General features: G+C 44.0%; 353 protein-coding genes, 6 tRNA genes, 1 rRNA gene, 5 pseudogenes and 3 riboswitches (1 of these 368 cut by a window edge). Of the genes and pseudogenes, 252 read left to right on the top strand and 113 right to left on the bottom strand.

Annotation, left to right across the window (positions count from 1 at the left end; all coding sequences use genetic code 11):
* Positions 1–20: 20 nt before the first annotated feature.
* The 8 genes from ASD24_RS20765 to ASD24_RS20730 all read right to left on the bottom strand — a co-directional run bounded on the left by ASD24_RS20765 (position 21) and on the right by ASD24_RS20730 (position 12,841).
* A 16S ribosomal RNA gene (locus tag ASD24_RS20765) occupies positions 21–1,573 on the bottom strand.
* Positions 1,574–2,390: 817 nt separating this feature from the next.
* A complete protein-coding gene (locus ASD24_RS20760; RefSeq protein WP_056699874.1) occupies positions 2,391–3,767 on the bottom strand; it encodes an NCS2 family permease in 1,377 nt (458 codons plus the stop codon).
* 179 nt (positions 3,768–3,946) lie between these two features.
* Positions 3,947–4,046, bottom strand: a riboswitch (purine riboswitch).
* A 415-nt stretch (positions 4,047–4,461) separates the two neighbouring features.
* Complete coding sequence (locus ASD24_RS20755; RefSeq protein ID WP_056699871.1) at positions 4,462–4,713, bottom strand: hypothetical protein; 252 nt, start codon at positions 4,711–4,713, stop codon at positions 4,462–4,464.
* A gap of 290 nt (positions 4,714–5,003) precedes the next feature.
* The gene (guaA, locus tag ASD24_RS20750; protein WP_056699868.1) at positions 5,004–6,542 is read right to left on the bottom strand and encodes a glutamine-hydrolyzing GMP synthase; all 1,539 of its coding nucleotides are present in this window, start codon (positions 6,540–6,542) and stop codon (positions 5,004–5,006) included.
* Between the two features lie 327 nt (positions 6,543–6,869).
* Positions 6,870–9,182: a DUF4129 domain-containing transglutaminase family protein gene (locus tag ASD24_RS20745; protein ID WP_056699864.1), complete on the bottom strand. Its 2,313-nt coding sequence runs from the start codon at positions 9,180–9,182 to the stop codon at positions 6,870–6,872.
* Positions 9,169–10,455 (bottom strand): DUF58 domain-containing protein, encoded by a 1,287-nt coding sequence (locus tag ASD24_RS20740; RefSeq protein ID WP_056699861.1) that lies wholly within the window; start codon positions 10,453–10,455, stop codon positions 9,169–9,171. Before ASD24_RS20740 ends, ASD24_RS20745 begins: the two co-directional genes overlap by 14 nt.
* Entirely contained in the window at positions 10,452–11,444 is a 993-nt protein-coding gene (locus tag ASD24_RS20735) for an AAA family ATPase (RefSeq protein ID WP_056699857.1), read from the bottom strand. Before ASD24_RS20735 ends, ASD24_RS20740 begins: the two co-directional genes overlap by 4 nt.
* Positions 11,445–11,524: 80 nt before the next feature.
* The gene (locus ASD24_RS20730; protein ID WP_056699854.1) at positions 11,525–12,841 is read right to left on the bottom strand and encodes a polysaccharide deacetylase; all 1,317 of its coding nucleotides are present in this window, start codon (positions 12,839–12,841) and stop codon (positions 11,525–11,527) included.
* A 239-nt stretch (positions 12,842–13,080) separates the two neighbouring features.
* Between ASD24_RS20730 and ASD24_RS20725 the strand changes: the two genes are divergently transcribed.
* Positions 13,081–13,737, top strand: a complete 657-nt coding sequence (locus ASD24_RS20725) for a DedA family protein (RefSeq protein WP_056699851.1) — start codon at positions 13,081–13,083, stop codon at positions 13,735–13,737.
* Positions 13,738–13,866: 129 nt separating this feature from the next.
* Here ASD24_RS20725 and ASD24_RS20720 read toward each other — a convergent pair whose 3' ends face one another.
* The 9 genes from ASD24_RS20720 to ASD24_RS20680 form a co-directional block, all read right to left on the bottom strand.
* Positions 13,867–14,598, bottom strand: coding sequence for a sensor histidine kinase (locus ASD24_RS20720; RefSeq protein ID WP_235540712.1), 732 nt, complete (start codon positions 14,596–14,598; stop codon positions 13,867–13,869).
* 215 nt (positions 14,599–14,813) lie between these two features.
* Positions 14,814–15,503, bottom strand: coding sequence for a response regulator transcription factor (locus ASD24_RS20715; protein WP_082560485.1), 690 nt, complete (start codon positions 15,501–15,503; stop codon positions 14,814–14,816).
* 30 nt (positions 15,504–15,533) lie between these two features.
* Positions 15,534–17,678 carry a peptidase domain-containing ABC transporter gene (locus tag ASD24_RS20710; protein ID WP_056699845.1) on the bottom strand — a complete coding sequence of 715 codons (2,145 nt, stop codon included), beginning with the start codon at positions 17,676–17,678 and terminating at the stop codon, positions 15,534–15,536.
* Between the two features lie 94 nt (positions 17,679–17,772).
* Complete coding sequence (locus ASD24_RS20705) at positions 17,773–20,940, bottom strand: type 2 lanthipeptide synthetase LanM family protein (RefSeq protein ID WP_056699843.1); 3,168 nt, start codon at positions 20,938–20,940, stop codon at positions 17,773–17,775.
* Between the two features lie 145 nt (positions 20,941–21,085).
* Entirely contained in the window at positions 21,086–21,304 is a 219-nt protein-coding gene (locus ASD24_RS31530; RefSeq protein WP_056699840.1) for a plantaricin C family lantibiotic, read from the bottom strand.
* Between the two features lie 159 nt (positions 21,305–21,463).
* Positions 21,464–22,207, bottom strand: a complete 744-nt coding sequence (locus ASD24_RS20695; RefSeq protein ID WP_268795347.1) for a LytR/AlgR family response regulator transcription factor — start codon at positions 22,205–22,207, stop codon at positions 21,464–21,466.
* Complete coding sequence (locus ASD24_RS20690; protein ID WP_056699835.1) at positions 22,200–22,925, bottom strand: ABC transporter permease; 726 nt, start codon at positions 22,923–22,925, stop codon at positions 22,200–22,202. The genes ASD24_RS20695 and ASD24_RS20690 overlap by 8 nt, the downstream gene beginning before the upstream one ends.
* Positions 22,926–22,931: 6 nt before the next feature.
* Positions 22,932–23,675, bottom strand: a complete 744-nt coding sequence (locus tag ASD24_RS20685) for an ABC transporter permease (protein WP_056699832.1) — start codon at positions 23,673–23,675, stop codon at positions 22,932–22,934.
* Positions 23,668–24,600 (bottom strand): ABC transporter ATP-binding protein, encoded by a 933-nt coding sequence (locus ASD24_RS20680; RefSeq protein ID WP_056699829.1) that lies wholly within the window; start codon positions 24,598–24,600, stop codon positions 23,668–23,670. The genes ASD24_RS20685 and ASD24_RS20680 overlap by 8 nt, the downstream gene beginning before the upstream one ends.
* Before the next feature lie 212 nt (positions 24,601–24,812).
* Here ASD24_RS20680 and ASD24_RS20675 point away from each other — a divergent pair, with 212 nt between their 5' ends.
* From ASD24_RS20675 to ASD24_RS20655, 5 genes are read left to right on the top strand one after another with little or no spacing between them, the layout of a single operon-like run.
* A complete protein-coding gene (locus ASD24_RS20675) occupies positions 24,813–26,336 on the top strand; it encodes a spore germination protein (RefSeq protein WP_442952599.1) in 1,524 nt (507 codons plus the stop codon).
* Positions 26,337–26,354: 18 nt separating this feature from the next.
* Positions 26,355–27,560, top strand: coding sequence for a Ger(x)C family spore germination protein (locus ASD24_RS20670; RefSeq protein ID WP_056699822.1), 1,206 nt, complete (start codon positions 26,355–26,357; stop codon positions 27,558–27,560).
* Between the two features lie 9 nt (positions 27,561–27,569).
* Entirely contained in the window at positions 27,570–27,806 is a 237-nt protein-coding gene (locus tag ASD24_RS20665; RefSeq protein WP_056699819.1) for a hypothetical protein, read from the top strand.
* Between the two features lie 18 nt (positions 27,807–27,824).
* Positions 27,825–28,928 (top strand): GerAB/ArcD/ProY family transporter, encoded by a 1,104-nt coding sequence (locus tag ASD24_RS20660; protein WP_056699816.1) that lies wholly within the window; start codon positions 27,825–27,827, stop codon positions 28,926–28,928.
* Positions 28,929–28,970: 42 nt separating this feature from the next.
* The gene (locus ASD24_RS20655) at positions 28,971–30,068 is read left to right on the top strand and encodes a GerAB/ArcD/ProY family transporter (RefSeq protein ID WP_056699813.1); all 1,098 of its coding nucleotides are present in this window, start codon (positions 28,971–28,973) and stop codon (positions 30,066–30,068) included.
* Positions 30,069–30,248: 180 nt separating this feature from the next.
* On the opposite strand, the gene bcp is transcribed toward ASD24_RS20655, so the two are convergent.
* The 4 genes from bcp to ASD24_RS20635 are packed head-to-tail and all read right to left on the bottom strand — an operon-like array spanning position 30,249 to position 33,384.
* Positions 30,249–30,719: a thioredoxin-dependent thiol peroxidase gene (gene bcp / locus ASD24_RS20650; protein ID WP_056699810.1), complete on the bottom strand. Its 471-nt coding sequence runs from the start codon at positions 30,717–30,719 to the stop codon at positions 30,249–30,251.
* Positions 30,720–30,752: 33 nt separating this feature from the next.
* Complete coding sequence (locus tag ASD24_RS20645) at positions 30,753–31,538, bottom strand: ABC transporter permease (RefSeq protein ID WP_056699807.1); 786 nt, start codon at positions 31,536–31,538, stop codon at positions 30,753–30,755.
* A gap of 4 nt (positions 31,539–31,542) precedes the next feature.
* Positions 31,543–32,337 (bottom strand): ABC transporter permease, encoded by a 795-nt coding sequence (locus tag ASD24_RS20640; protein ID WP_056699805.1) that lies wholly within the window; start codon positions 32,335–32,337, stop codon positions 31,543–31,545.
* Entirely contained in the window at positions 32,338–33,384 is a 1,047-nt protein-coding gene (locus ASD24_RS20635) for an ABC transporter ATP-binding protein (protein WP_056699803.1), read from the bottom strand.
* A gap of 205 nt (positions 33,385–33,589) precedes the next feature.
* Here ASD24_RS20635 and ASD24_RS20630 point away from each other — a divergent pair, with 205 nt between their 5' ends.
* Positions 33,590–34,636: an LCP family protein gene (locus tag ASD24_RS20630; protein WP_056699801.1), complete on the top strand. Its 1,047-nt coding sequence runs from the start codon at positions 33,590–33,592 to the stop codon at positions 34,634–34,636.
* Positions 34,637–34,741: 105 nt separating this feature from the next.
* Positions 34,742–36,067, top strand: coding sequence for a glutamate-1-semialdehyde 2,1-aminomutase (locus ASD24_RS20625; protein ID WP_056699799.1), 1,326 nt, complete (start codon positions 34,742–34,744; stop codon positions 36,065–36,067).
* A 138-nt stretch (positions 36,068–36,205) separates the two neighbouring features.
* Here ASD24_RS20625 and ASD24_RS20620 read toward each other — a convergent pair whose 3' ends face one another.
* Positions 36,206–37,585 carry an aminotransferase-like domain-containing protein gene (locus tag ASD24_RS20620; protein ID WP_056699798.1) on the bottom strand — a complete coding sequence of 460 codons (1,380 nt, stop codon included), beginning with the start codon at positions 37,583–37,585 and terminating at the stop codon, positions 36,206–36,208.
* Between the two features lie 123 nt (positions 37,586–37,708).
* On the opposite strand from ASD24_RS20620, the gene ASD24_RS20615 reads away from it, so the two are divergent.
* From ASD24_RS20615 to ASD24_RS20600, 4 genes are all read left to right on the top strand, one after another.
* Positions 37,709–38,650 (top strand): DMT family transporter, encoded by a 942-nt coding sequence (locus ASD24_RS20615; protein ID WP_056699795.1) that lies wholly within the window; start codon positions 37,709–37,711, stop codon positions 38,648–38,650.
* 201 nt (positions 38,651–38,851) lie between these two features.
* Complete coding sequence (locus tag ASD24_RS20610) at positions 38,852–39,958, top strand: GerAB/ArcD/ProY family transporter (RefSeq protein ID WP_056699792.1); 1,107 nt, start codon at positions 38,852–38,854, stop codon at positions 39,956–39,958.
* Complete coding sequence (locus ASD24_RS20605) at positions 39,939–41,408, top strand: spore germination protein (RefSeq protein ID WP_056699788.1); 1,470 nt, start codon at positions 39,939–39,941, stop codon at positions 41,406–41,408. Before ASD24_RS20610 ends, ASD24_RS20605 begins: the two co-directional genes overlap by 20 nt.
* Positions 41,405–42,598 carry a Ger(x)C family spore germination protein gene (locus tag ASD24_RS20600; RefSeq protein ID WP_056699781.1) on the top strand — a complete coding sequence of 398 codons (1,194 nt, stop codon included), beginning with the start codon at positions 41,405–41,407 and terminating at the stop codon, positions 42,596–42,598. The genes ASD24_RS20605 and ASD24_RS20600 overlap by 4 nt, the downstream gene beginning before the upstream one ends.
* A gap of 114 nt (positions 42,599–42,712) precedes the next feature.
* Here the strand turns inward: ASD24_RS20600 and ASD24_RS20595 are convergent, their stop codons facing one another.
* The 14 genes from ASD24_RS20595 to ASD24_RS20530 form a co-directional block, all read right to left on the bottom strand.
* Positions 42,713–43,135 (bottom strand): sensory rhodopsin transducer, encoded by a 423-nt coding sequence (locus ASD24_RS20595; RefSeq protein WP_397339626.1) that lies wholly within the window; start codon positions 43,133–43,135, stop codon positions 42,713–42,715.
* Positions 43,136–43,211: 76 nt separating this feature from the next.
* Positions 43,212–44,441: a rhamnogalacturonan acetylesterase gene (locus tag ASD24_RS20590; protein WP_082560482.1), complete on the bottom strand. Its 1,230-nt coding sequence runs from the start codon at positions 44,439–44,441 to the stop codon at positions 43,212–43,214.
* A gap of 44 nt (positions 44,442–44,485) precedes the next feature.
* On the bottom strand, positions 44,486–45,325 hold the full coding sequence (locus ASD24_RS20585; RefSeq protein ID WP_056699773.1) for a carbohydrate ABC transporter permease: 840 nt from the start codon (positions 45,323–45,325) through the stop codon (positions 44,486–44,488).
* Positions 45,326–45,327: 2 nt separating this feature from the next.
* A complete protein-coding gene (locus tag ASD24_RS20580; protein WP_056699769.1) occupies positions 45,328–46,230 on the bottom strand; it encodes a carbohydrate ABC transporter permease in 903 nt (300 codons plus the stop codon).
* Positions 46,231–46,395: 165 nt separating this feature from the next.
* On the bottom strand, positions 46,396–47,679 hold the full coding sequence (locus ASD24_RS20575; protein ID WP_056699767.1) for an ABC transporter substrate-binding protein: 1,284 nt from the start codon (positions 47,677–47,679) through the stop codon (positions 46,396–46,398).
* Between the two features lie 221 nt (positions 47,680–47,900).
* Positions 47,901–49,454 (bottom strand): response regulator transcription factor, encoded by a 1,554-nt coding sequence (locus tag ASD24_RS20570; RefSeq protein WP_056699763.1) that lies wholly within the window; start codon positions 49,452–49,454, stop codon positions 47,901–47,903.
* Positions 49,429–51,216, bottom strand: coding sequence for a sensor histidine kinase (locus ASD24_RS20565; protein ID WP_056699760.1), 1,788 nt, complete (start codon positions 51,214–51,216; stop codon positions 49,429–49,431). Before ASD24_RS20565 ends, ASD24_RS20570 begins: the two co-directional genes overlap by 26 nt.
* A 231-nt stretch (positions 51,217–51,447) precedes the next feature.
* The gene (locus ASD24_RS20560; RefSeq protein WP_056699757.1) at positions 51,448–52,776 is read right to left on the bottom strand and encodes a stalk domain-containing protein; all 1,329 of its coding nucleotides are present in this window, start codon (positions 52,774–52,776) and stop codon (positions 51,448–51,450) included.
* A 230-nt stretch (positions 52,777–53,006) separates the two neighbouring features.
* Entirely contained in the window at positions 53,007–53,300 is a 294-nt protein-coding gene (locus ASD24_RS20555; RefSeq protein ID WP_056699752.1) for a hypothetical protein, read from the bottom strand.
* Between the two features lie 70 nt (positions 53,301–53,370).
* Positions 53,371–54,234 carry an inositol monophosphatase family protein gene (locus ASD24_RS20550; protein WP_397339630.1) on the bottom strand — a complete coding sequence of 288 codons (864 nt, stop codon included), beginning with the start codon at positions 54,232–54,234 and terminating at the stop codon, positions 53,371–53,373.
* A gap of 108 nt (positions 54,235–54,342) precedes the next feature.
* The gene (uvsE, locus tag ASD24_RS20545; RefSeq protein WP_056699747.1) at positions 54,343–55,344 is read right to left on the bottom strand and encodes a UV DNA damage repair endonuclease UvsE; all 1,002 of its coding nucleotides are present in this window, start codon (positions 55,342–55,344) and stop codon (positions 54,343–54,345) included.
* A 133-nt stretch (positions 55,345–55,477) separates the two neighbouring features.
* Positions 55,478–55,795 (bottom strand): hypothetical protein, encoded by a 318-nt coding sequence (locus ASD24_RS20540; RefSeq protein WP_056699742.1) that lies wholly within the window; start codon positions 55,793–55,795, stop codon positions 55,478–55,480.
* Positions 55,796–55,852: 57 nt separating this feature from the next.
* Positions 55,853–56,953 (bottom strand): D-alanine--D-alanine ligase, encoded by a 1,101-nt coding sequence (locus ASD24_RS20535; protein ID WP_056699740.1) that lies wholly within the window; start codon positions 56,951–56,953, stop codon positions 55,853–55,855.
* Positions 56,954–57,098: 145 nt separating this feature from the next.
* Positions 57,099–58,118: an amidase domain-containing protein gene (locus tag ASD24_RS20530; RefSeq protein WP_056699737.1), complete on the bottom strand. Its 1,020-nt coding sequence runs from the start codon at positions 58,116–58,118 to the stop codon at positions 57,099–57,101.
* A gap of 343 nt (positions 58,119–58,461) precedes the next feature.
* On the opposite strand from ASD24_RS20530, the gene acnA reads away from it, so the two are divergent.
* The gene (acnA, locus tag ASD24_RS20525; RefSeq protein WP_056699734.1) at positions 58,462–61,176 is read left to right on the top strand and encodes an aconitate hydratase AcnA; all 2,715 of its coding nucleotides are present in this window, start codon (positions 58,462–58,464) and stop codon (positions 61,174–61,176) included.
* 171 nt (positions 61,177–61,347) lie between these two features.
* Here the strand turns inward: acnA and ASD24_RS31105 are convergent, their stop codons facing one another.
* On the bottom strand, positions 61,348–61,518 hold the full coding sequence (locus ASD24_RS31105; RefSeq protein WP_156395506.1) for a hypothetical protein: 171 nt from the start codon (positions 61,516–61,518) through the stop codon (positions 61,348–61,350).
* Positions 61,519–62,016: 498 nt separating this feature from the next.
* On the opposite strand from ASD24_RS31105, the gene ASD24_RS30400 reads away from it, so the two are divergent.
* The 11 genes from ASD24_RS30400 (at position 62,017) to ASD24_RS20470 (ending at position 73,357) form a co-directional block, all read left to right on the top strand.
* Positions 62,017–62,241 carry a hypothetical protein gene (locus ASD24_RS30400; RefSeq protein ID WP_156395505.1) on the top strand — a complete coding sequence of 75 codons (225 nt, stop codon included), beginning with the start codon at positions 62,017–62,019 and terminating at the stop codon, positions 62,239–62,241.
* A complete protein-coding gene (locus ASD24_RS20515; RefSeq protein ID WP_156395504.1) occupies positions 62,238–62,864 on the top strand; it encodes an IS3 family transposase in 627 nt (208 codons plus the stop codon). The genes ASD24_RS30400 and ASD24_RS20515 overlap by 4 nt, the downstream gene beginning before the upstream one ends.
* 280 nt (positions 62,865–63,144) lie before the next feature.
* Positions 63,145–63,432, top strand: coding sequence for a hypothetical protein (locus ASD24_RS20510; RefSeq protein WP_056699729.1), 288 nt, complete (start codon positions 63,145–63,147; stop codon positions 63,430–63,432).
* Positions 63,433–63,613: 181 nt separating this feature from the next.
* A complete protein-coding gene (locus ASD24_RS20505) occupies positions 63,614–64,306 on the top strand; it encodes a hypothetical protein (RefSeq protein WP_056699726.1) in 693 nt (230 codons plus the stop codon).
* Positions 64,307–64,398: 92 nt separating this feature from the next.
* A complete protein-coding gene (locus tag ASD24_RS20500; RefSeq protein WP_235540710.1) occupies positions 64,399–64,947 on the top strand; it encodes a GNAT family N-acetyltransferase in 549 nt (182 codons plus the stop codon).
* A 398-nt stretch (positions 64,948–65,345) separates the two neighbouring features.
* Positions 65,346–66,200 carry a rhamnulose-1-phosphate aldolase gene (rhaD, locus tag ASD24_RS20495; protein ID WP_056699723.1) on the top strand — a complete coding sequence of 285 codons (855 nt, stop codon included), beginning with the start codon at positions 65,346–65,348 and terminating at the stop codon, positions 66,198–66,200.
* 280 nt (positions 66,201–66,480) lie between these two features.
* On the top strand, positions 66,481–68,298 hold the full coding sequence (locus ASD24_RS20490; RefSeq protein ID WP_056699720.1) for an APC family permease: 1,818 nt from the start codon (positions 66,481–66,483) through the stop codon (positions 68,296–68,298).
* A 364-nt stretch (positions 68,299–68,662) separates the two neighbouring features.
* On the top strand, positions 68,663–69,625 hold the full coding sequence (locus ASD24_RS20485) for a carbohydrate ABC transporter permease (protein ID WP_056699717.1): 963 nt from the start codon (positions 68,663–68,665) through the stop codon (positions 69,623–69,625).
* Complete coding sequence (locus ASD24_RS20480) at positions 69,622–70,443, top strand: carbohydrate ABC transporter permease (RefSeq protein WP_056699714.1); 822 nt, start codon at positions 69,622–69,624, stop codon at positions 70,441–70,443. Before ASD24_RS20485 ends, ASD24_RS20480 begins: the two co-directional genes overlap by 4 nt.
* Before the next feature lie 296 nt (positions 70,444–70,739).
* On the top strand, positions 70,740–72,125 hold the full coding sequence (locus ASD24_RS20475) for an ABC transporter substrate-binding protein (protein ID WP_056699711.1): 1,386 nt from the start codon (positions 70,740–70,742) through the stop codon (positions 72,123–72,125).
* A 257-nt stretch (positions 72,126–72,382) separates the two neighbouring features.
* Positions 72,383–73,357: an ABC transporter substrate-binding protein gene (locus tag ASD24_RS20470; protein WP_056699708.1), complete on the top strand. Its 975-nt coding sequence runs from the start codon at positions 72,383–72,385 to the stop codon at positions 73,355–73,357.
* Positions 73,358–73,558: 201 nt separating this feature from the next.
* Here ASD24_RS20470 and ASD24_RS20465 read toward each other — a convergent pair whose 3' ends face one another.
* Together ASD24_RS20465 and ASD24_RS20460 are read right to left on the bottom strand one after the other, a co-directional pair.
* On the bottom strand, positions 73,559–76,150 hold the full coding sequence (locus tag ASD24_RS20465; RefSeq protein ID WP_056699705.1) for a glycine betaine ABC transporter substrate-binding protein: 2,592 nt from the start codon (positions 76,148–76,150) through the stop codon (positions 73,559–73,561).
* Positions 76,116–77,345, bottom strand: a complete 1,230-nt coding sequence (locus tag ASD24_RS20460) for a quaternary amine ABC transporter ATP-binding protein (protein ID WP_056699700.1) — start codon at positions 77,343–77,345, stop codon at positions 76,116–76,118. Before ASD24_RS20460 ends, ASD24_RS20465 begins: the two co-directional genes overlap by 35 nt.
* 497 nt (positions 77,346–77,842) lie before the next feature.
* On the opposite strand from ASD24_RS20460, the gene ASD24_RS20455 reads away from it, so the two are divergent.
* Positions 77,843–78,418 (top strand): GbsR/MarR family transcriptional regulator, encoded by a 576-nt coding sequence (locus tag ASD24_RS20455; protein ID WP_056699698.1) that lies wholly within the window; start codon positions 77,843–77,845, stop codon positions 78,416–78,418.
* A 93-nt stretch (positions 78,419–78,511) separates the two neighbouring features.
* Here the strand turns inward: ASD24_RS20455 and ASD24_RS20450 are convergent, their stop codons facing one another.
* Positions 78,512–80,134, bottom strand: a complete 1,623-nt coding sequence (locus ASD24_RS20450) for an AraC family transcriptional regulator (RefSeq protein ID WP_056699694.1) — start codon at positions 80,132–80,134, stop codon at positions 78,512–78,514.
* 147 nt (positions 80,135–80,281) lie between these two features.
* Positions 80,282–81,568 carry a hypothetical protein gene (locus ASD24_RS20445; RefSeq protein WP_056699690.1) on the bottom strand — a complete coding sequence of 429 codons (1,287 nt, stop codon included), beginning with the start codon at positions 81,566–81,568 and terminating at the stop codon, positions 80,282–80,284.
* A 242-nt stretch (positions 81,569–81,810) separates the two neighbouring features.
* On the opposite strand from ASD24_RS20445, the gene ASD24_RS20440 reads away from it, so the two are divergent.
* Complete coding sequence (locus ASD24_RS20440) at positions 81,811–82,821, top strand: Gfo/Idh/MocA family oxidoreductase (protein ID WP_056699687.1); 1,011 nt, start codon at positions 81,811–81,813, stop codon at positions 82,819–82,821.
* 25 nt (positions 82,822–82,846) lie between these two features.
* Here ASD24_RS20440 and ASD24_RS20435 read toward each other — a convergent pair whose 3' ends face one another.
* From ASD24_RS20435 to ASD24_RS20425, 3 genes are all read right to left on the bottom strand, one after another.
* Positions 82,847–83,641, bottom strand: a complete 795-nt coding sequence (locus ASD24_RS20435) for a MurR/RpiR family transcriptional regulator (RefSeq protein ID WP_235540708.1) — start codon at positions 83,639–83,641, stop codon at positions 82,847–82,849.
* Between the two features lie 111 nt (positions 83,642–83,752).
* Entirely contained in the window at positions 83,753–84,586 is an 834-nt protein-coding gene (locus ASD24_RS20430; RefSeq protein WP_056699683.1) for an ABC transporter permease, read from the bottom strand.
* Positions 84,579–85,484 carry an ABC transporter ATP-binding protein gene (locus ASD24_RS20425; protein ID WP_056699681.1) on the bottom strand — a complete coding sequence of 302 codons (906 nt, stop codon included), beginning with the start codon at positions 85,482–85,484 and terminating at the stop codon, positions 84,579–84,581. Before ASD24_RS20425 ends, ASD24_RS20430 begins: the two co-directional genes overlap by 8 nt.
* Positions 85,485–86,043: 559 nt before the next feature.
* Between ASD24_RS20425 and ASD24_RS20420 the strand changes: the two genes are divergently transcribed.
* Both ASD24_RS20420 and ASD24_RS20415 read left to right on the top strand, forming a co-directional pair.
* Positions 86,044–87,882 (top strand): HSP90 family protein, encoded by a 1,839-nt coding sequence (locus tag ASD24_RS20420; protein WP_056699679.1) that lies wholly within the window; start codon positions 86,044–86,046, stop codon positions 87,880–87,882.
* Positions 87,879–88,934: a hypothetical protein gene (locus ASD24_RS20415; RefSeq protein ID WP_056699674.1), complete on the top strand. Its 1,056-nt coding sequence runs from the start codon at positions 87,879–87,881 to the stop codon at positions 88,932–88,934. The genes ASD24_RS20420 and ASD24_RS20415 overlap by 4 nt, the downstream gene beginning before the upstream one ends.
* A gap of 285 nt (positions 88,935–89,219) precedes the next feature.
* Here the strand turns inward: ASD24_RS20415 and ASD24_RS20410 are convergent, their stop codons facing one another.
* The 3 genes from ASD24_RS20410 to ASD24_RS20400 form a co-directional block, all read right to left on the bottom strand.
* Complete coding sequence (locus ASD24_RS20410) at positions 89,220–89,996, bottom strand: DUF3169 family protein (protein ID WP_056699671.1); 777 nt, start codon at positions 89,994–89,996, stop codon at positions 89,220–89,222.
* A complete protein-coding gene (locus ASD24_RS20405; RefSeq protein ID WP_056699668.1) occupies positions 89,989–90,207 on the bottom strand; it encodes a helix-turn-helix transcriptional regulator in 219 nt (72 codons plus the stop codon). Before ASD24_RS20405 ends, ASD24_RS20410 begins: the two co-directional genes overlap by 8 nt.
* A gap of 204 nt (positions 90,208–90,411) precedes the next feature.
* Positions 90,412–91,683: an MDR family MFS transporter gene (locus ASD24_RS20400; RefSeq protein WP_056699666.1), complete on the bottom strand. Its 1,272-nt coding sequence runs from the start codon at positions 91,681–91,683 to the stop codon at positions 90,412–90,414.
* 138 nt (positions 91,684–91,821) lie between these two features.
* On the opposite strand from ASD24_RS20400, the gene ASD24_RS20395 reads away from it, so the two are divergent.
* Positions 91,822–93,738: an ABC transporter substrate-binding protein gene (locus ASD24_RS20395; RefSeq protein ID WP_162248960.1), complete on the top strand. Its 1,917-nt coding sequence runs from the start codon at positions 91,822–91,824 to the stop codon at positions 93,736–93,738.
* A gap of 100 nt (positions 93,739–93,838) precedes the next feature.
* Here the strand turns inward: ASD24_RS20395 and ASD24_RS20390 are convergent, their stop codons facing one another.
* Complete coding sequence (locus ASD24_RS20390) at positions 93,839–95,374, bottom strand: serine hydrolase (RefSeq protein WP_056699659.1); 1,536 nt, start codon at positions 95,372–95,374, stop codon at positions 93,839–93,841.
* A 280-nt stretch (positions 95,375–95,654) separates the two neighbouring features.
* Between ASD24_RS20390 and ASD24_RS20385 the strand changes: the two genes are divergently transcribed.
* The 6 genes from ASD24_RS20385 to ASD24_RS20360 all read left to right on the top strand — a co-directional run bounded on the left by ASD24_RS20385 (position 95,655) and on the right by ASD24_RS20360 (position 104,655).
* The gene (locus ASD24_RS20385) at positions 95,655–96,842 is read left to right on the top strand and encodes a hypothetical protein (RefSeq protein ID WP_056699656.1); all 1,188 of its coding nucleotides are present in this window, start codon (positions 95,655–95,657) and stop codon (positions 96,840–96,842) included.
* A gap of 468 nt (positions 96,843–97,310) precedes the next feature.
* Positions 97,311–98,498, top strand: a complete 1,188-nt coding sequence (gene alr / locus ASD24_RS20380; protein ID WP_056699653.1) for an alanine racemase — start codon at positions 97,311–97,313, stop codon at positions 98,496–98,498.
* Positions 98,499–98,759: 261 nt separating this feature from the next.
* Complete coding sequence (locus tag ASD24_RS20375) at positions 98,760–99,041, top strand: CopG family ribbon-helix-helix protein (protein WP_056699650.1); 282 nt, start codon at positions 98,760–98,762, stop codon at positions 99,039–99,041.
* A 3-nt stretch (positions 99,042–99,044) separates the two neighbouring features.
* Positions 99,045–99,395: a type II toxin-antitoxin system PemK/MazF family toxin gene (locus tag ASD24_RS20370; protein WP_024630714.1), complete on the top strand. Its 351-nt coding sequence runs from the start codon at positions 99,045–99,047 to the stop codon at positions 99,393–99,395.
* A 318-nt stretch (positions 99,396–99,713) separates the two neighbouring features.
* Positions 99,714–101,903 (top strand): alpha-galactosidase, encoded by a 2,190-nt coding sequence (locus ASD24_RS20365; RefSeq protein WP_056699647.1) that lies wholly within the window; start codon positions 99,714–99,716, stop codon positions 101,901–101,903.
* A gap of 538 nt (positions 101,904–102,441) precedes the next feature.
* The gene (locus ASD24_RS20360) at positions 102,442–104,655 is read left to right on the top strand and encodes a Tex family protein (protein WP_056699644.1); all 2,214 of its coding nucleotides are present in this window, start codon (positions 102,442–102,444) and stop codon (positions 104,653–104,655) included.
* A gap of 233 nt (positions 104,656–104,888) precedes the next feature.
* Here the strand turns inward: ASD24_RS20360 and cmpA are convergent, their stop codons facing one another.
* Complete coding sequence (gene cmpA, locus ASD24_RS30395) at positions 104,889–105,032, bottom strand: cortex morphogenetic protein CmpA (protein WP_128100760.1); 144 nt, start codon at positions 105,030–105,032, stop codon at positions 104,889–104,891.
* A 221-nt stretch (positions 105,033–105,253) separates the two neighbouring features.
* Positions 105,254–105,610 carry a hypothetical protein gene (locus tag ASD24_RS20355; protein ID WP_056699640.1) on the bottom strand — a complete coding sequence of 119 codons (357 nt, stop codon included), beginning with the start codon at positions 105,608–105,610 and terminating at the stop codon, positions 105,254–105,256.
* A 301-nt stretch (positions 105,611–105,911) separates the two neighbouring features.
* On the opposite strand from ASD24_RS20355, the gene ASD24_RS20350 reads away from it, so the two are divergent.
* The 3 genes from ASD24_RS20350 to ASD24_RS20340 all read left to right on the top strand — a co-directional run bounded on the left by ASD24_RS20350 (position 105,912) and on the right by ASD24_RS20340 (position 106,718).
* Complete coding sequence (locus ASD24_RS20350) at positions 105,912–106,373, top strand: SprT family protein (protein WP_056699637.1); 462 nt, start codon at positions 105,912–105,914, stop codon at positions 106,371–106,373.
* Positions 106,374–106,548: 175 nt separating this feature from the next.
* A tRNA-Asn gene (locus tag ASD24_RS20345) sits at positions 106,549–106,624 on the top strand.
* A gap of 5 nt (positions 106,625–106,629) precedes the next feature.
* Positions 106,630–106,718 (top strand) — tRNA-Ser (locus ASD24_RS20340).
* A 235-nt stretch (positions 106,719–106,953) separates the two neighbouring features.
* On the opposite strand, the gene ASD24_RS20335 is transcribed toward ASD24_RS20340, so the two are convergent.
* Positions 106,954–107,652: an ArsR/SmtB family transcription factor gene (locus tag ASD24_RS20335; protein WP_056699634.1), complete on the bottom strand. Its 699-nt coding sequence runs from the start codon at positions 107,650–107,652 to the stop codon at positions 106,954–106,956.
* Positions 107,653–107,762: 110 nt separating this feature from the next.
* On the opposite strand from ASD24_RS20335, the gene ASD24_RS20330 reads away from it, so the two are divergent.
* A complete protein-coding gene (locus ASD24_RS20330) occupies positions 107,763–108,506 on the top strand; it encodes a flavin reductase family protein (RefSeq protein ID WP_082560480.1) in 744 nt (247 codons plus the stop codon).
* 113 nt (positions 108,507–108,619) lie between these two features.
* On the opposite strand, the gene ASD24_RS20325 is transcribed toward ASD24_RS20330, so the two are convergent.
* Positions 108,620–109,516 carry a Cof-type HAD-IIB family hydrolase gene (locus ASD24_RS20325; protein ID WP_056699632.1) on the bottom strand — a complete coding sequence of 299 codons (897 nt, stop codon included), beginning with the start codon at positions 109,514–109,516 and terminating at the stop codon, positions 108,620–108,622.
* Between the two features lie 4 nt (positions 109,517–109,520).
* Entirely contained in the window at positions 109,521–110,297 is a 777-nt protein-coding gene (locus ASD24_RS20320) for a DeoR/GlpR family DNA-binding transcription regulator (protein ID WP_056699630.1), read from the bottom strand.
* Positions 110,298–110,575: 278 nt separating this feature from the next.
* Between ASD24_RS20320 and ASD24_RS20315 the strand changes: the two genes are divergently transcribed.
* The 4 genes from ASD24_RS20315 (at position 110,576) to ASD24_RS20300 (ending at position 111,519) form a co-directional block, all read left to right on the top strand.
* Positions 110,576–110,647: transfer RNA gene (locus ASD24_RS20315), tRNA-Glu, on the top strand.
* 92 nt (positions 110,648–110,739) lie between these two features.
* Positions 110,740–110,815: transfer RNA gene (locus ASD24_RS20310), tRNA-Lys, on the top strand.
* 17 nt (positions 110,816–110,832) lie between these two features.
* Positions 110,833–110,915 (top strand) — tRNA-Leu (locus tag ASD24_RS20305).
* 187 nt (positions 110,916–111,102) lie between these two features.
* On the top strand, positions 111,103–111,519 hold the full coding sequence (locus ASD24_RS20300; protein ID WP_056699627.1) for a helix-turn-helix domain-containing protein: 417 nt from the start codon (positions 111,103–111,105) through the stop codon (positions 111,517–111,519).
* Positions 111,520–111,753: 234 nt separating this feature from the next.
* Here the strand turns inward: ASD24_RS20300 and ASD24_RS20295 are convergent, their stop codons facing one another.
* From ASD24_RS20295 to ASD24_RS20255, 9 genes are all read right to left on the bottom strand, one after another.
* On the bottom strand, positions 111,754–112,659 hold the full coding sequence (locus ASD24_RS20295) for an urease accessory protein UreD (protein ID WP_235540706.1): 906 nt from the start codon (positions 112,657–112,659) through the stop codon (positions 111,754–111,756).
* A complete protein-coding gene (ureG, locus tag ASD24_RS20290; RefSeq protein ID WP_056699622.1) occupies positions 112,631–113,344 on the bottom strand; it encodes an urease accessory protein UreG in 714 nt (237 codons plus the stop codon). Before ureG ends, ASD24_RS20295 begins: the two co-directional genes overlap by 29 nt.
* Positions 113,345–113,400: 56 nt before the next feature.
* Positions 113,401–114,198: an urease accessory protein UreF gene (locus ASD24_RS20285; RefSeq protein WP_082560478.1), complete on the bottom strand. Its 798-nt coding sequence runs from the start codon at positions 114,196–114,198 to the stop codon at positions 113,401–113,403.
* Positions 114,116–115,834, bottom strand: a complete 1,719-nt coding sequence (ureC, locus tag ASD24_RS20280) for an urease subunit alpha (protein WP_056699616.1) — start codon at positions 115,832–115,834, stop codon at positions 114,116–114,118. The genes ASD24_RS20285 and ureC overlap by 83 nt, the downstream gene beginning before the upstream one ends.
* Complete coding sequence (locus ASD24_RS20275; RefSeq protein ID WP_056699614.1) at positions 115,831–116,217, bottom strand: urease subunit beta; 387 nt, start codon at positions 116,215–116,217, stop codon at positions 115,831–115,833. Before ASD24_RS20275 ends, ureC begins: the two co-directional genes overlap by 4 nt.
* Before the next feature lie 18 nt (positions 116,218–116,235).
* Positions 116,236–116,538: an urease subunit gamma gene (locus ASD24_RS20270; protein ID WP_056699610.1), complete on the bottom strand. Its 303-nt coding sequence runs from the start codon at positions 116,536–116,538 to the stop codon at positions 116,236–116,238.
* Between the two features lie 399 nt (positions 116,539–116,937).
* A complete protein-coding gene (locus ASD24_RS20265; protein ID WP_056699607.1) occupies positions 116,938–117,582 on the bottom strand; it encodes a hypothetical protein in 645 nt (214 codons plus the stop codon).
* Between the two features lie 50 nt (positions 117,583–117,632).
* A complete protein-coding gene (locus ASD24_RS31100) occupies positions 117,633–117,836 on the bottom strand; it encodes a hypothetical protein (RefSeq protein WP_056699605.1) in 204 nt (67 codons plus the stop codon).
* Between the two features lie 273 nt (positions 117,837–118,109).
* Entirely contained in the window at positions 118,110–118,811 is a 702-nt protein-coding gene (locus tag ASD24_RS20255; protein ID WP_056699602.1) for an urease accessory protein UreF, read from the bottom strand.
* Between the two features lie 463 nt (positions 118,812–119,274).
* On the opposite strand from ASD24_RS20255, the gene ASD24_RS20250 reads away from it, so the two are divergent.
* Positions 119,275–119,357, top strand: a tRNA-Leu gene (locus ASD24_RS20250).
* An 80-nt stretch (positions 119,358–119,437) separates the two neighbouring features.
* Here the strand turns inward: ASD24_RS20250 and ASD24_RS20245 are convergent.
* Together ASD24_RS20245 and ASD24_RS20240 are read right to left on the bottom strand one after the other, a co-directional pair.
* Positions 119,438–119,896, bottom strand: a complete 459-nt coding sequence (locus tag ASD24_RS20245; protein WP_156395502.1) for a GNAT family N-acetyltransferase — start codon at positions 119,894–119,896, stop codon at positions 119,438–119,440.
* 247 nt (positions 119,897–120,143) lie between these two features.
* Positions 120,144–120,620: a glutathione peroxidase gene (locus ASD24_RS20240; RefSeq protein ID WP_056699599.1), complete on the bottom strand. Its 477-nt coding sequence runs from the start codon at positions 120,618–120,620 to the stop codon at positions 120,144–120,146.
* A 390-nt stretch (positions 120,621–121,010) separates the two neighbouring features.
* Positions 121,011–121,187, top strand: a riboswitch (cyclic di-AMP (ydaO/yuaA leader).
* A 115-nt stretch (positions 121,188–121,302) separates the two neighbouring features.
* Here ASD24_RS20240 and ASD24_RS20235 point away from each other — a divergent pair.
* Together ASD24_RS20235 and ASD24_RS20230 are read left to right on the top strand one after the other, a co-directional pair.
* Positions 121,303–121,701, top strand: coding sequence for a hypothetical protein (locus ASD24_RS20235; protein WP_235540704.1), 399 nt, complete (start codon positions 121,303–121,305; stop codon positions 121,699–121,701).
* A gap of 166 nt (positions 121,702–121,867) precedes the next feature.
* Positions 121,868–122,551 (top strand): HAD family hydrolase, encoded by a 684-nt coding sequence (locus ASD24_RS20230; protein WP_056699594.1) that lies wholly within the window; start codon positions 121,868–121,870, stop codon positions 122,549–122,551.
* 132 nt (positions 122,552–122,683) lie between these two features.
* On the opposite strand, the gene ASD24_RS20225 is transcribed toward ASD24_RS20230, so the two are convergent.
* The gene (locus ASD24_RS20225) at positions 122,684–123,979 is read right to left on the bottom strand and encodes an Nramp family divalent metal transporter (RefSeq protein ID WP_056700009.1); all 1,296 of its coding nucleotides are present in this window, start codon (positions 123,977–123,979) and stop codon (positions 122,684–122,686) included.
* Between the two features lie 383 nt (positions 123,980–124,362).
* Between ASD24_RS20225 and ASD24_RS20220 the strand changes: the two genes are divergently transcribed.
* The 16 genes from ASD24_RS20220 (at position 124,363) to ASD24_RS20145 (ending at position 139,272) form a co-directional block, all read left to right on the top strand.
* A complete protein-coding gene (locus ASD24_RS20220; protein ID WP_056699592.1) occupies positions 124,363–124,782 on the top strand; it encodes an organic hydroperoxide resistance protein in 420 nt (139 codons plus the stop codon).
* A gap of 236 nt (positions 124,783–125,018) precedes the next feature.
* Positions 125,019–125,264, top strand: coding sequence for a zinc ribbon domain-containing protein (locus ASD24_RS20215; RefSeq protein WP_056699587.1), 246 nt, complete (start codon positions 125,019–125,021; stop codon positions 125,262–125,264).
* 152 nt (positions 125,265–125,416) lie between these two features.
* Positions 125,417–125,707: a hypothetical protein gene (locus ASD24_RS20210; RefSeq protein ID WP_056699577.1), complete on the top strand. Its 291-nt coding sequence runs from the start codon at positions 125,417–125,419 to the stop codon at positions 125,705–125,707.
* Between the two features lie 370 nt (positions 125,708–126,077).
* Positions 126,078–126,506: a thiol-disulfide oxidoreductase DCC family protein gene (locus ASD24_RS20205; RefSeq protein ID WP_056699568.1), complete on the top strand. Its 429-nt coding sequence runs from the start codon at positions 126,078–126,080 to the stop codon at positions 126,504–126,506.
* A gap of 146 nt (positions 126,507–126,652) precedes the next feature.
* Positions 126,653–127,531, top strand: coding sequence for a DUF6612 family protein (locus ASD24_RS20200; RefSeq protein ID WP_056699566.1), 879 nt, complete (start codon positions 126,653–126,655; stop codon positions 127,529–127,531).
* A gap of 236 nt (positions 127,532–127,767) precedes the next feature.
* Complete coding sequence (locus ASD24_RS20195; RefSeq protein ID WP_056699563.1) at positions 127,768–128,151, top strand: VOC family protein; 384 nt, start codon at positions 127,768–127,770, stop codon at positions 128,149–128,151.
* 215 nt (positions 128,152–128,366) lie between these two features.
* The gene (locus tag ASD24_RS20190) at positions 128,367–129,587 is read left to right on the top strand and encodes a hypothetical protein (RefSeq protein WP_056699562.1); all 1,221 of its coding nucleotides are present in this window, start codon (positions 128,367–128,369) and stop codon (positions 129,585–129,587) included.
* Positions 129,587–130,903, top strand: a complete 1,317-nt coding sequence (locus ASD24_RS20185) for a CpaF family protein (protein WP_056699559.1) — start codon at positions 129,587–129,589, stop codon at positions 130,901–130,903. The genes ASD24_RS20190 and ASD24_RS20185 overlap by 1 nt, the downstream gene beginning before the upstream one ends.
* Before the next feature lie 31 nt (positions 130,904–130,934).
* Positions 130,935–131,696, top strand: coding sequence for a type II secretion system F family protein (locus ASD24_RS20180; RefSeq protein ID WP_056699548.1), 762 nt, complete (start codon positions 130,935–130,937; stop codon positions 131,694–131,696).
* Between the two features lie 62 nt (positions 131,697–131,758).
* Positions 131,759–132,628: a type II secretion system F family protein gene (locus ASD24_RS20175; RefSeq protein ID WP_056699547.1), complete on the top strand. Its 870-nt coding sequence runs from the start codon at positions 131,759–131,761 to the stop codon at positions 132,626–132,628.
* Between the two features lie 11 nt (positions 132,629–132,639).
* Positions 132,640–132,834 carry a Flp1 family type IVb pilin gene (locus ASD24_RS20170; protein ID WP_056699544.1) on the top strand — a complete coding sequence of 65 codons (195 nt, stop codon included), beginning with the start codon at positions 132,640–132,642 and terminating at the stop codon, positions 132,832–132,834.
* The gene (locus tag ASD24_RS20165) at positions 132,812–133,489 is read left to right on the top strand and encodes a TadE family protein (RefSeq protein WP_056699536.1); all 678 of its coding nucleotides are present in this window, start codon (positions 132,812–132,814) and stop codon (positions 133,487–133,489) included. The genes ASD24_RS20170 and ASD24_RS20165 overlap by 23 nt, the downstream gene beginning before the upstream one ends.
* 84 nt (positions 133,490–133,573) lie before the next feature.
* Complete coding sequence (locus ASD24_RS20160; protein WP_235540703.1) at positions 133,574–135,697, top strand: hypothetical protein; 2,124 nt, start codon at positions 133,574–133,576, stop codon at positions 135,695–135,697.
* A 29-nt stretch (positions 135,698–135,726) separates the two neighbouring features.
* On the top strand, positions 135,727–136,794 hold the full coding sequence (locus tag ASD24_RS20155; protein ID WP_156395500.1) for a TadE/TadG family type IV pilus assembly protein: 1,068 nt from the start codon (positions 135,727–135,729) through the stop codon (positions 136,792–136,794).
* A 65-nt stretch (positions 136,795–136,859) separates the two neighbouring features.
* On the top strand, positions 136,860–137,369 hold the full coding sequence (locus ASD24_RS20150; RefSeq protein WP_056699528.1) for an A24 family peptidase: 510 nt from the start codon (positions 136,860–136,862) through the stop codon (positions 137,367–137,369).
* Between the two features lie 37 nt (positions 137,370–137,406).
* Entirely contained in the window at positions 137,407–139,272 is a 1,866-nt protein-coding gene (locus tag ASD24_RS20145; RefSeq protein ID WP_082560475.1) for a DUF6382 domain-containing protein, read from the top strand.
* Here ASD24_RS20145 and ASD24_RS20140 read toward each other — a convergent pair.
* The gene (locus ASD24_RS20140; RefSeq protein WP_056699522.1) at positions 139,261–140,172 is read right to left on the bottom strand and encodes a TIGR01777 family oxidoreductase; all 912 of its coding nucleotides are present in this window, start codon (positions 140,170–140,172) and stop codon (positions 139,261–139,263) included. The genes ASD24_RS20145 and ASD24_RS20140 overlap by 12 nt on opposite strands.
* A gap of 225 nt (positions 140,173–140,397) precedes the next feature.
* Positions 140,398–140,868: a DUF2621 family protein gene (locus tag ASD24_RS20135; RefSeq protein ID WP_056699519.1), complete on the bottom strand. Its 471-nt coding sequence runs from the start codon at positions 140,866–140,868 to the stop codon at positions 140,398–140,400.
* A 170-nt stretch (positions 140,869–141,038) separates the two neighbouring features.
* Between ASD24_RS20135 and ASD24_RS20130 the strand changes: the two genes are divergently transcribed.
* Both ASD24_RS20130 and purU read left to right on the top strand, forming a co-directional pair.
* Entirely contained in the window at positions 141,039–142,166 is a 1,128-nt protein-coding gene (locus tag ASD24_RS20130; RefSeq protein WP_056699517.1) for a deoxyribonuclease IV, read from the top strand.
* A 23-nt stretch (positions 142,167–142,189) separates the two neighbouring features.
* Positions 142,190–143,083 (top strand): formyltetrahydrofolate deformylase, encoded by an 894-nt coding sequence (gene purU / locus ASD24_RS20125; RefSeq protein ID WP_056699513.1) that lies wholly within the window; start codon positions 142,190–142,192, stop codon positions 143,081–143,083.
* 80 nt (positions 143,084–143,163) lie between these two features.
* On the opposite strand, the gene ASD24_RS20120 is transcribed toward purU, so the two are convergent.
* Positions 143,164–143,646: a hypothetical protein gene (locus tag ASD24_RS20120; RefSeq protein WP_056700003.1), complete on the bottom strand. Its 483-nt coding sequence runs from the start codon at positions 143,644–143,646 to the stop codon at positions 143,164–143,166.
* Between the two features lie 449 nt (positions 143,647–144,095).
* On the opposite strand from ASD24_RS20120, the gene tkt reads away from it, so the two are divergent.
* From tkt to ASD24_RS20095, 5 genes are all read left to right on the top strand, one after another.
* On the top strand, positions 144,096–146,138 hold the full coding sequence (gene tkt / locus ASD24_RS20115) for a transketolase (RefSeq protein WP_056699510.1): 2,043 nt from the start codon (positions 144,096–144,098) through the stop codon (positions 146,136–146,138).
* Positions 146,139–146,250: 112 nt separating this feature from the next.
* Complete coding sequence (ppnP, locus tag ASD24_RS20110; protein WP_056699507.1) at positions 146,251–146,568, top strand: pyrimidine/purine nucleoside phosphorylase; 318 nt, start codon at positions 146,251–146,253, stop codon at positions 146,566–146,568.
* A 182-nt stretch (positions 146,569–146,750) separates the two neighbouring features.
* Positions 146,751–148,106, top strand: a complete 1,356-nt coding sequence (locus ASD24_RS20105; protein WP_056699504.1) for a glucose-6-phosphate isomerase — start codon at positions 146,751–146,753, stop codon at positions 148,104–148,106.
* Positions 148,107–148,285: 179 nt separating this feature from the next.
* Entirely contained in the window at positions 148,286–148,918 is a 633-nt protein-coding gene (locus ASD24_RS20100; RefSeq protein WP_056699502.1) for a YigZ family protein, read from the top strand.
* A gap of 5 nt (positions 148,919–148,923) precedes the next feature.
* On the top strand, positions 148,924–149,526 hold the full coding sequence (locus ASD24_RS20095; protein ID WP_056699499.1) for a TetR/AcrR family transcriptional regulator: 603 nt from the start codon (positions 148,924–148,926) through the stop codon (positions 149,524–149,526).
* 186 nt (positions 149,527–149,712) lie between these two features.
* Here the strand turns inward: ASD24_RS20095 and ASD24_RS20090 are convergent, their stop codons facing one another.
* On the bottom strand, positions 149,713–150,114 hold the full coding sequence (locus ASD24_RS20090; RefSeq protein ID WP_056700000.1) for a secondary thiamine-phosphate synthase enzyme YjbQ: 402 nt from the start codon (positions 150,112–150,114) through the stop codon (positions 149,713–149,715).
* Positions 150,115–150,439: 325 nt separating this feature from the next.
* Here ASD24_RS20090 and cysT point away from each other — a divergent pair, with 325 nt between their 5' ends.
* From cysT to ASD24_RS20070, 4 genes are read left to right on the top strand one after another with little or no spacing between them, the layout of a single operon-like run.
* Positions 150,440–151,255, top strand: coding sequence for a sulfate ABC transporter permease subunit CysT (gene cysT / locus ASD24_RS20085; protein WP_056699496.1), 816 nt, complete (start codon positions 150,440–150,442; stop codon positions 151,253–151,255).
* Positions 151,252–152,049, top strand: coding sequence for a sulfate ABC transporter permease subunit (locus ASD24_RS20080; RefSeq protein WP_056699493.1), 798 nt, complete (start codon positions 151,252–151,254; stop codon positions 152,047–152,049). The genes cysT and ASD24_RS20080 overlap by 4 nt, the downstream gene beginning before the upstream one ends.
* A 1-nt stretch (position 152,050) precedes the next feature.
* Positions 152,051–153,115, top strand: a complete 1,065-nt coding sequence (locus tag ASD24_RS20075; protein ID WP_056699490.1) for a sulfate/molybdate ABC transporter ATP-binding protein — start codon at positions 152,051–152,053, stop codon at positions 153,113–153,115.
* 55 nt (positions 153,116–153,170) lie between these two features.
* Complete coding sequence (locus tag ASD24_RS20070) at positions 153,171–154,232, top strand: sulfate ABC transporter substrate-binding protein (protein WP_056699487.1); 1,062 nt, start codon at positions 153,171–153,173, stop codon at positions 154,230–154,232.
* Positions 154,233–154,351: 119 nt separating this feature from the next.
* Here the strand turns inward: ASD24_RS20070 and ASD24_RS20065 are convergent, their stop codons facing one another.
* Positions 154,352–155,614, bottom strand: a complete 1,263-nt coding sequence (locus ASD24_RS20065; protein ID WP_056699484.1) for a hypothetical protein — start codon at positions 155,612–155,614, stop codon at positions 154,352–154,354.
* Between the two features lie 76 nt (positions 155,615–155,690).
* Positions 155,691–155,951 (bottom strand): hypothetical protein, encoded by a 261-nt coding sequence (locus ASD24_RS20060; RefSeq protein ID WP_056699479.1) that lies wholly within the window; start codon positions 155,949–155,951, stop codon positions 155,691–155,693.
* A gap of 505 nt (positions 155,952–156,456) precedes the next feature.
* Between ASD24_RS20060 and ASD24_RS20055 the strand changes: the two genes are divergently transcribed.
* From ASD24_RS20055 to ASD24_RS20025, 7 genes are all read left to right on the top strand, one after another.
* Entirely contained in the window at positions 156,457–156,903 is a 447-nt protein-coding gene (locus ASD24_RS20055; protein WP_056699475.1) for a hypothetical protein, read from the top strand.
* Positions 156,904–157,049: 146 nt separating this feature from the next.
* Positions 157,050–157,829, top strand: a complete 780-nt coding sequence (locus ASD24_RS20050; RefSeq protein ID WP_056699472.1) for an MBL fold metallo-hydrolase — start codon at positions 157,050–157,052, stop codon at positions 157,827–157,829.
* Between the two features lie 128 nt (positions 157,830–157,957).
* Positions 157,958–158,821: an RNA polymerase sigma factor gene (locus tag ASD24_RS20045; protein WP_056699468.1), complete on the top strand. Its 864-nt coding sequence runs from the start codon at positions 157,958–157,960 to the stop codon at positions 158,819–158,821.
* Between the two features lie 17 nt (positions 158,822–158,838).
* On the top strand, positions 158,839–159,420 hold the full coding sequence (gene clpP / locus ASD24_RS20040) for an ATP-dependent Clp endopeptidase proteolytic subunit ClpP (RefSeq protein WP_056699465.1): 582 nt from the start codon (positions 158,839–158,841) through the stop codon (positions 159,418–159,420).
* A 468-nt stretch (positions 159,421–159,888) separates the two neighbouring features.
* Positions 159,889–160,272 (top strand): GntR family transcriptional regulator, encoded by a 384-nt coding sequence (locus tag ASD24_RS20035; protein WP_056699462.1) that lies wholly within the window; start codon positions 159,889–159,891, stop codon positions 160,270–160,272.
* The gene (locus ASD24_RS20030; RefSeq protein WP_056699459.1) at positions 160,269–161,135 is read left to right on the top strand and encodes an ABC transporter ATP-binding protein; all 867 of its coding nucleotides are present in this window, start codon (positions 160,269–160,271) and stop codon (positions 161,133–161,135) included. The genes ASD24_RS20035 and ASD24_RS20030 overlap by 4 nt, the downstream gene beginning before the upstream one ends.
* Positions 161,128–161,754 carry an ABC-2 transporter permease gene (locus ASD24_RS20025; protein WP_056699456.1) on the top strand — a complete coding sequence of 209 codons (627 nt, stop codon included), beginning with the start codon at positions 161,128–161,130 and terminating at the stop codon, positions 161,752–161,754. Before ASD24_RS20030 ends, ASD24_RS20025 begins: the two co-directional genes overlap by 8 nt.
* A gap of 233 nt (positions 161,755–161,987) precedes the next feature.
* Here ASD24_RS20025 and ASD24_RS20020 read toward each other — a convergent pair whose 3' ends face one another.
* Positions 161,988–163,412: an aminotransferase-like domain-containing protein gene (locus tag ASD24_RS20020; protein ID WP_235540701.1), complete on the bottom strand. Its 1,425-nt coding sequence runs from the start codon at positions 163,410–163,412 to the stop codon at positions 161,988–161,990.
* A gap of 119 nt (positions 163,413–163,531) precedes the next feature.
* Between ASD24_RS20020 and ASD24_RS20015 the strand changes: the two genes are divergently transcribed.
* The 3 genes from ASD24_RS20015 (at position 163,532) to ASD24_RS20005 (ending at position 165,977) form a co-directional block, all read left to right on the top strand.
* A complete protein-coding gene (locus ASD24_RS20015; protein ID WP_056699455.1) occupies positions 163,532–164,455 on the top strand; it encodes a DMT family transporter in 924 nt (307 codons plus the stop codon).
* Between the two features lie 50 nt (positions 164,456–164,505).
* Positions 164,506–164,811 (top strand): hypothetical protein, encoded by a 306-nt coding sequence (locus tag ASD24_RS20010; protein WP_056699452.1) that lies wholly within the window; start codon positions 164,506–164,508, stop codon positions 164,809–164,811.
* Between the two features lie 314 nt (positions 164,812–165,125).
* The gene (locus tag ASD24_RS20005; RefSeq protein WP_056699993.1) at positions 165,126–165,977 is read left to right on the top strand and encodes a carbon-nitrogen hydrolase family protein; all 852 of its coding nucleotides are present in this window, start codon (positions 165,126–165,128) and stop codon (positions 165,975–165,977) included.
* Here the strand turns inward: ASD24_RS20005 and ASD24_RS20000 are convergent.
* The 3 genes from ASD24_RS20000 to ASD24_RS19990 form a co-directional block, all read right to left on the bottom strand.
* A complete protein-coding gene (locus ASD24_RS20000) occupies positions 165,967–166,302 on the bottom strand; it encodes a DUF3139 domain-containing protein (protein WP_056699449.1) in 336 nt (111 codons plus the stop codon). The two genes, ASD24_RS20005 and ASD24_RS20000, sit on opposite strands and share 11 nt — an antisense overlap.
* A gap of 165 nt (positions 166,303–166,467) precedes the next feature.
* Positions 166,468–167,271 (bottom strand): Cof-type HAD-IIB family hydrolase, encoded by an 804-nt coding sequence (locus ASD24_RS19995; RefSeq protein ID WP_056699446.1) that lies wholly within the window; start codon positions 167,269–167,271, stop codon positions 166,468–166,470.
* A gap of 279 nt (positions 167,272–167,550) precedes the next feature.
* Entirely contained in the window at positions 167,551–168,552 is a 1,002-nt protein-coding gene (locus tag ASD24_RS19990) for a lipoate--protein ligase (protein WP_056699443.1), read from the bottom strand.
* 258 nt (positions 168,553–168,810) lie between these two features.
* On the opposite strand from ASD24_RS19990, the gene cobD reads away from it, so the two are divergent.
* The 12 genes from cobD to ASD24_RS19930 all read left to right on the top strand — a co-directional run bounded on the left by cobD (position 168,811) and on the right by ASD24_RS19930 (position 180,161).
* The gene (gene cobD, locus ASD24_RS19985) at positions 168,811–169,995 is read left to right on the top strand and encodes a threonine-phosphate decarboxylase CobD (protein ID WP_082560496.1); all 1,185 of its coding nucleotides are present in this window, start codon (positions 168,811–168,813) and stop codon (positions 169,993–169,995) included.
* Positions 169,976–170,185, top strand: coding sequence for a hypothetical protein (locus tag ASD24_RS31095; RefSeq protein WP_056699439.1), 210 nt, complete (start codon positions 169,976–169,978; stop codon positions 170,183–170,185). Before cobD ends, ASD24_RS31095 begins: the two co-directional genes overlap by 20 nt.
* The gene (locus ASD24_RS19975) at positions 170,149–170,775 is read left to right on the top strand and encodes an adenosylcobinamide amidohydrolase (RefSeq protein WP_056699436.1); all 627 of its coding nucleotides are present in this window, start codon (positions 170,149–170,151) and stop codon (positions 170,773–170,775) included. The genes ASD24_RS31095 and ASD24_RS19975 overlap by 37 nt, the downstream gene beginning before the upstream one ends.
* A gap of 47 nt (positions 170,776–170,822) precedes the next feature.
* Entirely contained in the window at positions 170,823–171,800 is a 978-nt protein-coding gene (cbiB, locus tag ASD24_RS19970; protein WP_056699990.1) for an adenosylcobinamide-phosphate synthase CbiB, read from the top strand.
* Complete coding sequence (locus ASD24_RS19965) at positions 171,800–172,438, top strand: histidine phosphatase family protein (protein ID WP_235540724.1); 639 nt, start codon at positions 171,800–171,802, stop codon at positions 172,436–172,438. Before cbiB ends, ASD24_RS19965 begins: the two co-directional genes overlap by 1 nt.
* Positions 172,439–172,597: 159 nt before the next feature.
* Positions 172,598–172,747: riboswitch (cobalamin riboswitch) on the top strand.
* A 275-nt stretch (positions 172,748–173,022) separates the two neighbouring features.
* The gene (locus ASD24_RS19960) at positions 173,023–174,021 is read left to right on the top strand and encodes an ABC transporter substrate-binding protein (RefSeq protein ID WP_056699431.1); all 999 of its coding nucleotides are present in this window, start codon (positions 173,023–173,025) and stop codon (positions 174,019–174,021) included.
* Complete coding sequence (locus tag ASD24_RS19955; RefSeq protein WP_056699428.1) at positions 174,018–175,064, top strand: FecCD family ABC transporter permease; 1,047 nt, start codon at positions 174,018–174,020, stop codon at positions 175,062–175,064. Before ASD24_RS19960 ends, ASD24_RS19955 begins: the two co-directional genes overlap by 4 nt.
* Positions 175,061–175,960, top strand: a complete 900-nt coding sequence (locus ASD24_RS19950) for an ABC transporter ATP-binding protein (RefSeq protein ID WP_235540699.1) — start codon at positions 175,061–175,063, stop codon at positions 175,958–175,960. Before ASD24_RS19955 ends, ASD24_RS19950 begins: the two co-directional genes overlap by 4 nt.
* 43 nt (positions 175,961–176,003) lie before the next feature.
* A complete protein-coding gene (gene cobT, locus ASD24_RS19945; protein WP_056699425.1) occupies positions 176,004–177,086 on the top strand; it encodes a nicotinate-nucleotide--dimethylbenzimidazole phosphoribosyltransferase in 1,083 nt (360 codons plus the stop codon).
* The gene (gene cobU, locus ASD24_RS19940) at positions 177,083–177,643 is read left to right on the top strand and encodes a bifunctional adenosylcobinamide kinase/adenosylcobinamide-phosphate guanylyltransferase (RefSeq protein WP_056699422.1); all 561 of its coding nucleotides are present in this window, start codon (positions 177,083–177,085) and stop codon (positions 177,641–177,643) included. Before cobT ends, cobU begins: the two co-directional genes overlap by 4 nt.
* Positions 177,640–178,533, top strand: a complete 894-nt coding sequence (cobS, locus tag ASD24_RS19935) for an adenosylcobinamide-GDP ribazoletransferase (RefSeq protein WP_056699419.1) — start codon at positions 177,640–177,642, stop codon at positions 178,531–178,533. Before cobU ends, cobS begins: the two co-directional genes overlap by 4 nt.
* A 65-nt stretch (positions 178,534–178,598) precedes the next feature.
* Positions 178,599–180,161 carry a cobyric acid synthase gene (locus ASD24_RS19930; RefSeq protein WP_056699984.1) on the top strand — a complete coding sequence of 521 codons (1,563 nt, stop codon included), beginning with the start codon at positions 178,599–178,601 and terminating at the stop codon, positions 180,159–180,161.
* Between the two features lie 211 nt (positions 180,162–180,372).
* Here ASD24_RS19930 and ASD24_RS19925 read toward each other — a convergent pair whose 3' ends face one another.
* Positions 180,373–182,073 (bottom strand): methyl-accepting chemotaxis protein, encoded by a 1,701-nt coding sequence (locus ASD24_RS19925; protein ID WP_056699418.1) that lies wholly within the window; start codon positions 182,071–182,073, stop codon positions 180,373–180,375.
* A 335-nt stretch (positions 182,074–182,408) separates the two neighbouring features.
* Here ASD24_RS19925 and ASD24_RS19920 point away from each other — a divergent pair, with 335 nt between their 5' ends.
* Entirely contained in the window at positions 182,409–183,806 is a 1,398-nt protein-coding gene (locus tag ASD24_RS19920; protein ID WP_056699415.1) for an L-cystine transporter, read from the top strand.
* A gap of 297 nt (positions 183,807–184,103) precedes the next feature.
* Positions 184,104–184,787 (top strand): queuosine precursor transporter, encoded by a 684-nt coding sequence (locus ASD24_RS19915; protein ID WP_056699413.1) that lies wholly within the window; start codon positions 184,104–184,106, stop codon positions 184,785–184,787.
* Between the two features lie 178 nt (positions 184,788–184,965).
* Here the strand turns inward: ASD24_RS19915 and ASD24_RS19910 are convergent, their stop codons facing one another.
* On the bottom strand, positions 184,966–186,060 hold the full coding sequence (locus tag ASD24_RS19910; RefSeq protein ID WP_056699411.1) for a M24 family metallopeptidase: 1,095 nt from the start codon (positions 186,058–186,060) through the stop codon (positions 184,966–184,968).
* A 307-nt stretch (positions 186,061–186,367) separates the two neighbouring features.
* On the opposite strand from ASD24_RS19910, the gene ASD24_RS19905 reads away from it, so the two are divergent.
* Positions 186,368–187,585 (top strand): PQQ-dependent sugar dehydrogenase, encoded by a 1,218-nt coding sequence (locus tag ASD24_RS19905; protein WP_056699408.1) that lies wholly within the window; start codon positions 186,368–186,370, stop codon positions 187,583–187,585.
* A 225-nt stretch (positions 187,586–187,810) separates the two neighbouring features.
* Here the strand turns inward: ASD24_RS19905 and ASD24_RS30015 are convergent.
* From ASD24_RS30015 to ASD24_RS19885, 3 genes are all read right to left on the bottom strand, one after another.
* A protein-coding gene (locus tag ASD24_RS30015; protein WP_156395499.1) for an IS3 family transposase occupies positions 187,811–189,372 on the bottom strand; the annotation gives its coding sequence in 2 pieces (ribosomal slippage) (positions 187,811–188,736 and positions 188,736–189,372; 1,563 coding nt in all).
* Positions 189,373–189,542: 170 nt separating this feature from the next.
* On the bottom strand, positions 189,543–190,274 hold the full coding sequence (locus ASD24_RS19890; RefSeq protein WP_056699402.1) for an MBL fold metallo-hydrolase: 732 nt from the start codon (positions 190,272–190,274) through the stop codon (positions 189,543–189,545).
* A 101-nt stretch (positions 190,275–190,375) separates the two neighbouring features.
* Positions 190,376–190,939, bottom strand: coding sequence for a hypothetical protein (locus ASD24_RS19885; RefSeq protein ID WP_056699399.1), 564 nt, complete (start codon positions 190,937–190,939; stop codon positions 190,376–190,378).
* 197 nt (positions 190,940–191,136) lie between these two features.
* Between ASD24_RS19885 and ASD24_RS19880 the strand changes: the two genes are divergently transcribed.
* Complete coding sequence (locus ASD24_RS19880; RefSeq protein WP_056699978.1) at positions 191,137–192,024, top strand: SDR family oxidoreductase; 888 nt, start codon at positions 191,137–191,139, stop codon at positions 192,022–192,024.
* Between the two features lie 44 nt (positions 192,025–192,068).
* Here the strand turns inward: ASD24_RS19880 and thrS are convergent, their stop codons facing one another.
* The 4 genes from thrS to ASD24_RS19865 form a co-directional block, all read right to left on the bottom strand.
* Entirely contained in the window at positions 192,069–194,048 is a 1,980-nt protein-coding gene (thrS, locus tag ASD24_RS19875; RefSeq protein WP_082560473.1) for a threonine--tRNA ligase, read from the bottom strand.
* Positions 194,049–194,298: 250 nt separating this feature from the next.
* Positions 194,299–194,457 (bottom strand): hypothetical protein, encoded by a 159-nt coding sequence (locus tag ASD24_RS31090; protein ID WP_235540697.1) that lies wholly within the window; start codon positions 194,455–194,457, stop codon positions 194,299–194,301.
* Positions 194,458–194,514: 57 nt separating this feature from the next.
* Positions 194,515–196,293 carry a sensor histidine kinase gene (locus ASD24_RS19870; RefSeq protein WP_056699396.1) on the bottom strand — a complete coding sequence of 593 codons (1,779 nt, stop codon included), beginning with the start codon at positions 196,291–196,293 and terminating at the stop codon, positions 194,515–194,517.
* Entirely contained in the window at positions 196,290–197,057 is a 768-nt protein-coding gene (locus ASD24_RS19865; RefSeq protein WP_056699394.1) for a response regulator transcription factor, read from the bottom strand. Before ASD24_RS19865 ends, ASD24_RS19870 begins: the two co-directional genes overlap by 4 nt.
* A 217-nt stretch (positions 197,058–197,274) precedes the next feature.
* Here ASD24_RS19865 and ASD24_RS19860 point away from each other — a divergent pair, with 217 nt between their 5' ends.
* The 12 genes from ASD24_RS19860 to ASD24_RS19805 all read left to right on the top strand — a co-directional run bounded on the left by ASD24_RS19860 (position 197,275) and on the right by ASD24_RS19805 (position 209,968).
* Positions 197,275–198,423: a M23 family metallopeptidase gene (locus ASD24_RS19860; protein ID WP_056699391.1), complete on the top strand. Its 1,149-nt coding sequence runs from the start codon at positions 197,275–197,277 to the stop codon at positions 198,421–198,423.
* 187 nt (positions 198,424–198,610) lie between these two features.
* Positions 198,611–199,114, top strand: a complete 504-nt coding sequence (locus ASD24_RS19855; RefSeq protein ID WP_056699388.1) for a GNAT family N-acetyltransferase — start codon at positions 198,611–198,613, stop codon at positions 199,112–199,114.
* A 98-nt stretch (positions 199,115–199,212) separates the two neighbouring features.
* On the top strand, positions 199,213–199,692 hold the full coding sequence (locus ASD24_RS19850; protein WP_056699385.1) for a GyrI-like domain-containing protein: 480 nt from the start codon (positions 199,213–199,215) through the stop codon (positions 199,690–199,692).
* 530 nt (positions 199,693–200,222) lie between these two features.
* Positions 200,223–200,642, top strand: a complete 420-nt coding sequence (locus ASD24_RS19845; RefSeq protein WP_056699382.1) for a hypothetical protein — start codon at positions 200,223–200,225, stop codon at positions 200,640–200,642.
* Positions 200,639–201,919 carry an ammonium transporter gene (locus ASD24_RS19840; protein ID WP_056699378.1) on the top strand — a complete coding sequence of 427 codons (1,281 nt, stop codon included), beginning with the start codon at positions 200,639–200,641 and terminating at the stop codon, positions 201,917–201,919. The genes ASD24_RS19845 and ASD24_RS19840 overlap by 4 nt, the downstream gene beginning before the upstream one ends.
* Positions 201,920–202,077: 158 nt before the next feature.
* Entirely contained in the window at positions 202,078–203,022 is a 945-nt protein-coding gene (locus ASD24_RS19835) for a YwqG family protein (protein WP_056699373.1), read from the top strand.
* 304 nt (positions 203,023–203,326) lie between these two features.
* Complete coding sequence (locus ASD24_RS19830) at positions 203,327–203,785, top strand: DinB family protein (RefSeq protein ID WP_056699369.1); 459 nt, start codon at positions 203,327–203,329, stop codon at positions 203,783–203,785.
* 159 nt (positions 203,786–203,944) lie between these two features.
* Positions 203,945–204,913, top strand: coding sequence for a phosphotransferase family protein (locus ASD24_RS19825; RefSeq protein WP_235540695.1), 969 nt, complete (start codon positions 203,945–203,947; stop codon positions 204,911–204,913).
* 11 nt (positions 204,914–204,924) lie between these two features.
* A complete protein-coding gene (locus ASD24_RS19820; RefSeq protein ID WP_200956171.1) occupies positions 204,925–205,644 on the top strand; it encodes a response regulator transcription factor in 720 nt (239 codons plus the stop codon).
* Positions 205,645–205,701: 57 nt separating this feature from the next.
* Entirely contained in the window at positions 205,702–206,853 is a 1,152-nt protein-coding gene (locus tag ASD24_RS19815) for a sensor histidine kinase (RefSeq protein ID WP_056699362.1), read from the top strand.
* 416 nt (positions 206,854–207,269) lie between these two features.
* Positions 207,270–207,953 carry a HAMP domain-containing protein gene (locus ASD24_RS19810; RefSeq protein ID WP_056699360.1) on the top strand — a complete coding sequence of 228 codons (684 nt, stop codon included), beginning with the start codon at positions 207,270–207,272 and terminating at the stop codon, positions 207,951–207,953.
* Between the two features lie 2 nt (positions 207,954–207,955).
* Positions 207,956–209,968, top strand: a complete 2,013-nt coding sequence (locus tag ASD24_RS19805) for a transglycosylase domain-containing protein (RefSeq protein ID WP_235540693.1) — start codon at positions 207,956–207,958, stop codon at positions 209,966–209,968.
* Between the two features lie 311 nt (positions 209,969–210,279).
* Here the strand turns inward: ASD24_RS19805 and ASD24_RS19800 are convergent, their stop codons facing one another.
* The 11 genes and pseudogenes from ASD24_RS19800 to speD form a co-directional block, all read right to left on the bottom strand.
* On the bottom strand, positions 210,280–210,729 hold the full coding sequence (locus ASD24_RS19800; RefSeq protein WP_056699357.1) for a threonine/serine exporter family protein: 450 nt from the start codon (positions 210,727–210,729) through the stop codon (positions 210,280–210,282).
* An 18-nt stretch (positions 210,730–210,747) separates the two neighbouring features.
* On the bottom strand, positions 210,748–211,515 hold the full coding sequence (locus tag ASD24_RS19795) for a threonine/serine exporter family protein (RefSeq protein ID WP_056699968.1): 768 nt from the start codon (positions 211,513–211,515) through the stop codon (positions 210,748–210,750).
* 258 nt (positions 211,516–211,773) lie between these two features.
* Positions 211,774–212,079, bottom strand: a complete 306-nt coding sequence (locus ASD24_RS19790) for a hypothetical protein (protein ID WP_056699353.1) — start codon at positions 212,077–212,079, stop codon at positions 211,774–211,776.
* Between the two features lie 174 nt (positions 212,080–212,253).
* Positions 212,254–213,573: a DUF4179 domain-containing protein gene (locus ASD24_RS19785; protein WP_056699351.1), complete on the bottom strand. Its 1,320-nt coding sequence runs from the start codon at positions 213,571–213,573 to the stop codon at positions 212,254–212,256.
* A gap of 1 nt (position 213,574) precedes the next feature.
* A complete protein-coding gene (locus ASD24_RS19780; RefSeq protein ID WP_056699348.1) occupies positions 213,575–214,084 on the bottom strand; it encodes an RNA polymerase sigma factor in 510 nt (169 codons plus the stop codon).
* A gap of 176 nt (positions 214,085–214,260) precedes the next feature.
* Entirely contained in the window at positions 214,261–214,785 is a 525-nt protein-coding gene (locus ASD24_RS19775) for an ankyrin repeat domain-containing protein (protein WP_082560472.1), read from the bottom strand.
* A gap of 123 nt (positions 214,786–214,908) precedes the next feature.
* Positions 214,909–215,763, bottom strand: a complete 855-nt coding sequence (locus ASD24_RS19770) for a helix-turn-helix transcriptional regulator (protein WP_056699343.1) — start codon at positions 215,761–215,763, stop codon at positions 214,909–214,911.
* Positions 215,760–216,200, bottom strand: a complete 441-nt coding sequence (locus tag ASD24_RS19765) for an NUDIX domain-containing protein (RefSeq protein WP_056699964.1) — start codon at positions 216,198–216,200, stop codon at positions 215,760–215,762. Before ASD24_RS19765 ends, ASD24_RS19770 begins: the two co-directional genes overlap by 4 nt.
* Before the next feature lie 177 nt (positions 216,201–216,377).
* Positions 216,378–216,797, bottom strand: a pseudogene (locus tag ASD24_RS30780) (GNAT family N-acetyltransferase); the annotation flags it as partial.
* Positions 216,798–217,069: 272 nt separating this feature from the next.
* Positions 217,070–217,477 (bottom strand): flagellar basal body rod protein FlgB, encoded by a 408-nt coding sequence (gene flgB / locus ASD24_RS19755; RefSeq protein WP_056699340.1) that lies wholly within the window; start codon positions 217,475–217,477, stop codon positions 217,070–217,072.
* Positions 217,478–217,768: 291 nt separating this feature from the next.
* Complete coding sequence (speD, locus tag ASD24_RS19750) at positions 217,769–218,587, bottom strand: adenosylmethionine decarboxylase (protein WP_056699337.1); 819 nt, start codon at positions 218,585–218,587, stop codon at positions 217,769–217,771.
* Between the two features lie 205 nt (positions 218,588–218,792).
* Between speD and ASD24_RS19745 the strand changes: the two genes are divergently transcribed.
* Entirely contained in the window at positions 218,793–219,128 is a 336-nt protein-coding gene (locus ASD24_RS19745) for a hypothetical protein (RefSeq protein WP_056699334.1), read from the top strand.
* 34 nt (positions 219,129–219,162) lie between these two features.
* Positions 219,163–219,480 carry a hypothetical protein gene (locus tag ASD24_RS19740; protein ID WP_056699332.1) on the top strand — a complete coding sequence of 106 codons (318 nt, stop codon included), beginning with the start codon at positions 219,163–219,165 and terminating at the stop codon, positions 219,478–219,480.
* Between the two features lie 77 nt (positions 219,481–219,557).
* On the opposite strand, the gene ASD24_RS19735 is transcribed toward ASD24_RS19740, so the two are convergent.
* Both ASD24_RS19735 and ASD24_RS19730 read right to left on the bottom strand, forming a co-directional pair.
* Entirely contained in the window at positions 219,558–220,139 is a 582-nt protein-coding gene (locus tag ASD24_RS19735; RefSeq protein WP_082560471.1) for a DUF1273 domain-containing protein, read from the bottom strand.
* A gap of 42 nt (positions 220,140–220,181) precedes the next feature.
* Positions 220,182–221,330, bottom strand: a complete 1,149-nt coding sequence (locus ASD24_RS19730; RefSeq protein ID WP_056699329.1) for an RluA family pseudouridine synthase — start codon at positions 221,328–221,330, stop codon at positions 220,182–220,184.
* Between the two features lie 219 nt (positions 221,331–221,549).
* On the opposite strand from ASD24_RS19730, the gene ASD24_RS19725 reads away from it, so the two are divergent.
* Complete coding sequence (locus ASD24_RS19725) at positions 221,550–221,927, top strand: hypothetical protein (RefSeq protein ID WP_313960644.1); 378 nt, start codon at positions 221,550–221,552, stop codon at positions 221,925–221,927.
* 416 nt (positions 221,928–222,343) lie between these two features.
* On the opposite strand, the gene ASD24_RS19720 is transcribed toward ASD24_RS19725, so the two are convergent.
* Positions 222,344–223,054, bottom strand: coding sequence for a GT-D fold domain-containing glycosyltransferase (locus ASD24_RS19720; protein WP_056699324.1), 711 nt, complete (start codon positions 223,052–223,054; stop codon positions 222,344–222,346).
* A gap of 407 nt (positions 223,055–223,461) precedes the next feature.
* On the opposite strand from ASD24_RS19720, the gene ASD24_RS19715 reads away from it, so the two are divergent.
* The 5 genes from ASD24_RS19715 (at position 223,462) to ASD24_RS19695 (ending at position 228,690) form a co-directional block, all read left to right on the top strand.
* Positions 223,462–224,151, top strand: a complete 690-nt coding sequence (locus ASD24_RS19715) for a glycosyltransferase (protein WP_056699321.1) — start codon at positions 223,462–223,464, stop codon at positions 224,149–224,151.
* A 26-nt stretch (positions 224,152–224,177) separates the two neighbouring features.
* Positions 224,178–225,167, top strand: coding sequence for a polysaccharide biosynthesis protein (locus ASD24_RS19710; protein ID WP_056699318.1), 990 nt, complete (start codon positions 224,178–224,180; stop codon positions 225,165–225,167).
* 25 nt (positions 225,168–225,192) lie between these two features.
* Positions 225,193–226,587 (top strand): nucleotide sugar dehydrogenase, encoded by a 1,395-nt coding sequence (locus tag ASD24_RS19705; protein ID WP_056699957.1) that lies wholly within the window; start codon positions 225,193–225,195, stop codon positions 226,585–226,587.
* Entirely contained in the window at positions 226,574–227,320 is a 747-nt protein-coding gene (locus ASD24_RS19700) for a class I SAM-dependent methyltransferase (protein WP_056699317.1), read from the top strand. Before ASD24_RS19705 ends, ASD24_RS19700 begins: the two co-directional genes overlap by 14 nt.
* Before the next feature lie 260 nt (positions 227,321–227,580).
* Entirely contained in the window at positions 227,581–228,690 is a 1,110-nt protein-coding gene (locus tag ASD24_RS19695) for a glycosyltransferase family 2 protein (RefSeq protein ID WP_235540691.1), read from the top strand.
* Positions 228,691–228,880: 190 nt separating this feature from the next.
* On the opposite strand, the gene ASD24_RS19690 is transcribed toward ASD24_RS19695, so the two are convergent.
* Positions 228,881–229,426, bottom strand: a complete 546-nt coding sequence (locus ASD24_RS19690) for a DUF5412 family protein (protein WP_056699312.1) — start codon at positions 229,424–229,426, stop codon at positions 228,881–228,883.
* A gap of 15 nt (positions 229,427–229,441) precedes the next feature.
* The gene (locus ASD24_RS19685; protein ID WP_056699309.1) at positions 229,442–230,335 is read right to left on the bottom strand and encodes a helix-turn-helix domain-containing protein; all 894 of its coding nucleotides are present in this window, start codon (positions 230,333–230,335) and stop codon (positions 229,442–229,444) included.
* Positions 230,336–230,449: 114 nt separating this feature from the next.
* Between ASD24_RS19685 and ASD24_RS19680 the strand changes: the two genes are divergently transcribed.
* The 15 genes from ASD24_RS19680 to ASD24_RS19610 all read left to right on the top strand — a co-directional run bounded on the left by ASD24_RS19680 (position 230,450) and on the right by ASD24_RS19610 (position 248,081).
* Positions 230,450–232,249 carry an ABC transporter ATP-binding protein gene (locus ASD24_RS19680; protein ID WP_056699306.1) on the top strand — a complete coding sequence of 600 codons (1,800 nt, stop codon included), beginning with the start codon at positions 230,450–230,452 and terminating at the stop codon, positions 232,247–232,249.
* Positions 232,250–232,287: 38 nt separating this feature from the next.
* On the top strand, positions 232,288–234,498 hold the full coding sequence (locus ASD24_RS19675) for an ABC transporter ATP-binding protein (RefSeq protein WP_056699303.1): 2,211 nt from the start codon (positions 232,288–232,290) through the stop codon (positions 234,496–234,498).
* Between the two features lie 405 nt (positions 234,499–234,903).
* A complete protein-coding gene (gene recQ / locus ASD24_RS19670) occupies positions 234,904–236,784 on the top strand; it encodes a DNA helicase RecQ (protein ID WP_056699299.1) in 1,881 nt (626 codons plus the stop codon).
* A 628-nt stretch (positions 236,785–237,412) separates the two neighbouring features.
* Positions 237,413–239,455: a B12-binding domain-containing radical SAM protein gene (locus ASD24_RS19665; protein ID WP_056699295.1), complete on the top strand. Its 2,043-nt coding sequence runs from the start codon at positions 237,413–237,415 to the stop codon at positions 239,453–239,455.
* Between the two features lie 259 nt (positions 239,456–239,714).
* Complete coding sequence (locus ASD24_RS19660) at positions 239,715–240,830, top strand: tyrosine-type recombinase/integrase (protein WP_327205252.1); 1,116 nt, start codon at positions 239,715–239,717, stop codon at positions 240,828–240,830.
* 196 nt (positions 240,831–241,026) lie between these two features.
* Complete coding sequence (locus tag ASD24_RS19655; protein ID WP_056699293.1) at positions 241,027–241,347, top strand: hypothetical protein; 321 nt, start codon at positions 241,027–241,029, stop codon at positions 241,345–241,347.
* Positions 241,348–241,563: 216 nt separating this feature from the next.
* Entirely contained in the window at positions 241,564–241,845 is a 282-nt protein-coding gene (locus tag ASD24_RS19650; RefSeq protein ID WP_082560470.1) for a hypothetical protein, read from the top strand.
* 645 nt (positions 241,846–242,490) lie between these two features.
* A complete protein-coding gene (locus ASD24_RS19645) occupies positions 242,491–243,288 on the top strand; it encodes a TIGR02391 family protein (RefSeq protein WP_056699288.1) in 798 nt (265 codons plus the stop codon).
* 144 nt (positions 243,289–243,432) lie between these two features.
* Complete coding sequence (locus ASD24_RS19640; protein ID WP_056699286.1) at positions 243,433–243,816, top strand: hypothetical protein; 384 nt, start codon at positions 243,433–243,435, stop codon at positions 243,814–243,816.
* Positions 243,817–243,990: 174 nt separating this feature from the next.
* On the top strand, positions 243,991–244,452 hold the full coding sequence (locus ASD24_RS19635) for a GNAT family N-acetyltransferase (protein WP_056699281.1): 462 nt from the start codon (positions 243,991–243,993) through the stop codon (positions 244,450–244,452).
* A 230-nt stretch (positions 244,453–244,682) separates the two neighbouring features.
* On the top strand, positions 244,683–245,063 hold the full coding sequence (locus ASD24_RS19630) for a hypothetical protein (RefSeq protein ID WP_056699279.1): 381 nt from the start codon (positions 244,683–244,685) through the stop codon (positions 245,061–245,063).
* Positions 245,064–245,272: 209 nt separating this feature from the next.
* On the top strand, positions 245,273–245,602 hold the full coding sequence (locus tag ASD24_RS31085; RefSeq protein ID WP_235540689.1) for a DUF3024 domain-containing protein: 330 nt from the start codon (positions 245,273–245,275) through the stop codon (positions 245,600–245,602).
* Between the two features lie 176 nt (positions 245,603–245,778).
* Positions 245,779–246,651: a hypothetical protein gene (locus ASD24_RS19620; protein WP_056699272.1), complete on the top strand. Its 873-nt coding sequence runs from the start codon at positions 245,779–245,781 to the stop codon at positions 246,649–246,651.
* A gap of 173 nt (positions 246,652–246,824) precedes the next feature.
* Positions 246,825–247,421 carry a hypothetical protein gene (locus tag ASD24_RS19615; RefSeq protein ID WP_056699268.1) on the top strand — a complete coding sequence of 199 codons (597 nt, stop codon included), beginning with the start codon at positions 246,825–246,827 and terminating at the stop codon, positions 247,419–247,421.
* Between the two features lie 138 nt (positions 247,422–247,559).
* A complete protein-coding gene (locus tag ASD24_RS19610) occupies positions 247,560–248,081 on the top strand; it encodes a hypothetical protein (protein WP_056699265.1) in 522 nt (173 codons plus the stop codon).
* A gap of 171 nt (positions 248,082–248,252) precedes the next feature.
* On the opposite strand, the gene ASD24_RS19605 is transcribed toward ASD24_RS19610, so the two are convergent.
* Positions 248,253–248,540, bottom strand: coding sequence for a DUF6809 family protein (locus ASD24_RS19605; protein WP_056699262.1), 288 nt, complete (start codon positions 248,538–248,540; stop codon positions 248,253–248,255).
* 153 nt (positions 248,541–248,693) lie between these two features.
* On the opposite strand from ASD24_RS19605, the gene ASD24_RS19600 reads away from it, so the two are divergent.
* From ASD24_RS19600 to ASD24_RS19405, 41 genes and pseudogenes are all read left to right on the top strand, one after another.
* The gene (locus ASD24_RS19600; RefSeq protein ID WP_056699258.1) at positions 248,694–248,918 is read left to right on the top strand and encodes a helix-turn-helix domain-containing protein; all 225 of its coding nucleotides are present in this window, start codon (positions 248,694–248,696) and stop codon (positions 248,916–248,918) included.
* Between the two features lie 167 nt (positions 248,919–249,085).
* On the top strand, positions 249,086–249,667 hold the full coding sequence (locus tag ASD24_RS30775) for a hypothetical protein (protein WP_200956170.1): 582 nt from the start codon (positions 249,086–249,088) through the stop codon (positions 249,665–249,667).
* Between the two features lie 179 nt (positions 249,668–249,846).
* A complete protein-coding gene (locus ASD24_RS19590) occupies positions 249,847–250,611 on the top strand; it encodes a hypothetical protein (RefSeq protein WP_056699255.1) in 765 nt (254 codons plus the stop codon).
* Between the two features lie 344 nt (positions 250,612–250,955).
* The gene (locus ASD24_RS19585) at positions 250,956–251,270 is read left to right on the top strand and encodes a hypothetical protein (RefSeq protein WP_056699252.1); all 315 of its coding nucleotides are present in this window, start codon (positions 250,956–250,958) and stop codon (positions 251,268–251,270) included.
* Between the two features lie 146 nt (positions 251,271–251,416).
* Positions 251,417–251,902, top strand: coding sequence for a hypothetical protein (locus ASD24_RS19580; protein ID WP_056699249.1), 486 nt, complete (start codon positions 251,417–251,419; stop codon positions 251,900–251,902).
* Between the two features lie 188 nt (positions 251,903–252,090).
* A complete protein-coding gene (locus ASD24_RS19575; protein ID WP_056699247.1) occupies positions 252,091–253,434 on the top strand; it encodes a GTP pyrophosphokinase in 1,344 nt (447 codons plus the stop codon).
* Positions 253,435–253,643: 209 nt separating this feature from the next.
* The gene (locus ASD24_RS19570) at positions 253,644–254,516 is read left to right on the top strand and encodes a phosphotransferase family protein (protein WP_056699245.1); all 873 of its coding nucleotides are present in this window, start codon (positions 253,644–253,646) and stop codon (positions 254,514–254,516) included.
* Between the two features lie 253 nt (positions 254,517–254,769).
* A complete protein-coding gene (locus tag ASD24_RS19565; protein ID WP_056699242.1) occupies positions 254,770–255,348 on the top strand; it encodes a hypothetical protein in 579 nt (192 codons plus the stop codon).
* A 305-nt stretch (positions 255,349–255,653) separates the two neighbouring features.
* Entirely contained in the window at positions 255,654–256,148 is a 495-nt protein-coding gene (locus tag ASD24_RS19560) for a hypothetical protein (protein WP_056699240.1), read from the top strand.
* Between the two features lie 218 nt (positions 256,149–256,366).
* Positions 256,367–257,440 (top strand): hypothetical protein, encoded by a 1,074-nt coding sequence (locus ASD24_RS19555; protein ID WP_056699237.1) that lies wholly within the window; start codon positions 256,367–256,369, stop codon positions 257,438–257,440.
* Positions 257,433–258,599 carry a hypothetical protein gene (locus tag ASD24_RS19550; RefSeq protein WP_056699233.1) on the top strand — a complete coding sequence of 389 codons (1,167 nt, stop codon included), beginning with the start codon at positions 257,433–257,435 and terminating at the stop codon, positions 258,597–258,599. Before ASD24_RS19555 ends, ASD24_RS19550 begins: the two co-directional genes overlap by 8 nt.
* Positions 258,600–258,864: 265 nt before the next feature.
* Positions 258,865–259,212, top strand: a complete 348-nt coding sequence (locus ASD24_RS31525) for a DUF6979 family protein (protein WP_442952601.1) — start codon at positions 258,865–258,867, stop codon at positions 259,210–259,212.
* Positions 259,213–259,702: 490 nt separating this feature from the next.
* Entirely contained in the window at positions 259,703–259,951 is a 249-nt protein-coding gene (locus ASD24_RS19545; RefSeq protein ID WP_056699230.1) for a hypothetical protein, read from the top strand.
* Positions 259,952–260,218: 267 nt separating this feature from the next.
* The gene (locus ASD24_RS19540) at positions 260,219–260,836 is read left to right on the top strand and encodes a Type 1 glutamine amidotransferase-like domain-containing protein (protein WP_056699228.1); all 618 of its coding nucleotides are present in this window, start codon (positions 260,219–260,221) and stop codon (positions 260,834–260,836) included.
* 20 nt (positions 260,837–260,856) lie between these two features.
* Positions 260,857–261,621, top strand: a complete 765-nt coding sequence (locus tag ASD24_RS19535) for a nucleotidyltransferase domain-containing protein (protein ID WP_056699225.1) — start codon at positions 260,857–260,859, stop codon at positions 261,619–261,621.
* A gap of 224 nt (positions 261,622–261,845) precedes the next feature.
* The gene (locus ASD24_RS19530) at positions 261,846–262,250 is read left to right on the top strand and encodes a DUF4259 domain-containing protein (protein ID WP_056699222.1); all 405 of its coding nucleotides are present in this window, start codon (positions 261,846–261,848) and stop codon (positions 262,248–262,250) included.
* Positions 262,251–262,394: 144 nt separating this feature from the next.
* On the top strand, positions 262,395–263,141 hold the full coding sequence (locus ASD24_RS19525; RefSeq protein WP_056699219.1) for a metallophosphoesterase family protein: 747 nt from the start codon (positions 262,395–262,397) through the stop codon (positions 263,139–263,141).
* A 308-nt stretch (positions 263,142–263,449) separates the two neighbouring features.
* Entirely contained in the window at positions 263,450–263,716 is a 267-nt protein-coding gene (locus ASD24_RS19520) for a CD3324 family protein (protein WP_056699215.1), read from the top strand.
* 182 nt (positions 263,717–263,898) lie between these two features.
* Positions 263,899–264,708 carry an aminoglycoside adenylyltransferase domain-containing protein gene (locus tag ASD24_RS19515; protein ID WP_156395494.1) on the top strand — a complete coding sequence of 270 codons (810 nt, stop codon included), beginning with the start codon at positions 263,899–263,901 and terminating at the stop codon, positions 264,706–264,708.
* A 145-nt stretch (positions 264,709–264,853) separates the two neighbouring features.
* Positions 264,854–265,849, top strand: a complete 996-nt coding sequence (locus ASD24_RS19510) for a phosphotransferase enzyme family protein (protein WP_056699209.1) — start codon at positions 264,854–264,856, stop codon at positions 265,847–265,849.
* Positions 265,850–266,088: 239 nt separating this feature from the next.
* A complete protein-coding gene (locus ASD24_RS19505) occupies positions 266,089–266,412 on the top strand; it encodes a DUF2834 domain-containing protein (RefSeq protein WP_056699207.1) in 324 nt (107 codons plus the stop codon).
* A 68-nt stretch (positions 266,413–266,480) separates the two neighbouring features.
* Positions 266,481–266,969, top strand: coding sequence for an AAA family ATPase (locus ASD24_RS19500; RefSeq protein ID WP_056699204.1), 489 nt, complete (start codon positions 266,481–266,483; stop codon positions 266,967–266,969).
* 81 nt (positions 266,970–267,050) lie between these two features.
* On the top strand, positions 267,051–267,680 hold the full coding sequence (locus tag ASD24_RS19495) for a DUF3885 domain-containing protein (RefSeq protein WP_056699200.1): 630 nt from the start codon (positions 267,051–267,053) through the stop codon (positions 267,678–267,680).
* A gap of 60 nt (positions 267,681–267,740) precedes the next feature.
* Positions 267,741–268,211, top strand: a complete 471-nt coding sequence (locus tag ASD24_RS19490) for a hypothetical protein (protein WP_056699197.1) — start codon at positions 267,741–267,743, stop codon at positions 268,209–268,211.
* A gap of 198 nt (positions 268,212–268,409) precedes the next feature.
* Positions 268,410–269,294 (top strand): Cof-type HAD-IIB family hydrolase, encoded by an 885-nt coding sequence (locus ASD24_RS19485; protein ID WP_082560468.1) that lies wholly within the window; start codon positions 268,410–268,412, stop codon positions 269,292–269,294.
* Positions 269,295–269,332: 38 nt separating this feature from the next.
* Positions 269,333–269,857, top strand: coding sequence for a GrpB family protein (locus ASD24_RS19480; protein WP_056699189.1), 525 nt, complete (start codon positions 269,333–269,335; stop codon positions 269,855–269,857).
* A 49-nt stretch (positions 269,858–269,906) separates the two neighbouring features.
* Positions 269,907–270,169, top strand: a pseudogene (locus ASD24_RS19475) (histidine phosphatase family protein); the annotation flags it as partial.
* 30 nt (positions 270,170–270,199) lie between these two features.
* Positions 270,200–270,675, top strand: a pseudogene (locus tag ASD24_RS19470) (NUDIX hydrolase).
* Positions 270,676–270,721: 46 nt separating this feature from the next.
* Positions 270,722–271,087, top strand: coding sequence for a hypothetical protein (locus tag ASD24_RS19465; protein WP_056699186.1), 366 nt, complete (start codon positions 270,722–270,724; stop codon positions 271,085–271,087).
* Between the two features lie 26 nt (positions 271,088–271,113).
* On the top strand, positions 271,114–271,596 hold the full coding sequence (locus ASD24_RS19460; RefSeq protein ID WP_056699184.1) for a DinB family protein: 483 nt from the start codon (positions 271,114–271,116) through the stop codon (positions 271,594–271,596).
* 41 nt (positions 271,597–271,637) lie between these two features.
* Entirely contained in the window at positions 271,638–272,225 is a 588-nt protein-coding gene (locus ASD24_RS19455) for a hypothetical protein (RefSeq protein WP_056699181.1), read from the top strand.
* Positions 272,226–272,294: 69 nt separating this feature from the next.
* Positions 272,295–272,735 (top strand): hypothetical protein, encoded by a 441-nt coding sequence (locus ASD24_RS19450; protein WP_056699178.1) that lies wholly within the window; start codon positions 272,295–272,297, stop codon positions 272,733–272,735.
* Positions 272,736–273,083: 348 nt separating this feature from the next.
* Positions 273,084–273,665 carry a chloramphenicol phosphotransferase CPT family protein gene (locus ASD24_RS19445; protein ID WP_056699176.1) on the top strand — a complete coding sequence of 194 codons (582 nt, stop codon included), beginning with the start codon at positions 273,084–273,086 and terminating at the stop codon, positions 273,663–273,665.
* Positions 273,666–273,807: 142 nt separating this feature from the next.
* Positions 273,808–274,101, top strand: coding sequence for a hypothetical protein (locus tag ASD24_RS19440; RefSeq protein ID WP_056699173.1), 294 nt, complete (start codon positions 273,808–273,810; stop codon positions 274,099–274,101).
* Between the two features lie 92 nt (positions 274,102–274,193).
* Positions 274,194–274,673: an NUDIX hydrolase gene (locus ASD24_RS19435; protein ID WP_056699171.1), complete on the top strand. Its 480-nt coding sequence runs from the start codon at positions 274,194–274,196 to the stop codon at positions 274,671–274,673.
* Between the two features lie 21 nt (positions 274,674–274,694).
* The gene (locus ASD24_RS19430) at positions 274,695–275,423 is read left to right on the top strand and encodes a Type 1 glutamine amidotransferase-like domain-containing protein (protein ID WP_056699167.1); all 729 of its coding nucleotides are present in this window, start codon (positions 274,695–274,697) and stop codon (positions 275,421–275,423) included.
* 180 nt (positions 275,424–275,603) lie between these two features.
* Positions 275,604–276,029, top strand: a complete 426-nt coding sequence (locus tag ASD24_RS19425; protein WP_056699163.1) for a hypothetical protein — start codon at positions 275,604–275,606, stop codon at positions 276,027–276,029.
* 27 nt (positions 276,030–276,056) lie between these two features.
* Positions 276,057–276,590 (top strand): GNAT family N-acetyltransferase, encoded by a 534-nt coding sequence (locus tag ASD24_RS19420; protein WP_056699162.1) that lies wholly within the window; start codon positions 276,057–276,059, stop codon positions 276,588–276,590.
* A gap of 9 nt (positions 276,591–276,599) precedes the next feature.
* A complete protein-coding gene (locus tag ASD24_RS19415) occupies positions 276,600–276,956 on the top strand; it encodes a hypothetical protein (RefSeq protein WP_327205251.1) in 357 nt (118 codons plus the stop codon).
* Between the two features lie 127 nt (positions 276,957–277,083).
* On the top strand, positions 277,084–277,479 hold the full coding sequence (locus ASD24_RS19410; RefSeq protein ID WP_235540687.1) for a hypothetical protein: 396 nt from the start codon (positions 277,084–277,086) through the stop codon (positions 277,477–277,479).
* A gap of 96 nt (positions 277,480–277,575) precedes the next feature.
* A complete protein-coding gene (locus ASD24_RS19405) occupies positions 277,576–277,806 on the top strand; it encodes a hypothetical protein (RefSeq protein WP_056699154.1) in 231 nt (76 codons plus the stop codon).
* Between the two features lie 130 nt (positions 277,807–277,936).
* Here ASD24_RS19405 and ASD24_RS19400 read toward each other — a convergent pair whose 3' ends face one another.
* Positions 277,937–278,635, bottom strand: coding sequence for an NAD(P)-dependent oxidoreductase (locus ASD24_RS19400; RefSeq protein ID WP_056699152.1), 699 nt, complete (start codon positions 278,633–278,635; stop codon positions 277,937–277,939).
* Between the two features lie 226 nt (positions 278,636–278,861).
* On the opposite strand from ASD24_RS19400, the gene ASD24_RS19395 reads away from it, so the two are divergent.
* From ASD24_RS19395 to ASD24_RS19270, 26 genes are all read left to right on the top strand, one after another.
* Positions 278,862–279,374: a TetR/AcrR family transcriptional regulator gene (locus ASD24_RS19395; RefSeq protein WP_327205250.1), complete on the top strand. Its 513-nt coding sequence runs from the start codon at positions 278,862–278,864 to the stop codon at positions 279,372–279,374.
* A gap of 65 nt (positions 279,375–279,439) precedes the next feature.
* The gene (locus ASD24_RS19390) at positions 279,440–280,159 is read left to right on the top strand and encodes a class I SAM-dependent methyltransferase (RefSeq protein ID WP_056699144.1); all 720 of its coding nucleotides are present in this window, start codon (positions 279,440–279,442) and stop codon (positions 280,157–280,159) included.
* 61 nt (positions 280,160–280,220) lie between these two features.
* On the top strand, positions 280,221–280,961 hold the full coding sequence (locus ASD24_RS19385; protein ID WP_056699142.1) for a HEAT repeat domain-containing protein: 741 nt from the start codon (positions 280,221–280,223) through the stop codon (positions 280,959–280,961).
* Between the two features lie 378 nt (positions 280,962–281,339).
* Positions 281,340–281,834, top strand: coding sequence for a DUF6756 family protein (locus ASD24_RS19375; RefSeq protein WP_056699136.1), 495 nt, complete (start codon positions 281,340–281,342; stop codon positions 281,832–281,834).
* An 85-nt stretch (positions 281,835–281,919) separates the two neighbouring features.
* Positions 281,920–282,468 carry an SMI1/KNR4 family protein gene (locus tag ASD24_RS19370; RefSeq protein WP_056699135.1) on the top strand — a complete coding sequence of 183 codons (549 nt, stop codon included), beginning with the start codon at positions 281,920–281,922 and terminating at the stop codon, positions 282,466–282,468.
* Between the two features lie 41 nt (positions 282,469–282,509).
* The gene (locus tag ASD24_RS19365) at positions 282,510–282,932 is read left to right on the top strand and encodes a hypothetical protein (protein WP_056699132.1); all 423 of its coding nucleotides are present in this window, start codon (positions 282,510–282,512) and stop codon (positions 282,930–282,932) included.
* Between the two features lie 453 nt (positions 282,933–283,385).
* The gene (locus tag ASD24_RS30375) at positions 283,386–283,547 is read left to right on the top strand and encodes a hypothetical protein (protein WP_156395493.1); all 162 of its coding nucleotides are present in this window, start codon (positions 283,386–283,388) and stop codon (positions 283,545–283,547) included.
* A 188-nt stretch (positions 283,548–283,735) separates the two neighbouring features.
* Positions 283,736–285,136, top strand: a complete 1,401-nt coding sequence (locus tag ASD24_RS19360; RefSeq protein WP_235540722.1) for an ABC transporter substrate-binding protein — start codon at positions 283,736–283,738, stop codon at positions 285,134–285,136.
* A gap of 150 nt (positions 285,137–285,286) precedes the next feature.
* Positions 285,287–288,160 (top strand): extracellular solute-binding protein, encoded by a 2,874-nt coding sequence (locus ASD24_RS19355; protein WP_056699944.1) that lies wholly within the window; start codon positions 285,287–285,289, stop codon positions 288,158–288,160.
* 12 nt (positions 288,161–288,172) lie between these two features.
* Positions 288,173–289,138: a carbohydrate ABC transporter permease gene (locus ASD24_RS19350; RefSeq protein WP_235540683.1), complete on the top strand. Its 966-nt coding sequence runs from the start codon at positions 288,173–288,175 to the stop codon at positions 289,136–289,138.
* A gap of 9 nt (positions 289,139–289,147) precedes the next feature.
* Positions 289,148–290,005, top strand: a complete 858-nt coding sequence (locus tag ASD24_RS19345) for a carbohydrate ABC transporter permease (RefSeq protein WP_442952600.1) — start codon at positions 289,148–289,150, stop codon at positions 290,003–290,005.
* Between the two features lie 17 nt (positions 290,006–290,022).
* Positions 290,023–291,462 (top strand): SMP-30/gluconolactonase/LRE family protein, encoded by a 1,440-nt coding sequence (locus tag ASD24_RS19340; RefSeq protein WP_056699124.1) that lies wholly within the window; start codon positions 290,023–290,025, stop codon positions 291,460–291,462.
* The gene (locus ASD24_RS19335; RefSeq protein WP_056699121.1) at positions 291,449–292,072 is read left to right on the top strand and encodes a Yip1 family protein; all 624 of its coding nucleotides are present in this window, start codon (positions 291,449–291,451) and stop codon (positions 292,070–292,072) included. The genes ASD24_RS19340 and ASD24_RS19335 overlap by 14 nt, the downstream gene beginning before the upstream one ends.
* A 22-nt stretch (positions 292,073–292,094) precedes the next feature.
* Positions 292,095–294,737, top strand: coding sequence for a DUF5696 domain-containing protein (locus tag ASD24_RS19330; RefSeq protein ID WP_056699118.1), 2,643 nt, complete (start codon positions 292,095–292,097; stop codon positions 294,735–294,737).
* Entirely contained in the window at positions 294,734–295,633 is a 900-nt protein-coding gene (locus tag ASD24_RS19325; RefSeq protein ID WP_056699114.1) for a carbohydrate ABC transporter permease, read from the top strand. Before ASD24_RS19330 ends, ASD24_RS19325 begins: the two co-directional genes overlap by 4 nt.
* A gap of 21 nt (positions 295,634–295,654) precedes the next feature.
* Complete coding sequence (locus tag ASD24_RS19320) at positions 295,655–296,668, top strand: carbohydrate ABC transporter permease (RefSeq protein WP_082560467.1); 1,014 nt, start codon at positions 295,655–295,657, stop codon at positions 296,666–296,668.
* 144 nt (positions 296,669–296,812) lie between these two features.
* Complete coding sequence (locus ASD24_RS19315; protein WP_082560466.1) at positions 296,813–298,366, top strand: glycoside hydrolase; 1,554 nt, start codon at positions 296,813–296,815, stop codon at positions 298,364–298,366.
* Positions 298,367–298,740: 374 nt separating this feature from the next.
* Positions 298,741–299,568 carry a transporter substrate-binding domain-containing protein gene (locus tag ASD24_RS19310; RefSeq protein WP_056699112.1) on the top strand — a complete coding sequence of 276 codons (828 nt, stop codon included), beginning with the start codon at positions 298,741–298,743 and terminating at the stop codon, positions 299,566–299,568.
* Positions 299,569–299,809: 241 nt separating this feature from the next.
* Positions 299,810–300,505 carry an amino acid ABC transporter permease gene (locus tag ASD24_RS19305; RefSeq protein WP_056699109.1) on the top strand — a complete coding sequence of 232 codons (696 nt, stop codon included), beginning with the start codon at positions 299,810–299,812 and terminating at the stop codon, positions 300,503–300,505.
* A complete protein-coding gene (locus ASD24_RS19300; RefSeq protein ID WP_056699106.1) occupies positions 300,502–301,212 on the top strand; it encodes an amino acid ABC transporter permease in 711 nt (236 codons plus the stop codon). Before ASD24_RS19305 ends, ASD24_RS19300 begins: the two co-directional genes overlap by 4 nt.
* Positions 301,209–301,961 (top strand): amino acid ABC transporter ATP-binding protein, encoded by a 753-nt coding sequence (locus ASD24_RS19295; RefSeq protein ID WP_056699103.1) that lies wholly within the window; start codon positions 301,209–301,211, stop codon positions 301,959–301,961. Before ASD24_RS19300 ends, ASD24_RS19295 begins: the two co-directional genes overlap by 4 nt.
* A gap of 23 nt (positions 301,962–301,984) precedes the next feature.
* Positions 301,985–302,995 carry an LLM class flavin-dependent oxidoreductase gene (locus tag ASD24_RS19290; protein WP_056699099.1) on the top strand — a complete coding sequence of 337 codons (1,011 nt, stop codon included), beginning with the start codon at positions 301,985–301,987 and terminating at the stop codon, positions 302,993–302,995.
* Positions 302,996–303,040: 45 nt separating this feature from the next.
* Positions 303,041–303,535 (top strand): DinB family protein, encoded by a 495-nt coding sequence (locus ASD24_RS19285; protein ID WP_056699096.1) that lies wholly within the window; start codon positions 303,041–303,043, stop codon positions 303,533–303,535.
* A complete protein-coding gene (locus ASD24_RS19280) occupies positions 303,535–304,116 on the top strand; it encodes a GNAT family N-acetyltransferase (protein ID WP_056699093.1) in 582 nt (193 codons plus the stop codon). Before ASD24_RS19285 ends, ASD24_RS19280 begins: the two co-directional genes overlap by 1 nt.
* Before the next feature lie 26 nt (positions 304,117–304,142).
* A complete protein-coding gene (locus ASD24_RS19275) occupies positions 304,143–305,480 on the top strand; it encodes an LLM class flavin-dependent oxidoreductase (RefSeq protein WP_056699090.1) in 1,338 nt (445 codons plus the stop codon).
* A 36-nt stretch (positions 305,481–305,516) separates the two neighbouring features.
* Entirely contained in the window at positions 305,517–306,839 is a 1,323-nt protein-coding gene (locus ASD24_RS19270) for an LLM class flavin-dependent oxidoreductase (RefSeq protein ID WP_056699087.1), read from the top strand.
* Between the two features lie 81 nt (positions 306,840–306,920).
* Here the strand turns inward: ASD24_RS19270 and ASD24_RS19265 are convergent, their stop codons facing one another.
* On the bottom strand, positions 306,921–307,220 hold the full coding sequence (locus tag ASD24_RS19265) for a hypothetical protein (protein ID WP_056699083.1): 300 nt from the start codon (positions 307,218–307,220) through the stop codon (positions 306,921–306,923).
* Between the two features lie 475 nt (positions 307,221–307,695).
* Here ASD24_RS19265 and ASD24_RS19260 point away from each other — a divergent pair, with 475 nt between their 5' ends.
* From ASD24_RS19260 to ASD24_RS19250, 3 genes are all read left to right on the top strand, one after another.
* A complete protein-coding gene (locus tag ASD24_RS19260) occupies positions 307,696–308,736 on the top strand; it encodes an ABC transporter substrate-binding protein (RefSeq protein WP_056699081.1) in 1,041 nt (346 codons plus the stop codon).
* Position 308,737: 1 nt separating this feature from the next.
* Positions 308,738–309,514, top strand: a complete 777-nt coding sequence (locus tag ASD24_RS19255) for a (2Fe-2S)-binding protein (RefSeq protein WP_056699079.1) — start codon at positions 308,738–308,740, stop codon at positions 309,512–309,514.
* Between the two features lie 109 nt (positions 309,515–309,623).
* On the top strand, positions 309,624–311,345 hold the full coding sequence (locus ASD24_RS19250; protein WP_056699077.1) for a helix-turn-helix domain-containing protein: 1,722 nt from the start codon (positions 309,624–309,626) through the stop codon (positions 311,343–311,345).
* A 530-nt stretch (positions 311,346–311,875) separates the two neighbouring features.
* Here the strand turns inward: ASD24_RS19250 and ASD24_RS19245 are convergent.
* A complete protein-coding gene (locus ASD24_RS19245) occupies positions 311,876–312,199 on the bottom strand; it encodes a hypothetical protein (protein WP_056699074.1) in 324 nt (107 codons plus the stop codon).
* A 109-nt stretch (positions 312,200–312,308) separates the two neighbouring features.
* Between ASD24_RS19245 and ASD24_RS19240 the strand changes: the two genes are divergently transcribed.
* The 4 genes and pseudogenes from ASD24_RS19240 (at position 312,309) to ASD24_RS19230 (ending at position 315,442) form a co-directional block, all read left to right on the top strand.
* Entirely contained in the window at positions 312,309–313,658 is a 1,350-nt protein-coding gene (locus ASD24_RS19240) for a lipase family protein (protein ID WP_056699070.1), read from the top strand.
* Between the two features lie 80 nt (positions 313,659–313,738).
* Positions 313,739–313,960: a hypothetical protein gene (locus ASD24_RS19235; protein ID WP_235540681.1), complete on the top strand. Its 222-nt coding sequence runs from the start codon at positions 313,739–313,741 to the stop codon at positions 313,958–313,960.
* A gap of 578 nt (positions 313,961–314,538) precedes the next feature.
* Positions 314,539–314,784: pseudogene (locus ASD24_RS31080) on the top strand (hypothetical protein).
* Between the two features lie 178 nt (positions 314,785–314,962).
* Positions 314,963–315,442 carry an SRPBCC family protein gene (locus tag ASD24_RS19230; protein ID WP_056699068.1) on the top strand — a complete coding sequence of 160 codons (480 nt, stop codon included), beginning with the start codon at positions 314,963–314,965 and terminating at the stop codon, positions 315,440–315,442.
* A 225-nt stretch (positions 315,443–315,667) separates the two neighbouring features.
* On the opposite strand, the gene ASD24_RS19225 is transcribed toward ASD24_RS19230, so the two are convergent.
* The 3 genes from ASD24_RS19225 to ASD24_RS19215 form a co-directional block, all read right to left on the bottom strand.
* Positions 315,668–317,350 carry a hypothetical protein gene (locus ASD24_RS19225; RefSeq protein ID WP_056699066.1) on the bottom strand — a complete coding sequence of 561 codons (1,683 nt, stop codon included), beginning with the start codon at positions 317,348–317,350 and terminating at the stop codon, positions 315,668–315,670.
* A gap of 107 nt (positions 317,351–317,457) precedes the next feature.
* Positions 317,458–319,065, bottom strand: coding sequence for a response regulator transcription factor (locus tag ASD24_RS19220; RefSeq protein WP_056699064.1), 1,608 nt, complete (start codon positions 319,063–319,065; stop codon positions 317,458–317,460).
* Between the two features lie 485 nt (positions 319,066–319,550).
* Complete coding sequence (locus tag ASD24_RS19215; protein WP_056699062.1) at positions 319,551–321,356, bottom strand: cache domain-containing sensor histidine kinase; 1,806 nt, start codon at positions 321,354–321,356, stop codon at positions 319,551–319,553.
* 490 nt (positions 321,357–321,846) lie between these two features.
* On the opposite strand from ASD24_RS19215, the gene ASD24_RS19210 reads away from it, so the two are divergent.
* The 4 genes from ASD24_RS19210 to ASD24_RS19195 all read left to right on the top strand — a co-directional run bounded on the left by ASD24_RS19210 (position 321,847) and on the right by ASD24_RS19195 (position 325,176).
* Positions 321,847–322,704: an ABC transporter permease gene (locus tag ASD24_RS19210; protein WP_200956174.1), complete on the top strand. Its 858-nt coding sequence runs from the start codon at positions 321,847–321,849 to the stop codon at positions 322,702–322,704.
* Positions 322,705–322,719: 15 nt separating this feature from the next.
* Positions 322,720–323,592 carry a carbohydrate ABC transporter permease gene (locus tag ASD24_RS19205; protein WP_056699059.1) on the top strand — a complete coding sequence of 291 codons (873 nt, stop codon included), beginning with the start codon at positions 322,720–322,722 and terminating at the stop codon, positions 323,590–323,592.
* 185 nt (positions 323,593–323,777) lie between these two features.
* Positions 323,778–324,227, top strand: a complete 450-nt coding sequence (locus ASD24_RS19200; RefSeq protein WP_056699056.1) for a GNAT family N-acetyltransferase — start codon at positions 323,778–323,780, stop codon at positions 324,225–324,227.
* A 295-nt stretch (positions 324,228–324,522) separates the two neighbouring features.
* Entirely contained in the window at positions 324,523–325,176 is a 654-nt protein-coding gene (locus tag ASD24_RS19195; RefSeq protein WP_056699054.1) for a FusB/FusC family EF-G-binding protein, read from the top strand.
* Positions 325,177–325,250: 74 nt separating this feature from the next.
* On the opposite strand, the gene ASD24_RS19190 is transcribed toward ASD24_RS19195, so the two are convergent.
* Complete coding sequence (locus ASD24_RS19190) at positions 325,251–325,838, bottom strand: NAD(P)H oxidoreductase (protein WP_056699051.1); 588 nt, start codon at positions 325,836–325,838, stop codon at positions 325,251–325,253.
* Positions 325,839–326,153: 315 nt separating this feature from the next.
* On the opposite strand from ASD24_RS19190, the gene ASD24_RS19185 reads away from it, so the two are divergent.
* From ASD24_RS19185 to ASD24_RS19170, 4 genes are all read left to right on the top strand, one after another.
* Positions 326,154–326,474, top strand: a complete 321-nt coding sequence (locus ASD24_RS19185; protein WP_235540720.1) for a winged helix-turn-helix transcriptional regulator — start codon at positions 326,154–326,156, stop codon at positions 326,472–326,474.
* 309 nt (positions 326,475–326,783) lie between these two features.
* A complete protein-coding gene (locus ASD24_RS19180; protein WP_056699045.1) occupies positions 326,784–327,638 on the top strand; it encodes a PRD domain-containing protein in 855 nt (284 codons plus the stop codon).
* Between the two features lie 116 nt (positions 327,639–327,754).
* Positions 327,755–329,671 carry a beta-glucoside-specific PTS transporter subunit IIABC gene (locus ASD24_RS19175; protein ID WP_056699043.1) on the top strand — a complete coding sequence of 639 codons (1,917 nt, stop codon included), beginning with the start codon at positions 327,755–327,757 and terminating at the stop codon, positions 329,669–329,671.
* 25 nt (positions 329,672–329,696) lie between these two features.
* Positions 329,697–331,166, top strand: coding sequence for a glycoside hydrolase family 1 protein (locus ASD24_RS19170; protein WP_056699041.1), 1,470 nt, complete (start codon positions 329,697–329,699; stop codon positions 331,164–331,166).
* Between the two features lie 208 nt (positions 331,167–331,374).
* On the opposite strand, the gene ASD24_RS19165 is transcribed toward ASD24_RS19170, so the two are convergent.
* Both ASD24_RS19165 and ASD24_RS19160 read right to left on the bottom strand, forming a co-directional pair.
* Positions 331,375–332,019: a LysE family translocator gene (locus tag ASD24_RS19165; RefSeq protein WP_056699039.1), complete on the bottom strand. Its 645-nt coding sequence runs from the start codon at positions 332,017–332,019 to the stop codon at positions 331,375–331,377.
* A gap of 148 nt (positions 332,020–332,167) precedes the next feature.
* Complete coding sequence (locus tag ASD24_RS19160) at positions 332,168–332,914, bottom strand: YqcI/YcgG family protein (protein WP_056699037.1); 747 nt, start codon at positions 332,912–332,914, stop codon at positions 332,168–332,170.
* A gap of 189 nt (positions 332,915–333,103) precedes the next feature.
* On the opposite strand from ASD24_RS19160, the gene ASD24_RS19155 reads away from it, so the two are divergent.
* Positions 333,104–334,546: an amino acid permease gene (locus tag ASD24_RS19155; protein ID WP_056699930.1), complete on the top strand. Its 1,443-nt coding sequence runs from the start codon at positions 333,104–333,106 to the stop codon at positions 334,544–334,546.
* 12 nt (positions 334,547–334,558) lie between these two features.
* Here the strand turns inward: ASD24_RS19155 and ASD24_RS19150 are convergent, their stop codons facing one another.
* Entirely contained in the window at positions 334,559–335,191 is a 633-nt protein-coding gene (locus ASD24_RS19150; protein WP_056699033.1) for a LysE family translocator, read from the bottom strand.
* Positions 335,192–335,441: 250 nt separating this feature from the next.
* Between ASD24_RS19150 and ASD24_RS19145 the strand changes: the two genes are divergently transcribed.
* The 14 genes from ASD24_RS19145 to ASD24_RS19070 all read left to right on the top strand — a co-directional run bounded on the left by ASD24_RS19145 (position 335,442) and on the right by ASD24_RS19070 (position 344,801).
* The gene (locus ASD24_RS19145) at positions 335,442–335,879 is read left to right on the top strand and encodes a hypothetical protein (protein WP_056699031.1); all 438 of its coding nucleotides are present in this window, start codon (positions 335,442–335,444) and stop codon (positions 335,877–335,879) included.
* A 33-nt stretch (positions 335,880–335,912) separates the two neighbouring features.
* A complete protein-coding gene (locus tag ASD24_RS19140) occupies positions 335,913–336,428 on the top strand; it encodes a hypothetical protein (RefSeq protein ID WP_056699028.1) in 516 nt (171 codons plus the stop codon).
* 83 nt (positions 336,429–336,511) lie between these two features.
* Positions 336,512–337,375: a DUF4085 family protein gene (locus tag ASD24_RS19135; RefSeq protein ID WP_056699024.1), complete on the top strand. Its 864-nt coding sequence runs from the start codon at positions 336,512–336,514 to the stop codon at positions 337,373–337,375.
* Between the two features lie 600 nt (positions 337,376–337,975).
* Positions 337,976–338,449 (top strand): NUDIX domain-containing protein, encoded by a 474-nt coding sequence (locus tag ASD24_RS19125; protein ID WP_056699019.1) that lies wholly within the window; start codon positions 337,976–337,978, stop codon positions 338,447–338,449.
* 499 nt (positions 338,450–338,948) lie between these two features.
* Positions 338,949–339,179 carry a hypothetical protein gene (locus tag ASD24_RS19115; protein WP_235540677.1) on the top strand — a complete coding sequence of 77 codons (231 nt, stop codon included), beginning with the start codon at positions 338,949–338,951 and terminating at the stop codon, positions 339,177–339,179.
* An 81-nt stretch (positions 339,180–339,260) separates the two neighbouring features.
* A complete protein-coding gene (locus ASD24_RS19110; RefSeq protein ID WP_056699010.1) occupies positions 339,261–339,989 on the top strand; it encodes a DUF7683 domain-containing protein in 729 nt (242 codons plus the stop codon).
* A 216-nt stretch (positions 339,990–340,205) separates the two neighbouring features.
* Positions 340,206–340,604 carry a hypothetical protein gene (locus ASD24_RS19105; RefSeq protein ID WP_156395491.1) on the top strand — a complete coding sequence of 133 codons (399 nt, stop codon included), beginning with the start codon at positions 340,206–340,208 and terminating at the stop codon, positions 340,602–340,604.
* Between the two features lie 105 nt (positions 340,605–340,709).
* Positions 340,710–341,201 carry a hypothetical protein gene (locus ASD24_RS19100; RefSeq protein WP_056699003.1) on the top strand — a complete coding sequence of 164 codons (492 nt, stop codon included), beginning with the start codon at positions 340,710–340,712 and terminating at the stop codon, positions 341,199–341,201.
* Between the two features lie 117 nt (positions 341,202–341,318).
* A complete protein-coding gene (locus tag ASD24_RS19095; RefSeq protein ID WP_056699000.1) occupies positions 341,319–341,558 on the top strand; it encodes a hypothetical protein in 240 nt (79 codons plus the stop codon).
* Between the two features lie 42 nt (positions 341,559–341,600).
* Positions 341,601–342,170: a GNAT family N-acetyltransferase gene (locus ASD24_RS19090; protein ID WP_056698997.1), complete on the top strand. Its 570-nt coding sequence runs from the start codon at positions 341,601–341,603 to the stop codon at positions 342,168–342,170.
* 88 nt (positions 342,171–342,258) lie between these two features.
* On the top strand, positions 342,259–342,624 hold the full coding sequence (locus tag ASD24_RS19085; protein ID WP_056698995.1) for a hypothetical protein: 366 nt from the start codon (positions 342,259–342,261) through the stop codon (positions 342,622–342,624).
* Between the two features lie 22 nt (positions 342,625–342,646).
* The gene (locus ASD24_RS19080; RefSeq protein ID WP_056698992.1) at positions 342,647–343,165 is read left to right on the top strand and encodes a GNAT family N-acetyltransferase; all 519 of its coding nucleotides are present in this window, start codon (positions 342,647–342,649) and stop codon (positions 343,163–343,165) included.
* A gap of 70 nt (positions 343,166–343,235) precedes the next feature.
* Positions 343,236–343,607 (top strand): hypothetical protein, encoded by a 372-nt coding sequence (locus ASD24_RS19075; protein WP_056699927.1) that lies wholly within the window; start codon positions 343,236–343,238, stop codon positions 343,605–343,607.
* 411 nt (positions 343,608–344,018) lie between these two features.
* Complete coding sequence (locus tag ASD24_RS19070; protein WP_162248959.1) at positions 344,019–344,801, top strand: hypothetical protein; 783 nt, start codon at positions 344,019–344,021, stop codon at positions 344,799–344,801.
* A gap of 121 nt (positions 344,802–344,922) precedes the next feature.
* Here ASD24_RS19070 and ASD24_RS19065 read toward each other — a convergent pair whose 3' ends face one another.
* Entirely contained in the window at positions 344,923–345,885 is a 963-nt protein-coding gene (locus ASD24_RS19065; protein ID WP_056698988.1) for a cation diffusion facilitator family transporter, read from the bottom strand.
* A 325-nt stretch (positions 345,886–346,210) separates the two neighbouring features.
* Between ASD24_RS19065 and ASD24_RS19060 the strand changes: the two genes are divergently transcribed.
* The 3 genes from ASD24_RS19060 to ASD24_RS19050 all read left to right on the top strand — a co-directional run bounded on the left by ASD24_RS19060 (position 346,211) and on the right by ASD24_RS19050 (position 348,239).
* Positions 346,211–346,744, top strand: a complete 534-nt coding sequence (locus tag ASD24_RS19060; protein WP_056698986.1) for a hypothetical protein — start codon at positions 346,211–346,213, stop codon at positions 346,742–346,744.
* A gap of 79 nt (positions 346,745–346,823) precedes the next feature.
* The gene (locus ASD24_RS19055; protein WP_056698983.1) at positions 346,824–347,831 is read left to right on the top strand and encodes a phosphotransferase family protein; all 1,008 of its coding nucleotides are present in this window, start codon (positions 346,824–346,826) and stop codon (positions 347,829–347,831) included.
* 30 nt (positions 347,832–347,861) lie between these two features.
* Entirely contained in the window at positions 347,862–348,239 is a 378-nt protein-coding gene (locus ASD24_RS19050) for a VOC family protein (protein ID WP_200956173.1), read from the top strand.
* Positions 348,240–348,361: 122 nt separating this feature from the next.
* Here ASD24_RS19050 and ASD24_RS19045 read toward each other — a convergent pair.
* Positions 348,362–348,765, bottom strand: a pseudogene (locus ASD24_RS19045) (STAS/SEC14 domain-containing protein).
* Between the two features lie 86 nt (positions 348,766–348,851).
* Between ASD24_RS19045 and ASD24_RS19040 the strand changes: the two are divergent.
* The 18 genes from ASD24_RS19040 to ASD24_RS18955 form a co-directional block, all read left to right on the top strand.
* Complete coding sequence (locus ASD24_RS19040) at positions 348,852–349,571, top strand: isoprenyl transferase (RefSeq protein ID WP_056698976.1); 720 nt, start codon at positions 348,852–348,854, stop codon at positions 349,569–349,571.
* 77 nt (positions 349,572–349,648) lie between these two features.
* Positions 349,649–349,942, top strand: coding sequence for an RNA polymerase alpha subunit C-terminal domain-containing protein (locus ASD24_RS19035; RefSeq protein ID WP_442952597.1), 294 nt, complete (start codon positions 349,649–349,651; stop codon positions 349,940–349,942).
* A 36-nt stretch (positions 349,943–349,978) separates the two neighbouring features.
* Positions 349,979–350,557, top strand: a complete 579-nt coding sequence (locus ASD24_RS19030) for a GNAT family N-acetyltransferase (RefSeq protein WP_056698970.1) — start codon at positions 349,979–349,981, stop codon at positions 350,555–350,557.
* Position 350,558: 1 nt separating this feature from the next.
* On the top strand, positions 350,559–350,840 hold the full coding sequence (locus ASD24_RS19025) for a hypothetical protein (protein ID WP_186323496.1): 282 nt from the start codon (positions 350,559–350,561) through the stop codon (positions 350,838–350,840).
* A gap of 122 nt (positions 350,841–350,962) precedes the next feature.
* Positions 350,963–351,469 carry a DUF2569 domain-containing protein gene (locus tag ASD24_RS19020; RefSeq protein WP_056698967.1) on the top strand — a complete coding sequence of 169 codons (507 nt, stop codon included), beginning with the start codon at positions 350,963–350,965 and terminating at the stop codon, positions 351,467–351,469.
* A gap of 481 nt (positions 351,470–351,950) precedes the next feature.
* Positions 351,951–352,916, top strand: a complete 966-nt coding sequence (locus ASD24_RS19015; protein ID WP_056698965.1) for a radical SAM protein — start codon at positions 351,951–351,953, stop codon at positions 352,914–352,916.
* Positions 352,917–353,148: 232 nt separating this feature from the next.
* A complete protein-coding gene (locus tag ASD24_RS19010; RefSeq protein ID WP_082560463.1) occupies positions 353,149–354,189 on the top strand; it encodes a phosphodiester glycosidase family protein in 1,041 nt (346 codons plus the stop codon).
* Complete coding sequence (locus ASD24_RS19005; RefSeq protein WP_056698964.1) at positions 354,186–355,202, top strand: bifunctional glycosyltransferase family 2/GtrA family protein; 1,017 nt, start codon at positions 354,186–354,188, stop codon at positions 355,200–355,202. The genes ASD24_RS19010 and ASD24_RS19005 overlap by 4 nt, the downstream gene beginning before the upstream one ends.
* 144 nt (positions 355,203–355,346) lie before the next feature.
* Positions 355,347–356,054 (top strand): AAA family ATPase, encoded by a 708-nt coding sequence (locus ASD24_RS19000; RefSeq protein WP_056698961.1) that lies wholly within the window; start codon positions 355,347–355,349, stop codon positions 356,052–356,054.
* A 36-nt stretch (positions 356,055–356,090) separates the two neighbouring features.
* On the top strand, positions 356,091–356,579 hold the full coding sequence (locus ASD24_RS18995; RefSeq protein WP_056698958.1) for a cysteine hydrolase family protein: 489 nt from the start codon (positions 356,091–356,093) through the stop codon (positions 356,577–356,579).
* Positions 356,580–356,693: 114 nt separating this feature from the next.
* The gene (locus ASD24_RS18990) at positions 356,694–357,107 is read left to right on the top strand and encodes a hypothetical protein (protein ID WP_056698956.1); all 414 of its coding nucleotides are present in this window, start codon (positions 356,694–356,696) and stop codon (positions 357,105–357,107) included.
* A 45-nt stretch (positions 357,108–357,152) separates the two neighbouring features.
* Entirely contained in the window at positions 357,153–357,830 is a 678-nt protein-coding gene (locus ASD24_RS18985; protein ID WP_056698954.1) for a response regulator transcription factor, read from the top strand.
* A 20-nt stretch (positions 357,831–357,850) separates the two neighbouring features.
* Positions 357,851–359,206 carry a sensor histidine kinase gene (locus ASD24_RS18980; RefSeq protein ID WP_235540675.1) on the top strand — a complete coding sequence of 452 codons (1,356 nt, stop codon included), beginning with the start codon at positions 357,851–357,853 and terminating at the stop codon, positions 359,204–359,206.
* Positions 359,207–359,272: 66 nt separating this feature from the next.
* Complete coding sequence (locus tag ASD24_RS18975; protein ID WP_056698951.1) at positions 359,273–360,400, top strand: ABC transporter permease; 1,128 nt, start codon at positions 359,273–359,275, stop codon at positions 360,398–360,400.
* Positions 360,397–361,074, top strand: a complete 678-nt coding sequence (locus ASD24_RS18970) for an ABC transporter ATP-binding protein (RefSeq protein ID WP_056698947.1) — start codon at positions 360,397–360,399, stop codon at positions 361,072–361,074. The genes ASD24_RS18975 and ASD24_RS18970 overlap by 4 nt, the downstream gene beginning before the upstream one ends.
* Positions 361,075–361,251: 177 nt before the next feature.
* A complete protein-coding gene (locus ASD24_RS31075; protein WP_156395489.1) occupies positions 361,252–361,455 on the top strand; it encodes a hypothetical protein in 204 nt (67 codons plus the stop codon).
* A 41-nt stretch (positions 361,456–361,496) separates the two neighbouring features.
* Positions 361,497–362,039 carry a hypothetical protein gene (locus ASD24_RS18960; RefSeq protein WP_056698941.1) on the top strand — a complete coding sequence of 181 codons (543 nt, stop codon included), beginning with the start codon at positions 361,497–361,499 and terminating at the stop codon, positions 362,037–362,039.
* Positions 362,039–362,487 carry the 5' portion of a class I SAM-dependent methyltransferase gene (locus ASD24_RS18955; RefSeq protein ID WP_235540673.1) on the top strand. It continues 181 nt past the right edge of the window, so the window shows 449 of its 630 coding nt (coding positions 1–449); it begins with the start codon at positions 362,039–362,041; its stop codon lies beyond the right edge, outside the window. The genes ASD24_RS18960 and ASD24_RS18955 overlap by 1 nt, the downstream gene beginning before the upstream one ends.

Here is a 362,487-nt window from a genome sequence, read left to right as displayed (position 1 = left end):
CGGGAAACGATTCTCCATAGAAAGGAGGTGATCCAGCCGCACCTTCCGATACGGCTACCTTGTTACGACTTCACCCCAATCATCTATCCCACCTTCGGCGGCTGGCTCCTTGCGGTTACCCCACCGACTTCGGGTGTTATAAACTCTCGTGGTGTGACGGGCGGTGTGTACAAGACCCGGGAACGTATTCACCGCGGCATGCTGATCCGCGATTACTAGCAATTCCGACTTCATGCAGGCGAGTTGCAGCCTGCAATCCGAACTGAGACCGGCTTTGTTGGGATTGGCTCCACCTCGCGRTTTCGCAGCCCGTTGTACCGGCCATTGTAGTACGTGTGTAGCCCAGGTCATAAGGGGCATGATGATTTGACGTCATCCCCACCTTCCTCCGGTTTGTCACCGGCAGTCTATCTAGAGTGCCCACCCRAAGTGCTGGCAACTAAATATAAGGGTTGCGCTCGTTGCGGGACTTAACCCAACATCTCACGACACGAGCTGACGACAACCATGCACCACCTGTCTYSWMTGTYCCGAAGRAAAGGTACATCTCTGYACCGGTCAKWSRGATGTCAAGACCTGGTAAGGTTCTTCGCGTTGCTTCGAATTAAACCACATACTCCACTGCTTGTGCGGGTCCCCGTCAATTCCTTTGAGTTTCAGTCTTGCGACCGTACTCCCCAGGCGGAGTGCTTAATGTGTTAACTTCGGCACCAAGGGTATCGAAACCCCTAACACCTAGCACTCATCGTTTACGGCGTGGACTACCAGGGTATCTAATCCTGTTTGCTCCCCACGCTTTCGCGCCTCAGCGTCAGTTACAGCCCAGAGAGTCGCCTTCGCCACTGGTGTTCCTCCACATATCTACGCATTTCACCGCTACACGTGGAATTCCACTCTCCTCTTCTGCACTCAAGTCACCCAGTTTCCAGTGCGATCCGGGGTTGAGCCCCGGGATTAAACACCAGACTTAAATGACCGCCTGCGCGCGCTTTACGCCCAATAATTCCGGACAACGCTTGCCCCCTACGTATTACCGCGGCTGCTGGCACGTAGTTAGCCGGGGCTTTCTTCTCAGGTACCGTCACCTCAGGAGCAGTTACTCTCCTAAGCGTTCTTCCCTGGCAACAGAGCTTTACGATCCGAAAACCTTCATCACTCACGCGGCATTGCTCCGTCAGGCTTTCGCCYATTGCGGAAGATTCCCTACTGCTGCCTCCCGTAGGAGTCTGRGCCGTGTCTCAGTCCCAGTGTGGCCGATCACCCTCTCAGGTCGGCTACGCATCGTCGCCTTGGTGAGCCGTTACCTCACCAACTAGCTAATGCGCCGCAGGCCCATCCTCAAGTGAYAGATTGCTCCRTCTTTCCAGTTTCCTTCAGGCGAAGAAAACAAGTATTCGGTATTAGCTACCGTTTCCGGTAGTTGTCCCAAGCTTGAGGGCAGGTTGCCTACGTGTTACTCACCCGTCCGCCGCTAACCATCAGAGAAGCAAGCTTCTCWTCAAGTCCGCTCGACTTGCATGTATTAGGCATGCCGCCAGCGTTCGTCCTGAGCCAGGATCAAACTCTCCAATAAAGTATTGAAAAGAGCGATTAGCTCATTTTGAATCCGTCCTGAGCCAGGATCAAACTCTCCAATAAAGTATTGAAAAGAGCGATTAGCTCATTTTGAAWCTGACGAGATTAAAAATCTCATTTGTGCTTCGAAATCATCCAGTCCGAAGACATGTACGATTTCTCAGCGTCGATCTTGCAAGCAAGATCGTTACTCACTCGTTGTTCAGTTTTCAAAGATCAAACTTATTTCAGCGCCGACATTCGTTCTCGTCAGCAACTTTTATATCTTATCACATCCGAACCAACTTTGCAAGCTCTTTTTTTRAGTTTCTTTCGAAGCTTATTTTGTTTGCTTGCCGCACCGTGTTTCTCGTRTTTTCTTGGCCGGAATTAGAATATACCATGTACAGATTTAGAACGCAAGCTTTTTTTCGAAATAAAATCAATTTCCTTAATCGATTCCTCTCAGAAGATAAGCTTCTTCTATAATATATAGTTTCTCTAAGTTAGATTGTTCCTATATTATACGTTCCCAGAGTTCGATCTAATCATTCAGGAGCTAATTCCTTCTCTTTACTCTCGTCGCAAGTTCATATCTCCATCGTTTCATAGTCCACCTTTTCCCGGCCACTACACTACAACTATCTCTGCATGTATATTTCACTTCTTTAATTGCCAGCATTGAAGTGAAAGCATAAGCTACATGCCATATCAACGATGTTTAATCTCTTCTTGTTTATATATAGAAGGAAACAAAAAAAGCTAACACTCTGGCAAGATACCATCGCATTAGCTTCTTCTTCAATTTTGGTACGTATTCATTGCTAATCGCCCGACTATTCGCCACCCATAAATACATACCGGCATATTACGATAATCGCTAAGATCCACATCAACCAGTGAATCTTCACTTTGCGTTCTGTTACCAAGTTGCTGAATACCGCCAAGATTACATAAGATACGATACCCGCAGAGATCCCGTTCGCAATTCCACCTGTGAAAGGCATCAGCACAATGGTAAGGAATGCAGGGAAGGCTTGTAGGAAGTCATCCCATTCAATACTGCGAACCTGACTCATCATCAACACACCTACAATGATCAGCGCTGGAGCAGTTGCAGCAGAAGGAACAACTAGTGCCAGTGGAGCGATGAACAAAGCGAGGATAAACAATAGACCCGTAGTTACAGAAGTCAGTCCTGTACGTCCACCTGCTTCAACACCAGAAGCACTCTCAACATATGCAGTAATTGTACTTGTACCCAGTGCAGCACCTGCGCTGACACCAACTGCATCGACGAGCATCGCTTTACCGATCGTTTTCTCGCCTTTTTTCTTATCTTTCATAATGCCCATACGTGTCGCCGTCCCTACCATGGTGCCGAACGTGTCGAACAATTCAACAAAGGTAAAGATAAAGATGATTTCAAACAGACCTAAGCTAATTGCGCCTTTAAGATCCAATTGTCCTACTGCCAGGTCACTGAAGTTAGGCAACCAGCTCGCACCAGTCAACCCACTCAGATTAGTAACTCCCATCGGAATCCCGATCAGCGTTGTTGCCACGATTCCAATCAAGAGAGCTCCTTTGATCCGCATAACCATCAGAATTGCAATAAGCAACAAACCAATAAGAGCAAGCAGTGCATCGTGATGTGTTACGAAGTTACCGAGTGAAAGGTTAAAGCTACTACCCGGAATCGGCTGACTCAGATCTGCATCTGGCGCTACGTTCACGGTTACTGCTACCAAGTTAGCCAATTTGAAACCAATAATCGTAATAAACAAACCAATACCGACTGTGATAGCCATTTTAATCGATTGCGGAACTGCAACGAGCAACATTTGCCGTACTCTTGTCACGGTCAAAATGATGAACACGATACCTGAAAGGAACACAGCTCCAAGAGCTGCCTGCCAAGTAATTGCACCATTCGAGCTAAGAACCACTGTCATGAAGTACGCGTTCAATCCCATGCCCGGTGCGAGCGCAATCGGAATATTTACGAACAATCCCATAATAATCGTCATTAATCCAGCGCCGACGGCCGTTGCAAAAAATACTGCATTATCGGACATTCCCGCCCCACTAGAACCTAGAAACAACGTGTTTACAAAAAGAATGTAAGCCATTGTCATAAAGGTGGTCAGACCCGCAACAATCTCCGTTCTAACATTTGTTCCGTTTTCTTTGAGTTTAAAGAAACGATCCATAATTCACTTACTCCCCCTTAGAGATGTTGAAGCCATATTGAAAAACGACAAATGACCCTGAAGATGTTATATCCCCAGAGCTCAGCTTGACTAGGAGCGGCACTAAAGCCTTTTGACCAAGAACAAAAAAATTCTAATGTGCGTGCGTGATGTAAGACGCAACCATGTAGAATTTATGTGCTTAGCCTGCTCCTCTTCGTAGCCAGATCATTAGGGTGATCTCGTAGAGACTCCCGGGCCAATCCCCAGGATTATACGAATTAGTATGCGCTATTTGTTTGTTTCCCATCACTATTTTAGGAGGGCGGGTTCTATTTTGTCAATGATAAAAACGAATGTTATTTCTAAACTACCTCCATATCGTTCGTATTATTTAACAGAAAGAACCAAGTTAGCGGTTTACAAACCATTTACCTTCGAGTTTCTCAGCTGTTTTTCTAGTAGAATATGTCCATTTGGTCAGACTTCATATCGTTTCGGATAGTTAAATGCACATTAAAAAAGCTACCCTTTTCAAAGCACAATCAATGCTTCGATAAAGGTAGCTTGTGTTCATAGGAGCATGAGCAGAAGATGAACAATACAATTATTCTTTTATAAACGATAGGCCTGTCTTTTATTAGAGCAAAATTTAATATTAAGCACATGATTAACTTGTAACATAGTCAGCTATTTTCCTTAAACAGTCCTAAGGTTATATTTCTGTCTGCGAAGCATCGAGTAGCTTGTTTTGATCCTGATCTGTGTTCGCTGTAACTTCAGAGGGTACTTCCTGGTTTCTGGTCTGATCGGAAGATGCATCCGCTGCCTCTAAGTTCACAAATGAAAAATCACCGGAACCGGAAGCCAGATCCTGCACACCCGAACCGCATCCTGCCAGCATCACCATCAGAAATGCACTTCCAATGCCCATCTTCCATTTGCTCATATTGTCGGTTTTACGCATACACTCAATCTCCTTTCAGTAGCCAATTGCCTTAGTATGTACTCAGTATAGAACTCAAACCTGAAAAGAATCTGAAGTAAGCCTAAAAAGGAGATGAAGAACAGAGATATATGTAAGCTCAGATGTACTATCCTATACTCCCACACTTCCACTGCAACGGAATTATTCCGAACCGCCAAATCTCGAGTCGTATTGAATCCTTAAAGTTAATGCCATAAAACAAAAAAAGCTTGGCAGAAACCTTATTAAAATAAGGCTCCCCAAGCTTCTCTAGTGTTTAGTTTATTTAACTATTCCCACTCAATTGTTGCAGGTGGTTTGGAAGTTACGTCATAGACGATACGGTTTACGTTATCCACTTCGTTAACGATCCGCACGGAGATTTTCTCCAATACGTCCCAAGGGATACGTGCCCAGTCTGCTGTCATACCATCGATGGATGTTACAGCACGGATACCTACAGTGTAAGAATACGTACGTGCATCACCCATAACGCCAACACTCTTCATGTTCGGTAGTGCTGTGAAGTATTGCCAGATTTCGCGGTCAAGACCAGCCTTGGCGATCTCTTCACGCAAGATGTAGTCGGAATCACGAACAATCGTAAGTTTCTCTTCCGTCACTTCACCAAGAACACGGATCGCAAGACCTGGTCCTGGGAAAGGTTGACGGTGTACAATTTCGTCCGGCAGGCCGCACTCTGTACCTACTTTACGCACTTCATCCTTGAACAGCGTGTTCAAAGGTTCGATGAGTTTGAAGTTCATGTCTTCTGGCAGACCGCCCACGTTGTGGTGAGACTTGATGGTCTGCGCTGTTGCTGTACCACTTTCTACGATGTCCGTGTAGAGTGTACCTTGTGCTAGGAATGTGAAATCGTCAAACTGCTTGGACTCTTCGTCAAATACGTAAATAAACTCGTTACCGATAATTTTACGTTTTTGTTCGGGATCATCCACACCAGCCAGCTTGGACATGAAACGCTCTTGTGCATCAATTTTGACAACTTTCATGTCGAATTTGCCAACAAACGTCTCCATTACGCTTTCCGCTTCGCCTTTGCGCAACAGACCGTGGTCGATAAACATACATGTCAGTTGATCACCGATCGCTTTGTGCAACAAAGCAGCTACAACGGAAGAATCTACACCACCGCTGAGTGCGCACAGCACTTTACCGTCGCCTACTTTTTCGCGGATGTCTCTGATCGTGTCATCGATGAAAGTCTCCATGGTCCAGTTGCCTTCGCAACCACAGATATTAAACAAGAAGTTGCTAATCATGTCGTTACCACGAATAGAGTGACGTACTTCTGGGTGGAACTGAACAGCATACAATTTGCGCTCATCGTTACTCATTGCAGCGATTGGCGCACTTTCCGTGCCTGCATCCAGTTTGAATCCCGGAGGAAGCGTAACAACATGGTCACCATGACTCATCCATACAGTATGTTCGCCTTCAATACCTTGTGCCAATGCTGCACCTGCAGCAAACTCAAGATCTGCTTTACCGTACTCACGCTTCTCGGAACGTTCTACTTTACCTTCAAGCTGTTGTGCCATAAGCTGCATACCATAACAGATTCCGAATATTGGAAGTCCAAGATCATATACACCTGGATCTACGTGAGGTGCATTCTCAGCGTACACACTGGATGGACCTCCCGAGAATACGATCCCTTTTGGTGACATTTCTGCGATCTTCTCAGCCGGTGTATTATACGGCAAAAGCTCGCTGTATACGCCAAGATCCCGGATTCTTCTGGCGATTAACTGGTTGTATTGGCCCCCAAAGTCAAGGACAACCACAATTTCATTCTGCTTATTCATTACCGTGCCTCCCTCAATTAATGAAACTAATTATACGCAACGACAAAACATACCGTCAAGGAAAGGCTAAACTCCTTTATTCGACAATTTATGAGCAACACAAATGTAGAACAAAAGAATGCTTCTTTTTATGGTATAACTGCACTTTTGTTCAAGCCAGTCCCACAATTTTTCCACTTCTTCTGCTCCTTCCACTCCTACTTGTTGAATAAAAGCACCTCTAACTAATGCTAACCATCGCAACAAGGTTAGCGCGGAAAGACGCCTCGTTCGCCGCTAGGCAAGAGAGGCGTCCGTGAACAGGCGGCTAAACGTACACCTTGGCGTTTAGCGCCTCGGCAACCGCCGGGCTAGCCGAAGTGCCCGGCGCAGGAAGTCCAGACTGTCCGCGCGCAGCGGACGCTCTGGACCGTACAGCAGCCGTTCCCAGTCGGCTGCAAACCGCGCGATGTCCGCGCTGTCCGTGCCTGCGGCCACGGCGGGTGACGCTGCGTATTCCCGCAGCGTCATGCCCGGCGGCCGCGGGCCGTACTGCCGCGCAAGCGCGGGCCAGACCGGAGCGGCGGCGCGTAGCAGCCGCTCTCGGTCCGGAAAGCTGCTGCGCGGCCAAGCCAGCAGCAGCCTCAGCGGCAGCGCGGGGCGTAGCCGCCGCACGCCGAAGGCTACAGCGGCGCACAATGCCGCCGCTGCCGCAAGTGCCGTCGCGGTGAGCCAAGGCGCCGCGACAAATGCCTGGGCGCGAGCCAGCAGCCAAGCGCTCGCACCAGACCACGGATCCAGTTGCGGCTGCGCCCCTGCATCCTGGAGCAGCGTAGCTTCGGCATCAGTTCCCGCCGTCGCTTGTGGTATAACAAAGCCGGGCGTTGCCTCAAACGGCATCCAGCCTGCGCCCGGGAAATACACTTCCACCCAAGAGTGAGCATCACCTTGGGTAATGCTGTACTGCCCCGGAACCTTAGGGTCAAGCTGCCCTGTGCCAAATCCTTTGACCCATCGTGCTGGAATGCCTTCTGCACGCAGAAGGATAACCATCGCTGTTGAGAAATGATTGCAGTACCCTTGCCTAGTAACAAACAGAAAATCATCCACAAAATCCGTTCCACGCGGAGGCATACGTGTATCCAGTGTATACTCAGCATGATTAGCCAGATACGTCTGGACTGCATGTACTGCATCGTATCGTGTCTCGCTCCCTTTCACAATCTCATCTGCCAAGGAGCGCACACGTCCGGGCAGTGTGTCCGGAAGCTGTAGGTAAGTTCTACGAATTTCGGCAGGATCTTTACTCCGTTGCTTCGCTTCCAAAAGACGTAAATGCTCTGGCTCGGCTGTAGGAATCATAACATCTGCTGCATAGCGTTTAACGGATACACGGCGGCCTGAACCAGACAGCCACAGCGTCGCTGAATCCCTGTTCGACAGAAGCGAGAGCATGGTTTTCTCATTAACGCTCTCACTATCCTGAAATGATACATTGAGCGGCATTCCTCCCGTAAAGAGCGGATTCGGCCCCTTCCACTCCCGCTGCATCGTAACGGTTTGCTGTATACGAGTCCAATAGTTCTGATTCTCCCAGCCATCTGTACGTAGTAATCCGGATGGACTAGCCGTTTCGAAACTTTGCGCAGGATCACTCCATGTACTGCCGTTATAATATGAGCGAGTCTCCCCGCGCCAATACGTCGGTTCTGGACTTTTCGCTACGAAAAAGACCGTATCCCCCTGGGTCAGAGGTGCACCCATAGGAGCATCGGCAGTGCTATATCCTGTAACAGATGCTGTGGCAGGAATGCTATCTCCTGAGTTATAGCCTGCCCAGTGTGCCAGACGTTCACCAATCTCATCTAGAGATATCCGCTCTGGCTGCGAGATTGAACTAAAGTGACCTGGCAATCCAGAAAAAGAAATCATCGCCATGGCGGCAAGCACAGTCGCTATACTCCAGCGTCCATAAGGATTCAGCGCATAACGTGGTGTCGTAACCCCACCGGATAAACGTAAAAGTTGCAGCAGCGCCTGGATCAGCATGATCCAGAGTACTGAACGTACGATGGATGTGTAGACATCCAGCCCAGCCAGAGATTCCAGCAGCATCAAATAAACCAGTGTAGCTCCACCAAATAACATGACACTTAGACGCAGCAAAACGAGAGACTGCACCGAGGTAATCAGCATGCTCCAGCCTAACATCATGCAGAATCCTCTTGTTTCTGTACTTATACTATAGAAATGCCCACTCTGCATGAAGGTATCCAAGTCGGACATTAGCATCTCAGGATACGTGATCCCCCATCCAAGCGGATCTTGTCCGCCGTACATCAGACATAGTGCAACAAAAGCAATACATAACCGAATCAGTGTGCCTGCAATCCAACCGGTACGAAATAATCCGACCACAAGCAGTGCTCCGGTTAATCCAGCCATGACCAATAAAAAACGTTCACTTCCCTGCTGACCCGAAGAGGTCACCGGATAGATCCATTCCAGAGACAATAGCAGCAGCAGTGTGCAAATGAACAACCTATACCTAACAGGCTCTGCCTCTGCCTCTTTGGTTCTGTTGTCCAGATTGATATATGACAAGCCTTCTCCAATAGATTCACTGGATCGTGAGTGGCGGTTCGGACTATGCTCCCACATCCGTAACCACCACCTTTCCTACAGGAGGTATTGGGTGATCTGCCACGTTGCAGATTTTCACTCCACAGTGCTGAAGCTGCTCTAGCCACGCTGCGGACTGGGATTGAGGTACAGGTAGCTTTGAATCCGCTGCACTTTTATCTGTTGGGCTTGTCCTCGCTGTCTCTGTTAATTGCACCTCTACTTGTATGCCTAGACTTACAGCATCCAGCACCCATTGATGAAGATCCGCATCCATCCGTCCACTGAGTACAATAACCCGCGATCCAGTCGACATATGCTCCAGCATCGTCCGCTTCATCATGCTGGATCCACCCTGTGAAGCCCAGGAAATCCCTGCTAACGCTAACCGATCTAGAGATCGCTCCAAGTCACTAGAAGAGTGCATTTCACCAAATTTATACGTCTGTTGATAAGCTAGACCTTCTCTGTCGCTTGACCACAGTTGATACGGAATGCTATCCATATCCGCTTGATGAATCCACCTTGCTGCCATACTGACGGCTCGTTCAAAAGCAGGATGTTCGCTTGAATTATCCCAAGATTGTGCATAACCCGCCTGACCTTCATACACCAAAATATGAAGCGATGGTGATTCCATCGTTTCAGGGACAAACGTCTGAAGTCTCCCGGTTTTGGCTGTACTTTTCCAGTGGATTCGTTTCATTGGATCACCGTGCTGATAATCGCGGAACTCATGCCCCCGGCTACCCTGTAGACTTCTCTGCTCGGACAGCTGTCCCTCTCCCGCAACTGTAGATGTGTTGACGAGGCTCTCTCCATATTCGGTGACCGTGACAGAAGGTACAACGCTCAGTGAGGTTCCGCCGCTCGTCTCCGCAGATATCGTATTCCAGCCGAAAATATCACCCCAGTACAATCGGCCGTTATCCCATTCGTAGATGCCCCTTCTCAAACCAGACAACTGATATTGATAGGTGAACTGCCTCTTCATTCCTGGAAAAAAACACTTTCGATGCACACCCGCAGGTGTATTCTCACACAGCACAATCCATAACAGCGGAATACGACTCTCGAATTCCAGCTCGACTCGCACATGAATGGTTTCACCAGATAACATGCGGTTGGACTGCATAGATCTGCGAATATTAATGTAGCGTGGACCACAGGCATGGATAAGCACTCCACTAACTCCAATCAGAAGTGTAATGACGAAGAGAAACAGTGCCGATTTGCCTCCATACCACACGAAGAGGGAGCCAAAAGCCAGGATGAGGGCTGTATTGATTAGACGGCCGGCAAATGTGCTCATTGCCTCCGTCCCCTTCCTTGTGCCGACAACTGAACAGGGATCGGAACGGAAGACAAAGCCTCATGAATCACCTGCTCTTGTGACCATGAACCCTCTGTTCTATTCTGGGACTTAAGCTGAATGCGATGAGAAAGTACAGGAATCGCCATCTCTTTGACATCATCCGGGATCACATAACTGCGTCCTCGAAGGTAGGCAAAGGCCTGTGTGGCAACCATCCAAGCAAGCGTGCCCCGAGGGCTAACCCCAAGTCTCACGGATGAGTGGCTGCGTGTCGCTACAGCGACGGAGACCAGGTATTGCTTAATGACCGCATCAACATGTACCTGTCTAACCTCCCGCTGCATGGCTACCACTTCTTCCGCAAGCATGACCGGTGGACTTGCCAAACTAGATTCTCTATTTTGCATACGCGTTAACAGCTCTACTTCTTGTTCAGGCTCAGGATATCCGAGTCCAATCTTAATCATGAAGCGGTCTAGCTGTGCTTCGGGTAAACGGTAGGTGCCCTCAAACTGCAACGGGTTCTGCGTCGCCAGTAAAAAGAAAGGACGCGGTAACGCATACGTTGTGCCATCAACCGTCACTCGGCGCTCCTCCATCGCTTCTAAGAGAGCAGATTGGGTTCGGGGCGAAGCGCGATTAATCTCATCGGCCAATACGAAATTAGACATCACCGGACCTGGACGAAATGTAAATTCCCCTGTAGGTGGATGATATATCGAGGTACCCATTACGTCTGCTGGCATGACATCCGAAGTAAATTGAATGCGTCCCATGGAACAGTCCAGCGCAGAAGCCATAGCACGAACTAACATCGTTTTACCTGTGCCCGGTACATCCTCCAGAAGTGTATGTCCACCACCGAGCATTGCCGTAAGCACATACTGAATCTCTCGCTTCTTACCGATAATAGCAGTCTCGACTCGTTTAATTACTCTATTTAATAACTCCACCGCATGCTCATGTTCTATCCGGATATACGTCATATCACTCGGTCTCCTTCCATTCATCGGCATTTCTTAGTCATAGTAATCTATGATTTCAGTGTTGCCCGGAAGTAGAGAGATTAGACGTAGATTGTAAGATTTCCCCTGCTTATAGCAGCTACAGGAATGTTCGCCTTCACTGTCCATTCCAATTTATTAGATTTCATGGATTGGATGCTCAGCCCCATCTGCTCTAACAGATCTCGAAGCGGAACCCAAGTTGTACCGCCCTGACTTCGAACCTTCCCCTTCACGGTTTCGCCCGCTTGACCTAATCGTCCTGAAGTTAATTCTCCACTAATACTGCTTGCGTAGATTGTTCGGTCTTTCCAGACTACCGTAGCCGTTCTTGTTTCTGCATCCCAACGTGCATTACTGCCGAACTTCTTCATGAAGCTTCGTAAAGGCACCATGATCTGCTGCTCCTCTATTCGAAATTCTCCTGAGTGCAAGGTCGCTGCCGCCATCCCTATTTCAACCTTTAGTTCCTTACCTGCGAGCCACAAGGCAGAATTGGGTTCCACATGCTCAGCGATCCAAGCTTTGCCGGGCGCCTTACGAGAAGCATATGCCCCATCGGACTTTACACGGAATTGGACAGGCTGATCAGAAGCCTTAATCGTATCGAATTGATAGTTTTGATCCTGATAATACCGGATAATTTCCGGTAGTGCTTTTACCGTTTCGGCGTGCGCTCCCCCATCATGCATTAATACAATAACTGAGCTGGTTCCAGCAGGCACCTTGGTAGCATTACGTAGGATTTCGCTCACAGGCACACCTTTACGCCTCGAATCTCCGCTGTCCACATTCCAATCCATCACAGTGTATCCACCTTGCTTCAACAGGTCAAAATAGCTTTGATCAAAGTGGCCATAGCTTCCACCTGGTGCTCTCACCAGATTAGGGCGGAGCCCGGTGATTCCATGAATCACTTCTTCTGTCTGTTTAATCTGTTTCCAGAATTCTTTAAAATCACTATATAATTGCTTGTAATTATGATTGAATGTATGATTCCCCAGAGCATGTCCATCTTCTACAATTGCTCGAATAAGTTCAGGATTCCGCTGTGCCTGCTCACCAAGTACGAAGAACGTGGCTGGCACCTCTTCTTTCCGCAAAATATCCAATACTTCCTGAGTGTGCAATCCAGGACCATCATCGAAACTTAGATAGACCGTCTTCTTCTGATTATTTTTCTCGCTGGGAGTGGGTACATTAGAACCTGAAGCATAAGAAATGTCAGTTATCCCCGCGCACGTTGTAAATAAACTTATCGTTAGTACCATCCTTACTAGGAACGTCATCCATTGGGGGAACCTACATGTATGTTTTTGAGCACCATTCACGGACATATCCACTTCTACACTGATCTTTGATTCCATGTTCTGCGTCATTTATGAATCAACCTCCAACGTTTCTAGTAAATTTGCTGATAGACTTCAGCGGATTTGTTAGAATTATATGGAGGGCATCTGAAAAAAAGACGTCATTCTTCACTATAATTTTTCGGATCGTATCGTATGGATTACGATTGATTCTTTGCCATGAATTAGGTAGCATATCCTAAGCAAGACAGTCCGGGAGTTATGGTACGTTCGTAACTCACACCTTAACCTCAGGAGAGTGAAAAGTATTGGAATTGCTCGAGAAGATCCAACATCTATTTGGATCCTATGGATATAGTGTATTATTTTTTGGATTGTTACTTGAGTTCATTGCCCTCCCCTTCCCGGGTGAAACAACGATGGCGTACGCAGGGTATTTATCATACAAAGGACAGCTTGACTTCGGAATCCTTCTTATCCTTGCGTTTCTAGGAACGACAATTGGCATGACCATCACGTATTTTATTGGAGCTAAGGCAGGACTGCCGTTTATAACCCGCTATGGAAAATGGTTTTTATTGAAGCAGGACAAGCTGGATAAAACGCAAAAATGGTTTGGTAAATATGGTAACGGTCTGATCTTCATTGGCTATTTCATTCCAGGTGTGCGGCACTTTACAGGTTATTTTGCAGGCATCGCTGCGATCCCTTTTCGCAAATTCGCTCTCTACGCTTACTCGGGTGCATTATTCTGGGTTGTCCTATTTCTAGGCATCGGCAAATTATTCGGCCCTCAGTGGAACGTCGTATTTCAGCTCGCGCATCAGTACTCTGCGTACCTCCTAGCAGGTGTTGGACTTTTACTGTTAATTGCAGTGATTTACCGTTACCGCACTGTCTGGAGTCAACGTAATGTGAAGAAAAAGACCCCTGTTCCCCAAAGACAAAAACAAAATGCAGACTAAAGTCGTCTGCATTTTGTTTTTTTATGACAAATATCAGTTCAACGTCACAGCTTATAGATAAAAAACTTAGTTGAAACATGACTCTAACAAAACAATTCAGGCGAGACCTATACGTATCGTCAAATACTGCTACCTTGCATTCGTCTCCATGTCTGTCCTCACAGGCATCATAACTATAAATTGTGTGGATTGAGCGGATTGACTCTCAACATAAATTTTCCCATTGTGCGCTTTCACCAATTCTCTAACAATGGACAAACCAAGTCCACTGCTCTTGGATTTTCTCGACGGATCACAGACATATAACCTATCGAATACATAAGGTAGATCCTTATCCGCAATCCCTCTCCCATTGTCTCTAATTTTGATTTTTACTTGGTCGTTCCTATAATCCATAATTAACTCGATCAAGCTCCCACCACTATGTGTTATCGCATTCTGAAGTAAGTTGTTAATGATACGTTTGTATGCATTTTTATCCAGAAACAAATATAATTCATTACTTGGAATGCTAATGCTGTATTGAAATTGATGTTTATCAAAAATTGCAATCCATCCTGCCACGATATCACGTGTCACCTCATAAATGTCTAAATACTCAAAATGAAAAGTTTGTTCCTTAGCATCTAACTTAAACCATTCGAATAAAATATCTATGTACTCCTTTAGATCCTGTGCCTTAGCTCTTGCAGTCTGAATATATTGATCTTTTTCTTCTCCTGCAACGATACCTTTGTCTATAGCCTCCAAATACCCAAGTAGTGAGGTCAGTGGTGTCCTTACATCATGGGAGAGACTTGTCATTAAGAGCTTATTTGATTGCTCTGCCTTCTTAAAGCCCGCTAGCTTTTCATTATTCATCTTTACAATTTCATTGATTTTATAACATACCTGTGTTGATATATCATGATGAGATAGAATAATTCTACGATTGGTATTTCCTCGAATAATATCTTCAAGTACTAACATGATTTCAGATAAATTACTTCGTAGTCGATAGATATATCGAAACTGGTAGAGAACGATTAGGGCTAAAACAACGATAATAACATTTGTTAGTGACATGAATTCCATCATCATACCTCCGGATTAAACCTATAGCCTACTCCCCAAATGGTTTCAATATAATTAATCTCATTATTCGCAGCTTCTAGCTTTTTTCTGATTTTACTTGTATAGGCCATAATATTGCCATCATCAAATGCAAATTGATCATGCCAAACTTGAATATACAGTTGCTTTTTAGTAAATACCTTGCCTTTGTTAGCCGCAAGATAATATAACAAATCAAACTCTTTAGGTGTTAAGGTTATCGCTTTCTCATGAACGGTGACCGTCCTCGACAGCATATCAATGATCAGTCCACCTTTATAGGTTAGCTGTAAGCTTTCTGGTTTAATTGCATAATTTAGTGCAGTATATCGGCGTACAAGAGCATCAACTCTAGCTAAAAATTCATTAATACTAAAGGGTTTAGACAAATAATCATCTGCCCCTAGTCGAAGGCCGTACACCTTGCTTCCTTCCTCCACTTTAGCTGTGAGCATTAATACGGGAACAGTATTTACTCTTCTTATTGCTGTAAGAATCTCAAAGCCATCCATTTCTGGTAGCATGACATCAAGTACAACGAGTTGGTAGTCCTGCTCAGCCAGTAAACTTAATCCTTCTGATCCATTATGGCAGTAATCCACTTGCATACGATTGTCACTATCCATACAGCGTTTAAGGAGCTTACAGAGCTCCACGTCATCGTCTATAATCAATGCCCGATTTGGTGTAATGGAAATCCCCTCCTACCTCATAAGCACACCTTCATTCACTTCGTCATTAATAACTCCATTGAAGCTTTTATAATAGAACGACTTTCTCTTCATTAATTCATCATGAGTTCCATGCTCCGCAACTTCTCCACGATCTAGAACGTAAATATGATCCACCTTTTGAAGAACATTTAGTCGATGTGTAATCATTATCAAAGTAACAGATTCATCATTTAAATTAGCAAATATTTTCCTTTCAGTAATAGGGTCTAAATTACTTGTTGCCTCATCAAAAATAATCACCGAAGGTTTTGAAGCAAGTGCTCTTGCAATTGCAACTCTTTGTTTTTGTCCGCCAGAGAGATTCTGCCCATTTTCACCCATGATTGTCTCTAGCTGTAGAGGAAAGCCTTTTACATCGTCTTCCATCTCTGCCTTCTTCAAAGCATCATATATCTGCTCATTGGTCAAATTCCCAGCAAAATCTATATTACTTCTAATTGTACCATTAATTACTAAGGGGGTCTGTGTCACTACGGCAACTTTTTGATAGAAATGCTCTTTGTCAATTTCCAAAATATTATGCTTATTAATTGATATAATTCCTTCATATTTGTGTAGAACATTCATGATCAGCTTCGTAATTGTTGTTTTTCCACTGCCTGAACTACCAACAATTGCAACCTTTTGTCCTGATACTACTTTTAGATTGATATTTTTCAAATTATATAAATCTCTAGGAGAATAACTAAAACTTACATCCGCGAACTCCATCACTTCAAAGTCATTCACTTTAACCGTGCCAGAAGGTGTAATATCACTGTAATTAAGCAATTCTTTGACACGTATGAATACCTCTTTAAGTGTACTAAGCTGTGGTAGCATCGTTGACAATGCACGAATCGGATTAATGAAAAAAGCAGACAATGCAATGAATCCTACTAATTGTCCAAGAGATAAGTCGCCAGAAGCAACCAAGCCTCCTCCAACAGCATACAACAACAGCGAAGTTACTATATTTATAGAGCTGATTGCTGACTCCATAAGATCACTTGTTTGTGTCCTTTTTTTATGGAGCAATACTGTTTCAGAATAACCCTGATCGAGGTTATCAAACATAATCTTTTCAATTCCCATGTTTCGTATTTGGATTATATTGTTCACCATGTTAAATAATTCACCTTGTAAAAGACCCTGTTTAGCCATGTATGCACTTGTTTTCTTTTGTACTCTTCCATTGAGCAGCATAATAATCAACAGTTGAGCTACTGTTACAATGCATACAACAAGTGATAACGATATTGAATATTTAAACATAGCAATTCCACATACAATTGCAGTTATAACATCAATACTAACGGTAACCATCACACTAGACAAAAACTCATTAATCATACTGACATTATTGAATCTATTAACAATGTCTCCAGATGTATGACCTTCAAAAAAACGAGTATCAATTTTAAATACCTTCTTCAACATTTGGAGAATAACATCCTTGTACAGTACGTTTTGAATCAGAAGTATTAAACGCTTTCGTAACCAAGTAACACCAAAATAGGCCACAGCAATCAATAGAACCGCACCTAAGACGCTGTAAACGTTAAGCTCTGTGCTGTCCTTACTTAAGACGTCTATTATTTTCTGTATAATACCTGGAATAATTAAGACGATTAACTGTGCAGCAACGGTTAGCAAGATACTAACAACCATCTTAAACCAATCTATTTTAAATCTCATTTCGGTTGATTTCGGTAAGGGCTGTTGTTTCCTATCTTCACTTGGTCGTATTACTACAATAATATTTAAAAAATGATTAACGATTTCTGAAAATGACCGTATTTTTTTTCCCTTTGCAGGATCTAACACATGAAAACCGTGTTTTGTTCTCTTCTCTATAACGACATAATGGTTCTCTTTGGAACACATAATAACCGGCAAATGTTGAATTAAATTTTGCTCATTATTAGCATAATTATAAGCTTTGAACTTGAAGAAATGTTGTTCACAAATGAGTTTCATATCCTCCAAGGAAACCCCATCTCTACCAACATTAGCGCCTAAGGATATTTTTGTTATATCTGAACGATAGTGATAGTAATTAAACAACATCGTTAAGCATGCAGTACCACAATCAGTCATACCTAATTGTCGAATCAGTCTCATTTTTTTCATCATTAAGGTCACACGCCTCTAATTTAGTATAGATAAAAGGCGACCTACTCAAGAAATCCAAATTCATGAGGCGGTCGCCATATAACCATATTTAGTCTTAAATTCTGACTCCAATTACAGAGGGTAACGATGGCTTATACATTTTCAACAACGAATAACCTATTCCAGAAGTGCCCACCATAAAACTGGCATTCTCATGAGAGTCAGGCAAGCCGCATCTCCACTGTCCTTGTTTAATCACGCTTGCAATCTCTCCACTCACACTTCCACATAACTCTAATAAATCAGACTTATTATAATAACTTGCATACTGAAGTAAAATCTCCAAGTTCCCTAAATCTCCATGACACAAAGAATGATCGCCACAAAATCCTTTTGATATTGTTGTGTTAGCCGCAATCAAGATATCCTTTTCGATCCTTGCTTTCATATGAGAAGGAACACACTCTAACATTTGCATTCTCCCTAATAAAATCCCACTTGCACCATGACACCAAGCAACAGGATATATACCCAGCTCATCATTAGGTTGACCATCAAATACTCGTTTATCTCCCCAATTTTGTTCTGTTGGATTAAATAAAACATCTTCATAATCCAATGTATGTACCGCCGCTTGAAGAAACTCTTCGTTATTTGTGAATTTCCATAGTCTTAGTAGGGACATTGCAATTCCAGTAGAACCATGTGAAAATCCTGCTAAAGGATTGCTGGCTTCTGATGGGAGCCAACCTATTCCTTCAGGAAGTTGGATTTTATGTTTCAGTAGCTTCATCCCAGCTCGGATTGAGGACTCAAGGTATTTTTTTTCTTTTGTTATTTCATAAAGATTTAAGATCACCTGAATTGTTCCTGCGCTACCCATCATTAAGTCATAACTCTCGTCAAATTCAATCAAATAGTCCACAATTTTAAAATGTTGTTTGGCATAATTTAAATAAATCTCATTACCAGTTATAGAAAACAACAATTCAAAAGTGTACATCAACGAAGCTTCACCAGAAAATGCACCATTACTTTGGCTAGGTAACATAACTAGATTTTCTTTTACAGTATTAGAATATTTAAATAAAGTTTGGTCGAGCGCTTCGCATATTAAATCATACTCACCATCGTGAGTCATCATTTTTAATGCATTCATAAACACTGCAATACCAGCAATTCCTTCATAAAGATAAAAAGTCATCGGAGCTATATTCCACATCGTGTTAGATGTGCCCATCAGTGAAATATTAATCCAGCTAACATCATTCATATCCCTGTTGTAAATCGCCTTCTTCATAATATCTCTTGCAATCGTTTTTGCGGCTTCCATGTAGACTGAATGATCAAGAACCATGTCTGGCTCTTGGACAGAGCTTGATAAACTGTAGTGATGGTTCTCCGTTAAAGCTTGTGTTTTATCTTGAGTGTATAAAGAAAGTACAATATATAAAGTTTGTTGCTTCAGGTCGTCTTCGCTTAAATTCTGAATTTTATAACGTAGCTTGTCCATACTACTAAATTCAAAATAATCTAAAATTTCATCATGGGTAGAACTGTAAAGTGTTCTTTGAGAAGAATTATAATAAAAATAAGGAATATCATTTTTAAGAAGATCTTGTAACTCATATTTTGTAACTTTAATCATTCTTTGGTCAGTGATATCAATGTACTTGTACAAACATTTTAAGAAGAGCTCTCTCGCATGACCATTCTGCAAAAAGTCAGGATGATAGGAAGCATGAAGCATCATTGCATAGTGTTGAGTCTCCCTAACAATGTGTCGCAGCTCTAATTCTTCAAATAAAGCTGATTTTTCTAGAATCTTACCTTTGTTCTCCATCGCATATGTGTACGCTACTTTGAATCCTTCAATAATCTCAGCAATAAACTTAGAAGGTGAAATGAATTCATCTTCAAGCGTAGCTAAATTTTTATTAGTTGATGTTGTAGGATTAACATACTCATAGTGCATGGCTGAAGTTTGCAAATCTACCAGTCGTGGAACCTTAATAGGCAGCTCTTGATTCTCCACTCCATTGATTGCACTTAAATCAATGCCATCCTCTCCATTTTTCCCCCAACTATGATGTGGGAGCATGCCCGAATGGAGTACCGAATCAGAAAGTTGAGAGTACACAGCATCTAATGCCGTTTCATCTAGTGTTTCTGGTCGATTATCCATAATGGTTTCCAAGTCAACAAGAACAGGGAATTCACCAGAGGCTATGATATTTTCTAAATGGATATCGCTTGTATGCAAAATATAATTTGCAAAAATTGAGATCCCAAACCGATAGTAGTAACGCTTTAGAGCTTCTAAAGAGGAACATGAGCTATATTCCACTTGCTCTACCCAGCCATATTGCTCTTTATTAATTATCTTATAATTGAGCATTGTCGTATTACAGTTCTTAGCTATATCATGAACAAAAATTTGATATGCTTCTTCTGCTTGCAGAGAACGTGGCTTATAAATTAACTTGATGTTGTTATCTAATTCAATTTTGTATACCGCACTACCACCTTTGTGTGAATCAGACAAACTAGAGCTCATTTTATCAATTCCACTAAAGCTTTTACCCTCACACATTTCATTAATAATAAGATCTGTATCTTGATCTAAACGTTCTAGGATCGTTACATAATTAAAAATAACAATGTTAATACTCTCAAGTGCCAACCTGCACAAACAAGGATAGATGGATAATAATTGAGCCACGTAATCCTTATCGTTTAGGTATGTTTCTAAGTAATACTCATACTCCTCACCAGAGCTCTCTCCCTGAAGTGTCCCCTCTTCTTTACTAATATACATCTCGAAAATAAGTGATCTTGTACATATATTAGATAGCTTGGCAAAGAGAGTACCTAGAAAACTTTCTTTCACAACATGGTTTGAAAATTTTGTACTTCCGCACAAGTGAAGTTTCTTATCAAACCAATACAACCCTAACTTTAGTAAATCGCCAAACAAAGGCTTAAATACGATATCTTCACTTTCTAAAAACGAAGATGGAAGCTGCACTACATGATGCTCTCCCATCAAATAAGCATTGTGAATCTCGTTTAATTCTTCGAAATAATTTGGCAATTCTGTAGTAAAATCCTCCGAGCTATACAACAGATCTATATTTAATTTTTCGTTATCTTTTAAGTAATCGATGATTTCTATTCCTAATATATTCTTCCAATAATCGTAAACTTGCTGGTCTGGTTTGAAAGAAACTTTATTGTATTTTCTTTCTCTAATATAGCTTGAATTCTCAAAAATGGTATTCATGTCTGACCTCCTTCAAGGTTCTATAAAAATGATCTCCAATGCAAGATTAAAAATAAATTAATATTTAACTAATGGTTTACAACTTGTAGCCACCCTAACTAGTATTCGTACATCAATGTTTAAGATTGATTAAATCCCCTTGTTACTAGCAGCAGAAGCTTAAGAAAGGACACTCTGTCGTAAAGGTACAGAAATTACCACATGATTTTTGTTTAGAATAACAGCTGTTGTATGTGTTTGGGCTGTTTGCTGCACCATGTACTTTATTTAATTCCGCTTCACTTAGTTCGATCATGATATTACCTGCTGGATTCTCGAATTCTGCATTTCTTTTCAATGGATTTCTAAGAATATTTTTGTGCATATTCAACATCTCCTCTTAAATAGAAATTAATTAGTTAGGGTGGTTACAAATCGTAAACCGGTTGATATTCACATTGTACAACCGAAATGTATCAAACACCCTAATTTGGAAAATTAAGCACTTTTTTAGGAATAATAGGTCACTTTATTTAAATTTTAATCATTTCGAATTCTGTTTATGTAACTCGTAGCTCGTTTTAAACAGTATTTCACGAGTTGTTTTTCTGTTTTTTCTACTGACTGGCAAGACGACTTCATTTTCCATCATTAAATAATCGTAATGGGTCTCCACAATATACTTAAGGTTGACCAAGTATGACTTGTGAATGGAAATAAATTGCCGATTATTTAATTGTTCTTCAACTATCGACAACTTCCCATAAAAACTGCGAACACCATCAACTAGGACAATGTTGATTTTCTTTCCTTTGCTTTCAAAATACATAATTTGCTCAGAGCAAACTTTATACTTATGACTTGCTATTTTATATTCAAAATACTCCTCACCTAAGCTCAACAGAGAAATAGATGTTCTGAGTACACTTAAAATACTTCTATATTGGAGTGGTTTAATTAAAAAGTTTAACGGTCTGGTAGCAAATAACTGCATAGCGTAGCTTTCTTTTTCAGACATATAAACGATATGAGCAGTATTATTATTCATTTGCTCACGGATTCTTTTTCCCGCCTCTATTCCATTCATTGATTCCATCTCGATATCTAAGAAAATTAAATCTATTTCTTCTCCACTACTTAAATACTTGCAAAGATCCATCCCTGAGAGGAATACTTCTACTTTGATATCTATAAGTAAATCGTAACTAGCTTGGTTAAAAATACGTTCTAAACGTGCTCCCATTAACCGGTCATCGTCACAAACTGCTATGGATAACAATTCATTCACCCTCTTTTTTTAATGGCAACCACACAAAGAGCAAGCTAAGTAACAATACGCAAACCAGACTACTTAATGCCGTAAAATACTCACTAGGTGTAACAGAACGAGCCCCTGATATCTCAAAAATAGCAGATATGGGATACATACTGTGAATAGATGAATTTGTAGTAAATACACCAATGAATGAATATACCATTGCAATAGCTGCTGATATCCAGTATCCCCTGCTTAACACTGTTACAATGGTTATAATCGGGGTAACAGCCACAAAACAGCCAATTCCTTGCAGTATATATTGCTTTAAATTAGTAATGACAAATGGAATGGTCATCAATTCACGGTTAAATATAAACTCCGCACAGATCACAAACAGGAATAGCACACTTGTCATCAATAGACTAATACAAAACGCAACCAATATTTTTACCAGCATAAGCCTTGTATTTGATAATGGAATCATCTGAAGATTTTTTAATGTATCATGCTGAAGCTCTCTATAAATGATAAAGCTACCCATTAACGAGAATAGCGGTGGGAAAATGTAATAAGTAAATAAGGATAATGTGCCTTCGGAAAGCCATCCCAACGTATTAATGTATCTCTCGCCTTGAAAGTATCTTAGTCCTTGAAGAACAATAATTGATGCTACTAATACGATGGTAATGACTGATATCATAAGCAATCGGGTTCTTTTTAACTTATTAAATTCAACACTAAAGAGCATACATATCTATCCTTCCTGCTTATTTAATACCATCAATGAACCCACCAGGCATAGCAAGGATACTACGAGAATATTGAGAAAAGACCCTATGATGCTCCCCTCGATGGTAATCCCTTCGAAGTTGTTATACCAAATTACATTCATAGCGCTAGACACGGGATGAATACCGACTAATGATGAGGCCGCAATGTATCCAAAAAATACATAAGCAACACTAATAGAAATAGGAAGTACGAACCCTTTTTTAGAAATTGTAATTATAAGAACAATGGGTAGCATCGCAAGTGGTGTGAGCAATCCACTATATAGACACAATGCAAACAATCTGACTATAAGTGTAAAGTTGACATCTGGGAAGCCTCCAGCAACGAGAGCACCTATAGTGATTAATACGCCTGTCAGCATCATGATGCTAAGCGAAATACCAAATAAAGTAATTATCTTCGAGATTAAAATTTCATATTTACTAACTGGAACACTGGATAGTTCCTTCATCGTGTTATATTTATATTCATCTGAGAAAATCATTGTGGCTAAAATGCCTAGCATGATTGGCAAAATTAATAAACTCATATACCCTAGACTTAATTTATAAAAATCAGTAAAGCTGTTCATAAATGAGGCATTTCTAGAAATATTAGCAGCATAATAAGTCACAATGGCAGGCATTACACAAGCAATCAAAATTTCCGCCAACAGCAGCTTTTTACGCCGCAACTTCATGAATTCAGCTTGAACAATGTTATGCAATCCCCTCACCTCCAGTGATTTTTCTGAAGTAATCCTCCAGCGTATCATTACACAGCTGGGAGGCACTCACATCTATATCACTGAGCATCAAAGCTTTATTCACTTGAGCAATATCGGTCTGTGTGTCGAATAATCGAATTGTATGATCATCATCCACACTATAATGAAGTTGACCTAGTTTTTGCTCTAATACTCTAGCTGCTTGAGCAGAAGAGGATACCTTGAGCAAGAAATATTTAGTATTGTTCTTCTCCAGTTCTGCATAGCTACTTTCGGTTAAAAGAATGCCGTTATGGATAATCCCGATATCATCTGCTAATAACGAAATTTCGGATAAAATATGACTTGATATAAATATCGTTTTTCCTGTTATACTACTCATCTCTTTTATTAGATCCCTCATTTCGGCAATACCGATCGGATCAAGACCATTCGTAGGCTCATCCAATATCAGTAATTCAGGATCGTGCATTATCGCATTAGCTATTCCTAATCTCTGCTTCATCCCTAATGAATAATTCGCAAATAATTTTTTGTCCTTATAAGGAAGTCCCACAATATCAAGTGCTTCTTTGACAGCATTTCTACTCACAGTGCCACGTAACTTGGCGAAAATCTCCATATTCTCTGTTCCTGTTAAGTTCGGATAGAAACCTGGCGTTTCAATAATCGCTCCAATTCGTGAATATAGCCGCTTACGCTCTTTAGAAGATCCTCCTATCCTTTCTCCTAAAATTTCGATATCTCCTGAATCGGGCTTAACAAGTCCCATCATCATTTTCATAATCGTCGTCTTACCAGCGCCATTTCTGCCAAGTAAACCATATATACGCCCTTGTTTCACTTCAATTTTCACCTGATTTACTGCGGTCTGTTCATTGTATTTCTTCGTTAAATTTGTAATTCGAATTGCTGTATGATCCATTAAAAAATTCAGCTCCCTTCATGCCACTTGGTAATTTATAGAATATCACCTCATTTGAGCTATAAGCTTGCATTTTTCTAGTGATTCTTTATCTTTACATGTCCATTACAGAACCAGCGTAAGAACGCAGGCTAATTTCCCTCACTTTGTTGTCATAATCTGTATTCATCCAGGTCATACTACTTTGAAAATAAAGGTTGTACTGGGGGGATATGAATATGAGCATCGATGCGCAGAGTCATGATACAACGCAGCATATCAATCCGAATCTGAGTCAAAACATAGAGTACTGCAAAGAGATGATGGGAAACAGCAATGACCTGATGATCCGACCTTTCCAATGCTTGCACAAATGGCCTGCCGTTCTGCTATATATCGATGGGCTCGTTGACGTACAAATTTTAAATCAGGCTATTCTTGAATCCTTGCTGCAGCGCCGGGAACTCCCTGATTTTTCAGCAGATGATGAACATCTCATTTACCTGCAAAATGATGTTCTTGCCGCTAGTGAAGTATTACTTATTGAGGACATGGATGATGTATTAAATGCGATGATTGCAGGTTTCGCCATCCTGTTGATTGAGGGCTCCGTGCGTGGTCTCAAGATTGGTGCTGCCGGGTGGGAAGATCGCTCTGTTGGCGAGCCGATATCACAGACTGTTGTCCGTGGCCCAATGGAAGGTTTTAATGAAAATTTACGTACCAATACAGCGATGATTCGTAGAAGAATACGGGATTCACGCCTCTGGATTGAAGAAAGAGAAATTGGACAGATCACCAAAACAAGAATCGCTGTGCTCTATATCAAGGATACGGTTAACAATGATGTCGTCGAGGAACTTAGAAAACGACTGGATGAGATCGATATTGATGGCATTCTGGAAGGCGGATATATCGAGGAATTTGTTCAGGATGAGACACGCACCATTTTCCCGACGGTCTATAACAGTGAACGACCCGATTCTGTAGCTGCCGCACTGCTTGAAGGTCGAGTAGCCATTATTGTGGATGGTACACCTTTTGTACTGCTTGTTCCGGCCTTGTTCGTACATTTCTTTCAATCTCCCGAGGATTATTATCAGCGGGCAGATATTAGCACATTGATCCGTATGATTCGGTACTTGGCTTTTTTTATCGCTTTGTTGGCTCCATCCTTCTACATTGCCATCTCGACCTTTCATCAAGAGATGTTACCGACCAATCTACTGATCAGCCTAGCCGCACAGCGAGAAGGTGTCCCCTTCCCAGCGTTCATTGAGGCATTGCTTATGGAATTAACCTACGAGATCTTGCGAGAAGCCGGTATCCGAATTCCCAAAACGGTCGGTCAGGCCGTCTCCATTGTAGGTACACTGGTTATCGGTCAGGCTGCGGTTGATGCTGGGGTCGTCTCAGCAGCCATGGTCATTATCGTTTCCATTACCGCAATCTCAAGTTACGTCATCCCAGAGAACGGTCTATCTATTTCTGTCCGAATTTTACGCTTCGTTCTGATGATTTTGTCGGCTGCCTTTGGTTTCTACGGCATCTTAATTGTGCTGTTAATTACCGTGACTCACCTGTGCACACTACGTTCATTCGGCGTACCGTACATGTCACCTTTTGCCCCTTTCATTCAGAGTGACTTAAAAGATACGTTGTTCCGGGTACCTTGGCCTAATATGAGGACTCGCCCACAATCTACAAAATCACCGAACATCAATAGACAGCCTCCCAAAAAAAAGAAAAGACAGTGATAGTCAGGAGAACATGACATGAAGACTTCCTTACGCCTTATATCCTGCATCCTTGTAATATTCCCTCTTCTAACTGGATGTTGGGATCGTCAGGAGCTTAACGAGCTTGGCATTATGCTTGGTCTTGGTATAGACAAGGATGGCGACAAAGTAAAGGTTAGTGCCCAAGTTGTTGTACCTAGCGAGATCTCCTCCAAATCCGGTGGCGGAAGAGGAACACCGGTCACTCAGTACCAGGCTACAGCAGCCTCCATATTAGAAGCCATTCAGAAGTTGACCGAAACAAGTCCACGTCGGATCTTCATGTCACATGTCCGCATACTTGTATTTGGAGAAGAATATGCGCGTGAAGAAGGAATATATGATGTTATGGAAGCACTCATGCGTGAGCCTACCGTTCGTCCTGATTATTACGTTATGGTGGCAAGGAAGACCCAAGCTTCCAACGTTCTCGATCTGCTTACACCCCTTGAGAACATTCCTGCCGAAAAGTTATTCAATTCGCTAGATGTCTCTTCCAAGATCTGGTCGCCTACAACTACAGTAACGGGAGACGAGCTAATGGATACGATGTTATCCCCAGGTATACAGCCAGTGATTACTGGAGTGCAGGTTATAGGAGATCATAGTAAAAGCGGGGAACAAAGCAATATCGAAAGTATTCTCGTGCCTGCACACCTCAATACAACAGGACTCGCCGTTTTCCATAAGGACAAGCTGGTCGGTTGGTTGACCGAAAATGAATCCAAAGGATTCAACTATGTCCGTGGCAATGTCAAAACGACCGTAGGTCATGTGGATTGTCCAAAGACGGAGGGCACAGTAACGATGAAGACACTCCGCACATCTACCGATCGCAAAGTAAAATTTGTGCACGGTGAACCTGTCATTAATCTTAAAGTTAAAAACGTCTCTTCCATTGGATCGGTGGAATGTAAATTCCAGATTGGCTCTATGACAGCCATCCATGAATTAGAGAAGCTGTCAGAGGAGCGACTCGTTGAGTTAATGAAGAATTCGGTCAATGCTGTGCGACGCAAATTCCATGTGGATATCTTCGGATTCGGACAAGATATATATCAGTCTAATCCTAAATACTTCAAAAAAGTAGAAAACAATTGGGATCAACATTTTGAAGATCTTGAAGTTAGATATGAAGCCAATTCACAAATCAGACGTGTGGGAACATTGGATGACTCATTCCAAAATGAGCTAAAGGAGTGACAATATCATATGGTGCTCTCAATTTTAGCGGTAGTGATTGGAATTATCATCGGCTGGATTGACCTACCTACACTCTTTAAGAGTAAGCAATGGAAAGAAACCGCAGTATATAGCGTTCTACTGCTAGCAGGTATCACATTCAGTGTCATTGCGGTCAATCTATGGGAATTTCCGAGTCCGCTAAAGCTCATCATTTGGATATACGAACCAATCAATCAGTTTTTGGCGCGGATGACCGGTACTTAGCAAGAAGGGGGTGGCGATATGCTTGAGCAAGGACGGCTTGGAACAAGGCAACTGGCTACGCTAACGATCATGATGGTCGTTGGTGACATGATGATGATCTATCCTTCCGTAATTACGTCCTATGCGAAGCAAGATGCTTGGATCTGTGCTCTAATCGGCATCCCGTTAGGAATGGGTCTCATGGCTATGTTCCTTAAATTGGGCAACGCCTATCCGGGTCAGAACCTTGTCTCCATCTCCAGATCTATACTCGGGTATTGGCCTGGAACATTGGTGACTCTCTTTTACTTGTATTTTTTCATAATCGGAGCTGCAACTCAGACCCGAGAGGTCGGGGACTTCATGACAACTCAAATATTCCAGTTCACTCCGATTCGTGTCGTTATAGTGCTATTTACCATTGCTATTGTGTGGGCTGTTCACCATGGTCTGGAATCAATTGGGCGATCCAGTGAGCTTCTATTACCCTTGCTTATTCTGTTCATTATTGTTCTTGTTGTCTGCCTATTACCTCAGATCGAAATAAGCAATCTGAAGCCGTACAGGGAGAATAGTAGCATGTCTATTGCTCAAGGCATCTTGGTTAGCGTCATCTATCCAATAGGCGAAGCTGTGCCTATTCTTATGCTTCTTCCTTATACAGCCAAGACCTCTCATCGAAACTTAGATATCCTTCTGGCTGCAGGCATCGGAAATCTCATTCTCTCATCGCTGGTCACGATCTCTATGCTTGTTCTGGGTGCTTTTCTCACACAGCATAATATCTATGCTTCTTTCATTTTGTCGCAAAAAATTAACATCGGTGACTTTTTCCAGCGTATTGAAGCCTTTATGGCTTCGGCTTGGTTAATCTCTACTTATTTTAAAGCATGTATCTATCTGTATGTCTTCGTGTTGGGAACGGCCGAACTGTTTAACATGAAACAGTATCGTCGACTTATCCTACCTACAGGCCTTCTGATCTTTGGACTTTCCAATGTGATTGCGCCTGGAATTACGTATATCATTATAACTGTCGTACCTTATTGGGTAGATTGGGATACTACGATAGGCATTATCCTTCCAGGATTACTTCTCATGATTCATTGGATTAAATCGCTTTCTCATCGAAAGAAATCATGAACAGTCAGCCAGAAAATCATGAGCGCTTAAAGGAGTCCGGGTATGAACAACGAAACGATTACACTTAAACAGTTCACAGCACTCACCTTCCTGGTCATCCTTGGCGACATGACCTTGATCTACCCTTCAATGGTTGCTGCCTCCGCTAAGCAGGATGCTTGGCTGGCTTCAATTGTAAGTCAACCATTAGGTCTACTAATTGTGTATGTAATCTATAAACTCCACCGCACTCACCCAGAGTTGAACTTTGTTCAGATCTGTATGAAAATCCTTGGCAAATGGATAGGAACTATTTTCACGATAGCCTATCTATTTTACTTTGCCATGATCGCCTTTACGTGTATAAGAGAAGTTGGAGATTTCTTAACTACGAAGGTATATATCGCAACTCCGATTCGAGCGATCATCATCCTGATGGTGGCAGCTCTAACCTGGGCTCTTCTCAAAGGAATTAGTACCATCGGAGCAACGAGTGAAATTCTGCTTCCTATTTTTGTATTGTTCATGCTTATTCTGCTCCTTGGTCTCTTGCCACAAGTCGAGTTATCTCGTCTCAAGCCCATACTTAACTCAAGTATGCTCGAATTCTGGAAGGGCGTTGCGATAGGTGCCTTCTCTCCTTTTGGGGATATACTTGCACTAATGATGGTTATTCCTTATGTCCGCACAAAGACCCATCTCAAGCGAGATTTGTTGTTGTCATCTCTGACAGCGGGTACCATGCTCACATTTCTCGTTTTGTTGTCGTTGGCAGTTACAGGGTCTTTTATCACCCAACATAATATCTATATCTCTTATTTCTTGTCCAAAAAAATAAACATCGGAGGTTCGTTTCTTCGGATTGAGGCAATGATGGCTTCCGCCTGGCTGATCTCTACCTATTTCAAAAGCCTCATGTACATGTATTCGTTTGTAGCAGGTGTTGCTCAATTGTTCCAACTTAAAACTCATAAAATGCTGATCCTACCGTCCTCCATGTTATTTTTCTCCATGGCCGTGCTGCTCGCCCCCAATGTGCTGTACTATTTGGTTATCACCGGCGATACTTGGCTTATGTGGGATATTACAACAGGATTTCTCATTCCATTACTGCTGCTGTTAGTTCACCGAATCCGAAACGGCAAGTCTAAGCAAAATTAAATTGGGTGCATAGTGGAAAGCCAGTCAACAAGCAAAGCAATCTGATAAGTAATGGAGCGACTATGGCCATCCCTCTTCTGGATGCTCTCTATATAGCTAAAAAGGCCATGTTTCAGGAATCGTTCATTCCCTAAACACAGCCTTTTTTTGTTTAATTTCACATTTTATCCTTACCCTATCTTAGCTCGATAACTCCCGAACAGCCTCAAGTGCAGCTTCGATATGTCCCTTCACTCGCACTTTCGACCAATCCTTCATGAGTTTTCCCTCTTCGTCAATCAAAAAGGTGGAGCGCACAATGCCCATATATTCCTTGCCATACATTTTCTTAAGCTGCCATACGCCATACTGCTCTGCTACTTGATGCTCCTCATCTGATAACAAGGTAAATGGCAGTCCATGCTTAGCAATGAATTTGTCGTGCTGCTTCATCGGATCTGTACTGATACCCAAAATGACCGTATTCAATCCTTGAAACTCTTCATGTCGATCCCGAAAATCACAGGCCTGCTGTGTGCAAGAAGAGGTCATATCTTTAGGGTAAAAATAAAGCACTACCCGCTGTCCACGATAATCGGACAACTTAACATTCTCTCCCGTACTGGACGGAAGTTCAAAATCAGGAGCCATCTGGCCTACGGTTAATGTCATCTCAAATCCTCCCTAATCTTCGCACTATATAAATTACGAACCTGCCCCGCGATACCGTTTCACGCCGTAATTCCATAGAAGTAAACCCACCGAGCCAAATACGAGTCCCATGACTGGTGTAAGCAGCGCCATACGATGCATCTCAGATCGTTCTAGGAAAAGCGCTGCTGGATAGATTCCCACAAAAGCAAATGGAATAATCCAAGTTAACAGTACCTGTATCGCACGATTGTAGATCGTCACTGGATAACGACCATACCCTTGAATGTTGTACATCAAAGGAAGGATGCCTGTCGGTGCGTCCGAATAAAACGAGAGCGAGGTCAGGATCGTATAAATACCCGTGTAGATCATGACTGAACTTAGTGCCAGAATGATCAGAGCCGGAATATGCCACCACTCCAGTACCAGTCCCATTTCTGCTCCGCTTATGCCCATGATAATCAAACCAATGAACGAACCAACCAGCGCCGGCGGATCGACATTCTCTAGCAAGATCTGGAACAGATTATGCGCAGGTCGAGTCAGTATGCGATCCATCTCTCCTTTGACGATATAGCGTTCACTGAACCCCCACAGATTAACGAAGCAGCTAAAGATACCGTACGGCACCATAAAGTATCCATAGACGAAGAGAACTTCACTCTCACTCCAGCCACCTAGATTATCCGTATGACGGAAAACAACAAAGATAAAGATCAGATTCGTTGCCTGAAACAACAGATCCGATATAATTTCAACCCAGAAGTCGGCACGATAGGTGAGCCTGGTTTTCATGTAATTTTTGAGATATTCTCCGATTAAACTTAAATAATACATTCCGTTAACCCCCTTGCACGAACAAACGCTTACGCGCTTGCCGCCAGATCAGCATCATCGGAATCAGCAGCAGAACAAACCACAGCACCTGAATACCGAGTACATTCCATATGCCTGTGCCTTCTACTCTTCCCGTAAATACAGAACCAGGCAGATACGTGATCGCTTGGAAAGGCAACAGCTTCATGATGGTTGACAACCAATCTGGATATAAGCTGATCGGAATAATTAAACCAGAGAACAGATCCACTACAACCCGTTTCATGCGCATCATACCTTCGTTATTTTCCACAAAGAATGCCGCAAGTCCCGTAATGACGTTAATCTGGGAATTAATCAAGAAACTGAAGAACAGCATCACTAGAAAACCAATCCACGCCGAAGGCGCAGTAGGCAGTTCCACCGGGAAGAGAAGAATGGCAATCAACATGCCTGGTATCATGAGCAGCAAGAAGCGGAATATACCTTCACCGAGTCCTTGCATCATTTTGACCATCACATAGTTAATCGGCCTGATGAATTGAATCGCTATGGAGCCATCCCGAATGTCGGCCGCAATCTCCCGATCCAGGTTGTTAAAATAAAATGCTCTCGCCATCCACGACACTGCAACATACGTCGTCATCTGAGCAGCCGTGAAGCCGCCAATTTCTCCGCTTCCTCCGTAAATTGCTTGCCAGGTAAAGTAATACACGCCGATATTCAGCGTATATATCAAAATGCCGGAGTAATAATTCACCCGGTATGCCAGCATCGTTAGAAAACGAATGCGCATGAAATCAATAAATGCACTGTTCATCTAAGATACACCCACCGCTTCGTTGTTTGCCGCTACAATCTCAGGGCGCTCGGCGGAACCGGATTGATAGATACTACGTACGATCTCGTCCGTATTAATCTCAACAATCTGAATATCGGTAATATCAGCCTGTCCAACAACCCTTCCCAGCACGTCTGATACATTAAGCTCCAATGGAATCCAGACCGATGCCGACAGCTCGTTCTCCACTGTCCAGCGTACAGGCATCGCGGCAGTCCATTCCTGCATTTGGCTCATCGTGTGTGCTGTGCCGAATTTGAAGCGAATCTCTCGCTCAGTTCCCCATTGGGATTTCAGATGATCCAAACCGCCGTCATAGATGATGTTTCCTGCATCCAGCATAATTACTCTTGAACAAAGCGCCTCAATATCCTGAAGATCGTGGGTGGTCAGCAAAATAGTTGTACCATGCTGCTTGTTCATGTCTTTCAAAAATTCCCGAATTTCGGACTTCACGACAATATCAAGTCCAATGGTCGGTTCGTCCAAAAATACAATGCCTGGATTATGTAGCAAGGCTGCTACTAGCTCACAGCGCATGCGCTGTCCAAGACTAAGCTTACGCACTGGACGGTTGAGCAGGTCTTGAAGCTGTAGACGCTCAACAAGCTCATCCAGTCGTTTACGGAAATCTACTTCACCTACGCGGTATACTTTGCGTAGCAAATGGAAGGATTCAATAACGCCAATATCCCACCAGAGCTGACTACGCTGACCAAATACAACGCCAATGTTCTGTACAAACTTCTCCCGTTCCAGATAAGGAACATATCCACCAACCGATATTTGGCCTGAAGTAGGCACTAAAATGCCGGTCAACATCTTAATTGTTGTTGATTTGCCGGCACCGTTCTCCCCGATATATCCACAAATTTCGCCTTGCGGAATTTGAAACGAAATGTCGTTTACAGCCAATACCTCCTGGTATTGACGCGCAAACAAATCCTGAAACGCGCCCTTGAGCCCTCCACGGCTCTTCTGAACGCTAAACGACTTGCGTAAATCTTTGACATCAATCGCCAGCATGATTATACCTCACTTGGATTTTGTTGAAATTGCTTGTAGCCCAAAAAGAAATTATAATGGTATCAGTCGAAATTCAGCAAGCTTTAAAATAGTGTGAGGAGCGTCCTCTCTCGCATCTGTGAAAGAGGTCGTGCTCGGAAAACCTCGGCTAGATGATCATCGGACTGATTTTTTAAATTCATTTTGAATACAAAGGAGAGCTAGCATGACCAGAAAGACGAAGAGAACCATATGGATCTCTCTTGCCGCCTTCGTATTGATTGTTGGTGGAGTCGCGGCATTTTATTTCGGTTCTATTCTCAATCAGTTGAATGGTTTGCAAAAGGAAGGCGACGAATCTCCGTTTGCCGGTATCGAAAATGTTGAAAAAGTGAACACACCTGACCCACCGAAGTGGGAAGGAACCGACACCGTAAATATTTTGGTTATGGGTGTCGATGCTCGTGGATTAGCCAAAGGCGAAGTTCCTCGTTCAGACAGCATGATGGTGGTATCACTTGATCCACTCACCAAAAAAATCAATCTGTTCTCCATTCTGCGAGACACTTATATGAATATAGACGGCTACGGTAAGGATCGGATTAATACCGCGATTACACATGGCCCTAACACAGCAATGAAAGCCGCAAGTGACTTACTTGGTATCCCTGTTCAGTATTATGTGTATACGGATTTCCAAGGATTCATTAAATTAGTGGATGCCGTTGGCGGTGTGGATTTTGATGTAGAGAAGGACATGCACTATACAAGTAAAGCTGACAATAACGAATACGACATTGATCTTAAAAAAGGCTATCAGCATTTAGATGGAAATACCGCTCTGATGTATGTACGCTTCCGTCATGATGCCATGTCAGACTTCGCTCGCTCAGAGCGTCAACGCGAGTTCCTCAAGGCGGTTGCAGCGAAGATGCAGTCGACAACAACCATCGCAAAGCTGCCTTCCATTCTGGAAGAGGTTAGCCCTTATGTAGATACGAACCTCACCCTTTCCGATATGTGGAAGCTGGGTGGACTCGGATATCAGAGTAGCATGAACGGCAGTGAACAGATTCCACCAATGACCATGCTCAAGGAAGAGCGCACAGCCGGTGGAGCACAAGTGTTAACTGTTACGAATGAAGAGAAGCTCAGACAGCACATTCAGGATATCATTCATCCGCCTGCTGAGCCTGAAGACAGCAGCACGGTAACGGAAGATAAAACGGCTAGTGGTGACGAACCCAAATCCTCCGAACAACCAGCACAGTAACAACTTCGAAGTAGAAACACACAGAGGGCAGCTATCACGCTGCCCTCTCGCTGTGTTGTTTTATGAATAGATATCATGCAAACCATATTGAAAGGAAGTTATCCCATGAACTCATTCCCATCTCGTTCACGTTCCGAAGTTTTATATGAAGAAGCACTCCAACATATCGTTGGTGGCGTTAATAGCCCCTCTCGTTCGTTCAAAGCCGTTGGCGGCGGTGCACCCGTATTCATGAAAAAGGCACAAGGTGCTCATTTCTGGGATGTTGATGACAACAAATATATTGATTACCTCGCAGCTTACGGCCCTATTATTACAGGACATGCCCATCCCCATATTACAGAGGCGATTACGAAGGCAGTTGCGAATGGCATCCTGTACGGCACACCAACAGAGCTTGAGATTCATCTCGCCAAAATGTTAAAAGAAGCGATTCCTTCCATGGATAAAGTTCGTTTCGTCAACTCAGGTACCGAAGCTGTCATGACAACGATCCGTGTAGCACGTGCATATACCAAGCGCAATAAAATTGTAAAATTCGCTGGCTGTTATCACGGGCACTCCGATCTCGTATTGGTAGCAGCTGGCTCTGGCCCATCCACGCTTGGTATTCCAGATAGCGCAGGTATTCCAACGAGTATCGCCCATGAGGTTATTACCGTTCCTTTTAATGATCTGGATGCTCTCAAAGACGCTCTGGAGCGTTGGGGTGACGACGTTGCCGCGGTAATGGTTGAACCCATCGTAGGTAACTTCGGTATGGTCATGCCAGAACCTGGCTTCCTAGAAGGGCTCTGCGCGATGACACGAGACAATGGTTCGCTCGTCATCTATGACGAGGTTATTACCGCATTCCGTTTCCACTATGGTTCTACTCAGACATATGCTGGTCTGGAAAATCACGCTGAGATTGAACCAGATCTGACCGCATTAGGTAAAATTATTGGTGGCGGTCTCCCGATTGGTGCTTATGGCGGACGTAAACATGTCATGGAACAAGTTGCTCCGCTCGGCCCTGCTTATCAAGCTGGCACAATGGCGGGTAACCCGGCTTCGATCTCTGCTGGTATTGCCTGCCTTGAAGTGTTACAAGGTGAAGGTGTGTACGAAGAAATGGAACGTCTGGCAATTGATCTGACCACAGGACTGAAGGCCTCAGCTGATCGCCATGGCATCGATGTAACAATCAACCGAATCCGCGGCGCCTTCTCCACCCATTTCTGTAATCACCCGATCACGAACTATGATCAGGCACAGGATACAGATGGAGAACAGTTCGCCTCCTTCTTCCGGCATATGTTGAACCGTGGCATTAACTTAGCTCCATCCAAGTATGAAGCGTGGTTCCTGACTACTGCACATACCGATGAGGATGTACAAGCAACATTAGAAGCAGCCGAAGCTTCCTTCAAAGCGATGGCTCAGGAGTAATATAAGACGCTAAGTCGTGTCTGAAAACTCGGTGAAGTGCATCCTTCGTAATTCTCAGACACGCCTTAGAGGCGTCGATAAACGGTGATGGTGACCGTTTACGACGCCTCTTTTTTATGCGTTTCTTCCTGATCCATTTTAATACTGTACAACATGTAACTTCGTAATCTGCTCTGCAATAATCTGCATTCCTTCTGCAATTCGCTGTTTCGGCACATTCGAAATGTTCAATCGCAGCATTTTATCCCCATGCAACCCCTCCGGGTAATACCGCTCCGTAGTCCCTGCCATAACTCCATGCTGCTCCAAACGCGCCAACAATGCCTTAAGAGGAATGTTCGATGGGAGTGGTAACACCGTATGTTCTCCTCCTGTACGCGGCGCTTCCTTGAAAGGTGTAAATTCAGGATAGGCGTCTAGCTGTTCATGAACCTTAAGCATGCGCGCGGCATAACGGCTACGAATCACTTTGCCATGATGGGCAAACATGCCACTACTGATATAGACCTCTAGCGCAGCCTGAGACAGTACGGAGGTGTCAATATCGAGCATCTTTTTGTACATATTGAAGGCAGTGGTAAGTTTCGGAGGCAGGATCGCTATACCTATACGCAGGCCGGGGAACAGGATTTTGGAATAACTCTTCAGATAAATGACTCGCCCCTCTGTATCATAGGAAAATAAAGGATCTTGCTTCGAATTATCCTCCAGATCCGCCAAATAATCGTCCTCAACGATGTAAACATCGTACCTCATGGCTAGCCGAATTAAATGCTTCTTCTCTGATGTTGTCAGTGACGTTCCGAGCGGATTATGAAAGCGTGGCATTACATAAAAAAATTTGATATCTCCCTCACGAAATTGGCGTTCTAATTCATCCCAGTCTAGTCCATTCAGCGAACGCTTAACCCCCACAATCGGCACGTTTAATCCACTTAATAGTGATGGCATATTGTGATATGTCGGTAATTCAAGCAGCACCCGTTGCTTCCCGTTTGGAAAGGGCATTAGCGCGAGCACTGCAAGCGCCTGCTGTACACCAGATGTAATAAAGAACTGATCTATACGAGCAAAAACCTGATAATCAGCAAACTGTCTCTGCACCAGCTGGATGAGCGAAGGCAGACCTCTTTCCGTTCCATATAGAAATAGATCAGCCTGTTTCTTCTCCATCGCTTGATCCACACAATGGCGAAAATCTGAGTACGGGAATACGCGTGGATCAGGTGCAGCTGAAGCAAAATCCAGGGGCTCATTCCATTCAGCCTCATCTACATCTGTTCCATTCTGTACAGCATAATAGCCGGACTGAGGAATCGCATACACCAGATGTCGTTCCTCCAGCCATTCATACGCCCTAATCACGGTGCTGATGCTACATTGATGCTGTTCGGCTAAGGCACGAACTGCCGGAAGCCTGATCCCCTTGTCCAACCATTGCCGAGTGTCCTGCTCACGAGCTTGCTCCTGAATCCAACGTTGTATGGACTCTGCGATCACTTCATATTTCTTCTTCATTCCACGTTCGCACCTCCACAATTGTACCGGTACAGTCTGTATTTATGTTTATTGTAACACGTTATTCTCGGCAGTATATTGATAGGGTCAACATGATCTTATGAACTAAGCGGAGGAATCGACATGAAGCAATCCCCTACTCGTACTCAAGGTTTGGCCTATATGGCAGCCGTTGTCTATGCGGCTATTATTGGCTTATCCTTTCTATTTGCCAAAATGACAGTCAATATTGCCCACCCGATTGATGTGTTAGCACACCGATTCGCGTTGTCCCTGTTAGTAGTCAGTATACCTGTTGTTTTTGGATGGATTCGGATTAAGCTCACGTGGCAAGATCTATTACGGATTATCCCACTTGGGCTTCTATCCCCGGTATTATTCTTCGCATTTCAGACATTCGGGCTAGTCTCATCGAATTCATCAGAAGCTGGTATTATCCAGGCAATGGCTCCTGTATTCACGCTCATTCTAGCTTCGGTCTTTCTGAAGGAAAGAACAACAACGATGCAAAAGCTATTTCTGATGTTGTCAGTGGCCGGTGTGATCTACATCTTCTTGATGAAAGGCACTGCGATGTCGCTCGGCAATTTTAAGGGCATTGCCTTACTTCTGCTCTCTACCATTTGCTTTGCAGGTTATGGTGTTCTTGCACGACCCTTGACGCAAAAATATAAACCGATGGAATTGACGTGGGTGACCTTGATGGTTGGAGCCATTGTCTTCAACGTCACATCTGTCATTCGCCATACTTCAGTCGGGACATTATCGGATTATATCAAACCACTTGGGGATGCTTCTTATCTGGGCTCGATCGCCTATCTGGCTATATTATCAACAATGTTCTCTACCCTGCTTGCCAGTTACGCCTTGACCCATTTGGAGGCTTCGCAGATGAGCGTATTTAGCAATCTGTCCACGTTAATTTCAATTGCAGGCGGGGCTTGGATTCTACATGAACCGGTTAGTGGCTATCATTTTATCGGAGCATTGCTCATTATTGCGGGTGTTCTCGGCACCAACATGAGTGGTAGAAAGCGTAGTCTAGAAGCTAAACCTAGAGCCTGAGTTAGCATTAATTCATTGTAGGATTAAGCAAATACATCGACCTATGTAACCCACACCTGTATGAAGCACAGGATTCAAGTAAACACTGCTGAGATAATCTTATAAGTGCGTGTTCAAAAAGGACGGTTTTCAGTACCAAGAAGATGGGATGAAACTAGAAACTTTTTGAACAGCCTCTATTAGGAAAGAGGTTCTCTCAGCATGAAATCAACCCAGCCTTCATTCTTACAAGCATTAATGCTTATGATGTTAACGGTGGGACTTGTCAGTCACGTATTGATCATCCCGGCTCTTCTCACGGCTGCCAAACGAGATGCGTGGATATCCGTTCTGCTGTCTGCAGGTCCCTTCCTCTTATTCACCCTCATGCTTGCCTACGTCTCCCGGCATCTTAAGCATCAAACCTTCAATAACTGGTTGTCGAATCATCTCGGTAAACCGATTGGTCTGCTGTTTCGTATAGGGAACAGCCTCTTCTTCCTGTCCTTGATCTATTTCACTTTGCACGATACGACCACTTGGACCAAAACGAACTATCTGCAGGATACTCCGGTAATCGCGACGACCATAGCCTTGATGGCTGTCTGTGGCTACACTGCCTATAAAGGCATACGTACACTGGCGTTCACAGCTGGATTGCTGCTTCCACTCGTTGTCCTGCTTGGCTTCTATGTAGCTATCGTTAACATGCAGTACAAGGACTACAGCCGCTTACTGCCTGTACTTGAGCATGGATGGTCGCCTGTCATGAATGGCACAGTATACTGCCTGGCTGGCATGTTTGAGTTGTTGTTTATCTGGTATATTCAGCCTCATCTGCGTTCTCGCATTCGACTGTGGCAATATCTATTACTGGCCTGCATCATCGTAGGACTAACACTTGGCCCACTGATCGGAGCCATTGTGGAATTCGACCCATATGAGGCAGCCAAAATGCGTTATCCCGCTTTTGAGGAGTGGCGCATTGCTTCCTTGGGCAAATATATTGCCCAAACAGATTTCTTTTCGATCTACCAGTGGCTCGCAGGCTCTTTTACACGGATATCCCTTGGTATGTATATTGTGGTGGAGATATGGAATATTAAAAACGCCTATACAAGAAAAGCTGCCTTTAGCGCGCTCACTGTCGTTTTTATTATGACGATGTTACATCCATTGGATGATATCACGTTCGAATTTTTGCTCGTACATGTTATTTTCCCAGTTAACGTGCTGTATCTGAGCAGCCTTGCTGTAGTCGCCACTTTCACTGCGTGGTTCAGTTCGCGCGCTCAGAGGAGGAAACAACATGGAACACACACTGATTAACTCCCAGTCCCCAGATTCCCTTCATGCTTCGTTACAGCAGTTGTTTAAGTCCTGTGCAGACGTTGTTGTTCAAGCCTACCCTTCTAAGCAGCCCGCTGGATTATCTGTCATTTTGGTATATTGTGAGGGCTTAACAGATACCAAACAGATTAATCAATATATTGCTCCTCGACTAGAAAAGGCTGAATTAGATGCAAGCTTGTCATTACCTTCACAGCTTGGGCTCTCCATGAGCTCCATTCAGGATATACAGGATGTGCCTAACATTAATCGTCTCGTATTTAGCGGACAACTTGTCCTATTCTTCGGGCAAGGGCATCCGGCCTATAGCATGGATATCGCCTCTATTCCGGGTCGTACACCCGAGGAATCCGCCATTGAGACATCAGTCAAGGGACCCCGCGATGGGTTTACCGAAGAGCTTAGCACCAACATTGCCCTGATTCGAAAACGTCTAAAAAGTGACTCCATGTGTTACGAAAAATTCGTCAAAGGTAACCGGACACAAACCTCCATGGGACTGTTGTATATAGGCGATATTATTAACCCGGATATTCTAAGTGAAGCCCGCAACAATCTCAATCAGATTGAACTCGATGGCGTTCTCGGAACCTCACTTGTCGAAAGGGCTGTTATGGGCGGAATCAAAAGCATTTTTCCTTTAACAGATAGTACTGAACGTCCTGATTATGTTGTTGATTCCATACTTAACGGTCGCTTTGCTGTTCTCATCGAAGGTTCTCCAGTAGCAACAATTGCACCTACTACCTTATTCAATCAACTGAAGTCACCCGAAGACGAGAGTACCCCGTTCTTTATCGTAACCTTTGAGCGGATTCTTCGTATTGCGGGGTTATTAATCGCCTGCTTTTTTCCTGCCTTTTATATCGGACTTACAAGCTTCAATCTGGAACAGATTCCACTACCTCTTCTCGCGACTATTGCGGGTACCCGAATGGGGTTACCTATGCCGGTTACACTCGAAGCTTTCTTAATGATCTTTATGTTTGAATTATTTAATGAAGCTGGACGTAGACTTCCCAGAGCACTGGGACAGACGGTTAGTGTCGTCGGCGGACTCATTATCGGAGATGCAGCCATTCGAGCGGGAATTACCTCCCCCACCATCATTGTGACTGTGGCAATCTCTGTTATTTCTAGCTACATCCTTGTGAATTCCGTGCTAGGGGGAGCCACTTCACAGATCCGAATTTCCATGCTGGTTCTCTCTTCTGTGCTCGGGCTATATGGGTTCATGATTGGTTTCTTCGCCATAATCGTACACTTGGTGTCACTAGAATGTTACGGCGTATCATACCTGTCTCCTGTATCTCCTTATATTCCTGGTGACTTTACTCAATCTGTATCGATGCTGCCTACACTGAAACGCAAACAACGCCCTAAGGCTCTGCATACTCAAGATTCCACCCGAAAGAAGGGGAAATCATGAAGTACACTGTGCGGTTCATGACATGCCTTACCCGAAAAACAGGGCTCTGGCTGATTGCCATTATTATGGCTATTCCTCTATCTGGATGCTGGGATTCGAAGGAAGTCCAGAGCATCAATTTCATCACTGCGCTGGGTATTGATTATGTTAAGGATCACTATGTCGCCTATGCGCAACTCATTGATTTTTCGAGTATTGCGAAGCAAGATGGACCTACCTCACGTGAGGGAAGCCAAGTCTGGATCGGTCAAGGTGAAGGAGCAACACTGAATATGGCTGTCAACGATCTGTACCGCAGTTCTCAACAGCAGACGTTGTGGACCCATGTGAAGGCCATCGTCTTAACTCAAAATGCGCTAAACGGGCATCTAGAGGATATCTTTGATACACTTATGCATTCCGGGCAACTTCGTTATACGCCTTGGATTTACGCTACGACGGACGATATGAAGGATCTGCTCTCTTCATCCGCTCTGCTGAACCAATCTGAACAGACGATCGAGTTATTCGAGCCGGTTAAGTTATATAAACAATATTCAGCGTTTGAGCCTATTCGAATGCATCAGCTTCTAGATGGATTCCGAGAACCCGCGTCTACCGTTCTGGTTCCCTCTGTTACGAATACCAATCACACATGGACAAACCAGGATCGGAAGCCACCGCTCGTGCAAATGAATGGATTTTACGTTATCACAGGTGGTCAGAATCAAGGAAAAGTCGACGCAGATCATGCGGCAGGAGCAAGGTATGTTAACTACAACAAAGTCTATCAGTATCCTCTGTACGTCTATTCTGACAAGCAAAAAACACCCAGTCTATCCCTCATGCTCCGTGATCCACGAACCGTGATACGAGCGAATAAGAATGGAACCGGGGTTCAGTTTGATCTGAAGACCATCGTTAAAGGCACGATCATTGAAGACCATAGCACCCATCAATCCAAACGCATGCTGGAACAAGAAGCTGCGCAGCAAATTCAGAACGAAATACGACATACCTTTCAACATACACAGGCGATGAAAATAGATACCTATGGCCTGGTCGAGTACCTATACCGACATGACCATCCCTTGTGGGCTACACACGCCAACAAACGAGCTGATCCTCTCGCCCATTTCAAGCTGGGTCAGGTGGACGTCCGTGTCGACATTATGAATGCAAGCACCTATAAATATAATGCTTCAAAATAAAAGACGATCCATATCCCCTACAGTAAGCAGAGGGTAGATGCATCGTCTTTTGGTGCGCTAAAGTGTGCTATCCTTTTGATGTTCTAACATTGTTGGTGTTCCACCATTACTCATCTAAGCTATCGGAAAAGCGACTACACTCATCAATGCTAATTCAGGCTGCGTTGTATCCAAACGACTGTACTGCACTATGATCGCTACATTGCTGGACACTGTTATAGCGTAAGGCACTCCGAGTGGAATCGACTCACCATTTGCTTGTAAGGAAGCTGTTCGGATGTGTTTGGTTCTCCGCCCAGGTACCGTTGCCGCGATCTGCTCCAATGGATCCCGATCCTCGAAAAAAATGGTGATCTCAAGTTCAGCATCTTCTGTGCCTGTATTCAGTACACAGATGCTCTCATGGCTCTCCAATGTACCGCTACTATCTGGAGGAATGTATCCGTCGGGGATCACCCAATATGTATGGCCTTTTGCTCCCCCAGCGCTGTTTCCTTTATTATCGCTCGTAACATTTGTCTGATTCGTTCCCACTATGCCAACCTCCTCGTCTTAACTGAGTGCTTCCGATTGACCCTTGCTTCATTGTTAGAACTCTTGTTAGAACTCTTCCCTAACGCAAGAACATCTGTAATGGCTGTAATCTTAACTCACGGATGGCTTCTGCCACTTGCTGAGCTAGACGATGAGCGCCGCGTTCTTGAAAATGCGTGTTATCTTCCACGCCAGCAGGGAAGTTCATAAATTCACCAGGTAGTACCCACATAAAATCCTCTTTGGTGCCCTCGATGCCTGTCTGCTCGAATAAAAGACGGCTTCGCTCAGCAAGATCAATCAGCGGCACTTCCTCCTCTTGCGCTAATTCACGTACGGCTACGATATAATCGCCATGCGTATCTGTCAGCGTACCGTCGTCTGCGAAATAGCGACGATGAACAGGAGTAACCAGCACTGGACGGGCTCCTGCCTCACGGGCGACATCAATATATTTTTTCAAATGCTCTTTATATGTTGTGAAAGGCTTCGTTCCCCGGCTAGGATCTGGCTTCTCATCGTTATGTCCGAATTGAATAAAGAGAAAATCCTCTGCCTTGATCTTCTTCTGAATGGCACCTAAGCGCCCTTCATTAATGAAACTGCGAGAACTGCGCCCTGACTGCGCATGATTATCTACAGCAACATCGTGTTTGAATTGAGCCGGTAACAACTGCCCCCAACCACAGTAGGGGTAGCCACTCTCCGGTTGATCCGTAACCGTGGAATCCCCTGCAAGAAACACCGTCATGGTCTGATTCGCAAGCGTTACTTCCAATGCATTAATTCGTGGTGCTGGGCCAGAGAAGGATAAGCGAAGCTTGCCCCCTCGAACAACGACGGAGAATCGAACCTCTGCACATTGTCCTGGCAACGTATGGATGGTCGGCAACATAAGCCTACCTTCTCCAGCTTTGACACGAGTACGTGTCTCAGCCAGCTCATCTCCTGCAATCATCATTACTTGATACGTACCATCAGGCACATCCATGACAAAAGCGGCTTTCGTTGGAATACAGAAGCTTGAACGTAATTGGAAGGCCAGGTTAACCGTCTCCCCATTACCTTGAGTGCGATTAGCTCCTCGTGATGACTCATTGTCATAAATCCGTTGTTTCTCATACACGATGGAGCCTCGTTCAAATCCGAATCCCTGTTGTTCCTCATAGATTGTACTCGAAGATACCGCCTTGTATCCTTCTATTTCCTCTCCAGGGCCAAACTTAAACTTCCATGCTGTAACTGTACTCTCGTTGTTCTCTACCGTTGCCTCCGAGGCAACGGCATGACGATCCTGAGCATTATTCAATGGAAATAGCCTCCTTGTTCAGCGTTCTGTTCCAACGCGTGCAATTAGCCTTTCAAACCGCTAGTGCTCATCCCTTGTACAATTTGTTTCTGGAAGATGAAGAACACAGCTACAACAGGTACGAGACTGACGATGGACATCGCGAACATCGCTCCCCAGTTGGAGGCAGATTCGCTATCCAGGAACATTTTCAGAGCCATCGAAACGGTGTATTTATCCGGTGAATTCAGGTACAATACTGGACCCAGCAAGTCCTCCCATCTCCAATAGAAGGAGAAGATTGCGGCAGTAGCCAATGATGATTTGATGAGTGGCATAATAATCTGAATGTACAACCTAAATTTGTTACATCCATCAATCGTAGCTGCCTCATCCAATTCCTTAGGAATCGTTCGAATGAACTGTACCATCAGGAAGATGAAGAACGGCATCCCGAAGAATGTAGGAACAACGATCGGCAGTATCGTATTCAACCAACCAAGCTTTGTGAAAATGATATATTGAGGAACGAGTACAACGTCATGTGGCAGCATAAGAGTCAACATCATAATGGAGAACCAGAAGGCACGTCCTTTGAAGTTGAGTCTGGCAAAACCGAAAGCAATCAATGATGACGATATCACTGCACCAATAGTTGAGATGATAACAATGACTAGCGAGTTCGTAATGTAATCCATGAACGGTCTGCCGCCAGCACCTTTCCAGCCATCAACATAGTTGCTCCATATCCATTCTGCTGGGAAGAGAGTGTCTGCCGTAACGAAGATGGTACGGCTCTCCTTGAAGGAACTGAACAGCATCCAGAGCACTGGATAGAGCATCAGGAGGGCTAGTGCTGCAACGAACAGGTGATAAATGGGCCATTTAACATTTCTCCAAACCATCGTTACTTCCCTCCTTCGGATTCATAGAACACCCAGAATTTAGATGTCAGGAACACCGCTACAGTAAGCAAACCAATCATCAGCAACATGATCCAGGCCATTGCCGAAGCGTAACCCATGTTGTTAAACATAAACGCCTGACGGAACAGGTACAGGGAGTAGAGCATCGTACCGTCCATTGGGCCGCCTTCTCCTTTGGAGATGATGTAGGCAGGTACAAACGTCATGAATGCACCAATGGTTTGCATGATCAGGTTGAACAGAACAATTGGACTGAGGAGTGGCAAGGTAATGCTGAAAAATTTACGAATCGGATTTGCTCCATCCACGCCCGCTGCCTCATACATCTCAGGAGAGATATTTTTGAGACCCGCTAGGAAGATCAACATGGAGGAACCAAACTGCCACACGGACAGCGAGATTAGCATAACGAGGGATGCATTAGGATCACCGAACCAGCTTATTGGTCCTACTCCGATTGCTACGAGTGCACTGTTAACGACACCTTCGTTACTAAAGAGGTTACGCCACATAATGGATACAGCGACACTACCACCAATGATAGATGGTAAGTAGTACAAGGTACGGTACGTTCCAACCATGCGAGAGCCAGTATTCAGGATCATCGCTACGAAGAGGGCGAAGATCAACCTTAACGGTACCCCAATGAATACATACAGGAATGTTACCTTAACCGAGTTCCAGTATTTCGGGTCTTCAAAAAACATTTTGTAGTAGTTGTCGAGCCCGATCCAGCGCGGAGAAGTGAACAAGTTATAACTTGTGAATGACATATATAGAGAAACAAACATGGGGATCAGCGTAAAACCCAGAAAGCCAATAATGAACGGGCTGATGAACGCATATCCGGTCAGGTTTCTACGTAACGACGAATACTGCCTCAATGGAACGAACCTCCTTTATAGATCTGCTTGCGCTATGACTGGGGCGGCAAAGCCTCTGCGGCCGCCGGGTTTCCAAATGATTGGACGGGGAAAGGCCCTCGCAGAAGCGAGTAGCCCTATTCCCGTCCATCCCAGTCTCGGGATGAGCAAGCAATCATTCAACTGTTATTTATTGTTGGCTAGAACAGATTCAGCATTTTTGCGGAATGTCTCTGCCGCTTGCTCTGGTGTGATTTTGCCAAAGTTCAATTCTTCAACAACATCAGCTAAAGATGAGATCACTTCAGGTGAACCTACTGGTGGTGGTGGGCTCATAGGTGAAGCATTAGGCTCCATCGATGCTACGAATTCAAATACCTGTTTCGTTGCGTCACTCAGTTCAGGTGCAATCGCTTCTTTGATTGCTCCAGAGATTGGCACACCGCGCTCACCTTTGATCAATTTGTTAGCTTCTACATCGTTCACCCAGAAATCAATGAATTTAGCTGCTTCTTCTTTTACTTTCGAGTTGGACGTTACACCCCAATACATACTTGGCTGCATGTAAAGTCCTTTTTCCATATCAGGACCTGGCATTGGTGCGAATGCAAGTGGACGGTTAGCTACTTGTTGCAATGCTACGAACTGATTCGACCATTGCCATACACCGATTCCTTTTTCTTTAACAAGATCGGATTCTTCAATAATGCCTTTGGTTTGGTTAGCGATATCTGGAGTAGGTGCTGCACCTTGCTCAATCATGCGACGCATAAGTCCGAAGAACTCAACGAATAATTTATCGTCGTCATAGCCAAGCCCCGTTCCTTCCGCATTGTACAGTGACAGTCCTTTTGTACGCAGGAAGTAGTGGAAGAAGATATCCGGCGCTACTCCACCATCCAAATACAGACCTTTATCCGCGGCTTGTTTACCCAGCTCTTCGTAGGTTTCCCAAGTCATATTGTCCGGAATGGCATCCACACCTGCTTTTTGAAGCAATGCTGGATCGTATTGGAAACCCAGAACGTTAACACCAGCAGGCACACCATATTGTTTGCCGTTAATTACGCCAGTGCTGATAACATTCTCAGAGACATCATCTACTTTGATCTGGTTGCCCAGATATGGAGCCAGATCCTCTAGCTGACCATTCTGTGCATATTGACTGATATAGGAGATATCCATCTGCACAATATCAGGCAACTGACTTGCCGCTGCTTGTGGAGCGAGCTTTTTCCAGTAGTCATCAAATGAAGCATATTCCACGTCGATTTTGACATTCGGGTTTTTCTCTTTGTACAGGTCGATGACCTTCTGTGTGTATTCATGCCGTGCGTCTGAACCCCACCAAGCGATTCGTAGGTTAACTGATCCATCCGAGGACGAGCCTTCTGATCCTCCACCTGAACTACATGCTGCTGTAAAAACCAGCAACGCAGCCATCATCAGGAATATTGCCTTTTTCACCATGCCAATCTCCCCTTTTATGTTGATATGGTTGTGTGAACGGGTTACCTTTTCTTTGCTGATAACGCTTTCACAAACTTGATAATGTCATTTTCGCAAATGTACGCGCATAGTTGAATACACAAAACCGTCTTGTTGGTTTAAAAAACAGAGGAGGACGACATTGCCCCTCATGGCACTGTTCGTCCTCCCCATATATTCACTACAGGATCGATGTCCAATTGTTACGTGCCGGATCTACGGAATTCAGTAGGTGTCATTCCCGTCCACTTTTTGAACACCTGACTGAAATATTGTGAGTTGCCTCCGAAGCCGAATAATTCGGCAAGCTCAAATACTTTTACATCCCCGCCTCTGCGAATATGATCACACGCCCGTTCGATCCGAAGTCGATTCACATAGTTTGAGAAATTCTCACCAGTCACCTTTTTGAAAATTTTCCCTAAGTAATCCGGATTCATATATAACATCTGATGTGCAACGCCGTTTAGCGAGAGATCCGCTTCACCGTAGTAACGATCTACGATATCCATCATTTTCTCCACCGCCGAAGACTGGCGACTAATATGGTTCTTGTAGTAACCCGAGGTCAACCGAGCTGCACTGCTGGATACAAAGGATTTCAGACCAGATAACGTATCGATGTGAGATAGCTCTGCCATCCGCTGTGTGAATTCCGTGGCCTCTTCGGGTGGACAGACTTGAATCATTGCCGAATACAATTGCACCACATAGGAACGAGTAACCTCAATCTCCAGCTGATGCTCTGATAACAGATCAAACAGACGATCCACTTCAGAGGCCGCTTCTTCGGCATTTCCCGACTTGATTAATTGACACAACTGATCGGCATCCTGTTCCACATATATACCTTCGCGTTCGCCCGCTAGTACAAGGTCGTTCTTCGTAATTAGCTTCCCTTCTCCGATGAAAAAGCGATGATTCAGACATTGCAGTGCTTCACGGAACAGACGCCGAGCCTGGATCATTCGATCTGCTTCGCTTAGTGCGGCAGTCACCTGTAATTTATACAAGCGAGTAAATGTAGCCCGAACTTCTTCGATACTTTCCTGTAATGTAACTGCATCAGCGGAATCTTTCAGCAAAATCAACAGCTTTCCTTCAATCGTTGTACTTAACATGACATGTAGGAGAAGATCATTCGCGATATTCTTGATCGCAAATAAATGACTGTAATCATGCTCATCTGCAATTCGGAACAGCAATAGGCGAACTTCAGTATCCTCAAGCTCCAGATCGAACAGCTCTTGATAATATTCCAAGTCACCTGGTCCGTAGGTTCGATTCGTCATGAATTCCAGCAGAAACTGTTCTTTCACATGTGGAAGAACCCGTTGCAGTCTCTGCTTCATCTCTCCGGCTACATGCTCCTTCACCTGGGCATCCTGCTGTTCCTGTAACAGCTCGGATAAGGCATCATGGATCTGATTCTCATTACAAGGTTTCAGCAGATAATGCTTCACCCCATATTGCATGGCTCTACGGGCATACTCGAACTCCTTATAACCAGACAACATAATAAACCGTAGATCAGGATAGGCCTCGGACGCCTTCTCAATAAGTCCAAGACCATCTAGACCAGGCATGGAAATATCCGTAATGATAATGTCAGGCCGGGATTGCCCGATTTTGTCCAATGCTTCAATTCCATTCCTTGCCGTATCCACCAGCTCTGTGCCTGCTGCGGCCCAATCGACCACCTGGGAAATTCCCTCTAGAATGACACGCTCATCATCTACGAGCATCACTTTGTACATCGTCATCGTCCTCTCTAATCCAAGGTATGCTGATCGATACTACAGTTCCTGATCCAGGGCTGCTGCTCATGACCATTGTGCCTTCATCACCGAAGGTCAGTCTGATCCGTTCTTGAATGTTCGATAACCCAATGCCCTGCCCTCTTGTCTGAATCTGTCCCTCCTGCAATTGTTGTAGAAATTCCGCTGTCATTCCCGGGCCATCATCCTCCACTTCAATAATCACCTTATCCCCGTCTGCCCTCGCTCGGATGCGAATTCGGCAAGGATCTATGCTTGGCTCCAGTGCATAATGAATGGCGTTCTCCACCAAAGGCTGTAATGTCAGTTTAGGAATCCGTGCTGTTCCCACTTCAGGAGCAATCTCCATGTCAAAATCAAGTCTTTCCTCAAAGCGTGTACGCTGAATCGTCACATAGCTGCGCACGATATCCAATTCCCTTTCGAGCGTAATCCACTTTTCAGACATATTCACCGAGCTCCGTAACAAAAACCCAAGTGCCTCCACCATTTCAGAGATTTGACGTTGTTTCTGAACTTTGGCGAGCCAATTGATCGATTCCAGTGTGTTATATAAGAAGTGAGGGTTGATCTGCGCCTGAAGCGCTTTCAACTCTGTCTCACGAATGACCAGCTGCTTGGCATAATTCTCATCAATCAATTCACGGATGCGTTGTAGCATCATTTTGAAGGTTCGATGTAATAGCCCGACCTCATTTTGCGGGGAAGATGGAATGTCACCGAGTGCAGCTTCCTCCAGCTTGTCGAGATCACCCTTTTCAATATTACGCATTTTCTTGATCAAATGGGCAATAGGCTGAGTGATGCTACGCGAGAATCGGAATCCGAATATAAGTGCCGCTAGAAATATGACAATGAAAATGACCGTTACCAGCTGTTTGACAAACTGAACCTGCTTAAACATCTGATCAAAGGGAGTCATATACAGGTACACCCAATCTGTGTAGGAGGAATGAGCTCGGGCGACAAAATTCCTTCCTTGTTCAAACATAGCAATGCCATACGGCTGAATTCGCTTCAATTCTGACTCAATTTCAGATTCACTGACTGAGGGTTCAGTTGGATAGATGACTTCTCTACCATCCGTAATGAGTAGCTGAGAATCCTCTGCCGGATGCTGCATCTGATCTTGGACAATGCGATCCAATCGAACACGAATTACTAACGTCCCCAGCTTATCCAGTGTAAACGCACCACCAATGAAGGATTTCACCTGTCTTACCGATAGCAATCTCGCTTGACGATCCCCGCCGGTATACCATGCATTTGCACCGGAATGCTGCTCACCGAGCGCAACCAGCTCATTTTGCATTGCTTCGGATACACCCTCTCGGTTTCCCGCAGCCATAATATTTTTATCATTATCAATAAATATCATGGAGTACACGTACTTCTCCGAGCCTGCATAAGCGACAAGTCGATTAGTGATCTTCTTGCGTACACTGTTCTTTTCGTATCCCGTCTCTGCCTTCTCCAACTGCAGCAGATATTGCTGTAGCGGTTCGTCCGACATGACTTTGAAGGATAGATTCGTGATCTCCCGAAGCTGATTCTCGATGCCTACAGAGGACATATTAAGAACCTGTGATGATTTCTCGTAAATCTGACGGTCATAGATGCTGAAGACATATCGCAGGACGGAGACATAAAAGGTGAAGCTGACCAACATCAAAAGCCCGATGAGAAGGATGGTTTTGTGATGTATTGGCAACGTCATGAAAGCGTTCTTAATTTTCCTCATCCAAAGCGCTCCTTTGACTGGAGAAGGGTACGATGCTTCTTATGGCGTGTAGAACGACTGTAAGTTATTTTCATATTTACACATCCATGGTCAGATGACAAGTCATATTTATTCAACTTTTGGAGTCATGAAACAATCTATTCACGATGTCCGCGGATAAAAAGACAAATAGACAGTGAATTCCCTCTGAAATGAAGGAACCCATCTGTCTATTCGGGTACGAAGTAAAGGTTACGGATTCACGAATACCGTTTTCAACTTCGCCACATATTGCACGTCAAATCCCAGACCTTCTGCTACCATAGCAAGCGGTACGTATGTTTTGGACTCTTTGCCTACCTTGTTCAGGAAGGCAGGTGTGTCTACCTTAACCGATGCTCCGTTAACTAGAACCGCATTCGCACCGATCTTCACAGCAACCTTACGATCACCATAAGTAATTGTAGCTGTAGATGTTTTGTTATCCCAAACCGTTGTTGCACCAACCGCGTTCACGATATCCTGAATGGCTACAAAGTTCTTGCCGCTACGGTTGATCGGTTTGTACGGTGTATCCAGCGTTTTGCCGCTGACGATAATGTTCATTGGCTCGCCTGCTGCTGGAGCTGTCAGTTTCGTATAGTTGCCCCAGATGGTTGTGGCAAACACTTCAGCAATCGATGCATATCCCAATTGATTCGGATGGAAATCACGATCTCTGATCATATGTGTCATCGTACCTTCGCCGCCAATAAACTCTTTCGCTACGTGAGCTACTTGTACCTTGATCCCTTGGGAAGTGAATTGAGCAGCAATTCCATCAATCGTTGTTGTGAAGCCTTTGGATGCCTCCATAAGTTTAGCATAAAGCTCCTTGCCCGCTACCTCTGGCATCGGTTGATATTGATCAGCAATCACAATTCGAGCGGTTGGATTAATCTCATGAATGTCAGTAATCGTTGCACTAATATTCGCTGTATATGTTGTAAGTAATTCTTTTACCTTCTCTTGCAGCTCCTGATCACTCAGCTTGTTGGCTGTACCGAGCAATTCCGATACGTCATTTCCGCCAATTGTAATGGCTACTAGATTCGCTTGAGCAATACTCTCCCGAATGGCAGCGGTATTCGCTCCGATCTGTCCAGCTCTTGGGTCTGGCAGACTTGGTTGAATCGCTTCAGACGTGAGCGTTTTTCCTTCTTTAATTGCCGTCGTGAACGTCTTCAGACCACTGCTCTTCAAGCCAGCAATGCCGAAGTTATCCACTTGCGTACGACCATGAAGCAAGCCTTGCTCCTGCAAACGTTCTACATAGCCATATGGTAGCTCTTGCTCTTTCAAATTAGGCTCGTATCCCACAGTGATAGAATCTCCCAGGGTTACGATACGAAACTCCTTCGTTACCGCTACTGCATCTTTCTTCGCTGGCAACGATGCTTCGGTTGTGCTCGCTGGCAATGTGCTCGTACCTGCCTCTGCCGCATGTGCAGGCAGTGCAGATGATGCTAAGAGCAACATTCCGGCTAACATACTCGCTGTTAATCCTGCTGCTGTATTTCCCCATGTAACTTTACGCTTCATTCTCGTTAACACTCCTTTTCGCGAATCTATCATTTTACACGATTATATAGTACATCCGTCATTCTAATGACATAAGTGCGTGTCATTCTATTCTATCATTTTGAAGTAGAGGTTGTCCCCACCACAGGTGGAGCACATGAAATAACAGGTTTCCCGGACGGGATAACCTGTTATTTCGTTCATTCTTATTCGTTGGCTATGTCTAATTACAGTCATACATTGGCCATTGGTTAAGTTTGCGACGGATCTGCATCTTTAGAATGATTGGGATCCACTGTGTCAGTATCCGGTTTGTTACCAACAGCTCGCTCCAGATAACGATCATAACGATCGTCTACTTCACGTGCTAATTGCCGGAATTTCAACGTTTCTTCGACAATGGGATCGCGCTCCGTCTGGATCCGCACTTCATATTTGGGAAGAATCATTTGGCGTTCACGCTGTTCGGCGTCGCCGGAGTCCTCCATGTCCCCTTCCATCAGCATATCTCTGAGCCGTTGTTCCAGTTCTTTGGATTCATCCATTGGTATTCGCTCCTTTGATTGAATTCACATGTTTACGATGACAAGTTATTCAAGCTTGGATAAGTGACGCTCACTCCATACCCGTAGCTTTGGCTTCCTTCAGTACACCTGTCAGAGCCTCATGAATTTTGCCATTACTCGCGACGATATGGCTAACAGACAGATCGTACGGTGTTCCAACCGTATCTGTGATTGTGCCACCAGACTCTGCAACGAGTAGTGCGCCTGCTGCAATATCCCATGGTTTCAGTCCGATTTCCGTATAAGCGCTAAGTCGTCCCGCAGCAACATAAGCCAGATGTAATGCAGCTGAACCACCAGCACGTAGATTACGCACCTGTGGGGCAAGCGCTTGTACAGCAGCCATATTAATCGGCAGGGTATAGTTAGGATCAGCAGGGAAGCCAACAGCGACAAGGCTATGTGCCAACTCTTGCTCTCCAGATACACCCATACGATTACCATGAACGTAGGCACCTTTTCCTTTTTCAGCTACAAATAATTCATCCCGTGAAGGATCGTAAATAACGCCTACAATAACTTCACCACGATGTGCTAATGCGATAGATACCGAAAAGAACGGAAATCCATGCACGAAATTGGTCGTGCCATCCACGGGGTCAACAATCCAAAGATACTCCTCATCTTGAATCTCTTGGAGCGCTCTAGCGGAAGCTTCAGGCCCCGGCTCCACGCCCTCTTCACCCAGAATAGCATGGTGAGGAAAATGCGTGAGAATCAGGCGGCGGATCATCTGTTCCGCTCCTTTGTCCACTTCGGTTACCAGATCTTGCGGAGAATACTTAATTCCGAGTTCACTTACCGTTCCAAGGCGACTCTTGATCCACTCTCCAGCTTTGGAAGCTGCGTTGATGGCAACGGCAGTATAGCTTTTGCTTGTCACGACATAAGGTGTCTTTTCCTTCTCATTCAAAGCGTTCACTCTACTTTCTATATCAATCTACGAAAAAATTAAAATACTTGTTAGAAGTATACGTCCCTTTGGAGGTAAAGTTTCTAGTTGCCTAAGCCTCTTTTGGCACTAGGGATGAATAATGACCGTTGATTCGTCTACCCACTCCACGCCCTCTTCGTGATAGAACGCTAGCTTCTGCATCAATTGAACCAACGCTTCATCTTTACGTTTGGCCTCAATCATAACATCCAGCGCAGGAGTATCTGCAGCAATGTGCCTTAAAAAATCCAGCAACGGCTCTACCTCTACACCGTCCGCATGACCACGCGGGTCTTTCTCACTCTTCGGGCTGGACACATGAATCTTAGGTGGGAGTGGGCGATCCGCTGGTGAATCTGCCTGGGCAAGGGGTGACGTCCACGTTTTCAAAATGTTAGGCCACAGTTCCCAAGGCTTTTCACCTTCGTTGTTGACCCACTGATGATGAATATCTAGTACCATCGGTAGCCCTAAATGTTCACACACCGCTAGAGTTTCGGGCATATTGAAAGTTTTATCATCATTTTCGAGCGTGATCCGCTCTTGAATATCCCTGTCCAGCTTCATAAAGTTCTCTTCAAAACGAAGTGCTGCAGAAGGCTTGTCCCCATATGCACCACCAATATGTATATTATTCTTGGCAGTTGCATTCAGACCCATTGCATCCAGCATCCGCACATGATGGCGCAGGTCCTTGATCGAATTACGCAGCACTTCCTCACGAGGTGTACTGAGTACCGTAAAATGATCAGGGTGAAACGATACACGCATCTGATTCTCCTTCACAAATTCACCTATCGCTGCAAAATCAGATTTCAGTGCCGGAAATGGATCCCAATCACTTAGATCCTCATGCGTTGCGAGTGGAATTAATTTGGAGGAGAAACGATAAACATGAATATGACTCCCGCGATTATGTCTGAGTAATCGTAACGTATTGTGTAGATTCTCAGCCGCGATCCGTTCCAGCTTACGAATGGCTGCTTGCCTGTCTTCGATCTTTTTGAAGCTGGCCATGGTCATTGTGCGCGATGGTGAAGCATTCTCCACAAGCACAGACATAGCCACGTAACCAAAACGCACGAGCATGAAGGTTCTTCCTCTCTATGGGCGGCAATTCTGCCCGACTCTGATACGCCGAGCTTTGCCAACTTGTATATAACCAAGTTTTACCCTAAACGAAAGACCATAATCGTTCAGGCGCTAAATTGGACGATTAACCCTACGCCTGCTCTCCGAAGAACATCTCGTCCGCAAGTGCAGTCTGGACGCGTGACTCTTCTTCCGTTAATTTACGGATGAGTTGCATCTCTACTTCGGTCACCTCTTGATTTTGGAAGTTAATTTCCGCAATGGAAGCGACAATCTTCACGATGGCAACCGCCACATTGTCCGGTGTGTACGCAATGACTTTCTGTCCGGTAGGGAACACACGGAATCCTTGTTTAACCATTTTGCCACGGCCATATTCAAGCAGCTCGAATAGTTCTTGTTCGCTTTTGAATTTGCATACGGAATTGAATTCAGTCTGAAATCCCATGCCTATCCCTCCTTAAATTAGCGTGTAAATAATAAGATCATTTTATATAATCCAAAATTACGCTTGCACGCCGTTCTCGTAGTTCAGCGCCTGTTTGCGGTTGTATCGCTCCAGAGCCAGCTCAATCATGCGATCCAGCAACTCCGCATACGCTACACCCGTTTCACGCCACAGCAAAGGATACATGCTGTACGGTGTGAAACCTGGCATTGTGTTCACTTCATTAATAAGCAAAGCGCCATCCGATTTGCGGATGAAAAAGTCCGCGCGGGAGATACCATTGCCTTCGATTGCACGAAATGCCTGCAACGCCGCTTCACGAATACGATCTGCTGCTTCTGGATCGAGTGGTGCAGGAATCAACATCTGTGATTGTCCGTCAATGTACTTGGCAGCATAATCATAATATTCACCGGAGGATACGATTTCTCCTGGCACCGAAGCCATCGGTTCATCGTTTCCTAGCACACTCACCTCGACTTCACGTGCTTCAACGAACTCCTCAATGACCACCTTCGTATCATAACGAAGTGCGAATTCTACAGCTGTCTTCAGTTCATCCCGGTTGCGTGCTTTGGAAATGCCCACACTTGAACCCAGGTTTGCCGGCTTGATAAAGCATGGATAACCCAGCTGATCTTCAACCTGAACGATCATTTCGTGCTCAGATTGTTTCCATTGTGTCGCGTTGAAATACGTGAAGGCACATTGGTCAATACCCGCCTGTGCGAACAATTTCTTCATCACCACTTTATCCATACCACCTGCTGAGGCGAGTACACCCGCACCAACGTAAGGCATATCTGCCATCTCGAACATACCTTGGATCGTTCCGTCTTCACCGAATGTGCCGTGCAGCAGTGGGAACATCACGTCCAAAGCTTCTTCTCCACCGTACAGGCGACCGAATAGCGCATTCAGCGCTTCCTGTGTTCCGCCCGCAGCTTGTTCCAGCTTCAGGTCTTCGATCCGCGCGAATGGCGCATGCATCACAGAACCTTTTTTCCACGTACCTTGCTTAGAGATATAAAAAGGAACTAGTTCATACTTCTCATAATCAAATGCATTTGTTACAGCAAACGCCGTTTGCAGCGATACCTCGTGCTCGCCAGATTTCCCGCCATAAACGACGCCTACTTTTAATTTATCCATACTCATGCGTAACCTCCGATTATCTGTGCATCATGCCTTCATCATGAACGTAATCATGACAGGCACCATTGTTATTCTGTACTGATCTTATTTTACACGGAATGGGCTTGGCTCGTCACCGAAAACAAGTTCTTTCCCTGTGAGAACATACTCAAAATTCGTCTGCAATGTGAAAAAGCCGATACACCGTACGCTCTGTCCAAGCGTAAGAGTCCTGGTAATCCCAGTAACGGTGACGACTGCTGACTGTATGTGCGTTAACAAGCGGCATGCCACCAGCATCAAAGGCGGTTACCACCGTGCTATGCTGAAAGCGACCATCCCCATCCCAATCGTAGAGAATAACATCCCCCAGCATCAGTTGCTCAGGACGCTCCACTACCGTTGCGGACAAGCCCCAAATGCTACTGGACAAATAACGCTCCAAACTGTTCGATACCGCCCAGCTATAGCTCCACATCTCCGTGCCATTTACATAACCTTTATACCACCAGCCCGCTTCTCTTCTACCAGTATAGTGGATGGGTGCCTCCCCTGCAAAGAGGCACTGGGACACGTAATTGGTGCAATCCACCTCGAATTCTTCAAATGCCGGATTGCCTGTATTCCACCAACGATCCGCATACGCAACCGCTAAATCTCGGCGATACAATTGCTGACGGGAGCTGCGCCCCTGCCTAAGCACATCGTGATTGAGTAAAGGTCGATTCATCGCCTGTACAAAATCAGCCTGCTGAAAAGGGCGACTCGCTCCAGGAGGGCGGCGTTCGGGTACCTCCCGTTCTACCCGTGTAATCGTCCAAGTTCCGTTCTGCCGTAGAAAGGTCAACCGCTCCCGCTCGATTCGATCTTCGCGATGAGTCATGCCGCTTTTCTCATAAAATAATCTGCTGTATAGCTGCACATCCACCACGGATTCTTCCGGACTCTCGGTAACCGTACGTATGATTTTGGCGCTGGTCTCACTCCGCAACGGCACAGCGCGCCGCCTACGATACCACTCGTCTAATCTCGCCATACGCTCGCCCCGATCCAGAACAAACGCAGGATCGGTTACAATACGTTCGCTTGTCTGTGGGCGGTAGTCAATCTCGCAGCGATTATATTGGTTAACATACGTATACAAGGCACTCTTCCATTCCCGTTCCAAGCTGTTGTCCCCCTTCGGCATAAGCTGTGTTTGGACGATCTCCCACCGATATGCACAATAAAACTCCTTCTATATCTATGAGAACCCACCGGGTTGTATGAGTACGCCTTCTGAAATCCAAATGATACGAACTTGCTCTTTACGAGAAAACGCCTTCATTCTTTTTAAAAAGCAGGATTTCACAGGCAAAAAGCCCTTTACGTAGACCTCTTGAAACGGTATACTTAAAACTAAAGTTACGATTATGAAATTATGTTTCACCTAATGAAACCAACGAACAAGAACACGGAGCGATGAAGGCCTGTTCTTCATTTAAATGAATGTCTTCTTCATCTCACCGACACATTTTTAAGGAGGTACATGTATGTCAGCCAAGAACCATTTCTCCGCCGCACGCAGTCTTGAGGTCGGAGGCAAGTCTTACCGCTACTACAGTTTAGATGCGATTCAGGAAGGCGGCTACGGCGACCTTTCCAAGCTTCCCTTCTCTATTAAAGTGCTGCTTGAAGCAGCAGTTCGTCAATTCGATGGACACGCAATTACCGAAGAACATGTGAAACAATTGACCGGCTGGGCAGATGGCCGTGACAATAACAAAGAAATTCCATTTATTCCTGCACGTATCGTTCTGCAAGACTTCACCGGCGTACCTGTTGTCGTTGACCTTGCTGCAATGCGTGATACCGTTAAAAAAGCAGGCGGCGATCCAAAACAGATCAACCCGCTCGTACCGGTTGACCTCGTTATTGACCACTCCGTTATGGTAGATGCATTCGGAACAAACGATGCCCTTGACTACAATATCAAGGTTGAATTCGAGCGTAACGAAGAGCGTTACCGTTTCTTGCGTTGGGCGCAAACGGCGTTCAACAACTTCCGTGCGGTTCCACCGTCCACAGGGATCGTTCACCAAGTAAACTTGGAGTACCTAGCTTCCGTTGCTGCAACCAAAACAGTTGACGGCGAAACGGTTGTATTCCCAGACTCTCTCGTAGGTACTGACTCCCATACAACGATGATCAACGGTCTTGGCGTTGTAGGTTGGGGTGTTGGCGGGATCGAGGCTGAAGCAGGTATGCTTGGCCAACCGCTTTACTTTGTTACACCTGACGTTATCGGTTTCAAATTGACTGGTAGCCTGAGCGAAGGCGCAACAGCAACGGATCTGGCACTGACTGTTACCCAAATGCTTCGTAAAAAGGGCGTTGTTGGTAAATTCGTAGAGTTCTACGGCCCAGGACTTGCTAATATCGGTCTTGCTGACCGTGCAACTGTAGCTAACATGGCACCTGAATATGGCGCAACAATCGGTTTCTTCCCTGTAGATAGCGAAACGCTGAACTACTTGCGCAGCACAGGCCGTTCCGATGAGCAAGTGGATCTGGTTGAAGCTTACTACAAAGCTCAAGGTATGTTCCGGACTGCTTCAACAGTAGATCCTGAATTTACAGATGTTATTGAACTTGACCTCGGCTCCGTTGTACCAAGTCTTGCAGGACCAAAACGTCCACAAGACCGCATCGAGCTGACACAAATGAAAGAAAGCTTCAATAGCATCATCCGCACACCGGTTGATAAAGGTGGATACGGACTGACTGAAGAGAAGCTTGAACAGAAGGTACCTGTTAAGCATCCTGATGGTTCAACAAGCGAGCTTGCTGCTGGAGCTGTCGTAATCGCAGCCATCACAAGCTGCACGAACACATCTAACCCTAGTGTTATGGTTGGAGCAGGTTTGCTTGCGAAAAAAGCAGTTGAACGCGGCTTGACTAAGCCAGGATACGTGAAAAGCAGCTTGACTCCAGGATCTTTGGTTGTTACCGAGTATCTGGAAAAAGCAGGTCTGATCGAGTACTTGGATCAACTCGGATTCAACGTTGCTGGTTACGGCTGTGCAACTTGTATCGGTAACTCCGGTCCACTACCGGATGAAGTAAGCGAAGCTATTGCTGAGAACGATATGACCGTAGCGGCTGTATTGTCTGGTAACCGTAACTTCGAAGGCCGTGTACACGCTCAAGTTAAAGCTAACTACTTGGCTTCTCCACCGCTCGTTGTGGCATACGCACTTGCGGGTACGGTGAATATTGACTTTGAAGTGGATCCAATCGGCTATGATACAAATAACGAGCCTGTGTTCCTGAAAGACCTCTGGCCTAGCTCTGAGGAAATCAAGGATGCGATTGCTAGCTCCCTGAACGCTCAAATGTTCCGTAACAAATACGAGAACGTATTTACAGCTAACGAACGTTGGAACAACATCCCTGTACCAGAAGGCGAATTGTACGAGTGGGATCCAAACTCCACGTACATTCAGAATCCTCCGTTCTTCCAAGAGCTTGGTGATAAGCTGAACGATATCGCAGATATCCGTTCTGCACGTGTTATGGCATTGCTTGCTGATTCCGTAACAACGGATCACATCTCGCCAGCTGGTAATATCGCACCGTCCAGCCCGGCTGGATTGTACCTGAAAGAGCATGGCGTAGAGCGCAAAGACTTCAATTCCTACGGCTCACGTCGTGGTAACCATGAAGTCATGATGCGTGGTACGTTTGCGAATATCCGTATTCGTAACCAAGTGGCTCCAGGTACTGAAGGTGGTATTACGAAATACTTGCCAACAGACGAAGAAATGTCCATCTACGATGCTTCCATGAAGTATCAGGATGAAGGACAGAACCTGATCGTTATCGCAGGTAAAGAGTATGGTACAGGAAGCTCCCGTGACTGGGCGGCAAAAGGAACATTCTTGCTCGGCGTCAAAGCCGTTATCGCAGAAAGTTTCGAGCGGATTCACCGTAGTAACCTCGTCGGTATGGGCGTTATGCCATTGCAATTCCAAGAAGGTCACGGCTGGTCTAGCCTGGGTCTGAATGGACGCGAAACATACGACATTACTGGCCTGAGCAATGACGTGAAACCAGGACAAGAGTTGAAAGTAACTGTAACTCGTGAAGACGGTACACAGTTCGAATTCCCTGTTATCGCTCGTCTGGACAGTATGGTTGATGTGGATTACTACCATAACGGCGGTATCCTGCAAACTGTATTGCGTCAAATGATGAAAAAATCTTAATTGCATTAACTATTCGTGCCATTAAGGTTATATAAAAGAAGCTCCCCATCGTTGCCGGTTGGCATGGATGGGGAGCTTTTTTTTGATTCTTGTATCTGTTTTATATCTACTGGCCGGTGATATGTCTGCCATGAAATGAGGTAATTTATTTTAACCGAAAGATAGACGATATTAAAAATCAATCTTTATGCCAACTTCCGAATCATCAGGAGGTTCAGGAATGCTATAGAGTCCCCTCCTGTTCAACTTTTCTACATTAATCCAGTCTACAAAATCACTTCCTCCGTAACAACGAACAAAGTGACCATATTCCAATTCGCCATCATAGTTAATGGATTCCATGTATTGGGTGGAGTGCACCCCTTAGAATAGACATTGGAAAAAACCCTGGGTTTAGCCGATGAAATTCTAGGGGGTGCATTTTTTATGGCGATTAAAGGACAAAAGTATAAAACGTATTCGGAGAAGATAAAAAAAGAGGCTANCCCTGGGTTTAGCCGATGAAATTCTAGGGGGTGCATTTTTTATGGCGATTAAAGGACAAAAGTATAAAACGTATTCGGAGAAGATAAAAAAAGAGGCTATTCGTCTGCATACGGTTGAGGGCTGGACTTACCGAAAGATCAATGAACATTTGGGAATTCATGACCCGGGACGAATGAAGCGCTGGATGCGAAAACACCGGGAACAAGGCGAGTTTGGACTGATGGATCAGCGAGGTCGACGGAAAGAATACTTGGATCAAGAACGCTATGTGCAAAAACTGAAACGGGAGAATGCGTTGCTAAAAAAGTGCTTGGTAATCTGGAAGGAGGAAGCAAACAAGAGAGATTTCAGATCATGGAAAAAGTAGCGGCATACGGTGATATCCAGAAACTCTGCCATGTGTTTGGCGTGTCCCGCAGTGGGTTTTATGCCTATGTAAAACGTAAACGATTYGATCKTGATGCCAAGGCGAAGAAACAGGTGCTTCAAACGTATCATCGCTATGGAGGCAAATATGGCTATAGACAACTCATAGACAACTCCAGTTATTCCTTTGGCAAGATCAAGGGATTTGGATGAATCACAAAAAGGTACTCCGCYTGATGCAAATGCTCGGTATTCAATCTCGAATCCGTCRTAAACGGCGCTCCAACAGCTCGTATGCACCTGCGCAGCGTGTAGCAGAGAACCGCTTRAAGCGAGATTTCAGTGCAGAAAAACCGAATCAGAAATGGGTAACGGACATTACCCAGTATCGTGTGGGAGAACGCTGGATATAYCTTTCRGCCATAAAGGATCTGTTTAATAACGAAATTGTGGCCTACGAAATAGGCGAACGYAACGACAATGAACTGGTGCTCCGCACATTCAGCAAGGCGTTTGCGAAGCAAAAAGACGTGACCGGACTAGTCGTTCACAGCGACCAGGGATTCCAGTACACGTCTCATGCTTACCACGATATGCTGCCAAAGGTTGGCGCCCAAATCAGCATGTCTCGCCGAGGAAATTGTTATGACAATGCCTCGATGGAGAGTTTCTTCTCGCATCTCAAAACGGAAGGACTCTATCCTTATMATATCCGAACGCTTACCGAAGCACAAAGCAAAATCGAAAAGTACATCCGTTTTTACAACCGAAAACGACCACAACGGAAACTAAAAAAACTGACGCCGGTAGAGTACCGACGCCAGTTTGCAGCCTAGGGTCTTTTTATAGTGTCTATTAAATGGGGTCAACGGAAACTAAAAAAACTGACGCCGGTAGAGTACCGACGCCAGTTTGCAGCCTAGGGTCTTTTTATAGTGTCTATTAAATGGGGTCTTGACCATGGTTCGGTAGGGCTCTTTTTGGTTTGAATCGATCATCGAATCTCGAATCTATCAAGTCTAGCAAAAATAGACGTTATAACACTGGCATTTTACCGTTACAATGCTAGATTTCAAACATAGAATACCGTATCAAAGCAAAAAGGAGGTGATTCACATGGCTATCCTTTTACCAATTCAGTATTACAATCTTCCAGCGGGTGTAGGTAAGTCCTACTACGAAAATCTGGCTGGAGGCTCCAACGCTACTGTAACAGTCAACAACAATGGACCATTTCCCGTATCTCTTGTGATTACGCGTGTCAATGAACCAGTTGTCACTTATGTTGTTCCTGTAAACAGCAGTCTTACGATTGGAGCGGGTCATGTGTTAGTTTTCGCGTTGCTAGCGAATAATGGAGGCCCGGCTTCCGGAACGATTCAATTCGCTGTAGCTGATTTCTAATGCAGACTTGACTGTAGTGCACTGAACAAGCCCTTGCCTGGTAGGTTATCCTTCCGGGCAGGGGCTTAATTTTTGATAGTGTTCGTTTTGTAGAAAATGGTATGATGTGTAAGATTACTATATTTACATAACGCTGTTATAAGAATGAGCGCTTCTTGTACAGCACGAAAGGAAGGATCAAATGTTGAATAAACTGTTGAAGTACATGTTGAGTGTTACGTTATGTCTGGCATTCATCTTGCCTTCTACGTCCACGCAGGCAGCTTCCTCCATGACCACTCTGGATTTTAGTAATGGAGCGACCTATTATGGGGAAACGAAGAATGGTAAACCTCATGGTGATGGAACGATGACATGGAGCAAGAGCAAGACTTACAGTGGCAGCTGGGTGAATGGTAAACGCTCGGGTTACGGGGTATACCAGTTGATTACGCGTGACGAATACAGCATTACGACCCTTAAATATGAGGGGAATTGGAAGAATGATAAGAAAGATGGCCAGGGTCAACTAGAGATCAAGGAAATATCTAATGAAGCAACAGTGCTTGAGAATCAGATCCGGACAGGTACGTTTGCCAAGGATCAATGGGTTACAGGTTATGATGTTCGACATGGGGAGTACGATCCACCGTATTATTTTATGTACAAAGACGCTAAGCTGAGCTTAGAGATGATGGGTGAACCAGGAAATATGTTAGCAGGGTTAAAGAGCGGGTATTTCTTCTCATTTACATATAAAAAGGGAAATATATATCGTAATGTCGGTGTTGGTGGCGAGTTTAGTCAGAAGCAGTTTACTACATTTATTAAGAGTGTAGAAAAAGAAATTAAACCGCACATCGATCAATTCGAAAAGCTAGCTAAGCAACTGTAGACATAAACCTCCTGTTTAACGTCGCTCCCATTCGATTAATTCATTGTAAAGGAATCAATGAACTGGTCATACTGATGGGAGGTTGTAAGACCATGAAGGAAACGATGAGAACAGAGCGAGAAACGTTTCTTAAAACTGACCGACTTGAGTTCGCGACGTGGACTGAAGAGGATCGTCCTTTGGCATCTGCGCTTTGGGGTGATCCAGAGGTGACGAAGTGGATGAGCAACAAGGGATTTTTTAACGAAGATGAGATTGAAGCAAGACTCACGCAAGAGATGAAACGGCAACAGGAAGAAAATGTGCAATACTGGCCCATGTTTGAGAAAGAAACGGGTGTATTGGTAGGTTGCTGTGGGCTTCAGCCACATTCATCGGATGAGTACATGTATGAATTGGGTGTTCATCTGACAAGGGATCATTGGGGTCAAGGTTATGCGACAGAGGCTGCACAGGCGGTGATCCGATATGCATTTGAAGAACTAGGTGCTAAGAGGCTCGTGGCAGAACATCATCCAGAGAATGAAGCTTGCGAACGAATGTTGCTTAAACTCGGCTTCTCTTATGATGGGGATGAATTGGTCGAGCAGACAGGAAAGATGCATCCGTCATATCTCTTGCAGAGCCCGCCCCAGAGATAAGATTAATGATTCGATGAACATAACATTAGGAAGTACAGCGCTCACACAATGGTGCTCTATTGGCAACTCGTAATGAGTTACGTCGAATAGAATCCAAATTCATCGATTTTTTATTTCATTTTCAGCTTCTATTAAGGTAGCGAGGGTAAGATATTTCTTGTAAACCCCTTCTCGTGTTAGATAGATGTGTGACTGACCCCGCCGGATGCCGGTGGGGATTTTTTTTGTTTGATTTTAAAATACAACAGATAAACAAACATAAACAAAGATAAGTAAAATAAAAATACGATAATATGATTGACTTATAAAGATAAACAAAGGTATAATGAATGTGAAAAAAGGAACTTACTAGTACGTGGTTAGCTAAAAAAATGAGGCAATCTAAGGAGAGAATGATCATGAACGTGACCCTTACGAATAAAACGAACGAAACGGATCGACCTGCTGGCTGGAATATTCCCTTTATCCGTGAGATGGCCGAAATTACACAGCATATGTGGAAAAATGGCTGGGATGAACGCAATGGTGGTAACGTCAGCTATTTGCTGGAGGAAGAAGAAGTTGCTCAGTATATCGATATTCATCACGTCATCCGTACGATTAAACCCGCATTTGCTGTACATGAGCTGGCAGGGAAATATTTTATCGTGACCGCTTCGGGTAAATATTTCAAAAATGTGCTAGCTGACCCAGAGAGTAATCTCGGATTGCTGCGTGTCTCGCAGGATGGGCAGGAATTGGAGGTATTATGGGGTTTGAAATCGGGAGCCAATCCAACTAGTGAGCTGCCTACCCACTTCATGAGTCATATCGAACGGTTAAAAATCGACTCGAATCACCGGGTTGTGATGCATAACCATGCGACCAATGTACTGGCAATGACATTCATCCATGAACTAGACGAAGCGAAGTTTACGAAGACGTTATGGCAGATGTGTACGGAATGTGTGGTTGTATTCCCAGATGGTGTAGGCATCATTCCGTGGATGATCCCGGGGTCGAATGAGATTGGACGGGAGACGGCTGAGAAAATGAAAGAGTATCACGCAGTGATCTGGCCACAGCACGGTATTTTCGGTACAGGGACAACGATTGATGAAGCCTTCGGACTCATTGAGACGATTGAGAAGGCTGCCCAAGTGTATATGCTGGTTGCTGGTCATGAGATTAGACAACGTATTACGGATGAACAGCTCACAACACTCGCACAAGCTTTCGGCGTGACTCCACGTCCAGGTATCATCGGCACTTAATATATGTATTGCTCGTAGAGGAGTGATTTACGAGTGGAAGAGGAAATGGTCTTTGGTTCACGAACCGAAGTCCGTTTCTTTTTTTTTGGCATCCAAACGTCAATTTAGCTCAAAAAAGTTCAAATAGATCATAAAGAATGGCTTTGTTATTCATTATTGAATTGTAGAATGCATTATCTCACGCTGACGAATTTCGGGTGAAATGACGTATTGTTATTGCGCTCGCGATTTTGCATAATAACAATGCTTCACACATGAAAGACGGAAGGAAGTCATGATCATGATTGGCAAAATGAAGAGGGTCTTAATAGGCAAGCCGATGAAATCGGCGCAATTGGATGGAGAGAAACTGGGGAAATGGAAGGCTCTCGCGATTCTATCCTCGGATGCATTATCCTCTGTAGCCTACGGTACGGAACAGATTTTACTAGTGCTCGTTGCGGCTGGATTTGCCGCTCTGTGGTATTCCGTGCCGATCTCCATCGCTGTGCTTGGATTACTTGTCATTTTAATATTCTCTTATCGTCAGACGATATTTGCCTATCCTACAGGGGGCGGGGCGTACATTGTCGCGAAGGATAATCTGGGTACAACGCCGAGCCTGATCGCCGGAGGATCATTGCTGGTCGATTATATCCTAACGGTTGCTGTAAGTTCATCTGCAGGAACCGACGCGATTACGTCAGCATTTCCCGCTCTACATGATCACAGCATAGCAATTGCGCTGTTGATGATTGTATTTTTAACCATAATGAATCTAAGAGGGGTCACAGAGTCGGCATCCGTGCTGGCGCTCCCGATCTATCTGTTTATTTTCTCCATTGCAATTCTTATCATCTCTGGTGGGATCAAGTTCTTCACTGGAGGTATGCATGCCGCAGCACCTGAGTTCGGAACCAGTCTCTCGCACGTAAGTATATTCCTATTACTTAAGGCATTCAGCTCAGGCTGTTCTGCACTAACCGGGGTGGAGGCCGTAAGTAATGCCATTCCGAACTTCAAGCAGCCTGCGGAGAAAAATGCGGCAGGAACCCTACTGCTGATGGGATGCATTCTTGGCGCAATGTTCATCGGCATTACGTTGCTCGCTTTTGGTTATGGCGTGAAGCCTGATCCTCAGGCAACGGTTATTTCACAGATTGCTGAAGCAACCTTTGGCAGAGGCACAATGTATTTTATCATCCAAGGTGTGACAGCACTCATTCTATTCCTGGCTGCGAATACGGCATATTCGGCTTTCCCGCTGTTGTCGTTCATGATGGCCAAAGACAAATATATGCCGCATATGTTCATGGTGAGGGGAGACCGATTAGGCTTTTCTAACGGTATTATTTTTCTAAGTGTAATGTCTGCATTGCTCGTTGTAGGCTTCAAAGGGAACACGGAAAGTCTCATTCCCCTCTACGCGGTGGGTGTGTTCATTCCATTTACGTTATCACAACTCGGCATGATGATTCGCTGGATCAAAGTCAAACCATCGGGCTGGAGAACGAAGTTACTCGTTAATACGGTGGGTATGCTGACGACCTTGTCGATCACCTTAATTTTTATTTTCACCAAGTTCACGCAGACATGGGTTATCTTTATTTTCTTACCACTCGTCGTTTATGGATTCATGCGCATTCACCGTCACTACTGTAACATCGCTGATGAGCTGCGAATTGACATCCAATCGGAGAAGCCGGCTCGAAAAGGGAATACGATCGTGATTCCAGTGGCAGGCATTACACGGGTAGTGATGAATACGATCAGTTATGCCCAGACGATGTCGGATAACGTTGTAGCGCTATACATCGGTTTCGATGATGAGGCGATTCACAAGATGGAGAAAAAGTGGGCAGAGTGGAACCCGGGTGTGCGCCTCGTGGTGGTGAAGTCCAGATACCGTAGCATTATGGGGCCTTTGAAAAAGTTCATCGATACCGTGGAGTGGAAAACATCCGAGACGGATCACATTACCATTCTAATCCCACAATTCATCACCAAGCATTGGTGGCAAAATGTACTGCATAATCAAACGAGCTTCATGATTCGAACCTATTTGATTAATTACAAGGACGTCATCGTCACGACTGTGCCCTATCATCTTAATCGATAGACATAATGAGGGTGAGGGGGAAACAATCTGACCGTGCAACGAACTAGAGTACCTTTGTAAATTGGTATTTTCCAGTTTTGTGTAAAATGAGTGATATTTCAGGAAATGGACTTTTCATTTCGCTTTTACAAAGACAGCCGCATGAAACTTCCCGAATGGAGGGAGTACATGCGGTTTTTTTGTCATTTTATCCATTAATATGGAAGCTGTTTCAACATGATCCATTTGGTAAACCCACTTGTCCACGATTAACATTACGTTGATTCAGAATGGATTCTGCAATGATGTTGAACTTATAGACTGATTAAGGTGGTTATGACGCTTGAGTCATGACCGAATGCTAATCAAGGGGGAAGAAAATCCGATGAGTGAGCTTGATAACCGGATCGGCTTGCCTGCTGCCAATCGGCGTATATCGAAGACAAGTGAGCGCCGAACGGCTTCGCTCCGAGTACAACGGATGCGGGAGAATATGCTGGCCTATGGTTTCCTGGCACCGTCGCTGCTTTTGTTCGCAGTGTTCCTGTTCTATCCAATGTTTAAATCTGTGTACCTCAGTATGCATTCAACTGATCCTACGGGACAGATTGCTGCCTATGTAGGACTGGACAACTTTAAGGCGGTTTTCCAATCCGGGCTGTTTCTTCAAGGAATGAAAGTGACGTTGTTGTTCGTTCTGTTCACGGTGCCAACGGGCATCCTGGCAGCTCTGATTCTCGCTGCGCTAACCCATAACAAATTTAAGGGAATGCGTGTGTTCCAGTTTGTCTTTTCTCTACCCGTTGTATTATCTGTAGGTTCGTCAGCGGTCATCTGGAAGTTTCTGTTCCATCCGACACTGGGCATGCTGAATTATTTGTTAGGAAAAGTCGGCATTGATCCGATTCCTTGGCTAACCAGTCCGGATTGGGCACTAATCTCCATTTCAATGATGACCATCTGGATGAATCTTGGATTTAATTACATTATTTTGTCCAGTGGATTGCAGGGCATCCCGGATGAAATCTATGAGAGTGCGAAAATTGATGGAGCAGGACCATTGCTTACGTTTCGCAAAATCTCAATGCCGCTGCTATCACCTACGCTGTTTTTTGTCAGCGTGGTTTCCATCATTGGTGCGTTCCAGTCGTTTGGTCAGATCAATATTTTAACCCGAGGGGGACCGATGGACAGTACAAACGTATTCGTCTACTCGATCTATCAGGAAGCCTTTGTTAATTTCCGCTTCGGAACAGGTAGTGCGCAGGCGCTTATTCTGTTCGCGGTCATTATGCTTCTAACCCTAATTCAGTTCAAATGGGTAGAAAGGAAAGTACATTATCAATGAGAACTCCTTGGATTAACACCTTATTGTATGTGCTTCTCACGATCTGTGCGGCACTGGTGCTGTATCCGGTCATGTATACCTTCTTCATGGCTGTGATGACGCCCGAGGATGCAAGTGCCTATCCGCCGCATATCATTCCGCAGTCGATTGATCTGTCCAACTTCTCCGAAGTATTCGATATCGTGCCAATTGGTACGTTTATCTGGAATACCTTCCTGGTTGCGGGACTGACCATGCTGGGGCAATTGATTACGGCGAGCATGGCTGCATATGCTTTTGCCAAAATGCAGTTTAAAGGGAAAAACGTCATCTTCAGTATGTTTGTCGCCACGATGATGATCCCTTGGGAAGTCACGATGATTCCGAACTATCTGACGGTTCGTAGTTGGGGCTGGCTTGATACGTATCAAGGCTTAACGGTTCCGTTCCTGGCTACGGCGTTTGGTACCTTCCTGCTAAGACAGTTCTTCATGCAGCTTCCCAAAGAGTTGTTTGAGGCAGCAAAAATTGATGGCTGTGGACACATTCGATATTTTGTATCGCATGTACTACCGCTATCTCGCCCAGCGCTTGGAACTCTAGCGATCTATTCATTCCTCAGTATGTACAATTCGTATCTATGGCCGTTGCTTGTAACGAATACCCCAGAGATGAGAACGGTACAGATCGGGATCTCGATGCTGGAGTTCCAGGAATCCACTGCATGGAATCTGGTATTTGCCGGCACGGCGATGGTCATTCTACCATCCTTGTTGCTGCTGGTGTTTGGGTTGAAACAGCTTGTCCGCGGAATGGCGGCTGGCGCATTGAAAGGCTAGTTATATCAAAGCTTTCACCACTGTTGTAAAAGATCCACGCATTCCAATGCTACGAGCGAGTAAACCAGGCTCAATCTGTAATAAGGTTTTATTAGACTGCAAAAGTAGTGGAGGAGAAGAATCGATTCTGAAGAAGCGAAGCGCTCGCCTTTGTCTCCGGATTTATACAATTAAGATATCATTCCAATAAATCTGGAGACAACAGCGATCAAAAGAACGATTCGGATCCGTAACGGCCATCTTGCAGAGTAGTGAAGCACTTATTACGAAATGAGCCCCAAAAAAGGAGAGAGATCATGGTAAAGGTATTTCGGTTGAAAAAAAGAGGAACGTTCGCTTTAATGTTGGCAGCACTCATGTTAGTTATCTCCGCATGTGGTACCAAAGCAGACACAAGCAGCACGCCAGCGTCTGGTGGACAAGCAGATGCCGCTGCAGCTACCACTGAGCCGGTTCAATTGAATTGGTGGCACTCCATGTCCGGTGCAGGGGAAAAAGCGATCAATCAGCTTGCATCCGACTTCAACGCTAGTCATCCTGACATTCAGGTAAAAGCAATCTATCAAGGTAAATATGATGAGAGCTTGAACAAACTGAAAGCCTCAATGGGATCAGATAGTGGCCCTGATATCATCCAAGTTTATGAGATCGGCAGTAAGTTCATGATTGACTCTGGCATGATTACGCCAGTACAGCAATTTATTGATAAGGATAACTTTGATCTCTCTCAATTGGAGCCAAACATCATTCGTTATTACACCATTGATGGTAAATTGAACGCGATGCCTTTTAATACATCGAACCCAATTCTCTACTACAACAAAGACATGTTCAAAGCAGCGGGCTTGGATCCAGAGAACCCACCGAAGACATATGAAGAGTTCGAACAAGCAGCTAAAGCACTGGGCAAAGACGGTAAACCAGGCGCTTCCATGGCGATCTATGGCTGGTTCATGGAGCAATTCTTCGCTAACCAGAATGCAGATTATGTAAACAATGGTAACGGTCGAGACAGTGCAGCTACTGAATCTCTGTTGAACTCCGAAGCTGGCGTGAAGACATTATCATGGTGGAAAAAGATGATCGACGAGAAAACCGTATCTAATCTTGGACGTAGCACAGATGATACAACAGCAGCATTTACAGCACAACAAATCGGTATGACACTGGATTCTACGGCGGGATTGCGTAAAATTGTAGAAGGCTCTGGCGGTAAGTTTGAACTTGGAACAGGATTCTTGCCACGCCCAGCAGATGCAAAAGAAGGTGGAGTTGTGGTTGGTGGTGCAAGCTTGTACATTATGAATAACAAATCCGATGCACAACAACAAGCAGCGTGGGAATTCATCAAGTATTTGGCGACACCAGAAGTACAAGCGAACTGGAGTGTTGCGACAGGATACTTCCCAATTACGACAGCAGCTTACGATCAGCAAGTATTAAAGGATAATATGGCGAAGTACCCGCAATTCCAGACAGCAGTCGACCAATTGCACGCTTCTGTTGATTCGACAGCAACTTCTGGCGCAGTTATGGGTGTATTCCCAGAAGCAAGACAAATTGTCGAAGGAGCAATCGAGACCGTTCTGAATGGACAAGGTGAACCTCAGGAAGCTCTGGATGCAGCTGCGAAGCAAATCACAGATAAGATCGCACAGTATAATAGCACAGTGAAGAAATAATGTTGGATTAATCTCATAACAAAAACTCAGATGCGGCGGTCGAATATGATCGTCGTTTTTTTGTCGGATGTCAACCAAAGAGAGTCAATTATAGTCTAAGAATCTGACATCTAGTTTATTTATTGCTAAGTAGAATCGTAGCAAGGAAAAAGATTGACACCCTAGCAGCTCCTATCATATAATCAGCACGATAAAATGATAATGATTATCATTAATGATTAATGATTAATGATTAATGATTAGGGGAGAAAAGACAGATGAAAAAGAGAATGATCCTGCCGTTGATTGTGATCATGTTGTTCACGATCATCGCCAGCGCCTGCGGTAACGATGCTTCAAACAATGCAACCAGTAACAGCAATCAGGAGACTGCTGCTGATACAACAAGTACAGGTGCTGCTCAGGAAGAGACAACGGATACAATTACGTATCAGTCTGAAACTGGCCCTGTAGAGATTCCGGCCAAGCCCGAGAGAATCGTTGCTCTGTCTAATGGCCCTAATATACTTTCTATGGATGTAACACCAGTGGGTGTGGATGAATGGACTGCGGCAAATCCGCTGTTCCAGGACAAATTAAAAGATGTTGCCATCGTAACAGACTCGGATCCAGAGAGCATCGCGGCATTGAATCCGGATTTAATCATCGCAGGTTCAACGGCGAAGAATCTAGAACAACTGTCTAAGATTGCACCTACCATTGTGTATACTTGGGGCAAACTGGACTACTTGGATCAACAGTTAGAGATCGGTAAAGTACTGAATAAAGAAGCTGAAGCACAAGCATGGATTGATGATTTCACAAAAAGAGCAGAAGATATCGGCAATGAGATCAAAGCTAAATATGGGGATAACGTGACGGTATCCACAATTGAAATATTTGAAAAAGAAGTGTTTGTCATGGGAGACCATTGGGCGCGGGGAACCGAAGCGTTATATCAAGCCATGAAGCTGAATATGCCGGAACAAGTGAAGAATGATACACTACAAGAAGGCTATCACTCCTTATCACTTGAGGTTCTTTCTGAATACATGGGTGATTTTGTTGTAGTCAGTAGAGATATGACTCGGGACAATGAAATTATGAAATCTACCATTTGGAGCAATATACCTTCTGTTCAGAATAAACACGTCATTGAGCTGGAAACGAAAGCTGTCACGTATAGTGATCCAACTACACTTGAATATGTATTGAACATCTTCAAAGAAGCGTTTCTTGGTACAACGAAGTAAGTAGAAGAACTTATGAGTTCTTTTATGCCGATTGAAAAAAGGCAACATATACGCACACGCACAGGTTTGGCCTTCGCATTTCAAAATTTCGCAAAAACAAAACAACCTTCTCGCTCATCGAGAAGGTTGTTTTATTATATATGAGCAGCGTAACATTGCTTGATTTTTTTCCAAATTCAGGTTTATACAACTCGAATTGGGTTAATTATCTTTTAAATCTTCGACAGAATTGATGTCCATGTAAGTTGGAACGACAAGTCCTTGTTTCACGCCTGTCATGCTTACAGCGATATCATCGATTTTGTCTCCGTACGAATCCCAATAGTCTCCATGAGTAAGTGGAAGCCAAACGGCTGGAGATGCATCGATATCACCTGCTGCTAAGCCTGCCCACATTGGACCTGCTTCGACTTGCAGTGCTTGCACGTTGTAACCTAGATCCGTCTCAAGGATGTATTTCATTAGATTCGTACTTGCAATCTCAGAGTCCCATGCAACATAACCTAGACGTAGCGTATCACCATTAACAGGTGTAAGCCCTGTGATCCATTCCTCAATTTGGTCTGGATGTTTCTCAGCATAAGTCTTGGCAGCTTCTTCAGGGGAAATACCTTTTTGAATGTCGACCATGATTTCACTCATTTCGTCGGCAGTCCAATTAAAGCGAGAGAAGAATTCGTAAGCCACAGGATGATCTTCTTTTATTCCTTTACGACCAACGGTGTGAACTTCCTCTGCATCCCCAAAGATTTTGTCGGGGTCGTCCAGATACTTTAGATCATACTGATTGAACATCCAGTGAGGAGTCCAACCAGTAACGATGATCGGTTCTTGATTTTTATAGGCTTTGTCCAGAGATGCAGTCATTGCCGCTCCAGAGCCTTCGATTAGATTCCAGTTCGTTAAACCATAATTCTCAATGGCATTTGCTGTAGCTTTCATCAGACCTGCACCTGGGTCAATCCCAACGATTTGGTGATTCACATCGTTGCCTACATTCGTACTTGCTGTTGGAGCAGCAGCAGAAGAAGCGCCAGTTTCCAGATCTTCAATGGAATTAACATCTGTCATATAACTAGGAACCACAAGACCAGTACGTACACCCGTCATGTTAGCACCAAGATCGTCAATTTGATCTTTGTACCGATCCCAATAGTCCGCATGTGTCAGTGGCAACCATGCTGCCGGAGAGGCATCTACGTCACCAGAAGCAACACCCGTCCACATTGGACCTGCTTCAACTTGAAGGGCATTAACTTTGTAACCAAGTTTTGTTTCCATCACATATTTTAGCAAGTTTGTACTCGCGATTTCGGAATCCCAAGCAACATAGCTGAGCTTGAAAGCATCGCCATTTACCGGTGTTAGACCTTTAGTCCATTCATCGATCTGATCAGTATGCTTCTCAGCATAAGCTTTAGCAGCTTCTTCCGGTGATGTACCATCTTGGATGGCAATCATCATTTCACCCATATCATCCGATGTCCAATTGAAGCGGGACAAGAATTCGAAAGCGACAGGATGATCTTCTTTCAATCCTTTACGAGCAATGGTATGAATTTCTTCAGCGTCCCCGAAGGATTTTTTGGGATCTTCCAAATATTTAAGATCATATTTGTTGAACATCCAGTGCGGAGTCCAACCTGTAATGATAATAGGTTCTTCATTTTTGATGGCTTTATCCAGTGTAGCAGTCATTGCTGCACCAGAGCCTTCGATGAGCGTCCAATCTGTTAGATTGTAATCCTCAATCGCTTTTGAGGTTGATTTCATAATACCAGCACCTGGATCGATACCAATAATTTGATAATTCACTTCATCACCTACAGCATTAGCAGCTCCATTGTTTCCGCCAGCGGAAGTTGTACCGCCTACGAAATACTGTGAGAAGCCAGCTACGAGCACCACGAGTGTCGCTGCTGCAGTAATCCAAGCTTTTTGTTTCGATGTAACGCGTGATGTTCTCTTGCGACCTGGCATGAACAGATTCTGTGTGAATCGGTCAAGCACAATAGCGAGTACGACAACAGCGAGACCTGCTTCGAAACCTTTACCAATTTGCAGTTGAGTAACCGCACGATATACTTCGGCACCAATACCTTGTGCACCAATCATGGACGCGATAACGACCATAGAGAGGGACAACATGATGGTCTGGTTAATACCGGACATCACTGTAGGTAAGGCGAGAGGAAGTTGTACTTTGAACAATTTCTGTGCAGAAGTCGAACCAAATGCATCGGCTGCTTCAACAAGTTCGCCCGATACCTGATTGATCCCGAGGTGAGTCAGACGAATCGTTGGCGGAATCGCAAAAATAACAGATGCGATAACACCTGGTACAACACCCAGGCTAAAGAAGGTAACCGCAGGCAGCAAGTAGACGAATGCAGGCATTGTCTGCATGAAGTCAAGTAGCGGTGTAATAATTCGTGCCGCTGTTTTGCTGTATGCCAGCCAGATACCAATCGGTACACCAAGTAGGATGGAGATTAACCCTGAAGTGATAACGAGACCGAGTGTATCCATCGATTGAGACCAGTACCCGAGGTTATCTACGAGCAGGAATCCGATAACTGTAAATAGGGTCAGTGGGAGTCGTCCCACAATAAACGCAAGAACACCTAATATCGCAATGAACAGGAGTGGGTGGGGTAACATAAATAACCCTGAGAAAAATCCGACCACTTCCTGAATAACAACAGAAATAACTTTAAACAATCCAGAGAGCGAGGAGCTCATCCAGTCAACAATGGATTCAATCCACGATGCTAGTGGTATTTTGGGAATCATTCACAAGTTCCTCCTTTACTGCAACTTCACCGCTAAGAGCACCCAGCAGGGCACCGCGGACGATAACACCTTGCAGACGACCATTCTCACCAACAACAGCAAGTGGCACATGGGCAGAACTTGTAATCTCGAACAACTCATGAATCAACGTTTCAGGTGGCACGGTTGGCCCATCCGTAATCAGGATGTCGTTCAATGTCTTACTATCACGCATTGCACGAGAAGCATCTTCAGCCGTAATAACACCTAGCAATTTCTTCGAACGGTCAATGACAAACAGGTTGGAAATACCACGTTCGCGCATTAATTCGAGGGCAACACGAGGACCACGATCTAGTGTAATCGTTTCAGGGCGACGCATAACGTGAGAGGCGGTAAGGACTTTGGACAAGTCCACGTCTTCGACGAAGCGGGCCACATAGGAGTTGGCCGGTTGAATCATAATTTCTTCCGGTGTACCGATCTGCACGACGGCTCCATCTTTCATAAGAGCAATACGATCGCCGATGCGCAGCGCTTCGTCCAAGTCATGGGTAATGAAAATAATCGTCTTTTTCATTTTATCCTGAAGCTCAATCAGTTCATCCTGCATATCACGGCGAATCAGTGGATCGAGGGCGCTGAAGGCTTCATCCATCAACAGCACTTCTGGATCATTGGCAAGCGCACGAGCAAGACCTACACGCTGTTGCATACCACCACTGAGCTCATCCGGCATTTTGTCTTCCCAGCCTTTTAGGCCAACCAGCTCAAGCGACGTTTTTGCTTTTTCACGTCGAACTTCTTTGTCCACTTTTTGGACTTCGAGTCCATACTCCACATTATCGAGAACGGTACGGTGCGGGAACAATGCAAATTTTTGAAAAACCATGCTGATTGTTTTCCGACGTACTTCGCGCAATTGTTCTTTGTTCATCTTACGTAAATCTTTGCCATGAACCAGAATTTCTCCAGATGTTGGTTCGATTAATCGATTAAACATACGAACCAGTGTGGATTTACCACTACCGGACAAGCCCATGATAACGAAAATCTCGCCTTCTTTGATCTCCATGTTGACCCGATTGACACCAACCGTTATCTGTTTTTCTTTGGCCAACTTTTCTTTACCCCAACCTTGCTCTAACAATTGTAATCCTTGCTCGGTTTGGGGGCCAAACAGTTTACTTACATTCTTCACTTCAAGTATGGTCATGTTTTCACCCCTTCTGATGTGTTGTGCACTTCGAACGGCTTACAGCATCCACAAGCCCATACACTTGTGCGCCCAGCCACGAAATCCGGTAATCGTTGCTTCGCTTCCCGTCTTTCTGGGTAACGTTTTTTATTCTAACAATACTTAACCAGTATATCAACCGAATAAACAGTACATAATGTTTGTACAGTAAAAACTGTACAAAGTTTTCCTGTCATATGCTCCGTCTATCTCCTTATTCTGGCTAATTAGAAACCTTTACTTTTCAGAATGCTTTTTCTAAAATAGAAAATGGGTTGAATTGAAGTTAATTTTTTGGTTAAAAGAGAGTCATAGGCAAATGTATCTTGGCAGAGTTACCATTTTAATACATTGGGTGATCAGAGCCCTCTGGCGTATAGGATGTCCGGCCGGATGCTTTCCCATGTAAGCAGGACTTTGTAAGGGTGCAATTATTTTTGCCAAGACTGGTAATGTTCAGAATGGAGGTTGCAAGCATGGGCTTGGACCATTTACAAGAAGAGCAGCAGGAAACAGTTCTCAGAATCCGTAAACGCGTCATTGAAGCGATTGGACGTAATATGGATCTATACGGCGTGACGCTGTCCACGGGACACTTATACGGTTTACTTTTTTTTGCGGACAAACCAATGACCCTTGACGATATGGGACGGGAAATGGAAATGAGCAAAACAAGCATGAGTACCGGCGTACGCACCCTGCTGGATCTGAAAATGGTGAATAAGGTATGGAGTAAGGGCTCTCGTAAAGATCTATATGAAGTAGAGTATGACTGGCACCAAACGTTTACAGACTATTTCGTAATTAAATGGAGAAAAGCGGTGGAGAGCAATCTACAGACCCTGCGCAAATCCATTGAAGAACTAAATCGTTTAATTCGAGACTTGGATGAACAAGCTGACGCGGAGCTACTTCATATCCTCATGGAGGACAAGAAGAAGATGCTGCAAGCGGAGGCATATTACAAATGGCTTGATCGATTAATTGATACAATGGAAGATGAAGAAATATACAAGCTTGTCCCTCGGGAAGAAGTTCAAGAACAGTCCTGATCCTGAAAAAAGATGATCAACACAAAAAGGCGTTCTCCACACTGGAGGACGCTTTTTCTGCGATTATAATGTAAAAAACCTGCCCTTAGGCTCTTATAGCGTCCAAGCTGTTTGAGAAAATGCAGCATACTGCTGGGCAATCTGCTCTAATTCATTCATGATCTGAATCTGTCCACGAGGTGTCCAGCATATCTCAAACCAATGATGAATGTCATGGACATTACCATCAAGTACAGCAGGTGAGCGGTTCCAGCCTGCCGTTTGCTTCATTCGTCGCAACACTTTTTCACTGGCAGCAAGGGTGGGCACACGTTGAATTAACAGATGGTCTGTATCCAGTAATGGGGTACTCTCTGCTAAGAACTCACTTTGTGGTTGATGGGGAGGGACAAGTTGTGCAGGTTGCAGCCCCAGCTCACCATATAACAATTCTGGCAGTGGATGATTAAACGTCCCCTGTATGCGAACGAGTTGTGATGTCACTTGAACAAGCGTAATACGTTCATTAGCAAAATAAGTCTGCAGACGCTTGCTCGTCTCCAAGATTCGGAAGGCTAGCTCCTTGATATGAGATAACGCTTGTTTTTCCCTTCCAACCAGTTCACCTATTCGAAGATAACTTTTGCGCCAGTCTGCCACTTTGTTCAAGACCACAGTGGGTGCAATGCTTTTGAGTGTATCCACATAGGGCTCATGGTACCAATCTGCGATGATTAAGTCAGGCTTAGCTCTGCGAAGTTTATCTAATTGAGTAGTGAACTGGAGATGGGATTCTTTTCCAGCGACTTCTCTGTCATTCCATGCATTAACTGTGGTAACCGGCTCAAGACCTAGGGAAGACAGGTGTTCAGACAGGGCAAGGACCGATGCGGTGGCAACTTTTAATTGATTTTGCTTCATATATAAACTAGGGGAAATACCCACAGTTTGTTTGAATTTGCGATTGAAATAATATTCGTTGCCATAACCGACGGATTCTGCGATTTCTTTAATAGAACAATCATTTTGTTTTAATTGTGATTTGGCTTTGCAGATCCGAAGTCCGTTCAGATAATCGGTGGGGGACATGCCCTTTGCTTTTTTGAAGCTTCGAGAATATGAGCTGGGTGTAAGGTGGGCAATTTTGGCGAGTTGATCCATGCTAATCCCGTCTCCCATGAAGCGGTGCATATATCGGATACTACGCTCGAGTGCCGGATCAACTCTTTCTTGATTCGCTTCTAGCCGGTGCTCTGAGACGTACTGGAGCAATTCATGGAGCTGGCTATGTATGCTAACAAAATGATCTTGTGTCACACCGCGATATGCATCGTACAGTTGTTTAAAGCGTGCCACGATCTGCTGTTCCTGACGGACAAGTATTCTCCCTGTATGCCAATGCAGCGGAAGCCCAGGAACAGATGTCATTTTCCATTCACCTTGGATTTGCTGCACAATGACCGTGCTCATGCTCACCAGAATAAATTCCGTTATATTGGACGAAGAGGTGGCCTCGACGTGAGTACCTTCTTCTAAGACAAACAGTTGATTGGCTGTAGCCGAATAGAGTTCATCATTAAGGGACAGAAGACCTTCACCTTGTAAAACAAGGCACAGCATTGGACGGGACACCGCTCTGCTATTCACACGGAAATTCTCCCCACGGCGAACCCGGCACATGGAAGAGAGCAACGGCAGAGATGAAGTTTCAACATTGAAAGAAAGCTGTTCAGTCATACCGACCATCCTTTTTGGTTCATTTTCTTAATGATAACAATTATCATTCTCATATGGAAGTTTTTTTTGAAAATGAATAACGTATAAACAAAAAAATACCCCGAACCTTAGTAGGTTCAGGGTATTTGTCATGCAGTAGAATGCTGCTTATTTTGATGTAACCAAGCGGATATCGTCAAGGTATACGTCACTAAGCGCTTTTTTGCCAGTGCCGTTGGCATTTACGTGGTACAACCGATAGAGGTCATCTGCGTTGATGTAGAACACGCCTGGCACGTTGTTTCTGAATAGGAAGGTATCCCATTCTTCGCCAGTAAGCTTGGTTACCTTGAAAGCTGTTGTAACAGAGTAGAGACCGTTGTTGCCTGAGATGTACACCGTGGTTGGTGTGCTGTTCGTATACTGATTAGACGCATACGTTACATTGTTCAGGTTTAGGGTAGTCGATTTGGACACCTTGTTGCTAGCAAACGTTTTGCCGTAAGCTTTTTTGTCTGCGTCAATGATGATTACTTTATCTGTTCCTAGAGCAGTGACTTCTCGCACACTCTTGCTGTGAACCTGGAAGGTCTTGCCCGCAGAAGTCAGAGCAAAGGCTTTGCCTGTTGAATAGTTGTAATCTTTGTTGCTATCAAGCACGATGCCTTTGTTATAAACGTAAAGGTTATTTCCCCAGCCACCGGAGTACACAGCGTTCACATCAAGCTTAGACTTGGGATTAACAGCTGTACCCTTGCCGGTATTGTAGTTTACTTTGTACAGAACCATCGCATTGGTTGAATAGTAATCCTCGTAGGGATCTGTATTGAGCATCACTTGTAACTCATTTTTGGCTTCATTCACTAGGTAACGACTCTCTACAGCACCAGATGCAATCCGTTGCACAGCTCCGCTTCCATTAGAAGCTTTGGAGACAAACCATGTGTTGCCATTAACGAGACCGTTGTAGTATATGCGACCTTTATTGACCGAGAACATCGGGAATTCTGTATCTGCTTTATCGGCAATCTTTGTAGCGGAAGATGCAGCGCTATTTCCATTTGCTCGATAGATCTGTCCGGTTGTATCTAGATAATAAATGAATCCGTTATCGGTGTAGTAGTCAAGTACACCTGTTGCATATGTCTCTGCGGCATCACTTGATCCATCATTCGGGACTCTAAGCAGAGTAGTAGAATTATTGGAAGGCAGGTAGTAGAGATAAGAGCCTGCTTCGACCGGATCGGTACCTTCATAATCAATCAATACTTCTGTCGTTTCGCTGCCGTCCCCAGTCACCTTGTAGAGAACGCCATCCGAATCATAATACACGCTAGACTGACTAAGCGTTGCAGCTTGTACCTCAGCCCCACCAACGAGTGTTGCGCCGCCCACCAGTGCGCAGATCAGCAATGCTCCCATGGAGCGCTGCATTTTGGCCAACCATTTGTTCATAATGAAATCGTCACCCTTCTTCATGTTATATATGTATAGACCTTTAAATTATATCGGTAAACAAGGTAAAAAATGTTACAGCTCCCAACTCCAACAGAACTAAAAATGAAATTGAATTTCATTAAAATTTCTTCTCGGAGTCCTTCTGTGCATGGTGGTGCCAATTCGGTTCTTAAGCATTCTCGGAACGAATCAAGCATGATAACATTCGTGTATCCTAGAGCAGAAGGAGTCATGATAAAATGCTAAATATCGCCATCATTGGATTCGGCAATGCTGTTGTCAATTATCACCTGCCTTATCTGGAGAGAACAAAAGACATCAAGGTGAAGAAGATCTATCGGCGTGAGGAAGATCGCATAGGTGATACAGAAAGAGAAGCGTATTATCCCGATATTACATTTACTATAGATTTCGATGACGTACTTCAAGATACGGAGATTGAATTAATTGTTGTAGCAACACATGTGGACAGTCATGTTGATTATGCGAAGCAAGCCCTAGAGCATGGAAAACACGTATTGGTAGAAAAACCGTTTGCTGCAACGTCAGCAGAAGCGAAGGACATTTTCGAGCTTGCTAAGCGCAAAAATCTAATCGCTATGGCGAATCAGAATCGCAGGTTTGATGGGGATTTCTTAACCTTGAGTAAGGTAATCGAGAGTGGAAAACTGGGCAAAATCCATGAAATCCAGTCTCACTATGATTATTTCAAGCCATCTTGGATCAAACCTGGGTTTGGGTTAATGCATGGCTTGGCTGTGCATACCATTGATCAGATGGTTTCCCTATTTGGCGTAGCGGATCGAATTGATTACGATGTCCGAAGCTTGGTATATCCGGGTCAGTCGGATGATTATATCGACATTGATTTTCGCTATGGCTTGACCAAAGTAACGATTAAATGCAGTTTGCTAGTCAAGATTGCACATCCCAAGTTTGTCGTCCATGGCGACCGTGGTAGTTTCATTAAATATAGCAGTGGTCATCAAACCAAAAATGGAGAAGGGCCAACACAGGTATCCTTTGATCAAGAGTCTGAAGAGAATTGGGGTACACTGACTTATGTAGATGATGAGGGAGAATCCCATACGGAGAAGGTACCTTCTGAGATCACAGATTATGGGCTGCTGTATGAGAGACTAGTGAGGGCGATCCGGCATCAAGGTGAACAACCCGTTAAGAATGAAGAAGTACAGTATGTACTCGATATATTACAAGATGGGGTCGAGGCTGCGAAGCAAGCCCAATAATATAAATGAACTTAACCATATAGATCTAGTAGGAGTCGCTAATACTGCCCATATATAGGATATCAAAAAGATAGAGAACAGAGACCATGGTGGACATCTTGGATAGACGTAACTGTTCATAATATCCATGGGTAAGAAGCGTTTCCGTGCACTGTCTGGACAGTGTTGAATGATTGTTGCTAGTGACTGCGATGACCTTCATGGACTTCTGACTAAGAATTGTGGCTGAATCAATCATAGACAGATTCTCTCCCGTATGTGATATGACAAATGAGAGCGTCGTCTGACTGGGAGTCATGGTGTTCAAATAATGCAAATTAGGGCTATTGTGAGCAATGGCAGATATGCCGAGTTCATTCCACTTGGTACAGGCTTGTTGGGCTAGATAATAGTTCATGTCGTTACCGTAGATATCAATTCGATGTGATTCTCTGACCCAATCTATAATTCGTTGCAGAACAGTGGGGTTCAACAGACGGCGAGTCTCATTCAGTGCTTGTTCGTAGAGATAAGGAACGGATTCAATTGCTGCGAGTACATTACCTTGTTCTGCAATCAGCTGATCCTCAGAGCGGAATGGGGTAGAACTAGGCTGATATTCCAGCGCAAGTTTGAGTTGAAAGTCTGGGTACCCTTGGGTACCCAGTTTTTTGCATAAACGAACAATGGTCGAAGAGCTTGTATAGGTTAATTGAGCAAGTTCATGTGCGGTTGAATGAAAAACAATGTGGGGATTGTTTAGAATAAAGTCTACAATATGCTTTTCTTGTGTCGTTAATTTCTCTGCATATTTCAATTTTTGAAGTAGCTGGGATTCCATTCTATCCTCTATGCCTCCTACTAGCATTCTAGGTACATCTCTTCATATCATAACCCTTGAGTTTTGTTTTCTCAATGATCATCGAAGGGACGCCCTCCGCATCATAATAATCTAAATCTGACTCTCCGCTAATTGCTGGCGACTGTTCCAGAGTGTAACAAGACGGAGCAGGATGAAGCAGACCAGTAGAAGAATTGCACCAATGAGAAGTAACATGAAAGGACGGATTAGCAGCATGCCACTTGCCTGACCAGCAATGAGAGCAAGTAGTGGAATAACGACGAGACCACCAAGCTGATATGCTTCCTGAAATCCACGTACTTTGGCTGAGATGAGTACATTGAACAGGATGACCATCAGACTGCATGAAGGCACAACCCAGAGAACTAGGATGATCCAGTTCAGATTAGGAAACATCATTTGTCCGAACATCGGGTACATCAGAATATTCGCAATGATGCCATAGATGATGAATGTAACCCAAGATAGAAGCACAGAAGGGATGAAGGCGGCAAGCACTTTTCCTTTGAACAAGGTATCCATGCTGATGGGTATGAATAATAATCCCTCCAATGTCTTGCGCTCTTTCTCACCAGCGAAGCTGTTCGCCGTTAATATGCTGGATGCCATCACTGGAATGATGAGGAACAAAGGAGCGAACATGTACAAGGCAAGGTAATAGACAATTCGATGATTATCCGTAGGCATGGAAGCAAGCTGAGGGATTTGCCCTGAACGCGTGAGTGCATCTAGAGAATCAAGCATAAATTCAAGATTACCTATAGTGCGTAGTTCTGTTCTTGAGGCTACCCATAGGAGGGCGGCAGGCATAATAATACCAATCAGAAGTGGAACAATGATCATAGGAAGCCAGAGCTGCACACTGGCAGTAATAGCTCGAATATCTTTGCGAACAAGTGCACGAATGGCATGGCGTTTATTCATGGTGGTGTGCCTCCCTAATGGCAAAATAAATACGCTCCAGATCACTGTTAACAATGCGAGCTTGATACACTTCCCCGTGCGCAGTCAACTGTCTTAACAAGGTTGGAATATCTTCACGGGATTGAAGCTGGAAGACAGCTCGCTGCGCGGATATAACCTCAGGGCTATAACCTTCGACCCGATTCCATCCCTCTGGCAGAACAGCTTCTACTTCGATCTGCGGCGCCGTCTGGTAACGGCTAATAATCTCATGCTCAGTGCCCTCCTCCACTTTGCAGCCATTCTGCATAAATACATAATGGTCACACACGGCTGAGAGCTGTGATAATACGTGAGATGACACGAGAATCGTCAGGTGTTCCTCCTTGTTAAGACGACGGATCATCCGAAGAACCATCTGAATTCCATCTGGATCTAGCCCGTTTGTGGGTTCATCCAGAAACAGAACGGATGGACGGTGTAGCAATACCCGTGCTAGCCCTAATCTTTTTTTCATACCTGTACTGTAGGTACCGACTTTACGATGTTGATAATCTTGAAGCTCCAATAAATCCACAAGTTCGTTTATTCTTCCATCACGCTGCGGAATACCAAAAGCATCTGCAAAGAAAGCCAGGTTGTCACGCCCACTCATATTGTCATACAGCCCGCTCTGTTCCGTCAGTGTGCCGCACATGGCAAGAACCTTCTCTGTCTCCACGAACGGATCAAGTCCATGGATTCGAACCTGTCCGCCGGAAGCGCCAAGAACACCATTCATGATGCGAATCAGAGTGGTTTTACCTGAGCCGTTAGGGCCAATCAAACCTGTGATACTGCCTTCTGTAAGGGTAAAGCTAACATCGTTTAATGCTTGATGATCCTTGAACTGTTTAGAGATATTACGAACATTAATCATATGTATTCACCGTCTTTCATACTGATCAGAGCTTCGTTAGCAATGATTCATCATGCACTTAGCTCGATCCATGTTTGGTAATGATACGAGTAGCTTAACCAGATCGTTCAATCCTTTTCAAAAATAGTTTTGATGAGTGTTCAAAAGCACGCTTCTGCTTGATTTTTTACATGAATTTGTACCTTTTTCTATCTTTAGTCCCAAGTGATCAACATAGTTATGAACCTAAAGTCTATTGAATTCGGGTCCCAGGTTTGTTTTCATCCGTTCTTCTACCTAGTATCCTGAATATAAGGTGACTGAATTCGTTTCAGCGCTAATGCCATTGTGGTAATGATAGGATAGACCCCCAATGATCCATATAAAAATGAATTATTCGTCTAACGCCGGTCTTGGTGAACAAGGCCGGCTTGACGCGTGGTTTTAACCTATTGGATCTAACCTATCGTTGCTGAAACAATCTATTAATATGTATACATATTTAATTCGTCTAACAGATCAAATGCCATATAGACTATGGAGTTATGGTGTGATTGGACTTTAAGGAAGGTGAACGAATATGACAGCATCTAATGAGTATCGTTTTCAGGTTAACCTGAGCGGTATGATCCAGATTTTATCGAACCATTTGTACAGCAGCCCTAAAGTGTTTTTACGTGAACTCATGCAAAATGCGACAGATGCGATTACAGGACGCGCGGAAGTAGAACCGGGATTCATGGGGAATGTCCGAGTGGAGCTTACGGGCAGCGGTGAACAGTTAACGATGATGGTAGAGGATAATGGTATCGGATTAACTGAAGCGGATATCCATGAGTTTCTGGCGATGATTGGTCAATCATCTAAGCGGGATCCACAGGCACTTTTGCAAGGAGAGACCTCATTTATTGGCCGGTTTGGGATCGGTCTATTATCCTGCTTCATGGTGAGCAATGAAATTGTTATGCTGACACAGTCTGTGAAGGGTGGACCATCGATGGAGTGGCGTGGGAAGCCAGATGGTACGTATACGATTCGACAGTTGGATACGCAATTATCTCCAGGAACCAAAGTGTATTTGCGCTCGACACCCGAAGCAGCACATTATTTTGAAAAGGAATATGTACAGCAGGCGTTGTTCTATTACGGAGCATTACTACCTTACCCAGTTACGCTACACAGTGAAGGTGTACAGAGCATCGTGAATGCTGAATCGCCTGATTGGCTAATTGCGCCTGAACGTGCAAGAGGGCGGAAATCCGAAGTGTTGGCCTTTGGTGAGCGATTGTTAGGTGAGAAATTTCAAGATTTTATCCCGCTGACAACAGCCTCAGGGCGCACAGGGGGGATTGCCTACGTGTTGCCCCATGCTGTGAATTTGAACGTCAAGCGTTCACACCGGGTATATCTGAAGCGCATGCTCGTATCGGAGAAGGCAGAGAATATTTTGCCAGAGTGGGCATTCTTCGTGAAATGTCTGATCTGGACAGATGAGCTTCAGCCAACGGCATCACGGGAGCATTTTTATGAAAATGAGAAGTTGGAAGAAGTGCGCTCTGAATTAGGAGATGCGCTTCGTCAAGGACTAGCTGATATGGCTGAGACTCAGACAGAACGATTACAGAAGATTATTCGTTTACATGCGTTGTCTATGAAGGCTCTGGCTGTGGAGGATTTGGAGTTCTACCGCATGATTCACCGCTGGTTGCCGTTCGATAGTACCCGAGGTCACCGGGAGTTAGGAGAACTTCTGGAGGAGCAGGAGACACTCTATTTCACCACAACGGTAGATGAGTATCGTCAGATTCATCACGTTGCTTCTGCCCAATCCATGCTGGTCATTAATGGCGGTTATATATATGACAGTTCACTGATGGAGAGCCTGCCTATGGTGGCAGAGAACGTGAATACCGAACGGATTGAGCCAGATGAAGTGTCGATGAGCTTTACCGATGTCCCGCCAGATGAACGCAATCGTTATTATGATGCCTTGCGTCTTGCCGATTCAGCCTTACAGCGTTTTCGCTGCCGAGCAGAAGTAAAAGGGTTCAAACCAACCGACCTGCCGGTACTTTTCACACTCTCACAGGAATCGTCAACGCTACGTGCACTAGAGAAAGCAAGTGAAGAGACTACGGATTTATTTTCATCCGTACTTGGCTCCTTATCTTCTGGCTTTGGAGCGGCAGGATATTCGACGTTATATCTGAATGTAAATAATCCCGTAATACAGCGGGTCTTAACGTCACCAGACCCTCAGATGACACCGATTGCCATTGAAATGTTGTACGTGAATGCCTTGATGATGGGTCATTACCCGATGAACCGCCAAGAGCTTGAAGTAATGAATCAAGGCATTGTTCGTTTCATAGATTGGGGTCTGCAGGCGAATAGGAAACCACAGGAGGGAAATGAATGAGAACGGAGATGGATTTTGAAGACTTAATGGAAGAGGCTTATGGACTCCCGAACGGGCCTGCCAAACTGGGGATGTTAGAAGAAGCGGCTAGAATAGCTGATCTGAGTGGTATGGAGGAGGAGGCGTACGAAGCTCGTTCCGAAATTGTTGAGGTGGCTTCCTTCTGTGGCTATCCGATGAAAGCCCTGATTGCATTCTCCTGGCAGTTAGGGAAATTCGATCAGCAGCCGGAGTTATATGACGAAGAAACACTGATGTGGTCATATAAATGGATTCTGGGGAAAATGACGATCTTCCCTGAAATTTCACGTGATAAAATTATGGAGCTTCTCGAGGACTTCGGACGTCGTTTCCAATCCTTTGGATATAGTGATCGTTCGTACTGGTACTATCGCTTCCGTGTCTATATGGATCTTGGTGAATTGGATGAAGCTAGCGCGAGCTATGCCAAGTTCATAGACCTGGAACGTGACTATATGAGTGATTGCGAGGCGTGTGAGCAGGATGAGATTATGCGCTACTGGGACAGAATGGGTGATGATGAGAAGGTGCTGCAGACAGCGAAGCCGATCTTGAAGGGTCGCATGAGCTGTGCCGAGATTCCACACTTGACCTTGTCCGAGGTTCTTATGCCATTATATCGATTGGGTAAGATCAAAGAGGCGCATGTTCACCAGAAAAACGGTTATCGACTGATTAAGGGACAGAATGATTTCGTGCAAAGTTTCGGCGAACAGATGGAATTCTTGACGTTAACTGATCCTGCGAAGGGCATTGATATACTGGAGGAAAGCCTTGTACTGGCGATGGATCATGAAGATCCTTTTGCCAAAATGATCTACTATGCTCATGCCGCTTCGCTATTACGGCGCTGGGCAGAAGAGTCACCTGGCTATCGCCTGCGCCTACCCGCATCGTTTCCGTATGACGGAGATCCAGGGGATCTGATTAAGCTTGCAGATTATTTCGGAGATTACGCCAAATCGATGGCAGAACAATTTGATCAACGGAATGGCAATCGCCACGTTTCATCGTTGATAGAGAAGCGTTAAACATAAACATATCGTAGAACAGGTTTAATGTTCTAATCATTCCTGTTCGAAATTGCCAGACGTGCTTGTAGCTCATGGTGGGATTTTCAATCCTGCCATGAGCTTTTTTATTGGCTAGGGCGTGTCTCAAAACTCGCTGAAGTGCATCTTTTACCGCCTTTTCGCCCCCTGCTGCGTCACTTTCCCTTGACGTGCCCCGGCACGCCTGCGGAAAACTTCCTTGCTTGGAACGAAAAGTCGTCAAAATCTGCTTCCTTCGGAGTTTCAGACACGCCCTAAATGAAATTAAGATTTGCTTTTACGATAGACTTCACGATAATAGGTGCCGATGTGGATAATCCAGATTGCGGACAAGACAACGATAGGGAAAGGGGCAAAGGAGAAAAGGATGGAATAGAGCACCATAGAGATCATTCCAATACTAAGTAGAACATTCATGGCGCGGAAGGAACGATAGGCTGCACGATAGACGATCCATTTCTCACCTTCATCAAGCTTATCGAAGTGCTCCTGATGCATGTTACGTGAATTGAAATCTAAAGTGCGATCTGGGAAATAATTATTATATCGTTTAAGTGTTATGTTCTGAAGGCACACGACCGTAATTATGGCAATGGCAGAAGCAATTAAGTTACTCAGGTTAAACATTTCAGAAGAGCCAGTGACAGCTCGCGTTGAGGCAAGTAATGACAGAGAAAGAGCCCCCCAGGTAAGCGATAAGATTACATTAAGATTACTAATAATCATCGCTCTACCCAATAAACGTTCGGCTGGTGAATCAAGGGAATCTGCATCATGAGATAGATCCTCTTCCAGATTGAGCTTAGTAGGAATACGAATCAGAATCGCTGTATTGCATGCAGTCAAAGCCAAGAACAAGAATCCGAGAATGCCGAACAGAAGATCATAATCATAGTAGACAGAGAGTGTCCAGTTCAGACTGGAAGGTGCATTCAATAAGACACTTGCAACCAAGAAACCAACGACTGCTCCTCCAGCCATGTACAGCGGCAGACGTAACCAACGATATTTGGAGTTTACGCTTGTAGTTGAATTAGTCATGTGAATCTCCACCCTTCAATTCAAAAATTTGTTCAACAGGTTCATTAAAAACTTTGGCTATTTTCAATGCCAGAACGACAGAAGGAGAGTAATCTCCGCGTTCAATGAGGGCAATGGTTTGACGAGAGGCGTTGATTAATTTAGCCAGTTCTGCTTGTGACAGACGGTCTCTGGCTCGTAACTCCCGAACATGATTGTGTAATTCTTCCATTTACTCACCTCCTGATTGAATTGTATATGATAATGTACAATTTGTAAATGATGATGTACAAAATAAATAAGATAATATACAAAAAAAGAGGATGCACAGCAGAAAAAACCTCCGAAACTTTATTCGGAGGCGAAATGGACAAGTAGTATTAAATGCGAATTTCATTTGAACTATACCTTACTTTCTAGGCTTGGAACCAAGCAACTAAGAAGCATCTGCACATGCGACAGGATCGTGATGAGCCTTTGTTATAGGTGATTGCAGCGTCAACGCCCGACGGAAAAAGAATAATGAAGCGATTCCTAGCAGCGCATACAGGGTTGCCATCCCGTATGAAGGGAGGAAGGCACCAAGCGTGAGTCCCAAGCTTCCGAGCAATGCAGCTACATTGTAGCTCATGCCGTCAACAGCCATATAGGCAGCGCGATTCGCATCTGGGATCATTCCTGCAAGTAGAACTTGCCGGACAGGATTATACATCAGTTCCCCAAGAGTCAGTATTACGGTGCATATGATGAGCAATAACGTCCAGTTACTGAATCCGAGAAAGGCAAAACCAGCAGTGTACAGACACATACCAACCGTCATCACTTTTCGAGAAGGGAACCGTCCCATCCATTTGGTGAAAGGAATGGCAATGAGTACAACGAGTACAGTGTTGATGGCCATAATGAGGCTGAACATTTGCAAACCCGTGATATTCCAATGGAGTAACTGAGCACTGAATTCGTTTTTTAGCCTCACCGCAATATACTTGTCTAATTGAAATTCCAGAGAGATTGCTAATACAGTAGCGGTGAGGAAGACCATAAATCGCGTGTCTTTAAGGACATCGATGTAGGTATAGAAGATGTTTTTAGGGGCGATTGATGTTGTCCTGTGAGACAGGATCGTATGTCTTCTATCCATTGTTTCGTGAATATAAAAGATAAGGATAACTAAGGTGACTAGGCTCTCAATCCATACGATACTAAATAGGATGAAGCGGAAGGATTCAAACAGTAACCCTCCCATCAAAGCACCGATCGTAATCGCAGCGTTGGTTGTCCAGTATTGCAGTCCATATACATAATGGCGTTCAGATTCACTGCTTACATCAACAATCATGGCGTTGGCAATCGGAACAGTGATCCCGGAGCTTAGGCTGCTCAGGAAAAACATCCAGCAGGTTAAAGGTACTGAATTCAGCCATGGAGAGTTAGCCGCAGCTAACCAGAACAGTGCGAATACCTGGAGTATTTGAGCAATGACCATCAATTTCTTTCTTCCAATCCGATCAGACCAATACCCAGCCCATAACCCAACCAACATGGAGCCGATAATGTTAATCGTCAGTAACAAGCCTGCCCAGCCTGCACCAATTTGAAGACTTAGGTAGATCGCCATAAAAGGAATGATGGATTTCTGTGTCAGATCCGTAAAGAAATCGGTAATGATTCGAATCTGAATATTGCGATGTAATTCGGTGTATCTCATATGGTTTCAATCTTCCTTTCGTTGGTGAAACGGCTTTTCCTGAGTATAATGAAGAAAAACCTGAAGAAAAACTGTAGGAGTTCAGAGATGGATTTCATATTTTAGTGAAGGCGATGAAAGGCTGGGACGGTTGTGGAAGTGACGGAGCATTATATCCAACTTAGGTTGATCTTCTCCCATGTACATGAAGAGGAAGAAATAGAGATAACGATGGGTGTATTAGCAACTCATTTGTGCTGCACCATGCGTAATATGAATCTGATTATGAATAAGTTTTTGGATAACGACTGGGTCAGATGGAGCCCGCAGCGGGGAAGAGGCAAAAAGTCTATACTTGTTTTTTGTTTACCGTTACACGACGTGGCTGGGGAATGGTTTGAACGTCTACTACACAACAACAAAATAGAAGAAGCATACGCACTGGCTGCATCATTGCCGTTTCTCATCCGTGAAAATTTAATGCATAGATTACAGGGGCAATTCGGTCTTCGTTCAGATCATGGTGCTCGGGGAAGAGTGGACACACTCCGCATTCCTCAGGAGACGTCGTTCGAGACGTTAGATCCAACCCAGGCTGTTGTATGGGGCGATGTGGGGATCGTTGCAGAAGTGTATGATCGCTTAGTGCGTTACAATGCAGAGCAACATGTCTGTGAGCCAGGGCTTGCGATGGCATGGGAGAGCAACGCAGAGGGAACGGAATGGACATTTTATTTACATAAAGGTGTGCTCTTTCACCATGGCAGAGTTCTGGAAGCAGATGATGTGAAATTTACATTTGAACGCATCTTATCCAGCGTGGACAACCCTTGCAAAGCCTTATTCGGCTCGATTCAGAGGGTGGAGGCGTTTGACGATTTGACGGTTCGCTTTGTGCTGAATGCACCCAATTTTATGTTTCCTGATTTGATGAGCAGCATCAATGCATCTATTCTGCCAAGAGATGTGGAAATAACCCCGCTTCATCCGATTGGAACGGGACCATATCGCTTGGTTCGCAACGATCCAAACATCTTAGTCTTGGAGGTATTCTCCTCCTATTTTCAAGGTCGTGCGTTTATCGATCGTGTAGAGATCTGGCAGCTTCCTCAAGCAGGGCGGGGGGAACCCATGATCCGACAGGAGCTATTCCCAGACGGTAAGCCACATGCGGTACAGCATGAAGTACAGGGCGGGGTTTTTATGACGTTTAATATGCGCAAAAGAGGCCCTCATCTCGATATATCCTTTCGTCGTGCCATCCGAGAGCTTATGCATCCACAAGTCATGGCGGATGCTTTGAATCGATCATCAATCCAGCCGGCATCTAGTTTGGTGCGTAAGTATGATCGAGGAAACCAGCAGGACGAAAAGATGTATCAGTTCGATGCAGAGAAGCACCTGAGAGAAGAGAAGATGGAACAACAGAAGTGGGCTGATGTAAATGAAGATGTAGGTGTAAGTGCAGATGTAGATATAGGTGTAGACGAACCTTCTCTCATTAGCGCTTCGGCATGGTTGAAACGTAGCCATTATGCAGGAGAGATGGTGAACGTGTGGGTTGAAGAGGGCGTGAACATGGAGCATGACATGGTTTGGTTTGCTAAGCGGTGTGAACAGATTGGTCTACATGTAAACATTGTACCTGGTGATGTGGTCAAGGCCATTTATCATGATGAATTACAGGCGTATGACCTCATATACACTGGAGAAGTCTTTGACGATCATGTGATGCGAAGTCTCGTTACGATGTACACGTTCCAAAATACGATCTTTCTCAGTGTAATGGATGATCATTGGAGGCTTGAGTTAGAGCGAGAGTGCGGTCAGATCGTGGCGATGCAGGAGCCAGAGGATCGGATGGAGAGTTTGCTGCAACTGGAGGATCGATTAATTCAGGAGGCGTTATTATTGCCTGTGTATAGCTTCAGGGAGGAGCATTCACATCATCCATCGCTGCGAGATTACCGCGTGATGGGATATGGGATGCCTGACTTGCGACGGTTGTGGGTGAAGCGAAGTCCTAATACGTCGAAAGAGTCCTCCAGCTATTCGGCCTATATCCCGTTGTGGTAAGAGTCCACTACAACGGGATGGTCGAATAGCTGGGAAGAAGGACGTTTAATCTATATTTGAATCATACCTCTAAATCCTACTTTCGATGGTACTCAACGTATTAGACTTCACTTTTGGCATTAACATTAGCTTTTGTTTTAGTTTTAGTAAATGTCACTTCATTCGTATTGGGCTCCATCAGTAGTGGAATCTTGAGAGAATGAGTATGATTTTGATCATCTAACGTGAATGTGAACGGAAGCTTTTGTTCCTGTCCTTGTTGAACAAGCTCAACATCAAAGGTTTCGTTGCCAATGTATTGCATGCTCATGTCTAAATTGTTAAATGTTGCTCGTAATCCGCCCTCAGTAGTGGATTCGATCAGGATATCACCATAGCCCAGATGGGTGTATACGCCAGTATATGCGGATGCGGGACGATCGAAGGGTTGAACTTCCGTTTTCTCGAAATCTGTTGTCTCCTGATGCTCAGATCCGACAGAGGCTGTACCTTCTGTTGCTTCGGATTCGCCCTCTGGCTGTGTATCCTCCCCATCGATTAGTTTGGTCAATCTATCGCTCCAGTCGGTAGGTTCCAGCTCTAACAATCGATCAATAATGTGATAGGAAACGGTATAAGGCACTACGCTGCCATTGCTATTACATAGTACAACGACGCCAATCTGTTCATCTGGCAGGAAGGCTACTTGGGAGGTGAACCCGTCGATTCCTCCGCCATGATGGATCATCCGATGACCGCGATAAGATTCAATAATCCATCCCAATCCATAGGTACTAATCGGAACTTCCTCACTACGGAATGACGAATCACAAGGCATATGCGGGCTATGCATAGTCTGCATTTCCTCCATGGAAATGAGGGATCTGCCATCATGCTGTCCTTGATTCAATTGGAATTTTAACCACGTAATCATATCTATAAGATTGCTGTTAATGGAGCCAGCAGGACCAATCGTATCGATATTGCGATAAGGAATTCGAATATGATGCTCATCTTTCTCCATGTAAGGCAGTGCATATTCAGGTTGGAGCTGCATCAGATCGACGGATAGCACGCTTGAATTCATCCCAAGCGGGCGCAATAATGAATCTTCTAATACGCTTTCCCATGACGTGCCTTTTATTTGCCCAACTAGATAACCTGCCGTCATATACATCATGTTCTGATACTGCCACTTATTTCTGAAATCCTCATTAGGCTCCAAGTATCGTAGACGAAGAACGAGCTCTTCTCTCGAACGAGGTGAGTTATACCAAGCCATCTCATGTCTTGGAAGTCCAGAACGGTGGCAGAGTATATCCCGGATCGTGAGCCGCTCCGTCGTTACCGGGTCGAACATTTTGAAATCAGGCATATACTGCACAATAGGCGTGTCCCAGTTCAATTGATTTTGATCGACAAGTATAGCGGCCGTCGCTGCTGTAAAAGCCTTGGTTGATGAACCGATTGCAAAGAGCGTGTTGGGAGTTACGTCCAGCTTGGCCTCGAGGTCGCGATATCCATAACCTTTTTGCCAGACCACCTCATTCTTGTGCACTACCGCAACGGCTGCGCCCACACCTTTCCAATGTTTCATTTGTTCTTCTACAAAAACATCCAATCCTTCCAGCAATGAGTGAAGATCCGTTGTCGTCATCCGTTACCCTCCAAATGTATGAATTAGGTTTCTGATACAAACAAGATGATTGTAGTCCAGTAGTTGCTTCCCTATATTAACTATCCCTTTTCTATACAGAAAAAGCATCCTTCCCTAGACGGATTTGATCCTAGACCTCTGGTATAAATTAGAACAGGTGATGCTTGTCAAACTAGTCCGCATAAATCGAACAAGTCCCTCATAGACATGTACTAATCAAGTAGGGGTTCTGCTGCAAGCACAGCCCTGAAGTGAAAACAGTGCTAAAGGGGATGATGTCATGCGCCGAATATCATGGATGCTTGCCATGGTATTGGTCTTATCGGCCTTGCTTGCTGCTTGTGGGAAAAAGGATGCGGCAGCCGTGGTCAAAGATCTGAACGAAGTCGTAGGAGAGATGGAAAGTTATCAGGGAGCAGGCGTGATGACGCTGCACACTGGGGATACGCCGCAGCAGTACAAGGTCGAGGTATGGCATCAGAAGCCTTCCTATTATCGAATCGCGTTAACGAATGCGAAGAAAGATGTAACTCAGATCGTATTACGTAATGATGAGGGTGTATTTGTACTCACACCGAGCCAAAACAAGAGCTTCCGTTTCCAAAGTAATTGGCCAGACAATCAAGGACAGGTTTATTTGTACGAAACGTTGATTCGCAGCATTACGGGAGATTCGACTCGTCAGTTTGTAGATGAGAAGGATAGCTACGTATTCGATGTTGCTGCCAATTACAATACACATGCACTGGTCAGACAAAAAATCTGGCTGAATAAGGCCGATTACGCTCCTAAACAGGTTGAAGTATCCGATTCCAATGCCAATGTTGTGGTCGATGTAAAATTCGATAATTTCAAATTCGGTGCTGAATTTGGTAAGGATGCGTTTGATATGCAGCGCAATATGACTGCGGCTACAGAAGGGAATGGGAACATCGGAGCAGGCAGTGAAGGAACCCCTGCCACAGATCCTCAATCTTCAACGGAGCAACAACCAGCATCCGATTCGAGTGGTGAAGTAAGCGACGGTCAGACGGGTATTAGTGGAAGTGATGAGCAAGAGGGAGCACAAGATCCAGCGAGCACAGATCAAGGAGCAGAAGAGCCAACGATGACAGCGCCAGAGGAGAGCGAAGGATTTGGCGTTGTTGAACCAACGTATGTCCCTGAAGGTGTGAAACTGAAAGATGATCAGATTGTAGAAGAATCAGGTAACTATTCTGTACTGCTGCGCTACGAAGGGATGTATAACTATACCATCTTTGAAGCTAGACCACAGGACAGAGCTGTATCGCTTGCACCATCCCGCGTTGTGGATCTCGGATTCACGTGGGGCATGATGAGTGGAGACGCACTGCAAACTCTTACGTGGATGTACGATGGAATCGAATACCGGATTACAAGTGCAGATCTACCCGAAAATGAAATGAAACAGATTGCACTATCCATGCAGGAACAATCCGGAAAATGATATTATAGTGAACTTTTCGAACAACCCTTTAAAGGTATAGTTGTCATATCAGAAGGAATGCTAAGAAGCATCGGAGACCTATTCTCCGGTGCTTTTGTGTTGTGCACGGCTACAACTCTGGTCGCATAGAATGTTGATACACATCAGTGGTGATATGGGATCGAAACATGGAAATACACAGGCTTGAATAGGCGGGGAAATCTCAATAATTCAAAAGACGCTTCTACGTACGAGGAACCGGGTAAGTAATACGGTATAGACGGACATATTCGATCGTGAGATGAGAAAATGATCTGACGATGTTCAGTCTATCTGCCGTTTTCTTCCTTAATCTCCGGCTGCATGATGACAAGGTCATTGTATTTGAATGCAGCACATATGTAGCTCATTTGACAGTCACATGTTAGAGCATTACGATGGAGTCTGATGCGTGAGCCGGATTAAGACGATTAGAGAAGGTGACAGAACGTGCAAGAACAATATCGGCCGACCCAAGCGGAAATTAACTTGGATCATCTGTGTGACAACGTAGAAGCTTTCCGTGAGGCATTGCCGAAAGGGATGAAGCTCCTTGCTTGTGTTAAGGCCAACGCTTATGGACATGGAGCTGTAGAGACAGCGAGAGGACTTGAACAATATGGAGTCGATTATTTGAGTGTTGCTTTTCTAGATGAAGCGCTCGAATTGCGTCAACATGGGATCAAGCTACCGATTCTCGTGTTAGGTTACACACCGCCCGAAGGTGTTGCTGTAGCCTGGGAACATGATATTACAATTACCTTGTACAGCCGGGAAGTGCTGGATGCGATTCGAAACCTGAATGCAGGCACGTCCACCGGGAAATTGAAGGTGCATATTAAAATGGATAGTGGTATGGGGCGGCTAGGCTTGCTGCCTGGTAAGGATGCAGTAGCCTTCGTACAAGAAGTCGCTTCGCTGGATCAGGTAATGCTCGAAGGCATGTTCACTCACTTTGCGAAGGCAGATGAAGCAGACAAGACCTATACACTGGAGCAGTATCGACGGTTTCAAAGCGTTGTGGAAGCGCTGAGGGATCAGGGATGTGTCATCCCGATTATACATACGGCAAACAGTGCCGCCGCCATTGATACACCGAATCTGTCTTACGACATGGTTCGAGTGGGAATCAGTCTGTACGGTCTGTATCCGTCTACTGAGGTGAATCATCAGGTGGTGAAGCTGTCCCCGGTATTGACACTGAAGACAAAGGCGGTTCTGGTCAAAACGCTGCCACCCCACTGGGGCGTCAGCTACGGAACACGCTATGTTACACAGGAAAATGAACGAATTGCGACCCTGCCTATCGGCTATGCAGATGGATTCTCAAGAATGCTGACAGGCAAAGCACAAGTGCTTGTACGTGGACGCCGTGTTCCCGTTGTCGGTACGATCTGCATGGATCAGTGTATGGTGTCGCTACAATCTTTCGCTGAAGAAGCGGAAGAAATTCAAGTCGGCGAAGAGGTTGTCCTCATCGGCCACCAGTCTGGCGAATGTATAACCGTAGACGAGGTGGCCGCCCAGCTAGGTACGATTCCATATGAAGTGATCTGTATGATGGCACACCGTATTCCGCGGATCTATCTGCGGGATGGTATAGAGGTTGCCAAGGTTAATCCACTTTTGTCCTCCTAATAGGTTAACTGGACGCTATTTACAATAAACTTTTTTTAGAACAGAAGGAAAACTGTCGGAGCATCTCGAATTATGTATGACGATAAGGATTTATAATCCTGGAAAAGAGATGTTTGGTCTGTACGAATATTGTTCCCCGTGTTTATAATGGAGTACAGCATACTTGATATACGTGGGGCATATATATTCCTTTGTATAAAAGTTCTGGAAAAACGTAATACTGGTTCACAATGGCGAAAGGTTTGTGGGGGTGGAAGAAAGGTGGCCAACTTGCAGAACACCAAGCGAATCATGATCAGTCTGCCTGATCATCTTTTGCAGGAAGTGGATGGCATCGTAGCGCTGGAGAACTCCAACCGCAGCGAATTGATTAGGCAGGCCATGAAGCTGTATCTGACGGAACGGAAGAAGCGGTATATCCGTGAGTCTATGCAGCGTGGGTACATGGAGATGGCGAAGATTAACCTGACCATGGCATCCGAGGCCTTTCACGCGGAGGAAGATGCGGACAGCACTCTGGACCGCTTAGTTAGCGGGGTGTAGACATTGATCGTAAAACGCGGTGACGTTTTTTTTGCGGATCTTTCTCCCGTTGTCGGTTCCGAGCAAGGTGGAGTCAGACCGGTGCTGGTCATCCAGAATGACATCGGTAATCGATTCAGTCCAACTTGTATTGTGGCGGCGATTACCGCCCAGATCCAAAAGGCAAAGCTGCCGACGCATGTAGAGATTGATGCGGCGGCACACGGCTTTGACCGGGATTCGGTTATTTTGCTCGAACAAATACGGACGATTGACAAGCAAAGATTGACTGACAAGATTACTCATTTGGACGAGGAGACCATGAAATTGGTTAACGAAGCCTTACAGATCAGTCTGGGCTTGATCGATTTTTAAAGGTGGAGCAGTGGTTTGAGACTGCCAGCCAGCCGTTGACAGCGGGAAGTGCCTTAGGTGTTCTAAGGCATAACCAATTCAAGTGTGTGTTCAGAAGATCCCTTTTGAACAACCACGTTATAGTGCATGTTCAAAAAGGTCGATCTTCAGCACCTTTTAGGGCAGTAATTCACAGGAGCGTACAGCAGCCAATCGGCAGCGGTACGCTCTTTTGAATAAAGCTGGATGAAAGCGTAGAACATTGTCCATCTTTTCGCTATAATGAAACCTGAGAAACCGTTTACCCAAAAGACAGATATATAGAGGTGGAGGAGACATATGAGCATTTATATCAATCAGGAGAAACTACAATTTCATTTACAAACTCGCAAGGCAAGTTATGTATTTCAAGTATTGCCTTCAGGATATTTGGTGCATTTGTACTACGGCAAGAAATTACGCGATACCGATCTGAGCTGGTTGCATGTTCGTACAGAGCGCGCATCTTTTAGCCCAAACCCGGTGCCAGAGGATCGAACGATCTCTTTCGACACATTGCCAGTGGAACTGCCAGTGTATGGAACGAGTGATTTCCGTAATCCAGCCATCCAACTCCAATTGGAGAACGGCTCAACCATCTCGGAGTTTACCTACACAGGTCATCGCCTGGAGAAGGGGAAGCCTTCCCTTGAAGGACTACCAGCAACATATGTAGAAGCTGCGGATGAAGCAGAGACATTGGTCATTGAATTGCAAGACCGTGTTGCTGGCATCAAAATCGAGCTTTCTTATACAGCCTTTACGGCATTTAATGCGATTACTCGTTCGATGCGTGTAGTGAATGAGAGCGCTACCTCAGTCAATGTCTTGCGTGCGCTTAGTTCCTCAGTTGATTTCCCGCATGCAGATTATGAATTGCTGCAATTGTCGGGTGCTTGGACACGTGAGCGCGACATCGTTCGCAGACCGCTTGCTTCTGGATTGCAAGGCGTAGAGAGTCGCCGTGGTTCGAGTAGTCACCAGCAGAATCCGTTTATTGCCTTGATGACGCCAGGTACGGACGAAGACCAAGGTGAGGTATATGGATTCAGCCTCGTTTATAGTGGAGGCTTTACAGCACAAGCGGAAGTGGATCAATTCTTCACGACACGTGTGTCGCTCGGAATCAACCCGTTTGACTTTAGCTGGAAGCTGGAGCCACAAGAAGCATTCCAGACTCCAGAGACCGTTATGGTGTACTCGGATGCAGGGCTTGATGGTATGTCCCAGTCCTATCACGAACTGTATCGTGAGCGTCTTGCACGTGGTCAATTCCGGAATACGGAGCGTCCTGTCCTCGTTAACAACTGGGAAGCAACATACTTTGGCTTCGATGCAGACAAGATCGAACAGATCGCACGTGCGGGACAGAAGCTTGGTATTGAGCTATTTGTATTGGATGATGGCTGGTTTGGGCACCGGGATAGCGATAATTCCTCGCTGGGTGACTGGATCGTAGATAAGAATAAGTTACCACAAGGTCTGGATGACCTCGCGAATCGAGTGACGGGTCTAGATATGCAGTTCGGACTGTGGTTCGAGCCTGAGATGATCTCCCCTGATAGTGAGCTGTATCGTGCACACCCAGACTGGTGTCTGCATGTGCCTGATCGTCGCCGTACAGAAGGACGTCAGCAGTTGGTACTCGACTTCTCTCGTCAGGATGTACGAGATGAAATTGTACGCATGCTGAGTGATGTACTAGGTTCTGCACCGATTTCGTACGTGAAATGGGACATGAACCGGAATATGACAGAAGTGGGCTCTGCATTGCTGCCAGCAGATAGACAGCGTGAGACTGCACACCGTTATATGCTGGGATTGTATGAGGTGATGGAGCGGATTACGAGCTCATTCCCACATATCCTGTTCGAAAGCTGTTCAGGTGGTGGCGGACGCTTCGATCCAGGTATGCTCTATTACATGCCTCAAACTTGGACAAGTGACAATACCGATGCGGTATCTCGCTTGCGTATTCAATATGGTACGAGTCTCGTGTATCCAGTAAGTTCAATGGGTTCCCACATCTCTGCCGTACCGAATCACCAGGTGAACCGGATTACGTCATTAGAGACACGTGGACATGTAGCGATGTCAGGGAACTTTGGCTATGAGCTGGACTTGACTCGTTTCACTGAGGAAGAGAACGAAATTGTAAAAGCACAGGTTGAACTGTACAAAGAAATTCGGGGCACGATTCAATACGGAACATTCCGTCGCTTGCTCAGTCCGTTTGAAGGAAATGAGACGGCATGGATGTTCATCGCACCGGATGGCAGCGAAGCTGTCGTGTTCTATTTCCGTGTATTGTCTGAGCCGAATGCACCGTTGCAGCGCCTCAAGCTGAAAGGATTAGACCCTGACGCGGATTACCGTCTGAAGGGCAGTGAAGAGACGTTCACTGGCGATGCTTTGATGTATGGCGGTATCGCAGTTGGTGCAACGTCTGGAGACTACCTGAGCGAGATGTTCCGTTTCGAGCGAGTATAATTTAGAAGCTATATCAAATGAACTAAAGCGTATTACACTTGCCACTCCGATGACAGAATAACCTTCCAATCGCTGTTATCCCCAGATTTTTTTGATTTCCCTTTTCTAAAGGGGAAAATCCGGGGATAGCGTATGCTTCCGAAGTAGCTTTCTTTCAGAAAGCTTTTAGGCGAACGCTTCGCTTCTTCACGTTATTTCTGTCCTCTCCGTTCTCGTGTAATTTACGAAGTTCTTTGATATAGCAAATCCAAAGTAATACTTCGCTTTTATAATTAGTATGATGAAGACCGGGATACGTCGAAACGACGTTTTCCGGTCTTTTTTTGCCAGTACATTGCATGATAGCTACCGATGAAACGGGGGTATCGGGATTGGATGAACTTGTAAGCTCGCCTCATGCTGGAAATTTGAACGGGATTTTGTGATAATATAGGGAAGAAGAATCTGCACACATGTGGATTCCATACTGTGATTATTGCAGCGAAGCTGCCCTGGACGTGCTTTTAATGATCGATTCAGGAAGGAAAGAGGGATTTATTTGTCTGAACAGGAAACGGTTCTGGAACCTAATGAAGAAACGATAAAGGCTGAACGCCACGAGCGAATCATCAAGCAGGTAGCCAAGGAATTATCGCTACCCCTGAAGCAGATCCGGACTACGTCCGAGCTTCTGGATGAAGGCAACACAATTCCGTTTATCGCTCGTTACCGTAAGGAAATGACTGGAGAGCTGGATGAGAACCAGCTACGAAATATTGAAGAACGTATCGTATACTTGCGTAACCTCGAAGACCGTAAAGTAGAAGTTATTCGTATTATAGACGAACAAGGCAAGCTGACGAAGGAGCTCAAGCAGTCCATCACTCAAGCTGTGAAGCTGCAAGAAGTCGAGGATCTGTATCGTCCGTATCGTCAAAAGCGTAAAACGCGTGCCAGCGTAGCCAAAGAGAAAGGTTTGGAGCCACTCGCTACCTGGATCTGGAGCCAGCCTAAACAGGGAGATGCCCTGGAAGAGGCAGCACGTTATATCAGTGCTAAGCTTGGCGTAGATGACGCAGAGGCTGCGTTGCAGGGAGCTAAGGACATATTAGCCGAGAACATTGCAGATGATGCGGCCATTCGTGCGTGGATTCGCCGCTATACGTTGGATCACGGAATGCTGACTTCCGAAGCGAAGGATGCGGAGCAAGAGTCCGTGTATGAGAATTATTATGATTATCGTGAATTAGCGAAAAAGATGCCGCCGCACCGTATCTTGGCGATTAACCGCGGTGAGCGTGAAAATATTTTGAAAGTCGGTTTGGACGTGGCAGCAGATCCGGCTCACCGTCATATGGAAGGACAGATTATTAAGGGTGCTTCTGTTGTACAGGACATTTTGCGTGCAGTAATTGAAGATGCTTATAAACGTCTCATCGCACCTTCCATTGAGCGTGAAGTTCGCGCAGAATTAACGGAAAAAGGGGAGACCCAGGCAATTTCCGTATTCTCAGCTAATCTTCGGAACCTGTTGCTCCAACCGCCGATCCATGGCAAACGTGTGCTTGGTGTCGATCCTGCCTACCGTACAGGCTGTAAGCTGGCAGTCGTTGATGATACGGGCAAGCTGCTTGAGGTGGCTGTAACTTATCCAACCCCACCACATAATAAGAAACGTGAAGCAGCAGAAGTGTTCCACCGGATGATCAAACAGTATGATATCGGTCTGATTGTGATCGGGAATGGTACAGGATCTCGTGAAACCGAGCAGTTTGTTGCCGAGATCATTCAGGAGAATGGCGATGAAAGTCTTGTCTATCTGATCGTTAATGAAGCTGGCGCAAGTGTGTATTCTGCATCTAAGCTGGCTCAAGATGAGTTCCCGGATCTGGACGTTGCTGAGCGTAGTGCGGCTTCCATTGCTCGTCGAGTACAAGATCCGCTGGCAGAATTGGTCAAAATTGATCCTAAAGCCATTGGTGTAGGGCAATACCAACATGACGTTTCTCAGAAAGTTCTCGAAGAGAGCCTCAAAGCTGTTGTTGAGTCTGCCGTTAACCATGTTGGTGTTGATGTAAACACCGCATCTCCTTCACTGCTGTCCTATGTAGCTGGAGTGAATGCAACCATTGCGAAGAACATCGTGAAATACCGGGAAGAGAACGGTCGCTTCACGAATCGCCGTCAGTTGCAGAAGGTGCCTCGTCTCGGAGCCAAAACTTATGAGCAATGCGTTGGCTTTATGCGGATTGGTGAAGGGGAGAACCCACTCGATCGCACACCAATTCACCCAGAGTCCTACAAGGTTGTGGATCAGTTGTTCAAGGAGCTTCAAGTGGAATTGGACAAGCTTGGCAGCAAAGAACTGGCTGAACTGCTGTCTGAGCAAAAGGCTGATCAGTTGGCTGTAAAACTGGATGTCGGTGTGCCGACACTTCGCGACATTTTGGACAGCTTGCAGCGTCCGGGCCGAGATCCACGTGAGGAAATGCCATTGCCCATCTTCCGTACAGACGTATTGAAGATTGAGGATCTCGTTGAAGGTATGGAACTGCAGGGTACGGTTCGTAATGTTATTGATTTTGGTGCCTTTGTAGATATCGGTATTAAGAGTGATGGACTTGTCCACATCTCACAGCTCAGCAATGGTTATGTTAAACATCCGATGGATGTGGTCTCCGTCGGAGATAATGTAACGGTATGGGTTATGAATGTAGATACCAAAAAAGGCCGTGTAGGTCTAACGATGAAGAAACCAGCTTCAGCCAAGTAGTTTCTTTAAAGTGCATGTGAAAACGATAGAATAGCCTTCCCTAGTGATAATGTCATTAAGTTTATTTTTATCTTAATGACATTGCGCTTAGGGAAGGCTGTTTTTGGTCTGGTTGGATTGTCCTGTGGACTAATTACCATTCGAATGATAGATCACTGATAATATCAATGATAAGCTATATAGAGGAAGAGTATTTGATCGGACGGAGAAGGTTAAGCATAACAACGTCGTTCTTAGAGTTCGCTGTCCGCGCTGCGTACCGTACCACTTTTCGGTTTGTTACGATAAAAGAACCAGCATTCGTTAAGTAGCTTAATCTGGCGGCTGTCTTTTTTGTGGAATGCACGCATGAGTTGATTGCAGAGCCATTGAGGCAAGGGTATCTCCTCCTCTTGCATAATTCATCTGTATGTTAGCATATGTGATAACAGCCTGGCCTGTGCAAATGAACCATTGACATTAGGAAATTCAGGTAAGGGTTGATTACAGTTAGCGTGCTGTTGTGGACTAGAGGTATATAGCAAAAAAACGCACACCCATAGATGGGGATGCGTTTTGTTTATGCCGTGCTAACTTTTCCAAGATGAATTCAGTTGAATTATAGCGTTTCCATCTCTTCTTCATACCATTGTTCTAATTGAGCTTGAAGTGCTCGAATCTCAGTGAGTAAGGAAATTAACGGATAATGGCTCTCATGTAATTCGGCAAAACTATGCTCAAGCGCGTTGATATAGTCTAGACCTCCAACAATCGAGAGTTGTTCATCCAGCAGATCCAGTTGGTCACATTCGGCAATTGCTCGGGGCAGAACGGGTACGTTGGGTGCGGTGAGTTTATCGATCTCTTTGTGTAGGCGCAGATTAAGGGCGCTGAGCTGATAAGCATAATCGGCAGGCATTTCTACAAATTGTAATTGTTGTTCCAGTTGCAGGATGACGTAGCGCATTGTAGGCATAACGAGTAATAATCTCCCCTCATACTTTCTACTTGACAGTGTAGCCTAGGAAACGGTTAGAATTCAAGTATTATAAGAGGTTGTTCAAAAAGTCCGCTTTTGATTACGAAGGATGCCTTGATGCATCTCAGCATCGAATATGGGATTCAGTCGAAATGTCCGTTGCTCACGTAGTTTTGCCTACGCTCCGCTACTCCATTTCTAACTTCATCCCATCTTCTTGGTACTGAAAACCGCCCTTTTTGAACACGCATTATGCGGGAAAACGAATCGTTTAATCGGTGTGAAAGGAGAGGGATCGATGGAGAATGAGGAATTACAACAATGGATTGAACAGGTATCCTTGGATCACTTCGGGGTTCCGTTCACCCATGAGGCGTTGTTTAATCGACGGTTAACGACTACGGGTGGACGATATATGCTTAAGAGTCATCGGATTGAGATCAATCCACATCAGCTTGAAGTGTATGGGAGAGAAGAAGTCGAGAAGATCATTAAACATGAGCTCTGTCATTACCATCTGCATATTCGTGGACGGGGTTATCAGCACCGTGATCCTGAATTCAAGGCTTTATTACAAAAGGTTGGTGGTTCTCGCTTCTGCCAGTCTCTTCCCGGCAGTAAGGGTCGGAAGCCGCTGCCTTATCGTTATAAATTGGTATGTAAGAGCTGTGGTACCGAATATTTACGCAAACGAAAAGTAGACCCCAAGCGTTACCGTTGCGGACGATGTGCAGGTAAACTGAAGATGGTAGAGATATAGGGTGGGGCATTCTAGCTCTGTTGTAGATATTAATCCTAGTAATCCAGGAAGATCAGCCCCTGTAGTTGTTCATTCACATATATTGAAGCGGAAATAAGATCCTGTAAGAAAGGGAAATAGTCCTGTTGACTTGGTTAATTAATCATGATAAATTAAATTTATTCAAGATTAATATTCCCTGATAGCTCAGTTGGTAGAGCACTCGACTGTTAATCGAGTTGTCACAGGTTCGAGCCCTGTTCGGGGAGCCATTCTTGGAGAGATACCCAAGTGGCTATAAGGGGACCCTCTGCTAAGGGGTTAGGCTGCGTAAGCGGTGCGAGGGTTCGAATCCCTCTCTCTCCGTACTGAATAAACTTCCCTGCAAAGGGATGAGAACCCTAAAGGTTCGTCGAAGCATAAGCTTCGTTAGCGATACTTCGCAGTCTCGAATGAAGTGAGAGTACCCCTCTCTCTCCGTACTGAATAAAAAAAACGTATACATGTAAATCCCCACCGGATTGAGCGATAATTGCTCCAGCCGGTGGGGATTTTTTGTTGTTTCGATATGCTTCGATTACGATAACTTAAATCATCCTGTTTAAAAGGAAATGTTGAGAGCTTCGTATAGCCCTTTCTTACCTGTCTCTGTTAATTCAACGGAGCGACTTCCCTTTATTTGTAGTGTCCAGTCTAGTTGAGATAACCGACGGTTCAATTCCTCTCCGAGCAAGCCGGAAAGGTGGTGTCGTCGTTCACTCCAATCCAGACATTTACGAGCCAACGCACGGCGTGATCCGGGTTTGACCTGAAGCTCGATTCCAAACGAGGCAAACCATTCGTATCCTTTCGTTGTAATCGTATAGTCTTTGTTTTCCTCATCTTCCGGTTCAATTAGATACTCCTCACGCAGCAAAGCCTCACACATGGCGATTCCCAGCTTCCCAGCCAAATGACCATAACAAGTTCTAGCGAAGCTCAGATGCCGCAGTTGATCAGATTGTTTGAGTGAACGCACTTGTACAGGAGGGGCAATGTTGGCCATGGACTCGATCAAAAAAGCAATCTCTTGATTGGCCAAACGGTAATAGCGATGTCTGCCTTGTTTCTCAACGACCAATAACCCGCCCTCGACCAATTTGCTCAGATGATTACTTGCTGTCTGGGGAGTAACTTTAGCCATATAAGCAAGTTCGCCTGCAGGTAAAGCTCGCCCATCCAGCAATGCTTCTAAGAAGATGGCGCGACTTGGGTCAGCAATTAATGACGCAATAATTGTTATATTCGGATATGTACTCATACTTCGATGATACTTGAACTATAGGTGTATTACAATCGATCTGAGACGAATGCTCTGGACTGCGTAAAGAGGAGCTAGGTAAATGAATGGGAATAGGAGAGGAAAAATAGATGAAGCAGGAACAACCACAACTACAACTACGGCAACAATCGCAGGAACTGCAACCAAATTATGAAAGTCCTGAACAATCAAATGGAGAACAAGAACGAAGCCCCAATAACGACTCATATTCACAACATATAGGAGATACGCATGATACGGAAACGATACAACCGAGTATTTTATACTATGGTACCCCAGTGATGATGCTTAGCACGCTTAATGAGGACGGTTCGACTAATTTATCACCGTTATCTTCCTCTTGGGCATTAGGGGATTGTCTCGTACTTGGTATCGGGATTCAAGGGAAGGCATACGAGAATCTGATGCGACACCCAGAGTGTGTCGTTAACCTGCCGGAAGCTTCGATGTGGAAACAAGTTGAGGTGTTGGGGAAATTCACAGGTGTAACTCCAGTACCCGAGGCCAAGCAACAGATGGGCTATACATTTTGTCAGGATAAATTTAACGCTACAGAACTTACACCTCAGAATTCAGTCGAGGTTGTGCCACAGCGAATTGCAGAATGCCCGATCCAGATTGAAGCTTCTGTCCAACACATTCGTATTCCGGAGCATACACCTTATATGGCTATTGTGGAAGTAAAGGCGATGAAAGTGCATGCTCATTCCAAGATCATCTCAGGCACAAACAAAATTAACCCCGAGGCGTGGCGACCGCTTATCTATAACTTCCGGCATTATTACGGGCTTGGAGCGAAGTGTGGAGAGAACTTCCGGGCGGAGAAGGTGTAAGGGGACTAGTATCATAACCTCATATTTTGGACAAAAGTAAACAAGCACAGACTCTTAGAAAGAGAATGTGCTTGAATTTTATGTTCTGATATAAGCACACAATGAGTGGGCTGTTACAGATTACCTTTGCTAACACCTGCTGGTGGGTTGATCGGCTTACCTTCAAGCACGGAATAGATAGCATGAGCTACGCCGTGCTCTACATTGGTCAATGTGATAGCTTTAGCTAGTGCTTTAATTTCCGGTTCTGCGTTGCCCATCGCGATTCCGAGCCCTGCCATTTGCAACATGGATACGTCATTGAAGTTGTCCCCGATCGAGACGGTATCTTCCATAGCAATGTTCAAATGAGCTGCAAGCTTAGACAAGGCATTACCTTTGGATACATCAGGATGCTGCATCTCGAAGTTGTGTTCAGAAGATACAACCATAGCAACATCCGAACGTGCTGCAAAGTATTGTCTACCTTCACGTAATTGATCCGGATTCATGGAGAAGGCCATAATATTGTAAATGTGTGCTTCTGCAGGAATTTCCTGATGTGAGTTCACACGGTGGTAATCCTTTTTGTCATAATGCTTCTTAACAGCTCGGATGAGGCGTGCAACGTCCTCGCTAGGGCTTGCGCCTAGAATACGATCCATCTCGGCAAGCATCGCATTATGACTGTTAATTGGAGCATAGATCCCCTGCTGTGTGGAGGCTTCATAATAGCAATCGTGATCCTCCAACCACTGCATAACAGAGGCGGCTGTTTCGCGTTCCAATGGGAGATGGAAGAGACGTTCTCCATTCTCATCATGGATGGTTGCGCCATTTGAACCGATAACCGGTGTTTTAATTCCTCCTTCTAGAGAAATAGTAACAACATCGGAATACACGCGACCTGTCGCAATCGTCACCCGTAGACCTTCTTGCTGTGCACGGTGAATTGCGGCTGCGTTCTCAGGGCTAATCTGACTGTCTCTGTTCAATAACGTTCCATCTAAATCTGTAGCAAACAATTTCATATACTTACAACTCCTTATCTTCTGTAGGTTCAGGAATGAGAATCTCGACTTGTTGTTCGGCTAGAAAAGTGCGCCATTCCGGCGAAGGCCATTGGTTCGTAATTAATATGTCTACCAGTGACCAATCGGCAAAGCGGTAACCATAACGTTTGTTAAACTTAGAATGGTCTGCGAGTACAATAACTTGTTTGGCTGCTTGCATCATACGGTATTTAATCTTGCCTTCTTCTTCGGAGGCGCTGAAGCCATCCATGGTAAGACCACCAATGCCGATGAAAGATTTGTCTACATAATAGTGAGAGAGGGTTTCGATCACAGGAGCGCCATAAACATAGCGTTGATCTTTATCAACTTTACCACCAAGCAAACGAATTTCGACGGAGGCATGATTGGAGAGAAGATCAGCTGAATGCATGGAGTTCGTAATGACAGTACAGGATTTACCGTTAAGGTTCTCAGCACAGGCTTGCACTGTAGTTGAGGCATCCAGGATGATATTCTCACCATGACGAACGATAGCTGCAGCAAGTTTGCCAATAGCTCTTTTTTCCTCTGAGACATAGAGTAGGCGGTCTTTGTAGGATCTGAATTCTTGCGGAGGAGAGGGGAGAATCGCGCCGCCACGCGTCCGGATAATGCTATCCTGCTCTTCAAGCTTAATGAGATCTCTACGAGCGGTGTCCCGGGATACGTCAAAGAGTGAACCGATCTCCTCGACAGAGATGCGATTATGTTTACGTAAGTGTTCTATAATAAGCTGCATGCGTTCCTCTTGAAACAAACGTGCCGCCTCCTTATACAGGGATGACCGTGTTATATATCTATATGTTTAATTATAAGTAGTTATAATGTTATTTGCAATATTATAAGTGAATATCAGTTTTTGTAAGTAATTTGACGTATCTTTTACATATACATCCGATTCTAATGACATATCTCTGAAAGGCTCCTTGTTGATATTCTTAGTTACTGAAAACTTCTCTTAAAAAAAGTGTTGCACTACTTCGAATGATCGTGGTATACTCATTCTTGTCGCCAAGAAAGACAACTTGTTATTAAGGCCCGTTGGTCAAGGGGTTAAGACACCTCCCTTTCACGGAGGTAACAGGGGTTCGAATCCCCTACGGGTCATATCTTCACCACCTTTTTAATCGAAGGAAACCTCGCAAGTCATTGTTCTACGTAAGAGATGATCATGGCACATCAGGGTGAAGTTACAGCAAGAGCCATTAGCTCAGTTGGTAGAGCACCTGACTTTTAATCAGGGTGTCGAAGGTTCGAGCCCTTCATGGCTCACCATTTTTACAATTGAATATGCGGTCGTGGTGGAATGGCAGACACGCTATCTTGAGGGGGTAGTGGGCGTACGCCCGTGGAGGTTCGAGTCCTCTCGACCGCATCACAGTATTATGAAATAGACTCTCATGGTTATCCATGGGGGTCTATTTTTGTCTAAAATCCAGTGTACGGATTTATCGTAGGATTAGTGGCTGAGGATTCATGGAGGTTGTGGTATAATTATGTATATTGTGTTGTCCGTGATTCATTAGGATAAGAAGATTATTATCGTTGGAAGGCGGTCCTGTATGCAGTCAATATATGAGCGAATTGAACACCTGATTGCTGAACGAGGAATGACGAAGAAGGCTTTCTGTCAACAACTGAAGATTAGTACAGGTAATTTGGGTGATTGGAAACGTGGGAAGTCCACGCCGAGTACGAATAAACTGATTGAGATCGCTGCGTTTTTTGATGTGAGTCTGGACTGGCTCATGATTGGTCGTCCGTCGAAGGAAGCGATGGTACGGGAAAAACGAGAGGATTATTTTTTTGACGTGTTGCGGCAATTGAATTGCCAAGAGAGTGAATTATCGACTGAAGAGCAGTCTTTTATTAGTGAATATATTGAGTTTACCCGCTACCGTAAATCGAAGGAGAGTCGAAATACTCAGGAATTCCGTTATGAGAAAGAGCGCAAGACGGAAGAGGATGAATCGCTCTAGCTTGAGTACTTATTTAGTCTGTGGTTATCCTCAGGTTTTTCCCTTTGAAGAAGAGGGTTCAGAAGAACTGGAGGGAATAGCGGACGTTAAGGTTGTTCTGTCATCGGGGTGGCCAGTGTAAGTTATTTTGTTCGTTATATAGCTTTTACCTATGAGAAACTCTTGAATACCCGTTGTTATGCGGGTACTCAAGTTTTTTTTGTTGTTTCTCATAAGAAGTTGTAGATCGTATATTCATTTACGGAATGTTAAAGCTCCGCTACCAAGTAGTTGGGGGCGAATGGTATTCCAGATGTGCAGGCATTGTTCTTGGAGCTCCCAAGCTGCGGTGCCGAGTATACGGACGCTGATCCCACCGGCGGCCAGTAGACTGGCTCCAGCCAGCATGCGTCCATCTGGGGGGAGGGCTGAACGTATGAGCTCTAACTGTGTTGCCCCGAGATTGGGGGCGATCATCCACAATGCTGCGGTATGAGTGTAGTGAAGTAAGGCGGCAGATTGTCTAGGGTCGTTGAATGTTGGTTCTAATCCGAATCGATCCCAGACTGCAAGTTGTTGCCCTTGCCAAATTTCCGTTAAACTGCGATACGTATTGAATTGAAAAGCCTCTCCCCGGTGAATGCGTCCCGCTGACCAGATATCCGCATAGGCAAGTATACAATGTGCCTCTAGTTCAAAGGAGGCGTGAAGTGAGGAAGAACTACCTTTGAACGGGATAACGCATTCGGGAAAATACTCCAGAACCGCTCCTTGCTCCAACCGGAAGTGATGGTGGATTGAAGAGGGGAGAGATGGTGTTGGGTGAAGGCGAGTGGCTGACGTACTACTCAGCATCACGTGAGTGTCTTGGCCTAAATGCCAGTTGGAATGATAATGATCTCCATTCAGGACGCCTGGCGAGACATCGGAGGTATAAATGTAAAGTCCATCTCTGTCGCCGGGTGAACGAAAGGAACGGCTGAATCGAAGAGGGGCGCTGTAATATCGATCTGTCATGACGGTGCGCCCGCCTTGAAGGGCGAAAGTTGCCTGTAGCTCGCTGCGGCGCATCACGGCTCCTTCAATATGAATGTCCGATTCGATTGTACCTTTTGATCGTGAGGAATTAGGCTTAATGGGTGTGGGCGGAACCGTGGCCATGTGTATGTGGATGCGCAGCGGCATCGTCATCCATATATTGATGTTCAAGCCAATGAACGATCTCGGAGACACCTTCGCCACTCATTAGATTAGACATGACATAAGGACGTCCTTCACGTACTCGCTCAGTATCTTCCTGCATGACTTGTAAGCTTGCGCCGACATAAGGCGCGAGATCGGTCTTGTTGATGAGCAGTAGATCGGAACGTGTAATTCCGGGTCCTCCTTTACGAGGTAATTTCTCCCCTTGAGCAACGTCAATAATATAGATGAAAACATCTGCTAGTTCAGGGCTGAACGCCGCGGATAGATTATCCCCGCCGCTTTCGATAAAGATGAGTTGCAGGTCAGGGAAACGTTCAATTAATTCGTCAACGGCTTCGAAATTCATGGAAGCATCCTCGCGGATGGCGGTGTGAGGGCAGCCGCCTGTTTCGACACCGATAATACGTTCGGGTGCGAGTGCGTTTTGGCGTAGTAGGATCTCAGCATCCTCTTTGGTGTAAATATCATTCGTAATCACTGCGAGACTATAACGGGTACGCAGTGCCTTGGATAACTTCTCCACTAATGCGGTTTTGCCTGAACCTACGGGGCCTCCGATTCCAATCCTCATCGGACGACTCCGGTCAAACGTTTTGCGTTCCCATTCTGGGTGATGTGTATGATCTGCTCCTCCGCACATAACAATTCCTCCTTCGTTTTTCTTTCAATAATGAAAGTCTTTGAATGCCTTTGAAATCAGGACATAAACAGACGCGCGGGTAAACTTTCATGACGCATGGCGTAGATTTCTTGCGCGATCCCGAAACTATGTATGTCATCTGGATCGTCGCCGCGCACTTGGTTCCATTCAAGTTCAATGACGTCTAATAGTGTATGGATGAGCATTTGAGCTTCGGTCTGCCCGATGGGCAGAAGGCGTAATGCGCTGTTCACATAGGCGTTGACGGAAGTGTAGAGATGTCCGATGACGGCTTCGTCCAATCCGATATCCAACCTGTGATTAATGTAACCGTGAATGGTTGTGATCCCGCAAAAGGCACCATGCTCATGGATAGCGATGTCGATAAGGGAAAAGTCCATCCGTGGATAGAGTGAGCGTGCTAATTTCAGAAGTCGCTTACCCATTTTATGTCCGCTTTCCCTGAGTTCGCGTGGTGTGCGCTGGGCGTGAACCTGCTTGTCATAGAGGGCGAGAAGGGCTGCGTTCTCCTGATCCATTGCCTCGTAAACACCCTTGATCGCAAGCCCGTCGAGGCGAACAAGGTTAGCATGGAGTTGGCTACGAATGAATGCTTCGAGTTCGCTCGTTGTTCGCACGGTGCCATCATGAGTGTATGCCTCCAAGCCGAATGAATGTGAGAATCCGCCGATAGGCAGAGCAGAGTCCAAGAGTTGAACGTAACGAAGTAGCTTCGTGCCACTATGCATCATGAGAAGCTCCACCCCTTTGTCAAAACATGAAATAACGCTGAGCCATAGGTAATTCGTCTGCGGGTTCACACGTAAGGAGTATACCGTCGGCGCGCACCTCATACGTTTCGGGATCTACTTCAATGATGGGAGTCACATCGTTGTGAATCATGTCTTTCTTATTTACTGTACGGCAGCCCTTCACAGGCTCGACACGTTTGTGAAGCCCGAGTTTTTCTTTGATGCCGGTATCTGCCGCAGCTTGGGAAACGAAAGTGATGGAGCCTTTGGGCAATGCGCTGCCATAAGCGCCGAACATGGGTCTGCCAAACACGGGTTGAGGTGTTGGGATTGAAGCGTTGGGATCACCCATCTGGGCAAAAGTGATCATACCTCCCTTGATTACCATCTCGGGTTTGACGCCGAAATAGGCGGGATTCCAGAGTGTGAGATCGGCGAGTTTACCAACTTCGACGGAGCCGACGAGATGGCTGATTCCGTGAGTGATAGCTGGATTAATCGTGTACTTGGCGATATACCGCTTGATGCGATCGTTATCAGCTGGTGAATTTGGATTGATGTCCAGTTTGCCACGTTGCTTTTTCATTTTGTCTGCCGTTTGCCATGTTCGTATGATGACTTCTCCAACGCGTCCCATAGCCTGGGAGTCGGAACTGATGATGCTGAATACACCAAGATCATGCAAAATATCTTCAGCGGCGATCGTCTCGGGTCGGATTCGAGAATCTGCAAAAGCAACATCCTCAGGGATAGACGGGTCTAAATGATGGCAGACCATCAGCATATCCAAATGCTCTTCTACTGTATTTCGTGTGTAAGGTCTGGTGGGGTTAGTGGAAGAAGGGATGACATAGGATTCACCGGCTGCTCGAATAATGTCGGGTGCGTGGCCGCCGCCTGCGCCTTCTGTGTGGTAGGTGTGTATGGTACGACCGTTAATGGCTGCGAGTGTGTTCTCCAAGAATCCGGTTTCGTTCAAGGTATCAGTATGGATGGCTACCTGCACATCATGCTCGTCAGCAGCAGTCAGACAGGCATCGATTGCACTTGGGGTTGTACCCCAATCTTCATGGAGCTTGAGTCCGATGACCCCTGCTTGAATCTGTTCAATTAAAGGGGCTGTAGTGGAGCTATTTCCTTTACCGAGAAAGCCAATATTCATAGGGAAGGCTTCTGCTGATTCCAGCATGCGATGGATGTGCCAAGCTCCTGGTGTGCAAGTTGTTGCTTTTGTTCCTGTGGCAGGCCCTGTGCCGCCGCCAATCATGGTGGTAACACCAGAAGATAATGCCGTCTGAATCTGTTGTGGACAGATAAAATGAATATGGGTATCGATCCCGCCTGTAGTTACGATCATTCCTTCGCCAGCAATGATTTCCGTGGAAGCGCCTATAATGAGTGAGGGATCGACACCGTCCATCGTATCGGGGTTGCCGGATTTTCCTATGGCGCAGATGAGTCCATCGCGGATGCCGATATCGGCTTTGACGATCCCCCAATGATCAATGATGATTGCGTTGGTGATTACAGTATCAGGGGTGCCATCACTACGAAGGGCAGATGCGGATTGACCCATGCCGTCGCGGATGACTTTGCCACCGCCGAACTTGCTCTCGTCTCCGTAGATGGCATAATCGTGTTCGATCTCAGCCCAAAGTTCTGTGTCTGCTAGTCGAACAGCATCGCCGGTGGTAGGTCCGAACATAGAGGCGTATTGCTCGCGGCTCATTGATTTCATGCAGAATCACTCCCATCCTGCTTCAGTGGGGCGAAAGTGTTCAAGAACGTGTCTAGCTTCTGAGAGTCGGGAGGGTGGTCTATGGCACCTTCGGTTAAACCGTTAAAACCATAGATTTGTCGTTTGCCGCCAAATGTCGTAAGCTCGATGGGTTTCTCTTCACCAGGCTCAAACCGAACAGCAGTACCTGCTGGGATATGGAGGCGATGTCCATAAGCCGTTATGCGATCGAATTCCAATGCGGCATTAACCTCGTAGAAATGCACGTGGGAACCGACTTGTACGGGACGATCCCCGCGGTTCAAGACAAGTAATCGCACTGTTGGGCGATTGGGGTGACAGATGATTTCGTCCTGCTTCAAACGATATTCACCAGGGATCATGACGTTCTCCTGCCTTTCTTAGCGTATGGGCTCGTGTACGGTAACGAGCTTTGTGCCATCGGGAAAAGTAGCTTCTACCTGTACCTCGGGAATCATATCGGGTACACCTTCCATGCAGTCCTCACGTTTCAAAAGGGTACCCCCGTATCGCATTAATTCTGCAACACTCATTCCGTCACGCGCGCGCTCCATGAGTTCAGAGGTCAGTAGGGCGATAGCTTCGGGAACATTTAACTTAAGTCCTCGGCCTTTGCGTTCTCGGGCGAGGTTGGCGGCTACGGTAACCAGGAGTTTTTCTTTTTCCTGCTCAGTCCAGTGCAATGTAATCCGACCTTTCCCATATGAAGTCAGTCTTGATCTCTTTTGAAGACGAACGAAAGAAGGTTCATCTGATATAGAATATTATGTTAAATATACTCACACAGGGTAGGTTCGTTGTCAATGGGATTTGAATAATATTGGCATTTTATATCCGTTATAATCGGTTGATGTGTTATGTATATTGACATTTAAGTTTGGTGCTTCTTTGAATACCGCATTACCAGGGGCTGGGATGTTTGGGTTGGTTGGTGTATTAACAATATGACATGAAAAAGGTGGAAGGTTGGGGATGAGAATAAGGGAGGAGTGGGTGCTTGAGGGGTTGAAGCGTACTCTTCGGGATAGAATCGTCCGAAGGCATTCAGCCTTCGGCGCTAACAGGTTAGAGTTCATCTATCACTACCCGAGAATACCGGAATATTGTGGGTACAGTCTGCGGATGCAATCTGGGCAAATGTCATGGGTGAACTCGGCATGGGTGTGCTTTCTGAGATAACTCTCGACGGAGTTCCATGTATCCTGTTCATCCTTAATTTGTTTGCATACGGCACATATAGGAAGGAGTCCGCGTAGTGTACGTACCTCAGATAATGCTTGTTGAAGTTGCTGCTCGGCTTGTTTCTGTTCTGTGACATCGGTGTGGGCGATTAAGGCGAGTTCAGAACTACATGGTGACTCTGTTGTTGGCAAGGGAGTGAGTTCTAAGCGGAACCACCTCTGTTTCGAATTGGGGAGGCGTATCGCGATGTCGTATGTATGGTTGCTGTCAAAAGGTGTTCGAATCTTTTTAAGTCGCTGGATGGTCTTATTGCTCTGATGATCTCGCTCAGGTGACGTCCATACCTCTAGTAGATTGAGGTAAGGCAGTGTGCCGGATTCGGAATAAAAGAACGCTGGTAAGTGTGTAAAGTTGTGCGTTTGGCCAAGTCCTTGTCGCCAAGCGTTGTTGCAGCTACGAATGATCCAGTTGTTATCTACGATAATGAGTTGGTGGCGCATAAATTGATAAGATAGTTTCTCTAGATCGGTTGTTAAGTACCGCATTGGTCGAAACCCTCCTTGTGGTCAGTTGGCGAATGAGACAGGGTGCTCTGCTAACGGAGATCGTCTGGAATTTGTAAAATATCTGCGACCTGATTCCGGAATCGGGTAGCCTTGCGTGTGCCGTGAATTAGGTTGGATAGACGGTATGGTGGGATGTCGTGTTGTTCGCAAAAGGTCTTCTGATCCATCTGGAGTTCGGTTAAACGGCGTTTGATGGCCCATCCGAATGGGGTCACGGGTTTCTTTTTGTTCAAAAGGGTTCACCCCTAGGTTAAAAGTAGTATTCAGTCGCTCCTACTTCGGGTAGAATGTAGGGAGATGCGCGCTGTATATTTCATTATATACGTTATTACGTCATGTAACAATTAAAAAAAGACGGAAATAAGTGTATTTTATGATTTAAAATGACGTAAATTCGCAAATTCATCCATAAATGAATAACAACAAAAACACGCCAACAAAGGAGTTGTGGCGTGTTTTTGTTCAATTGGAGAGGTATGTGTTGCGGGAGGGCTCGTGGCACGCAGTTATGCTTTGAATGCATGTAACCCTGCACCAAGCATGTGGAAGCTTGGGAATAGTGACTTCATAGACGTCGCTGTTGCTTGTGCTGGTTCATCCGCAACGGAGGCGCTGATGGTATTCCATTCATGCTCCAGGTCTGTGGTTAGGTGAACCAGCAGTTCCTGTATGCTTTGACGATCGAGGGAGATGGCTTTCGAGGCTTCCGTTATGCATGCGTTTGAGGCTGAGTGGAGATAACCGAGAACTGCCTCCTCGACGGGGATATCGAGGTAGTGGTTAATCCAGGCGTGAACAGTGGATAGGCATCCAACTGAATTATAGGTGGACAGGGTGTGCTCGAGTTTTCTGAAGTCGATCCAGGGATGGAGGGCTTGAGCGAGCTTGATTAACCGTTTGCCCATAGCGGAGGAGTGTTCCCTGAGATCTGGAGGGGTTCGCTGGACGTGAACTAGTTTGTCAATAAGAGCTGTTCGCCATGTGTCCTTCTGATCCGCTGCGCTGTAGATTCCCTTAATCGCCATTCCTTCCAGGCGCACAATGCTCGGATGTAATTGACAACGCATGAATGATTCCAAGTCTGCTACGTTACGGATTGAACCTTCTGCTATAAGTGCATCCATGCCGAATGAATGAGTGAACCCTCCGACTTGAATGGAGGAATCAAGCAGTTTGACATAATCGAGCAGCTTATTCCCACGGTTCACGATCTTTCGCCTCCTACGTTCGTTAAATGTTATTATATATAACATTTTATTTCGTTTTGGTGCTGTTTATGAGTTTGAGTCCGAATTATATGATATATATAATCACATAATTATCCGCTTTTTGTCAATTAAATCTTGTTAATTTTGCACTAATCTCCTTATGTGTTAGATATAATTACTCAATAAGTCATGTTTTTGGGTGTGTGGTGATAATCTTGTCATTGAAAGAGAAATAGTAAATGTAATATTAGTGGTTATTCCATTGGATTGCTCATTGAAGCTTATTAAGGGTAAAGGAACTACAAAAATAGGTCGAACTCAAGGATATGCAACTGCTGTGGAAATATGACGATTCATGCAGTTAGAGGGGGAATTATCGTATGAAACAGTTGAATTTAAAAAGTGCTTTACTTTTATAATGAAACCCGGTATAATCAATTTTGTTGCCGATAATTTACGACATGCGGTCGTGGTGGAATGGCAGACACGCTATCTTGAGGGGGTAGTGGGCGTATGCCCGTGGAGGTTCGAGTCCTCTCGACCGCATCATAATGCAAGACAGAAGAAGCTTCCGAACTCGGAAGCTTCTTTTTTGTTTCTAACGTTTTTATTTTATTCTAACTTCATTAAGCCTGACCGATTTGAAATAAACGTATGATTTCACCATCAATAAGCTCTCTACTTACTTGCATGAATCCTAACGATTCATATAACGTCCCGGCGATCTGATTGTCTGGCCGATGTCCAATCATAATCCTTGTACCATTAGAATTACCTTTACTCATAAGCTGAATCAACGTTTTTAATGCTGCTTTACCATACCCTTTACCTTGGTGCTTCTCGTCAATCATTAGTGCTGGAATCCAATAGTTGTTATCTGGGTCTGGCTTTGTACAAAATACGAGAAAGCCAACAAGAAGACTTTCTGAATAAATAGCACGTAATTCGAAATCGCTAGCATATTTAGATTCCGCAATCCAATAAACGACAGATGCAGGAAATAGGGCAAGCTGTTCTGGTTTAACTTTAAGCTGAGTACATGCATACCAATTTTCAATAGTGACAGGTTGTAAATCGATGTTCATCCTTAGTTCCTCCCGAATTTCGAATTCGCAGAGGATCTCGTCCTCTACGATGATCTTGAACCCTTTCTCCGAACCATTGCAGTAAGTACTTTTTTCATACCACATCACTCCTCTCAACAGAACGCTCTAATGTATATCATAAGCTCTTATGCCAAAATAAGCTCTTGAGTGCAAAAAAAAAGCCACCGACTAGAGAATTCCTGCTTAACGCTGGGGTCTCCGGTTAGATGGCTGTTATATGTTCAATTTATTTCAATAATTTCTCGATGTCAGCTTCAATCTGATCAGGAGTTGTCTTAGGTGCGTAACGCTTTACGACACGTCCGTCTTGATCCACTAGGAATTTAGTGAAATTCCATTTGATTGCTTTGGAGCCGAGCAGGCCTGGAGCCTCTTTGGTGAGATGCTGGAACAGGGGGTGAGCGTTCGATCCGTTGACATCGATCTTCTCGAACATAGGGAAGCTTACACCATAGTTCATTTGGCAGAACTCAGCAATATCATCGGATGAGCCTTTTTCTTGTGCAAACTGATTGCTCGGAAATCCGAGGACTTCAAAATTGCGATCTTTGAATTTATTGTACAGCTCTTGCAGCCCTTCGAATTGTGGTGTCAATCCACACTTACTAGCTGTATTCACAATAAGCAGTACTTTGTTCCGGTATTGAGACATTTCTTGTTCTTGGCCTCGAAGCGTATTAACTTTGTATTCATAAACGGTCATAAAAATCGCCTCCTATATCGAATGGATTAATCCTATTTTGTATATATCTATTATATTGGTTACAATTAAATAATGCAAAACTAATATTGGGTAATTATAGTTTTAGCGCTTTTTGAGCTTGAATTGGTCTTCATATGAACGAATAGGTAGAAGATTTTTGTGATCACGAGAATTAGAGAGCTTCGGAGAGATGGATGAAGCAAAAATATGTTGTAAGCGATATCATTGGGTTGAAACGGCATAAATCCGTCGATTCGGTGATCTATGTACACTTTACATCAACATGACCTCGGTGTATGATTCATATCGTAATTTCTAATTTATTTCTATTGTACATGAAAAAACGAAACAAACGATAATATCGATCTAATCAGTAATGATGTAAGAACGATGTTTTAATCGCTGAGTTTCCATTCATTCATGGGTGGAAAACGGGGGAACCAACAGGATGCGCTGTTCTAGGACGGTATGGATCCATGGGGTGAATTTTCCGGTAACAGCCGGAAATAGGGCGACTCTCGCGCCCGAATCCGTCAGCTAACCTCGTAAGCGTTAAAGGGAGAGGCAACAAGCCGTACGCTGGTTCATGGTGTTTTTGCCATGGATTCTTTAAGAAGCGTCCGGGAGGCCTTGGTCCCCCACGCTTCTTTTTTGTTGTCTTTTCACGCTAAGGGAGGAACGAATGATGGATAATGAGATGATTTTAGTAACTGCTCCGAACGAAGCGGGGCGCAAATTTATCAAACTGTTGATGTACAAAAAAATGCCGTTTGCCGTTCTGACTAACAGTGCAGGGGAAGAGCGGAAACTCCGGAAGTTCGGGGTAGAACATGTCATTCGCATGAACACGGCTGCGGCAGAGAAATGGTTTTTACCTCAGAGTAGTGTAGGAAATGTTTTTATTTTTGAGAATAGTCTGAACTTGACCTGCCGTTATTTGCAGATCTGTCGTTCGTGGACATCTAAGTCATTGTGTGTGATTACAGAACAGAGCCATCCAAAAGGAATTTATCGAGGCATGGGTGCCGATCGGATTGTCTATTCATTAAACGGAGAAGTGGGCTTCCTGCTTAACGGTTGATGCTGCAACCGATGATTGCTCCCTTGTCAGGTGCCTGATATAATTGAACCAATAGATCATGAAACTTATGAACAAAGGGTAAACGGAATTTTGAGGAGACTCATGCATGAAGTGGGTCTTCTTTTTTTATTGTTCAGGGGATGCAGCAAGATAAGGAGGAATAGATGTGCCGGATGTACGTGGGTTAAAATGGTTGTTCTTCGATGTAGGAGATACGCTAGTGGACGAATGGGAGCCTGTAGACGATATTATCGGTCAGTTCGTGAGAGAAGCCTGTGCGCTTGGATATCCGGTGCAGATCGAGACTGTACGGGAGATATTTGTCACCTGTTACCGAAACTACGAGGCGTGGCCAATGAAAGTGGCGATACGTACGTTGATTAGCGATGAACAGCATAGAGAACAGATTCAGGCTAAACTGAAGTTTCGCAAAGAGCTTGAGCAACCCTATGCGTGTGCTGGTTCAGTGCTGAAATCACTGTCACGATATTATCGAATTGGCATCATTGCTAATCAGAGTCCGGGTACGGAGGAACGGTTAGAACGTTACGGTTTGCGTAAGTATGTGAATGTACTTGCCTGTTCTGCTGAAGAAGGGGTGTCCAAGCCTGATCGTGAACTGTATGCAGTGGCATTGAAGCAGGCGGGATGTAAGGCTGAGGAAGCAGTTATGATCGGAGATCGCATCGATAATGACATCGTTCCGGCGAAGAAGCTTGGAATGCGAACGATACGCATTTTACAGGGGTATGGACGGTTCCAGCCTGAGCTTGAAGATCAGGATCACCCGGATTGGACAATTGATAATCTAGAGCAGCTTCTTCCTTTGCTTTTACCAGATCAAGACTAGGAGATATATACTCCAAAATAAAATTTGTAGCTGATGACCCTACTGGAGCATATCGTTCTGGAAAAGGTTTAAAAAAGAGCCGACCCATTTCAAGTGAACATTTCACTTGGATGAGTCGGCTTTTTTTAGGAATTAAAACAGAGCAATGGTCTGAATAATGAGGTACACATTCAGGACAACGATGACTGCAGCAATGATCCATGACGTAATTTTCAACCACAGTTTGTTAGCGAATGCACCCATACTCTTCTTATCACTTGTAAACATGACCAGCGGAATAACCGCAAAAGGAAGTTGTAAGGAAAGTACAACTTGGCTTAGGATCAGAAGTTCCTCTGTTCCGTGCTCTCCTGCAATAGCGGTCACAATGACGGCAGGAATGATTGCAATCAGGCGAGTGACTAGACGTCGCAACCATGCAGGAATGCGAATGTTGAGGAATCCTTCCATAACAATCTGTCCGGCCACAGTGCCAGTAAGTGTCGAGTTCTGACCTGATGCCAATAGAGCAACGCCGAACAGAACACTTGCAACAGTGGTACCGAGCAGGGGTGTGAGCAGATGGTAAGCATCTGCAATCTCGGCAACCTGTGTCATACCGGCACTATGGAATACTGCCGCAGATACGATCAAGATCGCTGCGTTGATGAACAGCGCGAGTGTAAGTGCAATCGTGGAATCCATCGTTGTATAACGAATGGCTTCTTTTTTACCCTGCGGTGTCTGTTCGATCTGACGTGTCTGTACAATGGAGGAATGCAGATACAAGTTATGTGGCATGACGGTAGCTCCAATAATACCAATCGCGATGTAGAGCATAGCCGGATTCTGTAGAATTTCAGTGCTAGGTACAAAACCGTGAAGCACCCCGCCCATATCGGGTTTTGCCAAAAATAGATCAATACCGAAACAAAGGGCAATGGTCGCCATAAGCACAATTACAAGGGTTTCGAGCGCCCGGAAGCCTTTATTCTGTAACACTAAGATTAATAGTACGTCCACAGCTGTAATAATCACGCCATATAACATCGGAATGTTGAACAGTAGCTTCAAGGCAATAGCGGAACCAATAACTTCCGCGAGATCGGTGGCTGCAATGGCAAGTTCGCAGAGTACCCAGAGCATAATAACCACCGGCATACTGAAGCGTTCACGACAGGCTTGAGCTAGATCGCGTCCTGTGACGATCCCGAGCTTACCCGCGAGTGATTGCAGTACAACAGCCATCAGGTTCGAGATTAGAATAACGGACAGTAGTGTATAACCAAACTGTGAACCACCTGCGATATCTGTTGCCCAGTTGCCGGGATCCATATATCCGACAGCTACCAAGTAGCCCGGGCCAACAAAGGCGAGGAACTTTTTCCACCAAGCTGCGTTCTGAGGAACCTTCATGGAGCTGTGAGCTTCACCGAGGGAAGGAGCCATCCCAGCCGTGGATAACGATTCTCTGGAAGGAGTGTTAAATGGATTTCTTTTACTCATACAATAATCACCTGACTTTGAAATAATAATGTGACAATATGCGATATGTGATATATCTAAATTTTTATTTTTATTCTTACATTGTACTCCTTCAATAATTTTTGTCTAGTGCAACTTTTATGTACGGGCACAAAAATAAGACGATATCTTTATCAGCTCCTCTGTATATTACCCATTGATCAAAAAAATACAGCCTCTGAGCGTTATCTGCATGAAAATGAAAAAGATGTACAAGCTGAATATGAATCCAACATGCGTTTCAAAATGAGCCAGAAGTTTAAAATGAATTGTAGGCAACAAAAAAACAAAATGAAGGAGAGATTCTAATGGAAGCTTTATATACAGCAACAGCAACGGTTAAAGGTGGACGTACAGGCTCAGTAACTTCTTCGGACGGCGTACTTCAGCATGATCTGAAAATGCCTAAAGAACTGGGTGGCTCTGGCGGTGAGGGGACGAACCCTGAACAACTCTTTGCAGCCGGATATGGAGCATGTTATGAGAGTGCACTAGCTAACGTAGCGCGCAAAGCAGGTGTGAAGCTGGAGAATGTGGTTGTAACAAGTAATGTATCCATTGGTAAAGACCCTGCGGATGATGGATTCCAACTGTCTGTGCGTCTCGATGTAAGTATGCCGGGAGTGGATCATAGTCAAGCAGAGGATCTCGCTCGCAAAGCTCATGATTTCTGCCCTTACTCCAAAGCGACTCGTGGCAATATCGACGTTGTATTGAATGTAGTATAACCACTACTTATAGGAAAAGAATTGATCCATAGAAACAGATAACCTTGATATCTGTTGGCATAAGACAAGCCCTGCTGGTAATCGGCAGGGTTTTCAATTTCAGAACCTTTCTGAATAACCTCCTAATTAAATTAACGGATGGTGCAGGAGATTGTAGGGTCAGGAGCGTACTCTTTTACATAAATTATACTCTTATTTCATGTGAGCTATCCTAAAAAAAAGGGGGAACGCAAAAAATGAGTATTGAAGAGATGATCGAACGTCGGTTTGTATGTTCAAAGTGCCGAGGAACCGATTGTGATATTAAGGAAGTGTCGATGTCGGGGGCGGGGTTAAGCAAAGTATTTGATATTCAGCATAATCATTATTTGTTCATCACGTGTACTTCCTGTGGATATGTAGAGGTGTTTGACCCGGATGTGCTCAAGGGAAAAAAACAAGGACAGGTAGGGACGATTCTGGATATTTTGTTTGGAGGATAAGATCACAAAAGGTTGATTGTAGGGAAGTGTTCCGGAATATTCCAGTTCAGGCGTAGCTACTTGAGTTGACATGGGCCTAAAATTTCTTTAATATGACTTAGTACTGAGAAGTATCATTGCATGAACCAAATTTGAATTGACAGGTGATATCCATGTCTTATAGACCGAAAATTGCACAATTGCAAGTAGCTAGCCAAAACGAAAAAGACGGATTGTATGAGTTTACAGTAAAACTCGAAGATGGTACACATTGTCGTGTGTTCTACTCCCGTTCCCCAGAATGGAAGTTGACTCATATCAGTCGTCTGCAAAAAACACCTTGTCCAGTATGCCGCAAAGATTTCATTTGTAAATGTATGGATCAGTGGTCAGAAGATCTGCATCACCAAATGATCGATGAGCAATGGGTGGACAAAGGACTTGCTGAAGCAACTCAACAATAATTTCGTCTGATTTCGGGTGAATCACCCAGACAGATACGAGCGTAGGCACCGAGCCTACGCTCTTTTTCTATTGTTTTATTCCTTCATCGAAGGTGTTAGGTTTGAATTTGTACGATTTAGTGTTGCTAGATTTAGAGCACGTTCTAGTTGAACATAGTCTAAAATGGGTAAATTACTCTAGGGCGTGTCTGGAAACTCCGAAGGACGCAGATTTAACCGAATTTTCGTTCCAAGCAAGGAAGTTTTCAGCAGGCGTGCCGGGGCACGTCAAGGGAAAGTGACGCAGCAGGGGGCGAAAAGGCGGTGAAAGATGCACTTCAGCGAGTTTTGAGACACGTCCTGACAGCATCAACTTGAGGAGGCCTCTATTATGACAGCTAATGACATCGATCAGCATCAAGGACACCCCATTGTGCTCGTGGACGGCGTATGCCATTTCTGCCAGGGCATTACCAAATGGATTATTAAGCGTGATCCAGAAGGTAAATATCATTTTGCATCATTGCAGTCCGATATTGCGAAGGACTTACTGCTGAAGGGGAATCTTTCGCCAGATCAAATGGATACATTTGTACTTATTGAAGATGGCGATTACTATACGCGTTCTACGGCAGCACTTCGCTTAGCCAAAGGCCTCGCCTTCCCATACCCATTGTTATACGGGTTAATCATTGTTCCCAAATTCATACGTAATGCTGTATATAATCTGGTTGCTCGTAATCGTTATAAGTGGTTTGGTAAGGATGAGGCTTGTATGTTGCCGACACCAGAGATCAAAGAACGTTTTTTAGAAATGTAGTTTAAAAAAATTGCTTTTGATTACGAATGATGCCTCTGGGCATCATCAGCATCCAATATGGAATTCATCCGAAAATCTTTTCATGATTAATAACGGGAAAAACTGGGTAATAAATAAGGATTATATTTATTTGGGAGGAAATCAACTTGAAGAAGTGGACTACATTAATTATCGGGGCGTTATTATCGATCAGCTTGGCTGCATGCGGAAACGATACAGATAACAGTGCTGCAACGCCGCCAGCAAACAACGAATCAACCAATGAAGCAACGAACGAAGGTACAGCAACTGAACAACAGGAGACGGCAGCAATCCCTACGCTCGACGAATTAATTAACAAAACAAATGAAGCAACCAAAGCGATGAAGAGCTTTACAACAGACGCAAATATCGACCAAGTTTTGAAACTTGAGGCTGGCGAACAGTCCCAGGATCAAGAGGTTAAAACCTCGCTGAAGATGGATATCATCAAAGATCCAATGATGATCTATCAAGAGATGAAGGTCGAAATGGCTGGGCAGGAAGCACAGAATGTGAAGCAATATATTACTTCGGATAATATCTATTCACAAGTTGGCGATCAGTGGGTTACGATTCCTGAAGATCAAACCAAGGAACTGATCGAGCAGATGCAAGCTAGTATGAATCCGGAAGCGGAACTGGAGCAATTCAAAAAAATCGCTGAAGATACGAAGATTACAGAAGAGGGCGACAATTATGTGATCAACGCTGACGTATCGGGCGATAATGTGAAAGAATTAGCCAAATCCGTCATGGAACAAAATGGATCAGATGCTCAGACTCAAGCGATGCTGGAGCAAATGAACATTACGAGCATGAAGATGAAGTATATGGTTAACAAAGAGACATATCTGCCTGCAGCTACCGATGTAACTATGGTGATGGAGATGGAGCAGAATGGACAAAAAGTAACCATGGATATGAAGATGAACTCAACCTTCTCCAATCATGACCAAGTAGAAGAGATCAAGGTTCCACAAGAAGCATTAGATAGCGCGAAGTAAGCTAGCTAGATGCGAATTGGTGAGTAACCGTTATCTCTGAACTACACGGTTATACATCAAAGGCATGTCTTAACACAGTTCGGTGTGTAAACATTATGTTTGCACTCATCTGTGCAAGGCATGCTTTTTGTTTATGTCCATCTTTCCTGGTCATGGATTAGGAATGTATAGTAGAATTTATGTAAACGTTTAACGTGAAATAGCTTGGACAGTATCTTAAGAGAGGGGATTCAGAAATGATTCAATATGCACATTTACATCATGTCAGTCTGGCTGTACGTGATCTGGAGATTGCGAAGCAATTCTACTCTGGACTGCTACAGATGCAGGAGATTGAACGTCCGCCTTTTCGCTCTACAGGTATATGGTACGCCATTGGAAGTCAGCAGCTGCATTTGCTCCAGCATCCAGAAGGGCATACGCTGCGTGAAGCGGGGATTGATACGACGGATGGGCATTTTGCCATCTGGGTTACAAGCTATCAGGAAACCATAGACTGGCTCACGAAGCAAGGCATTGAATACGAAGCGAGACCGGATAGTGTGGCTGGCTTTGCACAGATTTTTGTGCTTGATCCGGATCGTAACATTATTGAATTTGGCGCGTTGTATAATTCCTAATATGGATCATCGGATAGATGTCTGCAACGAGTGCGTGAGGTTTAGGTGAATTAGGCCATAGGCTCATTTGTATAAATCTCTTGCTCCCCCAGAAATTGTATGATATATTATCCATACATTCATAGCACGTGACGGAAGCACCGTCCATATGCTGCATGCTCATGCAGTCATTGGACGGTGCTTTTTTGTGCTTTTTTTGCGGGGAGGGGAGTACATTGATTGTTCTGAAAGTAGTGCTTGCTTCAAAAGATCGAGAGTATATCAGCGCCTGGTTAGATTTTGCACAGGGGGGCTCAGCAGGCTCAGGTTTGCGATTTACAGCTTTTTCACAATGGGAGCCATTCAGGGAGCATATGCATGGACAGGGGGAGCGAGAGATACCCGATCTGGTCATTGCGGAGCCGGAGCTGCTGAACGCCTGGCTTAGTAGTGGTGGTGATACCTCGGGTATACCATGGTTAATGCTAAGTGAGGGGAATGATGAGGTGCAGGAGGATAAACAGTTGATGAAATATCAACCTCTGCCCTCTTTGCTAGATGCGGTAATGAACGCATGCCGTCAGCCACGTCGTAAGAAAGCGCATCGACCCGGTCAGGACACCCTTTCCATTGGAGTCATATCTGCTTCAGGTGGAAGTGGGAAGACAGCAGTTGCTCTGCATATGGCGAAGCAGTTAGGACTCGCTGGATATGCTGTGCTCTACCTTAATCTGGAGACATTAGACAGTACGCAACCCTTCCTTGAGAAGGGTCTAACTCGAGGCTTACAGCGTCAGCCTGATGCCGAAAAGGGGTTGTCTCGACTGTTATACGATCTGAAGGTCAGCCGGAAAGAAACAGGAAAAGCAGTACAATCCCAATCACCGTCCAAAGGTGTAGATCATTATGTGCTCCGTCATGAGGGATTGAAGTCTGATGTATTCTGGCCTCTATCCAATCGCAAAGAGTTGTTGCAAATGTCCAAGGAGGATACAGCTAATCTCATTCAATACCTGATCCAATGTGGACAATACGATGTCATTATTCTAGATGGAGATTCAGGTTGGGATGGACGCAGTGAAGGGATCATCGAAACAGCAGATACATTCGTATGGCTCGTAGAAGATGAACTTGCTGCGATGCATCGCTGGGGGCAATGGATACAGTACGCTGAACGGGTGAAGCCGAACTGGATTGATAGTGTAATGGATCGTGCACGATTCGTCGTGAACAAGTATCGGGATAGTGTTGTGAATGCGACGCCAAGACCTGATCTGCATCTGGATGCCGTATTGCCATATATTCCATCCTGGAGGCAGATTAGTCAGGAGGAAGTTCTGCTTAGCTCACCAATCTTTCAGCGAGAAGTGAAAAGACTGTGCGCACTGCTGATCCAGAATGGGGAGGAAGAGCTAACACAGACAGGTCGAATTCACCAGGGAATGGGAGGACGCTAATGACAGACTCATCCCTCAATGATCTGAACCGGGAAGAATTATTCCAGCATATGCGCCAGGAAGTAAGAGCTGGGCTGGATCTGACTTCATCTGCAGGAGACGAGGAGTTGTGGCAGGGTATTGAGCGGAAAGTGCTCTCTGATCCCAATCTGCATGACCTGACATCTGGAGAGCGACATACGTTGGTACAACGGTTGTTTGACTCCTTCCGTGGGCTAGATATATTACAGCCGCTTGTGGATCATCCCGATATTACGGAGATTATGATTAATAGCCATAGGGAGATATTTGTAGAGCAAGCAGGTGAAGTTAGCCGGATTACACTTGAATTCGAATCCAAGGAACGGCTAGAAGATATTATTCAGATGATCGTGTCTGGGGTAAACCGAATTGTTAACGAATCTTCTCCAATCGTTGATGCCAGGCTTAAGGACGGTTCACGTGTCAATATCGTATTGCCGCCCATTGCCTTGAAGGGGCCTACGATGACAATTCGTAAATTTCCGAGTGAACCGCTGACGATGTTGAATCTGATTCAGAAGGGCGCATTGCATGAAGAGGCAGCAGAATTATTACAACAGTTGGTACGTAGTAAGCACAATATTTTTATCGGGGGCGGTACGGGTTCAGGGAAAACCACGTTCCTCAATGCATTATCTCAGTTCATTCCGGCTGATGAGCGGATTATTACGATTGAGGATTCGGCAGAGCTACAGATTGTGACTGTACCTAACCTCGTTTCTATGGAGACACGTAATGCCAACACCGAAGGTAAGGGTGAGATATCGATCCGGGATCTAATCAAGTCTTCCTTACGGATGAGACCCAATCGTATTGTTATTGGTGAGGTTCGGGGCGCGGAGGCGCTAGATATGTTGCAAGCCATGAATACAGGTCATGATGGTAGCTTGAGCACTGGGCATGCCAATAATATTCGCGATATGATCAGCAGGCTGGAAACCATGGTACTTAGTGGTGCAGATCTTCCGATTGCTGTTGTGCGGCAGCAGATTAGCTCAGCGATTGATATCTTTGTACATCTGTCCAGGCTACGTGATCGATCACGTAGAGTAACTGAGATTAGTGAGGTTGTGGGTATAGAGAACGGGGAAGTGCTGCTCAATCCTTTGTTTCGATTCCAAGAGCAAGAAGAACATGAAGGCAGGATCATCGGGGGACTGATACAGGTTGGCATGCTGAGTCAAATCGATAAAATTCAGATGGCTGGCTTAGGGGATTGGTTTGCAGAATACATAGAACGAACAAAGGAACACAATTCGTTGAAGAATACTTTTTCAGATAACAACGTTAATTAGATATCAGATATTGTTTGGAAGGTGATTAGTGTTGGCGGAAGCTAGACAAGCATTAACCAATTACACCGTATTCACGCTATCCCGGAGACAGCGATTTACCTGCATGTTGATCAGTGGATTGTTATTTTTCGGTATCGGGATTCTATTCTACCATCACTGGTTGGCTGGCATCATCTTGGCTGCAGGGTGTATCTGGGTGCCTAAACATTGGACTAAGGTGTTGTTGGAACGAAGGAGAACAACGCTCAGTCTACATTTTAAACAGGCATTGTATGCATTGTCTTCTGCATTGGCTGCCGGAAAATCAGTTGAGAATGGATTTAAGGAATCCGTTGAAGATTTACGTATGTTAAACCCTGAAGCAGATACGGATCTTATTCGGGAGTTTACTATTCTTCGGACACGGATGGAGTATGGGCAGCCTATTGAGGAAGCGTTGCAGGACTTTTCTGATCGAGCACAGGTTGAGGACATTACTAATTTTGCCGATGTGTTTATAACTTGTAAACGAACAGGCGGTGACCTGGTGGAGGTTGTCCGGCGAACTTCTTCGGTAATCGGAGAAAAGCTAGATATTCAGCAGGATATTATGGTTGCCATAGCACAGAAAAAGTTCGAATCCAAGGCGATGTTTGCTGCACCATTTATATTTCTTATTTTTCTTAATTTGACTGCAAAGGATTTTATGGAACCTCTATATAGCGGCATGGGATATCTAATCTCCACAGGTGCTTTAGCACTGCTTGCCTGCTGTTATCTATGGATTACACGAATTATGGATATCAAAGTATAGGGATTGAACTTTTAATTACGAGGGCTGGCTGAATACGGACTACATGATAAGGAGTGGAAACGATGCTACTTCCCGTCATATTCGGAGGGATGCTCGGGATTGGATGGCTGATACTGGATCGTACCAAAGGACAGACTTATCGCCATTTACGCAAGCTGGATATGGAAGGATTACGATTCAAGCAACTGCACGCTCCATTCTTGTTTCTATTGGATAAGTTTGAGGTGGGTCGTCGATTGCCTGTTGTGATGTTCCGTATGCAGCATGCCATTCAGAAGATGTATGGCATACAGCACAGTGGAGAAAAAACGTTGCTCTATAGCGCTGAGATGCTGACGTATACCTGGCTTATGTTATTGGTGGGTTGCTTGTTATCTCTTATTGGGGATATAGGTCTTGGTGGATTGGCAGGTGGTATAGTGCTTGGCGCTCTCCTGCCATTTGCGCTATACAAGGATCTCAGCAGTAAGGTGCAACGCAGAGATCAGGATATTCTGGTGGAATTACCAGAGCTACTGAATCGAATTGTTCTATTGGTTGGTGCTGGAGAGACGGTACAACGTGCCATTATGCATTGTGTTGCCAGTCAGGGGGAACGAGATCATCCATTATACAACGAACTGCGGAAGACAGCCCACGACTTGAATAACGGTTATTCGTTTCAACAATCGTTCGAGCAGTTCAGCCGGCGCTGCGGAGTACAGGAAGTAACGATCTTCACAACAACCGTGTTACTTAATTTCCGGCGTGGGGGAGGTGACTTTGTATTGGCGCTGCGGGATCTTTCGCATGTGTTGTGGGAGAAACGTAAGGCTGTTAGCCGGGCAAAGGGAGAACAGGCTTCTTCCAAACTTGTGTTTCCAATGGTACTGATCTTTTTTACGATCGTTGTGATGATTGGGGCACCTGCTTTTATGATGATGAATATGTAGGAGGAATTGGGATGCTGAAATTATTAAATAACAAGGTAAATAGCTTTTGGAAGGAAGAGGATGGGCTGGGCACGTTAGAACTCATCTTGATTATCGGCGTTATTATCATCATTGCATTGATATTCAAAAAACAAATAACTGAATTAGTCACGAATCTCCTTAGTAAGGTGACGAAGAAAAGTGATGATTTTTTCCCGGATAAGTAAGGTGAGGAAGGAAGAAGGGAGCTTCACCATTGAAGCTTCCCTGGTCTTCCCTGTTGTGTTGTTTACGCTTGTGATCCTTCTTTTCTTCAGCATGTTTATGTATCAAAAGACGTTCTTGAACCAGCATGCATATGCTGCATCCGAGCGAGCCGCTTACAGCTGGGATAACAGTCATAAGCAAGCGATGACCGGAGAGTTTGCTACAGGAGAGTACGACAATCTCTACTGGAGATTAAAGGATGACCAATTGCTCGGTGCACTATTCGGCTGGGCAGGAGCTGACAATCAAGTTACGGTTTCGGTGCCGGCTGGTGAAGGCGGTAGCTTATCTGAACAAAAGTTATCCCATGCAGTTCAAGGCATGCCTGCGGCTATGACTGGAACGATTGAATACCAGAATACGCTGATTCAGCGAAAAGTAACAACCAAGCTTGAACAGATGATATCTCTACCGCTACCTTCCTTATTGTTTGGTTCAGGTAACAGTGTATTTACAACTGCATCATCAGCGGTGGTTGAGCCGGTAGAGTTCATTCGAACAGTGGATTTAATTCGTTATTATGGAGCCAAGTTCAAAGGCAAAGGTGGAACCGGAGATCGTAATGCTGCGGAAGCGGGACAGGTCGTGCAATATTTTGGGAATCGTAAAAAGTGACAGAAGGAGGGGGGAGCGCTGTTTAGAAAAAAAGATGGTGAAGCGGGAGCCGTAACCCTTTTTTTAATATTAATTTTGGCAGGCGTGTATATGTTTGTTGCTGTGTTCATTGACTATGCTCGCATAGCTGCTTTCAAAGTGCAGGCTGAACGTATGACACATGCTGCGCTAAGATCGGTCATGTCGGCATATGACCCATCACTGCGCGAATATGGATTATTTGCTTATGGAGATAGTAGCAGCGAAGCAATTATGGCTAAGGTGCTGAATGACAGTGTGAAGCCATCTGCGGTGAAGGATGGTTTTCCGATTCTTGATATCCAGTGGGATACAACAGCCTTAAGTATGGATCGGGAATTAGGTAATTACGAGATCTTCAACCGTCAGATTCAAGAGGATATGAAATATCGAGCACCTGTCGATTTTACCCTTGAAGTGGTCAATCGTTTCAAACCGATGTCAGAAGAATTGAAGGAAGCAGCACATACAGTGGATTTACTCAAAAAATTGCAGAAGCTATATGACAAACGAGAAAAATTGTTGGATGAAGCGATTGATAATCAAACAGAATCGGCGGAAAAGCTAAAAAATCTTCCGGATCTGATCATGAAGCCGCCTTCGTCTGCCATATATGATGAGATGCTAAGAGAAGCACCAGAGACTGCTGCTGAAGCTGCAGCCCGTTACGCGGATTATCTTAATAAAAAGCAAATCGACGAGGGTCTGCCCTTCACCCAGCAAATGTACATAGTAGAACTGGGCCGTTATCGGACAGGGGTAGGCAGGGTGGCGACAGGCATAAGTATGACTATTCAGCCAGCGTTTCAGACCCATCAGACCAAGCTGGAGGAAGCACATGCCAAGATCGAAGAGGCTCGCCAGATTAACGAAGAGATGAAGCGAGTTATTGCTGAGGGAGAGAATCGTTCACAGAATGCCAGCTACGATAACGTAGGTAATTCAACGCTGCCTGGCGCGAGCCCTTCATCTGCTGGACGAGGTGATGAGGCTAAAAGTACGCGTTCCCTTGCTTCCGAGCTTGTGAGAGCTGATTCTTTATTCGATCAGTTAAATGGGCGAGTCCGTTCACAGGCGTCAGATTTCAGTCTCGTTCGAACGGACAGTATGGAACTAAATATGCAGCTTCATAGTGTCGCGGCTGTAAACGGTGTTGCAATCAAACCCGCAGTTACACAAGCAAGTCGCACTACGGAGCAATACATGAATACCTATGTACGCAGTGGCTCTTCAAACATCATTATGCAAAGTAAAAAGCAGCTTGAAGAGGGTCGAGGCTCGGATGCTCAGCGTAAAGCGAACGACAAAGAATCGAAAGGCAAGCTAAAGGAAGTCAAACGCATGTTATCACAGATTGAAAAGGGCAGTTCAGGATCAAAGGAAGCGTTCAAGCAATTAGAGTCGTACTACAATGCAAATATTTCTTTTAACGAGGCGAGTCGTGAAGAGGCTAAAAAAGCTGAGATAGATGGTGATCCATACGATTCTGGTGGCAATGCCATGAAAGGAATGGACAGCCTGTTTGGTGGGATGTCGGGACTATTAGACAGTCTTGGAGATGAATTGTTCCAGAATGAGTATGCGCTGGCCTATTTCAATTCAATGGATTTTGGACAACTGTTTAGCTGGACAGAGGGCAGTGGAGATGCAGGTGATGTCTTTAAGCTTGAGAATCAGGAACTGGAGTATATCGTTTATGGTTTCCATAATCCTTCAGGTAACATTGCGGCTGCTTATGCCGAGATCTTTGGGATGCGACTGGCAATTCGTACGGCGGAAGGGTTAGTGAAGAATAGCAAATTAGGCAACCCGCTTCTGGTACTCTCCGCAGCTATTTTATATGGGATTACACATGCGATTGCAGACATGGTGGCTCTTGCCAAAGAGGGTAGCGTAGAATTGTCCGATTATATCAAAGTCAAATTGACATACCGGGATCATCTCAGGCTGTTTTTGCTAATGCATAGCAATAATGAACGGAAAATGTCGCGGATGCTTGCGCTGATCAGGATGAATACGGGTGTGAACCCAGACGAGAAGCAGACCTATGCGTCTAGCACGATACGAAGCAGCATCAAATTATGGTTCCTGCCTGGCGTCGCCAAAAGTATAGGTGCGGTATTAGGCAGTGCAGATGAGGTTGAGGATGGACGACTTTTCATTGATCGGAAGGCGGATTATTCCTACTGAATAATGAGGTTCTTTCTGGTGGAGGGAATATGGATAAGCAGTATCAGCAGTATCAACAGCAGGCTCAGCAAGAGAAAATGTTGGAACGATTGCAGGCACGCCTAACACAGATCAACAGACTAGAGCGTTTGAAAAATCTAAAATCGTTGAAAGAACGTAGCCGTTCTCTGAAAAAGGAACAGGGTAGCATCGTGCTGGAAGCTTCGTTAGTGTTACCTGTATTTTTGTTCTTTGTCATGTTTCTGATCTACATTGTGCAAATGACACTGGTATCTACTGCGCTACAAAGTACAGCAGGTGAAGCCGTGAAACAGCTCTCTACTAAGATATATCCCGTATCCCTTGTATTTACCCCTTCTGATTCAGCAGGCAGCGGAAGCAGTGATTCGGGTACTGGTTGGAAAATACCTGAGTTGTCCCTCACAGAGTGGGCAGAAGGGTATGCATCTTCGCTGCCAGAGCCACTTAGTGACTGGGTACGGGCAGCAGCAGCTCGAGGGGAGCAGCCTTTACAGGAGATCAAAACATCTGTACTAGAAGCTGTACTTGACCCAGTTGTTAAGCCGTTGCTGAAACCATTCATGAATACTTCTCTACTGGATTATGAACGAGTACATGTGAATGGGGTATCTATTCCTAATCTTAAAAACAAGACCAATCCGTATTTCAGACTTGAGTTAAGTTATGATTTGCCTCTCAAGGTACCTTTTCTCGGCAAATCGCTACGAATTCAGGCTTCTGCCGCAGAACGATTATGGATTGGAGACACAGGAGAGGGCTCTGACGGTAGTGGAGATGGCACAGATTCAACAGGTTCCGTTACGGTGTTGTCCAAGCCGGAGCCTGCATACATAGGCAATAATGCCATGATTAAGGTTAAGGTGGAGCCTGGAACCACAGCGAATCTAACGATCTTTTACAAGTCGGGGGAAAGTACAGCCAAGCACATTGGTTGGGCAACTGCAGATGAGAACGGAGAGATTCAGTGGGAATGGTTTGTTGGAACACGTACAACGGAAGGCACGTGGACGTTTGTTGTAGAGACAGCGGAGGGTGTTGCAATGGAAACGGCATTCGATGTTGCTTCAAGAAAGTAATAGAAGTGAGTGGTTTTCAAAAAATCGGTTTTCAGAACAACATCTAGAAGGGAGGAGAGTTGGAAATGACATGGTTCTCTATTATTTGTGGTATCTATGTACTCGCTGCCTTTGTTACAGACGTACGTTCAATGAAAATTCCAAATCGGCTGACGTTGCCTGTAACAGCAGCGGGGCTCTTAGCTCATACGATCTGGCAGGGATGGGAAGGGTTTATATTTTCAATAACAGGATTTGGAGTTTGTTTCGTAATCATGTTTCTCATGTATGCATTTGGAGCTGTTGGTGCGGGAGATGTCAAGTTGTTTGGCGGCATTGGAGCATGGACAGGGCTTATGTTTAGCATTCATGTCTTGGTCTATTCCATTTTGTACGCTGGCGCAATTGGTTTGATCATCTTGTTGTTCCGCAGAGATTTTGCCAAACGAATACGTGCCATGGCAAGTGGGCTTGCAGGCTTCCTCATGCTTGGTTCGCTCCAACTGGTAAGTCAAGATAAGACCTTAAAGTTTCCGTTTATGCTGGCAGTTTTACCTGGGTTTATCAGTGTCTATGTGTACATGACTGCGATATAAATTGGATTAAATATAGTAAAGGAAAGAGAGGATCGGTATGTATGGATTAACAAGGGATTTTATCCGCAACGGAGGAGCCTTTATGGTTCTGGAGAAGCCGGAAGGCTTGAAGATGGAGAACCTAAGCCGAGTTCAGACGGGCATGCTCACTGCCAATTCGATTCCACGGTTACTACCTATCCATATTCGTGAAGTGGACAGCATGGTGACATTACAGTATGACATCTCAGGCTATAAAATGCTGTCTCAGGTGTTGAAGTCGAGCAAGATTGAGATGGTTGTATTATATGGCTTACTGTATCAGCTTGCGGACACCTTTACCGAATGTCGTCAATATATGCTAGAGTCACGTAAATTGATGCTGCATGAAGAGTATATTTTCGTAAATGGATCGCTTGATCAGGGTGAGCTTGGCTTAGTCTACGTACCTCTCATGGATACGCCAGAAGGGGATCCTACTCCTCTGCAATTTCGTGAACTGGTCATTCGACTAATGGCACATACCAAGGAATTACAAGGGCAAGGGATCCAGCGTGTTTTGCAATTATGCGATACGGAGCAATGGGATATTCAGAAATTACGAGAGTTGTTGATGGGGCTATATGCAGATGAACAAAAAGGTTCAAGTAACGTTGAGTTTCTATCTTCACGGTCGACTGGAGACGGCGGTTTCGTCGTTAAGGACGCACAATTAGCAGGTAATCAAGCTTTAGAAGATGTTCGAATAGGACAGCAACAATTTAGTAGTCGGGAGTCTTACTCGCCGCAGCACGTACCTTATGAATCGGAACCTCAGCTCCATTGGCGTCAACAGTCTAAGACTCCTGAGGAAAAGGAGCTGGATATCGTGAACCGGACGATGTCTAGTTCTTCAACTACGCGTGCCCAATGGGATATACCACCTCAGTCTCGATTCGGTAATGAACAATCATTAGGGCGTTCGAATAACGCGTCAGTACAAGATGATATGTATGATGAACCGTTGGACGATGAAGTCGAAAAGAAAGCACCTTCTTCCAAAGTAACTTATATCCTATTGGGTTGTATGGTGGGCATGGCATTGGTATGGAGATTCATCTATATGGAGCAGCCAGGTGAGACACAAATGATCCTGTCTGCTGCATTAAGTGTTATATTGCTTGCCATTGCGGCATGGGCATGGTTGAGCAAAGGGGAATTTAATACATCCAAAGGTAACGCGAAGCGAAAAAAAGAAGATCAGGAACAGAATGCCTATCCCTACTCGCATTCAGATTCGAACGCTAAGGAGCCTTCGACCGATAAAAAACCTACCTTTTTTGGGTTAGGCAAGAAACGTCCTAAAGAGGAGGAAGAGATGTTTCAGGAGAACTGGCGTTGGAATGCTCCTGCACCAGCAGTTGATCAAGCTTCCACTGCATCTGGTTACGTAGGCCAAGGTGTGAACACTCGTTTTCAGGATTTGCATACGGAAACGCATAATCATCTGACTCCGCAGGCTACATCTATTGCTCCATCAACTTCTGAATTACCACGTTATCATATGGCGACAGAGCCAACGGTTAATTTGCAGAATGTGTCAGGTGGGGTACAATCAATCGCAGGAACAGGTATGCCTTCATATTATCTGGAACGCCGCTCGGCGACGGGTGAGCGCAATGAACGGATGGATGTAAGCGGAGCTTCGTTTGTGATCGGTAGATCAGCAGAGATGGTGCAGTGGGTCGATACAGCAACCGGTGTGTCCCGTGCTCATGTGGAATTGAGCCGGAACAAAACGGGATATGTGATCAAGGATTTGGGATCTGTCAATGGAACGATTCTTCAAGGCAATCCACTTGCCCCGTACAAAGAATATCCGTTGCAGGATGGTGATACATTTACGTTAGCTGATTCATCATACACTTATCGATCAGTCGGATAAGTCTCGATGCTTCAGGTCTTCTAACGCTTTAGTTAGTGTAGGGAATGTAAATTCGAACCCGTGATCTAGAGCTTTTTGAGGAATCACGCGCTGTCCTTGCAGCAGCACTACTGAGAGTTCACCTACCAAAGCCTTGATGAGGAAACCAGGTACGGGGAACCAATGTGGGCGATGGTACACCTTCCCGACAACGCGCCCAAACTCGTCATTTGTTACAGGGTTCGGCGATGACGCATTTACAGGCCCTGAGATGTCTTTGTTCTGTATCGTAAAATCAATAAGCCGGACGATATCCATAATGTGGATCCAACTCGTCCACTGCTTGCCGCTGCCGATTCTACCTCCAACCCCTAGCATATAAGGCAATTTCATGAGAGGGAAAGCTCCTCTTTTATGACCGAGGACAAGACTTACCCGGATCTTCACAAGTCGTACATCTTGGATGGCATCGGCTGCTATTTCCCATTGTTCAGATACACGGGATGGAAAATTCATTGATTTTTGCGGACTGCTCTCATCAAAGGTCTCGGTTGGGGACGTTCCGTAGATCGCCATCGCAGATGCTTGAACGACAACTTCTGGTTTGTTCTCCAGTGACTTTACGAGCTTGGCTACACGAGCAACGGTCGTTACTCGCGATTCCACAATTTCTAATTTCGCCTTGGTTGTCCAGCGCTGATTCAGAGTCTCTCCAGCAAGGTTCACCAAGGCATCCATTCCTTCTAACAAATGAGGCTGCTCCTCGGCTTGCTCCCAAGAGATATATGTAAGATTCTCACTAGGGTTATGAAGGTCGGGCAGTTTGCGTGTAATGATTTTCACATGGTATCCGGCTTGCAACCAATAATCGACAAGTGCACCTCCGACAAATCCGGTTCCTCCACAAATAGCAATTTTCATGCAAAATTACCCTCCTCGTATATCATTATGCTGATAATTACCCTGACGAACGATCAACAAACAGCCCCGACTGGTAAGCAATGCCTCAAATGGATCTTACCTGACGGAGCTTTGTGAAAATAAGATCGTAATTAACTTAAGTGAAGATAGCAATTAAGATCTGCAGTGCAACTATTTAATTATCGCTCGTTTTATTTCTTATTTATTTCTTATTTAATTATTTATTTATTTGTTTATTAGATGTTTATAAGGCATATAATCAATTTTATTTTTCTCCAGGAATTTCACGAGGAACTTATTATCACGCTTCGGGGTGGCAATAATGTATCCTTTGATGCAATGATCTCTTGAAACTTCTGTAGCGTGATCTTCCACAGCGATTCTACCAATCTCAGCGGCGATGGAATGTTTGGCGATATCACGAAAAGGACCGGGAACAGGTTCCACAAGTTGATCCAAAAAAGCCTTGGCTTCGTCTGTCCATAAGTGACGACTTGTCTCGACCCAATGATTCTGCCAATCTAGCTTGGACTTCCCGTCTGCCTTTGGGAGAACCTTCAGGAACTTGCGCATCATAAAAAATCCACCAATGCACATACTGCCAAGCAAAACAAATGTCCAGAACGCCATAGTATTCATAAACCAATTGCTGGGTGAACTGCTGGCCAGCGTCAAAGCATAGGAATCGAAAATCATTGCGGAGTCACCTCGGTTCATTGATTTTCACGGATAGACGAAATCCGTCTGCCCATGTTCCAGATGTTAGCTGTAAAAAATAGCCTGTATCCCGAATTATAGCGCATTTCTAGATTTATTTCGATAATCGCGTTAGAATAAGGGATAATTCACATTAAGGGGGATCAATGATGCTGAAAATCGGCTCCCACGTGTCCTTTTCGGACAAGGGATTATTGAGTGCAACGAAGGAAGCGTCCTCGTACGGTTCTAGCTCGTTTATGATATATACAGGTGCACCGCAGAATACACGTCGTAAGCCTATCGAATCCATGTATATTGAAGAAGGCAAACTTGCTATGCAAGCAGGTGGAATGGAAGATATCGTTGTCCATGCGCCTTACATTATTAACCTGGGTTCGTACAAGGAAAATACGTACGAGCTTGCAGTAAGCTTCCTTCAGGAAGAGATTCGTCGTACGCATGCCATTGGTGTCAAAAATATCGTATTGCACCCAGGTGCATTTACTGACAAAGATGCACATTATGGTATTGAGCGGATCGCTCAGGGACTTAATGAAGTGCTGGACGGTGTGAGAGAGACTGATGTAAATATCGCCTTGGAAACGATGGCGGGTAAAGGAACTGAGATGGGCCGTAGTTTCGAAGAAATTGCCCAAATCATTGAAAAAGTGACGTACAATGAACGCCTTACTGTATGTATGGACACATGTCACATTCATGATGCCGGATATGATATCGTGAATGACATTGATGGTGTTCTGAGACAGTTTGACGAAATCGTAGGTCTTGACCGCATTGCGGTTATGCATATTAATGATAGTAAGAACCCTGTGGGCGCACATAAAGACCGGCATACGCCGATCGGCTCTGGCTGGATTGGTTATGAAGCCATTCATCGTATCGTTCACCATGAAGCACTTCAAGGTCGCCCATTCATTCTGGAAACGCCTTGGATCGGGAAGGAAGCCAAGACACAACGTCCGATGTATGAAGCTGAGATTGCTTTGCTACGCGGCGATATTGAAGGTCGATTTGGCGGAGAGTTCCTGACAGATGTGGAGCGATTGCATCACTTCTTCCAAGGCAAAGAGATTGAAGCGCGTTCTTATGTACTCGATGTGTGGACTTTGCTCAAGAACGATGCCAAAGCCAAAAAAGCAGATCCACGTGAACCGCTAGAGCGCCTATATGACTTGGTAACTGAAGCAGCGCTGTTCCCACAGCTCAGTGAGGAACAACTGAATCAACGCTTGATTGCTTGGCTTGCAGGCAAGGAAGCACTGGTCACGGTTTAATTTGAAGGAGGAAGAATAACCCGATGGAGATTCATGCTAAACAAGTACGTCCTGATGCTAAAAACCGCGCCGATCGGGCGCGGATGCTCATTTCCTGCCCCGATGGGCCGGGAATTGTAGCGGCTGTTTCACATTTCTTGCACCAGCATGGTGCAAACATTGTTCAGTCCGACCAGTACACGATGGATCCGGCTGGCGGCATGTTCTTCATGCGTATTGAGTTTGACCTTCCACAGCTCGAAGCGAGTCTTCCTAAGCTGGAAGATGACTTTGCTGAAGTGGCGACGCGTTTCAACATGGAGTGGACTTTATCGGCTGTAAGCCGTAAGAAGAAGCTTGCCATTTTTGTATCCAAAGAAGATCACTGCCTCGTTGAATTGTTGTGGCAATGGCAGGCTGGCGACCTGGATGCAGACATTGCACTGGTTGTTAGTAATCATCTGGATATGAAAGATTATGTGGAGTCCTTTGGTATTCCGTATCATCATATTCCGGTTACAGCGGACACGAAGAAGGAAGCAGAACAACGCCAGCTCGACATCATTGGTGACGATATTGACGTCATTATCCTTGCTCGTTATATGCAGATCATCTCACCGATGTTCATCGAACATTATCGTAATCGCATTATTAATATCCATCACTCATTCCTTCCAGCCTTTGTGGGTGGTAAGCCTTATGCTCAGGCATATAACCGTGGTGTTAAAATCATTGGTGCTACGGCTCACTACGTTACAGAAGAACTGGATGGCGGACCGATCATTGAGCAGGACGTACAGCGTGTAAGCCACGGGGATGATGTAACTGAATTGAAACGAATCGGACGTACAATTGAACGTGTTGTTCTAGCGCGTGCTGTGAAATGGCATGTAGAAGACCGTATCTTGGTTCACGAAAATAAAACCGTTGTATTTTAAGTTTGTGCTTTAATACTGCGCAAGGTTGATTCGGAGCCACATAAACTGGCAAAAGAAAAAGGCGATTCCTATCGATGTACTCATAGGGGATCGCCTTTTTTGAGCTTTTTGAAGTCTTTTGCACACAAACCAAGAATTACTCCATAGATGAGATGGGCTGTGACCCAGTAGAGAATGGCTTGCGTGTCATTCAGATCAGGAACACGTGTAGATAGTTGGGATAGCGGTATATAGAGAAGAGAGGAAACACCGCCAATTAGAATCCCCTTGAGCATGGGATGCTCAGGCCGTATCTGTACCCACCATATATAGAACACGCCGATGCAGATGGAGACAATAAGGTGGAGGGCAAATTCTGCGAGTTCCGGCAAGGTGGGTGGAAGCCCTGGCACGAAATCAATGTTTAGGAGCAAAGTATAAACCGCAATGCCAGTAAATGACTGAATCGCTTTAAGCAGAAAACCAAGTACGAGACCTGAAAGGACGCCTGTCCATACGCCTTTGAACCATGGAAAGGTGTGAGGGGGTGACTCGGAACGTTTAACAACAGGGTCAGAAGACATTGCGGGACCTCCAATCCATAAAATAATCTTCGCTTCCTGAAGTATACTACGTTTTGAATTCCTAATCAGGATTACAAGGGCAGGTTCATACCAATAAAAACTAAAATGAAATCTACATGCCAAAAAGAGTATGGTTTTCTGGTTAAAGGTTATACTTCTTCCGATGGATTGACGAGGCTCGTCCTGACGAAAGATGGGCTGCAATGTTTTTTTGACTCGATTTTTTTGGTGCTGGGAACCCATCTCTCGTAGCAAATCACCGAATTTTCCCGAACTTCTAAAAGAAGGTTATGGAAAAGCTTCACGCCAAGTGATACAATACAAAAGTGAATAAGTCAAAATGAAACACTCAAGCGGATTCACTTATTGTTATATACGGTTTGCTTGGTATTGATGAGAGGGATTCGCTTGCGCACCCGACTTATCTAAAGACATGAGGAGGACAAACCATGACTGACAAGAACGAAGCGATTCAAAAGGACGAGAACACTACAATCGACAACCTGTCGATCACTACCGTACGTACTTTGGCGATTGATGCAATTGAGAAGGCGAATTCCGGACACCCGGGAATGCCTATGGGCTCCGCACCAATGGGGTACCAACTCTTTGCAAAAACGATGACACATAACCCGAACCACCCAACTTGGGTTAACCGGGACCGTTTTGTCCTGTCCGCAGGACATGGCTCCATGTTGTTATACAGCTTGCTGCACCTGAGCGGCTACGACTTGCCGATGGAAGAACTGAAACAGTTCCGCCAATGGGGAAGCAAAACTCCGGGTCATCCGGAATTCGGACATACAGCTGGTGTTGACGCAACTACAGGCCCACTGGGTCAAGGTATTGCAATGGCAGTTGGTATGGCGATGGCTGAAGCACAACTGGGTGCAACATATAATAAAGAACAATTTAACGTTGTGGATCACTACACATACGCAATCTGTGGTGATGGTGACTTGATGGAAGGCGTATCTCATGAATCAGCTTCCCTGGCTGGGCGTTTGCACCTGGGTAAATTGATCATGTTGTTCGATTCCAACGACATCACTTTGGATGGTAAATTGGATCTGTCTTCTTCCGAAAGCATTGCGAAGCGTTTTGAAGCTTATGGCTGGCAAGTGCTGCGCGTTGAAGATGGTAACGATCTGCCTGCAATCGAAAAAGCAATTCAAGAAGGTCAAGCAGACACACTGCGTCCTACATTGATTGAAGTGAAAACTGTTATTGGTTATGGTAGCCCGAACAAACAAGGTAAAGGCGGCCACGGCGGTACTCACGGATCTCCACTAGGTGCAGAAGAAGCTAAGTTGACTAAAGAATATTATAAATGGGTTTACGAAGAAAACTTCCACGTACCAGCTGAAGTTCGCGATCACTTTGCACAAGTGAAAGATCGCGGTATCGCTGCAAACCAAGCATGGGATGAGAAGTTTGCTGAGTACAAAAAAGCATTCCCAGAGCTTGCTGCTCAATTCGAAACAGCGATCAACGGCGACCTTCCAGAAGGATGGGATCGTGATCTGCCTAAATATGCAGCAACAGACAAAGCGCTTTCCACTCGTGTAGCATCTGGTAACGCTCTGAACGGTCTGGCGCACAACGTGCCACAACTGACAGGCGGATCTGCTGACTTGGAAAGCTCCACTATGACTCACTTGAACAACCTGACTAACTTCTCTCCGGAAGATTATGCAGGTCGCAACATCTACTTCGGTATCCGTGAATTCGGTATGGCTGGTGCAATGAACGGTATGGCTTTGCACAGCGGCGTAAAAGTATTCGGTGGTACGTTCTTCGTATTTACAGATTACCTTCGTCCAGCAGTTCGTTTGGCTGCCCTGATGGGATTGCCTGTAACATATGTCCTGACTCACGACAGTATCGCTGTGGGTGAAGATGGTCCTACCCACGAACCAATCGAGCAGTTGGCTTCCCTGCGTATCATTCCTAACTTGACGGTAATCCGTCCAGCTGATGGTAATGAAACTTCTGCTGCATGGGCTTATGCGCTTGAGAATAAGAGCAACCCGGTTGCCCTTGTACTTACTCGTCAAAACCTGCCAATCTTGGAAGGAACAGTTGAAGGCTCACGTGAGAACGTTAAGCGCGGTGCTTATGTTGTTTCTGATGCAAAAGACGGTAAAGCAGTAGCACAAATCATCGCTACAGGTTCTGAAGTACAACTGGCTGTTAAAGCTCAAGCTGCACTTGCAGAGCAAGGCATCCAAGTTCGTGTAATCAGCATGCCAAGCTGGGATCTGTTCGAGAAACAGGACAAAGCGTACAAAGAATCCGTCCTGCTTCCAGACGTTAAAGCTCGTCTTGCAATTGAGATGGCTCATCCAATGGGTTGGGAGAAATATGTTGGCGATCAAGGCGACATTCTCGGAATCAACACATTTGGTGCATCCGCGCCTGGCGATCGTGTTATCCAAGAATATGGCTTCACCGTGGATAACGTTGTTAGCCGCGTAAAAGCATTGCTGTAATAGCATGACCAACGCGCAATAGACTAAAAGCTTATTTCCGCAGAGAAGGGTGGGTAACCGCCCTAATCTGTTTTGCCTTTTGTTTTCATTAACTTCAGGGGAGCGGGTACGCATGTCACAGTTTGATCAAGTGAGTGTAGTTAAAGAGGCCAACATTTATTATGAGGGCCAGGTAACCAGCAGAACGGTTATTTTGGGAGATGGCAGCAAAGTGACATTGGGCATTATGCTTCCAGGTAGTTACGAATTTGGTACAGATTCTCGTGAGATTATGGAGATTCTGTCCGGAGATCTGAAAGTATTACTTCCCGGTGAAGAAGATTGGCAAGAGATTCAAGGTCAAGCTACGTTTCACGTGCCTGCCAATTCCAAATTTAAACTGGAGATACGCAGCGTTACCGACTACGTCTGCTCGTACCCGGCGGAATAACATAAGAAGGGTAAGCGGAACCTCGTTAGCGAGTTCGGTTTACCCTTCTTGCTATTTATAACTTAACGACAAAGTTCGCGTTGCAAGCTTGTCAGTAAGGTGGATTTGAAGTATCCTTAGGCTAAGTTGTTTGTATGGAAAACGGAAAATTACTTAACGATTATTAGGAGGTTTTTTAGATCATGGCTAAAAAAGTGACTTTTGACTATAGCACTGCACTACAATTCGTCAATCAACATGAAGTAGACTATTTCGCTGAACCAATTCGTTTGGCTCACGAGCAGCTTCATAACGGAACGGGAACCGGATCAGATTACCTCGGATGGATTGACCTTCCAACGGCATATGACAAAGAAGAATTCGCTCGTATTCAAAAAGCGGCTGCTAAAATCCAAAGCGATTCAGAAGTTCTGATCGTCATTGGTATCGGTGGTTCTTACCTGGGTGCTCGCGCAGCGATTGAAATGCTGACACACTCTTTCTACAACAACCTGTCAAAAGATAAACGCAAAACGCCTGAGATCTACTTTGCAGGAAACAACATCAGTTCCACGTATGTTACACATTTGCTGGATCTGATTGAAGGTAAAGACTTCTCTGTAAATGTAATTTCCAAATCGGGTACAACTACAGAGCCAGCGATTGCATTCCGTATCTTCCGCGCAGCTCTTGAGAAAAAATACGGTAAAGAAGAAGCTCGCAAACGCATCTACGCTACAACAGATAAAGAGCGCGGCGCTCTCAAAAAACTGGCGAACGAAGAAGGCTACGAGTCCTTCATTATTCCAGATGATGTAGGCGGACGTTACTCTGTTCTGACAGCTGTAGGTTTGCTGCCAATCGCTGCTGCAGGAATTAACATCGAAGAAATGATGCAAGGTGCTGCTGACGCATCGAAGGAATATAGCAATCCTAACGTTGCTGAGAATGAAGCATATCAATATGCAGCCGTTCGTAACGCGTTATATCGTAAAGGCAAAGGCACAGAAATCCTCGTAAACTACGAGCCGTCCCTGCACTTTGTATCGGAATGGTGGAAACAATTGTTCGGAGAGAGCGAAGGTAAAGATTTCAAAGGAATCTATCCTGCATCAGTTGACTTCTCAACAGACTTGCACTCCATGGGTCAATTCATTCAAGAAGGAAGCCGTAACATCTTCGAAACAGTAATCCAAGTAACTGAAGTTTCCGAGCACATCTCAATCGAGGCTGACGCAGACGATCTGGACGGTCTGAACTTCCTTGAAGGTAAAACGATGGACTTCGTAAACAAAAAAGCATTCCAAGGAACGTTGCTTGCACATACAGATGGTCAAGTACCTAACCTGATTGTGAACATTCCAGATATGACTCCATATTCTTTCGGATATCTGGTATACTTCTTTGAAAAAGCATGCGGCATTAGTGGATACTTGCTGGGTGTCAATCCATTTGACCAACCAGGGGTAGAAGCTTACAAGAAAAACATGTTTGCATTGCTGGGCAAACCAGGCTTTGAAGAAGAGAAAGCCGCGCTGGAAGCGAGACTTTCGGAATAATTCATCGCTCTGCTCATATGATGATATATGTAAGTGTTAAGTCGATTGGGGAACCGTGGATCATCATTATGATTGATTCAGATGTCATCCCAAATGTCTAAAACAAGGCAGTTCGTCCGCGTTCTTACGCGGGGAACTGCTTTCTTGTAAAATGGATCAAATTAGAAAGTTGGATTGGAATGATTGAACGCTATCGCACGGTTCGAGAATCGGGCAATCTAGAGATTGTAATTAAAAAGTCCCGATTTATCGGTCATATTATGCCAGTAACGACAGAAGAAGAAGCCATAGCTTTTATCGATGATATTAAGAAAAAGCATTGGAATGCAACGCATAACTGTTCCGCTTATATGATTGGCGAGCGGGATGAAATTCAGAAGCAATCCGATGATGGAGAACCGAGTGGTACTGCCGGTAAACCTATTTTAGAAGTCATCAAAAATCAACATTTGAAAAACGTAGCTATTGTGGTTACACGGTATTTTGGGGGAATCATGCTTGGTGCAGGTGGGTTAATTCGTGCTTACACAGACGGTGCTGTTGCGGCCATCGAAGCCGGAGAGGCAATCACCAAAGTGCTGCATCGTGAAATATTTGTGGAGCTTGACTACACTTGGCTGGGAAAAGTGGAAAATGAATTAAGGAGCCGGGAAGTCCGTACAGGTGAAACTGGATTCACCGATAAGGTTACGTTGACTTGTCTTCCGCCGGATAGTGAATCTGAGGCATTTGTAGCTTGGATCACGGATTTGACGCAAGGGCAGTCCCGGATCACGGAAGGACAGCGGCTTTATTTTATTGAAGGGGAATAAAATATATGGCTAGAAGAGCAGTCGAACAGGAATTGTCGAGGGAGCGGATACTGGAGGCGGCGAGGCATCTTTTTATTACCAAAGGATACCGCGCCATATCGATGCGAAGCATCGGCCAGCATCTAGGCTATAGTCATGGGTCGCTGTATTATCATTTTAAGGAAAAGGCAGAGCTGTTTTATGCCATTGTGGTGGAAGACTTTAACCATCTGGGACATTTGCTGATGCAAGCTATGGTCAGGCCAGTATGTGATGGCGTGAGCAAAGCGGAACATATCATGATGGAATTTATTCGCTTTGGATTGGATAATCCGTACCAGTACGAGATCATGTTCATGCTGCGGGACGAGGAATTGTTGTCTTATTGTCGTGCCGAACAGGGGCGTTGCTTTGATTTGTTTGCATCCATCATTAGGCAATACATGAAAGAGGAAGGCTGTACAGAAGAGGATATCGAATGTGTACCACGTACACTGTTTTTATCTATGCACGGATTTATTTCCTATTTTAATCAGGATCGTGTAACCTTTGCTGAGATCGAGTCATCTGCACTGTCTCATGTTAAAGTACTCTGTCGCAATCTCCACCACCAGCCTGGCGTCCAATAATGACGCTTTTGTTGCACTCATACACTTCAGGGCGGTGAATTGTCATAACATTAATTCTTTATAACGTTGTCTCGCGAAAGTTTTATGCTGCAAAACAACAAGTCAGGCGGTTCATAACCCGGGAATGGGTGGGAATCGCCTGTTTGTGTTGTGTAACGATCTAGTTGAAGATAACGCAGAGTTTGCTTATCCTTCTATGATTTTGAGGAAATACTGACGCTTACGCGGACCATCGAATTCGCAGAAGTAAATTCCCTGCCACTGACCGAGCAGAAGTCTACCTTCATGGATAATGACTGTTTGCGAAGGACCTGTTGTAATCGACTTCAGGTGAGAGGCTGTATTGCCTTCAGCATGTCGATATTCAGGGTGCTCCCAAGGATACACTTCGTTCAAACGTAGCAGAACATCATGCTTAACGTCGGGGTCTGCATTTTCGTTAATAGCAATGCCAGCGGTGGTATGAGGACAGTAGATTAGCACAGTTCCCTCTTGAATGCCACTAGTTCGGACAATCGCTTCCACGTCCCTCGTAATATCTCTCATTTCATCCCGCCGGGATGTAGATAAACTTTCAGTATATAACACGTACACCCGCTCCTTTTTCATTTCTAATTATGTCTCCTAAATTGTACCTTACCCACCACATGCCAAACAAACCATCCTCATGATTTATCCCACCTCTGGCGGCTGATTCTTTGCCATTAATACATCTCAGATCTGGCTCTAATATATTCAATAAAAGCATTGACGATTAGTACTGTAAACTGGTAAAGTATCAGATAAGCAAAAAACCAAGTAGACTAATGGGAATAATATTAAAGTAATAATACCCATATTAGGGAAAGTGTTGTGCCATAACAGGAAGACTGCCGACCGGACTAAGAACCGGAGGCTGGGAGGGAATACGGCAATGAATACCGTTCTTCGTCACAAGGGATGGACTTGGGGATTTCGCAGTACTGTATTGTTATATTTCATCGTACTTATTGTGCTTCCGATTATCGGGGTGTACGTCAATTCGTTCTCTGAAGGCTGGAGTACCTTTGTCGAGAGTATTATGGATCCAATCGCTTGGAAGGCCGTACTGCTCACCGTTCGGTTGGCTGTGATAGCCACATTGATCAACGTTGTTTTAGGTACGATGATCGCCTGGGTACTCACACGTTATCGTTTTTTTGGGAGATCGTTTCTGAACAGTCTCGTAGACCTGCCTTTTGCATTACCCACAGCCGTTGGTGGATTGATGATTATGTTGCTCTTAGGACCGGTTAGTGCCATTGGCAAGCTGGCACAGTCCATGGGTTTCGAAATTGTATTTCATCAACCCGCGATTGTCATTGCGATGACCTTCGTTACGTTTCCTTTTGTCATCCGAGCTGTACAGCCGCTACTTGAAGAGATTGATCCTTCCGAAGAAGAGGCGTCGTATACGATGGGTGCATCGAAGGCTCGTACATTCAGACAGGTTATCTTGCCATCAATGGCTCCAGGTATGATTAGTGGAGGAATGCTGGCATTCTCTAGGGCACTGGCTGAATTCGGTGCAGTTGTGCTGGTAGCAGGCAATATTCCAGGAAGAACGTTAACGGCATCCGTATTTATATACGGTGAGATTGAGAGCGATAACCCCACCGGGGCAGCCGCTGTATCTGTTCTGTTATTGACCCTTTCCTTCGTCATCCTCTGGATGATTAATCTAGTGCAGATGCGGGGGAGAAGACGATGAGACGGCTGTTAATCGGACTGACGTATGCGGTATTTGTCATTTTGCTGATTATTCCGCTTGGACGGATTGTTATTGGTGCTTTTGAAGACGGAGCAGGAGGATTCCTGGCTGGACTGATGCGTCCTGAGGCGCTACATGCTCTAATGATGACAGGACTGGTTGTTCTCGTTGTCACTCTGTTAAATACATTGTTTGGTATTATGATGGCTATTTATTTGGTTCGTGCTGGCTGGTTAAGTGAACGAATCAAAGGATTGCTTAACAGCATCGTGGATCTGCCTTATGCGGTATCTCCCGTAATTGGTGGATTGATGATTGTGTTATTACTCGGCCCAAGTAGCATTATGGGTGGTTTCTTTGAAGGCATTGGCTTCAATGTCGTCTATGCGTTCCCAGGCATGGTCATTGCAACGTTGTTTGTCACATTCCCGCTCATGGTTAGAGAAGTTATGCCTGTCTTGCAAGAGCTTGGCTCACAACAAGAAGAGGCGGCATCCACACTCGGAGCGTACGGTTGGAGAACGTTCTGGAGTGTAACGTGGCCTTCCATCCGTTGGGCTGTTGTATACGGTCTTGTGCTGACTGTGGCGCGATCATTGGGTGAGTTCGGAGCTGTTCTAGTCGTATCAGGCAATATTATGAACAGAACACAGACAGCAACGACGCTTGTGTATCAGGATGTAGAGAATTTTAATGTGTCTGCTGCGAATGGTGTGGCATTGGTGCTGGTGACGTTTTCCGTATGTCTATTGCTCATGATGGAATGGGCCAAGAAGCGAAAGGAAGTGCATTAAGATGCATGTAGAAGTCCGTGATCTGAACAAACATTTTGGTCAATTTCATGCCGTAAAAGATGTTTCATTCGATATTGCCAAAGGCCATCTTATTGGTCTGCTGGGTCCTAGTGGTGGCGGGAAAACTTCAATTCTACGTATGCTGGCTGGTCTGGAAAGTCCGGGTTCAGGAGAGATTCGCTTTCATGGAAAAGTAGTAAACCATCTGCCACCGCAAGAGCGGGGCATCGGATTTGTCTTTCAGAACTATGCTTTGTTCAAACATATGACGGTATTTGATAATATCGCTTTTGGACTTAAGGTCAAAAAGACACCAAAAGCCCAGATTCGTGAGCGAGTTATGGAATTGGTAGAGCTGACTGGGCTGAAAGGTTTTGAGCAGCGTTATCCGCATCAATTATCTGGTGGACAGCGACAGCGTGTAGCTTTTGCAAGAGCGCTTGCACCTGAGCCTCAGTTGTTGCTATTGGATGAGCCGTTTGCCGCGATTGATGCGAAGATTCGTCAGGAGCTTCGTTCATGGTTAAGGGAATTGATTGAGCGTGTCGGCATCACTTCGATCTTTGTCACGCATGACCAAGATGAAGCCATTGAAGTCGCAGATGAAATTATGATTATTAGCCAAGGACGCTTGGAGCAGAAGGGTACCCCGTGGGATATTTACAAAAACCCAGAGACACCTTTTGTAGCTACCTTTATCGGTGAATCAACAGTCGTGGAGGATGCTTCTGAGCTGAAAGGCTTTGAACATGCGGTTGAAGGTGAGAATACGCGTGCACTGATCCGTCCGGAATATATTGAAATTGGTCTCAAAAATGAATTCAGCATGTTGTCGGCAACTGAAAAAGGTACGGTGAAGCACCTTCACTTCCGCGGAAGTGAGTGGATGGTTGAAGTCGAGGTACGAGGTCATAAGCTGATTACGTATCGTTCCTTGGAGAAAACAACACTGGAAATCGGTCAACAGATTCGCGTGCTTGTGCACCGGGCATATCTATTCAATGATTCCCATAGTTGGGTCGTTGAGAATCGGCTTAAAGAAGATCCAATGCCTGTCATGATCTAATGAATCAAACCAAGTGGGAATTCACCCAGAACGTTTAGAGAGGAAGGCGTTGCCCATGCAGACGAGGAAGAAAACCACATTACCCTTCGTTGCTGTTCTCATGTTTCTGCTCGTCTGCATGACGGTTGGATGCAGTAAGCAAGAAGCTGCAAACGAACCCGGCAATCCTGCTGGAACGGATCAATCCAACACGCTCGTTATTGGGGCTTATAGCGTTGTAAAAGATGCGATGGCAGAACTGTTGCCTATTTTTAAGGCAGAATGGGAAGCCAAGACGGGACAGTCGATCAATTTTCAGGAGTCTTATGAAGCTTCGGGTACACAAGCGAGAGCCATCGCAGGTGGCTTCGAGGCGGATGTAGCTCTGCTCGCGATGGAGAATGATATTGATAAACTGGTCAAGGCAGACCTGGTTAACCCTGACTGGAAGCAGGCGCCTAATGACGGCATGATTACGAGATCTATTGTTGTGTTAGGTACGAGAGAAGGCAATCCACTGGGCATCCAAGATTTTGATGACTTAACCAAACCGGGTGTGAAGGTGCTGTATCCTAACCCGAAGACCTCAGGCGGTGCACAATGGGATATTAACGCGATCTATGGTGCTGGCCTGAAACTGTCGGAAGAGCAGGGGAAGAAAGATCCTGCGGTAGCCAAGGCTTTTTTGGAGAAGGTACATCAGAATGTTGAATCACTTGATAAGAGTGGTAGATCTTCAATGGCGGCTTTTGAGTATGGCGTCGGTGATGTCATCGTAACGTATGAGAATGAGTTGCTCGCCCGGATTGCCAAAGGAGTCAAGTATGATATCGTCGTTCCTAAGAACACGATTTTGATCGAAAACCCGGCAACTGTGGTGGATAAATACGTGGATAAACACGGAAATCGTGAACTCGCGGAAGCTTTTGTGGCGTATCTGAGTACACCAGAAGCTCAGCGTATTTTTGCAAAGCATGGTTTTCGTTCGGTAGATCCGGAAGTATTTGCGGAGACAGAGTCTACTTTTCCAACACCGCCAGGGCTATTCGATATCAATTACCTGGGTGGCTGGGCTGAAGTTCGAACTACACTATACTCCAAACGCGGGGTATGGTACCAGGTATTAGCAGGCTTGTAGTGGAATTGTACAGCATTGAAATGACCTCCGTATGGTTAGATTATATCTAACCATACGGAGGTCATTTACGTGAGAAGGAATTGAAGTGAAAATGCTCTAGATTTATTCTTACAGCACTATTATTGTTGTTCTGAATTTAAATCGAGAAAAAATAATTCAGCTTGAGTGCTATCTTTCTCATATTCCATGCGCGTAAAGGTAAGTTTATCTCCGAAATTATAGATAGGTGTATAACTACCTTCTTTTGTGACTATTCGTTGTTTATTTCCTGTGGTTAGATCGATGGCCATTATATAGGGAGCTTGGTGGTAGATAAGTTGATTGTTAAATAAAAATGGTGAGTAGCCACCCAGCAGGGAGCTATCATGGGTGATAGAGTAAACTTGTTTTTTCGTTTTTCGATCTAAGATTTCGGTAGTACTCTCCATGGTTAATACAATCCATTGCTCATTGGCTGTGAAATCAAAAATGTCTTCACGGTCCTTAACGATCATTTCGGGTTTGGATTGATCCTTAGGATACATAACAATGTCAAACTTTTTTGTATTGTTGTCGTCTTTATTTTCAAAAACGGTTTGTCGTATCAATAATCCGTCACTAACAGGCTTTTGTAAATCGAGGAAAATTCCATCTCTCTTATTCTTTTGTTGTTCATTTAGAAATTGTGTAGCTACTTTGGTCTTTGTTCCAGTTTTTACATCATAAATGTAGGCTTCGCTCTTCACAATGTCATCGGTAATTTTCTTTTCAATCCAACTAATTTCATCATAATTGGTTCTTAATACAGGTACAGCGATTTGATCTTCGCTATTGCCTTCGGCAAATACGACAGGTTTTGCTTTAAGATCGTCTCGTTTCATCCGTAGAATTTGCCATGGTGTATTATTATCTGTTGCTTTGTCAGGATTCTCAATCCAGAATAAGTCGTCCCCGACAGAAACTAGAGTATTAATAATAATGCCTTTAGCGGAGCGGTAGCGAGAAGTATACGTATTATTTTTCGTATCAAACTGGATGATTTCCATCTCGGTTACTTCACTTGTAGAAAAGTCTCTGTCGAAAAAGACAATACCGTTGTCATCTCTATAGCTCGCAACGACCGTATTACGCTCTAAAATATCATTCTTGATGGTCATTGAATCCATTATGAAGGGCAGTTTGAATGCAACGTCGGGTTTAACTTTGGGCAGTTCAGGTATCGTTTGATCTTGAGATGAATCAAGAGAATTAGTTTCAGGTACAGTTTCAATTGTAGTAGTTGGCTCTTTAGGTAGATGCTGATCTGTTGTTGTACTAGGTGGAGTAGACTTGGTACACGCTGTGAGTATTAAAGTAAGCATTAATGTAATATGAATAGACTTGTGCACATACTTCATTTTCATGATGAACCTCCTGTAGACCTGTAGAATAGTAAAGCAGGGAAGTAAAACCTCCCCTGCTTCTAATCAATCTTTTATCTTACCAGATTGTCGCTTGTCTAAAATGGTTTTGATTAGCTTGCCATACTTTCTTAAGATCATACCATTTGTTCCCAAAAGTTTCCCCTCTACTTCCTTGATCATAAGGATCAGTGAGTCTTACTTTTGCAGCATCTGTTCTAAAATCATAACCAGATACATTTAATATATGTCCTTTCACAGTACCGGTGTAATTGATTAATTCATTACTGGTAATTGTTAAATCTAATACAGCTGGAATGTAGTTATCAGAAGTATACATTATGGAACTACATTTTAGATTAATTAGGAAATTTTGTGAATATTTTTATTTTGTTTTATTAAATAGTAAGAAGTATAAATTTTCTTTATTCGTTCAGTGAATCGTCATACCATTCAGTAAAGGCTTGTTTCCATGCCCGCTCGGAGAGTCGTTTGCTTTCCAAAGGAAACGTCTGTCTTGTTATGCATCCGTTGTAACATGCTTGTGGGCGTTTGTTTGCATACGAGCCCTATGTGTTGCTGTCGAGCCAAGTCTTTCTCAACGGTCGCTCTAGAAAAAGCGTACTGTAACGTTTTTTAGCCTTTACAACAATAAAGGGTGATCAGATGTTTTTCGTTTTCAATCTTGAATTACTTCATCAAGCCATTGAGCCTTAATATAGTATGAGGTGTTTAGTGTTCAAAATAGAGGTGTATCTTGACACTTTGTCTTTGAGCGTTGGGACAGAGTATACTGAAAACAGACTAGCCAATTACAGCTAATTTTATAGGAAGGTGTGAATGAGATGAGTACAGAGGTTAAATTGTCCCAAAGTACAGCGATCCGGCTGGAACAGGCGCGCACGAAAGGCATGTCTGATGCAGATATACTGAAAGCCATTCAGGCGAATGATGTTGCGGCTTTTGATGCTGTGTCCGAGGAGGACTACAGATATGATGAGTTCCTTTCCTATGCGGCGGATCATGGAGAGAACTTGGAAGTAGCAGTTCAAGATGGCTACCGTATCACGTTTAATACACGTGGTGGATTAGGCATATACTTGGAGAAAGCATTCGGTGTAGTAGCAGAGAAGGATTTCGCAGTTGGTGAAGGCATTATAACAGGGCTAAAGCTTAAGCCGGAACAGGCAGAAGTGTTAGCAGAGCGACTTGCATCCAACTGGGTTATTACGGAATCGAAGGATGTACCTGAGGGGAAAGTATTGACGCTGAAGCTGCGGGCATTGGTGTAACACCAAGCGAAGGCTAACATCGATAGATCGACATAAGGCTGTCCTGCATTGCGTAAACAATCGCAGCGGGAGAGTCTTTTTTTTGCCAAATCAGAGGTTGGAGAATACAATTTAGATAATAGTGAGCTTGAGAGGGGATAACGATCTTGAATCAACTAACATTTCTTGGAACAGGCGATGCGATGGGGGTTCCGCGTGTATATTGTGATTGCAGCACTTGCACAGAGGCTAGGCTTACCGGCATCAATCAACGTAGACGCTCGTCTATTCTAATCCATAGTGATGGTGTGGAAGAGCCTTTTATGATTGACTGCGGCCCAGACTGGGGAACACAGATGGAAGCGCAGAATCTTAGAATGGTACAGACGATGCTCATAACCCATGCACACTTTGACCACATCGGTGGATTGCCTGAGTGGGGGGATGCATGCCGATGGTTAGGAGTAAAGGGCAATTTGTATGCACCGCGTGAAGTCATCGTCACCATTCAAAGCCAGTTTCCATGGTTAGATCGTCATATGAATTACATGGAAACGGATGACGATATCGAAGTGCATGGCTGGAAAATTCACTCATGGAAAGTATGCCACGGGAAAAACGGATATTCCTACGCCTATCGCCTGGAACGAGACGGATTCCACTGGGCATACTGCTCAGACGCGATTGATCTGAAGGCAGAGGAGAAAAAGCCGTTGCATGGTTTGGATCTGCTCATTTTAGGAACCAGCTTCGTGCATGAATTAGCAGAATTCTCAACACGTTCCGTGTATGATATGCGGGAAGCACAGGAGCTTTTGCAGGAATTGGAGCCTAAGCACACATATTTTACACACATGTCTCATGATGTGGATGTACGGCAGGATTATCATTTAGGTCAAGGCATTACGCTTGCTCTCACAGGCATGAAGGTGTCTCTTAAAAAATAAATACAGAAGAGCGTATCCTTTGCAGGAGGTTCTTCGTTTACATAGTGTAAGTCGATTACAGCAAGAGCACAGCAAGGATGTAAAAGGAAAGCAAGACCAATCAGGAATCAACAAAGGGGGGCCCCGTAATGGCCTTTGTGAAATCCGTGGATTGTCGAATCAACAGATCACACGACCATGTTAATCAACCGCATAATCCATATACACCACCACACATGAATGCTGGAGATTCATTTCAAGCGGACGATCTTCATGCTGCATTACTTAATGTACAGCGTTCGTTGTATGCGTATTGTTTGTCCATGACAGGTTCTAGAGAAGATGCTGAGGATCTGGTGCAGGAGACGTTTGCCAAAGTGTTATCTTCTTCCTCGGTTCATAAATCGGGTGCAGACAGGGACATCAATTGGGAAGCCTATCTCATTCGCATTGCCCGCAATGCGTGGATGGACGTTCTTCGCAAACGCCAACGTTTACATTGTAAAATGGATGGTTTGAAGCCGCTTATCCAAGAAATGGCGGAAGAGGAGCCACTAGAAGAGCTGGATACCGCTGTTGAGATTTTGATTAAAGAGTTGCCGTCATGGCAAAGAGTGATATATATGTTACGAGAGTTATTAGGATATACGGCGGCAGAGGCTGCTGAGATGTTAGATACAACAGAAGGCGCAGTAAAGTCGGCGTTACGTCGTGCCCGGATGACCATAGCTGAGATTAGGGATCAACTAAATGATCTAGATGCCGACGAGGAGACAGAAGTTAGCGAGGAACGAATCCGTATGGAAGAGTTACGCGGTTATTTGCTGGCATTACGCCGCGGCGATACAGCTCGCATAATTGATCTATGTCTGAATCAAACGGATGACCCCATGGCTGTGGCAAGTACGATTTTGCAGCAGGCTCTGCCGTCTTCAACGATGCAACCGATGATGTACAGTTATGCCATCTCAGATTGTTATGGAGGGGGCTACATGGTCAGCATGGTTGCATAATCTGAGGAGGGATATGCATGAATGTGGTACCTTATGTTGTTGAACAGACGGCTCGCGGAGAACGGAGCTACGACATATATTCTCGTTTGCTGAAAGATCGAATCATTATGGTATCTGGCGAGATTGAAAATCAGATGGCGAATGCCATCGTAGCACAGCTATTGTTTCTAACCGCAGAAGATCCGGATAAGGATATTCAAATGTACATTAACAGCCCAGGGGGTTCGGTGACCGCGGGATTCTCGATCTATGATACGATGCAATTTGTGAAGCCAGATATCTCTACCATCTGCACAGGCATGGCCGCAAGTTTCGGAACGATTCTGCTCGTTGGTGGCACCAAAGGCAAACGTCTGGCGCTACCCAACAGTGAGATCATGATCCATCAACCACTCGGCGGGACACGTGGGCAGGCAGCAGATATGCTCATTCACGCTAATCGAATCATTCAGCACCGCCAACGTCTGAACCAGCTGCTTGCTGATCATACGGGTCAACCGCTGGATCGAATTGAAAAGGATACGGATCGTGATTATTTCCTTACCGCTGCTGAAGCTGTGGATTATGGCATCGTTGATAAGGTGATATCTAGCACGTAGGCAAGTTGGCACAAGAACGCATTTAGGGCAGCAAAAGGATAGAAAGAGGACATCTCAAGGTTACTTGACATTTAAGAGGTAAATCAGCCAGGTGTAATTCGCAGTGCTGAATACAGAGTTGGAAGAGCTATCAATTATATCACGGCAGAATATTCACAAAGACAAAGCCCAGATGGTCTATTGACCTTCTGGGCTTTGTTGCATATATAAACTTTGCTCAACTCGATGACATTACATATGCTCAGTGGCACGCTTTGGTAGAGGGACTGCAAAATGTATAACAGACGACCATTTAATAACATGGGCTAACGTCTAAATGGAGCCTTATTGGTTATTATTTCAAAGCGATTGACTTGATTATTTTGGAAAAATTAAAATTAATCGTTGACCATACGTGTATATAGTGTGTATATTAGATATATACAGTATATACGCGTAACCATGAGAACACCAATGAGGTGAGAGCATATTAAGATTTTATTGTCCAACGCATCGAGCGACCCAATCTATATCCAGATCTTAACTCAGATTAGACAGAGCATCTTGAGTGGTGAATTGGTCGAAGGAGATAGTCTTCCTTCCATCCGGCAGCTGGCCAAGGATTTACAGGTGAGCGTGATTACAACAAAACGTGTCTATGAAGAACTGGAGAAGGAGAATCTAATCGATTCCGTAGTAGGGAAAGGTAGTTTTGTCTCGGGAACCAATCAGGACTTTATTCGAGAGCAGCGAATGAGAAGATTGGAAGAGAAGATGCTTGAAATTATTCGTGAGAGTAAAGAGATCGGCATGAGTTCGCAGGAGTTAATTCAACATCTCACTTTGTTGTCAGAGGAGGAACATACAGAATGAACGCCATTGAAATTCGCAACCTTTCCAAAACGTATCCTTTATTTAAAGTAGAAAATGTATCTTTGGATGTGAAGCAAGGTTATATTACGGGGCTTATCGGTCCCAATGGGGCAGGGAAAAGTACGTTAATTAAATTGATTACCGGCTTAATCCAGCCTGATTCTGGGAGTATTCATACATTAGGTAGAAAGATGCCTGAGCAGGAAGTTCACATTAAGCAGCGTCTTGGTATTGTATCAGACGAATGTTTCTATTATGAGCATCTAACCATCTATGAGATGGGCCGGATGATTGCTCCGTTTTATAAGCGATGGAATGATCAAACATTTAGAGGTTATCTGGATCAATTCGAGTTGTCTCCGAAGAAGAAGATCGAGGATTTATCCAAAGGTATGAAGATTAAGTTCTCCTTGGCAGTCGCTTTATCACATGAAGCGGAATTGCTGATCATGGATGAGCCAACTTCCGGTCTTGATCCTGTATTTAGACGGGAATTGCTGGATCTGCTCGCAGACACGATACAAGATGAGACAAGATCCATTATTTTCTCCACACATATTACAACCGATTTGGAGCGGATCGCAGACTATATTACGTTTATCCATCGCGGACAAATTGTATTTAATGAAGCCAAAGATGATGTGCTCGAAAGGTACACGATTGTGAAGGGGGATATGGAGCTGCTGGATGCAGACACCCGTGCTCATTTGGTGGGAATCCGCGAAACGGCTGTGGGCTTTGAAGGGTTGTCTGATAACAAGGTAGAAGCGGAGCAGCTGTTTGGCAGTTATGCGTTGTTACACAGACCCTCCCTAGAAGATCTTATTTATTTTACAGCAAAGGGGGCACGGAAACATGGTTAATCTACTTCGCAAAGACTTCATTGTACTGAAGAGTTCCCTATGGATCATTCCTTTTTATCTGGCCGTGTTTAGTATCGCCTTTATTCCCAAAAGTGAGATGTCCATGTATCTTGTAGGCATATACACCGCATTTGGTTCCATCATGCTTGCGACCATGATCGATGTCAAAAACCATAATCATAATTTCCTGGTCACACTCCCGATCAGCCGGAAAAATGTAGTGCAGGCGAAGTATTTATCGACCATATTCTATACACTTTTTGGCGTTCTCTCATCGTTCGGAATTCATTATCTCGTTAATATGAATTTCCCCGGGCTCCACAAGCCAGATTTCTCAGTATTGGATATTCTGGTTTCGATCGCTATGGTACTTGGCTTAACTTCAATCTATTTGCCTCTTTTTTACGCACTTAGCAAAAAGGGCGCAGGGATCATCAATGTTGTATTCTTAGTTGCTCTCGTTATACTTGCTCAGCCCTTTGCATTACTCATGAACTTGGCGAGCGAGGAAGGCATGGTGACTGGACAGGTAATTGGTATAGTTACCATTGGTATTCTGCTGTTATTCTTTGGTTCTTATCTTCTCACGGTTCGTTTGTTCGCCAAAAAAGATCTGTAAATTTTGAACACGTACTATACATTTTGAGTGTTTGCAAAATAAAATCAAATCAGAGCATAAACTTGCTCGCCTAATAAAGCAGAATGAGCGAGAGGATCGCTCCCATTCAGAAGTCGCCTTTATGGCGACTTTTTTTATGAGAAGTCTTTCTCTCTGCACACCCACCAACCGATTTTCCATATATCCGCCAACAACTCTTGCGAACACACTCCTTATAGATAAATGGAGTTAAGTTAAGTCATTTTGTGCGCTAGTTCAATCAGTCTACTCATACCTTCGTAAATCTGCTGTTCATGTGCATACGAGTAGGATAAACGCAATTTACGACTTGCCCCGGGATCGGAAGGGTCAAACACTGTACCTGGTACAAAAGCGACGGAATGTTCCATACATCGATGTAGCAGTTTGCCCGTATCCATTCCTTCTGGAAGCTCTACCCAGATGTTCAGACCCCCTTGGGGTGTAGTCCAACGCCAATCCGTCTCTTTTAAGCATTTCTCCATCACTTCCATCCGTAATTGGATTGCAGTACACAGTTTGGATATATGCTGATACATACGTGGAGATTGGAAGTAGCGTAGAAACAGCTTCTGATTCAACAGCGGAGATCCGTTATCCGCAAGGCTCTTAATCGCCTGTAATCCAGGCATGAAGCGTGGGCGGCACATAATAGCGGCGATTCGAAGACCAGGAACGACATATTTGCTATAGCTACGAATGTAGAGCGTGTGTCCTGTTGTGTCATAGGTGAAAATCGGCGCCGGAGGCTTTTCTTTAAAATAAATATCATACGTACTGTCATCCTCCACAAGGAAACATCCATATTGCTCAGCCAGTTCGGGTAACTGTTTGCGCTGTTCAACCGGAATGTTAATACCAGTAGGGTTTTGGAAAGTTGGTGTCATATAAAAGAGTTTAGGCTTTTCTTGCTTCATCAGAAGCTCAATCTGATCTAGATCGTACCCCTCTGAGGTGATGTCGGTAAACACGAGCTTCGCACCTTGCTTGCGGAATATTTCCATAGCCGGTCCATAGGTAGGTCGCTCCACAAGAACCCGGTCACCCGGTTTAACTAAACTACGTGCAATGAGGTCAATAGCTTGTTGCGCACCTGAGGTAATCAGGACTTCATCTGCTGAGATATAGAAACGCTCCCGTGAGGTCAGATGGCTAGCCAGTTCACTTCTAAGCTCCAGATCACCCTGATTCGTAGAATAGGTTCCGAGCAGCCGAGGGTAATGATTGAGCAGATCACGCATCAGTTCTCCCCAATACCGGTTGGGCAAGAGAGCAGGGTCAATTAAGGATTTGGAAAACTGGAACTCCGCCTCCAGAGATTGCACACGGTCAAGAGAATCCCAATGCAGCCAAGCCGAGACAGCGGGATCATCCGCCTGATCCATAATCGGGGCTGGGTCAGCAGGACTGACATAATAACCGGATTTGTCTTTGACGTAGACATTTCCACGTTCTTTTAACTCCTGATAGGCTTTGAAAACGGTCAGGCGATGCACACCGAGTAGCTCGGATAGGCTGCGTACAGAAGGCAACTTCTCATGTTCCGTCCATTCTCCTGCTTCAATACGAACAACAAGATAATGAACGACTTGCTCATATAGTTTAAGGCTGTTATCTGTCATCATGATGGTTTTGCCCACCCGGCTCACGCTCCTTTTGAACTCTATTGTAACAGCATATGGGTCTAACTGTTCTGTTTTCTTCACTCTGTTCTGTAGACAGTGCTATATGATGGAGAACAGATGAAGGAGGGGCTAGCATGATTGGAGTAGCATTTGCAATAATGTGTCTTGTATTTGGAACGACTTTTCTAGCGATTAAAATTGGAGTTGAAGCGGGTCTGCCGCCATTTCTGTCTGCGGGTTTACGCTTTATGATTGCAGGTGCGTTGATGTTTGCCTGGATGCTGATGAAAGGACGGGTGAAGATGTCCTTGTTGTGGCGCAAAGAAATGCTGCTCACCGGCGCAGGACTCACGTTTGCTACGTTTGCGGCTCTATATTGGGCTGAACAATATGTAAGTTCAGGTGTAGGTGCTATTTTATCAGCGACAGGCCCGATTATGATTATGGTGATGCAAACGGTTTTGTTAAGGCAGAAGACGTCTGCTCGCATAATTACAGGCTGTCTGATCGGCTTTGTCGGCGTTATATTTGTTGTTATGCCTGGTGTTACGATTGGGGGCAGTCCACTGTGGTTATGGGGCTGTATCGTCATTTTGATTGGGGAAGTGTGTTACTCCGCAGGAGCGTTATATTCCAAAAAGGTGATTAACCAGTTCAAGGAAAGTGACCCGGTGGCAATTAATGCCGTTCAGATGATGCATGGGGGACTGTTGCTGTTAGTATTATCAGCCTTCACAGAGTCATGGAACATGTCAGTTATGGACTGGACACCTGCAATTACCTCATTGATCTATCTGACGGTCATTGGCTCGATGGTAGGGCATAGTCTGTTCTATTGGATCATGTCACGAACCAATCCATTGTTCCCAGCAACCTGGCTGTACATCTCACCACCGATTGCGGTTGGTCTTGGCGCCATTGTCTATAATGAGCATGTAAGCTGGATGACTTGGATCGGTGTAGTACTTATTGTGTCTGGATTATTATTCATGAATGATAAAGTCACGGGTTGGTTCAAAAGTAGGAGAAACAGCAATACGTTAGCCGAAAATCCATAAATTGGTGTACAATGATAGGAGTGGATTTTTAGCAAGCGAGGTGAGAGGATTTGAACAGGCAGGGAATAGGTGTAGCGTTAGTATTTGCTGGCATCATTTTATATGGAATCGTGCATATCACAACATTGATGTACCTACCAACTGTAATGACCTATTCAACGCAGTGGGGGAAGTATCTACAAGCGATGTATGATAGCGGAGGATTGATCGCGTTTATCGTATCGATCGTATTGTTTTTGATCGGGGTATTTTTGCTCTTGCCCAAATCGATCTTCTCTGCGAAGGGTGTCATGAGTGAAATACGTGAGCGAGACCGTGAATTTAATGAGCAGTATGGTACTCGGGAAACACAATAATCGAAAGCAAGAGTAAGAAAGAGAAAGAGAAAGTAAGAGTAAGTAAGAGTAAGTTCCCCTTGATTACGTTGGAGTTTTCTTGGGGCAATATAGTTATAGTTGCTAACTCTCATTATAGGAGGCTGTAGATTACGAACGTCTACGACTTCCCGTGATGGGAGTTTTTTTGTCTAGCATAGACGATGATGGAGAAAAGAAAGCTGGAAAAATTATATTATGATACCTATATTTTCTGATTATGCGGTGGTAACATATTGTAGTTAATTGTAGTTATTGGTCGTTATGAGAAAATATTATTGGAAGGAATGAATGTGATGAATACCCAGCTAGATGTATTGCCTACAGCAAAACTAAGAATTGCGTTAGCACAATGTTCTGCAGTCGATGGGAATATAGAAGAAAACGTTAATCGAGCTTATAAGATGATTGAAGAAGCTGGGGAAAAGCGTGCAGATCTTATTATGTTTCCAGAAAAATTTCTAACGGGATATGTCCCGGAAATCGTCCAATCTAATCTCTCTGACAATACGCTGTGTATAAATGACGTAAGGATTGAAAAGCTGCGACAAGCATGCAAAACGTATGGGATTTGGGCGATCATTGGAACGCCTGTGAGTAGAGGAGAGGAAGTATATATATCCTCCATCATTATAGATTCACATGGAAACGAAGTAGGCATTTATGATAAGTCGCATTTATTTCAAACGGAGAAGAGCATGTTTTCCACCAATAATGAGCAGGTCATCATTCATCTCAAAGGCTGGAATATTGGCATGGCCATTTGTTATGATGCTGGCTTCCCTGAACATTCGCGTCGTTTAGCACAGCAAGGCTGTCATTTATATATGGGTAGCTCACTCTTTAGCAAAGGAATGGGGTATAAGGAGTCACGCGTATGGTTCCCTGCCCGAGCGTTAGATAACACTATATTTACTGCGATGTGTAATCATGTTGGCAGAACCGGAGTGTGGGATACGTGCGGACATAGCGGTGTCTGGAATCCATTAGGGGATAATATCGTTGAAGGCTCGCCAGACCAAGTTGAATTGTTGATCGCTGAATTAGATCCTGCACTTCTTAAACAAGCCAGAGATGGTGAGATGATGCTTGCAGATTCATTTGAGTTAGATCAACAACCATATTCGCTCCAAACGATTAAGGGCTAACCGGATCAAGGTGCCGATACGTGAAATCGGGGTCTACGCCTTTTACAGGTGCGCTGCTATATTGATAGATTTGTCCGTTCTCCTCTTTGTAGAAGTAACGAGCAAGAGGCTCATCCTTAAAAATAACTTCTGTGCTGACGAGTGGTGCTTTACCGAAATGGGTATCGATTTGTTGAATATCTTCGTGACTATATTCTTTGGACGAGAGTAAATACGCTTCAACTTTAAGTTCCATTGTTCGTTGGAAATTCCAAAGGTACAGAGAGATAAGCGCTACTAACGTGATAAGTAGGGACAGAACGAGTATCGGTTTGCTAATATTCATCGACTCATCTCCTTAGAATCCATCATACATGATAACGAACTAATGCTACATAGTAGAAAATAAGCAAGAAAGAGCCCAATGCGCACATTTTAGGTGCAATCTGGGCTCTTTCGTGATGTGACAATCAAGTTCTAGAATAGCTTCGGTTGGACAGTAGCGTGTCCACTACTCCGCATTCAGTACAAATTTCTCAATAACCTGTTTTACACCATCTTCGTTATTGCTAAGTGTGATGTAGTCTGCAATCTCTTTCAATGCTGGGATGGCATTACCCATCGCAACACCAAGACCGGCAGCTTCAAGCATCTCATGGTCATTCCAGGAATCACCGATGGCGATGCACTCAGACAACTCAACGCCGAAATGATCAGCTAGGAAGGTAAGGGCATGTCCTTTTGTTCCTTCGCGGTGCATAATTTCAAGGAAGTAAGGCTTGGATTTCGTAATATGCACTTCAGGCCCAAGCAGCTCGCGCAGGTCAACAGCTACCTTATCCAGATAATCTGGCTCGTCAATAATCAGCAGTTTTGGTGTTTGCTGCTCGATCACTTTGATGAAGTCGGATTCGATATAGTATTGTGTGCCGTTCAATTTCGCGTAATCACGCAATTTATCATTCTCTTCACGGGCATACAATTTATCGTCAATATACGTTTGAAGGTGGAGGTTGTGCTCCAAGCAGTAGTCATACAATTTGCGGGAAGCTTCCTGTGGCACATAGCGCTCGTAGAGAACGTTCTCGTCCAGCAAGTTTTTCACCAAAGCTCCTTGGTATGTAATGATCGGCACGTTCAATTTCGTTTGGCGAGCGAGTGCCTGTGCAGAAGCGTAAGCACGTCCAGTTGCCAGTGTTACCACTGTACCGTGTGCAACGGCTTGCTCCAGAGCAGTTTGGGTTGCGGGTGTTACTTCTTTGTTGTCGTTAATGAGTGTGTCATCAATGTCGATGGCAATTAGTTTGTAGGTCATGTCGTTTCTCTCCTTTATTTATCTGTATCTATTTCATTGAACGAAATAATCTCACACGAACACTCCGATGACAGAACAACCTTTCAATCACTGTTATCCCCAGATTTTTTCGAATTCCCCTTTTGAGGTGAAATCCGGGGATAGCGTATGCTTCCGATGCAGCTTTCTTGCAGAAAGCTTTCAGGCGAGCGCTTCGCTTTTCCAGGTTATTTCTGTCCTCTCCGTTCTGTGATCTTACTTAGTTCAAACAATCTATACACATCTAAATTGCATACTCCATTATTCCTCCAGGAAAATGAGGCCAATAAAGTCCTCCAGCTCCAGGTTGCCGAAGTAATGTTTCACATCCAAGTCTTGCAGTGCTGTGCGCACCTCGGATTCTTCGTAACGTTTGCCACGCAGCATATCCTCGATATCGGCTACATCACCCACACCGAAGAAGTCACCGAAGATTTTCAGATCTTCAATCCGTCCATCTTTAATGTTCATCCGCAGATCGATGATACCTACAGGGAATTTACGTGTGTGCTTCACATTGCTTTCTGGAGACAACCCGTAGTTCCAATCCCAATTGCTGTAACGCTCAGCAGAGATTTCTTTGATCTTGTCCCAATCTTTCTCAGTGAGTTCGTATTGAGGCACATCTTGGGGCTCCATACGGAAGATATGACGGAGCAACTCGTCGCGGAATTGTTCAATGGTCATGTTGCTGTCAATCAATTCGCGAATGTTAGCAACCCGGCTGCGCACAGACTTGGTGCTTTTGGATTTGAATTTCTCAGGGTTCACGTTCAGTGATGCTTGTACATGATCTAGGTTCAGATCAAACATCAATGTACCATGGCTGAACATGCGACCACGTGTGGAAAACTGAGCATTACCCGAAATTTTCTTTTCTCCCACTTGCAGATCGTTCCGCCCAGTCAATTCGGCATTGACTCCAAGCTCTTGCAGAGCCTCGACTACTGGTTGAGTGAACTTGCGGAAGTTGTGGAAGGACTGACCGTCATCTTTCGTAATGAAGCTGAAATTGAGGTTGCCCAGATCGTGGTAGACTGCGCCACCTCCGGATAAACGGCGTACGACCTGAACTCCATTATCCTGAACATACTCGATATTAATCTCTTCAATGGTGTTCTGATGCTTACCAATAATAATGGATGGGCGGTTGATGTAGAACAGCAGGTAGCTGTCATCCATCGGCAGATGCTTCAGAATGTATTCCTCAATGGCGAGGTTTACGGAAGGATCTGTGATGCCCTGGTTATCAACAAACAACATGGTCATTCCTCCATTAATGTATGTGAGGGATAGGAATCCCTTATGTAGTGTTTGATTCGTAGAAATTAGATTCACCGAACTGACGTTCATGAAACTGAAATTCCTTCTCTATTGTAAACGAATTGCCCTAATGACACAAAGAAATTAGACAAGTCCACGAATTCAGCCAGGCATAGACAAAACAAGATTGACCCCAACCTGTGATCGACTCCATAATAAAATGGACATGCAGAAAGGATGACGGACACAATGACCGGTATGATAGAAGTATTCGGACATGGTGGTGATGTGGAGACAGCGGCCTCCCGTTTCGGGGGCAATCCGGCTGGTTTTCTCGATTTTAGCGCAAACATCAACCCGATGGGGCCACCTCAGAACGTATTACATGCATTGGAACAGGGATTACAAACCATTTTGCGCTATCCTGATCCAGGACACAGATCGTTTAAAGCACGACTTAGCGAGTATCTTGGTGTATTGCCTGATCAGATCTCTGTTGGAAATGGTGCTGCGGAGAGCATGGCATTGATCCTACTGGGTCTTGCGCCACGAATTGTAGGTACGGTGGAGCCTGGATTTTCGGAGTATAGTGCGTTAGCTAGGCAATTTGGAGCTGAGGTTCTTCATGTATATGGACGTGAAGAAATGGACTGGCGAGCAGAGGTAGCGGATATTGAGAGGCTCATGGATCAAGTGGATCTATTGTTTCTAGGGCAGCCCAACAATCCCAACGGGGTTCAATATTCGGTAGAGGTGCTTCATCGCCTGGCTCGCTCAGCAGAGAAAACGAACACGATTTTAGTGATTGATGAAGCGTTCATGGACTTTATCCCTGAAGCTCGGAGGCAGTCACTTGCACCTCGATTAAATGAGTACCCGCAGGTCATGATCATCCGTTCGATGACGAAGTTTTACGCGATTCCGGGATTACGTCTAGGTTATGCGCTGGCACGACCTGAACTAATACAAGCCATGACTGCGAAGCAAGTCACTTGGAGTGTCAATGGGCTGGCGCTGATTGCTGGGGAAGCCTGCCTCCGCGATGGGGAGGGCTTCGAACAGGAAACGCTTGCTTATGTGTCTCGTGAACGGAACCTATTGACTGAGGGGCTGGAGGCTTGTGGTTGTCAGGTTACACGCGGAGAAGCTAACTTTATATTGGCTCGCCTGCCGGAACTGTGGTCAGCGACTACAATGCAGGCAGCACTGGGAGAGCGTGGAATTCTGATCCGGAGCTGTGCCATGTATCCTGGGCTTGGCAAACGACATGTTCGGTTTGCAGTGAAGGATGCGGATGCCAATGGGCGTTTGCTAAGCGCAATGCAAAGTGTAATTGCTCAGAGTAATTCACAGCATATTTCTGAGCATATCTCTCAGGCCTTTTCTCAGGACACTCCTCGCGTAAAGGAAGGTGGCTCGAACGATGGCCTTACCATTTCTTGATGAAGAGTCGAAGGGGAGACAAGTCTATCGTTATCCTGGTGAATACGTTTCTTCTGTATGGCCAGGATTGACTATTAACGCTCAAGAACGTCATGTTAAAGCGTCCGTTCCCTCTGTAGCTACTGCGATCTCCAGTGCAGTCTATGGCGGGGCATGGTTGAACTGGATCGGATATTTAACATTTATGTAGATAAGCATTATCGCTGCGATGATCCTCCGCGCGATATACAGCGCCTACTCCGTGAGTGGAAGGAACGAGAGGATACGTGTACCGGTCTGCTGACAGCCGTCCGTCTGGAACATACCTCGATTCAAGAGTATGCGAATTCTGACTTTGGGCTCCTATGCTGTACAACGGCAGGCGTATCGAATGCTGCACGCGCCGGTTCACCAAGAATGGTATTTGATGCGATGGGGAATCGAACTGATGCTGTCCAGCAGCTGGATGGAGCGTACATACCTGGCACCATTAATATGATGTTGTGGTTGAACGGTCGTTTGACGAATGGAGCCACGGTGAATGCGATTCAGACTGCGGTAGAAGCGAAGGCTGCTGCTCTGGCTGATGTTGGGGTGAGAGATTCCGAGAATGGTCTAACCGCTACTGGAACCACCACAGATGCAATTGTGCTCGCGGTGAGTCAGGATCAGCATAAACCGATTTTGACTTATGCGGGAACAGCCACCGTTCTAGGTTCAGTGATTGGCAGACTTGTCTATGATACGATTACGGAAAGTTTGCAGGCCGGACGGCAATGGAGTGGGAGGAACAACAAATAATGATACTAGAATTGAATCAATGGTTCTCTTCGTCATTTTGGATCGGGATGACAGGAGCTTGGATCATTGTCGCAGCATACATATTAGATCGTTGTATCGGAGATCCGAGGTGGATTCCTCATCCAGTCATCGGTATGGGAAAAGCCATCTCCGCACTGGAGCGGGTCATACGATCTCGTGTCACTTCCAATCAAGGACTCAAAAAAGCGGGAATCTGGTTTCCGATCTTGATTGCTGGTGGTTCTTTTGCCGTGACTTGGGGACTGATCTATCTCCTTGCACATATTCATCCGATGGTTGCAGTGGTAGCTGAGGTCATATTGATTGCGACAACGATTGCTTCCAAAGGATTAAAGGATGCAGGGATGGACGTGTATCGTCATCTCATCCAGGGAGATCTTCCTGCTGCGAGGCGCGCTCTTGGCATGATTGTAGGACGTGATACGGCGCATCTAGATGAACCTGAGATCGTAAGGGGGACGGTGGAGACGGTAGCTGAGAATATTGTGGATGCAATCGTGTCTCCCTTGTTCTATGCCCTTATTGGCGGCGCACCGCTTGCGATGGCATATCGAGCCGTCAATACACTGGATTCCATGGTCGGTTACAAAAACGATAAATACCTGCATCTCGGCTGGGCATCCGCCCGTCTCGATGATTGGGCTAACTGGATTCCAGCTCGAATCACGGCTGTATTATTGATTAGTGGAGCATGGGTTATGAAGCTAGATGCAAGAAGGGCAGCACAGATGGTATCCCGGGATGCAAGACTGCATCCGAGCCCGAATAGCGGCTTTCCCGAGTCTGCCGTTGCAGGTGCACTGGGGATCAGACTGGGTGGGCATAACGTGTATCATGGTATCTCGTCTTTTCGTGCATATATGGGAGAACCGACTCGCTTAATGGGTGCAGAGGATATCGTGCGAACGACCCGCCTCATGTTCTGGTCGGCAGGTTCCTTTGTCATCCTGTGTGTACTTGTTTCCCTCGTGGTCTGGCTCGCTGGAGGTACATTATTGTGGTGATGACGAATAAGACAAATAGAATATATTCGCGTGATCTCATTTTTATCCGTCATGGGACAACGTTATGGAATCAGGAAAAAAGATATCTGGGGCATACGGATATCGGCCTCCTGCCTGAAGCGAAGCGAGAGCTAGCTCCGCTCAGGGAGCAGCTTCAGAGCCTCTGTTGGAGCAAGCTGTACTCCAGTGATTTACTTCGCTGTCAGCAGACCCTCACAAGCATTGCTCCCTTGCAGCGAGAACAGGCACATTTAGATGCGCGCCTCAGAGAGATTGATTTTGGGGAGTGGGAGGGGAAGACGTATGATCAACTCCAACACATTCAGCAATATCGAGACTGGATTGATGATCCACAGAACGTGACACCACCGAAGGGGGAGTCATGGCAGGCATTTACTGCAAGGATTGATTCTTTTCTGAATACCTGCTTGTTGCACGATGCATTGTCCGAACCAGTAACGGTTGATGTGCCTCAGATGGGTATCGTGACACATGGTGGTGTGATCCGATATGCGATATCTCGCCTAATCCCTAATTCGAACTTCTGGGATACGCAGGTTATTCCAGGCCAAGCCATTAAGGTCAGACTGGATTACGGGGCGAGCGGATGGGTAGGAAGCCAGGTTGCATTTCCTTGAATCGGCTTGTAAGGTTGTACAATATAACCTATAATCACAACAGACGTGTGACGATACGTAGGGGTCTGATGGGTCTAATCAAGGATTAGGTACTCAACCATACGTATACAACTAATATGCTCAATTGAATGTTTAGATCATAAGCGACCAAGGGTTCCGTATGCATTGGAGTTGCATGGTTATGTGTATTCATACCATGTACGCAAACGGATGAAATAGGGAAGCTGGTGTAAATCCGGCACGGTCCCGCCACTGTGAATCAGGAATAATCCTGTAAGTCAGGTTACCTGCCCTGGACGTATAGACCGGTGTTCCTTCGAGGAAAGGACAGCGTTTCGGGCAGTGTTCTGTGTATGAACAGCGCAGGTGATTCATCATGCGTAGAGCACGCCATATGCGAGACGTTATCCCTGATCCTGTTGTAAGGATTGGGGATTTTTATTGTTCCAATATGAGTTCTTCACTCTCCGATAACGTGTAAATGTTGAAGTTCAACCTTATACAGGAACATCAAGACATGGGCATTTAGTTTTGAGCACGACACAGGATTAATAGAACAGATAGAGAAGGGGAGAATGAACACAATGAGTATCAAGAATTGGAAAAGCGTAGCGTCCCTGCTTAGTGCAGCGGCTCTGGCACTGGCTTTGGCTGGATGTGGCAATGCAACAACGAATGAGGGGTCAGGAGCATCACAGCAACCTGCACAGGAACAGAGTCAAGAACAGACAACAACGGATCTCAAGACACAATATCCAATTACTGTTACAGATGCAACGGGTGAGACATTCACGTTTGAAAAGGCACCAGCCAAAATTGTATCTGTATCTCCAGCGGAGACAGAGTCATTGTTCGCCCTTGGATTGGATGAGCAGATCGTAGGTGTATCTGATTTTGATGATTACCCTGAAGCAGCTACAACGAAGCCCAAAATGGGCGGTGTATCTAAACCGAATGAAGAGTCCATCATCGCAGCGGATGCAGACATCGTATTCACAGGTATTTCCATGAATGAAGAAGCGGTGAAGAAATTCCGTGACCTAGGGATTGTTATTTTCAAGACTGATCCAAAATCAGTAGATGATGTAGCGAAGAACATTGAGACATTTGGTCAAATTACAGATACACAGGAAAAAGCACAAGAGATCATCGCGAAGATGAAGCAAGATGTAACAGATGTTACTGAAGCGGTGAAGGCGGTTAAACCGGAAGAGAAGAAGAACGTATATGTTGAATTTTCCCCGGGCTGGACAGTGGGTAAAGGTGAGTTCATGGATGAGCTGATCACACTTGCTGGAGGAAACAACGTTGCTTCTGATTTGCAAGGCTGGAACGAAATTAATGAAGAAAATATCATTGCTGCGAACCCAGATGTAATTCTGTATGCTAATGATGTCATTGATGAGAATTCCAAAACACTGGATCAAATTATCAAAGCTCGTAGCGGCTGGGATCAGATTACTGCGGTAAAAGACGATGCGGTTATCGGTCTAGATGCCAACCTACTTAGCCGTCCAGGACCACGTGTAACAGAAGGTCTGAAAGCCGTAGCTAAAGCGATCTACCCTGATCTGTTCCAATGAGTAAAAAGCTAGCGGTGTACGGGACGGCTGGGATAGGACTGCTTGTGTTGACGGTGCTGATCTGCACGGGCATTGGTTCAGTATCCTTGCCTGTCCGTGACATTGCAGGTATTCTGCTCCACCATATTCCGTGGATTGGGGATTGGATTACTCCCGATTGGAGCACAGCAGCAGAACAGATTATATGGAAGGTGCGTTTCCCGCGAGTACTGCTTGCCGTGCTCGTGGGTGCCTCTCTAGCGATAGCGGGTGCTGGCTTCCAAGGGGTGCTTCGTAACCCTCTTGCAGATCCGTTTACGTTAGGCGTATCATCTGGTGCATCGGTGGGTGCAGCGTTTCTGATTTTCTTCGGATTACAATATGCATTAATCGGAATCTGGACCTTGCCTTTGGTTGCGTTCCTAACCGGCGTGTTGACGCTATGGTTCGTATTGGCACTGGCTCGTGAGGGTCGGAAAATACCAACTCATAGCCTGATTCTGGCGGGCGTGGTCATGCAAAGTTTCCTCGGGGCAGTTGTCTCCTTCCTATCGACCATGTCGAAACAGACGATTAATGAAATTATATACTGGACGATGGGAAGTCTGGCACTGCGTGGGTGGTCGTATACGGCCATCCTTTTCCCATATTTTCTGCTTGGTCTGATCTTCCTCTGGAGTCGTGCACGTTCGTTGAATGTGCTTGCTCTGGGAGAGCGTCAGGCGGCTCACATTGGAGTGCAGGTGGATGGATTGAAGCTATCGGTGCTGGCGGTTGGCACACTGCTTACGGCAGGAGCCGTATCAGTGTCGGGCGTCATCGGATTTGTAGGACTTGTCATTCCGCATATTCTTCGACTGATCGTAGGGCCTGATTATCGTCTGCTGGTGCCACTATCTGCAATAGGCGGAGCCATATTCATGGTGTGGGCAGATACGATCGCTCGTACGGTATTGGCGCCAACTGAAATTCCGCTGGGCGTTGTTACCGCATTTGTCGGTGCACCGTTCTTCGCCTACCTTTTGCACAGAAATAAGAAGCTTCGTAAAGGGATGATGCCATGAGTAAAGACACGAACCAAATGGTGCATGCCAATCGGAATGAACTTAAGTTTACGGGGAAACAGGCAGAACCGAGCTTCAATGTTCAGCGCGACATCAGTAAACCTTTGATTGAAGTGGATGAGGCAGGTAAACGGTATGGTGAGCATCAGGCGTTAAATGGAGTGAGCTGGCAGATCGCAGAAGGCGATTGGTGGGGTGTTGTAGGTCCCAACGGAAGTGGCAAATCAACCTTGTTGCAACTATTGGCTGGCACGGAGTCGGTTAGTGAGGGCAGTATTCGACTGAATGGCAGGAATATCACTTCGTATAGCCGGAAGGATCTGTCTCGTATGATTGCTGTTCTGCAGCAGGATGGACTGCCTGCAATCTCATATCCCGTAAGGGATGTCGTGGAGATGGGGCGTTATCCTTACCAAAACTGGCTTGGCCGTGATTCTGGAGACGGTGAGAAGATCGTTGATCGTGTGCTGGAGGAATTAGGTCTATCCGAGCTTGCGGATCGTCCTCTGGATGCACTTAGTGGAGGACAACGACAGCGAGTAGCTCTTGCTAAAGTGATGGCACAGGAACCAAGTATTCTTTTGTTAGATGAGCCCACAACGTTTCTGGATATTCGTTATCAGTTGCAATTTATGGAGTTATTATCGACATGGCGTCAAAGAAATCCAATTACGATTGTGGCAGTTCTGCATGATCTGAACCTAGCTGCGCAATTTTGTGATCATATTCTGGCTTTGAAAGAAGGCGAAAGTGCTGGCTCTGGAACTCCTCATGCACTGATGACCGAGGAACATATTCGAGAGATCTTCCAGGTAAATCCTGCGATGGTGAGGCATCCAGATCATGGCATTCCCCAGTTGCTGCTGCGCCGGGAGCATGAAGAGCCGAAGAATTGATCGGGGTATATACCCACATATTGATGAAGGAAGTGCTAGTTGTATGCGTAATGAACAGGTGTTGGAGCAGTTAATACGTCGAATTACTGATCCTCATGAGCAGGTAGCAGCAGAAGCTGCAGCTCATGTGGATATCCTTACGAAGCCACCAGGCAGTCTTGGCAAACTGGAGGAACTCGTTATTCGTCTAGCAGGCATTACGGGACAGAGTCGCCCTTGCTTGGAACGTCGAGCGGTAATCGTGATGGCAGCAGACCATGGTGTAGTTGCCGAAGGTGTCAGTGCATTCCCTGCTGAGGTAACACCGCAGATGGTCCTTAATTTTCTGGCGGGCGGAGCGGCCGTTAACGTGCTTGCCCGGCATGCTGGGGCAGATGTGCTCTGTGTAGATATTGGAGTGAATGCTGATCTAGAACACCCCGAGCTCATCTCCCGCAAAGTCCGCAAAGGCACAGCTAACATGGCGAAAGGTCCGGCGATGACTCGGGACGAAGCAATCCAAGCTATCCTGGTTGGCGCCGAAGTGGTCGCGTCAGAAGTGGACAGAGGAACGCAGATATTTGTAACTGGAGAGATGGGGATTGGCAATACAACGGCAAGTGCTGCTGTAATGTGTGCTCTAACGGGAATTTCACCGGCTTCGGCTGTTGGACGCGGAACGGGGATCGATGATGTTGGGTTACAGCGCAAGGCAACGGTGTTAAGCCAGGCTCTAAGTCTGAATGCACCCCATGCGGAGGATGCGCTGGATGTGCTCAGTAAGGTTGGCGGATTAGAAATTGCCGGACTAACAGGTGTAATTCTTGCTGCTGCGGCGAATGGATGCCCTGTTGTGGTCGATGGCTTTATCTCAACAGCTGCAGCATTGATCGCAAGACAGCTTGCACCAGTAAGTACGGCTTATATGATTGCTTCCCATACATCCGATGAAAGTGGACATGCAGCACTGCTTCGCGAGATGGATCTGAAGCCAATGCTTGATCTGAATATGCGGCTGGGTGAAGGGACAGGAGGCGTGCTCAGTCTTCATCTCATTGATGCGGCTTGTCGTATTCTTAATGAGATGGCGACCTTTGCCAGTGCAGGTGTATCCGATGGCTCGCCTCAAGGAGAGGTTTCTTCATGAGTGTGCTTGTAACTGGAGGGGCGCGAAGTGGCAAGAGCTCGTTTGCTGAGCGTCTATGCATGCAACGCTCCTCAGAGGCTTGGTATGTGGCTACAGCACAAGCCTATGATGACGAGATGCGTGAGCGAATCCGTATGCATCAGCAGGGGCGTGAAGAAGCGGGATACCTGTGGCATACGGTAGAGGAACCATTGGCATTGCCTGAATGGATCACACGTATGGGAGCTTCTCATACGGGGATGTCAGCTCCTACCGTATTGGTGGATTGTCTGACATTATGGCTGACCAATATTTTACTTGCCCATGAACATGATCCTGCACATGTCATACAGGGACATATGGATGCACTCGTATCGGCTGTAGATTCATATCCGGGGCTACTTGTGCTTGTAACCAATGAAGTAGGGGATGGCATCGTTCCTGAATATGCTCTTGGACGAAGATACCGTGATCTTGCAGGCATATTGAATCAGCGGATTGCAGCGATTTGCGGGGAAGTATTTCTAGTTACGGTGGGGATTGCGATTGAATTAAAGAGTAAGGAGTACCGTCTATGAGTGACCGCAAGCACGATGGGAGAAAACAGCCAGCGGCGGCAGCCTTTCAATTTTTATCTCGCTTCCCGGTTAAAATGCAGATTGATTTTGTCCCACCATTGCTACGTGAAAGCGTAGTTTATTATCCCCTTGTGGGTGCCGCAATAGGGTTAGCTGTCTGGCTTGGAGCGGCTGTTTCGGGTGTACTCCTACCCTCGTTTCCAGCAGCGGTATTAACGCTGACCCTATGGGTCTGGTTGACCGGAGGGTTGCATCTGGATGGCTGGATGGATACAGCAGATGGTTTGCTCAGTTATCGCTCTCGTGAGCGAATGTTAGAGATCATGAAAGATAGCCGCGTGGGTGCCATGGGAGTGATAGCCTGTGTTCTTCTCTTAATGATGAAGGCGGCTCTAATTGCAGATTTCATCGCACGTGCTAACTGGATGTATGGAGCACTACTGATCTTACCGATGATCTGGAGCCGATGGTTCATGGTCTATGCCATCTCGGCATGGCCCAATGCGCGAGGAGATGACGGATTAGCTGTTTTGTTTAAAGGATTGGGTGAGCGGCGAGAAGTTCAGCGGGCACGGAGCAATGCCATTGGAGTTACTGTTCTAGTAGGTGTAATCACTCTAGCAATCGGAATGCTTTTCCAGCCGGAGATGTCAGTCGTAGAGGGATTACATATCGGGAACAGTCTAATGACTCTGTCGTGGTGGCTATACCCTGTCACTGCTGTAATTGTTGTTCCGCTTGCTTGTTATGTCATAGGTAAATGGATTGCTGGACGTATTAGTGAAAGACTAGGCGGATTAACAGGAGATACCTACGGTGCAATGAATGAACTACTGGAAGCTGCCTTGCTTACAGTGCTTAGTATTCTACAAGGATTCTTTTGGATATAATAAAATCGGTGACTGGGGGATGGATCGTGGACAGTGCGTCTGTACAGAAAACAGCGGCAGTCTTAATGCTGCAAGGAACCGCATCGGATGTAGGGAAAAGTGTAATAACAACAGCTCTATGCCGGATATTCAAACAGGACGGCTTCAGACCTGCACCGTTCAAATCCCAGAATATGGCGCTGAATTCCTACGTCACAGAGGACGGTAAGGAAATTGGTAGAGCGCAGGGAGCACAGGCAGAGGCTTGTGGTATTGAGGCGACGACAGACATGAATCCAATCCTCATTAAGCCTGTTCGCGATATGCACTCCCAGATTGTTGTGCACGGCGTACCCTTTGCTCAGATGAGTGCGTCAGACTATCGGCAGCATTTTCTGCCAGAGGCGAAGCAGACCGTGATGGAAGCATTGGATCGTCTACGGTCAACTTATGATGTCGTGCTAATGGAAGGTGCAGGTAGCCCTGCAGAGATTAATCTGAAGGATCGGGATATTGTTAATATGAACCTGGCCGGATGGGCAGATGCACCGGTTATTCTGATCTCTGATATTGATCGCGGTGGCGTATTTGCTTCCATTGTGGGTACGCTGGAGTTGCTGGAGCCACACGAAGTTCAGCGTGTAAAAGGCTTCATTATTAACAAATTTCGGGGCGATCTGTCCCTGCTACAGCCAGGACTGGATTGGTTGGAAGAACGGACAGGAATTCCAGTACTCGGCGTGTTACCTTACATAAGAGATATACAGATTGAAGCTGAAGACTCAGTCGTTTTGGATTCCCTACGTCATGGTAAGTCGGGGCAACAGGAATTAGATCTTGCTGTGATTCGGTATCCGCGGATTTCGAACTTTACAGACTTCGATGCATTGTCTCGTGAACCCGACGTCAATATTAGGTATGTTACTTCACCAGAGGAGCTTGGTTCACCAGATGCAATCCTATTACCAGGGACAAAGGACACCATAGGTGATCTGGAATTCTTGCGTGAATCAGGCTTGGAGCAAGCGATTGCCCGTCATATCGAGCGTGAGCATGTGCAACTCGTAGGGATCTGCGGAGGATATCAGATGCTAGGTCAGCATCTTAAAGATCCTTTTGCCGTTGAGGCGAATCAGGTTCAGGAGGCAAGAGGTATGGGCATGCTGCCACTATCCACGACCTTCCTACAGAACAAACAGACCGTTAGAGCTTCGGGTTGGGTACAGGTGAAACATCCAATTCGTTTACACCAGGAAGTAGATGGAGCCCATTCGGCTGTTCAATCAGCTTCTCCGATGCCCATTGAAGGTTATGAGATTCATATGGGAGTTACGGAATGCCATGAACCGGAGCGTGTGTCGGCTTTATTTGAAATACGTCATCCAGGGGGACAGTCGTTTAATGAAGGTTGGGGAACCCAGGATGGCAAGGTATGGGGAACGTATCTACATGGATTGTTTGAAAGTGATCAGTTTCGGCGTTCCTGGCTTAACGGTTTACGGGAAAGTAAAGGGCTTGCTCCTCTCCTTGAAACGTACAGTGCGCGTGAGCGTAAGGAAATGGAATTTGATCGTGTAGCGGAATCCTTGCGTTCTGCACTGGATTTGGAGCGGATATATGAAATTATGGGTCTGCAAACTCCACAGTAGACTGTGAGTGACAAGAATAAGGTAACTGGAATTGTACACCCCAAAAAGTCCCCCATACGGGCAATGTTCCTTCATTAAGGAATATTGCCGTATATGGGGGACTTTCCTATCTAGCTGCGACTCCGAGTTCAGCCAGTTGAAGATCGTGAGCATTCCCTTTACGTTCAGTATTGATTCAAACAGTAGAACGATGGGTTAATGCTACATTTGATTAGTTAATTTTGAATTTCTTCATGGCAGCCTGTAACTCTACCGCTTGTTCATGTAAATGACGAACCGTTCCAGAGTGGGAATCCATCTCGTTCAGTTGCAGATCTGCGGTGGAAGCAATCTCCTGCATGCTCTGACGGGACTTGGACGTAATCTGTGCTGTCTCTTCAACAGAGGCACTGACTTGTTCTGCCCCAGCAGATACCTGCTGCGTGGAAGCTGATACCGTCTGGATGGTCAGGTTTACGTTCTGAATTAATTCGTTTAATTGCTGGAAGGCTGAGCCTGCTTGTTGTACAACATGAGTACCTGAGCCAATCTCTTGCGTTACCCGGTTCATGGCATCAACAGAACGCTCGGCATCCTCGCGAATCGTGTTCAGATAGTCCGAGATTTCCTCGGTTGCCGTCTTGGATTGCTCGGCAAGCTTGCGAACTTCTCCAGCAACGACCGCGAATCCACGACCATGTTCGCCAGCACGTGCAGCTTCAATGGAAGCATTGAGCGACAGCATATTGATCTGTTTCGTAATTTCAAAGATGGATGTGACGATGGTACCGATGGCGATGGAACGTTCATTCATCGTTTCGACATAACGCAAGGATTCACTCGCGGTCTGACCTACACGTTCCATCTGCTCTACAGCATTCTGTGCCAGGCGATTACCGTTCACGGCTTCACTAGCCGCTTCTCCAATCTGCTCTGATACTTCGGCAGAGGAAGAAGCGATATGCATGATCCCTTGGGTGATTTCCTCCATAGCTCGTGCATTCTCAGCAGCACTTGTGGCAATGCTTACACTGCCTTTCTCGGCTTCTTCGGCAGATTGACTGGAGTTCTTAACCATACTGGACATGGAATCAACCCGATTTAGCAGATCATTCGAGCCTTCAACCACTTCATCCGAGGTGGAGAGAACACGACTAATCATTTCTTTGAGATTATGAGTCATCGTCTGGAAGCTAGTCGCGAGTTGAGCAATTTCGTCTTGACCTTTAATCTGAAGCTGGGTCGTTAGATCACCCTGTGAAATTTGTTTACTATGTTGAACGAGTGTAATAATCGGACGGGTAACTCTTTTAATCATACTCGTTGAAATCAACCATCCAAGTACAAAGGTCAGTGCGGTGATACCTAGGCACAACCAGAAAATTTGCGCAATCTTGGATTGGATGAACTGTGCATCCATGCTTACCGCCATGAGCATATTGCTACCTGCTACAGGTATAAATGCAGCCTTATGTACGCCAAAAGAGTCGGAATAAACTTCACTAATAGCTAATGCTTTAGTCTCAATTGCTGTATTCATTGCAGATTCAACTGCAATTTCTTCTCCAGCCTTCATACCCGAGGCGTTGTTGGCAATTACGATCTTGGCCGTTCCGTCTTGAAGAGAAACAACGTAAGCTGCATCCAAGCTATGTTCCTTCGCTTTTTCAGCCAAATAGGATTCAACCGTTAGAGCAGCACCATCGGAACCGGCTCCACCGCTTTCGACTTGCGAAATTTTGGACGAAGAAATATTTTTGTATATATCCTGAATAGACGTGTTTAAGACCTTGTCGAATTGCGGGAGTACATAACTTTGCATAATATTCATCGATACTGCATAAAAACTGATACTAAACAACAGGGATGCAACTAGCAATACGAGGAACAACATTCCTCTTATTTTGCCAGCAACCGTGCGATTACGAAACATAAAATCATCCTTTCACGTCATGTTCATTAACATAGTCGCTTTTCCGTACTCATCAGTCCTATCTATCAACGAAGAAAGACCTAATTTTCACATTGAGAAAACTTGGGAATAAGCGGATATACCTATATTACATAATTAACCTGAGGTTGAATACAACAAATTTCATAAAACGATCAGTTTTTTTCAGAAATGCGCAATTAGATTACATACATATTACACAAAATAAATTAATGCCTACCGGAATAGTTTGTTATGTGTTATATTGTTCAATACAATATAAGTAAATAGAAAGCCGGAGGTTTCGGCAAGCACATTTAAGAGGAGGATTTACAGTAGTGGATACATTTTTAATCATTTTGAACGTCGTGGTTATGCTCATTCTTCTGGGTGTCCTGTTCTGGATGCAGAAGAAACACATTTCATTCACGAAGCGTGTATTTACAGGTTTGGGCATCGGGGTAGTATACGGCGTTATACTTCAACTGATCTATTCCTCAGGTTCTGATATTATTACCAAGTCAGTTGATTGGTTTAACCTTGCCGGTTCAGGCTATGTTCGTTTGTTGCAAATGGTTGTTATTCCTTTGATCATGGTGTCGATCATTTCGGCAATCATGAATCTGAAGGGTAAGCAAAATCTAGGTAAGATGAGTCTATCCATTATAGCAATTCTTCTTATTACAACTGCAATCGCTGCAAGTGTGAGTATCGTAACAAGCTTGAGCTTTAACCTGACTTCCATTGAGATTGAGGGAGGAGATCGGGAGCTAGCACAAGGTCAACGGATGGAGGAACGTCTCGTCGATGTGAAAGATCAGACGATTCCGCAGCAGGTATTGGAATTTATTCCATCCAACCCATTCGCAGATATGACAGGTGAACGTCGTACATCTACATTGGCAGTTGTTATTTTCTCTGCATTTATCGGTGTAGCGGTACTTGGCTTGGATCGCAAAAAACCACAGCAGGCTGAAACGTTCCGTGGAATGGTGAACGCGGTGTATGCCGTAGTTATGCGGATTGTTACGCTGGTGCTACGGTTGACGCCGTACGGTATTTTGGCGTTGATCACGAAGGTCACAGCGACAACCAACCCGGATGAGATATTGAAGCTCATTAAGTTTGTTATCGCGTCCTACGTTGCGTTGTTCGTCATGTTCATTATTCATTTGATTATTATTGCTCTGTTTGGTTTCAACCCGATCACTTATGTGAAGAAGGTTCTGCCAACACTGGTATTTGCCTTTACTTCCCGTTCCAGTGCAGCGGCTATCCCGCTTAACGTAGAGACACAGACGAAGAAACTGGGTGTATCGGATGGTATCGCGAATCTGTCGGCAAGCTTCGGGGCTACAATTGGTCAAAACGGCTGCGCCGGGATATATCCAGCCATGCTCGCGGTTATGATTGCTCCTACGGTCGGTATCGATCCGCTTAGCTGGGACTTCATTATTACCCTGATCCTTGTGGTCATGATCAGTTCATTCGGCGTAGCCGGTGTAGGTGGCGGGGCAACCTTCGCTTCCCTGATCGTGTTGTCCACGATGAATCTGCCTGTTGCTCTGGCAGGCTTGTTGATCTCCGTTGAACCGCTCATCGACATGGGTCGTACGGCACTGAACGTCAATGGTTCAATGACATCAGGTCTCGTTTCCAGTAAATTGTTGAAAGAGAACGATCAGGATACCTTCAGCAACCCAACACCTGATCTGGATGGTGCCGCTCAGGCGTAAGCCAAAGTCTCACTGAAGTAATGGTTTAAGCAGCCATCTATTGCACCACAACGATAGTATTACGAGAACCGTCCTTCGGATACCCGGAGGGCGTTTTTTTGAGCTTGAATGTTTATGTGAGGTACATTAGAACAGAAGGTACACCAACGGTTCATTTTTAGCTTAGCAGTAATGGTGTAATTTAGTGCTGTTCAATAGGCAGGAAATATGATAGAGTAATCATGTTTTGGCTCTGTGCCAGACCGCGGTTCGTAACCATCCCGCGTAATCAAAACTAGGAAGGCAGTGTATGTATTTATGTTTAATTTAGGGTGGGGAGCGTTATTCGTTCTCGTCACTTATGGTTTCTTTTTGTTATGTTATCGCTTGTTCGGTAAAAAAGGTCTCTATGCCTGGATTGGTGTGGCAACGGTTATTGCCAACATTCAGGTGACCAAAACGATAGATATTATGGGGATTGTGTTGACACTAGGCAACACGATGTATGTAAGTCTATACCTTACCAGTGACTTGCTTAACGAGAAGTACGGTTCAGGAGAAGCGCGCAAAGCTGTATGGTTCGGGTTCTTTACGTTAATTATGACCACGGTACTCATGCAGATGGTGTTGTACTTTGATCCAGCATCTACAGACTTTGCCCAGAAGCCGATGGAAGCTTTATTCGGGCTATTGCCACGTCTTGCACTGGGAAGCCTGTCAGCGTACTTTATTAGTCAATTCCTGGATGTGCGCTTGTACTCTTGGTTACGCAAAATCACACCTGGTCGTAATCAATTGTGGATTCGTACAAACGGAAGCTCGATTATCAGTTCATTTGTGGATACGTTAGTGTTCACTGCGATTGCGTTTGCATTCATTTATCCATGGGATGTGTGGAATGAGATTTTCCTAACCACCTATGTGATCAAATTTGTACTGACTGCAGTGGGAACGCCGTTCCTGTATGCTGCGCGTAATTTTAAGTTTAAGGATGAGTCTTAAATTCGAAGGCAATCTACGTGTAGATGGTTACCAGAAGTAAATAAGTGAATGTTCATAAATGAAACTAAAAATGTCCCGCAGAGCCATGTCATCATGGACTTGCGGGACATTTTGCATTATAGGTGGTGATACAACCAGCACGAAGGTTCCTATATGATGAAGTGATGAATAAGAAGTATTAGTCTGTCAGAATTTGCAATTTTTTAGGATAAGAAGTCAGTACTTCTACACCCGTTTCTGTTACGAGGACATCATCCTCAATGCGCACGCCGCCAGCTCCGGTTACATAAATGCCCGGTTCGATGGTGAATACGGTACCTTCTTGTAAGAGGTCTGTATTCTGACCATGCAATGATGGATATTCGTGAACATCAATGCCGAGGCCATGACCGACGCGATGCATGAAGCGTTCACCGTAGCCAGCATCTTCTGTAACTTGGCGTGCAGCACGGTCAATCTCTGCACAGGTCACGCCAGGCTTGACTGCTCGAATAGCGGCTTCATTCGCTGCCAGTACCGTATTATAAATTGTTCGTAGCTCAGGAGAGATGTCTCCAAATGCAAACGTACGTGTAATATCGGAAGCATACCCACCAGCATATACGCCCATATCAAACATCAACAGATCACCATGTTGAAGCTTACGTTCCCCCGGTATACCGTGTGGCAATCCCGTTTGTGGCCCAGTGAGCACCATCGTGTCGAAGGAAGGGCCGTCTGCACCTAGCTTCTTCATCTGATATTCCATCTCGGCAACGAGTTCAATCTCGGTCACACCTGTACGAACGTGGGAAAGCCCTTGGCGTAGAACTTCCTCAATTAGATGAATAGCATGACGAATTCGAGCAATCTCGTCTGGCGTTTTCTTCACGCGTAGGGAGCGCAGCAGTGGACCAACATCTTCGTATTGGGTGCCACCCAACGCAGCGGTTAATTGCTCATAACGTGCAACGGTAACGTATTCCTTTTCCAAACCAATTCGTCCAAGACGTCCCTGGTAACGCTCAAATAGCTCGTATGGATTGTCTGTATCGGTATGTGTTGCGATGTTGGAAACGGAGGAAGCAGCAGCTGCGGCATCGGCATCTAGCGCAGGTACAATCAAAAGAGGTTCTTCGCCGCGTGCGAGCACGAGTCCAAGGAAACGTTCATGCGGATTACTTGCGAATCCTGTTAAGTAGTAGATATGTTTAGGATCTGTGATTAGTGTGGCATCCAGTCCTTGCACAGAGAGGCTAGCTTCTAAGCGGGATAATGGTGTTTGGTTCGTCATAGGTACGTCCACCTTTCAATTGTCTATATCATCTAATCTATTATAAATTAAATCGTCTCAATTCCATAGGCGCGCGTATATGAGAACATTTATATAGAAGAAAGTAAGGAAATCGGGCTATCTCTAAATAATGAGAATTAGGGCGGCTTTTTCGTTTGAGTACATATTGGGGCGGGTAACGGGTAATAGAGGACGAAACCTTGTTATGTCTGACGTCGTAGAGTTAACGGTCATGATTGTGTTATATCCGTAACTCATTAAATATGAACTCATATCCATTCATTCCAATTCGAAGGGAGAGGTATGCATGAATAATCGATTAAGCGTTCCTCTATATGCTTCGCTATTAAGCGTTGCGTTATTGACTGCGTGTGCTTCGGGTGATGGCTCCGCAGGATCAGGATCGCAACCCATATCTCAGGGCGCAGGTGGAGGTCAGGGACAGACAGCTAACGGCGGTTCTACTAGCGTAGAGAGCAGTGAAAATGAGGCACAGGAGAATGCAGTTGTTCCTTATGAGACTTCAGTTCTGGTAGAAGGGCTTAATGCCCCATGGGAATTGGTTGAAGTGTCCGATGGTCGTATGTTTGTAACCGAGCGTCCGGGTACAATACGGGTCATTGAGGATGGCGAGTTGTTGTCTGAGCCATTGATTGAATTTACTGATCCGTTTAATGAGGAAGGTGAGGGCGGGTTATTAGGGCTTGCCGCTGACCCGGAGTTTGAGGAAAACGGCTATCTGTATGCCTATCATTCGTACATTGAAGGCGATAACATTGCGAATCGTGTATTACGATTGAAGGTGAGTGATGGGACAGCAGTCATTGATAAGGAATTACTTGGCGATATCCCTGGCGGTGTGAATCATAACGGTGGGCGCATCAAGATCGGACCGGACAATCTGCTCTATATCACAACAGGTGAGCGGTATGAACCAGAACTAGCGCAGGATCAGGACAATCTAGGAGGCAAAATATTACGAATTGGTCTCGATGGCTCGATCCCTGCGGACAACCCTTGGAATTCTCCTGTATATAGTATGGGACACCGTAATGCACAGGGACTAACTTGGAATCCGGACAATGGATACCTCTATGCGACCGAGCATGGTCAGCGGAATCTGGATGAGATTAACCGAATTGAAGCCGGGGCTAATTATGGTTGGCCTGAGGTAGAGGGTGACGACCATAACAATAGCGAGTATCAGGCTCCGCTTGCACATAGTGGCGATGATACCTGGGCTCCTTCGGGTATTGCTTATATTGAGGAAGGACCTTGGGCGGGTTCCTTAATTGCGGCCAATCTGCGCGGAGAACAACTGTTGAAGATCACGCTATCCGAGGACGGAACGCAAGTCGATCAGGTTGAACCTATTTTTGAAGATGAATGGGGACGCATTCGGAATGTAACGACTGGAGCAGATGGACAAATCTATGTACTAACAAACAATCGGGATGGTCGTGGCTCCCCGCGTGATGGTGATGATAAGCTCATCGTGCTTACCCCGCAGGATCAAGCGAAGTAACCCGATATGGTATTGGCTTGCCAGGTCTCAAACCCTGAAAAATCGACTGAATCGACGAAATAACGCCTCTGTGATTCATTAGATCTCAGATCCGGGGAAATGGGAGCAAATAGCGTGTTTCAGATTCATTACATCAAAATAATGAATAAAGGGGCTGTCCCCCGTCATATTCATGACTTATGAACTGCACCCCGTCAAGTAGACAGTACAAAAAATAAAAGTTGGTTAAGCGGCCTTGATCCTGAATTCATTGGGAGTGAGGCCGTTTAGTTTTGCCTGAAACCGTTCGTAATTGTAAAATTGTATGTAATCATCAATGTCTTTTTGGAGCTCTTCAAAGGTTCCGTAGCTATGCAAGTAATACTTCTCACATTTGAGCGTTCCCCAAAAGGATTCCATGGGTCCGTTATCAATGCAACAGCCCACCCGAGACATACTTTGTGTGAGCTTCGCTTCGTCCAACATCTCCTTAAAGCGTAAAGAGGTATACTGGAAACCGCGGTCGCTATGAAGCAAGGGACGGCTTGCTGGAACAGCCTTTAAAGCCAATTCAAGCGTCTTAAAGACCAGCGGATTATTATTAGAATGCCCTAAGACATAAGCAACAATAGACTTGTCGTGCAGATCCTTAATTGCGCTTAAATAGGCTTTCTTTCCGTTGCCGTACTTCAATTCCGTTACGTCCGTTACCCATTTTTGGTTTGGCATTTCCGCCTCAAATCTACGATTCAGTACGTTCTCTGCGACCTGCTGAGGTGTAGAGCCTACGTACTTCTTCCTCTTTCTTCGGGTGACAGATTGGATGCCCTGGAGCTTCATCAGACGATATACTCGCTTTGCGTTAATCGGACTGTCCATTTGCCTGCGTAAATGAAGCGTCAATTGGCGATACCCAAAGATTCGCTCCACCTTCTCATAGAGAAGGAGCATGGCCTGTGTAAGCTTTGCATTGTCGTTCTCCCGTGAACTCGGTTTTCGATTCAACCATTTATAGTAGCTGGACCGCGGAATTCCTGCGATTTCACACAAAAGCTGAAGGGAACAGGACTCCTCCTGCCGAACAACCTGAATAGCCAGGTAGATGTTCTCCTGACGAATGTGACTTAACGCCTCCTCCTTTCGAGTTCCCCTAACTTTTTTAGAAAAGCATTCTCCGCACGTAGCCGCGCATTCTCGTACTCTAACTTTTGCATAGCGAGTCTGTGATGATCTGCCTCCGTGAGTGCTTCAGGTGTTTTGGTACGTCCTCTGCCGTCCCGTAGCGCCTCTTCGCCGCCTGCTTCGTATTTCTTTACCCAACTATATACTTGTTGGTACGAAACGTGAAAATAGCCTGCTGCCTGGGTGTAGTTTTGTCCATTGTCCAGGCAATATTGCACGATATCGATCCGTTCCTGCCAAGTTGTTACGCGTCCTTTGGTCATCGCTCTAGTTCCTCCTGAATGAGCAGCGGTTAAGCTGATGCTAAGACCATTATACTTCTTAATCCAGTTGGCGAGTTGAGTTCGACTTGCAATTTTATACTTGTCGATGATTTGATATTGCGATAATCCACCTTCCAAATAATCATGGACTGCTTGGCGTTTGAGCTCTACTGAATACCTTCGATTGTGGGAACGGACTTCCAGACCCTCGTAACCATACAACTGATAACGGCTTCGCCACTTGACTACAGATGTTTTGGATAATCCGTACTGTTGAGCCACAGCGCTTAAACCAAGTTCGCCACATTCAATTTCCTGCAGAATATTCAATTTTTCAAGTGCCGTAAACTTCTTTTTTTCCATAAAAATACTCCCCATTCAGTAACAGGCTTTTGTTATTTCACCTGTCTACTTTATGGGGAGCATATCACTTATGGGACAACCCCTTTATTCATTATTTCATCTCTGTAGAGATGCCATTACAGGTAATAAGTCACCGTCTGCATGAGGATGTAATGTCTGTATCAGTTAACTTATTCACCAAGCTCAGCGAGTTCAGCCACTCGTTCACTTGCGGCTTGGGTGTATTCACCACCGTGGTAACACAGGACGGTATCGATGTTCAAGCCGATTAATCGTTTCAGGCTGCGTAGTGCCTCGGGCATGTCCGGCGTTGCTGGAGGAGCAGGGCCTACCAATTCGTCATCAACTACACGAAGCTCATCGGCTGCGAGTAGAAACTGCTTCTCGCGGAAGTACAAGCAGATATGTCCGGGAGTATGACCTGGTGTATGAATAACTTGGATGCCTCCTTGTAAGGGCAACATGTCCCCATCTTCCAGAATGCGAGTGATGGGGAGCGTAGGAAGCTCGGAGAGCAGTTGCTCAGCTAGCTCCAATGTAGGTGGGGCTAGCATGGCTCTACGTTCAGGGGTAAACTTAATCAGTGGAAGCTTTCCTTGAAGATAGGGGATTTCATCAGCATGTGCCCAGATTTCGACGTCAGGTACGGCTTTGACTAAGGCGCCAAGATTACCGATATGGTCGATATCCTGATGCGTGATAATAATGCGTTTAAGCTCATGAAGCTTGGCACCCGCTTCTTCAAGTGCAGATTGCAATTCGGCAAACTGTCCAATCATGCCTGTATCCACCAATGTAATTCCATCTTCATCGCGCAGCATCACGGGATAAATCGGACTGTTACCAGTGGGTGTGGGAATGTTAAGATGAAGAATGGTGATATCAATAGGTTGTATATTCATATTCGTTACCGGAATCGTTCCGGAGCACCTCCCTCAATAGTATGTTGCTTATAATCAGTACCGAAAATGTACACAGTCGGAATGACATGTAGGTAGTGAGTTCATCCGGTCTTCGCATTACTAAGAACAGGGATTTCGTACTTTAAGTGTTTTCTGTATTGTTCAACGGTATTCAAGATCCACTCTAGCGTTTGTTCCGCATTGCTATCCTGCCCAACGATTGAGGCGAAGGAGAAGTTGGAATGAATTAATTTGTTTCTTGCTTTGAATACCTTGGCTAGTTCGTCATCATCATTCTCTGCCCCAGGTTTCACAGCAATGTGTTGGCTTTTTAATTCGGCTTGAAGAATCTCGATATTAGATAAAGAGCGGTATGCAGGAGTTTTCATAAGTTGAACCGAATTGAATGTTTTTTGATAGGTTTGTTCATAGAGGCGAAGTAACCATTGTTCAATGATGGAGCATAGTTCAATCGTCCATGAAGCATACTTTCGATCCTTACGATCATAAGTCAGTCGATGGATCTCTTCCTCGTCCCATAGGTCATGTTTCTTAAGCTGGCTTGAAGCATCCTTTTGCTGGAGCTGTTCATACTCCTGTTCAATCCATTTGATCTCATGCTTAGCTTCTTTTTTCAGTTTTTTGAAGTCTTGTTTGGTTAGCATAAGTCATAGCCTCCCTATAGGATCAGATGTGAATAATTTCTATTATCTCACATTGTCTTCTTTGGCTCAAAAAGTCAATCCGTACTCATTTAAGTCCATACTCATTCAAGCCTCAGTTTAAGAAGGGAAGTGTTATGATGTCCAACATAATCTCCAATACCATGTCCACTTCAGTGACCGATTCAACGTCCAATACAATGCTCAATCCCAACGCCGATCATAAGAAGAATCCAATCGCAATTGTAACGGGAGCGAACTCCGGCATGGGGCTGTCGACCACGATAGAGCTTGCGCGAAAAGGTTATCATGTGATCATGGCATGCCGCAGTGAGCAGCGTGGACAAGAGGCGCTTCAGGAAGCACTCCGTCAGTCTAACTCAACTGCCATTGAACTGATGTTGTGTGATCTCGGTTCATTAGACAGCATTCGGCGGTTTGCCCATTCGTTTAATGAGCGTTATGACACGCTGGATGTGCTGATGAATAATGCCGGCGTAGTTATGGTAAAGCGCAAGGAGACCTCAGATGGTTTTGAGCAGAGCATAGGGATTAACCATTTGGGTCATTTCCTACTGACACTTCTGTTGATTCCACCCTTGCGGCGTGCGCAGCAGGGACGGATTGTGAATGTATCATCTGGTGCCTACAAAGCAGGAAAGATTCACTTTGAAGACCCCCATTTACATAAAAGGTATAACCCGATCAAGGGCTATGCTCAGTCCAAACTCGCTAATGTGTTATTTACTCGGATTCTGGCTCGCAAAGTAGCCGATAGCCGGATAATAGTGAACTGCCTGCACCCTGGTGCGGTTGGCACAAGTATTGGTGTGGATCGGAACACGGGATTTGGTACCCGTATTATGGCTATTGTGGGCAAGCTCCCGTTCTTTCTTACCCCCGAAGAGGGGGCAAAAACGGCAATCTACTTAGCAACCAGCCCTGAAGTTGCAGGAGTGACCGGAAAGTACTTTTACCAGCAGAAGGAACAGAAATTGCAAGCCCACGCCACGGACGATGCTGTAGCTGAACGATTCTGGACGTGGAGCGAGCAGCAAGTAGGACTTGGATCGAACGATCAAGTGTAATGCCCTGTCATTGGTTTACAAGCTAATCTAGCATGTCGGATGTTTTATCTTTTGGCTTGCACAGCTTCATGAATTTGTTGAATCAGATCGTCTATCCGCTGAATGCCTTGATCGCCCTGACCGTACGCACGGACAGAGGCTGACGAGGCATTTTTCTCATTCTCGCCAAGGACGAGGGAGTAGGGAACCTTCTCCATCTGAGCCTCACGAATTTTGTACCCCAGCTTCTCGTTACGCAAGTCTGTCTCCACGCGGATTCCTGCTGCTCGCAGCGCTTGTTGAACCTCTAGAGCATACTCGGCGTAATGGTCTGAGACAGGGAGCAGCTTCACTTGTACGGGCGCAAGCCATAGAGGGAATGCACCGGCAAAATGCTCAGTAAGAATGCCGATGAAACGGTCAATGGAACCGTAGATTGCACGGTGAATGACGACCGGACGATGCTTCAGACGATCTTCACCGATGTAAGTGAGATCGAATTTCTCTGGCATTTGGAAATCAAGCTGGATTGTTCCGCATTGCCAGCTGCGTTTCAGTGCATCAAGGATATGGAAATCAATTTTGGGACCATAGAATGCGCCATCCCCTTCGTTAATGCGGTAGCTGACTCCGCGCTGATCCAGAACATTTTGCAGTGCGCGTTCCGCCTGATCCCATAATTCCTCTGACCCCATGGAGTCTTGTGGTCGTGTGGATAGCTCGATGCTATATTCGAATCCGAAAATATCGTACATACGTCCAATCAACGAGATTGCGCGGTTAATCTCTTCCTCGATCTGTTCGGGCATGACATACAGATGAGCATCATCCTGACAGAATGTCCGTACACGCATCATGCCGTTTAACGCACCCGAGTATTCGTGGCGATGTACCTGACCGAATTCCATCATGCGAATAGGTAATTCGCGATAGGAATGAAGCTTGTTTTTGAAGATTAGCATATGACCTGGGCAGTTCATCGGTTTCAGTGCAAACGTAGCATTGTCCACCTCGGAGAAGTACATATTGTCTTTGTAATGCTCCCAGTGACCAGATTGCTCCCACAGCCGATTATTCATCATGAGCGGAGTGCGAACCTCCTGGTATCCTTCTTGTAGCTGTAATTCACGGGAGAAATTCTCCAGCTCAGTGCGGACAGTCATGCCTTTGGCTAGATAGAACGGCATGCCGGGTGCTTCCTCCGAGAACATGAAGAGCTCCAGCTCTTTGCCTAGTTTCCGATGATCTCGTTTCTTCGCTTCTTCAAGCATGTGCATATGCTCATCCAGTTGTGCTTGGTTTGGAAAGGCAGTGCCGTAAATCCGTTGAAGCATTTTATTGTCCGAGTTACCACGCCAGTACGCGCCAGCTACATGAAGCAGCTTGAAGGCTTTGATGCGACCAGTTGACGGAAGATGTGGACCTCGGCACAGATCGATAAACTCACCCTGTTCATACAACGAAATCTCTGCGTCCGCGGGTAAATCGTGAATCAACTCTAGCTTATATGGATCCTGCATGTCGGCAAAAAGATCAAGAGCCTGTTCACGGTTAACGACGCGGCGATTAATCTTCCAATTTTCCCGCACAATCTTGTGCATCTCCTGCTCAATAACCGCGAGATCATGAATGGAGAGGGCGTGCTCCAGATCCACATCGTAATAGAATCCATCGGCAATAACAGGACCAATGCCAAGTTTCACGTGCTCCGCACCGTAAATTCGTTTGATTGCCTGAGCCAGAACATGCGCAGTAGTGTGACGATAACGGTGAAGACCTTCTTCACTTTCGAGTGTAACGATAATAAGTTCGCAGTCCTCTTCAAGCTGCCGATCCAGATCGACATGTTGCCCGTTCACAATACCTCCGACAGCCTGCTTACCCAGACTTATACGGATGGACGAAGCGACTTCTCCCACAGTAATGCCTGTATGATAATCCCGCACGGCTCCGCCTTGGAGACGAACTTCGATATGCTGATTGAGTTGATTGGCATCCTTTGCTTTTACTTGGTTAGATGGACTGAATTTTTCCTGATTATTCATGTGAACCACACTCCAATTCTCAAATTAGAAGCGCAAAAAAACACCCGTCCCGGAAAAGGGACGAGTGCGCTTAGCTCGTGGTTCCACCCTAATTTGGTTATGAAGCCATCCTTATTCGGCCAGCCGCCGGATACAGGAAACATCATAACCCTCATTGGAATCCGTTAACGGGGATTAGGCGGTGAACTCTACTGGCCCATGTAAGCTCCAAATTCGAGTAGGAACTCGTGGCTTAAAGGGTGGTTCGAGATCACGGCTGCAGAGGGGTAACGCCGTTTCGTTCGCTGAAGAAGGTTTCACCAATCCCTTCTCTCTCTGGGCAGCACGCAAGCGGAATCATGTCTCTGGTCATCGCCAAATATACGAAATGATAAGGTTGATCCGTCCAATGCGGAGAACGCCATATCAATTTTTTGGGAAACAGGTGTTACTTGAGTGTCGATTATATAGATTGAAAATTCAAAGGTCAAGTGATTTTATTTTGAGCATCGTGTGATATCCCGTCCCAGATCAATCGAATCTGTGTGCCCTGCCCGGGAGAGGAATGCACTTCAATTCGACCTTTCATCGCCTCAATCAGGCCCTTGGTCACAGCCATACCAAGCCCGGATCCCACATCAGGAGTTCCTGTATCGGTTCCGCGATAATAACGTTCAAATAACCTCCATACCGTCTTCGTATCCATACCTCTCCCATTATCCACAAACTGTATGCTGAAGTCTCCATCTCGTTGCCCAGCATGCACGCTGACGATGAGCTTGGTGTCTGTAGGGTTATGCAGCAGAGCGTTGGCAGTCAGATTATCTACAATTCGTTCAAATGAAGGGATGTGCACTTGCCCGTACACAGGAGTCGGTGCCGGTTGAAACTGGATGCGACCTTGTCCATAGGCTGGATTGCGTTCAGCGCGCAGCACGAGATCATGAAGTAGCGTATTCACGTCAGTTCGTTCCACGTCTGGTTGATATCCACCACTGCGTAAGCGGTAAGTCAGAGCAAGATCATTGACCAACCGATCCATATACATCGATTTGTCCAACATGATTGCAGCGAACTCCCGTACTTCCTCTTGGGACCAGCTATATTTATCCGCTTCAAGCATATGGGCATAACCCTGTATAGAGGATAAAGGTGTCTTCAGATCATGCGTGATGCCTGCAATCCATTCCTCGCGAAGAGACTCCGTTTGCTTGCGAAGTTCCTCGTCTTGTTTCAGCGTGCTGGATAACATTTGCATCGAGTGTAACACTTCGGCGTATACACGATATTTACGCTTCCATTTGCCGTTACGTCGTTGACTGCGAGGTATGCCATTTAGCCCCGTGGGCTCTTCGTAATGACCCTTTTCCAGTCGTTGTAGCCATTGGAGCATGTGCAGCATCGGGGAGCCAAAACGATTGGCGTACCAGAGGGCCAGCAGGATTAACAACATAATTACGGACAGAACCAATACCAGCAGTGCTGGCTCCCAAATAAAAGCATAGGGATCTCTCTCATCTTCTGCTGCTGACAAACCGCTAGGGACACTGATCATCCAGGTCGTTTCAGTCTGTTCATCATACATAGTAGATGTGAATGCTCCATATCGGCTAGGGTAGCGGGCACGCAAAACGAGATCCTGAATGTTGTAATCGGTCGGCACACCCATTGTAGGTTTATTATAGGAATCTAGCTCCTTACCAGAGGAATCCAATAGTTGCAGGTAGGCCTTGGCTTCGCGAATGGACGCTTGTTGTTCTGGCGCTACGACAAGCTTGCCGTTGGTAAAGGTGCTAGTCTGATGAACCTGGTTAAGTAAGGGTTTGGCAACACTGCGTTCTCCATATAACAATGTAAAAACAATACCGTTTCTTTCTCGAATGATCATGACGATCTGATATGGAAATGGCTTAGTTCCTTGCCAATAAGATATTAGCTCTCCTGGTGCATAGTGAGTCGGAATATCGGAAGGGGTATGAAAGGCATCGATAACCTTACCTTTATCATCGAGCATTTGCAGCCACCCTTGATTTTGCTCCACCTGCTTCAGAAGATCGGGGGCATAGTGAACGGTGCCATCAGACGAGATTTTTGCGGTATCAATTAATTGATCTAGACCTGTGGTCGCAAAATCATCGACTAGGTTCACTTCATTCACCTTTTGCACTACCCAATAGGTCGCAGCTGATCCAAGTACCACAATCAAAAGAACTGCGCCAGCGAGCATACCGATAAATCGGGTCATCAATCTGCGCCGAATGCTCATGATTGTGGAACCTGCTCAGGCTTAATGAGCTTGTATCCGAGACCTCGTACGTTGACTAGAAGCTCTGGAGTGGAAGGGTCGGCCTCAATTCGTTCCCGAATGCGATGGATGTGAACCATAACGGTATTGTCGTCACTAATGGCTTCCGATCCCCAGACCCGTTCATATAACTCAGATTTGGTAAAAATACGATTGGGATGCTTACAGAAATAGAGTAGCAACTGATATACAAGTGCCGGGCAGGTAACAGTCATTCCCTCAACTCGTAGCTCTCCAGCCTGTTCCAACACCTGAAATCGTCCAAAATCATATATGTCTTCTTGTGGATTTGGATATGACGCACTTGCGTCATTTTTTGTATTTAAGGTGTTTGAGGGATTTGCTACTTTTGAAGGCAAGTAACGCTTGAGTAGTGACTTGATTCGGGCGACGACTTCGAGTGGATTAAAGGGTTTGACGACATAATCGTCACCGCCCACAGCGAATCCAGTTAACTTGTCATAATCCGTTGTTTTGGCGGTGAGGAACAGAATGGGTGCATCGGTTACCTCTCGCAGAAATGGGCAGATTTCGAGTCCACTTTTCCCTGGAAGCATGACATCCAGCACGATGCAATGATAGGTTTTACTTTTGCAAGCTTCGAGTGCTGCTTCACCTGTTGTAACGGTATCGATATCAATAAACTGCTCTTTCAGCAGAACGGTGCGGAGCATATGTAGTATGGCTTGTTCATCATCTACAAGGAGTAATGAGACGTGATTCATGCTTGAAAGTGACCTCCTTAGGCTTCTGTCTGGCTCAGTTCATCATATCACTAAGATCGTTGATCTGGCGCATGCGCTATCTTAACAGAATCTTAATTATGAGTTCCGTGGAAGTCAAAGAGTTATGTTAGGTGTAAGCATATGTTAGACGCAGGATAAGATTCATTGTGTAGAGTTAACTCCAAGAGATAACGATTTTAATAAGGGGTGTGGAACAATGAACAAGATAAATGAAGAATTTGAGCGTATGAGGCAACGGCAAGATGAATCAACCGCAGATTCAAAATCCCAAAATGCTGTACAAGTGAGATCACAGTCGAAGAAGAGTTGGAAGTTATTTGCAATTTCACTGGCAGCGTGTATGATTCTCTCTGCTTGTAGCAGTTCTGCTACATCGGATCAGGCAGAGCAACAGTCCGCAGCGCAGACATCTGATTCTACTCCAGCAGTTGAAAATCAAGAAAATGATAAAGAGGGCGCTGAAGAACAATCGGGAACAGAGGTGCAAGCGTTGATCACACCAGATAACTTCTTGGATACATTGTTGAATGGTTCGAAGGATGATATTTATAGTCAGATGAGCCCTGAGCTGAAAGAAGCGGTATCGCTTGAAGAGTTCAAATCATCTGCTGACAGTTTTTTGCAGGGGGTAACTACGCTTGACCAAGTGGTAGATGTGCAAATGAATAATTTAACTGAGCGTGTCTGGAAGGATGCAACTGGAACAAAAGGCATTCGCGCTTATTTTTCGGAAAAACAAATTGAAGGCTTATCTATTCATGCTCTGGAACCTCATGAGGATACAGATAACAAGTATACCCAAACGGAGTTCCAGTTCCCTATGAAGGGCGAATGGTTTGTATTTTGGGGAGGCAATGATGTTCTGTCCAACTACCATTATGAGCATGAGACTCAGCGCTATGCACTGGATATCGTTCGAACGAAAGACGGTTTCAGTTATCAAGATGATCCGACTAAAAATGAAAATTACTATGCTTTTGGTGAGCCGCTCTACGCTGCTGCGGACGGAACTGTCGTGGAAATTAAAAATGATCTCCCGGATAACACACCGGGTGTGATGAATGCGGAAGAACCCGCCGGCAACTTCGTAGTCATTGACCATGGTAATAAGGAGTACAGCATTACAGCGCATTTGAAGGAAGGGAGTGTAGCGGTTAAGAAAGGGGATAAAGTGAAGCAAGGCGACCTCATTGGAGAGTTAGGCAACTCAGGTAACTCCAGTGAAGCACATTTGCATTTCCAAGTATCTGATGGGGCTGATCTGTTCACGTCCCGATCCATCAACATTCGCTGGGCAGATCAGAGTCAGCAGTTAACACGTGGTAACACCATTCAAGCGAGGTAGTTTCTGCATAATCCCATAATGGCTTAGAGCATCTCTCGATCAAAGGCGATAGGAAGGAGGCAATCCTTAATCTATCGCCGTTTTCTTATATGTGCAGCTATACAAATGTTATGGGTGACGATTGCGCCTGTATCCCGTTATAATATCGTCATAAAGTCGGATTGGACTGGATGATGGAGGCGTTATGATGATGTTAGATCGTGTGCAGATTGAATATGCCCGTATTGAGGATTTGCCAAGAATTGTAGAGATTTATAACTCGACGATTGAGAGTCGTATGGTGACAGCCGATTTGGAGCCGGTAACGGTTGAACAGCGCATTCCGTGGTTTGAGGAACACTCTTCCGATCGGCGTCCACTGTGGGTGATGAAGCAAGAAGGACAGGTTGTAGCCTGGGCGAGTCTGAGCTCTTTTTATGGACGGCCTGCCTATAATGGGACTGTGGAAGTGAGTGTCTACGTAGATCAAAATTGCCGGGGAATTGGCGCAGGCAGCCGACTGCTGAATACTATCTTTGCGGCGTGTCCAGAACTTGGCATAAGCACTATTTTGGGCTTTGTCTTTGGACATAACGAACCTAGCTTAGGTTTACTGCGCAAGCATGGTTTTGAGCAATGGGGGTATTACCCGGAAGTAGCTGTATTGGATGGAGTGAACCGAGATCTAGCGATTTTAGGTAAGAAAATATAGATAGCTCATCATGGTGAATCATCGTGGTAAATCATTGATTATTTATATTGTTGAACGAGATAGATGATGAATTGCAGCCAAAGGGAGGCAGTTTCGTGATGTTGCTGGATGATATTGAAATTGTAATGAAGCCTGAGATCAAGCTGGTGGGATACCAGGCGCAGGCAAGTCTGAACGAGGACATTCAGGGTAACATTGTGAGGAATTTACGCGCAAAGTTGAAGTTGGATGCTCCGCACGTTCCTAATATGAAGGATGCTGGGATGTACCTTATCCAGATCTATCCGGATGTGGAATGGACGCCAGATGTGGTGTTCACTCATATTGTCGCGATTGAAGTCCAGGAGTCTCAGCAGATCGCTGAGCAGATGATTACGCACACTGTGCCAGCAGGTCGGTTTATACGATTTATACACGCAGGTTCTGAAGCTGAGATTGATGAAACATATCATGCTGTGAATGACTGGCTTGTTAACAACGGATACGATGAGCCACGTGCATTTGATATGGAACACTGGGCAGAAGCGATGTTATCTGGAGAAGAAGAAACTCAAATCCAGATTTATGTTCCTATTTAGAGGTTGTTCAAAAAGTCCGCTTTTGATTACGAAAGATGCCTGACAGCATCTCAGCTTCGAATATGGAATTCAGCCGAAATAAGCGGGATGCTTACGAAGCTTGTTTCCTTCGGAAACATGTAGTTGCTCACGTAGCTCTATCTACGCTCCGCTACTCCATTTCTAGCTTCATCCCATCTTCTCGGTACTGAACCCCCCTTTTTTGAACATGCAATATTATATAACAGATTGTGTGGGGAAATATATGACATGAAAACTCTGAACGCCTAAATGGTGTGTCGGAGTTTTTTTGTTAAGTGGGTTCAGGATAGAAGAATTGGCGTAGAAGAAGGATGGCGCACATCGTTTTGAGTTAGGGTTCGACCTAGTATTTAAGCTGTTAGAGGAATATAACCTATACAAAAAAAGCTCGCTGTCATCCAACGGGCTTCTCTCAATCATTACCATCACCAAAAAAGGATTGACGGTTAGACTATGGCATTCTATAATCGGTAGCAAGTAACTTGATATGTAAGGAGTCCTGACATGATATGTTAGTAATTGACGAGGTGTATCACCATACAGCATTGCAAATATCATCGTCCGATTTATTGTACCTTATGGAACAGCTTAAGGTCAAAAAGGAAAATGAAATAGAGACTCTCAAGCATAAAATCGAACAATTTGAGCAGAAAAAACGTGCGGAAGAAATGGCATATCAATCTTTATCTCCAGTGCGCAAATGGTTTGCGGGACGTCCGGCTTCGCATCATCAGGCCGTAGAATATATGGTTCAGGTAAAAGAACGTTTTCGTAAAATGGAGCAAATTCGACGACGAATCCGAGACCTTGATCGGATAATCGAACAAATTCAACATCCTGACAGCATTGAGCGAGATGAGATTGAGCTTTCACCCGATACCATCCGTGAGATTAGGCAGCTACGTGAAACGGAGGATGTACAAGCATGACGTTAGAGAGCTTGAGCACGGGAATCGATACAGTCTGGGTAGTACTGAGCGCGGCCATGATTTTGTTGATGGAGGGTGGCTTCGCCCTGCTAGAGGCTGGCTTTGTACGTTATAAAAATAGTGTGAACATTATTATGAAAGTATTTGCTGACATTACGATTGGTACATTATTGTTCTATGCGATCGGCTTTGGCTTGATGTACGGTTCGGATGTTGGTGGTTTGGCTGGTGTTACCGGCTTCTTCTTAAATGGAGACTTATCTCACATTGATGTACCTGTCTCATTAGAGACGTTCTGGTTGTTTCAAGCTGCGTTCACCATCGCCGTCATTTCGATCGTTTCAGGTGCGGTAGCTGAACGGATTAACTTCCGTGCTTACCTGTTATATATCATCTTAATGACTGCGATTATTTATCCGATTGGTGGACACTGGGCATGGGGCGGCGGTTGGCTCAGCAAATTGGGTATGCAGGACTTTGCTGGATCGGCAGTCATTCATGCCTTAGGTGGATTCTCTGCCTTGGCCGCTGCAATTATCATTGGCCCGCGTAAAGGGAAGTACACCCCACTTGGTGTAAGTGCTATTGCACTTCCCAGTAACTTGCCGTTAGCCTCGGTAGGAGCCTTTCTGCTGTGGTTTGGTTGGTTTGGTTTCAATGCGGGAAGTACGCTTAGTGCAACAGATGTAAGGATCGGGCATATCGCCATTGTGACCATGCTATCGGCCGCTTCTGGCGGAGCGGCAACATTGCTCTATACGTTATTCCGCTTTAATCGTTCAGATGCGCCTTCTGTCATTAACGGATCGCTTGCTGGACTTGTTGGGATCACGGCAGGTTGTGCCTTTGTAAGTGATCTGGCAGCCATCTTTATTGGTGCAGTATCCGGTCTGCTCATGATGGCTGCTACGAACTGGCTTGATCGTCGTCAGATTGATGATCCTGTAGGTGCTTTTCCTGTGCATGCTGTATCCGGCATGTGGGGCACGATTGCGGTAGGGTTATTTGCAACCGATGGAGGTTTGTTCACTGGTGGAGGGTGGAGACTACTTGGTGTTCAAACACTGGGGCTGGTTGCCCTCGTTGTCTGGGGATTTGTCATGACCTGGTTCGGACTGAAGCTGATTGGCAAGATTGTACCTGTTCGTTCGACAGAAGAAGAGGAGGATCTGGGTCTAGATATCAGTTACCACGGGGTGATGGCAGCTCATCAATCCCATGAATTTCTGGATGGAGAAGAGCACATGCGTGCTTTTCGAGAGAGTAATAGAGACTAACGGCTATGCCGCTGGTCTTTTTTTATAACTTCTATGTTTCAGTTCTATTGATTTTTACAATTAGGCAGGGAAAGATGTCTTGGCGGAAGAATATACAGGTGTGAACCTGAATATGTCTCACCATAGATGTATTGTATTGTCTGAAGGGGAGGATCTTGATGATTAAGCCTGAACAATGTGAACGCTTGACTAACAAAGCTCGTAAAACACTAGAAGAGTATGGATTAGGTGAAGTTTCCGACCTGCTCCTAGCATCTGGCCGCTGGGGCATTCGCCTCGATGTGTCCACGATTGATGAGTACCGTAGAACGGGCAATTCGCGAGTGGGTGGGAGTCCTGATCTGCCTGAAAAAATGGAATGGCCTGTGACGCAGGAAGGTGTACCGATGACCTTTTTGGCACAGTTGAACCTTGTGGATCTGTCACCTTATACACCGAATGACGGGCGTGGAAGTTTGCCGGAACGAGGGATGCTATACTTCTTCGTTGGTGTGGATGAACCCGCTTATAATATTGAACATCGTGTAATATTTGAGCCGGACGCTCGGAATTTGGTAAAACGTGAACCAGAAGGCAGCACAGCTCTAGAACAAGCTGGATTTGTAGGTCATGCCGTAACTGTACTGCCGAATCTAGAGTTTCCTACATACGCCTATGTTGACTCTAAGGCGCTGAGTGCAGCAGCTGTTACACAACCTGATGTACAGCAAGAAGGTGAGACGGATATTGATCTGTATGACCGATATCTGGACTTCGAGTCCCATTGGAATCATCCAAGTTCGAAGAACTGGGGCGGGATGTTTGGTTATCCTGATGGCCAGCACCCTGATGCTGAACATCAAGCGCTGCTTCAGATTGCGACTGGTGAAGAGTATAGTTATGACGAAAAGGCGTGTGAGGAGAAGTTAACCGCTCATTATGATGGGGATCGGAACCAAGCCTTACAAGAACTTGAGGACACACTGTTACTGCTGAAGATTGATACACATGACGAGATTGGTTTCCAGTGGTGGGATTGTGGAGAGTTGCAGTTTTTCATTCGTAAGGCTGATCTGCTGGCAGGTCGGTTCGATCAAACGTACTGCTCCTTATATTCTAGCTGAGGCAGAATCATATCTATTCGTATAATAAGCGTGCAATCCAAAGAGGAAAGTCTCTGAAAGAAATGAATTATAATTGCGTGTTCAAAAAGGTCGGTTTTTCAGTGCCGAATTAAAAAACGGACTTATTAATCAACCTCTATAAGCAACAAAATGTCCCGAAACCCGTCTAATAGAGGGTAGAGGGGCTTTTTTTTATTCGTAATGTTAAGTTTCAGATAACAATGGTTTATATATGAAGGAGGAATATCTTGGTTGTAAACCGATCATATGTTCTGTATAATGGAACGAAAAGGAAGTGTAGCTGTTGATTCAATCTGCATTTAAACATATCGACGTGGCAGTGACTTCACTTATTGATATATGTGACCAGCTGTCTGAGCAAGATCTAAAGTTAACTCCAATTGAAGGGAAGAGACCTGTTGGAGAATTGCTATCCCATCTATCGGTGATCTGCCGAGCGGATGTATACATATCGGAGGGCGCGTCCGAAGAGGATATGGCTGCTTTTTACGAAGAAAACAAACCTCATACTTTATGTCAGATCAAGCAGGCTCTTGTGGACAATCAGATGTATCTGTATCAGCGGTATAGGCAGTTTAATACAGAGGAACTGTTACAAGTGACCGATTCGTATTGGGGTGCTTCGTATAGTCGGCTGGAATGGTTGCTAGAAATTATGGGGCATGTCTATCATCACAGAGGTCAACTGTATACGATGCTTAACATGACAGAGAAAGATCTGAAGGTGAAGTTATTTGAGTAGATCAGAAGGTTTGTAAGATCCACTGCACGACGAATGAAGGATACATTTTGTGAACCATCGAATACATAGAAGGTAAGGCTCTTCAGAATATAGACGCCCACCAATGAGGTGTCTCTACGACGTACATACGGAATATTTACTGTGCGGGAAGAAATGTAAATGGTTAGACCAACGGAGGTTTCCAAGATGGAAGAGCAGGATACATATGATGTGTTGCACGAGTTGATGGCGAAGATTCCCGAACTACAGGGAGCTTCGGCGATTGAACCAATTCACAAAGGGTATTCAACCGATACAAAATTCAAAATTAAATTGTCTGGAGAAACTAGTTACTTGTTGCGGACATATGAATGGTCTGAGCAATCTGTGAAGCAGACCGAGTATCGAATCATTGCGGAATTACACCGGAGGGGAGTTCGTTGTCCTCAAGCAATTAGCTTAGGTCAATTGACCGAGCAACAAGGCTATATGCTACTTAGTTACATCGATGGGGAAGATGCGGAAGAAGTGTTGCCTCGAATGGACGAACAGAAACAGCGGAGCATCGGTATCGAAGCAGGGGGACAATTGCAGCGTATGCATGAATTGCAGATCGGAGAGCCTGCTGAATCCTGGTACGTGCGTAAGAGTAAGAAGCATCAGCGCTATGTAGATAAGTATCATCATTGCCCTATTCGTATGCGGAATGATCAGGCTATATTGGCATTTATCGAAGAGAATATGAAGTATATGAAGAACCGTCCTGATCGATTCCAGCATGATGACTTTCATCCAGGGAATCTGATCGTGAAGGACGAAAGGTTCGCGGGAGTTATTGATTTTAATCGTTATGATCAGGGTGATCCAGTTCATGAGTTTCTTAAGCTGGGTCTATTTGCTTCGGAGACAAGTACGCCGTATTCGATTGGACAGATCCAGGGGTACTTCAACGGTGGAGATCCGGATGAGCTATTCTGGCGTATGTACTCTCTGTATATGGCTATGGCACTTATATCTTCTGTAGTCTGGATTCAACAAGTGAAGCCGGAGGAAACGGAGGATATGATGGCTAAGATTGAGCGAGTTCGGGAAGACCATGATGATTTTCGCAGATTGATTCCTAGATGGTATAATGTGAAGAATTACTGATTCGGGATAGAATGGAAAGGAACAATGCCGTGGCACATCCAGCAACTATTCTGCTTGTGGATGATGAGCAGGAAATTATTAAACTCATGGAGATTTATTTTGGCAATGAAGGTTATCGCATTCTTACAGCACATGATGGTATTGAAGCTCTTGCACAATTGAAGAATGAGCGGGTTGATCTCATTATCCTCGATGTCATGATGCCCAATATGGACGGCATTGAAGCATGCATGAAGATCAGGGAAGAACAGAAGATGCCGATCATTATGTTGTCTGCCAAAAGCATGGATATGGATAAAATAACAGGGTTAAGCATCGGAGCAGACGATTATGTGACGAAGCCATTTAATCCGCTTGAACTTGTTGCTAGAGCGAAATCCCAGCTTCGGCGGTATCATACGTTTAATGAAGGTCGGGAGAAAACGGAGCATGAGTTGATCATTGACGATCTCGTTATTAATACAGATACACATGAAGTATGGGTAGACGAGCAGTCTATTCGTTTAACGCCCCGTGAGTTTGCGATTCTAGAGCTCTTGGCGCGCCATCAGGGTTCCGTGCTGAGTATGGAGCAGATCTATCAACAGGTCTGGAAGGAAGAATTCATGGAGTCGAACAACACCGTAATGGTGCATATACGCAAGATTCGTGAGAAGATCGAAATGGATAGCAAACATCCCAAGTTCATACAGACCGTGTGGGGTGTGGGCTATAAGATGTTCAAGCCATAACGTGCAAGGATATGAGCGGTATTATACTGCCAAAGACCTGAACAGGGAGTATCTGAGATGAATTCTACATTGATTAATACGGTTCGCTGGAAATTTATCTATGCATTTCTGCTGAGCGGCATACTGACAGCGGCTATTTTGTATGGGGGCAGCAAGGTGGTTCAATCGATCCTGGCAGCACAGACCTATCCCAATTATTCGATCCCTGCAAGGGGAGTACGGTGGCTAATCAACAACATTGGTTCTATACCGTTAATGATGGTGATTGGTATTTTGGGGTTTGTGCTGTTCTTTTTCTTATTCACACGCAGGACGATCATGGTGTTGAATGAAATCACTGCGGGAATACAAGAAGTTGCCAAAGGGGAGCTATCGCATCGAATTGAAGTGAAGTCATCCGACGAATTCGGTGTAGTAGCGGCCAGCATTAATCAGATGGCAGAGCAATTGCAACTATCGTTGGAAGAGGAACGGAATGCGGTTGCCGCCAAAAATGATCTGATCACAGGTGTGTCTCATGATCTGAGAACACCATTAACGTCAATTCTTGGGTTTCTGGAATACATAGAGAAGGATCGTTATCAGGATGAGATTGAAATGCGTTATTACGTTAGTATTGCTTATGAAAAGTCCTTAACTTTAAGGAAGCTCATTGATGATTTATTTGAATACACCCGTGTAAGTGGTGGGAATCTGCCTTTATCTATGACAACATTGAATTTGAACTCGTTTCTGATGCAGCTTGCCGAGGAGTTTACGCCTATGTTAGAAGAGGCAGGTATGACGTATACGTTTGTCGGGGGACAGGAGCCATTATGGATTGAAGCTGCACCGGGAGAATTAGTACGTGCATATGAGAATCTATTTAGTAATGCCATTCGTTATGGCTCCAAAGGAAAGGTCATGGAGATTGGATTAGAGCTTGAAGGAGAAGAGGCTGTCGTGCGAATTAGCAATTACGGTGACCCGATCCCTGCACAGGATTTGCCTTATTTATTTGATCGTTTCTACCGGGTGGACAAGTCTCGTTCGCGTGAAACAGGAGGTACCGGGCTTGGTCTTGCCATTGCCAAATCCATGATTGAGCTACATCACGGCACGATCGCGGCATATAGTGACAAGGGCAGAACCGATTTTGTGACTCGCTTTCTAATAGCCTCGCCACTTGTAAGTGCTCGGTCAGTGGATGACCATGACACCCGTTCTTAGATGAACTGTACAATTTTAGCTATGTTAAATGTGCTTGTAGCTTCTATATAAATTGAACTAAACATATACACGAGACCGGAGAGGACAGAAATAACATGGAGAAGCGGAGCGTTCGCCTGAAAGCTTTCTGCAAGAAAGCTACATCGAAAGCATAAGCTATCCCTGGATTTTACCTCTGGAAAAGGAAATCAAAAAAATCTGGGGATAACAGCGATCGTAAGGTTATTCTGTCATCGAAGTGGCAAGTGTAACCATTCTTTAAGTCAATTAATATAGCACAATCGTATGATGGTGATTAGTTCAACGCATGTTAAGAAAATGATAAGAAGTTCGTTACATTTTTATTAAGAAGTACCCGGTATCCTAAACTCAATGATCGAAGTTAGATAGATATCTACATTGAGGAGGGTACCGATATGAATTCATTACTACGTACGGTTAGATCGCGATACATATACATCTGTGGAGCAAGTGCGCTGCTTAGCGTGGTGCTCCTTTTTGTCGTTTATCAAATGTTACGATTCGCGCTTACTCATCTGTCTGCAGGGGGGACATCATGGTTACCTCAGCTCATTCGCTGGGGAATCCATAATATTGGAACTCGGCCTATTGTTATCGTCGTCGGAACGGCCTTATTCTTAACATTTTTCTGGATTCGCTCGCAGAAAATTACGGATGACCTTCAGCGTATATCCCAAATGACCCATGCTTTAGCAAATGGGGATACGGGTGAACGCGTTGATGTTCTGAGCGGTGGAGAGCTGCGCCAGATTGCTGCTCAGTTGAACGAGATTGCTTTTCAGATGGAGCAGAAGCGAATGAATGGGGGAGAGAGGGAAAGCGAGGATGATTGGAATAAGAAACAGATAGCCAGCAATGAGCATACCACAAGTGTGCAGGTTAACGCCGTAGAGGTAGACTTACCGGTGAAGCTTACCATCTATAGCATTCTCTCTTCTCTTGAAACCATTATTGAAGGACGGTACCAGGATGAGGCTGAGATCCAGCATTGGGTTCGATTGACATATCAGAAAACATTGAGCCTTCAACAAGCCCTCGACGTCGCAGCGTTACATCAACAGGTGAGCAAGGGGGATTAACATTGAAAGTTGAAATGATACCCAAGGCTAGTCATGATCGACCTGCAGAAAAATATTCCGAAACGCAAACCCGAGAGCGTGTACCGATCATGCGAGAGAAATTATCTAGACTAGAAGACTCCACTGTTAAGGGAGCACTCGGATTACGGCGTAGACTGAAGTTCAATTTCAAAGTAAAACGCGGAATTTATTATGCTTTTGATGCATCAGTTGTTATCGTGATGATGTTATTGATTGGATACATGTACATGGTGACCTATGGTGAACGTATGATTCGAAGTCATCCTGCCATAACCTCCAAGATATCCTCAACGACGATTCTGAACTCAGAGGGAGCAGAAATAACGAGGCTACAAGCTGGTACAAATGGCTATGCAACGCATGCCGACCTTCACGAAATGCCGAAAGTATTGAAGCAAGCTTTTCTAGCTACAGAGGACAGACGCTTCTATAAGCATGATGGATTGGACTACATCGGTATTGGGAGAGCAGTGGTACAGGATGTAATTAACCTTGATCTAAGTCAGGGAGGAAGCTCCATTACGCAGCAACTAGCGAGGAACCTGTATCTCAATGGAGACAAAACAATGGTTCGTAAAGTGAATGAAATGTCCATCGCCATAGCCTTAGAGAAGAAGTATGCAAAGGATGACATTCTCGAATCGTATCTGAATCAGATTTACATGGGACAGGGGCTATACGGTGTAAAGGCAGCGGCATGGCGTTATTTTGGCATTAAGGATCTGCGTCAATTAGAACTCTGGCAGGTCGCAACGCTAGCAGGGATTCCTAAAGGGCCATCCATCTATAATCCGATTGATAACGCAGATTTATCTAAGGATCGACGTGCGGTAGTGCTCACCCTTATGCATGAACAAGGAATAATTACGAGAAAACAAATGCAGGAAGCTCGCAAGGTGGATTATGTACCTCCGGTTACTATTGCTAATTCGTCTGCACCCCAGCCTGCTTACGCTTCTGCTATAGATGCGGTCATACAGGAAGCCTCACAGTTAACTGGCAGAAGTGTCACAGATATTCAATCAGCAGGCTGGGTCATACATACTGGATTGAACAGTCGTGCCCAGTCGGCGATGGAAGAGGAGTTTCGCCAATCTGCTCACTTCACAGATGACCGTGCCGATGAACGGGTTCAGGCGAGCATGGTCATTATCGACCAACGAAATGGAGAAGTGAAAGCGATGATGGGTGGACGCAACCCTCGAAGAGGTGACATGAACCGAGCCACGAGAGATGCCCGGCAGCCTGGCTCGGCATTTAAACCTATTATTGCGTATGGGCCAGCGCTCGAATCGGGGAAATTCAATGCAAATAGTATTTTACAGGACAAACGGGTGCGATATGGTAGCTATCAACCGAGTAATCTGGGAGGGCGTTATCAAGGTTCAATTACCATGACTGAAGCACTCCGGAAGTCAGTGAATGCACCAGCAGTATGGTTGCTAAATGAGACCGGGATGCAGCGTGCCCAGCAGTTTGCTGCGCATTTGGGGATTGAGCTGGGTCAAGAGGATCTTCACTTGTCGAGTGCTCTAGGGGGATTGCATCAAGGGGTGTCTCCTCTGAAAATGGCTCAGGCATATACCGTATTCGCGAACCAAGGAAGATTCAATACCGCTCATCTTATTCGAGAGATTACCGATGCAGAGGGACGGAACGTATATGTGCGTAAGGCAGAGAATGAGCAGGTCATTTCCCCCAATACAGCAAACGTTATGACTGCTATGCTACAGAATGTAGTCAGTCATGGCACAGGAAACAAGGCGCAATTACATGGATATCAGGTGGCGGGCAAAACAGGTACAACCCAGGCAGCATTGCCTGGCGTGAAGAAAGAGGCGAATCGGGATCTATGGTTTGTAGGTTATACGAATAAGTGGACTGCAGCAGTGTGGGTGGGGTTTGATCATACGGATGCGGAACATTATATGCTAGCAAGCAGCGGAGCAGCGGCGAATTTGTATGCATCGGTCATGAGGCGTGCGCTGCCATAGCCAAAAATGCGAAGAGGTGAAGAAGTTCCCTGGAAGAAAGTGACTTCCCGAGAATTGCTTCGCCTGAAAGTATTTAAGCAGAAAGTTACATCAGTAGCATAAGCTTTGCCTGTATCCCCGAAATTCATCTGTGTAGGCTTACAAGTGCATGTTCATAAGTGAACTTGTTGAACGGCCTTTAAATCTAAACTATAGGGATAACAGGCAACATTTACGAGATCAATTTATACGAAGTGTTGCGTAGTCATGTTCCTGGGTTTTTATTTTAACTAATCTAACCTGACTAGGTTGTTGCTACTACGTTGGTGTAGTTAGGTTTTGGATCGAAATAAATGCGGCGTGCGTCGAATCATTTGATTCAGCACCTCGGACAATACCAGTCCAACGGCGATCGCGCCGGATAACATGAGTGCTTTGGCGGCGAGCTCTACAGCGGCATTATAATCGTTTTGCACAAAACTACGCATCGCATTGTAGGCCAGTCCACCTGGAACGAGGGGAATAATACCGGCTACGCTGAAAATAATGACAGGTGAACGGAACATCCGGGAGAATAACTGGCTGATCACACCAACTGCAATTGTGGCAGCAAGCGTAGCAGGAACTGCATCGGCTGCATACTCCAGCACCACATAAATGATCCAACCAATCATGCCAACAAAACCGCCGTGTAACAACATCCGGCGCGGAGCGTTGAAGATAATTCCGAACGCTGCCGAAGCAACAAAGCTGGTCAGAGCTTGTTCTATAAAATGAAGCATCATCTGCACTCCTTCGTCTTACATAAAAAGTGAAAATACAACGGCTATACCTGTGCCAATGGCAAAGGCGGTTAGAAATGCCTCGGCTCCCTTAGATAACCCAGACACAAGGTGACCCGCCATCAAATCCCGCACAGCATTGGTAATAAGCAGTCCTGGTACGAGCGGCATGACAGAACCGATGATGATTTTGTCCAGCTCGTGGCCTAATCCAAGATAGACCAGCAGAAATGCGAGTAGACCGATCACAAATGAAGCTGTTAGCTCGGCAAAGAATTTGACCAGCACCAGCCGGTGAAAGGCGATCACTGCTGCATAGCCGGTGCCACCACAGATCAGTGCCGGGATAAAGTCACCCCAGCCTCCGCCAAACATAATCGTAAAACAGCCACTAGACAATGCAGCAGCCGTAAGCTGAACAGCAAAGGAGTAGGAAGAAGGCTGTCCTTCGATTTGTTGTAACAACCCGTAGGCATCGATGGCAGATAACTCACCTTGTCCAATTCGCCTTGATATGGCATTCACCTCGGATACCTTGTGCAGATCCGTTGTTCGTTCGGAGATGCGAATGAGTTTTGCCGGTTCGGTCGCATCCACTGAGAAAAAAATGCCTGTAGGCACAACATAACTATGCGAATGGGGTAATCCAAGCGCTGCAGCCATACGTTTCATCGTATCTTCTACACGGTAAGTTTCCCCGCCGCTCTGCAGCATAATTTTTCCTGCGAGTAGACATGTAGCAATCACGCGCGATTGTTCCGAAGTTGTCTTACTATTTCCCGCCATTTCTGTCTCAGGCTGAGGGATGGGGAGAGGGTCATGCGATATGTATTCCAACCGGATCATACTCCGTTTCTTATAAGATAGGGCTTAAGCCGACACCATTGTATCATATTTCACACGAGAGAACGGAAACATACTGTACGAATGGGTGAACACCTATATAAGCGACACGAATTAACACGATATACCTAATGGTAAGGCTCCGCTTCAATACCCTTAGGGCCGAAACGGAGCCATGTTAAACTTGAACATAAATTCAGACTACATCAACAACGTAATGACCAACAGCTCATACAGCACTAATGGCAAAATCGTTGGTCCAAACAAAGCTCGTGGCTCAGGGTAGCCATGCATCGGCGTAACTTGAAGATATAGAATCCCCCGGTCTGCGCTAATGATAACACCTTCCCATACCTGACCATCGATATTCTGAACGTGGACTTTCTTGCCTATATGTTGCCGAGCTGTATGATGAATCATATTCCGCACGCTATGTACGGATTGAAGCATAGGTGTATTCGCCTGATAGACGACGCGTGTCGACGGTGTGGATGTAGACTCAGACATGATGCACAACCCTTCCTTTGAATAAACTTCTTACTCCAAGGTATGCATCTGCCTATAAAAGGTGACTACACCAACACCATATCTATGAGTGCTGTGGCGGGTTAACCCGTAAATATTGAGCCTTACACCAATTTACTTCTTCCAAGTGAGTTGCCTAGATCACTTTAGTCTAGTCTATGGATTAACCGGAATATCAACCGAGAACGGTGATTGACTTAGTACCGGGTATGAGAATAGCTCCATATCCAAAGCGCCTTGTGCAGAAGCACCATTCTTGATCGTGACAGACGCTTCAGCAACGGAAGGGCTCCATCCCAACTGGCTGACCTCGAGTGATTTTCCCTTACGATCCTTAATATTGGTAAATGACAAACCTGAGTTGGCATTCTCCGAATCTGTAATATTGAAGTGCAGTATCATATCTTTACCTTTAATTTCTTTCTTAAGGAATTTCAAATTCTGCGGACCACCCTCGATCTTACCCGATGTTGGATCAATCTGAATGTGCAGTTTATCTTTGTCCACGGCTCTAATCCCAGACGCATGTAAGGTCAGTTTTTTTGGAATAGAGAAATACATACTTTCGAAGAAAGCAGACATCCCATCCTCGGGAAGAGATGCTTCTTTTGTTGTCCATACTCTACCTTGCTCATCCACGAGCTGTAGATCATCAATGCCAAAGATCTTTTTGGTATTCTTCGGATCGTAGGTCATGTCCAGGACAAGCCGAGTTGGATATAACGTAGCTTGGTTTACATTAATTTGCTGACCATCTACAACTAAGGTTTCGTTAACGGGGATAACCCTTTTCATGCCTTGGGTTAAGCTGTGATCGACGGGAAATGTAATTCTCCACTCGTTTGCGTCAGCTTCTTTTCTTTCTTTAAACACAACGGTTAACTCTTGAGGAGGTAAAGAGTCTATAAAGGATACATTAATCATATTCTCATGAAAGTCCTCATCTGAGGTTGGATTAGTGTAGCCGTAACTAAATCCAACGGGAAGATCCTTACCATCTTTATCAAGTAATTTGATGTCGTACATCAGATTTTTGGGATTTTGGATGCCTTTCATCGTGTAGAAAATAACCATACGTGACTCATCCGTAATTACACCCTCAATGGTCACAGAAGTACCATTATGCTCGTCGGTTATACCTACCTTTTGTAATAGGGATTGATCGATCGCCATCATCAGCCCTTTATCCTGACGAATCAGACTCACAATGCTATCCATCCCAGGCAATTGCTCTACGAAGGAAGCGAAAGCAGGGGACACTCGGATACATCCGGTAAAAATAAGAATGATTGCTGCGGCTGAAACGGAACTCATCATCCAGCGCAACCGGGATTTACGCTGGCGTGTAGCTTTACGAATGCCAGCTTGCACAGCCTGCTGCGTGGCGGCTTCGGGTATGGACAGGGCATCATATTCTAATTTGCGACGATGTAGACGTTGTTCCAGATCTTCGATAGGCTTTATTTCATCAGACATATTATGTATCTCCTTTCGTTCCTAGTTGATCACGGAGCTGTCCGAGTGCTCGATGCAGTCGTGATTTTACGGTTCCGGTCGGAATTCCGAGAATCTCGGCAACTTCTGTTAAGGGGAAACCTTCAAAATAACTCAGAATAATAATCTGTTTGCAATCTCGATCCAATGAAGATACAGCAGCAGCCAAGTCAGGGTCTTCAGGTTGATCCCAGCTACTGGATTCCTGAATATCGGTGATCTGGCTGAATCGGCTTTTGCGTTTACGTTCATCGGCACAATAATTGAGGAGAATGCGAATTAACCAGGTGCCGAAGTAGGATGGTTCCTTTAACTTTTTGAGTTTGCGAAAGGCTCTATAGGTGGATTCCTGTATCGCTTCCAGTGCATCGGCTTCGTTATGCAGATACGCATAGGCGATGCGATATAGTCGGTTCTGATGCATCTCCATTAAAACTGCAAAAGCTTCGGCATCCCCTTGTTGTGCGGCAACAGTAAGTTCGGCAGGGGTCACATGGCTCCTCCTTTCGTGGATGTGTTGCGTATTAGACGGCGCAGCTCGCCAAACGGTTCTTGAATTTTCCAAAAAAAATTAGATTAAGCTGTTCGCTCATAATAAATAACCGCCAAACTCCATGATACAACTAGGAGCCTAGCGGTCAAACGGTTTTCAGCATATGTGAGTAAGAATTAGGACTTTGCTTCAAGGGCATCTCTCAGACATTGGGCTGCCAAGTGATTCTCTCTTTCAAGTGCAATATCCAGCGCAGTCTGTCCTGAATTGGAAAGGGCTGATGGATCAGCGCCATGCTGTAGGAGAAGCTGAATCAGTTTTGCTTGATCGGTATGGAATGCAGCCGTATGAAGAGCGTTCTGACCGTCGCTATCAAGAATGTTCGTTGATGCGCCATGTTCTAACAATAAGCGCACAACCTCCACCGAGCGTTCACCCGCAAGCGCGGCATGCAGCGCAGTGTTGGACGGGATAAATGAGATTTTCGAATGAGAAATGGCATTAACACCGGCTCCCTGTGCTAGAAGAATACCCACTGCTTCAGCTTGTCCATAATGCGCAGCGTACCCAAGCGGGGTGAGGCCATCACTGTTTTCAGTATTGGCGAGATCAGGCAGAGAGGTAAGTAATGTCTTTATTTTTACGATATCCCCGTTCTGACTAGCTTTGAATAGCTCGTTAATCTGTTCTTCGTGTTTCAAGTGGCAGACCTCCATCGTTATGTGTGGTATTAGGTAAGTTAAATTGTTGTATCTCAAGTGAACTCATAACTTATTGAGATAATTCGATTATAAGCAGTCTAAAATCGATTGGCTTCTTCATTATCACCTTTTTGCACGCAGATTGGAGGGAGAGACATGGAATCTTCGGGTAAACAACGTGCTGAATGATCCAAGGCTTTCGAAGCCAACTCCATAACATATATCTGTAACGGACTTAACTGTATCCAGTAGAATCTGCTTCGCTACCTGAAGTCGAAGTTCGGTCAGATAACGATGGGGGGAGGTGTGAAATAGCTTTTTGTAATTCCGCAAAAAATGGTTAACTGACAAATGTGCAATGGATGCAGTCTCTGCAAGCGTTATCGGCTGGTAAAAGTAGGCGGACATGTATTCATGTCCAAGGTACACGCGTCGGTATATTTCCTCACTGGTTGAACGCTTTACATAACCTAGCTCATCTATCTCTAGCTTAACGTCTCGGTGTACGCCCAGCATATGAACGGCAAGCTGATGTACTAATTCATCATTCCCCCATGAATCAACGGCATCTTGATTAACTAAATGGCGAAAATGACCTAGTGAGGCACCAAGCTGGTTGCCGATCGGATAAGTTCGTTCGATCCATTCAATTGCACCAAGGGGAGAAGACTTATAGGGCTCGTCTAGCAAGTACAGATCGCTACCCTGCAGACTTCGATGAATATCCTCTACAAAACCAGGGGGGAAGAAGATGCAGAAGGATTCTACCGGTACAGGTGAATCGATGTGCAAACTATATTCTTGCCCCTCATTCAGAAGCAGGTAGTTGCTTTCATCAACGGCAAAGTGCCCACGTCCAGCCTCGTAAAGGCAGCGCCCGTTACGAAATGTTTTGAGAGATAGTGATCCAGAACCCTTCCAATCAAACTGAGGGCGTGCCTCATGCAAAATGTGGGGTGTGATTGAAGTTGGAGTCATTCTCCGAAGTACATTTTCTTGACAGCATCAAGACCAGGAACAGCGAAGCAAGCGAGTGGAGATGGTAGATCATCCAGCGGAAACCACCCGATTTCACCGATGGCTCCGCCTTCTTCTAGATTCCGAGCGACACCCCCAATAATCCGTGTGGAGTAGAGAAGAGAAATCCAATGCTCCTGCTGGTCAGGCTGAATCGTCTCTGCTGTGCAGAGCAATCGGTCGATGGCGATATCTAGATTGACTTCTTCCTTGATCTCCCGAATAACTGCTGTCTCAGCAGACTCGTAAGGGTCGATTTTACCTCCGGGTATGCTCCAGGTGAATTGCTCTGGTTCACGGTTGCGCCAGACAAGTAGTACTTCTCTACGATCATTAACAATGACCGCACCTACGCCAATGCGAGGTTGAACAGAAGTGTTCTCACTCGTAGTGGACAGGGGCTCAGATGCAGCACCGGAACCAGAAGTAGAGACTGAGGCGGCGTGTTGAAATTGATCTATGTTAACTGACGTTTCGTTTGAGACATTCGCACGAGTAGATTGAAAAGATAGAGGCAGTTCTGTCTGCCTTGACCATTCCTCTGCAAGGATACTCATAGAGATGAGGTCATAGTGCCTTCCATCTCGTAATACGGCTGAACGCTGACGTCCTTCTACCTGAAACCCAGCTTTAAGGTACGCCTGCATCGCAGTCTCGTTATATTCGATGACTTCCAGTGCAATTCGGTTCAAATTCAATTCATGAAATCCATAGCGCATAATCAGGGCAAGCGCATCACTACCGTAGCCTTTGCCACGATCCTTTTCATCGCCGATAGCAATGGCCAGACGAGCGGAGCGGTTATTCCATTCGATCCGGTAGAGAGCGGTGAAGCCAATATATCGATTGTCCTCTAATGTACGCAAGGCAAACTCAAATCCATTATCTCTGCGGACAGAAGAAGAACCTGTTTCATCCGGCGTTAGCGGTACTGCAATGTCCGTATCTAGATTACGTAGATATCCATAATCGTCGGTGAAACGGGATAATCGCATACAATCTTCCGGACAGGGTGCTGCGAGCCGAACCTTGGAGCCTTGAAAATGATTGAAATGAAGTGGAGCCATGTTGCACCTCTTTTATCGATATGAAATCGTTCATTAATTATCATTATACTACGAATGAGCCCAGATCCGAAAAAGGGAATACCTGATTCACAATTCGATCCAATATTCCGTGCATGTTGCGAAGATGTGCTTGTTCGCGGCTATGTATTTACAATCTCAATAAAATAAAAAAAGCAGCCTACAGGCTGCAGTGTCGTGCATTATTTTAGATCATTTAGAAGATTCTTTATCTTTTTGTAGTGTCCACTTACTCGATCGACCATGTAATTGTACATCAACTGATTCTCCGCAAGGTTCGACATTTCCTTGTCAATGTCAACGTTGTTGCCGTTGTTGTTCATCGTTGTGTTGTTGTTCTCTACAATGCGGTATGGCACGACTGGACCTGGAGTACTCACTGGAAAATGTTTCGGATGAGTCCGGTGTAAATTCAAATTATCTGTGTTGCCTTGCTCAACGATGCGTCTAAGCTCTTCTTGGAACTCTACCGACTTCTTCTTATAATTCGGTGTGTCCGCATTGGCAATGTTGTGAGCAGTTACATTATGCCGGGCGGTTAATACTTGTAACAGCGATTCGTTACGCTTGGAAGTGTTCGTTTCGATCACGGCTCATTCTCCTTCACTGCAAAGTAATACCGTTACTCCTATAATAAGAAAATTTGTTGCATCATGTCAACAAATGACGAAAAGACAAGCGTATGCCGAAGGCTTTCACGAAGTGAAGAACCTTGCTAGCATGACTGCTTGTCTTTAGATATTACTTTTCACATTGATTCATTGGTTACATAGAATGTTACCGCAACGATGCTGGGAAAGTTGTGTTTTCGCACCGCGTGCAGTCCCAGCAAGCATTGTCCCGCTTCATGACAAAGGTGTCAGTCACCTTCTAAGGGGCGATCATGAAGTAGGACGATTAATGTTTTTGCCGTAATAGATCTCGTCCATCTCCAGCTTCAGCCACTCCGTAATTTCATGTTGTTCTGCCTTGCTTAGCTTATCCTTGGTGTACCCAAAGAGATAGTTATCCAGATCAAATTCCCTCAGCTTACATTTGGTATGGAAAATGTTCTCCTGATAGACGTTCACATCAATCATATCAAAGTTGCTCTTGATCTCATCCGGAATGTAGTTCTGGATAGAACCAATCTCATGGTCGATGAACAGCTTGCGTCCACTTGTATCACGTGTAAATCCACGCACACGGTAATCCATCGTCATAATGTCCGTGTCAAAGGAATGAATGAGGTAGTTCAGCGCTTTGAGAGGCGAGATTTCCCCGCAAGTGGACACGTCAATATCGGCACGGAACGTACTGATCCCTTCGCTTGGATGAAATTCCGGATACGTATGAACCGTAATATGGCTTTTATCCAGCTGCATCACGACGTTATCTGGCAACGGCCCCGGGGATTCATCGAAGGATTCCTCTGGAATTTCCACGATTGGTCCCTCGGATACGAGCATGGTTACACTAGCACCTTGTGGGACGTAATCTTGTTGCGCCACATTCAGGACGTGCGCACCAATAATGTCGGATACATTTCTGAGGATTTTACTTAATCGTGCCGCGTTATATTGTTCATCAATATATTCAATATAAGCCTCACGTTCATCTTTGGTTTTGGTATAACAGATATCGTACATGTTAAAGCTCAGCGATTTGGTCAGGTTGTTGAATCCGTGCAGTTGAATGCGCTGCTCGGGAGTTAATGTCATGGCTGCAGTTCCCCTTTATCCATACGACATAGTAATCGCAGTTTTAATACTACTTATACCCATATTGGTGCCAAAAAAAACATGAGTAGGTCATACGAGGCTTTTACATCTATCTTTATTTTTTGGTAAAATAAACCTTTCAATGTATAACATACGGTTTTTTGATGTACGAGGCGATTACTGATGAAGAGGAGGGCTATGCCAGATGGAATTCAGCTTTGGGAACGTTACTATTGTTTTCCCACCATTGCTCATTTCAATGATCATGGTCATTATTATATTCCTGTTAGTAAGATGGAGCAGACAATTAGAAACAAGACGTTTCACCATTTTCTTGTACTTTTTGATCAGTGCGTCTACTATAACAGTCTATTCCCATGCTACAACCGAAGGCTTCTTTCAGTTGAAGCTACCCATGGGATTTCTATTGATTTTATTATATCTATCTAACAAACAAAATTACCATCCAGCTAAAATGAAAGCGAGTCTATTAGGACTCTCCGTAGGGCTATACCAGCTAATTCTTCAATATTTCGGATAGATAGATGAATAAGGATATAGAGGAGATGAGGGGAATGTCCATTTGGAAAAAGCAAATGATAATCTATATGGAATTCATAGGATTTTTGGTTATTGGCTTCATTGTTACAGAAAATGTTATGAGAAATATTTATGAGCGTTTCAATATTCCTTTTATGGGGAACGTATGGGTTAACTGGTTTGGGGTCTCATATTTTTTGTTTTTCCTTTACACACTCATTTGTGCGCTATGTATAAAAAAGAATGCTGATTTCTTCAGGAAACGCTTCAAATCTTTGATTTTCTGGGCTTTTCTAATTGGCTCTTTGTATGTTATTTTTGTTCCATTTGTTAAAGGAGAGAATCCCTTTTAATAAAACTCAAAAAGGGCTATCCCCAGTCATTTTTATGACTTAAGGGATAGCCATTTCTAAATCAATACAGACATGATTCAGAAGGAAGTATCTTCGTAATGCTGCACATCATTCATCCGCTCATCCTCCGCGATGGATTGAATATCCTCCGACGTTACGCTGATGATGGTATAGTCTTCATTCTGCTGTTTCTTCATTGCCTTTTCCTTCATAAACCGTGGACTGCCTTCGCCGGCATCCTCATCGTACACAAGCAATAGACCGTCGCTTTTGCGTAGCAGAAGATCGTCCCTCGCTGTGAATTGCCATGGACCAATATAGGGCTGCCGACTAATTGCACCATAGTAATCAACCCCTTGCAGGATGGAGCGATAATACTCTTGTTTATCTTCCTTCCATTGTTCCTCAGGGTTCTGAAAGGCGGTAATGATCGATAATTTCAGATCGGGGAATGTCTCCTTCAGCTCCAACACAACTTCACAGGCCCACAGATCCACGCCATACTGTCCTGGAGTCAGCACCCATTCCAGCCCGTCTTCCACAAGCGGTGTGAGGCGAGAGGCGATGGCCTTTTTGATATAAGGAATACCTTCATGCTTCTGTCCAAAAATCTGCAGTTCATGTGCCCGATAACCGGTAATCAGCAAGTTTTTCAGCATCGGTTGCTCCTTTCAGCGCGACTCCGTACCCAAGAGCTTCAGTTACTCCGCGGTTGCGTTATCTGCACGGAAAGGATACAAGAATTGCTTCGGAATATCGGTCTCGAATGTCATCAGCTTATCGGTTGTTGGATGGATAAACGAGAGCACACGTGCATGGAGTCCAAGGCGTCCCAGGTCTCTCGTGCGCGCACCGTACTTTTTGTCTCCTGCAATTGGATGTCCGAGGTCTTCCATGTGCACACGGATCTGATTTTTGCGTCCTGTTTCCAATCGAACTTCAAGCAGAGAAAACTCACGATTGGATTTGAGGCGTTTGTAGTGCGTTATCGCGTGCTGTCCATCATTCGCACGTGGACTTGAGTACATTTTCAGTGTTTTGGTTTCCTTTAGCCAGGAGGAGATCGTACCTTCCTCTTTGCTGACAGCACCTTCAACTAGAGCAACATAAACGCGATCCTGTACATTATCTTTCCAGTTGTTTTGCAGCTTCTGTTGTACCTCTTCACTTTTGGCAAACATCATCACGCCAGATGTATCCCGATCCAGACGATGCACAACAAATATCCGATTGTTTGGATTCGTACGGCGCACATACTCCATCAACTGGCGGTAGGCTGTAAGGTCGTTGCTACGGTCAGCGGCGATGGATAACAACCCAGCTTCCTTACGAATGACGATGATGTCATTATCCTCATGCAAAATGTTTACTCCGGTCATGGAAGGGGCAGCTACGGCGCCTTCTTTGCTAATGGATACTGTCTGACCCGGCGTGAGCGCCAGGTTGAACTTCGTCACGACCTTCTCATCTACGGATACCTGACCACGACCTAGAATGGACTTCACGGCATTACGACCATCCTTCAGATGCTTCAGCAGGAATGGCAGCAATTCTTCTGACTCTGTCACTTGATACTGACGAGGTGGCTCTTGTTTACGATAATAGGAATTGCCAGAGCGTTTAGACGCGCCTGATGATTTGGCTTTGGCAGATCTTGCTTGGTTGCCTGTTGTTGAAGACTTGGCAGCTAGTGGCTTGTTCGTATCCGCTGTATTGCGAGATGTGGATGCAGAGGATCTGGATGATTCGGAAGATGAAGCACCTGATCTCTGAGAGCGTCCCGCAGAGGGGCGGTTCGATGACTTTCCTTTGGATGATGAATTGCCTGTGGAACGTTTACGTGTATTCATAAATAATAATCTCCTTCTGAACAGCCTGTACCGCTTGCGTGCATACGATCCGTTCATTTCGTTATGCAGTTCAATATACCATTAACCGGGTGTAAATAAAAATAGGTGTATAGAAACTGTTATTTATCCAATCGAACGAGAGTTGAGATTCATAGAATAGGATATCTCATTGCATTGGAGGTGTTACTCTTGGGTGTATTTCTCGATATGAGAACCTCAATGAACTCAGGAAGCGTAGGATCGCCTAACACATCTTTATCCTTATCACCAGAAGTGTTCGGGTCAATTGGGCTGCAGACCTTAGGTGTTGCGAATCCCATTATCACCCTGAATGGCACGGTTGGTGTGACGGGAGAGCAAGGAGATACCTTCGTTGTTGAGTTGGTACGTGGTACGGTATATGATCCGTTCTTTGTCATCTATCGTGCCGAAGGTACGGTGGGACAGACGGGCGGCGCTGAATTTCATTCCTTTACCGCACAGGATTTGGCTGCACCACCCGCACTGGAAAATGTGTACACTTCATTTATATCAGGGGTGTCTACAGTAGTAAGAACAGGACCAGAGATGTTCTACGGCATTGCAGCTACGAACTAGTTTTCAACAAGATGACCAAGAGAACTTCCCGATCAATTCAAGAAATGCAGATTCGATGGCGTAACGTAATGACTCAATAATGCCTGTAGGAAAAGTGATCGTAGATCAGAACAATGGATCGAAATATTTAGACGCAGTGCACAGAAGATAGTAGACAACAAAGTGCAACATCAGCAGGAGTAGTAAGCAGTAGGTTACAAACAGAAGCTCAAACAGCAAACAGTAAACACAAAACCGGAAAACAGTAGCAATCATCATATAGAAGCAGCAATTAGCAGCGGTAAAAGGTCAAACTTAAAAATCCCGGCTCCAGTATCGTAGGAGTCCGGGATTTTTTTTGAGTTATATTCCAGCCGTATTGTGATGCAGCAAGAGCATGAACATCGCCAGATGTAATTCAAGAGCCCAAAGCAAACTCAGTTAGCACGGCCTTTCAGAATGATATTGCCTGCTTTGCCAAAATCAATAGCAACTTTGCCCGCTAGGGCGGCTGTGCGCTCAGCGAGAACAACTGCATTAACTCCACAGGAGAAGAGGGCAACATCGAACATATGTTGGTTCGTTACGATCCATTGCAGTGTTTCATCTGTCTGATCCCAATTATCAAAGGGAAGCGCTGCTGCGATCTGGAGATGATACGGTTCTTGTACAAGCCGATCGCGAAGGGCATCGATCTCGCGAGTCACGAGCAGTACCCGTTTACCAGCAAGCATAGACCAGAACCGTGGCATCTGCACGAGTTCCCGATTGACGCAAGCATGGCAGGTAAGTGCCGGAGCGATACCATAGTGAGCAAATACCATATCCGTGAGCGGGCGTTTGAGATAATCCGGTGCTTTAATCGTCATATCCCCTGGGGGAAGCACACCAACAATATTAGCTCGTTGTATAGAAGCGGCAACGTGATCTCTGAGCTGAAAATCGGGGAGACGAAGTCCCTTTTGCCCTAAATTGGCTTTGATCGCCCAGCGCTCTTGAAGCACCTGCTCCACACTCCAGACCGTTTCCTGAGACATGACAATATTCTCGCCATCGCCCACGCGAACGAGAGAAAATGGACGCTTCTCTACAAGTGCTGCTTCGAGCTGATCAAGTACACCATCTGTCTCAAGATAAATAGCATTCATCGTAGATTAAACCTCCTTCGTATTCTATTGACCTATTCTATGTAATGGCTGCGCTAACGTTTTGTACGTTCGACCTGTAAAAGGCTGTTCCATAAGTCCACTTTTGATGAAGTGATTACCTTCATCCCATCTTCTCGGTACTGAAAACCCGACTTTAATGACCACGTAATATAAGGCGAATCTTCGGGTGTATATCAATCTATTTTGTGAAAAGTAGTTCAAGTGTACTGACCGATGCTACCTCTGTTTCATACCTTGTAGAGATGGCAGATAAGAGAATTGCGCTATGAAAGTTGGGTGGAATGCAACAACGCATTACATGTATTTCTGCACAGCATAGGTTGCAAAACTATGAAAATGGTTCAAAGGCAACCCGAAGAAAGGCTGTTTACATGAGGAGGGATGTTATGTCTAGGAAAGTCGTTATTGAGATTAACTTCAACAATTATGGCATGGATCCGCAGCGGTTAACGAGAGAATGGTTAGAGCGACGGATGAACATCTTTCGCACCTTTACGTTGCATTGCCTTAAGGCGCAGACGAATCAGAATTTTATTACCGTTGTGAAGCTGGCGAAGGAATCAGGCGAGTTGATGCAAGAGATTCTTGCGGAACAAGAGCCATTACCTTCTAATATTCGCTTTGGAACCAATATTGAGAGTGTGCGTGCCATTCTAGCTTTTGCACAAGGGGCAGAACACATCTATATTGCCCGTCTGGATTCGGATGATCTGTACCACCGTACCTTTGTTCAACAGTTATACGATATACAACCACAGCCGGAGACAATGGCATTAATTAATCAGAACGGCTACCTGTGGGATAGTGTGAATCATGAGATGGCACCCGCATTTCATCGTTCTCCGCAGTTCTATGTCTACCTATACCGGACGGAGGAGTACGCTTCAGGCTATCGAGTAAAGCTGCCAGGCCGCGGTACGCATGGAAATGTAATTGATCTACCACATGAGCTGCTCGCACCCCGCAATTATGTCAATATCGTGCATAGCAACAACACATCGGTCAAAAAGGTACCACCCAAAGATCGGTTAAGCCGAGACGAGATGGCTCAGGTATTACGTGAATTCATGATCTAACGATCTAATGAAGGAGGCATTCTTGCATGATTAAAGGACAAATTATTTTGATCACTGGAGGAACAGGCTCCTGGGGACAGAAGCTGACCGAGGTACTGCTGGAACAGGATCCAGCTGAGATTCGCATCATGTCGCGTAATGAGTATGCTCAGATTGCGATGCAACGTGATTTTGGTCATGATGCTAGGCTGCGCTTTGTTATCGGAGACATTCGGGATTATGGAGCAGTGGAGGAAGCGTGCCGGAATGTGGATGTTCTCTTTCATTTGGCCGCACTGAAGCATGTACCCGTATGTGAAGACCAGCCGGATGAAGCTTTCAAAACCAATGTCATTGGCACACAGAATATCATTAAAGCAGCCATTCGTATGAAGATTCCTAAGGTGATTGATGTCTCCACGGATAAAGCAGTTGATCCAATCAACGTGTATGGCATGACCAAGGCGCTCGGTGAAAAGATGATGATTCGTGCGAATGGGCTAAGTGAGCATACTCGATTTGTCTGCATCCGTGGTGGCAATGTGCTAGGAACAAGTGGCAGTGTCGTGCCATTGTTCCGTCGTCAGATCGATGAGGGCAAGGTGCTTACGATTACGGACAAAGGCATGACTCGATTTTTTCTGACACGAGCGGAAGCAATACATTTGCTGCTTAAGGCGGCTGAGGCGGCGGTAGGCGGCGAGACATTTGTGATGAAAATGAAAGCTTGCAAGATGACCGATCTAGCCTCGGTCATGTTAGAGAAGGCGGGTCGCCCATCCTATGACTACCAGGTTACAGGCATTCGCCCAGGCGAGAAACTACATGAAGTGCTCATCTCACCCTTCGAATCACCGCGTACCTATAAGTATGATGAGCAATATTATGTCATATTGCCGCAGGAACCGGACAAGCGCCTGCAAGATCAGTACAGCAGCCTGCCTCGTGTCACACTTTCCGAATACCGCTCAGACACTGCCATGATGAACAAACAAGCGATAGCTCAGTTTTTGCGTGCAGGCGGCTTTATTAATTAATAGAAGGGAGGCGGAGCGTTTGGAGATGGAAGGATTGCAAGACAGCATACACAACCGCTCCCTTCTTGCTGCTGTCATTGGGCTGGGTTATGTGGGGCTTCCGATGGCGGTGGAGATGGCGCAGGCTGGTTATCGAGTACATGGCATTGATATTGATACACTCAAGGTTGCGAGACTTCGAGCGGGGGATTCCTACGTGATCGGCATTGAGGATCAAGTGGTGCAGTCATTAACCGCAGAAGGATTATTCACGGCAACAACGGATTATACGGCAGTCGCTAAGGCGGATATCGTTGTCATCTGTGTACCAACACCACTAACGCCAGGTCATCAACCGGATATTTCATATATCGCCGCAGCAGTCGAAGGCATAACCCCTCATCTGAAACAGGGAAGCCTTATCATACTGGAGAGCACCACGTATCCGGGAACGACGGAGGAGCATGTGAAGCAACCCATTGAAGCAGCCACAGGCTGGACAGTGGGCAAACAGTTCCATGTCTGCTATTCTCCTGAGCGGGTCGATCCAGGTAGTGTGAATTATGGGGTGAAAAATACACCGAAGATCATCGGAGGTGCTACAGCCTCCTGTTTAGCCTATGGAACAGCGTTCTACGGCTCTTTCTTGAATGAAATTGTGCCGGTGAGTTCTACCACCGTAGCTGAGACCGCCAAGCTGTTCGAGAATACGTTTCGCAGCGTGAACATTGCCCTTGTGAATGAGCTTACACCTGCATGCGAGCAGATGGGAGTGAACATCTGGGAGGTGCTGGACGCTGCTGCGACGAAGCCGTTTGGATATATGCCTTTCTACCCCGGGCCGGGGATTGGTGGACACTGTATTCCGATTGATCCAATCTATCTATCCTGGGCGGCAGAGCGACAGGGGTCGGAGCTGCAATTCATCAAACTAGCCGATGCAACGAACCGGGAGATGCCGGAGCGTATGGTGGCACGGGCAGTGGAATTGTTAATGAAGAGTGGAATTTTCGTAAAGGATGCACGAATTGTGCTGGCAGGTATGGCGTACAAAAAAGACATTGACGACTTGCGTGAATCTCCCGCACTGGATGTCTTCAGACTGCTGAGTGCAGCGGGAGCAGAGGTCGTCTTCACCGATCCGATGGTGCCTGTCTTCCGCAAGGACGACGGTACGATTATCCAAGCTCAGCCAGCCTCACCTGAACTATGGGCATGGGCGGATCTTGTGATTATCACAACGGATCATAGCGGATTTGATTATCAAGAGATGGCTGACCACGCGAAACGCATCTTCGATACCCGTAATGCTACCCAAGGTGTCCATGGGGGCAACATTGTGGTGCTTGGGCATCCAGCCCAAACGCCCATCTTAACTGCTTCTGAGGAAATGGCAAGCCATTCGTCTGAACAGGTAGGAGATAGCGATGGCGAATCATGACCGGGTGAATGAGCGGTACTATGGTGAGATTAATTCGGAAGAATCTCATGAAGCAACGAGGACACGAATTCACTGGATGTGCCGGGAAGCGACAGGCGAGCGAATGCTGGATATCGGATGCAGTCAGGGGATTACCTCTATACTGCTGGCACGTGAAGGCTTTCGGGTAACCGGCATTGATCTGGAGGAAGAGAGCATCCGGTTTGCGAAGGAAGAGCTGGCGAAGGAATCGAAGCCTGTGCGGAGTAAAGTGGATTTCCGGCTGATGGACATTACGCAGTGGAAGGAACGGGCTGTCTTCGACACGGTACTGCTTGGCGAAGTGTTAGAGCATTTTGCGCATCCCGAGAAGTTATTAATGCAGATCCATCGGTTATTGCATGAAAAGGGAACGTTGGTCGTGACGGTTCCCTATGGATATCATCCGTTTCATGATCATAAACAGACCTTCTATGCAGGCAAGCTTGCAATGTGTTTGTTGCCGTATTTCGAAGTGGTGAAGCTGGAGGTTCATCATAAGTATCTATGCTGCACTGCACGCAAACGCTGGGAAGTCAATCCATATATCTCCCCTACGCCAAGTGAAATGAAAACATGGATGGAACTGGACTATGCCCATTTTGCCGAAATTGAGCGGAGCCACCTACGACTGATGAATCAACGGAAGAAGGCGCTCGACAATGCTGTTGAACAGGTTAAGCGTCTGCGAAAACAAGAAGCGGAGAAACAGTAGTCAGAACAGTGAAAGTAGTAAGGATAGTAAGAACGGTTAGAGAAGTAAGATAAGGCGGACACAACAAGTATAGAGGGAGAGTACGATATATCAAGCTAAGCTGCACCAAGGAGACTTATAAAATGGATGTACAACCGTAGGCTATGTTGAAAAAATTGGGCAAGTCTCCAGGGTAACAACTCGGAATATGAAAGTTATCACGAACGTTGAATAAGATGCTTCATCGCATAAGTGTAGGGGCAAGGAAGGGGCATATATCCGTGATCACTATCAGTTTATGTATGATCGTGAAGAACGAAGAACGCACGTTGGCACGTTGTCTCGATTCGGTGAGTGGAATTGTGGATGAGATCATCATTGTCGATACAGGCTCATCTGACCGAACCATGGATGTGGCTGCGCAGTATACCGACCAAGTCTACACATATGAATGGCAGGATGATTTTGCTGCAGCTCGTAATTACTCATTCGAACAGGCCACGCAGGAGTATATTCTCTGGCTGGATGCAGATGATGTGCTGTTGCCGGGTGATCAGGCGAAGCTTCAAGCGCTGAAAGAGCAGCTTCCGTCAGATGGTGAGACGGAAGCTGTGGTTTTGAACTACACGCTGGCCGAGGGGGTGAAGGCAAGTCCGTTAGTGACGGACCGCCGGAACCGCCTGGTCAAGCGCAGCGCAGGGTGCCGCTGGCATGGCCGGCTGCACGAGCAGCTGAGCTTTCCGCGGAGCGGAGTGATGACGGCAGACATTGCAGTCACGCACCGCCGCGAAGCGAGCAATCATTCGGCGCGTAACGTGCGCATCCTGCGCAAATGGATCGCCGAAGAGGGCGTAGCCCAGGGTCGCCTGCTGTTCTATTATGCAGGCGAATGTTATGACCGCAAGCGCTACGGGGCTGCGGTGCAAGGCTACGAGAAGCTGCTGCAGGAGCCGCAGGGTTATCGCGAGGATCGACTGATTGCCTGCGCGCGGCTCGCGGAATGTTATGAACGGCTTGGCAAGCCGAGCTATAAGCTTCGCGCCTTATTGCAGTCGTTCCAGTTCGACCTGCCCCATGCAGACTTCTGCTGCGCTATTGCGTCTTGCTTTCAAGAACGTCAAGAGCACATGACCGCAATCTATTGGTATATGCAGGCCCTTGATGTAGGCACCCGTGATCCGGGGTTCCGTCCCGTACCAACGGCATGTCGAACCTGGCTTCCTCATGCCCGGCTCTCCTTGTCCTATGCTCAATTGGGACATTGGGAACAGGCGCTTAAGCATAATATTCAGGCGCTGGCATATGTGCCGACTGATCCCGGTTTGCTCAATAATCGGGAGAAGTTGGAAACGATGGTGCGTCAGGCGACATCTGAACCTCACCAGGATTGATTGACAGTGGGCAGAGTGAAGGAAGCGTAGAGCAAGAGCAAAGAGCAAGAGTAGAGAATGAGCCAAAAGTGGAGAAAGAAACAAGCACAGGGCCGTGATTAATGAGTAAGCTACGTGCTAGAATGTCTGCTCTAATCGTTTAATCTCGTTTTGCTGCAGACGGAAATAATTCATTTAAGCATCCCTGCTACTACTGCTTCTCAGGAGAGAGGCAACGCACGTATTCACCTTTCATGCGCAGGCTCTTACATGCAAAGTTCCATCCATCATAGATGTCCTCTTCAATATTCAGCGTTACGGTGTCATCATTATACTCGTTCCGGTTTTCAATCCGGAGCGTTTTTTCATTTTCCCATTCAAGGTGGTTAGCTCCGCGATGTTTGGCACGATAGATGGTTTTTACAAAACTAGAGTCTGCACCAGCAGATCCGTTTCCGGTTGATCGAACATCGACCCAGATGGTTACTCCCCCTGTCCCCGCACCACCGTAAGGAACACCATAGATTTCGGCTACATATTCACCGTTCCGTGAAGGCATCGAATAAGCAAGGTATCCTTGTTCAGAACGATCGAATGTCGAGAAGTAAATACGAAGGATGTAGTAGAGAACGCCAACAACGATAAGTGCGATTACAAACAATAGAAACCCAGCGAACAGTGGATGGCGCTTAATCCAGGGTTTGGTTAGTTTAGTTTCTGTAGTTGCTGCTTCGTTAGTACGATTGTTATGCTCCAATAAGGTGAGCCTCCTTTAATCCAATATCTGCTGTGCCGGAATGTAGATATCCAATTCTCCGTAGTTCTCCTCCGCCAGATGACCATCCACCCATTCAAAGTAATACGAATCACGCTTGGCATATCCCGAACGACTCTGCCAATATTCATCAATAAAGGTCCAGACACTGTCTAGATGATCAATGTTAATTAGGCTGGAATGAAAGTCACAGATGAACTTGAAAACCGCATATTGACTGGCTGGTACCTCGATCTGATCCAAACCCGCAGGAGCATGATCAAACGTACTCACTTCAACAGAAGGCTGATAGATACTATGATCATTATCGATTTCACGGGTGAAACCAATGTAAACGCCAGGATGCACCGCATCGGGTATCGTTGCAAAATGCTCCTCTATGAAGGTGTTTCCTGCTGTCGTAGCCTCATAATAGGTCTCATTGTCAATGTACCGTATGCTGCGTTGCTGACCGACGAGCTTCATGGCGGGCTTCCGTACATAAGTTGGACTCAGCACATAGCCGTGCGGAAGAGAGGTGATCATTGCTGTCGTTAGGCGAGCCGTAATCTGGAGATCATGAGCTCCTTGCTTGCGGTATTGTAATGGCGTGATGCCAAAAGCTTGCTTGAATGCCCGTATGTAGGACTGTTCATATTCAAATGCATAGTGTGCACTGATATCGATAATCTTCCAGTTCCGATCAACGAGTTGCTCCAAGCTACGAGCGAGTTTGCGAGCACGGATATATTCCCCCGGAAGTTGACCGCTAAGATGTTTGAACATCCGATGCAGATGGAACTTAGATATATGAGCAATTGCAGCGAGTTGATCGAGGGACAGTTTTTCTTGAATATGAGTCTCAATATAGTCAAATAACATATCAAAAGTTTCTAGTAGATCTTGTTGCATCGGAATCTCCCTCATAGGTTCAAGTAGTTATAGCAATAAATGTTCATTTTTTCCTTATCTTCAATGATATCATAGCGAAGAGCTTAACTAACAACAAGATCGGAGAAACGTTCTATGATTACCCAAAAAAGAACTTATACCACACGAAGTATGATGATTCGTTTGTGGAAATTAACAGGACGATATCGCATGTTCATCATCCTATTACTGTTTGCAGCCTTTACGGCTTCCTTAATTGAGGTCGGTTATTTGGAATCCATCCGAAGATTGGTTAAGGGAGCGACGGAGTCACAGGTTTCGTTAATCTATTCCGGTCTAATTATAGGTGCAACCATTGTGGTATTGCGTATATTTGTAACCGCATTCATGACGTGGGTCGAGACATTGTTCCAGCAAAAATCACTCTTATCTGTACAGACTCTATTACTCTCATCTCTTGGCAACACCGAGACACGAGATTTGACACATTATCACACAGGTGATCTTACGGCTAGAGTCTGGACGTCTGCTAAAGAAGCTCAGAAAGGGATCAACCAACATGGTATTGAACTGGCCAAAAATATCATTCAACTCATTCTCGCCTTTGCTTATTTCAGTTGGGTGAACCTGCCGTTGTCATTGGCTGTTATTGCATTTACGTTAATCTACCCACTTATAACGGTGGGGTTAGGCAGACATTTACAACGTCAACATGATCTATTGAACGCTAGTGCAGCAGCAAGAGATGAAATGTTGACTGAGATTATACAAGCTCCTGTTGAGATTCGTAGCTACGGACTCGCGGGATATGTGCAGCATCATTATAAGGAACGAATGAATCGAGTGTTCAGACAGACAATGTCGGTATCTGTGTTGCAACGTCTCTCAGAGGCAGCTGGACGAATCTCCACGTATGGAGGGATGATCCTAATTCTCTATCTGGGTGGAATGCAGGTGTTGAATGGACATATGGATGTGGGCGGGCTGGCGGCTTTTCTGGTTGCAAGCAGTCAGTTAACACGTCCGATCGAATCACTCTCAGGGTTATGGAATGACTTTATCAGCTCAGCCTCTCATGCGTCACGAATCTTTGAAGTATTAGATTTGGATAAAAAGAACGCTGGAACAGATGAGCCAATGGCATCCACTTTTGAAACCAATACATACGTACATCCTGAATTACGTTCAGATCAGTTGGCTGAACAAGTTACGCCGCACAACATAGTTGTACAGCATGTTTCCTTCAGGTATGCGGAGCAGGAAGAAGTATTATCGGATATTTCATTTACAGCTACGCAAGGCAAACTCACTGTCATTACAGGATCTAGTGGGTGTGGCAAAACGACTTTATTGAAATTGTTAACCGGGTTGTATGCTCCTAACGAAGGTGCAATACAAGTTACTGGCTCTGCACAGACAGACCAGGTGCATCAGGTATACGTTCCGCAACAAGCCTTTATTTTCACAGGCACGGTGGAAGAAAATATCGTTTTTGGACAAGAAGGAGTAACGACGGTTCAAGTAGAGGCTGCAGCGCAAATGACACATGCACATGACGCCATTATGCGTCAGTCATTCGGTTATAAGACCGAGCTTCAGCCACAAGGTGGCTCGATGTCTGGCGGGGAGCTCCAACGGATTAGTTTAGCGAGAGCGGTTCTTAGAAGCCCGGATATTTTATTACTGGATGAACCAACATCATCTCAAGATCCATGGCATGAGCAGCAGTTGAATCGTCTAATGAGCCGGATGACAACAGAACAAGGCACGACGATTATTGCGGTTACCCACCGATTGTCATTGATTGAACGGGCAGATCAGGTCATCTATATCCAGAAGGGGCGCATCCAAGATGTGGGCACACATCATGAGCTGCTGAATCGTCCGAATGGATATCGAAGCTATATTACGGAGCAGAGTGCAGTAGGCAATTGAATCACATTTGGGTGCGGAAGTGAGATTGGAGGAACACCATGAGTAGCAAGAATAACAAACATATCAAGAACGAGGATACGGTAGATACGGTACATGCCGATGGCAGCAAGGGGACGGAGATCAATCGTGAGATGATTACAGCGGATGGAATGAGAGTAAATCATACGAACGAAAATGATACGATAAATGAAGGTGATGTGAAGAACGAGATTTATATCCCACATGAGCGAGAGGATAAGCAAGCCGAAGAGCAAGATGAGAAGAAAGTGGCTTCGCTTGCCGCAGTGTGGCCTGTTATTTACCGCTGGATGAAGCCTTATGGATTGGCTGTGGCGATTTTACTTATTTTTATCGCAGCAGATGCTGTCTTTGATTGGGGACTTGCTTTTGTACAAGGATTCTTCGTAGATGCCATCCAAGATGGTGGACAGCAGCGTCTGAACAGTACTGCGATAATTTTCGTTGCCATTCTGGGCGGATTTATCGTATTGCTGGCGATGCATCGTTATGTGCTGGTATGGCTCAAGGAGTCGATGCACCGAGACATGTCCATGGATCTTCTGAAGCTGTTGAATCGAATGCCCTATGCATGGGTTCGCAGGCAGAAGTCTGGGGATGTGATGCTTCGTATTAAGGAAGACACCAAGCATGGTGCAGAAGTGGTGGAAGCCATTGCGGAGGGTGTTACCGTTGTGTTCATTATTGCGCTATCGCTAGGATACTTGTACCGTGCAGATGCATGGGTTGCGGTTATCGCTCTCATTAGTGCAGCCGCAATCTGGTTTACGGCGAGGTTGTACGATGAGCGGATTGTACGTCTATCCGATGAGGTTGAATCACGAGAAGGTGAGTCACAGCAACAGATTCAACAATATGTGGAGGGCATACCGGTAATTCAGACGTATCATGCTGCACCATGGTTTCTAACACGTTTTCGAACCCAACAGCAATCGCTGAATCGGGTTCAGGCGAAGCTGCAGATGATGTTGAGCATGTCAGACAATGTGGCGATGGCAGTGTTTGGTTTGGCTCAACTGGCAGCATTGTTCCTTATTGCGTTGTCAGCAGCGAGGGGGACTTTGTCTCCCGGTATGGTTGTGGCAAGTAGTTTACTGTTCGAACTCGTGGTGTGGCCTGTACTCGGTCTATCCAGCCAGTGGAGTCAGATGCAGTCCAGTGTGGGTGCATTTGGGCGTATCTCAGCATGGCTGGAGCGAGCGGATAAGATGGCGAAGAAAATGGATGCGTCTAAGGAGATTCAGGAAACGAATGCACAGGTACGGGGTGTTTTACAAAACATAAAATTTGATGAAACACTGGATGTAGCAACGGAGAAAGTACCAGATCAAGTATTAGATAAAACACTGGAGAATAACTTAAATAAAACGTTAGATGCGGTAGGAGATTCAGAACGACACAAACATGAGCCAAAGAATGCAGAAAAGCAATCACCATGGGGAGCTCTATCTCATGAACAAGGGATTGCAAAGCAAACAGCACATCAGATAAAAAATCAAGATAACGAACTTGTTATGCTTCGGCTCAGACAGGTTACGGTATCGGATGAAGAAAGCGGACGGGCCATTCTGGAGCAGATTACGCTGAATCTGGTTCCTGGTGAACTCGTTGCTGTTGTTGGTGCCAGTGGTGCAGGCAAATCTACATTATGTCAGGTATGTGCAGGGCTGATTGAGCCTACAACTGGGAACGTAATGTTGCATAATAAGGAAGTTACGCAATATTTGGCTAGGGATAGCCAATCCACTGTGACGTATATGCCGCAGACACCGACTTTTTTTACAGGAACAATGGCAGAGAATATTCGGCTGGGAAGAGACGTTGCATTGGATAAGGTAAAGCTTGCAGCAGAGCAAGCAGGTTTAGATGAATTTATTGAGGCACAAGAAGGACAGTATGAAGCACTCATGCAAGAAAAAGGTGCCAATCTATCTGGAGGTCAGCAGCAACGACTATCGCTGGCCAGACTGTTCTTAAGAACATCTGATGTGTATATTCTAGACGAGCCAACATCATCACTTGATGTGCAGACAGAGCATCATGTAATGAAGCATCTGTTAACCTTTATGAAAGGCAAAATAGGATTACTTGTTACTCATCGAATGGAGGTTGCTCAGCAGTGTTCCCGCATTCTCGTGATGGATCAAGGTCGAATTGTTGAAGATGGAACGCATGAGCAGCTGATGGAAAGCAAAGGGTTGTATTATCACATGAATGGTAAGAATTCGTAACTGATGGTGAATTAGAGAACAATCGTTTTGTCTAATGAAGACAGGACGGTTGTTTTATTTGGGTGGAAAAGATTAACTGGGCATGGATGTTCACTGCGCCTGAACTGAATTGCTGCTTGGGATGGATCTTGAGCCGTAGTTGTGCCTAACATAAATCAGTATTAAAAGAAGGTTCCTATTCCTATTTAACAGTCTTTATATACCAAAGTTCGTTAGACATGAAAACGCGGTTGCTCATTCGGGTCTGTCCCGTTAAACTAAAGGGAGCGGCGTTTTGCTTGACGGACAAGTCATGAGAACGCCATTTTGTTGTCAAGGATACGGCAATGGTGCCGTGTTCGGATGTCAGAATCGGATCGGACCAAGCTGGTGGAGGAACACCGGTGACAAGTAAGGAGTCTTTACATGAGTGTGCAAGCACCTACTTTAGAAGAAGCGCAGGGTCTCCTGCAAAAATATTATGGTTACCCCGACTTCCGCGAGGGCCAGAAAAAAATCGTATCCAGCCTGCTCGAATATGAGGATACGCTGGGCATTATGCCAACCGGGGGCGGTAAATCCATCTGTTACCAGATTCCCGCTCTGTTATATCCGGGGCTAACGCTTGTCGTTTCCCCGCTCATATCACTGATGAAGGATCAGGTCGATGCGCTGACGACCGCTGGCATTGCCGCCGCTTACATCAATAGTACGTTAAGCGGCAAAGAAGTGAATGAACGCATCCGCGCAGCACAGCGCGGTGATCTGAAGTTGCTCTACGTCGCGCCGGAGCGACTGGAGCTGGATTGGTTCCGCGATGAGATGGCGCAGTTGCCCATCTCGTGCGTGGCTGTGGATGAGGCACACTGTGTGTCACAGTGGGGTCATGATTTTCGGACAAGCTACCTGGCGGTAGCGCCGTTTGTGGACAGTTTGCCGGAGCGGCCGGTGGTTGCGGCCTTTACGGCGACGGCAACGCCCGAGGTCATGGGCGATATTCTGCGGCTGCTGCGTTTGCAGGATCCGCAGACATACGTGACCGGACTTGGGCGGGATAATCTGGCGTTCAGCGTGCTGCGCGGTGAGAGCAAGAAGGATTTTGTGCTGAACTACGCGCGCGAGCATGAGAGTGAGCCAGGTATTATATATGCCGCGACCCGTAAGGACGTGGACGACCTGCATCAACGTTTATTGCATGCAGGCTTGCCCGCAGGACGTTATCATGCAGGTATGACAGACGATGATCGGGCTCAGAGCCAGGAGCAGTTTTTGTACGATGATATCCGCGTGATGGTGGCAACGAATGCCTTCGGCATGGGGATTGATAAGTCCAACGTGCGTTACGTGCTGCATTACAGCATGCCGAAGAATATGGAGGCATATGTGCAGGAAGCCGGACGTGCTGGACGGGACGGAGATCCAAGTCAGTGCATATTGTTATTCGGGGCACAGGACATTATCACCCAGAAGTTCCTGATTGAACAGAATCCAATGGAGGGTGACCGGAAACAAAATGATTACCGGAAGCTGCAACAGATGGTGGATTACTGTTATACAACACGTTGTCTGCGCAGTGCGCAGTTGGACTACTTCGGTGAGGTACATGAGGACAAGCCTTGCGGCATCTGCAGTTCCTGTACGGATGATCGCGAGCTGGTAGATATGACGATTGATGCACAGAAAATATTCAGTTGCATTCATCGTATGCGCGAACGGTATGGTGTATCTCTGGTCGCTTCGGTGCTCAAAGGTTCCCGTGCCAAAAAGGTGCTGGATTACGGCTTCGATTCCCTGCCAACATACGGTGTGATGGGCAATCGTACGGAGCGTGAAATTGCGGAGATTATTAACGTTATGGTATCCGAAGGTTATCTGATGCTGTCCGAGGGGCAGTATCCGGTAGTGCGTTTGCAGCCTTTGGCGGTGGAAGTGCTCAAAGGTCAGCGTGAAGTCATGCAACGGGTGGTGCGCAAGACGGCTGCAACAGCTTCGGGTACTAACTATGGTGGACGTCGTGGTCGTGATGCGATGCCGTCTGCGGTTAACGAAACGGTATTTGAGCAACTACGCTTAATCCGGCGTGACTTGGCGGCGAAGGAACATGTGCCGTCTTACATCATCTTCAATGATGCAACACTTCGCGAGATGAGTGTGGTATGTCCGAAGACGGAACGTGACATGCTGACTATTAAAGGGGTCGGTGAGGTCAAGTATCGTAAGTACGGATTACCGTTCTTGGAATTCTTCCAGAGACAATCAGGCGAAGAGGTTGATACGGATGATGATGCCTTTTACGAGTATGAGTAAGTTGCTGGATTGGTAGATGAACACTGCTCAAGTTGCTGGATCGATAAATGAATACTCCTGGTATTGCTTCGGTGGATAAATGAGTAATCAAAAGAATGCAACAGTATGAGCATGAGCATGGGGATGAGGGATGACTGCATGATCTAGTGATCTAGCGGGCATAGAAGTTAATGAGTTTGGTATTTGAGTTTGGTAATCAAGCTCGGTGTTCAGGGTTTGTATTTAAGTTGGTTATTCGATTTCAGTCTCTGAGTGATGGACAAATGGTGAAAGATTGTCTTTCATAAGGTGGACATTGTCGCTCGAGAGCATGAACCAAAGGGTGTACAATATGTAGATTGATTCGTTGTTGTCTGGTCTATATGTTGTAGTTGGATGAGGCTGAGAGAAGGGTGTCTTTTTAAAAAGCGTGTCCACTCTTTGAAAGACAAATTCCAGATATGTCCATGAGATGTGGAATAGTTACCTATGGAAGCTGAAGTATATGTATAATTAGTCGTGCAAGTGCAACGAAGGTGTAGATAGCGGTACAGGCTTATTCTATGAGAAGGCATGGGCTTGGATGGCTGTGGAGCTTTACTTTTCCCAAAAAAATATGGTCTGGGTGTCCAGGCAAAGGTTGTGAACCATGAAGGTTATTCTTTCTACATTAAATGCAAAGTATATCCATACCTCGCTGGCTTTGCGTTGTCTGAAGGCGTACAGTGAGAAGGATTTTGATATTGATATCGCCGAGTATACGATTAAAGACCCGGTCATGAATATTGTGTCTGATCTGTACCAACGTGGTGCGGACGTCATTGGGTTCTCGTGTTATATCTGGAACATTGAAGAGACGATTAAGGTTATTGATAATCTGAAAAAGGTTATGCCTGAGGTGAAAATTTTGCTGGGCGGGCCGGAAGTGTCCTATGACACGGAATATTGGATGAACCGGATTCCTAATGTGGATTTCATCGTTATGGGTGAAGGCGAAGAGACGCTGCATCAGCTGTTGACGGAGCTTACGGGCAGTAAGAAGTATCACTTTGTCTATGGACTGGCGTATCGCAAAGGGGAAGAGGTCATTCTCATGCCAGGACGCCCGAAGGCGGATCTGAACGATCTGCCGTCACCGCATCGATTTGAAGAGGATATCCCGGATCTCGGGAAGCGGGTTGTTTATTTTGAAACGAGTCGTGGTTGTCCATTCAGCTGTCAGTTCTGTCTATCCAGTATTGAGGTCGGCGTGCGGTATTACGATATCGAACGGACGAAGTCGGACATTCTGTACCTGATTGAGAAGGGTGCGAAGCTGATCAAGTTTGTAGACCGAACGTTCAACATCAAGCGGGATTACGCGCTGGAGATGTTCAAATTCCTGATTGAGAACCATCAGGGGACGGTTTTTCAGTTTGAAATTACCGCTGACATCATGCGTCCTGAGGTACTCGATTATCTGGCAGAGAATGCGCCGCCGGGTACGTTCCGATTCGAAATCGGGGTACAGTCCACGAATGATCCAACGAATGAATTGGTGAAACGCCGTCAGAACTTTACCAAGCTGAGCCGTACGGTGAACAAGGTGAAAGCCAGCGGCAAAATCGACCAGCATCTGGATCTCATCGCCGGACTACCGGAGGAAGATTACAATACGTTCCGTAAGACGTTTAACGATGTATTCGCTCTGGGGCCTGAAGAGCTTCAGCTCGGATTCCTCAAAATGCTGCGCGGTACGGGGCTGCGTCTCGATGCCGAGAAGTACAACTATACCTATATGGATCACGCGCCGTATGAGATTCTGGGCAGTGATGTGTTGCCGTTCAGCGACATCGTGCGCTTGAAGCGTCTGGAGGATGTGCTGGAGAAATACTGGAACGCACACCGGATGGATCATACGCTGAAGTATCTGATGGAGCAGGAGTTCAACTCGCCGTTTGATTTCTTCCAAGCGTTCGGGGATTACTGGGAAGGGCAAGGCTGGCAGAAGATTGGTCACCAATTGGAGGATCTATTCACCCGCCTGCACAGCTTCCTAGAGTCGCGGAATACGCCGCATATGGATATTGTGCTCGGTCTGATGAAGCTGGACTACTTCCTCGGACACAAGTACAAGCCACGCAAAATCTGGTGGGATGACGTACTCCAGAAAGACCAGTGGGCGGGTTACATGAAAACGCTGGCTGAACGTCCAGAAGACGTTCGTCTGCCACGTGTTGCCGGTGCCGCAGGCTCGGCATGGCTGGAAAGCAGCGGCACAGGTGCCAGTGCTGCTGTGGGAAGTTCGGCTGCTGCCGGGGAAGACTCTGCCGCAGATGCGGCGGGTATCATCGGCAGCGATGGCGGGGATGCTGCGGCGCTTGCAGCGCGCGACGCGGTTGAGTCCGCCACGGATGGAGCGGCGGACAGTGGGGACGGCAACGCTTCGCGTGCGTTGCCGATGACCTCGGCCATGACTGCACAGACGGTCATGGGTGCCCGTGATTTCGCCGACCTTGGTCTCGGCGAAAAAGAACTGCAGAAGCACGCCGTATTGGACGTGCTTCCGTTCCGGCTTGAGCGGGTGCTTGCTGGCGCTAGCCCGCTTGCCGCGAAAGGCCGGACGCTGCTGGTCGTTGTATACCAGCAGCATGAGGGGCAGCAGGCGCAGTATTACACGCTGCCGCTGGGAGAAGAAGCCGCTGCTATGTAGGTTGCAGCGGCAGGGGGAGCACCGCGATCATTGACGCGGTGCATCTCCATGAGGTGCTGCCCATTTGGGCGCAGCACCTCACTCTTACGCGCGGCTTGCCACTGCATAAGCCGCGCTCCGCTCTACCTTTTACAACAGCATATATGATCCGAAAGCATCGGAAGGTCGTCTGATTCCCTAGGGGAGGAAGAAGGGCCTTCCTTTTTGTTTTTCAGAATGATAGCAAAAGCAGAATCCACCCAATCTAAGGAGGTTTCCTATGAATGAACATGCTACGACCAAAGAGACGATTACGATATCAAAAGGTTCTGCTGGGGTACTGCACATTTATATTCCGTATAACCCTGCACACATTGAGCGGATTCGTCGGATCACGGGTAGAACGTGGCAAGCGAAAGAAAAAGTATGGGTCATCCCCTACACCACATCAGCTATACAGGAGTTCATGAATCAATTTAATCCAAAAGATGTTCAGATTGCTCCAGAGTTGTGGGTGGAAAGTGAGGATTTACAGCAATGGAAAGCTAGCAAGGGAAACAGTGCATGGAGCAAAGAACCATTACAGAAGGCATTAACATTACGAGGATGCAGTCGCAAAACGATCAAAGCCTATTGTAATCAGATCGAACGCTTTCTGAGTAGCTGCCAAATTGAAAGTACAGCTGTGACTACTTCTGTAGTTCAGACGTACTGTTTAGATTTGCTTGAGCGAGGAATCTCCCATTCCAGTGTGAACCAGACGATCAGCGCAATTCGCTTCTATTGCAAACATGTACTCCATCATCCTACAGAGATCCAGTATATTCGTCCCAAGAAGCAGACCAAGTTGCCACAAGTATTGTCTGAAAAAGAAGTGGCTCAATTACTCACATCCGTAACTAATCTCAAGCATAAAACGATTCTGTTTCTCACGTATTCGTCTGGTCTTCGTGTAGGTGAAGTCGTTCGTCTGCGGTGTAGCGATCTGGATATTGAGCGCCAGACCCTTATTGTAAGGCAGGGAAAAGGTCAGAAGGATCGAAGAACGCTACTCTCCCATCTAGCTTGGGAAATTGTGCAGGAATACATAACCGAGTTTAAACCCCATCGATGGTTGTTTCCGGGACAATCTTCGGATCGGCATCTGACCGAGCGTAGTGCGCAAAAGGTCTTTGAAGAAGCTAGACAATGCGCAGGCATTGTGAAAAAGGTTAGTATTCATGTCTTACGACACTCTTTCGCCACGCATTTACTGGAAAATGGAACAGACCTGCGCTATATCCAGGAGCTGCTTGGTCACACGAGTGCACGAACAACCCAGCGATATACGCATGTGAGTACAAAGAATATTCAGCGTATTCAGAGCCCGCTGGATCGTCTGGATCTGGGAGATTGAGGGCTTCTATAAATCTACCTTTTTCGCTAAATTCTTCTTCGCAAATACCAGTGCTTGGGGTATCATATACGTAGTCAGATATCAGCCAGGATCTGTGGTATTTACGAAGTACATAAATTAGATGTTATCTGAAAGATACTTAAAGCTAGAGAATAATTATAGAACACAATAAACAGAATTATTTTGAAGGAGTCCTATGGAGAAGTGGGAAAAACTTATTGAAATATTGTTAGATGAGAGTGCTTCAGATGCTGAGAGAGACGATGCGGCCATGGATCTAAGTGAATATAACCATAAAAATGTAATGAAGGCCTTAATGATAACAGCAAAACATGATAAAACTGACAACATGGTAAAAGCGAGCTGTGGTGAATCCCTAGCCCTGATTTTTATACAGAATGATCGATTTGAAAAAGAGATTTATAAACAACTAAGAGGCATAGCGAAGACAGAATTTGAAAGCAACATCAATTCAAAAAGAAACGATTGGAAGAAATACTTAGACATAGAGACATAAGGAGTAGGAAGAATCGGAGAAGACGTATCCATCAGATAACTGATATTCAAGCAGCGGCTCCGATGGAGCCTTGGTCTGCGAGATGGATTTCGTTGAGGCATTTCGGCAGACAACCCCTTCGGGGTTCATGAATACAGGAACGTTATCTGAAAGATACGTAAAGCTAGAGAAGAATTTTAAACAAACAATAATAGACATGAATGTTGAGGTAGTCCTGTGAAGAAGTGGGAAATGCTTATTGAAATATTAATAGATGAAAGAGCTTCAGATGCTGAGCGAGACGATGCAGCGATGGGTCTCAGTGAATATAATAATGAAACGGTAATAAAGGCTTTAGTGATCACTGCCAATCATGATTTAACGGATGCGATGATTAAAGTAAGTTGTGGAGAATCGTTAGCCATGATTTTAGTACAGAACGATCAATTTGAGAAAGAGATTTACAAGCAATTGAAAGGCATAGCGAAAATAGAATTTGAAAGCTATATCCGTTTATAGAGAAGCGATTGGAAGACTTATTTAAATACAGAAACCTAAGGAGTAAGAAGAATCGGAGAAGACGTATCCATCAGATAACATAATATTCACGCTGCGGGCATACGCCCTTGGTCCGGCATACGCCAGACACCCGACATGCGTCGGGTCGTGAATACAGGAACGTTATTGGAACAGACTTGCAATGGATTAAAGCCTTGAATGGATCGGATGAAAGAATTGAAAGGTCAAAAATCGATTAACAAAAAAGGATCAAAGAAGAGATCAAATGACATTGAAGGACAAAAGCGATTTTAAAAATCGGATTAAAAAAAGGTCAAGTAACATTCAAAAGATCAAAAGAGATTGAGGATCAAGGACATATTGAGAATGAAGACCAATGAAAATGAAATAACATAAAAAATGAGAACCATGAAAGATCAAAAAACACATACATGAAGAAACATAACATTGAAGAGAAATGTGCAGTAGATTCGAAGGAGGCAAGACCGTCCAATAACATCATATTCAAGCAGCGGCTCCGTTGGAGCCTTGGTCTGCGGGAAGGAATTCGAGGAGGGATTTCAGCAGACACCCCCTTCGGGGTTCATGAATACAGAAACGTTAAACGAAATTAATCTAAAACATATGATGTGGGAGGCTTAGAATATGACAAGGAAAAATCCAGAAGAAACGACGGTACAAATAAAACAATTTACTATTAAAGAGATAGATAGAGGAATCACTAAATTAGAACGTAGAGTTCAAGATATAGAAGAATTAAGAGAAATAACTGTTTACTCAGACCCAAAAGTTGAAAATGTTGAGGAAAGTATCAAAGAAACAATAAGAGAAGTTTATGGTCAGTTTTCGCCTGAGTTTATTAAATATCAACACTATGTCATTTGGGAAGGAGCATACGTAATTGGTGATTCGTTTTTAGGAAAACAAACAAAATTTCAATCGGGCATTGAACATGCAATTAGTATGTTAAACGGTTTGATAGAAAGATTGGCAGAGAAAAAATTTGATTTGGAACAAGATCCTGACACTATCAAAATTCAAACGTTCAATGGATTAAATTTGCATCCACGTATTTCTAATGTTTGTTTGAATTTATATAAAGATGGTCATTTTTCAAGTGCTGTATTCGAAGCGTCTAAATCATTGATTAATTATGTTAAAGAAAAATCAAAAAGACATGACTTAGATGGAACAAACTTAGTTAGAACAGTTTTTTCGAGAAATAAACCCATTTTAGGCTTTAATGACTTGATAGATCAGACTGATTTAGATGAACAAGAAGGAATCATGCACTTGTTTGAGGGAGTTGTAATGGGAATTCGAAATCCAAGAGGACATGGGAATATTACCGATGATCCTGATAGAGCTATGGACTATATCATTTTAATTAGCCTATTAGCATATAGAGTAGACGATTCAAGTAGCGTTTTAAGAGAAAATTAACTTCGTTTAACAGTATATTCACGCTGTGGACATTCGTCCTTGGTCCGGCATACGCCGGACACCCAACATTCGTTGGGTCGTGAATACAGGAACGTTATGGGAAATACCCAAGATCAAAAACATCAATTGAAGGATGTAAAACGTATGACTATTGACGATTTCGATTACTACGAGGATCAAAGCTTTGAATGGAATGGAATTTTGAACCTCTATACAAGTTCAGAATTTCTAAACGAAAAAGGAACGAGGTTTAGAATCCATGTATTAATGGCAGAAGACATTGAAGAATCCGAATTAGTTCTTTTAAGAGCATTTGGACAGTCATGGACGTGGGGAGAAGATCGCCGAATTCAGGCTTTCGAACTGCTGGATTTTCAATATAAAGATCAAAGAATCATTTTTGATTTTAGAACGATTAGAAAAAGTCAAAGATATGATGAAGTGAAATACTTTTTATTTGATTTAGGGTCAGTAATGGAAATGAGCAATAACAAGATTGAGGAAATTAAAGTAGAGAAGTTGAAGTGAAATTTGTAAATCAGGGTACATCCCATAACAATATATTCAAGCTGCGGACATACGTCCTTGGTCTGGCATTCGCCAGACACTCGACATACGTCGAGTCGTGAATACGGGAACGTTAGGTGAAATATTCGGAAATACATTAAATAAAATCATATAAAAGAATGAAAGGAGCAAAACATGGATATTATTCGAACTCAAAATCATGAGTTAATTAGTGAACTTAACCGAGAAGTACAACATATTCATGCTCAAATGTATCCGAATCATTTTAAAGAACATGATCACATAGCAGTAAGTGATTTTTTTAAATCAATCATGATGAATCCTAACTATCAATTTTATATTGTTGAGGAGCAAGGACAAGAACTGGGCTACATATGGATTGAAATAAAGGAACATCAAGAAAACCCATTTCGAAAATCATATAAGTCATTATATATACATCAATTAAATGTCATTAAAGCACATCGGAATCAAGGTCTTGGAAAACAATTAATGAATAAAGCCCATGAGATCGCTGCCCAAAACCAGATTAGCAAGATTGAAGTGGATTATTGGGTGAATAATGAAATTGCAAAGAATTTTTATGACAAGAGTGGATTTATAAGTTACAGAGAATATAGGTATAAAGATTTATAGTGCAACTGATGATTTGAATGTAATTCGAAGAAGCCGAATACATCACCTAACATAATATTCACGCTGCGGGCATACGCCCTTGATCCGGCATTCGCCGGATACTCGACAGTCGTCGAGTCGTGAATACAGGAACGTTAGGAGAAATGCCGAAGTCAAAAAATGAGTATTAATAGAGAACCCTTACACAAATAAAAAAGATTTTAGAAAAAACTACTAAAGGGATTAATTTAATGAAAAATTTAGAGAAAATTATCTGGATAGAAGCAGAACAATGGGCGAAAGGACAATGGGATAATGATGATGTAAATACTGATGTAATTGTAGTCTTTTCAAATCGAATGAAGTGGAGTGCAAGTTTCTTTACATATAAGAACATACAAACATTAAGAGAAAAGAATAGAAAAACCGGAGAATGTATGAATGGGGGGTATTTCTGTTCTAGTGATATGGTTCTAATTGATATTGGAAGTAAAGAAAGGATCTATGAAGTAGTAAATTTCTTAATTGAAACAGATGAATTTGAAACTGTGTTTACTAGGTATCCTGATGTTGAATTAATGGACGATGAATATTACCCTGAAGGATTCTTTATAAAAAATGAGGGATTATAAAATCTACTATATTCTTGGGTAATTCAGGCAGCACTTCTCCTAACATAATATTCAAGCCGCGGCTTCTATGGAGCCTTGGTCTGCTGGATGCATTTCAAAGATGAATTTCAGCAGACAACCCCTTTGGGGTTCATGAATACAGAAACGTTATGAGACATCATTGTGATATAAGTAGAGTAAAACGGATCAAGGCAGGAGAGATAGAAACCATGGATGACTTTACGAAGAAGCGGATTATGAAGATTATGGACAAATACACCAAAAATGCAGTACCAGAACATGTGAAAAGCCAAATTAGAATCAGTTATAAGATCAGAGGAAATCATGTGACATTGATTGAAGAAAGACAAGGATTTAAAAGTGATCAATGGGTGCAGATGCCAGTAGCTCAGTTCAGATTAGGTGATAATGAATGGAAAATATATTGGCAGGACAGTAAAGGGAAATGGCATTTCATAGATGACATCGAACCGAATGAGGATTTTGAAACACAGTTAAAGATAGTGGATGAAGGACACAACGGAATGTTTTGGGGATAGTTCGCAGAAGCCAATGACATCTCATAACATAATATTCAAGCAGCGGCTCCGATGGAGCCTTGGTCTGCGGAGGGATTTCGAAGAAGGCTTTCAGCAGACAACTCCTTCGGGGTTCATGAATACAGGAACGTTATCTGAAATCATAAAGATTTTAATAAAAACAAGGAGTGAAATTTATGGAAAATAGCTCTAATAAGTATTATTTAGAGACAAACGTATTATATTCAATGATTAACAGCATACCTAAATTAAAAAAAACAAGTGATGCAGCAACATCATTACTTGCTTACCAGGAAATAGTGTGGGGCATATCACCTGAACAGTATCACAAAAGAAAAATACTACTTACCAAATTAAAAGAGTCAGGATTAAAAATATACCCTTATTTGCCTGTAGAATGCATTTTGATTTCTTTTGGACTAGATGTTTCGAATGTTCCTTTGATAATAGAAGAAAAAAGGCTACTGTGGGGTCAGGTTAATCTTATAATTTCGTGTGAAAATTATGAAGACTACGCTTACGCCCTAAAGACACAATATGATATTGATATTGACGAAGCAAGTTATAAGATTCAAATGCGGGAAAAAAGCAAGCAAACAATTCTTCAAGATATTATAGAGAAAAATCACAAAGAAATTAAGAGAGAAAAAAACGAAAGAGCAGAATCACCTCAATATCATAAGATAAATATTGAAGATTTAATTTTTGATCCTGATAAGAAACCAGATCTAACAGTAGAAAGAGAACTTCTAATTGAAGCATTACAGATTTGTAAGTTCGACTTTCTTGACACTGAGATAGATGAGCTGTTATTAAATTATGACGGAAAGCAACTAGTCGCTTTTATACTAGGTAGATACTCATATACATGGAATCGAAGTCGGACTAATAGAACTCCAGATATAAATGATCCTATTGACATAAATCATTTACTGTACTTAAGAGATGAAAATCATATGATTATTTCTGATGATCGAATTTTTGAAACTGCTGCCTTAAGAAGCATGAGAATGAATTGTAGTGATTTTCGGAATGCTCATTTAACGTAGAGCTTTTACATCATTTTAAAATGACTTGGCATCAGATAACATCATATTCACGCTGCGGACATACGTCCTGGGTCCGGCATTCGCCGGACACTCGACATGCGTCGAGTCGTGAATACAGTGAACGTTATACGACAGAATTATATGAAAGCATTTTAAAAAAAGGGAGATCAAAAATGAATTCTGAAAATTTTTCATGGACAGAAGTCTACTCGTATTGGAGACATTTTGTTGAAAATTATAGCTATAAATCTATTGAAGATTCGATTTTTAAACAAGTTCAAATACAATCACAATCGAATCCTAATCTTAACATTGGAACTGGAATAATAGATTGGTGGCCATCTAATGAAATTGAATATAGAACAAAAAAGTTAAATGATAGAGGTATCCTAGGGGCTGATTGGGATACGGTAGTAGGTTTTAAACGGACTGCTGAAATGTTATGGGAAAACAAAGAAAATAATGAAAAACAAGCTCTAATTTGGATTGCTGCTGGATTGAATGAAATATTAACTCATCTTCCAGAAGAATGGAGAGGAAACTCATATAGATTTATCTTCGAAACTCAATTGAAAATTATGAAAGAATTCAATGATAGAAATATGTGGTCATGGCACGCCTCGACCAAGAATTTCTTGCCTGTCAAAGTTAATAAATTCATGGAATTATATTCTGCCCCGATGAAAATACATAATTTAATAAACATCATAGCTATCGATAATGTTCTTTCGAGAAATGCTTGGACATTAGTGCATGTTTCTCGAGAATGACTCCGTATAACATAATATTCTCGCTGAGGACATACTCACTTGGTTCAACATTTAGTAGGACACTCAGCATGGGCTGAGTCGTAAATAGAGGAACGTTATATGACAGCGCGATGATAGAAATTAAGGAGGGAACTTGTTATGACAAATAAAGAATACAAAGAGCTAGTAGAAGCTAAGTATGGTAAGTCCCTAAAAGAAATAATGTATGAATTGTGTGTGGATAGAAGATTAGATAAATGGGATGGAGCAAAAATATTAGACGTGCCTGAAAAAACATTTGTTGCTTGGAGAACCCAATTTCGTTTTGGTCCTGATCAATTAAGATATGATTATGCTGTAAAGAAGAGGATTGAAAGCATTAGTGAATATAAAGAGCAATTGGAAAACATAAATCTACGAAGAAAATTTACACATAATAAAGATAAATCCTTAAAAGGATTTCGAGAACTAGTTGAAAGGAAAATGGAACTGGAGAAGTCAAGAAGAACTTTATTAGAAGAAGAGGATTCGTTTAGTGATATGTCTGTTCTAATAAGAATTGGAATGCTTGAAGGTGTGCTAAACTATCTAGATGAGTATGAAAAGCACGAGAAGAATATAGAAGCTCATTTTCTTAAAGAAGTAGAGATGATGGAGTTATTCTTAAACAGAGAAGTCTAAAACAATTAACTTAAGGAACCGACATACAATAGTACATTCACACTTCGGATAAGTTGCGTTCCGGCAGAGGGATTCCTAGGAAGTTGGTGTAGCTGTATACCCTCGCATTGCGAATACAGGAACGTTATACGACAGAATCAAAAAGAATAGAAAAGAGGATCATATGATCCTCTAAATGCTAGAGTTTTGCAATTCACCAAAAAGTTGTAGTGCGTCTTTGAAACCTTGTATGTAGATACTTCTTTCTAAGATGGATTGAAGAGAAATTTGAGCGTCTTCGTAAAGAAAAACTGTATGTTGAAGTTGATCAGGCAAAGCATCGCGAAGTGTTTTAAAGTATTGATCTGTCTCAGTAGAAAGTTGATTGTATTCCGTATGGCATTTCACAAGTTCAGTATAGAGTAATTCTAGACGTATTCTGATCAGCGGTTCTGTTAGCAATTCTAATGTATTAATCATATAATATCCCTCCCTTTATTAACTCTACAGAGTTATTATATAACCTTATAGAGTTAATTACAAGGTGGATATTTGACTTTGTAGAGTTAAATATTCGCTTTTCGTTGATGATTACTAATGAGGGAGATAAGATAGAACTATGGAGGGGAAAAGATGAACGTAATCAAGTGCAATATACGAGAACTCATGGCAGAACATCGAATAGATGATATAACAGAATTGATGGCAAAATCGGGCTTAAGTCGGAATTCGATCAATAAGCTCTATAGGGAAACTAATATAGAAACAACAAAGCTGGAAACCTTATTCAAGCTATGCGATACATTTAATTGTAAATTATCTGAATTGATTGAATACGTACCTGAAGAAGAAAAATAATGAAGTTATATTCGAGAAGTGATTCCGTCGTATAACATAATATTAACGCTGCGGCTCCTTTGGAGCCTTGGTCTGCTGGATGAATTTTGTGGAAGCGTTTCAGCAGACACATCCGACTACGTCGAACGTCGTGAATACGGGAACGTTAGATGAAAGGAACGTAACACATGAATCTATACACTAAATACAAACCCGAAAAGAAAGATGAGAGATTCATTCTTCAAACCATAACAATGAGATGGGGAAAGGAAGTAAGGGGGGCACCCTTTTCGACTGCACGAAATAATTTTCAAAAAGCATTTCAGCTCCCCGAAGCCTTATTTAGCTATTCTACGAGTTATGGTCTTCCTTACCACGAGCTTCTTATTGTACAAGACAAAAAGGGAATTGAGATTATCAATCAAAGAACTCCTATTTTAGATCCTTCTCAAAAAAGTTGGAGAATAGGAAATATAGAAATTGAACGAACAGAATCAGAATATCTTTTGACCTTCAATTACTCATATGACTGTGGCAAACCAGTAAGAGTTGATCAGTTTCATCATGCTTTAGTAGAGAAGGCTTTTGGATTAAAAGCTAATGAATATGGCAGGATTGTTTATAATGGAAGACATATTTTTCAGGACACAGGGGAATGGTACTACGAATTACATATAATCAATGTCATATCTACCGAAGATAAGAACCGAGATATACTGATTGATAAAGAACCCTTAAAGCAATACAACCAATTAGGAATTCTTTTCTAGCTAATTCAAAGAAAACGTTCCCACCATCTAACATAATATTCAAGCTGCGGCTCCTTTGGAGCAGTGGTCTGCAAGTTGGATTCCAGAGAGGTATTTCAGCAAACAACCCTTTGGGTTCATGAATACAGAAACGTTAGCTGAAACCCCTAAAATATATAAAATCAAAGGAGGATATCTCAATGGAGATACTAAAAAGTATTTGGGAATGGAATATAGCCCCAGTACCATTGATTGTAGCTTTATCATTTTACTTTATTCCTATTTATTGGAGACGATATAAAAGTAATATATATACTCCAATTTATTTTTCTATTTATCCTCTTGCAAAGTTAAACGTTCCTCTGGCTGCTTATTTAGGAGAAAGCTTTATTGATGATTATATCGCTGACGATGTTGCTGAAAGAGAGAAAAAGATAATTAAAGTAAAGAGTATTTTTTCCTCTGTTATTTTTGTAATTGTGATTCCATTGTTGTTAGCGCTAGTATGGTCTTTTATGCTTACTGAAGAGCAATTTTTTATTGCAACGCTAGTAGTCTTTATATCTGTTGTCTTAAGATTTACTAGCACTGTAAGAAACTTTAATAGATATACAACAGCAAGTTCAAGAAGAGGATTCCTATCGTTTTTTTATAGCTGCGTTCTTTTTGTGTTTTTTTATATTTTGCTTAGAGCCCACTTTTGGATTTCTCCAATGATTAATTCGAAAAATTACTGGGGTATTATCACACAATTCGGCGATTTCTTTGTAATAGAGGTAATGATAGGTATAGTCCTTGTAGGAATATTGATTCCTGTAATTATCACGCTTGTTTTTGATAAAGAAGTTAGGAGAACGAACTATGAAGAATACAAAAAGTGGCAGCAGGAGTCAGCAACAGCTTATTCGGAATTTGAACGAGCAGATCAAGAAGAACCCTCTTCCAGCAGCGATCATTCTAGTTGAATCTGAGTTTCGCCCTCTTCCAATCCGTCTATTTGAGTATTTATTTTTTTTATATTGTTCTATTATGGGTCGAGGTCGAATTTTAAAATTATCTTTAGGTCTTTCTCAAGTTCAATTCAGATATTGGTTAGATTATTATAGATATAATAAATCATTTTTTCAGTTTGTTCGTTTGTTTGAGAATCAAAAGTCAAATTATTACATTGTAGAGTGGTATATTAATCAAAAAAAATTCAGAGATTTATTAGATTTATCAGAGATATATACTGGTAAGAAGAACATGTATTATGTTAAAAAGTTGATTAAGGCATTAGAGATAATAGAAATAACTAGGAGTGAACAGTATGAGTTTTCTTCAAGGTTTAAGTAATAAAAACATAATTGATAATTGGGATACATTAATTAGTCACTCGTTAAAAAAGTCGGACTATACAATCAGAGAAAAAATTGAAAAAGGTCAGGATCAAATAATAAAGAGTCGTAAACAACTTGGTGCTACTTCATGGTTTGTTATTGAGTGTTTTGAACTACCTGAAAATTATTTTGCTGTGATGTTGGAAGAAGGTCATGTAATTAACTACGTACTATTGAAGTATGTTCAAACTAAGAATGAGTTTTTTTCAATATATGAATCAAATATAAAGGAGAACGATGGATAATTCCAAGAAGGGCGGAACATCAGCTAACAACATATTCACGCAGTGGGGCTATTGCCCCTTGGTTGACAGATGTATCATCATGGAAGAAGGCTCAGTCAACAAACGCGCCAGCCTAAGATAAGAGCTATCTAAGGATGGTGCGTTTCGTGAATACAACAACGTTATACGAAAGGACCGAAGCGGTGATATTTAATAAACCACTTGACCCATACGATTTTTTTCTTCAGTCCGAAGATAAAAAATCACATATCCTTTTTTTATTTAAAGACGTTGAATTAGAGCGATATAAATCCATTAACTACTTGGTCTATATTAAGGACGATCAGTTTGCTGGACAAGCCGAGATCAGGATTGAGCATGAAAAAATCCATGACTGTATGGAAGGACTTTTAAAAGCTGAAAATAGCGAAGTCAAAACGATTCAATTAAAAGCAATGAGTGACGAGGAATTTGAAATGAGTTTTATCGATCAAAAAATGGGGCATTATGACATTGCCTATTGCATTACAAAGAGAAGATATTCAAGAGGCGAATTAATAGAAACGACATTAAAAGGCTCTTTTGACTACGATAGTGAATTTTTAAACCTACTGAAAGAGAGTTTGAAAAGAATTAATAGAGTGTTGTCTTAAACATTTGTGAGTAATTCAAGGTTCCTTCGTATAACATAATATTCACGCTGCGTGCACTCGCCCTTGATCCGGCATTCGCCGGACACTCAGCATACTCTGAGTCGTGAATACAGGAACGTTAAGCGAAATAAACAATGTACACAAATAAATAGATCATTTTAAAGAATTTTAATTTAGGGGGCATTCTCATGAATGTAATTGAGAAGTTTTTGAAAAGCTATTCAAAAGAGTACGACTTTTACTTAAAACTAGCTCAAATGTGTGCTACTCAATGTGAAAATATACTTGAAGGAAGTGGAATCAGAGCCATAGTGACGCATAGAGCAAAAAGACCAGATAGACTTAAAAGAAAGCTTGAAAAAAGAATGATAGAGAAAAAGTATAAAAGCGTAGACTCAATTTACAAGGATATTGTAGATCTTGCTGGAGTAAGAATTGCAATATATTTTCCTGGCGATAGAGAAGAAATTAATAATTTTATTGCAAAAAATTTCTTTGTACATAGTAAGAAGGAATTTCCGAGTACAGCTACTCCGTCATATGAAAAAAGATTTTCTGGTTATTGGGCGTATCATTATCGTGTTTCTCTAAGACCAGAAATATTAACAGATACAAATAAGAGATACACTGATGCCGTTATAGAAATACAAGTAGCATCGGTATTAATGCATGCATGGTCTGAAGTTGAACATGATCTAGTTTATAAACCTTTAAGTGGGGAGCTTTCAATAGAGGAATACCAAATATTAGATGAGTTAAATGGCCTTGTTTTAACTGGAGAAATTGCTTTGGAACGTTTGCAAAACGCAGCAAAAAATCGTGTCTCAAAAACAGATAGAGAATTTAATAATCATTATGAATTATCAGCTTATCTTTATGATTTAATGAAAAAGCATATTAAAAAAGGCGACTATGAACCTGTCATGGGAAGAGCAGATGTGTTGTATAGATTTTTGCAATATGTTGAATTAAACTCTCCTCAAAAGTTGTCTCAATTTACTGTAGATTTAGATCCTGATACTGAAAATCGCCCAATAGTAGATCAGCTTGTAGATAGGATTTTGTTAGGAAATGAAAAGAACTATGAATTTTATAGCAGAGCAAAAAATGAAATTGGAACTAGGAATCCTTATAGCATCAAAAATGAAAAAGTATTGTCTTTGACAAATAATAAATTGGCGCTAGGGGTATTTTTGTCTAAGTGGATTGTTTTTGAATCTACACTAAGAAAGATTTCTAATATCCAAAGAAATAATGCGATCATAGCATTAGAAGCAAGAAATCAGGTGTTTAATTTTAGACAGATAGAGTCTTTAGAGATTTTTGATCAAGCATCATTATTTGAGATAAATAGTATTAGAAGACTTAGAAATGAAGCTGTACATGGAATTAGGGCGTATCCTGATGAGGTGTTGATTAATGCTTCTGCTACTTTAGAAGCAGTCTTAAAACATAGTGTAGAGAACGTTCCAAATGAATATAAAGAAATAATGAACAATGCAATTAATGAAATGCAAAGAATCAACATATGAAAAATCATATAAATTATGTAATTATTTATTAGTAGTTCGATAAAAAGTTTACTTCGCTTAACATAATATGCACGCTGTAGGCATACGCCCTTGGTCTGGCATTCGCCAGACACTCGACATACGTCGAGTCGTGAATACAGGAACGTTATAGGAAATCAGCCGAAATTCATGAAAGTAAAACAGTTATTGTCAAAGGAGAGCTTGTATACATGATCTCTACTTACGTTCGACGCATTCAAAAAGTTTATCCAGATTTACATATTCAAGATGTAAAACAAAATGAGATCGGTCAGAATAATGACGTATTTATTATTAATCGATCTCTCGTCTTTAGGTTTCCTAAGTATAAGCAAGGATTAGAAAAATTTAAGCGAGAAACAGAATTGTTAGAAACAATTAGAAAGACTGTAACTCTGCAGATTCCCTATCCGGCCTATCAATCATTCGATGAGTTGGAGGTGGGTAAGACCTTTATGGGTTATTCACTGATTGAAGGCGCTCCTTTATGGAAGGACGAATTAATAACTATCAAAAGCCAAAAATTTATAGATGAAATTGCCTCACAACTTGTTATGTTTCTTATTGAACTCCATTCCATAGACATACCGAAAGCGGTAGGATTGCAAAAACAGTATGAAAGTGTACATGGAACTATAGAAGTTTTGTTCACTAGAATAAAAGAAAAACTATTTCCATTTATGCGGTTAGATGCGCGAGAAAAAGTAGTAGAGAACTTTAATGCATTTTTAAATAATATTGATAATCAGAGTTTGAAGAAAACTTTGATTCATGGAGACTTTGGAGCAAGCAATATTATATGGAATCCAAAAGATAAAAGAATTGCAGGCATTATTGACTTCGGAGGCTCAGGACTTGGGGATCCAGCCTATGACTTAGCAGGAATTCTTTCTAGCTACGGAGAAGAATTTTTTGAAATCTGCACGAAGTTATACCCGAATGGAAGACAAATTTCAGAAAGAGTCCATTTTTATAGAAGTACCTTTGCTTTACAGGAAGCTCTACATGGGATAGATCATAATGATGCAGAAGCTTTTGAAGACGGAATTAAAGAATTTAGATAGAACCACTTAATTGTTTGTTTGTGGTTGTGAATGAATGAGCAATAACAATTTATCTTTAGTGTTTCAAAGAAGAAGCTGAAATCCTATAACATAATATTCACGCTGCCGCTCCTTGTGGAGCCTTGGTCTGCGGAGGGATTTATAGGAGTAATTTCAGCAGACAACCCCGTTGGGGTTCATGAATACGGGAACGTTATAGGAAATCAGCGTTAGAGCATAAAGACGAAAATTCTTTAGTAAGCAGGTGAAGACTTTGAACATCGATTTTATTATTCTCCACGGTTCGCCTGGGAATGGAAAGACAACATTGTCCCAGAGATTACATGAACACTTTAGGACTCCATATTTTGAATTTGGTTGGATTCCAGAATTTCGCGCTCTAGCACCTTCAGTTCAGATCACTCAAAAAGAAGAAGAACAATTAGCATTTGAGAATTTGATGTTGGTCGTAAAAAACTATAATCGTCATGGGTTTAAGCAAATTATTATTACAGATCTTAATGATATTAGAATGTTGGATATTCCTAAAGAATTTGAAGGGTATAACTATACTATTTTGACACTTTGTAGTGATCAAGATGAAGTGATTAAATATAGAATTCTAAATAGAGATAACGGGAATAGTTACACTGATTGGGAAACTTCTATAAAAATGAACTCCCTCATTAGGGGAAGGAACAAACTCCCGAATGAATATCGAATAGTAAATTCAAGTAGTGATGTAGAAACTACATTTCAAGAAATATTGAAAGTGTTGGAAAAGCATGTGCCATCAAGAACTAATAAAATTGATGTGAGAGAAGATGATTTTTATAGTTATATTACCACTTGAATGAATCTGTGGGTGAATCAATCAATTATAGATACGTCACAAAGACATATAAATTATTCAACACTAGGTAGAGGAAATCTTTCAGGTCTTCAAAGCATAATAAATGAAATGAAATCTTAGAGTATGTAGCAGTTACAAAGAAGTCGTTGACATCCTATAACATAATTTTCACGCTGCGGCTCTGATGGAGCCTTGGTCTGTGGAGGGATTTCGGAGATGCATTTCAGCAGACAACCCTTCGGGATTCATGAATATAGGAACGTTATACGAAAGACTGCAAATTTGATAATACAGAGGAGATTACCATGAAGCTAGAAAGATGGATTGAAAATAAATTAAAGAGTAATAAGATTAAGATCTCGAAAACTTTACGACGTACTTTTGAAGAATATGAGTCAGTTGAAAAGAAAAACGGACTTAATGTAGGAAGTGCATCTCTAGCGAATGGGTTTGAAACACTTAACACTGAGATTATAGATTTAATTACACAATTTGGGAAGTTGAAGTTAATTAGAAAAAAGGAAATTATAAATCTAGAGCAAACTTTGAAAAAATATATTGACGAAAGCTCAAAAGACATTAAAAACTTTATTGATAATAAGACGCATTACGTGGTCGGGATTTCACCGTTGGAAGAAAAAATTAAAGATTCCTATGGAATAATTGAGATTAATTGCGAAATCATAAACCAGGAGAGAAAATATAAACTAATAAGTTTCTGGTGGAATACTTCAAAAATCTTTATTACTGCAATTGTGGCTGGTTTTATTGGAGCATACATTAAAGGGGTTTTTGAGTAACGCTAAGAAAAACAGTCCTTTGTATAACACAGCATTCCTACTGCGGGCATTCGCCCTTGATCGCCAAGAGGGATTTCAAAGAAGTTAATTCAGGCGATACATTCAACCAGCTAAGTCTGACGACCCGTTCCCTACGGTCACTTAAGCCGCTTGAATGTCAGGAATGCCAAACGTTATAAGAAAAGTTAGATAAATTCAAATAAAAGGATAGGGTAGGTATGAATTCGTTAATAATGGACGGCGAAGAGTATGATCTTATTTGGGAAACAGTAAGTAGGCTACAAATAATATTTCATCCTAGAATTTCTCAAGATGGATTAATAAATTATAAACAGTTTTCAGAAACAAAAAGAAATAATCAAGTAGTGCTATTACTAGATAGAAATCTTTTGAGTGGATTACTAAACTTAGCTCGTTATGGCTCTTTGAAAGAGAAAAAGGAAATGCAACTTATTGGGCTTATTATGACATGGATTAGTATGAATAATGTTTCTGCAAACGCAGGGCTAGCCCTATTAGAATACGGAACAAATATCAAGGATAATATTCAACCTAAAAAAGAGCTTAAAGAGTTTAATAATATTTTAGAATTTTATCCTGTTATGATTTGGCTACGTTTAGCACAAGGGAGATTGAATGAAATCCCAATTTGTCCTTTACCTACAGATCCGTTTATGACAAAAAGTAATTATGATGAGGAAGACGATCATTTACTCATGCACTTTGCGACGATGATTCATACAGTATATCTGCATCGGCGACAAGAACTTTCGCCAGTTGAGAAGATGATTGAATTTCTTGAGTGGAGCTATAAAAACTTACGTATTTCGGAGAACACTTTAACTTACGTAGCAATGCTATTTACAAATCAAGAAGGAATTAAGGCTCCGAAAAATTCAGGTAGTAGTGATATTCATAAGGTATTAAATGGATGTAAAAACCAAGCCTGGGATTTGAATTATTTATCTAATTGGAGTTGTTTTCATTATGCTGAAGATTCACTTGATCAAGTATTTATGTTTGCTACTCACGATACTCAGCTAAAGAGAATTTTCATTAATACTTATAACAAAGGTGGAGTAGCGGCATTAATTCAAGCAGTATATTCAAAAAAAGATTTTCAAAAAATATTTGAAGTCATCCATAATAATTCTGGATCAAATAGAGCGAAAGCAGATTTTGGAGAGAATCCAAAAAGTTATTTCCGTTGCTTGATTGATGACGAAATCAATGTATTGAAAAATCATTGCTTTAGGCAAAATACACTTTTTAAAGGAGGAAGATATGAATAATTCAATTCAAAAAAATTTAGACTTCATCAAAAGGCCTCATGTTCAAATATTTCTTGATGTTTTTAGGATCCTTAGCGTAACATCGTTAATTTTATCTCTTTTCGGGTTTTTCTTTTATACAGTTGGGTATTCATTTTTGTATGGTTATTATATCTCAGGAAATGAATCAAGCTTTGTATCGACTTTAAATGTAATAACAAATCCTGTGCCATTTAATTATTACACGGTATTAATAATTTCTTCATTGTTAATGATAAGCGTGATTTTTTTGATTTCTGCAGTTTTTGTCTATAAGAAGAAAAAAGTACATCTTAGTCTCGCTACATCAGTCTTTATATTAGTTTTTCATGTTTGTTTATCAACTTTTTTCACAAATGGGCAAGAAATACCGAATAGAGCTCTTTCATTTATAATAGTATGGGCAGTTCCGATTTTCATTACAATAATGGTTTTTTGGATGGTTAAGGCTCCTACAAGAATTGGTACAAGTATATCGGGATCTCTTTATGGTGCTATAATTCCAGCTGTTTTATTTGTTTTTTTTGATTTTCAAGATATATTGGTTCAGCTAATCCTGCCATTATCTACGTTTCTTGTTGGAATAATTTTTACATTCTTAAAAGAGCAGTGGTTCAAAAAATATATCTTCAGATTTTTGATATTTTTTCCATATATCTTCACTGGTTGCATAATTATTGTGATTGTTATTCAGAATTTGCTGCAGTTTGAAATTAATAATACGATTCGTTTCGTATTATTACTCTCTTCATTATTAATTAATATCGTAATTTCATTTAGAAAAATTAAAATTCAACAAAATGACTCTACGAGCGGAGAGAATGAAGGAAAGACAAAATACGAACAATACTTTAAACCGCTAGAAGAAGCAGGCAAAGCAAGTGTAATTGCAACTATTACATTAGTAGTAGTTGCACTTGGGATTTTAACTCCTTATATTGCGGTAATTGGAGGACAATATATAAGAGATGTTTCAGATAGTAATAGACAGTTACATATAATACAAAATGATCGAGGGATGATTTTATCGAAAGGAACAATTATATCAGTTAAAGATGGAGTTTATTATATTTCTGACGAAAATTGGAAACTGACTATTGTTAAAGGCGATAATATCATAGTTGTTGATTCAAAGAAGTAAAGTACTCCGCCTAACAAAAATTCACCAATCGTGTTATTCAACCCTCGGTCCGGCAGAAGTAGATGTGATTCGAAGAGGCATTTCAGTAGCCGGAAGTTATTCAGCCGGACACATCGATCCCCTAAGATAAGAGCTATCTAAGGGGATCGATCTTGTGAAAAAAATCGTTTTGCAAAACAGTTACGGAAATAATCAGAAATCATTAAAGGGGTGGATTGGATGAGTAAGTACAATCAAGCAGCTATTAGAGTCGTAGAATTAATACATCAAAAAAATTATTAATTCGCCTATTGAAGCATGGGGAGTCGCCACGGCAGAAGTATTCGGTGAAGGAACTTGGGGAGCAAAAAAAGGAAGTCCTAAGAATGCGTTTCTTGGATTATGTGAAGAAGGATATATAAAAGGTGTATCAAAAGGAATTTATAATTCAAGAAAAGATTCAAAGAATAAAAGATATGCAATAAGTGCTGTAAGTATAGTAAAGAAACAGCCAGATTTGTTAAACGATAAAAAAGAACTTTGGAATCAGGTAACAGAAGGAAATGGAATATCTCACAACTATCAACTAAATGTATTAGAAGCACTTTGGAAGAGAGATTACATACAGATTTGAAGGCTCATTCGAAGCGGGTAATTGCGTCGCATAACATAATATTCACGCTGCGGGCATACGCCAGACACCCAGCATACGCTGGGTTTTGAATACAGGAAAGTATATGAAATCCCGGAGATCTAAGTACCAATTGAGGATCAATGTATTAGGAGGGAAGGATGATGAATAATGATACGGTATCAAGGCAAGAACTGAAAATTGATTATGAAATTAATCAAATATATCCCAATATATCAAATTGACTAGAAGAAATTGAACGTATCCCTACGGTGCTTGGAATAAAAATACTCACTATCCTTATTGAATAGGCTTGCCAGCCACAAAATATCCACCCAATTGAAATAGCAAGGAAAAAGATTAAACTTTTTATTGGCAGGATTGATATAGCTGGAAAGATTACGGCTCTAATACCGGGGAACATCTTGAGGCTATTGAGTATGAGAACGAGAAATACCGATTACATGTAGGAACTCAGGATGGAGAGCTTTTAATGGCAAGACGAGATCGAGGCGATAGGATTCCTAAATCGCTAAATTTGAATTCTGATCTTGAGAAATATGGATTTATTATAAGTTCAGATAAAGGCATTGAAGTACCTATGACACGAATTGAATCTCAAGAGACATGCCAAGTACATTTTTTAACAGCTTGGAATCGAAAGATAGAAGAAGATATTTCCACATGGCTAGCGGTAGATTTACTTTCGAAACAAATACTAGCGGGTGAAGAACTTTTGTAAGCATTCTCAAAGAGGCTATAGTCCATTCGAGAACAGATGGCTTAGCTTATACATCACCTAACACATTGTTCATGTTGTGGACTTTCGTCCCTTGGTTGTGAGGTGTATAATACTGGAAGATGATCAGACAACAAACGCTCCAGCCCAAGATAAGAGCTATCTAAGGCTGGGGCGTTTCATGAATACAGGAACGTTAGCAGAAATCATGGGAATGCTTAATTAAATTATAGATATTAGATAAACTTTTGTTTAAGGGCGGGGATTTCAATGAGTAGCTTGTTACTAACTTCGTGTGGTTTTAATACTGAAGATATTAAGAATCAATTTCTGAGTTTTATTGACAGAGATATTTCTCAATTAAAGGTCTCTATTATTACAACAGCATCCCCTATGAAAGAAAATAATAGATATGCACAAAGGGCGGTGCAGGACTTCAAAGACATGGGCTTTCAGCATATTGATTTTGTAGATATAGAATTTGATGATCCGCAACTTCTCATACATAGCGATGTTATATATATCAATGGTGGAAATCCATTTACATTATTGTATTACGCTAAGAAAAGTGGTGCTGATGAAATTATTAAAACTTTGGCCACACAGAATGTAATTATAGTTGGAGTAAGTGCTGGAACGTTATTACTGGGGCCGAATATTAACATTGTCGATTTCTTTACTCCACAGATGAACACAATGGATTTAACAGATTTTAAGGCATTAGGTGTAACCGACAAGCTTATTTTTCCTCACTATGATCGAGAGGACAAATTTAAAGATAGTAATAATAAAACAATTGAAGAGAGAATAGTAGCATTTGAATCCAATGAGAACTGTAAGGTGACAAGGCTTAAAGATGAAGAATATATCTCAATCTTAATGAACTAAGCATTTTAGGAGGAGTCTACATGATATTAGAAAAAGTAATAGATAAAATAGCAATACAAAGTGAATATAAGGACTTGGTTGATAAGTATATAGATCAAGTACGTACCGAATTTAAAGGTAAGTTTCATAGCATCTATATGTGTGGCTCGATTCCCAAAGGAACTGCTACACCTTTTAAGTCAGATGCAGACTTTACGATTGTATGTGAAAATCCCAAAGATATCGATTACGAAAGATTGTCGAATATTAAAGACAGGCTTTTGGAAGAATATCCATTCGTCACTAAGATTGATACGATAATTTGCTCAATAGACGATGTATTAAATAAACCGAATGAGTGGGGTTTCTGGGTTAAGATCATTTGTGTTTGTATACATGGGGATGACATTGGTGAAAAAGTACCCCCGATCATTATTTCTCCAGAATTCATTTTAGACTTAAATAGAGAGACTAAGGAAGAAGTAGATCGTATACATCGTTCACTTTCTAATACTAGTGATAACGCATTAAAAATCAGATATATTAAAGGTTACTCTAAGAGATTAATTCGTGCATTATACTCTTTGGTTATAGTAGATACAGGTGTATGGCAAGATGACATGCTTAAGATGAAGAATGCTATATTAGACTATTGTGACATTGACTCCGCTCTAATTGATTATCTGTATGCTTGTTACTTGGATTGTAATAGTGGACTTGTTGAAGAGTTCCTGGAAATTGCAGATGAAGTATATAGCTATTTTGAGAATGCCTTAAAGGCAATGGCTGCTTCCAGAAAACCCTAGAGTAAAACATATTGGTTTTGCAAAGGGTACTTGGATATACCTCTTCAAGATCAGGAGTAATCGAGTGTTGACGAGGCACCGGCATGCTGGTGGATCTGTTACGAGATGGGTATAGAAGTGCGAGAAGATCTTATTTATTGAGGGCTTGGTTACAAAGCCGGCGAAATCGTGTAACATCATATCCATGTTTCGAGTAAACTTAATAATACTTTAGGGGGTTAATGATGGGAGCATGGGGAACTGGAATTTTTGAAAACGATGATGTATTAGATTGGAAGGCAGATTTACTTGATTCTGATGACATTGAATTAATTGAAGAAACGATTGAAGAGGTTTTAGAAGAAGAATATATTGAGTCAGATTTAGCTTCCAATGCTCTAGGCGCAATCGAAATCCTTGCAGCTTTACAAGGCAAACCTGGCCAAGAGATATTAAATAGTCAAAGTAATACTGAAGATCTATATGAATGGATCGATGCACATAAAGGTAAAGGGAAAAATCTCATTTCCAAAGCTAAACGAGCAATTAAAAAAATTAAGAAAGACTCAGAACTACAAGAGTTATGGGAAGAATCAGGAGAATATTCGAGCTGGTTGAATACACTAAATGACCTAGAAAGTCGATTGTAAAGAAATTTATTGCTTTCCGAGAAGGAGAGCTTTACATAACAAGATACTCACGCTACGAGCTTCCTCTTAGATTCGGCGTTCGCCGAACATCCATGACACGTTAGGTTGTGAAATACAGGAACGTTATAAAAAGGAGAAGCCTAAATGAAGATTGCAATCCTAACTGATATTCATGGTAATTATCCTGCATTAAGTGCCGTATTCTCTGATATTGATTCTCGTGCGGACATCGAACATACATATTGTCTTGGTGATATGATTGGCATTGGCCCTAACTCTAACGAAGTGCTTGAAGAGATAATGTATCGAAAGGATGTAACGGCGGTTTCAGGTAATCATGAAGAGGCAGTTTTGAAACTACTGCAAGGTGATGATACCTTACCGGGTCATGAAATGATCGCTGAACATCATAAGTGGATCGGTAAACAGCTAAAAAAAGGAAATATCAAGTTTATAGAAAATCTCCCTCAGACATTAGAAGTTGAAATAGAAGGGCAAAAAATTTTAATAACGCATTACCATATGAAGAAAGGAGAAAGAGAAATAATAGATGAAACCCCTTCGGGATTAAAATTAGACGAAAGATATGAAGGCTCACCTTATAGTCTCGTTTGTTTTGGTCATCATCATCCAATCCATTACTTCAAGACAACTCAAAGGGTTTATTTGAATCCTGGAGCATTAGGTTGTAATGAACATGCAATTGCAAGATACGCGATAGTAGAACTCCAAAAAGGAACAGTAAGTGTTCAACTTATAGGAACCACATATGATAATAAAGCATTTTTGGAATCTTTTGAGCAGTTAAACGTTCCAGACAGAGAGTTTATATTAAAAGCTTTTCATGGGAACCAACTAGAGAGAGATTTCAAAGATGGTAACAACATCTGATAACATAACATTCACGTTACGGACATTCGCCCTCGCTCTTGCCTTCGCCAGACTGGCAGCTCAGAGTAAACAGTTATAGTGGGTGAAGGACACAGTTAAATATTGTCGAAGTATATACACAGATTATTTCGAAAGTGAGGTAATAGATTATGAGTAAACGTCCGATCTGCTCCGTGCAAAGTCTTGATCTATAAACAACGGCGGTTGTTTGTATGGAGCTAGCATTTATTTCACCGCCTTCATATTCGTTGTTTATAGAGTAGACTTTGCGACCTTAATTTAAATTAAATTTAAGGAGCAGAGCTATTATGAAATATGTAAACGCCGATATGATTTTTCCGAAGGAACTATTAAAGGAAATACAAAAATATACACACGGTAGCATGGTATACATCCCAACACCTGAGGGACAACGAAAAAAGTGGGGGGAAAACTCGGGAAGTCGCAAGTATTTGAGCCAAAGAAACGAAACAATACGTCAACAATATATGGATGGTTCATCGATAGATGAGCTCACTGATCAGTTCGGCCTTTCTAACGATAGTATTAAAAAGATTATTTATACAAAAATATAAGTTATAGAAATCACATCAGCGATCTTATGATGTGATTTTTTAGTGTAATAAATGATTTGAATTATTTTATATATATTTTTTCAAGGCTTTCTTCGCTAAAATGGAAAAAACAATCATTCCATATTGATCTGGTAGTTAAATAATACATAGAATTCCAGATGATAAAAGAAAGGTGTCTTGATATGAATACCCAAGCTTTATTAGATAAAATCGTTACTCTTTTTAGAGAAGAGCTTAAAGGGAACTTGATAGGTGTTTATTTGCATGGGTCACTAGCTATGGGATGCTTTAATCCCACAAAAAGTGATATTGATTTTTTAGTTGTTGTAAAAGAAAAGCTTACACCAGTAAATAACTCCAGAATTGCAAAAATAGCTTTATCTTTGCATGATGAAATGTCTGTGATGTTTAATGAGCGTGGAATAGAATTTACCATTATCTTAGAAATATATTTAAAACCGTTTGTCTATCCTACACCTTTTGAATTCCATTACTCCGATTATCATAGGGAAAAATATCGTACAGATGAGAATTATCTTTGCGGGGGATTGGAAGATAAGGATTTAGCCGCTCAACTTGTTGTTGCCTATGAGAGAGGAAGAACACTGTATGGAACACCATTAAGTGAACTTTATGAACCGATTAATAGTCAATATTACCTCGACTCCATATTAAACGATGTGGAAGGATGTGCTGATGAGATCATTGACAATCCTCCTACGAATCTTACTTCTATGTACCTAACCTTAAATTTTTGTCGAGTTCTCTATTACGTAACAGAAGGTAAGATATCTTCAAAGCGAGAGGGTGGAGAGTGGGGAATAACAAATCTACCTCAACACTTTCAGCCCTTGGTTAAGTATTATCTAGCTATATACACGGACGAATCATCCGACAGAGAGAACGACAATAGCAATTTTGATTTACAAAGTTTATTAGCATTTGTTGAATATATGACAAACGAAATAAAGCAAAATACATCTCATCATTAAGCGACATCTTATAACGGGGCATTCATACGGCGGCGCTCATCTTAGTCTGTAGAAGGATTTCAGAGAAGCATTTAAGCAGATAACCCTTTGCGGCTCATGAATACAGGAACCTTATCTGAAATCATGAGAGAAAGGAACAAACGTTATGGAAAAGTACGTTAAAGAGCTGTTTACCCTGAAAGTCCTTAATGAGGCGGCTCAAAAGTTCAATATTAATCCATCAAGTCTTAAAGATTTAGAAGGATTCCAGAACTTTGTTTATTTTGGGAAATCAGATGATAGAAGTGTCGTCCTCCGGGTAACACACCAATCACATCGAACTGAAGAAGAAATTTTATCCGAAATTGAATTTATGAATTATTTATTGAATAACAATGTATCTGTTTCCAAAGCGTTACCTTCTATTCACGGGAAATTTGTAGAGGGAATAAGTGATGGAGAATTTTATGCAACTTCTTTTGAGTTTTCTAGTGGCAGAAATGCTAGAATCGCTGAAGAAAGCAATCTGTTCTATCAAAGAGTTGGCAGTTATACAGGCAGAACACATAACCTTTCCAAGCAGTTAAATCTAACAAATGAATTAAATAGGAGACAGTGGTATAACAAAGAGTTACTTGTCCATATGGAAGAGTATTTACCTGCAGAACTATCTTACGTAATTGACAAATATAACATTCTAAAAAAAGAGCTCAGCAATCTGCCAAAGAATACGGATTCGTATGGAATTATTCATGGAGATTTAAATCATGGGAATTATCTGAACGTAGACGATGATGTAGTACTTATTGATTTTGATGAAGCAGAATACAGTTGGTTTGTTAGTGATATTGCTATTCCATTATTCTATGAAATTCCGATCCCTTGGGTAGTAGATGGACAACGAAGATTAGAGATAACTAAGAGGTATTATTATAACTTCATGGATGGGTATCTAAAAGAAAATACAATGGATAATGCATGGTTAAAACTAATACCTGAGTTTATTAATCTTAGACAGTTTGGAGTAGTGTCAGCGATTTATAGAAGTTATGATTTCGATAATTATAACAACTGGAGTGATTGGGACAAAGAAGCATTAAAATTTTATTTGAATAATATCGAGCATGATATTCCTTATATTGAGATGGATTTTAGTAGATAGTGCAATGCGGCATAGCCTAATATAATATTCACACTTCGGGCTTACTCCTATGGTCGCCCAGATGTATAATTATAGGAGATAACTCGGACAATACGAGAGCCGACCTAAGATAAGAGTTATCTAAGGTCGGCTCGCTTCGTGAATACAGGCACGTTATGTAGAGATCACGAAAGTTCAACCTGAAGAGATTGTCGAAATCATTGTGATCTTTTTAAACTAATAATTTTGAGGTGAGAGACATGAAGTATTTTTATGGGGTATTAACACTGTTAGGAATAATATTGCCCTACATGGAGTTTATTCCTTGGATTAGTGAGCACGGATTTAATATGACATTACTATTGAATGAAGCAACACAGAATCGAATTAGTGCATTTGCTTGGTTGGATGTAATAATTGCAGCAATTGTTTTGATTGGATTCATTTTATATGAAGGAAAGCGAATTGGCATAAAGCATAAGTGGATTCCGATCATTGGAACATTAACAGTTGGTGTTTCATTTGGACTGCCATTATTTTTATTATTGCGTGAAATTCGATTGGATAAACTGAAAGAAAAGTAAACTTAAATAGATATTCAGGTAACGAATTTAGTTGAAATCCCTCTAACCAAGTAATGGAGGTGTATAGAATGAAAAAACTAATTGTAGTAAACGGAAGTGTGGGCGTAGGCAAGACAAGTACTTGTAAAAATCTTTACAAATCTTTAGATCGATCTGTATGGTTAGACGGAGATTGGTGTTGGATGATGAATCCCTGGACGATAAACGAAGAGACCATTGAAATGGTTGAGAATAATATTACCTATTTACTTAATAATTATCTGAAAAATCCTTCATTTGATTACGTTATATTCAGTTGGGTTCTCCATAGGGAAGACATTTTAAATGATTTACTTGAAAGGTTACATACTTCGGAGTACAAGCTATACAAGATAACTTTAACCTGTTCTGAGGAATCATTGAGAGATCGAATGCATTCCGACATGAGAAGCTTAGAACAAATAAATAATAGTATTAATAGATTACAGTTATATCAAAGGATGCAGTCAAATAAGATTGATACAAGCGATCTTGGAATTGAAGAGACGGTTGAAAAGATTATAAAAGTAATAAGTTAATTTTGAAATATAGCTGCCAAGAAAAAGTGTGAAATATATCTAACATAATAATCAATCTACAAGAAGGTGGGGATTAACTAGATGTCTATTCAACAATTTATAAATGAACATCTCTCTAACATAATCTTTGAACCACCATTCTATTACAATAATGATTTTAGTATCCGGTTTGAACTGGGACCACCGAACAGCGATATTGATAATGACACATACTATAGTGTAGTTCAGGAGAGAATCCTTGCCTTATTTCTAGCAATATTTAAAGAGAAGCATCCGTTTTATATTGTGGGGGTATCATATGAACCTATTGGAGATTTAGATGCTTATATTGAAGAGGAAATTGACCTTCTTCAATATTTTGCAGACCACACAATGAATAATTTTCTTAACAAGGAAGATTATGACGATGAAACACTAGAGTTGACTGGACATTATAAATTTTACTCTCTTGAATGCGAACTGTCCGAGATAGACTATATTGATTTGTTAGGACTTATTGGAGGATTTACTCAGAAGAATAGTTACCTTAATTCAAGAATTTACTTCATAGATCCTCAATCCCAATTGGTGTTTCACATTTATGATGATCGTGGTTTAGACATCGTCTCACCGACTAAGGAAGCCTTGCTTTACTTGTACAAGGAATTTAACGATTGGATTCTTGATTACGATCGAAAAGAGATAGATAAGATATTTAAGAGTATTTCATAGAAATCAATTGTCCCGAACGTAGACAAAAGCACGGGGATTTTGAGGAGAGGAGGCGGAAATGTGATTGGTCCGATATTCTTAAGAGGTGATTTAATTCATCAGTTTAAAGAGCACCTCACCAACACTGAATACCATCGTGTAATACATAACGGTGTAGACGATACAAATAGTACAACTGAAAGATACGAATTGGAAAAACTAAATGATACATTCGATGCATTTATTAACTCAGACTATCCTATCATTTGTAAGTCAGGCAGCAAGAGTACAATTCCATTCTGGGATTACCACATTGCAGTCAACCGTTCCAAATACGACAAAGAAGTTATTGTAACTGAACTTTTGGTTCGAGAACCTAATGATCAGAACGTAACAAATGCGGTTTTAATGGCGTTCTATATGTTAATTAATGAGAAGTACGAGTATGAAAGATTAGTAGTGCCAATAAGAATGAATGACATCGTTGGATATGAAGAAATAGGGATACAATCTCACAAAGATGGAAGCGTTCTATTTAGAAAATATGCGTAAGTCATTGCTATTCCGTTATTCTATGATATTCCTTATATTGAAATGGATTTTAGTAGATAGTACAATGCGGCATCCCCTAACATTATATTCATGCTTCGGGCTTACTCCTATGGTCATCCAGATGTATAATTATAGGAGATAACTCGGACGATACGCGAGCCGACCTAAGATAAGAGCTATCTAAGGTCGGCTCGCGTCGTGAATCCAGGAACGTTATGTAGAGATCACGAAGAAAAACTATGTTGGGGGTTGAATCCATTGAAGTATTCAACTGTAGTTCTTGACTTGGACGGAACATTATTGAATTCAAATAAAGAAGTATCCAAGAGGAATTTAGATGCTGTCTTATCTTGTTATCTGAAAGGAATGAGAATAATATTCGCAACAGCTCGACCGCCCAGGGCTGTTAATTGGTTTCTTCCTCATGAATTATTGGATATCGGGGCGTTTGTATATTACAACGGAGCTCAAGTGATCTGTAAGGAAACCAAGATAGAAATTAATGAATCAATCCCTGCTAATGTAACCACAGAAATTCTTGATTACTGTTTGAAGTGTAACCCTGAGATTGAGCTGACGATGGAAGTAAGAGATGAGTGGTTTAGTTTAAGAGAGCTTGATTATATTACCTCAATGAACACACGATCTAACCCCATAGTAAAACCCTTAAATGAATTAAAGCAATATGATGCTACGAAGATACTCCTTTCCGGCAATAATGACAGTTCTGGATTATTAAAAAAATTCGAAGGTAAAGTGAATATACTGATTACGGATAATCATCAATTAATACAAATCATGCCTCTTCTCGCCTCTAAGGAGCTGGCGATTGCTAAACTCTGTGAATTGTATCATGTAGAATTGGATTCCGTTATTGTATTTGGTGATGACCATAATGACGTAGGCCTCTTTAAGAAGGCTGGATACGCTATTGCTATGGGGAATGCAATAGAGGAATTGAAGGAAATTGCTGATGAAATAACCGCTAATAATGATGAGAACGGTGTAGCCGTAAGTTTAGAAAGATTTTGTGGGTCACGTAGGCTGTTTGAACTTCAGGATGGCGCGAAGAGTTTTGGATAATCTTCATAAATACTTATTTTTTTGGAGGCATCTCAAGCATGAGTAAAAAAACAATAATTATTGAAGATTACAACAATGCATGGCCTGAGATGTTTTCTAATCTGAAATCCATCATAGAACATAGACTCGGGGATCTCGTACTTCAAATCGAGCACGTTGGTAGTACCGCAGTACCAGGATTAGCGGCAAAACCTATTATAGATATTGATGTAGTGATTGATTCAATGGACTTACTTCCAGACGTCATTCAGGGATTAGAAAGTTTAGGTTACCATCATGAAGGGAATTTGGGTGTTGAGAACAGAGAAGCTTTTGCAAGAAAAGATGCAAGTGTTCCCTATAGTATATTGAAAGTACAGAAACCTGAACATCACTTATATGTTTGTAATAAAGAGAGCAAAGAGTTATTAAGACATATATCCTTCAGAAATGCATTAATTAGCAATCCTGAATTTGTAGTTGAATATGCCAATCTAAAGAAAGAGCTAGTTAATAGTTATAGTGAAAATCGGCAGGCTTATACGGATGGGAAGACCGAATTTGTAAATAAAGTACTTATGTGAAATCACAGTAAATCTATTTATCAGAGCGTCTCAAGGAGGTCTAAATGAAAACGCTGAATATGCCTTACCAGGTGGCGAATCAACGCGGATTGTCAGAATAGGTCAATGACAGTGCTCAAAACCATATTAAAAGAACACAAGGGAAAGAAAATTGCGATTGGAACACACGGTCTTGTAATGACTTTGATGATGAATCATTTTGATTCAAATTATGGCTTAGCTTTCTTAGATCAATTAAAGAAACCGGATATCTATAAAATGCAATTTGAAGACCTAGAATTGAAAGATGTAACGAGACTGTGGAATGAATAGATATATTTAAGCTTAGCTCTACAGAAGTTTATGAAAAGGAGAAAATTAATGGATTATATTAAGTGGATTAGAAGTAAGGTAGGCACTGAAATGATCATTCTTAACTTTGCAGGAGCCATCGTTTTAAACGAAGAAGGACAAATATGCTTCAACGGAGAAGAGATAAAAATGCTTGGGGATTTCCAGGAGGAGCTATGGAGTTAGGCGAATCTGCTGAAGAGACAGCTATTCGTGAAGTGAAAGAAGAAACAGGAGTAACAATCTTCGTTGAGAAATTAATAGGCGTGTACACCAAGTATTTTGATAAGTATGCAAATGGGGATCAGGCACAAACGATTTCGTTTTTTTATCTGGGACGCATTTCCGATGGAGAACTGATTAGTAGTAATGAAGAAAGTATAGAAGTTCAATTCTTTGATCCAAATGAAGTGCCTGAGTTATTTAATCAGCAACATACTGATGCCTTTAATGATTTCAGGGCTCAAAGAGTCGCAGTATCTAGATAAACGGTTTGATGAAGGTCGACTAATAAAGCGAAGATAGGTGCATGACATGGCGGTGAGTAGAAAACTACGACGAAAAATAGTTCGTCTTGATAGAGTGTTTTATTGGTATGTGGCTCCAGACTACGATGATGCTGGGGTTCATAAGCTTCACATCTTATCTGAAGATAAAAAGTTTATCGTTGCCTACGAATTAGAACAAGCAGTTAAACCGAATTGGAGACCGATGTTAGTCGTAATGGGGAAGGAATTTGAGGGGTTAAGTGGTGATTATACGGGATATAGAAGGGTTTTGACACCGATTTGGCAAGATAAATTGATAACCCCAAAACTAGTAGGCGAGATTATTGATTGGTGTTATTCAAAAGAGAAGGATCTAATCTTAGTAAATTGGATGGGAGAAATACTTACCTAAATTAATGAAGAGAAGAGGATTATTTGATGAGCTATAAATCGATTTTGATAGATCAATTAACGGCATGCTATAACGATAAGAGTTGGTTTCTTCCTCTTGCGGAGATCTTGGATGATCTAACAGCAGAAGAAGCAGTCATTAAGAATGACAATGAACAAAGCATATGGTCGATAGTGAATCATCTTATTTTTTGGAATGAAAAGTGGCTTGAGCGATTTAAGGCGGGAGAATTTAGATTAGATCATAATATTGATAATGATGAGACATTTGCTGTGGCACAAGATCAATTGAATGAGATTGGCTGGACAGAAACATTGAATAGACTTGAGAATGTGTTCGTTAATTGGAAAGTTGTCTTAGAAGAAACAGAAGATTCGAAGCTCACCAAACAACTTCCAGAATATTTCAATGCTCCTTGGTGGGGAGTTGTCTCTAATTTGAGCATTCATAATGCTTATCATGTCGGGCAGATCATGTTGTTAAAGAAGCAAATACGAGTTGAAAAATGAGTTTAGAGAAAGAGCTAACAAAGAAGCAAAGGAGTCATGCAATGACTGATGAAGTGTTAACCATTTTCAAAGAAATAAATAATAAAGATAACTTGCCAGGTGTGTGGCTCAGAAGAAATTCAACTCACTACAATTTGGTTTCATACATAAATCACATTATTGGGTTGTATCTTAGTGGAACATTCGAATTCATTCCAGTGTTCGTTAATAGAGCTGATAAAGAGCTGAATTCTTTAACTTATAGAATCGGTCACCATCGATATTTTGAGAAGTGTCGGATCTTATTACTTCAGGTTTCGAAACAGATTAATCTTCATAAGTCACATAAAGAAATATTGCCGTTAATTTACCAAGAAGACAAAGAGCGATTTCGTGCATGTCCAGAGAAATTTTGCTTCCACTGGGTTGATGAGGGGGCTATTAAGCTTCCTTTTCAATTTGCAGAACTAGAAGAAGCATTAAAATTATCAAGTAATGCAACACCTTCAAAAACTTCATATTGTGGTTGCGTATTTGGAACGTGCAAAAGGCAGGTAGTAGAAGCTGGAAATAAGGATTGGTATGAACCCAATGAACCCTTATTAAGTGCATATAAAGTATCAGACAATCATTTTAGGAATGATTGCTGAAATTACTAAACATATAAAGGAAGGTAAAGATTGTTTCAGTCCAGTCAACCGAGAGAGGGGAAGGTATTCATGGATCAGCAGGAATATGGTCGTTATTTGTTAGCAATGGGCGGAGAAGAATTAGAGATAGAAGAAGATGAGCAGGTCGAAGCAGACCATCTGTACGGTTTTTTTCAGTGGTTTATGCCATCGGGCGCGGGGGTTGAACGTGTATTTGAACCGATTTCTGGCGGGCAGCGTTTTCTGGACAGAATACGTCCAATTTATGAGATGTTGAATCCAGAAGATTTCACCGGCGAATATGTACCAGGTTATTTCAATGGTGGACATGAAGGTACATCCGAGGAAGCGTTACGAGGACTCGGCCAAGAGCTAATAAAAGGGTTGGAGAGTCTGTTCTCCATCGTGCCGGAAGATGACGAAGCAGCGGACATTGCTAAGGAAGCATTACACGATTTGGCTTGTGTGAAGGAAGTCGTAGTTTTAAAGCAGGGTGAAATTGGAAAGTAAGAGAAAGAAGCGATTCAAGGCACGAATGAAGAACATAGCGAAGCAGTTTACGAAGCACTTGGAGAACTTCTCAGTTCGCGCAGTGACTACAATGAGACGATTGAAATATTGAATGAAGCCTACTACTCTATCGCTTGTGATTATTGGGTAGCATACTACTTGCAATGGCCTCGTTATCAAGGTTTGCAGGACATGGAAGCCTGCCTATACCCATACTTTGAGCTATACCGTTATGGATACAATCTTCATTGGACTCAGAACGTGTTATTTATTGGAAAACGTACGTAGTGTTAAACCAAAATATGCTCAATAATTTGAGCCAATGCATAAGATAAGGGGGATCTAGATATGGAACGGGGTCTCATTATATTTTTGAACGGAACGTCAAGTTCGGGGAAGACCAGCATTGCGATGGAAATGAAAAATCAGGCTGACATTCCCTTTCATCATCTGTCTGTAGATCAATTTTTCCAAAATTATGATCAGTTTATCGATACTACATATCCAGATATAAAACCAACAAGAGAATTAGATGCAGGTGTGATGTCAGATATTCTTTTTGACCCGATTGGCTCATTGTACTATGCAACTATTAAATTATTTTCAGAGCTGGGTTTGAATGTGATTGTGGATACAGTCATCAGTAATGACAAGTGGTTTAATGATTTTTATGATTTGCTTTCGGATTATCCGATCATGTTTGTAGGTGTACATTGCTCCAAAGAAGAACTCACCAGAAGAGAACAGAGTAGGGGAGATCGCGAGATTGGACTCGCCCATTCCCAGTTCGATTATATATACTCCTACGATGAATATGATCTGGAAGTGAATACGGAAGAACTCAGTTCCGCAGGATGTGCGGAGAAAATATTAAGTTATATGAAATCCGGTCAGGAATACCCAGCCTTCAAAAAGTTAAGTAGAAGATAATGATGTAAGCTGCAGAAGCAACTTCAGTTTTGGTACGTTGTTATTGTTTACCTCACATAGTTAGATCATTTAAATCGATGTCTCAAATACACCTTGGGGCATCGATTCATTGTATTTTGTCAGAACAGAAGGAGATCACCTCATGGAAAATAACGCTATGCATCCAGAAGATCATATTCAGCAAACGTTACAGGCAATTATTGAAGATACACATGCCATCATTAACGATACTCATAAACAATCCTTCGGATCTCTGGAATATTTCTTAGAGCACATTGTAGAGTATCTTAATGAGAAGCAATACTTGACAGATGAGTGGCACATCCGCACCCCACGCTGGCTTGGAGAGTATGGAAATACATACGAGGAAGAGAAGCTTCACTCAGACATATATCAACTACAAGCGTATATTGCTGAAAAGTTAAAGGGTGGATAAGCGGTCTACCGTTATAAAAACAGCAAGTGTGATGATAGTTAGGTGGTTTTAATTGAAGTAACTATAACCTGTAACAGGAAAGGTGGATTACCTTGTTTTATGTTAATACAAGAGCAATCATTGAAAGACATATTGATGATCATATCGAAATTGTGATTCAGAATAGAGTGAAACCGAATGAGCCATTAACTATTGAACTTCCTGGAGGGCGCATTGAACCTTTTGAATCATTAACACAAGCATTGAGGAGAGAAGTGAAAGAAGAAACGGGGCTAGATTTATCTGAAATTGAAGGAGAGGAATTAAGAATAGTTACTGAAGGAAATCACTTTGAAGTAGAATGTGTTAAACCATTTGTAGCGTACCAAACTATAAAAGGGCCAGTGGATTCTCTAGGTTATTATTTTAGATGTAAAGCAAACGGAGAGTTGCTTGAAACGGGAGATGAAACATCAGGGATTCGATGGATCAAGATAAGAGAGCTAAAAGAACTATTGGAAGAAAACCCCCTTCAATTTTCAGAAATAGATCGAGCTGGAATACAATATTATATAAACGAAACACTCGTATAGAATTTTGGGAGGTGTATATCTATGGGGAAAATAGTTGCAATCGGTGGTGGCGAAATGCGGTTTCATGAGACTCTGTCAATAGACAGGTACATCGTTGAGTTTGCAAATATTGAAAATCCAAAGCTACTATTCATTCCAACAGCAAGTAATGATGCTCAAGGCTACATTGATACTGTTAAGGCTGTATATGGGGAGCAATTGGGTTGTACAGTTGATACGTTATGTCTTGTCAATCAGGATATCTCTGATGAAGCCATTAAGGACAAGATCCTATCCTCAAATATCATTTATGTAGGTGGCGGAGACACTGTTAAAATGATGGAAATATGGAGAACTAAAAAAGTAGATCAATATCTTAAAGAAGCCTATGCACATAATATAGTATTATCCGGTTTGAGTGCAGGTTCTATTTGTTGGTTTTTAGAAGGCCATAGCAACAGCAGTATAGAAACCAATCGTGATGGATGGTGGGATAGAGAGCAAGTCATAGGACTTGGGCTCATTCCCGCTAATCACTGTCCACATTACAATGAAGTTGGTCATGAAACATTTGATGACAAGATGTTAGATAAAGAGGTTCCAGGCATTGCTCTTGAAAACAATGTCGCTATTGTAATTGATGGAGATATGTACAAAATAATAAAGAGTAATATAGAAAGCAAGGCATATGTATTGAAAAAATGTAACGGTAAAATGAATAAGATTGAATTGAATAACCGTGATTTCAAACCATTATCAGATATTTTATAACTATTTATTGAGGTAACTGTAGAGAGTCGAAGAATCTCATTTTGTATATTAAAAAAGTGACTGACATTTGATAATAACATCGCATTCGACGCTGCGGATCGGCAAGCCAATCCTTAATCCGGAAGGGACATCTCATAGCAGCAGATTTACAGGACAGATTCATAAAGGAGTTTCATAATAATGAAGAGAGTCTTATTAGTAATTTTATTGATATGCATTACTTTTTCTATAATTGGTTGTTTAAATAGAAATAAATCTGAAATCATTGATGATGGTATAGTGATTGGGCAAACACTCCTCTCATTAGGTGGTGAAAATTCAGATATAACTGAAGTAACCTATAGTATCAATTTACAGAACAAGTTAGGAAAACCAATCTCAGTAATAGGGGTTGAGCCAGTAATTTCTAAAGATTTATCTGATCGATTAATTGACAATTCTTTGAAACTGGAAGTAAATAAAGTAATCGAAATTAATGAATCAAAGGATATATCCGGGTACTTCAAGATAGACACAAAAGGTCTTAGTAAACAAGAAATAATGAACTTTGATTTAGTCATCAGGAAATATAAAATACAAACTGAACAATTAGTTAGAGCTAATTAATGAATAAAAAATGTAGGAGATGATAATTTGCAGGTTAGAGAAGCTACGATTCATGACGCTGAAGGAATTGCAAAAGTTCATGTGGATAGTTGGAGAACGACATACAAGGGGATTATTCCAGAGGAGTTTTTAAAAAATCTATTTTATGAACAAAGAACTGAATTATGGATTAATAATATCAAGAGAACAGACAGTTTTGTAGTAATAGCAGAGAACACTGAAGGAGAAATCATTGGATTTGCAGATTGTTGGAAGAGAGAGACCAATACGATCCCTGACTCAGGAGATCTAACTTCAATTTATATACTTGATGAATACCAAGGGCAGGGAGTAGGAAAGGAACTACTTAAAAAGTTATTTGTTCGATTCAATTCATTGGGTTACCAGAAAATATTCGTTGATGTTCTAGAGGATAACAAGACACGCTATTTTTATGAGTATTATGGAGCTCACTTATCTAAATCAGTTCAAATAAAAATTGGAGGAAAAATCCTTAATGAATTAATCTATGAATGGGATAACGTTGATGACGTATTAGCAAGATTAACTAAAACCGATTAGGGGGAAGTTATGAGTTATCAAATCATTGATTTGAGAGAAAACGTAGGAGGAGAAATGAACAAGGTAAATCATTTTGAAACGAAGCTTGCACCTCGTTATGATGACAGTGACCCTGATCAAGAAGGAAATAAAAATGTGGTTTTTGCTGATTGGATCATTGATGGGAAATCCCTCTATCAGATGCTAAAAAAGTACGATTTTGTACCAAGTTTAGGCTGGGGGACAGAAGAGGAACAGCAAGAGTCTATTGATTATTTTCTGCTGAAGCAACTACATCCAGTCTTATATTATAGGTACCCCATATTAGTGTGTCCTTGGTGTAAGGATGAAGATTGCGGTTATGTGAAAGGGAAGGGGATTTTGTAAGGTGGAGCGATTTTAGATTAGAACCACATAATAGAAAAATTGATCTAGAATCGTTCACTTTCAAGTGGAAAGATTATAAGAGAGAGATTATTCGTACATATAAAATGGCAGCGATGCATAACTAGAGATGAAGTTAAAAAAAGAAGACAGGAAGGCGAGAAAATTGAATTTAATGCAACTCAAGATCCCAGCAGGTTATGCAGTAACCTATAACAAATTCTACGATGTAGACCCTGTTCTTAGTGCAGATAGTGATTACTTTATTGAGAATTGGGAATTCTTCACAGAAGATTTATTACAGATCGTTAAAATGAAAATCAACAATGGGAAGTGGTTTATTCCTGAAAGAGAAGACACGATACTTTTTGATTTAGGATGGTATCCAGATTCAGATATTAACGGCCATTACCGTCTGGAACTTGTTGATGGGGAATGGAATGAGATCAAAAGCATTTCTACTAAAGATCGATTTGTAATTAAAGAGACACTTGAAGAATGGTTGGAAGAACAACTAAGAGTGTAAACAAAAACAACCGAGATATGAAGACTATTTTAATAAATACGCTCAGAAGGCATACAGGGAGGTTACTTCAATAATAACTCCAGGAGGATTCTACTAATGAGGAAGAGATATTCTATTGAAAAAGCAGAGTGGTCAGAAACAAGAGAAAAGGAGTATGAGCAAGAATGTAGAGATATTGTGTTTAATTTCAACGATGAGCTTGTTCAGCGGGAAGGTGTCATTTACTTAAATAAAAAAGATGGTCAAACTGTAGTGATAGAGCCTTTGAATCAAAAAACATTATGGTATGAAACATGGTTAACGATCAAAGACATCTACAGTACATAGTGATGTGAAGATTTAATAAACGCTTAAAAGCAGGATGAATTTGTTGAAGACTCTAAGATCCTATGAGAGTAACATCAGGTAGTTGATGACTAAGTTAGATTGAAATGTTTAGAGAGCTGGATGACCGATGTCAACGTCCAACATTAACAACTTGCCTGATCCACTCAGACTCACTGGTTGCTGCCCGCACTAGGCAGTCGGCACAGTCTGCAAAGGGAAGTGCTCCGACAGGATTTATGCGAGCTAATGGGCCTGCTGTATATTTTAAAGTACCCTCGGCGTATTGAAGCACGGATGCCCGTACAATGACCCATTCTAGCTCACTCTGTATTAACGCATGCTCAGCAATTGATTTATCCTCGATGGCTTTCCAAAATATACGGCGCATCATGCGAACTGCCAATCGATGGAGGGGAGACAGCTCTCTTCCGTTGCTCAAATTAATGCCGCTCTGCATGATTAGACGCTTCACACCCGCAATTTGACAGGCTGCTATCATATTGGGCATACCTTCGGACATGACAGTACCGGGTGAGAAGTTAGCCGCCATAACATTCATGCCAGCTCTTAGATTTAGAAATTGCTTGGCAGCATCCGGCGAAACGTTACTGGGCGGGCCGATGCAGCTGATGACTACTTCTGCACCAGCAACGGCTCTGACCAAACTGGACTCGTCAAATACATCTCCCTGTCTGACGGTGAGTCTCTCCAAGGGGGGGATCATTTCTGGCCGACGAGCTATGGCTATAACATCATGGCCAAGTTCAAGTGCTCGTTCCATCACTTTCCTTCCAGTTCCTCCTGTTGCTCCAATAACTGCAATTTTCATAATAATGAACTCCATTCCCATCCATGCATAAATGCACAATAGTGTATTAATAGTCTATTACGTATAATGATAGACAGAAATGAAAACGCTACAAGTCTTAAAATGAGTGATTTTGTGCATTAGTTCACAGTTTCTCAGAAAGTGTGTAGTATTTAATTAGGAAGCTGGTGGTTCTAAAGTGGTAAAGGTAGATCGCAGAATACGCAAATCCCAAGAGGCCATAAAAATGGCTGTTATTCATTTGATGATGGAAAAAGCATTTGATCAAATTACGATTCAAGATATTTCTGACAGAGCAGATGTTAGTCGAAGGACTATCTATCTTCACTACATGGACAAATTCGATCTTCTGGATCAGCTCATCAAAGAACATATTGATGACTTAAGAAGGATCTGCAATTCTACAGACGATGACGCGGATTATAAGGATATGGGGTTGGTGTGGTTCCAGTATTTCGAGAATCATTCGATGTTCTTTTCTGCATTACTAGCGAGTAAAGGGAGCCCTTTTTTCCGCGATCAGTTCCTTACGTTTTTCATCGAAGAACTAGAGAAAGGAAACGGCATGTCCGAAGGGTGTAACTCTGAATTAACGGAGGGAATGAATGTGGATGTTCAGTTCCTGGGGTCAGCGATCGTTGGCGTAGTGGAGTGGTGGTTTAAACAAGGGAAGCCTCCTACTCCTTCCTTTATGGCGCAGCGAGTGGGCGTATTGCTTGAAAGAAATCTGGAGGTATAAATGTTGATGTGAAGAAGAATGTTAGATGGAATTCGAGTAGAATAATTCTAAGAGGGAGGATATACATGGAAACATTAAAAAGTAAGCTTGTCCAGTATAAGGCAGGTCATATACTCGAAGTAGGCACAGGAACAGGGAAGTTTATTCCGATGATGATGAATATATTTAATGGAATTGACCAAATCGTGGGCATTGATATGGATCATGATGCATTACTCGAAGCAAAGAACACTTACATAGAAAATACTAAAATTAAATTTGTTGCAATGAACGCTGAGCAGTTAAGTTATGAAGATCATACTTTTAATACGGTATGCATATCGAACGCATTACATCATATGCCCCCAGAATCAAAAGTATTAGAAGAAATGAAAAGGGTTTTGAAGAGTGAAGGGTTATTTCTAATCAACGAATTGTTTTGCGATGGTCAAAATGAAGCACAATTATCTCATGTCATGTATCATCATTTTAGTGCTGAAATTGATCGACGATTAGGGATCTACCATCATCAGACTTACACGAAACAAGATATTTTAGATCTGATTAGGGATAAAGGTATAGGATTAGAGATTGTGCATGAATACAATGAATCCAAGGGAAATGTAAGAGCTGAGCAAGATATTGTTCTAGTCACAGAGGCATGTCGAAAACATATAGAGAGAACTAAGGATTTCTCGGACTACATTGAGTTCAAAAGACGTGGCGAAGAAATAATTGAACGGCTCAATACCGTGGGTATTCAACGACCTACACAACTCATGGTATTAGGAAAAGTCGAAGCGTAAAGTTGTTCGAGCAAGACTCAAGTGAAATACAGAAAAATCAATCTTACAAAGGAGAGGTAATATGTTTATAGACCTTTTTAATAGACTCAGTATTACATTACCTATTCTACTCATTGAGGAGTTAGAAACTCACCATAAGAAACAAAAGGATCAAGATTACTTGTTGAGATTAATGGAATTTGACGAAGTCATTGAAATGGTCGATTTCATGTCTGAAATGGAGGTGTATCAAGACATTATTCCTTTATGGACAGATGATCATTCGAACTACATAGGTTTATATGTTCAAGGGGCTTGCCAATACAGAATCGGTTACATCAATCATGAGGAAACAGATTTATCTCCCGGTTTTAGAAGCGTACGTTCTTTTATATCTAAACTCGAACAACATCCTAATTTTGATTGGGATGAATTGAAGAAAGACTATCCGTCAGATATAGAAATTAGTCATGCTGAGATGGAGGAAGACTTACGTTGTATTGATGAATTAAACAAGCTGATAAGTTCTAACCAACAAATAGATGACGATATTCGTTGTCAGTATATTTTTTCAATTATGGCGTTAACACCGATAAGAAATCTTGATTCATTAATAAAATATTTAGATGACGAAGATATGTATGTTCAAGAGAGAGCGTGTGAGATTCTTGGTTTTCATAGATACATTCCAGCTAGAGATAAGTTAGTAGAGGTTTCTACAAACGGAATGCATAATGGGAAGCTCGCAGCGAAAAGAGCATTAGCAAGAATAAGAGAAGAGAACCAAGGAGCATTCTACTGGAACCAAAATATAAAGAAATAAGAGAATATAACGGACTAATACTAAATGATAAAGGAATTCATCGATGAAATTGTACTTATTTATTATTCAAAGCTTCTATGTGTTGACCTTAATGCCTTGGTTCATCATTTGGGGATTATCTTTTATGGCATTTGACAGTGGAGTTTCAATGTGGGGAATAACATTAGTAACGATCGTTACATTGTATCCTCTGGCTGTTGTAATTTGTTCGGTTTTATCTTGGTTATTAAAGAAAAAGGTGAAGACGATAAGTCTTATTCTTATCAGTGCATTTCCATTACTGTGGGTGGTTTCTTTCGCAGCATTGATCCTAGGATAGGACATCAAGAATATGGGAGTAAGTTGTGAGCAAACAGTTCGAATCAGGAGGTGCTAGAGATGGAGTCTTTATCCGTGCGATTGGAGATTGAAGAACTCATTAAAGAGTTTTCAATCAATAGGAAAGCGCTGTTCGAAGTCCGAAAAGATCAATGGAAGACGATTCTAGATCATATCGAAAAGCATTTTCTAAATAAGACTCATTACACTCAAGACTTGCATTGGGGATGGAATAGAATTCAAGAACCTTATTACGCATTGAGGTTTATCGAGCAACCTTATAAATCTGTTAAAGAGATTATTAAAGATGAATTTATATGGTTTATTGCTGAAGACCACAACGATAAAATGTGGGTTTATGAAGGGGAAAAGAATATTATTTTCGATAAAATAATTCCTGAACTTTACCATTTGGACGAATACTTTCTGGTATCGAAGAAATATGAATGGCTCGTATGTGAAGATCATCATGAGATTGTACATTTCTCAGGGGAAGGCATCATTAATCAAGCGAAGAAGTTTGAATTAGAGAACGAGAGCAAGATATTTAAGTAAATACACAGTCATCACGCTTCGTACTTCATATAACCTAATTTTTACGTTCTGACTTCTCACGGCTTATTGAAAGGGTGGATGGAAGTTGATTCAAGGAGAATTAATTTATAAAACAATCGACTCGCTAAAGAAAAGATTGGACAATAACAATCTGCTAGAATTGCAGCTTCAGGAAGGTTATCTAACTCAAGCTACCTGTACGTTTAATGAACCGGCAGATGAAAGTGATTTAATCGAATTCCAAAGAACATTAGGGTATGAACTTCCGAATGATTATATTAACTTTTTGAAGATAAGTAATGGTTGCTCGTTATTTGACCATCCGCAATACGGAGGAGAGGCGTATTTATATAAGTGGCAGGATATCCAAGAAGCAACGTATGAGAGTTCAAACGAGGGGTATCTGAAGATCGCCTATATCTACCAAGATAATATCGTAATTAATCTGAAAAAATACAGCGAAGGCTCAAATAATTACTTAATGGTTAAGGGGCACATAGACAACTTTGATGAGTCGAGACCCTTTAATATGAACTTCGAGTTGTGGTTTGATCGATTTATTATCAGTCAGGGAGATAAATTTTGGGACTGGTCAATATATACGGCAGAAAATTACTATAAATTAAAAGGATAAAGTACGCCTAGGCGATGTACTTTGTATGAGAGGAATTCAGAATGAATTATAAATTTATGTTGAAGGGTTACCCATTATATTATCTATTTATATTTTTACCAATTGGCTTTCTCCCTGTAATTACTATATTAAGTAATTATTTTGGTGATGGCATTCGAGTAATACTACTGATAACAACTGGGGTAATCGTGATTTCTCTAGTTATTAAAAGTTGGAGCGATTCACAAAAGGAATATGCGGTAGTGTTATCGCCCGAGGGAATAACAGTAAATAAGACGAGCTATTCGATTAATCAAATTAGTGAAATGAGAATAGGTACTAATCTTCTTCAAATTCAACTTTCCGATAAAAATAAAAAGCTAGCTTTCTCATTAAAGAGTCAGGATAAAGATAGCGTAATCAAGGCATTCAAAGAATATTGTGAAAATTTCGGGATAAAAGCAGAGGATTATCAAAAGGTATAAAAGTTGCTGCGCTGAAGGTAAAACAGCAGCTTATGATTGTGCTGTATGACCAATTGGAATCATACAGCAGGCAGAAGCGCCACGACGATACAAGCGTGGCGCTTTTTGTCATGCATCACGATGATGCACTCGTGATGCTGCTACAATTACGAGTACCGCAGTAATTAATACACGACCCAATACGTTGAGGTGCTACCTCTTTGACACAGCACCATAACCATATGTGGCTTGCAAAGTACAGGCCGCAAATGCAAGGAAATGCTGTGGAATGAAACAACAAGACTAAAAAATTATAAAAAATATCAGAATGTGTACTGACTTAAGGATTTTAATAATACTATAAATGAAATGGGTTTCATGAAATCCTTTTCAAGTATACTCAACAACTTGGCTAGTGCTCTTCAAAGCGAAGTGTGAATCTAGGTTTTCAAATCCCATTAAGGCGGCCTTGTAATGAGTCAGATTGTTCAGGGCAGTCATCAAAAAGCATTTTGTAAGCTTGATTCAATGTTATCAACTTTGAGGGGGAGCGTGTGTAGGATGAAGTTTGAGCCCAAAGAAAAGATCACTTTGCGAGGAATCGATATGGATGGCTGGGGTGGTGAAGGTACATAATCCAACACCTAGAAGTGTACTTTGTTCAATATTTGTAAGCGCTTAACCCGCTGCATAATTCAGTCATTTCAAGAAAGGAGCGAACACCCTGAACGGCAATTGAGAAGCTGAACAGGCTATGGCGCTCACGTTTGCACTGGAACAGATTAAGATCATTTACTTGAGGGAGGCCGCCCATTTTGAAAAAAATGATGTCTAAACCAATGATGATGTTCGTGTTATTTGCCACGTTAATGATGCTTTTGTCTGCATGCAGTGGTACAAATGACAAACCAGCCGATCCAGTTGCTCAACCAGCTGAAGTAGAGACGAACACAACACCAGTGCAGGAAGAGGAAGAGGACAAGGAAGAAGCTGTGCCGGCGCCAGATTTAGACGGCCGTGTTATTCGAATTTCTCACTGGTGGGATGCTACACCAAAAGGGGATTCAGAATCAGATGAACTTGCCCGCGAGCGTATTCAAATGGTGGAAGAAAAGTATAACGTAAAGATCAAATATTTGAATACAGAATATTGGTCTACCTCTGAAAAGCTGTCCTCCTCTGTGCTCGCGAACGAGCCATTTGCTGAAATAGTCCGGGTTCCTGATGGATTTATCTGGGGACTTATGCAGAGTGGTTTTCTGACACCGCTGGATGACTACCTTCAAGATACTCGTGTGGAGCAGGATGTTGTTAATGCTATGCGCTTTGGAGGCGACAAGGTGTACGGACTCGAAAGCTGGTATACACCTAATGATAGTGGCATGTTCTACAACAAGCGTATATTCAAGGAGGCTGGTCTGAAAGACCCGCAGCAATTGATGGACGAAGATAACTGGAACTGGGATACGATGCTGGATGCGGCGAAAAAGCTAACGGTTGATCGTAACGGTGACGGTAAAATGGATCAATACGGACTGGCTGGAGCGCATTACGTACTTTCTGAGATGCTGGTCGCGAGCAACGGAGGCAAATTATATGATGAGCAAACAGGTACAGTGACGTTTGATTCACCCGAATCTATGGAAGCGCTTAATTTTCTGCATGGTCTGTACAATGAGCACAAAGTGGTGAAGGCCAACGGAGGTAACGACTGGGAAGATCCAGCCAAGTTCTTCGGGGAAGGCACCATTGCCATGTATCCGGGTGGACTCTGGGAGATCGAAGGCCGGATTCTAGATAAGATGAAGGATGAGTGGGGTTATGTATACATGCCGAAGGGACCTCAAGCGGAGTCGTATTACGAACCATTCGGTCAGGCTACAGCTTACGTTGTTCCAAAGGGAGTGAAGGATGCAGATGTGATCGTGAAGATTTGGGAAGATCTGCAAGACTTCGATAACTGGCAAGATAACCGTAGGCTCTCGCTCGAGAATATTTTGCCGGACGAAGCATCCATTGCCAACGCGATGAATGATAATGGCCAGGTGCAGCGTCTGTTTGGTGGTCGCTTTGGTGGTCTGGGCATTAAGGATCAACTGGACAAAGTAACTGAGAAATTCATCAAAGGCGAGATTACACCTTCAACAGGTGTTGCCCAGGTTATCGGACCTGCACAGGCTGCGGTGAAAAAAGTGTTAAGCGGGGAACAGCCCGAGAAAAAATAGTTCGAGAAATCTGCGTTAACAAACAGGACGGCCTCATTTCTGATTTCATCCCAAAATCGATATGCGGGCCGTCTATCTAATTCACTACAGTCTGCTAAAGGGGGGCATCGGGTGAAGTTTACATTATCCCGAGTGACGCTTATCGTCGTTATGCTAATCCTCGTCATGGTGTACACGATATCCAGTTCCGGTGCAAGCGGCAATGCAAAGTCCGGGAATCGAACATCAGATCCGAGCCGTGTGATGCCAATCTCTGAATCTGCTTCTGAGGGTAGCTACGATTATTATTTGCAGCAATTCCAGAACGAGAAGCAGCCTTCCAGGGAAATTGTTATTCGCGGAGCTGACTACACAGCTGCGGAAGGAATGGAACCGAAGATGGTCACGGAGCTTGGTGGCGAGACTGGCAAGTTCATAAGAACAGAGGAGAGCGGTTCAGTGCAATGGGAAGTGGATGTTCCTGAATCGGGCATGTATCACATGACTTTGCGTTATTACCCGATCCAGGGTAAAAGTTCCGCAATAGAACGTGAACTATGGATCGATGGCAAGTTGCCTTTTAATAGCGCACGTAATCTGAGTTTTCATCGTGTATGGGTCAACGAGAAATCCGAGATCGAACAAGATAACAGAGGTAACGACCTGCGCCCACGTCAGACGGAGGCACCGATGTGGCAAGAATCTCTTCTGAGAGACAAGGAGGGCTATTATGAGGAGCCTTACCAGTTTTATTTTTCTGCAGGCAAACACTCATTGACGCTTGTGTCCACCCGGGAGCCTATGGTTATTGATTCGATTAGGCTACACCAGTATGAAGAACCGATATCCTATGCAGAAGTGAAGCAGGAGTATGAGAGACAGGGATATACGGAAACCAGTGGACACTTGATCAAAGTTCAAGGTGAGCATGCCAAGTACAAGTCATCACCAACGTTGTATCCAATCACTGATCGATCAAGCACATCCACAGAACCGTACGATGTATCCAAAATCAGAATGAACACCATCGGCGGAAACAACTGGCGTGTGCCAGGACAATGGATTGCATGGGAAATGGATGTGCCGGAGGATGGACTATACAAGATTGCGATCAAAGGTAGGCAGGAACTGCTGAGGGGGATCTATTCCACCCGTTCGCTGCAGATCGACAATAAGGTTCCCTTCCGTGAAATGATGCAAATTCCGTTCTTCTATGACTCGAATTGGCAGATGAATATGCTTGGCAGCGAGGACGAACCCTACTTATTTTATTTGACCGAAGGAAAACATGAATTGCAGCTTGAGGTCAGTCTGGGAGCGATTGCGCCTCTGATCCGTCAGGTGGAAGCCAGTGTGCTCGATATCAATGCGATGTATCGCAAAATTCTGATGATCACAGGTAACGTACCTGACCCCTATCGGGATTATCAATTAGAGAAGCAGATTCCAGACATGGTGAAGGTGTTTCGCGAACAAAGTGACATTCTAAATGCCGTATCTGAAGAGTTAATTCGTTTAACGGGGGAAAAAAGTGATAAGACCGCGATATTGACTAAAACAGCCTATCAACTGGCCGATCTAGCCGACAAGCCGGAAACCGTGCAGAAGCGGCTTGGTCAATTCAAAATCAATGTAGGCAGTGTCGGCTCATGGCTTCTGGAGGTGCGCGAACAGCCACTGGAAATTGACTATCTGTTGCTCGCTTCACCTGATGAGAAACTGCCGAAAGCAAATGATTCGTCCTTCCGAAAAGTTGGACACGAAATCTCGTCTTTTTTCCATTCATTTTTCGAGGATTATGACACCATTGGCAGCACATCTGATGAAGACAAGTCAGTCACGGTATGGATTGGTACAGGCCGGGATCAGGCTCAGGTGTTGAAGGCCATGATTGACGATACGTTTACACCGCTGACGGGAATTAGTGTGAACCTCAAGCTGGTGAATGCGGATGTTTTGCTGCGTGCTTCCCTGGCAGGAGAGGGGCCGGATGTGGCCATGCAGGTCGGAAATGATGTGCCTGTCAACTTCGGAATGCGGAACGCGGCAGAAGATCTGTCCGAGTATCCCGGCTATGACGAGTTAATTAGGCAGTTCAGGGATAGTGCGATGGTTCCCTATAACTATGAGGATCAAGTATTTGCACTGCCGGAGCAACAAATATTCAATATGTTATTTTACCGGAAGGATATTTTGGAACAGCTTGATCTGGAGCCGCCGCAGACATGGGAGGACGTCTACGCCATGATCCCGGTGCTACAGAAGCATAATATGGAAATGGCTTTGCCGCTTGCTCAAACGACAGGTGTACCCGTATTGGAAGTGAACCGGGCATATGCCATGCTGCTGTACCAGATGGGCGGTTCGTTTTATTTGGACAATGGCTCCAAAAGCGGTATGGATACGGAAACGGGGCTGGAGGCGTTCAAGGAGTGGACGAATTTCTATACCAGTTACAAGCTGCCACTCACCTTCGATTTTCCAATGCGCTTTAGAACCGGAGAAATGCCTATAGGTATTATGGATTACACCTTTTATAACTATCTGTCCGTATCTGCGCCCGAGATCAAGGGGTTATGGGAGTTCATTCCGGTTCCCGGCCTCAAGCAGCAAGACGGAAGTATCAAACGAGATGTCGCGAGTGGAGGTACGGCAACCGTTATGCTTAAGCAATCGAAGCATAAGGATGCGGCCTGGGAATTTATGAAGTGGTGGGTCAGCAAGGATGCACAGGTTCGTTTCGGACGTGAAATGGAAGGTCTGATGGGGGCGGCGGCGCGGTATCCAACGGCGAATATTGAAGCGTTACAGGAGTTACCTTGGCCTGTCCGCGATTATCGAAGTCTCGAAGAACAATGGGAATGGCTTCAGGGTGTTCCGGAGGTTCCGGGAGGTTATTTTACGGGTCGGCATCTGGACAATGCTCTGCGTGAGGTCGTCAATAACGGGACGAATTCCACCGATGCCTTATACGATTATGTGCAGGAAATTAACTACGAAATTCAGGAGAAACGAAAAGAGTTTAAATTGGACGGAATGCACTAGGGAGGGACTCTTTTGCAGAAGGCTAATATGGTGACCAAAACCGGTTCTCAGCCCAAACGTACGCCTGCCGGCTTACCCGGGAAGTGGGAACTCTTTAGGAGAGATATAAAGCGGGATAAGCATCTCTATATACTTCTTTCACCCTACATGTTGTTATTCTTCTTGTTTACCGTGTTTCCAGTCATGATCTCCACCTTCTTCAGCTTCACCAATTTCAACATGCTGGAGTTTCCAGAGTGGGTTGGTTGGGAGAACTACTCCAAGCTGCTCTGGAATGATGATGTGTTTCTGATCGGTCTTAAAAATACAATTATTTTCTCGGTGATCACCGGTCCAATTAGCTACATTGCCTGCTTTGTATTTGCCTGGCTTATTAATGAGCTGAATCCAAAGGTGAGAGCCTTCATGACACTGATCTTTTTTGCACCGTCCATTTCAGGCAATGTGTTTTTTATTTGGCAAATTATTTTCTCTGGAGATTCGTACGGCATTATGAACGGGTTCCTGATGAAAATAGGCATCATTTATGAGCCAATCCTGTGGCTACAGAATCCCAAATACATGCTTGCGATCATTATGCTTGTACAGCTATGGCTCAGTCTTGGAACCAGTTTTCTTGCGTTCATTGCCGGTTTGCAAACCGTGGATCGCACCTTGTATGAAGCAGGAAGCATCGACGGGGTTCAAAATCGTTGGCAGGAGCTGTGGTATATTACTTTGCCTTCGATGCGTCCGCAGCTCATGTTCGGAGCTGTGATCCAGATTACCTCATCCCTGGCCGTTGCAGAAGTGGCTACTGCGTTGGCAGGTTTCCCGAGCGTACAGTACGGAGCGCATACGATAGTTACTCACTTGATGGATTACGGAACGATCCGATTCGAGATGGGCTATGCTTCTGCCATTGCAACGGTGCTGTTCAGTCTGATGCTCGGTTCCAACCTGCTTGTTCAAAAGCTGTTAAAGAGAGTGGGGGAATAGCAGATGAAGATGGCCTTGCGTATGAAAAGGAAAATCAACAGGTCCTGGCAGGTCGATATCTTGCTTTTCCTTTTGCTCGGCGGATTTGGTGCGTTTATGGTCATTCCGCTTATCTATGTGATCAATAATGCGTTTAAGCCGTTGGATGAACTTTTTATTTTCCCACCAACGCTGTTTGTCCGGAATCCGACGTTTGAGAATTTTTCAGATCTATTTCAGGTGATGAAAAATTCATGGGTTCCATTCTCAAGATATATTTTCAACACGGTGTTTATCACTGCGGCAGGCACGTTCGGACATATTATGCTAGCCTCTGCGGCGGCTTATCCACTAGCTAAATACAAGTTCCGCGGGCACAAAATCCTGTTCACGATCATCGTGTTGTCTCTGATGTTCTCGCCGCATGTAACGGCTATTCCCAATTACATGATCATGTCCACGTTAGGCTGGCTCGATTCCTATCAGGCCATGATTATTCCCGCCTTCGCTTATCCGCTGGGTCTGTACTTGATGAAGCAGTTTATGGAGCAAATACCGGATGCGCTCCTGGAGGCGGCAAAAATGGATGGAGCCAGCGAATATCGGATTTTCTTTCAGGTAGTTATGCCACTTGTCAAACCTGCGTGGTTAACGCTGCTGATTTTAATGATGCAGATGTTGTGGGGAACGGATGGCGGTAGCTTTATCTACAGTGAGCAGCTCAAAACGATGCATTATGCCATGGGACAGATTGTTCAGGGGGGAATAGCTCGTGCGGGTGTGGGTGCTGCCGTTGCTGTCATCATGATGACGGTGCCGATCGTGACGTTTGTATTATCTCAGAGCCAAGTCATCCAAACAATGGCCTCATCCGGCATGAAGGACTAAGTGAGGGGGTGTTAGAGATGAAAGTAAGATCATGGCTAATCGTTCTGGCAGCTTCCCTGCTGATCTCCGGATTCGGACATAACGTGTCTTATGGGGCACCGTATGAGGGCTATACCTACAATTACTGGGGTAATTCGGTCAAGTCTCCGATTGCTTTTCTCCCCTCCAGAGTGATCACGGGTAACGATGCCGGAACGGGAGCATGGCAATCTCCACTGGATTTGTATGCTGCACATAATGGCTTGCTCTACGTCCTGGATTCAGGCAATGGACGCATTGTCGTATTGAACGATCAATGGGAAACGATGCGAGTCATCCAACATTTTGAGCATGATGGCAAAGAGGACAGTTTTCTGAATCCTGAAGGGCTGTTCGTTACGGAGTCAGGTCAGATTTACGTTGCCGACACCGAAAACAGACGAGTCGTGGAGCTGAATCCGGACGGTACGTTCGTTCGTGCCATTGGTGCGCCGGAGTCGGATGTGATCAGTGATACATTTGAGTATTTTCCCAGGAAAGTGATCGTTGACAAGGCTGGGCGCATCTATGTTGTCGGTCGTGGTGTCTATGAAGGGTTGATCGAATTCGATAGTGACGGGCGCTTTACGGGGTTTATGGGCACGAATCGTGTGCAGTTTGATCCGGTTGATCTATTCTGGAAAAGCGTGTCCACCAAGGAACAGCGGGAAAAGATGATTCGTTTTATTCCATTGGAGTTCAATAACGCAGATATTGATGAAGGCGGTTTCATCTATACAACGACAGCGGACAAAAACACAGCTTCGGCGGTAAAAAAATTGAATCCCTCCGGCATTGATGTACTTCGGGTCAACGGAGAATTTGCCCCGGTGGGGGACTTGAGTATTAATCGCTCCTCCTTCATTGATATTCAGGTGTCCGGCAATGGGGTCTACCGTGCTCTCGATTCTACGAGAGGGCGTGTGTTTACGTACAACGAGGATGGCAACTTACTGTATGTGATTGGTCAGCTAGGTAATCAGAAAGGCACATTCAAAAATCCGGTAGCCATTGAAAGCTACGGAGACGCCATCTATGTGCTGGATCGCGATCTTGGCCAGATCACCGAATTCAAGCCGACGACATTTGGAGGCCTGGTGAACGAGGCCAATCGTTTGTACAGCTCAGGCAAACATTCGGAAGCTGCAACGTTGTGGCAAGAGGTGCTGCGACTTGACGCCAACTATGAAATGGCCTATGTAGGCATCGGCAAATCAATGCTGAGAGAAGGAAAGTACAAGGAAGCGATGACCCACCTGAAGCTTGGCAATGATCGGGAATATTACTCCAGAGCTCTGGCGAAATATCGGAGAGAATACATGCGGGAATATTTCGGAATCTATATGACGGTGGCGATCGGAGTGCTTGTCAGCCTAATCATCTGGCGCCGAATCGCTAGATCGAGGAATGAGAGGGGAGCCCGAGATGTCGCTAATTAAGGAAATCAAATACTCTCTACATGTCGCTGTACGTCCATTCGACGGATACTGGGATCTGAAGTATGAAAATAAAGGCAGGCTGCGTGTGGCGCTATTAGTGCTGCTCGGTGTTACCGTAACGATGATTCTGAAACGTCAGTACGCCGGATATGTCGTGAATGACAACGATCCACTCTCTTTGAACAGTATCAATGAGTTGAAGTACATCATTCTTCCCTTCCTGCTCTGGTGTATCTCCAATTGGTCTCTGACCACGCTGATGGACGGAGAAGGCAAGTTCAGGGATATTCTGATCGCGACGGGATATGCCATGCTCCCGCTTATTCTCATCAACATTCCCAATATATTACTGAGTAATGTGATTACACTGCGTGAATCTTCTTTCTATTATTTATTTGACTCAATAGGGGTCATTTGGTTTGTCTGGCTGCTTTTTATAGGAACCAAAACGGTACATCAGTATTCCGTGATCAAAACGATTAGTACGATGCTGCTCACCCTGGTTGTTATGGGGATCGTTATCTTTCTGGGTCTGCTTTTCTTTAGCTTGATTCAACAGATTATCAGTTTTGTGTACACCCTCTATCAAGAGATCACGCTGCGCAAATAGGAGAAGGAAGGAGGTGTCAGAGGTGAACAAAAGTCGTACGATGTTTGCCATAACCATCATGATCGGCAGCTTGTTAATGACTCAAAATGTCAACTATGCAGAGTCGGTCTATGAACGAGCGGTGACCACAACAGTTGAGTCTGAACAACCTCATCGTAGCACTGTTGCCGAAACAGAAGCATCACCAGAGCAAAAGACGACAGAGTCTATTCAGGCTGACGCAGATCCATCCATAACCAAAGAGCTGGCAAATCAAGCTGCAAGCCACAACGTAATAACTGTTCCTGATGGTATGGAGGCTATCGCCGAAAACGAAGAGCTGATTCTGTATCTTCAGCCGGAAACGACAGAGATTGCGACGCTCGATAAGCAGCATGGTGAGATATGGTTCTCCAATCCGCAGGATCGGGAACAGGATGCCATCGCAACCGGATATAACAAGTCCCAGCTGAATGTACAGCTCGAATTGACGTATTACGATAACGCCGGCAACGCGCTCAAATACGACAATTATACACATAGTGTTCAGAGTGGTCAGTTTGAGATCGAAAAAGTCGAAGACGGCGTTAATATCGTGTATACGCTAGGTGAAGTCAATAGCGATATCGAAGCTATTCCCAAATATATTATCGAGGAACGTTTCAGGACTTTAATCCTCGAGAAACTGGAGGAAAAGGATCAGAAAGAGTTAGAGAAGCGCTTTCGTTACGATGAGCAGAACAAGCGTTACGAAAGACGGGATTCGTCTCTGAAAGGTGTTGGTTTGTCCAAAGTAACCCGAATTCTGGAATCCATTGACTATGATGAGGTGCAGATCGCGATTGACAAGGAAGCCTACGGTGAGGGAGAGAGCGGGCTTGAGAATGTCGTCGTGCCAGTGCACTATCGACTCGAAGATGGACGTCTGAGGGTATCGATCCCTGAGGGCGGTATCCAGTATCCGGATTCCATGAAGATTCAATCCTTGTCACTGCTACCTTTTTTCGGTGCCAGCGGGCCTTCAGAAGAAGGATACAGTCTGGTGCCGGACGGATCAGGATCACTGATTTATTTTAATAACCAAAAGACGCATGCATCACCGTATAGCACCACCCTGTATGGTGGGGATCATGCTGTTAATCAACTCACCCAGATTCAGAAGGAACAGAAGGCTAGAATTCCTGTGTATGGCATGAGTTACGGAAACAAAGGGTATTTAGCCATCATTGATAAAGGCGATGCGGTCGCATCCGTTGAGGCGGATATCAGTGGTAGATTGAATCAATACAATACGGTGCATTCAAGCTTTACGCTGAGCAGTATGGAGGAAGTTACGCTCACCAATGGATGGCGTTCCAGCACGGTCAAACGGTTTCAGGCACAGCCTTTTCATAATGAGATGGCAGTTGTCTTTGAATTTCTGGGTGCGGACAATGCGAGCTATTCAGGTATGGCTTCGACGTATCGGGATTATCTGGTTGAGCACAAGCAGCTGACGCGTTTGGCTGATGACACAGCACTGCCGTTTTACGTAGAACTCATTGGCGGTATTCCGAAGAAAAAGTTCTTTCTGGGCATACCCTACAATGCCTATGAGCCGTTGACAACCTTTGAGGAAGCACAGGAAATCTTGAAGGAGATGCAGAGCTACGGTGTGAGCGAAATTCAGCTTCGTTACTCGGGGTGGTTTAACGGAGGAATTCATCACGACATGCCTCAGTCAATTGATGTTGATAAGAAGCTAGGAGGTGCTCAGGGTTTGCAAAGCCTGCAGGCCTACACGGAGCAGAATGGCTTCGGATTTTACCCGGATGTGTCTTTTCTGGAGGTGTATCCAGAAGCTAAAGCGTTCAAGAAATCATATGCTTCACGTCAAGTTACAGGCAAGCTTGCGCAGTTGTTCCCATACCGGATCTCTACATTTACGCGGGATGAAGAGGCTTCACCAGGATATGTCGTCAGCCCGCAAGCCGTACCTGGCATTGTGGATGGATTTATGCAAGATCATATACGGCTAGGACTTTCGGGGGTGTCCCTTCGAGATTTAGGCGATCAGTTGAACTCCGATTTCAATCGTACAAATGTGGTAAATCGCGAGCAGGCGAAGAAGGTTGTAGTCGAACAGCTTGAGCAGCTGCATCATTCCGATGCGTCACTTCTTGTGGAAGGTGGCAATGTGTATGCAAGTGCCTACACCCGGCATGTTGTCGATGCACCTATGAGTAACAGCGGCTTTAACATAACCGACGAAGCCGTGCCCTTTTTCCAGCTGGTATATCACGGCTACATCCAATATGCGGGAAAAGCATGGAATATGGCTGACGATCAGTATTCTCTTGTCCAGATGCTGCGAGCGATTGAAACGGGATCAGCACCTTACTACACATGGTTCTATGCGGATCCATCTGCCATTAAGATGACTGGATTCGACGAGTTGTATTCAGCAGATTATCGGCGCTGGATTCAGGAATCAGCCGAGCGGTACGAGCAGATTAGCGATGTCCTGAACGACGTGCAGAATCAAACTATTGTGAAACATGAGAAGCTGAGCGATGGTGTCTATCAGACGACTTTTGAAAAAGGAAAAACGGTCATGGTCAATTACAACGATGTTGCTGCGAACATTAACGGCGTAAGTGTGGCAGCGAAGAGTTACCGTGTAGGAGGGGGTGACATGCCGGAATGAAACTCAAAAAGTTATCTCTTGAACAAAAAAACAGATATTACGGTTTGTATTTCATTCTGCCCTGGTTCATCGGGTTCCTATTTCTGTTCATGGTGCCGTTAATCTCATCGTTCCGATACAGTCTGAGTAATCTACAGGTGTCTAATGAAGGGTTCACCCTAGAGTTTATCGGTTTGGGCAATTTCCGTGAGGCTCTGTTATCCCATGAATCCTATGTACGAATGTTGACGGAATCAGTTCTGAATATTGTGGTAAATACACCACTGATTATTATTTTCAGCCTGTTTTTTGCCGTCATTCTGAATCAGAAGTTTCACGGACGGGTTTTGGCAAGAGCGATCTTTTTTCTGCCAGTCATTCTGGCCTCAGGCATCATTGCCAGTATTGAAAACGGGGACTTGATGCAATCCGTTGTACGCAATGCCAATGATATGACCGGTGGGGGACTGTCTGTCTTAAAAAATCTAGATCTGACGATTATGCTGCTTGAATCCGGCATGAGTCCGATTCTAGTTGAATATTTGACAGGTGCGGTAAGTCGTATTTATGAGATTGTCAGTCAGTCCGGAGTACAAATTCTGATTTTCCTTGCAGGCTTGCAGTCGATCTCACCTTCACTGTATGAAGCCGCCAAGATCGAGGGATCGACAGGATATGAAGCCTTTTGGAAGATTACATTCCCTATGCTGAGTCCATTGATTCTGACCAATCTGGTCTACACGATCGTGGATAGCTTCATCAGTGACCAGACCAGTCGACTTGTTGTGGATACGGCCTTCAAGAGCTTTAATTTTGGGCTCAGTGCGGCGATGTCCTGGATATATTTTGCCGTTATTGCACTGATCTTGTGGGTAACGACTGCCCTTGTGTCTCGCAAGGTCTTTTATCAGAATTAGCATTCCCGAAGGAGGCATGACATGAAGACAGGAACCGCATCAGGGCAGCGAACTGCAAAAAAAGAAGGGCTAGAGCGCCTAACTTCTACTGCCTACTGGTTTGAATTCATTAAAAAGTGGCTGTGGATTTTGGTGCGATTCGTCCTGATATTTGGCATTTCATTCGTTATTCTGTATCCCATTTTATTGAAGATATCAATTTCATTTAAAAGTATGTCCGATCTGTATGACCCGACAGTAATCTGGTTACCCCGCGAATTCACGCTGGATAACTTTAAATTGGTATTCACGGCAATGAACTACCCCAGTGTGCTGATGAATACCTTATGGTTGTCGACTGCTGTCATGCTGCTTCAGACGATAACGTGTGTACTGGCAGGCTATGGGTTCGCAAGGATCAGGTTCAGAGGAAGTGGTCTGTTGTTTGCCACGGTTATCTTTACCATTTTGGTTCCTTCACAGACGATCATGATTCCGCTCTATCTGAATTTTAAAAATTTTGATGTGCTTGGTTTGATTGAACTGTTTCGAGGCAGTCCTGCGAATCTGATTAATACGTACTGGCCGTTCCTGATATCTGCATTATTGGGCATGGGTGTGAAAACAGGTCTGTACGTATACATTTTCCGCCAATTCTTCAGGGGCATTCCGCGTGAGATTGAAGAAGCAGCATACGTTGATGGTGCAGGCTATTTCAAGACGTTCGGACGCATTATTTTACCAAATGCAATACCTTCCATGATTACTGTAATGCTGTTTTCGTTTGTATGGCAATGGAATGATTCGTTCTTCACCAATATGTACCTAAACGAGCCCAAGGTTATGTCGTCGATGATGTCTTCCTCCGGATATACGATCGCAACGTACCTGACCGGTGGTGGGCAAGCCGCAGAATCGTACACGCAGGATCCATTTTTCATGTCGATGATGATGAATACAAGTGTGCTGATGGCTATTCTGCCACTTCTGATCATCTATCTGTTCGTTCAGCGACATTTCGTAGAGAGTGTGGAGCGTTCCGGACTTGTGGGCTAGACCTGAACATAGAGAATGGCTGAAAGAGAAGAGGCTGGAAGGTTAGGACAGTAGGCTTGCAATTACATGGGTGCCACTGTAAAGCGTGGCCCCTGTAGTGCAAGTACATGTAGCTGCTTCGGCTGGAAAAGAGGAGGATTCTAGATGGGGAAAACGCTATCGAAGTCAGAAGGGTCACCGGATGCGGTGGTAACGGTTAGTGGGGAGCTTCGCTACCAGATGATGGATAACTTTGGCGCATCGGATGCATGGTCCATGGAACCGTTAGGCAAGCATTGGACTGAGGAGAATAAAAACCGGTTGGCGGATCTGTTATTTTCGAGAGAGAAGGGCATCGGATTATCTGCTTGGCGTTTCAATATTGGTGCCGGTTCCACAGTAACTGATCAAGCCCTAATTCCCGATCCATGGAGACGCGCAGAAGCTTTCAAAATGTCGGAGGATGGAGAATACGACTGGAGCAAACAGTCCGGACAACAATGGTTCCTGCAGGCTGCACGTGATCGGGGGGTGGAGACGCTCATTGCATTTGTGAATAGTCCGCCGGTATGGATGACCAAAAACGGTCATGCCCAGCCAGATTCCGAAGTGGGTTCAACCAATCTGAAGCAGGGGTACGAGGGGGCATTTGCAGCTTTTCTCCTACATATATTGACGCACTTTCAGGAGATCGGACTGTCCTTTGATTATATCAGCCCGATTAATGAGCCTACCTGGGACTGGAACCAGGCTTGGCAAGAGGGCAATCGCTATAACAACGAGGATATGAGACGTGTTATTCTGGAGTTGCATCGGCAATTGCGGTTAACCCATCTGGGAACACGGATCAGTGCGCCTGACGGGGTGGAAATTACATCACTGCTGGACGATGCGTATTATCGCCAGTTTGCAGGCAGTGGTACGTATTCAAGCGGTGCCAACAAGCTGGGTACAGGCCAATACCGGGAATACATCAAGGCACTGATTGGTGACCCCGAGATGAAGGAAGCGGTGGGCAATAAAATAGCTTCACACTCCTACTGGTCGGATTATAGCCATCCGGGTGACGATCGGCTAGTTCGACTCAGACGGTTATTGAATGACAATATGAAACATTATGATGCGAGCAGCAAATATTGGGTGACGGAATATTGCATTTTGGGCGATTACGGCCCTGGTCGGGATCTGGGCATGGAGCCTGCACTGCATGTTGCACGGACCATTCATTTTGACCTAGTGGAAGCCAACGCGGCTGCGTGGCAGTGGTGGACGGCGGTATCCAAAGTGGACTATAAGGACGGACTGATCTACACCGATTTTCAGGAGGAGGGCGATGAACAGAACATTTTAACGTCCAAAATGTTGTGGGTGCTGGGCAACTACAGCAAGTTCATTCGTCCCGGCGCACAAAGAATCGGCCTGACGGGTCTTGGTGAAGAAGCAGACAGCGGATTGCTGGGCTCTGCCTATGTGCATGACGAAGAGCAGACGGTGACCGTGGTCTTGGTGAACCATGGAACACGAGACAAATGCATTCAGCTGAGTCTTCACAATCTGGGGTTAAACGGAGTCGTTTCCGTACTGGAATGTTACGTGACGAATGCCGGGCTGGATTTGGTTAATATGGGGTGTGTTAAGGCAGGCGATGAACAATCCTTTCTCGTTACGATTCCGGAGCAATCGGTAGTGACTTTGACTGGTGTAGTGAAGCTGAACTAGGTGTGATGTTGTGCGGCATATTCAGTAGATGAGGTAGTTTTACACGCTGCTGCTAGATTAAGAAGCTGCTGCCATGTCGGTACAGCAGCCTAGATTGTTGTGCTACATGACCGATTAGGATCATGCATCAGCAGAAAAGAAGCGCCACGGCGATACAAACGTGGCGCTTTTTGGCATCCCATCACTACGATACACTCGTGATGCTGCGGCAATGTATTCGCACACATTCAATAATTGAATCTTCATATAGAACTTATCTATAAGCAATCCGTTGACGCTGGATCAGTGGGAATGATACTTTTAGAATAATTCCTACTTAACAAGTAAGAATTGGTGGTATAAAAATAATAACCAACATGACGGGGGAAATATTCATGAAAAAATGGTCACTTTTAACGGTTACTACTGCACTGCTTGTGGCGTTGACAGGATGCAGCGCTGGGGAGGAAACTCCGACAGCAGCAGGGGCAGATGGAGCACAGGCGCCGACCAAAATTATTGTAGGGACAGGCACGCAGTTTCCGAATGTAGCCTTTATTGACGATAATAACAAGCTGACAGGTTATGACGTAGAGCTGGTCAGAGAAATTGATAAACGTCTGGATGATTACGAGTTCGAGTTTCAGACCTTGGAGTTCACTAACTTACTGCTGAGCCTAGAAACGAACAAGATTGATATGGTTGCACATCAAATGGAGAAAAATCCGGAGCGCGAGGAGAAGTATCTGTTTAACAAAGAAGCATATTCACATTGGAAAAACAAAATTGCTGTTCTCAAAGACGATAACGCCATTCAATCGATTGACGATTTGAAGGGCAAAAAAGTATTTACGACAGCAACCAGTGCACAAGCGATCCTGCTGGAAAACTACAATAAAGAGCATGACAATGCACTTGAAATTGTTTATTCAAGCGGTGTAGCCAACGATTTCATCTCACAACTCAAGTCGAAACGGGTTGCAGCGTCGATTGCTGCCGACTTTACACTTCCACTGATTGACCCTAACAACGATTTGAAGCTAGTCGGTGCGCCGCTTAGTGAATCTGACACGCTGTTTATGTTCCGCAAAAATGACCCTGAAGAGCAGAAGCTCGCTGACCGTGTTGACGAAGTGCTGAAGGAAATTAAGGCGGACGGTACATTGAAGCAACTGAGTGAGCAATGGCTTGGGTTTGACGCTACGGAATCGGAGATCAAATAACACTTAGAGAGGTTGTTCAAAAAGTCCGCTTTTGATTACGAAGGATGCCCTGAGGCATCTCAGCATCGAATATGGGATTCAGCCGAAATAAGTGGAGGCTTACGAAGCTTGTTTCCGTTGGAAACAATGTAGTTGCTCACGTAGTTTTGCCTACGCTCCGCCACTCCATTTCTATCTTTATCCCATCTTCTCGGTACTGCGTACTTTGAACAACCTCTTAGAGGAAAGGCAGGCCGCAACGATGGGCGCAACATTTGAGTTCAGCTATATCATTGACTATTTTATAAAGCTTCTACCGACCATCAGCACTACGCTTCTGATTGTAGTTAGTGCGATGGTACTGGGACTTGTCATTAGTTCTATCGCAGCACTGCCTCAAATGTATAACATCCCAGTGCTGAATCGGTTATCGAAACTGTATGTATCCTTTTTTCGTGGTACGCCGATCTTAATTCAGTTGTTTTTATTCTATTATGGATTTCCAGAAATATTGAAGTTGTTTGGTGTAAATACAGATCGTGTACCAGCCCTGTATTTTGTTATTTTGACATACGCGCTGAACAGCGGGGCATTTATGGTGGAGATGATTCGGGCTTCCGTTGCTTCTGTTGATCGTGGTCAGGTAGAGGCTGCTTATGCAATTGGTATGTCGGGGCCGCAAGCGTTTTTCCGCATTGTATTGCCACAGGCGATCGTTACGGCATTGCCGATCTTCTCCAATATGGTCATTGGCAGCTTGAAGGATACTTCGCTTGCTTTTAGCGTGGGTGTTATGGAGATGACAGGAAAATCTTCTACGCTGGCGACGATGTCCCGGCATTTTATAGAAGCGTACATTTCACTGGCTCTCATTTATTTCGTCCTAAGTTTTGTGCTAGAACGACTGTTCCGTGTACTTGAGCGGAGAGTGCAGAAAAGGGGGTTTGCTCCGATATGAGCTTTGATCTCTCTTTTGTGTGGACCGCCTTTGTGGAGCTTCTCGGCGTAATCCCAATTACGCTAGCGATTACGGTTGTATCGGTTGTTTTCGGTTTCCTAATCGGCACAGCCGTTGCACTTGTTCGTCAATTTCGAATTCCTGTGCTAAGTCAACTGGCGGCTGCCTACGTTACATTTGTTCGCGGCACACCGATGATTACCCACCTGTTACTGATTTACTTTGGTGTTCCCATGCTGCTAGATAGTGTGTCGGAATCGCTCGGGCTTGGGTTTAATTCGGCCTCTATTCCGTTGATCGGATTTGCTTATCTGGCATTTTCAATTACGGCTGGAGCTTATGCATCCGAGATTGTCAGATCAGGTTTGCTTTCGGTTGATCGCGGGCAGATTGAGGCCGCTTATTCTCTAGGTATGACTGCGACGAAAGCCTTGCGCAGAATTGTGTTGCCGCAGGCTTTTGCAGCGAGTCTACCCAACATTTCGAACATGCTGATCGGTATGTTGCATGGTTCAACGTTGGCATTTGCCGTATCGGTGGTCGAGATTAATGCCAAGGCACAGATTGTTGCATCAACGAATTGGAAGTTTTTTGAGGCATATGTGGCAGCTGCTCTTATTTTCTGGGGTCTGACCATTGGGATTGAAAGACTGAGCGCGCTGGCAGAGAAGCGGTTCAGAGCGTACAGTCGGGGAGGCGTGTCATGATTGAACTTAAGCAAATATATAAAAGCTTCGGAGACAACAAGGTGCTTACCGGCATTGACCTAAATGTGGCACGTGGTGAGGTCGTTGCGATTTTGGGGCCAAGTGGCTCGGGCAAAACCACACTTCTGCGCTGCATTAACTATCTGGAGAAACCGGATTCCGGGCATATCACACTCGGAGATTTCACCTTGGATTATAAGAAGCATGGCAAAAAGGACATCCATGCTCTACGCCAAAAATCAGCGATGGTATTTCAGCAATACAATTTGTTCCGCCACAAAACGGCGCTGCAAAATGTGATGGAAGGTCTCGTTGCTGTTCGCAAAGTACCAAAGGATGAAGCGCGGGCGCGTAGCGCTGCCTTGCTGGAGAAGGTGGGTCTCGGAAATAAGCTTGATTCGTACCCTAGTGAGTTGTCAGGTGGACAACAGCAGCGTGTTGGCATTGCACGAGCCTTGGCGATGAATCCGGAAGTTATTTTGTTCGATGAGCCAACCTCTGCTCTGGATCCGGAACTTGTGGGTGAGGTACTGGCTGTTATACGCCAAATTGCAAAGGAAGGCATTACGATGATCATCGTTACCCACGAGATGGGCTTCGCTCAGGAAGTGGCGAATCACGTTGTATTTATGGACGGTGGAGTCATTGTTGAGGAAGGGGAACCAACTCAGTTATTCCGATATCCAAAAGAGGAACGTACGAAACAGTTCCTTAAACGGATTACGCCTGATAGCGCGTATTCCATCTAGGTCACATTTGAGGAGGAATGCATATGTCATTTACATTGGGGATTTTGGATCAAAGCATTGTGTTTCCAGGCCAAACGGCTGCGGAAGCGTTGAATAATACAGTCGAACTTGTGAAACTCGCAGAGTCGCTTGGCTATGATCGGTTTTGGGTAGCGGAGCATCATGACTCGGAAGGTGTTGCCGGCTCCTCTCCAGAAGTGTTGGTATCTTATTTGCTCGCACAGACAAGTACGATCCGAATTGGTTCTGGCGGCGTCATGCTCCAGCATTACAGTCCTTATAAAGTAGCGGAGAACTTTAATGTGCTTGCCACGCTGGCACCTGGTCGGGTAGAACTTGGCATCGGACGTGCACCGGGAGGTTTACCTCGTTCGACAAAGGCACTGCAAAAAGGGATCGCGGAACCGGAAACGTTGGAAGACAAATTAGTGGAACTTCATGACTTCTTGCATTCCTCTGCCGGTGAACACCATGCGCAGCCTGGACTGTCTGCCCAACCGTTGCCGGTACAACCAGCAGGTATTTACATGCTTGGTACGAGTGTTTCCAGTGCTGAATTAGCAGCAAAGCAGGGGCTGCCTTATGTATTTGCATTGTTTATTAACAGTGATCCTGAGGCAGCGCTGGCTGCGCTGGATACCTACCGCAATCAGTTCAATCGTGAGAAGCATGGGGAACCACAAGCCATTCTGGCCCTGTCTGTTATTGCAGCAGATACGGAAGAAGAGGCAGCGGAACTGGCAGGACAGCACAAAAGTGTACGTGTGACGTTGGCCAGTGGCAAAACCGTTAATGTACAGACGCTGAAGCAGGCGGAGGAATTCGCAAGACAGGCAGGAGAAACGTATACAGCGGTTGAGCGCGAAGCGGGCATCACCCGTGGCACGAAGGAAACCGTGAGGGAGCGATTACTTGGACTTTCGGAGGAATACGGTGTAGACAGTTTTGTATTTACAACAATAGTCCCTGATTTTAATAAAAGGGTTCGCTCCTTCCAGTTGCTTAAAGAGGCGTTTGCAGAAGAATTAGTGTAAACATATCACGTTTAAATTAATGATACAGATCGGAGAGCGGTAATTATGGGGAACACAGTAGACACAACGGAGTCAATCATTTCCGCATATACACAGGCGTATAGCGAGATTGAACAGGAAATTGCTGGACTAAGCGAGCAGCAGGTGAGATGGAAGTCATCTCCAACTTCGTGGAGTGTTACGGAGGTGCTGGCACATCTGGTGGATCATAGTATCGTTGTTTCCTTTCGAATCCGTGAGATATTAGCGGGATCGCAGGTAAAGCTACCTGCGTTTGATCAGGATGCATGGGTTGCTGGACAAAAAGCGAATGAGGAACACGTATCCAAACTTATTGCGATTGCTCACGGTTTGGTTCAATACAACTCCGGTCTATTGGAGCGGCTTGATGAACAGGAATGGAACAAAACCGGTATCAACTTTAAAGGCGAGTCGGTCTCTCTTTCCGCGATCATTCCGGCCTTTGTTGCTCATGTGCAGCATCATGTGAACCAGATTCGGAGAATTAAGCAGGAAGCAGCCGGAAAGCAGGTGCTGTGATGGGAAATATAGAGGCGCAATCTAATGGAAGTCAGCATACGACGGAGGGTGCGGATGGTAGCGAACCTTTCATTAGAGAAGCCACTACCGAAGACCTTCATTTATTGGAGGCAGTTCTGCTGGATGCATATAGCCAATATGAACAGGAACTGCCTCATGATGTATGGATTGCGTATAAAGCAAGTATTGTAGAAGCGATCGAGCAATCGTCAACGGTAGCGAAGCTGGTAGCTGAGCTTGACGGAGAAGTTGTAGGCAGTGTGTTTGTGTATGCTTCATCCGACACGGCTTACGGTAGGCCAGAGCTTGGCATCCACTCCCCTGTTATTCGTCTGCTCGGCGTGACAAGCAAGGCACGTGGCAGAGGCGTAGCTACGGGGTTAATTCGAGCTAGCGCCCAATTCGCTAGAGAACGTGGAGCGAATACGTTGCACCTTCATACTTCGGATATGATGGGGGAGGCTATCCGTCTCTATGAGCGACTGGGCTTTGAACGAGCCTACGATAAAGAATTTACTACAGGGCAGACGCTGGTCAAAAGCTATTGCTTACAGCTAGCCAACACCCCACTGCTTCAATAAATGCAACTCTGCGGGAGGTCTGAATCATGAGTAAACCTAAACAGCTTAAATTAGGCAGTATTATTCTGGGCGTTGGTGGAACGATGTCCAGTTGGCGTCATCCAAGTGTACCCGTAGATGCCAGCGTTAATCTGGACTTTTACACACAGCAGGCACAGACGGCGGAGCGAGGCAAATTTGATCTTGTATTTATTGCTGATGGATTGTCTATCAACGAAAAGTCGATTCCTCATTTTCTGAATCGCTTCGAGCCATTGACGATTTTGTCCGCGCTTGCGGCAGTCACTACTCGAATCGGGCTGGTGGGGACGTTATCCAGCACGTACAGTGAACCTTTTAACGCAGCTCGTCAGTTTGCTTCTCTTGATCATATCAGCAAGGGACGTGGAGGCTGGAATCTGGTGACATCACCGCTGGAAGGTTCCGCAGCCAATTACAGTAAAGAGCAGCACCCATCTCATGGGGATCGTTACGAGATTGCAGAGGAGTTCTTGGACATTGTGCGTGGTCTCTGGGATTCTTGGGAGGATGACGCTTTTGTACGGAACAAGGAGACGGGTGTCTTTTTCGATGCTGATAAGCTACATACGCTTAATCATAAAGGCAAACATTTCAAGGTAGCAGGACCACTCAACATTGCACGTACTAAACAGGGACAGCCTGTAGTGTTTCAGGCGGGCTCATCGGAGCCTGGAAAACAACTCGCGGCTAAGGGAGCAGATGCAGTATTTACGGGACAGAACTCCATCGAAGATGCCAGAGCCTTCTATCAGGATGTGAAGCAGCGTACGCTTACGGAAGGGCGCGAAGTTGATGACCTTGCCATTATGGTAGGCATTGTTCCCATCGTTGAGCAAACGGACGAAGCGGCAGAGCAGAGATACCAAGAGTCTATAAACCGCATACCGATTACGGAAGCGCTGGATGTGCTGGCCCGGTTTTTCGACCATCATGATTTTCATCAGTACCCGCTGGATGAGCCATTTCCGGAGCTTGGCAATATAGGACAAAACTCATTCCGCAGCAGCACAGATCGCATCAAAGCGAGAGCTCGTGAACTAGGACAGACGTTGCGACAGGTCGCGCTGGAAGCGGTGGCGCCGCGGACTCCTTTTATCGGATCACCTGAGACGGTAGCAGATACGCTGCAGCGTTGGTTCGAGACGGGAGCAGCCGACGGCTTCATTGTGCATCCAATTAGACCGGAAGACCTTGATGTTTTTGTCGATAACGTTGTGCCGATTTTGCAAGAGCGGGGTGTGTTTCGTAACGATTATGAGTTCGACACACTGCGAGGTCATCTGGGGTTGCCAGTACCAGAAAATCGTTATGCTCAGCGGAAGGAAGCGAATACCGCATTCTAAAGTGTGTGTTCAAAAAGAGTTGAGAGGAGAACGGTTATGTCTAGAGAAGGTCAATTAAAGCTGGGCACATCATTGCACGGCGTTGGTTCCAGTGTTTCGGGTTGGAGACATCCGGATCTACCGGCAGATGCAAGTATTAATATAGACTTTTATATTCAGCAGGCTAAGCGTGCAGAGGCAGGCAAGCTTGATTTTGTGTTTATTGCAGATGGTCTACATATTACCGAGAAGTCAATTCCTCATTTTTTGAATCGTTTTGAGCCACTTACGGTTTTGTCTGCCCTGGCAGCATCAACTCGAAACATCGGTCTTGCGGGAACGCTGTCCACTTCCTACAGCGAACCGTTTACCGTGGCTCGTCAGTTTGCATCTCTAGATCATCTAAGCGGTGGACGCGCAGCTTGGAATGTGGTGACCTCGCCATCGGAGGGGGTGGCGGACAACTTCAACAAGGGGGGCCATCCTGATCATGAAACCCGTTATCGCATGGCAGAAGAGTATGTGGAGGTTACGCGGGGCCTATGGGACTCGTGGGAAGATGATGCGTTAATTCGAGATAAGGAAAGCGGCATTTTCTTTGACCCAGAGAAGCTACACAAGCTTAATCATAAAGGTGAGTTTTACCAGGTGGCAGGCCCGCTGAACATCGCACGTTCGAAACAGGGACATCCTGTCATTTTCCAAGCAGGTGCTTCGGAATCAGGGCGAAATTTTGCTGCGAGTACAGCAGACGCTGTCTTTGTTCATGGGAATTCATTGGAGGAAGCCAAGGCGGTATATGATGACCTGAAGCAGCGGGCTGTCTCCCACGGACGCAAGCCAGAGGACATTCTGATTTTGCCAGGCATTGCACCGATTGTAGGGCATACCGAAGAGGAGGCTCAGCGTAAATATGATGAGGTTGTCCGTCTTGGCTCCGTCGAAGATGCAGTTCAATACTTGAGTCGTTATTTCGATTATCATGATTTTACGCAGTATGCTCTGGATGAGCCTTTCCCGGATCTGGGCGATTTCGGCTCCAATGGCTTCCGAAGTCTGACGGATCAGATCAAAAGGGATGCCAAGGAGCAAGGGTTAACGTTGCGCGAGGTTGCTCTACATGTGGCACAGCCCCGCCCCCTATTTTTTGGCACACCTGAAACGATTGCTGACAGAATGCAACTATGGTTCGAGCAGCAGGCGGTGGACGGCTTTATTATTCTCCCGACGGTACCGAATGGTCTGGAAGATTTTGTGGAGTTAGTCGTACCGGTGCTGCAACAGCGCGGACTGTTCCGCACAGAGTATGAGCACGATACGTTACGTGGGAATCTGGGGCTTAATGTTCCGGTTAACCGTTATGTTGCTTCGAGTAGCTAAATGAATAGCTAAATTGGTTTCTAATCGTGATACGATGAAGTTGAGATTGGAAATGAATGAGTAAGGACAAGGGTGTCTTAACTAAGACGCTCTTTCTTTTTTGTTTCTTAGAATAACTAGCTTAAATCCACTCCATATGACCACTAAAATATTTAGTAATATTAGACCAATATACCCGTCTGTGATCCTCGTACGTTCAACCCACTTATTCGCTAACTCTCCTGAGAGAGCTTGTTTGTGCAAATACGTTTCTAGCGTGTCCTGGTTGATCTCATCAATATAGATAAGTGGAAACTCCATGCTATTGGTAGAAGCTAGCGGTGGATAGAAGTCTACCCATTTCTGCCCTGCCCATCTGTCATACTTATAGAGGTTGTTCAAAAAGTCCGCTTTTGATTACGAAGGATGCCTAGCGGCATCATCAGCATCGAAGCTGGGATTCAGCCGAAATGTCCGTTGCTCACGTAGCTCCATCTACGCTCCGCTACTCCATTTCTAGCTTCACCCCATCTTCTCGATACTGAAAACCGACCTTTTTGAACACGCACTTATACCTGAAGTCTACGCTGGATTCGAGGTCAACCCACCTGAAATTACCCAATATAAGTAGAATACATAGTGTAACGATACTCAGTATTAGCCACTTATTCTTCATGAAAAGCACATCCTTATGTTGTGTGAATTACATTTATTTTCAAGTATACCTTGTGTTTGTGAGCTTGGGTATGTAGATGTAATGTCGTTTTAGTCCGGTTGAAATGTCGCAAAAGTACATGGTAAGGCGGTGTGAAGATCGTATATACTCGCCTTATCATACGATAATGAAAATCATTATCACATACAAGGGGGATTCATCTTGATTAAAGGAACAGAGGGGAAAACGGCGATAAGCAAGATATACGCTGCCCAAAAAACACGATTTATCATGGGTCTGATGCTGACACTTGTGCTTGTATTAACGGCTTGTGGTGCCGGAGCAGGTACAAACGGGGGCAATGAGTCTGCTGCAACGCCTGCGGAAACACCTTCGAATACAGAAACTCAAGCTGCAGGAGCTTTTCCTGTAACGCTCAAACATATGAAGGGCGAGCTAACACTAGATGAGAAACCACAGAGAATTGCTGTGCTTGATGTTAAGTTTCTGGATCAAATGTTAGCTGTTGGCGAGAAGCCGGCAGGTAGTGTTATCGCTGGAGGCAACACCGATTTTCCAGAATACTTAGGTGATGAGCCGAAAGACGTACAGGTTCTGGGTACACGGGACGAGCCTAATCTGGAAGCTATTGTAGCTTTGGATCCGGATCTGATCATCATGACTGACTTTCAAGAGAAACAGTATGAGAGTGTGAGCAAAATCGCACCAACCCTCGTACTCGACTTCTACGAAGACTGGCGTGATACGTTAGCTACGATTGCTCAGATTACAGACAAGCAGGACGAGGCAGAGACAGTGCGTAAAGCATATGAGGAGAAAGCCGCTGGAGTGAAGGCGCAACTGGCAGAGAAAATGGGAGATGAGACGGTAGCCCTTATTCGTCCGAGAAAAGAAGGCATCCGTGTTCATGGTATCGAGCATCGCACAGGCGAAATTCTGTATAAGGACTTAGGTTTGAAAATGCCTGCACTCGTTGAGGAGATCAAAGGGGATACCTCTGTTGAAATCTCGATGGAGAAGGTTCCTGAGATCGGCGCAGATCGTTATTTCGTACTGTCAGATGAGCTGTTTGCAGCAGAGGCAGAGGCTATGGTTAGCAATCCAGTATGGCAATCTCTAGATGCAGTGAAAAACAACCTTACCTATGACGTAAATTCAACCCTTTGGATCGCATACTATGGTCCTATCGCGATTAACCTGATTGTAGATCAAGCATCAGAAGCGCTGCTGGGATCGAATTAATATGGATCAGTATCTCTCGAGTGACTTATGGAAAGAAACCGTGGAGGATCATTCGATTCTGCTTGGTAAGCCGCCTGAGAATAGTGTCCGTACCATTGCTTTGAGTGAGCTGCATGATGAAGCGGTATGCCGAGAGTATATCAGCTGGTTTCAGGAGTATATTGATGCGCCTGACATGAAGGTTGCCGCTTCCATGTTAGCCAAGCGAATTGGTTATCTGTGGACAGCTCCACTTGTGACCGCAATGACGTTTCATCACCAGCATGTTTCGTTTCAGCTGGAGAACAGCTTCCTCTATCATCCGACGCTCTCATCTAATGAGGGCGGTACACGTTTTCCTTTTCTAGCGGTGAATGGGCTTCAAGCAGAAGAACTAACGGGAGAAAGAAACGTGTGGCGGGAAAAGGTAGTACAGGAGATGTTTGCAGAGCAGCTTACACCGTTGTTACAAACGCTTGCTGTGGTTGCACCTCTTTCCATGAGCATTCTTTGGGAGAATATCATGGTACGCATTGGGCCGCTGTATACGCCTGATGCAGACGAGGTAGAGCAGGGAAATGAGCATATCCAGGCTGATTTTGCATATCTGACGCAGGTGGCATCGGGGCAAGTGTTTGGTGTGAGAAAGAATCCGTTAACCCGCTTCACGTACATTAAAGACAATATTCCAGTTGCGAAAAGCGAACGGATCACCTGTTGTTTCTATTACCAGATGTCAGGGGAATATTGCAGGAAATGTCCGAAAATTGACAATGAGAATGAATCTCAATTAAAATGACAAGAGCAACAATTTTACCTTTGCTAAGGGACTCGCTTGGAGTTAAGGGTATACACCTATTCGGGCGATTCTCTCTAGCAAAGGATGCTATTGTCAGGAGATGAGAGAAATGCCGCTGCAAGAACAGACAAGTCTATGGAGTAATACGGCGATCAAGGTGCTTGAACTGCATAGCGGAATTTTGCAGACAGGTAGCGTGCTTAGCGAAACAGAATTAACATCCAATGTGCTGCTATTGGCAGGCGGGGGAGAAGGGGAGCTCTTCATAAATGGTGAGGTTTGCCATGTAGGGGCTTCTTTTGCTGCTCATGTGGCTAAGGGAGCATCCTTTACGCTGACTGCTATAGCAGAGGACTTACAATATCTTGTGATCATGTACCAGGTTACTTCTATGGAAGGAGCCTCTCTTGTTATGCCCTCGTATCGTAAACATCCGTTGAACACTTCATTTATACAGGATTCTGTCACTCAAACGGAATGGGTTCAGGTCGCGGAGAAAATTGTAGCAAAATGGAGTCGTGGTGAAGGGCTGGAACGGTTTCACGCCAATGCATTGATGCAGGGCATAATCTACGAACTCATTATGGAGTATGAGAGCAGTCAGGGCGGAGCAAAGTCAGACATGGTGGATGCTGTCGCTACATATATATCGGGTCACTATCGGCAGAATCTGGAGCTGAAGGAGTTAGCGGCACTTGCTGGATGCAGTGTAAGACAGCTACAGCGACGCTTCAAACAAGAGAAAGAACTCGGGCCGATGGAATACGTCATTCAGTTACGGATGGAGAGTGCATCACGGATGCTGCGTCATACGGATGTTTCCATCGGTGAAATTGCTGACAAAATGGGTTATCGCGATATGTATTATTTCAGTCGAGCATTTAAAAAATACTTTGGGGTTCCGCCGCAGCGCTATAGGCTTACATCTGCTTCGAGAACGGATAATTATATGTCAGATTCCTTGCTCAGGAATAACATGGCTTCTTCATATGAGTCATCCGAAGGCACAGTTATATGCCATATGCGAGGGGAATATTGTGTCACTGAGCCACCACGGCGTATCGCTGTACTCGATGTTCAATATGCGGATCATATGCTTGCGCTGGATTTGTCTCCAGCAGGTAGTGTAGGAACGGGGAGTGCGGTGGTCAATTTCCCTCAATATATTAGAGCAGGGCTGCAAAATACCGAGTTGCTCGGAACCTATGAGTACCCTGATCTGCCTGCGGTGGAACGGTTGGCACCGGATCTGATTATCTGTACCGAGGTGCATGACCAGTATTATGAACGTTTAAGTCGGATCGCTCCAGTTCTCATGTTCAAGCGCAATGAGAGCTGGCAGACCATTCTGAGCTTGTTCGGTGAACTAACGGGTAAGCGAGCAGAAGCCAAACGTATTATTGCGGATTATCATCGCCGAACGGCTTTGCTGTCAGAAGAGCTTGCTCCAGTATTGGCAGGCAAAAGCGTGGCATTGATCCGTCCGCTGGAGTCTCTGGTTCGCGTACATTCGCCGTTTCATCGTACAGGTGCTGTACTGTACCGTGATCTAGGTCTGCCTGCTCCGTTATTTGTCGCAGACACCTCTGACACGGCCTATCATATTTCAGTGGATAGACTACCAGTTGTACATGCTAGTCACTATTTCTTGCTGAGTAATGAACTCATTCAGGATGGCATATCTGCGACAGAGCAGCGTGTCTGGGGCATGCTTGATGAGGGTGAGCGACAACACATACACTCGGTCGATGCCGCAACCTGGATCGGCTGTTATGGACCAACAGGAATTAATGGGATCGTGGATCAGATTGCGCAGGCTTTTTTGGCTTAAGGGGGAGATCCGCTTGGACTCTCCTATTTGCGTATATTTAGAATTAATTGAATTAGTAGAGTGGTTCCAACCGAGATGTATCATAATTAAGAAAGGAGACATTCTAACGTGTAATTATTACTGATTTCTTTGTTTTGTTGTTGTGGAGATAGTTGACAGAAGTAATTATCAAAAGATAAAATCCATATATTACCTATGATTAAAAAGGGAAATCTGATAGTCTATGTAATTTGTCCTAATTGAATATAATTTCTTTGTCTATATTCGTGAACTGGGCTTCCCATCCGCATTTGAATAACTTATGAATTTTATTCTATAAATAATAATCTGAAGCGAGAACAGGAAGAATAAGACGGCCATTCTGTTAACTACAGAACTGTGTCCCGTCTTTATTTCTTTACTGTCTTTCTCATTTCAACTCATAATTACTTGATTAAGATCTTACGTAGATATAAATCTTTGCAGTATAAGGTTTGAGATGGTTGACAAGCTCGATATATTTTTTTGTTTTTAGTAAGGTAATTCACTTCCTATTCGGAGTGCGGTTTCTTAGCACGTATCTCCTCAGGAAGGGATAGTGTCTCGATACTCAGAGGATCGTATTTTACGAGAACAAACACTTTCTGTTCCTTGTTTCCTTCAATATAACCGTGGAGCCCTAACGATTTGTCTAAATCGGGAGGAGAAAATTTATACTCAGTAAAACGGACGGTTTCCCCATATTTTTCAGAAATATAATTTGCAGCAAACTTCTCAGCGGAAGATACGATCGCCTTTTTCTCTTCGGAAGCACATGCTCCAAGCAAGAGTGATGAAATGATTAGAATTACAAACAGGATGAAAGGTTTTCTCAAGCGGGGACACCTCTACTTTCTCTTATAGAATGGTATTAATATACTATAAAGATTGGATTATCACTAGTTTACATATTCAACTTGAAATGTTCAATTCAGGAGGTATTTTATGCGAGACGATTACATTAGTGATGAGTTGTATCAAAAAATATCCAACCTTGCCTACCAGGACAACGTTACTGCCGGCACACCGCTTACAGAAGAGGAAGATTATGCACAGTGGAAGGTCATCGAACCTGAAGGTGTGAAGCTCCACAATAAGGTGTCGGGTTTTGATTCTATCGTCCTCCAAAACAATCAGACGGATCAGATCGTCATCGGTTACCGCGGAACGGAGCCAGATGGAAGCTGGCTTGGGAGAGCAGTCGATTACGAAACGGACGTATACGATGTTTTAACTGGGCGTACTAGAAAATTGGAAGATGCCGTAACTGATCCTGATCATCATAACATTTTCAAAAAGAGTTTTATTTTATCCATCAAGGACGATATTGCTTGGGAAAACAATCAGTTTCATCAGGCAGAAGTGCTCTATGAACAAGTCGAAGAAAAATACCCCGACGCCAGTATCTCACTCACGGGACATTCGCTTGGAGGTGGTTTAGCGCAATACGTGGCAGCGAGGCAGGATTTGTCAGCCATGACATACAGTGCTCCAAGTGTAATTAATCTGCTGGATGATGCAAGCTTGGCCAAAGTGAACGAAGGTTACTATGATGGAAAAGTGGTGAACATTGTCCAACCTAACGATTCCGTAGGTGCAGGAGGGATTAATGAATATGTTAGACATGTTGGCAGCACGTACTACAAAGACCAGGATTTTGATTCGGCTAATGCGATGTACCAAAACTGGAGACTACAATCTCAACTAGTGGCTCCCATTTATATCCCATTGAATATAGATCTAGACAAGCTCCAAGCGGGCAATATTATTCGCTTTTTTGACTCGTTCTCTAAAGAAGATGGCAAGGGTTACCATTCAATGAACCAGTTTCAGTTTGATAAACAAGGTAACTTGGTCGGTCCACTTATAGATCGCGCTACTGGGAAACGGATTGACAACTCACCGCGCTGGATCGCTTATCAGGAATCAAAACTGGCTTTGTCTAACCTAGTTGGAGGGTTGGTAGCCCCTTTGATTGCGGCTGCATCCGTTGGGAAATCAGGAGAAGGTGGCGGCACAATTCGACTAACGCCTGAGGAATTGGCGCATGCGGCCAAGGAAATGAGACTTAGTCTGGTTGGGTTCTCAAATGATGCACGAACTTCCATCAAGATGTTTGAGGTTTATACCGCTACAAGTGAGAGCCATTCCTTCACTCCGATCGCTTATGAAGCTACGGCGACACTGGAACGAATCAACCGTTGGTATCAGGAATCAATCAGTGAAATTGCCGAGTACATTGAACGCAAGCACGAAGATTTCATTCAGGCAGACCAGTTCATTAACGGGAGGTAAGTAACATGTCTAGAATATCAGTATCATTATCAGATCTATGAAGAGCAGTTCAGCAATGTGAACAGTTGCAGGAGCGGTTGATGCAGCAGGAACAGAAGATGCGTTCAATTCATAATCGGCTGGAGCAGGATTGGGTCGGAAACGCCGCATCAACGCTAGGATTCAAGATGCAGTCTTTCTTGAGCGGGACATCCTCACGAATGGTTGAGTTGGAGGCACATAAAGAAGAACTGCGACGATATATTCGCAAGATGGAGGAAGCTGACCGTGAGGACAGCAGACACCGCCGCATACTGAGATGAATTATCCTAACAGTTGTTTGCAGATTCTACAGCATTCTCATTCACATAACCAAGTTCCAGGCCGATCATTTAATTGCAACTCTGGTTGTCTCCAGAAGAAAGTGTCGAGGAAATGATCAGAGTGTCTGAAAAGCCTAAATGACAATAGATCAATTCATAAACAAAAGGAGAGATTTTTTGTCCATTTTGTTTACCTCCTTTAGAGATAAACGGAGTGCAAATGATTTTTTAGAGCATTACCAGAAAGAAGTAGACATAGTTTTCATAGAACCACAGTGGAATATTTCAATGCTATATGGGCAGGTCGGAGATTAATTGAAACTCTTAGCGGCGATGACGGAGAAATCAAAATTAAGAAAATACATCGGCTAAAGAAATTGAAAGATAAAAACACCATCTCTTAGTATGGAAGTGCTGGTAACCATATACCAAAGAGACGGTTTTTTTACTTTTCTATACTTAAGTAAAGAAACATTTAATCAGATCGAATTTATGTATACAGGAACGGTATATGAAATTAGGGGATATGTTAAAATGATAGAAAGTTGAACCAATACGAATAACAGGAGGTATAACTCATTAAATGGCAAGAAGTTAGAGAACTGTTCCCTGACCAATTTGTTCTGGTAAATATCATTCATTATCATGAGGAAGATAATAAAAAGATTGTAGATGAAGTTGCACCCATTCGCACGGTATCAGAATAAGATGCGAATAGAGAATTTTTTCAAGTAGAGCCTGGTAACTTTGTATATCATACTTCAAATCAAGACTTTGTGATTCATCTGCGTAAGGATCCATTAATGAGAGTGAGATTATCATAGGCACAAACAGCATTGAGAGTATAGAGATAGATGTAGACGTAGACGTAGACGTATTGCCTAAAGAACACAAAGGGCTTCTTGGATTGGATATTTAGAAACAACAGAATTTTAGTATTGATTTGAAGAGGTTAGAGTTACATAAGTGAATAGTCAAAGGATTGAAAGGGAGAATGAGCTGATGAATGAATATGGTACATTACATGAGTCGAACGGTCGTTATGCTTTGAGATTTGAACGATTTCTTCGTCACAATCCAGAAGATGTATTCCTTGTTATTACGAAGTCTAGTTCTTTCTCCCAATGGTACCCTTTCGCAACAGGAGAGATGGATCTCAGAATTGGGGGCAAGATTGCCTTTGATGACGGTGAAGGAACGAGATATGAGGGGATCATCACCGAGCTAGACAAGCCATACGTATTTGGTTTCCGTGAAGTTGATGATCTGATTAACATTTCATTGCAGGAGGAAGATCAAGGGTGCCGAATGACCTTCACCCATACGTTTAATAATGATTCATGGGCAGTAAATACTGCCACAGGATGGCATAGGTGTCTGGATGTGTTGGTGCAGATTATCAATGGTAAACCTATTCAGTGGAACGATAACTCAGCCAAGCTGCGTGAAATCTATAGTGATGCATTTAGAATGGAACCTTAAAAAGGAAAAGTTATTCCACGACTAGCGCTGAGGTCGAACAAGAAAAACAAATATTATAAATAATAGAGAACTCAACAAAGGTTCAAATCACTAACGCTAATTCCACTAACGCGAACCTATAAAAGGCAAGCGGTACAAAAATTCAACTTAAAAAACCCGAGTCGAAGCGAGTTATACACGCTTCAGCTCGGGTTTTAGTGCTTTATGTTTCCCAAATCCCAATCCTTAATTCCCACTCACCGACTTAAACCAATCATTCACTTCTTGCGTGATCTGGTCTCCGCCGTTGGATTTCCAGTTGGCGACGAATTGGTCGAAGGCATCGACTGGCAGTTTGCCGTAGATGATCTTATTGAACGTTTCCATCTCGGACTGGCGGAGCAGGTTCCATTTGGAGACCATGGTTGGTGTGGCAGCACCAGTGAAATAGTTTTGTTTGCGAATGTCGATCTGAGACATGACGACTTTGGCAGCGACCCAGTTTTCCGGTTTGCGGAACTCGGCCATTTGTTTCTCGTAAGGCGTTTCGGGCTTCTCACCGTCGGCTAGTTTCACGAGGGTTTTCATGTACAGGTCTGGAATACGTGCTGGACCAGTCAGGAATGGGAATTCGTTGGAGAAGTCTTTGATTTTCTCCTTATCACTGGTTGGTTGACCGTCGATGATATCCCAGTCGTATCCTTTGGCAAAGCCATATTCGTAATCACTACCTGCAGCCGGGTTGGCCAGGTTATCGAGCAAGTAGTTGTAGTACAGGAAAATTGCTTCGGGATGCTTGGCATCCTTATTAATCATGATACTGGCGTTCACACCAGAGTTCTGCCACTTCGTACCGATCTTGCCGTCTGGGCCAGCCGGAATAGGGTAGGCTTTGTATTTGGCACCAGGTACGTTCTTCAGCAGGTCAGGTGCAGGCCAGTCGGGTACCCAGTTCGCTCCAGGCAGAATGCCAGCGTTGCCAGCAGTCCAGCTTTCAGCAGATTTACCTTCGTCCCACAGTGCAGAGTCGGCGTGGATGTACCCTTTGTTCATCCATTCGTTTAGCTTGGCAAGAGCTTGTTTGGCACCTGGGTTAATGGAGCCATATTCGAGATTACCATCGGCGTCTTTGTTCCATTGTTCCTGGATTGTGCCGTATGCACCGAATAACCAGTCGAGCGAGCCCATCCAGGTATTGGTGTTATTTTTCAGCGAGATTGCCAGTGGGAACACTTTATCCGGAGACAGACCGTCCGGGTTCTCGTTCTTGAATTTGTCCATGATGTTCTCAAGGTCTGCGATGGTCTTTGGAGCTTCTAGATTCAGCTTCTCCATCCAGTCTTCTCTGAGCCAGAGCAGGGTATCGTCGTTATCCGTGTACTCCATGATCGGCATGTTGTATTTTTTGCCGTCCTTGGTAAACGGGTACCACAGCTCAGGATGCGCTGCTGCGTGATCTTTCAGTGTTTGGTTTGCGTACTTGTCGAACAGCTCATCGATGGCGATGAATTGACCGGAGTCGATCAGCTGATTCGTCAGTACAGCGTTGGTTGGTACAGTTACGAAATCAGGCAGTTTCTCGCCAGACGCAATCGCGAGCTGCAGCTTCTGTCTGTATTGATCGTCATTGGCCGGATACCATGTATCCTTATGCTTCATACCCAGCGTTTCCAGCATCCAACGATCGTGCACATTGTTTTCTTTTGTATCGCCTTGCACGTATTTCTTCGGCATCAGCACCGAACTAAACTCAATAGGTGGGTCGTATTTTCCATTAGCAAAAGCAGCTTCTGCTTCAGCCGAACCGACAGTTGCCGGCGTATTATCGTCAGTACCATTTTCACTCGCTGTCTCACCACTGCCGCACGCAGTGATCGTGATGAGTGCGATAACCATGAGCAGTGACCACCATGTTTTGAATTTGATCATTGTTCAATCCCCCTACGATGTATGATCTTTACTAATGTAACTGTACCAATTTGGGTGGGAGGGCATCTATATGAGTTTGTTAGTTTTGATAGGACTCTATTATGTTATTAATGCTGGTCTCTATACTCCTGTGGCGTTACGCCGAACTGACGCTTGAATACTTTGATAAAATAAGCTGGGTCCATATAGCCAATCTCCATACTGATTTCATATACTTTTTTGCTGGTCGTCACCAGCTTGTGACAGGCTCGATCCATACGTAGGCGCGAGATATATTCACTAATGCCTTCGCCTGTTTCAATCTTATAAATCTTGGACAGATGGGTCGGATGCAGATTGACATGATCGGCCAAGGCTCGCAGAGACACATCCAAATGCAGGTTCTTATCTGTATAATCCTGAATCTTCTTCACATACTCGGAGCGAATGTCCTTGATCTCGTTGGACGTGCCTTCCTTGAGTTTGCCAAGTACGCTGAGTGACCATTTCCGCAGTTTTCCAATAGTGGAGAAGGCTTCTCCACTCTGAAGAAATTCGATATCGCTACCCATTAGATGAGCCAGTGTGAGCTTGTTACGGTGTGCGAGATTAGTGAATGAAGCCGTAATGAGAAAACCAGCCTCCATGCAGTGCTCCCACGATTCCGACCATTTCTCATCCAGTTCCGCGCAGACAGCGAGAATCTTCTCTTTCGCAGCATCCCACTGCCCACTCTCTAGCAGCTGTACCAACGTAGGTGGGGTATAAAGCTCATCCAACGGGCCTTGCGCTGCGTGTGATTCCACATCACTGACCCGCATCACGAATTCGCGCTCGTCTCCAACGATCTGCCGGAAATAGGCAGAGGCCTGGCGAAAACGGGGATAGAGCTGCTCCGGGAAAGCAAACCACTCGGTCATAACGATAGAGAGGGAGCCCTTGAGGAACTGCTTGACCTTAGATTGCAGCTGAATGGACAGCTTCTCCAGAATGGTTTCTTTGCCGATATCGCCTTTGCGCTCCTTCAATTGCAGTAAGAACACCAGATAGCCGTGCTCTTCCTTGACACCCCATACTTCCATAAATTCACCCATAATCTCCTCCGCCATATTGATGATGGCATATTCGATTAGCGTCTGATCATGGCTGTCATATTGACCGAATTCCTCTTCCAAACGCACCAACATAAGTGCCGCATCCCCCGTATGGAAGGGCAGACCATAGTTAGCGAGCTTCCGATCCCATTCACTAGCAGAGTAGCGATGTCCCTGCAAGGCCTCTAACAGCAGTCGTCCCCGCAAATGAGGCAGATTCTCCCGCAAAGTAAACTGAGTTCGCGTAAGTGAGCTTACAAGCTCCCATTCGTTATTGAGTTGGTCGATTGCTTTCTGCACTGCACCCATTAATTCATCATCTGTAGGCGGCTTGAGCAGATAATCTACGGCCTCATACTGGATGGCTTTTTTGGCATATTCGAATTCGGAGTACCCGGATAAAAGAATGCATTTAATTTTTTTGTCACGGACTCGAATCCGTTCAATCAGTTCAATACCTGTCATTTCTGGCATTTGAATGTCTGAAATCACGATATCAATCGGGTGTGTATCAATCATTTGTAAAGCTTCACGCGCCGAATAGGCTTTATGCACCTGTTCGATCCCCAGCGTATGCCAGGGCTTTGTCATGGATAGATTGTCTACCCAATGTGCTTCGTCGTCTACGATGATCATCTGCATGATGTTAGTCTCCTTGGGTGGTATATAAGTCTTGAGGTTAAAATCAAGGGATAGATGATGTGAACAAGGGCGCTACGGATTTGAAGGGTTCTTTCGATCGCTGTTATCCCCAGATTTTATTGAATCTTTTCTAAAGGTGAAATCCGGGGATAAAGGCGAACGCTTCGCTTCTACAGAATCCCTTCAATCCTTCGCTTTGGTTCACATAAAGCTCCCCTTTATTTTAAAGAAAGACTAATATAAAGGTGAATTAGTATTAATTTAAGGACGGATCGTATGGTTTCGCTACAGCCAGTTATCAAAAAAGGCTTTCAGTTGAACAAGTACATACACTGTTCTTTTCAAGTTTTTTTACTGTGCTCCAGGTTTTTGCGCTTCTGTCATATTTCATCAGATACTTATTTCCCCTGAATCCTATATCCGATGCGATATGTCTCTAGGCATCCTTTGTCATCCCAATCTGACTTTTTAAACAACCTCTCATATTAGTTTCGGTTTCCTCGCACGGGATCTGTATCTTCCTTCGGAATCTCCCAGACGATCTCGGTTCGGAATCCGCCAAGTGGGGAAGGGCCGAATCGGAGGTAGGATTGGGTGCCGAATAGGTGCATGATGCGCTGGTTGGTATTCCAGAGACCGCAGCCCATTTCCTCTTGCAACGGCTCCTGCATTTTCATGTTCAGTGCTTCGTACTGTTCCGGACTTAGGCCAGGGCCGTCGTCATCGATATATATTTTGCCTATTCCGTCCTCGCTCTCGCCAGTTATGCGAATTTCCCCGGAAGAATAGGACTTCGCCACGCCGTGAATGACGGAATTCTCGACCATCGGTTGCAGCATTAATCGCGGCACAGGCTGATGGAGCATGTTCTCCGGAATATCAATGTGATACTCAATGCGACCATTACGCAGCTTCTGAATATCCAGATAGTTGATGAGCAGCTTAATCTCTTCCTGAAGGGAAGAGGTCTCTCGTTCCATGCGCGTCGTATAGCGATAATACGCACTTAAGTTATGAGCCATGGACACGACGGCTTGCTCGTCCTTCATCTGAGCCATATTGATGATATAGCCAAGACAGTTATATAGAAAATGTGGATTAATCTGTGCTTGCAACTGCTTCAGCGTTGCTTCTCTAGCTCTAATTTTCTCATGAAATACATTCTCGATCAGGTCTTGAATCTGGTGAGACATGTCGTTGAAGCGGCGGAATAGGAACGAGAACTCGTTCTGCTTGTTACTATGCAGGCGCACGGAATAGTCTCCCTGCTCTACACGGCGTAAGCCTTTGATCAGTTTTTTGATTGGATATTGCACATTTCGGTAGAGCAGGATCGATGCCGAGATGCCCACCACCAGTAACAAAATCATACAAGCATAGAATAGATTCCGGCTGAGTGAGATCGGCTGAAGAATCTGATAGAGCGGAATGACATCAACCAGATGCCAGTCCAGATACGTGGATTTCACGGAGCTAACCAAGTGTTTTTTTCCACCCAGCTCGACGACATCCTGTGTTGTATCTGCCGAGGAGTGTGTATCCAGATAACGGATGAGTTCTTGGGATAACTGCTTGTCTGCACTACGATTCAGAATGGGGGCGTCACCCTTGTGATAAAAGAACGGATCACCTTGCCCGCCAGCTTTATACGTATCCAGCATATTTTGAATATTTTCATAGCTGAAACTGGCTTCGATAACGAGGTTGCTTCCAGTAAGCGTTCCCGGTTGAGCCAAGGAATCTGTAAAGAACCAGTAGAAGGATTGCAGTCCATCTTGAGGTGCTGTCCCTTGATCCCCGTAGGTCCATTGTCCGCTCATATTTTTCTTCAAATATTCCTCATCATACTCGGATGAACGGTTGTAGTTGGCGATAACTTCCTGATTCTGCTGGGAATACACGGCATACCGAGTAGGCCATATATCTGTAACGCCGGATTGCAGCGTCATCTTCTCCTGTATGACATAACGGGTCTGCATCTGGTCATACCGATCATCCCACATATTCAATCCATTGAAGGCTCGTACATTCGGATCGCGAGAGAGAATTAAGCTGAAATCCATCATCTGATTAATGCGCGAATCGATCTGGCTGGATAGGAACGTCAGCTGCTTCGTGTTCGAAATCTGCAACTCATTACTCACCACGTCATAGGTGACGCTATTCGAGTAGGTGTACATGATGAGAATAGGGATGAATAACACCACTATTAACAAATTTATTTTGGCAAACAGGCTAAACCGCGATCTCGCCTTGGCTGGAAATAATATTAAGCGCTTCCATGTATGCATGAAAATTCTCCTTTACCTTCACTTTCAGACTACATAGGCTGAACTAAACATTCACACGGAAACGGAGAGGACAGAAAGAACCTGGAGAAGCGGAGCGGTCGCTTGAAAGCTTTCTGAAGGAAAGCTACATCGGAAGCATAAGCTATCCTTGGATTTCCCCATTAAAAATGGGAATAAAAGAAATCTGGGGATAACGGCGATTGGAAGGTTGTTCTGTCATCGAAGTGTTTGTGTGAAAAATAGTGTTCAGCGATATAGATCAAACTAACAAAACCCTATCGAGCCTAACAATGTTATATAGTCAGACCTCAGAATGGCTTGATACTATTTATATCAGAGAACCCCATCACACACAAAAACTTTTTTTGGGAACAGGAGAAGCGCTATGGAGGCAAAATTGGAGGGTAAACGAGTCCCGCAGGCCAGTCTTGGAAACAAGCTGGAGCATAAGAGAAAAAAACGTTATAAACAGCCGTGGATTCTACACTTCATGGTGTTGCCTGCGGCCATTATGGTCTTTATTTTTTCATATATTCCGATGTCGGGAATTCTGATGGCATTTCAAGATTACAAACCTGCGTTAGGTTTTTTAAATTCGGAATGGGTAGGACTGAAGCACTTCAGGTACATGTGGGAAAATGATTACTTCCTGCAAATTACGTGGAATACACTGTTTTTTGCCTGCTCCAAAATTGTCATGAACCTGATCATTCCATTTGTCTTCGCCTTATTGCTCAATGAGGTACGGAAGATGGCGCTCAAAAGAACGATCCAGACACTCGTGTATCTGCCACACTTTTTGTCTTGGGTAACACTGTCCGGTATTTTGATCGACATTCTGGCGCAAACGGGGATAGTCAATCAGTTCCTGGTCTCGGTATTTGGCATCAAGCCGATCTTCTTCCTTGGGGACGGTAGCTGGTTCCGGTTCACGGTCATTGCAAGTGATGTCTGGAAAGAGTTCGGCTTCAACACAATCATCTTCCTTGCAGCCTTGTCCGGCATCAATCCATCACTCTATGAAGCTGCGGAAGTGGATGGAGCAGGGCGCTGGAAGCAAACGATCTATATTACCATCCCGGCACTCATCCCGATTGGGATTGTAATCGCAACTCTGGCACTGGGTAATGTGCTCAACGCGAACTTCGACCAGATCTTTAACTTATATAGTCCATTAATCTATCAGCAAGCGGATATCATTGATACGTTTGTGTATCGGGAAGGTCTGTTAAGTGGGCAGTTCAGCTTCGCTACCGCGGTGAATCTGTTCAAATCGGTCATCAGTCTGATCCTGATCGTAATCTCTTACCGACTGGCTTACCGTTTCGCCGGATACCGAATTTTCTAGAAAGGATGACGAGCCATGTATCATAAAACGCTGCCCTATCGCATATTCAGCATCTTCAACAATGTATTCCTGACCATCCTTTCGCTGCTCTGTCTGCTACCGCTTTATCACTTACTGATGGTATCGCTCAGCGCGTCTGCACCTGCTAATGCCGGGTTGGTCACGTTCTGGCCGATTGGATTCACGCTCGAAGCGTACGCCAAAACATTTGATAATTCCAACTTCCTGTCTTCCTTGTGGGTATCCGTAGAACGGACGGTACTGGGTACAGGGCTTGCGCTCATCGTCAATACGCTTGCGGCATATGCGCTGTCCAAGGAGACACGGGTGTTCCGTGCGCGAAACATCTATCTGTGGTATTTCGTAGTTACCATGCTGTTCAGCGGAGGACTCATTCCGGGGTATATCCTTATTCTAAAGCTGGGACTGATGAATACGCTGTGGGCGCTGATTCTGCCAGGTCTTGTGGCGGTGTTCAATATCATCCTGCTGCTGAATTTCTTCCGCACGGTGCCGAAGGATCTGGAAGAGGCAGCATTTATTGATGGCGCAGGATATTTTCAGTCATTTATCAAAATCTATCTGCCCGTCTCCGTGCCTGTCATCGCCACCGTGTCTCTGTTCATGATGGTTGGGCATTGGAATGCCTATTTTGACGGAATCATTTATATCCGTGATTCGGAAAAGCTGCCACTCGCGACGTTTATGCAGACGATCATCGTGCAAGCCGACATGACCAAGCTTGATCCCGAAGCGATTGCGAATCTGTCGCAGCGGACAATCCGGGCATCTCAGATTTTCATCAGCGCACTGCCGATCCTGCTGGTGTACCCGTTCTTGCAACGGTATTTTGTAACCGGGATTGTGGTTGGAGCGGTGAAGGAGTAATGTGCGGTTGTATGAAGTAAGGTAACATGAGGATCGTAAAAGGGAGCTACTGAACTGGGGAAGGCCAGGGAGGTGGCTTCTTTTTTGATTAAATATTTCGTTTGAATTATGAATAATTGAATCCTTATATTTTTCTATTTCAATAGTATAATCATGGCTATAAATGTGAGATAGGGGTTGTACGAATGGCAGAGTATACTATTAGGTTCATTCAAATCACAGATGTTCATGATATTTATATATTAAATCAGCATTTTAATTCTCAGTTTGCAACTTTCGGTATTGAACAGGTTAAGCAAAAAATCGAAACCATTCTTGAACATACCAGAGATGTGGTCTGGGTTTATGAGCAGAATAATGAAGTTCTTGGATATATCCACGGTAGCCCGTATCAACTGTTATTCTCAGAGCCGTTGGTCAATGTACTAGGGTTTGTTGTTAAAGAAGGATATCGAAATCAGGGAATCGGAGGACGTTTAATTCAACATTTGGAATCATGGGCTCAGGATGAGGGTTATTATGGGATTAAACTGCTGTCACACCCTAGTAGAAAGAATGCACATGCCTTTTATGAGAAACGAGGATACCAGTTTACCAAAGATCAGAAGAATTTTATCAAGGTGTTGATTGAATAAAAGTAGGAACATACCTTTTGAACTAGGAACCCATTGCCCCCACATTCCCTATCCTGCTATAATGCCGGTATATCTACTATATTGGGGGTTATACCGTGGCAATATTGGCTGTGCCGGATTGCTCGTTCGCTAGAAAGGCCTTACGCAAAGCCTGAATAGGGGTGGACTTTGTGTAGGGCGCGACGAGAATGCAATCGATCGCCCTGTAAGTACGTGAGTACCATAAACAACATGTATCATCCCGCTGGCTTTGCACCTTATTGGATTGATCAATAACTATAAGGGGCTGAACGCCATGCAAACACCATTTATTCATAATCATCAATTTAATTATATTCATAAGCAAGCCAATTTCCTGATCAAAACGCTACGCTCTGTCGTGGATCCTAAAGTATTGGAGACCGTTCGTTATACGGTCGGCACAAATGTCATTGAAGTCTTTGATGAGCTGACATCAGAATTGACATCGGAACAGAAGCATTTACTGGAGCGGTTATCCACGTTTGATACGCCCCATGACGTGCAATTGTATCTGAACGAGCTGGAAGCATATCTGATTCTGTTCCCGCAAATATCGGCGAAGCAGATTCAGAAGCTGTTTCCTAAGGCGAAAAAGCTCAAATTGCCTGATCTCGAATCCATCAATTATGCACACACGACCTATTTGAGATGGATCGACATTGCGACGAGCCGTTTGTTCATCGTGTACTCTCACGAAGGCAGATTCTTCGGTATTGAGGGACGGATTACGGCTACGAACAAGAAGGGATACTGTATGTTCTGCCATCGCCATCAGGAGCTTGGATTCTTCAACGTGAAGAACAAGAGCCATTCACAAGATCACTTTAGTGCCATTGGCCAGTATGTATGCATGGATAACGATGCTTGTAACCATAGCATTAGTGATATAACGATGCTGGAGAAATTTCTTTTCTCGGCAGTAAAATAAGGTAGTTACACAGCGAAAAGGTCGCTCTTCGGAGTGACCTTTTTCTTTTTCGCTACATCAATGGGCTCTGATCCTTATTGCGCCTGAATATCCTTAGCATAATCCAGTCCTAACTGATAGGCATGGTTAAGCAACTGCTCATAATGCTCTGGTGCAGCATCCAATGTTTCATACAGAAATTCAACCCTCGAGCGAGACACACCGCAGTAATCAGCAATACCCACGTTGAGCAGATTCTGAATGGATTCATCATAATTGCGCTTTTGCATCTGTTGTTCCGTCACACCCGAAAGGGCAATCCATAGTATTTGCTGATGATGAAGCTTATTTGCCCCATAGGCAAATCCGTTATTAAATACACGATCAATATAACCCTTCAGCATAGCTGGCAGATGCCACCACCAGAGGGGAAACACAAAAGCCACAGCATCATGCTTTTTCAACCGTTCCATTTCTGTTTGGACTTCAGGAGAGAATACTTGAACTTCTTGAGTAAGGCTTGGTTCATCTCCTTCTAGGAGGAGAGGGTCGAAGCCAATGCCGTGTAAATCCAATATCTCCGCACTGTGACCAGCCTCAGTTAGACCGTGCACAAAACGATCAGTAACCTGAAAAGTCAGGGAATTCTTCCTCGAATGCGACACAACAACTAATACGTTCATACGTATAGTTCACTACCTTTCTCAATCACGATTAATAGCCATACCTTATAGCCAATGCTATTATAGACGAGGAATGAAATCGTTTGGAAGAACGCACTTTGAAGTTCTATAGGAAGAAATAAGTTCTATAGGAACATGAAAGTACCCTAGTTAACTGCAATTAACATTCAATACACAATAGTAGTACGCAAGAAACAAGAGGTTATGTTTTCGCCCAGCAATAGCTTGAATCAGGAGGGAAGAACGTTGACAGAGGATGGACATACGAGTGCTCCCAAGAAATACAAAGTAGGCGTGGAAGCAGCCTTGGAAGTCATGGGTGGGAAGTGGAAGCCTTTAATTATCTACCATTTGACGACAGGGCGGAAACGTACATCGGAGCTGCGGAGGCTGATCCCCGAAATCACGCAGAAGATGCTGACAACACAGCTTAGAGGTCTGGAAAAGGATGAGATTGTGCAGCGAAAGGTATATTCGGAGATTCCGCCTAAAGTGGAGTATGAGTTAACGGACTATGGCTGGGGGCTTAAACCTGCCCTCGATCTACTATGTTACTGGGGTGAGGAGCACCTGGATAAGGTTTACGGAGATAAGTCCAAGGTGTTAGAGGAGTTCGACTCTTCAGAGAAGCGTTGAATCCGTAACGAGAGACTAGGAGAAAGGTTTCTCTTGCACCGTAAAATGGCCTCTTGCATTTGTCATACAAAATGTGGAAAATACGCACAACAATATGCTTTTAGCTTGAATGATTAAGCCTTTTTCCGATTCTCCTTATGATCTATTAGCTTTGGCAAAGTTTCGGTTGACACCGTTTTCATGAAATGATACATTAAGGCTATAATTTGAAATGGGTGTTACTGATTAGATCAGGCATTACCATGTTGAAAATACCTTATGTATTTTCAAGATGGATTTTTGTGTTTTTTAAGAGGTGGGGTCAGTAAAGTGAGGTATATTAAAGCCTTCAACAATAACGTGGCTTTAGTTAAAGATCTCTCTGGACTTGAATGGGTAGTGATGGGTACTGGAGTAGGTTTCCAAAAGAAAAAAGGAGATCTGATCGAAGAAGAGAGTATTCGCCGGAAGTTTGCAGCAGAGGATTCAGCAGCGAAGAAACCTCTCGTGCAAGTATTGGATCATATGGACCCTGATGTTCTCGATGTAGCGGTAGAAGTGGTTAAAAATGCGGAAGTTTCGCTTAATACGACGTTTGAAAATAACATTTATTTAACCATCGCCGATCATTTGAACTTTGCGATTAAACGAGCAAATGAGCAAATTGAATACGTTGAAACGAACCGTTGGGAAGTCAAGAATCTATATCCGAAGGAATATCTCGCAGCTCAAGAAGCCATCCGGCTAGTATTCGATCGCCTTGATGTTCTTTTGCCCAAAAGTGAGGAAACCTTTCTAACCTACCATTTCGTAAATGGACAGCAGACTAAAAAGACACGGATTGAAGAAACGTTGAAAATGACGGAAGTTATTAATCGAATTATTGAGGTTATCCAATATCATTTTCAAGTCAAGCTGGATGAAGAATCGTTGAGCTACACGCGATTTATCACCCATCTGCGTCACTTTTTTATTCGTCAATTCAAGCAAAATCATATCGAAGATCAAGAGGTTGATCTAACGATTGTGGAAGTGGTCAAGAGCAAGTACCCTCGTTCCTATCAGGCAGTTGAGAAAATTGCACATCTGCTAGAACGGAAGTATGGTTGGTCGCTTTCGCCGAATGAAAGACTGTATCTTGCTCTTCATATCTGGCGTTTAACCAGCCAACTAGAAACTAAATAGGTCAACCGTGGAATTGTTACTGAATCATCGATTCAGGCGTTACCCAAGCATAGGAGAGCGAGAGCTCTACCGTTGTTTGGGTATTTTTTTTGAAAATTTCAGAGAGGGGATTCGCGATGAAAGCATATCAAGAGTTAGCTAAACAGATTGTAGAGAAAGTCGGAGGGAGGGAGAATGTAGAGCAGTCCTGGCATTGTGTGACGCGCCTGCGCTTCTTGGTGAGCGACAAGGAAAAGATAAAGCTAGAAGAGATCAAACAATTAAAAGGAGTCATCGGTGCTCAATTTTCGGGTGATCAATTCCAGGTCATTATCGGTAATCAGGTGGCTGATGTATTCGCTGAGGTTGAACCTCTAGTCGGCACAGGTGGAGCGCAGGCAGCGAGCGGAGAGAAAAAAGGGATAATCTCCTCCGTCTTTGACTTCATCTCAGGTGTATTCACCCCGCTCATTCCAGCGCTTGCCGGAGCGGGTCTGCTCAAAGGTTTCCTGGCGATGTTTGTAACATTTGGCTGGTTGAGTAATCAAAGCGAGACATATCTAGTATTGAACATGATCGGAGACGGACTCTTTTACTTCCTGCCCTTGTTCCTGGCTGTAACCGCTGCGCGCAAAATTAAGACGAACGAGTATGTTGCGCTCGCGCTTGCCGCACCGATGCTGTATCCAACCATGGTCAACGCAGTCAATTCGGGTGGAGAGATCACGAGTTTTACCATTTTCGGTGGGATTACCATCCCGGTGATTAATTATTCTTCATCGGTTATTCCGATCATACTCGGTGTCATTCTTCTGAAATACGTAAGTGCTTTTGTTAAGTCATGGATGCCAAATGTGTTAACGATGATGTTCACACCGCTGCTGTCCCTGATTATTGTGGCTCCGATTACGCTGTGGCTTATTGGACCAATGGGTACCTATGCTGGTAATTGGGTCGCAAGTGGACTCGTATGGTTGTTCGATGTGGCTGGGCCACTTGCAGGCTTCTTGGTTGCTGGTTTCATGCCGCTGCTCATTATGACAGGTATGCACTATGCCCTTGTTCCCATTATTTTTCAAAATTTCGCGAGCTACGGATTCGATCCAATTGTCTCTCCCATGATGTTGCTTAGTAATGTGGCACAGGCTGGGGCTGCATTCGCAGTCGCAGTGAGAAGTAAAAACTCTCAATTCAAACAGTTGGGTGCATCTACCGGCTTCTCGGCTCTTCTGGGTATCACGGAGCCTGCGATGTACGGGGTTAACATGAAATTGAAAAAACCGCTGTATCTCGCCATGATCTCTGCTGGGGTTATGGGTGGAATTGCTGCATGGCTTGGAATTAAGAAACAAGTATTAGGCGGACTGCCGGGGCTCTTCGTTTTACCAGCGTATGCTGATCCGTTGGGTAATTCGTATAACTTGATCATGACCTCGATTCTTTTTGTTGGAGCCTTGCTCGGTGCCTTTGTGCTTGTCATGATCTTCGGTTTCAAAGATATTCCAGCTGAAGGACAACAGGAAGAAAAGGGCGCACCGAAGGTTCCAACGAACCCGAAAGCATCGAGTGCGAGTATTACAGCAGCTGCAACGAAAGGACCGATCAACATCCATTCGCCATTGAAAGGACAGATTGTAAACCTTCATGACGTATCCGACCCGACGTTCTCAGAAGAAGCGATGGGCAAAGGTATTGCGATTGAGCCAGACGAAGATCGCATCGTTTCACCTGTTAATGGAGAGGTCAGCATTATGCCGAAGTCCGGTCATGCCATTGGTATTAAAGGGGATGACGGTGAAGAACTGCTTATCCACATTGGGATAGAGACCGTTTCGCTAAAAGGTAAGCATTTTACAAGTCTCGTGAAGCCAGGGGATCGACTCGAAGTGGGACAACCTTTAATTGAATTCGACCGCGCCGCCATTCGTGAAGCGGGTCTTGAGACGGTAACGATGATGATTGTCACCAATACCGCCGACTATCTAGACGTACTGACGATTAACGAAACAGGTCCTATTTTTGAAGGAGAACGAGCATTAACCATTATGAAATAAAACATAAACTAAGGAGTGATTCAATATGACAACATATCAAACAGGTTTTCCAACGAACTTTCTCTGGGGTGGCGCAACTGCCGCCAATCAGGTTGAAGGGGCGTATAACGTAGGTGGCAAAGGGCTCACAACAGCTGACATGGTTCCTTTTATACCAAAAGAAAAACGCGGGTTAAACTTCGCCATAGATGTAAACTCTGATTATATCGAGAAGGCTCTCAACGGGGAAGTAGACGATCGCTATCCGAAACGTGACGGCGTCGATTTCTATCACCGCTACGAAGAAGATATTGCGCTGTTTGCGGAGATGGGTTTCAAAGCCTTTCGCTTGTCGATTAACTGGGCGAGAATTTTCCCGAATGGCGATGATGCAGCTCCAAGTCTCGAAGGACTGGAATTCTATGATCGAGTATTCAATGAGCTAGAAAAGTACGGCATCGAACCAATCGTTACGCTGTCTCATTATGAGACTCCGCTGGCGCTGACTCGCAAATATAACGGTTGGTACAGCCGTGAGTTGATTCCACTCTTCGTGAAATATGCGGAAACGCTCTTCAATCGTTACCGTGATCAAGTGACATACTGGATTACATTTAACGAGATTAACATGATGGGGCATAGTCCATATACGGGTGGGGGCGTACTGGTCGATAAGCTTCCGAACCAAACCAAGGAACAAATCTCTTATCAGGCGTTGCACCATCAATTCGTAGCGAGCGCATTGGTGACGAAGCTAGCACACGAGATCAATCCAGATGCTAAAGTAGGGTGTATGCTGGCTAGGGGACAGACCTATCCGGTGACCAACAATCCGGAAGATGTGTTACTCGCACAGCATTATAACGACTTGAACCTGTTCCACACGGATGTACATGTTCACGGCGAATACCCGTCCTTTATGAATCGTTATTTTGCCGAGAACAATATTGTGATCCAGAAGGAAATTGGCGATGATGAAATATTGAAGCAGTATCCTGTGGATTATGTATCGCTGAGTTATTACATGTCCAAGTCAGTTGCATCCAATTCGGAAGATTATGAACAGGTATCTGGTAATCTCACGACGTATGCGGTGAAAAATAAATACCTGGATACGTCCGACTGGGGATGGCAGATTGATCCGAAAGGGCTTCGTATCACGTTGCGCGATATGTATAACCGCTATAGAAAACCTCTTTTCGTTGTAGAAAATGGTTTGGGTGCATATGACAAGGTTGAGGAAGATGGTTCAATTCATGATACGTACCGAATCGATTATCTCAAGAAGCATATAGAGCAAATGAAAGAAGCGGTTAAAGAGGGTGTAGACTTGATTGGGTACACGGCTTGGGGGCCGATTGATCTAATCTCCATGTCCACCTCCGAAATGTCTAAACGATACGGATTCATCTATGTGGATCAAGACGACGAGGGCAATGGTACATTGAAACGGTTCAAAAAGGATTCGTTCGAGTGGTACAAGCAGGTTATTGCCACCAATGGTGAAGATCTGTAAGTTTGAATAGATTTAATCGAACATGATTTTTATAAAAGAAAAGTGTCGGTTCGTGCACTCGTGCATGAAGGACACTTTTTTTGCTCTTTTATTAAGGAGTTTGATTAGGCATTCCGCTATCTTAGAAATCTCCTTTTATATTACATATCCATTATGGACATTGGAAATGATCGCATAAATATTATAAGCGTCAAAAAAGGATATTCAGTTATGACAAGATGAGCCACACGGCTAGCACAAACTTGTACAAAAAGTAGACCGCGAAACCCAGTAAAAGTACACCCGCCAGAGCCGAGACAACTTGTATCATTTTGGAGCTCATCATTTTGCGTGTGATGGAGACGATCGAGACCAGACCCACATCATGTAGAAGAATTCCACAGAGCACACCGAGTCCAGCGAAGATAAAGCTCAATTTGCCAGACGCTTGGTAGGAATCAGATAATACGGTACCGAACACGGATATCCAGAAAATAAGATTACCTGGCGAGACAGCAACCAGTAATCCATTGCGATATGTCTTCCAAAATGATTTGTTGGTTTTTGCGTTCTTTCCCTCGGTAGAGACCAGATTAAGCTCTGAGTTTCGGATAGAATCATAACCCAGAAAGGCTAAGAAGCCTGCACCAGCGAGCCATAACGGAATCTGAACATACGGAAGTGACAATAGAGAGGCGAAGCCAAAATACATGGCAAGGATTAATCCAGCATCTACAGTCATTCCACCAAGGCCTACCGCCCAGCCATGCATGAATCCATTTCGTAACCCCTGTTTGGTCATCTCTACGGTGATAGCTCCAACAGGCATGGCAATAGCGAGTCCAATGAGTACGAATTTAATATAGATTTCCATAATCATTTCCTTTCTATACATGAATGATTACATGAGGGCTTGTCCGCTGGTGGTTGGTGAAATATGCCTGTAATGCATTCCGCTCTCCTCGGGGAACCGCTGGTATTCAGCTTATTCGGAGGAGAGCTTTTTTAGAATCGAGATGCCGTTATGACTTGCCTTTTTCCTGCAAGGATCGAAGAAATGGACATTTGGAAGGAGCGGTATCATCATCACGAAGAAAATACTGTTTGTACTCCAAGTTACCTTCGCTTCCATATTGCTTCAATTCAGGATGAGCTGGAACGGTATCATACGCAGCCAGGCGTGCACGAATTCTAGGAGCGATGGCTGCAGCCCGCTGAGGTTGTTCATTCCAGAGATTCAGCACCCAACGGGGTGTTAAAGCCAGCATGAGATAGGGAAAGTTCCTACTTTGACGAGACGTATGTGCAGGTGTGCCACAGTACACGAAATATCGTTCATCTCCGAAACAAAATTCCCAGAGTGGATTCTCCGGATCTTCGGGAATATCACCTGGCCAAGGCTCACTGTCCAGATCCCGAATCTCACTTAATAAGTTCCAGAAGGTTTTTTCGTAATCAAGAACACTCCGGATTTCTTTTTCTTGCTCAAAGAACACAACGAGAGAAGAATAGTCACCGAAAGAACGGGACGACTTTCCATATTCCTCAACAATTCTTGATAATTGCTTTGCGGGGAAATTGTGCTCAGAACAGGATATGAATCCATATCGAAGGTGACCCAGCGCATGAGCCTGTGTAGCCGGAATACACGGAAAGCGAGCTTCCCGGTCGCTCATTTTGGCAGAAAATAAACGATGCGCATCCCTCATCCAGGGATCAAGCGTCAGTTCATGATTATCAATCTCGACAGAAGAAAACAACAGCGGCATGAACAGTCCTCCTTTTTACTACTACTAGGATATAACCTAGCGTCAAAATGGTGACTGTCCACACCTCACCTTACATATGTAAAAGGATGTCTCACATTTTTTTTCTTTGACACAGTCCTAACATGTTTCCACGCGAATGGGGCAGGCTACTTGAAGCAGCTTGGAAATGATGTAGAAAGGACTGACAACATGAGTAAGGCATCCAAATCGTCAACAGAGGAAAAGAAATTGAAATGGTGGCAGTTAAGTCTGCTTGGTGTGGCAGGAACGATTGGAACAGGATACTTTTTAGGCTCAAGTCTTGCGATATCCATTGGTGGCCCTGCGGTATTAATCGCTTATGCCTTAGCTGCTCTGGGTACATATGTTGTGTTTGATGCATTGGCACGAATGACTTCAGATCATCCAGAGGAGGGTTCATTCCGTTCCTATGCGAAGAAGGCTTTTGGGAATTGGGCTGGTTTTGCCAGCGGATGGGTGTATTGGTTCTCTGAGTTGCTTATTATGGGGAGTCAGTTGACGGCTCTGTCCATATTTTCTCGATTCTGGTTTCCCAATGTTCCGCTGTGGGTCTTTGCCGCAGGATTTGGCGTAATCGGCCTATGTATCGTGTTTTTTGGCAACAAAGGATTTGACCGGGTTGAGAACGTGCTCGCAATCATTAAGATTGCAGCCATTATTATGTTCCTGATCCTAGCTATTGCACTCCTTGCCGGTTGGATTGGAGGAACGAAGTACGATCACAAAGTACCGATGGATCTGGCAGCGATTTTTCCCAAGGGTGGAGTAGGCTTGTGGGCTGCATTTCTGTTTGCGTTCTATGCCTACGGAGGGATTGAGGTGCTGGGAATTATGTCTTATCGATTGGAAAAGCCCGAGGACGCACCCAAGGCAGGTAAGGTGATGCTCATTTCCCTATCGACTGTATATGTCGTTTCCATTGGTCTTGCGTTAATTATGGTACCGCTGAGTGCATTTAATCCCAAAGAAAGTCCGTTTGTCCTGGCACTGAGCAGCGATCATCTAGCCTTTGTTCCGCACCTGTTCAATGGCGTGCTAATTGTAGCGGGTTTCTCGACCATGACGGCATCGCTTTATGCGGTGACCTCAATGATTATTACACTGGCGAAGGAGGGAGATGCTCCATCGTTATTCTCACGTAAGTGGAAGAAGAAATATCCCTTATTCGCACTCTCCCTCATCGGGTGTGGGCTTATTGGAACGATTGTTATGTCTCTGTTGCTGCCTGGTAAAGTGTATGAATATATTACGACTGCGGCTGGATTGATGCTTTTATATAACTGGTCATTTATCTTACTATCCTCTGGTCGACTGCTGAAATCAGGCAAGTTCGATGTCGTCAAACGTTGGATTGGACTGGTGCTCATTACGTTAGCCGTGACCGGTACGCTCTTCCACGCACTCAGTAGACCGGGCTTATTCATAAGTCTCATGCTGGTGTTGCTTATTGGAATTAGTGATATCATTGTACAGCGCAAACGCAAGAAAAAGTCCTCGGCTCAATCGGCAAGCACCGGGAAGGAAGACGATGAAGCTCATGAACCAAGTCCCGAGGAAGCAACCGGTTATCATATCACCGGCATACGTCTTCGCAGAAGTAAGGTGAAATGACGGACAACTAGGTCATAGAACTAACAGAACTTGTACGGCTTTGACGCCAAAATAAATGCCAAAACCAATCAGGGAAACTCCGGAGATCAGTCCGATGGCTCGAAGTACCGCAGACGTGAGATATTTGCGGAAAAAGCTGACCGCTGTCGCCATGCACAAGTCCCACAGTAGAACACCGAAGATGATAGCACCACTGTAGATCAACATCTGATCTAGTGGCGAGTCATTGACCGCTTTAGCCAGAACAGATTCGTATATGCCAAGCCAGAACATGATGGATAGAGGGTTGAATAGAGACATTAGGAACCCTTGAACAAATGACCTCGATAGTTCGGAATGACCTCCTCTCGTCTCATTGAGAGCGAGGTTTCCTGCATTTTTCATACTTTCTACGCCAGTGTAAACGAGCACAAAACAGCCAAATAGCCACAAGAATACCCTTACAAAAGGCAGTTCCAGCAGGTGCACAACGCCAAAGTATACGAGCAACATGTACAGGATATCTGCTGCGATTGCTCCCAGTCCAACAAACCAGGCGGGCATGAAACCTCCACGGACACCCTTGTCCAATTGCGCTGCATTAATGGGTCCCATAGGCGCCGACAGGGTTAGTCCGAGAAAAACATAGCCTAATAAGATCGAGATAGATGTCTCCTCCTTTCGCGTACTTTACTAGCTTATTCTGCGAATGGCTCTTATAGGACAGGTTTATCTCCTATTTATGTGAGGGTTGAGCGGAGTAGTGAAGATTTCATTTGAATATTAAAAAGTACATAAGGTACTATGTAAAAGAAGGGAAAAATTTGAAAAGTGCTAGATTGGGAGAGGTATGGCTAACTGATAGGTCTAGGACATATAAATAATAATCTCAACGAATGGAGGAGAGGAATAAATCATGAGCTATTTGACGATTTATCCTAGAGCTAGGTTGAATTTAATTTTGATGCTACTCCTTGGACTTATGCTATATACAATTTTTCATATTAACCAAGAAGGTTTTTCTAAGTATTTCATTCTATTTCTAATGGCTGTTACTTTTACTAATATCATCATCACGATCAGACGTTTATTATCTGCCAAACCAAGCATTACTCTAGGTGCCGATTATGTGATATCGACTAAAAATCAGAGATATGACGCCTCTCAGATCGAGTGTGTCTTTATCAATTACAAACGGATCGGTATCAAGCTCTATGGGCGCAGGCTTGTGCCAGTGGATCTGTGTTTTTATTTTGACTCTAGCCAAGAGCATGCAGGATTAGAAGAATTATATGAATGGGCAGCACGGAACCAAAAAGACGTGAAAAACAAGTTTTTTCAAACCTTAACCTAGACCTGTGCGTCTAATTATAGGGAGGGCATTCTAATGAAGACATTCGAACAATTGCTAACAAGTGATTGGTATCAGGCCGTTATAACAGAATTGCTTCAACTTAAACCTCGCATCCAATTTGTAGAGCATGGCAGCTATGAAGCGAGCATATTAATGGATGATTTCAAGGAACGGAAGTATGTGCTTGAAGGATTTGGCGCTTCTCTTCCAACAGAAGAAGAATGCATTCAATGGTTACTGGAGCAATACAACAATGATAAGGATGACATCATGTCTTTTGTGGTGGCTCGGATCACTTTTAGTGAAGAATTAGATGATGATCCTGATGGAGAGTTTCCTGAGGGCGAGGAGCTTGATGAAGGTGATCGTTCTGAAGTTGTTGAGGTTCTAGGTTTTGCGAGGTCGGTCATCGCGAGTACGATCATTGAATATGATTTTGTCAAAAATCACCCTAAACAATTAACAGCTTATTATAAACGGACACGAATTCCAGGTGCAGCAAAATTTTCGTCACAGATTAAAAAGGTGTATGCATCCATAGCCAAATAGATCATTGAAGGACATCCAAATGGAGATAGAGCCACACAGCGGGATATGAGAGAGATTTAAATCATCAGTGGGAGAGATCATCTATGAAATATTTAACGAACGAATGGTATGAACTGAGCCAACGGACAGGACTTCATTTTGGCATGAAAGTACATAGCGGAGCTTATGAGTTGGACGAAACCCTTTTTCAACGGCTCTATGAGAGAAAAGAAAAAGCACATGTCAATCTAGAACGACAGATGTATGACACTGATCCTCGGTATATGTTAAAGCATAATGGTGAGGTCTTGACACGGGCTGATGCGTTTTTTAGCGGAGAAGAGGTAACAGAAGAAGATCTGATCGTTTATTCCATGCCACCGGAAGAAAGAGCACATATCGAGAAGCTCATTGCAGCGTATGATGCACGTCCGCCGTTTGACGAGAAGAAATGTCGGGAAGAGTACAAAGAAATGATGGAGTGGAATTATAAACAACAGACAGAACGATTACCCCAAGAAATCTATGACCGAATTGCGGATATCCGTGTATTTACTCTTGGGTATTGCACGAGAGGCATAATGCGCCAATTGAAGAAACAGAGCAAACGAAATGAAGAACAAATGCAGCTTGTGCTGAAGGAATACAGAGAAGTGAACGTAACGCAAGATATTCCACTTGAGGTGCGTCGACGCTTGCATTTCCACGATTGTACGGTGACGGAACTAGTAACAGGTGATGAACTTGTCATTCGATTTGATACCCGCGGGGGCTTCACTAATATAAACAAGCTCACACTGGTCGCACCCAAAATCATCAAACAAGAAGGAGATATTGTCGGCAGATACTGGCTATATGAAGAACTTTATCGGATCGATGATGGATATGAGCTTCATATTCTGTTTGAAGGTGAAGGTATGCCTGAACTGATTGTTCGCTGTAAGGATTTTCTGGTAGAGATCGAGTAGGGGCGTATTGAATGGAGCTATTCAGAAAAATTGAGATAAGCACTCATGTGCAATCACAGATTTAAAGCTTTAGTTAGTAAGGAGTTGTACTTGTATGGAATTATTCGGCGTTTTATTAATAATATTCGTGAGCATCTTTGCGTTTCTAATCATTGCCTTTGTTATACGTTATGCCATAGATTCATCCCAAACATCGAGAAGACTTGACGTTCTAATTAAAGAAGTTAGGTACTTAAGATCTGAAGTAAAAAAACAGAATCAAGATTATTCAGATGGCAACAAACATATTATTAATAAAAAAGTGTAGAAACTTGTTCAGATCAGTCAGTAGCTATGTAGTAAGCGGATGTACTTATGTTATACCATCGCATCTAAAGTGGACGACTCTAGCTACGTAGAGTCGCCCACTTTTATTATGTTAAATATCTATTCTTCATATGTGAGTTGAAGAGGGGATGGATTAACATGTAATGTTGAAAGAAATGTTCGCCATAGATGGAATAAAAGTGAAACTTAGTTGAAGGTGGATACGTTATTTCTAATAAGTTAAAGTCAACGGTTGAATTCTAGTAGAATTATCCAGAGGAGGATTTTAAGAATATGGGCATGTCGGACTATTACCAAAATCTAAGAGATAAGATTGGCAACGATCTGATTTTTATGCCAGGTGTGGCTGGAATTATCCGTAATGAGCAAGGAGAGATATTATTTGGTCGTAAGCATAAGGAGTCCACTTGGGGATTGATTGCCGGAGCTATTGAACTAGGTGAGACGCCAGCTCAAGCGATGGTTAGAGAGGCGATGGAAGAGACGGGGCTTGTGATTGAACCAGAGAAGATCACTGGGGTGTACGGTGGCGAAGAGCAACGGTTTACCTATGCGAACGGCCATCAGGTTGAATACATAACGATTATTTTCGAATGTAGAATTAAGTCCGGACAGCTCTCTCCCGATAATGACGAGATGAAGGAACTTCAATTTTTCCCTGCACATCAGCTTCCTCCCATGGTAAACAAGTATCCACATCATATATTTAGTTCCCAGCAGGAAGAGCGGGCACATTTTGTTAAATAAGAGATTAATGGATCTGTATCCTTATAAAATGAAAATGATCGAGATGGAATGGACTAGTAGTACATTTGGTTATTTATCCATTCCGATGTTTATCATGGGTGTGATCGTTCACTTTTTTCCGGACATTTTATATAGGTGCTTCGTCCTTCTGAGATACAGACGTATTAAACCCAATTGGGAGTTCGAGGATAACCCACCGAGCGGCGATATTCCCAGATGGGTAGAAGTGGTATTAAAAATATGCGGAATTGTGATGATGCTACTGGGGATTGTATGGTTTTGGTTTTCGGAAGAGTTCTATGCATTTTGGTTTTGAGCAGTAAATGAGAAAAACGAGAGAGGAAGAGCTATTCTGAGAAGTTCCAAATACACACCGTATTACAGTTACATTGGTATTGCTTTCTCTATTCTAACCCTGATCGTTAATTTGAGTTTTAAATATAGTACAATTTCGGACGAGGGCGTACTCTTTCTATTGTCTGTTTCAAATGCTGTATTATTGATGTTTACATTGCTCTGGGCAGTATTCGGAATCATTGAGTTGCACTTGATCATGAAAACAAAGAACAGGCTTCATTCCCGACTTCATCACGGTACGATCAGTACAGCAGAGTATAAGATTAGCCAGAAAAGTATAAAGTTCAGCCTCGCTATAGGGATAAGTTATCTGGTTCTGATCGTCATTCAAATTGGCTACGTCATTCTGAACTGGGATGAGATTAATATTTAGGAAGTCATGTAGAGAGTGTATTAAAGTGTTGCTCTATTGAGCTAAGAGCGATAGAACAATTTGTAACCAGGAGAGGAAAAAATGAATTATCAATGGCAAGTCAACAATGTACTAGATGGATGGACATGCCCATCCGAGATTGGAAAAGTAATTCAAGGTAATGTATTCACATTGGAACAATATCTTCTTGTTGAAGATGCATACATAGACACAATCATGGCGTTTTTAAAGGAAGCAGGACAGCAGAATCTACGGGTTATTCAAGTATTGAATCGATCAATCTCACAAGAAGATCAACATTCTGTGTTATATGAACAGGAATTTAGTCAAATTGTAATTCGAGAAGATGGGGTATATAACACCGATGAAATTCGCACAATCTGCAAGATGATACTCAGAAATTATGCGGATTGTCAGTTGTACGCCAAAGATCATTTTTTTGTGCATTTTGGTTGGGACTATTATATGTTTATTGGTAGTTATCGTGATTCATATCAGGCCATTGAATTTGCTAGAAGCAAAAATCTATCGGTGGAAAAGTGTACTTCACCCTATTATTATGAGGAAAAAGATGTAACTAGATCGATAGAATGGAGTGAAATAGACGCGGAAGTGGAGATCGTTATTGGTGAAGAGGAAATACAAGATGTGACCATACAGAAATACCGTGATGTATTTGGTTTATCCGAAGAGCATCCTGTTTTTGGATATTTTAAAATAACGCAAGCGCATCAAGAGTTCTTTCAATCCAAAATCAATCATACGTTGGATTTCACCAAGTATAGGTACGGATTACGCGCTAGTTGTTAATGATCCATGCTTTTCTTTCTAGTAGAAGTTCTCGGACGGAGACCTATTCGGTGGGCATCGTATCCATGCAGATTTTGATTATGAGTATCGCTTGATCCAAGCAGATGTTTAGCCATGTTTCAATGTTGCTGTTTCTTTGCGTAATAATTATAAAAAAGTAGGGAAGGTGAACCCGTGGGATACGACTTTAGAGGAATAGTCACATCATTTGATGCTATGAAACGATTAAAGGAGAAGTATACGAGCACTAAGATTATCCCGTTCTACAATGAATTAATCGTTATCCCCCTAACAGATGAGCTATATGATGAGATAAATATGAATCAAGGTACAACCATGCCTAACTATGAGTATTTGACTGATACCATTAGTTCCTATTGTATAGAAATCTCTAAGTTCGGCTTGGTTGCTTATATTGAAGCAGAATATTTCGGAGGAACCGGCTCACAGAATGCAATGGTATGGGACTCCAGTCAGGTTATTTTCGAGGAAACGTTAAGTCAGTCTGCAATCAACCGATCACTTGAAATTTTGGGAGTATGCAAATTACAGGGCAAAGATGAGTTTGATACTGTAGGTTTGGGTAGGCATCGCGATATAGAAGATTGGGAATAGAATGAGACGGTGAAATGATGATGAACATCTATGGTCATATCAAAAAAGCGAACTCGTAAGAGAAGGGATTATCTAGGTTACTTAGAATGAGGTGATAAGGTTTAGATGAAGATTTCATATCAAACCATAGATGTATTGAAACAGAAATACACAGATACAAGTCAGTTTTACTTTTCGTTGTTTAGACATACCAAGCCCATGGATTTTGCATTACATACTGAGAAAACGGACTTGTTGAAATATCTTCTTTCTAGTGAAGAATTCATTGAAGAGTATGCTGATTTTTTGCCAGTTAACGAGGATGTGTTGGATCAAGCAACGGTGTTAAATCGCTATGAGTTGGAAGGCTCGCTAATCAGTATGTTTCTCCAAGGCACGTGTACAGAGCGTATTGTCGCTGATGAGATTGAGGCAAGGGAATTAGCACAGGCGCTGCTCTCAGATCTGAGAGTTGAATTGGATCAATGGGTTGTCTTTAAGTTAGGAAATCCAGGTTGGTCCAAAGCTTCAATGGAGGCAACATTATCCTGCTTCTATATTGTGTTTTACGCAACACGCAGATGTTGGTTCATATTGGGATTCGATGATGTTTATTAGATATATGGCATTACCAGAACTGTCTTTGATATATGGAGAATTAATGGTTCAAGATCATATTCACCAGAATGGCATGATACGCATTCGCTCGCGACACTATTGGAGAACCAGATTGGGATGTACGCAGAAGATTTGACGGAAGAAGAATGCAGGGCTTGGTTTAATGAAGCGAAGAAACAGCGAACAGTGCCGAATCGTCAGGTCATTCGAGTTCAAGCGATCAATCATACCATGAAGAAAATCGTGATGATGTTCGACCAACCTGTATACAGAGAATGGGATTGCTTATATATTGATGGGAGTGCGTTGTATTACAATGTGGGAGAAGGTATGGTTGCGAGTATTGCAACGAGTTAGTGCCATGAATGGTGTGTGATCAAGTTATAAGGAGGACTGTCTGTGGAATTAAGACCAATCACATCAATCACGATGGATGAATTTGCTCAGCTCGGTCATTTTGGATACGTATCCACACGTAAATTCGAATGTTCAAACGAAGAGACGGAGATACCATACTCTTACACCGTACGAATCCATCTCATTGATGTAGATCCGCCGTATGTGAAGGAAGAAATGAATGATGAAGAGGATCTAAAGCGATATAACCAGCTTGTTACATTAGGTTATTCTTACGGGGTGTATGTCGATCAGAAGTTAGTAGCACTTGCGATTGCTGAGCCTCAATACTGGAATAATACGTTGTTAATCTGGCATCTTCAGGTTCATGAGCGCCATCAGCGGAAAGGATATGGCAAGATTCTTATCGATAAGATGGCTAACTTGGTTAGAGACAATGGGCTACGAGCGGTGACGGTCGAGACGCAAAATACCAATGTAGCCGCAGTACAGTTCTATATGCGATGTGGATTTCAGATCGAAGGAATTGACCTCTCACTATACTCCAATAACGATACAGGGAGTGAAGAGGTCGCATTCTATATGCGTAGGAAGATTCCACAGCATGAATAACGATATTATTATGATTCAGTATTCACTGAAATATATGAAAGAGCTTCTCTATAGATAGAGGATAGCAAGGAATTAGGAGCGAATAAATATGGGACAGAAACAGTTCTGGTTTTATATCAAACGAGAGATGACCGATTTTATCCAGGACGTTAACCTGTTCAGTGGCTTGGATGACTCTCATCGAGATTATGAAGATACATGGGAATGGTACGAATATGGCTCAAGCGACCTAAGTAATACAGAGGTGTATATCAATATTTCAAGAGCGCACAACGGGGAACAAGCTAGTTACGAATGTCCGGTCAGGTTAAAGTATCATAACTCAGAGGTAGAAGTTCATACGGTTGGATTAGGGATTTCAATAGAATTAGGTGTGAAAGTATATTATGGTCAAGTCGCCTATGAAGGCGGGAATCAGTATACATATCAAGAGGAGCTTAGTTGGGGAGCATAAACAAGAAGCGGAGGTAGTGAAGATGAGCAGTGTTACGCTAAAACAACTCTCGACCCAGGATCAAGCAGACATGTTGGATCGTGAATTCGTTAATCATTTTCCGTGGTATCGTTCAGGAAATTACTTTGCGAAGTGTTTGGAGGAGAATGTACAAGGAAAGCGAGTAACGCTGTTGGCATTCTGCAACGAGGTACTTGCGGGAGCTTGCCACCTGTTACATCACTCGGAGTATCCGTTTTTCAACCTTGATAATATTCCCGAGATCAATGATCTCAACGTATTCCCGGAATTCAGAAGAAAGAAAATTGCCAGCGCTTTACTGGATGAGATGGAGAAAATTGCAGCCCAAGATTACACACGTATTGGACTCGGTGTAGGGTTATATCAAGATTATGGAAATGCGCAAATGATGTATACCAAGCGTGGTTATGTCATGGATGGGAAAGGGATCACATATAAGAATGTTCAAGTGGTACCTGGGCAACCGGTGATGGTAGATGATGAATTATTGCTGTATTTAGTGAAGGACTTGGGCATATAGTGTTGTAAAGGTTAGTTGCTAAAGTCATATTTTCTCTACTTATTTGGGGAGAGTGGTCGTAGTGATTGTCATGTCAGAGATCATATTCGCTATGTTGATCGTTGTGGTCATTCTTTTCCAAGCTGCGTTAGCTGCTGGTGTACCATGGGGCGAATATGCGATGGGTGGGAAATCCCCTGGTAAATACCCCCTATTTATGCGTTTCATTTGTTTGTTTCAGATCGCCATTCTGGCGCTGATCGGTGTTACTGTTCTAAGTAAATCAGGTTTGTTACTGCCTGCGTGGTCTGCGATTGCAGATACAGCGATTTGGTTTATTGTTGCTTATCTAGTGCTGGGCACGATAATGAATCTTATGACAAGAAGTGTGTGGGAACGAAGAATCTGGACTCCTGTAACCCTGCTACTTCTTATAACGAGCTTAGTCATTGCATTGTCATAAGACGATACGTAGCAATAATATACAAACGATAGAGCCCTGGCATGTATGCCAAAGGGCTCTTTTCATGGTTAATGATCCTCATTTATACTAAATGGAAGGTGTGAATATACATAGAGAGAGTCAGGAAGGGGAGACTGTATTGTGGTGTGGATCTTTTACTTTGGAGCAGCTATATTCATTATCATAGGAGTTGCAGTAGGGCGTAAGCTGAAAGGAAATCGTTCCATAAGAGGCCGAAGAAGACGTCGGAAGAACATGTACAGAAGTACCAATTTACCTCAGAATCTTGGACTACGCAAAGAGATTGCATATAACCAGACCATTCAGAGACTGGAAGCTAGCTTCCAAACACATTTCTATACACATTCTGAAGATAAACTTGAATTACGGATGCAACAGGAGCATCCTTACATGAATAAGCTAGAGTATCAGTGGAAGCTGCTAGAGCTCAAGCGGTACTTCATTATGGCTTCGTTGCTGAAGCAGGTGCCTATGTTCAGTGAACAGGTGGATCAGTTGTGGCATGAAATGTTGATGTTTACAAGATCGTACGCCGATTTTTGTACAGAATTCATGGATGCCATGGTACATCATGAGCCAGCAGTTACTCGCAGTGATACGCCAGGTGCACGTGCTTGGTTTGACTGGGTGTATTGTCAGCTCTTTGAGTTCACTCCGTATAGTTCCGCGATCTGGGGTGATTTCTTCAGATATCCGTTATCTGGCGACATACAGAAGCTGATCGTACAGGGGCACCGTTCTGAACTGGTAAACCAGCTTTTCCATGCTAGGCGTACGCAGGAGGAACCTGAGACAGCGCAAGTGGTTACTTACCTAATCGAGCAGTTACAACGATCAGCCAACCTGAACGAGAAAGAGTTATCTCTTGAAAAGACAGGCTCAGGTACGAGCAATGTGGCTCTTCTCATGGCAAGTGCAATGGTATATTACTCCATACAAGATGAGTCAACGTATGAAATGCACATGGAGAGTCTGGAACAAGACATTTTCCCGAGGGAGAAGGCGGCTTCGTCAAGTAGCGGCTGTTCGAGTAGTTCCAGTTGTTATGCAGACCATTCCAGCGATCATCACAGTCATTCTTCTGGAGATTCTGATTCTTCTTCAGGCTCATCTTCTTCAGATTCTTCTTGTAGTTCATCCAGTTGCTCGTCTTGTGGCGGTGGTGGAGATTAAGATAGGGATTAAGAAGGAGAGTAGAGTATTCTGATCAGCATAAATCAACCTGAAAAAAGAAAGGGGCTTTCCCACTTGCGGGAATAGCCCTTCTTTGGAATGGACAACTAAAGTGTCCATTTTAATGATGATGATGCGCGTGCGCATCTGGTGCGTCGCCTTTGACGGTGCATAATACCGAACGATCATGCATGTGTTTCTCAGACTCCACCTGTAAAGTCACATGTTTAATTTCCTTATGCTCCAGCAGATGTTCAATCTTCTGAACCAACACTTCGGATGCATATACATCCATATTGCCATCCACGACAATATGAGCGGTGAGTGCATTCAGGTTGCTGGTAATTGACCATACATGCACATCATGGACACCTTGCACGCCGTCTACGTTTTGAATCGTTTGTACAAGATCATTCAGATCTACATTCTTAGGCGTACCTTCCATGAGGATATGTAAGGACGATTTGGTAACGAAGAAACCACTGCGTAACACTAGTACAGCGACAATGACACTTGCTAATGGATCTGCCCAGCCCCAGCCGAAGAACATCATGAGCAGAGCTGCAGCAATAGCCCCAACTGAGCCGAGCATATCACTGATGACATGTAAGTATGCGCCGCGCATATTCAGATTTTTTTCAGTGTCACTGCCACGCATCATAATCCAGGCAACCAGTATATTGATGAGCAATCCAATCGTACTGATGATCAGCATGCCTACGGTTGCTACTTCGGGTGGGTTAATGAAGCGACCAATGGCTTCGTAAAAGATATATAGGGAAATACCGATAAGGGTTATCCCATTCAGTGTAGCCGCTAGAATCTCAAAACGCCGATAACCGTAGGTTTTACCTGTGTTCACAGCTTTCTCACCAAATGTGAATGCTAACAAAGCAATTCCCAAGGCAATGGAGTCCGAGAGCATGTGACCTGCATCTGATATTAATGCCAGGCTGTTCGTTATAAACCCACCAACGGCTTCAACGAACATATACAGGGTAATGATGATAAAGGAAATGAGCAGTACTTTCTTGTTGTTGGTGTGTGCGTGATTATGACCATGGTCGTGATGATGTTCAGACATACGGAATTCTCTCCTTTTTGCAAAAAAAATGTCTCATTAAGAAGCAGTTGATGAAATTAAGAAGCTATATTAATGATTTAATTATGAACATATGAGCAATCACTCATATGTTTTATGTTTTTATTATAAAAGTACCTCAAACTAGTGTCAACCCGTTTCATCAGAATTATGAGTTATAAAATGGAAAGTTATTGAGTGAAGTTAGTAAAGCTTGTGGTATGATTGAATGAAGTATGAGGGAAAAACATGAAAAAATGGGTGTTTGTACATATAGAACGGGATTCTAATTCTTTAAAGGAAGAGATCAATTACGTGGAGGATATGTATGCAAGATCGGCGAAAGAAGATGTGGGTGTGGAGCAGTAGTGTAATATTATGTGCAGTAGCAGTTGGTATCATCATCTATGTTATGAACAGTGATGCCATGGAGCATAACGGGGGGAACTCAATCATAGCTGATACTACAGCTGTGAATCATACCCTGCCGACTGAAGATGAGGTTCCGTCAGAAGTGGAAGAAGAAGTAAATATGATTGGAATGATTGAAACTAAAGATAGCAAGAATTTGGACATTTACATGAGTGCTTCAAGAAGCAATAACTTTGGGCAACTTCCATTCAAGCAAGATGAATCATTCAAAATGGATGTAACGAGTGAAAAAGTAAACGAACTTGAAATTGGACTTATGTCGATGACTGATGAGCAAATCTATAGTGAAATTGTAGAATCCGGAACAGGAAGCGTAACGATCAAAGTACCTGAAAGTGGGATGTACCGAATATACGTGAATAATCTATCGCCTGAATCTGTACAATTTCAGTTGAAATTAGGGAAGGCAATCGATGGGCCGATAGATTAAGCGTTGGCTTTAAGACTCGGTATAGTCAGGGTGCTGTCTGTCTTTCTGTTAACGCCAACAATAGAGAGGTAGTTAACTCATGAATGAGATTCCATATAAGCTAAACTTTGAGAAATTGTGCAGTGAGCTGGAGCTTGGTGATCTAATAGGAACACCTACAGCCATCTCAGGAGGCTTGTTACATAGAACGTATGCCTTAGTAACTAGCCTAGATAAATATGCAGTGAAGGCACTAAATCCTCAAATTATGCTCAGACCTGAAGCGGTTACGAATTATAGACAGTCGGAGCGAATTGCGAATAAGCTAGCTGGCACTATTGCTGCACAACCTGCCATGATCTTCAATGGTAATGCTGTGCACCATATTGAGGATCAATACTATCTCGTATTTCAATGGATTGATGGACATAATTTTCAGTCTATGGATATTACTCCACTTCATTGCGAACAGATAGGTACGATCCTCGGACAGATTCATAGAACGGATTGTTCTTCGATTCTTGATACAAGTCTTCAGCCGGCCAAACAATTAGAGATCGACTGGAACGGTTATGTGAAACGAGGTCTACACGAAAATATAGAATGGGCTCCGCTATTGGAAAACCATGCGCACAAGCTCTATGAGTGGACGGCAAAGGCTAACACTGCTTCAACAATACTAAGCGTAGATCAGGTAATCAGTCACCGGGATCTAGAGCCCAAAAATGTCATGTGTCGTCATAATAAACCTATTATTATTGATTGGGAATCTGCGGGACGGATTAATCCGCTGCATGATCTCGTTGAAACTGCAATCTATTGGTCTGTGCTTGATACGGGCATTGTTAATCAAGTTAAATTCATGGCATTTGTCCGTGCATATCGGAAGCAAGCAGGTGAACCAAAGGTCGATTGGGGCATGGTGTTGAATCATGGTTATGAAGGCAAGTTAGCATGGCTGGAATATAGCCTGAAGCGATCCTTAAAGATTGAATGCACAGATCAAGCAGAACAACAGCTGGGAACATCTCAAGTCAGTGGAACTTTAGACAGTTTGCAAAGGTATGAAAATATGAGTGGTGAGATTGAAGGCTGGCTTAATGCTTGAACATGTCTGAAGAAGGGAGATGAATTCATGGTGAAACAGGGCTTTACACATTGTTTGCAGATGTTTCCGAGTGTGAATATGGCTGCTACAGCAGGGTTTTACGAACGTATCGGCTTCCGGGTTGTACGTTATCTAGATGCGAGTGAACCTCATGTGTGCCTATATATGGATCAGATTGAAATCGTATTAACTCAATCGAACCAAGAAGCGATTGTTCCTAATCGAGAAGTGCACGGTTATGGGTACGATGCGTATTTCATCACAGATGCCCAAGAGCAGATGGAGAACACGTTAAGAGAGTTAGGTGTGAATATTGTACGTCCGCTATCTACCACGGATTATAACAATAAGGAATTTGTGTTTGAGGATATTGATCGAAGATGGATTGCGGTAGGTAACAAGCAGTAAGAAGTAACTCTAAAATGATGATTTCTATTGCACATACGAGTTTACGAGTTTCTGAGAGAGGGATATTATCAATCAGGGCATATAAAAACCAGTTGATAGTTAGCAACTGGTTCTTCCTAAATTTATACGGAGTATTTCTTCAACCAATGCAAAGCTTGTTCTTGATCAGCAAAGAATTTAACGGATTCGGTTTGATTCGATTGTTCTAAATAGTTCATGATCTCGCCTTCTTCAAGAAGAAACGCTATAGCCTGAGTGTGCTGCAGAAGGTGTTTGTTGAAGAACTTATCTTTCCAAGCCTTTTGCACAGAAAAATGATCTGGAATGTACCCTTTTCGATCGACCAACAATTTAAATGTCCGGCCTTCGGAAATAAATTGTTGACAAGCTTGCTCAAAGCCTACAAACCATTCGTTAACATCATTTGTTGTAATCTTACCAGTTAGGTGGGTAACGATTAAATCTCCTGAAATGGTTGTGCTGATATTTTGCTTGCTAATTTGGAATCATCTCCCTTAGATATCATTATACGAATAAGGAGACTGGAATCAATCCGAATGAGAGCTAAATGTATGATTTTTATGGATGAGCTTGATATGGAGGGAATTTAACATGATAACGAAGAAGAAGCTAGGTCAAGAAATTCAAAATGATCATTTTCCTAATCATATTGCGATCATGATGGATGGCAATGGTCGATGGGCTAAACAGCGTGGATTACCACGAACAGCCGGGCATTACGCTGGTATGAAAACGATGCGGAAGATTATTCGGATCTGTTGCAAGATGAATTTGAAATATCTCACGTTGTATGCATTCTCCTCTGAGAACTGGAAGCGCCCCAAGGATGAAGTGGATTATATTCTGAGTTTACCAGAGCAATTTTTTGATGAAGCAACGTTGCAGGAATTTGACGAAAATAACATCCGAGTCCAATTTTTGGGGGACATTCGTAAATTCTCGACGGGGTTAACGGATATGATGCAATCAACTGTGGAACGAACCAAGAACAATGATGGAATGATTCTGAATTTTGCGATGAATTATGGAGGTAGGGCTGATATTATGCATGCCATGGAACAAATTGTGGCATCCGGCATTCATCCTGATGAGATAACGGAAGAGTTGTTCGAATCGTATTTGTATACCGAAGGTCAACCTTCACCTGAACTCATTATTCGTACGAGTGGGGAGATCCGTCTAAGTAACTTTCTACTATGGCAGTCAGCCACTTCGGAGCTATGGTTTACGCCAACCTATTGGCCCGATTTTAATCAAAAGTTATTGAACAGTGCGATTCAGGAGTACATCGAACGAAAAACAAGAGAATGATATACAGCGAATGACGGGCTGCACATCAATTCGTTTAGCTTCGTAATTTATAAAGTCCAATGAAAGGGTGAGTCATGATGGCAGAAACCAATAAAACATTACGAACGTGTGAACAAGGTCACCAATATTATAAAAGCAGCGACTGTCCTACATGTCCAGTATGCGAGAAGAAACGCAAACCCCTAACTGGATTTTTAAGTCTTCTTAGTGCACCGGCCCGACGGGCATTGGAGCATGAAGGGATAACGACAGTACAGGAGCTTGCAAACCATCGTGAGAAGGATATCTTGAAGCTGCATGGTATCGGCCCTTCCTCAATGCCGAGTCTTCGCAAGTCCTTGGAGGAAGAGAGGCTGCGTTTCAAGGATTAATCTCAACATCAATCTAATTAATAAGGGGCGATATCCATGAAAACGATTGCGAGTTACTTTGATCCATTTCCTATCCTAGAAACGGAACGCACACGTTTACGACCCATTACGTATTCAGATCTGCATGATATGTACGGCTACTGTTCGCATCCGGATGTCTCGCGCTATACCACTTGGGATAAGCATGAGAGCAAGGAGGATACAAAGGCCTTTATTGATTTTGTCTTAAGTCGGTATGAGGCTGATCAGTTGGGACCTTGGGGAATCGAGTATAAGCCAACTGGAAAGCTGATTGGTAGCTGTAATTATCTGAATTGTGATAGCCATACGATGAAGGCTGAAATTGGGTATGTTCTCTCACATGAATACTGGAATAAAGGTATTATGACCGAGGTTGTGAACCGAATCATTGAATTTGGCTTCACAGAAGTTGGACTTGTTCGAATTCAGGCAATGTGTATGATCAACAATACAGGTTCCGCGAAGGTTATGGAGAAAACGGGTATGAAATTCGAAGGAGTTCTGCGTAATTATGCCAAGTTGAAGCAAGAGCTCCACGACTTGAACATGTACGCTATTACCATTGAAGATTACAGATCGCTGAGGGGTGATTAACTTGAGTCGTAGAACAACAGGAACTTTATTATTATTGATAGCGGCATTTTTATATGGTATCCGATATTTGAGTGCTGCTATTTTTGCATCCAATGTTTCATCGTGGGACTCCGATCTGTTTCATTCTATGTTGGATTATGTTGGGACAGCTCCTCGGAATTTAAGCATTATAGCATTAGTAGGGGGGATATTTTATTTATTATGGGCAGAGTATGAGAGCCGTGATGTTAAAACAAAGGAAGCTATAAAGCAATTTATGATTGGTGGCACCTCAGATGATTAAAGGTAATGATTACAATTACCCTGAGTATAACTTTTAAGTAAAGTACACCAGTATTAGAATAATTGAAGAGCAGAAAGAGTGCTCATAGAAAATAACTACATAGAATAGGAAGTGTTAGTGTAATGCAACCACAGATAGAAGAGCAAAAAGTAGATTATCGCCCGCTAGGTATATCTGGGCTTGGTGGGTGGCTAGTTCTTGTACAGATTGGACTTTATCTTACAATGATTATGGTTCTGGTCCAATTATTTCAGTACTCCTTAACAGCTTTGAATCCAGGGACATGGGGGATCTTAACGTCAGATCAATCAAGCTTTTACCACCCTTGGTGGGGGGCAATCATTATTTTTGAAGTGACCTATAATGTGCTGTTCTTCATATTTAGCATAGTTACGCTTGTAATGTTTTATCGAAAGAAATCTGTATTTCCTCGTCTGATGATCATATTTTATAGTATTAGTTTAGCTGTGAGCATCATTGATTATCTGTTGTTGCTTCAGATACCTATTGCGAGAGAGCTTGAAGATGGAAGTGGTTTAACCGGAATTGTGAGGTTGGTTATCACCTGCGCAATATGGATTCCTTATTTTATTAAGTCAGAACGAGTTCGTAACACGTTTATCCGGTAAGTGGGAGATATAATAATTGGGGCAAGCCAGGAGAAAGTGACACATCAGGAGCGAATGGGCTGTGGATGATGCCCTAAGTGAGCGTTGGATTTGAAGTCACGCCTTTGATCGTGCACGATCTCTAACGAATTCAGTCAACCTTATTGGCGGAAAAATTGCATTCAGAAAAGGCAAACGAATCGTTGACACGTTAATACGCCTTATGGACGCGAAAATTAGATCCATTCCGGGGTATCCGTCATATAACGTTTCTCAGATTCGTTACCATTTCCATTCGTCGTGATACGATCTAATAAGGCCTCTCCGAGTCGTTAACAGATTTCCAGCGAAGCGGAATATAGTGTATGGAGACACCCAATTTCATCGGATGGATCAATACAAATCATAGAACGTACATAATGTCATATCGAACATCTCCTGTAATCCTTTATAATCTCCAAGTTGTAAAACATGGACTAACGCAATCAGGAGGTACACCGAATTGGCAGCTAAAAATAGGTATAAATCACTCGAACTTGAAACGCCCGGCGTATATGAGCTAGAAGGATTGGAAGTAGGTGTGACATCCAACTGTAATTACAAATGTGACTATTGCTGTGCGTATAATCGAGATGATGGAGAATGTATTAGTGCTCAGGAGGTTATCCGGATTATCAGTGAACTTCCACGGCTCAAACGAGTGCGTTTGTCTGGGGGAGAGGTGACCCTGAAATATCAGGACTGTCTGGATATTGTGACGTACTGTGCAGCCCATGGCATTGACACACAGTTGAATACAAATGCAACCCTGCTGACAGGAGAACGAATACATGCTTTGCGTGATGCAGGATTATCCAATATTCATATTTCGTTTAACTACACGGAACCAGACGCGTATGCTGCTTATTACCGAGTACATCCACGCATGTATGGACGTCTGGAGCAGAACATCCGTCTGTGTACCGAAGCAGGATTAGAGACAGTGCTGGAGACCCTGCTATTTGAAGGCACTCAAGCGAATATGCGAGCCATTAGTGAGAAGGTCTACGACATGGGGGTTCGCATTCACGAGATTCAGAACAGCATTGTGATGCCACATAGCAATTGGAGTCAGATTACACCGAAGGAATCCCTTGTTCGCTCGGTTACGGAACTGATTACACATAAGAAGCCCGATACGACGCTGTATTTCACGTGCATGGATCGCTTCGCCGATCAATTAGGTTTCCGTGAGGAACCGGGCGTCTATTTCTCGAATTGTGTGGACGGAACCAAACAGCTGCATTTACATGGCAACGGGGATATCCTCATCTGTGAATTATGCCATCCGGTGGTTATCGGTAATATTTATCAAGGTACATCCTTGAAAGATATCTATGCGAACCAACCCCGTGCGTTATCGGATTTTCTAGAAAAGTTGCCTTGTCCGGCATACGATGCGCTTTTTCCCAATGAACAAAACGCATAATTGAAGCTAACGCAAGTAGTATGTTGCTTATTGCTTATCACTTATCACTTATCGCTCATCACTGACGTGCTATAAATTATAAAATGCATTCGTCATCATACAAGTAGAAGATTGTCTGGACTCCTAAACTGGGGAAAAGATGATCTTCTTTTTTTGCACAATTATATTCAGATTCATTTAAGCTACTCAGCCTATGATGGCTGTAAGAACTTAGATGAAGAGGTGAGCTTCCATGTTGAAGATCTATGAGAAACCAACTAAGCAGGATTCATATAGAAGAGAAAATGACCCAACAAATTCGAACGAACACAATCCCCCGAACCGACTGCGTAAATGGCTAATCCTTACGCTGGTCATTAGCATAACGATTGGTTCCATACTCTATAGTTTAGCTGACCGTTATCTAATCAGGCACGTGGAAGTGGTCGTTGCTGACGATACAACAAGCACTACGTCTTCCACATCAAGTCAGACCACACAGACCGCACAGAAAAGCAGTGATGTGAATGCAACATCAGATGATTGGAATTACTCCAGTGACGATATGCAGATTAACATTGAGAAGGTTCAGACCGGGACAGGTTCGGATCAGATTACTTATTATGTAGCGGATGTGACGGTAGCTGACGCAAGCAGTCTGCGCACGGCACTGGCGGATAACAGCTTTGGCACGAATATTATTGAGAACACATCGGATATTGCTGCTGCGAACAACGCGATCTTTGCCATCAATGGTGATTATTACGGCTTCCGAGATGATGGCGTTATTATCCGTAACGGTACAGTATACCGGGATAGTCCAACGCGGGATGCGCTCGCATTGTTCAATGACGGTACGATCAAGACATATAACGAGACCGAAGTTTCTTCCTCAGAGCTACTAGCTGAAGGAGTGACCAATACGTTATCTTTTGGACCTATTCTAATTCAGAATGGTGAGATTGTGAGTGATTTTAGTAGTGTGAAAATCGATACTAACTTCGGTAACCGCTCTATACAGGATGCGAATCCTCGTACAGCTATTGGAATGATTGCTCCGAATCACTATGTGTTCGTCGTGGTGGATGGACGCCAGGATGAGAGTCGCGGCATGACGCTGGCTGAACTTGCTGCTGTTATGAAAGACTTAGGAGCAACGGAAGCGTACAATTTGGATGGTGGCGGCTCGTCGACAATGTATTTTATGGGGCGAGTGGTCAATAATCCGCTGGGGAGAGATCAGGAACGCGGCGTCAGTGACATCCTGTATCTTAAGGAGGGTGAAGCGTCATGACCGTATTAATTCCTGCATATGAACCGGATGTTCGTTTACTGAATCTCATTTTGCAATTACAGACATTTGGTCTTGGCTCCATTGTGATCGTGGATGATGGTAGCGGGCCAGCGTACCGAGGAATATTTGAAACGGCCGAAGCGTATGGATGTACCGTGCTCACACATATCGTTAATTTGGGGAAAGGGCAGGCACTCAAGTCGGGATTCCAACACATTCAGGAGAGCAATACGACAGGTTATGTCGTCTGTGCCGATAGTGATGGACAGCATCTCCCGCATGATATTAAACGTGTATTCGATGTTTTGCAGGAGCAACGGACACCGGGCATCGTACTTGGCAGCCGTCAGTTCAGTGGAAGAATTCCGTTGCGCAGTCGATTTGGGAATACAGTCACCCGAAGTGTTTTTGCTCTTACGACAGGAACCAAAGTATATGATACTCAGACAGGTCTACGTGGATTCCCTTATTCCATGCTGGGCTGGTTACTCCAGATTCCTGGGGAACGATTCGAATATGAGATGAACATGCTGCTGGCTGCGCACCAAGAAGGATATGTGATCACGGAGGAGTATATTGATACGGTGTACCTGGATCATAATCGTTCGTCTCATTTCCGTCCATTGGTGGATTCTTTGCGAATCTATCTACCGATCCTAAAGTTCAGCACATCTTCGGTGGTATCCGCGCTCATCGATTTTGCCCTATTATTTATTATTCAATATTTCACACATCATCTATTTCTGGCCGTGGTTACCGCGAGATTATGCAGTTCAGTCTTCAACTATACAGTCAACCGGAAGTATGTGTTCACAGGTGGGCAAACGTCCAAGGTTCGCCAATCGTTCCCCAAATATTTTGCACTTGTCGTTCTCGTACTACTATTAAATTATGGTCTGCTGTACTTCTATAACGAAACGTTAATCCTTCCGCTCATTGCGGCAAAATTGTTGACTGAGGCGTCAATCTTCCTATTCAGTTATTGGGCGCAGCGTCGATTTGTTTATTCCTAAGCACATCATCAATCACATCAGGTTAACCAGTACGTACTGGTTAGCCTTTTTTTGTTTTTTTTGGTCAAAAGCATTTCTTATCGACTGCAATATAGGTTACGATGTAATAAGCCAGAAGTAAACCTCTTATAAAGGAGCTTATCTATGTATTTAAAAAGTGTAGAGTTGTTGCACGATCAAGTTAGCCAAAGGAACCAGCATCCGTTTGATATTCCAACTGTCGCTTCTTTGGAACGGCTTGAGTTCAAGCGCAATATTACTTTTTTCGTAGGTGAAAATGGCTCTGGTAAGTCTACGCTCCTTGAAGGCATCGCTTATCAATGCGGGTTCAATACGGCTGGAGGCGGGCGCAACAATTATTATGATACGCATGCATCCGAATCTTCATTAGGACATTACTTGCGTCTGGCGTGGTTGCCCAAAATATCCAATGGTTTCTTCATGCGCTCCGAATCCTTCTATCAATTTGCTTCACATGTCGAGGAGGTTGGTTCTCTTAAACACTATGGAGGTCAATCCTTACATAAACAATCGCACGGCGAGTCCTTTTTAAGCTTGTTCATGAACCGGTTCAACTCCAAAGGAATCTATTTGTTAGATGAGCCAGAGGCAGCATTATCCCCGGCGAGACAGCTGTCATTACTGCGTATTCTGCATGACCTTTCGGACACCTCTCAGTTCATTATTGCAACGCATTCTCCGATTATTCTGGGTTACCCTGGAGCAAGCATACTGAGCTTTGATCATGGTTCCATTCAGGAAGTGGAGTACGAGGATACCGAGCATGTTCAGATTACCCGCAGTTTCTTGGAGAACCGAGACCGGATGCTGAAGGAGTTACTTAGAGATTAGTGATTAGTACATATGGACGTTAAGGAGGAAGCTTTAGTGAAAATAGGTTTGTTGATTGTCGATATGCAAGAGCATATTGTACGGAATCAGGTGGAAAAATCAAAGATAGATCACGCATGTGAATACATCAATCATGTTGCTGATGCACTTCGTTCACAGAATCATGTGGTGATTCAGATTCAGGATGTAGAAGGTATGGATGAGGCTAAACCAGAGGAATACCGCTGTATTCCTGAGATCGATGTGAAGCATGGCGACCTAACCCTCACTAAACTAAATTCGAATGCGTTCTGGCAGACGGAACTGGAGCAAGTGCTCAGCAGTCAGAATGTAGAGCTTGTCATTATCTCTGGATTTGCGGCAGAAGAATGCGTGACATTTACGTATCATGGAGCAGGGGAACGGGGCTATACTCCGGTTCTATTACAGAATGGAATTCTAAGTTCACATCCAGATGCGATAACTTCAGCGCTTCGGGATCGGAATGTGGTGTCCTATCCTGTGATCGATTATTTGGTGAAATAAGTGTAGACTTGATAGGAATCGACCTTGGTCGGTTCCTTTTTTTGTAGCAACAAGGGTACGTGCTATGCAATAAAACAGGGGCATTTTATATTAGAGTAGCCAAGGAGGAGCGTCATGTTTATTATTGTGGCGAGTAAGGGCATGCGAAGCTGGATCTCGGGTATATTTGATAATGAGACCACAGCAGAACAGTATATAGATACAATTCCAGATGAATTAAAAGAGTTCCAGCAACGGATCGTCATAAATAATCTCAACTATCCGTTTTATATTGTAGAACGAGATGGATTTCAATTTCTAACCGAAGATGAAGTTATTGCGGTATTGGAGCAGACGGAAGTTACAGAGGATGAAGATGAAGTTCATTTTAACCTTTATACCATTGAATCAGATTATCAGCCTAGAATGCCGGGCACCGACTATATGGGCATCTTAAGGCATGAACATGTGACCAATGAATTTGTTCAGTGGTATAAGTCGCAGGGGATCGATTTCTTACATCAAAGAGGTATCCTATGTTCGAAATAATAAGTATGCGTAAATTTGATAGATAAGGGGTCTGAGAACGTAATTATGAAGCATTTGCTCTTAGTTGATGATGATGCCCATATACGGGCACTTCTGAGGTATGTCATGACAAAAGAAGGATATCAAGTAATTGAGGCAGAGGATGGTGTAGAAGCCATTGAAAGGTTACGAGAAAACAGCATTGATCTGGCCATCATTGATATTATGATGCCGCGGTTGGATGGACTCGAACTATGCGATGTCATTAGGCAAAATTACGACATTCCGATCATCATGCTCACCGCAAGAGACCAACTCTTGGATAAAAAGCAGGGTTATCTGCAAGGCACAGATGAATATGTGACCAAACCATTCGAACCAGAAGAGATGGTCTTTCGAGTCAAGGCATTGTTCCGTCGCTACAATCGTACTTCTAGTGATATCATCCGAATGAATCGAATCGTCATTGATCGAAAAAATGTAGAGGTTACGGATGGCGAGTCTATTCTCTTCTTGCCAATGAAGGAATTCGAATTGCTCTCTCAGCTTGCTCAATTTCCGGGTCGACTGTTCTCCAGAGATGAATTAATTCGCCTCGTATGGGGAGCGGACTATGAGGGAGATGATCGAACAGTAGATGTACATATCAAGCGGCTTCGTCAGCGTTTCGCTGAATATGTGGATGATTTTGTTATTCAAACAGTACGGGGGATCGGTTATAAGATTGAGGTGAAGACTCCTTGAGGTCATCGTTATACTTTCGGGTGTTTATAATTACCATCGCAGTTATTGTAGTTAGTGGCATCCTGGGTTTTCTGTTCTCTAATATCTATTATCATGTCAAATTAAAGCCCTTTAATGATGAAAAGTTGGTTGGCATTGCGCAACAAATGAAGCGATTTGCAGAACAGCAGCCGGAAGGCATGGATTCTTATTTGCATAATGCTGCAGCACTTGGTTATGAAATCTATATGACAGATGGTCGAGCAGATGAGCGATTTTATGGTCGTGAGTTCCGGGAGAGGGATTTGGACGAGTCATCGATCAAGTTGGTGCTTGCTGGTAATGTTTATCATGGTGTTGCCCAGTTTCCAAATGAACCGTTTATAACAGGGTTCTTCGACAATCGATTAAGCAATACTGTGGGAGTGCCAATTCAGGTCGATAACCAACAATATGCCTTGTTTATGCGTCCAGATATCATTCTACAATTTGGGGAGTTACGCATATTTTTTGCCTTGATTGGATTGTTGACGGTAGGAATAAGTATTGCTCTGTTCTTAATTAGTACAAGGTATTTGGTAAAACCAATTGAAAGTTTAACTGATGCAACCAAACGAATCGTCCAAGGAAACTACAACCTAAGATTACCCACCAAAAGGCGGGATGAGATTGGACAATTAGCTGAGCATTTCATGACGATGAGTGGTGAGCTGGAACGAGTCGAGCAGGGACGTCAGCAATTTGTATCCAATGTATCCCATGAAATTCAATCACCACTGACTTCGATTCAAGGATTCGCCAAGGTGCTTGCTGAGCGTGATCTTTCGCTGGAGGAACGTAAGCACTATGCATCTATTATTGAGGAGGAGAGTCGTCATCTTTCCTTGCTTAGTAAACAGCTGTTATTACTTTCTTCACTGGAACAAGGACAAGAAACGTTGACTCAAAGTACATTCTCCCTAAGGGATCACATTCGCCAAGCGGTTCAAGTGTTACAATGGCAGCTTGAAGAAAAGGAATTGCTTATAAAGATGTCTGTGCCGGGTTCGATCCTGATCCGGGGGAATGATGTGTTACTTATGCAGGTCTGGATGAATCTGATCGGCAATGCGGTAAATCACATTCCCAAGGGAAGGAGCATTGCAATCAGTGCTGAAGAAGTAGATAGAAAATGCATCATTATCATTAAAGATACGGGCGATGGCATCGCTCCAGAACATATACCGTTTTTGTTCGATCGTTTCTATCGTGTAGATCGTGCGCGTGAACGTGCTTCTGGTCATACAGGTCTGGGACTAGCAATTGTCCACAAGATTGTTCGAATTCATGGAGGAACGATTGAAGCACAGAGTACAACTGAGGGAACCCGTTTCATAATTACGCTGCCTCAACTGTAACATGTTGTTCATTTGCCGTTCATTTTCACTTCCTATACTGAGGTCATTACGAGGGAGGGAAGCAGAATGTATTTGGCTATTCGAGAAATGAGATTTGCTAAAGGGCGGTATGCCTTAATTGCTACCATTATGGTGCTTGTTGCTTTTCTGGTTTTGTTTGTCACTGGTCTTGCACAGGGGTTGGCATATGATAATGCGGCCTCTGTTAAGAATATGACTGCAACTCATTTTGTGTTGGAGCAGAATTCGAATCATCGATTCACCAGGTCTCAACTGAACCAGAACAAACTGGAGCAAGCTCGCCTTGCCGTAGGTGAGGGGAATGCAGAGCCACTAGGTGTGAAAATGACGACCGTCATTCCGGCAGGAAATACGAAGAAGGTTGATGTAACCTTGTTCATGGTGAATCCCAATGGTTGGTTGTCTCCAACCGTCAGCGAAGGATCTTCTATTTCTGAGCAGCAGGCAGGACAAGTGATGGTTGACCGGAAGTTGTCTGAATCAGGGGTTCAACTTGGTAGCATTATTGAGGATCAAGCTTCGGATATGCAATGGACAGTGAGTGGATTCGTAGAAAATGAGTCCTTCAGTCATTCACCAGTTGTGTTCTTGAATAAGCAGGATTGGCTTAACCTACAAACAAAATCAGCCGCACCTCAAGGTGCTGAATCTGCAGAGAACCCCGTTTACAATGCCATCGCGCTTAAGAACACTTCGTCGGATCAAATTGAAAACATAGTGAAAGCTTTGCCCGGAACAGAAGTGATTACAAAATCCGAAGCAATATCGGCTATTCCAGGTTACAAAGAAGAGCAGGGTTCACTAGTGATGATGATTGCCTTTTTGTTTGTCATCTCTGCTTTTGTTCTGGCGGTGTTTTTCTATGTAATTACGATTCAGAAAACGAGCCAATTCGGCATTCTAAAAGCAATTGGTACAGGTACTGCTTATTTGGCTAAAAGCGTGGCACTACAGGTATTGGTTTTATCTGTCGGTAGTCTGTTGATAAGCGTGCTTTTGGTTCAAGTCTTTGAGTCCATTTTACCAGCTACTATGCCATTCCAATTAGGTTTCTCTACGCTTGCCTTGACGTGTATATCCTTTGTCGTTATGTCACTGGCAGGTTCGTTATTTTCGGTATGGAAAGTAGCCAAGATTGATGCATTGGATGCGATTGGGAGGACAGCAGCATGAGAAATAGAATAGTACTGCAGGGAATTAGACAAACCTTTGAAGATGGTGGAATTGAGCGAGTAATACTGAATGAATTAGATCTTGAGGTTGCCGAAGGGGAATTGGTCGCGATTATGGGGCCATCTGGTTCGGGTAAGAGTACGTTTCTATCCATAGCAGGTGCGCTTCTGGAACCTCAGCAGGGTCAGGTATTGTTAGATGGAAAGTCAATTACGGGTAAAGAATCGAAAGACATAGCAGAAATTCGACTTCGGAATATTGGATTCATTTTTCAAAGTGCTAACTTAATTCCTTATTTGAAAGTTGAGGAGCAACTGATTCTGGTCGCCAAGCTGGCGGGAGTGGATAAGAGTGAAGCTTCTAAGCGGGTAGCCGTATTACTTGATACGTTGGGCTTGTCAGCAAGGCGAACCGCATATCCGGACAAGTTGTCTGGTGGGGAGCGTCAGCGTGTTGCCATTGCGCGAGCCTTAATGAATGATCCGGCGGTTCTACTCGCCGATGAGCCAACAGCTAGTCTAGATGCAGATCGAGGGCATGATGTCGTTAGCTTGATTGCGAAGCAAGCGAAGGAGCAACGCAAAAGTGCTGTCATGGTAACTCATGATGATCGCATCCTATCGCTCTGTGATCGGGTACTCTATTTGGAGAATGGGAAACTGAACGCGAAATAAATATGGTCTATGGTTACATTCTAACTTTAAATGAAATAGAATTCTTTCTCTCTGAAGTGGGTAGTTTGAAGCAACGTTCAACTGCTGCATTAGAGGGATTTTTGTGTAATATAGACATGCTAAACTTTTCATTCATAGGATATGGTGAAGATAGAACTACTTCGCATTTTCCATTTCATGGGTTATGATGAAGAAAAAAGTGAACAGGTGATTAAGATAACTACGTATATTATGAATCAAGGGAAAAAGATATATGTCGAAGTCATGGGCGAGGAACATCTACCTGCTTTTCTCTATTTGCATGGAGGGCCGGGTGCAGGATGTTATGATTTCCTATTAAAAAGAAGAAGTATGCAATGGAGATTCAGCAATTTATTATGAACCTACATACACTGAAATAGACCCGAGGAGGACGGGATAGCATGAACGAAATAGCAATGCCTCGATCAGCAGCACATTTGGTTGAATCCTTGCGCATGACCAATACAGCGACTTCTGTTTTTATGGAGATTCTCGTACTTAGCGGTTCTTATATCGCGGAGACAGACCGGGAGAAGCAGTTTGTCATCTGGTTGGCACAGCGAGATCAGAATATCATTGGACGTGGAACCGTGGGATTCGATCTGGACGAAATGCCCTGGTTAGAACATGATCTTGAACCTATGAAGCAGTTTATGTTGCGGATGATTGATGGGGCGAGAAACAAAACCCAGTGGCAGATTCTAGACTACGAGCCTGGCGAAGATTGGTGCCATGCGACACTTGATCATTTCTCCGCGATGATTCAAGCACTTGACCAGAGTCATGTCGATGAACAGCAATACATGGAATGGACTGCGCTTGATGAAGAAGATGAATACGAACCGACAATCCCTGTAGGTTATCCTAAGTGTGCACAACATGATGTGTATCTGTCCTGTTTGGGTTGTGTGATCTGCAACGCCAAGAAAGGAGAAGATGATTAATGATGCAAGTTTACTGGGACAAAAGATTTGAGAGCAAAGAGATGGTATGGGGGGAAGAGCCAAGCCAAACGGTTTATCATGCGATGGACGTATTTGCAAGCAATGATGTTCAAACGCTGTTAGTACCCGGATCAGGCTACGGTCGCAATACCAAACTTTTATCTTCCCATTTTTCGGTTACGGGTCTGGAGTTCTCTAAGTTAGCAATTGAAATGTCGAAGGATTGGGATGCGAAGACGCAAGTGATTGAGTGTTCTATTCTAGAACCGATAAATTTAGAAACTCAATGGGATGCAATTTACTGCTACAATGTGCTACATCTGTTTCTAATGGAAGATCGGATGAAACTGATCCGCAATAGTATGAAACAATTACGTGATCAAGGTATCATGTATTTCACATGTTTCTCAGATCAGGATCAACGCAATGGGCGTGGAAGCAGGCTGGA

The organism is Paenibacillus sp. Root52 (assembly GCF_001426865.1).
Classification (GTDB): Bacteria; Bacillota; Bacilli; order Paenibacillales; family Paenibacillaceae; genus Paenibacillus.
This window is presented reverse-complemented; position numbering and strand designations above follow the sequence as displayed.

Coding starts and splice junctions, on each gene's coding strand:
- ASD24_RS19055 (WP_056698983.1), top strand. CDS start 346,824: ATGAATGAGATTCCATATAAGCTAAACTTTGAGAAATTGTGCAGTGAG.
- ASD24_RS20240 (WP_056699599.1), bottom strand. CDS start 120,620: ATGACCGTTTATGAATACAAAGTTAATACGCTTCGAGGCCAAGAACAA.
- ASD24_RS19845 (WP_056699382.1), top strand. CDS start 200,223: ATGTTAGTAATTGACGAGGTGTATCACCATACAGCATTGCAAATATCA.
- ASD24_RS20690 (WP_056699835.1), bottom strand. CDS start 22,925: ATGCTCTTTAGTGTTGAATTTAATAAGTTAAAAAGAACCCGATTGCTT.
- ASD24_RS31530 (WP_056699840.1), bottom strand. CDS start 21,304: ATGCACAAAAATATTCTTAGAAATCCATTGAAAAGAAATGCAGAATTC.
- ASD24_RS19685 (WP_056699309.1), bottom strand. CDS start 230,335: ATGCAACAAGATCTACTAGAAACTTTTGATATGTTATTTGACTATATT.
- ASD24_RS19480 (WP_056699189.1), top strand. CDS start 269,333: ATGAGTAAAAAAACAATAATTATTGAAGATTACAACAATGCATGGCCT.
- ASD24_RS20150 (WP_056699528.1), top strand. CDS start 136,860: ATGACATGGTTCTCTATTATTTGTGGTATCTATGTACTCGCTGCCTTT.
- ASD24_RS19355 (WP_056699944.1), top strand. CDS start 285,287: ATGCTAATCCTCGTCATGGTGTACACGATATCCAGTTCCGGTGCAAGC.
- ASD24_RS20620 (WP_056699798.1), bottom strand. CDS start 37,585: ATGAAGAAGAAATATGAAGTGATCGCAGAGTCCATACAACGTTGGATT.
- ASD24_RS20265 (WP_056699607.1), bottom strand. CDS start 117,582: ATGCGGTACTTAACAACCGATCTAGAGAAACTATCTTATCAATTTATG.
- ASD24_RS18990 (WP_056698956.1), top strand. CDS start 356,694: ATGTTTATTATTGTGGCGAGTAAGGGCATGCGAAGCTGGATCTCGGGT.
- ASD24_RS19930 (WP_056699984.1), top strand. CDS start 178,599: ATGCTGCAAGGAACCGCATCGGATGTAGGGAAAAGTGTAATAACAACA.
- ASD24_RS20235 (WP_235540704.1), top strand. CDS start 121,303: ATGATGGATAATGAGATGATTTTAGTAACTGCTCCGAACGAAGCGGGG.
- tkt (WP_056699510.1), top strand. CDS start 144,096: ATGACTGACAAGAACGAAGCGATTCAAAAGGACGAGAACACTACAATC.
- ASD24_RS20415 (WP_056699674.1), top strand. CDS start 87,879: ATGAGAACGGAGATGGATTTTGAAGACTTAATGGAAGAGGCTTATGGA.
- ASD24_RS20670 (WP_056699822.1), top strand. CDS start 26,355: ATGAAGACTTCCTTACGCCTTATATCCTGCATCCTTGTAATATTCCCT.
- ASD24_RS19655 (WP_056699293.1), top strand. CDS start 241,027: ATGGAGAAGTGGGAAAAACTTATTGAAATATTGTTAGATGAGAGTGCT.
- ASD24_RS20575 (WP_056699767.1), bottom strand. CDS start 47,679: ATGGTGAAAAAGGCAATATTCCTGATGATGGCTGCGTTGCTGGTTTTT.
- ASD24_RS19700 (WP_056699317.1), top strand. CDS start 226,574: ATGGCGAATCATGACCGGGTGAATGAGCGGTACTATGGTGAGATTAAT.
- cobD (WP_082560496.1), top strand. CDS start 168,811: ATGATAGAAGTATTCGGACATGGTGGTGATGTGGAGACAGCGGCCTCC.
- ASD24_RS20425 (WP_056699681.1), bottom strand. CDS start 85,484: ATGATTAATGTTCGTAATATCTCTAAACAGTTCAAGGATCATCAAGCA.
- ASD24_RS19575 (WP_056699247.1), top strand. CDS start 252,091: ATGAATGTAATTGAGAAGTTTTTGAAAAGCTATTCAAAAGAGTACGAC.
- ASD24_RS18960 (WP_056698941.1), top strand. CDS start 361,497: ATGAACGAAATAGCAATGCCTCGATCAGCAGCACATTTGGTTGAATCC.
- ASD24_RS19825 (WP_235540695.1), top strand. CDS start 203,945: ATGGTTAGACCAACGGAGGTTTCCAAGATGGAAGAGCAGGATACATAT.
- ASD24_RS19030 (WP_056698970.1), top strand. CDS start 349,979: ATGAAAACGATTGCGAGTTACTTTGATCCATTTCCTATCCTAGAAACG.
- ASD24_RS19500 (WP_056699204.1), top strand. CDS start 266,481: ATGAAAAAACTAATTGTAGTAAACGGAAGTGTGGGCGTAGGCAAGACA.
- cobT (WP_056699425.1), top strand. CDS start 176,004: ATGCGTAATGAACAGGTGTTGGAGCAGTTAATACGTCGAATTACTGAT.
- ASD24_RS20030 (WP_056699459.1), top strand. CDS start 160,269: ATGAACGCCATTGAAATTCGCAACCTTTCCAAAACGTATCCTTTATTT.
- ASD24_RS19600 (WP_056699258.1), top strand. CDS start 248,694: ATGAACGTAATCAAGTGCAATATACGAGAACTCATGGCAGAACATCGA.
- ASD24_RS20130 (WP_056699517.1), top strand. CDS start 141,039: ATGCTGAAAATCGGCTCCCACGTGTCCTTTTCGGACAAGGGATTATTG.
- ASD24_RS30775 (WP_200956170.1), top strand. CDS start 249,086: ATGAATCTATACACTAAATACAAACCCGAAAAGAAAGATGAGAGATTC.
- ASD24_RS19720 (WP_056699324.1), bottom strand. CDS start 223,054: ATGAATGCTATTTATCTTGAGACAGATGGTGTACTTGATCAGCTCGAA.
- ASD24_RS20610 (WP_056699792.1), top strand. CDS start 38,852: ATGAAATCAACCCAGCCTTCATTCTTACAAGCATTAATGCTTATGATG.
- ASD24_RS31095 (WP_056699439.1), top strand. CDS start 169,976: ATGGCCTTACCATTTCTTGATGAAGAGTCGAAGGGGAGACAAGTCTAT.
- ASD24_RS20740 (WP_056699861.1), bottom strand. CDS start 10,455: ATGAGCACATTTGCCGGCCGTCTAATCAATACAGCCCTCATCCTGGCT.
- ASD24_RS19735 (WP_082560471.1), bottom strand. CDS start 220,139: ATGCTGAAAAACTTGCTGATTACCGGTTATCGGGCACATGAACTGCAG.
- ASD24_RS19165 (WP_056699039.1), bottom strand. CDS start 332,019: ATGGAAATCTATATTAAATTCGTACTCATTGGACTCGCTATTGCCATG.
- ASD24_RS20680 (WP_056699829.1), bottom strand. CDS start 24,600: ATGGATCATACAGCAATTCGAATTACAAATTTAACGAAGAAATACAAT.
- ASD24_RS19950 (WP_235540699.1), top strand. CDS start 175,061: ATGAGTAAAGACACGAACCAAATGGTGCATGCCAATCGGAATGAACTT.
- ASD24_RS20245 (WP_156395502.1), bottom strand. CDS start 119,896: ATGAACATCGATTTACAACCTGTCACTATTGAAAATTGGTATGCATGT.
- ASD24_RS19715 (WP_056699321.1), top strand. CDS start 223,462: ATGTCTAGGAAAGTCGTTATTGAGATTAACTTCAACAATTATGGCATG.
- ASD24_RS19000 (WP_056698961.1), top strand. CDS start 355,347: ATGTATTTAAAAAGTGTAGAGTTGTTGCACGATCAAGTTAGCCAAAGG.
- ASD24_RS19135 (WP_056699024.1), top strand. CDS start 336,512: ATGAAATATTTAACGAACGAATGGTATGAACTGAGCCAACGGACAGGA.
- ASD24_RS19395 (WP_327205250.1), top strand. CDS start 278,862: ATGGCTGTTATTCATTTGATGATGGAAAAAGCATTTGATCAAATTACG.
- ASD24_RS19610 (WP_056699265.1), top strand. CDS start 247,560: ATGACAAATAAAGAATACAAAGAGCTAGTAGAAGCTAAGTATGGTAAG.
- ASD24_RS20565 (WP_056699760.1), bottom strand. CDS start 51,216: ATGAGGAAAATTAAGAACGCTTTCATGACGTTGCCAATACATCACAAA.
- ASD24_RS19415 (WP_327205251.1), top strand. CDS start 276,600: ATGAGTTATCAAATCATTGATTTGAGAGAAAACGTAGGAGGAGAAATG.
- ASD24_RS20745 (WP_056699864.1), bottom strand. CDS start 9,182: ATGTGGGAGCATAGTCCGAACCGCCACTCACGATCCAGTGAATCTATT.
- ASD24_RS20080 (WP_056699493.1), top strand. CDS start 151,252: ATGAGACGGCTGTTAATCGGACTGACGTATGCGGTATTTGTCATTTTG.
- ASD24_RS20075 (WP_056699490.1), top strand. CDS start 152,051: ATGCATGTAGAAGTCCGTGATCTGAACAAACATTTTGGTCAATTTCAT.
- ASD24_RS20155 (WP_156395500.1), top strand. CDS start 135,727: ATGGATAAGCAGTATCAGCAGTATCAACAGCAGGCTCAGCAAGAGAAA.
- ASD24_RS19915 (WP_056699413.1), top strand. CDS start 184,104: ATGTTTAATTTAGGGTGGGGAGCGTTATTCGTTCTCGTCACTTATGGT.
- ASD24_RS19665 (WP_056699295.1), top strand. CDS start 237,413: ATGAAGGTTATTCTTTCTACATTAAATGCAAAGTATATCCATACCTCG.
- ASD24_RS20210 (WP_056699577.1), top strand. CDS start 125,417: ATGTCTTATAGACCGAAAATTGCACAATTGCAAGTAGCTAGCCAAAAC.
- ASD24_RS19965 (WP_235540724.1), top strand. CDS start 171,800: ATGACGAATAAGACAAATAGAATATATTCGCGTGATCTCATTTTTATC.
- ASD24_RS19085 (WP_056698995.1), top strand. CDS start 342,259: ATGGGACAGAAACAGTTCTGGTTTTATATCAAACGAGAGATGACCGAT.
- ASD24_RS19340 (WP_056699124.1), top strand. CDS start 290,023: ATGAAAGTAAGATCATGGCTAATCGTTCTGGCAGCTTCCCTGCTGATC.
- ASD24_RS20710 (WP_056699845.1), bottom strand. CDS start 17,678: ATGATGAAAAAAATGAGACTGATTCGACAATTAGGTATGACTGATTGT.
- ASD24_RS19235 (WP_235540681.1), top strand. CDS start 313,739: ATGCAGCAGGAACAGAAGATGCGTTCAATTCATAATCGGCTGGAGCAG.
- ASD24_RS19465 (WP_056699186.1), top strand. CDS start 270,722: ATGGCGGTGAGTAGAAAACTACGACGAAAAATAGTTCGTCTTGATAGA.
- ASD24_RS19880 (WP_056699978.1), top strand. CDS start 191,137: ATGCTCAATCCCAACGCCGATCATAAGAAGAATCCAATCGCAATTGTA.
- ASD24_RS20510 (WP_056699729.1), top strand. CDS start 63,145: ATGGCTATCCTTTTACCAATTCAGTATTACAATCTTCCAGCGGGTGTA.
- ASD24_RS19455 (WP_056699181.1), top strand. CDS start 271,638: ATGACTGATGAAGTGTTAACCATTTTCAAAGAAATAAATAATAAAGAT.
- ASD24_RS20635 (WP_056699803.1), bottom strand. CDS start 33,384: ATGCTGGCGATTGATGTCAAAGATTTACGCAAGTCGTTTAGCGTTCAG.
- ASD24_RS19740 (WP_056699332.1), top strand. CDS start 219,163: ATGTCCATTTGGAAAAAGCAAATGATAATCTATATGGAATTCATAGGA.
- ASD24_RS19525 (WP_056699219.1), top strand. CDS start 262,395: ATGAAGATTGCAATCCTAACTGATATTCATGGTAATTATCCTGCATTA.
- ASD24_RS19955 (WP_056699428.1), top strand. CDS start 174,018: ATGAGTAAAAAGCTAGCGGTGTACGGGACGGCTGGGATAGGACTGCTT.
- ASD24_RS20060 (WP_056699479.1), bottom strand. CDS start 155,951: ATGTATACTTCTGATAACTACATTCCAGCTGTATTAGATTTAACAATT.
- ASD24_RS19290 (WP_056699099.1), top strand. CDS start 301,985: ATGTCATTTACATTGGGGATTTTGGATCAAAGCATTGTGTTTCCAGGC.
- uvsE (WP_056699747.1), bottom strand. CDS start 55,344: ATGCTCGTGCGTTTTGGTTACGTGGCTATGTCTGTGCTTGTGGAGAAT.
- ASD24_RS20445 (WP_056699690.1), bottom strand. CDS start 81,568: ATGAACAAATGGTTGGCCAAAATGCAGCGCTCCATGGGAGCATTGCTG.
- ASD24_RS19400 (WP_056699152.1), bottom strand. CDS start 278,635: ATGAAAATTGCAGTTATTGGAGCAACAGGAGGAACTGGAAGGAAAGTG.
- ASD24_RS19200 (WP_056699056.1), top strand. CDS start 323,778: ATGGCAGAGTATACTATTAGGTTCATTCAAATCACAGATGTTCATGAT.
- ASD24_RS20435 (WP_235540708.1), bottom strand. CDS start 83,641: ATGGAATCCCAGCTACTTCAAAAATTGAAATATGCAGAGAAATTAACG.
- ASD24_RS20025 (WP_056699456.1), top strand. CDS start 161,128: ATGGTTAATCTACTTCGCAAAGACTTCATTGTACTGAAGAGTTCCCTA.
- ASD24_RS19335 (WP_056699121.1), top strand. CDS start 291,449: ATGTCGCTAATTAAGGAAATCAAATACTCTCTACATGTCGCTGTACGT.
- ASD24_RS20505 (WP_056699726.1), top strand. CDS start 63,614: ATGTTGAATAAACTGTTGAAGTACATGTTGAGTGTTACGTTATGTCTG.
- ASD24_RS19285 (WP_056699096.1), top strand. CDS start 303,041: ATGGGGAACACAGTAGACACAACGGAGTCAATCATTTCCGCATATACA.
- ASD24_RS20615 (WP_056699795.1), top strand. CDS start 37,709: ATGAAGCAATCCCCTACTCGTACTCAAGGTTTGGCCTATATGGCAGCC.
- ASD24_RS19040 (WP_056698976.1), top strand. CDS start 348,852: ATGATAACGAAGAAGAAGCTAGGTCAAGAAATTCAAAATGATCATTTT.
- ASD24_RS19620 (WP_056699272.1), top strand. CDS start 245,779: ATGGAAAATAGCTCTAATAAGTATTATTTAGAGACAAACGTATTATAT.
- ASD24_RS20100 (WP_056699502.1), top strand. CDS start 148,286: ATGATTGAACGCTATCGCACGGTTCGAGAATCGGGCAATCTAGAGATT.
- ASD24_RS19020 (WP_056698967.1), top strand. CDS start 350,963: ATGCAACCACAGATAGAAGAGCAAAAAGTAGATTATCGCCCGCTAGGT.
- speD (WP_056699337.1), bottom strand. CDS start 218,587: ATGACATTAACTCCCGAGCAGCGCATTCAACTGCACGGATTCAACAAC.
- ASD24_RS20325 (WP_056699632.1), bottom strand. CDS start 109,516: ATGAAATTGTTTGCTACAGATTTAGATGGAACGTTATTGAACAGAGAC.
- ASD24_RS20285 (WP_082560478.1), bottom strand. CDS start 114,198: ATGAGGTGCGCGCCGACGGTATACTCCTTACGTGTGAACCCGCAGACG.
- ASD24_RS19190 (WP_056699051.1), bottom strand. CDS start 325,838: ATGAACGTATTAGTTGTTGTGTCGCATTCGAGGAAGAATTCCCTGACT.
- ASD24_RS19630 (WP_056699279.1), top strand. CDS start 244,683: ATGAAAAATTTAGAGAAAATTATCTGGATAGAAGCAGAACAATGGGCG.
- ASD24_RS20350 (WP_056699637.1), top strand. CDS start 105,912: ATGGAGAATGAGGAATTACAACAATGGATTGAACAGGTATCCTTGGAT.
- ASD24_RS19810 (WP_056699360.1), top strand. CDS start 207,270: ATGAATTCATTACTACGTACGGTTAGATCGCGATACATATACATCTGT.
- ureC (WP_056699616.1), bottom strand. CDS start 115,834: ATGAAATCAATGAGCCGCGAGCAATACGCCTCTATGTTCGGACCTACC.
- ASD24_RS19995 (WP_056699446.1), bottom strand. CDS start 167,271: ATGACCTACAAACTAATTGCCATCGACATTGATGACACACTCATTAAC.
- ASD24_RS19570 (WP_056699245.1), top strand. CDS start 253,644: ATGATCTCTACTTACGTTCGACGCATTCAAAAAGTTTATCCAGATTTA.
- ASD24_RS19820 (WP_200956171.1), top strand. CDS start 204,925: ATGGAAAGGAACAATGCCGTGGCACATCCAGCAACTATTCTGCTTGTG.
- rhaD (WP_056699723.1), top strand. CDS start 65,346: ATGAACGTGACCCTTACGAATAAAACGAACGAAACGGATCGACCTGCT.
- ASD24_RS19305 (WP_056699109.1), top strand. CDS start 299,810: ATGGGCGCAACATTTGAGTTCAGCTATATCATTGACTATTTTATAAAG.
- ASD24_RS19250 (WP_056699077.1), top strand. CDS start 309,624: ATGCCGCTGCAAGAACAGACAAGTCTATGGAGTAATACGGCGATCAAG.
- ASD24_RS19785 (WP_056699351.1), bottom strand. CDS start 213,573: ATGTCTGATGAAATAAAGCCTATCGAAGATCTGGAACAACGTCTACAT.
- ASD24_RS19660 (WP_327205252.1), top strand. CDS start 239,715: ATGAATGAACATGCTACGACCAAAGAGACGATTACGATATCAAAAGGT.
- ASD24_RS20645 (WP_056699807.1), bottom strand. CDS start 31,538: ATGTATTATTTAAGTTTAATCGGAGAATATCTCAAAAATTACATGAAA.
- ASD24_RS20105 (WP_056699504.1), top strand. CDS start 146,751: ATGGCTAAAAAAGTGACTTTTGACTATAGCACTGCACTACAATTCGTC.
- ASD24_RS20365 (WP_056699647.1), top strand. CDS start 99,714: ATGAGCATTTATATCAATCAGGAGAAACTACAATTTCATTTACAAACT.
- ASD24_RS20220 (WP_056699592.1), top strand. CDS start 124,363: ATGGAAGCTTTATATACAGCAACAGCAACGGTTAAAGGTGGACGTACA.
- ASD24_RS19080 (WP_056698992.1), top strand. CDS start 342,647: ATGAGCAGTGTTACGCTAAAACAACTCTCGACCCAGGATCAAGCAGAC.
- ASD24_RS20225 (WP_056700009.1), bottom strand. CDS start 123,979: ATGGCTCCTTCCCTCGGTGAAGCTCACAGCTCCATGAAGGTTCCTCAG.
- ASD24_RS20330 (WP_082560480.1), top strand. CDS start 107,763: ATGAAGCAGGAACAACCACAACTACAACTACGGCAACAATCGCAGGAA.
- ASD24_RS18975 (WP_056698951.1), top strand. CDS start 359,273: ATGTATTTGGCTATTCGAGAAATGAGATTTGCTAAAGGGCGGTATGCC.
- ASD24_RS19430 (WP_056699167.1), top strand. CDS start 274,695: ATGGGGAAAATAGTTGCAATCGGTGGTGGCGAAATGCGGTTTCATGAG.
- ASD24_RS19210 (WP_200956174.1), top strand. CDS start 321,847: ATGGTGTTGCCTGCGGCCATTATGGTCTTTATTTTTTCATATATTCCG.
- ASD24_RS19815 (WP_056699362.1), top strand. CDS start 205,702: ATGAATTCTACATTGATTAATACGGTTCGCTGGAAATTTATCTATGCA.
- ASD24_RS19325 (WP_056699114.1), top strand. CDS start 294,734: ATGAAACTCAAAAAGTTATCTCTTGAACAAAAAAACAGATATTACGGT.
- ASD24_RS20630 (WP_056699801.1), top strand. CDS start 33,590: ATGACCAGAAAGACGAAGAGAACCATATGGATCTCTCTTGCCGCCTTC.
- ASD24_RS20015 (WP_056699455.1), top strand. CDS start 163,532: ATGATTGGAGTAGCATTTGCAATAATGTGTCTTGTATTTGGAACGACT.
- ASD24_RS19790 (WP_056699353.1), bottom strand. CDS start 212,079: ATGTCTGAGTCTACATCCACACCGTCGACACGCGTCGTCTATCAGGCG.
- ppnP (WP_056699507.1), top strand. CDS start 146,251: ATGTCACAGTTTGATCAAGTGAGTGTAGTTAAAGAGGCCAACATTTAT.
- ASD24_RS19710 (WP_056699318.1), top strand. CDS start 224,178: ATGATTAAAGGACAAATTATTTTGATCACTGGAGGAACAGGCTCCTGG.
- ASD24_RS20675 (WP_442952599.1), top strand. CDS start 24,813: ATGAATATGAGCATCGATGCGCAGAGTCATGATACAACGCAGCATATC.
- ASD24_RS20475 (WP_056699711.1), top strand. CDS start 70,740: ATGGTAAAGGTATTTCGGTTGAAAAAAAGAGGAACGTTCGCTTTAATG.
- ASD24_RS19560 (WP_056699240.1), top strand. CDS start 255,654: ATGAAGCTAGAAAGATGGATTGAAAATAAATTAAAGAGTAATAAGATT.
- ASD24_RS19890 (WP_056699402.1), bottom strand. CDS start 190,274: ATGAATATACAACCTATTGATATCACCATTCTTCATCTTAACATTCCC.
- ASD24_RS19640 (WP_056699286.1), top strand. CDS start 243,433: ATGACTATTGACGATTTCGATTACTACGAGGATCAAAGCTTTGAATGG.
- ASD24_RS19615 (WP_056699268.1), top strand. CDS start 246,825: ATGAATTCTGAAAATTTTTCATGGACAGAAGTCTACTCGTATTGGAGA.
- ASD24_RS31085 (WP_235540689.1), top strand. CDS start 245,273: ATGGATGACTTTACGAAGAAGCGGATTATGAAGATTATGGACAAATAC.
- ASD24_RS19360 (WP_235540722.1), top strand. CDS start 283,736: ATGATGTCTAAACCAATGATGATGTTCGTGTTATTTGCCACGTTAATG.
- purU (WP_056699513.1), top strand. CDS start 142,190: ATGGAGATTCATGCTAAACAAGTACGTCCTGATGCTAAAAACCGCGCC.
- ASD24_RS20000 (WP_056699449.1), bottom strand. CDS start 166,302: ATGAATATTAGCAAACCGATACTCGTTCTGTCCCTACTTATCACGTTA.
- ASD24_RS20760 (WP_056699874.1), bottom strand. CDS start 3,767: ATGGATCGTTTCTTTAAACTCAAAGAAAACGGAACAAATGTTAGAACG.
- ASD24_RS19680 (WP_056699306.1), top strand. CDS start 230,450: ATGATTACCCAAAAAAGAACTTATACCACACGAAGTATGATGATTCGT.
- ASD24_RS18985 (WP_056698954.1), top strand. CDS start 357,153: ATGAAGCATTTGCTCTTAGTTGATGATGATGCCCATATACGGGCACTT.
- ASD24_RS20095 (WP_056699499.1), top strand. CDS start 148,924: ATGGCTAGAAGAGCAGTCGAACAGGAATTGTCGAGGGAGCGGATACTG.
- ASD24_RS19840 (WP_056699378.1), top strand. CDS start 200,639: ATGACGTTAGAGAGCTTGAGCACGGGAATCGATACAGTCTGGGTAGTA.
- ASD24_RS18970 (WP_056698947.1), top strand. CDS start 360,397: ATGAGAAATAGAATAGTACTGCAGGGAATTAGACAAACCTTTGAAGAT.
- ASD24_RS19170 (WP_056699041.1), top strand. CDS start 329,697: ATGACAACATATCAAACAGGTTTTCCAACGAACTTTCTCTGGGGTGGC.
- ASD24_RS19530 (WP_056699222.1), top strand. CDS start 261,846: ATGGGAGCATGGGGAACTGGAATTTTTGAAAACGATGATGTATTAGAT.
- ASD24_RS20640 (WP_056699805.1), bottom strand. CDS start 32,337: ATGAACAGTGCATTTATTGATTTCATGCGCATTCGTTTTCTAACGATG.
- ASD24_RS20185 (WP_056699559.1), top strand. CDS start 129,587: ATGACAGACTCATCCCTCAATGATCTGAACCGGGAAGAATTATTCCAG.
- ASD24_RS19005 (WP_056698964.1), top strand. CDS start 354,186: ATGACCGTATTAATTCCTGCATATGAACCGGATGTTCGTTTACTGAAT.
- ASD24_RS19645 (WP_056699288.1), top strand. CDS start 242,491: ATGACAAGGAAAAATCCAGAAGAAACGACGGTACAAATAAAACAATTT.
- ASD24_RS20140 (WP_056699522.1), bottom strand. CDS start 140,172: ATGAAAATTGCTATTTGTGGAGGAACCGGATTTGTCGGAGGTGCACTT.
- ASD24_RS20530 (WP_056699737.1), bottom strand. CDS start 58,118: ATGCCGAAGGGGGACAACAGCTTGGAACGGGAATGGAAGAGTGCCTTG.
- cobS (WP_056699419.1), top strand. CDS start 177,640: ATGAGTGACCGCAAGCACGATGGGAGAAAACAGCCAGCGGCGGCAGCC.
- ASD24_RS20175 (WP_056699547.1), top strand. CDS start 131,759: ATGCTACTTCCCGTCATATTCGGAGGGATGCTCGGGATTGGATGGCTG.
- thrS (WP_082560473.1), bottom strand. CDS start 194,048: ATGAATAATCAGGAAAAATTCAGTCCATCTAACCAAGTAAAAGCAAAG.
- ASD24_RS19730 (WP_056699329.1), bottom strand. CDS start 221,330: ATGAATACACGTAAACGTTCCACAGGCAATTCATCATCCAAAGGAAAG.
- ASD24_RS19195 (WP_056699054.1), top strand. CDS start 324,523: ATGCAAACACCATTTATTCATAATCATCAATTTAATTATATTCATAAG.
- ASD24_RS19110 (WP_056699010.1), top strand. CDS start 339,261: ATGAATTATCAATGGCAAGTCAACAATGTACTAGATGGATGGACATGC.
- ASD24_RS19885 (WP_056699399.1), bottom strand. CDS start 190,939: ATGCTAACCAAACAAGACTTCAAAAAACTGAAAAAAGAAGCTAAGCAT.
- ASD24_RS20465 (WP_056699705.1), bottom strand. CDS start 76,150: ATGATTCCCAAAATACCACTAGCATCGTGGATTGAATCCATTGTTGAC.
- ASD24_RS19225 (WP_056699066.1), bottom strand. CDS start 317,350: ATGATCAAATTCAAAACATGGTGGTCACTGCTCATGGTTATCGCACTC.
- ASD24_RS20055 (WP_056699475.1), top strand. CDS start 156,457: ATGAGTACAGAGGTTAAATTGTCCCAAAGTACAGCGATCCGGCTGGAA.
- ASD24_RS19220 (WP_056699064.1), bottom strand. CDS start 319,065: ATGCAGATGATCATCGTAGACGACGAAGCACATTGGGTAGACAATCTA.
- ASD24_RS19155 (WP_056699930.1), top strand. CDS start 333,104: ATGAGTAAGGCATCCAAATCGTCAACAGAGGAAAAGAAATTGAAATGG.
- guaA (WP_056699868.1), bottom strand. CDS start 6,542: ATGAATAAGCAGAATGAAATTGTGGTTGTCCTTGACTTTGGGGGCCAA.
- ASD24_RS20730 (WP_056699854.1), bottom strand. CDS start 12,841: ATGACGCAGAACATGGAATCAAAGATCAGTGTAGAAGTGGATATGTCC.
- ASD24_RS19240 (WP_056699070.1), top strand. CDS start 312,309: ATGCGAGACGATTACATTAGTGATGAGTTGTATCAAAAAATATCCAAC.
- ASD24_RS19175 (WP_056699043.1), top strand. CDS start 327,755: ATGAAAGCATATCAAGAGTTAGCTAAACAGATTGTAGAGAAAGTCGGA.
- ASD24_RS19270 (WP_056699087.1), top strand. CDS start 305,517: ATGTCTAGAGAAGGTCAATTAAAGCTGGGCACATCATTGCACGGCGTT.
- ASD24_RS19870 (WP_056699396.1), bottom strand. CDS start 196,293: ATGAGCATTCGGCGCAGATTGATGACCCGATTTATCGGTATGCTCGCT.
- ASD24_RS19850 (WP_056699385.1), top strand. CDS start 199,213: ATGTTGCTGGATGATATTGAAATTGTAATGAAGCCTGAGATCAAGCTG.
- ASD24_RS19745 (WP_056699334.1), top strand. CDS start 218,793: ATGGAATTCAGCTTTGGGAACGTTACTATTGTTTTCCCACCATTGCTC.
- ASD24_RS19215 (WP_056699062.1), bottom strand. CDS start 321,356: ATGCATACATGGAAGCGCTTAATATTATTTCCAGCCAAGGCGAGATCG.
- ASD24_RS19605 (WP_056699262.1), bottom strand. CDS start 248,540: ATGATTAATACATTAGAATTGCTAACAGAACCGCTGATCAGAATACGT.
- ASD24_RS19295 (WP_056699103.1), top strand. CDS start 301,209: ATGATTGAACTTAAGCAAATATATAAAAGCTTCGGAGACAACAAGGTG.
- recQ (WP_056699299.1), top strand. CDS start 234,904: ATGAGTGTGCAAGCACCTACTTTAGAAGAAGCGCAGGGTCTCCTGCAA.
- ASD24_RS19385 (WP_056699142.1), top strand. CDS start 280,221: ATGTTTATAGACCTTTTTAATAGACTCAGTATTACATTACCTATTCTA.
- ASD24_RS20485 (WP_056699717.1), top strand. CDS start 68,663: ATGAGTGAGCTTGATAACCGGATCGGCTTGCCTGCTGCCAATCGGCGT.
- ASD24_RS19795 (WP_056699968.1), bottom strand. CDS start 211,515: ATGGCGGGAAATAGTAAGACAACTTCGGAACAATCGCGCGTGATTGCT.
- ASD24_RS20535 (WP_056699740.1), bottom strand. CDS start 56,953: ATGAGTATGGATAAATTAAAAGTAGGCGTCGTTTATGGCGGGAAATCT.
- ASD24_RS20585 (WP_056699773.1), bottom strand. CDS start 45,325: ATGGTTTGGAGAAATGTTAAATGGCCCATTTATCACCTGTTCGTTGCA.
- ASD24_RS20065 (WP_056699484.1), bottom strand. CDS start 155,614: ATGAAAATGAAGTATGTGCACAAGTCTATTCATATTACATTAATGCTT.
- ASD24_RS19460 (WP_056699184.1), top strand. CDS start 271,114: ATGAGCTATAAATCGATTTTGATAGATCAATTAACGGCATGCTATAAC.
- ASD24_RS19060 (WP_056698986.1), top strand. CDS start 346,211: ATGCAAGATCGGCGAAAGAAGATGTGGGTGTGGAGCAGTAGTGTAATA.
- ASD24_RS19440 (WP_056699173.1), top strand. CDS start 273,808: ATGGAAAATAACGCTATGCATCCAGAAGATCATATTCAGCAAACGTTA.
- ASD24_RS19505 (WP_056699207.1), top strand. CDS start 266,089: ATGAAGTATTTTTATGGGGTATTAACACTGTTAGGAATAATATTGCCC.
- ASD24_RS20170 (WP_056699544.1), top strand. CDS start 132,640: ATGCTGAAATTATTAAATAACAAGGTAAATAGCTTTTGGAAGGAAGAG.
- ASD24_RS20570 (WP_056699763.1), bottom strand. CDS start 49,454: ATGTACAAAGTGATGCTCGTAGATGATGAGCGTGTCATTCTAGAGGGA.
- ASD24_RS19230 (WP_056699068.1), top strand. CDS start 314,963: ATGAATGAATATGGTACATTACATGAGTCGAACGGTCGTTATGCTTTG.
- ASD24_RS19590 (WP_056699255.1), top strand. CDS start 249,847: ATGGAGATACTAAAAAGTATTTGGGAATGGAATATAGCCCCAGTACCA.
- ASD24_RS20385 (WP_056699656.1), top strand. CDS start 95,655: ATGCGCCGAATATCATGGATGCTTGCCATGGTATTGGTCTTATCGGCC.
- ASD24_RS20540 (WP_056699742.1), bottom strand. CDS start 55,795: ATGGGATTTCAGACTGAATTCAATTCCGTATGCAAATTCAAAAGCGAA.
- ASD24_RS20335 (WP_056699634.1), bottom strand. CDS start 107,652: ATGAGTACATATCCGAATATAACAATTATTGCGTCATTAATTGCTGAC.
- ASD24_RS20655 (WP_056699813.1), top strand. CDS start 28,971: ATGAACAACGAAACGATTACACTTAAACAGTTCACAGCACTCACCTTC.
- ASD24_RS19510 (WP_056699209.1), top strand. CDS start 264,854: ATGGAAAAGTACGTTAAAGAGCTGTTTACCCTGAAAGTCCTTAATGAG.
- ASD24_RS19345 (WP_442952600.1), top strand. CDS start 289,148: ATGGCCTTGCGTATGAAAAGGAAAATCAACAGGTCCTGGCAGGTCGAT.
- ASD24_RS19725 (WP_313960644.1), top strand. CDS start 221,550: ATGAACTCAGGAAGCGTAGGATCGCCTAACACATCTTTATCCTTATCA.
- ASD24_RS19635 (WP_056699281.1), top strand. CDS start 243,991: ATGGATATTATTCGAACTCAAAATCATGAGTTAATTAGTGAACTTAAC.
- ASD24_RS19010 (WP_082560463.1), top strand. CDS start 353,149: ATGTTGAAGATCTATGAGAAACCAACTAAGCAGGATTCATATAGAAGA.
- ASD24_RS20205 (WP_056699568.1), top strand. CDS start 126,078: ATGACAGCTAATGACATCGATCAGCATCAAGGACACCCCATTGTGCTC.
- ASD24_RS19075 (WP_056699927.1), top strand. CDS start 343,236: ATGTCAGAGATCATATTCGCTATGTTGATCGTTGTGGTCATTCTTTTC.
- ASD24_RS20470 (WP_056699708.1), top strand. CDS start 72,383: ATGAAAAAGAGAATGATCCTGCCGTTGATTGTGATCATGTTGTTCACG.
- ASD24_RS19520 (WP_056699215.1), top strand. CDS start 263,450: ATGAAATATGTAAACGCCGATATGATTTTTCCGAAGGAACTATTAAAG.
- ASD24_RS19705 (WP_056699957.1), top strand. CDS start 225,193: ATGGAAGGATTGCAAGACAGCATACACAACCGCTCCCTTCTTGCTGCT.
- ASD24_RS19540 (WP_056699228.1), top strand. CDS start 260,219: ATGAGTAGCTTGTTACTAACTTCGTGTGGTTTTAATACTGAAGATATT.
- ASD24_RS19770 (WP_056699343.1), bottom strand. CDS start 215,763: ATGACTCCAACTTCAATCACACCCCACATTTTGCATGAGGCACGCCCT.
- ASD24_RS20605 (WP_056699788.1), top strand. CDS start 39,939: ATGGAACACACACTGATTAACTCCCAGTCCCCAGATTCCCTTCATGCT.
- ASD24_RS20420 (WP_056699679.1), top strand. CDS start 86,044: ATGACAGCATCTAATGAGTATCGTTTTCAGGTTAACCTGAGCGGTATG.
- ASD24_RS30375 (WP_156395493.1), top strand. CDS start 283,386: ATGAGTCAGATTGTTCAGGGCAGTCATCAAAAAGCATTTTGTAAGCTT.
- ASD24_RS20450 (WP_056699694.1), bottom strand. CDS start 80,134: ATGACTGAACAGCTTTCTTTCAATGTTGAAACTTCATCTCTGCCGTTG.
- ASD24_RS19375 (WP_056699136.1), top strand. CDS start 281,340: ATGGAGTCTTTATCCGTGCGATTGGAGATTGAAGAACTCATTAAAGAG.
- ASD24_RS19300 (WP_056699106.1), top strand. CDS start 300,502: ATGAGCTTTGATCTCTCTTTTGTGTGGACCGCCTTTGTGGAGCTTCTC.
- ASD24_RS20735 (WP_056699857.1), bottom strand. CDS start 11,444: ATGACGTATATCCGGATAGAACATGAGCATGCGGTGGAGTTATTAAAT.
- ASD24_RS20460 (WP_056699700.1), bottom strand. CDS start 77,345: ATGACCATACTTGAAGTGAAGAATGTAAGTAAACTGTTTGGCCCCCAA.
- ASD24_RS20440 (WP_056699687.1), top strand. CDS start 81,811: ATGCTAAATATCGCCATCATTGGATTCGGCAATGCTGTTGTCAATTAT.
- ASD24_RS20480 (WP_056699714.1), top strand. CDS start 69,622: ATGAGAACTCCTTGGATTAACACCTTATTGTATGTGCTTCTCACGATC.
- ASD24_RS31105 (WP_156395506.1), bottom strand. CDS start 61,518: ATGGAATCCATTAACTATGATGGCGAATTGGAATATGGTCACTTTGTT.
- ASD24_RS19410 (WP_235540687.1), top strand. CDS start 277,084: ATGAAGTTAAAAAAAGAAGACAGGAAGGCGAGAAAATTGAATTTAATG.
- ASD24_RS19140 (WP_056699028.1), top strand. CDS start 335,913: ATGAAGACATTCGAACAATTGCTAACAAGTGATTGGTATCAGGCCGTT.
- ASD24_RS20300 (WP_056699627.1), top strand. CDS start 111,103: ATGCAGTCAATATATGAGCGAATTGAACACCTGATTGCTGAACGAGGA.
- ASD24_RS19905 (WP_056699408.1), top strand. CDS start 186,368: ATGAATAATCGATTAAGCGTTCCTCTATATGCTTCGCTATTAAGCGTT.
- ASD24_RS20500 (WP_235540710.1), top strand. CDS start 64,399: ATGAAGGAAACGATGAGAACAGAGCGAGAAACGTTTCTTAAAACTGAC.
- ASD24_RS19865 (WP_056699394.1), bottom strand. CDS start 197,057: ATGAATCACGTCTCATTACTCCTTGTAGATGATGAACAAGCCATACTA.
- ASD24_RS20720 (WP_235540712.1), bottom strand. CDS start 14,598: ATGAATAATGAAAAGCTAGCGGGCTTTAAGAAGGCAGAGCAATCAAAT.
- ASD24_RS19310 (WP_056699112.1), top strand. CDS start 298,741: ATGAAAAAATGGTCACTTTTAACGGTTACTACTGCACTGCTTGTGGCG.
- clpP (WP_056699465.1), top strand. CDS start 158,839: ATGAATGTGGTACCTTATGTTGTTGAACAGACGGCTCGCGGAGAACGG.
- ASD24_RS19960 (WP_056699431.1), top strand. CDS start 173,023: ATGAGTATCAAGAATTGGAAAAGCGTAGCGTCCCTGCTTAGTGCAGCG.
- ASD24_RS31075 (WP_156395489.1), top strand. CDS start 361,252: ATGGGTTATGATGAAGAAAAAAGTGAACAGGTGATTAAGATAACTACG.
- ASD24_RS19205 (WP_056699059.1), top strand. CDS start 322,720: ATGTATCATAAAACGCTGCCCTATCGCATATTCAGCATCTTCAACAAT.
- ASD24_RS20045 (WP_056699468.1), top strand. CDS start 157,958: ATGGCCTTTGTGAAATCCGTGGATTGTCGAATCAACAGATCACACGAC.
- ASD24_RS20120 (WP_056700003.1), bottom strand. CDS start 143,646: ATGTCTTCTGACCCTGTTGTTAAACGTTCCGAGTCACCCCCTCACACC.
- ASD24_RS20665 (WP_056699819.1), top strand. CDS start 27,570: ATGGTGCTCTCAATTTTAGCGGTAGTGATTGGAATTATCATCGGCTGG.
- ASD24_RS19275 (WP_056699090.1), top strand. CDS start 304,143: ATGAGTAAACCTAAACAGCTTAAATTAGGCAGTATTATTCTGGGCGTT.
- ASD24_RS19125 (WP_056699019.1), top strand. CDS start 337,976: ATGGGCATGTCGGACTATTACCAAAATCTAAGAGATAAGATTGGCAAC.
- ASD24_RS19555 (WP_056699237.1), top strand. CDS start 256,367: ATGAATTCGTTAATAATGGACGGCGAAGAGTATGATCTTATTTGGGAA.
- ASD24_RS20135 (WP_056699519.1), bottom strand. CDS start 140,868: ATGATTTTCGATTCCTATGCTTTGACGCTGGCCAGCAGTTCACCCAGC.
- ASD24_RS20405 (WP_056699668.1), bottom strand. CDS start 90,207: ATGGAAGAATTACACAATCATGTTCGGGAGTTACGAGCCAGAGACCGT.
- ASD24_RS19160 (WP_056699037.1), bottom strand. CDS start 332,914: ATGCCGCTGTTGTTTTCTTCTGTCGAGATTGATAATCATGAACTGACG.
- ASD24_RS20490 (WP_056699720.1), top strand. CDS start 66,481: ATGATTGGCAAAATGAAGAGGGTCTTAATAGGCAAGCCGATGAAATCG.
- ASD24_RS19405 (WP_056699154.1), top strand. CDS start 277,576: ATGAGGAAGAGATATTCTATTGAAAAAGCAGAGTGGTCAGAAACAAGA.
- ASD24_RS19185 (WP_235540720.1), top strand. CDS start 326,154: ATGGGTGGGAAGTGGAAGCCTTTAATTATCTACCATTTGACGACAGGG.
- ASD24_RS20555 (WP_056699752.1), bottom strand. CDS start 53,300: ATGGATGAATCCAAAGAACTGGAACAACGGCTCAGAGATATGCTGATG.
- ASD24_RS20215 (WP_056699587.1), top strand. CDS start 125,019: ATGAGTATTGAAGAGATGATCGAACGTCGGTTTGTATGTTCAAAGTGC.
- ASD24_RS19445 (WP_056699176.1), top strand. CDS start 273,084: ATGGAACGGGGTCTCATTATATTTTTGAACGGAACGTCAAGTTCGGGG.
- cysT (WP_056699496.1), top strand. CDS start 150,440: ATGAATACCGTTCTTCGTCACAAGGGATGGACTTGGGGATTTCGCAGT.
- ASD24_RS19545 (WP_056699230.1), top strand. CDS start 259,703: ATGGCAAGACGAGATCGAGGCGATAGGATTCCTAAATCGCTAAATTTG.
- cbiB (WP_056699990.1), top strand. CDS start 170,823: ATGACAGGAGCTTGGATCATTGTCGCAGCATACATATTAGATCGTTGT.
- acnA (WP_056699734.1), top strand. CDS start 58,462: ATGTCAGCCAAGAACCATTTCTCCGCCGCACGCAGTCTTGAGGTCGGA.
- ASD24_RS19990 (WP_056699443.1), bottom strand. CDS start 168,552: ATGTTGTTTGTTGATAACCAGGGCATCACAGATCCTTCCGTAAACCTC.
- ASD24_RS19675 (WP_056699303.1), top strand. CDS start 232,288: ATGAGTAGCAAGAATAACAAACATATCAAGAACGAGGATACGGTAGAT.
- ASD24_RS19550 (WP_056699233.1), top strand. CDS start 257,433: ATGAATAATTCAATTCAAAAAAATTTAGACTTCATCAAAAGGCCTCAT.
- ASD24_RS19100 (WP_056699003.1), top strand. CDS start 340,710: ATGAAGATTTCATATCAAACCATAGATGTATTGAAACAGAAATACACA.
- ASD24_RS20165 (WP_056699536.1), top strand. CDS start 132,812: ATGATTTTTTCCCGGATAAGTAAGGTGAGGAAGGAAGAAGGGAGCTTC.
- ASD24_RS19585 (WP_056699252.1), top strand. CDS start 250,956: ATGAGTTTTCTTCAAGGTTTAAGTAATAAAAACATAATTGATAATTGG.
- bcp (WP_056699810.1), bottom strand. CDS start 30,719: ATGACATTAACCGTAGGCCAGATGGCTCCTGATTTTGAACTTCCGTCC.
- ASD24_RS20660 (WP_056699816.1), top strand. CDS start 27,825: ATGCTTGAGCAAGGACGGCTTGGAACAAGGCAACTGGCTACGCTAACG.
- ASD24_RS19365 (WP_056699132.1), top strand. CDS start 282,510: ATGAATTATAAATTTATGTTGAAGGGTTACCCATTATATTATCTATTT.
- ASD24_RS20295 (WP_235540706.1), bottom strand. CDS start 112,659: ATGGCCACGGTTCCGCCCACACCCATTAAGCCTAATTCCTCACGATCA.
- ASD24_RS20430 (WP_056699683.1), bottom strand. CDS start 84,586: ATGAATAAACGCCATGCCATTCGTGCACTTGTTCGCAAAGATATTCGA.
- ASD24_RS19860 (WP_056699391.1), top strand. CDS start 197,275: ATGAACAAGATAAATGAAGAATTTGAGCGTATGAGGCAACGGCAAGAT.
- ASD24_RS19910 (WP_056699411.1), bottom strand. CDS start 186,060: ATGACGAACCAAACACCATTATCCCGCTTAGAAGCTAGCCTCTCTGTG.
- ASD24_RS20070 (WP_056699487.1), top strand. CDS start 153,171: ATGCAGACGAGGAAGAAAACCACATTACCCTTCGTTGCTGTTCTCATG.
- ASD24_RS19390 (WP_056699144.1), top strand. CDS start 279,440: ATGGAAACATTAAAAAGTAAGCTTGTCCAGTATAAGGCAGGTCATATA.
- ASD24_RS19800 (WP_056699357.1), bottom strand. CDS start 210,729: ATGCTTCATTTTATAGAACAAGCTCTGACCAGCTTTGTTGCTTCGGCA.
- ASD24_RS20005 (WP_056699993.1), top strand. CDS start 165,126: ATGAATACCCAGCTAGATGTATTGCCTACAGCAAAACTAAGAATTGCG.
- ASD24_RS19315 (WP_082560466.1), top strand. CDS start 296,813: ATGGGGAAAACGCTATCGAAGTCAGAAGGGTCACCGGATGCGGTGGTA.
- ASD24_RS19070 (WP_162248959.1), top strand. CDS start 344,019: ATGAATAAGCTAGAGTATCAGTGGAAGCTGCTAGAGCTCAAGCGGTAC.
- ASD24_RS19535 (WP_056699225.1), top strand. CDS start 260,857: ATGATATTAGAAAAAGTAATAGATAAAATAGCAATACAAAGTGAATAT.
- ASD24_RS19065 (WP_056698988.1), bottom strand. CDS start 345,885: ATGTCTGAACATCATCACGACCATGGTCATAATCACGCACACACCAAC.
- ASD24_RS20410 (WP_056699671.1), bottom strand. CDS start 89,996: ATGACTAATTCAACTACAAGCGTAAACTCCAAATATCGTTGGTTACGT.
- ASD24_RS20400 (WP_056699666.1), bottom strand. CDS start 91,683: ATGAGATACACCGAATTACATCGCAATATTCAGATTCGAATCATTACC.
- ASD24_RS19145 (WP_056699031.1), top strand. CDS start 335,442: ATGAGCTATTTGACGATTTATCCTAGAGCTAGGTTGAATTTAATTTTG.
- ASD24_RS19105 (WP_156395491.1), top strand. CDS start 340,206: ATGAAACGATTAAAGGAGAAGTATACGAGCACTAAGATTATCCCGTTC.
- ASD24_RS19495 (WP_056699200.1), top strand. CDS start 267,051: ATGTCTATTCAACAATTTATAAATGAACATCTCTCTAACATAATCTTT.
- ASD24_RS20600 (WP_056699781.1), top strand. CDS start 41,405: ATGAAGTACACTGTGCGGTTCATGACATGCCTTACCCGAAAAACAGGG.
- ASD24_RS19925 (WP_056699418.1), bottom strand. CDS start 182,073: ATGTTTCGTAATCGCACGGTTGCTGGCAAAATAAGAGGAATGTTGTTC.
- ASD24_RS19320 (WP_082560467.1), top strand. CDS start 295,655: ATGAAGACAGGAACCGCATCAGGGCAGCGAACTGCAAAAAAAGAAGGG.
- ASD24_RS20455 (WP_056699698.1), top strand. CDS start 77,843: ATGGGCTTGGACCATTTACAAGAAGAGCAGCAGGAAACAGTTCTCAGA.
- ASD24_RS19835 (WP_056699373.1), top strand. CDS start 202,078: ATGATTAAGCCTGAACAATGTGAACGCTTGACTAACAAAGCTCGTAAA.
- ASD24_RS20625 (WP_056699799.1), top strand. CDS start 34,742: ATGAACTCATTCCCATCTCGTTCACGTTCCGAAGTTTTATATGAAGAA.
- ASD24_RS20755 (WP_056699871.1), bottom strand. CDS start 4,713: ATGCGTAAAACCGACAATATGAGCAAATGGAAGATGGGCATTGGAAGT.
- ASD24_RS20390 (WP_056699659.1), bottom strand. CDS start 95,374: ATGACGACAACGGATCTTCACTCATTGCTGGAAGGATTGGATGTTTTT.
- cobU (WP_056699422.1), top strand. CDS start 177,083: ATGAGTGTGCTTGTAACTGGAGGGGCGCGAAGTGGCAAGAGCTCGTTT.
- ASD24_RS19095 (WP_056699000.1), top strand. CDS start 341,319: ATGTACGCAGAAGATTTGACGGAAGAAGAATGCAGGGCTTGGTTTAAT.
- ASD24_RS20275 (WP_056699614.1), bottom strand. CDS start 116,217: ATGATCCCTGGTGAATATCGTTTGAAGCAGGACGAAATCATCTGTCAC.
- ASD24_RS19855 (WP_056699388.1), top strand. CDS start 198,611: ATGATGTTAGATCGTGTGCAGATTGAATATGCCCGTATTGAGGATTTG.
- ASD24_RS19255 (WP_056699079.1), top strand. CDS start 308,738: ATGGATCAGTATCTCTCGAGTGACTTATGGAAAGAAACCGTGGAGGAT.
- ASD24_RS20705 (WP_056699843.1), bottom strand. CDS start 20,940: ATGAATACCATTTTTGAGAATTCAAGCTATATTAGAGAAAGAAAATAC.
- ASD24_RS19280 (WP_056699093.1), top strand. CDS start 303,535: ATGGGAAATATAGAGGCGCAATCTAATGGAAGTCAGCATACGACGGAG.
- ASD24_RS20195 (WP_056699563.1), top strand. CDS start 127,768: ATGATTCAATATGCACATTTACATCATGTCAGTCTGGCTGTACGTGAT.
- ASD24_RS20355 (WP_056699640.1), bottom strand. CDS start 105,610: ATGCCTACAATGCGCTACGTCATCCTGCAACTGGAACAACAATTACAA.
- ASD24_RS19975 (WP_056699436.1), top strand. CDS start 170,149: ATGGTTGAACTGGATCGGATATTTAACATTTATGTAGATAAGCATTAT.
- ASD24_RS19515 (WP_156395494.1), top strand. CDS start 263,899: ATGAATACCCAAGCTTTATTAGATAAAATCGTTACTCTTTTTAGAGAA.
- ASD24_RS19425 (WP_056699163.1), top strand. CDS start 275,604: ATGAAGAGAGTCTTATTAGTAATTTTATTGATATGCATTACTTTTTCT.
- ASD24_RS20145 (WP_082560475.1), top strand. CDS start 137,407: ATGTATGGATTAACAAGGGATTTTATCCGCAACGGAGGAGCCTTTATG.
- ASD24_RS20560 (WP_056699757.1), bottom strand. CDS start 52,776: ATGAAGCGTAAAGTTACATGGGGAAATACAGCAGCAGGATTAACAGCG.
- ASD24_RS19450 (WP_056699178.1), top strand. CDS start 272,295: ATGGATCAGCAGGAATATGGTCGTTATTTGTTAGCAATGGGCGGAGAA.
- ureG (WP_056699622.1), bottom strand. CDS start 113,344: ATGTGCGGAGGAGCAGATCATACACATCACCCAGAATGGGAACGCAAA.
- ASD24_RS19035 (WP_442952597.1), top strand. CDS start 349,649: ATGGCAGAAACCAATAAAACATTACGAACGTGTGAACAAGGTCACCAA.